The sequence below is a fragment of the Paenibacillus xylanexedens genome (assembly GCF_017874615.1).
GTDB classification, from domain to species: domain Bacteria; phylum Bacillota; class Bacilli; order Paenibacillales; family Paenibacillaceae; genus Paenibacillus; species Paenibacillus xylanexedens.
Genome location: NZ_JAGIKV010000006.1, coordinates 1 through 334,476, shown reverse-complemented (window position 1 = coordinate 334,476; position 334,476 = coordinate 1). Strand labels below are relative to the sequence as shown.

The 334,476-nt window shown below is 45.2% G+C and carries 310 protein-coding genes, 1 pseudogene, 3 riboswitches and 1 other annotated feature; of the genes and pseudogenes, 249 read left to right on the top strand and 62 right to left on the bottom strand.

From position 1 onward, the window contains the following. Positions 1-101: 101 nt before the first annotated feature. A complete protein-coding gene (locus tag J2Z28_RS10740; protein WP_211082472.1) occupies positions 102-1,124 on the bottom strand; it encodes a hypothetical protein in 1,023 nt (340 codons plus the stop codon). Between the two features lie 271 nt (positions 1,125-1,395). On the opposite strand from J2Z28_RS10740, the gene licT (J2Z28_RS10735) reads away from it, so the two are divergent. The 4 genes from licT (J2Z28_RS10735) to J2Z28_RS10720 all read left to right on the top strand — a co-directional run bounded on the left by licT (J2Z28_RS10735) (position 1,396) and on the right by J2Z28_RS10720 (position 6,551). Beyond that, positions 1,396-2,250: a BglG family transcription antiterminator LicT gene (gene licT, locus J2Z28_RS10735; protein WP_211082471.1), complete on the top strand. Its 855-nt coding sequence runs from the start codon at positions 1,396-1,398 to the stop codon at positions 2,248-2,250. A 132-nt stretch (positions 2,251-2,382) separates the two neighbouring features. Next, positions 2,383-4,302: a beta-glucoside-specific PTS transporter subunit IIABC gene (locus J2Z28_RS10730; RefSeq protein WP_211082470.1), complete on the top strand. Its 1,920-nt coding sequence runs from the start codon at positions 2,383-2,385 to the stop codon at positions 4,300-4,302. A gap of 49 nt (positions 4,303-4,351) precedes the next feature. Next, positions 4,352-5,815: a glycoside hydrolase family 1 protein gene (locus tag J2Z28_RS10725; RefSeq protein ID WP_211082469.1), complete on the top strand. Its 1,464-nt coding sequence runs from the start codon at positions 4,352-4,354 to the stop codon at positions 5,813-5,815. Between the two features lie 169 nt (positions 5,816-5,984). Next, positions 5,985-6,551 carry a 5' nucleotidase, NT5C type gene (locus tag J2Z28_RS10720; protein WP_036613472.1) on the top strand — a complete coding sequence of 189 codons (567 nt, stop codon included), beginning with the start codon at positions 5,985-5,987 and terminating at the stop codon, positions 6,549-6,551. A gap of 9 nt (positions 6,552-6,560) precedes the next feature. On the opposite strand, the gene J2Z28_RS10715 is transcribed toward J2Z28_RS10720, so the two are convergent. Beyond that, positions 6,561-7,445 carry an AraC family transcriptional regulator gene (locus J2Z28_RS10715; protein WP_211082468.1) on the bottom strand — a complete coding sequence of 295 codons (885 nt, stop codon included), beginning with the start codon at positions 7,443-7,445 and terminating at the stop codon, positions 6,561-6,563. 134 nt (positions 7,446-7,579) lie between these two features. Here J2Z28_RS10715 and J2Z28_RS10710 point away from each other — a divergent pair, with 134 nt between their 5' ends. The 11 genes and pseudogenes from J2Z28_RS10710 (at position 7,580) to J2Z28_RS10660 (ending at position 21,447) form a co-directional block, all read left to right on the top strand. After that, entirely contained in the window at positions 7,580-10,309 is a 2,730-nt protein-coding gene (locus tag J2Z28_RS10710; protein ID WP_211082467.1) for an alpha-L-rhamnosidase, read from the top strand. Between the two features lie 115 nt (positions 10,310-10,424). Further along, on the top strand, positions 10,425-10,898 hold the full coding sequence (locus J2Z28_RS10705) for a putative immunity protein (protein ID WP_211082466.1): 474 nt from the start codon (positions 10,425-10,427) through the stop codon (positions 10,896-10,898). Further along, complete coding sequence (locus J2Z28_RS10700; RefSeq protein ID WP_211082465.1) at positions 10,873-11,412, top strand: GNAT family N-acetyltransferase; 540 nt, start codon at positions 10,873-10,875, stop codon at positions 11,410-11,412. The genes J2Z28_RS10705 and J2Z28_RS10700 overlap by 26 nt, the downstream gene beginning before the upstream one ends. Before the next feature lie 140 nt (positions 11,413-11,552). Beyond that, entirely contained in the window at positions 11,553-12,641 is a 1,089-nt protein-coding gene (locus tag J2Z28_RS10695) for an acyltransferase (protein ID WP_211082464.1), read from the top strand. 166 nt (positions 12,642-12,807) lie between these two features. After that, positions 12,808-13,366, top strand: a pseudogene (locus J2Z28_RS10690) (DEAD/DEAH box helicase family protein). Positions 13,367-13,423: 57 nt separating this feature from the next. Beyond that, positions 13,424-13,729 carry a hypothetical protein gene (locus tag J2Z28_RS10685; RefSeq protein WP_211082463.1) on the top strand — a complete coding sequence of 102 codons (306 nt, stop codon included), beginning with the start codon at positions 13,424-13,426 and terminating at the stop codon, positions 13,727-13,729. 224 nt (positions 13,730-13,953) lie between these two features. Then, positions 13,954-14,793, top strand: a complete 840-nt coding sequence (gene licT / locus J2Z28_RS10680; protein WP_211082462.1) for a BglG family transcription antiterminator LicT — start codon at positions 13,954-13,956, stop codon at positions 14,791-14,793. Positions 14,794-14,960: 167 nt separating this feature from the next. Then, positions 14,961-16,898 (top strand): beta-glucoside-specific PTS transporter subunit IIABC, encoded by a 1,938-nt coding sequence (locus J2Z28_RS10675; RefSeq protein WP_211082461.1) that lies wholly within the window; start codon positions 14,961-14,963, stop codon positions 16,896-16,898. A 445-nt stretch (positions 16,899-17,343) separates the two neighbouring features. Continuing rightward, positions 17,344-19,257 (top strand): beta-glucoside-specific PTS transporter subunit IIABC, encoded by a 1,914-nt coding sequence (locus J2Z28_RS10670; RefSeq protein WP_100527334.1) that lies wholly within the window; start codon positions 17,344-17,346, stop codon positions 19,255-19,257. A gap of 34 nt (positions 19,258-19,291) precedes the next feature. Beyond that, positions 19,292-20,734 carry a 6-phospho-beta-glucosidase gene (locus tag J2Z28_RS10665; RefSeq protein ID WP_211082460.1) on the top strand — a complete coding sequence of 481 codons (1,443 nt, stop codon included), beginning with the start codon at positions 19,292-19,294 and terminating at the stop codon, positions 20,732-20,734. 314 nt (positions 20,735-21,048) lie between these two features. After that, positions 21,049-21,447 carry a RidA family protein gene (locus J2Z28_RS10660; RefSeq protein ID WP_211082459.1) on the top strand — a complete coding sequence of 133 codons (399 nt, stop codon included), beginning with the start codon at positions 21,049-21,051 and terminating at the stop codon, positions 21,445-21,447. Positions 21,448-21,570: 123 nt separating this feature from the next. Here the strand turns inward: J2Z28_RS10660 and J2Z28_RS10655 are convergent, their stop codons facing one another. Next, a complete protein-coding gene (locus tag J2Z28_RS10655) occupies positions 21,571-22,728 on the bottom strand; it encodes a S8 family peptidase (protein ID WP_211082458.1) in 1,158 nt (385 codons plus the stop codon). A gap of 211 nt (positions 22,729-22,939) precedes the next feature. Here J2Z28_RS10655 and J2Z28_RS10650 point away from each other — a divergent pair, with 211 nt between their 5' ends. The 7 genes from J2Z28_RS10650 (at position 22,940) to J2Z28_RS10620 (ending at position 50,212) form a co-directional block, all read left to right on the top strand. Continuing rightward, positions 22,940-23,470: a GNAT family N-acetyltransferase gene (locus J2Z28_RS10650; RefSeq protein ID WP_342357490.1), complete on the top strand. Its 531-nt coding sequence runs from the start codon at positions 22,940-22,942 to the stop codon at positions 23,468-23,470. Between the two features lie 116 nt (positions 23,471-23,586). Beyond that, positions 23,587-24,444, top strand: a complete 858-nt coding sequence (locus J2Z28_RS10645) for a Cof-type HAD-IIB family hydrolase (RefSeq protein ID WP_211082457.1) — start codon at positions 23,587-23,589, stop codon at positions 24,442-24,444. 177 nt (positions 24,445-24,621) lie between these two features. After that, positions 24,622-25,860 carry a YncE family protein gene (locus tag J2Z28_RS10640; protein WP_211082456.1) on the top strand — a complete coding sequence of 413 codons (1,239 nt, stop codon included), beginning with the start codon at positions 24,622-24,624 and terminating at the stop codon, positions 25,858-25,860. Positions 25,861-26,330: 470 nt separating this feature from the next. Further along, positions 26,331-27,536 carry an ACP S-malonyltransferase gene (gene fabD, locus J2Z28_RS10635; RefSeq protein WP_211082455.1) on the top strand — a complete coding sequence of 402 codons (1,206 nt, stop codon included), beginning with the start codon at positions 26,331-26,333 and terminating at the stop codon, positions 27,534-27,536. A gap of 274 nt (positions 27,537-27,810) precedes the next feature. After that, the gene (locus tag J2Z28_RS10630) at positions 27,811-39,699 is read left to right on the top strand and encodes a non-ribosomal peptide synthetase (protein WP_211082454.1); all 11,889 of its coding nucleotides are present in this window, start codon (positions 27,811-27,813) and stop codon (positions 39,697-39,699) included. Positions 39,700-39,733: 34 nt separating this feature from the next. Continuing rightward, positions 39,734-49,555, top strand: coding sequence for a non-ribosomal peptide synthetase (locus tag J2Z28_RS10625; protein WP_211082453.1), 9,822 nt, complete (start codon positions 39,734-39,736; stop codon positions 49,553-49,555). Positions 49,556-50,029: 474 nt separating this feature from the next. Next, the gene (locus J2Z28_RS10620; RefSeq protein WP_017687882.1) at positions 50,030-50,212 is read left to right on the top strand and encodes a YjfB family protein; all 183 of its coding nucleotides are present in this window, start codon (positions 50,030-50,032) and stop codon (positions 50,210-50,212) included. Between the two features lie 143 nt (positions 50,213-50,355). Here the strand turns inward: J2Z28_RS10620 and J2Z28_RS10615 are convergent, their stop codons facing one another. The 5 genes from J2Z28_RS10615 to J2Z28_RS10595 form a co-directional block, all read right to left on the bottom strand. Next, positions 50,356-51,093, bottom strand: coding sequence for an HAD family hydrolase (locus J2Z28_RS10615; RefSeq protein WP_211082452.1), 738 nt, complete (start codon positions 51,091-51,093; stop codon positions 50,356-50,358). A 71-nt stretch (positions 51,094-51,164) separates the two neighbouring features. Further along, positions 51,165-52,214, bottom strand: a complete 1,050-nt coding sequence (locus J2Z28_RS10610) for a zinc-dependent alcohol dehydrogenase (RefSeq protein WP_211082451.1) — start codon at positions 52,212-52,214, stop codon at positions 51,165-51,167. A 202-nt stretch (positions 52,215-52,416) separates the two neighbouring features. Then, positions 52,417-53,655, bottom strand: a complete 1,239-nt coding sequence (locus J2Z28_RS10605; RefSeq protein WP_211082450.1) for an aspartate aminotransferase family protein — start codon at positions 53,653-53,655, stop codon at positions 52,417-52,419. 90 nt (positions 53,656-53,745) lie between these two features. Further along, positions 53,746-54,954, bottom strand: a complete 1,209-nt coding sequence (locus J2Z28_RS10600) for an MFS transporter (protein WP_211082449.1) — start codon at positions 54,952-54,954, stop codon at positions 53,746-53,748. Between the two features lie 344 nt (positions 54,955-55,298). After that, positions 55,299-55,931, bottom strand: coding sequence for a hypothetical protein (locus tag J2Z28_RS10595; protein WP_211082448.1), 633 nt, complete (start codon positions 55,929-55,931; stop codon positions 55,299-55,301). A 204-nt stretch (positions 55,932-56,135) separates the two neighbouring features. Between J2Z28_RS10595 and J2Z28_RS10590 the strand changes: the two genes are divergently transcribed. Beyond that, positions 56,136-56,837, top strand: a complete 702-nt coding sequence (locus J2Z28_RS10590) for a pseudouridine synthase (RefSeq protein ID WP_211082447.1) — start codon at positions 56,136-56,138, stop codon at positions 56,835-56,837. 71 nt (positions 56,838-56,908) lie between these two features. Here J2Z28_RS10590 and J2Z28_RS10585 read toward each other — a convergent pair whose 3' ends face one another. The 3 genes from J2Z28_RS10585 to J2Z28_RS10575 form a co-directional block, all read right to left on the bottom strand. Further along, positions 56,909-57,847 (bottom strand): DMT family transporter, encoded by a 939-nt coding sequence (locus J2Z28_RS10585; RefSeq protein ID WP_211082446.1) that lies wholly within the window; start codon positions 57,845-57,847, stop codon positions 56,909-56,911. Then, positions 57,844-58,695: an AraC family ligand binding domain-containing protein gene (locus J2Z28_RS10580; protein ID WP_211082445.1), complete on the bottom strand. Its 852-nt coding sequence runs from the start codon at positions 58,693-58,695 to the stop codon at positions 57,844-57,846. Before J2Z28_RS10580 ends, J2Z28_RS10585 begins: the two co-directional genes overlap by 4 nt. 224 nt (positions 58,696-58,919) lie before the next feature. Next, positions 58,920-60,035 carry an NADH:flavin oxidoreductase gene (locus J2Z28_RS10575; protein ID WP_244988213.1) on the bottom strand — a complete coding sequence of 372 codons (1,116 nt, stop codon included), beginning with the start codon at positions 60,033-60,035 and terminating at the stop codon, positions 58,920-58,922. A 223-nt stretch (positions 60,036-60,258) separates the two neighbouring features. On the opposite strand from J2Z28_RS10575, the gene J2Z28_RS10570 reads away from it, so the two are divergent. The 7 genes from J2Z28_RS10570 to tyrS all read left to right on the top strand — a co-directional run bounded on the left by J2Z28_RS10570 (position 60,259) and on the right by tyrS (position 67,795). Continuing rightward, the gene (locus J2Z28_RS10570) at positions 60,259-60,840 is read left to right on the top strand and encodes a TetR/AcrR family transcriptional regulator (protein WP_211082443.1); all 582 of its coding nucleotides are present in this window, start codon (positions 60,259-60,261) and stop codon (positions 60,838-60,840) included. A gap of 54 nt (positions 60,841-60,894) precedes the next feature. After that, entirely contained in the window at positions 60,895-61,194 is a 300-nt protein-coding gene (locus J2Z28_RS10565; protein WP_211082442.1) for a Dabb family protein, read from the top strand. Positions 61,195-61,240: 46 nt separating this feature from the next. After that, a complete protein-coding gene (locus J2Z28_RS10560; RefSeq protein ID WP_211082441.1) occupies positions 61,241-62,035 on the top strand; it encodes an NRDE family protein in 795 nt (264 codons plus the stop codon). A 297-nt stretch (positions 62,036-62,332) separates the two neighbouring features. Beyond that, the gene (locus tag J2Z28_RS10555; protein WP_211082440.1) at positions 62,333-63,649 is read left to right on the top strand and encodes a nucleobase:cation symporter-2 family protein; all 1,317 of its coding nucleotides are present in this window, start codon (positions 62,333-62,335) and stop codon (positions 63,647-63,649) included. Between the two features lie 313 nt (positions 63,650-63,962). Beyond that, complete coding sequence (locus J2Z28_RS10550) at positions 63,963-65,432, top strand: protein adenylyltransferase SelO (RefSeq protein ID WP_211082439.1); 1,470 nt, start codon at positions 63,963-63,965, stop codon at positions 65,430-65,432. Positions 65,433-65,640: 208 nt separating this feature from the next. Beyond that, entirely contained in the window at positions 65,641-66,090 is a 450-nt protein-coding gene (locus tag J2Z28_RS10545) for a DMP19 family protein (RefSeq protein ID WP_211082438.1), read from the top strand. A 98-nt stretch (positions 66,091-66,188) separates the two neighbouring features. Beyond that, positions 66,189-66,416: a binding site (T-box leader), on the top strand. A gap of 116 nt (positions 66,417-66,532) precedes the next feature. Continuing rightward, the gene (gene tyrS / locus J2Z28_RS10540) at positions 66,533-67,795 is read left to right on the top strand and encodes a tyrosine--tRNA ligase (RefSeq protein WP_211082437.1); all 1,263 of its coding nucleotides are present in this window, start codon (positions 66,533-66,535) and stop codon (positions 67,793-67,795) included. Positions 67,796-67,951: 156 nt separating this feature from the next. On the opposite strand, the gene J2Z28_RS10535 is transcribed toward tyrS, so the two are convergent. From J2Z28_RS10535 to J2Z28_RS10520, 4 genes are all read right to left on the bottom strand, one after another. Then, on the bottom strand, positions 67,952-68,230 hold the full coding sequence (locus J2Z28_RS10535) for a YxcD family protein (protein WP_211082436.1): 279 nt from the start codon (positions 68,228-68,230) through the stop codon (positions 67,952-67,954). A gap of 5 nt (positions 68,231-68,235) precedes the next feature. Continuing rightward, complete coding sequence (locus tag J2Z28_RS10530) at positions 68,236-68,739, bottom strand: hypothetical protein (RefSeq protein ID WP_026081018.1); 504 nt, start codon at positions 68,737-68,739, stop codon at positions 68,236-68,238. 98 nt (positions 68,740-68,837) lie between these two features. Further along, positions 68,838-69,404 carry a PadR family transcriptional regulator gene (locus J2Z28_RS10525; protein ID WP_211082435.1) on the bottom strand — a complete coding sequence of 189 codons (567 nt, stop codon included), beginning with the start codon at positions 69,402-69,404 and terminating at the stop codon, positions 68,838-68,840. A gap of 173 nt (positions 69,405-69,577) precedes the next feature. Beyond that, entirely contained in the window at positions 69,578-70,153 is a 576-nt protein-coding gene (locus J2Z28_RS10520) for a beta-class carbonic anhydrase (protein WP_211082434.1), read from the bottom strand. 350 nt (positions 70,154-70,503) lie between these two features. On the opposite strand from J2Z28_RS10520, the gene J2Z28_RS10515 reads away from it, so the two are divergent. From J2Z28_RS10515 to glnA, 19 genes are all read left to right on the top strand, one after another. Continuing rightward, positions 70,504-72,018 carry a carboxypeptidase M32 gene (locus J2Z28_RS10515; protein ID WP_211082433.1) on the top strand — a complete coding sequence of 505 codons (1,515 nt, stop codon included), beginning with the start codon at positions 70,504-70,506 and terminating at the stop codon, positions 72,016-72,018. Positions 72,019-72,177: 159 nt separating this feature from the next. Continuing rightward, entirely contained in the window at positions 72,178-73,182 is a 1,005-nt protein-coding gene (locus J2Z28_RS10510) for an ABC transporter substrate-binding protein (RefSeq protein ID WP_211082432.1), read from the top strand. A 29-nt stretch (positions 73,183-73,211) separates the two neighbouring features. Next, on the top strand, positions 73,212-74,006 hold the full coding sequence (locus J2Z28_RS10505) for an ABC transporter ATP-binding protein (RefSeq protein ID WP_211082431.1): 795 nt from the start codon (positions 73,212-73,214) through the stop codon (positions 74,004-74,006). Positions 74,007-74,044: 38 nt separating this feature from the next. After that, entirely contained in the window at positions 74,045-74,836 is a 792-nt protein-coding gene (locus J2Z28_RS10500; RefSeq protein WP_370511416.1) for an ABC transporter permease, read from the top strand. A gap of 355 nt (positions 74,837-75,191) precedes the next feature. Next, positions 75,192-76,169 (top strand): aromatic acid exporter family protein, encoded by a 978-nt coding sequence (locus J2Z28_RS10495; protein ID WP_211082430.1) that lies wholly within the window; start codon positions 75,192-75,194, stop codon positions 76,167-76,169. Between the two features lie 75 nt (positions 76,170-76,244). Then, the gene (locus J2Z28_RS10490) at positions 76,245-76,805 is read left to right on the top strand and encodes an outer spore coat protein CotE (protein WP_017687912.1); all 561 of its coding nucleotides are present in this window, start codon (positions 76,245-76,247) and stop codon (positions 76,803-76,805) included. Between the two features lie 201 nt (positions 76,806-77,006). After that, on the top strand, positions 77,007-78,257 hold the full coding sequence (locus J2Z28_RS10485; RefSeq protein ID WP_244988212.1) for a putative amidoligase domain-containing protein: 1,251 nt from the start codon (positions 77,007-77,009) through the stop codon (positions 78,255-78,257). 207 nt (positions 78,258-78,464) lie between these two features. Continuing rightward, on the top strand, positions 78,465-81,266 hold the full coding sequence (gene mutS, locus J2Z28_RS10480; RefSeq protein WP_211082429.1) for a DNA mismatch repair protein MutS: 2,802 nt from the start codon (positions 78,465-78,467) through the stop codon (positions 81,264-81,266). A 21-nt stretch (positions 81,267-81,287) separates the two neighbouring features. Beyond that, positions 81,288-83,522: a DNA mismatch repair endonuclease MutL gene (mutL, locus tag J2Z28_RS10475; protein ID WP_211082428.1), complete on the top strand. Its 2,235-nt coding sequence runs from the start codon at positions 81,288-81,290 to the stop codon at positions 83,520-83,522. Between the two features lie 17 nt (positions 83,523-83,539). Beyond that, positions 83,540-84,325, top strand: a complete 786-nt coding sequence (locus J2Z28_RS10470; RefSeq protein WP_211082427.1) for a class I SAM-dependent methyltransferase — start codon at positions 83,540-83,542, stop codon at positions 84,323-84,325. After that, the gene (miaA, locus tag J2Z28_RS10465) at positions 84,306-85,262 is read left to right on the top strand and encodes a tRNA (adenosine(37)-N6)-dimethylallyltransferase MiaA (RefSeq protein WP_244988211.1); all 957 of its coding nucleotides are present in this window, start codon (positions 84,306-84,308) and stop codon (positions 85,260-85,262) included. Before J2Z28_RS10470 ends, miaA begins: the two co-directional genes overlap by 20 nt. Before the next feature lie 373 nt (positions 85,263-85,635). After that, the gene (gene hfq / locus J2Z28_RS10460) at positions 85,636-85,878 is read left to right on the top strand and encodes an RNA chaperone Hfq (RefSeq protein ID WP_017687918.1); all 243 of its coding nucleotides are present in this window, start codon (positions 85,636-85,638) and stop codon (positions 85,876-85,878) included. Positions 85,879-86,050: 172 nt separating this feature from the next. Then, the gene (locus tag J2Z28_RS10455) at positions 86,051-88,711 is read left to right on the top strand and encodes a PBP1A family penicillin-binding protein (protein WP_211082426.1); all 2,661 of its coding nucleotides are present in this window, start codon (positions 86,051-86,053) and stop codon (positions 88,709-88,711) included. A 300-nt stretch (positions 88,712-89,011) separates the two neighbouring features. Further along, positions 89,012-89,575: a ribonuclease FAU-1 family protein gene (locus J2Z28_RS10450; protein ID WP_211082425.1), complete on the top strand. Its 564-nt coding sequence runs from the start codon at positions 89,012-89,014 to the stop codon at positions 89,573-89,575. A gap of 110 nt (positions 89,576-89,685) precedes the next feature. Beyond that, positions 89,686-90,657, top strand: a complete 972-nt coding sequence (locus tag J2Z28_RS10445; protein WP_211082424.1) for an AAA family ATPase — start codon at positions 89,686-89,688, stop codon at positions 90,655-90,657. Positions 90,658-90,781: 124 nt separating this feature from the next. After that, positions 90,782-92,068: a GTPase HflX gene (gene hflX, locus J2Z28_RS10440; protein WP_076317601.1), complete on the top strand. Its 1,287-nt coding sequence runs from the start codon at positions 90,782-90,784 to the stop codon at positions 92,066-92,068. An 83-nt stretch (positions 92,069-92,151) separates the two neighbouring features. Beyond that, positions 92,152-93,405: a methionine gamma-lyase family protein gene (locus tag J2Z28_RS10435; RefSeq protein WP_211082423.1), complete on the top strand. Its 1,254-nt coding sequence runs from the start codon at positions 92,152-92,154 to the stop codon at positions 93,403-93,405. 82 nt (positions 93,406-93,487) lie between these two features. Further along, positions 93,488-93,901, top strand: coding sequence for a MerR family transcriptional regulator (locus J2Z28_RS10430; protein ID WP_017687924.1), 414 nt, complete (start codon positions 93,488-93,490; stop codon positions 93,899-93,901). A gap of 129 nt (positions 93,902-94,030) precedes the next feature. After that, positions 94,031-95,359, top strand: coding sequence for a type I glutamate--ammonia ligase (glnA, locus tag J2Z28_RS10425; protein ID WP_036613569.1), 1,329 nt, complete (start codon positions 94,031-94,033; stop codon positions 95,357-95,359). 271 nt (positions 95,360-95,630) lie between these two features. On the opposite strand, the gene J2Z28_RS31770 is transcribed toward glnA, so the two are convergent. Both J2Z28_RS31770 and J2Z28_RS10415 read right to left on the bottom strand, forming a co-directional pair. Further along, positions 95,631-95,762: a site-specific integrase gene (locus tag J2Z28_RS31770; RefSeq protein WP_415841518.1), complete on the bottom strand. Its 132-nt coding sequence runs from the start codon at positions 95,760-95,762 to the stop codon at positions 95,631-95,633. 1,090 nt (positions 95,763-96,852) lie between these two features. Then, positions 96,853-97,197 carry a hypothetical protein gene (locus J2Z28_RS10415; RefSeq protein WP_211082422.1) on the bottom strand — a complete coding sequence of 115 codons (345 nt, stop codon included), beginning with the start codon at positions 97,195-97,197 and terminating at the stop codon, positions 96,853-96,855. Between the two features lie 808 nt (positions 97,198-98,005). Here J2Z28_RS10415 and J2Z28_RS10410 point away from each other — a divergent pair. Continuing rightward, positions 98,006-99,307: an aldehyde dehydrogenase gene (locus J2Z28_RS10410; protein WP_211082421.1), complete on the top strand. Its 1,302-nt coding sequence runs from the start codon at positions 98,006-98,008 to the stop codon at positions 99,305-99,307. A 104-nt stretch (positions 99,308-99,411) separates the two neighbouring features. Here the strand turns inward: J2Z28_RS10410 and lexA are convergent, their stop codons facing one another. After that, on the bottom strand, positions 99,412-100,038 hold the full coding sequence (lexA, locus tag J2Z28_RS10405; protein ID WP_017688034.1) for a transcriptional repressor LexA: 627 nt from the start codon (positions 100,036-100,038) through the stop codon (positions 99,412-99,414). A 296-nt stretch (positions 100,039-100,334) separates the two neighbouring features. On the opposite strand from lexA, the gene J2Z28_RS10400 reads away from it, so the two are divergent. The 8 genes from J2Z28_RS10400 to J2Z28_RS10365 all read left to right on the top strand — a co-directional run bounded on the left by J2Z28_RS10400 (position 100,335) and on the right by J2Z28_RS10365 (position 107,507). Continuing rightward, complete coding sequence (locus J2Z28_RS10400) at positions 100,335-100,712, top strand: LysM peptidoglycan-binding domain-containing protein (RefSeq protein WP_036613583.1); 378 nt, start codon at positions 100,335-100,337, stop codon at positions 100,710-100,712. 95 nt (positions 100,713-100,807) lie between these two features. Beyond that, positions 100,808-101,017 carry a DUF896 domain-containing protein gene (locus J2Z28_RS10395; protein WP_017688036.1) on the top strand — a complete coding sequence of 70 codons (210 nt, stop codon included), beginning with the start codon at positions 100,808-100,810 and terminating at the stop codon, positions 101,015-101,017. A 125-nt stretch (positions 101,018-101,142) separates the two neighbouring features. Further along, entirely contained in the window at positions 101,143-101,652 is a 510-nt protein-coding gene (locus J2Z28_RS10390; protein ID WP_017688037.1) for a hypothetical protein, read from the top strand. Positions 101,653-101,680: 28 nt separating this feature from the next. Beyond that, a complete protein-coding gene (locus tag J2Z28_RS10385) occupies positions 101,681-102,472 on the top strand; it encodes an HAD family hydrolase (RefSeq protein ID WP_211082420.1) in 792 nt (263 codons plus the stop codon). A 670-nt stretch (positions 102,473-103,142) separates the two neighbouring features. Further along, positions 103,143-104,072, top strand: a complete 930-nt coding sequence (locus tag J2Z28_RS10380; protein WP_415841438.1) for an ABC transporter permease — start codon at positions 103,143-103,145, stop codon at positions 104,070-104,072. A gap of 12 nt (positions 104,073-104,084) precedes the next feature. Continuing rightward, a complete protein-coding gene (locus J2Z28_RS10375; RefSeq protein WP_036613592.1) occupies positions 104,085-104,957 on the top strand; it encodes a carbohydrate ABC transporter permease in 873 nt (290 codons plus the stop codon). Positions 104,958-105,095: 138 nt separating this feature from the next. Next, positions 105,096-106,730 (top strand): ABC transporter substrate-binding protein, encoded by a 1,635-nt coding sequence (locus tag J2Z28_RS10370; protein WP_211082418.1) that lies wholly within the window; start codon positions 105,096-105,098, stop codon positions 106,728-106,730. Positions 106,731-106,832: 102 nt separating this feature from the next. Then, positions 106,833-107,507: a GntR family transcriptional regulator gene (locus tag J2Z28_RS10365; protein WP_036673866.1), complete on the top strand. Its 675-nt coding sequence runs from the start codon at positions 106,833-106,835 to the stop codon at positions 107,505-107,507. Between the two features lie 96 nt (positions 107,508-107,603). Here J2Z28_RS10365 and J2Z28_RS10360 read toward each other — a convergent pair whose 3' ends face one another. After that, on the bottom strand, positions 107,604-108,149 hold the full coding sequence (locus J2Z28_RS10360) for a cupin domain-containing protein (RefSeq protein ID WP_036673865.1): 546 nt from the start codon (positions 108,147-108,149) through the stop codon (positions 107,604-107,606). A 179-nt stretch (positions 108,150-108,328) separates the two neighbouring features. Between J2Z28_RS10360 and metH the strand changes: the two genes are divergently transcribed. The 26 genes from metH to J2Z28_RS31650 all read left to right on the top strand — a co-directional run bounded on the left by metH (position 108,329) and on the right by J2Z28_RS31650 (position 135,650). Next, positions 108,329-111,769, top strand: a complete 3,441-nt coding sequence (metH, locus tag J2Z28_RS10355; RefSeq protein ID WP_211082417.1) for a methionine synthase — start codon at positions 108,329-108,331, stop codon at positions 111,767-111,769. A gap of 77 nt (positions 111,770-111,846) precedes the next feature. Further along, positions 111,847-112,785 (top strand): ribonuclease Z, encoded by a 939-nt coding sequence (gene rnz / locus J2Z28_RS10350; protein ID WP_017688042.1) that lies wholly within the window; start codon positions 111,847-111,849, stop codon positions 112,783-112,785. 357 nt (positions 112,786-113,142) lie between these two features. Further along, positions 113,143-113,952 carry a TIGR01457 family HAD-type hydrolase gene (locus J2Z28_RS10345; protein ID WP_211082416.1) on the top strand — a complete coding sequence of 270 codons (810 nt, stop codon included), beginning with the start codon at positions 113,143-113,145 and terminating at the stop codon, positions 113,950-113,952. 6 nt (positions 113,953-113,958) lie between these two features. Continuing rightward, positions 113,959-114,780: an Fpg/Nei family DNA glycosylase gene (locus J2Z28_RS10340; RefSeq protein WP_211082415.1), complete on the top strand. Its 822-nt coding sequence runs from the start codon at positions 113,959-113,961 to the stop codon at positions 114,778-114,780. After that, positions 114,770-115,618, top strand: a complete 849-nt coding sequence (locus J2Z28_RS10335; protein WP_211082485.1) for a deoxyribonuclease IV — start codon at positions 114,770-114,772, stop codon at positions 115,616-115,618. The genes J2Z28_RS10340 and J2Z28_RS10335 overlap by 11 nt, the downstream gene beginning before the upstream one ends. A 19-nt stretch (positions 115,619-115,637) precedes the next feature. Continuing rightward, on the top strand, positions 115,638-115,976 hold the full coding sequence (locus J2Z28_RS10330; RefSeq protein WP_211082414.1) for a cyclic-phosphate processing receiver domain-containing protein: 339 nt from the start codon (positions 115,638-115,640) through the stop codon (positions 115,974-115,976). After that, complete coding sequence (locus tag J2Z28_RS10325) at positions 115,976-116,293, top strand: thioredoxin family protein (RefSeq protein ID WP_211082413.1); 318 nt, start codon at positions 115,976-115,978, stop codon at positions 116,291-116,293. The genes J2Z28_RS10330 and J2Z28_RS10325 overlap by 1 nt, the downstream gene beginning before the upstream one ends. After that, positions 116,290-117,069: an ABC transporter ATP-binding protein gene (locus J2Z28_RS10320; protein ID WP_244988210.1), complete on the top strand. Its 780-nt coding sequence runs from the start codon at positions 116,290-116,292 to the stop codon at positions 117,067-117,069. The genes J2Z28_RS10325 and J2Z28_RS10320 overlap by 4 nt, the downstream gene beginning before the upstream one ends. A 6-nt stretch (positions 117,070-117,075) precedes the next feature. After that, the gene (locus J2Z28_RS10315) at positions 117,076-118,125 is read left to right on the top strand and encodes an SAM-dependent methyltransferase (protein WP_211082412.1); all 1,050 of its coding nucleotides are present in this window, start codon (positions 117,076-117,078) and stop codon (positions 118,123-118,125) included. A gap of 227 nt (positions 118,126-118,352) precedes the next feature. Continuing rightward, a complete protein-coding gene (locus J2Z28_RS10310) occupies positions 118,353-119,831 on the top strand; it encodes a serine/threonine protein kinase (RefSeq protein WP_211082411.1) in 1,479 nt (492 codons plus the stop codon). A gap of 26 nt (positions 119,832-119,857) precedes the next feature. Beyond that, the gene (locus J2Z28_RS10305; protein ID WP_211082410.1) at positions 119,858-120,877 is read left to right on the top strand and encodes an SAF domain-containing protein; all 1,020 of its coding nucleotides are present in this window, start codon (positions 119,858-119,860) and stop codon (positions 120,875-120,877) included. A 75-nt stretch (positions 120,878-120,952) separates the two neighbouring features. Then, on the top strand, positions 120,953-121,666 hold the full coding sequence (locus tag J2Z28_RS10300; RefSeq protein WP_211082409.1) for a hypothetical protein: 714 nt from the start codon (positions 120,953-120,955) through the stop codon (positions 121,664-121,666). After that, positions 121,663-122,493: a CpaE/TadZ family protein gene (locus tag J2Z28_RS10295; RefSeq protein WP_047843391.1), complete on the top strand. Its 831-nt coding sequence runs from the start codon at positions 121,663-121,665 to the stop codon at positions 122,491-122,493. The genes J2Z28_RS10300 and J2Z28_RS10295 overlap by 4 nt, the downstream gene beginning before the upstream one ends. A gap of 7 nt (positions 122,494-122,500) precedes the next feature. After that, a complete protein-coding gene (locus J2Z28_RS10290; RefSeq protein ID WP_211082408.1) occupies positions 122,501-124,327 on the top strand; it encodes an ATPase, T2SS/T4P/T4SS family in 1,827 nt (608 codons plus the stop codon). Continuing rightward, positions 124,317-126,383: a hypothetical protein gene (locus tag J2Z28_RS10285; RefSeq protein WP_211082407.1), complete on the top strand. Its 2,067-nt coding sequence runs from the start codon at positions 124,317-124,319 to the stop codon at positions 126,381-126,383. The genes J2Z28_RS10290 and J2Z28_RS10285 overlap by 11 nt, the downstream gene beginning before the upstream one ends. Positions 126,384-126,445: 62 nt before the next feature. Beyond that, complete coding sequence (locus tag J2Z28_RS10280; protein WP_017688056.1) at positions 126,446-126,931, top strand: hypothetical protein; 486 nt, start codon at positions 126,446-126,448, stop codon at positions 126,929-126,931. A gap of 16 nt (positions 126,932-126,947) precedes the next feature. Then, positions 126,948-127,346, top strand: a complete 399-nt coding sequence (locus J2Z28_RS10275) for a hypothetical protein (RefSeq protein ID WP_076250224.1) — start codon at positions 126,948-126,950, stop codon at positions 127,344-127,346. Then, the gene (locus tag J2Z28_RS10270; protein ID WP_211082406.1) at positions 127,343-127,894 is read left to right on the top strand and encodes a hypothetical protein; all 552 of its coding nucleotides are present in this window, start codon (positions 127,343-127,345) and stop codon (positions 127,892-127,894) included. The genes J2Z28_RS10275 and J2Z28_RS10270 overlap by 4 nt, the downstream gene beginning before the upstream one ends. Next, positions 127,881-128,864: a hypothetical protein gene (locus J2Z28_RS10265; RefSeq protein WP_211082405.1), complete on the top strand. Its 984-nt coding sequence runs from the start codon at positions 127,881-127,883 to the stop codon at positions 128,862-128,864. Before J2Z28_RS10270 ends, J2Z28_RS10265 begins: the two co-directional genes overlap by 14 nt. A gap of 138 nt (positions 128,865-129,002) precedes the next feature. Then, positions 129,003-130,553 carry an ABC-F family ATP-binding cassette domain-containing protein gene (locus J2Z28_RS10260; RefSeq protein WP_211082404.1) on the top strand — a complete coding sequence of 517 codons (1,551 nt, stop codon included), beginning with the start codon at positions 129,003-129,005 and terminating at the stop codon, positions 130,551-130,553. 74 nt (positions 130,554-130,627) lie between these two features. Beyond that, a riboswitch (TPP riboswitch) is annotated at positions 130,628-130,737 on the top strand. A 226-nt stretch (positions 130,738-130,963) separates the two neighbouring features. Beyond that, on the top strand, positions 130,964-131,626 hold the full coding sequence (locus J2Z28_RS10255) for a thiamine phosphate synthase (protein ID WP_211082403.1): 663 nt from the start codon (positions 130,964-130,966) through the stop codon (positions 131,624-131,626). Positions 131,627-131,643: 17 nt separating this feature from the next. Beyond that, the gene (gene thiO / locus J2Z28_RS10250) at positions 131,644-132,810 is read left to right on the top strand and encodes a glycine oxidase ThiO (protein ID WP_211082402.1); all 1,167 of its coding nucleotides are present in this window, start codon (positions 131,644-131,646) and stop codon (positions 132,808-132,810) included. Next, the gene (thiS, locus tag J2Z28_RS10245; protein WP_211082401.1) at positions 132,807-133,010 is read left to right on the top strand and encodes a sulfur carrier protein ThiS; all 204 of its coding nucleotides are present in this window, start codon (positions 132,807-132,809) and stop codon (positions 133,008-133,010) included. Before thiO ends, thiS begins: the two co-directional genes overlap by 4 nt. Before the next feature lie 2 nt (positions 133,011-133,012). Further along, the gene (locus J2Z28_RS10240; RefSeq protein ID WP_076250623.1) at positions 133,013-133,780 is read left to right on the top strand and encodes a thiazole synthase; all 768 of its coding nucleotides are present in this window, start codon (positions 133,013-133,015) and stop codon (positions 133,778-133,780) included. Continuing rightward, positions 133,777-134,826, top strand: coding sequence for a ThiF family adenylyltransferase (locus tag J2Z28_RS10235; protein ID WP_211082400.1), 1,050 nt, complete (start codon positions 133,777-133,779; stop codon positions 134,824-134,826). The genes J2Z28_RS10240 and J2Z28_RS10235 overlap by 4 nt, the downstream gene beginning before the upstream one ends. A gap of 119 nt (positions 134,827-134,945) precedes the next feature. Then, positions 134,946-135,650 carry a winged helix-turn-helix domain-containing protein gene (locus tag J2Z28_RS31650; protein WP_211082399.1) on the top strand — a complete coding sequence of 235 codons (705 nt, stop codon included), beginning with the start codon at positions 134,946-134,948 and terminating at the stop codon, positions 135,648-135,650. A 109-nt stretch (positions 135,651-135,759) separates the two neighbouring features. On the opposite strand, the gene J2Z28_RS10225 is transcribed toward J2Z28_RS31650, so the two are convergent. Beyond that, positions 135,760-136,260 (bottom strand): C40 family peptidase, encoded by a 501-nt coding sequence (locus tag J2Z28_RS10225; RefSeq protein WP_211082398.1) that lies wholly within the window; start codon positions 136,258-136,260, stop codon positions 135,760-135,762. Between the two features lie 296 nt (positions 136,261-136,556). Beyond that, positions 136,557-137,198, bottom strand: coding sequence for a thiamine diphosphokinase (locus J2Z28_RS10220; RefSeq protein ID WP_211082397.1), 642 nt, complete (start codon positions 137,196-137,198; stop codon positions 136,557-136,559). 182 nt (positions 137,199-137,380) lie between these two features. Here J2Z28_RS10220 and J2Z28_RS10215 point away from each other — a divergent pair, with 182 nt between their 5' ends. Together J2Z28_RS10215 and J2Z28_RS10210 are read left to right on the top strand one after the other, a co-directional pair. Beyond that, positions 137,381-138,082 (top strand): trimeric intracellular cation channel family protein, encoded by a 702-nt coding sequence (locus tag J2Z28_RS10215; RefSeq protein WP_211082396.1) that lies wholly within the window; start codon positions 137,381-137,383, stop codon positions 138,080-138,082. Position 138,083: 1 nt separating this feature from the next. Continuing rightward, a complete protein-coding gene (locus J2Z28_RS10210; protein WP_211082395.1) occupies positions 138,084-138,554 on the top strand; it encodes a low molecular weight protein-tyrosine-phosphatase in 471 nt (156 codons plus the stop codon). 165 nt (positions 138,555-138,719) lie between these two features. Here J2Z28_RS10210 and J2Z28_RS10205 read toward each other — a convergent pair whose 3' ends face one another. Next, positions 138,720-139,454 (bottom strand): alpha/beta hydrolase, encoded by a 735-nt coding sequence (locus J2Z28_RS10205; protein WP_211082394.1) that lies wholly within the window; start codon positions 139,452-139,454, stop codon positions 138,720-138,722. 256 nt (positions 139,455-139,710) lie between these two features. On the opposite strand from J2Z28_RS10205, the gene pdhA reads away from it, so the two are divergent. The 9 genes from pdhA (at position 139,711) to J2Z28_RS10160 (ending at position 151,874) form a co-directional block, all read left to right on the top strand. Continuing rightward, entirely contained in the window at positions 139,711-140,778 is a 1,068-nt protein-coding gene (pdhA, locus tag J2Z28_RS10200) for a pyruvate dehydrogenase (acetyl-transferring) E1 component subunit alpha (protein ID WP_017688072.1), read from the top strand. Between the two features lie 101 nt (positions 140,779-140,879). Further along, complete coding sequence (locus J2Z28_RS10195) at positions 140,880-141,857, top strand: alpha-ketoacid dehydrogenase subunit beta (RefSeq protein WP_036613653.1); 978 nt, start codon at positions 140,880-140,882, stop codon at positions 141,855-141,857. Positions 141,858-142,033: 176 nt separating this feature from the next. Then, a complete protein-coding gene (locus tag J2Z28_RS10190; RefSeq protein WP_211082393.1) occupies positions 142,034-143,353 on the top strand; it encodes a dihydrolipoamide acetyltransferase family protein in 1,320 nt (439 codons plus the stop codon). Positions 143,354-143,356: 3 nt separating this feature from the next. After that, on the top strand, positions 143,357-144,772 hold the full coding sequence (gene lpdA, locus J2Z28_RS10185; protein ID WP_211082392.1) for a dihydrolipoyl dehydrogenase: 1,416 nt from the start codon (positions 143,357-143,359) through the stop codon (positions 144,770-144,772). Positions 144,773-145,249: 477 nt separating this feature from the next. Beyond that, positions 145,250-146,044, top strand: a complete 795-nt coding sequence (gene thyA / locus J2Z28_RS10180) for a thymidylate synthase (protein ID WP_036613661.1) — start codon at positions 145,250-145,252, stop codon at positions 146,042-146,044. Positions 146,045-146,094: 50 nt separating this feature from the next. Then, complete coding sequence (locus J2Z28_RS10175) at positions 146,095-146,583, top strand: dihydrofolate reductase (RefSeq protein WP_076250241.1); 489 nt, start codon at positions 146,095-146,097, stop codon at positions 146,581-146,583. Positions 146,584-147,198: 615 nt separating this feature from the next. Beyond that, on the top strand, positions 147,199-148,686 hold the full coding sequence (locus J2Z28_RS10170; protein ID WP_211082391.1) for a glutamate synthase subunit beta: 1,488 nt from the start codon (positions 147,199-147,201) through the stop codon (positions 148,684-148,686). 231 nt (positions 148,687-148,917) lie between these two features. Then, positions 148,918-149,409 (top strand): ferric iron uptake transcriptional regulator, encoded by a 492-nt coding sequence (gene fur / locus J2Z28_RS10165; RefSeq protein ID WP_036613667.1) that lies wholly within the window; start codon positions 148,918-148,920, stop codon positions 149,407-149,409. A gap of 125 nt (positions 149,410-149,534) precedes the next feature. Next, entirely contained in the window at positions 149,535-151,874 is a 2,340-nt protein-coding gene (locus J2Z28_RS10160) for a type IA DNA topoisomerase (RefSeq protein ID WP_211082390.1), read from the top strand. A 35-nt stretch (positions 151,875-151,909) separates the two neighbouring features. On the opposite strand, the gene J2Z28_RS10155 is transcribed toward J2Z28_RS10160, so the two are convergent. Both J2Z28_RS10155 and J2Z28_RS10150 read right to left on the bottom strand, forming a co-directional pair. Then, entirely contained in the window at positions 151,910-152,674 is a 765-nt protein-coding gene (locus J2Z28_RS10155) for an HAD family hydrolase (protein WP_211082389.1), read from the bottom strand. A gap of 49 nt (positions 152,675-152,723) precedes the next feature. Continuing rightward, on the bottom strand, positions 152,724-153,644 hold the full coding sequence (locus J2Z28_RS10150) for an ArsR/SmtB family transcription factor (RefSeq protein WP_211082388.1): 921 nt from the start codon (positions 153,642-153,644) through the stop codon (positions 152,724-152,726). A gap of 392 nt (positions 153,645-154,036) precedes the next feature. Here J2Z28_RS10150 and J2Z28_RS10145 point away from each other — a divergent pair, with 392 nt between their 5' ends. The 5 genes from J2Z28_RS10145 to J2Z28_RS10125 all read left to right on the top strand — a co-directional run bounded on the left by J2Z28_RS10145 (position 154,037) and on the right by J2Z28_RS10125 (position 159,565). After that, on the top strand, positions 154,037-155,227 hold the full coding sequence (locus J2Z28_RS10145) for an MFS transporter (RefSeq protein ID WP_211082387.1): 1,191 nt from the start codon (positions 154,037-154,039) through the stop codon (positions 155,225-155,227). 83 nt (positions 155,228-155,310) lie between these two features. Then, a complete protein-coding gene (locus tag J2Z28_RS10140; RefSeq protein ID WP_211082386.1) occupies positions 155,311-156,036 on the top strand; it encodes a phosphonate ABC transporter ATP-binding protein in 726 nt (241 codons plus the stop codon). A 22-nt stretch (positions 156,037-156,058) separates the two neighbouring features. Continuing rightward, positions 156,059-157,378, top strand: coding sequence for a hypothetical protein (locus tag J2Z28_RS10135; RefSeq protein ID WP_211082385.1), 1,320 nt, complete (start codon positions 156,059-156,061; stop codon positions 157,376-157,378). Next, positions 157,371-158,069 (top strand): response regulator transcription factor, encoded by a 699-nt coding sequence (locus J2Z28_RS10130; protein ID WP_017688086.1) that lies wholly within the window; start codon positions 157,371-157,373, stop codon positions 158,067-158,069. The genes J2Z28_RS10135 and J2Z28_RS10130 overlap by 8 nt, the downstream gene beginning before the upstream one ends. Beyond that, positions 158,066-159,565: a sensor histidine kinase gene (locus J2Z28_RS10125; protein ID WP_211082384.1), complete on the top strand. Its 1,500-nt coding sequence runs from the start codon at positions 158,066-158,068 to the stop codon at positions 159,563-159,565. Before J2Z28_RS10130 ends, J2Z28_RS10125 begins: the two co-directional genes overlap by 4 nt. A 123-nt stretch (positions 159,566-159,688) precedes the next feature. On the opposite strand, the gene J2Z28_RS10120 is transcribed toward J2Z28_RS10125, so the two are convergent. Continuing rightward, entirely contained in the window at positions 159,689-160,915 is a 1,227-nt protein-coding gene (locus J2Z28_RS10120; RefSeq protein ID WP_211082383.1) for a glucose-1-phosphate adenylyltransferase, read from the bottom strand. Positions 160,916-161,108: 193 nt separating this feature from the next. On the opposite strand from J2Z28_RS10120, the gene glgB reads away from it, so the two are divergent. Both glgB and glgA read left to right on the top strand, forming a co-directional pair. Then, positions 161,109-163,115: a 1,4-alpha-glucan branching protein GlgB gene (glgB, locus tag J2Z28_RS10115; RefSeq protein ID WP_211082382.1), complete on the top strand. Its 2,007-nt coding sequence runs from the start codon at positions 161,109-161,111 to the stop codon at positions 163,113-163,115. After that, positions 163,112-164,554: a glycogen synthase GlgA gene (glgA, locus tag J2Z28_RS10110; protein WP_211082381.1), complete on the top strand. Its 1,443-nt coding sequence runs from the start codon at positions 163,112-163,114 to the stop codon at positions 164,552-164,554. The genes glgB and glgA overlap by 4 nt, the downstream gene beginning before the upstream one ends. 144 nt (positions 164,555-164,698) lie before the next feature. Here glgA and J2Z28_RS10105 read toward each other — a convergent pair whose 3' ends face one another. Continuing rightward, the gene (locus J2Z28_RS10105) at positions 164,699-166,465 is read right to left on the bottom strand and encodes an alpha-glycosidase (protein ID WP_211082380.1); all 1,767 of its coding nucleotides are present in this window, start codon (positions 166,463-166,465) and stop codon (positions 164,699-164,701) included. Positions 166,466-166,731: 266 nt separating this feature from the next. Further along, positions 166,732-167,907, bottom strand: a complete 1,176-nt coding sequence (locus tag J2Z28_RS10100) for a M20 family metallopeptidase (protein WP_211082379.1) — start codon at positions 167,905-167,907, stop codon at positions 166,732-166,734. A gap of 183 nt (positions 167,908-168,090) precedes the next feature. On the opposite strand from J2Z28_RS10100, the gene J2Z28_RS10095 reads away from it, so the two are divergent. The 3 genes from J2Z28_RS10095 (at position 168,091) to J2Z28_RS10085 (ending at position 171,354) form a co-directional block, all read left to right on the top strand. Beyond that, positions 168,091-169,554 (top strand): ABC transporter substrate-binding protein/permease, encoded by a 1,464-nt coding sequence (locus J2Z28_RS10095; protein WP_211082378.1) that lies wholly within the window; start codon positions 168,091-168,093, stop codon positions 169,552-169,554. Beyond that, positions 169,541-170,263 carry an amino acid ABC transporter ATP-binding protein gene (locus J2Z28_RS10090; RefSeq protein WP_211082377.1) on the top strand — a complete coding sequence of 241 codons (723 nt, stop codon included), beginning with the start codon at positions 169,541-169,543 and terminating at the stop codon, positions 170,261-170,263. Before J2Z28_RS10095 ends, J2Z28_RS10090 begins: the two co-directional genes overlap by 14 nt. A gap of 218 nt (positions 170,264-170,481) precedes the next feature. Beyond that, positions 170,482-170,677, top strand: a riboswitch (cyclic di-AMP (ydaO/yuaA leader). A gap of 2 nt (positions 170,678-170,679) precedes the next feature. Further along, positions 170,680-171,354 carry a 3D domain-containing protein gene (locus tag J2Z28_RS10085; protein WP_211082376.1) on the top strand — a complete coding sequence of 225 codons (675 nt, stop codon included), beginning with the start codon at positions 170,680-170,682 and terminating at the stop codon, positions 171,352-171,354. Positions 171,355-171,462: 108 nt separating this feature from the next. Here the strand turns inward: J2Z28_RS10085 and J2Z28_RS10080 are convergent, their stop codons facing one another. Next, complete coding sequence (locus J2Z28_RS10080) at positions 171,463-172,257, bottom strand: polysaccharide deacetylase family protein (protein WP_211082375.1); 795 nt, start codon at positions 172,255-172,257, stop codon at positions 171,463-171,465. A 154-nt stretch (positions 172,258-172,411) separates the two neighbouring features. Between J2Z28_RS10080 and lpdD the strand changes: the two genes are divergently transcribed. The 5 genes from lpdD (at position 172,412) to J2Z28_RS10055 (ending at position 175,322) form a co-directional block, all read left to right on the top strand. Next, positions 172,412-172,753 (top strand): prenylated flavin chaperone LpdD, encoded by a 342-nt coding sequence (lpdD, locus tag J2Z28_RS10075; protein ID WP_211082374.1) that lies wholly within the window; start codon positions 172,412-172,414, stop codon positions 172,751-172,753. Between the two features lie 111 nt (positions 172,754-172,864). Further along, positions 172,865-173,536, top strand: coding sequence for a PspA/IM30 family protein (locus tag J2Z28_RS10070; RefSeq protein ID WP_211082373.1), 672 nt, complete (start codon positions 172,865-172,867; stop codon positions 173,534-173,536). A 95-nt stretch (positions 173,537-173,631) separates the two neighbouring features. Further along, the gene (locus tag J2Z28_RS10065) at positions 173,632-174,033 is read left to right on the top strand and encodes a DUF350 domain-containing protein (protein WP_017688100.1); all 402 of its coding nucleotides are present in this window, start codon (positions 173,632-173,634) and stop codon (positions 174,031-174,033) included. A gap of 23 nt (positions 174,034-174,056) precedes the next feature. Beyond that, the gene (locus tag J2Z28_RS10060; RefSeq protein WP_211082372.1) at positions 174,057-174,563 is read left to right on the top strand and encodes a DUF4178 domain-containing protein; all 507 of its coding nucleotides are present in this window, start codon (positions 174,057-174,059) and stop codon (positions 174,561-174,563) included. 12 nt (positions 174,564-174,575) lie between these two features. Further along, positions 174,576-175,322, top strand: a complete 747-nt coding sequence (locus J2Z28_RS10055) for a DUF4247 domain-containing protein (protein ID WP_211082371.1) — start codon at positions 174,576-174,578, stop codon at positions 175,320-175,322. A 112-nt stretch (positions 175,323-175,434) separates the two neighbouring features. Here J2Z28_RS10055 and J2Z28_RS10050 read toward each other — a convergent pair whose 3' ends face one another. Further along, positions 175,435-175,725: an HNH endonuclease signature motif containing protein gene (locus J2Z28_RS10050; protein ID WP_017688103.1), complete on the bottom strand. Its 291-nt coding sequence runs from the start codon at positions 175,723-175,725 to the stop codon at positions 175,435-175,437. A 200-nt stretch (positions 175,726-175,925) separates the two neighbouring features. On the opposite strand from J2Z28_RS10050, the gene J2Z28_RS10045 reads away from it, so the two are divergent. After that, positions 175,926-177,215, top strand: coding sequence for a molybdopterin molybdotransferase MoeA (locus J2Z28_RS10045; protein ID WP_211082483.1), 1,290 nt, complete (start codon positions 175,926-175,928; stop codon positions 177,213-177,215). Positions 177,216-177,230: 15 nt separating this feature from the next. Beyond that, complete coding sequence (gene mobB / locus J2Z28_RS10040) at positions 177,231-177,776, top strand: molybdopterin-guanine dinucleotide biosynthesis protein B (protein ID WP_211082366.1); 546 nt, start codon at positions 177,231-177,233, stop codon at positions 177,774-177,776. A gap of 224 nt (positions 177,777-178,000) precedes the next feature. Here mobB and xerS read toward each other — a convergent pair whose 3' ends face one another. Beyond that, positions 178,001-179,107, bottom strand: a complete 1,107-nt coding sequence (xerS, locus tag J2Z28_RS10035) for a tyrosine recombinase XerS (protein ID WP_211082364.1) — start codon at positions 179,105-179,107, stop codon at positions 178,001-178,003. Between the two features lie 178 nt (positions 179,108-179,285). Here xerS and J2Z28_RS10030 point away from each other — a divergent pair, with 178 nt between their 5' ends. From J2Z28_RS10030 to J2Z28_RS10015, 4 genes are all read left to right on the top strand, one after another. Then, positions 179,286-179,774, top strand: a complete 489-nt coding sequence (locus J2Z28_RS10030) for a GNAT family N-acetyltransferase (protein ID WP_076250273.1) — start codon at positions 179,286-179,288, stop codon at positions 179,772-179,774. 258 nt (positions 179,775-180,032) lie between these two features. After that, positions 180,033-180,806, top strand: coding sequence for an SDR family NAD(P)-dependent oxidoreductase (locus J2Z28_RS10025; protein ID WP_211082362.1), 774 nt, complete (start codon positions 180,033-180,035; stop codon positions 180,804-180,806). A 134-nt stretch (positions 180,807-180,940) separates the two neighbouring features. After that, positions 180,941-181,834 (top strand): aldo/keto reductase, encoded by an 894-nt coding sequence (locus J2Z28_RS10020; RefSeq protein ID WP_211082360.1) that lies wholly within the window; start codon positions 180,941-180,943, stop codon positions 181,832-181,834. A gap of 638 nt (positions 181,835-182,472) precedes the next feature. Then, on the top strand, positions 182,473-183,819 hold the full coding sequence (locus J2Z28_RS10015) for an amino acid permease (RefSeq protein WP_211082359.1): 1,347 nt from the start codon (positions 182,473-182,475) through the stop codon (positions 183,817-183,819). Between the two features lie 56 nt (positions 183,820-183,875). Here J2Z28_RS10015 and J2Z28_RS10010 read toward each other — a convergent pair whose 3' ends face one another. The 6 genes from J2Z28_RS10010 to J2Z28_RS09985 all read right to left on the bottom strand — a co-directional run bounded on the left by J2Z28_RS10010 (position 183,876) and on the right by J2Z28_RS09985 (position 189,910). Then, positions 183,876-184,637 (bottom strand): YqcI/YcgG family protein, encoded by a 762-nt coding sequence (locus tag J2Z28_RS10010; RefSeq protein WP_211082357.1) that lies wholly within the window; start codon positions 184,635-184,637, stop codon positions 183,876-183,878. 82 nt (positions 184,638-184,719) lie between these two features. Then, positions 184,720-185,346, bottom strand: coding sequence for a LysE family translocator (locus J2Z28_RS10005; RefSeq protein WP_017688112.1), 627 nt, complete (start codon positions 185,344-185,346; stop codon positions 184,720-184,722). 137 nt (positions 185,347-185,483) lie between these two features. After that, complete coding sequence (locus tag J2Z28_RS10000) at positions 185,484-186,092, bottom strand: DUF1989 domain-containing protein (RefSeq protein ID WP_076250280.1); 609 nt, start codon at positions 186,090-186,092, stop codon at positions 185,484-185,486. Positions 186,093-186,227: 135 nt separating this feature from the next. Then, positions 186,228-187,724: an amidase gene (locus J2Z28_RS09995; RefSeq protein ID WP_211082355.1), complete on the bottom strand. Its 1,497-nt coding sequence runs from the start codon at positions 187,722-187,724 to the stop codon at positions 186,228-186,230. Between the two features lie 322 nt (positions 187,725-188,046). Then, positions 188,047-189,027, bottom strand: a complete 981-nt coding sequence (locus J2Z28_RS09990) for a DMT family transporter (protein ID WP_211082353.1) — start codon at positions 189,025-189,027, stop codon at positions 188,047-188,049. A gap of 144 nt (positions 189,028-189,171) precedes the next feature. Then, positions 189,172-189,325, bottom strand: a riboswitch (FMN riboswitch). Between the two features lie 84 nt (positions 189,326-189,409). Next, the gene (locus J2Z28_RS09985) at positions 189,410-189,910 is read right to left on the bottom strand and encodes a DinB family protein (RefSeq protein ID WP_017688116.1); all 501 of its coding nucleotides are present in this window, start codon (positions 189,908-189,910) and stop codon (positions 189,410-189,412) included. 142 nt (positions 189,911-190,052) lie between these two features. On the opposite strand from J2Z28_RS09985, the gene J2Z28_RS09980 reads away from it, so the two are divergent. The 5 genes from J2Z28_RS09980 to J2Z28_RS09960 all read left to right on the top strand — a co-directional run bounded on the left by J2Z28_RS09980 (position 190,053) and on the right by J2Z28_RS09960 (position 196,357). Then, positions 190,053-190,604, top strand: coding sequence for a CGNR zinc finger domain-containing protein (locus J2Z28_RS09980; RefSeq protein WP_211082351.1), 552 nt, complete (start codon positions 190,053-190,055; stop codon positions 190,602-190,604). A gap of 120 nt (positions 190,605-190,724) precedes the next feature. Continuing rightward, positions 190,725-192,095: an amidohydrolase family protein gene (locus J2Z28_RS09975; protein WP_425325411.1), complete on the top strand. Its 1,371-nt coding sequence runs from the start codon at positions 190,725-190,727 to the stop codon at positions 192,093-192,095. Positions 192,096-192,615: 520 nt separating this feature from the next. Then, positions 192,616-194,052 carry a branched-chain amino acid transporter BcaP gene (gene bcaP, locus J2Z28_RS09970; RefSeq protein WP_244988209.1) on the top strand — a complete coding sequence of 479 codons (1,437 nt, stop codon included), beginning with the start codon at positions 192,616-192,618 and terminating at the stop codon, positions 194,050-194,052. Between the two features lie 258 nt (positions 194,053-194,310). Then, positions 194,311-195,390 (top strand): hypothetical protein, encoded by a 1,080-nt coding sequence (locus J2Z28_RS09965; protein ID WP_211082346.1) that lies wholly within the window; start codon positions 194,311-194,313, stop codon positions 195,388-195,390. 46 nt (positions 195,391-195,436) lie between these two features. Then, a complete protein-coding gene (locus J2Z28_RS09960; RefSeq protein ID WP_091029457.1) occupies positions 195,437-196,357 on the top strand; it encodes a tyrosine-type recombinase/integrase in 921 nt (306 codons plus the stop codon). Positions 196,358-196,628: 271 nt separating this feature from the next. On the opposite strand, the gene J2Z28_RS09955 is transcribed toward J2Z28_RS09960, so the two are convergent. Next, the gene (locus tag J2Z28_RS09955; protein ID WP_211082344.1) at positions 196,629-197,558 is read right to left on the bottom strand and encodes an L-lactate dehydrogenase; all 930 of its coding nucleotides are present in this window, start codon (positions 197,556-197,558) and stop codon (positions 196,629-196,631) included. A gap of 305 nt (positions 197,559-197,863) precedes the next feature. Between J2Z28_RS09955 and J2Z28_RS09950 the strand changes: the two genes are divergently transcribed. The 17 genes from J2Z28_RS09950 (at position 197,864) to J2Z28_RS09870 (ending at position 214,040) form a co-directional block, all read left to right on the top strand. Further along, positions 197,864-199,141: a WD40/YVTN/BNR-like repeat-containing protein gene (locus J2Z28_RS09950; protein ID WP_211082342.1), complete on the top strand. Its 1,278-nt coding sequence runs from the start codon at positions 197,864-197,866 to the stop codon at positions 199,139-199,141. Between the two features lie 148 nt (positions 199,142-199,289). Beyond that, a complete protein-coding gene (locus J2Z28_RS09945) occupies positions 199,290-199,499 on the top strand; it encodes a hypothetical protein (RefSeq protein WP_211082340.1) in 210 nt (69 codons plus the stop codon). Positions 199,500-199,699: 200 nt separating this feature from the next. Next, complete coding sequence (locus tag J2Z28_RS09940) at positions 199,700-200,479, top strand: phosphotransferase family protein (RefSeq protein ID WP_211082337.1); 780 nt, start codon at positions 199,700-199,702, stop codon at positions 200,477-200,479. Positions 200,480-200,539: 60 nt separating this feature from the next. Then, entirely contained in the window at positions 200,540-200,965 is a 426-nt protein-coding gene (locus J2Z28_RS09935) for an NUDIX hydrolase (RefSeq protein ID WP_211082336.1), read from the top strand. A 110-nt stretch (positions 200,966-201,075) separates the two neighbouring features. Further along, positions 201,076-201,822, top strand: a complete 747-nt coding sequence (locus J2Z28_RS09930) for a class I SAM-dependent methyltransferase (RefSeq protein ID WP_211082335.1) — start codon at positions 201,076-201,078, stop codon at positions 201,820-201,822. Positions 201,823-201,965: 143 nt separating this feature from the next. Beyond that, positions 201,966-202,460 carry an AAA family ATPase gene (locus J2Z28_RS09925; protein WP_211082334.1) on the top strand — a complete coding sequence of 165 codons (495 nt, stop codon included), beginning with the start codon at positions 201,966-201,968 and terminating at the stop codon, positions 202,458-202,460. A 41-nt stretch (positions 202,461-202,501) separates the two neighbouring features. After that, entirely contained in the window at positions 202,502-203,095 is a 594-nt protein-coding gene (locus J2Z28_RS09920) for a C39 family peptidase (RefSeq protein ID WP_211082332.1), read from the top strand. 318 nt (positions 203,096-203,413) lie between these two features. Beyond that, a complete protein-coding gene (locus J2Z28_RS09915) occupies positions 203,414-204,526 on the top strand; it encodes a collagen-like protein (RefSeq protein WP_211082330.1) in 1,113 nt (370 codons plus the stop codon). Positions 204,527-204,786: 260 nt separating this feature from the next. Continuing rightward, positions 204,787-205,188: a hypothetical protein gene (locus J2Z28_RS09910; RefSeq protein WP_211082328.1), complete on the top strand. Its 402-nt coding sequence runs from the start codon at positions 204,787-204,789 to the stop codon at positions 205,186-205,188. Positions 205,189-205,397: 209 nt separating this feature from the next. Then, positions 205,398-205,790 (top strand): DUF2500 domain-containing protein, encoded by a 393-nt coding sequence (locus tag J2Z28_RS09905; RefSeq protein WP_017688132.1) that lies wholly within the window; start codon positions 205,398-205,400, stop codon positions 205,788-205,790. 147 nt (positions 205,791-205,937) lie between these two features. Next, complete coding sequence (locus J2Z28_RS09900; protein WP_211082326.1) at positions 205,938-206,687, top strand: glucose 1-dehydrogenase; 750 nt, start codon at positions 205,938-205,940, stop codon at positions 206,685-206,687. A gap of 204 nt (positions 206,688-206,891) precedes the next feature. Beyond that, a complete protein-coding gene (locus J2Z28_RS09895; RefSeq protein WP_211082324.1) occupies positions 206,892-208,577 on the top strand; it encodes a hypothetical protein in 1,686 nt (561 codons plus the stop codon). Between the two features lie 160 nt (positions 208,578-208,737). Beyond that, positions 208,738-209,160, top strand: a complete 423-nt coding sequence (locus J2Z28_RS09890) for a cell wall hydrolase (protein WP_211082322.1) — start codon at positions 208,738-208,740, stop codon at positions 209,158-209,160. 99 nt (positions 209,161-209,259) lie between these two features. Beyond that, positions 209,260-209,721 (top strand): spore coat protein GerQ, encoded by a 462-nt coding sequence (gerQ, locus tag J2Z28_RS09885; protein ID WP_415841440.1) that lies wholly within the window; start codon positions 209,260-209,262, stop codon positions 209,719-209,721. A 222-nt stretch (positions 209,722-209,943) separates the two neighbouring features. After that, entirely contained in the window at positions 209,944-211,527 is a 1,584-nt protein-coding gene (locus tag J2Z28_RS09880) for a sigma-70 family RNA polymerase sigma factor (protein WP_211082318.1), read from the top strand. 372 nt (positions 211,528-211,899) lie between these two features. Next, positions 211,900-213,216 carry a hemolysin family protein gene (locus tag J2Z28_RS09875; protein ID WP_211082316.1) on the top strand — a complete coding sequence of 439 codons (1,317 nt, stop codon included), beginning with the start codon at positions 211,900-211,902 and terminating at the stop codon, positions 213,214-213,216. A gap of 311 nt (positions 213,217-213,527) precedes the next feature. After that, positions 213,528-214,040 carry a hypothetical protein gene (locus J2Z28_RS09870; RefSeq protein ID WP_017688139.1) on the top strand — a complete coding sequence of 171 codons (513 nt, stop codon included), beginning with the start codon at positions 213,528-213,530 and terminating at the stop codon, positions 214,038-214,040. A 2-nt stretch (positions 214,041-214,042) separates the two neighbouring features. On the opposite strand, the gene J2Z28_RS09865 is transcribed toward J2Z28_RS09870, so the two are convergent. The 4 genes from J2Z28_RS09865 to J2Z28_RS09850 form a co-directional block, all read right to left on the bottom strand. Beyond that, entirely contained in the window at positions 214,043-214,996 is a 954-nt protein-coding gene (locus J2Z28_RS09865) for a hypothetical protein (RefSeq protein ID WP_211082315.1), read from the bottom strand. Beyond that, the gene (locus J2Z28_RS09860) at positions 214,974-215,564 is read right to left on the bottom strand and encodes an RNA polymerase sigma factor (protein WP_017688141.1); all 591 of its coding nucleotides are present in this window, start codon (positions 215,562-215,564) and stop codon (positions 214,974-214,976) included. The genes J2Z28_RS09865 and J2Z28_RS09860 overlap by 23 nt, the downstream gene beginning before the upstream one ends. Positions 215,565-215,765: 201 nt before the next feature. Then, entirely contained in the window at positions 215,766-216,998 is a 1,233-nt protein-coding gene (locus tag J2Z28_RS09855; RefSeq protein ID WP_211082313.1) for an aminopeptidase, read from the bottom strand. Between the two features lie 89 nt (positions 216,999-217,087). Then, a complete protein-coding gene (locus J2Z28_RS09850) occupies positions 217,088-218,320 on the bottom strand; it encodes an aminopeptidase (protein WP_036613753.1) in 1,233 nt (410 codons plus the stop codon). Between the two features lie 250 nt (positions 218,321-218,570). On the opposite strand from J2Z28_RS09850, the gene J2Z28_RS09845 reads away from it, so the two are divergent. From J2Z28_RS09845 to J2Z28_RS09755, 19 genes are all read left to right on the top strand, one after another. Further along, entirely contained in the window at positions 218,571-218,837 is a 267-nt protein-coding gene (locus J2Z28_RS09845) for a hypothetical protein (protein WP_211082311.1), read from the top strand. 180 nt (positions 218,838-219,017) lie between these two features. Further along, complete coding sequence (locus J2Z28_RS09840) at positions 219,018-219,827, top strand: MBL fold metallo-hydrolase (protein WP_211082309.1); 810 nt, start codon at positions 219,018-219,020, stop codon at positions 219,825-219,827. A gap of 179 nt (positions 219,828-220,006) precedes the next feature. Then, on the top strand, positions 220,007-221,017 hold the full coding sequence (locus tag J2Z28_RS09835) for an aldose 1-epimerase (protein ID WP_211082307.1): 1,011 nt from the start codon (positions 220,007-220,009) through the stop codon (positions 221,015-221,017). Positions 221,018-221,149: 132 nt separating this feature from the next. Further along, positions 221,150-222,538: a class II fumarate hydratase gene (gene fumC / locus J2Z28_RS09830; protein ID WP_074095411.1), complete on the top strand. Its 1,389-nt coding sequence runs from the start codon at positions 221,150-221,152 to the stop codon at positions 222,536-222,538. Positions 222,539-222,715: 177 nt separating this feature from the next. Then, positions 222,716-225,460 carry a CHASE3 domain-containing protein gene (locus J2Z28_RS09825; RefSeq protein WP_244988207.1) on the top strand — a complete coding sequence of 915 codons (2,745 nt, stop codon included), beginning with the start codon at positions 222,716-222,718 and terminating at the stop codon, positions 225,458-225,460. A gap of 220 nt (positions 225,461-225,680) precedes the next feature. Further along, complete coding sequence (locus J2Z28_RS09820; protein ID WP_211082305.1) at positions 225,681-227,303, top strand: PucR family transcriptional regulator; 1,623 nt, start codon at positions 225,681-225,683, stop codon at positions 227,301-227,303. A 239-nt stretch (positions 227,304-227,542) separates the two neighbouring features. Next, positions 227,543-229,048, top strand: coding sequence for a factor-independent urate hydroxylase (gene pucL / locus J2Z28_RS09815; RefSeq protein WP_211082303.1), 1,506 nt, complete (start codon positions 227,543-227,545; stop codon positions 229,046-229,048). Beyond that, a complete protein-coding gene (gene uraH / locus J2Z28_RS09810) occupies positions 229,048-229,425 on the top strand; it encodes a hydroxyisourate hydrolase (protein ID WP_211082301.1) in 378 nt (125 codons plus the stop codon). The genes pucL and uraH overlap by 1 nt, the downstream gene beginning before the upstream one ends. Positions 229,426-229,468: 43 nt before the next feature. After that, a complete protein-coding gene (allB, locus tag J2Z28_RS09805; RefSeq protein WP_211082299.1) occupies positions 229,469-230,872 on the top strand; it encodes an allantoinase AllB in 1,404 nt (467 codons plus the stop codon). Continuing rightward, complete coding sequence (locus J2Z28_RS09800; RefSeq protein WP_211082286.1) at positions 230,869-232,173, top strand: Zn-dependent hydrolase; 1,305 nt, start codon at positions 230,869-230,871, stop codon at positions 232,171-232,173. The genes allB and J2Z28_RS09800 overlap by 4 nt, the downstream gene beginning before the upstream one ends. A 6-nt stretch (positions 232,174-232,179) precedes the next feature. After that, the gene (locus J2Z28_RS09795) at positions 232,180-233,421 is read left to right on the top strand and encodes a pyridoxal-phosphate-dependent aminotransferase family protein (RefSeq protein ID WP_211082284.1); all 1,242 of its coding nucleotides are present in this window, start codon (positions 232,180-232,182) and stop codon (positions 233,419-233,421) included. Continuing rightward, positions 233,415-235,010 carry a gamma-glutamyltransferase gene (gene ggt / locus J2Z28_RS09790; protein WP_211082282.1) on the top strand — a complete coding sequence of 532 codons (1,596 nt, stop codon included), beginning with the start codon at positions 233,415-233,417 and terminating at the stop codon, positions 235,008-235,010. Before J2Z28_RS09795 ends, ggt begins: the two co-directional genes overlap by 7 nt. 95 nt (positions 235,011-235,105) lie before the next feature. After that, complete coding sequence (locus J2Z28_RS09785; RefSeq protein WP_211082280.1) at positions 235,106-236,428, top strand: 5'-deoxyadenosine deaminase; 1,323 nt, start codon at positions 235,106-235,108, stop codon at positions 236,426-236,428. A 42-nt stretch (positions 236,429-236,470) separates the two neighbouring features. Next, positions 236,471-237,751, top strand: a complete 1,281-nt coding sequence (locus J2Z28_RS09780) for an XdhC family protein (RefSeq protein WP_211082278.1) — start codon at positions 236,471-236,473, stop codon at positions 237,749-237,751. Then, positions 237,717-238,364 (top strand): nucleotidyltransferase family protein, encoded by a 648-nt coding sequence (locus tag J2Z28_RS09775; protein ID WP_211082276.1) that lies wholly within the window; start codon positions 237,717-237,719, stop codon positions 238,362-238,364. Before J2Z28_RS09780 ends, J2Z28_RS09775 begins: the two co-directional genes overlap by 35 nt. A 290-nt stretch (positions 238,365-238,654) precedes the next feature. Beyond that, complete coding sequence (locus J2Z28_RS09770) at positions 238,655-239,569, top strand: FAD binding domain-containing protein (protein ID WP_211082274.1); 915 nt, start codon at positions 238,655-238,657, stop codon at positions 239,567-239,569. Positions 239,570-239,602: 33 nt separating this feature from the next. Further along, the gene (locus tag J2Z28_RS09765) at positions 239,603-242,131 is read left to right on the top strand and encodes a molybdopterin cofactor-binding domain-containing protein (RefSeq protein ID WP_211082272.1); all 2,529 of its coding nucleotides are present in this window, start codon (positions 239,603-239,605) and stop codon (positions 242,129-242,131) included. Then, entirely contained in the window at positions 242,128-242,646 is a 519-nt protein-coding gene (locus J2Z28_RS09760) for a (2Fe-2S)-binding protein (protein WP_211082265.1), read from the top strand. The genes J2Z28_RS09765 and J2Z28_RS09760 overlap by 4 nt, the downstream gene beginning before the upstream one ends. Positions 242,647-243,009: 363 nt before the next feature. Further along, entirely contained in the window at positions 243,010-245,589 is a 2,580-nt protein-coding gene (locus J2Z28_RS09755) for a glycosyl hydrolase (RefSeq protein ID WP_211082263.1), read from the top strand. Between the two features lie 82 nt (positions 245,590-245,671). Here J2Z28_RS09755 and J2Z28_RS09750 read toward each other — a convergent pair whose 3' ends face one another. Next, entirely contained in the window at positions 245,672-246,085 is a 414-nt protein-coding gene (locus J2Z28_RS09750; RefSeq protein ID WP_211082261.1) for a DUF6198 family protein, read from the bottom strand. Positions 246,086-246,208: 123 nt separating this feature from the next. On the opposite strand from J2Z28_RS09750, the gene paiA reads away from it, so the two are divergent. The 6 genes from paiA to J2Z28_RS09720 all read left to right on the top strand — a co-directional run bounded on the left by paiA (position 246,209) and on the right by J2Z28_RS09720 (position 252,951). Next, positions 246,209-246,727 carry a spermidine/spermine N(1)-acetyltransferase gene (gene paiA, locus J2Z28_RS09745; protein WP_211082259.1) on the top strand — a complete coding sequence of 173 codons (519 nt, stop codon included), beginning with the start codon at positions 246,209-246,211 and terminating at the stop codon, positions 246,725-246,727. A 691-nt stretch (positions 246,728-247,418) separates the two neighbouring features. Then, positions 247,419-248,501, top strand: a complete 1,083-nt coding sequence (glpX, locus tag J2Z28_RS09740; RefSeq protein WP_211082258.1) for a class II fructose-bisphosphatase — start codon at positions 247,419-247,421, stop codon at positions 248,499-248,501. A 174-nt stretch (positions 248,502-248,675) separates the two neighbouring features. After that, positions 248,676-249,725 (top strand): LacI family DNA-binding transcriptional regulator, encoded by a 1,050-nt coding sequence (locus J2Z28_RS09735; RefSeq protein ID WP_211082256.1) that lies wholly within the window; start codon positions 248,676-248,678, stop codon positions 249,723-249,725. A gap of 54 nt (positions 249,726-249,779) precedes the next feature. Beyond that, positions 249,780-250,952: a Gfo/Idh/MocA family protein gene (locus J2Z28_RS09730; RefSeq protein ID WP_036613779.1), complete on the top strand. Its 1,173-nt coding sequence runs from the start codon at positions 249,780-249,782 to the stop codon at positions 250,950-250,952. Positions 250,953-251,022: 70 nt separating this feature from the next. Then, complete coding sequence (locus J2Z28_RS09725; RefSeq protein WP_211082254.1) at positions 251,023-251,748, top strand: ThuA domain-containing protein; 726 nt, start codon at positions 251,023-251,025, stop codon at positions 251,746-251,748. A gap of 96 nt (positions 251,749-251,844) precedes the next feature. Further along, a complete protein-coding gene (locus tag J2Z28_RS09720) occupies positions 251,845-252,951 on the top strand; it encodes a Gfo/Idh/MocA family protein (protein WP_047843312.1) in 1,107 nt (368 codons plus the stop codon). A gap of 168 nt (positions 252,952-253,119) precedes the next feature. On the opposite strand, the gene J2Z28_RS09715 is transcribed toward J2Z28_RS09720, so the two are convergent. After that, on the bottom strand, positions 253,120-253,938 hold the full coding sequence (locus J2Z28_RS09715) for an SPL family radical SAM protein (RefSeq protein ID WP_211082252.1): 819 nt from the start codon (positions 253,936-253,938) through the stop codon (positions 253,120-253,122). Further along, complete coding sequence (locus tag J2Z28_RS09710) at positions 253,935-254,519, bottom strand: bifunctional transcriptional activator/DNA repair enzyme AdaA (protein WP_342357489.1); 585 nt, start codon at positions 254,517-254,519, stop codon at positions 253,935-253,937. The genes J2Z28_RS09715 and J2Z28_RS09710 overlap by 4 nt, the downstream gene beginning before the upstream one ends. 421 nt (positions 254,520-254,940) lie before the next feature. Here J2Z28_RS09710 and J2Z28_RS09705 point away from each other — a divergent pair, with 421 nt between their 5' ends. The 3 genes from J2Z28_RS09705 to J2Z28_RS09695 are packed head-to-tail and all read left to right on the top strand — an operon-like array spanning position 254,941 to position 257,592. Next, positions 254,941-255,921: a Gfo/Idh/MocA family protein gene (locus tag J2Z28_RS09705; protein WP_017688171.1), complete on the top strand. Its 981-nt coding sequence runs from the start codon at positions 254,941-254,943 to the stop codon at positions 255,919-255,921. A 30-nt stretch (positions 255,922-255,951) separates the two neighbouring features. After that, positions 255,952-256,686 carry a class I SAM-dependent methyltransferase gene (locus tag J2Z28_RS09700; protein ID WP_211082243.1) on the top strand — a complete coding sequence of 245 codons (735 nt, stop codon included), beginning with the start codon at positions 255,952-255,954 and terminating at the stop codon, positions 256,684-256,686. Positions 256,687-256,698: 12 nt separating this feature from the next. Beyond that, positions 256,699-257,592: an NAD-dependent epimerase/dehydratase family protein gene (locus tag J2Z28_RS09695; protein WP_211082241.1), complete on the top strand. Its 894-nt coding sequence runs from the start codon at positions 256,699-256,701 to the stop codon at positions 257,590-257,592. A gap of 236 nt (positions 257,593-257,828) precedes the next feature. Here J2Z28_RS09695 and J2Z28_RS09690 read toward each other — a convergent pair whose 3' ends face one another. Beyond that, complete coding sequence (locus J2Z28_RS09690; protein ID WP_211082239.1) at positions 257,829-258,845, bottom strand: LacI family DNA-binding transcriptional regulator; 1,017 nt, start codon at positions 258,843-258,845, stop codon at positions 257,829-257,831. Between the two features lie 412 nt (positions 258,846-259,257). Between J2Z28_RS09690 and J2Z28_RS09685 the strand changes: the two genes are divergently transcribed. The 13 genes from J2Z28_RS09685 (at position 259,258) to J2Z28_RS09625 (ending at position 275,512) form a co-directional block, all read left to right on the top strand. Continuing rightward, entirely contained in the window at positions 259,258-261,048 is a 1,791-nt protein-coding gene (locus J2Z28_RS09685) for an L-fucose isomerase (RefSeq protein ID WP_211082237.1), read from the top strand. 125 nt (positions 261,049-261,173) lie between these two features. After that, positions 261,174-262,664 carry a rhamnulokinase gene (locus J2Z28_RS09680; protein WP_211082235.1) on the top strand — a complete coding sequence of 497 codons (1,491 nt, stop codon included), beginning with the start codon at positions 261,174-261,176 and terminating at the stop codon, positions 262,662-262,664. Between the two features lie 70 nt (positions 262,665-262,734). Beyond that, a complete protein-coding gene (locus tag J2Z28_RS09675; protein ID WP_211082228.1) occupies positions 262,735-263,397 on the top strand; it encodes a class II aldolase/adducin family protein in 663 nt (220 codons plus the stop codon). A gap of 250 nt (positions 263,398-263,647) precedes the next feature. Continuing rightward, positions 263,648-264,376: an FCD domain-containing protein gene (locus tag J2Z28_RS09670; protein WP_342357488.1), complete on the top strand. Its 729-nt coding sequence runs from the start codon at positions 263,648-263,650 to the stop codon at positions 264,374-264,376. Positions 264,377-264,417: 41 nt separating this feature from the next. Next, positions 264,418-266,466, top strand: a complete 2,049-nt coding sequence (locus tag J2Z28_RS09665) for a hydantoinase/oxoprolinase family protein (RefSeq protein ID WP_211082226.1) — start codon at positions 264,418-264,420, stop codon at positions 266,464-266,466. Further along, complete coding sequence (locus tag J2Z28_RS09660) at positions 266,463-268,436, top strand: hydantoinase B/oxoprolinase family protein (protein ID WP_211082218.1); 1,974 nt, start codon at positions 266,463-266,465, stop codon at positions 268,434-268,436. The genes J2Z28_RS09665 and J2Z28_RS09660 overlap by 4 nt, the downstream gene beginning before the upstream one ends. 68 nt (positions 268,437-268,504) lie before the next feature. Further along, positions 268,505-269,641 carry an ABC transporter substrate-binding protein gene (locus J2Z28_RS09655; RefSeq protein ID WP_211082217.1) on the top strand — a complete coding sequence of 379 codons (1,137 nt, stop codon included), beginning with the start codon at positions 268,505-268,507 and terminating at the stop codon, positions 269,639-269,641. Positions 269,642-269,713: 72 nt separating this feature from the next. Beyond that, positions 269,714-270,844: an ABC transporter ATP-binding protein gene (locus J2Z28_RS09650; protein WP_211082215.1), complete on the top strand. Its 1,131-nt coding sequence runs from the start codon at positions 269,714-269,716 to the stop codon at positions 270,842-270,844. Next, a complete protein-coding gene (locus J2Z28_RS09645) occupies positions 270,841-271,758 on the top strand; it encodes an ABC transporter permease (protein ID WP_076250386.1) in 918 nt (305 codons plus the stop codon). Before J2Z28_RS09650 ends, J2Z28_RS09645 begins: the two co-directional genes overlap by 4 nt. Next, the gene (locus J2Z28_RS09640) at positions 271,751-272,596 is read left to right on the top strand and encodes an ABC transporter permease (protein WP_211082213.1); all 846 of its coding nucleotides are present in this window, start codon (positions 271,751-271,753) and stop codon (positions 272,594-272,596) included. The genes J2Z28_RS09645 and J2Z28_RS09640 overlap by 8 nt, the downstream gene beginning before the upstream one ends. Further along, positions 272,589-273,806 carry a M24 family metallopeptidase gene (locus tag J2Z28_RS09635; protein WP_211082211.1) on the top strand — a complete coding sequence of 406 codons (1,218 nt, stop codon included), beginning with the start codon at positions 272,589-272,591 and terminating at the stop codon, positions 273,804-273,806. Before J2Z28_RS09640 ends, J2Z28_RS09635 begins: the two co-directional genes overlap by 8 nt. Positions 273,807-273,888: 82 nt before the next feature. After that, positions 273,889-275,076, top strand: a complete 1,188-nt coding sequence (locus J2Z28_RS09630; RefSeq protein WP_211082209.1) for an MFS transporter — start codon at positions 273,889-273,891, stop codon at positions 275,074-275,076. A gap of 85 nt (positions 275,077-275,161) precedes the next feature. Next, positions 275,162-275,512, top strand: coding sequence for a hypothetical protein (locus J2Z28_RS09625; RefSeq protein WP_036613800.1), 351 nt, complete (start codon positions 275,162-275,164; stop codon positions 275,510-275,512). Between the two features lie 139 nt (positions 275,513-275,651). Here the strand turns inward: J2Z28_RS09625 and J2Z28_RS09620 are convergent, their stop codons facing one another. Next, entirely contained in the window at positions 275,652-276,278 is a 627-nt protein-coding gene (locus tag J2Z28_RS09620) for an FMN-dependent NADH-azoreductase (RefSeq protein ID WP_211082207.1), read from the bottom strand. A gap of 236 nt (positions 276,279-276,514) precedes the next feature. Here J2Z28_RS09620 and J2Z28_RS09615 point away from each other — a divergent pair, with 236 nt between their 5' ends. The 6 genes from J2Z28_RS09615 to J2Z28_RS09590 all read left to right on the top strand — a co-directional run bounded on the left by J2Z28_RS09615 (position 276,515) and on the right by J2Z28_RS09590 (position 283,309). After that, positions 276,515-277,453, top strand: coding sequence for a DNA-binding transcriptional repressor DeoR (locus J2Z28_RS09615; RefSeq protein ID WP_211082478.1), 939 nt, complete (start codon positions 276,515-276,517; stop codon positions 277,451-277,453). Positions 277,454-277,666: 213 nt separating this feature from the next. Next, positions 277,667-278,317: a deoxyribose-phosphate aldolase gene (gene deoC, locus J2Z28_RS09610; RefSeq protein ID WP_036613998.1), complete on the top strand. Its 651-nt coding sequence runs from the start codon at positions 277,667-277,669 to the stop codon at positions 278,315-278,317. A 255-nt stretch (positions 278,318-278,572) separates the two neighbouring features. Next, positions 278,573-279,760: a NupC/NupG family nucleoside CNT transporter gene (locus J2Z28_RS09605; RefSeq protein ID WP_036613804.1), complete on the top strand. Its 1,188-nt coding sequence runs from the start codon at positions 278,573-278,575 to the stop codon at positions 279,758-279,760. A 29-nt stretch (positions 279,761-279,789) separates the two neighbouring features. Then, entirely contained in the window at positions 279,790-280,968 is a 1,179-nt protein-coding gene (gene deoB / locus J2Z28_RS09600) for a phosphopentomutase (RefSeq protein ID WP_017688192.1), read from the top strand. A gap of 97 nt (positions 280,969-281,065) precedes the next feature. Then, a complete protein-coding gene (deoD, locus tag J2Z28_RS09595) occupies positions 281,066-281,773 on the top strand; it encodes a purine-nucleoside phosphorylase (protein WP_017688193.1) in 708 nt (235 codons plus the stop codon). A 234-nt stretch (positions 281,774-282,007) separates the two neighbouring features. Next, on the top strand, positions 282,008-283,309 hold the full coding sequence (locus J2Z28_RS09590) for a pyrimidine-nucleoside phosphorylase (RefSeq protein ID WP_211082205.1): 1,302 nt from the start codon (positions 282,008-282,010) through the stop codon (positions 283,307-283,309). 121 nt (positions 283,310-283,430) lie between these two features. Here the strand turns inward: J2Z28_RS09590 and J2Z28_RS09585 are convergent, their stop codons facing one another. Together J2Z28_RS09585 and J2Z28_RS09580 are read right to left on the bottom strand one after the other, a co-directional pair. Next, positions 283,431-284,414, bottom strand: coding sequence for a TIGR03943 family putative permease subunit (locus J2Z28_RS09585; RefSeq protein WP_211082203.1), 984 nt, complete (start codon positions 284,412-284,414; stop codon positions 283,431-283,433). Positions 284,415-284,497: 83 nt separating this feature from the next. Then, positions 284,498-285,538: a permease gene (locus tag J2Z28_RS09580; RefSeq protein WP_211082201.1), complete on the bottom strand. Its 1,041-nt coding sequence runs from the start codon at positions 285,536-285,538 to the stop codon at positions 284,498-284,500. Between the two features lie 99 nt (positions 285,539-285,637). On the opposite strand from J2Z28_RS09580, the gene J2Z28_RS09575 reads away from it, so the two are divergent. Then, the gene (locus J2Z28_RS09575; protein WP_211082194.1) at positions 285,638-285,856 is read left to right on the top strand and encodes a GTP-binding protein; all 219 of its coding nucleotides are present in this window, start codon (positions 285,638-285,640) and stop codon (positions 285,854-285,856) included. 69 nt (positions 285,857-285,925) lie between these two features. Here J2Z28_RS09575 and J2Z28_RS09570 read toward each other — a convergent pair whose 3' ends face one another. Then, positions 285,926-286,783: a stalk domain-containing protein gene (locus J2Z28_RS09570; protein ID WP_074095366.1), complete on the bottom strand. Its 858-nt coding sequence runs from the start codon at positions 286,781-286,783 to the stop codon at positions 285,926-285,928. 169 nt (positions 286,784-286,952) lie between these two features. On the opposite strand from J2Z28_RS09570, the gene rpmG reads away from it, so the two are divergent. The 6 genes from rpmG to J2Z28_RS09540 all read left to right on the top strand — a co-directional run bounded on the left by rpmG (position 286,953) and on the right by J2Z28_RS09540 (position 291,154). Next, the gene (gene rpmG, locus J2Z28_RS09565; RefSeq protein ID WP_211082192.1) at positions 286,953-287,102 is read left to right on the top strand and encodes a 50S ribosomal protein L33; all 150 of its coding nucleotides are present in this window, start codon (positions 286,953-286,955) and stop codon (positions 287,100-287,102) included. A gap of 49 nt (positions 287,103-287,151) precedes the next feature. After that, a complete protein-coding gene (locus tag J2Z28_RS09560; RefSeq protein ID WP_211082190.1) occupies positions 287,152-287,859 on the top strand; it encodes a metal ABC transporter ATP-binding protein in 708 nt (235 codons plus the stop codon). Further along, positions 287,805-288,698 carry a metal ABC transporter permease gene (locus tag J2Z28_RS09555; RefSeq protein WP_211082182.1) on the top strand — a complete coding sequence of 298 codons (894 nt, stop codon included), beginning with the start codon at positions 287,805-287,807 and terminating at the stop codon, positions 288,696-288,698. Before J2Z28_RS09560 ends, J2Z28_RS09555 begins: the two co-directional genes overlap by 55 nt. Next, complete coding sequence (locus J2Z28_RS09550; protein WP_211082180.1) at positions 288,685-289,761, top strand: metal ABC transporter substrate-binding protein; 1,077 nt, start codon at positions 288,685-288,687, stop codon at positions 289,759-289,761. The genes J2Z28_RS09555 and J2Z28_RS09550 overlap by 14 nt, the downstream gene beginning before the upstream one ends. A gap of 165 nt (positions 289,762-289,926) precedes the next feature. Beyond that, on the top strand, positions 289,927-290,409 hold the full coding sequence (locus J2Z28_RS09545) for a hypothetical protein (RefSeq protein WP_211082178.1): 483 nt from the start codon (positions 289,927-289,929) through the stop codon (positions 290,407-290,409). 43 nt (positions 290,410-290,452) lie between these two features. Further along, positions 290,453-291,154, top strand: coding sequence for a M50 family metallopeptidase (locus J2Z28_RS09540; RefSeq protein WP_211082176.1), 702 nt, complete (start codon positions 290,453-290,455; stop codon positions 291,152-291,154). Between the two features lie 115 nt (positions 291,155-291,269). On the opposite strand, the gene J2Z28_RS09535 is transcribed toward J2Z28_RS09540, so the two are convergent. From J2Z28_RS09535 to J2Z28_RS09515, 5 genes are all read right to left on the bottom strand, one after another. Continuing rightward, complete coding sequence (locus J2Z28_RS09535; RefSeq protein ID WP_211082174.1) at positions 291,270-291,641, bottom strand: DUF4363 family protein; 372 nt, start codon at positions 291,639-291,641, stop codon at positions 291,270-291,272. A 26-nt stretch (positions 291,642-291,667) separates the two neighbouring features. Then, complete coding sequence (locus J2Z28_RS09530) at positions 291,668-292,396, bottom strand: DUF421 domain-containing protein (protein ID WP_244988206.1); 729 nt, start codon at positions 292,394-292,396, stop codon at positions 291,668-291,670. 170 nt (positions 292,397-292,566) lie between these two features. Beyond that, positions 292,567-293,430, bottom strand: coding sequence for an SDR family oxidoreductase (locus tag J2Z28_RS09525; RefSeq protein WP_211082171.1), 864 nt, complete (start codon positions 293,428-293,430; stop codon positions 292,567-292,569). Further along, positions 293,427-294,494, bottom strand: coding sequence for a mannonate dehydratase (gene uxuA / locus J2Z28_RS09520; protein ID WP_036673719.1), 1,068 nt, complete (start codon positions 294,492-294,494; stop codon positions 293,427-293,429). Before uxuA ends, J2Z28_RS09525 begins: the two co-directional genes overlap by 4 nt. A gap of 40 nt (positions 294,495-294,534) precedes the next feature. Then, on the bottom strand, positions 294,535-295,212 hold the full coding sequence (locus J2Z28_RS09515) for a GntR family transcriptional regulator (RefSeq protein ID WP_211082477.1): 678 nt from the start codon (positions 295,210-295,212) through the stop codon (positions 294,535-294,537). A 271-nt stretch (positions 295,213-295,483) separates the two neighbouring features. Here J2Z28_RS09515 and J2Z28_RS09510 point away from each other — a divergent pair, with 271 nt between their 5' ends. Beyond that, positions 295,484-295,786, top strand: coding sequence for an ArsR/SmtB family transcription factor (locus tag J2Z28_RS09510; RefSeq protein ID WP_017688208.1), 303 nt, complete (start codon positions 295,484-295,486; stop codon positions 295,784-295,786). Between the two features lie 90 nt (positions 295,787-295,876). Then, the gene (locus J2Z28_RS09505) at positions 295,877-297,280 is read left to right on the top strand and encodes an aldehyde dehydrogenase (protein WP_211082169.1); all 1,404 of its coding nucleotides are present in this window, start codon (positions 295,877-295,879) and stop codon (positions 297,278-297,280) included. 30 nt (positions 297,281-297,310) lie between these two features. Here the strand turns inward: J2Z28_RS09505 and J2Z28_RS09500 are convergent, their stop codons facing one another. Beyond that, a complete protein-coding gene (locus J2Z28_RS09500) occupies positions 297,311-298,222 on the bottom strand; it encodes an AraC family transcriptional regulator (protein ID WP_211082166.1) in 912 nt (303 codons plus the stop codon). 221 nt (positions 298,223-298,443) lie between these two features. Between J2Z28_RS09500 and J2Z28_RS09495 the strand changes: the two genes are divergently transcribed. From J2Z28_RS09495 to J2Z28_RS09455, 9 genes are all read left to right on the top strand, one after another. After that, complete coding sequence (locus tag J2Z28_RS09495; protein ID WP_211082164.1) at positions 298,444-300,633, top strand: glycoside hydrolase family 52 protein; 2,190 nt, start codon at positions 298,444-298,446, stop codon at positions 300,631-300,633. Then, positions 300,630-302,777 (top strand): alpha-glucuronidase family glycosyl hydrolase, encoded by a 2,148-nt coding sequence (locus J2Z28_RS09490; protein WP_211082163.1) that lies wholly within the window; start codon positions 300,630-300,632, stop codon positions 302,775-302,777. The genes J2Z28_RS09495 and J2Z28_RS09490 overlap by 4 nt, the downstream gene beginning before the upstream one ends. A gap of 106 nt (positions 302,778-302,883) precedes the next feature. Then, a complete protein-coding gene (locus tag J2Z28_RS09485; RefSeq protein ID WP_211082161.1) occupies positions 302,884-303,951 on the top strand; it encodes an NAD(P)-dependent alcohol dehydrogenase in 1,068 nt (355 codons plus the stop codon). 164 nt (positions 303,952-304,115) lie between these two features. Beyond that, positions 304,116-304,382 carry an HPr family phosphocarrier protein gene (locus tag J2Z28_RS09480; protein ID WP_026081056.1) on the top strand — a complete coding sequence of 89 codons (267 nt, stop codon included), beginning with the start codon at positions 304,116-304,118 and terminating at the stop codon, positions 304,380-304,382. A gap of 144 nt (positions 304,383-304,526) precedes the next feature. Continuing rightward, entirely contained in the window at positions 304,527-304,778 is a 252-nt protein-coding gene (locus J2Z28_RS09475; protein ID WP_036613829.1) for a type B 50S ribosomal protein L31, read from the top strand. Positions 304,779-305,178: 400 nt separating this feature from the next. Further along, the gene (locus J2Z28_RS09470) at positions 305,179-305,484 is read left to right on the top strand and encodes a Dabb family protein (protein WP_211082159.1); all 306 of its coding nucleotides are present in this window, start codon (positions 305,179-305,181) and stop codon (positions 305,482-305,484) included. A 150-nt stretch (positions 305,485-305,634) separates the two neighbouring features. Continuing rightward, complete coding sequence (locus J2Z28_RS09465; RefSeq protein ID WP_211082157.1) at positions 305,635-306,396, top strand: SDR family NAD(P)-dependent oxidoreductase; 762 nt, start codon at positions 305,635-305,637, stop codon at positions 306,394-306,396. Between the two features lie 255 nt (positions 306,397-306,651). Further along, the gene (gene poxB / locus J2Z28_RS09460) at positions 306,652-308,379 is read left to right on the top strand and encodes a ubiquinone-dependent pyruvate dehydrogenase (protein ID WP_211082155.1); all 1,728 of its coding nucleotides are present in this window, start codon (positions 306,652-306,654) and stop codon (positions 308,377-308,379) included. Positions 308,380-308,701: 322 nt separating this feature from the next. Then, positions 308,702-309,457, top strand: a complete 756-nt coding sequence (locus J2Z28_RS09455) for an SDR family NAD(P)-dependent oxidoreductase (protein ID WP_211082153.1) — start codon at positions 308,702-308,704, stop codon at positions 309,455-309,457. A 108-nt stretch (positions 309,458-309,565) separates the two neighbouring features. Here the strand turns inward: J2Z28_RS09455 and J2Z28_RS09450 are convergent, their stop codons facing one another. The 4 genes from J2Z28_RS09450 to J2Z28_RS09435 all read right to left on the bottom strand — a co-directional run bounded on the left by J2Z28_RS09450 (position 309,566) and on the right by J2Z28_RS09435 (position 313,014). Next, positions 309,566-310,750 (bottom strand): MFS transporter, encoded by a 1,185-nt coding sequence (locus J2Z28_RS09450; protein WP_211082151.1) that lies wholly within the window; start codon positions 310,748-310,750, stop codon positions 309,566-309,568. 228 nt (positions 310,751-310,978) lie between these two features. Beyond that, complete coding sequence (locus tag J2Z28_RS09445; RefSeq protein ID WP_036613842.1) at positions 310,979-311,263, bottom strand: ArsR/SmtB family transcription factor; 285 nt, start codon at positions 311,261-311,263, stop codon at positions 310,979-310,981. A 169-nt stretch (positions 311,264-311,432) separates the two neighbouring features. Next, entirely contained in the window at positions 311,433-311,774 is a 342-nt protein-coding gene (locus tag J2Z28_RS09440; protein ID WP_211082149.1) for a ribosomal protein L7/L12, read from the bottom strand. A 40-nt stretch (positions 311,775-311,814) separates the two neighbouring features. After that, positions 311,815-313,014, bottom strand: coding sequence for a cytochrome P450 family protein (locus J2Z28_RS09435; protein WP_211082147.1), 1,200 nt, complete (start codon positions 313,012-313,014; stop codon positions 311,815-311,817). Positions 313,015-313,203: 189 nt separating this feature from the next. Between J2Z28_RS09435 and J2Z28_RS09430 the strand changes: the two genes are divergently transcribed. Beyond that, positions 313,204-314,232, top strand: coding sequence for an aldo/keto reductase (locus J2Z28_RS09430; protein WP_211082146.1), 1,029 nt, complete (start codon positions 313,204-313,206; stop codon positions 314,230-314,232). Here the strand turns inward: J2Z28_RS09430 and J2Z28_RS09425 are convergent. Together J2Z28_RS09425 and J2Z28_RS09420 are read right to left on the bottom strand one after the other, a co-directional pair. Continuing rightward, positions 314,195-315,466: a site-specific integrase gene (locus tag J2Z28_RS09425; RefSeq protein ID WP_211082144.1), complete on the bottom strand. Its 1,272-nt coding sequence runs from the start codon at positions 315,464-315,466 to the stop codon at positions 314,195-314,197. The two genes, J2Z28_RS09430 and J2Z28_RS09425, sit on opposite strands and share 38 nt — an antisense overlap. 15 nt (positions 315,467-315,481) lie before the next feature. Continuing rightward, entirely contained in the window at positions 315,482-316,414 is a 933-nt protein-coding gene (locus tag J2Z28_RS09420) for a helix-turn-helix domain-containing protein (protein WP_211082142.1), read from the bottom strand. 182 nt (positions 316,415-316,596) lie between these two features. Here J2Z28_RS09420 and J2Z28_RS09415 point away from each other — a divergent pair, with 182 nt between their 5' ends. From J2Z28_RS09415 to J2Z28_RS09395, 5 genes are all read left to right on the top strand, one after another. Then, on the top strand, positions 316,597-316,881 hold the full coding sequence (locus J2Z28_RS09415) for a hypothetical protein (protein WP_211082140.1): 285 nt from the start codon (positions 316,597-316,599) through the stop codon (positions 316,879-316,881). 14 nt (positions 316,882-316,895) lie between these two features. Next, positions 316,896-317,117 carry a helix-turn-helix domain-containing protein gene (locus J2Z28_RS09410; RefSeq protein ID WP_211082138.1) on the top strand — a complete coding sequence of 74 codons (222 nt, stop codon included), beginning with the start codon at positions 316,896-316,898 and terminating at the stop codon, positions 317,115-317,117. Beyond that, the gene (locus J2Z28_RS09405) at positions 317,114-317,875 is read left to right on the top strand and encodes a BRO family protein (RefSeq protein ID WP_211082136.1); all 762 of its coding nucleotides are present in this window, start codon (positions 317,114-317,116) and stop codon (positions 317,873-317,875) included. Before J2Z28_RS09410 ends, J2Z28_RS09405 begins: the two co-directional genes overlap by 4 nt. Before the next feature lie 81 nt (positions 317,876-317,956). Continuing rightward, positions 317,957-318,118, top strand: a complete 162-nt coding sequence (locus J2Z28_RS09400; RefSeq protein ID WP_211082134.1) for a hypothetical protein — start codon at positions 317,957-317,959, stop codon at positions 318,116-318,118. Between the two features lie 13 nt (positions 318,119-318,131). After that, entirely contained in the window at positions 318,132-318,437 is a 306-nt protein-coding gene (locus tag J2Z28_RS09395) for a hypothetical protein (protein ID WP_211082132.1), read from the top strand. Here the strand turns inward: J2Z28_RS09395 and J2Z28_RS09390 are convergent. Then, a complete protein-coding gene (locus J2Z28_RS09390; protein WP_244988205.1) occupies positions 318,430-318,672 on the bottom strand; it encodes a hypothetical protein in 243 nt (80 codons plus the stop codon). The genes J2Z28_RS09395 and J2Z28_RS09390 overlap by 8 nt on opposite strands. A gap of 98 nt (positions 318,673-318,770) precedes the next feature. Here J2Z28_RS09390 and J2Z28_RS09385 point away from each other — a divergent pair, with 98 nt between their 5' ends. The 40 genes from J2Z28_RS09385 (at position 318,771) to J2Z28_RS09190 (ending at position 334,391) form a co-directional block, all read left to right on the top strand. Next, positions 318,771-318,926, top strand: a complete 156-nt coding sequence (locus J2Z28_RS09385; RefSeq protein ID WP_211082130.1) for a hypothetical protein — start codon at positions 318,771-318,773, stop codon at positions 318,924-318,926. Between the two features lie 87 nt (positions 318,927-319,013). After that, entirely contained in the window at positions 319,014-319,196 is a 183-nt protein-coding gene (locus tag J2Z28_RS09380; RefSeq protein WP_211082128.1) for a hypothetical protein, read from the top strand. A gap of 1 nt (position 319,197) precedes the next feature. Beyond that, complete coding sequence (locus J2Z28_RS09375; RefSeq protein WP_211082127.1) at positions 319,198-319,446, top strand: hypothetical protein; 249 nt, start codon at positions 319,198-319,200, stop codon at positions 319,444-319,446. Between the two features lie 184 nt (positions 319,447-319,630). Then, entirely contained in the window at positions 319,631-320,428 is a 798-nt protein-coding gene (locus J2Z28_RS09370) for a RecT family recombinase (RefSeq protein ID WP_211082125.1), read from the top strand. After that, positions 320,400-321,221, top strand: coding sequence for a PD-(D/E)XK nuclease-like domain-containing protein (locus J2Z28_RS09365; RefSeq protein ID WP_211082475.1), 822 nt, complete (start codon positions 320,400-320,402; stop codon positions 321,219-321,221). The genes J2Z28_RS09370 and J2Z28_RS09365 overlap by 29 nt, the downstream gene beginning before the upstream one ends. A gap of 14 nt (positions 321,222-321,235) precedes the next feature. Then, positions 321,236-321,640, top strand: coding sequence for a single-stranded DNA-binding protein (locus tag J2Z28_RS09360; protein WP_211082119.1), 405 nt, complete (start codon positions 321,236-321,238; stop codon positions 321,638-321,640). Positions 321,641-321,655: 15 nt separating this feature from the next. After that, positions 321,656-322,000, top strand: coding sequence for a hypothetical protein (locus J2Z28_RS09355; RefSeq protein WP_211082117.1), 345 nt, complete (start codon positions 321,656-321,658; stop codon positions 321,998-322,000). Positions 322,001-322,002: 2 nt separating this feature from the next. Beyond that, a complete protein-coding gene (locus J2Z28_RS09350; protein WP_211082115.1) occupies positions 322,003-322,836 on the top strand; it encodes a DUF4373 domain-containing protein in 834 nt (277 codons plus the stop codon). Continuing rightward, positions 322,775-323,620: an ATP-binding protein gene (locus J2Z28_RS09345; protein WP_211082113.1), complete on the top strand. Its 846-nt coding sequence runs from the start codon at positions 322,775-322,777 to the stop codon at positions 323,618-323,620. Before J2Z28_RS09350 ends, J2Z28_RS09345 begins: the two co-directional genes overlap by 62 nt. Before the next feature lie 14 nt (positions 323,621-323,634). Next, positions 323,635-323,820, top strand: a complete 186-nt coding sequence (locus J2Z28_RS09340; RefSeq protein ID WP_211082111.1) for a hypothetical protein — start codon at positions 323,635-323,637, stop codon at positions 323,818-323,820. 80 nt (positions 323,821-323,900) lie between these two features. Further along, positions 323,901-324,071, top strand: a complete 171-nt coding sequence (locus J2Z28_RS09335) for a hypothetical protein (RefSeq protein ID WP_211082109.1) — start codon at positions 323,901-323,903, stop codon at positions 324,069-324,071. After that, on the top strand, positions 324,025-324,291 hold the full coding sequence (locus tag J2Z28_RS09330; RefSeq protein WP_211082101.1) for a hypothetical protein: 267 nt from the start codon (positions 324,025-324,027) through the stop codon (positions 324,289-324,291). Before J2Z28_RS09335 ends, J2Z28_RS09330 begins: the two co-directional genes overlap by 47 nt. Continuing rightward, positions 324,288-324,818, top strand: coding sequence for a RuvC family protein (locus tag J2Z28_RS09325; RefSeq protein ID WP_211082099.1), 531 nt, complete (start codon positions 324,288-324,290; stop codon positions 324,816-324,818). Before J2Z28_RS09330 ends, J2Z28_RS09325 begins: the two co-directional genes overlap by 4 nt. Positions 324,819-325,097: 279 nt before the next feature. Beyond that, positions 325,098-325,553 (top strand): dUTP diphosphatase, encoded by a 456-nt coding sequence (gene dut, locus J2Z28_RS09320; RefSeq protein WP_211082474.1) that lies wholly within the window; start codon positions 325,098-325,100, stop codon positions 325,551-325,553. Next, positions 325,550-325,735, top strand: a complete 186-nt coding sequence (locus J2Z28_RS31765; protein ID WP_425325410.1) for a zinc-finger domain-containing protein — start codon at positions 325,550-325,552, stop codon at positions 325,733-325,735. The genes dut and J2Z28_RS31765 overlap by 4 nt, the downstream gene beginning before the upstream one ends. A 13-nt stretch (positions 325,736-325,748) precedes the next feature. Then, positions 325,749-325,925, top strand: coding sequence for a hypothetical protein (locus J2Z28_RS09310; RefSeq protein WP_211082095.1), 177 nt, complete (start codon positions 325,749-325,751; stop codon positions 325,923-325,925). Positions 325,926-325,945: 20 nt separating this feature from the next. Continuing rightward, positions 325,946-326,170 carry a hypothetical protein gene (locus J2Z28_RS09305; protein ID WP_211082094.1) on the top strand — a complete coding sequence of 75 codons (225 nt, stop codon included), beginning with the start codon at positions 325,946-325,948 and terminating at the stop codon, positions 326,168-326,170. Between the two features lie 34 nt (positions 326,171-326,204). Then, positions 326,205-326,348 carry a hypothetical protein gene (locus tag J2Z28_RS09300; protein ID WP_211082092.1) on the top strand — a complete coding sequence of 48 codons (144 nt, stop codon included), beginning with the start codon at positions 326,205-326,207 and terminating at the stop codon, positions 326,346-326,348. A gap of 38 nt (positions 326,349-326,386) precedes the next feature. Continuing rightward, entirely contained in the window at positions 326,387-327,127 is a 741-nt protein-coding gene (locus tag J2Z28_RS09295) for a DNA-methyltransferase (RefSeq protein ID WP_211082090.1), read from the top strand. A gap of 62 nt (positions 327,128-327,189) precedes the next feature. Then, positions 327,190-327,447 (top strand): hypothetical protein, encoded by a 258-nt coding sequence (locus tag J2Z28_RS09290; protein ID WP_211082088.1) that lies wholly within the window; start codon positions 327,190-327,192, stop codon positions 327,445-327,447. 37 nt (positions 327,448-327,484) lie between these two features. Next, positions 327,485-327,799 (top strand): hypothetical protein, encoded by a 315-nt coding sequence (locus J2Z28_RS09285; protein WP_211082085.1) that lies wholly within the window; start codon positions 327,485-327,487, stop codon positions 327,797-327,799. Next, on the top strand, positions 327,796-328,104 hold the full coding sequence (locus tag J2Z28_RS09280) for a hypothetical protein (protein ID WP_211082083.1): 309 nt from the start codon (positions 327,796-327,798) through the stop codon (positions 328,102-328,104). The genes J2Z28_RS09285 and J2Z28_RS09280 overlap by 4 nt, the downstream gene beginning before the upstream one ends. A gap of 93 nt (positions 328,105-328,197) precedes the next feature. Then, complete coding sequence (locus tag J2Z28_RS09275; RefSeq protein ID WP_211082081.1) at positions 328,198-328,473, top strand: hypothetical protein; 276 nt, start codon at positions 328,198-328,200, stop codon at positions 328,471-328,473. Further along, the gene (locus J2Z28_RS31130; RefSeq protein WP_244988203.1) at positions 328,470-328,904 is read left to right on the top strand and encodes a hypothetical protein; all 435 of its coding nucleotides are present in this window, start codon (positions 328,470-328,472) and stop codon (positions 328,902-328,904) included. Before J2Z28_RS09275 ends, J2Z28_RS31130 begins: the two co-directional genes overlap by 4 nt. Next, entirely contained in the window at positions 328,901-329,101 is a 201-nt protein-coding gene (locus J2Z28_RS09265; RefSeq protein WP_211082079.1) for a hypothetical protein, read from the top strand. The genes J2Z28_RS31130 and J2Z28_RS09265 overlap by 4 nt, the downstream gene beginning before the upstream one ends. A 34-nt stretch (positions 329,102-329,135) precedes the next feature. Then, positions 329,136-329,285: a hypothetical protein gene (locus J2Z28_RS09260; protein WP_179132120.1), complete on the top strand. Its 150-nt coding sequence runs from the start codon at positions 329,136-329,138 to the stop codon at positions 329,283-329,285. Positions 329,286-329,298: 13 nt separating this feature from the next. Further along, the gene (locus tag J2Z28_RS09255; protein ID WP_211082077.1) at positions 329,299-329,613 is read left to right on the top strand and encodes a BC1872 family protein; all 315 of its coding nucleotides are present in this window, start codon (positions 329,299-329,301) and stop codon (positions 329,611-329,613) included. Between the two features lie 20 nt (positions 329,614-329,633). After that, positions 329,634-330,068 (top strand): hypothetical protein, encoded by a 435-nt coding sequence (locus J2Z28_RS09250; protein ID WP_211082075.1) that lies wholly within the window; start codon positions 329,634-329,636, stop codon positions 330,066-330,068. Positions 330,069-330,155: 87 nt separating this feature from the next. Continuing rightward, positions 330,156-330,557 (top strand): YopX family protein, encoded by a 402-nt coding sequence (locus J2Z28_RS09245; protein WP_211082073.1) that lies wholly within the window; start codon positions 330,156-330,158, stop codon positions 330,555-330,557. Next, the gene (locus tag J2Z28_RS09240) at positions 330,550-330,750 is read left to right on the top strand and encodes a hypothetical protein (RefSeq protein WP_211082071.1); all 201 of its coding nucleotides are present in this window, start codon (positions 330,550-330,552) and stop codon (positions 330,748-330,750) included. The genes J2Z28_RS09245 and J2Z28_RS09240 overlap by 8 nt, the downstream gene beginning before the upstream one ends. Beyond that, on the top strand, positions 330,747-330,890 hold the full coding sequence (locus tag J2Z28_RS09235; RefSeq protein WP_211082069.1) for a hypothetical protein: 144 nt from the start codon (positions 330,747-330,749) through the stop codon (positions 330,888-330,890). Before J2Z28_RS09240 ends, J2Z28_RS09235 begins: the two co-directional genes overlap by 4 nt. An 81-nt stretch (positions 330,891-330,971) precedes the next feature. Then, positions 330,972-331,163 (top strand): DUF7167 family protein, encoded by a 192-nt coding sequence (locus tag J2Z28_RS09230; protein WP_211082067.1) that lies wholly within the window; start codon positions 330,972-330,974, stop codon positions 331,161-331,163. Positions 331,164-331,209: 46 nt separating this feature from the next. Then, the gene (locus J2Z28_RS09225) at positions 331,210-331,437 is read left to right on the top strand and encodes a hypothetical protein (protein WP_211082065.1); all 228 of its coding nucleotides are present in this window, start codon (positions 331,210-331,212) and stop codon (positions 331,435-331,437) included. Then, positions 331,434-331,745, top strand: coding sequence for a hypothetical protein (locus tag J2Z28_RS09220; RefSeq protein WP_211082064.1), 312 nt, complete (start codon positions 331,434-331,436; stop codon positions 331,743-331,745). Before J2Z28_RS09225 ends, J2Z28_RS09220 begins: the two co-directional genes overlap by 4 nt. Further along, complete coding sequence (locus tag J2Z28_RS09215) at positions 331,742-331,957, top strand: hypothetical protein (RefSeq protein WP_211082062.1); 216 nt, start codon at positions 331,742-331,744, stop codon at positions 331,955-331,957. The genes J2Z28_RS09220 and J2Z28_RS09215 overlap by 4 nt, the downstream gene beginning before the upstream one ends. Before the next feature lie 38 nt (positions 331,958-331,995). After that, positions 331,996-332,283, top strand: a complete 288-nt coding sequence (locus tag J2Z28_RS09210; RefSeq protein ID WP_211082060.1) for a hypothetical protein — start codon at positions 331,996-331,998, stop codon at positions 332,281-332,283. Beyond that, entirely contained in the window at positions 332,280-333,074 is a 795-nt protein-coding gene (locus J2Z28_RS09205; RefSeq protein ID WP_211082058.1) for a thymidylate synthase, read from the top strand. Before J2Z28_RS09210 ends, J2Z28_RS09205 begins: the two co-directional genes overlap by 4 nt. 11 nt (positions 333,075-333,085) lie before the next feature. Beyond that, positions 333,086-333,292, top strand: coding sequence for a hypothetical protein (locus J2Z28_RS09200; RefSeq protein WP_211082056.1), 207 nt, complete (start codon positions 333,086-333,088; stop codon positions 333,290-333,292). A 15-nt stretch (positions 333,293-333,307) separates the two neighbouring features. After that, on the top strand, positions 333,308-333,847 hold the full coding sequence (locus tag J2Z28_RS09195) for a sigma factor-like helix-turn-helix DNA-binding protein (RefSeq protein ID WP_211082054.1): 540 nt from the start codon (positions 333,308-333,310) through the stop codon (positions 333,845-333,847). Positions 333,848-334,169: 322 nt separating this feature from the next. Further along, a complete protein-coding gene (locus tag J2Z28_RS09190) occupies positions 334,170-334,391 on the top strand; it encodes a hypothetical protein (protein WP_211082052.1) in 222 nt (73 codons plus the stop codon). Positions 334,392-334,476 lie beyond the last annotated feature (85 nt).

Genomic DNA, 334,476 nt, shown 5'->3' with positions numbered 1-334,476 from the left:
TGCGTAGAGTATTTGGTCGTACTTCTATTTTACGCAGAGAGTCAAGCGTGTCTCTATTTACATTTCATGGAACTAGTTTTGGGCAAGTACAGTTATGTAAGTTAGTTTCTTACCCCATTTGAAGGAAAAGCTTCAAACGAATAAAAGGCGCCTTTTGTATTGATTTTACCGATAAGCGTTGTGGCTCCTTTTTTCGTGAAGGTGTACTCGTTCTCTTGGATACGAACGGAATAACCTTTTAGCTCAATACCAAATATAGATCTGACTGTAGGTACAGCGATAGATAGTGCTTTGTTTTTGCTGAGCTTGGGCTTGGCAAAAGACTTTTTGAAATCAGCATCATTTTTCCAGTTGATACCTAGTTCGTTGGTGACTTTCCATACCTTTCCGGTCTTGCTGCCGATATGTACGTAATTTAGATTGTCGTCATCCCTATACTGCCATAACATATCTTTTCCTTCTACGGTAAATAAGGTGTAATCAAAAGCTTTTACTGAGGGTATTCCAAGTGTTTTGAGTGAATTTCGTGCTATGTTTGTCATCCAGGCATAGGAATCATCAATTTTATATTGCAGAATTGCAGACATTTGATTATCTTTGTCCACATCGATGTAAAGTTGTTGACTTGGTCCAAAGATGACCCAGTAGTTTTGGAGTAAATGTCCATGGTCCTGATCATTAGCTTTGAAACGCCAAAAACCACTTTTAATGAAGATATCTTCATCCTCAAATGTTTTTAAGAAGGCATCAAGCTTCAGGCGCAGCGCATTATCCATGACTTTATTCAGATCAGCGTTATCATACATGATATGGGTGGACGCGACACGATTTGTATCAGGATCGTATGTTTGTGTGAAATAGGCGAACCCGGTTCCATCAATAGTTCCGTTAATGACCCACGGATCAAATGATGTGTCTATTGTGGTGAATTGAATGTTCTGTTTCCCCACGAGTTTAACTAGTTCATCACTCAAAAGTTGTTGTGTCTTCCGATCCAGCTGGTCAGCGGACATGTAATTCTCTATTAACGAGAGTTCATTGGATTTTGCGGCCAAGGTGGGCGGCGCTGATAACAATAGCGAGATGGCAGCAATGACGGCGGTAAACGAAGTGATTTTTTTCAAAGTGAATCCTCCTGATTAGTTTGGGTCATATTATTAAATATCAAAGGTTATATCTCATTTCAAAATAACATAAAAGGTAAATGTTTCATATGACCTAAAAAAGTGGAATAGAGCGGTAGTATTTTTGGTTGACACCGTTTTCAGGTTATGATAAATTAGATCCGAGGCTTGTTACCGGTAATGCGGGCAAAACCACTATGGAAATGATTTTATTATTTCTGTTTTGGTTTTGCCCTTTTTTATTCCTCAAAAAAAACCAGGTGGGTCCATAATGATTATTAAACAGATATTTAATAACAATATTGTCAGTACCGTGGATGACAAAAATCAGGAACTACTGATCCTCGGCCGGGGTATCGGATTTAAGTTCAAAGCAGGCGATGAGATTGATGAAGAGCGTATTGAGAAGGTATTTCGTCTTCAGGATGCATCGATTTATGAGAAATTCAAATCCATCGTAGCTGAAGTGCCGATTGAGATTCTGCAGGCAACAGATGATATTGTGACACTGGCACGAACGCAATTGAACAAAACTATCAGTGACGGGATCTATGTCTCGCTGTCTGATCACATTCACTTTGCTGTTCAACGCTTGGAAAAAGGAATGATTACTCGTAATCCACTTTCTTGGGAAGTTCAGCACTTCTATAAGGCGGAGTACGATGTGGCCAGAGAAGCACTGACCTTGCTGAAAGAAAGACTGGATATTGAGTTTCCCAAAGATGAAATCTGTAATATTGCCTTACATTTCATCAATGCGGAAGTCAATGATTCCATGAACGATGTCACCCATCTAATGCAGCTGTTGCAGGAGATCATGAATATCATCAAATATCACTTCAACGTCGAATTGGATGAAGATAGCGTCAATTATTTCCGCTTCATCACCCATTTGAAATATTTCTGTCAGCGTGTCATTACTCATTCTTCACATGATGATGCTGAGGAGTATTTATATGAAGTGGTTCGGAAAAACTATCCGGAGACATTCAAATGTATTGGCAAGATCGAGACTTTTATCCATAAAAACTATCAGTATGACATGACTCACTCTGAGCAGTTATATCTAACGCTCCATCTGGAACGTTTGATGAAAACCAAGCGGGACGCAAAGTCCACGCAATAGAATCAAATTACAACTGGATATCCTATGGGCTTGTTACTGTTCAATCAGGCAATACCCGAATGAGATGGCGCCATCAATATGCGCTAGATTCGTTCGGGTATTTTTTATTGGAAAAATGAGGAGGAAAACATCATGAAACATCAGGAAACGGCGCAGGAAATCATTAAAGCCGTTGGGGGAACAAACAATATTAACTCAGTTTATCACTGCGTCACACGTTTGCGCTTTGATCTGAAAGACAACGAGAAAGTCGATAACGGCTCACTCAAGAAACTGGATAAGGTCATGGGAACGAATATTTCCGGCGATCAATTCCAAGTCATTATCGGTAATGATGTGGCAAAAGTATTCGATGCCATGGTGAAGGAAAATCCGGCAATCCAGCAAAGTACAGAAAACAAAGAGCCAAAGTCGGATAAAAAACAAAATGTCGTGCTGAAAATTTTTGAAACAATCGCAGGTGTCTTTGCCCCGATGCTTCCAGCGATTACTGCGGCAGGTATGCTCAAGGGATTACTTGCACTATTCGTGTCCGTAGGTTGGATGTCTGCCGGAACGGATACGTATCGTATTCTTTCAGCCATCGGTGACGGCGTATTCCACTACCTGCCCTTACTGATTGCAGTCAGCGCTGCTCGTAAATTCGGCAGTAACCCATTTGTTGCGATTGCACTAGGTACAGCACTGATGTACCCGGATATGACAAAGTTACTCGATGGAAGTCAAACGGTTGGATTTTTGGGAATCCCGGTTACAGCGGTAAGTTATGCTTCATCGGTTATTCCGATTTTACTCGCTGTATGGTTGATGTCCTATGTTGAGAAATGGGTTGACCGCGTTATCCCTGCTGCACTCAAGTTGCTGCTCGTGCCGCTGATTACCTTGCTTGTTATGGTTCCGGTAACGCTGATTGCGATCGGTCCATTGGGTACATTTGTAGGTAGCGGATTGTCTGGCGGCATCAACTGGCTGCTGAATGAAGGCGGATTGATTGCAGGTATTGTTCTTGGCGGCGCGATGGCGCTCATTATTATGACAGGAATGCACTATGCACTTGTGCCGATCATCCTGAGTAATATCGCTACACTGGGCTTTGATAAATTCTTGCCATTGACCTTTATCTCCAATATGGGTCAGGCTGGTGCGACACTCGGCGTATTCTTCCGGGCAAAAGATAAAAAACTCAAAACGGTGGCATTGTCCACGAGCTTTACAGCGCTGATGGGTGTAACGGAGCCAGCTATGTACGGCGTAAACATGAAATACAAAAAACCATTTGCTGCAGCCATGATTGGTAGTGCAGTAGGTGGCGGATTCGCCCTTGCTTTTGGCGCAAAAGCTTATGTGCTTGCGGGTAACGGTGGTCTCCCAGGACTTCCTTCCCTGATCGGACAAACCTTCTGGTATTCCTTTGGGGGTATGATTTTGGCCTTTGTCGTGGGTACGATTATGTCTACGATATTTGGTATTAAGGAAGAAGAAGGAGACGCTGAGGCGTTGGCTCAATTCTCACCAGGCGCTTCTTCAGCACCAGCGAAAGTAGCTTCCAGCGATGCTACAAGCGTGAACTTGGACGACATGGGCGATCCAACACCAACGAGTGATGCAGTAGCTGTTGCACCGATGACAGGTAAATCCATCCCGCTCAAAGAAGTCAACGATCCAACATTTGGTGATGAATTGATGGGTAAAGGTGTGGCATTTGTTCCAACGGTGGGCGAATTGGTATCTCCAGTGACAGGTACCATCATGAATGTGTTCAAAACAAAACATGCGATCGTTGTCCGCAGTGATAACGGAATTGAATTGTTGATTCATGTTGGAATTAACACGGTGAAGCTGCGTGGACAGTATTTTGATGCACATGTTGCTACAGGAGCACGTGTACAGGCTGGAGACAAGTTACTCACATTTGAACTGGCCGAGATTGCAAAAGAATACGACATTACAACCGCTATGGTTGTTACCAATACGGCTGATTACAAGCAGGTTCTACCTGTGAAATTGGGCGAAATCACGATGGGTGAAGACGTCTTGAAAGCTGAGATCTAAACGGCCCGTCTTAGGACTAACAATATCAACAAAAGAAGGAGAGATTCGAATGATTAATCGACAAGGGTTCCCGGAAGGTTTTCTATGGGGCGGTGCTATTGCCGCTAACCAGGCTGAAGGTGGATTTGACGCTGGTGGCAAAGGATGGTCGACAGCCGACATGGTTCCTTATTTTGAGAAAAAGGACTATACCAACCTTAGAGAACTGATGCACGTTACCAGTGCAACGGTAGAGAAAGCAATGTCACATCATAGTGCAGAAGGTTATCCGAAACGCTACGGGATTGATTTTTACCACCGTTTCAAAGAGGATATTGCGCTGTTCGCTGAGCTAGGCTTCAAGACATTCCGTCTGTCCATCAACTGGCCGCGTATTTTCCCGAATGGTTATGATGCCGAGCCAAATGAAGAGGGACTGCGCTTCTATGACGAAGTGTTCGATGAACTCCGGAAATACGATATCGAACCACTTGTAACCCTCTCGCATTATGAGATGCCTATGGCGCTTGTACTGAAATATAACGGCTGGGCTGGTCGCGAAGTGATTGGACATTTTGTGAGATATGCGGAAACGGTGATGACCCGGTACAAGGACAAGGTTAAATACTGGTTGACGTTCAATGAGATTAACACAACCATTATTGAACCGTTCACAGGTGGCGGTATTATTGAAGACCGAGTTGAGAACACGATGCAGGCTTCTTATCAGGCACTTCATCATCAATTTGTAGCCAGCAGCCTGGTAACAGAAAAAGCACGTCAGATTAACCCGAACTTCCAGATCGGATGTATGCTTGCGCGTATGATTCACTACCCGGCGACGTCGAAGCCAGAGGATGTGCTGCAAGCACAGATCGATAATCAGCTGAACCTGCTGCATACAGATGTACAAGTTCGTGGTAGTTATCCAACGTTTATGGCTCGGTACTGGTCAGAGAACGGGATTACCATTGCCATGGAACCAGGAGATGAGCAGATCCTGCGTGAGCACACGGTTGATTTCATCTCATTCAGTTATTACACATCCTTGGTGTCCGCAGTGAACCCGGAGGAATATGGAGTAACCGGAGGTAACCTGTACAGTACGATCAAGAACCCAAATCTGGAGCGTACAGAGTGGGGCTGGCAGCTTGATCCGATCGGCCTGCGCGTTGCACTGAAAGAGCTGTATGACCGTTATCAACTGCCATTGTTTGTGGTAGAGAACGGCCTTGGCGCGAAAGATACGGTTGAAGCAGACGGTTCCATCAACGATGATTACCGGATTGATTATCTGAGAAAACATATTACACAAATGAAAGAAGCCGTTATGGACGGTGTGGACCTGATGGGATATACCAACTGGGGAGCGATTGATATCATCAGTGCATCCACTTCGGAAATGTCCAAGCGTTATGGTGTGATCTACGTGGATCAGGATGACAACGGACAAGGCACATTGAATCGTTATAAGAAAAAGAGCTTTGGCTGGTACCAAAAAGTCATTGCCTCGAATGGCGAGAACTTGGAATAGATTAATTTATATAGGCACCCCGGGCGTAGCTGGTATTACGGCGCCGGGGCGCCTTTTTAATATAATCAGGTAGTATTCTCATCAACGCTATTGGCATTTTCAAGGTAAAAAAGATGACTACATAACATTCTGGATGGTATACTGTGATCGTATTGGGGGAGGGATAACCATGAAGAAGCCTATTATTGCTGTAGATATGGATGACACGATATGTCATCTGGTCAAGCGGGCTATATATCACAATAACCTCAACTTCCCGACCCATCCGTTGCGCTACGAGGATATGATTCATTGGGATACATCCCATTTGCGTCATCCAGAGAGCACGCACGATGTATTTTATGGTCGGCCGGGTCTGTTCGAGGAATTGGAATTATACGACGAGTATGTTGTAGATGAGATGCGAAAGCTGAACGATGCTTATGATGTTATTGTTGTGACGGCAGCAGAACCAAGAACAGTTGTTGAGAAGTGGAACTGGCTTCAGCAGCATATGCCTTTTATAACCGCAGAACAGTTTATTACATGCAAAAGAAAAAACTTGCTCGGTTTCGATCTGCTCATTGATGATGGAGCACATAACCTGATCCCCGCGCATGAGGACGGCAAAAAGGTCATCTGTATCCCACATCCGTGGAATATACAGGAGCGTGAGCGATACAACTTTCCGTTGATGTCTTCATGGAAAGAGGCCAAGGCATACATAGATGAAGTGTTACAAGTTGTTGGTGTCTGAAAGTAAATCTTATTGTCCAGAGTGCTGTGCTCTGGATTTTTTGCGATAGGCGAGAGGTGTTTCGCCTGTTATTTTTTTGAATGCAGCATAGAATGAATCCATATCCCGATATCCAACCAGCTCTGCAATCAGGCTGACTTTGTGCTGTGAACTCTTAAGCAGTTCACAGCTTTTTTGTATACGCAGGTGTTGCAGGTGGCCGCTAAAGGTCTGTCCGGTATGTCGCAGAAACATTCGCCCAATTTGCTTCTCGCTCCAGCCCGATACACGTACCAGATCAGACATTCGAATACGGTTGCTCACGTGTTCCTTGATATAGTGAAGGATGTAATCAAAACCGGTGGAATGATGCTCTTCATCATGTTCCTTTTGATAAAGTTGTCTGTAGGTCATCAATACCAACTGGCTTACCAAGGTGTATAACATGGTAGACGAACCGATTCCCGGAACGGAGGATTCACGGTACAGCTTCACCATTAGTTCTTCAATGCGGTCGTTGTGATCCACAACGGATATATAAGGAACCTGATTTTGTTCCAGATCCATCAGATGTTGAATGATTTCTTTTTCCTGAATGATTGCTGTCAGCGTGTGGATCAATTCAGCATTAAATAAGCAATTATATATAATTAACGGATGCTCGGTTACGTTGGTGCTGACAGGACGAAAGACATGAGGAACGCCGACAGGAATGACAAACAGCATCCCCTTTGTCACCGGAATGACATCTTCACCGATATGATGAAAGCCCTTTCCTTCGGCAACGTAGCTATATTCAATAAAATCATGTGCGTGAAAAGGAAGCACAAAATCTTCAGAGCAACGATTGACAAAAAGTTGCAAATGATTATGCAGGAAGTATTCACTTTTCATGAGCTGTACAGATGAATTCACAAGCAACCTCCTCGCACAGATGGCTGAATCACCGGATGAAATAGTCTGGATTACCGGGTATTTACGACAACAGGATCGATATAATTATATCGTAACCCCGAATGGGAAGCCAAGATGGAAAGGACGATCTGCTAATGTTCAACGTTAGTCACCTTCGCTGTGAGTATAGAATTAATCCGATAGGTCTTGATGTCAAATCACCGAGATTAAGCTGGCAGTTACAGTCTGATCGTCGGAACTGCATGCAATCCGCATACCAGATCCAGCTGTCCATTTCAGAAGATTTTGATGAGATTGCATGGGATTCTGGCAAGATAAACACGGATCAATCCATACATGTGGAATTAAACCATTTTCAGCCTTCTCCGCGAACGCGATACTACTACCGAATTCTGGCCTGGGATGATGCAGGAAGTGATTCGGGCTGGTCCGAAACGGCTTATTTCGAGATGGGACTTATGGATAGTCATAACAAGTGGCAAGCAGAATGGATCACAGCTCAACCATCAGATGATGGAGATACTTCATGCCCGCGTATGCGCAAGCAGTTTAATGTGAAACAACCTGTTACGTCTGCCAGAATATATGTAACAGCACTTGGATTATACGAGTTGCATATGAACAACACAAGAGTAGGAGAAGATTATTTTACACCTGGCTGGACTTCTTATCGTAAGCGATTACAATATCAAACTTATGATGTTACCCACCTGCTTCAGGATGGACAGAATACTTTAGGGGCTAATCTGGGAGATGGCTGGTACCGAGGATATCTTGGCTGGAACAAAGAACGGGAGATATTTGGTTCAACGTCCGCATTGCTGCTGGAACTGCATATGAAATACGCAGATGGATCAGAGGAATGTATTCTATCCAATGGGGATTGGACCGCTGCTCCTAGTGCCATTCGTATGTCGGACATCTATATGGGGGAGACGTATGATGCACGAATGGAGTCCGATTGGTCGGATTCATCTCAGACGAATTGGTCACCCGTGAACGTACTGGAGCATCCCAAAGATATCATCGTTGCGCAGGAGAACGTGCCCGTCACCCAAGTAGAACAGCTACAGCCAATCGCTTTGTTAACAACCCCACAGGGAGATCGTGTAATAGACATGGGGCAGAATATGGTGGGATGGGTGAGATTCAGCATTCAAGGTGAGGCGGGTCAGACGGTTGAGTTGCACCATGCTGAGATCTTGGATCATCAAGGCAACTTTTACACCGATAATCTTCGCGCCGCCAAGCAGTGTATTCGCTACACGTGCAAGGGGGATGGCGTGGAATCATTTGAACCACATTTTACGTTCCAAGGGTTCCGTTATGTGAAGCTGGTTGGCTTTCCGGAACACGTTCGTCTGGATGAATTCACCGGAATCGTACTGCACTCGAATATGGAGCAAACAGGTCAGTTCTCATGCTCCAGTCCACTGGTGAACCAACTGCATCACAATATATTGTGGGGGCAAAAGGGGAATTTCCTTGATGTGCCGACAGACTGTCCACAGAGGGATGAACGGCTCGGATGGACCGGGGATGCACAGATGTTTATCCGCACGTCTTCCTACCTGATGAATACGGCACCCTTCTTCACCAAATGGCTGCGGGATCTGGAAGCGGATCAGGGAAAAGATGGAGGTATTCCATTCTTCGTTCCGGATCTGAGAAGTTCCACGTCAGAAGGGTGGGGAGACACCAGTCATTCCTCAGCGGCTTGGGGGGATGCAGCAGTTATCTGTCCTTGGACCATCTATGAGATGTATGGGGATGCCAGATTACTGGCCGAACAATATGAGAGTATGAAGCAGTGGATCGAGTATATTCATGTGCAGGGTGACAATCCGTATCTGTGGAACACGGGATTCCACTTTGGCGATTGGCTGGGACTGGACTCCAAGCCCGATAGTTATGTCGGCGCAACGGACACGGATTATGTGGCAACGGCATTCTATGCCTATTCGGTGTCGTTAACTCAAAAAGCGGCTGAGGTCCTTGGAAAGACAGATGATGCTGAATATTTCAAGGAGTTGCATACAAACATTGTTCATGCGTTTCGAAATGAATTCGTGACTCCAGCCGGCAAAATTGCTGTTCCTACGCAAACAGCACATGTTCTTGCGCTTCAATTTGACCTGCTGGACGCGACTGCCCGAACTCGTGCTGTTGATCAATTGGCGAAACTCGTGAAAGAGGCGGGCAATCATCTTACTACAGGTTTCGTAGGCACACCTTATCTGAATCCGGTATTGAGTGATGCAGGTCTTCACGACCTGGCTTATACATTACTTTTTCAGGAGGATTATCCGTCCTGGTTATATCAGGTGACTCAAGGCGCAACGACCGTCTGGGAACATTGGGATGGGATCAAAGAGGATGGCAGTCTCTGGAGTGCTGATATGAACTCATTTAACCACTATGCGTACGGAGCGATTGGAGAATGGTTGTATCGTTACGTTGCCGGCATTCGGTCCGATGAACATCAGCCAGGATTCCGAATGGTGCATATCGAGCCGCAACCCGGACCTGGACTGGATTGGGTGGAAGCGAGTCTGGAGACGATGTATGGTCAAGTTGCTTCAAGCTGGCACCGGCTGGCGGAGGGTGAAATGGAGATTCGGGTGCATATTCCCGCCAACACGAGAGGTACGGTACGTCTTCCTGGAGCAGCTGCACAGATCGTTCTGGAACAAGGGAAACCGTTGGATCAGTTGGATCAGATGAGTGGAGTTCAGGATATTCAAAACATTGAAGACGATGTTGAAGTCACACTTGGATCTGGGAGTTACCAATTTACGTACAAAGACACGAATGCGAAAAAGGATCGGGATGTTCAGGAGGCTACATTGACAGAGTCCGTATAATGATAGAATAAGCGTTAAGAGGGACACTTGAAGAGGATCTGCACACACGCAGGTCCTTTTTCGAACTTGTCTGAGAGTGAATTTGTAGTATTTGAACAATGAAAGGAGCATGACCATGGCAAAACCTGCATTCAAAGATGCACCTTTACATAGTGAAATAGAGGATTTGGCTAAGCAACAGGATCACCATACATTGGCCTGTTGGGCTGCGGAGTGTGCGGCACGTGTCTTGTATATATTTGAGAAGAAGTCGGAGGATCTCCGCGCCCGTGATGCCATTGACGCAGGAAGAGGTTGGATCTGTGGTGAGATTACCATGGTTGATGCTCGAAAGGCGGCTTTTGCAGCTCATGCTGCTGCACGGGAAACCGATCATGTCGCTGCCTCTGCTGCATCTCGTGCGGCGGGACACGCAGCTGCAACGGCCCATGTAAAAGGCCATGCGGTGCATGCCGCAACCTATGCAGTGAAAGCTATCTTTTATGACTCTTTGATGGAAGAACAAGAACGTCGTGTCCTGGAAGAGAGAATGTGGCAATATCAATATCTGTTGGGAGGTTGTAATGATCATGGGGAAAGAACACGTTAGATTAATTAAACCATCAAAAGCCTATAAGGATGCGTATTTGGCATTTTATGAAGACTGGGTCAGAAGTGGAGAATTAATGGTACCTTGGGTCATTTCCAAAGATCCTTATGCGTTCGATGAGATGTTGGCGTTTTTGCAGCGCAATGAACAAGGGATCGACATCCCGGAGGACTGGGTCAAAGACAGTACATATTGGCTGGTCACGGAGAGTCAACAAATCGTGGGTGCCGTGAATATAAGGCATGAGCTTAACGATAAATTGTTCAACAGTGGAGGGCATATTGGATATGGTATTCGTCCAGGAGAGCGGCACAATGGCTATGGTTCCGAAATTCTCAGGATTTCTTTGGAGAAAACGAGAGAGCTTGGGATTTCCAAAGTATTGGTCGTATGTGATGCGGTTAATGAGCCTTCCAGAAGGGTTATCCTTCGAAATGGTGGCATTCGGGATGAAGACTATGTGGAGTCCAATGGCAACGTTGTTGAACGATTCTGGATAGAGAATGTCGAATAATGCAGAATAATGATGTAATATAACGAAAATAATATGGATTATGATTGTATTACCCTCGTGTGCTGATTAAAATGAAGCATAGAATCTGGATTGCGGCCGGAAACTATCATCCCATATCAGGCACAAGTGAGGTTATCTTTATGAATCAACCGGTTAATCGGCCCCGGCGAATTGAGTATCTGGATCTCTATCGTGCTTTTGCCATCATGGCAGTGGTAGCTATTCATGCAACTTCAACAGCAGTTGCGCATTACCCCAAGCATACATTAGATCATGATGTGTATTATTTCTGGAACACGTTTTTGCAATTTGCGGTTCCAGCGTTTCTGTTCCTGTCATCTCTGGTCTTGTTCTACAACTACAGCTCCAAGGTGAATGAGAAGGGTTGGATGCTCGCTTTTTATAAGAAGCGTTTATTTAATGTATTTGTACCTTATTTGGTGTGGTCCCTTATCTACTTTGCCATTAAACAGTTGCTTGCGGGCAAAGAACCGTTGACCCATGGTGTTCAATTTGCCAAACAATTAGTGATGGGAACCGCTCATACGCACTTGTACTTTTTTCTGATTATTCTTCAATTCTATATCGTTTTTCCATGGCTTCTGTCCCTTACACGCCATCGTTTGTTTAATCGGTACTTGCCATTATTCTTTATTGCGGGCCAAGCGATCTTCTATGCACTTCATTTGCAGTTTCACTTCGAACGGACAGGAAGTTTGTTACCCAGTTATCTGATCGTGATTGGATTTGGCGCATGGGTTGGGTTGAACTTTGAGTGGGCATTGAACAAACTGTATACTCACCGTTATATGCTCATAGCTGCGTTGTTGGGTGGAGGTGCCATTTTTATATATGGTAATGCTTATATCAAAACCGCTTTTGCTGCATACCCGGTTATAACCTATACCGTGCTGTTCCTGTTCCGTAATCTGTTTACCTTGTCAGCCTGCCTGCTTCTACTGATCTTTAGTGAACGAATCGGCACAGGAAAACATACCGAGGTTCGTAAAGCTACGCGTATTCTGGACTCCTTGGGTACAGTTGCGTTCGGTGTATTTTTAATGCATCCACTCGTACTGCTCTTCTGGAGGCGTGAATTCACAGATGACCTGGTTCGGCACTTCAGCGTGGGCATCATTCTATCTTATGTTGTGGCCCTCCTGATCTCATGGATCTGCTCGATGGGATTGCGGCGGATGAAGTGGGGATGGGTACTGATCGGACGGTAAGTATAAATAAACATATTCAATTAAATATAAAGAGTTTTCAAGCCCTCACGCGTTGAGGGAATCACTTGAAACCTCTTTTTTATTTGCCCTAAAGAAGGTATTATAGAGTTTAATGTCCATAAAATTGAATTAATGGAATGAACACTACCTTGTCAGGAGTGATCAAATGAAATTGGTGATTATTTTTGGTCCGCAGGCTGTGGGCAAAATGACGGTTGGGCAAGAACTGGAGAAGATAACAAAGCTTAAATTGTTTCATAACCATATGACCATTGAATTGGTGTCTCCTTATTTCAGCTATGGTACACCACAAGGCAAACGACTGGTTAATCTGTTCCGTCAGGAGATTTTTGAAGAAGTGGCAAAGAGTGATCTGCCAGGTCTGATTTTTACTTTTGTATGGGCGTTTGATCTGGAGCAAGATGGAGAGTATATCCGTAAAATCAGCGAATTGTTCGAATCTAATGGAGGTCAGGTCTGTTATGTGGAACTGGAGGCTGATGCATCAGAAAGACTAGAGCGCAATAAAAGTCCGCATCGCCTGTTACATAAGCCAACCAAGCGTGACATCGCGTGGTCTGAGCGAGATTTGCTTGATACGATGAAGCATTATCGATTGAACTCGGAAACGGGAGAAATCAAGCATGAGCACTACATAAGGATTGATAACACACAAGAGTCCGGATGAAGTGGCACAGTTAATCCAGAAACGATTTAATTTGTAATCTGAGAAACGTCTAACTTAGCAAAGTAGATACTTTATATGAGAGGGGCACTACATCATGTACTTTGTTATATTTTTGCTCATAGGACTTGTTTTATGTTATCTGATCCCATTTGGTCCAATAGTGGCCGGGGGTATTATTTTTGCACTCGTTGTAGATCATTACCGTCAGACGATGCATATGCGTGAAGATATCCGAGACATCAAGAATCATCTGGGGCTAATGAACAAAGGTGAGGCGAAAGAGTACGAGATGGATAAGCAATTTAAAGATGTCGATCGTTTGAGTTCAGAAGAAATGAACATGATTAATCGAAAAATTGAAGCAGAGCTGGAGAAAGACAACAAAAACAATAAACCGTGAATCCCTGTAAAATAATTCTTGATTTGCTCAGTCCTGTGAGTATATTTACCTAGATCAGGAGTCATGCTAATTCGATATTAACTTTATGTTGCACTGTGTAGAAATTTGTAATATTATGAGGGAAGCGCGTACAACATATCGGGTTGTAACTGTTGAATCAGGCAAAGCCGTATACCTTGAGAAAAGGGATTGGTTTGTCTTTTTCTGTATATTGGAGTGATAAAGTGAAAATCGAGAAGGTGCTGAACAATAATGCTGTAGTTGCAATGAATGACGAACAGGAAGTTATTATCATTGGCCGGGGGATTGCTTATCAGAAGCGGGCGGGTGATATGGTTTCCGAGCAGCATATCGACAAGATATTTACTTTACAGAATGAAGATATTCAGGAAAACTTCAAGGCATTAATCTCAAGCATTCCTCTGGAATACATGAAAGTATCCGAGGAAATCATCGCTTACGCCAAATTAAAACTTGGCAAGAAATTAAATGAGAGCATTTACTTACATCTCACAGACCATATTCACTTTGCCATTGAGCGGTATCGCAAGAATCTGCCCATACGCAACGGTTTAATCTGGGAGACAAAGCAGTTATACAAAGAGGAATATGAAGTCGGAATGGAAGCGCTCAATATGATCTGTGATCAGTTTGGTGTGATCTTGCCTGAGGACGAAGCCGGTTTTATGGCACTTCACTTTGTTAATGCAGCTTTGAACGAGGAAATGCCCAACATCAAGAATATGACGCAGGTCATGCAGGAAATCTTGACAATCATCAAGTATCATTTCAAGATTGATTTTGATGAGAACTCACTGACATTTTATCGCTTTGTGACGCATTTGAAGTTTTTCGCCCAACGTTTGGTGAAGGGAAAACATTACAAGAGCAACAACGATGATGAACTGTTCCTGATGATTCAGAAAAAGTATCCAGCAGCGCACAAGTGCTCGGAGAAAATCAAGAAATTCATTGAAAGCAACTACACGTATCAACTAACTGACGAAGAATTGATGTACTTAACGATTCATATTGAGAGAGTTGTGAATGCAACTTCTGAATAATCCCATAGATCAGCTTGCAGGGTTGCAACCACTAGGGCAAAACCTGAACGCTTGAATGACAGAACATACCGTTAACCGGATGTTCCATACATTCAGATGTTCAGGTTTTTTTATTCTCTCCAATATGCTCCGAATCCGTGTCTAGCCAGAAAGGAAGAAAAGACTTCATGAAACACGAACAATTAGCCAAGGACATTCTGTCTGGTGTTGGTGGAAAACAGAACATTAACAGCGTGGTGCACTGCGCGACCAGACTTCGTTTCAAATTAAAAAATGACAATAATGCCAAAACAGACGAACTTAAAAATTTACCTGGAGTTATAACGGTAATGCAAAGCGGGGGGCAATACCAGGTAGTAGTGGGTAACGAAGTGTCTGATGTGTATAAAGCCTTGTTACAGGTGGGTAATATGAATGCGGATGAACCGGTCTCAAGTGATGATTCAGAATATTCCGGTAAAAAAGAGAGTCTCTTGGGTCAGTTTATCGACTTGATCTCAGGTGTATTTACACCCATTCTCGGATTGCTAGCTGCAACAGGGATGATCAAAGGTTTCCTGTCCATGTTTACTTCTCTCGAATGGCTGGACCCGGCTTCAGGAACATATCAATTGTTGAATGCTGCAGGAGACTGTCTGTTCTACTTCTTCCCGATCTTCCTGGGTTACACAGCTATGAAAAAATTCGGTGGATCTCCATTCCTCGGGATGGCCATCGGAGCATCACTAGTATATCCGACCTTATCCGGTCTTAGTGGTGGGGAACCGCTCTATACGCTGTTTGCAGGCACATTGTTTGAATCACCGATTCATATCACGTTCCTGGGTATTCCCGTTATCTTGATGAGTTATTCCTCATCCGTCATTCCGATTATTATTGCTGCTTATTTTGGAGCAAAGGTAGAAGCGTTCTTTAAAAAGATCATTCCTTCTGTTGTGAGAACGTTCCTCACGCCATTCTTTACAATTCTGATTGTTGTACCTGTAACATTCCTCTTGATTGGTCCAATCGCAACATGGGCAAGTCAGCTGATTGGTGCCGGGGTATCGGGCATCTACGACTTGAGTCCATTGGTAACAGGTATTGTTGTTGGTGGATTGTGGCAAGTATTGGTTATCTTCGGGTTACACTGGGGTATCGTACCAATCATGCTGCTTAATCTGTCCACACTGAAAGCAGATCCAATTCTGGCGATGATGTTTGCTGCTTCCTTTGCTCAGATTGGTGCTGTTCTTGGCGTTATGCTCAAAACGAAAAATACCAAACTCAAATCACTGGGTGTTCCTGCCTTTGTGTCCGGGATTTTTGGTGTAACTGAGCCTGCTATTTATGGTCTTACTTTGCCATTGAAAAAACCATTTATTATGAGTTGTATTGCTTCTGCAACCGCTGGTGGTATTATTGGCTTCGCTGGCTCCAAAATGTTTGTATTTGCTTCAGGCATCTTTGGTGTTCCAGCGCTGATTAGCCCCACAGAAGGGATCAACTATGAATTTTGGATGGCGATGATTGCCACTATCATTGCTTTTGTACTAGGCTTTGTTCTCGTTTATTTTGTAGGATTCAAAGATCCTGCTAATCCGGAGGCTGCCAAACAGGCTCCAGAGCCAGTAAAAGAAGAGAAGGCTGCACTTGAGCCTAATCCAAACAATCGCTACGAAATTGCCAGCCCGATGACGGGTGAGGTAGTTCCTTTGCAAGAAATTAATGATGCTACATTTGCTGGTGAACATATGGGTAAAGGGATTGCTATTCGCCCAACCAGTGGGAGAGTTGTATCCCCGATTAATGGTGTGGTACAGACGATTTATCGTACCAAACATGCAATTGGTCTTGTAGATGATCAAGGTGTAGAGATTTTGATCCATATTGGTCAGGATACAGTGCAGCTCAAAGGTCAACATTTCACTGCACATGTGAAAGATGGAGATCGTGTGAGTGTTGGCGATCTGATCGTTGAATTCGATCTGCAGGCCATTATTGAGGCGGGATATGAGACCGTAACACCGATTATTGTAACTAATACGGCTGATTATTTGGACGTGGTTGCTACAACAAGTCGTGAAGTGCAAGAAAAGGATAAATTGGTTACGGTTATTGGTTAATTCTGCTATAATGCGTATTTTATTAATCTGAACATTAGCTTTATAGGGACCACTTTGATGTTTTCGAAGTGGTCTCTTTTTTTCATTTTCAGCCACTAAAATGTATTTGTGAAATTAATAAAAATAAGTGTTGCAAACGTAGTTCAGATGTACTATGATGAGTTCAAGAAGTAAGCGCATACATCAATCGGATTGTAACTGTTCAATCAGGCAATGCCGACCATCCTCAGTTCAGAGGGTATGGAATGTAACTTACTTTCGTTATCCAAATAATTAAATACCAATGTGTACAGCCTTACAGGGTTGCAACCGTTAAGGGCAAAACCTGAATTGCTGAATAACACGACTGATTTCCGGACGATCCGGTATGTTGTGTATGTTCAGTGGTTCAGGTTTTATTTGTTTCAAAAGTCATGGGGAGTCTACTTAGAGAGGGAGAATTACAATGAGCAACTACGATCAATTAGCTAAGGACATTCTGTCACGTGTAGGTGGTCGCGAGAACGTAAACAGTGTATTCCATTGCGTAACAAGACTGCGGTTTAAACTAAAAAATGAAAGCGTAGCCAAAACGGAAGAACTTAAAAATCTGCCAGGTGTTATTACCGTCATGCAAAGTGGTGGACAATATCAAGTTGTTATCGGCAACGAAGTGCCGGATGTATATAAAGCAGTTGTTAAAGTAGGGAATTTCCCAAGTGAAGGACAAGTTGAAGAGGAAACGGATAACTCAGGCAAAAAAGTAGGGTTGTTCAGCCGATTTATCGACATGATCTCCGGTGTGTTCACACCACTACTTGGTTTGCTGGCTGCCACAGGTATGATCAAAGGTTTCACGGCCATGTTTTTATCCTTTGGATGGATTACAGACACTTCTGGAACGTACCAACTGTTGAATGCAACGGGTGACTGTCTGTTCTACTTCTTCCCGATCTTCCTTGGTTACACGGCAATCAAGAAATTTGGCGGTTCACCGTTCCTGGGTATGGCGATAGGTGCTTCATTAGTTTATCCTACGCTGTCCGGCCTGACTGCTGGAGATCCATTGTACACCCTGTTTGCGGGTACGTTAATTGAATCACCGATTCACATTACGTTCCTGGGTATTCCAGTTATTCTGATGAGCTATTCAACATCGGTTATTCCAATCATTATTGCTACATTCTTCGCTGTTAAAATTGAAAGATTCTTTAAAAATATTATTCCTAAAGTTGTTAGCACGTTCCTTGTTCCATTCTTTACTTTGCTCGTTATCGTTCCGGCAACATTCATTCTGATTGGTCCAGTATCCACTTGGGCAGGACAGTTGATTGGTGCAGGAGCAACTGGCATCTACGATTTAAGTCCAGTTGTTACAGGTTTGATTATCGGTGGTTTGTGGCAAGTGTTTGTACTGTTTGGGCTCCACTGGGGACTCGTGCCAGTCATGCTTCTTAACTTGAGTACTTCTGGAGCTGATCCGGTAATTGCCATGTCTTTCGCTGCCTCCTTTGCCCAAATCGGTGCTGTACTTGCGGTTATACTGAAAACCAAAAATACGAAATTGAAATCTTTAGGTATTCCGGCCTTCATCTCTGGGATCTTCGGTGTAACCGAGCCAGCAATTTACGGTCTGACACTTCCACTGAAAAAACCGTTTATCATGAGCTGTATTGCAGGTGGTATCGGTGGTGGTATCTTGGGATTGGCCGGTTCAAAATTATACATCTTTGGTGGACTGGGTGTGTTCGGTTTCCCAAGCTTCATTAATAAGGCAACAGGCGTTGATTCCGGATTCTATATGGCTCTGGTTGCATGTGGTATCGCGTTCATCCTTGGTTTTATTCTGACATACGTGGTTGGATTCAAAGACAAAGTGGAAGCTACACCAGCTCCAGCACCAGTACTTGATCCAAATCCGAACAGCAGATACGAAATTGTCAGCCCAATGGCTGGTGAAGTTGTTGCACTGAATGAAATTAATGACGTAACGTTTGCAGGTGAGCACATGGGTAAAGGGATTGCAATTCGTCCAACCAGTGGTAGAGTGGTATCTCCAATCACAGGTGTTGTTCAAACCGTATATCGTACCAAACACGCCATTGGTCTGGTAAGCGATGATGGTGTAGAGATGCTGATCCATATTGGACAGGATACGGTCAAGCTGAAAGGTCAACATTTTACAACCCATGTGAAGGATGGAGACCGTGTTAACGCAGGTGACCTTATTGTTGAGTTTGATCTGCAAGCCATTAAGGATGCAGGGTATGAGACGGTTACACCGATCATTGTTACTAATACTTCAAATTATCTGGACGTTGTAGGAACAAAAGATGCATCCGTTCATGAGAAAGATAAATTGATCACGGTATTAAGCTAATTGAAACTAAGGATGGTTAAGGAGGAACTCCTCAATGAATGAAAAGTTTACAGCCTTCCCGGAGAATTTTCTCTGGGGAGGAGCAACCGCAGCGAATCAATTGGAAGGTGCTTATCTGGAAGGTGGCAAAGGTTTAACAACGGTAGATCTGATTCCGATTGGTGCCAATCGATGGAATATTGCTCTGGGTAACCTGGATTCGTATGAGCCAAAAGCAGGGGAATTCTATCCTTCACATGAAGCTATTGACTTCTATCATCGATATAAGGAAGATATTGCGTTATTTGCAGAAATGGGATTTAAGTGCCTCAGGCTTTCCATAGCCTGGGCACGGATTTTCCCTAATGGTGATGAAGCGGAGCCAAACGAAGCAGGCTTGCAATTTTATGATGATGTCTTTGATGAGTTATTAAAATACAACATTGAACCTGTCGTGACGATCTGCCATTTCGATGTACCTGTACATCTGGTCGAGACTTACGGCGGGTGGAAGAATCGTAAGATGATTGGTTTCTTTGAGAAATATGCGACGACGCTATTTAATCGATACAAGAATAAAGTGAAATACTGGATGACGTTTAATGAGATCAACATGTTGCTGCATCTCCCGTACATTGGAGCGGGTATTGTTCTGCAGGATGGTGAAAACAAAGATCAGGTTCTTTATCAGGCAGCACATCATGAATTGGTAGCGAGTGCACTTGCTGTCAAGGCTTGTCATGAGATCATTCCTGGTGCACAGATTGGTTGTATGTTAGCCGCTGGAATGGTGTATCCATACAGTTCTAACCCGGATGACGTGTGGAAGGCTATGGAGAAAGATCGCGAATCATTCTTCTTCATCGACGTGCAGTCGAAGGGAGCATATCCGGGTTATACAAAAAGATTTTTCGGAGAAAATGACATTCGGATTGACATGCAACCGGAAGATGCAGATATCTTGATGCAGAACACGGTCGACTATATCGGTTTTAGCTACTATGCAAGCCGGTGCACCAGTACGGACCCTGAGATTTTGAAAGATTCGACAGAAGGCAATGTATTTGGTTCAGTGAAGAACCCGTATCTGCAAGCTTCCGAGTGGGGATGGACCATTGATCCCAAAGGACTCCGTATTACATGTAATCAGCTTCATGACCGCTATTGCAAACCGTTGTTTATCGTAGAAAATGGACTTGGCGCAACCGATGTGTTGTTAGACAATGACTCCGTTGAAGATGATTATCGCATCGAATATTTGAATAGTCATTTTGCCGAGATGGCTGAAGCGATTCAAGACGGTGTAGAGCTCATAGGTTACACAAGCTGGGGACCGATTGATCTGGTCAGTGCGGGTACCGGAGAGATGAAGAAACGTTATGGCTATATCTATGTAGACCGAAATAATGATGGTACGGGCACACTTCGCAGAGTGAAAAAGAAGAGTTTTCACTGGTACAAAGATGTCATTGCAAGTAATGGCGCACAATATTTCTGATACAAGGTGTCCAACGCTATAGAATAAACAAAGAGCAGTCTCGTTATTACGGGATTGCTCTTTGTTTATGAGGGGATGAATTTGACCCTTGATGTGGCTTTCAGATATAATAAAGAAATGAAGAGAATCTTGTCACTTAAGAAGGGAGGAGCATCCACTCATGAAGAAAAAATCACTTGCGTTTATATCTTCGGGATATGGATACTCCACTGCTGTCTTTTTCTAGAATCTATTTCAAGGGTGAAGTCTGCCCAAAATCGGAAGAAAACTAGGAAATAACGCAGAAAAATCTTAAGAATGATGAGGTAATCCAGATGAATATTGACAAAATTACTAGAACAAATCCAGAAAATATGCCAGCTCCTGTAGGTCAGTACACGCATATTACAAGAATCCCGAGGAATGCAGAGTTATTTGTGACTTCGGGTCAAATTGGAGCAGATCATAATGGACTCTTTCCAGAGAGTCTGAATGAGCAAGTCACTAATACATTTAATAATATTAAAACAGTGCTCGAATCTGAGCGCTTAGATGCTGAACATATTATCAAAGTGAACGTATGGGCAACCGAGAAAATCGATTGGGATTTCTTATATGCCGAGTGGGGACAATTATTTAGTACGGATTATCCTGCAATGACGATTGGATACATTACGGCGTTAGGTCTACCAGAGATAAAAATTGAAATAGAGCTTTGGGCAGCAAAAGTGTAACATCGAATACTTTTTAACCAAACGAAGGGGCATCTTACTTACAGATGCCTCTTCGTTTTATATTTGTGAAAAATGGAAAGGATATGCCCTGTGTGCAATCATGAGCGATAGTAGGTGGGTGTATTATGGCACCTGCAAGCTCTGATAAGCATTCAGTCGACCATATGTCCAGTAGATCCCGGAGCCTGATACCGGATCAGAAGCGAAACACAGCGCATCTCGAATCTGAGCATTTGTTTTCCCTTGTGCAGCGAGAAGTGCAGCTACTCCAGCCACATGAGGGGCAGCCATGGACGTGCCGCTAAGGTAGGCATAGGAACCACCCAGATATGTGGATAGAATGGTATCACCCGGTGCAGCCATATCCACCCAAGAACCATAGTTGGAGAAATTGGATTTGAGATCGGAAGGGTTGGTTGAAGCGACGGCAATCACATTGGGATACGATGCGGGTACAATTGGGAATGAAGTGTTATCGTTACCAGCTGCGGCAATAATCACAGCTCCACGCTCCCAAGCATACTGTACGGCAGCTTGAAGGAAAGCATTTCCCATTGGCCCTCCAAGGCTCAGGTTAACAACCTGTACACCGTTATTGGCAGCAAAGACAAGCCCGTTACCGACATTACCTATCGTTCCTTGCCCGTTGTTATCCAGTACCCGGAGCGGAACGATGGATGCGAGCGGTGCAGCGCCTGCGATGCCCACTCCATTGTTGGTAACGGAGGCAGCGATCCCGGCTACATGGGTGCCGTGGCCGTTCCCGTCCTCAGGGATGTTATCATAATCAACATAATCATAACCGGGAAGGAGCTTGGAGGCCAATTCTGGATGGTTCAGCTGCACACCGGTATCGATAATGGCGATTTTGACAGAGTTGTTACTCTGAGTAATATCCCATGCAGCGGGTGCATTGATTTTGGACAGGTTATACTGATAAGGAAAGAAAGGGTCATTAGGAGTGAAGGATGCCTCAACGAGGTAATTCGGCTCTGCATGTTCAATAAGCTCATGATCTTTGTAATGTTTTAGCATCCGGTGCATTTTTTTGCGGGATTCCATGCGGTACCATCCTAAATCTGCATAGGTCTCAGCAACTTTACATCTCCCTTTTTTGTGAAGGGTGTGCATCTCATCCTCGGTTGTACCTTCCTTGAATTTGACTAAGAGCTGCTTGGGAGCGTGAGGGTGAAACTTGCTCTCGGCACGTTGGTCCAGATAACGGTACACGAACCCGATTACTAGCAAAATGAAAGCAAAAACACCTAACCATAACCACATGAGCGTTTCTCCCTCCAATATGGATTGTGACACGCCTTATCGTATGCGAACTCTGTCAGACTGCGCGGGCACTCTTTCAATTTGGTTAGTAGTGTAGATAGGTTGATAGGAAGGGATAAGTTCGGTAAGATGAGATGAAGAGAGCCGATCTGGCATGAACAAGATTTAAGGAAGGGCCAAGAAGTAGCTCCTAATACAGAGGATAAGGAATGTGGATTTATTGACACAACTTCAGAGTATACCGACAGTCACACCAGTTCAGGCGCACCAGATTCATGATGCTATTGATTTTGCCATGCGTGTACGTAGAGAAGTGTTTCCGATGATGGATCATACGAAATTGCCTGTAGACTTCGAGCAGTTCAGAGAACATTATCTGCACTCCGATGGTTCGATCTTTCTTGTTGCAATGATGGAGGATGCGGGCATCGTCGGTTCTATTGGGATATTACCATATGATGGACGAATTGAAGCCGTGGAAGGACGATATGAAGCTCAGTCTGCAGCCGAAATAGTAAAATGTTATGTAGATCCCGCGTATCGTAGGTTTGGCATTGGTTCGATGCTAATGAACGAACTGGAGAACGTGGTAAAGGATATGCACTATACGACGCTGTATTTGCATACACATCGCTTCTTGCCAGGAGCCGTAGATTTCTGGAAACGTCAAGGGTTTACGTTTATTGCTGAGCAGAATGATGACTGGCAAACCGTACATATGGACAAGTCAGGATGTAAGTGACCATTGGAAACGGAACCGAAATTCTGACCACATTTTGGAAAAATTGATTGATGATACTATAACTCTTGTATACAACAACATAGACATATACGAGATACATGATGGGGGCTAGGCAGATGAACGAAACGAAGCGGAAAATTGTTTTTATTGATATTGATGGGACATTGGTAGATGATGACGGAAACATTCCGTTGTCAGCACAGAAGGCTTGTAAACAGGCTAGAGAGAACGGACATCTGCTCTATTTATGTACAGGCCGATCCAAAGCAGAAATTTATGATTCCATCTGGGATGTCGGATTCGATGGTCTGATTGGTGCAGGTGGGGGTTATGTGGAGTTGGGTAAGGACGTGTTATATCACAAAAGGGTGACAGCGGAAGATGTTCGACATATGGTCGATTTCTTCAATGAAAATGGCATTGACTTCTACCTTGAATCCAATTCGGCATTGTATGCGAGTAGCAATCTTCAACCTCACCTGGAACGCCGTATCTATGGTGATGTGGAGAATGACCCTGTAGCCAGAGAGAAGAAGGAGCTGAAACCGCACCCGTTTATTGCCGGATTAACGTATGGTGAGGCTGACCTGTACAAGGATGATGTGAACAAAGTATGTTTCTTGGAGAGCTCAGCCATCCCGTTTGAGCGGATCAAGCAAGAGTTTGAAGGGAAATTCGAAGTCATTCAGTGCACCGTGCCAATCTTTGGTGAAGGAAGTGGTGAACTGATGATCCCTGGCATTCACAAAGCCATTGCGATCGCCGATCTGCTGAAGCATCTGGGCATGTCCCAAGAAGATACATTTGCCATCGGTGATGGCATGAATGATGCAGAGATGTTGGAATTTTGTAACATCGGAATTGCCATGGGTAATGCAAAGCCAGGTCTGAAAGCCATTGCAGATGATATTACTGGAACAGTCGAGGAAGATGGATTGTATCATAGTTTTGTGAAGTATGGATTGATCACTTGATACAGAAGACAAGGTGAGAGATAAAAACGGGTAATACGTACACCCTTTGTCCCAAACCTTATTTTAGACCCTGCATATATTATTGCAGGGTCTTTTTTTGGTTTAAACAGATCAATTTATATTTTCACAAAAGGGTTGTAATCAAACCATAACATCTAAATGAAGGAGAGAATCGAAATGGCCATTCTGTCAACCGGACCTATCGAGAATAATGCTGTCAGTGATGTAAGGCCAACACAACAAGTTACAGTTAAAATTGATAACAGAAATTCTCTGGATGGATCCGTTGTTTTGATACAAGGGTATAATTTGACCACTACGAGGACTTTATATGTCAGCGAGCAGATTTCAATTGATCCGGATCAGGTAGTGACAAGAACTTATTTTGCCAATCTTGATGCGTTTGAGTTTGTCTTTACAGTTGAAGGTGCAGCTATAGAGCAGACGGAGATTTCCGTATGGGGCAAAAATGAAACCGGCCAGCTTGTTGCGGCACATCGAATAGTTTCTTCCGAACTTGAAATAGAGGGGGATAATACGTCAGTCAACCGCATATATGTAGCCAATTTTAATAGTAACGATGTTTCCGTCATTAATGGCGCTACGAATACGGTGATTGCTACCATTCCTGTGGGGACGAATCCTGCAGGGATTGATGTCAATCCATTAACGAGTCGTGTTTATGTCGCAAACAGAGGCAGCAATACCATTTCCGTCATTAATAGTTTAACCAACGCAGTGATTGCTTCTGTTCCGGTTGGGAGTGAGCCAAGTGACGTAGGGGTAGATATAGCGACCAATGCTATTTATACGGCAAATTTTAATTCATTGGACACAACTGAAGATGTAACCGTTATTGATGGCTTAACCAACACGGTGATTGATGCGATCACTATTCCTGGACTCAATTTTTTAACGGGTATAGGCGTCAATTCCTTAACCAATCGGATATATGCAGTTAATTTTAATTCTGATACAGTGTCTGTAATCGATGGAGTAACCAATACGGTGATTGCTACGATACCCGTTCAGGTCAATCCATTCCGTGTAGGTGTCAATCCAGCCACCAACCGTATTTATGTATCGAATTTTACCAGTAATACGGTTTCCGTTATTGATGGATTGACGAATACCGTAATTGATACCATTCCAGTCGGCGTTACGCCAGCTGCAGTAGCGGTTAATACCTCCACAAACGCCATTTACGTGCCTAATCGAGATACGGATAATGTTTCAGTAATTAGTGGATTAACGAATACGGTGATTGCTACTGTTCCGGTCGGGATTAATCCAAACGGAGCGGGCGCCAATCCGTTAACCAATCGAGTTTATATAAGCAATCAAGATGATAATACGGTTTCTGTGATCGATGGCGAAACGAATACGGTAATTGATGTCATTCCGGTAAATCCGTAGAAAGGTGAGGGGATTCGGATGAAAGAAGTTATAACGGCATCAGACTTAATGGAGCAGCTGATCACCATGAACAAAGAAAATTCTGTATGCCAAGTTAGGATTCCAGGTAAGGGGATGTATGTAATTGTATTACAGGACGATTATTCAACCGTGCCATCTTCAGATCAGATCAGAATGGAACAGGCATCTCCTCAATGGAGGTGTCTATTTGCATTATTACTCAGACTACAGACAAGATCCAGTGTAGAACTACACTAAATGCCCCGACACAGAGTCCAAAAAGGAGTCCAAAAATGATCACGAATTTCTTCCCATTCATAGAAATAGATGACCCTCCTTTTGACTTTATTATTGCATAACTCCTAATGAAGGCTTATTATAAATTTTGAAAACAAGGAATTTATTGGTTTATAAGTAGCTGAATTAGTGTAGTAGATGAAATGTAATGTTGAATACATGGAGGATGCTGGATGAGTAATGTAGCTCTGTTGTTTCCTGGACAAGGTTCCCAGATGGTTGGCATGGGTAGAGACTTTTGGAATAACTTCGATGTAGCCAAAAAGTTATTTGAAGAAGCCAGTGATGCCATTTCTTTCGATTTGAGAAAGTTATGTTTTGAAGGTAGCATGGCTGATTTGACAATGACGATGAATGCTCAGCCTGCACTTTTGACTGTTAGTGTCATAGCGTATCAGGTGTATATGCAAGAAATAGGGATGGAACCCGCTTATTTGGCTGGGCATAGTTTGGGAGAATATTCGGCTCTGGTATGCGCAGGTGTTCTCTCATTTCATGATGCCATTAAACTGGTAAGACAACGAGGTATCATTATGCACAATGCAGACCCGGATCAGAAAGGTACCATGGCCGCCATTTCAGGTATTCATTTAGATACACTTCAAAACATATGTGAACAAGTTTCCACGATCGAGCGCCCTGCTTGTGTGGCTTGTGTGAACGCTGACCAGCAGTTTGTCATTTCGGGACATCGGCACTCTATACAAGAAATTATTAAAAGGACAGAAGCCCTGAGAACGAAACATTCTTATATCAATGTAAGTGGTCCCTATCATTCTCCCATGATGCAAACCGCAGCAGAACAATTCAAAGTTGAATTGGATCAATATCAATATGCCCATGCAAAATACCCGATTATTTCAAATGTTACAGCAGCACCCTATGAGTCTGATCGATCTGTCACGGATTACTTAAACATGCAGATGACGATGCCTGTAAGATGGTTAGAGTCGATGAACTATTTGATTAAGCAGGGAGTCACTGAAGTTATAGAGTTGGGTTCTAAACATGTGTTAGTTAGTCTTATGAGTAAAATAACGAAACGTATTGTACCTTACTCGCTAAGTCAGCCTTCTGATTTACTAATGCTTACAAATACACAAGAAAGGAAAAATAAACGGTTAACGATTCGTAAAAAGTTGTTATCAGAACTAATAGTAACCGCACTCATCTCACGGAATTATAATCCAGATTCAATATCATATACCCAAACGGTTGCCCCCTTATTTCATCATTTACAACGGGTACAGGAACAAGTAAATAACAATGAATATGAACTTAGTGAAGAAGAGATAAATGATGCTCTACAGGTATGTCATTCCATTATTATAGCAAAAAAAATTCCATTGGATGGAACCGCGTTGATTGATGCAATCTAGTAATGCTGTATATTCTCTCGCAGGATCTGTAATACAGCGCCAGACCGCCTTGTTACAAGGCGGTCTTTTTTGTCGTTTGATACGTCTGAACTTGTTGAAACTCCAAACGTCAGGTAATAAATATGTCAATAACCCACAAATCAATCTCTATTTTTTACCAAAAAGTAACAATGAATTGATTGATTTTACATATATTTCTATGGTAAAATTTTGCTTGAAATATGTGTAAATAATTAGATAAGCATGTTAGAGATGATTCATTTGGAGGAGAGATATGTATACTAATCAGTTTCAAACATTAGTGGATATTATCCGCGACAGAGGTAAAATAACGGACCGAGGTATTCGTTTTATCGATGCGGACAAACGAGAAACTTTTATATCTTATCATCAATTATTTACTGAGGCACAAGGGTATCTAGGTTATCTACAAGCCATCGGAATTAAACCTAAACAAGAGATTATTTTTCAGATTCAAGAAAACAAACGGTTTTTAGTCGCATTCTGGGCTTGTATACTCGGTGGAATGATCCCTATCCCTGTAAGTATTGGTGAAGATGAAGAACAAAACTTGAAAGTATGCCGTATTTGGAATTTGCTAAATAACCCTTTCATGATTGCATCTGAGAAGGTGCTGGATAAAATGAAGAGATTTGTTTTGGAACATGACATGCTTGATTTCCATCATCAATTAGAAGTCAGAACGGATCTGATCCAAGACACCATATATCATTATGAATCTATTAATAATATAGTTGAACCTCAGTCTGATGACTTGGCATTTATTCAATTCTCTTCTGGATCAACGGGTGACCCCAAAGGCGTCATGCTCACCCATCGAAACCTGATTTATAATACTTGTGCTGCTATTAATGGCACACAAATTAGTTCAAACGATAGTTTTCTCTCCTGGATGCCCCTTACCCATGATATGGGTTTGATTGGATTTCATCTCGTACCCCTCGTGGCAGGAATTCATCAGTACTTGCTCCCAACGGAATTATTCATTCGTAAACCGATTCTATGGATGAAAAAAGTAAATGAACACAAAGCAACCATACTGTCTTCTCCTAACTTTGGTTATAAATACTTCCTGAATTTCTTTCGCGAAGACAAAGCGGAGGGATGGGATCTGTCATCTGTCAGAGTCATTTATAATGGGGCGGAACCTATATTACCCGAAGTGTGTGATGAATTCCTAAATGTATTGTCAGCATATCACTTAAAGAAAACAGCCATGTTTACCGTATATGGATTAGCAGAGGCCTCTGTTGCCGTCTCCTTTCCCAAGGTAGAAGAAGAATTTACTGCGGTGTACGTTCACCGGGATCATCTGAACTTAGGGGAGCGTGTCATCGAAGTCGAGAAACATGCTGAACATGTGGCATCATTTGTTGCCGTTGGCGAAGCAATTGATTATTGCCATGTTAGAATTTGCGATGAGGAAATGAACAGTGTTCCCGATTTGGTTATTGGAAAAATTCAAATCAAGGGGGATAACGTCACCCAAGGTTATTATAACAATTCACTAGCAACGGAGAAGTTATTAACGCACGACGGTTGGGTGAATACAGGAGATCTGGGTTTTATCATGAACGGAAAACTGGTTGTAACAGGGCGGGAAAAAGACATTATCTTTATCAATGGTAAAAATGTATATCCCCATGACATTGAACGTGTCGCCATACAATTAGATGATATTGAACTCGGAAGAGTTGCTGCTTGTGGTGTGTATGATTCGAATAGTCAAAGTGAAGAAATTATTGTGTTTGTCGTGTACAAAAAAAAGATCGAACACTTCTTGCCGCTTGTTAAAGAAATCAAAAGATATCTATATAAACATGGGGGATGGAGTGTCAAAGAGGTACTGCCCATCAAAAAATTACCCAAAACAACAAGTGGGAAAATCCAGCGGTATCAGTTAGCCAAGCAGTATGAAGCAGGCAAATTCTCAACAGAATCTGCATTCATCCATGACTGGATCAAGAATGACAATGACAAGGCAAAAGAAGAGGCTGCTGTTTCGGTTCGAGTCATAGAACGTGAATTAACTTCACTATTTTCTGAAGTGCTGGTTGGGAAAAAGGTTGAACTTGAGGATAGCTATTTTGATATGGGTGCAACTTCATTACAGCTGGCCCAAATCGCTGAACGTATAGAACAAAAATACGGAGAAGAGCTTGCTGTTACGGACCTCTTTACCTATCCCTCGATAACTGAATTGGCAGCATATCTGGCTAGAGGCTACAGCGAGACCATGCAAGTCAACAAAACTCAAGAGGATCATACGCCATCCAAAGATATTGCTATTATCGGTATGTCTTTGAATCTCCCTGGTGCATCAAATGCAAGCGATTTTTGGCGTGTTTTGGAAAATGGAACGCATAACATTCGGGACTACCCGGAAAGTCGGATAAAAGACGCAGCGGATTATATACAATCCATGCGAAGTGAAATGAGCGAAGTTCAATGGATCAAGGGTGGTTACTTGGATCAAATTGATCAATTCGACTATTCTTTCTTTGGCATAACTCCAAAAACTGCACAATTTATGGACCCGAATCAAAGGATGTTCTTGCAAACGGCATGGCATACGATTGAAGATGCTGGGTATGCAGGGGAAGGAATCAATGGAAGAAATGTGGGCGTGTACGTGGGGTATTCCAAAGTTGGGTATGATTACGAACGGCTCGTGACGGCGAGTTACCCCGCAGAACTCAAAAATTATATCATTGGAAATTTACCATCTGTACTGGCGAGCAGAATTGCATATTTCTTGAATTTAAAAGGCCCGGCCTTAACGATTGATACCGCTTGTTCCTCCTCACTTGTTGCTGTTCACATGGCATGTAAAGGATTGCTCGCTGGAGACTGTGAAATGGCAATCGCAGGCGGCATTCGAACGGCATTATTACCGATAAGTATTGGACTGGATATGGAATCTCCAGATGCATTGACGAGAACGTTTAGCGAAGATGCCAACGGCACGGGATTTGGCGAAGGTGTTGGGTCGGTCATGTTGAAGCCAATGCAGCAAGCGATTAAGGACGGGGATCATATCTATGGTGTGATTAAGGGAAGTGCGATTAATCAGGATGGCAAGACGGTAGGAATCACAGCACCTAACCCCGAGTCTCAGACCAATGTGATCGAACAGGCATGGAAAGAAGCCGGCATTTCTCCTGATACGCTTAACTTTATTGAAGCACATGGAACAGGGACAAAATTAGGTGATCCGGTTGAGTTCAATGCTTTGCGTAAAGCTTTTGAGAAATATACGGATCGGAAACAATTTTGTGCAATCGGATCTGCCAAAGCTAACATTGGACATGGCTTTGAAGCGGCGGGGATCGCTGGATTAATTAAATCTATTCTTATGTTTCAACATAGAAAGATTCCACCATTGGTTCACTTTGACAAGCCTAATCCCCTGCTTAAGTTTGAAGCTTCACCTTTTTATGTGAATCAGGAATTAATGGCTTTTGGTGAAGCGGAGGGTCCATTACGATGCGGAGTTAGTTCTTTTGGTTTCAGTGGCACGAATGCGCATGTGGTTCTCGAAGAATATGTTCCTTCCCCAACCGTAGATAAAAGAATGTCCCAAGAGCCTAATCTATTTGTTCTGTCTGCTGCCACGGAACGGGCGCTGGATGAATTGGTTAGAACGTATCATGAATATCTAACCGATCACACGGATGTTTCCATTCAACAAATCTGTTATACAGCCAGTACGGGAAGGGCTAATCTGGATTATCGGCTTGCCATCGTAGTCACGAGTACACAAGAATTACATGAAAAATTGAAACGAATTGCAAGCGAAGAGGGTAAAATGCCAAATGTTTATTTTGGTTATGCCAAAAAAGACAAAACGCTTGTTAGCGATCATCTCTATGTTCAGGGAAAGGCAGAATCTTTAAATGAACTCGGTCAGTTATTTACACTGGGGGCAGTGATTGATTGGGAAAGGTTTTATAATCATGAAGTCATTCGGAAAATTCCATTGCCTCTATATCCATTTGAGCAGAAGCGGTGTTGGATTGAAGTCAAACATACGATACCAGCGGAACATAAGTCAGAGAGGAATGAGTTTCAAATGGAGTTGAATACAAACGATATTGAATTAAAGATTAAAACAAGCATCAGTCGTGCATCTGGTTTGAAGTTGGAAGAGTTGGATCATCAAGCTCATTTTCTCCAGATGGGATTGGATTCCATCATTCTTGTGCAAATTCAGAAGGAGATATCAGAGCTGTTCCGTTTGGATATCCCGATGGAAATGTTTTTTGAAACCCTTACAAATATTAATTCCTTAGTTAAGTATGTGTCAGAGAATATAAAACAACATGATGTATCTGAGAACATAAAGAATGAAACCGATCAGGAGCGTACTGAACAACGAAATCTGGCATCTGTGAACAATATAAACACGGCAAAATCATCAGGGAATGTGTCGGAACAAATTGTGATGTCTGCCATTCAGCTCATGGAATCTCAATTAAAAAGTTTGAATGTGCTGTTAGGCGAGCAAATGAATGCTGTTCAATCGCCTCTTTTGGAAATGAAACATCATGAAACCAAACCAACCAAAGAGATCCAACCCAATTCGGATTCGAAGGAAGCCAAACCTTTTATACCGTATCAATCGTTGAAGATTCATGAAGAGAGCGGATTATCACCGCTTCAGAACCAGTATATTGAACAATTTGTAACAAAGTATACCGCAAGAACCAAAGGCTCCAAATTAAAAACAGGCCAAACACGTTTGGTTCATGCGAATAATCGCAATGTATCTGGATTTCGCTCGTATTGGAAGGAAATGGTGTATCCCATCATTTCAACGCGTGCAGAGGGAGCTAAGTTATGGGATCTGGATGGGAATGAGTATTTGGATCTGACGATGGGATTTGGTGTAAATCTATTTGGTCATAATCCAGCTTTTATTCAAAATGTAATAGCAGACAGCCTCCAGGAACAATTGCCTCCATTGGGCCCTATGTCAGATTTGGCAGGAGATGTTGCAACGAAAATTTCCGAGTTGACAGGTGTAGAGCGTGTCGCATTTTATAATTCAGGAACAGAAGCTGTTATGGTGGCACTTCGTTTAGCGAGGGCAGCAACAGGGCGTTCCAAAGTTGTATTATTTTCTGGATCATACCATGGTACACATGATGGGGTGTTGGGTGTAGCGAATCCTGGGGATGCTTTATCGTCTGCGCTGCCTATGGCTCCTGGTATTGTAAATAGCGCTATGGATGATTTGATTATTCTTAATTATAACCATCCGCAATCACTGGATATGATTCAGAACCTGGGTGATGAATTGGCTGCTGTGCTTGTAGAGCCGGTGCAAAGTCGAAGACCTGATATGCAGCCAACACAATTCTTACGGGAACTTAGAGAGATCACGAAACAGTTTGGCATTGCACTTATTTTCGATGAAGTCATCACTGGATTTAGAATTGGTCTGGGTGGAGCACAGGATTGGTTTGGGGTTCAAGCAGATCTAGTTACGTATGGGAAAGTGGTCGGTGGCGGGCTGCCTATTGGCATAGTCGCGGGTAAAGCTGAATTTATGAATCCGGTAGATGGTGGAACCTGGAACTTTGGTGATGATTCTTACCCTTCCGACGCAGATAAGAAAACGTTTGTCGGGGGAACCTTCTGTACACACCCTCTTACGATGAGAGTGATGTTAACGGTACTACAGTATCTTCAATCCGAAGCAGGAACTTTATATAAGGAATTAAATGAAAAAACAGATTATCTTGTTAAAGAATTAAATGCGTTTTTCAAAACAGCGAATGTACCGATGCAAATGGTGAACTATGGATCTTTATTTCGATTTATATCATTTGGAGATATGGAATTATTCTTCTACCATTTAATTTATAAAGGTTTATATATTTGGGAAGGCCGTAACTGTTTTATATCGACTGTGCATTCCATGGGTGACATGGATACGATAATCAGAATCGTGAAAGAGACGATCCATGAACTACGCGAGTGGGGGTTTATCCCTGGTGAATCGCCTGTTTCGGAATATTCGCTCTCTTTAGAGCAAAAACAATTATTGTTAACTTCATTACATGGGGAAGATGCGAATGCTGCATTAAATCAGAGTGTTATTTTAAAAATGACAGGTGGAATAAAGCCTTCCACACTGGATCAGGCCGTGAATCAGATCGCACAGCGTCATGAAGCTCTGAGAACAGTCATTCATGCCGATCGTGAAACACAACAAATCATATCCGAAATGGAACTTCAATGTACATGGTTGGATTTCTCGGCATATGCGGGTGAGGATCAAGAACGGGAAATTTCCAATTGGTTATCTGCCGATGCAAATGAAGCCTTCGATTTACAGTCTGGGGAACCTCTATTTAGAATCACCTTGCTTAAAAAGGCAACTGATCAATACCTTATGGTGCTGACATTTCATCATATTGTTGTAGATGGCTGGTCGATTGCTGTATTCATTCAAGAGTTGGAACATACCTATTCTGCTCTGGTCCGAGGAGTTTCGGTTCAATTACCTGAAGCCACTCCATTCCGAGCGTATTTAAGATGGCAACGACTTGAACATGAAAAAGGCTCATTTACCGAAGGAGTCCAGTTCTGGAAAGAACAATTTTCCTTATCCTATCCCAACATTACACTTCCAACGGCACCGTCCGATGATGTGCCCAAGGGATATGACGGTGAAAGATATTCCATCAAGTTGGATCATCAATTAACAGAGTCTTTGCGAACGTTAAGCATCAATAATAAGAGCAGTTTGTTTGTAACGATGTTTGCAGCGTTTCATTTATATTTGCATCAACTAACAGGGCAGTCTCGCCTTGTCATCGGCGTGCCTACAGCGGGTCACTCTCATATGCGAAAAAATGCACTGATTGGCAACTGTGTCAACATTGTACCTGTTCATCATGCCTTGTTAACGAAGCAATCCGTTGTAGACCATGTTCTTCAGCTCAAGGAAACGCTGGCTCTAGTCATGAAGCATCAGCATGTTCCATTGACCCTCGTATCCGAACAGCTTGCTCATATGACTGCACCGGATACCCGGATTTTATTCAATATGGACAGAACGATTCATCATCTCCAATTTGAAAATATCAAGACTGGATTCATGTCGTATCCGATCAAACATATTTCTTACGATTTATTTCTTAATATTACGGATGTTAGCCATGAATTGTACCTGGATTTTGATTACAATACCGATCTCATTGGACTTGAGATGATGAAATTGTGGTCCGAAGGATTTAAGGGTTTGCTGCAAAAAATGGTGAGTCATCCAAAGGCTGAAATTTCGTCTTTGACGTTGTTCTCATCTGAGCAACAGGACCAATTACAAGGAATATATAATCGGTTTGTTACGGAGCGTCTTCCTCACGTTAATCATGCAGCCATATTCGAGTCTCCAGTCAATAACGTGGAGAAAAAGCTGGCTTTGATCTGGGAGGACGTATTATCCCTCGATCAAGTGGGGAGACATGATCACTTTTTTGATCTCGGGGGTAACTCGCTCAAGGCGACAGTAATGCTATCCAAGGTACATGAGCAGTTTCAACATAAAATTTCAATCGTTCAATTCTTCCAAAACCAACGTCTGAAGCAGCTGGCCAGTCTGATTACAGGCGAGAACGAGGAAACATTCATTCCGATTAAGGCATTGGACGTCAAGGAATTCTATGAGACATCATCTGCACAACAGCGGATCTACTTTTTGGATCAATTTGAGCCGAATAGTGTGTTTCAGAACATGTGCGGCCATATTACGGTCACAGGAAATATCGATGAAGCTAAATTGATTTCGTCATTGGAACAAATCGTGCACCGTCACGAAGCTTTTCGCACCAGTTTCCATCTGATGGATGGAGAGCTTTACCAGCGTATTGCTCCAACGATTGATTTTGAAGTGAAACGATCTCAGGAAAGTTCTGCTTCATTCGAACAACATGTTAAGACGTTTGCCAAACCATTTGATTGCTCCAAAGCGCCATTAATACGTGCCGAATTCATTCGTGTAAACGATGATCATGCAGAGATTCTCATCGAGATGCATCATATTATATCGGACGGATATTCCGTTGGCATTCTTGCGAATGAACTGATCGATGTGTATGACGGAAGAAGCATGTCGGAAATTGAGATTGAATACAAAGACTTTACAGCTTGGCAGAAAGAATTTCTGGCGGGGGAGTCTTATAAGCAGCAAGAAAAATATTGGCTGGATCAATTCAAAGGAGAACTCCCGAACCTTAATCTGCCTACTGATTTTGTTCGGACACCTCATTTGACTTCGGCAGGTTCAAGATTGTCATTTGTGTTGGATCAGCATTTGAAGCAGTCGCTGGAAAAGCTTGCGAAACAAACGGGAACTACGATGTTTATGGTGTTATTGGCAGCGTATAATGTGCTGCTTCATCAATATACGGATCAAGAAGATATGATTGTAGGCACGCCAACATCAGGAAGAAACCATCCGGATGTCGAGAATATGATAGGTGTCTTTATCCAGACGGTAGCGATTCGATCACAGCCGGTGGGGAATAAGTCATTTCGATCCTATCTTGAGGAAATTAAAAAACAATCCCTCGATGCATTGGATAACCAGGACTATCTTTTTGACAACCTTGTAGAGAATTTAAACACGCATCGGGATACAAGCGGGACAGCACTTTTTAATACGATGTATATCTTCTTAAATACCGCGTTGAATCAACGGCAAGAACAGGATTGCAGCTTTAAAGTTAGAGAATTAAATGTCGGTGTATCGTTGTATGATCTGATGTTCATCGTTGAGGATGATAACGAGTGTCTGGAAATGCACTTTAATTACAAGACGGAGCTGTTTGAACGGGATACCATCGACAGAATGAAAACACATCTGTTCAACATCCTCAGAGACATTGTGATCGAACCTGATATTGCCTTGTCCGATATTCAAATGCTGTCTGAACATGAGCAGCACGTTCTTTTATATGATTTTAATGATACCAACATAGAATATTCCCGGGATCGGACCATTCAGGAGTTATTCGAAGCACAAGTGGAACGGACACCCGATCAATTGGCTGTTAGTTTTGGAGATGAGCAATGGACGTATCGTCAATTGAATGAACGGGCGAATCAGTTGGCATATACGCTTAGAGCTGAGGGAGTGCAACAGGATCAATTTGTAGGCATTCTGACAGATCGTTCGATTGATATGATCGTTGGCATCTTTGGCATTCTAAAAGCAGGCGGGTCGTATGTACCGATTGATCCGGATTCTCCTGAAGAGCGTATCCGGTACATCCTGCATGATTCGGGGGCAACATTGTTAGTCACGCAAAAGCATTTGAAGCAGTTGGTATCGTTTAATGGAAAAATGATTGATTTGGACGATGAAGAAATCTATGCAGCTAATCTGTCGAATCTGGAACCGGCAGGGAATTCCGAGCAGTTGGCTTATGTGATCTATACTTCAGGTACAACAGGCATGCCAAAAGGTGTAATGATCGAACATCGTCAGGTTCATCACTTGGTTAAAGCGTTGTACAGTCAAGTTATAGATGATCAGCTTAGCGGTTTGCATGTCGCTTTACTTGCGCCTTACTATTTCGACGCATCTGTGAAGCAGATTTTTGGCGCACTGCTGTCAGGACATGCCTTGTTTATTGTAGACAAGGACACGGTACTGGATGGACAAGATTTAATGAATTATTATCAGCACCACCAAATTGATTTGACGGACGGAACACCTGCGCACCTGAAATTGCTTTCGAAGGCAAAAAACGTTCAAGGCATATCGCTAAAATATATGCTCATTGGCGGTGAAGCTCTTTCTCAGCAAAGTGTAAATGAAATCACATCATTATTTGCTCTCAATCATATAACGCCGCCAGCCATAATTAATGTGTACGGTCCAACAGAATGTTGTGTGGATGTTGCGACATACCGTGTACTTCCAGAACACCTGGATACAGCGAATCAACGAGCTCACCTACCGATTGGTCGAACATTAGGAAATAATCGCCTGTATGTATTGAACAAACATGGCAAAGTTCAGCCTGTAGGCGTCGTAGGGGAATTATGTATCTCTGGTGATGGGGTTGGTAGAGGATACTTGAATTTACCTGAGCTGACAGCAGAAAAATTTGTACGTGATCCGTTTGTCCAGGGAGCGACAATGTACAAAACGGGAGATTTGGTGAGATGGCTTCCCGATGGCCATATCGAGTATCTGGGAAGAATGGATCACCAAATTAAAATTCGCGGATATCGGATCGAAGTAGGAGAAGTAGAAGCAGCACTGTTAGATCTAGAGTGTGTGAAAGAAGTTATCGTCGTTGCACATGAGGATGATCACGGGGACAAATCATTATGTGCATACTTTACAGCGGATTCCACGCTGACGGTGGGAGAGTTAAAACAAAGCCTCTCTAAGGTGTTGCCGAATTACATGGTTCCAGCCTACTTTATACAATTGGATCACATGCCTCTGACATCGAACGGGAAAATCGATCGCAAATCGCTTCCGAGTCCAGAAGAAAACATACAAACGGGAAGTGAATATATAGAACCCCAAACTGGGGTGGAAAAACAGTTGCTGCCTATTTGGCAGGATGTGCTTGCCGTGAAAAAAATCAGTGTAAAAGACAGTTTTTTTGATGTAGGAGGCAACTCTTTACGTGCGACCAAGCTGGCCGCCAAAATCAATCAAAAGCTGAATATCCACATATCGGTAAGAAACGTCTTTGAATGGCAGACCATTGAACAGATGGCTCAATCTATTGAACAAATGGAACAGGAAGTATCAGTTTCCATTCCTCAAGTGGAGGAAAAAGAATATTATCCTATTTCTTCGGCGCAAATGAGAATGTACATTATGAGCATCAAAGCTGGCAAGGAACTCATGTACAACATGTCAGGTATGTTTATATTGGAAGGATCGCTTGATCGGACCAGATTGGAAGAAGCATTCCAACAATTGATTCATCGTCATGAATCGCTTCGGACTGGATTCAAAGTCATACACGGAGAACCGAAACAGATCGTATACCCTAAAGTTAACTTTGGAATTGAATTGATCGAGTCAACGGAAGTAGAGATCGAAGATCGAATTGAACAGTTTGTTCGCACATTTGATCTCGGGCAAGCACCTCTTATGAGGGTGGGACTTATTGAACTTCAGCAGGAGCGTCATGTATTGCTGGTAGATCTCCACCATATCATTGCAGACGGACTATCCGTGCATCTTCTGATGACTGAACTTAGCCAGTTCTACAAGGGAGAGGAGCTATCTCCTCTTCGAATTCAGTATAAGGACTATGCTGAATGGCAGCAAATGCAACTTCATAGTGAGCGGATGAAAAAGCAGGAGAAGTATTGGCTTACTGTGTTTGCTGAAAGTATCCCGCTATTGGATCTGCCAACAGACTATGAAAGACCTGAAACCCTAAGCTATGCGGGAGATGTATTGGACATTGTTTTGGAGGAAGACATCCTTCCAGGCTTAAGGAACATGGAAGCTCTGACAGGAACAACGTTATATATGATTCTATTAGCGGCCTATACCATTCTGTTGTCTAAATACAGTGGACAAGAAGATATCATCGTGGGGACGCCGATTGCAGGCAGGACACATGCTGAGCTGGAGCCGGTCATGGGGATGTTTGTGAATACAATGGCTATTCGAAATTATCCTGCGGGGGATAAAACTTTTACGGAGTATCTGCTGGAAGTCAAAGAAAATATGTTGAACGCATATGAGAATCAGGATTATCCGTTTGAAGAATTGATTGAGAAAGTAAATATTACCAAAGATGCTCGGCGGAATCCGTTGTTTGACACCATGTTTGTATTGCAGAATACAGATGCTTCAGAGATTCAGATGGATGGAGTAACCTGTAAGCCTTATGCTCCAAATACGAGAGTATCCAAATTCGATCTAACGCTGTATGCTACCGAATTGCCAGACAAGTTAGAAGTGGCCTTTGAATACAGTACGATTTTATTTGAGAAAACAACGATTGAAGCGATGTCACAAAATCTGTTGGTCATATTAACAACCATTGTCAACGACCCTCATATTGAAATCAACAAGATTCAATTGGTTGAAGAATTAATAGATGGGGATACGCTGGCTGATCTAATTGAAGTAGATTTCTTCTAAGCTAAATTAAAAATACAAGTGATCGGGGTGCCGTATGTCTATTTTTAAGAAACAGGAATCGTATTGGGCAAGCCGATTTGAAGATGATGATCATCTTGTTCATTTGCCTTATTGCAAGACAACCTCCAAACACCCAGACGATACGCAGCACCAGAATGATATATATAAGTCTATGTCAGCCGATGTTTCACATAAAATCAAGTCCATGTCGCGAAATGCTCCTATGGCGATATATACGATCTTATTAACGGGAGTTCAGTGTCTGTTATATAAATACACGAATGAAACCAAGATGATTATTGGTATACCAACGATGGAAGAAAAGAACACTGATCTCTCGCTCTCGAATAAGGTTCTTGTCTTAAAAAATAATATCAATCATGCGATGTCATTCAAGTCCTTATTTAATCAAGTGAAGACCAGTTTAACTGAAGCCATTCAGCATCAACGAATCCCTTTCAGAAAAATGGTTGAACATCTAAATGTTCAATATGATTCGAACCATGTACCTCTAATTCATACCTTGGTTTCGTTGAATGAAATTCATCCTGCCCTTGATGAAAATAACGTAAAAGCGGCGACGATGTTCCACTTTGATCTCGAGAACGACTTCATTCAGTTAAGATTAGTTTATGATGATGATCGTTATGATCGCGATTATATGGTACAAATTGTAGAGCATCTTGACCAATTGTTTTCCGTAGTTCTAAACCAACCTGATCTGGAGTTAAGTCAAGTTGATATGTTATCAGAGTTTCATCGAAACAAGCTGTTATATGACTTTAACGATACAAGGGTTGAGTATCCACAGAACAAAACGATGCATCAATTATTTGAAGAACAGGTGGAACGAACACCGGACCATCCGGCAGTCGTATTTGAGAATAGACAGTTAACGTACAGAGAGTTAAATCAAAAATCCAACCAATTGGCCCGATTACTTCAAGCTAAGGGGGTGCAGGCGGGTCAGTTCGTTGGCATTATGGCAGAGCGCTCACTTGAGATGATCATAGGTTTATTCGGTATTCTAAAAGCTGGCGGGGCATATGTCCCAATCGATCCGGAATATCCGGCAGATCGTATTCACTATATCCTTGAGGATTCAAAAGTGGCTTGGTTGCTGCATCAAAGTCATATACAGGAACCTGAACATTATGCGGGGACATGTGTCATTCTGGATTCTGAAATAAATCACTATGATGATCATTTAAATTTGGACGATGGAGCGATCTCCAGTGATTTGGCATATATGATCTACACGTCTGGAACAACAGGTCATCCCAAAGGCGTAATGATTGAACATGCCAGCATTGTGAATTCCCTGCAATGGAAATCGGATTTTTATCATTTTACCGGAGATGATCGGGTATTAATGCTGAATCCTTTCGTTTTTGATTCATTTATTACTCATTTCTTTGGTCCGATGATATCTGGCTCGACAGTGTATTTGTTAAACCAGCAACAGTGTAAAGATGCTGTGGCCATCAATACGATGGTCAAAAAACAGCAAATTACGCACATCCAAAGTCCACCCAGTTTCTTGATGACCCTATTGGAACAAGTAAGCGCGGAAGATTGGGCATCCATGAAAAATGTGGTGGCTGCGGGAGAGAAGATTGTTCCTGCCTTAATACACAAATTGCAGCGCATCAATCCACGCATCGAAGTGTGTAATGAATACGGACCAACCGAAAATAGTGTTGTATCCACAGTTCTGTCGATCAAATCGGCAGGTCAAAATATCTCAATCGGGAAGCCTATTGCGAACAATAGAGTCTACATTTTAGGAGAACGGAATGAATTGCAGCCTATTGGAGTTCAGGGAGAATTATGTGTAGCCGGAGCAGGGCTATCCAGAGGTTACTTGAACCGTCCAGATCTGACGGCGGAGAAATTCGTGGATGATCCATTTGTTTCGGGAGCAAAAATGTACAAGACAGGTGACTTCGCAAGATGGCTGCCCGATGGGAACATAGAGTATATAGGAAGGGTAGATCATCAAGAGAAAATTCGTGGACACCGGATTGAACTTGGTGAAGTGGAGACGGCTCTTCTAAATAGTACCCAGATAAAAGAGGCCATCGTCATAGCCAGAGAAGATGAAACAGGAACCAAACAATTATGTGCTTACCTGGTAGGGGAGGACGTAATCACCATCGGGGAACTGCGGGAGGCGCTGTCCCAGCAAGTGCCAAACTACATGATTCCGTCCTATTTTGTACAGCTGGATCAGATGCCGCTCACGTCTAACGGGAAAGTCGATCGCAAAGTGCTGCCTGCTCCCCAAGAACATATGTTGAAGGGCATGGAGTACGAAGCACCCCGAACGATGGTGGAACAACAACTAGTATCGATCTGGGAAGAGGTACTTGGGGTAGAGAACATTGGGATTTTGGATAATTTCTTCGAGCTTGGAGGAGATTCGATTAAATCCATTCAAGTCTCTTCAAGATTATATCAAGCAGGTTACCAGGTGCAGATGGATCATCTGTTTAAAAATCCAACCATAGCAAGCTTGATTCCCTATGTTCAACCCATAAGTACCCTGTCAGAACAGGGAATCATCACTGGAAAAGTGATGCTGACTCCAATCCAGCATTGGTTTTTTGAGCAATACAAGGTAGATGCCCATCATTATAATCAGTCCGTGATGTTGTATCGGAAAGAAGGTTTTCATGAAGTCACACTTCGCCGTGTATTCGATAAATTGAGTGAGCATCATGATGCACTTCGTACAGTATATCGTCTTACAGAACAGGGTTATGAAGCGTGGAATGAAGGGTTGGCAAGGGAATCCTTATATACACTTGAAGTGATGGACTTCAAGTCATTAGCAGATCCGTCTCAAGAAATCGAGAAGAAGGCAAATGAAATGCAAAGCAAGTTTACGTTGGAACGTGGACCCTTGATGAAGCTGGGCGTATTTCAATGTGCAGATGGAGATCATCTATTAATCGTTATTCATCACCTCGTCATCGACGGGGTTTCATGGCGAATTTTGATTGAAGAACTATCAAGGGGATATGAACAATTAAGTGATGGAGAATCGATTCAACTACCGCAAAAAACGGCCTCCTTCCAATTATGGGCAGAACAGCTTCAGTTGTATGCGAACAGTGATGCGATAACGAAAGAAATTGCATATTGGAATGAAATTGAACAAGCAACCTATAAGCCGTTACCTACAGATTTCGAAGCGGATCATGCACTGGAAAAAGACAGTGAAGAGATCACCATGGAATGGTCAGTGGCAGAAACGGAACAATTATTAAAACAAGCGAATCGTGCTTATAAAACGGAAATTAACGATTTGCTGCTCAATGCACTAGGCATGTCTATTCACCAATGGACGGGTATGGATAAAGTGCTGGTCAATCTGGAGGGACATGGAAGAGAACAAATTTTACCGGATCTCGATATTACACGAACGATCGGATGGTTTACGAGCCAGTATCCGGTTGTACTTGATATGGAAGCAAGTTCAAATATGTCTCTTTTCATCAAAACAAACAAAGAAATGATTCGTCAAATCCCTAAAAAAGGGATTGGTTATGGTATTTTACGATATTTAAGTGCACATCAGCAAGAAACGCCCTTTACCTTGAATCCTGAAATTAGCTTTAACTATTTGGGTCAATTTGATCAGGATCTTCAGAATAGCGGGATGCAGATCTCTCCCTATCCAGGCGGAGCAACAGCAAGCGACAATCACAGAAGAAATGTTCTTATCGATATGAATGCCTTAATTGTGGAAGGCAAATTGACGTTGTCCCTTCGGTATAGTCGCACCCAATATCAAAAAGAAACGATGGAGCGAGTGGTAACATATTTTAGAGATCATCTGCAAGAAATCGTGATGCATTGTGTGACAAAAGAGAAGCCGGAATGTACACCAAGTGATCTAACATTAAAAGGAATTACGATTGAAGAATTAGAAGGATTTGTTCAAGAATCGGAACACATTGGTGAAATCGAAGATATATATGCTTTGTCACCGATGCAAAATGGGATGTTCTTTCATCATTTGCTTCATTCAAAGTCTGAAGCGTATTTCCTTCAAACCACGCTGGATCTTCATGGTCCGTTAGACGTAAAAGCTTTTACGGAGAGTCTGGATCAGTTGATGCAGCGTAATTCGATTCTCAGAACAAATTTTCATAGCAAATGGAAGAATGGACCCCTGCAAGTGGTATACCGTCATAAACGGAATGGGCTAATATACGAAGATTTGCGTGAGATGAATGAAAAAGATCGTGAAGCATACGTGGCAGAATATACAAGAGCAGATAAAATAAAAGGTTTCGACCTGTCTCAGGATGTGTTAATGCGTATCTCGATCTTGCAAACGGATGACCAAACCTATCGTTTCATTTGGAATTATCATCATATTTTAATGGATGGCTGGTGCCTGTCTCTTGTAATCCAGGAGTTGTTTGATGGATACTTTGCTATTCAGGAACAACGAAAACTGGAGGCAAAGAGTACGATTCCATACAAACACTATATTGAATGGCTGGACAACCAAGATCATGAAGAATCCCTGAAATACTGGCGTGACTATTTGCAAGGTTATGATGAGCAGACCACTTTGCCAAAAGAACATTCAATTACGAAGAGTGATGAATATCATTCAGAGCATATGATTTGTACACTTAGTCAGGAATTAACCGGACAGCTCGCACAAGTGGCCAGTCAGAATCAGGTGACGCTGAACACGTTCATGCAGACAGCCTGGGGAATGTTGCTACAGATATATAACGGCAGTGAGGATGTTGTATTCGGAAGCGTGGTGTCGGGCAGACCTGCGGCGATTGTTGGAGTTGAGCGAATCATTGGTTTATTCATCAATACCATTCCTGTACGTATTCAGACTCAAGGTAACGAGACATTTGCAGCGATTATGAAGCGGAATCAGGAACATGCTGTCGCTTCGCATCCACATGACACGTATCCGTTATACGAGATTCAAGCAGAAACATCGCAAAAGCAACATTTGATTGATCATATCCTGATATTCGAGAATTATCCTGTACAGGGCATTATGGAACAGTTTGGGGATCAGGAGGAGACAGCTCTTCGGATTACGAATGTAGAAGCAGATGAACAAACGAACTATGACTTTAACCTGATTATTAAACCAGGCCAATCGATGAAATGTATGTTCTATTACAATGCTAACGTCTATGATCGGGCAAGCGTAGAACGCATTCAAGGTCACTTGATTCAGATGTTGGAGCAAGTGGTCAACAATCCGAATATTCCGATCCATGACATTGACTTGACGACAACACAGGAGAAAACACAAATTTTGGAACAGTTTAATGATTCCATGGCTGATTATCCAAAGGACAAGACGATTCATGGACTGTTTGAGGAACAAGTGGCAAGAACTCCTGAACACGTTGCGGTTGTATATGATGATCAACATTTGACCTATCAAGGGCTGAACGAGAAAGCCAACCAATTGGCAAGAACGTTGAAGGCTAAAGGCATTCAAAATGATCAGTTAATCGGGATCATCGCTCATCGTTCGCTAGACATGGTTGTAGGAATCCTTGCGATTTTGAAAGCGGGTGGCGCATACGTGCCGATTGATCCTGAATATCCGGAGGATCGTATAAACTACATGCTTGAGGATTCAGGTGTACATGTATTATTAATGCAAAGTCATTTGCAAGAACGCATCTCTTTTGCAGGAGAGGTCGTTTGCCTGGATCTACCTGGGTCCTATCATGAAGATCATTCCAATTTGGGAATGACTGCTGCACCAACAGGCCTGGCATATGTAATTTATACCTCAGGAACGACAGGTAAACCAAAAGGGACATGTATTGAACATAAAAATGTGGTGCGATTGTTGTTCAATAGTAAAAATTTGTTTGATTTTAATGCATCTGATACATGGACATTATTCCATTCCTTTTGTTTTGATTTTTCGGTATGGGAAATGTACGGAGCATTGCTCTATGGCGGAAAACTGGTTATCGTACCTCAAATGACGGCAAAAAGTCCGGAACAATTTCTACAATTGTTAAAAAACGAGCAAGTGACGATATTGAATCAAACGCCAACGTATTTCTATCATCTTCTTCAGGAAGAACTGGCGGGTCATGCAGCAGATCTGAAATTAAGAAAAGTGATTTTTGGAGGAGAAGCCCTCAATCCCGTGTTATTGAAGGAATGGAAGCTGAAATATCCATTTATCCAGTTAATTAATATGTATGGAATAACCGAAACAACGGTTCATGTAACGTATAAGGAAATAACCGACATTGAAATACATGCTGGAAAGAGCAATATTGGAAAACCAATCCCAACGTTGCAGACCTATATTTTGGATAAACATCAACGCATTCAACCGATCGGTGTTCAGGGAGAATTAGTTGTAGCAGGTGAGGGCCTTGCCAGAGGTTATCTGAACCGGCCTGATTTAACCGCAGAGAAATTTGTTGATCATCCCTGGATTACAGAAGGGAAAATGTATCGCACAGGAGATGCCGCAAGATGGCTGCCGGATGGAAATATTGAATATCTGGGACGAATCGATCATCAAGTGAAAATTCGCGGTTACCGAATTGAGCTTGGCGAAGTGGAAACTGCGCTTTTGCAAATAGACTCCATTCAGGAAGCAGTCGTTATTGCCCGTGAGCATAAGGATGGTTCGAAGCAGTTGTGTGCGTATTGGAAAGGCGACAGCTCACTGACAGCGAAGAAAATCAGAATGGCATTATCTCATGAAATTCCGGATTATATGATCCCGTCTTATTTTGTTCAATTAGAGCATATACCGTTAACTTCCAATGGGAAGGTTGACCGTAAGGCATTGCCATCTCCACAAGAACATATGCAAAAAGGGACCGAGTATATGGCACCGCAGAACGCTGTAGAACAAGCGATCGTCGCTGCCTGGGAAGCTGTGCTTGGTGTTCAAAAGGTTAGCACATCAGATCATTTCTTTGAACTCGGGGGCGATTCGATTAAATGTATTCAAGTTTCCTCACGACTGCTTCAAGCAGGGTATAAAGTGGAAATGAAGCATTTCTTCACCTATCCGACAGTAGCGGAGTTGAGTGAACACGTTACATCTGTGAGCACTATTTCTGACCAAGGGGAAGTTACGGGGCAAGTGATGCTGACACCTGTTCAGCGCTGGTTCTTTGATCAAAATATGGTGGACACACATCATTACAATCAGGAAATGATCTTCTTTCGTGAAAAAGGGTTTGATGTTCGCTTTATTCACAGCATCATGGATAAGATCGTGAAACAGCATGATGCTCTCCGCATCCTTTATCGACAAGCGCCTGAAGGCGGATATGAAGCGTGGAATCGAGGGGCAGACGAAGAAGCATTATACAGCCTTGAAATCGTTGACCTCAAAACAGAAGCAGATCCTGCATCGTTCATTGAAAATAAAGCAAAAGAAATTCAGAGTGGTATGGATCTGTCTTACGGACCTTTGATCAAACTTGGGTTGTTCCAATGTGCTGAAGGGGATCACCTGCTTATTGCCATCCATCACTTGTTGGTAGACGGGGTTTCATGGCGTATTTTATATGAAGATATTCAGACAGGGCAAGACCAGTTCTTAAGAGGTGAAGAAATCCGGCTTCCTCAAAAAACGACCTCGTTTAAACAATGGGCAGAACAATTGTCTACGTTTGCAGACAGCCCGGCGATGAAGCAAGAGAATCCATACTGGAGTCGTGTGGAGCAGGCCCAGCTAAGCCCGCTACCTAAAGATATGGATTGTGTTGAGACGATTGGCAAAGATAGTGAAACGATCACTATTCATTGGACAGCAGCGGAAACCGAGCAATTATTAAAGCAAACACATCATGCGTACCATACGGAAATTAATGATATATTGCTAACCGCATTAGGAATGGCTGTTCATGATTGGACAGGCATGGGAGAAATCCTCGTAAATCTGGAAGGGCATGGTAGAGAAGACATCCTGCCAGAGCTGGACATTACGCGTACAGTGGGATGGTTTACGAGTATGTACCCCGTTATGATTACGATGGAGTCCGGGGCTGACTTATCAAGGAAGATTAAGACCGTCAAGGAAGGACTGCGCCAGATCCCAACCAAGGGCATTGGTTACGGGATTTCGAGGTATTTGTCACATGGAAATGAAGGATTCAAGTTAGAGAAAAATCCCGAAATTAGTTTCAACTATATGGGACAGGTGAATCAGGATTCGAGCCAAGATGGCATTAAATTCTCGCCTTATTCCAGCGGGCCATCCGTAAGTGAAAACAACAAGAGACCATTTGTGCTTAATATTAATGGCATTGTTACAGAGGGGCGGTTGTCGCTGTCTATTAACTATAGTTCAAAACAATATCGCCGGGAAACGATGGAGCAATTGGTTTGTCTCTATAAGGAAGGTCTTAATAGAGTCGTTGAACATTGTGTAACGAAGGAACAAACCGAGCTTACACCAAGTGATATTTCATGCAAGTCATTAACCATTGATCAATTGGATCAAATCGTGGAACAAACTGGGCACATCGGTCGAATCGAAAATGTCTACCCACTTACACCATTACAGAAGGAAATGTTGTACGAAAGTGAACGGAATCCAATTTCGGGCGCTTACTTTGTACAAATCATGTTTGACATGCGTGGAAATTTGGATGTTACCTCTTTTGCGCAAAGCTTGGATCAATTAATGCAAAGGCATGCGATATTAAGAACTAATTTTTACAGTGATTTCGTGGATATCCCTCTTCAAATCGTGTATCAAGAGAAGAAATTTGAATTTAACTATGAAGATGTAGCTGGCACAAGTGAGCTGCAACGTAAAACGTATGTTGACGAGTATATCGAGCAAGACAAGGCAAGAGGATTTGACTTACAACGAGATTCGCTAATACGTATGTCTGTTTTACGAACAAAGCATGAGGAATACCGCGTCATATGGAGTTTTCACCATATTTTGATGGATGGCTGGTGTATGTCTCTGGTAAGCAAAGAAATATTTGAGAATTACTTTGCGATTCGGGAGAATAGAAAGCCTCAAGTGACTCTATTAACACCTTATAGTCAATTCATTGAATGGTTGGAACAGCAAAATCATCAAGGTGCAATAACCTATTGGAGTCATTACTTGAAGGGTTATGAGGGGCAAACGAAACTGCCCGGAGAAAAAGTCAAACCGAAACATGAAAGACAGGATTCCAGAACGCTAAACTGTTATTTGGATGATGTACTAATCGAGCAAATGAAACAGATTGCAGAACAGCAGCATGTAACTCTCCATACGTTAGTGCAGACGGTCTGGGGTGTATTGTTGCAGCAATACAATGAAAGTAACGATGTTGTATTCGGAAGTGTTGTATCGGGCAGACCGCCTGTCATTCCTGGGATCGAAAGTATGATTGGGTTATTTATTAATGCAATTCCTGTTCGTATCCAGGCTCAGGCCGATGAGTCATTTATATCTCTAATGAAAAGGAATCAGGCTCAAGCTGTGGAGTCACATGCATATGATACGTATTCGTTATATGATATTCAAAATCTGACCAAGCAAAAACAATCTCTGATTAACCATGTTGTTGTATATCAGAACTTCCCGGTAGAGAACCGCATGGAGAGTCTGGGTCAGAAAGGTGAAACACCGCTTGAGATTATGAATGTTGGGGGTACAGAACATAATAGTTTTGATTTTACCTTGATTGTCAAACCCCATGAAAATATGAAGATCGTATTGATGTATAATGCCAATGTGTATGACCCATCTACCGTTGAACAGATTCAAAAACACTTTATTTCCATGATTCAACAGGTGGTAAGTAACCCGGAAGTTAAAATAAACGAACTTGCGTTGAGTACGTCGAACAGTTATTAATGGACAAGTAATGGGTCGCTCCAAAAGTGAGTTTCCTCCTCACTCAAAGCGCTAACGAATCTGACGCGTCTTAAGAGGTAGATTCGATGTGAACGGCAAACTTTAACGAACCTCAGTAACGTTATTTCATCATATCAGGGTGTCAGAACCTAAAAAAAGACCCAATCGACGAAATAACGTCTCTGTGATTCGTTACACTACAGACCTGTGCAAATCAAAGCGAATAGCGTGTGCCAGGTTCATTAGAATAAAATAATTTTAATAAGGGGTGTCCTAAGTCATGCTCATGACTTATGGGACGCCCCTTTTTATTGCTCTGTTAATGATGATAGCTGGAAAATTACTGTAGATGGAGAAATAAAGCCTCTTACGTGGTCGGATCAACATTTTGATCGACCTTTTAACAATTCCTCCCTTCTGACCGATATATAATAAGTACATCTATGTAATCAGAAAGTGAAAGGAGTGCAGAACATGGATATTGCAGCATTATCAATGGCGATGAGCCAAGCATCAGTAGTGCAGTCGGCAAGCTTGCAAGTAATGTCGATTACGAAAGACATGGCACAGCAGCAAGGCCAGCAGATGGCGGAAATGTTGAAGTCAGTGCCTGCTCCTCATCCCAATCTGGGTGGAAGTCTCGATCTTTCGGTTTAGTTGAAATTACAGCATGTGTCCTCATGTAACACCCATTGCAGCAAGCAAAACCCAAACAGCTCCAATTCGAATGAATTGAAGCCGTTTGGGTTGTTTTTTTTCTAAATACATTCCGAAATTATGATCTTTTTATTACGATCTTCTCAGCGAAACTTTGACAAACTTGGCAATCTGCCTTCAAAGGGCAGTGTATCCTTCAATGTCCATAACTCATCGTAACTGGAAATCTGAAGATCGGCTTTGGACAAGTCCTGATTGCCTGATCCCGGATTACGATATCCGATACAGCGCATGCCTGCACTTTTGGCGGCTTGGACACCATTGCGAGAGTCCTCGATCACCAGGCAATTCGAAGGAGATGCACCAATCATCTCAGCTGTGGTCAGGAAAATATCTGGTGCCGGCTTGCCGTTCGTAACTTCCTCACCTGTCATTCGAATCTCAAAGTATTGTCCAAGTCCGGTTTTGTCCATGATTAAATCAATCAGTGCACGTGGAGAGGAAGAAGCAACGGCTATGGGTATGTGCTGCTCATGCAGCCAACTTAACCAGCGTTCCACGGAAGGCATTGCCGTCAGATTCGGATGGGCGAGCATCGTTTGCATCACATTATGCTGATGATAAGCAAATATTTCTTCCAGCGTAGCTGTCAGTTGATGCTTTTCCAATACTTGCTGCCACATGGATTCCAGCGTAACTCCAACATAGGTATGATGTTCTTCATCAGTCATGACAGCGCCAAAATGGGCAAAAGAGCTGCGCTCAATCTCGAAATAAATCGGTTCGCTGTCAATCAGTACACCATCCATGTCAAAAATGACCGCTTGAATGATGTCATCATTGGGCGCTCCCAGTCCGTTAGATTCTTTGTTTGCAGCCATGTTGTATTCCTCCTCCAGGATTGTGTGTACATATATCTCTACTGTAGTCCATTCATGGTTAACGTTCCATTTTAGAAACTGGAACCGCTGGATTGCAGCACAACTTTAATGGCATGTGAAGAGGCTTGAAGTGTGCGTCCCTGAATATCGCAGCCAAGTGTGCGGAAAGCCTCTTCGTAATCCTCCAACGGGAAGGAGTGGGTGATGATTTTTTTTGCCGGAATAATCCCTTGTTCAATCATATAATGTGCGGTAGCAAATGTCCCCAGAGAATCGATGGAACCAATAATTTTCAGACTGCGGTCCACAACTTCCTTGGGATTGAAGGATGTGTTTCCATCTCTCAGACCAACCAGCATCAGATAACCTCCGCTAGCGAGCTGGGAAAGCACTTGTGTGCCCACAACGCCTGTTGTATCAATAATCATATCGACCTGATGGGTTGCGGGTGACAGTGATTCTATGGCATTTTCGAAGGATGAATGAACTTCCCAACGATCAGGTGCAATGGAACCGGCAATGGCTAAGCGTTCTTCGGAGATGTCAACCAGACAGCCGGTAACCCCTTTTGAAGCGAGCGCGTAGCTGTACAGAATGCCGATTGGGCCTGCACCGAGGATGATTGTTCTGAAATTCGGAAGTAGATGAATCTGATTAATCCCCGTCAGCATACAGCTGAGCGGTTCCGTCAAAGTTGCTTCTTCATAGCTCACATGGTCCTTCAATTTGTACAAAAAACGATCCTCGGTCACATAATAATCTGTAAATGTTCCGTCAGCACTCACACCTGTCTCGGTAACAGACTTATGTGTGCAATGATTTTGTCTGCCTGTTCTGCACATGTCACACTGTCCGCAATAGTAGGTAGGGTCGATCACAACACGGTCGCCCGCTTGTAATGTCGTTACCGCAGAGCCAACATCAATGACTTCCCCGGCAGACTCATGACCGAGAATGACAGAAGGAACCGCATGATATTTGCCGCTGACAATACCGAGATCGGTACCGCATACACCTGTCGCCCGAATACGAACCAACACCTGATTATCTCTTGTAATTTCCGGGACAGGCCTTTCCTCAAGCGCCACATCCCAAGCCGATTTATATACCAATGCAAGCATGATATAACCTCCTTATAGTAATAAAAATTGTATTTCAGATTACACGATAACGAAGAGAACAGAACAAACATGTAGAAGCGGAGCGTTCGCCTTTATCAACGGATTTTTCCCTTGGGAAAAGGGGAATCAAAAAATCCGGGGATAACAGCGATCGAAAGGTTGTTCTGTTTGCGTAGTGTTCGAGTGTAATATGAATTACTCACTAATGAACGCTGGCAAGCACCGAATCCAGCCGCTCTACAATCTCAACCAGTTCGTCTTCGGTTGTGGTAAGGGAAGGCCGGACCTTAACAACGTTGCCGAAGCCATATCTTGAACTTCTCAAGATCAGATGTTCATCTGTAAAAGCGCGGTCAACAATGGCATTGGTTTTGAGCGTATCCGGTTCATTACCGTCACCTACAATCTCGAGCCCCCACATTAACCCGACACCACGAGCTTCACCGATACTTGGGTATTTCATAGCCAATTCATGCAGCAATTCACCCAAAATTTCACCTTTGCGTTTCACCGCATCCAGAAACCCGGGTTCGGATACCACTTCCAAGGTGGATTTGGCAGCGGTTACGGAGATCAGATTACTACCTGAGGTGAAGGAGTGTTCGTGCTTTTCGAGCACATTCAGCCGGGATTGCATTAATACCGCAGCAACAGGTACGCCGATTCCGCCAAGACCTTTCGCAAGGGTAATCATATCAGGCTGGATATCAAACAGTTCGCTGGCGAACATGGTTCCGGTACGACCGATGCCTGTCTGCACTTCGTCGGCAATAAGAATAATATTGTATTCATCACACAGTTTACGCAGTCGTTTGAAATATCCGGCAGGAGGAATGATATTGCCGCCATTCCCGAGAATAGGTTCGATGATCATGCAGGCGACTGAGCCGGAACTTGCATATTCTATCGCATCAGATATAGCTTCAACACATTGATAGTCGCAGTCTCCATTTGAGGATTTGAATGGGCAGCGATAACAATATGGGGCAGGTACATGGACAGCGTTAGCCACAGCCGAATTGGGGAACCGTTTCCGCCGGAAGGCATTCCCCGAAATCCCGGTGGCAAATTGGGTCTGCCCATGATGGGATAGATACAGGCTGATGATGTCTGTCGATTCGGTATACTTCTGTGCAATTTTGGTTGCACATTCGTTGGCAGTTGAACCAGTGATATCCCGCATCCATCCGGCATTAATGTCGTTTGGAGCATATTCGATTAAGTGATCAAGTACTTCATTTACGTACGGTTCAGTGAAGGAGGAAGACATATGCGTCAGATTGCCGACTTGTTCCTGAATTTTGCTGACTACATGTGGGTGATTATAGCCCAGTGACAGATTGAATGTTCCCGACACGCCGTCCAGGTATTCAACACCTGAATCGTCAATCAACTTAATCCCTTTTCCGGCTATGAAGCGGTTGTTGGTTAAAGTTTGCATACGATTTCCTCCAATATAATGGTGTACTAGCTCGAACGAAGCTCAACAATCCCGGATGATGCGGGCATCACCTCCCTTAAGAAACGATGTTTACATTTCCTTGCTATGTTGTGCGAGAGCAGTACGTACTGCATTATTTTTTACAGTCCATAGATGAGAGACCATCAATGTGAGCAGCAGGATCAGACAGAATCCGGCCAAAATCCAGATCGTATTCACAACAGGCCCTGTACTCATACTCCATCCAGTCACATACTGCAAGATGGCACCTCCAATACCACCCGATGCGATCAGGATACTGGTTGTCCGCTCGGTCATACCGGGAATCAGAACATTTGCGTAGACCAGTGCGATACAGAACAGCCCCGACATGAACAGACCGGTTCCGAAAATGAGTACATACGTTGTCCACTGTCCAGTTACAAATACCATAGCGACCGTAAACAAAAGCGTGCCAACCGTACTCCAGATCAGGAAAGGCATATAGTTGACGGCTTCCGCTATTTTCCCGGAGAAAAGACGACCGATGATCATCGCAATCCACAGGATGGAGACACTCAGCGATGCGACAGATTCCTGAAGGTGCAGTCGTTCTACGAGAATGGAAGGCAGGAAGTTCATCAATCCCAATTCCAATCCCATGTAGATGAAAAAGAAGATGACGAAGATCGTCAGCAGACCCAGATGTTTTCTCGAATATTGGGCTTTACCTGCTGTATGTGCCACTGTATTCTCGCCAGCCTGTTCCAGATACAGTGCGGCTGGCCGCGGCATAGTGATCCACAGCAACATGAGAATCAGTGACAACACGGCCACCGTATAAAAAGTAAGATGCCACAGATCCATCCAGATGAATAAAGCAGCGATAGCCGGGATGAGAAGTGCTCCAAGAGCAAAGAAGACATCCAGCTTGGACATGGCGACCGCCTTTTGATTCTCAGTGAATTCGATCGTGAATGCACCTACAGAGGGTTCGATGATACCTGAACCGAAACCTACGATAATCGTGAGAAGAAGAACTACAGACCAGGATGGCAGAAAACCGAGTAATATATAGGCGGTTATAATACAGATCAGGGCAAGGGTCAGCATCGCTTTTCTTCCGATACGGGCTGTCAGGGCAGGAGCTGCGATTACACCGACAAGAAATCCAAGAAACTGCAGAAATAACAAAAATCCGCCATCACTGTAACCGCGCTCATAATGTGACAATAAAACAGGAAGAAGTGCACCGAGCACAACGCTGGTTATGCCGATTAACAGATAAAAACCGCAGCTTAGAGCGAATATTCTTTTCAAAAGTCCGCCTCCTAGTTGGATATAAATTTTATATTATGTAATTTATGTTTATTTCATATATAACTTATACCATAATTGTCCAAATGTACATGCTTTTTGTTGTAAAATAATGTTAAATTTTGATGAAGAGAAATATTTCTCGTACAAAATTTTTTCTAAAACGATTTCGTGTCGAAAGGATAAATATGATCCAATCCATATGACCTTTTAACAGGGTTTGGCATCTATATTGATCGAGAATAGTAAAACGTGCATATATAAAAAAAACGTTCCCTGTCTAGGTAGACGGGAAACGTTCTGATTAGACGTTTTATATAATGATACCTGACCTCAACGTATCGCTATTAAGCAGTCTGTACAAAGAATATTCCATCGAATGGTGCGTGCGCAGACGCGGGACCACTTCGCAAAAATAAATAACCGTTTGCATCGGGAAGACCCAATATATCCCGATAAGGCTCAGGAAAATCTCCGGAATATATTTGACACACCAGTTGATGTTCCTCTACCAAATGGTCAATTCCTTTCACACCGTTTGGTAAAGTGGGAGAGAAAAATGAAAATGCAGGGAAATCTTGATCGTCTAACTCCACTTCGATTAAACGTACGCCTCTTAACGGAATGGGTGGAACGGGACATACGGAAGTGAGTGGATGCGAAGATACTGAGACATAAGTGCATCCGGCGAGAATATTCTCGTTCCATTCCAGCTCATCTCCCATATAGGTTACCTGATCCAGAAAGTATTCGGAGGCGGAGTATGTCGAGAAGACCGAGATATATTTATCTTGTGGTAAGGAAGGGATATGGACCTGCTGTGAAAGTGTATTGCAATTGATGGAGAACAGATGTAATAAAGGCTGACCCTCAGGGTTAAGCGGCCAGTCGGAAACGTATGCAGTTTCTCCACCAATCCACATGCCAGAGTCTTGGTTTGGATCATTGGGGTCAACTGTAAATCGAGTAACTTTGTACATGAGAGACTCCTTTCAGATTGTATTTTGGCATTCATATATAGCGTTGTATGTGTTTTTATATAACAATTCATTGCTTCGTTTCAGTATAAATGAGATGATGTGGAATGAAAATCAGTACAAGGTACTAACTCATTGCACAAAGCGAATGAACATACCAGCACTCTAAGCACCAGTGGCAATACTATAGATGAGAAGCGGTGACACATGTTAATTAACAAATACATAAGTGAAACGGGATTCTGCTCCCGCAGGGAAACGAACCGTTTAATTGCGGCCGGACGCATAACGATCAATGGCAGGGTATGTGAAAAAGGGGCGGAAGTTGAACCTCACGATGTGGTACTCATTGATGGCAATCAGATTCCTCGTAATGACAGCGAACCTGTCTACATTGCTTTGAACAAACCCATCGGTATTGTCTGCACAGCAGCAGAACATGTGGAGGGGAACATCATTCAATATATGAATTATCCTTCTCGCATATTTGCGATAGGCAGGTTGGATAAGGCATCTGAAGGGCTGATTTTGCTTACGAATGACGGAGGCATTGTGAACAAGATGATGCGTTCGGAGCATAATCATGATAAAGAATATGTAGTGACTGTAGACAAACCCGTACCCGACGAATTTGTAAAGTCCATGTCTAAAGGCGTTGAAATTCTGGACGTCGTGACCAAGCCCTGCGAAGTGTATAGGCAAAGTGACAATGTATTTCGTATTATTCTGACACAAGGTCTCAACCTGCAGATCCGCAGAATGTGCAAAGCCTTGGGATACCGAGTCCTCAAGCTGGAGCGTGTACGAATTATGAATATTACGCTGGATCAACTCGAGCGGGGGCAATGGCGTCATCTGCAGCAAGAGGAACTGGAGATTCTGATGTCTCAATTGAATGAGATAAAATGAATGACTTCTGCTACATGTCAACGGTGCTCACACACGATGTCCAGTTATATCAGTGAAAAATGAAGCAAACACTAACCCCTATGCGGATTAGTGTTTTTGTTGTTAAGCTTATGTCCTTTTCGCTCTGAAATGTAAGAGCCAAATAGGGTTAAGAACGCACCGAGTACAATCACCCAGGTTATCTGCTCTTGAAGAATCAGTGCAGATGACACAACAGTAATGACGGGCACCAGATAGATATATACGCTCGTTTTGATAGCTCCGAGAAGATTCACGGCCCGGTTCCAGGTCACGAAACACAACGCGGAGGCACCCAGACCGAGGTAGAGAATATTGGAGAGATTGGTCATGTTCGTGAAGCGTCCGAGTTCCCAATGGAATTCAAACAGGAATAGAGCTGGTAGCATGAAGATCAGGCCATAGAAGAATACTTTGCGAGTCGCGCCAATGGTGTGATAACGAAGCTGGCCAATTTTCCGCATTAACACAGAGTAGATCGCCCATACCGCAGGTGCTATGAAAGCAAGCAGATCACCTATCGGATTCAGTTGCAGAATGAAACTGCCGTTCAGTGCGATGAGTATTATGCCGCTCAAGGCAATCCCGAATCCGATAATGAAGCGGCGAGTCAACTTCTCGCCATCTAAGAAGAAGTGTGCGAGCACGGCAGTGAAGAACGGGGCAATGGAGACAATAACACCCACGTTGGAAGCTGTTGTGTACACTAGAGCAATATTTTCAATAAGAAAATATAACGTCACCCCACATAGTCCTGCTCCAATAAATAACCATTCTTCTCTGAATGAGGCAATCCGCAGTGAACGTGGAGAGATCAATAACAGTACCAAATACCCGATCAGGAAACGGAAAAATAAAATTTCCACTGGAATAAAGTCAATCAACAGAACCTTCGTCGAGACAAAGTTAGTTCCCCAGATCAGTATAGTAAACAAAGCGAGTAAATGTCCGGTAGAGGCTCTAGTGTTTTGATGATCAAGATGACTTGTCATACGATGTTAGTGGTGATTCGTTTCAACTCCGAATCGTGATTGAAAATACGTCTATATTGCTTGGGTGTCAGGCCAATCAGTTTTTTGAAAAAATTCGTAAAATGGCTCTGGTCACTGAATCCTGTCTGTGCAGCTACTTCAATCGGCAGCAGACCTTGTTCCAGCAGACGTTTGGCTTGATTAATGCGAATCGTTTCCAGGTAGCGGTAAGGTGATATCCCTTTCTGGCGAGTGAATAAACGCAGCAGGTGGTACTTACTCATCTCTGTCAAATCGGCCAACTCGTTCAGCGAGATGCTCTCCATGTAATGAGCTTCTATGTAATCACATATACGTCTAATCTCTACGGTAACATCCTGAGTGGAAACAGGCGGTTCAGCATCCGAATAATCTCGCAGCAATTGATCCAGTAGTAAGAGTAACAATTCTTCTTTGCAGAAATCCGATTGCTCTTCCAGAATCATCTGATGCAGCTCGTGCAGGGAACCCACAAGTTCACTCTGGTAGAGAACGGGGGATGTAAACCGTGGCAAGTAAGCTTGTCCAGTAATCTCTCTCGCATACTCTCGCATAACCTCAGGCTGGACGTTGATACAACGATAATCAAGGGTTCTGCCATCGACTTGTTCGCAGGCATGAGGATCATGTGGATTAAAGACAATCATATCTCCGCTATTCAGAATATATTCTTCGTTGTTGCAGACGAGGTGTCGCTTGCCTTGTTCAATGAATCCAATGACATAATAGTCATGAAAATGATTGGGAAACTTCTGCATAATGCCTTCAAATTGATAAGCTTCTAGCAATAGATCGGTATCAAATACTACAGTCCGGACTTCCCGAGTCATGATGCACCTTCTTTCTGGTAAGTAAGGTCATTATAGGTTGCAAAGAAGGAATTTTCTTGAACGATATTGCTATTGCTCGAAGTGTTTGAACGGACAGATATCTCTAAAAACAAAATACCCGCAATCCCGGAGGGAAAGCGAGCCCTTTGCTAAGTATAGTTGATTCATGAGTTCAAGCCTATATATATGGGAGAGAAAGTCTCTGGAACAATTAGTAATTGTTCTTAGTCTAACATAGCGAGTGCTTCAGGTGTAAAAGCTTGAATCTCGGATACGCGTCCTTCACGTATTTTGGCACCCCATGCCGGATCACCAAGGAGTGCACGTCCCACAGCTACCAGATCAAATTCCTGTTGCTCATATCGCTTCATGAGTTCGCCCATACCTGGATGTGTTGCTTTATCTACTCCTGCTTCAGGCTCATCTGGCATACCCACAGAACCGACTGTAATAGTGGTTTGACCACTCAGTTCTCTTACCCAACCTGCAAATCCAAGCTCAGATCCTTCGAACTCGGGCTCCCAGAAGTGTCGTGTCGAGCAGTGAAAGATATCTACACCTGCGTCAACTAACAAACGAAGGAATTGTTCCAATTGTTCGGGGGTGTCGAACAGTCTGGCTTGATAATCATTCATCTTCCATTGGGAAATCCGCATCGCAATAGGGAAATCAGGACCTACCGCAGCACGAACTGCCATTACAAGTTCAACCGCGAATTGAGTTCGTTTCTGAAGGTCACCACCATAGCGGTCCGTTCTCCTATTCGTTGTTTTCCAGAAAAACTGATCGATCAGAAAACCATGTGCACCATGAAGCTCAATTCCGTCAAAACCAATGCTTTGCGCATTGGCTGCTGCATCTGCATAAGCTTGAATCACAGTTGCAATCTCCGCCTCCGTCATTGGCTCACCTACTTGAGTACCTTCCATATCGAGTCCTGATGGACTCAGTGACGCAGCTTCCGGGTGTGGGTTAGATCCTGAAGGACGAACGATTCCCATGTGTAAAATCTGCGGAAAAATCTTGCCGCCGGCTTCATGAACATGTTCGACCACTTCAGCCCAGCCTTGAAGAGCTGCTTCTCCATACATATGAGGGATTCTAGGCTCACTTGATGCAGACGGATGCTCAATCGTCGCACCTTCGGTAATAATGAGTCCAACACCATGCTCGGCACGCCGACGATAATATGCGGCTACATCGGGGCCCGGGACACCGTCCGGGGAAAAAGCACGAGCCATGGGGGACATGACGATGCGCGAGGACAGGGTTAACTTTTTAACAGTGTATGGTTGAAACAGAAGCTCTGTAGAAATAACGTTATGTTGTTGATTACTCAAACTAAGCACCTCCATTATTATGCACCTTCAAGCGGGTACGAGTGCAATCTTAACAAGGTCTATCGGCATGCTCAACCAACAATCGGAGCAATTTGTTGCTTAAGCGAAAGACACGGATTATTGTATGGTGTCTGTGCACTTACTTTTACTTGTTGAACAAATAACACTTATCTATAATGAAGGAGTCTAACCAAATATTTTGTGCACAAAGGAGGATTGGGACATGTCTGGTGTATTGTCTCCAAACTCGAACGATCCACGTGTGATCCGCACGCGTCAATTAATTCTTGATGCATTTTTGAACCAATTGAATCTTAAAAATTTCAACAGCATTACGATTCAAAACATTACGGAACAAGCCACAATTAACAGGGCTACATTTTACGCCCATTTTCAGGATAAATATGCACTGCTTGAAGCCTTGTTATCGGATGCTTTTATGGAATATGTAACGAAAAGGGTGGACCCGGATGCCCGGTTTTCAGCCGAAACCATACAGCAGCTTATATTTTCATTATGTGATTATCACGTCTCAAGTAATGGATGCATCAAAAAATATGAGACAGTTGCACCGATTATTGAAGAAAACATCAAGACACAGCTAGAGCAATTCCTTCTTGAATTAATGAGCAAAGTAGCGGGGGATGTAGATCCCAAAACGCTGAAAATTACGGCAACCATGCTAAGTTGGTCGATCTATGGAATGACATATCGATGGAATATGGAAGGCGGGCAGGAATCTCCGGCTGAATTAGCCAACAGAGTGGTCCCCTATATGATGGGCGGATTGGAATTGTTGAATTGACTTCATTTAACGAAATTGCCTTACTATTCGAATGGACATGGGAGGAATAACAAGATGTTTGAACATTTGGTTGTTTTTAAATTTAACGATAAAACCACACTAGCCAAACAGCAGGAATGGGTGGATCAATTGCTCGCGTTACAGGAACAAATCCCGGGGATTGTCGGGCTGACCGCAGGAATCAATGCAACGGAAGAAACGGACCGTATTCAAGGTTACACGATTGGCTTGCGAGTGACGTTTGAAGATCAGGAGGCATTACGCGCCTATGGTCCACATCCTGCTCATCAGGCATTTGTAGCTTCCCTCGATGGTTGGGTAGAAGATGTCATTGTAGTTGATTATACGATATAAAGGTGCGAAATCAGAGGTTTAATGAATATAGGAGTTGAAGATTCCCATGTGTTTAATTTTATTTGCTTACAACATGCATCCAAAGTATCCGCTTATATTGGGATCAAATAGGGATGAATTCTATCACAGACCTACGGCTCAAGCACACTATTGGGAAGATCATCCTCATATATTGGCTGGCCGGGATTTGTCGAAAATGGGAACCTGGATGGGCGTAACCATAGAGGGGCGTCTGGCTGCTGTCACGAATTATCGTGATCCGAATGAAGATGTACATGCCAAGGGCTCAAGAGGAGATCTGGTTGCTGATTTTTTAAAGGGAACGTCCACACCTGAGCAATATATAAAACACGCGGAGAGAAGTCGCAATGATTATCCTGGCTACAATTTGTTAGTAGGTGATCCTGACGACCTCTATTATTATTCTAATGTGGGTAATGTTGTGATGAAGTTGAAACCTGGAATATACGGGATTAGTAATCACTTGATTAATACAGATTGGCCCAAGGTGAAACGTGGGAAAGAAGGGCTGGAGAAAATCATCCAAGGGGAGGACGAAGCTATCCTGACAGAAGAAATATTAGGTTTGTTGCAAATGGCAGACCCTTCAGTGGATGAGCTTTTACCCCATACAGGTGTTCCATTGGAATGGGAACGTTTGCTTTCTCCCATCTTCGTTAAAAGTGAGAAATTCGACTATGGGACCAGAGCTTCATCCGTTGTCCTGATGAACAGAGAAGAAGTGTTTTTTACGGAGAGGGTTCACCAGAACGGAGAGGTCATGGAGCAACGTTTTAACATCAAGCTCTTAACTCGACAAGCTGAGAATAGGAAAAATTGATGTTCTGACATTATGCATTTACATGAATCACTGAAGTTAAATCCAAAGTTCATGTTTTCATTGCTTCTGAGTGTAAAGAGTACTTTCGTTATTCTGTGTTAACTAATATAACGCGACGTAAACCGTTTGAGAGTACCTTTTGTATAACACGCCCAATTTTAGTTGGGCTCTTTATCTCTTATCACAATTCTATGTTATGAATCATGGAACTTCCCTGAATAGTTTATATAATGTGAATCAACATAACATGATTTTGCAGCGGTTCGGTTGATTCTAATTTCAGGGGGGCAACGTGGGATGAAAGAAACCAAAAAGATGAGAGTTTTTTCACTGGGGATTCAGCACGTACTCGCGATGTATGCGGGAGCAATTCTGGTGCCTTTGCTTGTGGGCAGAGCACTAAATCTGACTGCAGAGCAGTTGGCATATCTGGTATCCATTGACCTGTTAACGTGTGGGATTGCAACATGGCTTCAGGCTCGGAAAGGGAAGTACTTGGGTATTGGGTTGCCAGCGGTGCTCGGAAGTTCTTTTGTAGCGGTGACACCGATGATTGCAATTGGATCGCAGTACGGAATTCCCGCCATTTATGGGTCGATCATCGCAGCGGGGTTATTTATCGTCATCTTTGCCGTATTTTTCAGCAAAATCGTCAAATTGTTTCCGCCAGTTGTGATCGGTACAGTGGTAACCATCATCGGTCTTGCGTTAATCCCAACCGGCATTAAAAACATGGCGGGTGGAGCAAACAGCGAGAATTTCGGAAGTTTGGATAATTTGGCGCTTTCATTTGGCGTATTACTTTTTATTCTAATCCTGAATCGATATGCTCGCGGGTTTGTTAAATCCCTGGCTGTTCTCCTTGGTATTATTGTGGGAACCCTCATCGCAGCCATCATGGGAAAAGTGAATTTTGCCTCTGTACAGGAAGCCTCTTGGTTCCATTTACCTCAACCCTTTTACTTTGGATGGCCTACCTTCGAAATCGGTCCAATCATTACAATGATTATTGTAGGTACGGTGGTTATCATCGAATCAACAGGTGTATTTATGGCTTTGAGCAAAATCTGTGATCAACCGATCAACGAAAAAGATCTGGCACGGGGATATCGCGCAGAAGGTCTTGCGTTTGTCCTGGGCGGCATCTTTAATGCCTTTCCATACAATACATTTGCACAGAATGTTGGTTTGGTTCAGCTCTCCAAAGTAAAAACGACCAATGTTGTTGTTGCAGCTGGAGGTATTCTGGTCTTTCTGGGACTCATTCCGAAGGTAGCGGCTTTTGCAACCATTATTCCAAGTGCTGTCCTCGGTGGAGCGACTGTTGTCCTGTTCGGAATGGTCGTCTCATCCGGGATAAAAATGCTGCAAAACGTCGACTTTGGCAAACAATCCAATCTATTGATCGTGGCTTGCTCCGTTTCACTTGGGCTCGGTGTTACTGCTGTACCCGATCTGTTTGCTCAGCTTCCTCAAAGTATTCGGATTATTGTTAGCGATGGTATTATAACGGGAAGCCTGTCAGCGATCCTGCTTAATGTTTTCTTTAACCTTGCTTTGAAAAAAGAGAGCGTGCCAGTACAGCCTGTACAGGCTCAAGAAGCACACACGTAATCCTTGTAATAACAGACGTGTCATCTATAGTAGTAAGTGGAATGGATCCAAGATGGTTTTCTGGGAAGTGGAATGCAAGAGAATGATTCCACTTGGCAAAGAAACCTCTTGGATTTTTTGGTGCTTACGATTCATGAGGAATGCAAAAGGCATGCAAATATGCTAAAGTTTCATCAAGAACATTTAATATGTTCGTTTAAGTCAACAACCTCTTCAATTGAATTTCCATGCGACTACATAAATGAGCATTGGTTCACAAGGCTACAATATAACCAAGGGATATCCCTGGTGCAGAAAAGGAGTTGTGATCACCATGCAACAAGAAACGTTGAACAAAGGGTGGAACTTGGAGAATAGTTATGCGCAGTTACCGCAACCCTTTTTTACAAGTCAGGGCGCAGTGCCTGTTGAATCACCAAAACTGATCATTTTCAATAGATTGATTGCATCCAGCCTGGGACTGGATGTGGAGTCTCTTGACAGTGATGAAGGAGCGCAAATTTTTGCAGGTAATTCGATCCCGGAAGGAGCCGAGCCTTTGGCTCAGGCCTATGCAGGACATCAATTTGGCAATTTTAACATGCTTGGAGATGGGCGTGCTTTGCTGCTGGGTGAACAGATTACGCCACAGGGCGAGCGAGTGGATATCCAGCTGAAAGGTTCAGGGAGAACACCGTACTCTCGTGGAGGAGATGGACGTGCTGCTGTAGGGCCTATGTTACGAGAGTATATTATTAGTGAAGCGATGTATGCACTGGGTATTCCAACGACTCGCAGTCTGGCAGTGGTGTCTACAGGAGAAAACATTATCCGCGAAACAGAGCGGCCTGGTGCCGTATTGACCCGGGTGGCTTCCAGTCATATCCGGGTAGCAACCTTTCAGTACGCAGCAAGATGGGGGTCTATTGAAGATCTTCGGGCGTTGGCTGATTACACGTTGAATCGACATTTCCCTAAGGTTGCCCAAGCCGAAAATCGCTATCTTTTGTTCCTTCAGGAAGTGATTAAGCGGCAGGCGGCACTCGTTGCCCAGTGGCAGCGTGTTGGTTTCATTCATGGCGTGATGAACACGGATAACATGGCGATCAGTGGTGAGACCATCGATTATGGTCCGTGCGCCTTTATGGATGTTTACAATCCTTCGACCGTATTCAGCTCCATTGACAGACAAGGTCGCTATGCGTATGGCAATCAACCGTATATTGCCGGGTGGAATTTGGCTCGTTTTGCCGAGACGCTTCTGCCGTTGTTGCATGAAGATGAAGAACAGGCCGTGCAACTCGCTCAGGATGCCATCGCACAATTTTCTGAATTGTACCATCATCATTGGCTCAAGGGAATGCGTGCCAAACTGGGCTTGTTGGATGAAGAGGCCGAAGATGAAGCGCTGATTAAGGATCTTCTTGAACTCATGGAGAAGCATAGTGCAGATTACACCAATACGTTCTTGGCATTGACCTTTGACAGGTTCGAAGGAACAACTTTGTTTGGCACGACAGAATTTGCTGAATGGAATGAGCGGTGGCAAGCAAGATTGGACAGACAGGAAGGGGAGAAGGAAGTCTCTAGGCAGTTGATGAGAACAAGCAATCCAGCGGTCATCCCCCGCAATCATCGGGTCGAGGAAGCTCTTGAGCGAGCGGAGAACCACGGAGATCTTAGCGTGATGCAGAAGCTTTTGGCAGTTCTTTCAGATCCGTTTGAGCACTCACCTGAGCAGGCTGAATATGCCGAACTACCAGCCCAATGCAATACTTCGTATCAGACTTTTTGTGGAACCTGATTGAACAGTATGGAATGAAGAGGCTGCCTTCGGCAGCTTTTTCATTTTTTCATTCTGTCATCGATGTTAGTACATCTTTCCCTGGGGAACAGATACAGAACTAGGAGGATTGTTGAAAAGACATGGCGTGGATAATAAACAAACGCATTTGAACTATACAAATGAAGTGATGAAGGAACTGAGCAAATAGAAAAGTGAGGTGTGTTACGTGAGTGAGCAAGATATTAATGATGTATGGTATGAATATGCTGTGTTATTTGTCGAAAAAAAGAATGAATCTGAACAGGGCTGGGCATCGTTGACTTCGAACGAGCAGGACATTGCAGCTTTATGGTTATTAGAGGCGGATGTCTTTAACGGCGGTTTTATACAGTTTTTCTGTAACTGGGGGGAAGAGGTATACCGTTACGCGTTGCGGGCATTACATATCATTGATGCGACTCAAGTCGTGGAGATTATAACGTCAGCATACGGCTGTATTGAGCATCTGAAAGAGGATGAAAGGCTTACTGAACTGTGGGATATTCCGAAATTCCTGACAAAGGAACAAGAGCAGCATTTAGATGCGCTGGATCAGCAGTTTTGGAACAATGAGGATCAGATCGCGGAGAAAGCCTATGGTTATTATTACGGAAAATTGAACATGATGATTATATAATCTGGTTTCAACTATGCATCCGTTGTTCTGTTCGAAGATTAATACTTGGTCTTGCAATGACTGAAACGTTCGGCTATACTTGCTATAAATTGAATACATGAATCACGTTGATAGAGCGCAGTAGCGGCTTTGTCCCTGTTACAGAAAGTCAGGGGTTGATGGAACCTGATACATACAAGGGCTGCGAATTACACTCTGGAGTACTTGGGTAATGCCAAGCGGATGGGCAAACGATATATTGCCAAAAGTGGTATGGATAACGTGTTAAGGTCACGTGTTGTCCATGCAATTTGGGTGGTACCACGGTTATGATAATCGTCCCTGTGTCTAATGAAGACAAGGAGGCGATTTTTTTGTGTCCAAAAAAGCCGTTCCAGCGTGTAATTTCGTAATTTAACGTAGATCATGACTGAATCTTGAGGATAGAAAAGGGGTTATACAAATGAATATTATTGATGAACTACAGTGGCGTGACGCCATTAACCAGCAGACAGATGCAGAGGGACTGCGTGAGTTGACTGAAACTAAATCAATCTCACTATACTGCGGCGTTGACCCTACGGGGGATAGCATGCATATCGGACATCTCATTCCATTCATGATGCTGAAACGTTTTCAACTGGCAGGACACCGTCCAGTTATTTTGATTGGTGGAGCTACAGGTACGATTGGTGATCCAAGTGGTCGGCAGGCAGAACGTTCTTTGCAAACGATGGAGCAAGTGCAGGAGAATGTGGATGCACTTACAGCGCAGATGAAGAAGTTGTTCGTAACAGACGGTGATAATCAGGTTCGCATGGTCAACAACTACGATTGGACGCACAAAATCAATGTGATTGAATTCTTGCGTGACTACGGCAAAAACTTTAACCTTAACACAATGTTGGCTAAGGATGTGGTTGCGAGCAGACTGGAAGGCGGAATCTCGTTCACCGAGTTTTCCTACCAGATCCTTCAATCACTCGACTACCTGCACCTGTTCCAAAACGAAGATGTACAGCTTCAAATCGGTGGTTCGGATCAATGGGGTAACATCACAAGTGGTCTCGATCTGATTCGTAAAAAAGAAGGATCTGAAGCGAAGGCGTACGGTCTGACCATTCCACTCATGCTCAAATCAGACGGAACCAAATTCGGTAAAACAGCTGGCGGCGCAATCTGGCTTGACCCGAACAAAACGACACCATTTGAGTTCTACCAGTTCTGGGCGAATACAGATGACCGTGATGTCATTAAATACTTGAAATACTTTACTTTCCTCAGCAAAGAACAAATCGAAGCTTTGGCTGAAAAGGTAGAGACAGAGCCGCACAGACGTGAAGCACAGAAAGCACTCGCGGAAGAAATGACAAAATTCGTTCACGGCGAAGAAATGCTCGAACAGGCTAAACGTATTACAGCGGCGCTGTTCAGTGGTGATATCCGTTCCCTGACAGCAAATGAAATCGAGCAGGGCTTCAAGGAAATGCCAACATTCGAAACGGACGGCGAAGCGAAAAATATCGTCGACTGGCTTGTAGATCTGGGGCTGGAGCCATCCAAACGCCAGGCGCGTGAGGATGTCACTAAAGGCGCTATCTCTATGAACGGTGAGAAAATCACAGAGCTTGAATTCACAGTCTCGGCAGAGCATGCCATTGGCGGTAAATTCATCATTATCCGTAAAGGTAAGAAGAACTACAGCCTGGTTAAACTTCAGTCGTAGTGTCCAAGAAATAGAATGTAATAAGGACACGTATAGAGACTGCAATAGACACACAAATAAAACCACAAATACAGAAACAAAAAGACCGTCTTCCATCTCTGTCAGGCGACAGAAGGGAGACGGTCTTTAGTATAACAGGTCATTGCTTGACCTAGTTTATTGATTGACAATTGCTGTGATTTCTTCATCCAGATCAAGTCGTACATCCTCACGGTACGCCCGGATGTTGTATTCATTGTGCAAGTAACGAAGAATCGCTTCAATCATATTGGACTCGACCAGATATTGACTACGGCCTTGAATCCAAACTTCAGCGGAATAACCTGTATCTTCTTCCCAGCTCAGTTCTACATTCACATCGGTTGGACGTACACCCTTACGTTCTGCCATATGAATACAGATTGCATTCACAATTTCATCCATGCTCAGAACCATAGAGATTAGTACCGTCCGTTTCTGTTACGGTCATCATCACGATCATTGCGGCGGTCATAACGACCATCCGCTGCAGGTTTGCGACGATTGGAGATGGCTCTGAAGAGTGCCATAGCCAGCATAACAATCAACATAATTGCTGCAACGTTCACGAGCAATCCAAGGATGTTACCCAGAGCGCCCATGCCACCGAACAATCCGCCGAACATCATACCAGCAAGACCACCAAGCATCATGCCTTTCATGAATCCGCCGCCACCGCCGAAGAATCCACCACCACGAGTTGCAGCTGCACCAGTACCGGATTTATTACCGGAATTGGATTGATTCACGTTACTGTTGGAGTCGGATTTCTTAGGTGTATTGCTATAACTTTTTGTGCCAGATTTGAATCCGCCACCACGTCTTGCATCCGCAGAATCCGGATTCGTTACTCCCACTGTTGCGAACAATAATGTAAAGGCCATAAATACCATCATTAGATGTTTAACTCCGAATTTTTTCTTCATTGTAAAGATCGTAACCCCCCGATTAATTTGTTTGAATCGCCCAAAAATGGGCCTTACTCATGTAATACGGTCAACTTGCAGGAACGTTTCAAATTTTATTAACTTTCTGAAACGCTTGGACTTGGGTCTTGAATTGCAGCTTGGCCATCAAGCAATTGGGTAACCCAATGACACCATTCCAGGCCTGTTTGCGCGTGCATTAACCCTTTTTGTACCAGGATGTAGCTTCCAAAATCTCGGTTGCCTACACGAAGATTATCCAGAGGTATACGTGACTTCAGTTCCTCGAAATAACGTATGCGTTCCATAAACCAGCTTTTACGCTCATTTAGAATACGTCTCATGCTTCCGTCTTCCGCTATGCCAACACACAAAATACGCAAATTAAATTCATCGCGTGTAACCGGTGCGGTAACAGGAGTAATCATCCATTCCAAGAGCTTTTCAATGCCTTTTTCCGTAACTGCGTACATTTTCTTGTCTGGTTTGTCAGACTGTTGTACCCAGCGGGAGGCCAATAACTCATCGTTTTCCATCTTGGACAGGAGTGGATAGATCTGGCTGTGTTTTGCCTGCCAATGTGGCTGGATTTTCAGCATCAGATCATAGCCCGATGACTCCTCGCGGGTAAGCAGCCCGAGCAATCCGTAGGAAAGTATGTTCATGCACATGTCTCCTTAATATTAGGGCTAGGTCAGAGAGAACAATCGTTTTACTTTCTTTGACCGCTTTCATAAAAAGTGTACACTGAAACTGTATGGTTTGACAACCTGACAGAACAACTGCCTTAATTTAGACAAAAAAAGTGCGAACCATAAGGTCCGCACTCCAAACCATTTTAGAGAGATGCCTGTTGTCCATACCCCTCAGCGACAAGATCAAGCTCACCTGTGGCAGAATCGATGACCATGCCGTGGACGGGTACATTGGGAGGAAGTAAAGGATGCTTCTTGATCACTTCCACAGTATGTTTTACCCCTTCTTCGACGCTGTCAAACCCACGCAACCATTTTTGCAAACGGATGCCCGAATTCTCCAGAGTAGTCATGACTTCTTCCGATACACCACGCTCTACCATATGTCCAATCATGGTTTCTGCGTGAAGTGAAGCCATACCACATTCTGTATGTCCCACTACCAGGACTTCATCTGCACCCAGCTCATAGATGGCGACAAGTACACTACGCATGACAGATCCAAAGGGCTGAGAAATAATTGCGCCAGCGTTTTTAATAATTTTTACATCGCCATTTTTCAGGTTCATGGCCTTGGGCAGCATTTCCACCAGACGTGTATCCATACAAGTGATGATGACCATCTTTCTGGTTGGATACTTGCCTGCCGTATACTTTTCGTATTCTTTGCTCTCGACAAATGTTTTGTTGTAAGCCAAAATCTCTTGAATGTTGTTCATGTCCATTGCCTCCTGTTATCCAATACGACGAGCACGGCCACTTGCATTCGATGCAGCTTGTCCTACGCGCCTTTGCGTTAATAGTATTTCACGGTCAGCAGATGGCATTAATCCAAACCTTTTAGAGGTTGTTCAAAAAGTCCACTTTTGATTACGAATCATGCCTGAGGGCATCATCAGCATCAAATTTGAACGCCATTTCTATCTTCTCGGTAATGAAAACCAGACTTTTTGAACACGTATCTTTAGGAGAATAATGCAATTTTCATCTGTTAAAAGTTGATTATACGCAATGCAAAAAGTATCATCAATAGGGTATAACATTTTTTTTGAAGAGGTGAACGATAACAATGGATAAACAAACACAGGAACATTTGGAATCCTTCCGTAATCTGACTCGTAAAATTAAGAGCTATCATGAAGCCATTGGTTTGCTTCACTGGGATCTGCGCACAGGTGCGCCGAAAAAAGGCGTTCCGACTCGTTCCGAGACGCTGGGTATGTTGTCCACCGAAGCATTCAAGCTGCAAACCTCGGCTGACATGAAGACTTACCTGGATGCATTAACGACTCCAGCGGTATTGGAACAGCTCGAAGATATAGATCGTCGTCAGGTTGAAGATTGCAAGAAAGAATATGATCGCAGTCAATCCGTACCACCTGAGAAAGTACAAGCATATACCGTGCTCACGGCCAAGTCAGAAACGGCATGGGAAGCTGCTAAGCATAACAGTGATTTTGCAGGTTTCTCCCCATATCTAACAGATATCGTTAAGCTCAAACAGGAGTTTATTGATTATTGGGGTGTGAAGGATACACGTTATGATACGTTGCTTGATATGTATGAACCGGATCTGACGGTTGAGAAAGTGGATGCTGTATTTGCCCGCCTCAAAGCACGTTTGGTGCCTCTACAAGAGAAGATTAATGCTTCAGAAAACAAGCCGAATACAGAGTTCCTGAATCAGTTGTTTGACACCGAACAGCAGGAAAAATTTAGTCTGTTCATCTTGGAACAAATGGGCTATGAATTTGAAGCTGGACGATTGGATGAGAGTGTTCATCCTTTTGCAACGGGTCTTAACCCGGGTGATGTGCGAATCACAACACATTATCTGCAAGATGATGTAGCAAGCGCAGTCTTCAGTTCACTACATGAGGGCGGACATGCCCTGTATGAGCAAAATATTGATGACAGTCTGGCGGGTACCCTTCTTGCCGAAGGAACGTCCATGGGGATTCATGAGTCCCAGTCCCGTCTTTGGGAAAACATGATTGGTCGCAGCCTGCCATTCTGGACACGTTATTACAAAGATTTGCAGCAGCATTTCCCGCAACTGAGCGAGGTTGAACTGGAAGATTTCTATCGTGCAATCAACCGGGTGGAGAGTTCACTCATTCGGATTGAAGCGGATGAACTGACCTATAACCTGCACATTATTATCCGGTATGAGATTGAGAAAATGTTATTCAATGATGGTCTGGAAGTGAAGGACCTGCCGGAGACCTGGAATGCAAAATACAAGGAATACCTCGGTATTATGCCAACGAATGATGGAGACGGCGTTCTTCAGGATGTTCACTGGTCCGGTGGTGACTTTGGTTACTTTGCTTCGTATTCTCTGGGTAATATGTATGCAGCTCAAATTCTACATACATTGCGCAAGGAAATGCCGGAGTTTGATACCCTTATTGCCGAAGGTAATCTGATTCCAATTAAGGAATGGCTCACAGACAAGATCTATCGGTATGGCAAAAGTCGTACACCTTCCGAATTGATTGTTGCGATAACGGGTGAAGAATTGAACCCGGATTATCTGGCCGATTATCTGGAAGCCAAATACGCCGAGATTTACAAGCTGTAGGTAACCCATAAATAACATATTGAATAACATTTTGAAGAGCTGAAGAGTCGGGCATCATTGCCCGGCTCTTTTTTGCATTTAAGTTCTTAACCTTTTGCTGGGCATCGGCATATCCATAATAGAGAGAAACTGCTGAAACCAGTGAAGGAGGGAAACAACATGAAATACACGCCATGGTTCGTCCGGGGCATCGTGATTCTGCTGATTATCATTGTGGCGCTCACCAGCTGTAATAAGGAAGAGAATGAAGCCAAGATTACGATTGGTGAAGTGACTCGTTCGGTATTTTACGCACCGGAGTATGTGGCTGTGGCTCAAGGTTTTTTTGAAGAGCAGGGACTTGAGGTGGAGATTCAAACGACTGCTGGTGGTGACAAAACGATGGCGGCATTACTCGCGGGTTCGGTGGATATCGCACTGGTAGGGGCGGAGACGTCCATATATGTCTATCAGCAAGGAGCGGAAGATCCGGTCATTAACTTTGCCCAGCTCACCCAGACGGATGGTACATTTCTGTTCGCTCGTAACACAGAAGGTAGCTTCGATTGGGAGCAACTGAGGGATTCCACATTTCTCGGTCAACGCAAAGGCGGCATGCCGCAAATGGCAGGGGAGTTCGCACTGAACAAACATGGCATTGATCCGCAAAGTGATCTGGAGCTGATTCAAAATGTAGACTTTGCTAACATTGCGTCTGCTTTCGCCTCAGGCACGGGAGATTATGTTCAACTGTTTGAACCCCAGGCATCCATCTTTGAACAAGAAGGTCGGGGTAAGGTTGTTGCATCGTTTGGCACAGAAGGTGGTCTTCTGCCTTACACCGTCTTCATGACGAAACAGAGTTATCTTAACGACAATAAGGATATCGTACAGAAGTTTACGAATGGTCTATACAAAGCGCAGGCATGGGTGGATTCCCATACGGCTGAAGAGATTGCTGAAGTCATTTCTCCTTTTTTCAAAGACATCGATCCAGCCATTTTGGTAAGTAGTGTGAACCGTTATAAGGAACAGGGCAGCTATGCAACGGATCCGATCATTGATGAGGAAGAGTGGAACAATCTGCTTGATGTCATGAGTGCCGCCGGAGAGTTGAAAGAACGTGTGAATTTGAATGCCATCGTGGATAATGCCTATGCGGAAGAAGCTACGAAATCAAAGTAATGGGGTATTCAGGAAAGGAAGTGAGCAGAATGCCTGAATCCGAAAGTGTGATCCGACTGGAGGGGATCTCTCAAGTATACGTCAGCGAGCGGGAAGCTTCCTTGGTGATTGAAGACTTGAGTCTGGAGATCCAAAAAGGAGAGTTCGTTAGTCTGGTTGGACCGAGTGGATGCGGTAAAACGACATTGTTGTCGATCATCGCCGGGCTGCTCACACCCACCCGAGGAGAGGTTAAGGTTAAAGGCAAGCCCGCTCCCGGCCCCTCAGCACAGATTGGTTATATGCTGCAACAGGACTATCTGTTTCCATGGCGGACCATTCTGGATAATGCATTGATTGGTCTTGAACTGACAGGCAGACTGGATGAACGGAGCCGTGAGCATGTACGGGAACTGCTGGTAAGTATGGGGTTAGCTGGAACGGAGAATCAGTACCCGTCAGAACTTTCAGGGGGTATGAGACAGCGAGTGGCTCTGGTGCGCACGTTGGCAACCGATCCGGGGATTTTATTGTTGGATGAACCATTCTCAGCACTTGATTATCAAACCAAGCTGCAATTGGAGGATCTGGTCTCGGACACGTTAAAACAGTTTGGCAAAACATCTGTTCTCGTCACTCATGATTTGTCTGAAGCCATTGCGGTCAGTGACCGCGTCATTGTACTGGATCGCAATCCGGGCCGCATCCGTCGTGAATTTATCATTCCCGATGGAATTCGTAAATCTCAGCCGTTTCATGCCAGGGAGCAAGAAGGATTCAATGCGTTGTTTCAGGCTTTGTGGAGTGAACTGGATCAGTCCGGGGGAGGTGAGGAAGACGCGTGAATCCAATGAATCCGAAGCAGGAAAAGCGTGACGAATGGATGGGGCAGCTGCATCGGAATCATATTCAGCAGGTGGCCAGATGGCGACATCAAGTGCTTGCCGTACAGTTATCTATGCTAGTATGTATGTTTTTGCTATGGGAAGTGGCAGGCAGACTCCGTTGGATTGATGTACTGTTATTCAGTTATCCGAGTAAGGTTTTTGCCCAGATTGGCAAGGACATCGCTAGTGGCGAGTTGTGGGCACATGTTGGGGTAACCGTAGGGGAAACGGCAGTTGGTTTTTTACTGGGAACACTGGTGGGAACCTTGCTTGCGGTTTTAATTTGGTGGTCTCCTTTTTTGTCAAAAGTGTTGGACCCCTATATGGTTGTGTTCAACAGTATGCCAAAGGTAGCACTTGGCCCGATCTTTATTGTGATGTTTGGCGCTGGTTTTACAGCGATTGTTATGACTACGTTGTCCATCACGGTCATTATAACGACACTGGTCGTGTATAACAGCTTCAATGAAGTGGATCCCAATTATATTAAAGTGATTCGTACGTTTGGTGGAGACCGTTCCGAGATTTTTACGAAAGTTGTATTACCTGCTTCTTTTCCGGCGATTGTATCGACCTTGAAAGTAAACGTGGGCATGGCCTGGGTGGGTGTAATTGTGGGTGAGTTTCTTGTCGCCAAACAAGGACTCGGTTATCTCATTATCTACGGATTCCAAGTATTCAACTTCACACTTGTATTATCTAGTCTGTTAATTATTGCTGCAGTTGCAACAGCCATGTACCAACTTGTTGTCTATGCAGAACGCAAAATGCTGGCTGGCCGCAGGTGATTCGGAAGTGTTTTACTCGTAATGTGACCGGGTATGATATGTATACAATTTCACAAGGGGTGTCACATTGCTCGATATCATAAAATCAAGTACCATATTTAGTATGATTATTCCGCGCAGATCCGGAATGAATGCGATGATTGGAGAAGAGGGCCTTGAGGTTCTGTCGCAACGATCTAACTGGCCAGCGTCCCTCATTCGGGGCGTGTTGCTGTGACCGGCATGCATGCGCATGTCGGTTGATGTCGTCTAGTTTACATTTGGATGAGACATACTAGTGGACAAGAAGTTCAAATGAATGAGGCGACGAGCTGGCTAAGAATTTTTTTGCAGCTTAGAGGAGATGGAATGTTAAATGGGTTTTAGGGTAATTAAAACTGCAATCGCCGCATTAATGGCTGTATTGATTGCAGACTGGTGTCGCTTGCCGGGACCAACATCAGCGGGATTGCTTGCCATTCTTGGCGTGGATGTAACGAGAAAACGAAGTATTCGCACCATATCGGCGCGGTTCTTTGCTTCCGTCGTTGGACTTTTATTTGCAAGTGTACTTTTTCACTTTCTAGGCTTCCATTATTGGGTGCTGGCGGTATACATATTGATCGCATTCCCGGCTATTGTCCGGGTAGGCTTCAAAGAAGGTATTGTTACAGGTTCTGTTGTGGTGTTTCGGGTGTTTGGCGGCGGGGAGATGGACGTGCATGTCATCCTCGTACAAATTGCTTTGCTGTTAATTGGTCTTGGTTCCGCAATGGCCGTTAACTTGGCCTATATGCCGGCAGCAGATCCACAGATGCTGCGCATTCGCAAACGAATCGATGAACTCTTCTCGAAGATTTTCAAGGAATTTGCGGCCACGCTGCGTAATCCCAATGAAGCATGGACGGGGAGAGAGCTGATTGAAGCAGATAAAGCGATTCTGGGCGGTATTGATGCTGCCAAACGTTCTCTGGAGAATCAGGTGATTCATCCGAATGAGGAATGGAGCGTCTACTTCTATATGCGCAAAACGCAGTTGGACTCCATCCAGCACATGATGCATCTCGTGTCCCAGATCTATCAGAAGATGCCACATGCGGAGATGGTATCGGAGCTGTTCGATCAGCTTAGTCAGGACGTACTCACTGAATCCTACACGGGACGAACTGAAAAACTTCTTGCAGATGTGCAAGAAGAATTCAAACGTATGGAGCTGCCGGATACAAGGGAAGAATTCGAGATTCGTTCTGCAATTCTCCAGCTGTGCCGCGAACTCGCGCTGTATCTGAAAGTCGCGAAGAAGGACAAAGCACCGTCCCCAATCTCGGACCGGTCCCAATCTACAAACGAATAATAGAAAATAGTTGTCACCCTAGACGAATGCCCTGCATACACTTGTAGTGAATGATTGTATGGAGGAGGTTTAAAGATGTCATTGAGTCATAAACATCAATGTAGAGAGATTATCACGAAGGCGATCTGCGGCAAAGGTCGTAAGTTCTCTACCGTAACACATACCGTGACTCCGCCAAATGGTCCGACAAGTATTTTGGGGGCTTGGATTATCAACCACCAATATGAAGCCGTATCAGCGGGTGACGGAATTGAAGTTATTGGTACTTACGATATCAACATTTGGTATTCCTACGACAAGAATTCGCAGACGGATGTAGCCAAAGAAACGGTCTCGTATGTAGAACATGTACCTTTGTCCTATCTGGACCCGAAACACCGGACTTCCACAGTGGAGGTATCTGCGGATGCAACGCAGGAACCTAGCTGTGTGGAAGCCACAGTATCAGCAGGTGGAAGCAGTGTAATTATCCGGGTAGAACGGGAATTCGCTGTGGAACTCGTTGCCGAGACTAAAGTTTGTGTGAAGGTCTGCACAGATGGTTGCGGTGATTACGAAGACAAGGACTATGACTTTGGCAGTGCCGATGGAGATTATGACGATCTCGATCCCGATCTGCTCGACGATGAGCTGTGAGTTTGACGCCTGTATTTGATAACCTAAGGTATCATATGCGCCAGAAGGCGCGGTGAAGAGGGCGTAAGCCCTCTTTCTTCTTAAATATTAAAAAATGGGTGGTAACGAGCCTCGCAATGTGCCTGGAATACCTTTCACGGGAAGGCTCCGCATTGCGGGGTTATTTTTATTTTAGTTGCATGATCCGGGAGGGGGGACGTAATGAATGTGATGGAACAAGCGGAGGAAGCGCTAAGCCGATATGAAAGGATGACTTCTGGAGAACGTGTAGAACGGTTGAAACAGGCAGGCATTGAAGTATTGTCACTGCACGATCGGCGCAAACGTGAACAAGGCTTGCGCGTACGCTATGACGTAGAGATAAGTTGTCTGCAGGCGATCCGGATCAAACGCAAGGATACTAGTGGCATGGGAGGGGCACAGGAAACTCTGTTGGAGCGTGAAGCGAGTTCCACCTTGTTCAAGCGCATAGAACGACTTGCGATCAAAACGCTGTATACGCTAGGACTGGATCATGGAGCTGTTCGAATGGAATCCTCAGGGAATGGCGGCTGTGCAGTGATTTCGATTGATCCGTGTCCCTGGAAAGGGGTGACCAACCTTGCTGCTACCTATAGGGAAAGCTGGAAGCAGCATCAGGAACTGCTAGATGAGGAAGTGAGTCACAGACCCATTCCAATACTAGGCATGGACCCCGAGTTCCTGCTGGTTCAGATGCCGGAATCTAAAATCGTACCCGCCTCCAAATTTCTTGAACGTACAGGAATGGCAGGCTGTGATTCCGTGACGATTGGTGGACGGCGCATATATCCGGTTGCCGAATTGCGGCCTGCTCCCAGCTCCGAACCACGAGAACTGCTGGCTCATCTGATGAGGGCATTCGCAGCCGCTTCCCGCAGCATCAGTGATCACTCGCTCATCTGGCAGGCAGGAGGGATGCCACAACGGGGGTTACCTTTGGGTGGTCATATTCATTTTAGCGGGGTGAATCTTACCGGGGAACTGCTTCGTGCACTGGACAATTATCTGGCATTGCCACTGGCATTTCTGCAAGACCCCCGTGGAGCGGGAAGACGACCCCGTTATGGAGCACTTGGTGATTTTCGTCTGAAATCCTATGGTGGGTTTGAGTATCGTACGTTACCCAGCTTTCTTGTGTCGCCCCTTGTTGCGAAAGGTGTTGTGGCCTTGGCAGGTCTGATCGCGAGCGGGTATACTCAATTACGGCAGCGTCCGTTGGCGAAAGCTGAGGTTCATGCCGCTTTTTATGAGGGAAAGCGCGAAGTGATTAAGGAACACATCCCAGCACTCGTAGATGATCTGAAGAGGTTGGATGGATATGCACGTTATGAACGATATGCGTCTCCGTTAATCCTTCAATTAAAACTGGGAAGAACTTGGGATGAGAGCCGCGATATTCGCAAACTCTGGAATATTCGGGCAGGTTCATGAAGTATGGACGTTTTTTTGATATAATAAGAAACAAGTCTTTTATGAGTAATAAGCTAGTACGGAAGATATGGAGCAGCAACCCTTGAAGGAAGTGGCGATTAGCCAACACATAAGGCGGAGGCGCAAACACAGTGCCTGACCGTCTTATTGTCCTTCCAGGACGCGTTTCTTCCTGACATTATAGGAACGGGATGGAGGATATTCATCATGGCTCAGTATACGCCAATGATTCAACAATATTTGCAAGTGAAGGCCGAAGCACAAGATGCTTTTCTATTTTTTAGATTGGGTGACTTCTATGAACTGTTCTTCGAGGATGCGATTAATGCTTCCCGTGAACTTGAGATCACGCTGACCGCACGTAACGGAGGCACGGATGACAAAATTCCGATGTGCGGTGTACCTTATCATTCGGCTGACAATTACATACAGCGTCTGATTGAAAAAGGCTATAAAGTTGCGATATGTGAACAGATGGAAGATGCGAGTGTAACGAAAGGCATGGTACGTCGTGAAATTGTACGTGTGGTTACACCCGGAACGGTGATGGAAGGCAAAACGTTGGGGGACAAATCCAACAACTACATGGTGTGTCTTACAGGTAATCAAAATACGCTGGCGCTCGCGGCCTGTGATCTGTCAACGGGTGAGTTGTATGTGACATCCGTACCCTATTCCAAGGAATGGCTCAAGGATGAAATCGGCATCTACGAACCATCGGAGCTGGTGGGGGATGTAGCGCTGCTTGAAACGGTAGAAGCCGAGGCATCTCCAATCGGACGCCCGGTGGTCTACACGTCGTGGACAAAAAATAAGGAAGATTTGGTCCGTCAGCAGTTTGGCGAGGCTGTGTGGGCAAGGCTAGAGCCTGAACGTCAAGCCTGTATTGCACGTCTTTTCTCCTATCTGAGTGAGACACAGAAACGTTCTCTGGGACAATTAACACAAATCTCAACGTATGAGCCGGATCATTATATGATCTTGGACCCGTTTACCCGCCGAAACCTGGAATTGGTGGAAACGGTGCGTGAACGCTCCAAAAAAGGTTCATTACTCTGGTTGCTTGATCGGACGGAGACGTCCATGGGTGCAAGAATGCTGCGTCGCTGGGTCGATAAGCCATTGTTGCAAAAAGGGAAGATTAATGAGCGTCTTGAAGCAGTGGATACGTTGTACAACCAGTTTATATTGCGTGAGGACCTGCGGGCAGAACTCAAAGACATCTATGATCTGGAGCGTTTGGTAGGCCGGATTGCGTTTGGTAATGCCAATGGTCGTGACCTGAATGCGCTCAAATCATCACTGGAGAAAATTCCAAGACTTCGTCAACATTGCGCAGGATCATCTTCCGCAACATTGCAGCATATTGCCGAAACGATGGATGATTGTAATGATCTGCTTGATGCCATCGGGCAAGCCATTGTGGACGAGCCACCGGTATCGGTAAGGGACGGAGGCCTGATTCGTGAAGGGTACCATGAACGTCTGGATGAATTGCGTGAGGCTTCAGTCAACGGGAAACAGTGGATTGCGGAGCTGGAAGCGCGAGAGCGTGAGGCGACAGGCATTCGATCGCTGAAGATTGGATATAACAAAGTGTTTGGTTATTACATCGAGATCACCAAGTCCAATCTGTCCGCGTTGCCAGAGGGACGTTATGAACGTAAACAGACACTTGCCAATGCAGAACGTTACATTACGCCGGAGTTGAAGGAAAAAGAGACGCTGATTCTCGAAGCTCAGGACAAAATGGTTGATATTGAGTATGGACTGTTTGCAGAACTGCGCGAGCGGCTGAACAAAGAGATCGCAAGACTGCAAAAGCTGGCTGAACAGGTAGCGGAAATTGATGTGTATCAATCTTTTGCGGTGATCAGTGCTGAGCGAAACTTTGTACGTCCTACGTTGACCGACGGTTATGATCTGGTTGTGGAAGAAGGACGCCATCCGGTCGTTGAGGCGGTCATGCGAGATGGTGCATTTATTGCCAATCACACCGCAATGACCAAGGAAGAGGCACGTATTCTGCTGATTACTGGACCAAATATGGCTGGTAAGAGTACCTATATGCGACAGGTCGCTTTAATCTCCATTTTGGCGCAAGTGGGTTGTTTTGTACCTGCGGGTCAGGCGGAAGTGCCGATCATGGATCGCATTTTCACACGGATCGGTGCCGCGGATGATCTCATTGGTGGACAAAGCACATTCATGGTGGAGATGGCCGACATTCAGGTTATGACGGACAAAGCCACACCACGTAGTCTGATTATTATAGATGAATTGGGACGGGGAACGTCGACCAGTGAAGGTATGGCGATTGCTCAGTCTGTTATTGAATATGTACATGATATTATCGGCTGTAAAGCCCTTGTATCAACTCATTTCCATGAGCTTGCTCATCTGGAGGAGAGTCTGGATAAGCTGGCCAACTACTCGATGGCGGTACAGGAGAGTGGTGACAAAGTTAATTTCCTGCGCAAATTGATTGTCGGGGCAGCCAGCAGCAGTTATGGTATCTATTGTGCACGCCTTGCAGGTCTGCCTGATAGCATTATTGAGCGGGCGAATGGACTATTGCATGGGTTCGAACATGCGGCCGCGCAAGTAGCTGTGGGCAGTGAATATATCGGAAACGAGAAGCAGGAAGAAGGCTTGAAATTAAAAGGTGGAGAATTTCAGCACACGGATTCAGCACCATTGATCCGGGAACGCGAGATTGTGGAGAGTGCAGAGTACACACCTTCTATTGAAGATTCGGTTGCGAAGCAACATGCCAGGAAATCAAACAGCAAAGGACAGTCCGCCGCAAACCATTCGGATGTGGTTCAACTGTCCATCTTTGGGGATGATGAGCCGAGTGTGGCAACGAAACCGGATGTAGTTGCGGTGGATAAACCAGCGCGAGAATTCATCCGTACGATGAAAGATATCGATGTCATGAATATGACGCCTCTTCAGGCGATGCAGATATTGAATGATCTCAAATTGAAGGCACAGCAATTATCCTGAGTATAAGGGAGGGGAAAACCTGTGGCGAAAATACATGTGCTTGATGAACACATTGCCAACCAGATCGCGGCGGGTGAAGTGGTCGAACGGCCTGCTTCAGTTGTCAAAGAGTTGCTCGAAAACTCGGTGGATGCAGGCGCCACCAAGATTGAAGTGACGGTGGAAGAGGGCGGACTCCTCAGTATTCGTGTCAAAGATAATGGTACAGGTATTGAGCCAGAGGACATGGAAACGGCCTTTTATCGTCATGCGACCAGCAAAATAGCCCATGGCCGAGATCTGTTTCAGATCACAAGTCTTGGATTCCGTGGCGAAGCCTTGGCGAGTATTGCCGCAGTGTCCAAGGTAGAGGTATTATCGGCAAGTGACAATGACGGGCGAGGACGCCGCATCCTGATTGAAGGCGGAAACCTTGTCTCTCATGAAGATGCAACCTCACCCCAAGGTACAGATTTTGCAGTGAGAGAACTATTTTACAATACACCTGCCAGACTCAAATATATGAAAACGATCCAGACGGAACTGGGACATATATCAGATGTCCTTTACCGGATGGCGATGTCTCATCCAAACATTTCGTTCAGACTACGCCATAATGAGAATGTGTTGCTTCAAACGTTGGGTAACGGCGATCTGCTGCAAGTGGTTGCAGCGGTCTATGGTACAAGTGCAGCGAAAGCGATGCTTCCCATCCAGGGAGAAAGTCTGGATTACCGAGTGAGCGGGTTGATCAGCCTGCCTGAATGGACACGAGCGAATCGTAATGGTATGTCAACGATTGTTAATGGGCGATTTGTTCGCAATTACGGTCTCAATCAGGCGATTCTCAAAGCCTACCATACCTTGCTGCCCATCAATCGCTTCCCACTTGTCGTGGTGCAGTTGGAGATGCACCCATCTCTTGTGGATGTGAACGTGCATCCGGCCAAGTTGGAGGTTCGCTTTAGCAAGGAACCAGAACTGTATGAATTCATAGAGACGACGTTGCGGGGGATACTCCGGCAGGAGGTACTGATTCCACAGGTCAAAAAACAGCAGATTCGACGTGGGGACGATAGTTCCTTTATTCAGGAACAATTCCTCTTTCCACGTGGTCCGCTGAAAGATGCATCTGATGCAGAAGGATATGGGCAACAAGGTCCACTGGGGAAACCTGCTGCTGCACCGCTGAAGTTGACTGCCGAAGATGATGATCTGGATTTGGATGCTCCGGCGGATGTGTCCACAGCACAACCGGTATCTGAACAGGGACAGACAGTGCCGTTGCCAGAAGCTCCACCTGAGATTACACACCCCCCTGTGCAGTTAGAAAGTTGGAACGGGGATATTTTGCAGAAGATTGCTAGTCATGACGGGGGGCAGACATCCGTTAACGTGCAAGAAGGCACTAAGGATGTAAGTACAAGTTTAAGTTCAAGTACAAGTTCTACCGAAACTGTTCCCAAATCTGACCTCTCTTCTCAAGATGGTGGGGATCGTGGAGCAACAGAGAAACCGCTGGCTGAAGGCAAACCAGCTACGTATCGCTCCGATTCCGTATATTCACCGGTTAGGGAAGCACGTTCATCGTATAATCCGTCTTCAGTTACGCGAAGTGAACGGACGTGGAAAACTTCAGGTCTTCCTGATGCCACTAAACTTGCTGCTGCCATCAAATCGGATGCATCCATGCCCGCATTTCCGGAGCTGAGTCTGATCGGACAGCATCATGGTACGTATTTGATCGCGCAAAATGACCAAGGTTTATATTTGATTGATCAGCATGCCGCTCATGAACGCGTAAATTATGAGTACTATTACGAGAAATTTGGTAACCCTGCCCAGGCCTCACAAGAGTTACTGCTGCCGATTACGCTGGAATTTACACCTTCGGAGACGGAAAAACTGAAAACAAGGCTGGCCTGGTTCGAACAGGCGGGTGTATATTTGGAGCATTTCGGTGGACAGACGTTCCGCGTGCGTTCCCATCCGTTCTGGTTCCCCAAAGGGGACGAGAAAGACATTATCGAAGAAATGTCCGAGTGGGTGTTGAGTGAACGCAGCATAGATGTCGCCAAGATGCGAGAAGCTGCATCGATCATGTGCTCCTGCAAGGCGTCCATCAAAGCGAACCAAAAGCTGACCGATCAGGAAGCGGAAGTGTTGATTCAGCGTCTGGGTTCATGTCGTCAGCCCTACACTTGTCCACATGGGCGGCCGATTGTGATTTCATTTTCAACATATGATCTGGAAAAATTGTTCAAACGTGTTATGTAGCTATTTAGGAGGAATCTATGTATATTACAACCGGTGAAAAGGAAGCGGCTTTACTTGTGGAGCGGGCCCGAAACCTTGCTGAAACAACAGGGGGTACTTACGTGCGCCGTAATAAAATGTCTCTGCCCATGATGATTGAACACTATGAGGCGGAGGAGGTTCTGGTTGTACTCCAGGGTAAAGTGCGTCTATTTCGGAAGGATTCACCGTTGCTGGAGTTCCACCCCAGCATGGGATTTGTTCGTGCCAAACGTATATTGCGAGGAGAACCTGATCCACTGCTGGAGGCGGGGGCGGTGAATGAAGGGGATACCATCATCGATTGTACAGCCGGACTGGGCACGGATGCACTGGTGTTCTCGGTTGCAGTGGGCAAAAGTGGACGGGTGATTGCATGTGAGAGCTCTCTTCCGCTATATACACTATTAGTGGAGGGGATGTCTCAATATGAGACGATCAAGCCAGCGGTAAATGAAGCTTTCCGGCGTATTGAGCTGCATCATGCGAATCATCTTGAGTTGCTGCGTTCCATGCCGGATCGAAGCTGTGATACCGTATATTTTGACCCCATGTTCCGTGAACCGATGATGGATTCAAGTGCTATACAGCCCTTGCGAGATTATGCAAATGCTCACGCGCTGGATGAACAGAGCATTATGGAAGCGAAACGGGTTGCCCGTAAACGGGTAGTCATGAAAGAAAAGCGCGGCAGCGCGGAGTTTGACAGGCTCGGATTTAAAATACTTGATCGGGCGAATGCAAAAACCCTGTACGGAGTGATTAATGTTGAAAGTGGAAGTTAAACCAAAACCTAAACTGCTTGTGTTGGTTGGACCAACAGCAGTAGGCAAAACAAGAATGAGCATCGAGCTTGCTCAAGCTTTCAATTGTGAGATTATCTCAGGAGATTCGATGCAGGTATATCGTGAAATGGATATCGGAACTGCCAAGATTACCTCTGAAGAAATGAAGGGTGTACCCCATCATCTCATTGATATCCATGAACCGGAGTATCCGTATTCTGTGGCCGAGTTTCAGGAGAGTTGCACACGATTGATTAGTGAAATCCATGAACGCGGTAAAATGCCTTTTATTGTTGGTGGCACCGGTCTATATGTGGAATCAGTATGTTACGGCTTCCAATTTTCGGATAGCGGTTCGGACGAAGCGTTCAGGGAGCAACAATTCAGCTATGCGGAGTTAAATGGAGCTCAGGCCCTTCATGATCGATTGAGGGAAGTTGATCCCGTTAGTGCGGATCGTCTGCATCCGAATGACCAACGGCGAATTGTACGTGCGCTTGAGATTCATCATCTCACAGGAGAGAAGTGGTCTGATCAGCTGGCAGTACAGAAGAAAGAGTCGCCTTATGACCTTCTTATTGTTGGTTTGACAATGGATCGGCAGAAGTTGTACGCCCGGGTAGAAGAGCGGATTGATCTGATGATCGAACAAGGTCTGGTAGATGAGGTGAAATCCTTGTTGGAACGCGGAGTGGCCAGAGGTCATATTTCCATGCAAGGGTTGGGATATAAGGAGATTGCAGCGTTCCTGCAAGGGGAAGTGAGTTGGGAAGCTGCGGTTGAGTGGTTGAAGAGGGATACACGTCGGTTTGCCAAACGGCAGCTTTCCTGGTTCCGCCATATGAAGGATATTGAATGGGTGGACATGACGGATACCCAGGATTTTGAAGGGAAATACAAGCAGATAAGTGAATTGATTACACGGAAATTTGATTGATTTGAGCGATTGTTAGTATTCTTCTGACAGGCGTCGATTAGATCAAGATATGTAAACCTCTACCTTTTAGTCATCAAAAGGATAGAGGTTTTTACTTATCACTAGAACAGATGGTAGAGATTAAGCATTCGCCAAACAACGAATAAATGTGCTTTGAAATGAAAAATTTGTCCCTCTTTTGCAAAACTGACAAGCGGTGTATAATGGATAAGTCTTCTATTTGTTCTCCTCGCCAAGAATGGGTGTAAAATAGTAGACAAGGGGTTTTTGTGGATTATATGAAACTGTTCATGATATAATAGCACGAAAGCTACTCAGCGATATTGAATATTACTTGAACACGAATTCAAATGAACCAATGGGGGTACGGCTAATGAACAAGTCCATCAACATCCAAGATACGTTCTTGAACCAACTGCGGAAAGAAAATATTCCTGCTACGGTCTATCTGACCAATGGCTTCCAAATCCGCGGGACGATCAAGGCATTTGACAATTTTACGATCGTCATTGACAGCGACGGACGCCAGCAAATGGTCTACAAGCATGCCATCTCCACGTTCACGCCGCAACGCAGCGTATCGCTGATGCAGCAAGATAACAGCGGCGAAGCTTAAAAAAATTACGAAACCTTTTCACCAACCATTTCGTCTACAAGTATAGGTATTGAAACAGAGCAACCTGAATATAAAGGGTTGTTCTTTTCATTCCGGGCAAAATATGTTTATTATATGCCTAAGCCTACAGACGATTAGAAATTATGCAACCGAAAGGGAGTCAGGAGGTAACATGCCAAACGATCCGTTGTCGAGGTCTAACAATCGCAACAACAATAATAAGTCACCCAAAAAAGCGAAGCCAAAGACCTCTAAAAAGAAAAAAATTACGGGTAAACGCGTTGGATGGACACTGTTTTTCACAATGGCAATTGCCATATTCTGTGCACTAGGCGGATATTTATTTATTATGGTGAGTGGTGAAAATCTGCTCAAAGCCAACAAGGACAAAACCACAATTAATGAAACTTCAAAAGTATATGATCGCAATGGCCAATTAATGGGGGAACTGTCCATTCAGAAGCTGGACCCTGTCAAAGAAGATGATATTCCTGAGCTGGTGAAGCAAGCCTTTGTTGCGACGGAGGATAAACGCTTCTACGATCACCAAGGTGTGGATATCTGGTCCATTGGGCGTGCGGCGGTTAAGGACGTCATGGCTCGTTCCATGGTGGAAGGTGGTAGTACACTAACCCAACAGCTTGCCAAGAACATGTTCTTGTCCCGTGACAAGACGTTTTTCCGTAAAGCAACGGAAGTATCGATTGCCATGGCATTAGAGCGCAAGTACACAAAAGACGAAATCCTGACGATGTATCTGAACCGGATTTTCTTCGGTCATCAGCGTTACGGAATTAAAGCAGCATCTGAATTTTACTTTGGAGTTACTGATCTCAAGAGGTTGAAGTTGTGGCAAATTGCTACATTGGCAGCTATGCCAAAAGGGCCTTCTGCCTATAATCCGGTGAGCAATCCAAACGACTCAAAAGCACGTCGAGGTGTGGTATTGCAGCTGATGTATGAACAAGGCTACATTACCAAGGCGGAGATGGACGAAGCAAAAGAGATTAACTATAACTACAAGCGACCAGAGAAAGACAGGAAGTACCAAGGTTTTATCGATTATGTGCTCCGTGAAGCTGAACGTGTAACAGGCAAAACGGAAGATGATCTGAATATCGGTGGATACAAAATCTATACAACTATGGATGCTCAGGCTCAAACAGCCATGGAAACTGCCTTCACAGAGGATAGTCTGTTCGAGGCAAGTAAAGACGATCAACAGGTTCAAGGCTCCATGGTTATCATGAACCACGAGAATGGCAGTCTCGTTGCCCTCCTGGGTGGACGGGATTATCAGACTAAAGGCTATAGCCGTGTAACGCAGAGTCGAAGACAACCAGGTTCAGCTTTTAAACCGATTGTGTCTTATGCACCGGCGCTTGAATCAGGAAATTACAGTGCCAACTCGTCGCTGAGTAATGCGAAGCAATGTTTTGGTAACTATTGTCCTGGTAACTTGCATGGATATTCTTCAACGATCAGTATGACGGAAGCCATTACGAAGTCGGAAAATATTCCTGCGGTTTGGCTGCTTGATAAAATAGGCGTTAACACAGGCATTAATTTTGCCAAGAGTGTAGGTATACAGCTGACAGATGAAGACAAAAACTTGGCGATTGCCCTCGGTGGTCTAAGTAAAGGTACAAATACACTAGAAATGGCGCAGGCCTATAGTGCATTTGCCAACCTCGGAGAATACCGACAAGCCTATGCGATTAAAGAAATCAAGGATAGCGCAGGCAAAACCACTTATAAACATGATAACTCGGACACAACGCGTGTCATGAGTGAGCAAAATGCGTATCAGCTCACACAGATGCTGCAGAACGTCGTTAATGACGGTACGGGACGTTCAGCACGTTTGGATCGTCCGGTAGCGGGTAAAACTGGAACAGTTCAAAGTGGTATCTCTGGCAACAGTGCCAACCGTGATGTATGGTTTGTTGGATACACCCCGGAATGGACTGCGGCAGTCTGGATGGGCTATGACAATCCGGATGCCAATCATATGCTTAAGAACAGCAGTAAGCTGTCGGCAGCTTTCTTTGCCAAAGTCATGGGAGATGCTTTAAAAGGCGTTCCAGTGAAGCAATTCAAAGCACCAGCTGGAGGGCAGGCACCTCCGCCAGTAGAAGAACCAGAAAAGCCGGCTCTGTCCGTTAGTGGGCTGAGTGGATCATACGATCCAAATGCACAGACCGTCTCCCTGAGTTGGACTGGAACGGGTGACGCGAGTACGCAATATCGAATTTATCGGAAAGAAACATCTGAAGCGCAGTTCACTCATCTCATTGATGCAATTGGAGCGACCAATGCACAAGATTTAAGTGCGTTGCCTGGTCTAACCTATGAGTACTATGTGACAGCTTACGACTTGGCATCAGGACTTGAGACGGATCCTTCCAACACCATCTCCTTGATGATTGAAGCGCAGGAAGTACCGCCGGAGGAACCTGATCCTGGTATAGACCCTGGAACAGAGATAGATCCTGAGCAGCCAGGTACGGAGAATCCGGACAATGGTACACCGGATAATGGCAACTCGAACGGTAATAACGGTAATGGAAATGAAAATGGCAACAACGGAAATGGTAATGGTAATAACGGAAACAATGGCAACGGTGGTAATAACGGCGGAAACGGTCAACCTGGGGAAGGCAATACGACCCCACCTGGTCAGGGCACAACAGATCCTGGCGGAAATGGTGAAGGTCCCGATGATGGGGCCGTAACAACGCCAGGCGAGGTTGTAACTCCGGACAGCGGAACAAGTGGGGATACTGGAGGGACAGATGCACCTGCAGATTCTCAAGCTGGAACCGGCGGCTAAGCCAATGAATCACTAAATAGCTACAATATAACTACATTGAAAAAACTGCTTCCCGGAAAACCGGTGAAGCAGTTTTTTGTGTTACACGGAATCAACTGTAATGGAAGCTGATTTGATGAATAGGTGGGACAAAGCTTGATTTTGAGTGTAAACCTTAAATATGGTAAGCTGTAACTATTCGTAATACGTTGTGCAAGGGCGGGCCCAGAGCGCTGGAATCCATCAGGCGGACGTTATTACATTGTTCACCAATAACATCAGAGCAGGTCACGGACCTGTAGTCGGCAAAGAGGGGTTCGTATGAAACGGAAATTCGGGGATCGCGCGAACTGGCGCCGGATTACGAACCGACAATTCACATGCCGGTTCGTTCAATCCAAAATTTTCACAGGTTATATTACGTTGTACACCATACAGGATTTGAAAGAACCTCTGTGGAAAACTTATGGAGGCAGTACCTTCTGTATCGCAGATAAAGGTTATTCCTGGCTGCAATACTATCCGAAGGGAGAGCACTTTGTTGTTACAGCGATGTTTGACAATCAGGAACGGATTGTAGAGTGGTACATTGATACATGTCGTAGTCAGGGGATAACCGATCAGGGTGTTCCTTGGTTTGATGACCTGTATCTGGATGTCGTTGTACTGAAAGATGGAGAAGTATTTTTGCTGGATGAAGATGAGCTTGAAGATGCACTGTCACGGAAGCATATTACAACGGGTGATTATGACTTGGCTAACAAGACGGCAAAGGAACTGCTGCATGCCATTGATGCACATGTATTCCCATACTTTCAGTTATCACTGAAGCATAGGCCGAGTTTGTTTGAGAACGGAGAGTTTCGAAAAAACATTCAGATTTGAGACATCTACTTATCCGTAGAATTCTTCATGATCCTTCTAATATTGGAGCACCTGATAGAATACATTAATAATCAGGAGAGTTCAGCCCGATAAAATAGAGGTGATGGCGAATGAACGGACGGGTCATGGCTGCAGGAGAGCAACCAGGAGGCAGACCATCCAGACAAATTAATATTGTGTTGCGTAACCAGGAACCTCAGATGTTGGTCAAAGATGAAGCAGCGGCAGTACAGGCAGCCAAGAGTATAACCAAACATGCGCACTTCCAGGAGATACAGGGTGAATTGGAGCAACTGGTTGGACTTGAAAATATCAAAGACTTGGTGTTTGAGATCTATGCTTTCCTACAGATTGCTCAGATGCGTACCGAAGTAGGCTTACTTAGTGGTGCGCACGTGTATCATATGATCTTCAAAGGCAATCCGGGGACCGGTAAGACCACCGTAGCGAGGATCGTTGCCAAACTCTTTCAGAAGATGGGTGTGTTAAGTAAAGGTCATCTTATTGAAGTAGAGCGTGCGGATCTGGTTGGAGAATATATCGGTCACACGGCGCAGAAAACAAGAGATCTGGTTAAGAAAGCACTCGGTGGGATATTATTCATTGACGAAGCTTACAGTTTGGCCCGCGGGGGAGAGAAAGATTTTGGAAAGGAAGCTATTGATACGCTTGTAAAATCAATGGAAGATAACAAAAATCAGTTTATTCTCATATTGGCTGGTTATTCAGATGAGATTGATTTTTTTCTTCAGACCAATCCCGGATTACCTTCCCGCTTTCCCATTCAAGTGGAGTTTCCAGACTATAGCATTGATCAGTTGATTCAAATCTCTGAGATTATGGCCAAAGAGCGTGATTATATTCTAATGCCACAGACCATACTCAAGCTAAAGCAGCATTTGCTTCAGGAAAAAAATGATTCGCTGCATGCGTTCAGTAACGCCAGATACGTTCGTAATGCCATTGAGCGTTCGATCAGGCATCAGGCGGTTCGTTTGTTGGAACAATACTCGGAAGGCAGTCCAGGAAAACTGGAGCTGATGACAATCCGTACAGAGGATTTGAACTTTGAGCGAAAGTAAGCGATAATATAGTTTTTACACCAGCCGGCCGGGCCAACCGGTTCGGCTTAAGGCATGCCATGGCATATTCGTGGCAATGTATATCAACGGATTAATTTAATAATTAGAGGGAGTGAACATATACATGACAAATGGTACACATGATACAGATATGGTCAAAAAAGATCGCGCCGTCTTGGTGAGTCTTGTTACGGATGATGTAAAACGTACAGGTATCAACCCTGAGTACTCTTTAGAGGAACTGGTGAAACTTGCCGAGACAGCTGGAGTGGAAGTGCTAAGTGTACTTTCTCAGAACAGGGAAAAACGTGATACCAAATGGTTCATTGGTAAAGGTAAGGTAGAAGAACTCCGTGCAATCGCGGAGGAGCTTGGAGCAACTACGGCTATTTTTGATCAGGAATTGTCAGGTGCACAGGTTCGTAATCTGGAAGAAACCCTCGATCTCAAAATTATTGACCGTACCCAATTGATTTTGGACATCTTTGCACAACGGGCCAACACTAGAGAAGGTATCATTCAAGTGGAATTAGCTCAACATAGCTATTTGCTGCCACGGTTGTCGGGGCATGGTAAGAACCTGTCCAGACTCGGGGGCGGAATCGGAACAAGAGGCCCAGGGGAAAGCAAACTGGAGACAGACCGCCGTCACATTCGTGGTCGTATCGATGATCTGAAGCGTCATCTGGAAGAATTGACTCGTCATCGCAAATTGCATCGTGAACGCCGTAAAAAAACAGGTATTGTCCAGGTAGCCCTTGTTGGTTATACCAATGCCGGTAAATCAACCTTGCTTAAGCAGTTGACGGCTGCAGATGTGTATATTCAAGATCAGCTATTCGCTACATTGGATCCTACATCACGTACGATGGAACTTCCGAGTGGAAAAGAAATCGTACTTACCGACACGGTTGGATTTATTCAAAATCTACCGCATGATCTGATTGCAGCATTCCGTGCAACACTGGAGGAAGTGAATGAAGCAGACCTGATCCTGCATGTTGTGGACGCCTCATCAGCTATGCGTGAAGATCAGATGCGGACGGTTAATACGATTCTGCAAGAACTTGGTTCAGGGGACAAGCCGCAGTTAGTCCTGTATAACAAAAAAGATGCGTGCACACCAGAGCAGCTTGAGATGCTTCCATTGGATAAAGACCATATTAAAGTAAGCGCATTAGACTCGGAGGATCTGCTTAAAATCCGTGAATTCATTCAGACAGAGCTGACAGGTGATACGAAGCGCTTCCGTATTCCGGCAGAACGTGGTGATCTTACATCGGTACTCTATAAAATTGGTGATGTTGTGGATACCAGCTTTGAAGAGAATGATGTCATTTATGAAGTTGAATTGCAAAAAGGTGAATATGAGAAATTTGGTTATATGCTTGAAGAATTCATTGAATTGTAATATTCATGACATATTGATGTGATAAGTTACACGGTAATGGTTATTCGACGTCAGATTCGTGCTATGAAGGAGAATGAAGTAAGATGGTAAGCTTTGATTTAGAAATATCTGAACTTCAACGTCAAGTGGAGCGTCGGATTGAAGGACAACTGCAACAGATTGATCGGATCACAGATCACAATCAATGGAAGGTGATTCATTGTTTCCAACAGCGGAAAGTAAGTGATTTTCACTTTGCAGGTTCAACAGGTTATGCCTATAACGATCGTGGGCGTGAAGTACTTGATGAAGTATATGCTGATGTTTTCGGCGCGGAAGCCGCGTTGGTGCGTCCTCATTTTGCTTCAGGTACTCATACGATTAGTACAGCTCTCTTTGGAGTTTTGCGTCCAGGTGACGAATTATTGTACATCACGGGTAAGCCTTACGACACATTGCATAAAGTTATTGGCGAACCCGGTGATGGTACAGGTTCATTACGCGATTTTGGCATCGGTTACCGTGAGACGGCCTTAACTGATGAAGGTGGAGTGGACTGGGCAGCAGTTGAAAAAAGCATTACATCGGCTACAAAAGTCATTGGGATTCAACGTTCACGTGGTTATGACTGGCGCTCATCCTTCTGTGTTGCTGAGATTGCTGACATGGTTACGCGTGTTAAAGAGCTTAAGGAAGATGTCATCGTATTCGTAGACAATTGTTACGGTGAATTCACGGAGGAACGTGAACCGACAGAAGTCGGAGTTGATCTGATGGCCGGATCACTGATCAAGAATCCTGGTGGAGGCATTGCGGAAACCGGTGGATACATATGTGGGAAGGAACAATACGTACAGTTGGCAGCTTATCGTCTGACAGCCCCTGGAATTGGGGGAGAGGTGGGAGCAATGCTGGGGACAACACGTGGCATCTACCAAGGACTTTACATGGCACCGACAATTGTAGGACAAGCTATCAAAGGAAGTACGTTTGCTGCTGCGATGTTTGCTGAATCCGGATTTGTAACCAAACCCGCCTGGAATGAAGCTCGCACAGATCTGATCCAGGCTGTTAAGTTTAGCTCTGCCGAGCATCTGATCGCCTTCGTGCAGGGGATTCAGCGTGCAGCAGCTGTGGATAGTCATGTGGTTCCTGAACCGTGGGATATGCCTGGTTATGAGCACCCTGTCATTATGGCGGCAGGTACGTTCATACAGGGTGGAAGTCTGGAATTATCAGCCGATGCGCCTATTCGGGAGCCGTATATCGGGTATATGCAAGGCGGATTAACGTACTCTCATGTCAAATATGGCGTTTTGATGGCGTTACAGACTATGAAAGATCGTAAATTATTGTGAGTTTATCTAACACGTCATTGACACTTGGTAATAACTAAATGTACAATAAGGTGAAGAATAGATGACTGGAAGGTTGATGAACATGGGTGATGAAATCCGCAGAAATATGGCCTTATTCCCAATTGGTATTGTAATGAAACTTACGGATCTGTCTGCACGTCAGATTCGTTACTATGAGCAGCACAGCTTGATCGTTCCTGCGAGAACGTCAGGTAATCAACGGTTATTCTCTTTTAATGACGTAGAGAGATTGCTAGAGATCAAGGCTTTGATTGAAAAAGGAGTTAACATCGCGGGCATCAAACAAGTGATGAATCCTGTTTCAAAAGAATCCGAGGAAGCTACAGTTATCACGCCAGATACTGAAGTTAAACGCAGAGAGCTGTCCGATACGCAGTTGCACCGCTTGCTGAAGCAGCAGCTTGTATCAGGTAAGAGACCAGGACAAGTATCTCTCATTCAGGGAGAGCTTTCCCGATTCTTTAATAAAAATTAAATTCGCATAACTTGGCGAGTGAGGGGAAAACATGCACTTTTGGTGTGAGACTCCTTGACCCGTGGAACTTTCTAATGTACAAATATAACAGGCAAGCCAAATACGCAGATAAGAAAGGGAGAGGTTATAGTGAGTTATACAAAAGAAGACATTCTCCGCATTTCGAAAGAAGAAAACGTACGTTTCATTCGATTGCAATTTACTGATTTGCTTGGAGCTATCAAAAACGTTGAGATTCCTGTGAGTCAGTTGACTAAGGCTCTGGATAACAAGATGATGTTCGATGGATCTTCCATTGAAGGTTATGTACGTATTGAAGAGTCCGACATGTACCTCTATCCAGATCTAGATTCTTGGCTTATTTTCCCATGGGTTGCAGAGAACCGTGTTGCACGTCTGATTTGCGACGTATATCTTCCGGATGGTAATCCGTTCCCAGGAGATCCACGTGGTATCTTGAAACGTAACCTGAAGGAAGCCCAAGATATGGGATTCACTTCCTTCAACGTTGGTCCTGAACCCGAGTTCTTCTTGTTCAAAACAGACGAAAAAGGAAACCCGACTAACGAACTGAATGACCAAGGTGGTTATTTCGACCTTGCGCCTACGGATCTTGGTGAAAACTGTCGTCGTGACATCGTTATCACACTTGAAGAAATGGGCTTTGAGATCGAAGCTTCCCACCATGAGGTAGCTCCAGGTCAGCATGAGATTGACTTCAAATATGCTGATGCTCTGAAAGCTGCTGACCAGATCCAAACGTTCAAACTCGTTGTTAAAACGATTGCACGTCAGCATGGTTTACATGCTACATTCATGCCGAAACCGCTGTTTGGTATGAACGGATCCGGTATGCACTGTAACCAATCCTTGTTCAAAGGCAATGAGAACGCATTCGTTGACGAGTCGGACGAGTTGGGTCTGAGCAAAACTGCACGTCACTTCATGGCTGGAACTCTGAAGCACGCACGTGCGTTTGCAGCAATTACTAACCCAACTGTGAACTCATACAAACGTCTTGTACCAGGTTATGAAGCACCTTGTTATGTAGCATGGTCTGCTAGTAACCGTAGCCCAATGATTCGTATTCCAGCTTCCCGTGGTCTGAGTACACGTGTTGAGGTTCGTAACCCGGATCCGGCTGCTAACCCTTACCTGGCTTTGTCTGTTCTGTTGAAAGCAGGTCTGGACGGAATCAAACGTGAGCTTTCCTTACCAACTCCAATTGACCGTAACATCTACATCATGTCAGAAGAAGAGCGTGTGGAAGAAGGCATTCCAAGCTTGCCAGCTGACCTGAAAGAAGCATTGAATGAATTGATCCGTAGCGAAGTCATCTGTGATGCTCTCGGCGACCACGCCTTGGCTCACTTCTATGAGCTGAAAGAAATTGAGTGGGATATGTATAGAACACAAGTCCACCAATGGGAACGCGATCAATATATTACTTTGTACTAATTGAATAAAACCTTGTAATTATGGGGTTTTAAGAAGAATTTAATGGGGGACGTTTAAGTGGGGATTACTTCTATCAAGGTGTGTCCCCCAAAACGTCCCTCATTTTGATTTTTTGAACCAAGAATGTTGGCGGAATACTGTTCATAATTATCAATGTTACGCTGTTAACTTTTTAGAGATGTGAGCATATATATCAGAGGTGATCTGCACACTTCCATGATCAAGCTGTTCTTGCACAAATTTTATGCTTGCAACCAATTCTGCGCGCCGATCAGAATGTTTTTGTATTTCCAAATAGTTCTTCATTTTCTGTTTGGAAATCAAGTCTATCATCAATAGTGATCCTCTTTTCTTTAAAGTTAATGTCATCCCATCTTAAAGATGCAACTTCATCTTTTCTCACACGAGTTTTTAGAAGAAGTTTGAAGAATATCCAGTAAACATATCCCTAACCCCTCGCAGCTTGAAGTCAATCAGCTATGTCTATAAACTCAATGAAATCAACTATTTCTTTCTCAGTCTCCTTTAATGATAGACCCCTTGCATGGATTCCACTCTAACTTTCCTTGAATTACTGCATGTTCTATTGCTGAATAGACGGTTGAGTTAATGATCTCAGTAGTTCTCTGCTTAAGCCTCTAATCACTGGATTAAAACAGCCACAGAAAAAGCAGATCAGACATCGATCGGCAGCTGGTACCGCGTAGTCGTCAGTATTGTACAAACTGATATAACAGCTAACCTAGCCGTTGAGACATGCCGAATTTGGGCACTGTATTGGCCCCGTATCTTGAATCCAATAGTGGAAGAATGTTGCGTGTCGCCATGGATCTGAAGATTGTTGAATTCCTCCATTGGTGAAGACCAGTCAGAAATTTACTCAGATTCTAAATTCGATTGGACTCCGAGTTGCTAAGGAAATGGGGATTCTCAAAATCGACCACAAATATTAGAAGAATTTGAGGAAGACAAATGTAACGTACTTTGGAATTCCAGGTTGCTCACCGAAGTTTGGACTTCCTATGGCATATGGAATGGCACGAGCTTTGTCATCATCAACATCTCATTACGGGAAATGAAGAGATTGCCCAGCCGATGACCAAGCATATCGAGGAGGCAGGCATGTACTAGATATGGAAGATGTGGAGAAGCGGGCTGCCGAGGATGTCGTTGCCCAGCGAGAGGAAGCTTTGGCCAAGCTTTTGCCGAGATGAAGCGCCGCAAGCGTATCCTAGTCAATTCGCTCCAATTCGATATGAGTATTTAAGCTTAGAGAATTATCCAGTTACGTTCCAGCGTTTGGATGGTATATGGTGCCATCTTCTGATGCTAAATTAAAAAAAACAGTAAGAAACCGCATCAAAAGCATGGCGGTTTCTGGATTACTGATGGCTAAATTGGTAGAAAAAATTTAACAGGCAGTTTCAAATGACTTTGCTTAATAAATTTATTTCTGAGCTAGTCAAATTTTGAGATTTTTGCTATTAAGCTCATTAACTTGCATTCACAGTTATGAGGTATTTTACGTAATCACCATTAGGATTAAAAGAATATACAACGGCTGTTCCAAGGGAAGTATTAGATGAAACCACTCCCCCATTGCTTATTGAAATAAGGTGTCCGCCGGACTGAATTTGAACATTTTGATTGGTAGCGAATAACTTTACATTTGAATTCCTAAGCATGTTGAAATTAACAGTTGCGATCAGGTCGCCTTGAGTTACAACAGAATAATCAGTTGGTATTTCTTTAGCAAAAGCCTGTGAAGATAGCGAAGGGATGGAAAAAATCGAGAGTGAAAGTGTTAATGAAATCAAGATATTTCTTACATTTTTCATAAACATACCTCCTAAGAATTAGTATGAGGTTAGTATATCACAGGAAAAGTTTGGAAAACAACTAGATTTTTACTTTTAAAACATTAATTATAAAATGTATTTCCCCGACAAGTTGAAAACTTAATATTTTCTCTTTCCCTCTACAAAGAAATTCTTGAGTATTTCCAATTTTCCTATTTTTAGAAAGATCGGCGATTATCTTTATTTTCCCCTTCCCTAAAGTCTAAAGTCCAAAAGATAGGTGATGTGTGTTTAAGCACTGCCCACTACACCCCATTGTTCAAAGAGAAGTTTTATGGAGTGGACTTGGATACTATTGGTTACTGTGCTAACGTTTAAAATGACTTTGGAGATTTTAAAGCTTTTTAATTAAGCCAACAATTAACCAAAGTTATCTACAAATAATTATGTGACTCTATATGGAACACTGATTTTTATAATCGATGTCCACAGATACAAAATAAATTAGATTTAAGTATTGATTTATGATTCTTTTTTTCTCTAAAGGGATGATTTGAAAAACACAAAAAAAGAGCAGTGAGGTCTAAAGCGAAATTTTTCCTCATTGTTCTTTTTTTGTTTTCGCGCTCTAGCGCTGAAGGGGGGGCGAAAGCAGATAAAATCAAATATAAAGTAAATTACTCACTCACATCCCCCGGATCATTCTTTATATTCATATAACATTCTGTAACTTCAAATACATACAAATGGATGTTTCATTTGTATGTTGAAAGTTTCATATAGAAGAGGTATACTTTAATTAAATTTTGAGCAATTTAATTTTAAATAATTAATTGGAGATGTTAATATGGATCAAGCAAAACAATTGGTGACAGAACAACGTACATTTTTTTATACAGGACAAACTAAAAATATTGATTATCGGATTAATGCGCTTCAACAGCTTAGAAAGGGAATTGAAAAGTATCAGCAACGGATTCAAGATGCACTTCGGGCAGATTTGAACAAATCTGAGGCGGAAGCTTACGGCTCCGAGATTCGCATTGTTCTGGGTGAACTGGATTTTGCATTAGAACATCTACAGGAATGGGCTGCGCCAAAACAAGTTCCAACCAATTCAGCTATGCCGGATGGGGTGAGCACCATTTACCCTGAACCATACGGAGTGGCTCTTATTATTGCACCTTGGAACTATCCTTTCCAACTGGCCTTTGGTCCACTTATTGGAGCAATTGCAGCCGGTAACTGTGCAGTTATCAAGCCTTCTGAATTAACACCAGCCGTATCTCGTCTGACGTATGATCTGATTCAGGAGATCTTCCCTCAGGAGTATATTGCGGTTATTGAAGGCGAAGTTGAGGCTAGCACAGCATTGTTGAAAGAGAAGTTTGATTATATTTTCTTCACAGGTAGCACAGGTGTTGGTCGCATTGTTATGAAGGCAGCTGCGGAGCATCTGACTCCTGTAACCCTGGAGCTAGGGGGCAAGAGTCCTGCTATTGTCCATAACGATGCAGATCTGAAGCTGGTGGCCCAGCGTATTGTTCGTGGAAAGTTCCTAAATGCAGGGCAAACTTGCGTTGCTCCGGATTACTTGCTTGTGCATGAACAAGTTCATGATGAACTGATCGATATGATTGGCGCAGAGATCAAAGATAAATTTGGGGATGATGTGTTACAGAACGCTGATTTCCCGCATATTGTTAATGCGCGTAACTTTGATCGGTTGTCGAAATTCCTCACAGATGGCAAAACGCTGATAGGTGGACGTTTTGTGCGTGAGCAGTTAATTATTGAGCCGACTGTACTTGGAGATGTGAACTGGGAGTCACCTGTCATGCAAGAAGAAATCTTTGGTCCGATTCTTCCTGTATTTACGTACAGTGACCTGAACCCGATGCTGGATGAGATTGTCCGCCGGCCAAAACCATTGGCGCTTTATCTCTTCACACAGGATGAACAACTGCAGGATCAGGTTCTGAATCAAGTATCCTTCGGTGGGGGATGTATTAATGACACACTTTCTCATATGACATCACATTATCTCCCGTTTGGTGGTGTAGGAGAGAGCGGTATGGGCTCATATCACGGACAACAGAGCTTTGATGTGTTCTCGCATCACAAGAGTGTTCTGAAACGCAGTGAATAATTAGCCGCTAAAATAACATAAACATGAAAAAAGAGGTTGTCCTGTTGATCAGGACAACCTCTTTCGTATTTCATTACATCTAGTTTTGTTACTCAAGTTAAATATTAATGAATATCTCGGAAAAGGCCAATGACTTTACCCAGAATACTAACGTGTTTCAAACGTAAAGGTTCGAAGGTCGCATTCTCCGGTTGAAGGCGAATATGATCTTTCTCTTTATAGAACGTTTTCACTGTAGCTTCATCGTCTTCAGTCATTGCAACGACGATATCACCGTTATCAGCAGTTTGCTGTTGACGGACAATAACGTAATCTCCATTAACGATTCCAGCTTCCACCATACTATCTCCGACTACCGAAAGCATAAACACTTTCTGTTCGCCTACATAATGTGTAGGAAGAGGGAAGTAGTCTTCAATGTTCTCGGTTGCAGTGATTGGAACCCCGGCTGTAACCTTACCAACGACAGGAATACGTGCAACGCTATGAGCAAATTGATGAGAATGCTCAGATTCTTCCTGGCTCAAAAGCTCAATGGCTCTTGGCTTGGTAGGGTCGCGTCGGATCAAACCTTTTTTCTCCAAACGATCCAAATGTCCATGTACTGTTGAGCTGGAAGCTAGTCCAACAGCTTCACCAATTTCCCGTACGGAAGGAGGATACCCCTTCAACCGGACTTCATTTCGTATAAACTCCAGAATAGCCTGCTGCCTGCTGGATATCTTCGACATACCGTATCAACCCCATTTTAGTAACGTTTGGGAAAATTATAACATAGAACCTCCGTTCGTACAAACATAAGTTCTAAATAATTTAGCATTAAATCAGTGTTTTTTAACTTATAGAACAGAAATTGTCCAAAAGTCAGAGCATAATACTGCAAATGTTTTGTAAAAGGACTTGAAATAAGATATTTCTCCTTCAAAAAAGAAGCGAACAATTGTTCTGAAAATCTATTGAACAAAACAAGCGTTCGTGTTATATTGATTCCAACAGATAGGAACAAACGTTTGGAGGCGGGTATTTAATGAGATATTCTACTTATCAAAGCATTTATGAACCAATGAATTCGGAACTGGTGAAGTCTAACATAGGGAACTACAAGAAGGTTTTAGCGCGTTTCAAGATTTCTTCATGGATGTTAAAGGTAGTCATTACCTCTATGATTATATTTATTGGATGCAGCACCGTTTTAACTGTATTTGCCGGCAATGAGAATGATGTTCTGCCTGGAGGAAAGATAGCTGTTTCACAAGGGGAAACATTATGGAGTATTTCTTTGGAACATAAACCGACGAATATGGATACACGTATATATATAGAAGCAATTAAGAAAGTGAATCAACTTCATACAACTTCCATCCAAGTGGGACAAGTACTAGCTCTACCGCAATTTGCAGAATAAAATGCACATCAATGAGTGTTAGCGCGTGTCAGCTTGACAAGCAGCCTTTATAATGGCAAAGTTAATATGACTTTGTATTTTTGGAGGGGACAAGCTTGGATATAGATAGTCTGGTAGCACGCATTAACGAATTGGCTCGTAAGCAAAAGTCCACTGGATTGTCGGAGGAAGAGCTTGCTGAACGTGCCGAGCTAAGAGAGATTTATTTGAGTAATATTCGCAGCAATTTCAGACAACAACTGGATACCATTGAGATTGTTGATGATGAGAATGACAAAGGCCACCAAGGCAAACTCAAACACTAACGAAACCTAATGATATCATTATGATATTTAGGTTTCTTCCTGTTATTTTGAGTGTGCAATTTATAGGGGGAAATGTTGGTTTGCAATTATGTAAGCCGATACAAAGACACATAAGGGGGATTCTCATGTCGCGTTCGTTCGAGAGAACGGTTAAGAAAAATTCCAAGCAGTTAAATCAGCAACGCAAAAAAAGTGGTCAACCAATCACAGGTACACCAGGTGAAGAAGTCTTTAAGGGACGCAGTCTTTTGTTCCCTATATTTTTGATCGGTCTCGCCTTTTTGTATCTGTTTATGAGCACGTTCCTTGTGCAAGCTCCAATGACAACTTGGGACTGGGTGACCATGCTGCTTTACGTATTTTTGGCAGTCATCTTCATGCTTCGACGTCCATACATCAAGATTAGCAGTAATCGGATTATAACGACGAAGGGTAATCGTGAACGTTCAATTGGGGTTGACGATATCGTCAAATTCAGAATTGAACCAGGTACAGTTGTTATCGAACATAACAGTCGCGGGAAAAGATGGGTGTTCACCAAGTTATTGAACCGTTACGATACAGATGCGATTGCAGAACGTTTGCTGAAGTTTGCAAAAGCACACCAGATCACCGTGGAAACCGTCGAAAAGTAATTATTGCATAAAGGGGTAGATGATCGGAATGGCGTTAAAAGCGATTTTGTTCGACCTAGATGATACTTTATTGTGGGATGAGCGTAGTGTTCGAGAAGCTTTTCATGAGACTTGTCTAATCGCAGCGCAAGAGACTGGGGTCAAACCAGAAGAACTTGAAGAAGCTGTTCGTAATGAGGCACGTGGGCTGTATGAATCATATGAAACCTTTCCTTTTACCAAAATGATTGGAATCAATCCGTTTGAAGGCCTTTGGGCTAACTTTACTGGTGGGGATCAACCCGAATTCCGTCAGTTGGAACAACTTGCTCCAGTATACCGTAAAGAATCCTGGCGTCGTGGCTTGTTGAAGTTGGGTATAGATCGGGAAGATCTTGCTGAACATCTGGCCGCACAGTTTGGAGTAGAACGGAGATCCAGACCACATGTATACGAAGAAACGATGGATACCTTGCGTCAGTTACAAGGAAAGTACAAACTGTTGCTGTTAACAAACGGTTGTCCTGCTTTGCAACAAGAAAAGTTGGATGGTGTACCTGAATTGACTCCGTTCTTTGATGAGATTATTATCTCGGGTAACTTCGGAAAAGGAAAACCAGATCCGTCGATATTTGAACATGCTTTGAGTAAACTGGGTGTTAAACCCGAAGAGAGCATGATGGTTGGAGACAAGTTAACGACTGATATTCGTGGTGCTTTATCATCTGGCATCCAATCCGTATGGATTAACCGTGAGCATAAGACTAACAATGAAACGTATGCGCCAGACCATGAAATAACGCATTTATCGGAATTAGATCAGCTTATTGCTAAGTTCTGAGCAGATCAGCTATAACATCTTTCCTCAGCACCCTGAGACATTGGAAGCTTCAATGAACGATGATGTCGTTCTTGAAGTTACCAATGTTTTTTTATTTGAGCATGTTGACTAAATTACCTTGTTAAATAAATCAATTTCATAATACCTTTAGCTACTTCAAACAAGGCTAGATATAGATCGAAACGGTTTAATTTGTCTATATTTAGTCAAAAAACTCCATTTTTTTTGCTAAAAGTTATTGAAATTAGGGGGAAGCTGGATTAGAATATAACTAACATACTAGTTTGACTAGTATTTAGAATGTCCTAAAGCAATTTCTTTTTGACTTACATCATTAAATGGAAGCAGAGAGTCATTGCTTATTCTTTTCGATTTATTGTAAGCGCTTAATATTTTAAAAAGCTTCTTTCGATTTGGAGATCACACCAACTATCAAGTGCTAATTAATGATGTGAAGCACCTTGGATTGTGTGATTCTACATAATACATCAAATTGATATCGCTTACATTTAAGCAATTATCTATTTGGTAGTGGGGGTGAAGTTAAAGGAGTTGTTGTCTTCTACAAGAGGAGAAACGATGGGAACTGTACATGAATTACTCTTACTTATCAAGTCCTGGATCGGAGTGAAAACACATGGAGTCGGAAACCGCTAAAACAACGTTAACCATGACATCTTTACGTAAAGAGAGCAGATTACGAACGGCAGGAACCTTGTTCCGCAAAGACTGGCAGTTGTATTCACTATTAATCCTTCCCATCATTTATCTCCTTATTTTTAAATATGGGCCGATGATTGGTAATGTGATTGCGTTCAGACGTTTTGTTCCCGGGGGAAGTATATTTGGAGAAACGTGGGTTGGATTAAGGTACTTCAAAATGTTCATTGAGGACCCTACCTTCTGGAGAGTATTCGGTAATACGCTGATGTTAGGCGGACTTGCGTTACTCTTTACATTCCCGGTTCCAATTATTTTTGCCTTGATGCTTAACGAAGTGAAGAGTAAACGATTCAAAAAGTTTGTACAGACCGCGTCTTATCTGCCTCATTTTCTGTCTATCGTTATCGTTGCGGGTATGATCCTGCAGCTGACAGCAGTGAATGGTTCCATTAATGGACTGGTGGCTTTCTTCACCGGAGACAATATTCCTTTTATGCAGCGGGCTGAGTGGTTCAGAACAATCTATATCACTTCCGAGGTATGGCAGGGTATGGGTTGGGGAGCGATTCTGTATCTGGCTGCACTGACAACCATTGATGATTCTTTGTATGAAGCTGCGCGTATCGATGGTGCCAATCGGTGGAAGCAAACGATTCATGTAACGTTACCAGGGATCTTGCCAACGATTGTGACGTTATTGATTTTGAACATGGGTAATTTCCTGGCTGTTGGATTTGAAAAAATCTTACTCTTGTACAATCCGCTTATCTACGAGACATCTGATGTGATCTCCACTTACCTGTATCGGGTCGGACTGGAATCGAGTAACTTCAGTTATGCTACCGCAATTGGCTTGTTCGAATCGCTGATCGGTCTGATTCTGGTGTTCTCCGTAAATGCCATCTCACGCAGACTGACACAAAGAAGCTTATGGTAAAGGAGGAGCACCATGCAGGAATCCAGATCTTACAAGGTATTTAAAGTATTCAATGTCATCTTTCTGCTGTTCGTGGTATTTATAACACTCTATCCATTCTTAAATGTCGTGGCACAATCCTTCAGTAGTGAGTCCTATATTAATTCGGGGAAGGTTAGTTTGTTCCCAAGAGGATTCAATGTGGAGACATACAAGACCATCTCACGTGACAGCATGTTCTGGACGAATTATAAAAATACGATTATCTACACTGTAGTAGGTACGTTAATCTCCATGTTTATGACGACTATTTTCGCATATGCCCTGTCCAAAAAGAGGTTGATGGGTCGCAAGTTTCTGACGATGTTCGCCGTATTCACGATGTTCTTCAGTGGTGGATTGATTCCAAACTATGTGTTGATTAATTCCCTTGGGTTCAACAACACTATGTGGGCACTTGTTGTTCCTGGCGCAATTAGCATATACAACATGCTGATCATGAAGTCATTTTTTGAAAATATGCCTGAAGAACTGGAGGAAGCTGCCTCCATTGACGGTTTGAACACATACGGGATCTTGTTACGCATTATATTGCCGCTTAGTAAAGCAGTTATGGCAACCATGGTGCTGTTCTACGCAGTAGGTCATTGGAATTCCTGGTTCCCAGCCTTTCTGTATTTGGACAAAAAAGAACTGTTCCCTGTCACCATTTATTTGCGCAATATGATTGCAGGAGCGACAAGTGGGGCGTCTGCCGGCGCAACCTCAGCTGATAACCTGACACAGATTGCTGCTAATATTAAGTCAGTAACGATGGTATTAACCATCTTGCCGATACTCACCATCTATCCATTTGTCCAAAGATACTTTGTAACCGGTATCATGTTAGGGTCTGTTAAACAGTAATACGTAGCAGCTATATAAATTGAACTAAAGATGATTTACACGGAACACTCCGATGATAAAGGCGAGCGCTTCGCTTTTTATTAATTAAAAAGTTTTAAGTCAAGGTCAACCTAAACCAAATTCAGGGGGATAACCTAAATGAATCAAAAGCCACGTAAGTTTGTTGGTAAAATGGTGTTGGCAACAATGATGACCGTTGTTCTGGCAGCATGTAGCAGCGGTAATGGAGCTGGAGGTGACGTCACAGAAGTTCAAACCAAGGCAGCGATGGAGACGTACAATGTAGGGGATACATTCAAGGCGACTGAGCCGTTTAATCTATCGATACTGTATAGTGATCATCCTATTTATCCTTTTAAAAAAGACTGGTTACTTTTCGATAAAATTACCGAACTGACGGGTGTTACGCTTGAGCCAACGATTGTTCCCATGAGTGACTACTCTCAGAAGAGATCCCTTCTAATCAGTTCAGGCGATGCACCGCTGATTATTCCCAAAACCTATCCTGGTGAAGAATCTGCATTTGTATCTTCCGGTGCGGTCTTGCCCATTAGTGATTACATTGATTTGATGCCGAACTTCAAGGATAAAGTGGAAAAATGGGGTTTGGAAGATGAACTGGAAGGACTTCGGCAAGAAGATGGAAAGTACTATGTGCTCCCGGGTCTGCATGAAGAAGTATGGCCGGATTATACATTACTGGTAAGAACGGATGTTTTTGAAGAAAATAACATCGCCATCCCGACGACATGGGACGAATTGTATGATGCAGCCAAAAAGCTGAAAGAAATCTACCCGGATTCCATTCCATTTTCGGATGGATTTAAATTCAATAGTACATTGAACATCGCTGCTACCGGCTTTGGTACCAAGGCTGGATGGGGTTTTGGTAACGGATTGACGTATAAGGAAGATCAGGATGGATTTGTGTACACGGCTACTACGCCGGAGTATAAGGAAATGCTAACGTACTTTAACAAGTTGGTATCCGAAGGATTGCTGGACAAAGAAAGTTTCACACAGGATGATGATCAGGCTGTACAGAAATTTGTATCCGGCAAATCATTCATGATTAATGGTAATTCCCAAACGGTGGTGCTGCACCGAAATGATATGAACAAAACGCTGGGAGAAGGTAAATACTCTGTTGCGAAGATTACAGTTCCTGGTGGGCCAAAAGGGCAATTAATGTCTGGCTCCAGACTTGAAAACGGTGTCATGATATCCGGGAAAATTAAAAAAAGCGAAAACTTCAAAGCTATTATGCAATTTGTGGATTGGTTATACTACAGTGATGAGGGTCAAGAGTTTGCCAAATGGGGCGTTGAAGGCGAAACATTTACCAAAGAGGGCGGAAAACGTAAATTGGTAGAAGATGTGAACTACAATGGCTTGAATCCTAAAGGCACGAAGGATCTGCGTATTGACTTTGGTTTCTCTGGTGGAGTATTTGCCTACGGTGGTACGACAGATCTGCTGCAATCGATGTTTAGTGAAGAAGAGTTGAAATTCCAACAAGACATGAAGGATACCAAGGAAGTGATCCCGGCAGAACCACCAATTCCTTACTCTTCAGAGGACCGTGAACGGGTGACACTTCTGAGTACACCATTGAAAGATTATTCGGATCAGAATACACTTAAATTTATCTTGGGTGAACGGGACTTGTCTGAATTCGATACATTTGCCAAAGAGCTGGAGAGTCAAGGATTATCTAATTATCTGAAGCTGGCAAATGATACGTACAAAGCCTATAAAGAAAACAAGCAATAATATAGTTGATGTTGGCCAGATTACCGTTTCACACCGATATATAAGTGGAACGGTAATTTGTGCTAAGATGAATGAATACGGCTGATAGAAAGAGGTCTAGGCATGTCACTTAATCAAAAAATTAGAGGCTCGACCCGGGCATATTCATATAACCTGTTAAAAGAACGAATTCTTCATCTGGAACTTAAGCCGGGTACCAAGATCTCAGAGAAAGAGATTGCAGATGAACTGCAGGTGAGCAGAACACCCGTGCGAGAAGCATTCATGAAGCTTGCTGAAGAAGAACTGCTGGACATTATTCCCCAGAGTGGAACGATCGTCTCTCATATTAATCTGGAGCATGTGGAAGAAGGCAGGTTTATGCGGGAGAAGATGGAGAAGGAAATCGTGACTTTGGCTTGTGTTTCTTTTCCTGAAGAGTACAGATTTCGACTTGAAACCAACATTGCAATGCAGGAAGTCTGTATAGGAAAAAACAATTTCTATCGACTTTTTGAACTGGATGAAGAGTTTCATCAGATTTTGTTCCAAGGCACGGGTAAGCTGAGAACATGGAAAATGTTGCAACAACTGAATATTCCGTTTAATCGGTTGCGTTTATTACGTCTAGCGGAGGACTCCAACCTGGAGGTCATTATCTCCCAGCACAAAGAGATTTATCGTCTTATCACAGAGCGTCAGACCGAGCAAGCAGTTCAGGTGATGGAAGCTCATCTTAGACTCGTTGTTATTGAACAGGAATCGATAAAGGCGAAATACCCGCATTATTTTATATAATGCACCGATGTTGTATACTAGTCCCATATGCAATATGCGAAAACCCCTGTTCAATTGAACAGGGGTTTTGGTTAAGCAAGTTGTAACACGAGAGTGTTAGGCTTGTTTGATAAATGTAGGATCAGGGTATGGATCTGCAATCCAGCCATCTTTTTCGATGAACAGACGTACAGCAATTATTTGTTTGTTCTCCATTAAAGTGAAGAAGTGCGGTGTATTCTCAGGAACAGAGATGACGTCTCCAGGAGACAGTTCTACATTAAAGTAGCCCACATCATCTGTAGCTTTGATAACAAAGATTCCTTTACCAGCGACAATTGCACGGATCTCATCTTCAGCGTGGGTGTGGATCTCTTCGAACTTGGCCAGCTTTTCTTCGATATCTGGTGTTTGTTCGGACAGCGTGATGACATCCCAGATCTGGTATCCGCGACGTGCAGCCAAATCTCTGATTTCATAATCGTAAGTTTCCAAAACTTCGGTTTTCTGTTCATCCGTTAATCCAAAGTTATCTTGCAGATCAGTGTTCAGTTTGGATGCGTCCCACTTCTCATATAATACATCGTATTTGTTCAAGAAATTTCGAACATTTTCGTCACCAGTGATGCGTTCGTTCGTATTTCGGATAACAATTTCAGCCATGTTCTTTCCCTCTTTTCCACTTGGTTTAATTGAATTATATCGGATTGCTATGTTTTTGTCGATTCTCAAATTCCGTTCAAATTCGTGCAAACCCGCCATCTTTCGAGACCAAACCCGATCTTTCACATTAAGTTAGTTTCTGTTAAACTAAGATCTAACGTTTTGCGGGGGTGAAGATATTGGATAAGATTAGTCTACACGATGCATTAAAACAACGAATATTAATCCTCGACGGTGCAATGGGGACCATGATTCAACAAGTTGATCTGACTGGCGAAGATTTTGGCGGCGAAGATCTGGATGGATGTAATGAAATGTTAGTGCTTACTCGTCCAGAGCTGATCCAGCGCATTCATGAAGAATATCTGGAGGCTGGCGCCGATTTAATTGAAACCAATACATTTGGTGCCACATCCGTTGTGCTTGCTGAGTACGATATTCAGGATCGGGCACGCGAGATCAACCTGGAAGCAGCCAGAATTGCGAAAGCTGCGGTTGATCGTTTCTCTACACCTGAATCTCCACGTTATGTGGTAGGTGCGATGGGACCAACAACCAAAACACTGTCTGTAACTGGGGGCGTAACGTTCCAGGAACTTATCGACAGTTATTTGGAGCAAGCGCTTGCTTTAATAGAGGGAGGCGTTGATGCGCTACTACTCGAAACCTCACAGGATACCCTCAATGTAAAAGCAGGCAGCATTGGAATTCAGCAGGCCTTCGAACAGAGTGGCGTTACACTGCCCCTGATGATATCAGGAACGATAGAACCGATGGGAACGACCCTTGCAGGTCAGAATATCGAATCCTTTTATATATCCTTAGAACACCTTAACCCAATTTCGGTAGGACTAAACTGTGCTACGGGTCCAGAGTTCATGCGTGATCACATTCGCTCACTTTCCGCTATGGCATCGGTTGCCGTTAGTTGTTACCCGAACGCGGGTCTTCCGGATGAGAATGGTAATTACCATGAGTCACCAGACTCGCTTGCTCAGAAGATTGGTGCTTTTGCCGAACAGGGCTGGTTGAATATCGCTGGTGGATGTTGCGGGACAACCCCTGCACATATTCGGGCGATGCGCGACACACTTGCCCAGTACCCCCCAAGAGAAATGAACGGAACACATCCACCGGCATTGTCTGGTATAGAGCCAATTTATATTGAACAGGACAATCGTCCATACATGGTTGGTGAGCGTACGAATGTGCTGGGATCACGGAAATTCAAACGACTCATTGTAGAAGGCAAATATGAAGAAGCTTCGGAAATTGCACGTGCTCAAGTGAAAAATGGAGCGCACATTGTTGACGTGTGTGTACAAGATCCGGACCGCGAAGAGTCTGAAGACATGGTGAAGTTCCTTGAATTGGTTGTGAAAAAAGTAAAAGTACCACTCATGATTGATACGACAGATGCTTCCGTAATTGATCTGGCCCTCCAGTACTGTCAAGGTAAAGCGATAATTAACTCCATTAACCTTGAGGATGGCGAAGAGAAATTTGAGCTGATTACGCCGTTGCTTCATAAATATGGTGGTGCGGTAGTTGTCGGAACGATTGACGAACGGGGTCAGGCGATTAGTCGGGAGGACAAGCTGGACGTAGCCAAGCGCTCTTACGATCTGCTGGTGAACAAATATGGACTCAAACCAGAAGACCTCATTTTCGATACGTTGGTGTTCCCGGTAGGTACGGGAGATGAACAGTACATTGGTTCAGCCAAAGAAACCATTGAAGGTATAAGAGTTATTAAGGAAGCGATGCCTGAATGTCATACGATACTCGGGATCAGTAATATTTCATTCGGACTGCCAGAAGCAGGCCGTGAAGTGCTCAACTCTGTATTTTTGTATGAATGTACCAAAGCAGGTCTCGATTATGCCATCGTAAACACAGAGAAACTGGAGCGCTATGCATCCATTCCGGAAGAAGAACGCAGGCTCTCCGAAGAACTCTTATATAATACGAATGATGCAACACTGGCGGCGTTCGTAGCGGCGTTCCGTAACAAGAAGGTTGAGAAGAAGGAAAAAATCTCGAATCTTTCATTAGAAGAGCGTCTCGCTTCATATGTAGTAGAAGGAAGTAAAGAAGGATTGCTACCAGATCTCGAACAGGCACTTGCCAAATACACAGCACTTCAAGTGATTAACGGTCCACTGATGCGGGGGATGGAGGAAGTAGGTCGTCTCTTTAACAACAATGAGTTAATTGTAGCTGAGGTGTTGCAGAGTGCGGAGGTTATGAAGGCTTCTGTAGCATATCTGGAGCAATTCATGGAGAAGAATGAGACTTCGGTTAAAGGTAAGATCATTCTCGCCACGGTTAAGGGCGATGTGCATGACATCGGGAAGAACCTGGTTGAGATCATCTTGTCCAATAACGGTTACCGGATCATTAATTTGGGTATAAAAGTACCACCAGAACGTATCATTGAGGCATACCGAGAAGAAAAAGTCGATGCGATCGGTCTCTCGGGTCTATTGGTAAAATCAGCGCAGCAGATGATTCTTACCGCTCAGGATTTGCGAACAGCAGGTATTGATGTGCCTATTATGGTTGGCGGAGCGGCGCTAACACGTAAATTCACCAAAAATCGTATCCGTCCTGAATATAACGGAATGGTTGTATATGCGAAAGATGCGATGGATGGTCTGGATCTGGCAAACAAATTGATGAATCCCGTTTCACGTGAAGTGATGCAACTGGAGATGGAAGCAGAAAAAGAAGCTGATGCTTCAGGTGCTGTAGCTGTTCAGACTCTTCCAGAACTTACCCGGGTAGAACGTTCGGATATTACTGTAGATCATCCGGTTCTTGTCCCGCCTGATCTGGAGCGTCATACGATGCGTAACTACCCATTATCACATATCCTGCCATATGTGAACATGCAGATGTTGCTTGGACATCATCTGGGGTTGCGCGGTTCAGTAGAACAACTGCTTGCTACAGGTGACAAGAAAGCTACCGACCTGAAAGCAGTCGTGGATGATATCATGCAAGAGGCTGTTCGTGACGGGATTATTCAGGCGCATGCCATATATCGTTTCTTCCCGGCTCAGTCCAGTGGTAACAGCGTCATTATCTATGATCCAAAGGACACCAGTAATATTTTGCATACATTTACGTTCCCACGTCAAAAAGTCGAGCCGTTCCTGTGCCTGTCCGACTTCCTGAAACCTGTTGAATCCGGTCAGATGGATTACGTTGGTTTCATGGTTGTTACGGCCGGACACGGTGTGCGTGAACTATCCACGGCGTGGAAAGATCAGGGGGATTACCTTCGCTCGCATGCTCTGCAATCCGTAGCGCTTGAAGTAGCAGAGGGATTAGCTGAGCGTGTGCATCATATGATGAGAGATATATGGGGATTCCCGGATTCTGCCCAGATGACCATGAAGCAACGTCATGGTGCACGCTATCAAGGCATCAGGGTATCATTTGGATATCCAGCTTGTCCGGATCTGGAAGACCAAGGGCCGCTATTCAAGTTGCTGCAGCCTGAGGATATCGGTGTGGAATTGACGGAAGGTTTCATGATGGAACCTGAAGCTTCCGTATCAGCGATGGTATTCAGCCACCCGCAAGCTAAGTATTTTAATGTAGAGAAGGCATAAATTCAGTAGAGTGTCAGGCAAAGCCCTCCGCATTGTCGGAGGTTTTTTGCTGGCAACAGAAAGAGGTGCGATCCAGAATGGAACTATATTTCCTGGGAACTAATGCTGGTGTACCTACGCTTCAACGGAATGTAACTTCCATTGGGCTACGCATGTTGGATGAGCGCAGAGCTTTGTGGTTGTTTGACTGCGGGGAAGGAACGCAGCACCAGATTTTAAGTTCTCCGCTTAAACTGAGCAAATTGGAGAAAATATTCATTACACATCTGCATGGTGATCATGTATTTGGACTTCCAGGACTACTTTCGAGCAGAGCCTATCAAGGTGGCACCACACCATTAACCGTGTATGGTCCGCCAGGTACGGAACGAATGATCAGTACAACAATGGAGCTGAGCCAATCCCGGGTGAACTATGATCTGAATATCGTGGAACATACGGGCGGCGTCCTGTTCGAGGATGACAGTTTTATCGTGGAAGCTGCTTTGCTTGAACATCGGATTGACAGTTATGGATACCGGATCACGGAAAAAGATCGTCCAGGAAGCCTGGACCCAGCCAAACTGGCGGAATATGGTCTGAAACCAGGCCCATTGTTCGGTCGACTGAAACGTGGAGAAACCATTACGCTGGATAACGGTGATTCGCTTCGTCCAGAAGATGTATTGGGAGCGCCAAAACGAGGCATGGTGATCACCATATTGGGTGATACACGTCCATGTGACAATGTACAGCCTCTCTCCATCAATGCAGATGTACTTGTGCATGAAGCTACATTCATGCATGATTTGGCCGATACAGCGCATGAGTACTATCATAGTACTTCTAAACAAGCGGCAGAAGCGGCTAGAGCAGCCAATGTAGGGCAACTAATCATGACTCACTTCAGTTCACGCTATAAGGATGAGGATCAACTTCAGCCACTTTTGGAAGAGGCACAGTCCGTATTCCCGAATACCAGACTTGCAAACGAACACCAGCTTATTCCTGTCGTGCATCGCAAGCAAGAATCTTAACCATGAATGCGAACCAGTGCACGGCTAAACACGTCATATAAAAATCCGGGTAATTGCACGGGACTGAGGGAGAGGAACTCCCGCGGTCCCTTTTGCAATCTGGTCAGAAAGCGTGTAGGATGGGCAATATGAAGAGGGAAATGATTCAAATTATTTTCCGGGAAAGCGCAGGAAATGACAAGCTTGTACAGAAGACGCGCGAGCTAAACCGTCGGTGTTCGATCCGGTTCGACTTGTTGCGTGCTCATGTCAGCAAGCCATTATTTTTTGCCTGAATACATAGGTTCGCGGTCAAGTTCGAGGTAAATTGATTAAGGACATGAAACGTTAATGGAATGAAGAAAGGAAGTGCTGTGTGTGATTAAGGCCTATCTGATTGACTTGGATGGTACGCTCTATCATGGCAGACATCGTATCGAAGGAGCTGATCAGCTTATTCGAACACTGCAAGAGCTAGGAAAGCCGTATTTATTCGTAACAAATAATTCTTCCCGTACACCACAAGGTGTGGCAGATCATCTGAACGGGATGGGCATACCTGCCGACGCGTCTCAAGTATGTACTTCTGCTGTGGCGGCTGCTGAATATGTTGCTGAAGAGTCCCCGGGTGCAAAAGTGGCATGTATTGGAGAAGCAGGACTGCTGCAAGCCATAGAAGAAGCAGCACTACAGCTGACGGAAGATGCACCAGATTACGTCATACAGGGGATTGATCGTGAATTTTCCTATCATAAACTGACTAAGGCGCTAAGGTGGATTAATGCGGGATCAAAATTCATCATGACCAACCCGGATCTGCAGCTTCCTTCCGATGATGGACTGACACCTGGGGCGGGGACTATTGGAGCTGCAATTGAAGCTGCGACCGGAGTTCATCCTACAGTTATAGGCAAGCCATCGAGTGTTATAATGAAGTCAGCCATTAGCCGGCTAAACCTGGCGTCTCATGAAGTGGCAGTGATCGGAGATAATATGCGAACCGATATTGCTGCTGGAGTGGCAGCAGGGTGTGAGACGCTGTTGGTACTTACCGGTGTGACAACACGGGATAATATGGATGGACACATTCAAGCAGCGAAGGCTCGACCTGATCATGTGTTTGAAGATTTGCATAAATTGATGGAGTGGCTGTCGCAAGAGGCAGACCAAGCTTCCAAAAAGGGGTAATGTACGATGCCGGAACTACCGGAAATGGAAAATTACCGGACCTTGCTGTCCGAGAAAATACTTGATCTACTGATTACAGGTGTTGTAATTAATCGCGATAAAACGATAAATACGGAGCCTGATCTGTTTATCAATGAACTTACAGGTAATCGCATCATATTTGTTGAGCGGCGAGCGAAGCATCTGATTTTCCACTTAGCTAATGGCAAACGCCTGGTGCTGCACCTCATGTTGGGCGGTATGATTTTCTGGGGCACGGAAGAAGAACGTCCTGATCGTTCCACGCAAGTGGAAATCCAGTTTGGCGATCACATTTTATTCTTCATTGGACTGCGCTTGGGTTATTTACATCTGCTTACTTCGAAAGAAACTGAAGAGGCGATGTCTGATCTTGGACCTGAACCTTTGGATCGACGGATGAATGTGGAACGTTTTGCTTCTCTGTTGAAAGGTCGTCGGGGTACACTCAAGACAACGTTGGTAAACCAGCATATTATTGCGGGGATCGGAAACTGTTATTCGGATGAGATTGCTTTTGCTGCCGGTCTGAGACCAAGCTCCAAAACGCAGAACATCGCGAATTCACCAGAGCTGACGGAGCGCTTGTTCCATTCGATGCAGTCCGTGTTGCGTGAAGCAGCTTCTGAGGGCGGTTATATGGAAATGCCACTGATGCAAGGGGATACGAAGACAGGAAGTTTTGACGAGCAATGTCGCGTATACGATCGGGAAGGCGAGACTTGTCCGCGTTGCGGGGGAACGATTGAACGAGTGGAAATTACGGGCAAGAAGGCGTTCTTCTGTCCGAAATGCCAGCATGAGGCCTAAAACCGGTATCGGGGCACATGTCAGCACTAGAGGTGGATTTCTTCAGGCAGCCAAGAGAGCACATGCGATGGGGGCAACGGCGTTTCAGTATTTTCCGAAGAACCCGCGTAGTCTTAGTCTGAAAAGTCTGGATCTCAGGGATACTGAGCAGTGCAGGGATTGGTGTGAACAGCAGGGACTTGCTTCGATTGCACATTCACCCTATCCCACGAATCCGGCGTTGGGCATGACCCGTGGAGAGGCGGGGTTTCATGCTACAATAGCTTCTATTCGCAATGATCTTGAAATTTCGAATGCTTGCGGTTCTGTTGGGACGGTGGTCCATTTTGGACATATCAAAACGAGCGATCCGCTTGAGGGCTATCAGAACCTCATTCATTGTCTGGATACCGCCTTGGAAAATTGGAACGGACATTCGAAAGTGCTGATTGAGAATCAGGCAGGTGATCATGGCCCGATGGGCACGACAATGGAAGAAATGATACAGATTCGCAAATTAAGCCGATATCCGGAGCAAATTGCTTTTTGTTTTGACACATGCCATGCTTTTGCTTCAGGTTTGTGGTCGTCAGGCAACGAAGCGGCGATGCTCGATAAGGGCAGGATGCTCGGATATTGGGATAATGTTGCTGCTGTACATTTTAATGATTCCAAATATGCGTCTGGTTTGTGTAAGGATAGACATGCGAGGATCGGACAAGGATATATCGGAAATGAATCAATGAAAGAATTGTTAAAGGCGCCTGAGTTCCAAAATGCGGTTGTAGTGCTCGAGACAGAAACGGGCGAAGATGGAACGCACCGTGATGATATAGCGCTCATGCGTTCCTGGTTATAATGGGGAGAGGAGCGATTGTATGCATGTTTTTTTGGATGACTATCGGGCATGTCCGAAAGGATTTGTTCTGGCAACGAATGCTGAAGAGTGCCTGATGCTGCTAAGAGAAGGTGACGTGGACATTTTGTCTCTGGATTATGAGCTTGGTCCAGATTCGCCCAATGGCGGTGAGGTCGCGGCATCTATTGTACGAGAAGGTTTATTTCCGCGCGAGATCTATTTGCATACGTCCAGTATGTTTGGGAAACGCCAGATGTACGAGATGTTATATAGCAATAAACCGGATTCGGTAATCATTCATAATGGACCAATGACGGGCGAGGTCATGCTGCGTGTTGCCGCGGGAGAGAAAAGTTAATGAAGCCAATTACATCCAAAATGTTAATGCGCGCCGTATGGGAAGGCATGCCAAAGGCTGTATTTATATATACCCCTTTATGTGGGACATGTGCGGCAGCCCGGCGTATGCTGGAGGTCGTTGAGTACATGCTGCCAGAAGGTATTTTATCCGAAATGAACATTCATGACATTCCTGAACTTGTACAACAATATCAAATTTCAAGCGTACCAGCAGTCATGCTGTTTGACGGTCAGCAAGATGTTCCAAAAATGGTTTATCGGATGAGCTCTGTAGAGCATTTGCTCTCGGAGATCCGGAAGGCGGTGCTGAAATGAGTATAATTTCGATGGAACATGTCTCACTTAGACGAGAAGAGAATCAAATCTTGGATGACGTACATTTGCGCATCGAACAAGGCGAACATTGGGTTATTCTGGGTCGGAATGGCTCTGGCAAAACGACGTTGCTGGAAATGATGAACGGATATATGTTTCCAAGTCAGGGACGGATTGAAGTACTGGGTAATCTGTATGGACAATGTGACGTCAGGGAAGTACGTAAGGAAATCGGTTATATTAGCCAAACGTTGATTGAGAAACTCACACCCAGAGATCCGGTGTGGGAGGTCGTCGCTACAGGAGCTTATGCTTTTTTGCGTTTTTATCAGACAATTCCGGATGAAGTAAAAGCAAAGGCAATGAGTTTGTTAGATGACATGGGCTTTGCCAACTTGGCCAACAACCCGCTTGGAACGTTATCCCAAGGGGAGCGCAAAAAAGTCATGCTTGCTCGTTCATTGATGGCTGAGCCAAAATTGCTGATTATGGACGAGCCTTGTGCCGGACTAGATTTATATGAACGTGAGAAAATGCTGGCTGAGATTGATCGTCTGCGCCAGCGTAACATTACAGTTGTGTATGTAACACATCATGTTGAAGAGATCGTACCTTTATTTACACATGTGGCCTTGATCCGCGATGGACGTATTGCTGCCGCAGGCCCTAAACATGAAGTTTTGACACAAGATACAATTAAGCATACGTACGATGTCCCGGTCGATATCCAGTGGGATGACGGTCGTCCGTGGATACGCGTACGTTCTGGAGGGTAACACAATTTGAGTACACAATCGTCTTGGGAAGAAGGCAACTTCTCCCGTTTTATTTGCACAGCCAATCATGGCTTTGCCCCTTATGCACAGGAAGAATTACGCCGTACGTTTGGTGCGGTGAAGAGCACGGTACTCGTACCAGGAGAAATATTACTTGCGGGTCTGCCTGTAGCGGAGGAAGAAGTTGCAGATAAGCTGTGGGCAGAGTATCCAACGTTTTTACGTCATATTCAACCTGTTCAGTTTCAGGAGAATACAGAAGATTCGGAGCAGTCTATTGAAAAATTGATTGCATTTGTGTTGAATCATAAGGAATTGAACGGTGCCTCTGTCGTGCTACAGGTACGGAAGACAGAAGGGGCCTTTTGGCAAGAAAATGCAGCCTCATTGAAGCAACTGCTAACTGAAAAGCTGGATGAGCTAGGCTGTGAATGGGTTGTACGTGATGCTGAATATGTCATTTCTGTATTTGCTGCCAATGATATGTTGTATGCTGGCATATCCAGACCTGAACAGAACCTGTCAGACTGGAGCGGGGGAGCCGTACGTTTTCAAAAAGAAGACGGACAGATCTCGCGGGCCAAATTCAAATTGCTTGAAGCCGAGCAAACGTTTGGCATTGACTTTACTTCATTTCATAAAGCACTTGATATCGGTGCAGCACCAGGTGGATGGACCTCCTTCCTGCTTGAACGCGGGCTTGAAGTAACGGCGGTAGATCCGGCGAAGATGGATGCAACGCTGCTGGCATCACCAAAACTGACTTTTTTGAAGAAAAATGCAGGGGATGTACGCTTCCGCGAAGGAGAATTTGATCTGCTCGTATGTGATATGAGTTGGAGTCCGAAGCTGATGAGCCGACTTGTATCGGATCTTCTATATAGCCTTCAGCCTGGGGGAACAGCAATTGTTACCGTGAAGTTATTGCATAAAAAACCGCTCGCACTCATTAAGGATGTTATCGATACGTTTGAGCGTTCGCGTATGCAGATTCAACGTTCCAAGCAGTTGTTCCATAACAGGGAAGAGATTACACTCTATATGGTCAAATATTAAGAGATCTAGCCTTGATTAAAGCTGCTAAAGGTATTATGAAATTGATTAGATTAAGCTCATTAAATTTTGTGCTTTACAATCTATTCCTGCCTGTACTATAATGATACCAATATTAACCATAACAAACCTGAGGGAAAGCATCCCGAAGCGAACAAAACCGGATATCCGGTCTGTTCTTCTTCGGTGAAGCTTTCCCTTTTTTGTTGTGTATTGAAGGAGGAATTGATATGAGACATCCGGCCAGGCTGGAACGCGGAAGCCTGCTGGGAGGTAGATATCGTATCGTATCCATTCTGGGAACAGGCGGAATGAGCCATGTATACGAGGCGGAGGATCTGAAGTTGCCGGGCAAGATATGGGCAATTAAAGAAAGCGTAACGATTATGCCATATGAAGGCAGTATGGAGACGGAGGCCGCTCTTCTGACATCACTTCGCCATCCAAGATTGCCGCAAATTGTTGATTTTTTTGTCCCGGATGAAGATGGGTACACGTACCTGGTGATGGAATACATCGACGGGTTAACGCTCAGTGAGTATTTCAAGCAGTGTCGTGGGAAGATCCCGATGGAGCAGTTGACGGAGCTGATGCTTCAATTGCTCGATGTGTTGAGTTATCTGCATAATCTAAATCCACCTGTCATCTATAGGGATCTGAAACCATCAAATATCATGATCACCCCGGAACATGAAGTAAGATTAATCGATTTTGGCATCGCCAGAAGTTATAAACCGCAAAGTGCCGAAGATACCGTCAAGTTGGGAACAGCTGGCTTCGCCGCTCCAGAACAATATGGCTCGGGTCAGACCGACGCCCGTTCAGATCTATATGGACTCGGAGCATTGCTGCTGTATCTTATGACAAGTGGGGCCTATACGGAATGGATTCAGGGTGTGGAAAGCTCTATCCGGAGTGATGTTCCACGGACGTACATCCCTGTGGCAAGAAAACTGTTGAGATATAATGCCGAGGAGCGATTCCAATCTGCCGATGAGGTGCGGAAGGAACTGCTCCGAATACCTGGTGGAATAACGCCTGGTGGAGATGCAACCCTGACCTTGAATGGCGGAACAAGAGTTATTGCCTTGACTGGTGCTTCATCTGGTGTAGGGGTTACCCACACTGCTATAGCTATCAGTCATTATCTCGAAAGGCAAAACTTCAAAGTAGCTGTGATTGAAATGTTACCTCGCTCTCAATCCTTTGCAAGAATTCAACAAATCGCTCAAGCGGGTAAACCGGTGCCAACAGGCAGACAGTTTGCAGTGGATGGTGTGCATTATTGGAAACAATCCGGGCGAGCGGATATTTTGTCTTTGCTTGGGGGGAGTTATCAATTCATCGTGATGGATCTTGGTAGTGGTCAGGACCAGAACCGGCTGGAAGAATTCCTTCGTGCAGATCTGCCAATTGTTATAGGCTCTGGTGCTGAATGGAGACAGGCGGAGATTGGCGCTTTTGTTCGATCACATCATCGGTATCCACGAGAGAAATGGATATATTGTCTGCCCCTGGCAGCAAGTGAAGCAGTTCAGCGCATTCGTAAAGCTCTGGATACATCGAGTGTATATGGTCTGCCGTTACATATCGACCCTTTTGACAAGGACGCACAGATGGATAAAGTGTTTTCACATATTTTAATGCATATGATGGCACAACAACCCAAGAAACGTTCGTTTTTTTCACGAAGGAAAGTACATGATTAGAAGAGATTACGAAAGGAGAGCCTCTTTTGTCTAAATTAAGAAAACAAAGCCGTCAACTGATCTATGCCGGACTTATCGGAGCAGGAGCTGTAGGGTTGGTGTTCGGAGGATATGTTATTTACAATGTCAAAACGATGGGGGATGTCAGGTCAGCCGTAGAAGCCCGTTATTTATCGGCATATGAGGAAAAGGAAGCTGAATTAAAGCAACAATGGGATTCGGGAGCACAAGGATGGGTTACGATTCGGGATATTGAAGCAGGTGAACCGATATTACCGGAGGATCTGAAGCTCATTGCTGTTCCGGATGCACAAGCGCCACGAAATCTCTGGTCCAGTACCAAGCAGATGGAAGGCCAAGTGGCCAAAATAGAGTTGAAAAAAGGAACAGCCATAACCACTGAGATGGTATATGAGGATACACCGGCTCCGCCTGATTTAAGAAATCGAGAGCTGCAAGTTGTATTACTGCCGTCCTCACTCGTTAAGGGAGATATTATTGATGTTCGTATCCAATTCCCCACCGGACAGGACTATGTTCTTTTATCGAAGAAGAAAGTGGAACGACTCAATGCAGCTACCTTATGGATTACGATGACAGAGGAAGAGATTCTGTCACTCTCAAGTGCAATTGTAGATGCCTATTTACATAAAGCTTCAATCTATGCCTTAACCTATGTAGAACCACAGTTTCAGACACCTGCAATCGCAACGTATCCTGCCAATTCAGAAGTGTTAAAACTGCTGGAGAGTGATCCGAATATTGTTCGACGAGCCGAACAGGAGTTATCCAGACAGGTGAGAAGTTCGCTTGAAAGTTCACTGGCCGCCTCCGTGACAGCACCGTCAAAAGGGGTTGAACAGGATGTGGCACAATCCTCAGTTACCTATAACAGTCGTCCATCAGCGAATAATCCGGCAACGTCGGATGGAGTGATGTGGAATGATGGTTCAGGAAACGGAGCAGGAGCTAATTCTGGAAGCGTGAATGATCCTGCTGAAGCTTTACAAACAGAACAACAGAGCTTGCTAACGGGTGGAGAATAGAGCGAAATCCGAGGCTTATTTTAGAATAATTCAGATAACAGAGAGTTTGAGAAAAAGAAAGGAGTTGTAACATCTATGCATACATGGATCTTTGCGGGTTTATGTGAGAAGAATGATCTGATGTTGTATCTTTGCAAGATATTGGCTTCGACAGGCAACAAGGTCTTGCTCGTAGATGGAACCTTACAACAGAAGTATGGGTACGGTGTAGGAGACAGTCAGCAGTCTTTGCGAATTACGGAATTTGAAGGATTTGATATCGCTTGTCATTTTGTCACTTCAGCAGCTGTAGAGAATCATCTTGAAGTAAATGGAGAGCAATTGGACAGTTATGACTATGTGTTATATGACATGGAGACCTCACATTTTGCATCACGTAATCTCTGGCTAAACGCTGATGTAAGAGTCTGGGTGAGTGATTATGAGCGTTACAATCTGGAACGTGGCAAGGGTTGGTTGAATCGTTTGCTTGAAGAACAGTCATTGCCTAATGAGCTGTCATTTCAGCGGCTCTTAATTAACGGGGTTGACTGCAAGCTTGAAGCTCGTTATCTGTGGGCGTATCTGGAGGGCAGTCCGTTTGTGTGGACAGGAGAATCCTTAGTGCTTCCGTGGGATGAATTAACAGCTGCAGTTAAGCTTGAGAATGAGCATCATCGCCGAGTTCATCTTGGACCTCTGTCACGAAATTACAAAAAATCGTTGTGTCGCGTGGTCGAGCAGTTAACAGGTTGGGAAAGTGTTCGTAGTCGCCGTGCGATGAAAGAAGCAGAGAGGATGAGAGCATGAGCACCATTACCTTTTGGAGCCCTTTTGCAGGAACAGGTTGCACTTCAAGCACATTAATTAGTGCTTATGCGATGGCACTTCACTACAGGACAAGAGTGTTACTTGTTAATGCAGGCCTTGCAGGAACTGGCACAGAAGCTGCTCTACCATCCAAAGATACGGATTCAGCGGATTTTATGTTCTCCTTTGAAGAGGGTGGCTGGGATGCGATTGAACGGCTGCATTCGAGTGGCAGTCTGAATAAGCACAATCTTAGGGATTATACCAAGCCACTTCTGAAGGAAAGACTTGATTTCCTAACCGGAAGAATTGATGAGATGGAACGTTCCCCGCAGGAACATGGTGAGACAGTGAAAAAGCTGCTAAATGTAGCTAACGAGTATTATGATCTGGTTCTTCTGGATGCGGATCATGCTGGTGTCGATTCACAGCTCAAGCTGCAACAGGCGGACTATGTTGTAATTAATCTCGATCAAAATATGCGAAATCTGGAGTTGTTCTTTGAAGAGATCCTGCCAGAACGAATGAACAATAAGAATATACATGTTGTCATTAACAAATACGATTTGCATTCCCGTGCAACGCTTTCCAATATTAAGCGACAGTTCAGATATAAAGGCACGATATCTGCGATACCGTACACAACCGGATACCTGGATGCAATGAATCGGCGAGATGTCGCTAGATACTTGCAGTTGGAAAGTTTGACTGAGGATAAGGACATTCGTAAAGGGAGTTTTGCTGCAAGCATGAGCGAACTCGCTCGCCTGATTATGGACGGTGCAGGTATGCGCACAGTTCTGAAGAGGCTGGAAAGGGGAGCCTGAACCTCCGATGCTCTGGAATACCATATGGATAAGTTTGATTTTGATTCTGTGCCTGACTTATATCTGGTTCAAGTATAGAACGTTTCTTCGTGAAAAGAATGCTCGTGTTCCTGAACAGGAATCATTCACGATTGACATGTTGATTGAGAAGGTGAAGAACTCACTTCATGAGCTTAGTCATAGTCAGCTCGCGGATGCGGGTCTGCATGAAGAAGAATATCGTCGAAGAATTAATCAGCGTGCCGAGATGAGAAAAGCACTGAAGGGCTGTGTCTCAGGCAGTATCAGCGACAAAACGTATGTCAAAAATCTGATAGGGGATCTCCTGACCCGAAGCATAGGGCTGAACAAATCAAATGTAGATGAAGTTATTTTGTTTGCAGAACCAGATTTGCTGACGATCCAGGACCGATTCGAAATTGTGTTTTATCTGTACCGACAGCAATTCGGTGTGGATGCACTCTCCCGAATGATTGATACCTACGATCTTGGCAGACTGAGAATGGAGGAAGGTACGGACGATGGAGGAAGTTATTATATCTCTGAGGAGGATATTCAGTATGTTTTCGAGTGCGAGTATCGAGAGCTTGGATTCAGAGAAAAGACGGATATCATCGTGCAACGTATCTACCAACATTATAAAGGATTCTCGGTTGTTGATGAGATAAGGGACCAGCGTATTGACGGCGTTAGTGGTGGTGTTAGCGGTATGCTTGATGCTGTTCATAATATGGGACTTCGAAAACCGGCATCGTGGAATGATTTGCTGGATCAAGGACTGGAGGATGATGCACATGAAGAACCGCTTAGCGGCATGGAAAGTGTCTGGATTTTCTATAAAGGTAAGTCCATTCATCTACCCTTTCTGTCCTTCGGCAGTATTCGTGAACTGAAAAGGGTATGCCAGAATATATACAAATACAATTATCCCGGACAGTTGTCGGAAGCAAGTGGATACAAGGTGAACGAGATGAAAGACGGCTCCCGTGTCGTTGTTGTTAGACCTCCTTTTGCAGAATCATGGGCGTTCTTCGTCCGAAAGTTCGATATTCCGAATGCTTCACTTGAACAGTTGGTTACGGGTAACAACGCAGATCTGCCAATCACATTGCTTCAATACCTGATGAAAGGAAGCCGGATTACAGCTGTAACCGGGGCCCAAGGTTCTGGTAAAACGACGTTGCTTATGGCTATGGTCAAACACATCTATGCATCGTACACCCTTCGGGTGCAGGAGATGGCGTTTGAACTTCAATTAAGACGGATCTATAGCCGACGTAATATTTTGAGTTTCCGAGAGACCGAACACATTTCAGGTCAACAAGGGCTTGATTTGCAGAAAAAAACGGATGGTACCGTCAATATTCTCGGTGAGGTTGCGAGTGATGAGGTGGCCGCATGGATGATTCAAATGTCTCAGGTTGCCAGTCTGTTCACCCTGTTTACCCACCATGCCAAAACGTTTCGTGATCTGGTCTTCTCCCTCCGTAATTCCTTGCTCAAGACAGGTATGTTCCAGCATGAGCATATTGCTGAGGAGCAGGTTGTGAGTGTAATCAACTTCGATGTTCATATGAAGAAAGATGCTGAGGGACGAAGATATATCGAACGAATTACGGAGTGTCTTCCTCGTGCGAATCAAGGTGATAGCGTGGAAGAGAGGGCAGGATTTACATTTCATAATGTTGTGGAGTACAGAGATGGAGCGTATGTTGCAACAGCTCCAATCTCCTCTGGAAGCATGGTGGATATGCGAGAACAGATGACATTAAAGGATGCCGAGAAGTTTGAACAGTTTATGAAGCAACACTGGGGTGATCAGCATGACAATTAAATGGATTCTGCTTCTCGTATTAAGTATTTGTGCAGGAGGGCTGCTGATCACACTTCTGGTTTTAAGTATGTTACGTCACAGAGGAGGTGGTTTAACAAGTCAATCCGGCGTTATTCTTGCTCCTAGCGGAAAGGGATTCAAGGGACTGGGATCAATCTTGTTGCAATCCTACCGCCTTGGAATGAAGGTCCCACTGTTATCAGCCTATATTCTACAGGTGCAGAAACGTATTTCATTCCGCCATGTTGGGGATGAACCTTCACTTCGCAGGCTGACGATGACAGTGGTTCTGATTATTCTTGGAGGTTATGGAGGCATTAGTGTCATTCTGTTTTTTCTGCAGCCAGGTATCGCTTTTGTAATACTGTCCGTGCTCTGTGCTGTGGTGCTAAACAGTCTGGTATTGGATATGTGTCTCAGTCGTATGGAGAAAAGGTTGCTGGTTCAGATGTTGGATCTCTTTGCAGATGTAAGGCATAGGTATCATCAGCATGGCATGGTTGAGGAAGCGCTCTATGAAGCCGCTGAAGCAGGTACAGGAGAAGCAGCAGAACAGGTAAGACTGATCTACGAAGCTCTAACTTCTCCAGATCCGAATGAAGCACTTGAGCGTTATTATGAAGTGGCTCCCAACCGTTTTCTCAAAGGATTCGCCGGCGTTTCCTATATGGTCATGGAGTTTGGGGATAAGGACAGAGCACAAGGCTCTATTTATCTTAAAGGACTGGGTAACCTGACTCAGGAGATTCATCTGGAGATTTTGCGGCGTGATAAATTGGATTACCTGCTCAAAGGACTTAATATCATCGCGCTAGCTCCGGTATTGTTCACCGCTCCAATCGAACGCTGGGCCAGAGTCAGTTTCCCAACGATGGATGAATTTTATCGCAGCAAAATCGGTTTTGTTACCAAAATATCGATCTATGTCATCATTATCCTTGCTTATTTGCTTCTGCAAAGGCTCCAGCAATACGATGAGACACGTTACCGGTCAGGGCATAAGCATTCATGGTTGGATCAGTTTCTGTACAGGCAGACCTTCATACGGAAATTGGCGATGTTGTTTGCAGCAAAACCTGGCAGTGCACAGTACAGTCAAACGATACGGCTCATGAGGGAGAGCAGCTCAGAGTTGAAATACGAATGGCTTGCCATTCGTCGAGTGATGTTATTCGCAGGTTGTTTGGTCCTTACGATGGGTTGCATCTTGCTGTTGCACCAGGTTGAACGTAACCACATCTTGCATGATCCAATCCGCGATGATCGAATGTTTGGTGCAATGGCTGAAGCGGATCTCAGGAAAGCTGAGGAAAAAACAGCGTTGGATCAATCCGTGTTGGAAAGTGTAGAAATGAACCGAGGAGCTACATACGAAGAAGTCTCCAAGGCGTTACAGCAGTTATCTCCAGTTCAGTTAGACCATGATACCCAGAATGAGACCATCACGCGCATTATGCAGAAACTTGAGGTGTATAACAAGCAATATGTACGCTGGTGGGAAATGATTATAGCCATTCTCATGGGTGCAGCGGGGTACTTCATGCCCGTATGGCTCATGTTATTTCAGCGGAAAATGCGAAGGTTGGATATGCGACATGAAATCTATCAATTCCAGACGGTGATTTCCATTTTGCGTGAGATGGACCGGATGTCAGTCGAGGAGATATTGGAGTGGCTTAATCGATTTGCCGTCATTTTCAAGCGCCCGCTGCAAAAATGTTTGTTGCATTTTGAACATGGACCAGAGCTTGCACTTGAACAATTAAAGGAAGAGGCGGGCTTGCCCGAGTTCCAGCGACTGGTTGATAAATTACAGCTTGCCCTTGGCAAAATCTCAATACGTGAAGCCTTCGATGATCTCGAGAGCATGATGGCATTTTATTTTGAACAACGCAAGCAGGAGTACAGCAAAATGATAGATGTCAAAGCATCATGGGGGAGAACCATTGGATTTACACCTATGTATGCCCTTATCTTTTTGTATCTGGTTATTCCATTGGTCGGTATGAGTTTCTTGCAGATGAACATTTATTATGATCAAATTCAGAAACTGTAGCACAATTCATCTGTGTGACAGTCTGAAATAGTTTAATAACTTATAACTTGGGAGGATTTATCATGAACAATGCATCAAGCGCTTTAAAGGTGGCAGCAGGGATATTCTTAACAATAGCTTTAATCACAATTGTAGTTCTGTTGTTTATTTCGGCTCAGGAGGCAACCAAGACGGCCCAGAACAATTTTGCTGATATCCAGACCGAGTTGTCTCAGGCCGCATTTACGGTGTATGACGGAACAACCATCAGTGGATCTCAGGTAACCAACGCACTACGTAAATATGCGGACAAGGAACAGTTTGGTATTAAAGTGATTACGGGTAAAAATGTAGCTGGTCAATGGTACGGTAATCAGTTGAATATTTCTCAGGATCTCAATAATGCGGATTATGGCTCTGTTATTGGACCTGAAGATAAGGTAGGTATTATTAATCAGACCATGAGTGAAAAAGACAATCAATATGTCAATCCAAGTGGTAAATTCAAAGCGATTATCGTGAAAGACCGTTCTAACGTGGTAAGAGGGCTGATCTTCCAGCAATCCTGACAGGAGTTGGTTTAACATGTCCAGGAATACACAGCATCTCATGTTGTTTTGTACGGCGGTTGTCCTTTTTGTGACAGCCTGCCTGTACGGGCAACAGAATGTTAAGATTTTATCAGCGGCCTTGAACGACAGAGTACAGACAACAGCAGGCATGGAAGGTCGGCTGACAACAACACTGCGTACCACTAATCCGTATCAGTATAATGGTGCGGAAGTGTTGCATACCGTGAGACAGATGACAGGCACAGGCATCCCTGTGGAGGTAGATGGGACTTCGTATGTGATCGATCCACTTGTCAGCAAAACAGCGACGATTCCTGTCCAGCTCGATGCCACCTACAGACCAGAGTTTATTCGAAATGAAACTGGAGAACTGCTCAAGATTGTTTTTTGGAAGGAGGCCAGTGTTAATTGATTAATGCCGCATCCAAGATGCTTGCCGTATTGCTCGCAGTCCTTTTGCTCTATGTGTACCCAGCTGCTGAAACAGCCGATCGGCAGGATGATATAGCACGTATGACGGCTGTTCAGAATGTAACACGTTTTGTTGATGCTGTCCGAACGAAAGGATATATTTCACCTCGAATGTTGGCTGAGTTTGAGGAGCAACTGGCCCAGACGGGCAATGTGTATGAGGTGTCGATGGAACATTTACATAAGAAATATGTACCTCACTATACAGACCCGATGGACAATAACAGTTTTAACGGGACCTATGAGGTAGTGCAGGATGGATATTATGCAGCTCAGATTCGAGAAAGACTATTCCCATCCTCAGGTGTGATACCGGTTGATGATCCTGGCCGAAGATATACGTTGACGACAGGGGATTTTTTCACGGTGACTCTCCAAAATACAAATCGTACACCTTCCATGCTCATTCGTGAATGGTTGAGTGGTACGGCTCAAGCTTCAGCAGTATTTGTAACATACGGAGGTATGGTCCTCAATGAAGATTACTGAGCTATCCATTGTATTTGTGCTGATCTTCTTCCCGCTCTTCTGGACCATCTCACTCCATACCCAAGATGCCGAAGAGGCTCAATATCTTGGTCATCAATACAGATCTGCACTTCAAACTGCAGTCATGGATGCAGGTGCAGTGATGCATCAGAATGAGAAACAAAATGATGAAGCAGGTTATGATTCAACCAAGTTTGTTAAAGCCGATAAGGAGCTTGCCTTGTTGACATTTACGCAGACGATGGCTTTGAATATGGGGATTCAGGATGATCCCGCAGCTATTCGAAACATGTTTAATTACATTCCTGCCGTGGTTATTCTGGATTATGATGGCTATTATATGTTGTCCACAGAAACAGAGATGACAGGTAACCGTGAAGATTCTTTCAGGCAAGTGTGGAGCCCCAAGAAACCTTATACATATTTAGATTCTAATGGTAACAGTATTAACTTTACACTGGACGACTACGTATATGCCTATGACGCAAACGCAGGGAAATGGATTGAAGGATTTCAAAAAGAACTGGCTTCAAGCACACAGATTCCTTTACTTCAGAATACCAGCGTATTTGAACAAGTTAGACAAAGCCGGATTGTGACTGCTGTACAGGATGATCTGGCTGATGTGATTAACCGCCATAATGAGTTTGCCAGAAAGAACGGTATTTCTTATACGTTTACGATGCCCCTGATTGCGCAGGAAGATTGGTACAACTCCATTAACGATACAGGGATTATGGCCTTTATCCAAGGTATAGGTGTGGGTGACCAAAAGATCAACAATTATGCGATCGGTGGAGGCAGACTTGTGAAGAAAACGGCCATCGTAGGTGGGGTAGATCCTTTAACGGGTATCAAGTACTACTATCCCTCCACATGTGGTAATGGTTACCGTGCTGAAGAGGTGTTTACAGACGCAAAACAAGCAGCTGCACAAGGCTATTTCGAATATAAATGCTCTAATCGTTAGGGTAGCCTGTATGACAAAATCATGTAAGAGGTTCATGAACTGTTTACATTACTTTCAGAAAAGACGGAACCTGTGCTAGAATAGGGTTTCGGAACAATAACAAAAGTAATGTCTAATAGATAGGAGCAACCTCATCTTATGAGTTTATTGTCAGTAGAGAACGTAAGTCACAATTTTGGAGATCGCACGTTATTTAAAAATGTATCGTTTCGTTTACTTGCCGGAGAGCGCGTAGGACTTGTTGGTGCCAATGGTGTGGGCAAATCCACACTAATGAACATCCTTACCGGTAAATTGCTTAAAGATAGTGGAAAAGTGGAATGGACACCTAAGGTTCGTTATGGATATCTGGATCAGCACACGAAGCTTACCCCAGGCAAAACTATTCGTGACGTTCTTAAGGATGCCTTCCTTCCGTTGCTTGAATTAGAAAAAGAAATGATGAATATTACGGACCAGATGGCAGATGCAGATCCAGATAAGCTGGAACAGTTGCTGGAAGAGATGGGCGATATTCAGGAACAACTGGAGCAGGGCGACTTCTATCTGATTGACGTAAAAGTGGAAGAGATGGCCAATGGTCTTGGTTTGTCCGCAATTGGTCTTGATCGGGATGTCGCAGCTCTAAGTGGTGGACAACGTACCAAGGTGCTTCTTGCCAAGCTTCTGCTCGAGAAACCTACAGCTCTTTTACTGGATGAGCCGACCAACTATCTGGATGTAGAGCACATTGAATGGTTGTCACGTTACCTGAAGGACTACCCGCACGCATTTCTTCTAATCTCTCATGACACGGAATTTATGAATGAAGTCGTAAATGTCATTTATCATTTGGAGTTTGCCAAATTAACGCGATATGCAGCGAACTATAACAAGTTCCTGGAGATGGCCGATATGAATAAAGCTCAGCATATTGATGCGTACGAGAAGCAGCAAGAGTACATCAAGAAGCAGGAAGATTTCATTCAGCGTAACAAGGCACGTGCTTCAACTTCAGGTCGAGCGAAGAGCCGGGAGAAGCAGCTGGATAAGATTGATCGAATTGATCGTCCAGATGAAGCGGCCAAACCAACGTTCAAATTCAAGGATGCCCGTGCGAGCAGTAAAACGGTCTTTGAGGGTATTGATTTTGAAATTGGATATACGTATCCTTTGCTACCTAAAATGACAATGACGATTGAACGTGGTGAGAAAATTGCCATCGTAGGCTGTAATGGTGTGGGCAAATCGACACTGCTGAAGACGATCTTGGGAAGAATATCTCCACTCAGTGGAAAAACCTTTTTGGGAGATTATCTCGAAACGGCATATTTTGAGCAGGAAGTTCGTGCTGGGAATATCACGCCGATTGAGGATGTCTGGAATGAGTTTTCACATTTGACCCAGAATGAAGTCAGGGGTCATCTCGCTCGCTGTGGGTTGAAAAATGAGCACATTACCCGTCCGCTTAACATGCTGAGTGGTGGAGAGCAAGCCAAGGTTCGTTTATGCAAACTCTTGATGCGTGAAAGCAACTGGATTCTATTCGATGAGCCGACGAACCATCTGGATGTAACGGCCAAAGCTGAGTTGCAGCGTGCGTTGCAAGAATTCAAGGGAACAGTGATACTTGTATCTCATGAACCTGATTTCTACGAGGGTTGGGTCACCAAAACATGGAATGTCGAAGAATGGTCTGAGAAAAACTAGACGATTCAAGCAACGTTCAGCAGAAATGAACGGTGACAAAAAAATCCGTCTATGGTAATATGGCTACAACTTCATATGAACACTAGGGGGGCCGCACGATGCGGCTGAGATGGAAGAATGCGATTCCGGACCCTTTGCACCTGATCTGGATCATACCAGCGTAGGGAAGTGGCGCGCGCGTTTCAGTGAATGACGTGAGCAAACGGCAATTCGAAAGGATTTCAACCGTCTGCTTAACGAATTGAAACATGCAGTTGTGTGTATAACGTTATGGATATAAGTTCCATAGCTGTATTGCACGAAATGAACTGTATGTATCAGTCAGTCATCTGGTCCTATAATTAATACGCAGCCACTCCCCTACGGGAGTGGCTTTTTTGTGTTTTCATAGCATTCACACATGGAAGGGGATGAACAGTACGGTAATTTCTCATGAACGTGTACACGAATCATTTGAATTGCATGTTGTATCTACGGGTGCAGGGGATCAAGCATCTTTTGTAAAAGCTGCAAAGGACGTTTGGCCATGGGTGGACTATATTCACATACGAGAAAAACAACTCACATGGCAAGACAAGATAGGTTGGGCTGAAAGTCTGCGTCGCATTGGCGTTCCATCTTGTCGCATCGTTATCAATGGTTCAGAGCTGCCTTCACAGAATGACATCTATGGCGGTGTACATTGGGGGAAAGATGCGATACGTAACTATAACCCTGCTGTTATAAGCAATGTGCAGCGACTTCGTCTGGGTGTATCTGTTCATTCAATCGATGAGGCAAAAATCGCTGAAGAACGGGGAGCCGATTACCTTTTCTTCGGGCATGTCTACTCAACCAACAGTAAGCCTGATCTTGAACCAAGAGGATTATATGCTCTGGCTGAAGTGTGCTCTGGTGTCTCCATTCCTGTCATGGCGATTGGGGGCATCGAACCGGGAAACATTCACGCTATTCGCTCTGCAGGCGCACAGGGAGTCGCTGTGATTTCGAATGTATGGGCGAGCGATTCCCCGGATCGGGCGGCTGCATTATTAAGGCAGGCTATCGTTGATACAGAAAGTCTGAGCCGCTGAATCAAGGAGATGAGAGGATGAAAAAGATCATTACTGATAGACCGGATAAGATTCATGCAGAAACGATTATTGTAGGTGGAGGCGTTGTTGGATGTGCCATTGCGTATGAGCTTGCTTCCCGTGGACAGGATGTACTGCTGGTAGATCGTTCGGCGATTGCAGGAGGGACTTCTTGCGCAGCTGCTGGAATGCTGGCGGCAGACAGTGAGGATTTTGCTCATCCTTTGATGGCTAAGCTTGCCAGGCAGAGCAGGCAGTTACTTCATGAGCAACAGGTACTAATGGCTACCCTCAGTGATGTAGAGGTTGGTCTGCAACGCCATGGATTCCTAACCCCTTTTCGTTCATACAGTGAATTAAGCAGCTATAAGAATAATCGGAAGTCTGCGTTGTCTGCTGATGAGGTGTGGTGGGATCGTTCCGTTGTGCAACAGGAGGCACCATGGCTTAACAGAGATACGTATGGAGCCTACTACAGACCTTACGAGAGTGAGATTCTTCCAGTCCATCTAACGAAGGCATATGCTGAATCCGCTCAAGTATTGGGAGCACGTGTTATGGAGGACATACAGGATATACGTGTGCAAGCAAACGAACACGGCGTGCAGGGGATCACCACATCGATCGGCGAGATGAGATGCAAACATGTCATTATAGCGGCTGGATTACAGAGTGAAGAGTTGATGAGACATGTGAATCTGAGCTTGCCTGTGTGGTCGGTAAAAGGTGAAATAGCCGCCGTTCAGTTCGCAGATGAACATGCAGGGTACAGACCTGACAGAACGGTGTATGCAGAGGATATCTATATTGTTCCCAAAGCCAATGGCGAAGTTTGGCTCGGGGCAACCAGTCTGCCAGGCAGAACGGATCTGAACGTTTCTGTACAGGGTGTTCAGAAGCTATTAACAGCGGCTACCCACTGGGTGCCTGGGATGAAAGAAGCACAATTTTTACGAGCGTGGGCAGGCGTAAGACCGGCAACTCCCGATGGACTGCCTTATATAGGTGCTTGCAAGAGTATACCCGGGTTGTTCGCCGCCTTTGGACATTACCGCAACGGTATCTTGCTTAGTGCGATAACAGGCAGGCTTATCGCTGAGTTGCTCGCTGGCAAAAGCTCAGAAGAACTCGGAATTGAGGCGCTGAGCCCTGAGCGATTGAACAGAAAAGGAGTGGTGCAGTGAATATCATCGTTAATGGTCAACGGATGGAGATTGAAGACAGATTGAATCGTGTGGATAAATTACTCCAATCTTTTGATTTGCAAGTCATGACTGTAGTTGTAGAGCTGAACAAGCATATTTTAACCCGTGAGTATCATGAGTCAACGGCGTTAAGAGAAGGCGACCGAATTGAGATTGTACATTTTGTAGGAGGCGGTTGATGATGTTGAACATTGGTAAATATACGTTTGAGTCCAGATTGTTGCTCGGAACAGGCAAGTTTTCGGATCTGGAAGTGCAAAGTCAGGCTGTGGAAGCATCTGAAACGGAAGTTTTAACCTTTGCTGTTCGTCGTCTGAATCTGGAGGAACGTAATCAGAAGCATTTCCTGGATACGTTGGATCTGGACAAATACACACTTCTTCCGAATACGGCAGGGGCTTCCACTGCGGAAGAGGCGGTGCGGATTGCCGAGCTTGCGCGGGCTTCAGGACTTTGTGATATGATAAAAGTCGAAGTCATCGGAGATGGGATGACGTTACTCCCAGATCCGATTGAAACGTACAAGGCTTGCGAAATTTTGCTTGAAAAGGGCTTCACGGTATTGCCTTATATTTCAGATGATGTCATTCTGGCCAAAAGGCTACAATTACTTGGCGTACATGCTGTAATGCCTGGCGCTTCTCCCATCGGAGCTGGCAGAGGTATCATCAATCCCTATAACCTTGAGATCATCATTGAGCAGGCCGTTGTACCTGTAATTGTGGATGCAGGATTGCGCTCCCCAAAAGATGCTGCTTATGCGATGGAACTTGGTGCCGATGGCGTATTGTTAAATACAGCCGTATCCGGATCAGGAGATCCAGTGAGCATGGCTAAAGCGATGCGATTGGGGGTAGAAGCGGGTAGATTGGCATATGAGGCAGGCATGATTCCCGTAAAGCGTTATGCAGCAGCCAGTAGTCCGGTGGAAGGAATGGTTCATACATGACAGATCAATTAACATCTTCCGAGCAGGCCGATCGTTATTCCAGACAGGAACGCTACGCGCCGCTGGGCAAGGAAGGCCAGGCCAGATTAAAGGGCAGCAGAGTTTTAATCGTTGGCGCTGGCGCACTGGGAACAGGAATCGCAGAAACGTTAGTTCGTTCAGGGGTCGGGCACATAACGATTGTGGATCGTGATTATGTGGAGTGGAGTAACCTGCAGCGACAGCAATTATATGTAGAGCAGGACGCGATAGAGCGGATGCCGAAGGCGATGGCAGCGGAAAAACGTTTATCTGCCATTAATTCCACGGTTCATGTGGAAGGGAAGGTATTGGATGTCAGAGTAGATGAATTGGAAGAACTCGTTCAGCGTACAGACTTGATCATGGATGCAACGGATAACTTTGATACCCGACTACTCATGAATGATATGGCACAGAAGCACCGCATTCCCTGGATTTATGGTGGATGCGTAGGTAGTTACGGCATCACCTATACGTTTATGCCCGGAGATACGCCATGTTTAAATTGTTTGCTGGGTGAAGTCCCTTTGGGTGGAGATACCTGTGATACGTCTGGCATCATACCTCAAGCGGTACAGATGGTAACGGCGAATCAGACAGCAGAAGCGATGAAGTTACTTAGCGGCAATGCAAATGCATTGAGACGTAAGTTATTGTCATTTGACGTGTGGAGGAACGAATACATATCCATCAATGTGGATGGTGCGAAAAAGAAAGACTGTCCTTCTTGCGGTACTTCGGCAACGTATCCATATCTTTCTGCGTCCAATCTGGAGAAAACTGATGTGTTGTGTGGCAGGGACACCGTTCAGATCCGACCTGCACGGCGCATGAATCTGGATCTTCAACATACAGCGGATCGCCTGAACAGGCTTCAAGAAGGAAAAGTGGAATCCAATCCGTTTCTGGTTTCTTTTACAACAGGAGTCCATAGAATGGTCATTTTCCAAGATGGACGTGTCCTCGTACACGGAACAAAAGACACAGCTGAAGCACGTACGCTCGTCCATCGCTACTTTGGTTAAAGCAAGAAAGAAGCAAAGTCTGTTCCCTTGAGGGAATGGACTTTTTCATTTTACGGCATGCTATCTGTACCAACCATTGCTGCGAGCAGTGGGGATAGAGACAGGCCGGGTGAAAAAGAGTGAAAACAGCCATTTTGCTGATTGGAGCAGGAGAGCAGGTCAGCCTTATTCAGGACGTATTATGTGCCGAAGGATATGAGGTTCAACGAAAAGAGTGGTCTGAGCTAAACCAATCCGACGAGAATTGGTTATCACACTTCAACCTGATCATTCTGGTAGACCGAGAAGAGGGAGAGGCACATTGGAGCCAAGATCAGAAAATAGAGCTGAAACAACGGATGGATGAAGGTCAGGTTATACCTCTACTGGTTATTACTTCAAATGCATCTCCTCAGTTCATCGTGGAATGGCTGGATTACGGAGCTAATGACGTGATGGAGGAACCTATCCACATGACCGTAATGCTTGCCAGAATAAGAAACTTATTGCGTGTTTTTGCGAATGCAACACCAGAGGGGGAGGAAGTAATTGTAGTTCATGATCTTAAAGTGAATTTGCGTTCAAGGCGGGTAAATCGTGCGGGTGAATACCTGACATTAACGCCAAAAGAGTACGAATTGCTGGAATTTTTGGCCCTGCATGTGAATGAAGCATGTACCAGAAGTGATATTTTGCGGGAGGTATGGAGATATGAGTATGCGATGGATACCAACGTTGTGGATGTGTACATCAAACATCTGCGGGTTAAGGTGGATAAGGGAAGAAGTGTGAAACTGATTCATACTGTGCGTGGGATCGGTTACATGCTTCATGATAAAAATTAGATTTTCACCGCATTCCATGAATCACCAGTTTAAAGTGTGGCAAAAAGAGGGTAAAAATAAAAGACCGGATAGTAACCTCCGGTCCTTACTGATTAGCTATGATGTGATTCTAAAGCACACGACGAGCTTTAACATACGTTTTCTTCCAAGTACCAGAGTCCAGATCAGAGAGGGTTACGCCTGGAGATCCGTACGTATGCAGAATCTTACCATTTCCCGCATAAACGCCTACGTGAGTGACATTGGAACCGGTAGAACGGCTACCGCTGGAGAAGAACACCAGGTCACCAACACGCAGATTTGCTTTGGATACAGCTGTACCTTCTTTGGATTGGCTCACGGAAGTGCGCGGCAAGTCTACACCATACTTTTTGAAAATATATTTCATAAAAGAAGAGCAGTCAAAAACTTTGGTTGTTGATGTTGAAGCACCAAATTCATATGGAGTTCCAGTAAATTGTTTACCATAGTTAACAATCTGTTGACCTGTAGACACAGATGCGGTTGCTGCCTGTGCAACAGGGGCGTTAGTCATTAATACAGCTCCAAAACCTAGTGTAGCGCACAACCCGACGGTTACGGCCTTTTGGACAAAGATGTTTGTTTTCATATTAGTTAGTACCTCCAAAATTCGTTTTCGTTAAGTTGCTAGAGCGAGTATAACAGCTTTGTAACAGCCTAGAAATTGGATAGGGGAGTGTAATCCCTTGCGCCACAATGGTTTGGGTATGTTTATTAAAATATGATTAAAAATGTCAAAAAATTAATCATTGACGGATGAAGAATAATGATGAAACAACAAAGACCCTTGAATATCAAGGGTCTTTGTTATGTGTGAACCTATTTTCTTAACGAAATCACTGGTTACAAAAACGTAATAAATAACTATGAAGCACGCGAATAGATTCAATCTTTGCTCTGAATAATCAGTAATAAGCCGCTATCGATAGTGACTGTACCGGAGGAGCCTAAGAGCTGGTTACTTACACCCAAGGATTGTCCCATGCGTATGGTGGCTTGATCTAGCGGATACATAAAACCATCTAGAGTTATTCCTGTAACTTCATGAGTCAAGGGGAGCAGAGAAACATATTTATAGTCACGGTGCTCAACCACAGCTTTGGATGTGGTCAGTGTCATGTAATTGTGCTTGTCCTGAATGGCACAGGAGATATGATGCTGCATCGCGCGAACCATGATATGTACATTGGCGAGTGTGTGATCCATACGTGTACCTGTAGCACCTAACATTAAGATGTGAGATGGTTCGTAATCTAGCGCTGTCTCAAAAGCCATTTCTGTATCAGTAAGATCCTTATGAACAGGGTCACATGCAATGAAACGAATGCTATTGTTGCTTACAATGATACGTTCTTCTTCAGTAATGGAGTCGAAGTCTCCAACTGCAATGTGAGGCTGAATGCCGTGTTCAATTAAAAATAATGCACCGCGATCGGCCGCGATGATCATATCATCTTCTCGTATTTCCTGAAGTAATTCTATAGATAAGTTTCCGCCTGTAAAAATAACAATCCGTTTCGTCGTCATTTTATTTCATCCTTCCTAATTCAGAGAAAAATAGTTCATAGTCCAAATATAATGTTGGAACCTGTACAAATATATTCACCAAACCAGTATAATCCACAAAATGTGGTTGCACAATTTCAGTGCTCGCGGATACAATGGGTAGAGCGACATGGAGATGACTTGAAAAGTGAGGTTTGAACAGGTTGGACTTACACATTTTTGAAGTATTCAGCATTATAGGCACTATCGCATTTGCAATGTCCGGTGCTTTCGTGGCAATGGAAGAGGAGTATGACATTCTGGGTGTACTAGTGCTTGGACTTGTCACGGCATTCGGAGGCGGGATTATCCGGAATGTACTTATAGGGATACCTGTAACGACACTATGGAGTCAGGGATCACTTATTATGTTAGCCTTGGTATCTGTAGCGATTGCGTTTATATTACCTCTCAAGTGGATTAGTCACTGGAAGCGGACAGAGGCGTTGTTTGATGCAATCGGACTCGCAGCATTTGCAATTCAAGGGGCGCTGTACGCGGCGAACATGGGACATCCCATTAGCGCAGTTATCGTTGCAGCAGTAATGACCGGTATTGGTGGAGGCGTTATTCGTGATGTGCTTGCTGGACGTAAACCGCTTGTATTGCGTGACGAAATCTATGCTGTATGGGCAATGACAGCCGGTTTTGTTATAGGTATGGGTTGGTTAACAACGAATGCTGGATTATTATTTTGTTTCGCGGCCGTTGTGTTCTTCCGGATGTGTTCTGTACATTATAAATGGAAACTGCCTCGTCGTTCGCTCGTGCCATCTGAGACCGGAAAGGTCAGTCCTCAGCCGGAGAGCATTGTGACACAGCCAACATCGTCGGTACTTCAAGGTACGTTAAGCAAAGGGGATTAATATGATTAATGTTTTGTTTGTATGTCTGGGCAATATATGTAGATCACCAATGGCTGAAGCCGTTTTGCGTCACAAAGTCCTGGAGAAGGGGCTTGAACACCAGATTCGTGTGGACTCAGCGGGTACAGGGGACTGGCATGTTGGTAAACCTCCGCATGAAGGGACTCGAAAATTGCTGGATTCGTACCAGATTTCTTATGCCAACATGGCAGCAAGACAATTCGCCAGCGAAGACTTTACTCAATTTGATTACATTGTGTGTATGGACAATTCCAATGCAGATAATGTGCGCAACGTTCCAGGCGGAGCTGAGGCGGAAATCATCAAGTTCATGGACATGCTTCCGGATGAGAAGCTTAGAGAAGTACCAGACCCGTATCACACAGGTAATTTTGAAGAGGTGTACGAGTTGGTAAATGCAGGTTGCGATGTTTTGTTGAGAAAGATTGAAGCGGAACATTCCTTAGCCTAAAAAGGAAACGAAATTCATGCTTATTTTGTAATTCGACAAAGAAGCAGGATCAGAGCACTTAAAGCAAGCAGGATATCCTGCTTCTTTTTCAGGTTACAATTGTAAGCGGGATCATTAAAATGAAAAAAAATAGCGGCATTTCAGCCGCCTGTTAAAGTGGTCCTTTTATCTTTCCTGGAGAAAATAAAGTAATGCTTCGGGCAATTCCTTCTGCCAAAAACCCCATTGGTGTTTTCCGTCTTTCTCCTGGTAGGAGACGAGGGCACCACGTTTTTCCAGCAATTCTCGAGTATCCCGGTTTAATTGAACAAAATTATACGTACCCGTGTCTGCCTCGAAATCAGTCTCCTGCAAACCAACGATCATCCAGATCGAGAGCCAAGAGAGATCTTCAGTTGCGGCATAGATTTCCTGTGAAGCAGAGTAGAAGGCGCCAGACAGGCTGATCACACGTGTGAACAGATCCGGATATAACAGAGCAAGATGAAGCGAAACACTGCCACCAAGCGAGTCTCCGGCAAGAATGCGTTCCTGCGGAGAAGGACGTACAGGATATTTCTCTTCTATATAGGGAATAATCTCTTCAGCGAAGCAAGCGGTATATGCCTTGAAACGATCTCCGAATGGAGCATATTCCTGCGTTCTCACAGACACATCGACCTGAACCCCTACAATAATGAAGGGTTCGGCTCCTTCGTCCAGAATAATTTGGTTAGCTGTTGTGGCAATTCGTCCGAAATTAAAAAACTCTTCGCCATCCTGACAATAAACGACAGGGTAGCTAAGCAATTCGTTATAGCCAGGAGGAAGGTAAATACGGAGCGTTCGCTTCTCTCCGAGATAGCGACTTTCAATCTCTTCCTTCACAATCGTGCGTTTCAAATAGCGGGAATCCGTCATAAAACGTCACCTTTCTCGGTTAATTTTTTGCATTCGACCGTGCAATACGGTAAGATTACCCTTGTGCGGGGTTAGGTCAAACACGCAATCATGTATTATGCTGTTATACCAATATTAAGCCCCTGTTATACATACAATCCGGCAGGAAACATAAAAAAATTACGGATTTCTTTGACGTATGGAGTGAAACAGGTGTATAATAATATTATAACAGCGGAACTTGATATTCAAATTTTTTGTTGAGGTGAAGAAAAAAATGAGCAAGGTTCCTTATGAAGTGTATACAGAGGATGTAGAAGCTCTGTCCGTGCTGTCTCCTGACGGCGAAATTGTTAACAAAGACATGATGCCTACACTTTCCGATGATCAATTAAAAGAAATTATGTACCGCATGGTATTTACCCGTACTTGGGATGACCGTGCAGTAAACCTGGGCCGTCAAGGTCGTCTTGGTTTCTATGCTCCAGTATCTGGTCAAGAAGCGACAATGGTTGGTAGTGAATTTGCAATTGAAAAAGAAGACTTTGTATGTCCTGGCTATCGTGACATTCCGCAACTCGTATGGCACGGACTTCCTCTTTATCAAGCATTCTTGTACTCCCGTGGACACCAACATGGTGGACAAATTCCAGATGGCGTTAATGTCTTGATGCCACAAATCATCATTGGTGCACAAATTCTGCATGCAATGGGTATCGCTATGGGTTACAAATTGAAGAAACAAAAACAAGTTGTTATCACGTATACAGGTGATGGCGGTTCTTCTGAAGGTGACTTCTATGAAGGTCTGAACTACGCTGGTGTATACAAACTGCCTGTTATCTTCTTTGTACAAAACAATGGTTATGCCATCACTACTCCTTTTGCTAAACAAACTGCAGCTCTTTCCATCGCTCACAAAGCGGTAGCGGCAGGTATCAAAGGTGTTAAAGTTGACGGTATGGACATCTTCGCTGTTATCAAAGCTGTTCAGGAAGCTGCTGAGCGTGGACGTAACGGAGAAGGCGCAACATTGATCGAAGCAGTAACTTACCGTTTCCGTCCTCACTCCCTTTCGGATGATGCTTCCAAGTATCGTACAAAAGAAGAAGAGGCAGAATGGTCTGCTAAAGATCCTATCGCACGTTTCGCTAAATATCTGGAGAAAAAAGGTCTTTGGACTGAAGAAGATACAGCACGTGTGAAAGAAGAAGCAAAAGCTAAAGTAAATGAAGAGATCAAAAAAGCGGAAAAAACCGAGAAAATGACGATTTCAGGCTTGATCGACAGCATGTTCGAACAAACGCCTAAGCACTTGGAAGAGCAAAAAGCTGATTTCCAATAAGTTTTTTCCGATAAAGCATAAACATCCGCGACTTTAATGTCCCGGTATACATGTACGAATTCAAATGTGAACTGTCAATGTTTAAGGAGGAAATGAAGCAAATGGCACAAATGAACATGAAAGAAGCAATCCGTGATGCGCTTCGCGTGGAGTTGAAACGTGATCCTAACGTTCTGCTTTTCGGTGAAGACGTAGGTAATGTAGGCGGCGTTTTCCGTGTAACGGAAGGTCTGCAAAAAGAGTTTGGCGAAGAGCGTGTATTTGATACACCACTGGCTGAGTCCGCTATTGGTGGTCTGGCTGTAGGTCTGGGTGTACAAGGCTTCCGTCCGGTTGCTGAGATCCAATTCGTTGGTTTTATCTTCGAAGCCCTTGACCAAATGGTAGTGCAAGCTGCTCGTATGCGTTTCCGCTCCGGTGGAAAATACAATTCTCCAATCGTATTCCGTACACCATTCGGTGGCGGCGTAAAAGCGGCAGAATTGCATACAGATTCCCTGGAAGGTCTGCTCACGCAAACACCAGGTATCAAAGTCGTAATTCCTTCTAACCCTTACGATGCAAAAGGTCTGATGATCGCTTCTATTCGCGATAACGATCCTGTATTCTTCATGGAGCACTTGAACTTGTACCATGCTTTCCGTGCAGAAGTGCCTGAAGAAGATTACGTTGTTGAATTGGGCAAAGCGAACGTTGTTCGTGAAGGTTCCGATGTAACGATTATTACTTACGGTATGATGGTTCACACTTCTGTGAAAGCAGCAGATGAACTCGAAAAACAAGGAATCAAAGTTGAAGTTATCGACCTTCGTACGGTTAGCCCGATCGACATCGATACTATCGTTGCTTCCGTTAAGAAAACAAACCGTGCAATTGTTGTACAGGAAGCTCAAAAGAGCGCAGGTGTTGCAGCTGAAGTCATTGCCCAAATCAATGAAAAAGCAATCCTGCACTTGGAAGCGCCGGTTCTGCGTGTAGCTGGTCCGGACACTGTATATCCATTTGCACAAATCGAAGATACATGGCTGCCTAACCCGGCGCGTATCATTGCTGCGGTTAACAAAGTCGTAAATTTCTAATTTAATCATCTGACATGCCGCAAGGCGCAGTATGGTGATTCACACCGCAGCGCAAGCTGCACTGTAAACAGCCATTAGCCCCTTGAGTAACAGTTATTTGCATTAGCAGTAACAGTTGTTTCTTGGAGTTAAGGGTTGTTTTCAGGATTGAGCACATAATCAAGGAGGTTTTTCAGTTGGCTAAATTTGAATATAAATTCCCTGAATTGGGCGAAGGCCTGCACGAAGGCGAAATCATCAAGATGCACATCAAAGTCGGTGACAAAGTAACTGACGACGACATCATCATGGAAGTACAGAACGACAAAGCGGTTGTAGAAGTACCTTGTCCGGTTAACGGAACAGTTACAGAAGTATTCGCTAAAGACGGTCAAGTCTGCCACGTTGGTGAAGTTGTAGCGATCATCGATGCAGAAGGCGAACTTCCTGAGCAAGACGACGCTCCTGCTGGCGATCAAGGCGAGCAAGAGAAAGATGCAGCTCAAGGCGGAGCTGACACAAGCGGTTCTTCTGCAGCAGCTTCCAGCTCGGATGCAGCTAAAGAAGGCGGCAACAACAGCGTTCCGGCAGTACCTGCCAAAGACGTTCTGGCAACACCAAGCGTGCGTAAATTTGCTCGCGAACAAGGTGTAGACATCGCTCAGGTTAGCGGCACTGGCAACAACGGTAAAGTAACCAAAGAAGATGTTGAATCCTTCAAAAACGGTGGCGGTTCTTCCGCAGCGGCATCTTCCGAAGCTCCGGCTCAAGAAGAGAAAAAATCCGCAGCACCAGCAGCTACAGCTGATCAACACGTTGAAGAAGAGCGCGTACCATTCAAAGGTATCCGTAAAGCGATCTCTAATGCGATGGTTAAATCGGCTTACACAGCACCTCACGTTACAATCATGGACGAAGTGGACGTAACTGAATTGGTTGCTTTCCGTACTCGCATGAAACCAATTGCAGAGAAAAAAGGAACAAAAGTTACTTATCTGCCATTCATCGTTAAAGCACTGGTTGCGGCTTCCCGCCAATTCCCGGCTCTGAACGCTATGATTGATGAAGAAGCTAACGAAATTGTTTACAAAAAATACTACAACATCGGTATCGCTACAGATACAGACAACGGCTTGATCGTTCCTGTTATCAAAGATGCTGATCGTAAATCCATCTGGATGATTGCTGATTCTATCCGTGATCTGGCTGCTCGTGGTCGTGAGGGCAAATTGAGCGCGAATGAAATGAGAGGAAGCACAATCTCCATCAGTAACATCGGTTCTGCTGGCGGTATGTTCTTCACTCCAATCATCAACTTCCCTGAAGTTGCTATTCTCGGAACAGGACGCATCAGCGAAAAAGCAGTGATCAAAAACGGCGAAGTAGTTGCAGCACCTGTAATGGCTCTTTCCCTGAGCTTTGACCACCGTATCATCGATGGCGCAACAGCACAAAACTTTATGAATTACATTAAACAGCTGCTCGCTAACCCTGAGCTGCTTGTTATGGAGGTGTAAGATATGGTAGTAGGCGACGCTTCTCTCAATATCGACACATTAGTAATTGGTGCGGGTCCTGGCGGCTATGTAGCTGCCATCCGCGCTGCTCAACTGGGCCAAAGCGTATTGATCGTAGACAAATCCGAACTGGGCGGTGTTTGTTTGAACCGTGGATGTATTCCATCCAAAGCCCTGATCTCGGCTGCACACCAATATGAGTCTGCACTTCACGGTGAAGCTTTTGGTATCTCTGCTGAGAACGTAAAAGTGGACTTCAGCAAAACTCAAGAGTTCAAAAACGGCGTTGTTAAGAAAATGACTGGCGGCGTAGCTGGTTTGCTCAAAGGCAACAAAGTTGAAGTTTTCAACGGTGAGTGCATGTTCATCAACGAAAACGAAGCTCGTGTATTCAATGACCACGAGTCTCCACGTTACAAATTTAAAAATGCAATTATTGCAACAGGTTCCCGTCCAATCGAACTGAAACCTTTCCCGTTTGGCGGACGCATTCTGTCTTCGACAGAAGCTCTGAACTTGCCTGAAGTACCAAAAAGCATGATCGTTATCGGTGGCGGATATATCGGTGCTGAGCTTGGTCAAATGTACTCCAAATTCGGTGCAAAAGTAACAATCATCGAAGGTTTGGATACAGTACTGCCAGGTTTCGATAAAGACATGACTAGCCTCGTGGCTAAAAACATGAAGAAAACAGGCATCGAAATCGTAACGGGTGCAAAAGCAGAAAGTGCTGAGCAAACGGAGAAAGATGTAACTGTTAAATATTCTGTGAATGGTGAGTCCAAAGAAGTAACTGCAGACTATCTGCTCGTTACCGTTGGACGTCGTCCAAATACAGATGGTGAGCTTGGTCTGGACCTGATTGGCGTAGACGTTGACGAGCGTGGTTTCGTTAAAGTTGACCACCAAGGCCGTACTAGCATCCCGCAAATCTTTGCAATTGGTGATATCGTATCTGGTCTGGCTCTGGCACACAAAGCTTCTTATGAAGGTAAAGTGGCTGCTGAAGCAATCGCAGGACAACCATCTGTAGTTGACTACAAATGTATGCCAGCTGTTGTGTTCACAGATCCAGAGTGTTCCAGCGTAGGTTACACTGAAAAAGAAGCTAAAGAAAAAGGTTACAAAGTAAAAGCAGGCAAGTTCCCTTATGCGGGTAACGGCCGTGCTGTATCTTTGAACCACGCTGAAGGCTTCGTGAAAATCGTAGCTGACGAAGAAAGCGGCCTTGTATTGGGTTGCCAAATCGTAGGTCTGGAAGCTTCCAACTTGATTGCTGAGCTTGGTTTGGCAATTGAGATGGGCGCAACTTTGGAAGATCTGGCTCTCACAATTCACGCTCACCCAACTTTGGGCGAAATCGTGATGGAAGCTGCGGAATTGGTTATGGGTCACCCGATCCACATCATCTCCCGTTAAGATCATCTAAGCTTCGGATCCGTCCGGCATTATACGTATATCAGAAGAGACGAATGACGTTAACGCGTTATTCGTCTCTTTTTTCTGAGCAAGAGCCGAGAAATTTAAGATACTCGTGTATGTGATATGATGAAAATTTACACGCTCACAAGTTTTAGTGAATTGATTTTATCCAACAACTCAATTGTGGTACACTGTAGTAATGATCAGTCATGATGTGGCTCCAAGCCAATCACGGTCTATATATTTAGTTAAACTAACCTTTTACACGAGAACGTAGAGGACAGAAAAAACCTGTAGAAGCGGAACTAAAAGCTTTCTGAAGGAAAGCTGCATCGGAAGCATACGCTTCGCCTTTATCCCCGGATTTTACCTTTGGAAAAGGAAATCAAAAAAATCTGGGGATAACAGCGATCGGAAGGTTGTTCTGTCATCGGAGTGGTAAGTGTAAATATTCTTTAGTGAGGGGAATATAATTTGAAAAACTATCTCGATTTATTGCAGGATATACTGAACAACGGCGTGCATAAAGGAGACCGTACAGGAACAGGAACACAATCTGTATTTGGAAGACAACTCCGTTATGATCTCTCCGAAGGATTTCCGCTGGTAACAACCAAACGAATTCATCTCAAATCGGTTATTCATGAACTGTTGTGGTTTTTGAGTGGCGATACCAATATATCTTATTTGAAAGAAAACGGTGTGAAGATCTGGGACGACTGGGCGGACGAAAATGGGGATCTTGGTCCGGTATACGGCTCGCAGTGGCGCACATGGGAAGCACCGAACGGAGAAAAAATTGATCAGATCGCTGCAGTCATTGATTCGATCAAAAATAATCCGGATTCGCGTCGTCACCTTGTCAGCGCATGGAATGTGGCTGAGATCAACAATATGAAGCTTCCACCTTGTCATTTTGCGTTTCAGTTTTACGTTGCAGAGGGTAAATTATCATGTATGCTTACGATGCGTTCCGTGGATACGTTCCTCGGATTGCCGTTTAACATCGCGAGTTATGCGCTCTTGACGCATATGATCGCCCAGCAATGTGATCTTGAGGTGGGTGATTTCATCTGGTCTGGAGGGGATGTTCACATCTACTCTAACCATGTGGATCAGGTTAAAACTCAGCTAGAGCGTGAACCTTATGCTTTACCTAAGCTGGTAATCAAGCGTAAACCGGATTCTATTTTTGATTATAAGTTTGAAGATTTTGAGTTTGAGAACTATCAGCATCATCCGGGCATTAAAGCTCCAATTGCAGTCTAATTATGTGTTCAATCTCGACAAGAGACTTGGATTGAAGGAGGGTATTACCCTTGAGTATTGAATTGGTATGGGCAATGGGGGAGAACGGTGTGATCGGATTGAATAATTCGATTCCATGGCGTTTACCCAAGGATATGGCCTTTTTCAAACAACGTACGCTGAACAAAACCATTATCATGGGACGTAATACGTGGGAATCTTTTGGCGGTAAGCCGCTTCCTCAGCGTCGTAATATCGTAGTGACAAGAGATCTGAACTACAAGGTGGAACAGGCTGAAGTCGTACATACGATTGAGGAGGGTCTGAGTGTAACCAAAGGTGAGGAACTGTGCGTAATTGGGGGTTCCCAAGTGTATCGTGAGTTCCTGCCACTTGCAGATCGTCTTGTGGTGACCAAAATTCATGAGAATTTTGAGGGAGATACGTTTTTCCCTGAAGTGGATTGGTCCGAATGGGAACTGATTGAACAGATTGAAGGCGAACAGGATGAAAAAAATGTTCATGCGTATACATTCGAATTTTACGAACGTAAACGGTAAATATGGCATAAGAAATTCCTGACTTCGATCGTATCTGTATGATGAGAGGCGCTGATTGCGAAATATTCGTGAACAGCGTCTTTTCTTTATAAAAAAATGAGTCACTTGTTTAAACTGGAATACATATAACATTAATATAACATAAGTAATTGGTATTTATGTATATTATACATACGCCCAAGCATTAAACAGTAAAAAAGTGTATAAGTTTTGGGGTTTTAACGTTGTGAAGCCCTAAAACAGGTCTGATATTCGGAATTGAGAACGATTTATAGCAAAATATGTTGGATTTGATGACAAATTATCTAACATTCACTTAACGTTTCGACCTTTTATTTCTTTAACACACACCAGATTTTGCAGTTCAAAACCACATTTAACACCAAAATAAGGGTATTGACCATGGGTAGACCTGAAAGATATGATGTATAAAATACAAATAATTATGCGGATAATCCATTTAATATTCAGCACAGTAAATGCTACTATAATTGAAATATCTTCGAGAAGATTTTGTGATACAATAGACAAAAACTCAAGTAATGAGTAATCCATTTCATATAGAACCATGCACATGAAGGGATTAAGACAAGAACGGATGGGGGAAAACGTAAGATGTCTACACCTACTGGATTTATGGAATACAAACGTCAACTGCCAACAGATCGTGAGCCAGCGGAGCGGATTAAGGATTGGGAAGAGTTTCATAAACACATGGCTGAAGAAGAGCTCAGAACACAAGGTGCACGATGCATGGATTGTGGTACCCCGTATTGCCATACAGGTATAGATATGATTGGCGGCACGTCAGGTTGCCCCGTGCATAACCTGATTCCAGAATGGAATAATCTTGTATATCGCGGACTGTGGAGAGAAGCGCTTGAGCGCCTTCACAAAACGAATAATTTCCCAGAGTTTACAGGTCGCGTCTGTCCAGCTCCTTGCGAAGGATCATGTACAGTTGGTTTAATTGGTCAGCCTGTAACCATCAAAACGATTGAAGAAGCAATTATTGAAAAAGGTTTCGAAGAAGGATGGGTGGTTCCCCAACCTCCTGAAAAACGTACGGGTAGACGTGTAGCTGTGGTAGGTTCAGGTCCAGCGGGATTAGCTACTGCGGCTCAGTTGAATAAAGCAGGACACTCGGTAACCGTATATGAGCGTTCGGACCGTGTCGGCGGATTGCTGATGTACGGTATCCCAACGATGAAATTGGATAAAAACGTAGTTCAACGTCGTGTTGATCTGCTCGAAGCAGAAGGTATCCAATTCATTACGAACACCGAGATTGGTAAAGATATTGCAGCACAACAACTGGTGGATGAATATGACGCTGTTGTATTGTGCGGTGGTGCAACGAAGCCGCGTGAATTCAATATTGAAGGCAGCGACTTGAAAGGCGTTCATTACGCAATGGATTTCCTGAATGGCAGCATTAAGAGTTATCTGGACTCCAATCTGGAAGATGGTCAATATCTGTCCGCTAAAGATAAAGATATTATCGTCATTGGTGGCGGTGATACAGGATCTGACTGTGTGGCTACATCGCTGCGCCATGGTTGTCGTACGATCACTCAATTCGGTACGCATACACAAGCGCCTATGGAACGTGATCGCATTAACAACCCTTGGCCGCAATTCCCGAACGTATACACACTTGATTATGCGCAAGAGGAAGCCAAAGCGTTGTTTGGTCAAGATCCGCGTGAGTTCTCTATCATGACAACGAAATTTGTCGGAGACGATGAGGGGAACCTCAAAGAATTGCATACCGTACAGATCGAGCGTATTGTGGATGAGACTGGTCGTAAGATTTATCAGCCGATTCCAGGTACAGAGCGTGTATTCCCGGCTCAGATGGCCATGATTGCCATTGGTTTTGATGGACCGGAACAAACGTTGGTAGAGCAACTGGGACTTGCAACAGATCGTCGCACCAACGTTAAGGCACGTTACGGCAAATACAACACCAATGTGGATAAAGTATTTGCAGCAGGTGACATGCGTCGTGGTCAAAGTCTGGTTGTATGGGCGATTAATGAAGGCCGTGAGGCTGCTCGTGAAGTGGACAAATACTTGATGGGTGCTTCGGTTCTGGTGTAAAAGTATAGAACAAGATATCAATGACAACCTTCGCGATCAGCGAGGGTTGTTTGCTGTTATTTTAACCAATGTGACTACATATTTCATGGAAGTGTGAGCAATATCATTGCTTTTTAAGCGATAAAGATTTATTATTATATTATAATGATTATAAATAAGGGTTCACTGAAACCAACAATCCGTACGATAAAAGTAAAATTCAATGAATATAAACCGGAGGTGCGACCTGCTATGGCAAGTAACCGGGACAAGTCCATTTCAGAACAGATCTTTCACATTAAAAATCAATTGGTTGAAAAAGGATATAAGTTAACACAACAACGGGAAGTTACTGTACGTGTATTGCTTGAACATGAAAAGGATCATTTTAGCGCAGAGGAAGTATTTCTCTTGGTTAAGGAGCAGTTCCCTGAGATTGGGTTGGCTACCGTATACCGCACTCTCGAACTGCTGAGTGACCTTCAGGTCGTTGAAAAGATTAACTTTGGTGATGGCGCTGCGCGATTTGATCTGCGAAGTACAGACGGTTCCCATCACCACCATCATTTGATCTGTACAGAATGTGGTAAAGTGGAAGAGATTATGGAAGATGGTCTGCTTCGTTTGGAACAACAAATCGAGCGTCAGTATGGCTTTGCTGTTACGGATCATCGTCTGGATTTCCAGGGTGTATGCAAAGAGTGCAGACAAAAGCATGTATTAAAGGAACAAGCAGCAGGATAATTCATTTCGGGAAGGTGCTCCCGAATCCAAAATCTGATATAATGAGTTTCAGAAGCAAGGGGCTTCCGTCGGCGGAATGCCCCTTTTTGCCGTCATGCGGACGGTGAAGGAGGAGAGATGGACGGATGAAGACACTGGTTATAGCGGAAAAACCCGACATGGGTCGAACCATTGCCGCCGTCATAGAACCAAAAGCCAAGAACAATCGCACGTATCTGGAGGGTGAGCATTACATCATCACTTGGGCGATAGGGCATTTGCTTGGACTGGCTGAACCGGATGCCTATGATACAAAGTACAAACGCTGGAATATAGCGGACCTGCCGATCATACCCGATCAGTTCAAGATTGTACCCAATCCGAGGACTAAAGATCAGCTTAAAATGATTGGAGAACTGGCAAAAAGGGCTTCAGCGATCGTTAATGCTTGCGATGCAGGGAGAGAAGGTCAGTACATCTTCGCCCTCATACAACAGCAATTGAAGCTGCGTCAGCCTGTAAAGCGTTTATGGATATCAGATTTGACAGCAGAGAGCATTAGACGTGGTTTTGATGGTCTGAAGGATGCCTCTGAATTTGAAAATCTGACCCATGCTGCTCGCGCCAGAAGTGAAGCCGATTGGCTGATCGGCATGAATGCCTCACGGGCGTTTACAACCCGCCATAATGCATTGTTGTCTGTAGGCCGTGTGCAGACGCCGGTACTCGCGTTAATCTACGATCGTGAAATAGAGATTGAAGCGTTCCAGTCACAGACCTTTTATGAAGTAGCCGCCTGGTTTCGGCAGGAAGGTGTCGAGTACCGGGGACTGCGTCAGGGAGATAAGTTGACCGATGCGGAGGCAGCAGAGGCCATTGCAGCCAGTGTGAAGGGCAAGACAGGGCAGATTACCAAATACGAAGCGAAGCAGACGAAGGAGTATCCGTATCGTTTGTATGACCTGACCCTTTTACAGCGTGAAGCCAATGCCAAGTTCGGATATGGAGCCAAAAAAACACTGGATATTGCACAGGCCTTGTATGAAAAACACAAGGTAATTTCGTATCCGCGGACAAACTCCAACTATGTTACAGAACAGAATATTGAAGGTATGCACAAAACGCTAAACCTGCTTAAAAATGGTACCTATAGTGAGCTTGCGCAAGGGGCCAAGCCAGAGCTTGTTCATAAAAATAATAAAGGGGTATGTAATCCGAGCAGGGTTGAGGATCACCATGCGATCCTACCTACTTTGAAGCGACCAGGTACCTTATCCAAAGATGAGCAGAACATCTATGATTTGATTGTAAGACGTTTCTTGTCTCACTTTTATCCTCCGGCGGAGTATAAGCAACATACCGTGCTCACCGAAGTGGAGAAACATCAGTTTAAGACATCTGTCAAAGAGCTGCTGTCACTCGGATGGAAAGTGGTTCTCGGTTCTGGAGATCAGGAACAGGGCGGTGCAGGCAAGAAGAAGACCAAGAAAAACGGCAATGAGGATGAGGAAGCTGAAGAGTGGACGGACAAGGCTTTTGCTGTACAACCTGAATTGCCTGTTCAATGTACGAAGAGTGAGTTCAAGGAGAAGGCGACCCAGCCTCCCAAAAGTTATACCGAGGGAACATTGCTCAAAGCGATGGAAAGTGCAGGCAAGCAGATCGAGAATGAAGAGCTGCGAGATGCGATGAAAGATAGTGGTCTGGGTACTCCGGCTACACGTGCGGCTACAATTGAGCGCCTCAAAAACGTAGGTTACATTACGCTGCAAGGGAAGAAAATGCAGTTAACGCTCAAAGGCAGAACAGCTATTGAGTTGATTCGCCGTGCGGGTGTAGATCTGTTAACTTCACCTGAGATGACCGGGCAATGGGAAAGAAGGTTATATCAGATTTCCAAAGGTGAGGCGGGTCAGGACAAGTTCATGGAGAACGTCAAGAAATTCACCTTGTCCATCATTGAGAAAGTGCGTGTACAAGCTCCGGCACCAGCAGATGCTTTTGGGGAAGATTCGCGTGGAGGTAGGGGAAAAGGCAAGGGAGCCAGAACCCAGGCAGGCAATACAAGGACATCTGCCAAGACGGCTAGTGGCGGTTCAACTGTAAAAACGTCCCGTCAGACTTCGGCATCTTCATCGAGAGCCGGCAGTGGGAAAAGCACCGCTACCAAGGCGCCGTCCTCAAGTGCGAGCCCATCCGGAGTGAGAGAGTTACTGGCACCTTGTCCTTCTCCCGGCTGTACGGGTCAGATTATAGAGGGCAAGAAGGGTTATGGATGCTCACGTTTCAAGGAAGGCTGTTCATTTGTGGTCTGGAAAGAGTATGCGGGCAAAAAAATCACCAGTACGATGTTAAAATCGCTGATTGAGAAGGGCAGTACACAAGTACTGTCGTTTAAACGAAAAGACGGGAGTACGGTGAAAGCACGTATTATTCTGCAGGACGTAGTAACAGGAAAATTATCTGGCGAGAAACAGGATGCTTGATGTTAGTTAACAGTTAACATACAGCAAAAGGACCCTTAACCAAGGGTCCTTTTCTGTTGCTGCTGTTGTATATTTTCGTGTATGACTTTGGGTACCTCTTCCAGTGCAGTGATGGTGTACATCGATGTTTCCGGATTAGGCTGAAGTTCTACGATGTTGTATTGCCATTCATTCGGTTGTTTGATATATATGCTGTGAATTCCGGCTTTTACGGCCGGCATAATATCTGTGCGTAGTGAGTTGCCAATCATCCAAGTTGCACGACGATCAAACGGACCATTAGACAGAATGCCTTCCAGTGCCTCGACGTTTTTGTGTTGTCGGATATAGATCCGATCATCAAAATAAGCCGAGAGTTTCATCTGATCAATCTTGCGCTGCTGAATCACGGTCTCGCCGCCGGTATATAAGTAGAGGGAATGTCCAGCACCTTTGAGGTTCTCAAGCGTTTCAACCATATGAGGGTAGGGTTCAACCTCCTGATCGTACACACTCATACCCAACTTGCTCAGAAAGGACTCTTCTCTGGGAGAAGTTAATCTGGCGAACTTGCCGGAGAAGTAACGATAGGTATCAATCAGGGATTGCGGGAAATGATGACTCGCAAAGCCAAGCTTGTTCACTCCGGTTACATCGATCTCCAGCTGTTTTTCCCGAATCTCTTGTGTTGTCAGAGAATGTCCATCAAACCACTCTTGCATATTCTCGAAGAATTCTCCCAAAATCAGGTTGAAGTATTTGTTGCAATATACGAGTGTATCATCAAGGTCAAACAAAATATGTTGTTTCATTAATTTCATGATCTAATTCACTCCTTGTAGCCAGAAACTCCACAATGGTTCAACTAAATTATATGCGAATGTAGGATTCCAGGAACATATTCAATTCAGATACGCCATCCGGCCGAATACTGTATTTCTCTTTACGGTTACTTCCGAGCAGATGGGTCCTTAGCAGACCTGCGATGCGTAGCGCCATTACCTGGTCTTTGACCGTGTCTTCGTCTTTACCCAATTCTTCACACATCTCAGCGAGGGACTTGGGTTCATCCGATACGTAACGAAGCAGGCGAAGTCTTTCGGGATCAGCCAGAGCATGGGTGAAACGTAAAAGGCATGTTGGCGGCTGGTCTTCGTTCTCTTCAGGTGCATCTACGGGATACTGCATGATCATCATACCCTCATAGAAGCAGTACATATTAATAGGGCGATTGTGCACCGTTGGAAACAGGATGACTTCGTTCAGCCCAGGCATCGGTTCAACAAGAACGCCCGCTGTAGCATATTCAATAAGCAGTTCAGATCCCATTTTATCAAGCAAAATGCGTTTTTCTTCGGCATCTTCTTCGAGCCATACACGCTGATCTTCGCTCATATTCTGACAGTAGTGTTCATCCCATAGTCGCAATAATGGGACATAACTGTTCCGAATGCGCGTAGATTCTTCTATTGTAAGAGCCGGCAGAAGAGGAGACACACGTGCATACAGGTCTTCTGCTGTCATTCCGGCAAGCATGTCCAGAAAATCACGATTCTCCGATGTATCATTTTGATATGCTGCCCATGCAAACAAAACATCAAAATCATCAAAAGGCCAAGTGGCGGCAGGTGCGAGCGCAGCTCGTACATTGGAACTTAGTGTTCCTTCCACTTCCAGGATCCATTCAGGACCAATATCCAGATGCTGAATCCATTTTTTCGTGACATAAACCAGAAAGCTGTTGAGCATTTCATATATCGGTGAAACATCAATTTTCACATGATAAGCCATAATGTTGCAGAATCCTCCCGTCACATCTAAATGTACGCAGCGACTTAAGTACGATTAGTGCGTGTTCAAAAAGTCTGGTTTTCAGTACCAAGAAAGATGGAATGAAGATAGAAATGGAGTAGCCGAGCGTAGGAAAACTACGTGAGCAACGGACATTTCGGCTGAATTTCATCTTCGAAGCTGATGATGCCACTAGGCATGATTCGTAATCAAAAGTGAACTTTTTGAACAACCTCTATTATGGCTTGTTTTGCAGGGCGTTGTCCACTATAATGTTCAAGTCCGAGGCAAAGCCCTGATTCAAGAATAGCAGTTTAAAACCATATGTATAACATACAAAAGTCGTCAGCGATGGCGATTTTTCTTTGTGTGCTCGCAGGAGGAATGAATTCGTGTCATCGATTACTCGTCCCAAACTATCACACTCGACAGCCAACTATCTCATTTTGATTACGGTTATTGTGGTGGCGGGAATAAGTCAGGGGCTTTTGCTACCTGTGCTTTCGATTTTTTTGGAGCAAAAAGGGGTTTCACCAGGTTTAAACGGATTAAACGCCGCCGCGTTGTACATTGGCTCTTTTGCCATGACTCTCGTAGCGGAACGGTTATTGGGAGCATTAGGGTTCAAAAAGTTGATTGTAGGTGGCCTGATATTAGTCATGGTCCCTTTAATACTATTTCCGTATTTACCAGATATTAAAATATGGTTCATATTGCGTCTGATCGTTGGAATAGGAGACAGTGCACTTCATTATGCGGCCCAGCTCTGGGTACTGCTTGTTACCGCTCCTGAAAAGCGTGGACGCTACATATCACTATATGGCATGTCCTACGGGCTGGGATTCAGTATTGGACCGTTGGGAATTAAGCTGCTTGGCTTCGGTGATGCTGTCCCTTTCTGGGTCTTGTTCATCTGTATAGCAGCAGTGCTTATACTGGTATTAATGAAGCTTCCGGATACGAAACCGGAAAAAGCAGAGCATGGCCAACTGCCCGAACGTCGCTTCCGTCGTAGTCTGGCATGGGCCTGGTATGCACTTTTACCGGCACTCTTATACGGATATATGGAAGCAGGTATGAATAGTAACTTCCCCGTTTATGGGCTGCGTATTGGATTCGATACCAGTCAGATTTCGTCGTTGCTTCCTTTTATCGGGATTGGAGGTTTGTTCCTTCAATTACCTCTCGGAATGTTGAGTGACCGATATGGGCGGAAGAAGATATTGATGTTTGCGGGTATCAGTGGGGGAATCATCTTTATGCTGGTTCCAGTCGCAGGTACGCATTTCTGGTGGACGCTTGTATTATTAACAATCGCAGGCGGCCTGGTCGGCTCCTTTTTCTCATTGGGCCTAGCCTATGCCGCAGACATTTTACCTAAGGTGTTACTGCCTGCAGCCAACGTTGTGGCATCCTTTCATTTCACGATTGGAAGTATTATTGGACCGAATCTGGGTGGCCAGATGATCAACTGGATTTCACCCGGAAGCATGTTCACCTTACTCGGAATCCTGTACCTTCTTTTCGGCGTGGCAGGTATATTATTTCGTCGTAAACCTGAGTTCGAATCTGTGTTAAAATAGAAGCTGGTGTTCGCATGGAAATTGATGTCCATTTCCGAGTACACTAGTGGTAGGGAAAAACATGGACAAGAGGAGACATCGCGATGATCAGAGTAGAGAACTTGAGTAAATCCGTTGGCGTGGACCGCGTTCCCGTTCTACGGGATATTCGATTTGATATGCAACAGGGTGAGATGATAGCTGTAGTTGGCTCAAGCGGTAGCGGTAAAAGCATGTTGCTTAAATGTTTGGCCATGATGGAAAAATGGGATTCCGGCCGGTTTACGGTGGATGGCGCCGAGATTTTGAAAGAAGGCTGGTCCGGAAAACGGAAAATCAAACGGGAATGGGCATACTTGGAACAAAATCCAGAATTATTTCCTAGACGTACGGCTCTTAAAAATGTATTAATCGGACGATCAGGTCAGACTCCTGTATGGAGAATGGTAACCGGTATGGTACGTTCCGATGATTATATGGGTGCTATGGATTATCTCGAAGGAATGGGATTACTTGATAAAGCACATCAAATAGCAGAGAAGCTCAGTGGTGGCGAGAAGCAACGTGTTGCTATTGCAAGAGCACTTGCTCATGGTGCCAAAGTCGTTTTGGCCGATGAACCAGTGATTGGTCTTGACCCTCATACAGCAGATTCGGTGCTGGAAACATTACGCAAATTATGTGAAGAAGAACGTGCAACAGTCATTGCAGTGCTGCCTATTGAACTTGCTGAGAAACATGCCACACGGATCTGGGGATTGGCAGAAGGCAAGATTGCTTTTGATATTCGTGGACGAAGACTGACACAGCAAGAAAAAAACCAGATTTAAACTATTGAAAAGAGTGATGAGATTGTTTAATTCACGGTGGGGACGCTTTGTAGCAGCAGGAACAATGGCGATTATGCTTGGTTCTGTTCTAAGCGGATGCACAGTCATAAGTGATCCCAAGCTTCTAATGAAGCAACCTATGATGTCCTTGGACAAGGAGAAATTATATACGATTGTACAGAAGGAACAACCATCGGAGAGCAAGTTAATCCGGCCCAAAGATCTGAATAATACAAGCATGATTCGTGTTGCTGATCTGAATGGTGATGGCACTCGTGAGGCTATTGTTTTCTATGAAACCCCTAATGAGAATGTGCGGATTCATGGAATGCTCTTAGAGGAACAGGGTGGTACATGGGTGAAAAAACTTACATTTGACGTTCCAGGGAATAGCTTGCAATCATTTAAATTATTGGATATTACAAATGACGGAAATCCAGACATTGTTCTGGGGGTAAGTGTTGAAGCCCAGAAAGCCTTAATGGCCTACTCCTACAAAGGAGGTGCCCTTGAACAGGTAATGGGTGGTGTGCCCTACAATCAATTTATTATTGACGATATTCAAGGAAACGCGCTGGATTTAAATGGGGACAACGAAAGTGATTTTGTGGTAGTGACATTAAATACGAGTGGTTTTGCCACAATTGCCCTATATCAATTTAATGAGGGTAGTTTTAAAGAAGTAGATCGCATGCAGACTGACTATACTGTGAAAGAAATATATAGCGCACTCGGCGGACAGATTGCTGAGAACAAAATGGGTATTGTTTTGGATGCTGAGTTAGATGATCGAAGTACTTTTTCCCAGATCATATATGTAAAAGACGATAAATTGATAAATGCTTTCAAATCACCCGATCAAACTTATAGAGATGACAAAATTTTAAGTAGTGATGTCAATAATGATGATATTATTGAGTTTGGATTAAAAGAAACACCAAAGGGTTGGGAGCATTATGTTTTTGATGAGCGAATGTGGTTCTATACTTTTTACCAGTGGGATGGAAAAGATGGGAAGAAATTTGTCTCTTTTCAGTATCGAGACGATGCAAATTCATTCCATTTAAATCTCAAATCGGATTGGTATGGGAAAATAACTATTGATACTAAATCAGAAAAAAACAAGTATATTCGCTTTAAAATGATTGACACTGATGAAACTGTTGGTGAAATTAAATACTTCACACTTTCGCAGTGGGAACAGGAGAAGGGAAAGAGTTGGAAAGAAATTACACGGAACAATGAACATATTATTGCTTCACGTGGTTCTCAACTTGATGCGAACCCTGGACTCTTAGAAAATTTATCGCAGACAAATAGAAAGGAAGAACTTAATGAGTAAAGTACTTATTCTTGAGGATGAGGAATCCATCCGCAGTTTTATTGTGATCAATTTGAAGAGAAACGGATTCGAAGTACTTGAAGCTGGAGACGGGCATGAAGCGCTTCGCATACTACAAACAGTACCTGACATTGATCTGGCTCTACTGGATGTTATGGTACCTGGTATAGATGGTTTCGAGGTGTGTCGCAGGATCCGTGAGACCAATGAACGTCTGGGTATCATTTTCTTAACCGCCAAAGTTCAGGAACAAGATAAAGTATACGCACTCTCTGTTGGTGCAGATGATCATGTAAGCAAGCCTTTCAGCCCAACAGAGTTGATTGCGCGTATTCAGTCCTTATTACGCCGTGTGAACGTGCACCGGGAAACTGCGGCGAAGGTTACGTTCCAGTCTGGACCATTTTCACTGGACTTGATCTCGAAGCAATTCAAGAAACAGAATGAAGCCATTGAATTGACTCCAACGGAGTTTTCCTTAATTCAGTTTTTCCTGGAAAAAGAAAATACACCGCTCAGCCGCGATGTGTTGTTAGATCATGTATGGGGCAAAGAGTACATGGGTGATCCCAAAATTGTGGATGTCAACATTCGTCGTCTGCGTCAGAAAATTGAGAACAATCCTTCCGAGCCCGAATACCTCCAGACTGTATGGGGTCACGGCTACAAATGGAAGGGCCGGGAGCAATGATTAAAAAAGGCATTACGCGACAGATCGTATTACATTACTTCATCGTAGTTTTTCTTGCTCTGTTGCTAGTTGAATTCATATTTATGCTTGCAGTGCAAAGATACTATTATGAGAGTATCTATAATACTATAAACCAGCGGATTACGATGACAAATGATTTTAAAGAACCTTTGTCTCTAGTGAACGGTGCAGAAGATGGTAATAATCTATCGTATCTGCTTGTGAATCTTCAACTTGATAATACTGAATTACAAATTCTCGATTTGAACGGAAGAGTATTGGCCAGTTCTACGGCATTTGAGTCAGAACATGCTGTTCTTCAGACCAGTGACATCTCTCAGGCGATGAACGGGAATGTGGGTCGTTGGGTGGGGAGACAGCCAATTACAGGAGAACAAGTGATGGCAGTATCCCATAAACTTGACCTTGGAGGCGAGAATACTTACGTTGTCAGGTACTTGACATCTCTTGACCTAGTTAATTCAAAATTACTAGTGATGGGATTGCTTGCAGCGGCTGTAGGTGTTGCTGTGCTTTCTCTTGTGTTGATCATCAGTATTGGTATGGCAAATTCGATTGTACGTCCAATTAACAACATCACCGCAGTATCTGCCCAGATGGCCAGAGGACGGCTGGATGTCAGGGTTAAGGGGAATTATAAGCACGAACTGGGCGAATTGGCATCAACACTTAACTTCATGGCACATGAGATTGTGCGGAGTAATCAGATCAAGGATGATTTTATCTCTTCGATCTCACATGAATTAAGAACACCTTTGACCAGTATCAAAGGCTGGAGCGAGACACTGGATTCAGGCGGTTATGATCCGGAAGAAACCCGTATCGGTATGGGTATTATCTCCAAGGAAACCGAACGACTGATTGGACTTGTTGAAGAGATGCTGGATTTCTCTAAATTGCAGCAGAATCAGATGAAGCTGGTCAAAGGAACCGTCAACATTCGTGAAATTGTACAGGAAACGATGTTGAATGTCTGGGCCAAAGCGGAACAAAAACAGGTCCATCTCAAGTTGGAAACGGACGAGACTCGTGCTTATAATGTCCATGGAGACGGCAACAGACTGAAACAAGTTTTCTTAAACGTTGTGGATAATGCGATCAAATTTTCACATGAGAATTCCTGGATCTTCTTGTCGGTCAAAGAGGAGAATGGTCAGATTATTGCAGCTGTTCAGGACACCGGTATCGGAATTAGTGAAGAACACCTAATCAAAGTACGGGACCGTTTCTTCCAGGTGAATCATCAAAATGGGGGAACGGGACTGGGTCTTGCGATTACGCAGGAACTGGTAGAACTGCATGAGGGAACCATCACGATGCAGAGTGAACTCGGATCGGGGACAACCGTTACGGTTACGTTACCGGCTGTGGCTGAGGAGATGGGTCCAGAAGAGTCTGTGACACAATCTGGTGATACTGCAGTCCCTGAAGAACGAGCAGCAAGCGATACAAAATCAGATATAGAAAAGTCTTAAGGTTTTAAAAGATAAGAGATTTTTCTACCTGATGATAGAGCATGTACGCTTTATAACATCCATATCAACACAGAAAAAGGCGAGCCATCTGAGGCTCGCCTTTTACATATTATGTTTACTTCATTATGAAGAAAGTTCACCAGCGCGCAGGCGCCCACTTTTCTCATATACTTCTTTCAACATACGAACAGGTTGCGTACGGACTGCCGGTTTGGCAGATACGATCTCGTTAGGTCCAACGACCACAATTTCATCCGCCGTACCTTTAACGATTGCACCGTCCTTGATTATTGCACCTTCACCGATGATGGCGCGTTCGATGTGAACCCCACGGCCTATGCGTGCGTTAGGCATAACGACACTGTCTTTAACCTCAGAGCCTTTACCCACTTCAGCACCGCAGAAGATAACGGAACGTTCTGAACGACCTTCAATTGCACAAGAGTCGTGAATCATGGAAGTAACATGTTCGATCTTTGTATGTCTTGCTTTGTAAGCACTTGGTTTGGAGCGCCAGTCGCGAGTAAACATCGGCCAGTTTTCTTTTTGCAGATTCCAGTCTTCCTCGTTGTGTAACAGATCCATATGTGCATCCCAAAGGCTCTTAACCGTACCTACGTCTTTCCAATAACCATTAAAGTTATAGACAAAGAGGGGATTATTTTCGTTCAACATTTGAGGAATAACATCTTTACCGAAGTCATGGCTGGATTCAGGGTTAGCGGCATCTTGCAAGAGATGGCGTTTCAGATAATCCCATTTGAACATGTAAATGCCCATTGAAGCCAGATTACTTTTTGGTTCAGCCGGTTTCTCGGCAAACTCGGTTACACGCAAATCAGCATCGGCAGCCATGATCCCAAAGCGATGTGCTTCATCCCAAGGAACTTCCATAACTGAAATCGTTGCTGCGGCATTATTGGCTTGATGAGCCTCCAACATATCACGATAATTCATATGATAAATATGGTCACCCGACAAAATTAGAACATTTTCGGGGTTTTGTTGATCAATATAGTCGATATTTTTATAAATAGCATCCGCCGTTCCCAAGTATTCGTCATTTCCTGTATGATAAGATGGAAGCAAGGAGATTCCTGCCTCACTTGAGTTGCCATGTCCCCATGGTTCTCCTCCACCGATATGATCGTGTAAAGATTCCGCTTGGTACTGCGTCAATACTCCTACAGTATCGATTCCTGAGTTTACGCAGTTACTGAGAGGAAAATCGATGATCCGGTAGTGCCCGCCAAACGGTACAGCGGGTTTTGCGATACTCGAGGTTAAAGGGGCTAATCGCTTCCCTTCTCCTCCCGCCAACAGCATAGCGATGCAATCTTTATTAAACATAATCGTTTCCCTCCCAAAATATTGTGCATTGTAGTACATCATTAACGCAAAGTAGAGCAGATGAAACGATTGTTACTGTAAAAATTCTGAAAAAAGACAACATTTTCTAAACCACCGCATTTTTCTTTTCAACTTGGCTAGACTGGGGTAATGGTTACTGTTATATCTATTTTCTTGAGAAGAAGGTGATCTCTTGGCCATTCAACCGTTAGCACACCCGGACATATTGCCGGAGCATATTTATTTATTTCATGAAGGTAACCTTCATCACAGTTATCGAATGTTGGGCGCGCAGCCTGAGACTTGCGATGGCCTTCGGGGGTATCGCTTTACCGTGTGGGCACCAAATGCCGTAGAAGTAGGACTGGCTCTGGACCGCAATGAATGGAAAGGCGAAAAGGAACCTTTATATAAGATACCCGAATCAGGATTTTGGAGTCGTTTTTTTCCGGAAATTAGCGAAGGAACTTTATACAAGTTCCGTATATTAACGGAAGATGGAACAGAATTGCTCAAAGCGGACCCATATGCGTTTCAAGCAGAGGTTCGACCTCAGACAGCCTCTGTCACCAGTTCAATCGAAGGGTACAAATGGAATGATGGAGCCTGGAGACGCAAACAACGTGCCATGTATAACAAACCTCTACATATTTACGAAATGCACATGGGAACCTGGAAGCGCAAAGAAGACGGAAGCCTCTATAGTTATCGCGAGATGGCTGATTTGCTTGTTCCTTACTTATTAGAAATGAAATATACACATGTTGAAATGATGCCCCTCAGTGAGCATCCGTATGACCTTTCGTGGGGCTACCAAAACACAGGGTTTTATGCGCCAACCAGTCGTTATGGGCATCCAAAAGATCTGATGTATCTAGTGGATACACTACATCAGGCTGGGATTGGCGTATTGCTGGATTGGGTACCTGCACATTTTGCCAAAGACGCTCATGGGTTGCGTATGTTTGATGGTACGCCTTTGTATGAGTATGCAGATCCGATGTTAGCAGAGAAGCCGGGCTGGGGCACACTTAGCTTTGACTACTCGAAACCTGAGATTCGTTCATTTCTGATCTCCAATGCATTATATTGGATGGAGATGTATCATTTTGACGGACTCCGTGTTGATGCGGTTACGAGTATGCTTCGGCTTGATTTTGAGAAGCAGCCAGGACAGTATCGTACCAATGATGAAGGTGGTCTTGAGAACAAGGAAGCTGTAGCCTTTTTGCAGCAGCTTAATGAGACGGTGTTCAAGTATTTCCCTTATGCGTTGATGATGGCTGAAGAATCCAGTGCATGGCCAATGGTGACTTTACCTGTAGATGAAGGTGGTCTGGGTTTCAACTACAAATGGAACATGGGCTGGATGAACGATACGCTTGATTACATGGAATCTGATTTTCATGAGCGTCCTTCCAAACATCATTTGCTGACTTTCCCGGTCGTATACTCCTTTGCTGAAAATTATGTGCTACCTCTGTCACATGACGAGGTTGTTCATGGCAAAAAGTCGCTCCTCGACAAGATGCCAGGAACTTATGAGCAGAAATTTGCCGGCATGCGTGCTTTTCTGGGCTATTTTATGACTTTCCCAGGGAAAAAGCTGCTGTTTATGGGTGGAGACTTTGGCCAGTTCATCGAATGGAAAGATGAGGATCAACTGGATTGGTTCTTGCTGGATTATGACAGTCACCGCAATTTGCATAATTTTGAGCGTGAGCTGTCTAACCTGTACTTGAGTGAAAAAGCTTTGTGGGAGCTTGATCATTCCCTAGACGGTTATGAATGGATCACTCCGGATGATCAGGACCAGAGTGTCATTTCATACGTACGCAAAGGAAAAAAACCTGCGGATACACTCCTTGTGCTCATTAACTTTCAGCCGGTCAAGCGGGAGCGTTACCGGATTGGTGTCATGCGTCCCGGTATGTATACCGAAGTACTGAACAGTGACCATTCCGTTTACGGCGGTTCAGGCATTACTAATGATATGCAACTGCCTACCGAAAAGATTCCTTTTCATGGGCATCCGCATAGTCTCGAATTGGTATTGCCTCCGCTTAGTATCGTGATTCTAAAAAAGAACACACGTCGGAAAACGGATGAATCACCTGCGAGTATCACTTCCGTCAGTTCAAAAACGAAGAATAACAATGAAAGCAACACGCTGAAACCGAAGAGGAGGACAAAGGCATGAATATTCTATTTGCTGCTGCTGAAGTACATCCATTTATCAAAACAGGAGGCCTTGCTGACGTAATCGGTGCTCTCCCGTTTGCTTTGAAGAAGAGCGGTGCAGATGTGCGGGTGATTATGCCTAAGTACAAGGGGATTCCCGATGAGTATAAAGACGCGTTACAGCCCGTAATTACAACGGATGTGCCTCTTGGCTGGCGCAGACCCTATTGTGGAATAGAAATGCTGGTTCATGATGGAATTCCAGTCTATTTTGTGGATAATGAGTATTATTTTGGGCGTGATGGAGTGTACGGTTATATGGATGATGGCGAGCGTTTCGCCTTCTTCAACCGTGCAGTGCTCGAAGTGTTGCCACAGATTGATTTCAAGCCTGACGTGCTGCACAGTCATGACTGGCATGCTGGAATGATTCCTTTGGTGCTTGAAACCCATTACAGACATGATTCATTCTACAGTGATATTCGTACGGTATTCACCATACATAACTTGTTGTACCAAGGGGTATTCCCGCATGAGTTATTCAGTGATATCCTTGAGCTGGACGATCGATATTTCACCGTGGATGGAGCCGAATATTACGGTAACGTCAATTTCTTGAAAGCAGGAATTGTGTATGCTGACCATGTGACAACCGTAAGCCCAACATACGCACAGGAAGTGCAAACGTCATATTATGGATATGGACTGGACGGACTGCTCAGTTCACTTGGAGATCGTTTCAGCGGGATTGTGAACGGGATTGATACCAAGAGTTACAATCCGGCAACGGACACCAAAATTCCAGTGAAATACAGAACAAGTCTGTCCAAGAAAACGGAGAACAAAATCGAGCTGCAAAAGGAACTTGGACTTCCTGTTCGTCCTGATGTACCACTCATGGTGATGGTGACAAGGCTCGTGGACTCTAAGGGGCTTGATCTGGTCTGCCGCATCCTGGATGAATTGCTGTACTATGATGACATTCAATTCGCTGTACTTGGAACAGGGGAGCAGTCCTATGAACACTGGTTCCGTGAAGCTGCGAATCGTTATCCGCTCAAAATGTCTGCCCAGATCACGTTTAACGATGGGTTATCCCGCCGTTTCTATGCAGGCAGTGACATCTTCCTGATGCCATCGAGGTTCGAACCATGTGGTATTAGTCAGCTACTGGCTCTGCGGTACGGGAGTGTGCCTCTCGTAAGGGAAACAGGCGGTCTGAACGACACTGTGCAGGCATACAATGAGTTTACTGGAGAAGGGAATGGTTTCTCATTCACAAGCTTTAACGCTCATGACATGATGAGTACCATTCGACGTGCTGAGGAGATCTACAAACAGCCAGAACACTGGAAGAAAATTGTGAAAAATGCAATGGGCGGAGAATACAGCTGGAACGTCTCAGCTGAAGAATATATGGACATTTATCGTCGGATCACACTTGACCCTGTAAACTGATGCAATCCTGAAAAAGTCGCAGCATATGATGCTGTGGCTTTTTCTCATCCGAAAAAACACTTCCAAAGTTCAGAATGAATGTCATTCATCTGATACGGTTGAAGTGTTTTTCTTTTTTTAATATGACTGTACAGAATTTAAACCTCAGTTGTGTAGGATAGTTGCCGGATCAAGCTGTCTGTACAAAATGCGGTACCCATAGGGGTCCAGCTTAATATTCATCATTCCATCGGTTGGAAACACTGGCTCTTCAGTTAATGCATCTTTCCAGTCTTTTGTTTCCATGGGATGAGAAAGCGTTCGATCTTGAGGTGTATTGTTCATCCATACGGTAAAGTGAAGGCTGTCATCCACACGCTCGTACACGATACAGGGATCATTGTGATCAGCCTTGAGGAAACGGAAGCGTCCTTTGCGCAGGGCTTCATTGCTTTTGCGTAAATCAATCATCAGACGATAGAAATCATACAATTCTCTGTCTTGTTTGGCCGGGTCCCATTCCATACATTTTCGACAATCCGGGTCAGCATCACCACTAATCCCAACTTCGTCGCCGTAGAAGATACAAGGTGTACCGATATAGGTGAAAAGAAATACAACCGACAATTTTAATCGGCGTTTGTCTTCTCCTAACCGGGTAAGCAGTCGTGGGGTATCGTGGCTGCACAGCATATTAAAGATCACTTCGTTGGTTTGTTGCGGATAGCGCATAATAAGTGAACCCATCTCGTTGGCAAAGTTATAACCGTCCATTGAACCACAGAAGAACTGAAGCACTTTGTCGGCAAATGGATAATTCATGACCGAATCGAATTGGTCTCCCATAAGCCAGGTTAAGGAATCGCTCCATACTTCACCAACAATGTAGGCTTCAGGATTCGCTGCCTTAACGACCTTGCGAAAATCACGCCAAAAATGGTTGTCCACTTCATTCGCTACATCCAGACGCCACCCATCTAGCTTAATTTCCTTAATCCAGTACTCTGCTACATCGAGTAAATATGACTTAACCTCAGGGTTGGCTGTATTGAACTTGGGCATGTTGCCATAGAACCCAAATGTATCGTAGGTTGGTATACCATCCTTGATCTGAACCGGATATTCATTGATGTGGAACCAATCGGCATACTTAGAGTTTTTTCCATTCTGGAGAACGTCTTGAAAAGGAGGGAAGTCTTCGCTGCAATGGTTAAACACCGCGTCAAGCATGACACGTATACCCAGGCGATGACATTCTTCTGTCAATTGTTTAAGCAGGGCATTATCACCGAAATAGGGGTCGACTTTTTTATAATCAATCGTGTCGTATTTGTGGTAGGAGTTGGCCTGGAATAACGGGGTAAAGTAAATGGCGTTCACGCCAAGTTCAGTTAGGTCATACAGATGATCCAGCACACCTTGCAGATCTCCACCAAAATAATTGTCCAACTCAGGTTTGCCACCCCAGTCATGCGTTTCTTTTGGATTCAGCTTGGGATCTCCATTAGCAAACCGTTCCGTCATGATCTGATAAAAGACGGCTTCTTTGGCCCACTCGGGCACCTTAAACACATCAATTTCATGTATATACGAGAACTCATAATATCCTCCTGTTGGATAGGGGGTCTCATAATGAATTCCATTATCCGCAAGAAACACATCTTCTGAACCAGCAGTTATCCGAAATATATAGGTGAGACGTTTGAATTGTGGCTTGACGGCAGCCTCCCAATAATCAAACATGTTATCCGAAGCAGCCTTCTCCAATTGAATTTCCTTGTACGTTCCATTCCAATCGTACTTATCTCCGGTCAGTGCAGTCACGTATTGAACATCATTACGTTTGGTTCGTACGCGCAGATGTATGGTAGACGAATTATAGGCATAAGCCCACTTGTCACGAGGAACATGATACATGGCTTCGAGCAGCATGACAGCACCTCCTGAATATAGGATAAGTTATGAAAACCGGTCTTTAGAACACGCACTTATAGTTATAATTAACCAAGTTAGCCAGCAAACGAATCACATTTACTGTAATAAAATGTATTATTTTCATCGTTTTCAAAGGTTTATTTCACAGCATCTCCAGCTTCTTGCTGAATATACTTACAGCTAATTTAGAAAAAGGGTGCCTTGAACAGCTTGGAATTCAAGCCTGTTCAGGGCACCCCTATATAACATGTTGAAAATAAATTTTAGCGAATAGCTTGCTCGAACTCCGTGCGGATGGATTGAAGCAACTCTGGCTGGCTCAGTACGTCATAGGCTGTTGTAGCAAGTGCCTTTGCTCCCAGAATCATGCCATCCAGCGCGCGCTCTTGAAGTGCAAGATCACGGAAAGCTATGGAGTGCAGTGTATGCACCTCATCCACAACACGAATGTAGGGATGGATTGCAGGACATTTCAGGGAAACGTTACCGATGTCCATAGAGCCGTGATCATTACCACTCACAATCTCTTCTTGCGTGATACCAAGTTCCATCAGATTTTGACTAAACGCAGCTGAGAATGCTTCATTGGTAACCATCTCATCATAGGACGTTTCATAGTTGGATGTCACCAGCTTGCAACCTGTCTGGAGAGCAGAACCTTCAGCGATCTGAATCACACGTTCTGTGAGGATATTCAGTTCTTTGCGAGTTGCTGCCCGTACATAAAATTGCGCAGAAGCATAGTCAGGAATGATATTTGCTGCCTGACCTCCGTTGTTGATCACACCATGAATCCGAACGGTGCTTTTCACTTGTTGCCGGAATGCATTGATTCCGTTGAACGTTTGAATGACGGCATCAAGAGCATTAATACCTTCGTGCGGACTTGCAGCAGCATGTGAAGATCGGCCATGGAATTCAAATTGCACAGCATCAATAGCCAGCGAGCTACCTGACTTTTCGTAGGCATAGTATGGATGCGCCATGAGAGCGACATCACAGTCATCGAACAAACCTGCTTCAGCCATCGGAACTTTGGCACCACGTGTCTCTTCAGCGGGTGTGCCAAACACTTTAATCGTTCCACCTACTTCATCCAGAATGGATTTCAACCCAACAGCAGCTCCAAGACTCATCATGCAGATCAGATGGTGACCACAAGCATGACCGATCTCCGGCAAGGCGTCATATTCACACAATAATGCAATGGTAGGGCCGGATTTGGCGGCTGAATAGGTTCCGATAAAGGCTGTCTCCAGTCCAAGGATTGGAGCCTCTACAGTGAAACCGTGGTAGACCAGTTCTTCTTTCAAACGGGCAGAAGCGAGATACTCTTCATTTCCCAGTTCGGGGTTGGCACCGATATATGATGAAATGGCTTTAAAACGGGAAGCATATTGATCAATAACCGTCAGAATTTGTGATTTGTTAGCTGTCATTAGTAAACTCCTTACGCAAAAATGAAAATAATTCATTGATTATATCATGTTTGCTTTATTTTTTCAGAAACAAGTCAAGATTTGTAACGTCAAAATGCATTGCATAATCATGCATTGTACTTTATAATGACTCAGTCATCAACATGAGAAGCATACAACGTATTGTAAGGGGAGAGAACAAGGTTGAAATTAATAAGTCGTTACACCATGATGCTGTTGACCTTTGTTGTTCTGCTGACGACTGCCGTTCCTGTGGCACTTGCAAGTGGGACTACAGACAATTCAAGCAGTAAAAAGCTGGTGCTCGGTACAAGTGCCGATTTTGCACCATATGAATTCCATAAAGTGATCGATGGCAAAGATGAAATCGTTGGTTTTGATATTGCCATTGCTAAAGAAATTGCTGCAGACCTTGGAGCAGAGCTTGTTATCGAAGACATGGGCTTTGACGGACTTCTGCCTGCATTACAAAGCGGTCGTGTCGATCTGGTTGTCTCCGGCATGACGCCGACCGATGAACGGAAGAAAAGTATTGATTTTTCCGACACCTATTATAAATCAAAACAAGTGATTATGGTTCGCAATGTGGATAAAGACAAATATCCAACTATGGCAGAACTTGAAAATGCGAAGATTGGCGTTCAGAAAGGCTCCATTCAGGAAACGATCGGACAGAGTATTCCAGGAGCGAAGCTTACTGCGCTGGATAAAATCTCGGATATCGTGCTTCAACTGCAAACAAAACGCATTGACGCGGCAATCGTTGAAGATACCGTTGCTGCAGGTTATCTGGACGATATCAATGGACTTGCTGCTGCTGTTCCGGACGAAGAGCAAGCAGAAGCGGCAATCGGGATTCGTAAAGGTAATACCGAGCTGCTAGCTGCAGTAAATGGAACACTGGATCGACTGAAAAGTGAAGATAAAATCAACCAAATGGTGACAGATGCCAGTCTCCTGATGGCTGATAAAATGGACAAATCACAAAATATTTTTAAAGTGTTCTGGCAGTTCAAAAGTTTCTATGCAACCGGTATAGGATATACTCTTTTGTTGTCCGCACTGGGTGTTATTTTCGGGGTAATTATCGGATTAATCATCTGTTTGTTCCGTCTGCATGACGTTGCCATCCTGCGCTGGATCGGTACAGCTTACGTTGAAGTGATCCGGGGTACACCGATGTTGGTACAGTTGATGATTATTTACTATGGTTTCTCCTTGTCCTTTGGCATTAACTTCACTGCCCTTCAGGCAGGTATCATCACGCTTTCCATTAATAGTGGTGCATATCTGGCAGAAATTTTCCGTGCGGGTATTCAAGGTGTGGATCGTGGTCAGTTGGAGGCAGCTCGTTCCCTAGGTATGGGAAGAGGCGATGCGATGCGTTATATCATATTGCCACAGGCCTTCAAAGCTGTATTACCTGCGATCGGTAATGAATTCATAACCATCATCAAGGAATCCTCTATTATCTCCGTTATCGGTATGGTGGACATTATGTATCAGGCAAGTGTGGTCAAAAACATTACGTATCAAGGCTTGAGTCCATTTTTGATTGCAGCAGCGATCTACTTTGTATTGACGTTTATTTTGTCCAAGCTGCTGGGACGACTGGAAAGGAAGTTGAGTGCAAGTGATAGACGTTAGACAATTATACAAATCTTATGGTAATAACGATGTGCTTAAGGGCATTAACGTGACGATTGGCAAAGGTGAGGTTGTCGTAGTCATCGGTCCTTCCGGTTCAGGTAAAAGTACTTTCTTGCGTTGTCTGAATCTGCTGGAACAGCCTACCTCAGGAGAGATTGATTTTGAAGGCGTGTCAATCACGGACCCCAAGCACAACATCAACGCAACTCGTGAAAAAATGGGCATGGTGTTCCAGCACTTCAACCTGTTCCCACACAAAACGGTAGAGCAAAACATCACGATTGCTCCGATTAAAGTGAAGAAACAATCCACTCAGGAAGCGGAGAAAATTGCCGCTGATCTGCTTAACACCGTGGGCTTGTACGATAAAAAAGATACATTCCCGAATCAGCTGTCAGGTGGACAGAAGCAGCGGATCGCCATTGCTAGAGCATTGGCCATGCAGCCGCATGTGATGCTGTTTGACGAGCCTACGTCGGCACTGGACCCCGAGATGGTCGGGGAAGTGCTGGATGTCATGAAACGTCTTGCAGAAGGCGGGATGACGATGGTCATCGTGACGCATGAGATGGGTTTTGCACGTGAAGTGGGAGACCGGATCCTGTTCATGGATGGCGGGGTTATTGTGGAAGAGGGAACACCTGATGAGGTGTTTGGAGCTCCAAAAAATTCACGTACACGTGATTTTCTTGCCAAAGTACTCTAAATGAAGTGATTAGATAGCGTTACTGACTTTGAGTCGGTAACGCTATTTTTTTATGCGTATTAATCATTTATAGATTTGAAAAGTAACTATTATGTTACCAAATATAAAGAAGTCGGTTCCCCCAACTTTTCTGAATTATCCAGTATTCTTACAGTTGATGACATGCAAAAAACCATTTGGTAAGAATTACTACAAGTTCAGGTTACAAAATTGTGATATATTGAACTCTGCCGAAACTTCCGGACAGGGAGTGTGGGGGATGTAACGATGCAGATTGTGCAGGGGGAAGATCTACGGCACACTGCTTGGGGTGAATTAGGGGTACATAACGTTTCAAATGTAATGAAGAACCTATAGGGTGGCTCCTCATCCGAATCCGACAACTAACTTCGCAGGCATAATGAGGGAGGAAGACCATGATTAACAAGAAACGTATAGCCAAAACAGCAGTAGCATTATTGACAACAGCAATGCTCATTCAAGCCGTTCCGGCTCACGCCGATTCAGTTCATGTGGCCAAAGAAGGGGATACCTTCTACACCTTATCAAAACAATATGGAGTAGCAATCAACACGTTGGTTAAAGCAAACAACGGCATTTCACCTTACAACATTTATGGTGGTTTGAAAATTACGATTCCCGGTAAGGCAAACAATGTAGCAGCTGCTGCGGCTACGGAGAGCAAGACCCAAGCGAAGACTGTTACTACAGCAAGCTTGGACGTTAACGCAGATAACAAAGTGGTTCAAGCCTGGGGTAAAACATTCGATTACAGCAAAGCCGTGAACGTGAAAGCAACGGCATACTCTGCAGATCCGTCCGAAAATGGAGGATGGGGTGCTGTGGATTACTTCGGTAATGATCTTGAATTGGGTACAATTGCAGTTGATCCAAGTGTGATTCCACTCGGAACCAAAGTACTGGTGACAGGTCACAGCCATCCAGGATTGCCAAAACAGGCTTTTGTAGCTACAGCACGTGATATGGGTAGTGCAATCAAGGGTCACCGGATTGATATCTTTATCCCGGGTAGTAAGCAGTCCGTAAGCACATTTGGATTTCAGGATATCGAGCTGTACATTCTGAAGTAGAGCGTAAATCACATCTAATGAATTCAAACAGGGTGTCTGCCAGTCGCTAACTCGCGATTGAACAGGCACCCTTTTAATATTCATTATTCATTTCCTATCACGGTCATACTAATCTATGGCTTTTGGCAATCCCAGCATTTCGTCCAAGGTGACCAGTTCATATCCCCGGTTACGCAGTTCCTCAATAATTTCGGGCAAAGCCTCAATCGTGCCGTTCAGGTTTGACCCTACACCGCCTCCAGCATGTTGCAGAACGATGGAGCCAGGTTTCACGGCAGATAAGATGTTATCCTTCACCTGTTCCTTTGAAAGGCCTTTCCAGTCCAGGGAGTCTACGTTCCAGTTCACAATGCTATAGTGTTGTTTGGCAGCCCATCTCAGCTGTTCTTCATTAATGTCTCCATAAGGCGGCCGAATCATCTTGGGCGTATATCCCGCCAAACGTCGAATAATATCCCCGGTATGTAAAATTTGTTTGCGAAAGGCAGTCATCGACAGCTTACTGAATTCCGGATGATTGTAGCTGTGATTACCAACCATATGCCCTTCCTTAACGATGCGTTTTACCAGATCGGGATGTTTCTCAGCACGACTACCTACGATGAAAAATGTAGCTCTGACATCGTATTTCTTCAATATATCCAGCACCTGTGGAGTAAACCTTGGATCAGGTACATCATCGAAAGTCAGTGCAACCTTCTTTGTTGAAGGACCATTGGTTTTGAACGTGTCCGCATATTTTTGACGTAACTGTCCTAATGTCAGTTGTTCTTCTTCCGCAGAATCCGAACCTGATACTGATTCACTTGGTCGGCTTGAAGCATCCTGCGATGAAACAACTGGAGCATGATATCCTCCGAGAAAAATAACGATAACCATCAGCATAATGAGGCGTACGCGCATTATAACGGCCTCCTTTCCACAAAATGACGTTCTTCTTGGTATGCCCGGGGTCTCCATAAAATATGCGTAGTGTGAGAAGTTTCATTGCCGATTCAGCTCATGACAGCCATAATTCCTCCGTATATAACATATAGAAAAGGATAGGTGGATGGGTATGAGTACATATGATTTGAAATCCATACGTTTACAGGTGATTGAAGCAGGAGAGGATAAGGTTTTTCTCGTTACGGGAGGAAAGGCGCATATTGGCGCCGTAGCCACGTTCTACGTGGATCAAGAGCGCGTAAGCGGGACGACGGTACATATTCCTGGGCATAAAGAACAAGAGCTGTGTGAGCGGCTTGCCCGAAAGGCTGCCCTGCAGCTGAAAGTAACCGTTACGGTGATCATGGGTATTCATTTTGATTCCATCACGCGGATGCAGATCGACGAAATCGTGCAGACTGCAGAGAGATTGATGGAGGATCATCTGAACAAAGATAAACGATCTTCCTGACATAAGAGCCATCGAATGTTTTGATTTTATTTGCTAAAATTGAAACGAGTTGTAGATTATTACGTATGTATGTTTATATACGATGTAATATCCACTAGGAGGAATAACATAATGTCCATTTTCAAACGATTGCGTGATTTAACAATGTCTAACATCAACTCTATTATTGACAAGGCGGAAGATCCAATCAAGATGACGGACCAATATATCCGTGACATGCAAGAGGATCTGGAAGATGCAGAGAAAGCAGTAGCTGCACAGATCGCTATTGAGAAGAAATTCAAGCAGTTATTCGAAGAGCAGGAAGCTCTGGTGAAGAAACGTGAAGAGCAGGCGCATACGGCGGCACGTGCTCAGAATCTGGATCTGGCGCGACGCGCTCTGGAAGAGAAAAAGGCTGCTGAAGAGAAGATGGCTGAGTACAAAACCAGCTATGATCAAAACAAGGCTTCTGCAGATAACCTGCGTGGCAAGCTTGACGAGATGCGTAAGCAACTGACTCAAATGAAGAACAAACGTGAAACACTGGTAGCGCGCTATAATGCAGCAAAAGCCCAAACGGAAATCAACAAAGCGTTGAATGGGTTTGGCTCCGATACTGCAAGTGCTGGTATGAAGCGTATGGAAGAGAAAATGATGCAGATGGAAGCACAGGCAGAAGCAAGCAACGAAATGTCTTCCAAAGGCAAGTCTTTGGATGAAGAGTTCGAGAAGTTGGGTAAAGATCAGGCTGTTGAAGACGAACTCGCAGCATTGATGAAACAATACGATAATAAGAACTAATACCTTGGTTGTCAGCAGGGTTAACCAGCGGAGGAGAAGAGCGTTTCTCCTTCGCTTTTAAATGCGGTTCATGTTGATATGTGGGGGCTGTGTAAATGGATTTGAACATTTTAGCGATGCTGGTCTGGACAGTATCTGGTTCGGTTTTGCTGTTTGTCTTGATGTATGTTGATTCACTGTTCACGAAATATAAAGATTTTGCTGAAGTTAAGGCTGGCAATATGGCCGTTACCACACGTATGGTGATGAAATTATTTGCACAGGGGTATGTACTTGCTACGTCCATTTCTACGGCTGGTCATCTTGGAGAAGCATTGCTGGTCTCCGTTGTATCCTTTATCATTTTGTTGATTCTGGAGAGTGTTGTACACTTTATGATTCGCAGATGGGCCAATCTGGATCTGGATACGGGAATTCAGCAAGGGAAGACAGGATACGGTTTGTTCTCTGGCGCTTTACATATCGTGGGCGCACTGATTATTGCAGCTTGTTTATAAGATAAGGAACAGGAGTAATTCTCATGAGTGTATGGAAACGAATTAAAGGAATACTAACGAAACCTGAACCACCGCAGGCAGAGAAAACGATGCTTCAGCTTGCACCTGGTGATATCTGTGAGGTTTCTCTGGTCACTTATGAAGTCGTTGGTCGGGTACAAAATCGTGCTCGAAATGCAGTTGTCCTCACGCTGCAGGATGGTAGCGCATTTCGATATTTGCATATCGAAGAACGGGAACTCACCCGTTATACCTTATATACACCAATCGATGGCAGACTAGATGCACCTGATGAGGTGCCCACACTGCTGGACCTGGATGGACGCGCATATCATCTGGAGGAAGAGTATGGAGGCATGGTATCAACGGCAGGTAGAACTCCATATGGCCAGGCTGGAGAACAATTGGTATGGCAGTATCAGTCGGATGATAATATGCTTCTTCGCGTGGAGTGGCAAGACAGAAGATTTACACTGTATGAGGGTGAGTCCATTATTCCTGCGGATATCAAAGTGATTCGTTCGAGCTAGGAGAGGTTCCCAATGAAAAAACGCTTGGCACATGGATTAAAATTAATGCTGGTCCTCAGCCTTGTGATGTCTCTGTTGTCCGCGTGCGGAGCACCTTCTGTTCAGGACACATATCCGCTTGAATCGGTTAGTGGCAGTGGTAACTCAACGTCCTATGTGTACCGGGCCTCGGACCGTACCGTTCCGGAAGTGGCTCAGGAATTGTCTGACCAAAGGCAACCGGATCAGATCTCGGCAGAGAACACAGAGCGTATGTTCCTCGTGTATCAGGACGAGTATTATCACTTGCAACAAGACCCGAACAAACCGGAGGATACTTTGGTTGAGGTGGACTCCAAGGAATATGTTCGACAGAACTACGATTCATCTTTTTTACAAGGTTACCTCACCGCTACATTAATTGGTAATCTGTTCGATTCTTTTGGCGGGCGAGGTTATGGCAACTATCGAGGATATACCAATAAAGATACGTATAAACCGAGTGCAGGATCTTATCGTGCACCAACAAGTAATGACAAGAAGCTTGCTCCACCTATTACTGTTGATCGGAAAGGTACGATTACAAGGCGCGGAAGCGATAAAGATTCAAGCGTGGGATCTGGCGGAGGATTATTCAACCGCAACAAGGATCAGAGCAAGGGAAGCATTGATCGGAACAAGAGCAGTGGTGGGTTGGGCGGGTTGTTTGATCCACCTAAGAAATCCTACAAAAAACCAAAAACCAGAGTGGGCGGCGGCCGAATTAAGAGGCGAAGATAATAAGCATCTGATCATAAGGATGGCTGCCAATCGCATAGTTCATTTAAGAACAGTGAAAAGGGAAGGCGGATTTACCTCGCCAGCACATGACCTTGGAACTGTTCTTTTTGGTTTACGATTTGCGAACATGATTGGATTTGCGTACACGGGGAATCGTTGTAGCAGGCTGTTTGCGAATCCAGCGGATAAATGGAATCATTCGTTCATCCTGTCTCAAAGATTGCAGGTCCGTGAGTCCAAGCGTTACAATGTCGCGATTGGTGTACAGAGAATGAATCTGTTTGTGACAGGGGATGCACAGGTTGGCCGTGGGCAGAAATGTTCCGCCCATTTCTTTGGGTGTCAGATGATGAACGGTCGTGTTCACAGGTTCTCTTCCGCATAATTCACATCGATTACTCATGATCATCGCCTCCCTTTGTCACTTATATTATGGGCAGACATGATGCCTTTCATGTTGAATATAGGTCAAGGGATGTTACACCTGTAAGAAATAAGATTTTGTCACAGGATTCAATAAGTGATGTACTTGTTATCTCACAGTATTCGGGCTACACTTTCTTAAAGGATGATAGTCTTTAGGAGGTAAGAATACTTTTGAAAATGAACCCATATTCACCTGATATGACAACTGCCAAGTTCAACCGTACAGCTGTAAAGGTACCGGATGCCCAAGCCAAAGTAGCAGCACGAGTTACTTTAGGCTCTATAGAAAAAGTTAACCTTGAATCTGCTCATGGACGTACACTTGCAGAGAAGATTCATGCACCTCATCCGTATCCGTTCTTCCGTAGATCAGGAATGGATGGATTCGCTATTCTAAGTACAGATACCATAGATGCATCGAGTGATCATCAAGTTTGGTTTCGAGTAATTGATGAAATTCCTTGCGGCTACACCTCGGATCACACCATTGTTTCAGGTACGACGGCTCGCATCATGACCGGTGCACAGGTTCCGGAAGGTGCGGATGCGGTAGTCATGATGGAGATGACTGAGAGCAAGGTAGAGGACGGAGAACAGTGGATTGCATTGAAACGGCACATATTTTCGGGTGCTAACATCACCCCAATCGGACTGGAAGTCCAAGAGGGACAGCAACTGCTCGAAGCAGGAACGATCATCAGGGCAGGAGAGCAGTCCGTGTTAGCTACTTTTGGCATAGCAGAGGTTCCCGTATTTCAACGTCCGAAGGTGGCGATATTCGCAACCGGTACGGAATTGCTTGATGTAGATGAGCCATTACAACCAGGTCGGATTCGGAATAGCAACAGTTACATGCTGCGCTCTCTGGTTGTAGAGGCAGGTGGAGAGCCTGTGATGTACGGTTCTATTGCAGACGATGTGAATACGGCAAGGGCCAAACTGGAAGAAGCCATTCAAGATAATGATATCGTAGTGACCACAGGCGGTGTATCCGTTGGGGATTATGATATTATGGGCGAACTTGTGCTGGAAGAACATGTGGAGATGTTGTTTAACAAAGTGACGATGCGACCAGGCAGTGTGACCACTGTTGCTGTATACAAAGATAAATTGCTTTTTGCGCTTTCGGGTAACCCGGGGGCTTGTTTTGTAGGTTTTGGTCTTTTTGTTCGTCCAACCATACGTTCCATGCAGGCGGATGCTCATCCTTATATGGAAGAATGGACTGCGATCTTGGAAGAAGAGTACACCAAAGTAAACAATTTTACACGGTTCGTCCGTGGACGCACGGAGATCCGCAACGGCATGGTGTACGCAATACCGGCTGCCGCCCGTGTAGATGAATCCAGCGTGATGATCACCATTAAGGACAGTGATTGCCTGATTGTTGTTCCACCTGAGAAAAAAGGCATTCCTGCGGGTGAGCAGGTACGTATTCTCAAACTGCCCTCAGGTCATGTGAGGTAGTGGTGGATGACTACAATGAGTGATACAAAGCCACATATCATACAGATTGTTGGATACAAAAACACAGGCAAGACAACCCTGACAGCCGCGCTGATCGGGCACTTTTCTTCTATGGGACTTAAAGTAGCAGCAATTAAGCATGATGGACATGACCATTTTGAGATGGATCAAGAAGGAACGGATTCTTATCGATTTGGAGAGTCTGGGGCTTCGGCGGTGGTTATCATGTCAGAGAAACGTACTGCGATTATGGAGCGACAGGCAACCAAGCTGGAGGATATGCTGAGCTATCTATCGGATTATGATTGGATTGTTGTTGAAGGATTCAAGGATGCTTCTTATCCCAAATTCGTGATGGTTCGAGAAGAGAAAGATCTGACCTTGGTTGATCAGCTTAAAGGGGTAGTGGGTATGATCTCGTGGTTACCTTCAGAGCAGTTTATTGAGCAGAGCACCGTAAGCAGAGAGATAACATGGTACTCGGTTCATGAAACGGAGGATATAGCCAAAGCGTTGTTAGCGATGGTTGAGAGCGAGTGTAGGCAGAATGGTGAAGTCTAATCGTAGAAACGTTAAAAAAGTAGGATATTATGATCGCTGGATATGATTGAATGTACAGAGAGCGTGATTGATTCTTTTTTAATACAACGTAATATTTATTATGTAAACTATAATTATTTCTACTTATGCTTTTCTTCTTGAATGATGCAAAAAAACAAAAAAGCAGCAGACCTTTCTCGGATCGAAATCCTTGATGTGGCTTGCTGCTTTTTTTGTTAGAGAGGTTACATAACATCGTCTGTACGACGTTCGATGGCTTCGGACATCGTTTTGTCGGTAAGGTGAGCATAGATCTCCGTCGTTTCCGTAGAAGCGTGTCCAAGCTGCTCTTTTGTTTTGTAAATATCATTTTGCAAATAATAGTCGGTTGCAAATGAATGGCGTAATTTGTGCACGGTTAGATAAGGTTTGCCAAAGCGCTTTGCGTATTTCATAATCATGGCCTGGATCGCTCTTTTGGTCATTCGACTGCCTTCGGAATCTCCGTTACGCAAAGCAATGAACAGACCTTTCTCCCGCTTGGGCGTGCGGTAACGTGATTGCCGCAGGTTCATATAAGTTGCGAGTTCGTCCTTGGCCTGTTCCCTGAAATAAACGGGTGTTTTGTACGTCTCATCATTGTTACCTTTGCGATAGACATACAGGAGTTTGTTGTTCAGATCAAGGTCATCGACGTTCAGGTTCACAACTTCCGACACCCGTAAGCCGGAATTCAGAATCAGGCTGGCAATACAGGCGTCCCGTTCTTTGTTGATTTCATGGGAGTATAGGGCCTGCTTGTTCTTCTCCATATCGACAGCGTAACCTTCAAGAATATAGCCGATGAATTCCAGCAATTCCTCTTCCTCCAGGATTTTACCTTTGAGTTTGGCAGCGGTGTCCTTGGGTTTATGGGTACGCTTGATCTCGATTTTGGCCATAATGTTCCGCTTCAGCAAAGGATAAAAGTCTTCGTCTTCCGCAATTTGGCTCAGGTAATGAAAAAGGGAGCGAAGGGAAGAGAGTTTGCGAGAGACGGTAATTCTGGAATTGGTTCCTTCCCGTTTGGTTGTAAGAAATAACCGATAGGCGGTAACCGAATCCATGCGAAGGACTTCCAGTTCAGTCAAGGTAACTTCTTTATTAGAGCTTGCCTCGGAGAGCCCTTCTGCTCGCAACCATCCGAAGAAAGCTTCGTAATCTCTCAGATATTCGAGCAGGGTAGAGGGGGACAGGTCAGGCAGCTTGTAGTCCATGAATTGCTGAACGAACCAAGGCATGGAAGGTAGTTTGTCATCCAGCTTGCGTCGATCAATCTCTTTTTGCACGTTGGTCAAGTTCGACACCTCCATGTGAAAAACATATAAAATTAATATTCTATGAATTAGTATTCTATGCTCTAGTGTACCATAATTTACATGCTCACAGCTTGTTCACCAAAGCAGGCAGTAAGTAGGGTATGCTTCCTTGCCCTTCGGCGCGTAAACCTTTAAAGTAATTAGTATACGTAGAGCAGAGGAGGTGAACCGGATGAATATGAAAATAGAACTGGTTCCCCGGGAACGCAGTCAGGTGATTCGGCATTTAATGCAATTTTATTTATATGATTTTACCAAATACCTGAATATTGATGTGGACAGTAACGGCATTTTTCCGGAATATCCCGGTCTGGAGGCATTCTGGGCAGAAGAGGACCGCAAGTTTCCTTTTTTGATTACAAGTGATGGGGCACCTGCAGGGTTTGCTCTGGTGGAGAAATTGGAGCCTGGTAGTAAGGATAATGACTACTATTTGACTGAGTTTTTTGTGATGCAAAAATATCGGCGCAGTGGGGTGGGCACTCGGGCAGCCTATGAGCTGTTTAAACGTTTTCCAGGAAGATGGAAAGTGACCCAGGTTCGTAACAATGTTATTGCGCAGGCGTTCTGGCGAAAAATTATAGGGGATTATACCGGAGGCCGCTTTCGAGAAAAGTTCCATCCGGAGCTAGGCAATCCAAGCCAGTATTTTGTAACCTGATTCCTATCGGGGCTTCACTTACATATAAAGCATTTGCATGATTGCGATATAAGTTGAACTAATCATTTACACGATAACGGAGAGGACAGAAAAAACCTGAAAAAGCGAAGCGTTCGCCTTTATCCCCGGATTTTCCCCTTCAGAAAAGGGAATCAAAAAATCTGGGGATAACAGCGATTGGAAGGTTATTCTGTCATCGTATTGTCAGTGTAAATAATCTTTAGTTCAACTTATAAATCTGATGAAGGAGTGAGTGACATGAACGTACCCACATTCCATCTCGATGGACAGACAGCACTGGTGACAGGTGCAGGGAGAGGGATCGGAAAAGCAATTGCGATTGGACTTGCCCAGTCAGGCAGTGACGTTGTACTTGTATCCCGAACGATGAGAGAAATTGAGGAGACAGCCGCCTACATCTATGAACAAACAGGGCGTAAAGCGCTCGCTCTAACTGCGGATGTGACATCAAGAGAACAACTGGAAGAGACGTTTCGAGAGGCGATCTCGGAGATGGGAAGTCTGGATATTTTGGTGAATAACGCAGGTATGAACATCCGCACACCAGCACTCGAAGTAACGGACGAGCAGTGGGAGACCATCATGCAGACGAATCTGAAGTCGGCATTCGTCGCCTCACAGTTGGCGGGTCAGCATATGAAAGAACGTGGGACTGGGAAGATCATCAATATCTCTTCGGTAGGCGGGCACACGGCTTTGCGGACAGGGGTTGTATATGGCGCGACCAAAGCTGCGTTAATTCATATGACCAAAGTGCTCGCACTGGAATGGGGCAAGTATGGAATCCGTGTCAATTCAGTAGGGCCATGGTATTTCCGAACACCTCTGACGGAAAAGCTGCTGGATGATCCCCAGTATTTGCAGGAAATTGTAAGCCGTACACCGCTTCAGCGAGTGGGAGAACTGGAAGAAGTGGTAGGGCCGGTTGTATTTCTGGCATCAGATGCAGCGGGATACATAACGGGTCAGACGTTATTGGTTGACGGTGGAATGTCCATTTATGGTTTCTAAGTAAATGAAGTTGGTTGTAGTTTAGAAAAGTGGGTGGCATAACCAACTCATGGGTAATAACATAAGGGAAGTCGAAGTTAATCTGTATTTCTATTTATCTGTGCCCAATTCACTGAACTTGGAGGAAGATAACCATGGAAACGCGCAAGTACGGTAATACTGGCATGAACGTAAGTACACTTGGATTTGGCGGAGCGGAAATTGGCAAAAATGTATCCAAAACGGATGTAGCGACATTGCTGAATAGTGCCCTCGATGCTGGATTAAACGTGATTGACACGGCTGAATGTTACGGTGACAGCGAGGAATTAATCGGTGAGGTGCTGTCACATCGGCGTGATGACTACTATTTGTTCACCAAATGTGGACATGCTTCAGGGATCGAAGGTCCGGATTGGGATGCCAAAGTACTGGAGCAAACGATTGACCGCAGTCTGAAAAGGCTCAAAACGGAATATGTGGATGTTATCCATTTGCATAGCTGCTCCGAAGAAGTACTCCGACAAGGAGCAGTAATCGAAGTACTACAGCGTGCCAAGGAAGCAGGAAAGACCAGATTTATCGGATACAGTGGGGATACAACAGATGCGCTATATGCGATTCAGACCGGAGTATTTGACAGCCTGGAGACTTCATTAAATATCGCAGATCAGGAAGCAATTGATCTTACGTTGCCTGAGGCAAGAAAAAGAAACATGGGTGTCATCGCGAAAAGACCAATTGCCAATGCGGCCTGGACGTATGATACACTTTCGGAAGAGGCTTATGCATTTATATACTGGAAGCGCTTAAGTGAACTGAACTATGGTTTTCTGGGTGAAGATGCCCAGGCAGCGGTGGAAACAGCACTGCGTTTTACGCTAAGTACCGAAGGTATAGATACGGCTATTGTAGGAACAGCCAAGCCCAATCGCTGGCAGCAAAATGCCGACCTTGTGGCTAAAGGCGCACTTCCACAGGAATTGTATGATGAAATTAGAGCACGATGGAAAGAAATCGCCGGAGCAGATTGGACTGGTCGGACTTAAATCGGAAATATTAGCGAAGCCGCCATATGGCGGCTTTTTTTCGACAAACATAAAATATTTTCAACATATGAAAAATTCAGAATAGAATTCGGAACAGAGGCTGTGAAAAATACTAGAGAATAATATTAGAGACTAATGCCTATACGTCAGCCCAGTCCGAAACGGGTGAAAAAGGATGAAAGAGGAAAAATCCCAGGAAGTAGCCCTTCTTATAAACAACTAAATTTATAAAAAAACGATAAAGCTATTGAGATAATACAAAAAATAGGCAGTCTGCGTTCGAGATAATAGAAATAACGACTTAATTTATAAAATTTCAACATATGAAAAATTCACAATAGAAAGATCATTTTCTCACCTTAGTTACTATCTCTCATACAGCCACATTGACGCACCACCAAGTTTAAAAGGAAAACCATTCTAAGCGATTGAAGTCAACCACTTTTTTTGCGAATTTAAATCAAATTGAAAATATATCTTTATGAATGATGCCTAAAAGCATGCAGCTTAAATTCATCATGAGAATGATTTTAACATATTAATTATTATGTAAACCAATAACAATTCTTTTGGCAATACAGACATAAAACCTCCATGACCTGTAAATCGTAAGGGGATAAGGCAGAAGGAGGAGCTTCATGAAAAGTCAGCAACACCGTAAAAACGACGACGAAAAATTAAGTTGGGTCAGCCTATCCTTGTTTGGCGCGGGTTGCACACTGGGAACGGGATTTTTTCTAGGAACCAGTCTGGCGATTCATTGGGCCGGAATATCTGTACTTATATTGTTGGTGCTGGCGGCGGCAGGTACTTACTTTGTATTTGGTGCGCTGGCACAGATGACGGCAGATGATCCAAAGGAAGGCGCTTTTCGAACGTATGCGGGCGAAGCATTCGGACCTTGGGCTGGTTTTGGTAGTGGATGGATGTACTGGTTTTCTGAAATGCTCATCATGGGTAGCTCATTAACGGCACTTGGGCTGTTTTCTCAATTCTGGTTTCCCAAGTTTCCGCTTTGGGCATTTGTTGCGATCTATGCCGCTATAGGTCTGTTTATTGCTGCACTGGGAGCGAAGGGATTAACCAAAACGGAGAATATTCTTGCTGTAATCAAACTTGCTGCAGCGGTTGCATTTATAGCTATAGCAGGAGCGGCTTGTCTGGGTTGGTTACCTGTAAAAGTAACACCAGAGCAACTGAAGAATGAATGGTTCCCGCATGGAGGTAAAGGCGTATGGACCGGTTTCATCTATGCATTTTTTGCTTTTGCCGGGATCGAGGTTATGGGTTTGATGGCAGCTAACCTGAAAGAACCAAAAGATGCAGTGAAATCAGGTCGAGTAATGTTATTATCGGTGAGTACACTCTATGTGATTGCAATTGCTTTGATCCTGTTGCTTGTGCCTTCCGCTCAGTTAACTCCAGATGAAAGTCCGCTTGTCAAGGCCATGTCAACCATTGGATTCACCGTTGTGGTCCACATTCTCAACGGAGTTCTGATTATTGCCGGATTCTCAACGATGGTGGCTTCGATATATGCAATTACGTCCATGTTGGTGAAACTCGCAGAAGATGGAGATGCACCAAAGCTGTTCACGAAGACCTGGGGAAAAAAGGACATACCACTTCAGGCGTTGTGTTGCACAGCGGCTGGATTAGTCCTGTCTACGTTGATGGCATTATGGATGCCCAAGCGTTTGTTTGAATATGTGACGACAGCAGGTAGTCTGGTATTAATGTATACATGGCTGCTCATATGCATCACGTACATTAAAAAAATGAAGCCTGTGAAGTGGAATCGCATCAAAGTGTGGATTGCCATAGTATTAATTGTGGCTGCTGTGGCAGGGACAGCGATGGAAAAAGCCAGCAGAACGGGTCTGCTGGCAAGTGTGGGACTTGTGGTGTTCCTTGGGATCATCACGTATGTTGTTCATAAGGTACGTGGCTCGAAACCACCACAGTCAGCTCCATCCAAACCCTAAGCAACTCTCAGCAACTCTTGTGGAGGTCGTATAACGGATTAATGAGTGCTTTAAGATTATCTCGTCAACTTGCCTAAGGCTTGCTTCATCCGCATGAATGGACATTTGGAAGGTGTCTGCTCATCATCAGGCAGGAAATACTGTTTCCATTCCAGATTATCCTGCTGACCATACCACATCAGCGAAGGGTGAGCAGGAACAGCATCATAGGCAGCGAGACGTTTGCGAATTAAGGTTTTCATTTTACGGCCAAGAGGGGTGTTGTCATTAATGGATTCGAATACCCACCGTGGTTGAAAAGCAAACATGAGATAAGGAAAATGCCGGCTGGCTCGGAGTTCATGTGCAGGAGTTGCACAGAAACAAAAGTAAGGCTCTCCCCCAAAGCAAAACTCCCATGATGAATCATGAGGATCGGTTGAAATATGTTCCGGCCACGGCTCGGTATCGTGTGAACTTACCCGATTAAGCATTTGCCAGAATAACGTCTGATATTGCTCTACCGTTGTATGATCTTTCAGATCACTTGGCGTCTCACAGATCACAACAATGGAAGCGTAATGACCAGTGTCTCTGGAGACAGGACCGTATTGTCTAAGCAGATCGGCCATATCTTCGGCAGCATTTTCAGATCGGGGGTCACACGTAAAGCCGTACCTCAAATGTCCTGACAGAAATCCCATTCGTCCAGGTACACATGGATACGTATTATCTTCGTCGGCGATCATTTTACCAAATTGCGAATAAGCGTCCTGCTGCCAAGATGGAAGACGCTCAAACAAGGTGTTTATTTCGTCGGCACTATACAGCTCCGCCATTGATTCCCAACTCCATTCCACATGATACCGTTACAGTATTAATGTGGGGGAAGTTGGGTGACTGTCCAGTCTGATTTTGTTGTCAGAAAAAAATGGAACGTACAGCTTCATACCCAAAATACAAACCAAATCCGATCAGGCAGATTCCCGATATGATGGAGATCCAGCGTAATACATTTTCACTGCTATGTTTGTGGAATCGACTGGCCATTCCAGCCATAATGACATCCCACACCAGGATACCAATGAATATGCCTGAACTGTAGAGCAGTAAATGAGCCGTGTCCGTATGCTTCACAGTTGTCGCCAGAATAGAGCCATAGATCCCCAGCCAAAATAAAATATTCAGTGGATTGGACAGGGCCATCAAAAATCCGGATATAAACGATTTTCGAACAGTCGCTTCCGCAGTAGATGTACCTTGAATGCCTTGCTTTAGCTTCGAGAGCGTTTCCACTCCCGTGTAAATCAGAATAAAACTGCCAAATGACCAGAGAAAAGAGCGCATGAACGGCGTGTCCAGAAAATGGGCAACTCCAAAATAAATCAGCAGCATATACACCAAGTCTGCAAACATAGCTCCGAGTCCTAGAATCCAGGCATGCATGAATCCATGTCGGGCTCCACGGTCGAGTTGAGCGGCGTTAATCGGACCGATTGGAGCGGACAATGATATTCCCAGAATAATATAACTGAACAGTACAGACATAAACACGTTCACTCCTTAACGGGTTCGATGAATTGTACCAGTAGTCACACAAAATGGGTACAAGTCATCGTATTCCCGCAAGGAGTGAATTAGAACAACTACTTTTAATCATATCGCCTTATGGCCTTGTTATTCTGTTATAGTTCCACATCCAATTGAATTGGGGTGCAGTTGTATCCGTTGCATGAGCTTTCTTCACAAGGACAGGCGGAGAGCCCAATCGTGAGATCCATTAATGCCTCCATCTCGATATAATCACCTGCACGAGAGTCGGGAGCTACAACATCAATCTTGCCTTCACTGTCTACAACGGACTTCATAAACAAGTTAAACGGATAGTGTTGATCGGGTGGTAGAATCCCGAAGGGTTCCAGTGCCGTGTTCAGATTGTGATAACAACTCGCGTGATCCTTTTTGTCGTATAACACCTCATACATCTCGGGACGACAAGCGGAGTTGAAGAAATCATGTACCCCAACGGTGTCACGAACAATCTTGAGTAAGGGTTGGTATTGATTGGAATACACAAACTGTCCTGGTTTAATTCGGTAAGTACGCAATACGTCCATCGTCACGCCGGGGTCCAAGCGATGGTTAGCATCTGTAGCATCGTATGCCACAAAATCAATGACTTGCTGTCCCTCCAGATCCGTTATGCGTAGTAAAGAACCCTTGCTTACTTTCAAGGCATATCCCGTTTTGGCAGGGATACGATAAGACTGTTTATGGCGCTGATTCGTATTCATCCGTCACATTCCTCCGCTACTTTTTGTTTTCAGTATGCGGAGCAGATGAAGCTTTCATGCACTGTTATGGTGACGTACTCTACTCAGGCAAGAACATACAATGGTGAATTTTAAAAAGTACCAAATTATACGCCTTTATGCTGGGAATAGTGGATTGCCTCTCATCCCGATCCAGAGGTCTGATTGTTCAAGCTGTCCAGCCAGATGTAATAACCAATCTTCACGTCCCTTGGTTGCCATCACTTGAACGCCCATTGGTAAACCTTCAGGTGTCATATGCAGAGGTACACTTATCGCAGGCTGGCCTGTCAGATTTGCAAGCTGGGTGAACGGTGTATACGTAAGACTTGGCTCAAACATTTCATAGATGAGTTGCTGCTGCTGGGTCTTGTCCAATTCACTAATTCGCATCAGATTACGGATCTGTTCGTCATGAGGTGTTAATTCACCAATCTTAGGCGCTGGAAAAGCATTAACAGGTGTGACGTAGAAATCATAACGCTCAAACAAGGTGGACATCTGAGCTGCAGCTACATCCCATTCAGCTAAACTATGTACAAATTCCGCAGCGGACACCTTTTTGCCTGCTTCAGCCAGAACCCAAGATTCAATCTCCATATCATCGGAGGTCAGAGCCCGGCCCATGGATCGTTCCATGGAAGAGATCATCGCAGCCATCTCACCACTGTTCATCATGTAATAGTTCTCCATCAACCGAACTCCATTGACGGGACTCAGTTTTTCTTCAACATGATGACCTTGATCTTCCAACCAGCGAACGAGCTTGTATACAGACTCTTTGGCTTCTGCGCTGACAGGTGTTCCCACGGGTGAATCCGTTGTGTATGCAATTTTCAGTTTGCGTTGATGTGGATAGCTCATATCAGCCAAGTAACTGCCTGGAAAGAGTGGAGCATGGAACGCAGCTTCGGGCTGAATGACTTGTAACGTATCAAGCAATGCAGCACTGTCCCGAACCGAGCGAGAGAGGGCAAAATCAATCGATGCGCCTTGCCATTGACGACCAACTCCCGGTCCTACAGGTGTGCGTCCGCGGGTTGGCTTTAATCCAAACAATCCGCTAAAAGAAGCCGGAATACGAATCGAACCTCCTCCGTCACTGGCTCCGGCAAGAGGAACAATACCCGAAGCTACAGCGGCAGCGGCACCACCACTTGAACCACCTGGGGAGTGGTTGATATTCCATGGATTGCGAGTTGGACCATGAAGACGGGGTTCGGTAATATTTTTTAAACCAAATTCAGGCGTATTGGTATGTCCTATGAAGATAAAGCCTGCATCACGCAGTCGAGTAACAAAATTGGAATTGCGTAATGCACGATGCTCGCTGAACAAACGGGAGCCTGAAGTCAGAAATTCACCTTCCAAGGATTGCGAAATATCTTTCAAGAGCAGGGGCACACCGGCAAAAGGTTGTTCTCCAGGGCGAACCAAACCGGCTTCCTCTCGTGCGCGAGATTCATATGTACGAATAACCGCATTAAGTTGCGGATTCACTTCTTCAAGGCGTGCAAACGCCGCTTCAAGCATTTTAACCGGGGATACTTCCCGGGATCGGATCAGTTCAGCCAAACCTACGGCGTCGTAGGAGGTATATGAGAATGAAGACATTATGATCGTTCCTCTCTGAATATAATTCATCTGTTTATTCCATATGTCATCGTACCACCGGATTAGATAAAAGACAAAACATAGAAGAATCGTAGTGCGATGATATGCATACTCGTTATGAGGTTGGAGGGAAAAGAGGGGGGATTTGCATTTGCGATATAGAAATAAAGCACAGGGTTAATAGCTCATATTGCTAATTGAGAAAATGAACGAGTAATATCGAGTCATGGAAATAAAAAACCACTGCTCATCTAATTTGATGTGCAATGGTTTTATTTTATATTTGACTATTTGTTTATATGTGAACCTCAGATATATCCACTTACTCTGTACGCAGCTTCGGTGCCGCATCGGCGGCAGTTGATGATCGTTCCTGCTGTCTGGAAATGGCGAAGAGGGCCACCCAGATCAGGATAAAACCAAGCAGTTGCTCCCATGTAATCAGTGTACGGAAAGCAATCCAGTTCACCAACACACCCGCCATCGGGAAGCTAAGCTCCGCGAGAGTTGCAACAGATGCTTTGGTTGACGACAGACCTTTGTAATACAACAGAAGACTGAGCAAACCAGGTAACAATGCCTGACCGAGAATGTTGAGGATGACAGCAGTCTGTTCACCCGTTCCGGACGGAAACGTCCATGCCGCACCTTCGTTCCACGTCATAAAGATCAGCAGCGGGAGAGCAACGACAAAGCGAAGGGAGGTGACCGTTTCATAACGCGCCTGCCCCAGCATTAATCGGCCCATAACGGTTGAACCTCCCCATAAGGCAGCAGCCCCAAGGGATAACAAGCTTCCAGCATGAATCCAGTTGTCCCAGTTACCTAATGGCAATGTGAAGCCAAATGTAAGCAGGTACGTTCCTGCTAATGCAATGAAGAACAATCCACCGAAGCGACGAGGCAACGTTTCTTTTAATAACAGTTTAGCCAGCACGATAGCGAAGAGTGGTTGCATTTTTTGCAATAAAAGCACCGTATTCGGATCGTTATGTGTTAGTGCCATGGTGAACAATACCGTTGCAAGTGCGGATCCTCCCCATGAGATAAAAATCACGGCAATCCAGTGGCGAGCACGCAGGTTTTTCAGGTCAGACCGGAATTTCCACAGCACGGGAATGGCAATAAGACTGACGATGATGTGTTCCACAAGTACAATCTGTATGGATGTCATCGTATTTAGCAAAATAATGCGGAAGAGTGGGTCGACACCCCATAAGGCGGCGCCGAGAACTACAAGCCAGAATCCGGTATTACTTCGTTCCTTGCGGTAAACAGGTGATGCTGCTGATGTCTTTTCCATATTCAGGACTCCTTCGTCAGAACACGGAATCTTCAGTTGGCAAAATCGACAAAAGCCCCCGTTTTGGTATATACCAAATAAACGGGGGCTCATCCAAGGACATGCGTCAGGAAAGAGGCCTTCCCGTGAACGGCATGTCAATGTGTTGATCTTCTCTCATCCGGACTGTACCGTCGGCCTTGGATTCACACCAAGTCAGTCGCTGAATGTCCTTCGTTAAGAACAATTAGCGAGTCGCGGGCTGGTTCCGAAGAACATCACCGCCGGTTGGGAATTGCACCCTACCCCGAAGATCCTATTCAATTATATAGTGTGTTGAACAAGCTGTAACATTAATAAGTTCATCTTATTCCTGTAAGCGCTAGCAGTTCAAGCATTTTTTTCAGAAAACGATTTTCCAGCTTCCTTGCTGTCTGCGAAGGAGCACGATCTGACCTGCGTGATAGGCATCATGGAGTACCCAGCGAGCTAGTTCGTGTGCCCATTTCTCTTCGGAGTCCATATATGCGGCTTCAAGATCTGACTCTTGTAGTGCAGCCAATTGATCTCGCAACTGTTGGGCTAATCGAGTTGTACCCTGTAACAGTGTATTCCATCCGGCTGCGTCCGTTGCATCTCCAGGATTCCCAAACGTGTATTCATTGGAGTCTACAGCAGGAAGGGTAGGCTCCTTACCTTGCATGCGACATAATAAGCGATGGTTGTAATAATACATATGGTTAACCAACTGCCAGATGCTTAATCCCCCTGAGGGTGGAATCCAGGCTGCTTGTTCTGCTGTAAGACCCTCCAAAGATTTCGACAAAGGTACAATCCAATTACATTGATCCCAGGTGTCATCCTTTTGAATAAGTAACACATCTAGTGCTGTTGTTTTCGTCATTGCCTTTTCCTCCTTGCGTATAATTGTGATTTGTGATGTAACTAGCTAAAATTGATTAATGAGGTTACACTTAATATAACACATCAAAGATGAGTTGTAACCTTCTTTATTTAATTAGATAGTTACATGAACGGGGGTATATATGGACAAGTTATGGACCGATTTTGTAAACAGCGATTATCACGACTGGCGTGGGGGAGATCGATCGGAGGACAGGCTTGGGAAGGCGAGCTGGCAGCAAGATTTTCTGGAGCGATGGCACCTTAACGCTTCTGTCCCTGCATCTCCAAAAGATGAGTTGTCGATGAGAAACTTCAGGAATGAATTGTTGGCTCTTGGAGCCCGCGTGTCTTCAGGAGCATCATTAACGGATGTAGAAAAACAATGGTTGAACGACGTTATGGAAGCAGGGCATGTGAGAAGAACATTGAATACAATTGATCAGGAACTGAAACTCCAACTGGTAGCTGTGGAAGCTCATTGGCATCAGGTTATGGCTGAGGTAGCTGCTGATTTTGCTTTGACTTTGGTGGAGGGAGAAGGGGGCAGGATTCGGATCTGTGATAATTTGGATTGTCGCTGGATGTTCTATGATGATACCCGAAGCAGAACACAGAAGTACTGTGATGATAAGATGTGTGGCAATCTGATGAAGGTTAGAAGATTTCGGGCAAAACGCAAATTCCAAAATTGATAAATACTAACAATAACTATATAATGTATATATACTAGCGAAAAAATAGTCAGAAGCAGTACAGATTCGTAAGCAGGATGTGATCGTCTTTCAAACCAAAATAGATGGGAGATGTTTCTTGTGCGGACAAGTTATCTGTTGAAAAATGGCTGTGTGTTGTCGATGGATGCTAAAATTGGACAGTATAAGAGGGCGGACGTTCTGATTCAGGATTCACTGATTATGGCGATCCAGCCCGACCTGGATATTCCGGATGCGGAGGTCATTGATGCTTCATCGATGATTATTATGCCTGGGCTGGTGGACACGCATCGGCATATGTGGGAATCACTTGTCAAAACAGCGGGAACCAACTGGTCGTTACCAGTTTATTTGCAAAATCTCTATTATGGTGCGATGGGAAGCAAGCTCCGCCCACAAGATAGTTATATTGCCAACCTGCTCGGTTCCTTGGAAGCGCTTAACGCAGGAGTGACGACAGTAATGGATTGGAGCATGCCGTATTCCCCTGACCATACGGATGAACTGATTCGTGGACTTCAGGATGCTGGCATTCGGGCGGTATTTGCTCACGGAGTACCTGGTGAGACGGACTACTGGAATCGGGATAGTCAACTCACGTATTCGAATAATGATGTGAGAAGAGTCAAAGAACGTTATTTTTCATCACGGGATCAATTACTTACTTATGGGCTGGCCATTCGTGGTCCGGAGTTCAGTCATTGGGATACAACCGTGAAAGAGATCGAACTAGCACAGGAGCTGGATGCCATCTGTTCCATGCATGCCGGATTTGGCAGTTGGGGATCTGTGGATCGGTCTATTAGTCACTTGTACGAAGCGGGACTGTTAAGTCCACGGGTGAATATTGTTCATGGTAACACCATGGGCATGGATGAATACAAAATGCTGGCAGATAGCGGCGCTTCCTTGTCGGTCACACCTGAGGTTGAAATGATGATGGGTCATGGATATCCGGCCACCGGCTATTTTCTTGAACACGGGGGAACCCCTACACTTGGTGTAGATGTGGTGACGTCCACAGGCGGAGATATGTTCTCGCAGATGAAGTTTGCACTTCAAGCTGAACGATCCAGAGCCAATGAACAACTTTTGCAGCAGGGTGAGATGCCTGGTGAGTTGAACTTGCAGTCCAGCCAAGTGCTGAGATTTGCAACTTCAGCTGGTGCCCAAGCATTGGGATTAGAACAGAAGGTCGGTACGTTGACCCCAGGGAAAGAAGCGGATCTGATCATGATTCGTACCACCGATCTGAATATGTTCCCCGTTCATGATCCAATCGGCGCTGTTGTGCAATTTGCCAATCCATCCAATGTGGATACGGTCTTTGTGGCAGGTAGACTCGTGAAGCGAGAGGGTAAGCTGTTGAATATTGATTTAGATGCGATTCGTCATGCGGCGATGCAGAGCAAAGATTATTTATTATCCCAATACCGGATGTCAGATGCAGAGAGAATTGCGTTCTCATAATTTACTTTTTCATAAAAACTTGAAATGAAGTCAGTTCGTATTTTTATATACACCTCTACCTATAGTTAGAAATAAAGGGCCGCATAATGATATGCGGCTCTTTTACATGCCTTCATATCGTGGAATTAGACAGGATAAGGTAGGAAGGGACAGCGGAAAAAGACGAAAAGAGCTCTCTTTTTCTTAACTTCAGATAACAAGGAACTAAAGATGTTTTTCGCGGAAAATTAGGCTCATAAAAACTGCGCATAATATAAATTATACGCAGTTTTGTTTTAAATCGATTTTCATATTCAACCACGTGCAACAGATCATGATAAATTTCGCGGAAAAAGAACAAAATAAGTGATCTACAAAAATAAATTTAACCAAGCAACGCGATAACGTGTAGAATTCGATAGGTTTTTATAGGTGATCGATAAGATAGAACAAACGACTTTTTCATAGAACAGATGGGAAGCTATCCAATCGCTGCTACATCCATAGCACATTCAAGATTCATGACGAGAGGAACATGACTATGCGTGAGAACAAACAACGATCTTCATTATTTCGTAAAAAACCAATTGCCTCCGGGGGCGATAACAGCAGTGCATTGAAACGAGCGCTTGGTCCGTTGGACTTAACCACACTTGGCGTAGGAGCTATTATTGGTACCGGGATTTTTGTGCTGACTGGTGTAGCAGCCGCAACGTATGCAGGACCGGGACTTGTATTATCATTTTTGCTGGCAGGTATCATATGTGCATTCGCAGCATTGTGTTACTCGGAATTTGCATCAAGCATACCGGCATCGGGTAGTGCGTACACGTATAGTTATACGGCTTTTGGCGAAGTCATTGCCTGGATTCTGGGATGGGATTTGATATTAGAGTATGGATTCGCGAGTGCGGCGGTAGCCAGTGGATGGTCTGGATACTTTCAAACGTTATTATCTGGATTTGGATTGGAGTTACCCCATGCGCTGACGAGTGCGTTCAGCCCGGAAAAGGGAACCTATTTTGACATCACGGCGGCGGTCATTACCTTAATCATTACTTTCCTGCTTACCCGAGGGGTGAAGGAGGCGGCTCGTGCGAATGGCATCATGGTAGCGATTAAAATTATCGTCGTGCTGATCTTCATTGGTGTAGGAGTTTTCTATGTAGAGCCAACCAACTGGCAGCCATTTTTGCCTTTTGGTATCTCAGGTGTAACAGCTGGAGCAGCTACGGTATTTTTTGCCTACATCGGATTTGATGCGGTCTCCACAGCGGCAGAAGAAGTTAAGCAGCCACAACGGGATTTGCCGATTGGAATTATTGCGTCACTGGCAATCTGTACCGTTCTCTACATTGTTGTATCATTGATCCTCACAGGGATTGTGCCTTATAACATGTTGAATGTAAGTGATCCAGTTGCGTTTGCATTTGAATTTGTTGAATTGAAGGGATTGTCCTGGATTGTATCTCTTGGAGCGATTGCCGGCATTACGACCGTATTGCTGGTCATGATGTATGGTCAGACACGTTTGCTCTATTCCATGTCTCGTGACGGACTGCTGTCTCCGGTCTTCTCCAAAGTTAGTGGCAAGAGTCAGACACCAGCCGTAGGAACATGGGTTGCGGGCATTATCGTGGCTCTGTTCTCCGGGTTTATCTCGTTGGGACACTTGGCGGAGCTTACGAACATCGGAACGTTATTTGCTTTTGCAGTTGTAAGTCTGGGCATTATTGTGTTGCGTAAAAACAACCCTGATCTCAAACGAGGCTTCCGCGTTCCACTTGTGCCACTGATTCCGATTTTGAGTGCCCTGGGTTGTGCATACTTGATGACACGCCTTGCGGCTCTGACATGGATTACGTTTTTTGCTTGGTTGATCATCGGATTGATTATCTACTTTGCGTATGGACGCCATTATAGTCATCTGAATCCGGCACGCCGGATCTCCAGTGCTTTCAGATTGAAGGATAAGTAGACAAGCTAAGAACAACTTCAACCGTGAACATCTTCAATTTTCCTCATTTCGTGTCGCCTTGGCGAAGCGGGATGGGGAATTTTCTTATAAAAAGATAAAGGGTGATAACAGCAGAAGAAGGTTGGAATTTTCTTCATATATGGGTAAGTAATAAGGGGCATGAAGAACTTAATCACGGGGTCGGGGTTGCGGCTAATCCAAATATGAAATATATTTGGGGATGTGATATGCCATCAGACATAAGAGAGGGGATGTATCATGAACACACCATTACATACGAATTCAGATCATCAAAATGCAGCTTTTGGATTTGCACTAGCTGACTCATCCGTACTTGCAGAGGCGCAATTAATTGTTTCACAATTAGAGGATTCACAAACCTTACAGTTGGATATTGATCCGCAGCGCCTTCTGAAGGATGGACGTAAAGTATCTGTCATTTCACAACAGTTGGACTCACCGGTCAATCGTCAGGATGCTAATATCATCTATGGTCAAGAGCTAGCATACGTGCAGTATGCTGTTAACCTGAAACCGGATAGCTCGATCTCCATTGCTTCTATTGAAGGCGTTGAACAGTCTGTTAATCTTGGTTGGGCAGCATTTACAGAGGGGGAATACGAACTTCGAATCTCCCTGCATATGAAAACACCTCGTATTGCTGAAGACGCGCTCGAACCTGAACAACTTGCAATGGTTAAGTATGCGCAGGTGATTACCGTATATATATCGCTTTTCCCGGCAGAAGCAGCGTCGTTGAGTTCACCATCTCAAGCTGTGTGGAGCAGAAACCATCATGTGTTTGACTCCTATGGCAGAGGGGGATTCATTCTCGCTGACCTGCCTCGACTCGCTGAACGTGTAGAGGAACTGATCGGACCGGGTAACCATAATCTTATTGAACAATTTGCGGAAGGGGATCTGTCGAATACTTTGCTGGAAGAGGGGCTGATGGCGATTGCCTGGGGCGTGACTCCGTGGTGTTATTCACTCTATTCTGCACCAGATGAGCAGTCTGCTCGAATGCTTGCCTTGGACAAGCTGGGCGATGAACCTGAACGGCAAGGGATTTACCGTATTGATCCGTCCATTCAACAATTAAGTATCGTACCTGCGAATGAGCTAGCTTACTGGCCTGCCTGTGTGCAGAACGATTGGCCTGTTATTGATGTGGCGGGCGAAGGCGAGACGTTGCATATGGATCTTTATACTCAGATCTGTGAATCCGTGAATGGGCTGCACGAGAATCCATTGCCATCGTTTGTACTTACCCGTAGTCAGGGCAAGCCCGAAGCGATCATCCCGCTGATTGACGTTGTCATTGTGGATGAAGCATAGGAGCACTGTTCAACTTATAAAGACCGAATTGAGGTGACGTAGACAGATGATGACCGAGGAGATTCAGGAGCAATATGCGGACGAGCTTGAAGCTTTTCACATATGGATGAAGGATGCTGGATATACAGGCCATACGGTAAAATCATACACCGGTGACGTGGTGGAATTCCTGGTCTCCATTCAAGGGAAGTCACTGGAGCAGGTCAAAAAGCTGCATGTGTTGTCTTTTCTGTCCCGCGCGCGGGAGCGTGGGGTTAGTGATGCCACGAGAAATCGCAAACATGCGGCGGTGAACTGTTTTTACAAGTCCCTCATTGAACTCGAATTGTTAACGAATAATCCGGCGTTTGGGATCAAAAAATCCAAAACCGAGAAAAACCGTGCGCCCGTTTTCCTTGATGAAAGTGGGCTGACACGTTTCCTGGAGTCGGTAGAAGGCAAGTATCGCACACGTAATCTGGCTGTTTTTCTACTGATGGGATATATGGGATTACGGGTTGGAGAAGTACATGCGTTGGATTGCAAAGACTATAATGCGGAGCGGCGTACATTGGATGTATTTGGTAAAGGCCGTAAATGGCGCTCGCTTCCTGTACCGGAGACTGTGGCAAAAGTATTATCTCAAGCGATGGCTGAGCGTCTCGATCCTTGGCGGCCAAAAGAGGAGGCGTTATTTGTCTCCCAGAAAGGGAAGAGACTATCGATTCGCAGCATCCAGCTCATATCTACAGAAACCTTTGAACGTTTCCAGCAGGAATCACCAGCGAATCAACGTCAAAACTACTCCAGTCATAAGCTGCGTCACTCTTTCGCGACCATGATGTTACGGCGTGGAGCCGACTTGCGTACGGTTCAGGAACTGCTTGGTCACGCGTCGATTCAAACAACAACCGTGTACACTCACGTAACCAGCCGGGAGAAAGAAGAGGCTATGGCTCTGCTGGACGTTAAACTTCCGTCATATTAGAAGTGAAAAGCCAATATTTAATCCAAAAAGGAGTCTGTCCAAGTGACAGGCTTTTTTGGTATTGATTTGAAGGTAGAATTTATGACATAATTAATATTATGTAAACTAATATCTGGTATCTAAATAGTTATATAAATAGAAGTCAAACCAAAGAACCATTCGCTTCTTCTCTCTGGAAGAAACAAATGGTCCTTTTGGCTGGCACTGATATCTTAATTCACAACGTTTAACATCCTAAATCGTTCACGACATGAATGACTGCGTGGCTAGATTATTCCAATCCAGCAATCTGTTCTTTTAATTTGTTAGCAGAAGCCTGGAAAGCTACTTTCTCGGTTTCATTCAGCGGAAGAGGCAGAATTTCGCGCACACCGTTGCGATCGACAACACATGGAACGCCCAGATAGACATCCGATACGCCATTGTAATCTTCGAGGAACGTGGATACGTTCAGAACGGAGCCTTCGTTGCCCAGAATTGCAGCTACAATGCGGTCCAGAGCAAGAGCGATTGCATAGGAAGTCGCGCCTTTGGCATTAATAATCTCATACGCTGCATTTTTGGTGCGGTCGAAGATATCCTGTTGTGTTTCTTCATCCAGTTCCAGATCTGTTCCTGCAACGTTAGCCAGGCTCCATACCGGTACTTCGGAATCACCATGCTCACCAATAATGTGGGCGTGAATACTACGTGGGTCGATTCCTTTGTTCTTACCAATCAGGTAACGGAAACGTGCGCTATCGAGCAATGTGCCTGAACCGATGACACGGGAAGCAGGCCATCCGCTTTGTTTCCACGAAGTATAGGACAGAATATCTACAGGATTGGTTGCAATCAGCAAAATACCATGAGAGTTCACTTCAGTAATACGCTCAATAATATCTTTGAAAATGCTTGCATTTTTCTTCAGCAGATCAATCCGGGTCTCGCCTGGTTTCTGGGAAGCGCCGGCTGTAATAATAATGATATCTGCATCTTTGCAGTCGGAGTAATCGCCAGCCCATACTTTCACGCCACCCGTAAACGGAAGACCGTGGTTCATATCCAGCATTTCGCCGGTTGCTTTATCATGATTCACATCCACAAATACCAACTCGGACGAACGCTGCCTCAACATTAGCGTGTATCCCGTTGTTGTTCCCACCGCACCCATGCCTACAATCACGACACGACTTGGTTTCAATGCTACACTGTTTGTCATGTTCATATCCACTCCCTTGGGGTTATACTCCCATCCATATTAAGGGATTGAAGAATATAAAGCGAGTGTTGTCTATAAAATAGTTCACATTTCATGTCTTTTTACCAATTATTCCGTCGAAAAACAGTTTAGGATGAAATTAATGGTAACTGGAAAAAGGGAGTGGCCAGCCCATACGTAGCCAATGAGCCTTTTACATAAGGTTTGTGGTAGAATAGGAGCAGTGGATTCTGATGAATCGTAAATAAAAACGCCATAGGACAGGCATGCGCGCCTGTATATTGGGTGAGAGAGGTGGAACCCACTTGCGTTCGCAATGGATTAAAATGGCGCAGACAGCATTGCTGTCTCTAGGTATAGCAGCTGTATTGGCTGCATGCACCGACTCAGATCAACCTCCGGAAGCAGAACCTCCGCAGCAGCAGGAGGATGCCGGGAATACAGGGCAGACATTAACCGTCGTTCCCCCTGTCAACAGTACAGAATCTGCGGATAACGCCAAGTACCAAATACAGACCCGTTTGACCGATTTTCAGTTGCTCAATGACAACGGAGGATTGGCGTGGGGTGTGACGCGGAATGCGCTGCGCCTGTACTACACTCAGGATCAGGGAAAGACCTGGACCAATATTTCACCTTCGGAAAATGTACAGTTTCCGGCTAACCCTAAATATGGACAAAGCATTTATTTTGTAGATCGTGCACATGGTTGGATTGTTCGTGAAGGTATGGGTGGAACAGATACCATGGTGCTTCGCACCAACAATGGAGGCGTAACTTGGAGTCTGTCTTCTCTGTCCAAGACGGATAAAGTGACTGCGATCTCATTTGTATCTCCTGAAAAAGGCTGGATTCTCACCACGGTGGATACCGCTATTGGTAAACAGGACAAGAAACTTTACTTCACCGAGGACGGTGGAATTACCTGGAATCGGATGTCATCCAGTGATGAAGATGGCAAACAGGAAGCAGAAGAGATTTCCAAACGTGGATACACCACGGGGATGACTTTCTCGGATCCAAAACATGGTTTCTTAACAGCGCTGGAGTTCGGCACACCGAAGTTGTATGTAACATCAGACGGCGGAGAGAACTGGAATACTGGACCATCCTTCTTTGATCGAAACAAATTCAACGGGTGTGGTAATTTCAGTGTTAGTTCACCACAATTTTTTGGACGTGAAGCGCAATCAGCCTGGATGTCAGTGTCCTGTTCTCAAGGGGAGAGCACGACATTTAATGGTTTTTTCACCACCGATGGTGGAAAGAGTTGGAAGCTGTCCAATTTCACTTTGAATAAACAAACGGGTGCGAATCGTAACCTTTCACCGGTATTTCTGAACGCATCAGAAGGTTGGGCGATGCAAAAGGGCATAACCTACCACACCAAGGATGCGGGCAAAACGTGGAGCGCTCTTCCTGCAAGCAGTGTACTGGAGAAAATTTTGGAAGACTATCCGGAGATTGTGAAGATACAGATGGTTACCTCCAAGCTTGGCTGGATACTGGTTGAAAATACAGATGCGAAAAGATCGTTGTTATTGCAAACGGTAGATGGCGGTGTACATTGGAAAGTACTATAAACGTAGAGTTTTATCGTTGTGAATAGATAGGAGAAAGGAGAGGAGCTTAAGGGTTCCTTTTCTTTTTTCGCTTAGTTTGTGAAATAAATCACAAATAAATCCACTAGAAGGTGATATATTTAACTCAACAAGAGAAGGAGTGATGAAGATGAGAACCAACGGTCAAACTCAATTCACGCAGGCGGATGAATTAACCAGATATATGCTTCAATTATGCTACACATGTGACGATGCGAATCGTTGTACAACAGAGGAAGCAGTGAAGGCTTGCATGACAGAACACGCACAGGCAGACCAGCCCGAACCAGCCGAAGGCGGAGAAGTAACTCGCGGGTTTATGGATCTAATGTACGCGTAGGCTGATCATTCACAGAGAACGCTCCTGCGGGAGGGTTCTTTTTGATTTGGAGTGAATTGTATGCGCTTTTAAATTCACTTCGCAAATATTGCAGCATGGGTTATTATAGAAACAATTAAGGTAAATGACTCAAAATGTGGAATTGTTTATTGACTTTATCTGAAAGAGAAAGGGCATGAAATTGTAGAAAGGACAAAACTATGAATATTCAAGATCTCCCAATTGAAATAAAAGAACATATAGGGGAAGTCCAGAAAATCACTTTTCCTAAGCAAGGCCATACTTCTACTGTGGCTATTCTGGATACGCTCGATAAAAAGTACATCATTAAGAAGACAGAAAACGATCTTTATAATGAATGGTTATCCGATGAATATAAGGTGCTCCAATACCTTTACCATACGGGACTCCCTGTTCCAAAGGTATATTCATTTCATACTGAGGACACATCGAGATGGCTTCTGATGGATTATATTGATGGAATAAGTTTAAGAGAATTTCTCTCTAAGATGCCTGACCTCCAAAGTAAAGAAAAAGCGATTTTTAACTTTGGGCTTTCTTTAAAGAAAATACATGAATGCTCTTGTCCTGTTGAATTATTGAACAATGACAATCCTTGGTTAGATACAATGCTTAATAAAGCAGAATATAATCTAACTCACTTTGCTGTAGACGGCTCAGCAGAACTACTTCAACAGTTGAAAGAAGGAAGACCAAAACCAATAGAGAACACTTTCATCCATGGAGATTTTACTATTGATAATGTGCTAGTTAATGATTGCAATATTGTTGGAGTTATTGACTGGGCAGGAGCAGCTTATGGCGACCCAAGATATGATGTAGCATTAGCTATTAGACCGAAACATAATGCGTTTGACAATGAAAGAGATAGAGAAATATTTTATAAAGGGTATGGAAAGTCAAAAATAACGGATGAAGAATACAATTATTTTGAAGACGGGATATATAACTTCTTTTAGTCTGGCTATAGATCATGTTCTTCAAACGTATATCCAATCTCTCTAGAAGGAGTCGAATAAATGAGCCCTCCAAAACATATCTTATCTGCCGCTGCAATCGTGATCAATGAACAAAATGAATTATTACTTATTAGAGGACCACGAAGAGGATGGGAAATGCCAGGTGGTCAAGTAGAAGAAGGAGAATCCCTAAGTCAAGCTGCGATCAGAGAAACGAAAGAGGAGTCCGGAATCGACATTGAAATCATCAAATTCTGTGGAATATTTCAAAATATCGAAAATTCAATATGTAACACATTATTTCTAGCCAAACCAATAGGAGGAGTATTAATCACATCATCGGAGAGCTTAGAGTCTGGTTTCTTTCCAATTGAAGAAGCTATTTTAAAAGTCGAATGGAAAAACTTCAGAGAAAGAATAGAGTATTGCTTAAAACCTGAGATGCAACCTTTTTGCATTGAGTTCAGTGATAAGAATAATATTTAAAACTTACTACAAGAACGGCTTTAAAAGCTTACTTAATGGCAATGAGATTACATATTTCAACGAAGGTAACAAGTGATGTTCTGAATGTAGTGTAAAAAGGAGACTATCAGATGAACAAATACAGTGTTTATGAAACAAACAGCTTTTATTGGGATACAAAAGGGAATGACTTTTTGAGAGCAATCGTGCTTCCACATTATGGAGCATTTATCTCAGAAGAAAAACACCAACTTTTTGGTGATGTCTCAGGATTAAAGATGTTAGAGGTGGGCTGTGGAAATGGTCAATCCTTGCAGTATCATGGAGACCGCAAAGCTGGTGAGCTATGGGGTATGGATATATCCCAGAAACAGATAGAAAAGACACAACAACACTTGAGGACATACGGCATTTCTGCAACATTGATATGTTCACCCATGGAAGAGGAATGTGGTATTCCTACTAATTATTTTGACGCAGTGTATTCGATTTATGCCATAGGTTGGACAACCGATCTTCAAGGTACTTTCAGCCGAATCGCTTCTTATTTAAAGAAAGATGGCATTTTTATTTTCAGCTGGTCTCATCCAATTCATAGATGTGTCGTTGAAGAAAATGATAGATTTGTCTTCAATAAGCCATATTCTGATGAATCGTGGTATGCGGTATCTCCTGACTTTTGTCAGGGTGAATTAACCTTGGCTGATCGTCAACTATCAACCTATATCAATGCGTTAGCGAAAGCGGGATTTGTCATTGAACAAATGATAGAAGAATCCGATGAGGATATCATGCAATTACATAATAATAGCGATAGTCTCCTTAAAAGAGCGAAGATGTTACCTGTATCCTTTGTGATTAAAGCAAGAAAACGGTGATTAAATGAAATGAATCGGAGAGTGGGCTATGTTTAAATATCAAATGGATACTGCTACCTATATATCGCTATCATTTATGGCTTGAAAGCAGATCAATGGAGAACGTAATAGATCAAATTTTATTTTAACTAAAGGAGCTAGTTATGAGAAAATTACCGCTGTTTGTAGTGACAGGCGCAAGCGGAACAGGAAAAACAACGATCTCTTCGCATGTTCGGAAGCAGCTACCCGAATTTGACGTCTTTGATATGGATATCATCGATAACATGGATTGGCAGATTGCCAAAGAGAATTGGTTGAGGATTGCGTATAACATATCGCTAAGTGGACGAGGGACTGTTTTATGCGGAACGATGGTGCCGGAAAACATTGCATCGTCCGATTACATAGATCGATTTGATCGAATTCTATATATGAATTTGCACTGTGACGATGTTACTCGCGAGACGCGTTTAAGAGCCCGTGGGTGGAACGAGAACCTGGTTGAAGAACACAAAAACTTTGCCAATTGGTTACTCCAGAATTCGGAAACTGCGTTTGACCCGCCAATGCAAACAATTGATACGACAGAGCTTACAGCAGTGGGAGTAGCTGAACAAATTAAAGAATGGGTTTTAAAGAACTGGTGCGAGGAATGAACACCTAAAAGACATCTTGATGAAGCGAAGGAGGTCACGTATTGTTTCTCAATGTATTACTTTGGTTGATTATTCTCTGGGTGATCTCCCTTTATTTCAGTTTTCCTAAGAAAGATCGCATGTACACAGTCAGTGTGCCAAGCACATATTACATTCAATCTTCAAATCGGTTGGATATTCAGAAAAACTACGAATGCGCTGCATTTTCGAGTGCGTTCGTCTTGAGACATTTCGGTGTAGAGTCTAAAGGAACAAAGCTCTATGAAACTTATCCTCGCAAATTACTGGATGGTACGGTATATCCCAAAGCGGTCGTTGTTTTTTTCAGAAAGCTAGGATATCAGGCAATGTACTTACGAGGAAATGTGAACACGTTGAAGAAGCAGATCAGCCAAGGGGTGCCTGTTATTATATTTATTAGAGTACATCCCAAACAACGTTATTTGCATTTTGTTCCCGTCGTTGGCTATGATGAAACACATTTTTACTTGGCAGAATCGTTAGATCACAAGATTAATTGTGATGAAGAATATTACAATCGAAAACTCAGTATAAGTGAACTGAACACGTTATGGAGGTCATGGTTGCCCTTTTGTCAAAACTCATATATCGTCGTACACCCGATGCAGATTTAAGACGGCCCTCTTTCAAGGGGCATGATATATTGGCTTTGAACGAACTAATAGGCTTTATTCGGAACGTCTGCGTGGTTAAATCCTGCAACTCATGCCCAAATGGCATGAGTTTTTTTGTGAACAAGTCTCCTCATGTAAATCAACTCGCTTGAATCGATGGTTATGAACAAAATAGATCAAACGTATAGGCAGTTGCTACTGATTTCATTGTTTTACCTGATAATTAGCGGAGTTTTTTAGTTAAAATGGTTGTTCGTCCACGCATCTACTCATCTACATACGTACGTTAAACTATGTCTATAGGGAGGTGTCCACACTGTGAGTCATTCAGAAGTGAAGAAACGTATGAAGAGAAAAAAGGCAACAGTATGTCCATGTAAAGTTAAAAGAAAAGACCGCCGATTGAAAGTGGTTAAAAAGTTCGTTCAAGTAAAATGTCCGCCTCCAGAAGTAAATATATCTACCCCTACTGTTGTTGGTCCAACAGGACCACAAGGTACACAAGGCGTACAGGGTATCCAAGGTAAACAAGGGGTTGAAGGACCACCAGGAGCTCAAGGACCAGCGGGGGGGCCACCTGGACCACAAGGGCCCCAGGGACAGCCTGGTCCTGCTGGAGCGGTAGGTTCTCAAGGTCCGGTCGGACCTGCTGGACCTATGGGAGCCCAGGGGATTCCGGGAGAAGCAGGGGCTGTAGGGCCACAAGGTCCGCAAGGTAATCCCGGACCTGCCGGAGCAATTGGACCTCAAGGTTTTCCAGGAGCTGTTGGGCCGACGGGTGCGACAGGAGCAGCAGGAGCGGTAGGTCCCGCTGGAGCAGTAGGCCCGGCAGGCCCAGCCGGTGCAACAGGAGCGGTAGGCGCTGCTGGAGCAGTAGGCCCGGCAGGCCCAGCTGGTGCAACAGGAGCGGTAGGTACTGCTGGAGCAGTAGGCCCGACAGGTGCGACAGGAGTAGCAGGTCCCGCTGGAGCAACGGGAGCTACAGGTGCAACAGGGGCAGCCGGAAGCGTACTTGGATTCGCTGACTTTTTCGCACTGATGCCACCTGATAATGCTGCAACGGTTGCTCCCGGTACAGATGTAAGCTTTCCTCAGGATGGGCCGACAAGTGGAACAACTATCGCACGCACAGGGCCTAGTTCCTTCAATCTGGCAGCCATTGGTACGTATCAGATTTTGTTCCAGGTGAGCATCAATGAAGCGGGTCAATTAATCTTAACCCTCAATGGGGCAGATCTGGCTTTCACAGTAGTTGGGCGAGCAACGGGAACGTCTCAGATTGTTGGTATGGCTTTGGTGCAGACAACCGTGATTAATTCTATTCTGACCGTGCGGAACCCGGCTGGTAATGCTACAGCATTAACAATCACGCCACTTGCGGGCGGAACTAGACCTGTATCCGCACATCTTGTGATCACACAATTAGCATGAGTCCGTTAACAGGCTAGCAAACTCTCCTTAACTTTATTAAATATGCATCCACAACGGTAACATGGGTTTGCTTGAACTGAGATAGCAGTGCTTTACCTGAGGCTGTTATCTCAGTTGGAGCGGATAATGGTACAGGAGTAACTACATATCGGATACCCTTTTTGTTTTGTGAGGAATGGTGAAAACGTCACTATAAATTTTTTTCAGAACAGGATCTGGCTGTGACGAAGACCGACAGTGAGGATAAGATTACGTAAGGAATGAGTCAGGAAGAGGCGGAGAAAATTCTCGGTGAGGGAACATCAACCAGTGTGGGTCAATCCTATCAATACAATAACGGGATTACGATTGGCTACAGGGATAGCAAAGTCGTTAGTATCATCTTGAATAAGGACTCGAAAGGTTACTTTAAGACGGCTCGCGGGGCAGAGGCGGGGATGACACATCAAGAGATTCTCGATCTGTATGGCAAGGAACATGTTTTGGTTGAATCTGAACGTAATATTGATTATGCCTATCATATTCAGAAGGAAACATTCCTGGATGAGAAGTCGCTGCAAGCGGAAAAAGATGATTTGGCTATCTATCGTGCATCGTTTATGCTGACAAAAGAGGGACAGGTTATATTGTTGGATCAACGATTTGCAACAACCTTTAAGTAAAACAGGGCTGCTAGGCAGCAGGGTATTAGATAATGAGATAGTACTTATTTTCGTATAAAGCAACCCTTCGGTATTCTGCCGGAGGGTTTTTCCCTTCACACCGTTCGATTTCAATCCGGATAACAAGTTCTTTGTTTACGTGCATATACATTTACAGGAGACGGGTCAAGACTCCGGCTGTCCTAAGTTGTATGAACGGAGGGAGAGACATGGGCATTGAATCATCCTGGATGTTTGATTTGTTTGGAACCGTCTTTCCGGTTGTATTTGTTCTGATTATAGGTATAGTCCTTCTGTCGATGGGAAAGGAGGTATGGAGGTGGGGACGCAACAACTCGGAGCCGCTATTGACCGTGCCTTCACGAATCACCAGCAGACGGATGAAGATGAGTCAGTCGCAATCTGAACCGGGCAGTACAGCACGAACGTTATACTACGTCACCTTTGAAGTAGAAAGTGGAGATCGGCTCGAATTCAAAGTCAATGGCGAAGAGTATGGTTTGTGCGCTGAGGGGGATGAAGGACGGCTCTCGTTCAAAGGAACACGTTATGTAGGCTTCGAGCGATATAATCGCGTATATTCTGAACGCCTACGGGGTTAAACTGAGCAGCTTGCGCCAGAATGGCGTGAGCTTTTTTTGATTATTTGCTGGACAAGCGTTTCTTAATGGGCCTAACGTGTTTTTATATAAGAAGAGGCTTAATGAGATTATGATCAAAGGATCATTACCATAGAGGAGGCAATCAATATGTCATTTACAGATCAGGTCGTTGTTGTAACCGGGGCCGCTCAGGGAATAGGACGAAGTGTGGCTGAGGCTTATGCAGTCGCCGGGGCCAAAGTTGTACTTGCTGACTACAAGGAAGCAGAAGGGGCGGCAGCTGCAGCTTCCATTCGTAATGAAGGCGGAGAAGCCATCTTTGTCCAATGTGATGTTCGGAGCGAGCAGGATATTACGAATCTTTTTCGTACAACCGTGGAAGAATTCAAGCAAATTGATGTTCTGGTGAATAATGCAGGACTCGCCAAATGGAAATCACCCTATGAGCTGACGCTGGAAGAATGGGACGATGTGCTCAATACCAATGTGAGAAGTTGCTTTTTGGCGAGTCGGGAAGCAGCCAAACATATGAAAAGCAATGAACATGGAGGTGCCATTATCAACATGGCTTCTACTCGTGCGCTGATGTCTGAGCCGGATACAGAAGCTTATGCCGCATCCAAAGGAGCGATTGTAGCTCTGACGCATGCGCTGGCGGTCTCACTGGGTAAGGACCAAATTCGGGTCAATTGTATCAGTCCGGGATGGATTGAGACAGGTGACGTGGAGAAATTGAAAAAGGAGGATCATGAACAGCATCCCTCCAGTCGTGTGGGTGTTCCTTCGGATATCTCCCGTGCTTGTTTATATTTGTCTGATCCAAGCAATACCTTTGTCACAGGGACCAACCTCGTTATTGATGGAGGCATGACCCGAAAAATGATATATGAGGACTAGAACCGGGATTGAACCCGGCGAGCCCTAAGCTGTCCCAACTTAAGAGTGATAAGCCCAAGTTAAGCACTTGGGCTTATTTGTTTTTAATAACTCGGTTGCTATAATAAATGTGATTTTACAACAGTAGAGGAATGGAGGGAGTATATGTTCGGGAAACAATCCCGGAAGGTATTTTGGCTGTTACTGCTGATCGGAGGGATGATAATGATAGGGAATGAGTCACCTGCTGAAGCTGACGGCACAGATATACGGGCGGCCTGGGTATGGCAGGCACAGTCTGTTAGCAACGGAGATGAGCTGTTGGCCAATGCAGCTAAACATAAGATAAACAGGCTGTACGTGAATGTAGACATGACGCTGTCCAAGGAGGTATACCAGACGTTTATAGCCAAAGCAAGCCGTGCGGGTATTGCGGTTGAAGCGCTGGGAGGCGATCCGTCCTGGGCACTCAGTGGCCGTGAAGGCCCCATGCTCAGGTTAGCATCCTGGGTGAGTGACTACAATCTGGCTGCGGAGCCTAATGAGCGATTTGATGCCATACATCTGGATATCAAGCCCTATGTACTCCCGGCATGGAAAGAAGATGCCAAGCCACTTGTTCAATCCTGGGTGGCCAATATGAATCTGTTATTTGAGCAAGTGAGACAGGATGGCGCAGTTGCAGTGAATATTGACCTGCCATTTTGGCTGGATTCCTATACCGTCACAGGAAATAGAGTTTCTGAAGATGCAGATAACGAACCATTGTCACGTTGGTTCATTGAACGAGTGGAGCATGTCACTTTACTCGCTTACCGTGATAACGCACAAGGGAACAATGGTATCATACGTTTGATTGAACAGGAAATGAACTGGGCAGATGCCAGCAATGTGAGCGTCACGGTTGGGTTGAACACCAAGCCAATGCCTGGCGAGGAGTTCACGACATTTGCCGGGAAAGGTGCAGCACAACTGGAAAGCGTTATTGAAGAAGTTGCCTCAGCATTCAGCGGACATAGTTCCTACGCAGGTTCTGCAGTACATGACATCGTATACTGGGGACAACTGGAGCCGTCAGAACTGCCATCACCGGAGATTCCATCCAATCAGCCAGAGATTCGGGGAACGTATATCTGGGAGGCCTCTCAGGTGACGCATGACGGCGGAGAGCACATACTAGCGTTTGCTAGAGAGCAGAATATTAACTGGTTGTATGTGCGGTTAGATCTGGATCAACCCTATTCCAGTTATCGCAGTTTTGTGAAACGGGCAAAAGCGCAGGGCATTGAGATCCATGCGATGGGTGGACACCCCATCTGGGGCAAAAAGGAGAATCGTCCACGCATTCAGCGATTGATTGATTATGTGAAAAACTATAATGCTGAATCCGAGCCGGATGAACGATTTGAAGGCATCCATCTGGATATTGAGCCTTACACATTGCCGGAGTGGGAGAATAGTCGGGACACCCTGTTGACCGAATGGGCTGCCAATATTACATTTTTCCAGGAAGAAACAAAGAAGGACAGTGATCTCGAAACAAGCGCAGACCTTGCTGTATGGCTGGATAGCTTCGCGTTGTCAGGAAAGGATACATCTGTGGCTGAATTTATGATCCGTACACTCGATCATGTGTCGCTGATGGCCTTCCGTAACAACGCCGAAGGTTCCAATGGGATTGCTGCTGTTGTGAGTCAGGAGATGGAGATCGCGGATCGTTTGGGAAAAAGGTTAATGATTTCGGTCGAAATGAAGCAGAACCATGAAGGTCCTCATATTTCCTTTTATGAGAAAGGGGCAGCGGAGATGGAACTTCAGCTTGCCAAGCTTCCGGATCTGCTGGCCGAACATCAGGCTTACCAAGGCAACATTGTTCATGCCTATGATTATTGGATTGAAGCCAAGCCCTGAACAGGCGAGTATTATAAGAAACGAGTTGCTTCGGGACTTCACCTTGGGTGAGGTTCCGGGCTTTTTTTTATGGAAAAAAGATGGAATCGTGTCACCGAATGGGCTCCTGCACAATACGATGTACGGAGATGAACAGCTGAAACAAGGGAGGAAACAGACTATGGCTGTTATTAAAGCCAACTCAGAGGACGTCAAGCTATTGGCTAGGCTGATGAGGGCGGAGGCTGAAGGTGACGGCGAACAGGGCATGCTGCTTGTGGGCAATGTAGGTGTAAACCGGGTACTGGTGGATTGTCTGGACTTTCGGGATATTCGCGACATCAATCGTATGGTATTCCAAAACCCGGGGGGCTTCGAGTCAACTCAGAAGGGTTACTTCTACCAGCGGGCTAGAGAATCCGAGATTCGTCTGGCACAGCGTGTAATTAATGGAGAACGCATCTGGCCAGCGAGTAATTCATTGTGGTTTTTCCGACCTGTGGGCGACTGTCCACCAACGTGGTATGACCAGCAAAATACAGGACGTTTCAAAGCACATTGTTTCTTCAGTCCGACAGGCGATGACTGTCCGGAAGTATATTAAATTTGGGGAGGAATCACCATGATTAATCAGCCTTATCAACCAACGACTCAAACACTGGGTCAGCAAGCGAATTCCGTGTTGGGCCAGCAAGCGAATTCTGTGTTGGGTCAACAAGCCAATTCTCAGGTTCAAGGTACGTCTTACAAAATCGGTAACGGAATGCCTGCCATGTCACCAACACCAGGGATGGTATCACCAAGCTCCACAAGTGTACCCCCACTCGTATCCAGTGGAAGCCCGATGACACCATCGGGTGCAGTGATCACGACAACGGCTCCACAGTTTGAGCAGTCATACATTGAGAATATTTTACGTTTGAATCTCGGGAAATTCGGTACGTTCTACATGACATATGAGGGCAACAAAGAATGGAACGCTCGTATATTCCAAGGTATTATTGAAGCAGCGGGCCGTGATCATATTATCATCAGTGACCCGAAGACAGGAAGAAGGATCATGCTGTTGATGGTCAACTTCGACTATGCTACATTTGATGAGCCGTTGTTGTATCAATATCCTGGAGTGGTAGGCAATTACCCGCAAGCTCCAAGCAGATTTTAATTGGCGCTTCACGATTTCAATTGATATTTGACATGTCTAACACATAGTGAATTGCAGGCTGTCCCGAATGTGGAGGTTATCCGCAAACGGGGCAGCTTTTTACATAAGCATATATACTAAGGTTACTATAGGTTTAGAGTCATACGTAACCTTTTGGCGATAACATGGCACTTATACATGAATAGAACAAGCAGCATGCTTATATGAAGGGAGTCCATAGCATTGAATTCATGGATTGAAGGAGCGATGAAGGGGGAAACCGAAGCTTACGCACAACTGATGTCTCAATATCGCGGGATGGCACTTGCTGTTGCCTACAATCGTTTAGGAGATACATTTTGGGCTGAAGATGTCGTACAGGAGGCGTTTACTGAAGCCTTTGGCAATCTGTCCAAGCTGGAAGCTCCTGAGGCTTTTCCCGGGTGGTTCAAGGTGATCGTGGAGAGGCAGTGTTATCGCTGGCTAAGACGCAAGCAGCATACCATGATTCCAGTTCAGGAGCTGGAGCATGTATTCCATGAAGAGGATCAGGCGCATGATCCGGAAAAACAAGCGGTGCAAAATGAAATGCATCGTACGCTGCGTGATTCCATTGCAATACTGCCATCATCGATGCGGATTGCTGTTGAACTGTTTTATTTGGAAGGATACTCGCTCAAGGAAATATCGGATTTCCTCGGGGTCAAAGTACCTGCATTAAAGAAAAGACTGTTCGATGCCCGATCCAAACTCAAGCGCTCTATGCCAGTAAGGGATCTGGTCTCTGTATTCAGTGACTTGTATGAAGGGGGAAAAGGATTGTTACACATTATGAATGGGGATCACGCTGCCAATCGTTTAAGAGAAAGTGGAATTCAGGGAGACATCCTGGTATGGAGAGAGTTGTACACGTTCGGCCCGGTAGCCAAAGAGATGGGAGATACGAAGGAGCGGCAGAATCGGGCATCCGTGTTAGAGCAGCAGTTGGGCATTCCACAGGCGGAATACTTGAAGATTGAGGAACTTGAACGCAAGTTGAATTCGTTTCAACAATACAAGGAAATTGTCTTATGGTTCGAATACGATCTCTATGATCAGACGATGTTATCGTATCTGTTACATTATTTCAAAGGACAAGCACTCCAGAATACGAAACTGAATCTGCTCTGTATTGACTCGTATCCAGAGATTGAGCATTTTAGAGGACTGGGACAGCTTACCTCCACACAGATTGAACGTCTGTCCGGCAGTTGGCATGTGATTGAGAAAAACGAGTTACAAGCCGGTGCACAGTTCTGGGAAGCCTATACGTCGACTGATATCCGGGATCATCTGGATTACTTGCAGGCAGACACTTCTGCGCTACCCTTTGCGAAAGCTGCCTTTAAGGCACATTTGTCCCGTCTGCCATCTGTATCGAACGGTCTGGGACTAATTGAGCAGACAACACTGGAGACCATTAGAGCGGGTATAGTTCGTCCGTATCCTTTGTTTCGCAAGGTGGGGGACAAGCTGCATATTCTCGGGATGGGTGATCTTGAATACTGGGCACATCTGAGGCGGATGACAGAAGGACCTCATGCCCTTCTTCAGATGACCGGTGCAACAACTTTCCCTAATTTCAAGCAGCATGATGAAAAATTCCGTGACGGAGTCCTGTCTCTAACGGAACTCGGAATTCAGGTGTTGAATGGTGAAGTCGATTGGGCACTGCTGAAGCAGGATGAACTCTGGATCGGTGGATTGCATAACGAAAGCGGGAAACAAGCCAGATGGCGTTGGAATACCGCTTCTGAGACCGTAGTGGAGATTGAGTCGACATCGTAATTAGCGGATAGAATTCAAGAAAATAACAGCATTGCAAAAAGAGAGTATCCAGCCATGCGGAAGCATGAGCGAGGATGCTCTCTTTAGTTTGGTTAGTTCATTGTTTGTGAAATGTTAAAAAAACAGCGTAATCGAGACTTTTGTTAAAGAAAAAAGGCGTTTGTGCCATTTCGTTGTCATAGGACACGGATTGACTGTGTAGTGTAGAATTATATAATAAAAGAAGCATATCTTTGTTATTCGACAGAACAAAGTGGAGGTGGAAGCATTGGGAAGTTGAAATTGCATATGAGCGGCAGAATGGCAAATATCCTACATTTTCGAAGGAGGTGGACCTATTTGTCGAAGAATGACGGCGAATAGGATGAAAATTTGAGTGACCCCTTACCGAGTATTTTAAATTTAGTAATAATTGGTTTACTTGTATTAATGAATGGTTTCTTTGTGTCGGCGGAATTCGCGATGGTGAAGGTTCGTGGAAGTCGGATTGAGGCTTTGGTGGAAACAGGCAACAAAAATGCCATCTATGCTTCCAATATCGTACGTAATCTGGATGCATATCTGTCAGCTTGCCAACTAGGTATAACTTTGGCTTCACTGGGACTCGGGTGGCTGGGAGAACCGGCAATTGCACATCTGTTAGAGCCCGTGTTTACCGCATTTGGACTGGGACCAGTCTACGTTCATGGAATCTCTATTGCCATTGCATTTGTGATTATTACGATCTTGCACATTGTACTGGGAGAACTTGCCCCCAAAACGATGGCGATTCGAAAGTCTGAGACGATCACGTTGTGGTCTGCGGCTTTGCTAACGTTCTTCTACAAGTTAATGTATCCATTCATATGGGCACTGAACGGTATGGCTAACGGCTTGTTGAGACTGTTCCGAATAGCACCAGCTTCGGAGATTGACTCGGCACATAGCGAAGATGAAATACGTATTCTGATGAAAGAAAGCAATAAGAGCGGTTTAATTGATAACACTGAATTAGCACTTGTTGATAATATATTTGATTTTACGGATACAACCGCCCGTGAAATTATGATTCCGCGGACGGAGATGATCTGTCTGAATGCCAATGAGTCCATGCTGGAAAATCTGGAGATTGCCAGCGAGAGTATGCGAACAAGGTATCCGGTATATAACGGAGACAAGGATCATATTATCGGCTTTATTCACATTAAGGATCTGATGCGATCCCAACTTACGGATACCATCTCCGTGATCCGGCCCATCCTGGCTGTGCCAGATACCACCTTAATCAGTGATCTGCTCAAGCGTATGCAGCGTAGCAAGACACAGATTGCGATTCTGATTGATGAATACGGCGGAACCTCCGGGCTTGTCACACTTGAAGATATCATGGAAGAGATCGTAGGCGAGATTCAGGATGAATTCGACCATGAGCGTCCTGTCATTGAACAAGTGGATGAGATGGAATACTCTATTGATGGAATGATGCTGATTGAAGAAGTCAGCGAACGATTCGGACTGGAGATGGATCGTGCCGATTACGATACCATCGGGGGCTGGCTATACTCCAGAGTAGATGCCATTCCACCTGAGGTCGGTCAATCGGTTGAGTATGGGGGTTATGTATTTGTCATTCAAGAGACAGAGCATAAGCGGATCTCCCGAGTAAATGTGATTAAGCTGGAACTGTTGGTTGAAGAAGAAGGCGCGTAGCCGGATCGAAATTGTAACAAATGAAGCTGTATGGTGACGTAATGGTCATCGTACAGCTTCTTTGCATGCTCATGATTCTTTGGGTGCATGAATGACAACATCGGCGTAACGGTTCTCTGTAACGAAGCTATTCTTGATATACATACGGAATGGAATAATTTAGGTTTCAACCATGCTGGAGATGCATGCAAAGACAAAAGACGCTGCCGACAGAAACATCGGAGCGTCTAATTTTTTTTGAAACCTGTCACCCGATCCGTCCGTTTATACCCTTACACAAAATCAAGTATGGAAGCGGAGGATGGATCAATATGCGGAAAATGAATAATAAGAGTGCAGCATCTATACTAAAAACAACCCTTGTTGCCTTGTTAATGGTGCCAACAATCCTGGCTATACCTACGTCCGAACCAGCCGTTGCAAGCCCGATGATCAATGTGTCCTCTGGTGCTCTTACAGCTCCGCCTCCGCCAGAACCATCCATCCATTCGCTTGCTAACACTCGAGAACTTGGACATATCTATCAAGCGGTCGGTGCAGTCATTCCTGGGGGTGGACTATCGGCTATCGTCAATACCAAGACCATGACATATACAGCAATGAAGACACTTTCCGTAGATTATCGACTTGAGCGCTGGACAGGAACAGCATGGGTAACTTTTAAAACGAATTCCAACAATGCAACGAATACAAACTTACTGAATGCCGCATCGGATTGGACCGTCATGCCAGGATATTATTATCGCGTTACCAGTATTCATACAGCGTATGATGGAAGTACCACGGAAACAAGCAAACATGTCTCTGGCACCGTGTTATTCTGATCTTATCGACGGGTGCTGCCGGGAAACTTCTGCTCTTGAAAATCGTTGGCAATAGCAGTCATTTCTTCTTCCGAAAGGGTGCCAAACAGACTCATATTGTTGGAACCCATCATCCACTGAAAGGAGTTATAGGGTGGGCCGATATACATCAGTGCTTCCGTGCCGTCCGCCAGCTTTACGGTGCTCATATCACGAAGCATGGCCCCTTCAATTTTCTCCCCAGGCATGACATGGACATAATCAAACTGGATGATCTCATCCTCTATGCTCTTGCCTTCACTGGTATATTGAACTCTCATTTGTGTGGACTCATAATAATCGTCTGGATTCACAGGGTTTTCAGTATCGAGCACGAGTTCGAATTTGACCTTATTGAATCGCTCGGGAATGGCCTTGGATAACAGAAAGTCACCCATGAACCCTTCGCGTGCGATCTCTTCCGTAACAAGTACTGGACGAAACAGATGGCTCGATAACTCATACGAAGGTGTATTAAGAGCTTCTTCTTCTTGTACTTTAAGAATGTCGTCTAAGCTGGTTTCCGGTGGTGGAGGCGTTTTGGCTGTTGACGGATCAGCCCCCAGTTGGGTCGTGCGATCCTCAATGATAATGGATTTCATGCCATTACCCCAATCTTTGATGGATTGCACAAAAGGGGATACCGCTTGCGTACCGGACGGCAGGCTGAAAATAACGGCTCCGATGGTCACGGACGCAGCTACGACGATTGTAAGTCGCAAAGTACGTATTCTTTTTTTACGTAAACCGATTCTGTTAATTTCCCTGTTTACCTTCTGCCAGGATTGCTGCATGGCTTCGGTATGGGAGGCGGAAGGGGCAGAGACGGCCTGATGGAAAGCTTCATCAAAAGCCAGGTCAAACGCAGCGTCGAAATATTCGTCTTCCAGCTCTGAATCGAATCGCTCCGCGTTTTTATCGGACTTGCCTTTGCTCAATGCTTCCACCCCATTCCTTATGTAATTTCTTCTTGATACTGCCACGGGCTCTGAACAAGCGTTGCTTCACAATGTCTTCGGAGGTATCCAGCAGTTCGGCCATCTCTCGGTAAGAGAGACCTTTTTTCCACCGTAACTCCACCAGTACACGATATTCCGGTTTGAGCTGTCTGAGATAATATTCAATGGACTCTTCCATCATCTGCGTTTCTACCATGCTTTCCACGGAAGCTGCCGTCTGATTCATCGTCTCCATATCTATAAAAACACTATCCGTATCCAATTGGTTACGGTTATTTTTATTTTTTCTCAGATAATTAATAGCTGTGTTCCGTGTGACAACCTTGAGCCAGGCTTTCAGTTTGACCTCGTCTTCAAAGATGGGTTTGTTTTTAATGATTTTGATAAAAGCTTCCTGAATAATATCTTCTGCTGCAGCACGCTCCTTGATGATATAAACGATAAGACCATGTACCATATTATAATATTCATAATACACTTCTTCTTGAAGTGCAGAGCCTAAATTATGGAAATCTGAGGCTAGTAATAACTGGAGCCGATTGGCCATGATGTTCTCCTTTCTGGTGAACAATCCACAAACATTGGTATCATTACATTTTACAACATAATATGGAAACGGTACAATGGGAGGTTGGTCCGGGAAAAACCAGATGAGGGAAGTGTGTATAACATGCGGGAAAGTTTGCTGAAAATTAATAAAAGGCTGTTCAGTGAAAATACATTACAGGAGATTACTCTCCGTAATCAGTTAGAATACCCAGTCTCCCTTAAGGAAGATGGCTTCACGTTCGCCGTTTGCCGTGATACCATAGATGTCCGTCTCGGGAGAGCCCATCATGAAGTCCACATGGGTGATGCTGGTGTTCATGCCACGAGCTGCAAGCTCTTCAGGAGACATCGTTTTGCCACCTTCGATATTGAATGCATAGGAACTGCCAATCGCAAGATGGCAAGACGCATTCTCATCATACAATGTAGTGTAATACAGGATGCCACTCTCAGAGATCGGTGAATGGAAGGGAACCAAAGCGACTTCGCCGAGGTAATGAGATCCTTCATCCATGGAAATGAGTCTTTCCAGCGTATCCTGACCTTCTTCAGCATGAAAATCAATGATACGTCCGTTCTCAAATGTGAGTGAAAAACGATCAATAATACTGCCGCCATAGCTCAGTGGTTTGGTGCTGGACACTTTGCCATTAACGCCATGTTTGGCTGGAGCGGTGAATACTTCCTCTGTCGGGATATTCGCGACAAAAGGGGTGCCTTGCTCATTCACGCTACCTGCCTGCGCCCAGATATGACCTTCTGGAAGCTCGACAGTAAGATCCGTCCTTGGGGAGAGGAAATGTAATGCTTGATACTTCTTGTTGTTCAGGGCAACGGCTTTGGTCTCCAGTCGTTCAATATGCTGTTCCCAAGCCGCTACAGGGTCCTCCAGATCGGCTCTCACTGCAGCAAAAATGGCTTCCCACAGCTGGCTAACCTGCTCGGCTGCCGGGAGATCCGGGAATACTTTGGCTGCCCAATCGGAGGAAGGACAAGCCACACCCGTCCAGCTCATTTTATCCGCCTGTTGATACTGACGGTACTTGGCCATCGCCTGACCATATGTACGCTGATGGGTGGAAATCCGCTCCGGGTCAATACCTTTCATCAGGTCTGGGCTGGATGACAATACGGTCAGAAAGGCTGCATTATTGGCCGCCAGTTCTTCAAGCTCCGCTGCATGCCATTTCGGCGGCTCTTGGAAGGATTCCTCAGGGGCCATCTCAAACCGCAATCGATTGACGGTTTCATCTCCGTATTTTACAATCACCTGCTTGGCTCCAGCTTCATATCCCTTACGTACCAGCAAACGTACGAATTCAGCGGTATCAATCATCGCAGAGATGACAAATACTTGCCCTGGTTGCACGTTAGCACCTACTCTTACAGCAAGTTCAGCGTAACGATCCAGTTTTTGTTCAAAACTTAACATATGAGTTCCCTCCATTTGTTGAATTTTTGACCTGTTGACGCAGGAAAAGAGAGGAGTAATCTCCTCTCTCCTAAATCACATAAACGGGATTAAAATGCCCAGTTTCCTTGCAGGAAGATCGGCTCTTCCGCACCTTCGGAGGTCACGCCATGAATGTTCATTTCTCCGGATCCAATCATGAAGTCTACATGAGTGAGACTGGAGTTCATGCCACGTTCAATCAGTTCCTCTTTGGACATCGTTTTACCACCTTCCAGACAGAAGGCATAGGCATTACCAATCGCCAAATGGTTGGAGGCATTTTCATCAAACAAAGTATTGTAGAACAAAATATTGGTATCGGAAATTGGGGACTGATGTGGAACGAGGGCTACTTCACCCAGATAGTGTGCGCCATCATCTATCTCGATCAGGTTTTTGAGTGCATCGAGACCTTGATCGGCGGTATAGTCAACAATTCGGCCGTTCTCGAATGTTAGTGAGAAACCGTCAATCAGGTTGCCCCCGTAGCTCAGTGGTTTCGTGCTGCGCACAGTACCGTTAACACCCGTTTTCAGCGGAGCCGTGAATACTTCTTCGGTAGGCATATTGGCAATAAAGACATGTCCTTGCTCATTCACACTTCCACCGGATACCCAGATATGGCCTTCTGGAAGTTCGATGGTCAAGTCTGTGCCTGGAGCTGTATAGTGAAGCTTCTTGTATTTCTTGTTGTTCAGCAGATCAGCGCGGGAATCGAGATTTTGCAAATGGGTTTTCCATTCGGCAACAGCATCCTGTTCACCGATCCGTACTGTTTTGAAAATAACATCCCACAGGCGGTCCACTTGTTGTGCTTCCGGCAGGTCCGGGAACACTTTAGCTGCCCATTCCGGAGAAGGAACGGCTACGATAGACCAGCTGAATTTGTCAGCCATTTGATAAGAACGATATTTTTCTAGCGCTTTGCCGCGCACTTTTTGGCTAGTAATAATGCGTTCCTGCGCTACACCGTTCAGCAGATCCGGATTTTCAGCGATGACGTGCAGAATAGCGGCACCTTCTTCAACCAATTCAGTCATTTCAGCTGCAAACCATTTCGGTTCAATGGAGAAGGCTTCATCAGGTGCAAGATCGTAATGAAGACGTGTAACGGTTTCATCGCTCCAGTTTACTTTGACCAATTTGGCACCTTTACCGTAAGCTGCTTTGACGATTAGTCGTACAAAATGCGCTGCCGAGATTGGAGCGTTAACCACGAGTGTCTGTCCAGGATGGACATTGACACCGACTTGTACAGCCAGTTCAGCATATTGCTGAAGATTCGTTTCAAAAGTATTCATGCTATTTTTTCCTCCAATGTGATAATAATATCGTAGCTTGTTGGCTATTATGGTACTGAAAACCGACCTTTTGAACACGTATTAAAATCCTCATTACAACGATGTAAGGACTCAGAATGGTTCCTTCATTGAATAAGGTATACGTTGCTACGTTATATATTGTACAATTAACCAATAATAATTACCAAACTAGGTTTACCAGAAATGTTGGAGACCGACTGTAGATGAAAGATTAAAGGAGAGAATGATTGTGAATATTGAAATTATAAGTACTGAGATGCGCCGTGAAGGTGAAAAAGGATACGTGGGAAATACCGTTTACCGCACAGAAGGCGAAAAGTCAGTATATGAGATTACCTTCATGAGCAAGAACGGAAAAGACTGGGACTACAGCTTACATTTCACGGAGCAATCTGGAGATGAAGATGAGTTGCTTCGTATGGACGAGCTGCTTGAGAATGATGACGATCTGTACAATCAATTGCTCGATGCTGCTTTGGAGGCATTTCCGGCTTAACTGGCTGAGATGTTCTTGTTCTATTGTGTCGTGTCGATGACTATACTAGACGGTGTATGCCCGAAACAGGGTGTATACCGTCTATTTTATTGGAAATGTTGAATAGATGATCCAGAAAAGGGAAGTCTACGAGATGAATGGAACCAGAGAGACAATCCGCCAAATGGGAGGGAACCGTGAATGACATCTGACAATCTGATTACAGAAGGGTTGACGGGACTTGAAGAAGTCGCGCCCGATATTCTCAGTCTACGTACATTATTTGTTAATGTCGTGTTCATCGGAGAGACAGGAAGCAGGAACTGGGTCCTCGTGGATACCGGAATGGCGAGGTTCACGGATTATATTGTTCAGGTTGCAACAGAACGATTTCAAGGTCCGCCGTCTGCGATCATATTGACGCATGGTCACTTCGACCATGTAGGAACCGTTATTGAGCTGGAACAATTCTGGGGTGTGCCAGTGTATGCTCATCCGCTTGAAATTCCGTATTTAACGGGATTAAAAGATTACCCGCCAGCGGACCCTTCTGTAGGTGGAGGTCTGATGTCCAGGTTGTCATTCGCTTATCCTAATGAGGCAATCAATCTGGATGATCGGATATTCAGTTTACCCAAAGATCATTCCGTTCCAGGTCTATCAGGATGGGAGTGGGTGCACACGCCAGGTCATACGCCTGGACATGTGTCGCTGTTTCGAGAAGCAGACCGTTTGTTAATTGCGGGAGATGCAATCATCACAGTGAAGCAGGAGTCGCTGTGGAGTGTGTTGCTTCAGGACAAACAGTTGCATGGCCCGCCTTCCTATTTTACAACCGATTGGCAGGCAGCACATCAATCTGTCCAGCATATAAGGCATCTGGAACCGAAACTTGCGATTACCGGGCATGGGCATGCCTTGAGCGGAGATATGCTGAGTGAATCCTTGAAGCGGCTTGATCTGGACTTTGAAGAGAGCACTGTGCCGGATCACGGCAAATATGTGGATTAATTGAACCATCATATGAAAGACAGCAGAGACAGCCGTAACGTATTGCAGCTGTCTTTTTCCTGTCTTTTTTGTCTTTCTATTATGAATTTGTTCTCTATCATAGATTGGTATTTTGGGCTCGGGCATGATATAGTCGAGCCGTATAATATAACCTTAGTATGCAGGAGGTACATATAACGATGACACAGCAAAATGCAGCATTTGAAGAACAATTTGGAGGGATTCCGGCCGTTTGGCTTCGTTTTAATCAGTTTGAAGCGGCGGTTATTCCAAGCGTGGGTGCCAACCTCGTTGCTTTCCGTGATACAGAAAAGGGTTTCCGTTACTTGAGAGAGCCGAATCAGGATCAGATGGATGAATTTATGGCTGCACCTGCGGTCTATGGAATTCCGATTCTTTCGCCACCGAACCGTTATGAGGATGGACGTTTCCCCTGGAATGGTAAAGTCTATCAGTTGCCTGTGAACGAACCGGCTACGGGTAACCATTTGCATGGATTTTTGCATGATACCGAGTGGAAGGTCGAGGGATACGGTTCTGATCAGCTGGAGAGTTATGTGTTGCTTAGTCAGGACGTGAAAGAAGGGCATACATTCTATAAGTACTTGCCGTTTACGTTCACGGTGACGCTTCGTTACTCTTTGAGCAGCCAAGGACTTCAGCAGCAATTGATCGTCCGCAACAACGGGACTGAAAATATGCCGAATTTGTTTGCATTCCACACGGCGATCGCTGTACCTTTTGCACCGGACAGTCAAGCCTCGGATTACACGGCCAAAGTTACGATTGGACAACGTCGTGAATTGAACGAGCGTTCTCTGCCAACAGGACAATTTCAACCGCTTACACCTGAGGAAGAACAATTGAAGAAAGATGGGGTAAGTCCGTTCTTTGCTGCCATGGATAATCATTACACTGCGGAGCCTCAGAATGGACGTAACTATATGGAACTTACGGATCACCGTACTGGAGACAAACTGGTATACGATGTGGGTACCTCCTACAAGCACTGGATGATCTGGAACAATAACATGGGTGGCGAATTCTTCTGTCCTGAACCACAGATGAACCTGGTTAACGCTCCTAATGTTGAAGGCATCCCTGCAGAAGAAATCGGATTGATCGGTCTGGAACCAGGTGAACTATTCGAACAGAGCAGCCGATTGTATCCCATTGCGTCACAAAAATAATTCACGCTCATTTTGAGCTACGCTTACAATTTTGTCGAAAAGGTGAAAACCTGCTCGTAAATCATGTATAATATGACGAGATACACAAGCTTTGTAGAGACCCAAACCATCTTTTTGGAGGAGGACAAGCAAGTGGAATACCGCATTGAGAGAGATACGTTAGGCGAAATGAAAGTACCAGCCGACAGGCTGTGGGGAGCTCAGACGCAGCGCAGCAAGGAGAACTTTCCGATTGGTAGTGAACATATGCCGATGGAAGTTATCCGTGCCCTTGCCATTTTGAAAAAAAGTGCTGCGGCCAGTAACCATAAATTAGGTAAATTATCTGCGGCTAAGTCCGATGCTATTGCTTATGCAGCAGACGAGATTATTGCAGGCCGGATTGATGACCATTTCCCACTGGTAGTATGGCAGACGGGAAGCGGAACACAATCCAATATGAACGTGAACGAAGTGATTGCGAATCTTGGGAACCAACTGCTGGAGCAAAAGGGCAAGGAAGAGCGTCTGCATCCAAATGATGACGTGAACATGTCCCAGAGCTCCAACGATACATTCCCAACGGCTCTGCATGTCGCAGGTGTTCTGGCTGTTGAGGATCAACTTTTGCCAGCAATCGCGGTATTGAAAGCCACTTTTGCAGACAAGTCGGAGGCATTCAAGGATATTATCAAGATTGGACGTACTCACCTCCAGGATGCAACACCAATTACGCTTGGTCAGGAGATCAGTGGTTGGGAAGCCATGCTGGGCAAGAGTGAGCGCATGATTCGTGAAAGTGTGCAGTACCTGAAGGAGCTTGCAATCGGCGGTACAGCTGTCGGAACGGGCATTAATGCACATCCGGACTTTGGGGACTTCACTGCCAAGGAGATTGGCAAGCATACGGGGAAAGATTTTGTATCTGCACCAAACAAATTCCATGCACTTACAAGTCATGATGAAGTTGTATATGCGCACGGTGCGGTTAAAGCGCTTGCAGCTGATTTGATGAAAATTGCCAATGATGTTCGCTGGTTGGCCAGTGGTCCTCGTAGTGGATTGGGCGAGATCCGTATTCCTGAGAATGAGCCAGGCAGTTCCATTATGCCGGGTAAAGTCAACCCAACTCAGAGCGAGGCCATTACTATGGTGGTTACGCAGGTCATGGGTAATGATGCAGCGATTGGTTTCGCGGCAAGTCAGGGTAATTTTGAACTGAATGTATTCAAACCGGTTATCATCTATAACTTCTTGCAATCCGTGCAACTCCTGGCGGACTCCATTATTGCGTTTAATGACAAGTGTGCCGTAGGCATTGAGCCTAACCTGGATCAGATTGAACATAATCTGAACAACTCGCTTATGCTGGTTACAGCGCTTAATCCGCATATTGGTTATGAGAATGCAGCCAAAATTGCGAAGCTTGCACATAAAGAAGGTTTGTCCTTGAAACAGGCGACGTTACAAACCGGCCTGCTTACCGAAGAGCAATTTGATCAATATGTCGATCCAGCCAAAATGATCGCTCCAAAGGCCTAAAATCAGCCAAAATGAGCAATATAGATCAATGAAGAGGACGACCTGCAGAAGCAGGTCGTTTTTCTCATGCTTACCGATGAACTTAAAGCTTGTCAGACTATACGTATACATATAAACTACATATGCACCGTTTTAATTTAATTGAATGGGATACGTATATATTTGGAGGTTTCCGCGTTGTCAAAAACGAGAAGATTTACGATACGCTCCAAAATTTTATTGGGCTATCTTGTGGTTGTGCTTTTGTTTGGTGCTGTTCTGCTAGTGCTTACGGCCCAAATTAATGTGTTACAGAAGGAAAATGATTTTATCTCCCATCATGATCTGGAAGTACATAATCTGACCAACGCGATTGAAAAAAATGTCTTGAACATGGAGACAGGACAGCGTGGGTTCATGATTACAGGCAATGAAAGTTACTTGGAGCCTTATTCCCAAGGCCTATCCCAATGGAGTTCCAACTATAATCAGTTGAATGCTCTCATTAGCGATAATCCTTCACAGCAGCAGAGTCTGCAAAGCATCAAAGCTCATATTACACGCTGGATTGAGATTGCTGGGGAGCCGTCGGTGGACTTGAAAAAGCAAGAGGATCAAGCGAAAGTAGTTGCATTCTTTCAATCTGATCCGGGTAAAACTGAAATTGATCTACTGCGCTCTCAACTTACAACCTTTCGCAACACAGAGATCGCTCTGACCGAGGCGAGGGTTACTGAACTTGCCAGACGCAGCTCCACACTGCTGACGATTATGTACACGCTGTGGGGTATTATTGCAGCATTATCCATTGCAGCCGCGATTGTGATATCAGGAAATATCGTCAAAACGTTGCGAGATGTTATGCAGACTATCAGTGATATCTCCAAAGGTGGAAACCTGAAGCAGCGAATTCAGGTGCGGACACATGATGAAGTGGGAGACCTGGGCCACGAAACCAACAAATTACTGGATGAAGTACAGGAACAGAATCGGGTCAAGGACCAGATTACAGGGATTGCCACACTCTTACAGAACCCGACCAATCTGGAGGGATTGTCCCGCTTGTTCCTGAACGAGCTAGCCGTGTTGTTTGAAGTTCCATATAGCGTCTTATATTACTGGAAAGACAATCGACTGCTGCGCGTGGCTGCATATGCTGGGGATGGAGAGAAAGAACGTTCGCTCGGTAAAGTGTCGCTTGCCCCGGGTGAGGGGCTTGTAGGTCAAAGTGCTGTGGAGAAGCGAGTTTTACGCATGAATGATCTGCCCCAGAACTATATCCGAATCTCTTCGGGTCTCGGGTATACATCTGCCACATCACTTACTGTCGTACCGGTCCTCTTCGAAGGTAGAACGATTGCGGTAATCGAGCTTGCTTCAATGAAGCCGTTGCAAGAGAATGATATGAAGCTGATGCAAGAACTGACGGATATTTTTGGTGTTTCACTACACTCGACCGTCACTCGAATGGAGTTACAGCAATTATATGATGAGTCACAAGTTCTGAATGAAGAATTACAGACACAATCAGAGAAACTTCAGGCTCAGACCGAAGAAATGCTGTCTCAGACGGAGGAACTGCAGATGCAGACCGAAGAGCTTCATATGCTGAACGATCGTCTGGAAGTACAGAAGAGTGCTGCAGAGACATCAGCCAATGAACTTTCGGTTGTGGCGGATCAGTTACGAACGAGCTCGGGGTACAAATCCGAATTCTTGGCGAACATGTCCCACGAACTGCGGACACCGCTCAACAGCATGTTGATTTTATCTGAGATATTGTCTGAAAATAAAAATCAACACTTGAATAGTGAAGAGCAGAACTATGCTTCAGTCATTCACAAATCAGGAAAAGACCTGCTGAATCTGATCAATGATATTCTGGATCTATCCAAGGTGGAAGCCGGACAGATGGAAGTGGATTTCGATGATGTCTATCTGGGCAGTGTTCCTGAAGTCATGAACCAGTATTTCCTGAAAACAGCCGAACAGAAAAAAATGGATTTCCGGATTCAGCTCCAAAGTCCTTTACCGGAAACGATCGTGACGGATGAGATGAGATTGCATCAGATTCTCCGAAACCTGCTCTCGAACGCATTCAAGTTCACCAGTGAGGGTGAAGTTGCCTTAACCATCTCCAAAATGAGTCTGGCTCATCCTGAATTGAAAGATCAAGAGACCGACGTGATTGCTTTCTCCGTCAGTGATACAGGGATCGGAATTGCGGATAACAAACTCGTTCAGATCTTCGATGCTTTCAAACAGGCGGATGGAGCTACAGCACGTAAATACGGGGGGACCGGACTTGGCCTGTCCATCTCTCAATCGCTTGCGAATTTGCTGGGTGGTTCAATCTCGGCTACAAGTCGTGAGGGGCAGGGCAGCGTGTTCACGCTATTCCTGCCACTGCGAAGAGATGAACCTGAGACTATGAATGCATCGCGGTTGTTCCTGAATGAGGTGGCTACCACTACACCTGAGATCAATAAGCTTCCTTCAATGACTTCCAGACAATCGGATGTTTTATTGACACCTCTGGAAGAAGCGTTGCTCAGCGGACGCCAAGTACTTGTCGTTGATGATGATATACGTAATGTATATGCCCTGGCTAACGCCCTTGAGAAATACGGTATGAATGTCATCTCAGCCCAGAACGGGTACGAGTGTCTGGAATTGTTGGAGCGTGGAGGAGTCAAACCTGATATCATCATGATGGATATTATGATGCCAGAACTGGATGGTTATGAGACGACTCGCCAGATCCGTGAACGACTTGGCATGACCCAGCTTCCGATTATTGCACTGACAGCCAAAGCCATGAAAGAGGATCGGGAGAAATGTATTGCAGCAGGTGCTTCGGACTATCTCAGCAAACCACTGAATATCAAAGATGTATTATCCCGTATGAAATTATGGATGAATCACGAAACCATGGAAATCTGATCTAAAAACCTATGCCGATTACAGGAAAGTGCGCTGTAATTAGGTCATAGGTTTTATTTTTTGTCGTGTAAGCTTTATTCCGGAATTTGATGTTATAATACTTAACAATAAACAAAATTAAATGGATGAATATAGATTTAATTAGAAGTATAATCCAGAATTAAGTGTGTTGAAACAAGAATAACACGATATTGTGTTATATATATGGGAGGTAGTGTCCATGCAACTTACGGTTAAAGAGGCTTTACAGGTATACCCTTTGTCAGAGGCCAAACTGGTTGCGGGTGGAGAAGGGACTTCACGGATGATGAAATCCGTTAACGTCATGGACGCTCCTGATATCGCGGATTGGATCAAATCCGGAGAAATGCTGTTCACCACCGCTTTTATTATGAAAGACAATGAAACAGATGCACTGCGTTTGATGCGGCGCTTGAATGAACGCGGCTGTGCAGGACTCGGCATCAAGCTGGGACGCTTCTGGCAGTCCATTCCCCAAGGCATTGTCGAGGAAGCCGATCGACTTCGTTTGCCGCTGCTTGAGCTTCCCTTTCAATTCACCTTCTCCGACCAGATGAATGCCTTATTCAAGGCTGAACATGAACGTAGTAACCGATTACTCAATGAGGTCGTGCAGAAGCAAAAGAAATTAATGCAGTTTGCACTGCAACAGCAGCCACACCGGAATGTGTTTGCCGAACTTGCCACGGTGCTGAACTATCCGATTGCCGTCATTGGTTCTCGTGGGCATGTGCTCTATGGCAGTGAAGGCATTGCAGGGGATGCGGTAACTCAAGGCTGGCCTTGGAAATCCGTCATGCATCGAGTGAAATGGAATCAAGGAAGCTGTCACCGCGTACCAATTAAGCAAAATGATGAAGAATACGGCTCGTTGCTTGTGTTTACCAATTCAGCCTTATCCCTTCGGGCAGAAGAAGAGCTGTTCCAGCAGGCTGCCGATGTACTGGCATTTTATATGGATATGACTTATCGCGAGCATATTAATCCGACTGTGCAAGATGAGATGCGTACGCTGCTTTCACAGTATCTGGATAACAAAATGACCATCCAGGAATTGACCACTTTGAGTGAAAACAAAGGTGTACATCTATTCCAGGGAACATATCAGTGCGTATTGATTACGCTTGAACCGACTCTGTTTTCCGAAGGAAAGCTACTTAAACAGATTCATCGCGAATTACAATACAATCCGCTAATGCAATTCACGGCCTCACAGCATTTTCAGATTGAGGATGGCATTCTGTCCATCTATACCTGTCCAACAGGGCGAGATTATGGAGAGGAGCTGTCAGGTTTTCTGTTGAACCGGTTCGGTGATGTTCTGGCTGCACAAGAAGCAAAAGGGGCACCGGCTCCGCGTTTCTGGATCAGCAAAATGAAACATGAACCCAAATCGCTCCGTGAAGCATACCAGGAGTGTCTGGATACACGACAACTGGCTCGTCGGTTCGGCATGAAAGACCGTGCGTTGCAATTTGAAATGCTCGAATTTGCCTATGTGTTCCAACACGTACCGGATAACATTATGGAGAACTACTGTAATAAAGTACTCGAACCACTGCTTGCCAGGGACGGTGATCCCAATCAGGTATTGATGAATACATTGGAGTCCTTTATCGAGAATGATGGACTGATCAATGAAGCTGCCAAGCAACTGTTTGTGCATCGCAACACGGTCACTTATCGTATGGAGAAAGTCGGTAGCTTGCTGCAAATGGACTTTAAGAAAACGAATGATCTGCTTAAATTAAAGCTGGTATTTACCTTCCGCAAGTTCGTGCGGGACAAAGCAGCTGCAAGACCGCACAATGTCCAACTCTAGACCGAACATTGTGTAACATGACAATGCTACCCGGTCAGACCCCCATGAACCGCATTCCCTTGATGGAGTGCGGTTTTTTCATGTTTAAGGGCAACAAAAGCTGATCTTCCCGTGCACAGCAAACAAATCACAACTCTGATGTTATGTTATATTACAAAATTGCGTAAATATTGTTGTCGCGATATTGAACGACACTTAGAATGAAGAACAATAATCCACAACAGACCGGAGGTTCTAACATGAGCGACTTAATTAAACTTGTTAACAACTGGTCTATCACACAGTTTGTGCATGCGTTTGGCGGCTTATTTGAGGAATCACCATGGGTGGCTGAGCGTGCCGGGCTTTTACGACCTTTTGATTCATTTGAACAGATGATGAAAATGATGAAAAACGTGGTTCAGGCATCGGATGACAAGATGAAGTTGCAGTTGCTTCGAAATCACCCGGATCTTGGAGCACGAATCAGCATGAGCAGCAACTCCGTTCAGGAGCAGGCCGGTGCAGGGCTTGATTCACTCTCACAGGAGCAATATAACGAACTTCAACAATTAAACAAAGCATATACAAGCCAATTTGGCTTTCCTTTCATATTGGCCGTAAAAGGCCATACCGCAAGCTCCATCCTCGAATCCATGAGGCAACGTCATCGCCGAGGCAGGGAAGAAGAATTCGAGACTGCATTGAAGGAAGTATTCAAGATTGCGGGCATTCGCTTGGAGCAGTGGCTTGCACAGATCGGTCATGAACATGAGTTCGTGAGCAAGCCAGCCGCATTGCAGCAGCGGACCATGTATTACGGCAAAGGGGATGTGTGGATGTACCGTTCCTACGCCAAGCCATTGACGGGTATACAGTCCATTCCGGAATCTCCTTTTATGGGACGCAGCAATATTCTGTTTGGATTGAACATTAAGGTCGCTGTGCAGGGCGATGAATTCTTGCCTTCTTTTGCAGAAGGGGATAATTCGCTGGTGGTCGCAACCGATTCGATGAAAAATTTTATTCTCAAACATGCAGCGGATTACACAGGGGCGACGGTGGAAGGATTTCTTGCGCTGGTAAGTCGGCGTTTCCTGGAGACGTATCCGCAGATGAGCAAGGTTCAGATGACAGCGGACCAGATTCCTTTTGAAGATATACCCATTGAATTGGAAGGAAGTTATCGACCGAGTGCGCTCGTATTTCGTTATTCGCAGAATGATCGTGCGACAGCTGCGGTGGAAGCGGAACGAACAGGAGACTCGATTGAACTAAGCAACCATTTCAGTGGTGTAGCCGATCTGAGACTGATCAAGGTCAAAGGCAGTGAATTTGCCGGATTTATGCAGGATGAATATACCACTCTTCCAGAGACATGGGATCGACCGTTATTTATTTTCCTGAACATCAATTGGCGTTATGAAGATTCGAGGGATGGCATCGACGATCAGCGTGGACGGTATGTAGCGGCGGAACAGGTCAGAGATTTGGCTGCTGCGGTATTTCATGAGTGTCGATCCGCTTCCATTCAACATCTGATCTACCAGATTGGACGAAGGTTGTTAAGCCGATTCGAGCAACTGAGTGAGGTTTCATTTGAATCCAACAATCGGACATGGGAGACAGTGCTGGAGGAAGTGAAAGAGGGAGAAGGCAAAGTATTTACCGAGCCGAGACCACCATATGGATTCCAGGGTTTCTCGATGACAAGGGATGATCTGGGAACAGACGGCCGTGACTCCGTGAAAGAAGGTGACGTCTGATGTCGATATCTGGTGGACGAATTACAACACATGTGCTGGATACATCCAAAGGCGTGCCTGCTGCGGGTGTTCGGATCGAGCTGTATACCCTGAAGAGGGATGGAGAGCAGGAAAACAAGACAAAAGTTGCGGAGTCGGTGACGAATGCGGATGGGCGTTTGGATATGCCGCTGCTGGATGGCGGCAAGCTGGAGCAAGCGATATATGAGCTTCAATTCCATGTCGAGAGTTATTACGCACAGCGTTCGTTGGAGAAGCTGGGACAGGCGCTATGGACGATTGTTCCGATTCGTTTTGCTGTATCTGATGCCTTAAGCCATTACCATATTCCATTATTGATTGCTCCAGGAGGTTACAGTACATACCGGGGAAGCTGAATATGCACACATCCGGTTCTGATTCAGGGGGAGGGTCATCCACATGACAACATTTGATACCATCATCCGGGGGGCCCGGGTGGTGCTGAAAGATCGGGTAGAGCAACTGGATATTGGCATTACTGGTGAAAAAATAACAGACATATCCACACGGCTGGCCGCTGGCGAAGCGACTAGGATTATAGAAGCTGAAGGCCTTACGGCGATGCCGGGTGTCGTGGACATTCATGTACACTTCAATGAACCCGGACTCGCCAGTTGGGAGGGATTCCGATCGGGTTCGGCAGCCCTTGCCGCAGGGGGAATCACGACCTATGTCGATATGCCACTTAACGGCGTACCGCCAACCACAAGACCGGAAGCATGGGAAATGAAAATGAAAGCAGCGGCAGACCAATCCTATGTCGATTATGCCTTCTGGGGAGGCTTGGTTCCCGGCAATCGTGAGGAACTTGCTCCACTGTCACGGCTGGGTGCAGCCGGATTCAAGGCATTTATGTCCGAGCCGGGTGGAGAAGGGGAAGACATCTTTGCCAGAGCCGATGACCATACGCTGCTGGACGGGATGAATGAAATTGCAACTTTAAACCGTGTGCTTGCACTTCATGCAGAGGACGAAGGCATCGTTGCCGAACTCGGTGCGAAAAGTATCGCTGAGGGAAAGACTGAACCGATGGATTATATCCGGTCCCGTCCTGTTGAAGCCGAAGTCGTTGCGGTTGCCCGGGCGTTGAAATATGGTGAACAGACCGGATGTGCGCTGCATTTTGTGCATATTAGTACCCGGGAAGCACTGGACTTGATTGCAGCGGCAAAACGGCGTGGGCAGAATGTCACTTCGGAGACATGCCCTCATTATCTGACGCTGACCGATCAGGATGTGGTCCGATTGGGTGCTGTAGCGAAATGCGCTCCACCGCTTCGCAGCTCATCTGAACAGGAGCAGTTATGGGATGCACTGACGTCAGGATTAATTGATGTTATTGCCTCAGACCATTCGCCATGTCCTCCATCCATGAAACAATCTGATAACTTCTTTGAAATCTGGGGCGGCATATCCGGGGCACAAAGCACACTGCTAATTATGCTGGAGGATGGACATCTTCAGCGTGATATCGAACTTCCGTTGCTCGGAAGAGTGCTCTCCCTGCAACCTGCCAGAAGGCTTGGTCTGGAGAACAAAGGAGAGATTGCAATTGGCAAAGATGCAGATCTGGTTCTGATTGACTGGGAGAAGAGCACAACCCTGAATACGGAGGATCTGCTCTATACGCATAAACAGAGCCCTTATGTGGGACGTACATTTAACTGTCAGATTGCAGACGTATTTTGCCGTGGGCAGCGCGTCTACAACTCGGAATCAGGGTTATCTCCCAAACCAATCGGGCAACACATTGCGGCTTACTCTTTTAGTCCCATCGAAGCGGGAACGGAGGAAACGCCATGACGGAGTCTGGAGTATACCGGTCATCCGGTACAAACGCACCTCTTCCTTTGCCAAATGTAGAACAGGTGGAGCTGCAAGCCATGCTTGACTGGCTATCGACATATGGTGCAGACGCACAGGGCGGCGTCACACGACTGTTGTATGACGCGGCTTGGTGTGAAGCACAAGTTGCCCTTGCTGCCAAAATGCAGGAGAAAGGGCTGTCTCCCGAGTTCGACCAGTCCGGTAATCTGTATGGCACACTCAAGGGCGAGGGTGAGGAATCAGCGACTGGTGCTGAAGAATTACCGGTAGTGACCGGATCACATATTGATTCTGTCGTGTATGGTGGCAAATATGATGGTGCTTACGGTGTGGTGGCGGGTGTCCTTGCTTTGGAGTATTTGCAGAAGCATTTTGGAGCACCGAAGCGCACACTTCAAGTGGTATCGTTATGCGAAGAAGAGGGAAGTCGCTTTCCTTTTGCGTATTGGGGTTCACGCAGTATAACAGGAATAACGTCTCTGGAAGATGTAGAGCATTTGAAGGATCAAGACAGTGTTACTTTTGCACAAGCGATAAGCCATGCGGGCTTTGGACCGGATAGTGCATATAGACCGGCCGCGAAAAATTATGGTGCCTTTATTGAACTTCATATTGAGCAAGGTCAGGTTCTGGAACGTCTTGGACATTCGATTGGAGTTGTATCCGACATTGTAGGTCAGAAGCGGTTCAGTATCACCGTGAGCGGTGAAGCGAATCACGCGGGGACGACGCCGATGTCCTGGCGCAAGGATGCACTTGCCGGAGCAGCCGAGATGATTGCTGCGGTAAGAGGTATCGCATTGGATGCAGGCGAACCGCTCGTAGCCACGGTTGGGCGAATCACAGCCGATCCGGGTGTTGGGAACGTGGTTGCAGCCAGGGCGGTGTTTTCACTGGATATCCGCCATATCCGGCAGGAGAGTATTGATCGCTGCTGGCAGGATACGCTTCACGCTTTTAGTCGAATCGCAGCCGAGCAGCAGCTCGGACTGGACTGGGAAGAACATCTGTCGGTGACGCCCATTCCTATGAATGCAGAGATGATCTCAGACATACAAGATACTTGTCAGCAGGAGCAGTTGTCCTATTGGCTAATGCCAAGCGGCGCGGGACATGATTCGCAGATTTTTCAGCCGGCTTGTCCGACAGCCATGATCTTTGTGCCGAGTCAGGACGGTATCAGTCATAATCCGCTTGAATATACAGCTGAAGCAGACCTGATGCACGGTTTTCGGGTTCTGGTCCGGCTACTCTATAAATACGGTTACGGGAGTTGAATGCAGATGTCCAACTATAAAGAGTTATCTCCGTCCTTGCGGACCATTATGACCCCGGGACCGGTTGAAGTTGATCCACGTGTACTCAGAGCATTATCCTTTCCGATCCTGGGTCAGTTTGACCCGGAGTTCACATCTTTGATGAATGAGACGATGGCGATGCTGCGTGAGCTATATATGACAGATAACGAGTGGTGTTATCCAGTCGATGGTACATCCCGTTCAGGCATTGAAGCTGTGTTAGTTAGTCTGATCCAGCCCGGTGACAAAGTTCTTGTCCCCATCTACGGACGATTCGGACATCTGCTGGTTGAAATCTCGGAACGCTGTGGTGCAGAGGTTGTCTTTTTTGAAACGGAATGGGGAACGGTATTTGATCCGGAAGAGGTGATCAAGGCGATCCATGCCCATAAACCGAGTCTGGTCGCGATGGTTCACGGTGAGACTTCCACCGGTCAGATGCAGCCTCTTGCTGAGATTGGCAAAGCCTGTCGCGACCTTGATATCTTACTCGCCGTGGATGCTGTAGCAACCATTGGTGGGACTCCGGTGGAGACGGATGCGTGGCATCTGGATGCGGTTATGGGTGGAACGCAGAAATGCCTGTCCGTTCCTTCAGGGATGGCACCTCTCACGTACAACAGTCGTGTGGAAAAGAAACTGATGAGCCGCAAAACAGTTGAACGCGGACTGCGAGATGCAACCAGTGCGAGGGCAGAAGGCCGCACGATTGCCAGTAATTATTTTGACCTGAGCCAATTGCAGGATTACTGGAGTTCAGCACGGTTGAACCACCATACGGAGGCCACCTCCATGCTCTACGGTCTTCACGAAGGCTTACGCATTCTGCTGCAAGAAGGATTGGAGGCCAGGTTCCAGAGACATCTGGTAAATGAACGTGCGTTGGTCGCTGGAATTCAGGGAATGGGACTACAGTTGTATGGGGATATGTCCAGTAAACTTCCGGTGGTCACTTGTATCACGATTCCGGAGGGGATTGATGGTGAGTCGGTGCGCAGCATGTTGCTGAACGATTTCAGCATTGAGATTGCCAGTTCATTTGGACCGTTGAAAGGACAAATCTGGCGGATCGGTACAATGGGATTCAGCTGCCAACGCAAGAACGTACTTCATGTGCTGGGAGCGCTGGAAGCTGTTCTTCTCCGTCATCGTCACGTATTACCAGCCGGTGAAGCAGTGCAGGCCGCATTGGATGTGTATGCAGGGAAGGAGGGCGCCTTATGTTAAATCAGATGCCAATCTCCAGGGAGGTCATGGTCACTTCTCCTCATTATCTGGCAAGTGCAGTGGGAAGCTCCATCCTCCAGCAAGGCGGGAATGCTTATGACGCCGCTGTTGCGGTCAGTGCAGCACTGGGTGTGGTATATCCGCATATGACCGGACTTGGCGGAGACGCCTTCTTCCTGATTCATGATGGAGCCAGTGGTGAGATTACCGCCTATAACGGAAGTGGGCGCTCAGCCGCAGGCATTCATGCGGATACGTTCAAAGCGATGGGCATGAATGCCATCCCTCAGCGCGGAGTGCTTAGTGCCATTACGGTTCCGGGAATGGTGGATGCCTGGTGGGAAGTATGGTCTCGGTACGGAAAGTTAACGTGGGAGCAGTTGCTTGAACCTGCCGCGCAGTATGCGGAAAAAGGATGCCCTGTATCCCGGAATCTCCGCCTGTGGATGGAAAGGGATGAAGATTTTATTATGGGGCATACACCGCTGCGAGCGGTATTTGCGCCTTTGGGTACACTTTTGCAGGAAGGTGAGCTACTGATCCAGCCTGATCTTGCTACCTCCATTCGTCTGATTCAGACGGGTGGAAGAGACTCTTTTTATACAGGAGAGCTTGCGGATCGTCTGACTTCGGCTATTCGTGAGGATGGGGGCATGCTTGCACCAGCGGACTTTGCAGGGCATCGGGGCGAGTGGGTGAAACCGGTCAGTACGGATTATCGTGGCTATGAAGTTCATCAGATGCCGCCCAACTCGCAGGGTTTCTCGATGCTGATGATGTTAAATATGCTGGAGCATACGGATCTGTCCTCTGTAGCACGTACCTCACCTGAATTCTATCATCTGATGGCGGAAGTGGTGAAAAAGGCGTTTCGGGATCGTGACCGTTATCTGACTGACCCGGATTTCAGGGATATTCCGCTGGATCATCTGTTATCCAAGGGTTATGGAGACCAACTGTGGAATGAGATTCAGTCTGCTCCACCTGTGGCACAGCCGTTTCTGTCCAAAACGATAGGTCAGGACACGGCGTATGCAGCGATTGTTGATAGCGAAGGCAATGCCGTTTCATTCATCCAAAGCCTGTATTTTGACTTCGGTGCAGCCTATGTCCCAGGGGATACAGGGGTCATTATGCAGAACCGGGGATCGTTTTTCTCCTTAGATCCGAGAGATGCCAACGTACTGGAACCGAACAAACGCTCATTCCATACCCTCATGCCGGGCCTTGTTACACGAGATGGCAAACCTTATATGCTCGTGGGTACACAGGGGGGAGAAGGGCAGCCGCAGACACAATTATCTGTGCTTACCGGAGTGCTTGATTATGGGCTGAACATTCAGGAAGCAATCAGCCTGCCGCGTTGGGTGTATGGGCGTACCTGGGGCGAAGAAGGCGATACGATGCGTGTGGAGAACCGATATCACGATGACGTATGTGCAACGCTTGCCCAATGGGGACATAACGTTGAAGCGAGAGCGCCGTGGGACGGCATTATGGGACAGTCGCAAGGCATTGTCATTCGTGAGGACGGCATGATTAGTGGCGCAGCAGACCCTAGAGGCGATGGTATGGCTATTGGGTGGTAACAGACAGCGATCGGAAGGTTAGTCTGTCATTAGAGTGAAAGTGTAAATAAGTATGAGTTGTACTATATAGACAGACACAGATAGGGGAGATTGGCATGGGAACGATCCTGCTGAAAGGTGCACAGCTTGTGACGATGAATGCAGAAGAGGAAGTGTTCATCGGAGATCTGTTGATCGAGGATAACAAAATCAAGGAGATTGCAGCTCACATCGACGTTCAGACTGACCAGGTCATTGATGCTCGTGGCAAAGTGCTTTTGCCAGGCTTCATCCAGACGCATATTCATCTGTGTCAGACCTTGTTCCGTGGACGTGCGGATGATCTGGAACTGATGGATTGGCTCCGTCAACGTATCTGGCCGCTGGAAGCAGCACATGATGAGGAGTCCGTCTATTATTCTGCAATGCTTGGATTGGGCGAATTGATCTCCAGCGGAACCACGACCATTCTGGATATGGAGACGGTACATCACACGGACTCGGCGTTTCAGGCGATGGCACAGAGCGGCATCCGGGTCATTTCCGGCAAGGTTATGATGGATCATGGGGACGAGGTTCCGGAACCCCTGCGTGAGGATACAGCAACTTCGCTGCAACAGAGTGTGGATCTGCTGGAGAAATGGAACGGGTTTGGCGGAGGTCGCATTCAATATGCTTTCTGCCCACGCTTCGTTGTATCGTGTACCGAAGAATTGCTGGTAGAGGTGCGCGACTTGTCTAATAAATATCATGTCAAAGTCCACACCCATGCCTCCGAGAATCGCGGAGAGATTGAACTGGTAGAACACGAACGCGGAATGCGTAACATTGTATACCTCGATCATATCGGTCTCGCGACCCCAAGACTGGTGCTTGCTCATTGTGTATGGCTGAGTGAGGAAGAGAAAGAAATCATCCGCAAGCGCGGTGTCAAAGTCACTCACTGTCCTGGATCAAATATGAAACTTTCCTCCGGGGTAGCGGATATTCCGGATCTGCTGAATCGACAGATCGCGGTTGGGATTGGGGCAGATGGTGCCGCGTGCAACAACAATCTGGATATGTTTCAGGAGATGCGCCTCACAGCGCTGATGCAGAAAATTCCTCATGGTCCAACAGTGATGGATGCCCGGACCGTATTGCGCATGGCTACCATGGGCGGAGCAGAGGTGCTTGGCTTGTCGAAGGAAATCGGAAGTCTCGAAGTGGGCAAAAAGGCAGATATGCTGCTGCTGGATCTGGATGATTTCCACACGTACCCTTCCTATGAGACGGATGTCTATTCCCGCGTAGTGTATTCTGCAACACGAAGTTGTGTGGACACCGTTATTATCGACGGCAGCATTGTACTCAAGAATCGTAAGATTCAGACGATTGATCGTGGCATTGTGCTGCGTGAGTCGGATAAGAGTATTGCAAGATTGATGAAACGTATCTGATCGAAGGAAGTTTATGCAATTCCAGAAAGGATGGAGACCGCTATGGAAATGCATGATCTGTGTGCAATTGCAGCCCGTGAAACGCGCTGCGTGCTCGCAACAGCGATTAAGGTAGAGGGTCATGCTTACCGTAAGCAGGGAGTCGCTATGCTGTTGACTGAGGATGGCAAAATGGTTGGCAGTATCAGTCCGGGATGTCTGGAGAGTGATCTTCAGGCCCGGGTGAGCCGTGTGCTGGATACAAACCAGATGGAATTTGCGGAGTACGACATGCGTCCCGAGGATGATCTGTCCTGGGGTGAGACGATTGGCTGCGGCGGACTCGTTGTTGTGTTGCTTGAACCTGTGTGTGGTGAACTCCGACATACGTTGCAGAAGATGCATGAGTGTTTGCAATCCGGGGCTACAACAGCGTTAACGCGAACGTTCCTAGATGATTATACGAGGGTAGAATATGACTGGAAACGGATTGAACCAACGGGTACCCGGCACCAGCCAGTATTGCTTCCTTCGCTCCTCCCCCCTCATGATGTTGTGGCGAACAATAATATAGCTTCATTGCGGGTTGATGTACAACACAGCAGTGGGGATATCAAGCATGAACATACGGGATCGACACAACATTCTCCCGATATACCTCGCCTTACGCTTGTGCCTGAAGTGGTACCTGCTACGTCAAACAGATCTCACTCTTCCCATCTATCCGCTAATTCACAACATATCTCTGATGCTGATGCTGAAATAGCGACAAACAACACGGGTTCAACGAATCCCTGGGACCTCCCGCAGCAACTTACTTCGCTGTACACACCTAAACCACGCCTGATTATCATCGGAGCCGGGAATGATGTTATTCCTGTTGCCAGACTCGCCCAATCCGCAGGATTCCGTGTTGTGGTGGCCGATTGGCGAGAGTCCTTATGCACCTTGGAACGGTTCCCTGGAACCGAACTTGTACTGGGTTTCCCATGTGAGATCATGCCTCTGTTAAACGTAAACAAAGGGGATTATTTAATTTTGATGAGTCACAATTTCCCCCGCGAACGTGAACTGTTGGAGATGGTAGTGGACTGTGAGTACGCGTATCTTGGCATCATGGGTTCCAAAACACGAACAGCCCGTCTGCTGGATGGCTTACCACCGTTGAAATATGTGCATTCTCCCGTTGGTTTGAGCATCGGAGCAGACGGTCCCGAACAGATCGCCATCAGCATTGCAGCGGAATTGATCGCATGTAAACAAAAGGTCTCTTCCTTGAGTTCCGAGGTGCAGAAGGGGAGCGTTGCACATGCGAATGACGGGCATAGTTCTGGCAGCAGGTAAGAGTCGTCGCCTTGGTCGAGATAAACTCTCGGTTGTCATGCCAGACGGGAGATCCCTGGCTGGCTGGTCACTGGAAGCTGCGCTGAATTCGGAGCTGGATCAAGTGATCTGTGTGGTCAAACCGGAAGATTCGTTGGCATGGCTGCCTGTAAAATGGTTTGATTCTGCCGCGTATGCCTATCATCCCACAGCAAGACTTCGAATTGTGGTCTGTGCTGACTATGCCTGCGGTATGGCCAATTCTCTTCATTCTGGCGTATTGTCGGCCATGGAGTACAAACCGGAAGGCATTCTCATGTTACTGGGCGATCAGCCTTTATTACAAGCACAGGATATAAATCGGGTGACCACAGCACTGGCTACCCACAAGCTGAGTGACTATGTCGCAGCTACCGACGGTGAGGGAGGCAAGCCGCCCGTTGCTTTTCGCTCCCATATGTTCGGACCTCTCTTGTCTTTGCATGGAGATGAGGGGGCGCGCAAGATTATGCGCAGCGCTAACTATTCAGGTGTACATGTACCACTGTCTGAGACTAGTTTCTGGGATGCGGATACAGAACCGGAATTGGAACGTATTCTGAAACATGTATACGAGTCGGATCAGACAGACTAAATAACAGGAGAAGATTATTAACTATGTATAATTTAATTACATGATCAGGTCAGCCAGGCAGTCTGGTTGGCCTGTTTGTCTTCTTTTCACGTATGGTGAAAGAGAGCCTATGTTAGCTTTCGATAGATCATAATGCATCAAGCACAAATAGAACGCAGGTTTTATACATTTATCCAAAACGATGTGAAGGTAATTGACGTTGCTGCTGAACTCTCATATGATTTGAAGAATTATTTGGATTAGACGGTTGAATTTCCTGCCCATGGAAGAGAGAGAAAGGGGATGCAGCGATGGTAACACCGACATACGGTTCTGGAGCATTGCCATCGGTATGGCAACCTGAGAATCTGCAAGAGCTGCAAACGTTAAGAAGTAGACTCAAGGGGATATGTCGTTTTACGGCAGGCGGAACATTGCTGCGAACCCAGTGGGAAGGTGGCTTGATTCCAGCGCCTGAACACATGATTAGTCTGGCTCGTATTCCTGAAATGAGCGGTATATCTAATCGTGGAGATGAGCTGGTCATTGGAGCCATGACCCGATTAAAGGAATGTGCTTCACAAGCATTGCTGCATCAACTGCCGATCCTGCAGGAAGCGGTGAATGCAATTGCTGCTCCTTCCATTCGCAATGTGGCAACCATTGGCGGGAATGTTGTATCCGGAGTCGGGGATACACTGACTGCTTTGCTTGTATATGATGCGGAGCTGCACTGGTTGACGGACAGCGGAATTGAGATCCGCAGTGTGTCTTCCTGGCTTCAGGGTGGACGGGATGGCAGCCGTAATCCAGGGGATGTATTAATCTCGATTCATATTCCGATGAGATCGTCCTCTATGCTTGATGTGGAAGGTGAGTACAGACCTGTTGCACGAGAAGTTTCCTTTTACCGCAAGCTGGGTAGAAGGGAGACGTTCAGCGCATCGCTGGTTACGGTTGCGTTATATGGTGAGATTGATTTGGATAACCGCTGGACCAAGATTGCGATTGCGGCTGGTGGAGGCTCAGGCATGGCGATGCGACTTCTGGATTCGGAACGACAGCTTCTTGGTAGCGAAGCTACTGTTATGCAAGCGGCGACTCTTGCAGCTGCTGTGACTGACGAATTTACGACGTATGGCGATGCATTTGCAACAGAACATTATCGCAAACAGACCGCGGGCAACATACTTGGCGCCGGGCTATGGGAAGAACTTCACGAATAGAAGACTTCGATCACACAAAGGGGGAGAGGCATCATGCTGCTGAATCGGAAACAGAGCGGGAAACGCTGGCACCTGCGGCCAGATGGGGCACCCAAAGTTACAGGCCAGCTTCAATATCTGACGGATATGACGCTACCTGACATGATTCATGGCAGAGTATTGCGAAGCGAATATCCTCATGCTCGTATACTGTCTATAGATACTTCGGAAGCTGAGGCGTTGGAAGGTGTCTATGCGGTTCTGACCTCCAAAGATGTGCCTGGACTGAATCGTTTTGGTATTGCGACCCCGGATCAACCTGTATTCTGCGAGGATATTGTACGTTATGTTGGTGACGCCATTGCAGCGGTTGCTGCGGATTCCCCGGAACGTGCGGCGCTTGCGCTGGATGCGATTCGCGTAGAGTATGAGGAACTTACACCTCTGAATAGTACAGACGCTGCATTGGCTCCAGGTGCACCAGAGTTGCATGAGCATGGTCCAGGTAATGTGCTGCATCGGACGGAGATCAAACGTGGAGATGCCGAGCAAGCCTTTGCCACGTGTGATCATATCGTGACAGAGACGTATTATACGCCTCGCCAGATGCATGCGTACATGGAGACAGAAGGTGGCCTGTTTGTCCCAGATGAAGAGGGAAGGCTGAATGTATACGCGGCAACGCAACATGGTTATAAAGACCGGATGCAGCTTGCGCGAATCATTGGTTGTCCTGAAGAAAATATCCGGGTGGTGTCTTCACCGATTGGGGGTTCATTTGGCGGAAAAGATGAACTAAACGTACAGCCTTATGGTGCACTACTGGCCTTGAGATGCGGACGTCCTGTGAAAATGCATAATTCTCGTAAAGAATCCGTGCGTGCAGGGCTGAAACGGCACCCAATGAAGATTGAAATGCAGACTGGCATGAGTCGAGAAGGCATCATACAGGCGCATCGTGTCCGCATTACAGCAGATACAGGAGCGTACGCCACACTTGGCGCACCCGTGCTGAACTTCTGTACCGAGCATTGCCTTGGACCCTACGCCATTCCAAATGTGGATGTGGAAGGTGTGTCTGTGTATACGAATAACGGGCTGTCAGGTGAGTTTCGCGGATTTGGCGGGAACCAGGCGATTTTTGCCATGGAAGGCCAGATGGATCGGCTTGCAGCAATCATGAACATGGACCCTTGGGAGTTCCGAAGACGTAATATGAGGGAAAAGAATGATCCTGGACCGCTGAATCAACGGATTCTGGTTACGGATGGACTTTCACAAGTATGGGAGGCATTGGATCGTTCTGAATTGTGGCAAAAACATCAGCATCCCCCGGCAGATCCTTCTATGCCGCCGTGGATCAAACGCGGAGTCGGAGCAGCCATCGCCATGCACGGTGCAGGGCTGGGTTACGGCATTCCGGACCCTGCGGGAGGCCGCCTGTCCCTGAACAACGAAGGCAAGATTGAGGTGGCGTTCAGCTACGAGGAATTTGGTCAGGGGCTCATTGCAACGTTGGAAATTATGTTGTGTGATCTGTTCCAATGCAGTACATCGGATCTCAGTATTATCATCGGCGATACGGATCGTGTGCCCCACAGCGGATCAAGTACAGCTTCACGTTCAACAACGATGGCATGGATGGCTCTTCAACGCTTGCAGACTCCATTTCGTTCCCGTGTTCTCGCTGTCGCGTCTGAAATGTCAGGCGTTCCGGCAGATGAACTGTTAACAGGACCTGGTGGTGTATGGCGCAAAGGCCAGCTTCCTGCCGAAACTTCAGAAGTAGAAACAGATGTGCAAGGGACAGGAAAGAGCGAGAAGAAAGTAGCATTGGCGCTGGAAGGCGTAAATCAAACGTCTGAAGAAGCAGGAAAACTAGAGAAGGCTGAAAGAACTAAAGTGGCTGATATCGTTGCTGGAGGGACTGAAAGTGATCAAACTGCTGAAAGTAGTTATTTAGGTGCATCTCAATACCTGGCGAAAGAGGGAGTTTCATCAGGCTTATTGATCTCGTATGCTGAACTCGCGACGCAGGGCGAAGCCGATGAATGGATTTTCGATACAAAGTTCGATTATCCAACTACGCCGGACAATGTGGTAGGCGGGCATTATTTGTATACGTATGCGGCGGTTGCGGCAGAGGTGGAAGTAAATACTTTGACCGGAGAAACCAAGCTTCTTGATACGCGCCATGTTGTTGCGGCAGGTCCAGTTATCAACCCGATGGGTTATATCGGACAGATTGAAGGCGGCAGTGTCATGGCGCTTGGATTCACGTTAACGGAGGATGCGGTCATGCAGGACAGCCGTTATGTAACCACGAACCTCGACACGTATCTGATCCCAACCATTCAGGATATTCATACCAATCTGGAGGTTGAGGCTATTGAAGACTTGCCCGAAGGGGATTCATTTGGCCCTAGGGGGATCGGTGAAATTGGTTCCGTAGCACTTGCGCCAGCCATAACAGCTGCAATTCATCAGGCAACAGGCGTATGGGTTAACCGTCTTCCTGTACCGAGGGAACAACTGGTCCGACCTTTAAATGTACCTTTGCAGGAAGGAGTGAGTCCATCATGAGTAAACCACTTGAGAATCACTGGACAGCCGTTGTGAATGGCGAACAGAAACATCTGGAGATCGCGCAAACGACCCGACTTGTCGATGTGCTTCGGACTCATTTGCAACTAACGGGTACCAAAGTATCCTGCGAAATTGGTCGCTGCGGCGCATGTATGGTTCTAATGGATGGAGAGCCCGTGAACTCCTGTCTTGTCATGGCTTATCAATGTGAAGGCAGTGACATTATGACGATTGAAGGTCTGCACGGCGAGGAGAAAGGCACTCTGCATCCGATTCAACAGGCTTTTGTGGAGGAAGGTGGCTTTCAGTGCGGCTACTGTACTCCAGGCATGGTGATCTCAACCAAGGCATTACTGGATGCATATCCTGAGCCTTCTCAAGAACAGATTGAAACGGGATTATGCGGAAATCTGTGTCGTTGTACCGGCTACGGTGGCATCATTCGGGCGGTACGCAAGGCAGGGGAACGCTGTGTGGTGAAAGAAACGTCTGCCGAGGAAACCGTAAGTTGAGCCGGGACCTAGGCCGAAGACATAAGCAAGGGCAATTGAAGAAATATACGTGAAAAAGCATCCAAATAGGAATGCTTTTTTTTGTTGTTTATCAGTTTTTCTTTCAAGTACACATCTAATGTGAGATGAAGTTTCATACGCTAAATTGATTAGATTATGAACCGTTTTCGTCAATTATCAAGTCGGATGAGAGAAAGGAAATATAATGTTCAAAGTACTGGTACAAAAGAATTTCAAACATTCTCATTCACCATATATTTACAAATATTGGTGTGCGTGCTATGTTTAAAATGAAAGCGCCATCATGAATGGGTTCATTGACATTTCATTATCATATTTCACTTGGGAAGGAAGATGGAATTGATGAAAAATTTGCTCAAAAAGGCAACCGCAATGATGCTAGCATTGGTCCTACTGCTTGGATTAATGACAGCGCCCGTTCATGCAGACACACCATTGTTCACCATCGAAAGCGAAGATGCGCAGCTCACCCCGGATCTTCAAGTGGTTACTTCAATCTATGGGCAGCCCAAGCCCGGATTCTCAGGTGCCGGATTTGTCTGGATGCAGAACTCTGGCACACTAACCTTCACAGTTACTGTCCCGGAAACCGGCATGTACGCAATCTCCACACGATATATGCAGGAGCTTAGTGCAGATGGCAGGTCACAAAATTTAATCGTAAATGGTGTTACGAAAGGGGCGTATATGCTGCCTTACACGACAACATGGTCAGACTTCGATTTTGGCTTTCACAAGCTGAATCAGGGTGCCAATACGATTGAGCTGAAGGCTGGCTGGGGCTTCGCGTATTTTGACACCTTCACAGTGGATCATGCGGATCTGGACCCCTTGAATGTACAACCAGTTCTGAGTGATCCTGAAGCTACACCGGAAACTCAAATTTTGATGAATTATTTAACGGAGGTATACGGAAACAATATTATTTCTGGTCAGCAAGAAATCTATGGAGGAGGGAATGACGGAGATTCGGAGCTTGAATTCGAATGGATTCATGATCTGACCGGAAAGTATCCGGCAATCCGTGGCTTTGATCTGATGAATTATAACCCGTTGTATGGTTGGGAGGACGGTACAACTGATCGCATGATTGATTGGGTGAATAACCGTGAAGGTATTGCAACAGCTTCCTGGCATATCAATGTACCTCGTAATTTCAATACGTATGAGCTTGGGGACTTTGTGGATTGGAAAGAGGCTACCTACAAGCCGACAGAAACGAATTTTAATACAGCCAATGCGGTAATTCCCGGTACCAAAGAGTATCAATACGTGATGATGACCATTGAGGATCTGGCAGAACAATTACTGATTTTGCAAGATAACGATGTGCCAGTGCTTTTCCGTCCGTATCATGAAGCAGAAGGCAACGGCGGGCTGAACGGGGAAGGTGCATGGTTCTGGTGGGCTTCGGCAGGTGCAGAAGTGTACAAAGAGCTATGGGATCTGCTATATACCGAACTGACCGAGACGTATGGCTTGCACAATCTGATCTGGACCTACAACAGCTACGTATACAGCACTTCTCCTGCCTGGTATCCGGGCGATGATCAGGTAGATCTTGTCGGATATGATAAATACAATACGATCTACAACCGTTATGACGGCTTGTCCGGCGTACCGAATGAGGATGCAATCACCTCGATTTTCTATAAGCTTGTTGAGTTGACGAACGGTACGAAAATGGTAGCCATGACGGAGAACGATACTATTCCAAGTGTGAAAAATCTGACCGAGGAGAAATCAGGATGGCTGTACTTCTGCCCTTGGTATGGCGAGCATCTGATGAGCTCTGCTTTTAATTACCCGGCAACATTGAAAACGCTTTATCAAAGTGATTATGTCATTACGCTGGATGAGCTGCCAAATCTAAAGGTTAACAATCCCAACCCCAGTGCATCCATCACACCTGGAAACGTTGAATTTGACAAATACACATCCAATCAAAGCGATAAAACCGTAACCGTGAATGCAAACGGCAATACGCTAACTGCTCTCCGGGCGGGCAACAATGCGTTGACCGCAACAACAGACTATACCTTGAACGGAAGCACATTGCTGCTGAAAAAAGCTTATCTGGCAACCCTGCCAGTTGGTGAGCATTCGATTGTTCTGGATTTTAATCAAGGCCAGGACCCTGTGTTAAAAGTCAAAATTGTGGATTCAACACCGGGTACAAATGCTGTAATTTCTCCTGTGAATGCAACATTTGATAAAGCGACGAATCCCGCGCAGGATATTAACGTCTCTCTCACCCTAAATGGCCGTCAGCTTACAAGCATCACAAAGGGGGATGCTACGCTTGTATCCGGTCAGAATTATACAGCATCCAGCTCTGCTGTTGTTCTGAACAAATCCTATCTTTCCACGCTTCCGCTGGGCCAGAACGTATTGACCTTTCACTTCAATGGAGGAAATAACGCTGTGCTAACAGTGAACGTCGTAGACAGCACGGTTATTGTGCCAGCAGGGGATTTGACGATTCAAGCTTTTAACGGCAATACAAGTGCATTGACCAACGGCGTCTCACCCAAGTTCAAGTTGGTCAACTCAGGCAATTCGGCTATTCCGTTGAGTGATGTAAAACTCCGGTATTACTATACAATTGACGGGGAGGAGGCTCAGAGTTTCTGGTCCGACTGGGCCAGTATGGGCAGTGCGAATGTAACGAGCAATTTCGTTAAACTGGCGACTCCAGTTGCCGGAGCAGATCATTATCTGGAAGTGGGCTTTACAAGTGCGGCGGGATCGCTGAATGCGGGCCAGAGCGCAGAGATTCAAACACGCTTTTCCAAAAACAATTGGACGAATTACACACAGACTAATGATTACTCGTTTAAGGCAACCGATAGTCAGTTCGCAAACCATGATAAGGTTACCGGGTATGTGAACGGACAGCTGGTATGGGGAATTGAGCCGTAAAGGTAGATAGCACGTTTAATGGGCTGGATCAGGGTTTGAACCTCTGATTCAGCCTTTTTATGGTGTAGAAGGTGTACACCGATTAGACGGAATGTTCTTTTTCACTTGTAGTATGTGACGATGTATCCATGTCTGTTAATATGTGATCTATTATCCTTTTCGTATGGCCCATGATGAACTGAAGAAGCACACCTGCACAACATACGGTTATCAACGTTCCAAGCCCGATCGGTCCACTGAGCAGAAACGCCAGAATTAAAAATACAAGGTAAATGAATGTTCTCGATACAAATAAGGGTGTTTGAGTGATTTCATGCAAGATTAATGTTAAGCGGTCAATCGGAATGGGTGCAAAATTGGTCTGTAAAAGCCCCACATGATGGGACAGCCCTACCAGAAGTGCATCAAACGGTGAGGTGCCCAGTTCAGATTGGATGGTAAGGGAGATGCCAAGTGTTAAGATGAGAATACCTGCGACAAAAAGTACATATTTCAAATTCATTCAACCTCTTTTTCAATATTATGTTGCAAATACAACAAAATTGAGCTAAATTCAATGTAACCCTTTTTTAGTGCATTTGCAACAAACGATTAACTTGATAAAGGAACGTGAATATAGATGACGATTCGTATAGAGATATGTACCATTGAACATGTATGTGAACTGCAGGAGATTAGTTATGAGACGTTTAATGAAACGTTTAAAGCGCAAAACTCACCCGAAAACATGAAAGCTTATCTGGAAAAGGCGTTTAATCGGGAGCAATTGGAAACGGAACTGTCCATTGCGGATTCACAATTTCTTTTTATTTATGTCAACAATAAAGTTGCAGGGTACATGAAGGTGAATATCAATGATGCTCAGTCTGAGGATATGGGTGTGGAATCTCTTGAGATCGAGCGGGTATACATCAAAAAAGAGTTCCAAAAACATGGCCTGGGTAAAGTGCTACTCCATAAAGCCATAGAGATGGCAAAAGAACATCACAAAACGAATATTTGGCTAGGCGTGTGGGAGAAAAATGAAAATGCCATTGCATTTTATGAAAAGATGGGGTTTGTACAGACAGGAGCTCATGCTTTTTACATGGGAGATGAGGAACAGATTGATTTTATAATGACCAAAAAGATATTGTAACTGGATCATCGAGTGAAAAGCTTGGGAGAAAAATGCTATTGAGCAGAACTCTTTCGGGCTTTTTCATGTTTTGCCAGAACCGTTGAATCATAAAATGAAGAAATTGGCGAAGGTTAATACATAACAAATATTATGTAAACTTATTATTTTCGATGACCTTCATAAGCTGCATCTATGGCTTTAGCAAAAGTTAAAGGCCTGATTAATACATAATTAACAGGAATATTTTGCTCAATAATCGTGAAGGTAATAGCCTGATCTCAAGGATCATCAATACAATTTATTAGTTTATTTCTACGTTTGGACAGTCAGCCGAAAATCGTTTTCGTTCGTAGTTTGTTAGATAGCGTTAAGTTCTTAATAATCAGTAAATAAGTTGTATATACCTCATGTTAAAAGAACTTTTTGCGCATGAAACGGATGTGTTAATCCACCATGTTGAATTATTTAGTTTTAGAGCGGAAAATGAAAATTAAAATTAATATTTCAGGTGAGAAATCAGGAGGATTGGACTCTTAAAACCAGTCGAAAAAAGGAGCGAAATCGATCAATATATTAATTGGATAAATAAGGGATGAATCGTTAAAAAGGCGCTACTACGCCGATTATAGATCAATTTCATATGGATTTGCGATGGATTTAGTACCGCTTTCACGTTATGCTTTTGGAAATTGGAAAGGAAGTGGGAAAAATGGAACGCGAACTGGCGTTGGAAATTGTCAGAGTAACAGAATTGGCTGCGTTAGCTTCAGCACCCTGGATGGGACGAGGCGACAAGAACAGTGCAGATGAAGCGGCTACTTTGGCCATGCGCGCCATGTTCGATTCCGTGTCCATTCGCGGCACGGTGGTAATCGGTGAAGGAGAAATGGATGAAGCACCCATGTTGTACATCGGCGAGGAAGTAGGCAACGCTGAGGGGCCTGAGGTTGACGTGGCTGTAGACCCGCTCGAAGGTACAGAAATCGTGGCCAAAGGACTAAACAACGCTCTATCGGTTATTGCAGTGGCGGGAAAAGGTAACCTGCTCCACGCACCGGACATGTATATGGAGAAACTGGCGGTAGGGCCTGCGCTTGTAGGCAAGGTCAGCATTGAAGACCCGGTTGAAGTCACACTGGAGAAAGCCGCTGCCGCATTGAACAAAAACATCTCGGACCTCACTGTGATGATTCTGGATCGTGTGCGACACGAGAGTACCATCAAGACGCTACGCAAGGTTGGCGTACGGATCAAGTTTCTCAGTGACGGTGATGTTGCGGGTGCGATGGCACCGGCCTTCCCGGAGGCGGGCATTGATCTGTATGTCGGATCTGGAGGAGCGCCAGAAGGTGTGCTGGCTGCCGCAGCGCTATCTTGCCTTGGGGGTGAGATCCAAGGTCGTCTGATGCCTGCCAACGCAGACGAATTCCAGCGCTGCTTGCAGATGGGGATCGATAATCCTTACAAAGTGTTAACGATGCAGGATATGATCGGCACAGAGGATGTCATTTTTGCCGCAACAGGTGTGACGCCAGGTGAGATTCTGGGAGGGGTACGATATCTTGCGGATGATCGGGCCGAGACCGATTCGATTGTTATGCGTGCCAAAACCAAAACAATTCGGTTTATTCGTTCCCAACACTTTCTGCCGAACAAAGAAGTGCTGCACAAAGTAAGACAGCTCCAATTCACGCCAGAACCCTCGTATCGCATTCCGAGTCATGCGAAAACAATGGAGCAGGCTGAGTTTAGTCAATCCTCCGTTGATCTTGGCGTTACAACGACGTTGTAATTGATCCTTATTAGTAGTTAAAAGGATGGGGAATGGGTTCAATCCATTCCTCATCTTTTTTGTGTTAAAAGCATTGACAACGGTTACATGGCATGAGAAAATGTACGCGCGTACATAAATATCGATTTTTAATTATTACATCATTAATAGGTGAGCTAGAAGGAGGTGAAATTCATGGCATCTCGTAAAGAAGTGGCTGATCTTGCGGGTGTTTCCGAGGCGACGGTCTCCCGGGTGCTTAATGGGGTAGGCCCTATTAAAGAAGAGACACGCCGCAAGGTTCTTGAAGCTTCCGAACAGTTAGGCTATGTGCCCAGCGCGCTTGCTCGCAGTTTTGCCAGAAGTAAAAGCGGAAACCTTGGCGTGGTATTACCTTATGTTCCGAAGGCGCATCTGTTCTCGGCGTATTTCTTCTCGGAAATGCTGAGTGGGATTGGAAGCAAAGCCAGAGACAATAGCATGGACCTGTTGGTTATGTTCCGAACACCCGGTGAAGTGATGAATTATACGGATTTGTTCCGGCGTCAGAAAGTGGACGCTTGCATTATCCTTGGTGCCAGAGATGATCATGAAGAACTGGCGGCCATGCAGCAACTTCATCAGGAAGGACACCCATTCTGTGTCATGAATCAGCATTTTGAGGGCCAATCGTTTACGGAAGTGGATGCGGATCATGTGGAAGGAAGCAGACTTGCCATACGTCATCTTACGGATCAGGGGTATCGCAAAATCGCTTTTCTCAATGGTCCAGACAGCTATTCCAACAGCCAGGAGCGAATGGAAGGCGTTCGTCTTGGCCTGCAAGAAGCAGGTATGGAGCTGGAGCCGAGTCTATTGCTTAAAGGGAATTATAGTAGAAGAAGTGGCATTGAGGCGGCAGCGATTGTAGCAGATCGCCTACATGAGATTGATGCTGTATTTGCGGCCAATGACCGGATGGCCATTGGTGTCATGCATGGTTTACGTGAGCGGGGAATAGAGCCTGCGGATTTTCCGGCATTTGTGGGTTATGACGACTCCGATGCCGCCGAGATGGCGGTTCCGCCGCTGAGCAGCGTCAGGGTTCCATTTTTCGAAATGGGTGAACTTGCAGTATCGAAGCTTATGCATGGGTCTGTGGGTGATACACATAAAGCGAATAACTCTGATGTAGCGGTAACCGAATCTGCGAGAGCGTTGTTGCCTACCGAACTGATCATCCGTGCTTCTTCTATCCGTCAATAGTTTATTGGTACACAAATTGAAAGACTTTTTATTATTCCAAAGGAGGAAATGACCATGTCAAATCGTCTTCGTGTCGGAATGGTTGGATACAAATTTATGGGGAAGGCCCACAGTAATGCCTATCGCAGTCTGCCGATGTTTTTCCCGTCTGCTCCGCTGCAGCCTGAGATGTCTGTGATCTGTGGACGTAACGAGCAGGGAGTGCAGGAGGCAGCGAATCAGTTCGGCTGGTCCGAAAGTGTAACGGATTGGCGCGAACTGGTGAAGCGGGATGATATCGATCTGATTGATATTAACGCGCCAAGTGATGCCCATAAGGAAATTGCGTTGGAAGCAGCTCGTCAGGGCAAACATCTGTTTTGTGAGAAACCACTGGCCCTGTCGCTTGCGGATTCGCGTGAGATGCTTCAGGCAGCAGAGGATGCTGGAGTCGCTCATATGGTCGGGTTCAACTATCGTTTCTCACCAGCGGTGCAATTAGCGAAGGATCTGGTGGAGAGCGGACGACTGGGTAAAATCTATCATTTCCGTGCATTTTTCCTGCAGGACTGGATCATGGACCCTTCGTTCCCGCTCGTATGGCGTTTGCAAAAAGAAGTGGCTGGCTCCGGTTCCCATGGGGATCTGGGTGCGCATTTAATCGACTTGGCTCGTTTCCTTGTTGGTGAATTCCAGGAAGTCATCGGTATGAGCGAAACCTTCATCAAAGAGCGTCCGCTTGCAGCCGAGATGACCGGGCTGAGTGCAAAGGGCAGTTCGAATGCGGATGCACCGAAAGGAGAAGTGACCGTCGACGACGCTACGTTGTTCCTGGCACGATTCGCAGGAGGGGCGCTGGGCAGCTTCGAGGCTACACGCTTTGCAGCAGGGCATCGGAGTACGAACTCGTTTGAGATTAACGGCAGTCTCGGCAGTGTACGATTTGATTTTGAGCGGATGAACGAACTGGAAGTATATTTCACAAAGGATGAAGAGGACGTACAGGGATTCCGCCGTGTACTGGCGACCGATCCGGCACATAAATATGCCGAAGCCTGGTGGCCTGCCGGACATACAATTGGATTCGAGCACACGTTCACACATGAAATGTTGGAGCTGGTGACAGCGATCTCTGAAGGACGACAACCATCACCAAGTTTCCACGATGGGGTCGCTTGTCAGGCTGTACTGGAAGCGGTAGAACGTTCGGTAACAGAACGGCGCTGGGTGACGCTTGAAGAGATGTGAGCAAGCAAAACAGTGACGTCAGAAATAGGGTTGAACACAACTAAACTAGGCGAAAGCGAGTGAATAAACGATGAGTAAAGCACTGATTGTATGGGGCGGCTGGGATGGACATGAACCGGAGCAGGTAGCAGCGATATTTGAGCGTATCTTGAAGGAAGAGCAGTTTGAGGTTGAAGTCTCAAATACGTTGGAGTCTTATGCGGATGCCGAGAAGCTGCTAGGTCTGGATCTGATCGTGCCGTTGTGGACAATGGGACAGATTGAGCAAGAACTCGTCAATAACGTATCAGCGGCTGTCCAGAGCGGTGTGGGCTTGGCTGGTCTTCATGGCGGGATGTGTGATGCCTTCCGAAATAATGTAGACTGGCAGTTTATGACGGGTGGACAATGGGTTGCTCATCCAGGCAACGATGGGGTGGAGTATATGGTGAACATGAAGCGTGGCTCTAGCCCGTTATTGGATCATATTGAAGATTTTCAGGTGAAAAGTGAACAGTACTACCTGCACGTAGACCCGGCAGTGGAAGTGCTGGCAACAACTCGTTTCCCAGTGGTGACTGGTCCGCATGCAGCGAATGGACCCGTAGATATGCCTGTTGTCTGGACGAAACGCTGGGGCGCAGGACGGGTATTCTACAACTCACTGGGACATCATGCAGACATTGTAGACATGAAACCCGTGACTGAAATGATGCGCAGTGGATTCAAATGGACAGCAGCAGGCAAAGAACTTGCCAAGAGTCGAGTAAGTGCATCAACCGAAGTGTACACAGGTATGGCGGACAACCAGAACTAATGAGATTGTAGTTTGATTGCAAACGTAACTTCAGTGTTAACCATTCATCCTCAATGGATAAACCATTTCTGATCCACGGCGAAGGGAGCCCCAGGTATGAAAACAATGAAAGTAGGCATTATTGGCTGCGGTAAAATCAGCGGTATTTATATGGAAAACTGTCACCGGTTCGAGGTGCTGGAACTTGTTGCTGTTGCGGATCTCGACCGTAAACGTGCCGAGGAGCAGGCAGCAGCCTATAACGTGCCTAACGTATACAGCGTCGACGAAATCTTGGCTGATCCCGAGATTGAGCTGATCATCAACCTGACGATTCCTTCCGTTCATGCGGATGTATGCTTGCGGGCGCTTGAATCTGGCAAACATGTGTATGTAGAAAAACCGCTCGCGGTTACCCGTGAAGAAGGGCAGGCCGTGCTCGAAACAGCGAAGCGTAAAGGATTGCTCGTGGGCTGTGCACCAGAAACGTTCTTCGGTTCAGGCATCCAGACTTCACTTCAATTGGTGGAGGAAGGGGTAATCGGCAAGCCGGTGGCGGCGACGGCATTTATGATGAGCCGTGGTCATGAGCACTGGCACCCAGATCCGGAGTTTTATTACGCGTCAGGCGGTGGGCCAATGTTTGACATGGGTCCGTACTATCTCACCGCATTGGTTCAACTAATGGGACCGATCAAGTCAATTGCAGGTATGACAGGTAAAGCCATGGAAGAACGGACGATTACGAGTGAGAAAAAGAGGGGTCAGACGGTTCCCGTCGAAATTCCTACTCATGTTACCGGTCTGTTACAGTTTGAACAGGGGGCCATTGGCACACTAATTACAAGTTTTGACGTATTTGGCGGAAGTGCATTGCCACCGATTGAGATATATGGCACGCACGGTACATTGCAGGTACCTGATCCCAATACCTTCGGCGGTCCAGTTCGTTACCGCTTGCTGGGTGAACATGAATGGACGGAAGTTCCGCTTCTCCCAGGATATCAGGAAAATACACGCGGCATCGGTGTGGCAGATATGGCCTATGCAGCACATAGTGGACGTGCACACCGTGCGAGTGGGGAACTGGCATACCACGTACTTGAGGCCATGTGGGCATTCCACGATTCATCAGATGAACAGACGTTCTACCAGATGAAAAGCTCGTGTCAGCGCCCGGCTGCATTGCCAGTGGATCTGCCATTGTATACATTGGATAAATAAGATAGCCATTATGCCTTATGTCATAACGAATAGCCCCTTTTCCTTCAAACAAGGAAAGGGGCTATTTTTTATTAAATCAAAAAAATCTGGGGATAACAGCGATCGGAAGGTTGTTCGGTCATTGGAGTGTCCAGTGTAAATATTCTTTAGTTCAACTTATATAGCCATTTATGGCTCAAATCCCGCCTGACTGATCCAAATCTCATCTTCGGCGAAATAGTCTTTCATCCGCTGAACTACAGTCTGATACGCATCTGGATGATACCAATGCTCCATCCCCACTTGCTGATAGAGCGACTCCATGCCGAGTCGCCGGGTTCGCTTGCCCTCGCTGCCATCGCCCATGAAATAATCGTCAATGCATACACGCTGAACCAGAGGTCTCAAGATGGCTACAAACTGTTCACTGCTGGGTAATACGGGAGCAATCGCAACCTGCGTGGGTATTCCGGCATCCCGCAACTGTTCCAGTGCACGTAATCGGCCTGCAATCGGGGGAGCGGAAGGACTGAAATGCTTGCGCATATCGTCTAGATCCGTCTCCACCGTCATGCTGACCCGAACCCGGTCACCTAACTGCTGTAGCAGATCTATATCCCGTGTAACGAGTGGACTGCGGGTTTGGACTAATACAAAATCGGGCGGATGCTGTACCATCGTTTCAAGCAATGAACGCGTGATACACTCCTTGTATTCGGCGGGTTGATACGGGTCGGTACTGGATGACATGAACAGAGTGACTTTTCCTTTGGTCAGGGCACGTTGCAACTCTTTGGCGAATACTCGGGAGGCCTCTTGTTTCACATCGACCCAGCTTCCCCAATCCTCTTTGCGAAATAAGGAGACAGGCATCTGTCTGACATAACAATAGGAACAACCGAAGGCGCAGCCTGTGTAAGGATTCAGCGTATGTGTATAGCCATTAAGGAACCCTGTCCCCTTGTTGAGTAACGTTTTGGGTACTTTGTAAGTAAGATTTGTCTTCATAAGTTCTCATGCCTTTCGCGGTAGTATGCAGGTGTGAGACCTGTGTGTTTGCGAAATACAGTAATGAAATAAGCTGAGTTAGGTATACCGACATGGCGGCCAATATCGGTGACGGTAAGTCCGGTATGTTCAAGCAACTTCCGGGCTTCGGTAATTCGTTTATCCTGAATATATTGAACCGGTGTGCGGCCTGTAATCCGCTTGAACACACGATGCAGATGATAAGGACTGCCATGACTTACGGTGGCAAGGACATCCAAGGTTAGAGGTTCGGCGTAATGCTGTTCGATGTAATCCGTGATCCCGTATATCCACTCCTGATCAGGTACACGCTCGCCTGTTGGTTTACAACGTTTGCAGGGTCTGAACTTTCGTGCCAAGGCTTCTTCAACATGTTGAAATATCAGCACATTTTCAGCTTTGGGTGCTCTGGACTTACAGGAAGGTCGGCAAAAGATCCCCGTTGTTTGCACACCGTAAAAGAACGTTCCATCATAAGAATTATCGTTGTGGATGATGGCATGCCAGTATTTTTCATCTATAGATTCGGGCAGTATGGTATCTTGATCTGGACTTTCCACGGTGATCACCTCATCTCTAATTATACCCTTGATTCGAAGGGATTGACGAAGTTTCAACTTAAAAAGCAAGATATCAATATCTGGGATAAAGTACCTTCCTTCAATCTGAACGAAATATGAGCTACAATATACAGGATGGTATACAGGTTATATAGGTTCAACTAAACTTTCTACACGAGAACGGAGAGGACAGAAATAACGTGAAGAAGCGAAGCGTTCGCCTAAAAGCTTTCTGAAAGAAAGCTGCTTCGGAAGCATACGCTATCCCCGGATTTTCCCTTTGAAGAAGGGAATTGAAAAAAATCTGGGGATAACAGCGATCGGAAGGTTATTCTGTCATCGGAGTGGTAAGTGTAAATATTCTTTAGTTGAACTCATATAGAACTCAAATGAAATTTACAGATGAAAGAGGTAGGTAGGCATGGTTCGTTTTGGCGTAGTGGGTACCAACTGGATTACAGAAAGGCTTCTTGAAGCCGCAGCACAGGTTGAAGGATTCAAATTAACCGCCGTGTATTCAAGAACTGAAGATAAGGCTACTGCATTCGCAGATAAATATGATGTTGAACACCGCTTCACCGATCTGGAAGAGTTGGCGGCAAGTGATGTGATTGATGCAGTCTACATCGCAACACCGAATACGGTTCATGCGGAGCAGGCTGAGCTTTTTCTGAGAAACGGTAAACATGTATTGTGCGAGAAACCTCTGGCTGCAAATAGCGCCGAAGTTCGGAGCATAATCGATACAGCACGAGAACACGAGGTTCTGCTCATGGAAGCGATGAAATCGACCCTTGTTCCCCAGTTCAAAATGGTGCAGAAGAGCCTGCATAAAATCGGTCCTGTCCGCAAATATGTAGCAGGATACTCTCAGTATTCTTCGCGTTACGACAAGTACAAAGAGGGGATTGTCCTGAACGCGTTCAAGCCTGAACTCGCTAATGGGGCGTTAATGGATCTCGGTGTGTATTGTCTCTATCCGCTGATTACATTGTTCGGTGCACCTAACCGGGTTCAATCCCAAGCGATGATGCTGGAATCTGGCGTGGATGGACAAGGCAGTGTGCTGCTGGATTATGATGGGATGGATGCGGTCGTTACATACTCCAAAATCTCCAACTCTCATGTACCAAGCGAAATTATGGGGGAACTGGGCAGCATCATCATTGACAAGATTGGCTCACCGGAACATGCAGAGATACGTTACAATGACGGTACGGTGGAGCAGCTCACAGTCGAACAAAACCATCCGGCGATGTATTATGAAGTGGAGGAGTTCGTGAATCTGGTTCAGGAAGGCAAAAAGGAGTCTGACATGAACACGTATGAACGCTCCTATGTGACGATGCAGGTTATGGATCAGATTCGGAAACAGATTGGGCTTGTGTTCCCTAACGATTGATTCAAAAACAGGAAAGGTAGCTGAGACGAGATGAGCAGAGATGAGCTGAGCAACCGGTCCAATGATTCTGGAGGTTTGGAACTGAAACAGATTGTTTTCATAGGAAGAACCTTCGAAGAATATATGAAGATGTTCAACTTAACGGTGGACGAGATTAATGGCAGGTCCATTCTGGATTGTCCAGGCGGTGCCTGTTCGTTTAGTAGCCAAGCGCGCAAATTGGGTGCCAACCCCATGGCCGTGGATATGGCCTACGAATACAAGATCGACGAGCTTGAATTAAAGGGATTCCAGGATATTGAGCATACGATGAAACAGATGGAACCGGTGCAAAGCATATATGTGTGGGATCAATTTGGATCAATCCAGGGGTTAAAGGAAGAGCGAACTCGTGCCATCACAGATTGCGTAGCAGATATGAAAATGTTTCCTGACCGTTATGTGGCGTCTGTGCTCCCGGATCTACCCTTTGCCGATGAACAATTCGATCTTACGTTATCCGCCCATTTCCTGTTTACGTATGCGGATCGATTGGATGTTGATTTTCATATTGCAACCATAATGGAGCTGCTGCGTGTGAGCAAACGAGAGGTTCGCATTTTTCCAACAGTTGATCTGTCTGGCGAACGTTACAAGCACATGGATGAATTAAAATTAATACTTGAAGAGCTTGGGTACACGGTATCCGAAGAACCAACAGCATATGAGTTTCAACGGAACGCTCACACCATGCTTCAAATTGTTAAACATAATCGAACAAGATAGGAGGTTTTTTGGATGAATAAAGTACTTATACTTGGGGGTACACGTTTTTTCGGTAAACGTCTGGTGGATCACTTGCTGTGGGAAGGGAAGTCTCAGATCACAGTCGCAACTCGTGGTAAAACGGATGTCGACTTCGGTCCCGAAGTGAATCGAATTAAGATGGATCGTGAAGACCCGGAATCACTGGCAGAGGTTGCGCAGACAGACATGTGGGATGTTGTGTACGATAATATTTGTTATTCACCGGATGCGGCGAAAGCGGCATGTGACGCTTTTGCAGGACGCACCAAAAGATACGTTCTGACATCCACACTATCAGTGTACGGTGATCCAAGACCTGGATTTAAGGAAACGGATTTTGACCCGTATACATATCCATTACAGTATGGGAGTGCGGAAGATTTTTCGTATGGAGAAGGCAAACGGCTTGCCGAGGCTGTATTTTTCCAGGAAGCGGATTTCCCGGTTGTGGCGATGCGCATTCCAATTGTACTCGGAATTGATGATTATACGAGAAGACTTCATTTTCATATTGAACATGTGCAAAAAGGAAAACCGATCGGCATGCCAAATCCGGATGCGGAGATTGGATTTATCAATTCCACCGAAGCGGCAAGATTTCTCGCTTGGCTTGGACATTCGTCCATTACCGGTCCGGTGAATGCAGCTTCCAAAGGTGCGATTACGTTGTCAGCCATGATACATCTGATCGAGACCGTCACGGGCATGCAGTCCCAGATCCTCACGGAAACGGTGAAAGAGGACATGTCACCCTTCGGAATTGAGCAATCATGGACGATGGAGACAACCAAGGCTGAACAAGCGGGATATACGTTCGAACCTCTGATGGAATGGTTCCCGGGACTCGTTCGTGAGGTCGCTTTAGCATTACAGTCTGAGCGGTAGAAATATCGGCTTGGATGGAACTGAATGAAACGACGAGCCTGAATGAACCAGACGAACCAAACGGCTCGAACGACGGATTGTTTCAGCGAATGAACTTCAAACAGGGTGCAGCCAGAGCGTAATCTCCGGTGCACCCTGTTCATGTTTTACATTTTTTAAATCTGAATTGAACCTAATCTAGATAAGTGGGGCTAATCATTTACACGATAATATTTAGTCAACTCTAGTGCTTAACTCTATTTTTGCTCACGTGGAGCAGTAGCTGAAGCCCGTATGCGCAGTTCTGATGGTAGAATGACGGTTTGGGCTTCGGAAGGGGCCTTGCCTTCAATCCGGTCAATCAGCATCTGTACACCCTGAAACCCAAAGTCATATGCTGGCTGTGCTGCTACAGTCAGGAAAGGATCGAAGGCTGAAGCCAGATCCAGATCGTCGAAGCACACAACAGAGATGTCTTCTGGTACACGCAGTCCTCGTTTGCGCAAAAGCCGAATGACCCCAATCGCCAGCATGTTGTTGGCGGCAAAAATGGCTGTTGGTTGATCCGGTTGAGAGAGTAGTTGATCCAGTCCTTCTTCATCGCTGAAATCCCGGTACCCGGTTCGAAGCACAAGCTCGGGATCGATATCAGCTCCGGCCTCTCGTAAACCCGCTATATAACCTTCCTCCCGCAGTCTGGCGGTAGAAACCTCCGAAGAACCATTGACCAGTGCAATGCGCCGGTGCCCCAATTGCACCAGGTATCGAATTAGCTCAATCGCGCCTTCCAGGCTATCTCCAGCAATGATATCTGACGTAATGCCAGGTACGGTGCGATCCAGAAAAACAAACGGAATGTGACGTTCCTGCAGCTGTTTCAGATGTTGGAGAGAACGATCTCCCGCTGGGGCAAAGAGTACACCATCCACACGAGTAGACAGAATCGCATCTACATAATCCTTTTCCTTTTTGTAATCCTCGTCACTATTGCCGAATAAAAGACGGTACCCACGAAGATGGGCTGCATCTTCAGCACCACGCGCCAGTGTTGTATAAAAAGGGTTGGTAATATCCGTAATAAGCAGGGAGAGCATCTGGGTTCGTTGAAGCACAAGGCTGCGTGCATTGGAGTTCGGGATGTAACCCAGTTCGTCGATCACCTGTTGCACACGTTCACGTGTCGCGGAACTTATACGGCCTGTATGATTAATGACCTTGGAGACCGTCATGGCGGAGACGCTGGCTTTTTTGGCAATATCGTAAATGGTAATCATTAGGAATCCAACCTTTCCGCAACATAGTCTTACCATTCTATAGGATAATGCCAATTGACAGCAAGATAGGCCCATGCTATGTTAGGGTTACCGATAACCCTAAAGGGTACTGTACGTATTTACTACATAAACCATTTCGTTAAATTTGCTCATGCACGTTCCATTTTCTTGAATAGAGGAACTACATACATAGCTAATTAATGAAATGGTTTATTGGTATTTTTTCAAATATGTAAACGCATTCAACCCAAGCGAGGCTCTTGGCAATCTGTGTATGTAGCTCTTGTATGCCATTCGGGTATCGGTTCTATTTCCGTCATTATCTTATTCCAGTCACTGCACATGGATCAGACAGAAGGTTTCTCAATTCAACCCAAATTCTATGAAACGAATTGAAGGAGGACATTCCAGTATGACACATCAGGATTATCGTTATAAGCAGGCTTTCCCCAAGATTGGTATTCGTCCCACGATTGATGGAAGACGCAAAGGTGTTCGGGAATCACTGGAAGAGCAGACGATGCGGATGGCGACATCTGTTGCGGAACTGCTTGCAGCCGAACTACGTTATCCTGACGGCTCCGCGGTGGAGTGTGTTGTGGCCGAGACCTGTATTGGCGGAGTGGCCGAAGCGGCCGCAGCATCAGAATTGTTCAGCCGTTCGAACGTTGGCGTAACGATCACCGTGACACCATGCTGGTGTTATGGTACGGAAACGATGGATATGTCACCATCCATTCCTACTGCTATCTGGGGGTTTAACGGGACTGAACGTCCGGGTGCAGTCTATCTGGCAGCGGTACTTTCTGCTCATGCACAGAAGGGGATTCCTGCCTTTGGAATCTATGGAGAGGATGTGCAGGACGGCGGGGATACAACAATTCCCGATGACGTACGTGAGAAATTGCTCCGGTTCAGCCGTGCGGGTCTTGCAGCCGCAACCTTGAAAGGGCAAGCGTATCTGTCCATTGGATCGGTATCCATGGGGATTGCAGGTTCGATTGTGAACGATTCATTTTTCCAGGAATATCTGGGCATGCGCAACGAATATGTGGATATGAGCGAACTCACTCGTCGTATCGAAGAAGAAATCTACGATCCTGAGGAGTATAAGCTCGCACTGGCCTGGGTGAAGGAGAATTGTAGCGAAGGTCCGGATAACAACGTTGCCCATCTGCAAACGGATCGCAAACGCAAAGAGTACGAATGGGAAACCGTTGTGAAAATGACCCAAATCGTGCGTGACTTGATGGCGGGCAATCCAAGATTGGCTGAGCTTGGTTTCACAGAGGAATCGATGGGTCACCACGCAATTGTATCCGGCTTCCAGGGACAACGGCAGTGGACAGATCATTCACCTAACGGAGATTTTCTGGAGTCGATATTAAACTCTTCCTTTGACTGGAATGGCAAACGTGCACCTTATCTGGTTGCAACGGAGAATGACAGCCTGAACGGGGTATCGATGTTATTCGGTTCGCTGCTGACGCATACAGCACAGATCTTTGCTGATGTGCGTACGTATTGGAGCCCGGATTCAGTACAACGTGTGACGGGGCACCAGTTGGAAGGAAACGCGAAGGACGGCATCCTGCATCTGATCAACTCTGGTTCGGCAGCCTTGGATGGCACTGGGCAACAGTCCAGAGAGGGTAAGCCTGTACTCAAGCCATTCTGGGAAATTACAGATGAGGAAGTACAGGACTGCCTAAAAGCAACATCATGGAGACCGGCATCCGTAGAGTATTTCCGTGGGGGCGGCTATTCAGCGGATTTCCTGACCAAAGGTGGCATGCCTGTAACGATGACACGTCTGAATCTGGTCAAAGGACTGGGTCCAGTGTTGCAAATTGCTCAGGGTTACACGGTTGATCTGCCTGAAGATGTGCATGATACGCTGGATCAGCGGACAGATCCAACCTGGCCATCCACCTGGTTTGCACCTGTTCTAACCGGATCAGGAGCGTTTACTTCCGTATACGAAGTCATGAATCAATGGGGCGCCAACCATGGCTCCATCTCGTATGGACACATCGGTGCTGATCTGATTACGCTGGCTTCCATGCTTCGCATTCCGGTAAATATGCATAATGTACCTGAAACGGAAATTTTCCGTCCGCGTGCATGGGGATTATTCGGCACAAGTGAGCCGGAGAGTGCAGATTACCGTGCTTGCAGTGTATTTGGTCCGTTGTATCGTTAAAATAAAGTTCCATTCCTGTCAAACGCCATGTTCCTTATGAAATGAAGGTAACATGGCGTTCTCTTGAAAGCTGTCTTCAGAACTCGAATACGGCTTATCGCGTAGAGTTAAGGAGGCTTGAAAGAATGGGCGACAAAGCAACACATGTGCTTGCTGCCGATTACGGTGCCGGTAGTGGCCGCGTAGTCCGGGGTTCTTTTGATGGAAGCAGACTCTCGTTACAAGAAGTGCATCGATTCAACAACGAACCCGTGCAGCTGGGGGATGGATTGTATTGGGATTTCTTGCGACTTTTTCATGAATTAAAACAAGGCCTTGTGAAAGGGACGCAAGGCATCTCTCCATCGGTCCGTTCTATAGCAGTGGATACGTGGGGAGTGGACTATGGACTGGTGGATGGGGCGGGAAGATTATACTCGAATCCGCGGCACTATCGGGAAGCACGCAATGCACAGTGGATGGAAGAAGTACTGCACATGGTGAAAGAAGAAGAACTGTATGCCATGTCCGGCGTTTTGCCGCAGCAGATTAATACAGTATTCCAGCTACTAGGCAGTGTACGAGAGCAGGCCGAAGGTTTGCGTCCGGATGTGCGCATGTTATTTATGCCGGATTTATTTCACTATTATCTATCTGGTCAGCTGGCTTGTGAGTATACGATTGCAAGTACCAGTGGGCTGTTGCATGCAGGCGAGGCGCGTTGGAATGAACACCTGATCGGGCGTCTCGGTATGCCGGAAACATTATTTCCAAAACTCGTTCAACCGGGTACCGTGCTGGGCAATTTAACGAATGAGTTGTGCGCCGAGTTACGGACTGGACCGATGCAGGTAGTCTCTGTGGGCTCACATGATACTGCATCTGCCTTGGCAGCGATTCCCGCGATGGATTCGGACTTCGCTTTTATCAGCTGTGGAACTTGGTCTCTTATGGGTGTGGAGCGTGATACACCTGTATTGGATAACAGAAGTCGTGCATTGGGATTCACCAATGAAGGGACCGTGAATGGCAAAGTACGTACCCTGAAAAATCGTTCAGGCTTGTGGCTGCTACAGGAATGCAAACGGCAATGGGAGCGGGAGAATCAACCTTTTACACATGAAGAACTGATTCAACTGGCTACCTTGGTAGCGCCGCATCAAAGTTATGTATCGCCGGGAGATGGAGTGTATTTGGCGCCAGGAAATATGGCTGAACGAATACGGCAACAATGCAGTCTCAGCGGACAGACTGTGCCTGAAACGACTGGAGCGATTGTGCGCTGCATTCTGGAAAGTCTTGCACTGGAATTCAGACAGACGCTGGATGAACTGCAGTTGATTACAGGTACAAGACCTCGTGTCATTCATATGGTTGGTGGTGGTGTACACAATCGACTATTATGCCAGTTTACAGCCAATGCAGCTGGTGTCCCGGTGGTGGCAGGCCCGGCCGAGGCGACTTCAGCCGGGAATTGCATGCTGCAATTCCTTGCGCATGGAGAAGTGAGTAGCTTGGCCGAGGTACGGGAGGTCATGGCTGCTTCCTTTTTCCCCGAGACCTATGAGCCTGAGGATACAGAGCTGTGGCAGGAAGCTTATGAATACTACCAAAGTCTGAATCAAATCAAAAGGTAATGAACAGATTCAATGCAATGAGTATTGACGCAAAATGCTAAAAAGAAAAGTATGAGGAGTGGTGAGCAACATGTCTGATCAGCAAGTAAGGGAAGAGTTGACGAAGTATGCACGGAGAGCAGTTGCCCAAGGGTTGGTGGTAGGACCCGGTGGGAATCTGAGCGCTCGCTCTGGGGGAACGATGTTATTGTCTCCGAGCGGTTATGCACTTGAAGACCTGGAACCGGACGAGTGGATCGCTATTGATATCGAGACAGGGGCGACTAGCGCCGGATCGACTCGTCCGTCTTCCGAAGTATTGATGCATCTGTATAGCTATCGTGTGAATCCTGATATCCAAGCCATTGTGCATACGCATCCGGCATATACGATCGCACTCAGTCTCGTTTTCGATGAATTGCCACACTTGTTCCCTGATCAGTCGGCATTGGTGGGCGATATCGGATTCGTTCCATATGTTCTGCCAACGACGAAACAACTTGCCGATGCAGTCACAGCAAAGGTAAAAGAACATACGGCACTCATTCTCGTCAATCACGGATTGGTCACAACGGGTAAAAACCTCCGCGAAGCCTATTATCGCACCCAGGTGGTGGAAGAAAGCGCGAAGGTATATATGATCGCAAAGGCAGCCGGGGAACCCAAAGTGCTTACTGCCGAAGAATATAAGGAAATCCAATCCCTTGAAAGTGAAGCCTACCGTGTACAGTTGCTGCAACAACTCAAGTCCTGAAAAGATTGCTACGTTAAGGGCAGATTGCATCCTCCAGATAAACGCTGGAATAAAAGATGTGAAATGCTCTTTTTAATTTTAATTTTGAATTTAAAAGGCGCAGAGTATAGCTGAGGGAATAATTCGCACTATTTTGATGAGAATTGTTGAAATTGTGATGTCTGCAAGGTATACTAACGTTAATCATCAATGAGTAACAACTACGAAGAAGATTAAAAAAACAATTAAGTATCTAAGAGGGGTGAAATCAGTGGGTCCTGAGTTAAACGAAATGGAGTTGGAATACGAACTGCTGAAGCAGCTTCGAGACGCTAACGCTCCCATCGGGGCCAGTACGTTGGTTCATACTTTGGGCAAAACGTATGGTCTGAGTCAGGCAACCATCGGAAGAAGGCTTATGGAGATGGATGTTGAAGGTTTTACAGTTCTGGAAGGTCGCAAGGGAAGGACGTTGACCGATCAGGGTCTGGATCGAATGAAGACGTTGGAAAGAGATTTGCAGCAACAAAGCGTGAACTCACAGTTAATTCAGATGCTGAACCATTCCGGGGAAAAGGCTCTGCTAGATGTTCTTGTTGCCAGAAGGGCACTTGAGCGGGAGATCGCTTCCCTGGCAGCACAACGCGCCTCAAAAGAATACATAGTTCTGTTGCAAGCATCGATTGCAAACCAGCATGAATTGCTTTCCAAGAATATTATACCATACGAGGAGGACCGGGAGTTTCACAGATTGCTGGCTTATGCCGCGCAAAACCAAATTCTTCTGCATGCGGTTGAACTGGTGTGGGAGACAAGCCGCGATTTTCTGGAGACCGCGTATATTCGTAAGAGAGTAGGAAGTGAATTAGTTGTGGATCATCAGCACATTCTGGATGCTATTGTAGCGGGCTCTCCGGAGCAGGCTGAAGCGGCAATGGTGAATCATATCAACCAAATGATCGATGATGTCAAACGTTATTTCGCCATGCAAAACCAATAACATACCTTGGAATAAGACCCGGATATAAAGGAGTTGAGCTTGTGGACACAATCTACCGTTTAGGCATAGATATCGGAGGTACTTTCACGGATGCGCTGGTGATGGACCATCAGGGCAAGGTGATTGCGGCGCTGAAGACGCCATCGATTGCAGCAGCTCCCGAACAAGCGATTTTTAACGCACTGGATCAGCTCAAGGCGAGTGGCGTGAATATTCAAGAGATTGATCTTTTTGTGCATGGAACAACGCTTGGCGTCAACACGTTGATTGAGCGAAATGGCGGAGTTACAGGTCTGCTGGTCACTAAAGGATTCCGTGACATTCTTGAAATCCGCCGGTTGCGACTTGAGGATACAACCAATCTGTATGGTGACAAGACCGATGCGCTGGTACCGAGACATCGCGTTAAGGAAGTCGATGAACGGGTCATTGCGAGTGGAGGCATACTCCAGCCACTGAATGAGGAACAACTGTTGAAAGCTGTGGATGAGCTGGTGGAGGATGGCGTTACCGCTTTGGCGATCAGCTTTTTACATGCTTATGTGAATCCTGCTCATGAGCAGCTTGCGGAAGATCTGATCAGGGAGCGTTATCCGCAACTGTTCATCTGCCGAAGCAGCGCCATCTGGCCACAACAGCGTGAGTTCGAACGAACACTCGCAACGGCCATGAACGCTTATGTAGGTGAACGGATGGGGTCTTACTTCCTGCGTCTCCAAGAAGGGATTCAGGCATACGGCCTCAAAGCCAACTTGCTGTCGACCATGTCCAACGGTGGAATTATGACGGCTGCCAGAGCGGCTAATGAGCCGGTACGTACGCTTCTGTCCGGGCCTGCTTCCGGTGTAATCGCTGCGACCCATATTGCTGAACGAGCGGGCATTCATCAGGTCATCACATTTGACATGGGTGGGACAAGCGTTGACGTTGCCCTCATTGACAAAGAACCGAGTTATTCTTCTGAGAACAAGGTTGGAGATTTTCCTGTCATCATTCCTGCTGTTGATGTAACGGCTATAGGAGCTGGTGGTGGTTCAATTGCCTGGCTTGATTCCGTAGGCGTACTCAAGGTGGGGCCACGTAGCGCGGGAGCCAACCCCGGTCCGGCATGTTATCAGCGCGGAGGAGAAGAGCCGACAACCACAGATGCCTATCTACAGCTCGGTATCCTGCATGCTGACCGTTTCCTTGGCGGACAAATGCGTCTGTATCCCGAACTTGCAGAGCGTACTCTGAGCAATCTGGGAGAGAAGCTTGGACTGAATGCCGAACAGACTGCACAAGCCATTCTTGATGTGGCAACTGCCAATATGTACGCCCAGTTTTCTCCCCTCATGGCTCGCAAGGGCGTTGATCCCCGCGATTTTACGTTGCTCGCATATGGTGGAGCAGGCCCGATGCATGCTTTTCAGATGGCACGCGAGGTAGGTATCGACAAAGTGCTGATCCCGCCATCTCCGGGAACACTGTGTGCCATGGGCTGCACGGTTGCCAATCTCCGCAATGATTTCGTTCATACGTTACACAAAAGCACCCAGACTCTGGAGTCTGGTGAATTAAGCTCTCTTTTTGCTGAATTGGAAAACCAGGGACGTAGCTGGGTCGATGAGGAAGCCCGTGGTGGTGTCAAGCTGGACAATATTTATTGCCTATACAATGCGGATATGCGATATGAGGGACAGGCCTTTGATCTTGAGGTCACGCTGACATTGGAAGAAATTGAAGATCCCAAGAAGGCAGGGATTAAATTCCATACATCTTACCAAAACGTGTTTGGCATTAGTCAGCCAGAGGCAGAGGTTATGTTTGTAAGTCTCAGAGCGACCATTGTTGGTGTTTTGCCTACCCATAACAAGGTAGATTCGGCAAATTTGCCATTCGATGAGAGTGCAGCGGAAGAAAGGCTCATCACCTTTGACCATGTACAGCAGACAGCCAAGGTACTGAAAAGGAGACAGATTCCATCTGTGGATGCTCCCATCCCCGGGCCCATTATTGTGGAGGAATATGATACAACGATCTTTATCCCACCTGGATATAAGGTATACCGGGATGGCCACGGGAACGTGATTGGGGAGGTGGAAGCATGATCGGCGACAAGGTCTTTCTTGAGATTTTCAACAACCGGATTCAAGCTGCCGTGGAAGAAATGGCAAATGTCGTTCTGCGTACAGGATTCACCGCTTTTGTCAAAGAAACGGGCGATTTTGGAACCTACCTCTTATCTCCATCCGGGGAAACGTTTGGGTCACCGCTGGAGACGGGTTACAATCTGTCTCTGGGCATCCCTGCTGCTGCGACCATTAACAGCATAGAAGACTGGAAAGAAGGGGATCTCGTCATATGTAATGATCCTTATTCCACTAAAGGCATGGTCACACACCTTCCAGACATTCATCTCATCAAGCCTTATTTTCACGAAGGGCGAATCATTGCTTACGGCATGTGCTTTGTCCATTCATCCGATGTGGGCGGCAAGGTACCGGGGAGCGTATCTCCCAGCGCCTACGATATTCATATGGAAGGCATTCGAATTGCACCAGTCAAGCTGTATGAAGCTGGTGTTCTGAACGAGCAGATCCTGCGCATGTTTCTGGACAACAGCCGAATTCCCGAGCAAAATCTCGGCGATCTCAAAGCGCTTATGGCTGCATTGAATCGGGGAGAGCAGCGGCTTGAGGAACTCATTGCACGTTATGGCATGGAAAAAATTCAACATGGCATAGAACATTTGCTGGAATATGCCGAGCTGAAGGCACGTGCTATCGTGCAGGATATCCCGGACGGTTCCTATGACTTCTGGGACTACCTGGAGAAAGGCCCAGGAGGATATCCTATCCGGTTGCGCTGCAAAATGACGATTGCAGGCACTGACATTCATCTGGACTTTAGCGGCACCGATCCTCAGGTGAGGGCTTCCTTCAACATTCCTACACACAACCAACAGGGACATTACATGCTGGTGCCCGCACTTATTCGTTATTTCCGTACGCTTGATCCGACGATTCCGTGGAATTCGGGCATGATTCGTATGGTGCGAAATTACGCACCGCCTGCTTCCGTACTCAACCCGGAGCCGATGGCAGCTGTTGGGGCACGCGCCGGGACCTTTATTCGGCTGATGGACGTTATCACGGGTGCTTTGGGGAAAGCTCAGGGCAGTATGGTTCCCGCGGCAGGAGCTGGACAGGCCTGCATCGTCATGATGGCGATGACAGATGCATCCGATGGTAAGAAGAAGGTTGGTGTAATTCAGCCGATCTGCGGAGGTTCGGGAGCTAGGCCGATGAAAGACGGGATTGATGGCATGGATTTTGCGGTCGGTCATCTTCGGAATATACCTGCGGAAACGGTGGAATCCGAGATGCCTGTGTTGATCGAGCATTATGGTCTTCGTGCTGACTCGGCAGGTGCAGGTACCTTCCGCGGCGGAAGCGGAATTGACCTGTGCGTCAGAATTCTAACACCCGATACCGTGATGACGGCCAGAAATATGGAGCGTATGGAGTTCCAGCCTTGGGGCAGACTCGGTGGCGGCGTAGGTTCACATGGAGAAGCGATTCTTAATGCTGGACGTGCAAGTGAGGATCATCTGGGAAGAATTGATGAGTTGCTACTACAACCTGGAGAAACAGTTACGTTTCTTTCACAAGGCGGAGGCGGATATGGAGATCCCTATGAGCGTGATTCTCGTCTGGTTCTGGAAGATGTAAGAAGTGGGCTGGTATCCCCGGAGAAAGCCCTTGAGTTATACGGTGTTGTGATTGACGACCTGAAGCTGAACGAGAGCGATACCGAACAAATGCGAGTCAAGCGACCACGGCAGCAGGAGGAATTCGCCTATGGCAAGGCGCGGGAGCAATTTGAAGACATATGGAGCGATGAGATGCAGGTAACGCTGAATCAGGCCTTGCTGAATGCTCCGCTTGCACTGAGAGACTACCTGAAGCGTCAGACCATGGGCGTTGTAGAGGAGAAATATAAGGATTCCCTATCTGTAGATCCACGGGAGATATCGGGCATTATGGAAGGTTTACGCCAGCAAATAGGGTTGCATTGATCAAGTGTATAGAGACTATCTAGTTCTGTCTTTTCGGTAAAACCAACTACATGGATGGGGGAATTTGCATGTTTAAATCCAACAAAAAACGCTTTCTCAGCCTCGCCTCTCTGACACTGGCCGGTACGTTGGTGCTTTCCGCCTGCGGTGGAGCAGGCAGCTCGAGTAATACTGCCGGAGAGAGCGACTCTTCAGGAGCAAGCGGAGACAAAGTTAAGCTGACGATGTTTATCTGGGCTGGCTCCAATCAGGATGTCGTTCCGAAAGAAGTGGTCGCCGAGTATGTGAAAGAACATCCGAACGTTGAAGTCACCTTTGAGGAATCCTCCAATTCGGTAATGTACCCAAAGATGGTCGCAGGCAAGCAGGCTGATGCCAACAATCCGGTTGTTAACTTCGGTTACTTCAATGCAGATGCGACGGCAAAAGGCTTGAATGATGACATGTGGGAGCCACTTGATACCAGTATCGTTACCAATATCAAAGATATTCCGGAGTCCTTCCACAAGCCAGACAATAAAGGTGTGGTCTGGGGCGTTTCAAGCTTCGCCCTGGTGTATAACAAAGACCTGGTGAAAACGCCGCCTACCAGCTGGAACGATCTATGGGACAACGAGGAGTTCAAAGGAAAAACTGCGCTCTGGGACTACATGTTCTATTCCTATATCTCCCCACTTATTGCTGCCAAAGGACAAGAAATTGGCGCATCTTATGAAAATCCCGAGCCAGCCTTCCAGTTCTGGGCAGATCGCAGTGACCAGATTGGCACATTGGTTTCATCCAATGATCAGCTGAAGGCACTGCTGGAGTCAGGTGATGCTCTCATTGCCCCATTCAGTGCACAGGTTGCACAGACATGGATTGATGGCGGTTCTCCACTGGCCGTAGCATATCCGAGCGAAGGTGCTATTTCCTTCCCGTACACACTTCAGGTAGTGAAGGGCTCAACACCTGAGCAGACACGTGTTGCAAACGAAATTATCAACGAGTTGTTGAGCGCAGAGGCGCTGTCACAATATGCAGAAGCAACGGGTACGCCGGTAACCAGTACGACAGCTGCAGTTCCAGACAAGTACAAGGATGATCCTTCCTTCTCCGTGGAAACGCAAAGTAACGGCATTAATCCAGACTGGGATTTGCTTGCACAGAACAGCTCTTCTTGGAAGGAACTATGGGACCGACTCGTGAAAACAAAACTTCAATAAAAGGGGTGTTGCCAGGTACACAACAATTCCGGGTTCTGTTATGAACCTGGAATGGATGGGAGGGAATCAGAGATGAGCAGCGGACAAGAGACCATATCCATTGAAACAAGGGAAGTCACGAAGACTTATGGTGAGCGAGCCGCCGTTGATCAAGTAACACTCCAAGTGAAAAAGGGGGAATTCGTTTCCTTGCTTGGTCCGAGTGGCTGTGGCAAAACAACACTGCTTCGCATGCTTGGCGGACTTGAGCAGCCGGATCAGGGCACCATTATGCTGGGAGCTCGGGATGTTACTGGCATCCCGGCTTATGGACGCAATAGCAATATGATTTTTCAGCAGCTTGCGCTGTTCCCTCATATGGATGTATTCAACAACATTGCCTATGGGCTAAAGGTGAAGAAGTTACCAAAAGCCGATATCCAACGGCAGGTAGGTGAAATGCTTGATCTAGTCCAGCTCGGAGACTATGGCAGGCGTGCTGTATCCGAGCTGTCCGGGGGGCAGGCCCAACGCGTCGCCATTGCTCGCGCACTGATCAACAGACCCGAAGTGCTGCTGCTTGATGAACCTCTCTCGGCATTGGACATGCAGCTGCGTCTTAATATGCAGCGTGAACTGAAACGCATCCAGCGTGAATTCGGCGGAACGTTTATCTTTGTAACGCATGATCAGAGTGAAGCCATGAATATGTCTGACCGAATTGGCGTTATGCGCGATGGAAGGCTGCTGCAATACGCAACCCCTGATGAAATCTATGAAAGACCGACCGATAGTTTCGTGGCCAAGTTTATTGGAGATACCAATCTCTTTGAGACGGAAGTGCTGGGACATGATGTGAATGGAATTCGGGTGGAATGCTTCGGCAACCCATTACTGGTGAAAGTCAGTGATGGCAATGCTGTACCGAAAGCGGGAGCACGACATTCCTTATCGATCCGCAATGAGTATATTCGACTTGGAGAAGATGCAACTCATTGCCTGAACAAGCTGGATGGACACGTGATTGAAGCGGTGTATGGCGGAGCAAATATTCGATACAACGTGCAAATTTCTGAGGGTTTTCTAGTTCAGGCCAGTGTGCTGCATCAGCGGGGAGCCTCACGTTATAGTCCAGGTGAGCCGATACAGATTGGCTTTGATCCGGAGGACGCGCTCTTGTTATCCGAACCCATGCATGACCGTGTACAGAGGGCAGGAATATGAACCGGATCGCGGAACGGATCGTGAATCTGTATTCCTTTGGAAACCGCACATGGGTAACCCGGTTGCTGCTTCTGTTGCCTGCGCTTGCACTGATGGGCATCGTTTATCTTGGTGGGTTGCTGATCTTTGGCAGATATAGCTTTGATATGTATGAGAATGGAAAGCTTATTCGGGGCTGGGATTGGGGGGCCTATCGTGCGTTTCTGTCTGATCCTTATTATTGGAAGCTGATTGGCACAACGTTTCGGATTGCCTTCAAGGTTACGCTATGGAGTCTTCTGCTTGCCTACCCACTGGCGTATTGCATTGCGGGTCTAAAGAAACCTGGCATGAAGCAATTGTTGTTGCTGCTCACGTTTCTTCCGCTACTGGTCAGTGCGGTTGTGCGTTCTTACGGATGGCAGCTTTTGTTGTCCAAACAGGGCTTCATGAACTGGCTGTTCATCCGTCTGGGGCTAACCGAGGAAGGGTTCAGCATGATATACAACGAGACAGGTGTTGTCGTGGCCCTTGTCCATATTTTCCTGCCATTTATGGTCTTTCCGATCCTGAATGTACTGTCCCAAAGTGACGCTTCCTTAAAGGCAGCTGCTCAGGATCTGGGGGCGGGCAGCTGGAGAACATTCCTGACCATTACCCTGCCTTTATCGGCAAGAGGTATTGCAAGCGGGGTACAGATTGTGTTCACCCTATGCCTCACCGCGTTCACCACACCTCAACTGATCGGCGGGGGAAGAGTCATGACACTTCCGGTATTTATATACCAGCGAACCTTGGACACCAACTGGCCGATGGCTGCGGTTGCCAGCCTGTTTTTACTTGTGTCTTCCATTGTTGTTTCGTTGCTTGTGAATAAAGGAGCAGAAACGTTGATGTTCCGTCGTTCCCGTAAGGGTGGTCAGGCATATGGTTAAGTCGAACAGGGGCACCAAGCTGTTACTCTACATCTTTGTGGGTGCCGTAGCGATTTATTTGCTGCTGCCACTGCTGATGATTATGTTGACATCTGTAGGCTCAGGTTCAGCCAGCAAATTTCCCCCGGAAGGTCTCACCTTGAAATGGTATGCCAATCTGAGTGAGCAGACCCAGTTTCTCGATGCATTCAAGAACAGCCTTATTGCTTCTACAGGGGCGGTTCTGCTGGCTTTGATTACAGGTACGCTTGCTGCGCTAGCAATCGTGCAATACCCTTTCCCGGGCTCGGGTATCTTAAGGGCATTTTTTGTATCTCCGATGGTTATGCCAAAAATTACGCTAGGTATCGCATACCTGATTTTATTCTCGAAAATGCATATTGCAGGTGGATTGTTTGCACTTATTTTGGGTGAAGCGGTCATTGTACTTCCATTTGTGCTCACTATTGTGGGCAGTGCGTTAGCCAATCTGCACCCGGCTCATCGGGAAGCTGCCGCGGACCTTGGTGCAGGGCCGATGCGTATTTTTTTCACGATTACACTTCCACAGCTCCGACTATCCATGCTTCTGTCAGGGTCAATCGCTTTTGTCTTCACTTTAGATCAGGTCGAGGCTGCACTGTTGCTGCTCCGTCAGGACAGCTACACGTTGCCAATACAGCTATTCCTGTATATGGAGAAATGGCAGGACCCAACGATAGCCGTGGTATCTGTTGTTTTGATCGCGTTTGCGCTGGCTCTGTTTATCACGATTAAACTAGTTTTGCGCTCTGTACCAGGACTTGAAAGTTTGTTTGGTCGCAGGAAAACAAAAGGAGGTCTGGATCAAAATGAATAATTCACAGCATCTATCCCATAGCTCAGGTCTGAACCGGGAGCGGGCGGAAGAAGTGATGAAAACTCAGGGGCTAAGCGCCCTGATTGCAACTACTCCAGAGAACATTCACTATGTCATCGGGTCCCAGCTGCGTGCAAGCAACTGGACCATGCAGATTTATGCGGTTTTACCTGCCGACAGATCTGCAAAGCCTTGTATCGTCATTCCGACGAATCGGTTAGGCGTTGTAGCCCAGTTCGGTATTACGGGGGTAGATATATTTGCCTACAGTGATTTCTTCGTGGAAGGTTCAATTGAAGGCAAACCTTCCACTGACGACATTGATCTCTTTTATTCTCTCCTGCAAACGACGGTTATTCATCCAGGTCCTGTTGAAGCACTCAAGGCTGCATTAAAACAGCTTGAGATCGAATATCAGCCGATTGGAATCGATGAGATGCGGATCGCTCCCGATATTCTGACGAGAATCAAGGAGGAGGCTCCTGACAGACCGGTAATTCCTGCATATAAGCTGTTCCGAGAAATCCGTCTGGTCAAGACACCTTTTGAAATCGAGCAACTGCGTCAGGCTGCCCAATTAAATGAACGGATTGAACAGGAACTAATTGACCTGATTGCTGCAGGTGTTCATGAGAAGCAACTTGCCGATCATTATCGTCTGGCTGTGATGAGAGCAGGTGGAACTCCGGCAATGACAGCGGTAGGGGCAGGGCCACGTAGTGCGTTGCCACTCATCGAAAATTATTTTCATACGATTGAGACCGGAGATCAGATCCGTTTCGATCTTTGCCTACAGCTGGAAGGTTACTGGGGAGATACGGGCCGTACGGTTGTTGCAGGGGAGCCTACCGCCTGGATGAAAAAGCATTTTGATGCAGTCAAAAGTGGATGGGAGACGGCACTTGAAACGGTGCGCCCTGGCGTCAAGGCGTCGGAAGTATTCCATGCGGCAGTATCTCGCGTACAACGTGAAGGGATTCCGCATTACCGACGTCAGCATGTCGGACATGCCATCGGGTTGGAACTGTACGACGATATAACCCTTTCCCCGGGTGACCAGCGGATACTGGAGCCCGGTATGGTGTTATGTGTTGAGGTGCCATATTACGAGCTAGGTGCTGGTGGCTTCCAAATCGAGGATACAATTGTTGTAACGCCAGATGGTTATGAGTTTCTGACCCATATGGAGCGGAAATTGTTCACTAAATAACGATAGATGGAAGGCTTCACTGACCAGCGATCAGACCACAGTCGATCCAAGAAGCTTTCTTACTGGGAAAGTTGGAACATCCATGATTCAGCAGGGAACTAAGACGTTTCGTAACATTAGCCTTGCACTGTTCGCCGGAGGTTTTGTCACTTTTGCTTTGCTCTACAGCCTCCAGCCCCTGATGCCTGAGATTAGCAATGCATTCTCCATTACGCCGGCACACGCCAGTCTTACGTTATCCGTTACAACGATCGCCATGGCACTGACGATGCTGTTCATCGGGTCCTTGTCTGATTCTGTGGGCCGACGCTTTATAATGACAGCTGCACTGGTGATATCTTCTGTTATTGCTTTGCTCAGCGCATTCAGCCCGGGATATACGGAGCTTCTTCTGCTTCGTATTCTCCAGGGTGTGGCACTCGCGGGGTTGCCAGCGATAGCCATGACATATTTGTCAGAAGAAATTGAACCTAGAAGTCTTGGTTATGCTATGGGCCTATATATCAGTGGCAATTCGATAGGAGGCATGGCCGGCCGTTTCATCAGCGGTGTGGTGACAGATTGGTTCAGTTGGCGCGCTGCTGTGGGTTTCATTGGTATTCTTGGACTGTGTGCAGCCGTTATTTTTTGGCTTGTTATCCCGCCATCCCGTCATTTTGTCAAAGCTGCACCTGGATTCAAAAATCCAATACCTCTTTTGTGGTCACAATGTCGCAATCCAAGGCTGTTATGCCTGTATGGACTCGGTTTTCTCCTGATGGGGGGATTCGTGACCCTGTTCAACTATATCGGTTTTGAATTAACGGGTGAACCCTATCATCTGAGCCAGTCTATCGTTGGAAGTCTTTTTGTGGTATATCTGATGGGCACGGTAAGCAGCACCTGGATGGGCAGGCTGGCAGATCGGTATGGCAGGTCACATGTGCTTGGAATCGCGCTGGGAATTATTCTGGCTGGTGCAGTCTGTACCGTTCATCCAGCGCTTTGGGTCAAAATTATCGGACTCGCCCTGTTTGCCTTTGGTTTCTTTGGCGGTCATTCCATCGCAAGCAGCTGGGTTGGACTTGTGGCTATTCAGCACAAATCCCAGGCTAATGCGTTGTATTTATTTTTCTACTATCTTGGTTCAAGCGTAAGTGGAACAGGAGGTGGACTGCTTTACAGTCATTTTGGATGGATAGGCATTGTGGGGATGATCGGTGTGTATGTTTTGATCGGTTTTGTCTTGTGTAATTTGCTTGTTCACAGGTTGAAGGGACAGGCTACATAAATCAACTTTTTCCGACAGCTATTGCATATCCTAAAATACCGAGTATAATACTTGGTAAATAGACGAAAAGGGGATGCAATAAACGATGAAAACACATGCTGAATTGAACTCACTTCTTGTTGACGATTATCTGGATCTCCTGAACATTGCGAAACAGCTAGGTGATGACGAATGGAAAGATGCTATTCTGCAAGCATTGAAGGAAGAAGTCGATGCGAATCATCATCTGGATTCCAAAGAGGTAAGACAGGATTTATGGATTCAATTCGAAGGCATTAATGAACAAATGCATGATCTGTTAATGCAATTGAAGCATGCCGACAGTCCTGAGGAGAAAGAGCAGATTATTGAAATGATCTGGGGATTGAAAGTAGACCGTCATGCGATCACACGTAAACTTGAAACCATGAGCCGTGCCAGCGCTGGACATCAATAAGCTCTAGGTTGATTATACATTGAAAACCCGCGTGTTCCCTGGGATTATCTCCTGGGTCGCACGCGGGTTTTGTTTATGTTTTAATTGTTTACTACACTTTAAGTGAGTGTTCAAAAGCGGACTTTTTGAACTACTTCTATTAAAACTGTTTTGCGAAAGTAGTTGCCTGCTCGATAGCTTGTTGCTTGATTTCATCCGCACGATCTTTATATTGATTGTGCCCCTCAACAAAAATGCCATCAAGCTTCGGCACACCGAGGAATGACATGATAATGCTCAGGTAACGGTGACCGGATTCCATCTGAGCCGCTGGTCCTTCGGAATAAATGCCGCCGCGGGCTTGAATATGCAACGCTTTTTTGTCAGACAGCAGTCCAACAGGACCTTGTTCGGTATAACGAAATGTTTTGCCAGCTACGCAGATCGAGTCCACGTAAGCCTTCAGAATAGGAGGAAACGAGAAGTTCCACATCGGTGTTACAAAAACATATTTATCTGCTGAGGCAAATTGATCCGACAGTTCATTCAAACGGTTTACTTTGGTCTGCTCTTCGGAAGTCAGATCACTGCCCGATTGCAGTTTGCCCCAACCACTGAAGACATCCGCATCGATATGCGGAATATCCGAACGATACAGATCGAGGTGAACGACCTCATCAGAAGGGTGACTTTCACGATAAGCATCAATAAATGCTTTGCCCGTAGCCATGCTGAAGGAGGTTTCATGATCATGAGGATGGGCAGTAATATACAATAAGGTAGACATGTAGTTCTTCCTCTCTGTGCGATTAATGGGGTGAAGCGATCTTGGCAATGATGAAGCGACCGCAGTAGTATGCATCGTTTCCCCCGTTTTATACGTCAGAAAGGGATATGTATGGATTGATCATGATACTGAATTGGATGTTATATGGTGACCAGATACTCAATCCATGTATAATATACAGGACGAGTATTTATTTTCCAAAGACAATAGGATGAGTGAGATGAGCGCACATGGGAATGGATCTGGAGAAGCAACGATTAAGCATTGAAGCAGCGAAATTGTATTATCAGTCCGATTATAGCCAGCAGGATATTGCCGCAAGGTTAGGCGTGTCGCGTCCAACCGTATCAAGGTTACTTCAGTACGCGAAAGATCGCGGATACGTCCGGATTGAAATTATGGACCCGCTGGAGGATATCGACATCATTGCCGGAGAACTTAAGTCGAAATATGATCTGGATACGGCACTTGTGTGTTTTGCCCCATTGAAAAGTGATGAGGAAATACAGAAGCATATTAGCAAACGAGCAGCAGACTATCTTCAGGAGACGGTTCAGGATGCAGATATTATCGGGGTGACTTGGGGAACAACCATGCATGCCGTAGCACGCCAGCTTCGTCCCAAGCAGGTCAAAGGTGTCGAAGTCGTTCAATTGAAGGGGGGCGTAAGCCACTCCCATGTCAATACGTATGCCGCTGAGATTGTTCATTTGTTCGCTGAGGCATTCCATACGGTACCAAGGTATCTGCCACTGCCCGTTATTTTCGACAACATTGAAGTGAAAAACATGGTAGAAGCGGATCGGCATATCGGCAGAATCGTGGAACTTGGCAGACAGGCTAACATCGCGTTATTTACCGTAGGTACTGTGAAGGAAGATGCGTTACTGTTCAGGCTCGGTTACTTCAATGAAGAAGAACAACAATTGCTGATGAACTCCGGTGCAGGTGACATTTGTTCACGCTTTTTCGACGCGGAAGGTCAGTTGATCAGTGAAGAGATTAACAACAGAACCGTTGGAATTGATCTAGCCGAATTGAGAAATAAGGAAAAATCAATTCTTGTTGCCGGGGGACAACGCAAAATTGAAGCCATTCACGCCGCGCTCAAAGGTCATTACGCGAATATTCTGGTTACGGACCAGTACACAGCACAGGCATTACTGCGATTCTGATTTCAAATGGATATGGATGACAACATCTGCCACGCAAAAAGGGCGGATGTTTTTCTTTTTTAGGCAGAAAATATAACGAAGATGAACTGTAAGTGTAACTGTGAACAAAAGTTCAAGTTGATTTTTACATATGTTCATGTTAGTGTAAGTGTATAGAAAATAACTAGTTCAGATAAGGGAGAGATTCAATTGACTACACCACAATTAGCGAAAATGATCGACCATACGTTGCTTCGTGCGGACGCAACGCAAAGTGAAATGGCCAAGTTAACCGAAGAAGCGAAGCAATACCAGTTTGCTTCCGTATGTGTTAATCCAGGCTGGGTTGCTTATGCTGCTGAGCAGTTGCAGGGTACTGGCGTAGATATCTGCACCGTTATTGGTTTCCCTCTGGGAGCATCTACATCGGAGACAAAAGCTTTCGAAACGAAAGATGCGATTGCTAAAGGTGCAACTGAAGTCGATACGGTCATCAACATTAGTGCTTTGAAAGATGGCAAAGATGATTACGTTGAACAAGATATTCGTGTTGTCGTTGAAGCGGCTGCGGGTAAAGCTTTGGTGAAAGTTATTATTGAAGCTTGTCTGTTGACGGATGAAGAGAAAGTACGTGCTTGTCAGGCAGCTGTGCGAGCTGGAGCTGATTTTGTTAAAACTTCTACAGGTTTCTCCACAGGTGGAGCAACGCCAGAAGATATCGCTTTGATGCGTCGTACTGTAGGTCCTGATGTTGGCGTTAAAGCTTCCGGTGGCGTACGTAGCCTGGAAGATATGCAAAAAATGATCGAAGCGGGTGCGACTCGTATTGGTGCAAGCTCTGGCGTGAAGATCATGCAGGGTGGTCAGTCTACATCTTCTTATTAATTCGTTGGAATCTGACTCGTTAGATAACATCTAGGCTTCGCCTACGGGAGTGGACTTGTTCTTCATGTTAAACATTAATATGGAGAACAAGATTCAAGCCTGAAAAGCCTTTTTATTTTTTAGCATGAAAATTGATATAAAACGAATTTGTTGTAAGCGCTTTACTTATTTTCTGAAAGGTTTATTTCATTACACGCATGAAAAACCTTTGAGCTGATTCACATCCGGCTTAACTACCTTCAAAGGAGAGTTCAAATGAAATTTCTAATTGCCATTATCGGCTTACTCGTTGTTTTTGGACTGGCTTATATCGCAAGCAACGGCAAAAAGCAGATACGTTACCGGCCGCTGGCTATCATGATTGTTTTGCAAGTTATACTAGCTTATGCTCTGTTGAATACAGGAGTGGGTACTTTTTTAATTGGCGGTTTCGCGACCGTATTTAAAAGTTTACTCGACTATGCGAATGAAGGTATCGCATTTGTATTTGGGGGTTTAACTACCGTAGGTGCAGAGAGCGGGGGGGCACCGTTCTTCCTCAGCGTATTGATGCCGATTGTTGTCATCTCGGCACTCATTGGGATATTGCAGTATATCCGAATCTTGCCTTTTGTTATAAAATATATTGGTCTGGTATTAAGCAAAATCAACGGAATGGGCAGACTGGAATCATATAACGCGGTTGCTTCGGCTGTATTGGGGCAATCTGAAGTGTTCATTTCTGTGAAAAAACAAATTGGGTTGTTGCCAAAACATCGGCTGTACACCTTGTGTGCTTCGGCGATGTCCACGGTATCGATGTCGATTGTTGGTGCTTATATGACCATGATCGAGCCGAAATATGTGGTTACAGCTCTTGTACTGAACCTGTTTGGCGGTTTTATCATTGCTTCGATTGTGAATCCTTATGAGGTTACAGAGGAAGAAGATATATTGGAAGTACAGGAAGAGGAGAAACAGTCCTTCTTCGAAATGCTTGGCGAATACATCCTGGATGGATTCAAAGTTGCTATCATCGTAGCTGCGATGTTAATCGGTTTTGTTGCCTTGATCGCACTTGTTAACGGAATTTTCAGCGCGGTGCTTGGCATTTCGTTCCAAGAGCTACTTGGTTATGTGTTTGCACCATTTGCCTTCATCATGGGTGTTCCATGGAAAGAAGCGATTCAGGCAGGAAGTATTATGGCAACCAAAATGGTATCCAACGAATTCGTAGCTATGCTTAATTTGAAGGAGACTGCAATGTCTGCCAGAACAACGGGTATCGTATCTGTCTTCCTCGTGTCGTTCGCCAACTTCTCCTCCATCGGTATCATTGCTGGTGCGGTGAAGGGACTCCATGAGAAGCAAGGTAATGTGGTCGCCCGCTTCGGTCTGAAACTGCTTTACGGTGCTTCGCTTGTCAGCGTGCTGTCAGCGATCATTACTGGACTGTTCTTGTAAACCGGATTATTGGAAGGAGTGCTTAGGTTATGTCAACATTCAAAAGAGTACATCTGATCGTTATGGATTCTGTAGGGATCGGCGAAGCGCCGGATGCAGCAGAATTTGATGATTTTGATGTAGATACCTTCGGTCACATTGCACGTGAACGCGGAGGTCTGAAAATGCCTCATATGGCCAGTCTCGGACTGTCCAACATCAAAGAAATTGAGGGTGTCCCTGTAGCGGATGCACCTAAAGCGTATTACACCAAGATGCAGGAAGCATCCAGAGGCAAAGACACAATGACAGGTCACTGGGAGCTGATGGGTCTTTACATTGATACACCTTTCCGTGTGTTCGAGAATGGTTTTCCCGATGAGTTGATTCAGCGCATTGAAGAGAAAACGGGCCGCAAAGTAATTGGTAACAAACCGGCCAGCGGCACTGAAATTCTGGATGAGCTGGGTGCAGAGCATGTTGAAACTGGCGCGCTCATCGTATATACATCCGCCGATTCGGTTCTGCAAATTGCAGCACATGAGGACGTTGTTCCACTGAAAGAGCTGTATGAGATCTGTGAGTTCTGCCGTGAGATTACACTTGAAGATCCGTATATGCTCGGCCGCATTATTGCACGTCCATTTGTAGGTGAAGCGGGTAACTGGAAACGTACTGCAAATCGTCATGACTATGCACTCAAACCTTTTGGTCGTACTGTTATGAATGAACTGCAAGATGGTGGATTTGATGTGATTGCTTTGGGTAAAATCGCAGATATCTATGATGGCGAAGGTGTAACCAAGGCTGTTCGTACCGTCTCTAACATGGATGGCATGGACAAGTTGTCCGAAACGATGGATGAAGAGTTCACTGGACTCAGCTTCCTGAACCTGGTTGATTTTGATGCCCTGTACGGTCACCGTCGTGATCCGCAAGGTTATGCTCAGGCACTTGAAGACTATGATGCGCGGCTGCCAGAGATTTTTGCCAAAATGACCAATGATGATCTGCTGCTGATCACAGCTGACCATGGTAACGATCCAACATACCGCGGTACAGACCATACACGTGAATATGTACCACTACTTGCCTACTCTCCGCGCTTCAGCGAGGGCAAAAAGCTTGATCTGCGCAGCACATTTGCTGACCTTGGCGCAACCGTAGCCGAGAACTTTGGAGTGAAAATGCCGGAATACGGCACCAGCTTCCTGAAGGATTTGAAATAAGTTTTTCAAAACTGGATAGGGGAGGTCGGAGTAGCTTGGGCTGCTCCGGTCCTGCCAGTATAATAGACTAATTTGTATAACTGGAGGAGATTCATTCATGAGTACACATATTGGAGCAAAACCCGGGGATATCGCAGAAACGATCCTATTGCCAGGAGACCCTTTACGCGCGAAATATATTGCAGATACGTACCTCGAAGATGTTGTATGTTACAACGAAGTTCGTGGAATGCTCGGTTACACAGGTACATATCAAGGACACCGGATTTCGGTGCAAGGTTCAGGGATGGGTATTCCGTCCTTCGCAATCTATGCTAACGAATTGATCAGCGAATATGGCGTAAAAAACCTGATCCGTGTGGGTACTTGTGGCGGTATGCAGGAGCATGTACGTGTACGTGACGTCATCCTTGCACAAGCAGCTTGTACGGATTCCAGCATGAACAAGCACGTATTCGGTGGATATGACTTCTCACCAATCGCTACGTTCTCCCTGCTGAAAGAAGCATATGACCGTGCAACAGCTAAAGGTATGAAGATTCACGTTGGTAACGTATTCAGCTCCGATTCTTTCTACCGCGATGACCGTTCCGTAACCGAGAAGTTGATGAAACACGGCGTACTCGGCGTAGAGATGGAAACAACAGCATTGTACACCATCGCTGCCAAGTTTGGTGTTAACGCACTGACGATCCTGACGGTAAGTGACCACTTGCTGACAGGCGAAGAAACATCTGCCGAAGAGCGTCAAAAAACGTTCAACGACATGATGGTAGTTGCCCTGGACACAGCAATCACACTGTAATTGTTATTAAATAATAATTTTGATTTTAATCGAAACTTTTGTTTTAAGCACGGAGTGAAGGACCCGGAATCGATTCTGAAGAAGCAAAGCGTTCGCCTTTGTCTCCGAGTTTTCCCCATTGCAAAATGGATCAAAAAAACTTGGAGACAACAGCGATCAAAGGAACGATCCGGGACCGAAACGGTTGCTGCACAAAGTGTTCTATACAAATCATTTACCCGAGGAGAGATCATCATGAGAATGGTAGACATTATTGCTAAGAAACGCGACGGAAAAGAACTGACAACGGCTGAGATTGATTTTGTTGTTCAAGGCTACACACAAGGAGAGATCCCGGATTATCAAGTCAGCGCTTGGGCGATGGCCGTATTCTTCAAAGATATGACAGACAAAGAACGCGCCGACCTGACCATGTCAATGGTGAACTCTGGTGATACGATTGATCTATCCGCAATCGAAGGCATCAAAGTAGACAAGCACTCCACAGGAGGTGTGGGCGATACGACGACACTGGTACTCGCTCCGCTCGTTGCTGCGTTGGATGTTCCTGTTGCCAAAATGTCCGGACGTGGACTTGGTCATACGGGTGGCACAACAGACAAGCTGGAATCCGTTGCTGGTTTCCACGTAGAGCTTGAAAAAGAAGAGTTCATTCGTCTCGTAAACGAACACAAGGTTGCAGTTATCGGACAAAGTGGTAACCTGACGCCAGCAGACAAAAAGCTCTATGCACTGCGTGACGTAACAGCTACCGTTAACTCCATTCCACTGATCGCCAGCTCCATCATGAGCAAGAAAATTGCAGCAGGTGCAGATGCAATCGTATTGGATGTTAAAACGGGTGCTGGTGCATTCATGAAAACAACGGAAGATGCTAAAGAATTGGCACATGCCATGGTAAGCATCGGTAACAATGTTGGACGTAAAACGATGGCTGTTATCTCCGATATGTCCCAACCACTGGGTCTGGCAATTGGTAACGCTCTTGAAGTGAAAGAAGCCATCCTTACGCTGCAAGGTAAAGGTCCAAAAGATCTGGAAGAATTGTGTCTGGCTCTTGGACGTCAGATGGTATTCCTTGCTGGCAAGGCAGATTCCTTGGAGCACGCTGAGGAGAAATTGAAAGAAGTGATCCAGAACGGTAAAGCACTGGAGAAATTCAAAGATTTCCTGGCAAACCAAGGCGGAGACGCTTCGGTTGTGGATCATCCAGATCGTTTGCCACAAGCACAATACCTGGTTGAAGTGCCAGCAGACAAAGACGGCTATGTTGCCGGAATCGTTGCTGACGAAATCGGAACTGCAGCAATGCTGCTCGGCGCAGGCCGTGCAACAAAAGAGTCTGAGATCGATCTCGCGGTTGGTCTGATGCTGAACAAAAAAGTGGGTGACCCAGTCAAAGCGGGTGAGTCCCTCGTAACGATCCATGCCAATCGTGAAGACGTAGCAGACGTCATCGCGAAGATCAAAGAAAACATTACAATTGCGGATCATGCCGATGCGCCTGTATTGGTTCATGATATCGTAACGGAATAATACAATCAGAGCAGACGAGATGTAATCTCATGTCTGACTGAGCATGAAAGCCCCAAAGCGATGTAATCCATAGCTTTGGGGCTTTTTTGTCGTTGAAGAGCATGCTGTTAGTCACTAGCGATTATTGGTTCTTTATTTGCTCATACGCCATTACCGAATCTGCACTCGTATAAATGTAAGGCGTGGCTGGCTGGGATACAGCTGTCACCTTTGTTGCCCGAATCTCAATCGTATCCTTACCGTTCACCTGTGCAGAGCCGATGCTGCCATCAATTTGCACCCAACTATCTGTAGGGAAGCTATCCGCTTCTGGGATGTGAATCATCACACCAAAGGGAGCCGCATCAGCGGGGCAACACATGACGAGAAATCGTCCCAGTGCAAAATGTGATTCATGATCCATGCTTTTGTCACGATAGACGAATCCGGTTAACGAGATATCTTTGCCTGCAAATTGTCGCTGGAACATGTCGATCGTACCGAGTGTTTCAGAGAAAATCTCAGGATAGACTCGGATGACCTGTTCTGCATACAACTTCTCCGCCAGTTCAGCGAATTCGCGACTATACTTGTCTGGGGGAATGAATTGTACTTTGGTGGCCGATGCAGACTGAACAGCCGTTGGTTTTTGCGTGAGATCTTGTACATTTAATTGCGTTGCCGGATCAGGTAAAGGCTCTTTGCGACGAATCTCGGGAGGGGCATAAGTGAGAGACATTCCTTTCTGACTGGCCATGGAACTGCCGAGAGCCCGATCAGGTAACAGAAACCCCAGCAACAAGGGTATGGCAATCAGACCATATACCATTAAGCTACGAAGGAACCCCGAGGGTGGTGGATGTTCACAGTCGCAATGAACCTCGTTTCTGCCGAACAGTCCGTGCCACGCCATGATAACGGCAATAAACAATAAGGGAACAGGACAGCATAACAGCAGTTTTTGCATGGTAGGAGCCAAATAATAATGAAGCGAGTCACTTGAATTCAAGTGAATAATGTATACCGCAAGCCCGCCGATCCATACCGCACGGATCAGGTTATGCCATTGGATGACGTGTGATCTTGGAACTGGGGGTTTGGTCATCGTATAGCCAGTGTGGTTCATAATCATCACCTCATCTCTATTCATAGTCAGTATGAAAGTTCATGTGATTAACTATTCAGGCCACGAAGTATGTTGCTCAACCTTTATACCAGCAGGTTAATCAACCACGAGCCGGCGAAGACGAGTGTGATAATCGCTAGACTTAAACCTATAACAAACCGAGTACGGAAGGTTGAGAGCAACATGAGCGTGCTTTTGAAATCCAGCATTGGACCAAGTACAAGGAAGGATACCAGCGGCCCAAGTGCAAACGTATGTGAGAACGCAGAAGCCACAAAAGCATCGGACGTAGAGCAGAGAGACAGTACATAAGCAAATCCCATCATGAACACGTAAGAGGCAACAGGACCATTACCAAGTGAGATCAGATCGCTACGGCTAATGAATGTCTGGATGCAGGCTGTAATCAAGGCACCGATCACCAGATATTTGCTCATATCGACAAATTCATCTCCGGCGTGGATGAAGAAGCTACGCCAGTTTTTTACATGGTTATGATCATGAGCGTTTGCGTGTGCATGAGCATGAGGTTGCGCCATTTTAAACCCAGGATGTGTCTTAACCTCTGTCACTGCGACTTTTGGCATCCGAAGGGGATTTCGACGAACAAACACATACACGAGCATGCCTATGGAAGCTGCTACAGCAAAGGCCAGTCCCATACGGGCAATGGTAATCTCAGGATGGGAGGGAAAGGCAAGCAAAGTTGCGGTAAATACGATGGGATTGACTACGGGACCACTCAGGATGAACGTCACTGCGATATAGGCTGGCATGCCTTTGTGCATCAACCTTCTCACTACCGGGATCATGCCACATTCACAGATGGGAAAAATAATACCGAGTAGCCCTGCAACCAGCACACCACCGATCGGATTTTTGGGCGTGAGTCTGCGGACCATTTCTTCGGATACGAACCACTGCATGAGCGAGGACAACAGCACACCCATGAGCAGAAAAGGTGCGGCTTCAAGGAAAATACCTATGAATACGGTTTTCATATTTTGCAAAGCTTCACTGTTCCATGCTTCCTTCAGGTCTGGAGCCATTGTGATCAACACAGGAACAAGAAATGCACAAGGAATCAGCAAGGACAGGAGCTTCAGATTGGCTGCCATTTTCATGAAACAGACCTCCACAACTAGGACTTTGCTAAAATATATGCTTGTACGTGCGGCAACATACCGAAGCAGCTTGCGCCAGCAGGAATATGGGTAGGTGCGATGAGTGAGGAGGAAAGGGAACTTCATTTTGGCGACACGCTGCCAAGCATACCGGACTGGGATGATGAGTGGGATGACCGGGTAACCAAATTAGTGTTCATCGGCATTGACATGGACCGGGCGGAGATTGAACGTACATTGGATGAGACCCTTCTTACGGAGGAGGAGATGTTGATGAACTGGCGTGAACTGAAAGATCCTTTTCCAGCGTGGAGTTGAAGTGAAAAGAAAAGATCTTCAAGTGCAATAGTGCCCCTGAAGATCAATGATTATATTGCATTAAGGACTTTAGCTAAAGTACAAATCGCCAAGATAAAAATCACCGTTGCCACTTTTTTGCGGACTAAACACAAAGGTAAGGTACACTCCATAGGAACCCGTCCATCCTTGTGGATAATAAATGGCTTTGTAACTGTGTCTTGTTTTGGTTTTATCATTCATTGCAATCACTTTAACATCAGCTGATTTCACATTAATCAACTGATCTGCATATTTAGTCAGCGTTTTTTTATCATTTGCTGCAATGATACCTTTGACTGTAGTCTTAAATTTATCTTTCTGGGATTGCTTACCCAGATCAAAAATATCGATCTCGGGATTTTCAATAACTTTAGCATCTATGTATTTATCAAATTCACTAGTGCTACCTGTTTTAAGTGCTTTACCATACATTTTGATCAATGTTAAAGATTCTTTCTGCAATTTGACTATCATCTGAGCGTCAGTTCCAGTCATCTTGATTGAGCCAGAAGTGCTTGAGTTACTTGAACTACTTGGTTTACTTGAATCTTCAGAACCTTTGGTACCTGTACTGCTGTTATTACTACTCGAACTGCTGGACTTACCGCTACCTGAATTAGTGATACTTACAACTTTGTTGCTAACATTCAAAGATACGTTGGCTCCGAGTGCTTCTGCTGTGGTACTTACAGGCAAGTATACATCACCGTCATATACCAGTGCATTCAGTTTGTCTCCAGCTTCATTCTTGGGTGTCCAAGACAAACCGTTTACTTTAAAGCTAATGTTGCTGTCGAGTGCTGCTTCAATATCTTGAATTCCGTTTGAAGCTGCTACACCCAGGGCACCGAAAGCCAAACTGCATGCTACCAATGACCCAATAAAAGTTGATTTTTTGATCTTCATCTAGTTCCTCCGTAGGTAAAGTATAATGATACCAAAGAAGTATATCATATGAAATTATATTGTGCATACAAAATTTTACTGTAACAGATATGGAGTTGACAAAAGAAAAGCTATAGACTAATATCATTAAATAGTAATAATTACGATTAAATATGAGGAGGCAACCACCATGAGAGTCATTGTAACTTTAGCCTGCACCGAGTGCGGGGACCGCAACTATACAACAACCAAGGACAAACGTAACCATCCAGAGAGACTTGAGATGAAGAAGTACTCCCCACGTTTGAAGAAAATGACGATCCACCGGGAAACCAGATAAAATTTTTTGTTGTTTTTAAATCGTAATATTTACGAAAAGAGGGGAAGGTATGATACTATCCTCCATGCGTGATGTTGTATTTGGTTATGGCAAAGAGCCGGTCATTGATCAACTGTCGCTGGATATCCATGTGGGAGAGTTCATAGGCATCACAGGTCCCAATGGTTCTGCCAAAACGACCCTGTTAAAGCTGCTACTAGGGCTATTGAAGCCCTGGAGCGGCACGATACATATGAATCCGCAGTTGAAACGTGGGAACAAGTCCAATATCGGTTATGTGCCCCAGCAGGTGGCATCGTTTAATAGTGGATTTCCCAGTACGGTGAATGAACTGGTCCGGTCCGGATGTTACACCAGGCTGGGATTATTCCCCAGATTCACAGCAGAGCAGGATGCCATCGTTGAACGCAGTCTGCGGGAAGTTGGTATGTGGGATTATCGGAATACACGCGTCGGTGAGCTGTCTGGTGGACAGAAGCAACGGATCTGTATTGCAAGAGGTATGGCTGGGCAACCGCAGGTTCTAGTACTGGATGAGCCAACAACGGGAATGGACCGCCATAGCCGTGAAGGATTTTACAATCTGATGCGCCACTATGTTGATGTTCATGGGTTAACGATTATTATGGTTACTCATGGACTGGAAGAGATGGGAGATCGATTGGACCGAACGATTACTCTGGAGCGGCAAGAAAGTGAGGAATGGCAGTGTTTGAGTACGAATTCATGCAACGTGCCTTCTGGGCAGGTGGACTGATTGGAGTCATCGCTCCAATTCTTGGGGTCTATCTGATGCTCAGGCGGCAGGTCCTTATGGCGGACACGTTATCCCATGTCTCACTGGCAGGGGTTGCGCTCGGTTCGGTCATGAATCTTAACCCCGTGATCTGCGGATTCGCCATTGCAATTATCGGTGCATTACTGGTTGAACAACTACGGCGAAGTTACCGAACCTACAGTGAGGTACCTGTGGCGATCATCATGACTTCGGGACTGGCTCTTGCTGTGGTGTTGATGAGTCTCAAAACCAATCTGTCCAAAACATTCAGCTCATACTTATTCGGATCTATTGTCGCGGTTAGCGATATACAATTGTGGATGATGGCAGGAGTATGTGTCATAGGTTTACTTTTTTTCATCCTGCTCCGGAGACCGTTGTATAACTTTACGTTTGATGAAGAGACAGCTTCCATTGGAGGCGTTCAGGTGAGAGGTTTATCGTTTGCATTTGCCATTCTGACAGGAATGACTGTAGCTTCAGCCATGCCGATCGTCGGTGTGTTGCTGGTGTCTGCTCTCATTGTATTACCTGCTGCCTTGGCACTGAGAGTGTCTCACAGTTTTACAGCAGCGATTATTGTCGCGGTAATTACAGGATTAATCGGTATTTTTAGTGGACTCACAACATCTTACCATCTAAATACACCACCGGGAGGAACAATTGCACTCATCCTGTTGGTCATCCTATTGACTGGAATATCAGCGCAAAAGCTGATTGCACGATATAACCGCAAGCGTCACCGTAAAGAAACGAAATCACAGCACGTCATTCTGGTCAACCATTCTAGGAGGAATACATCACATGAAATTCAGTAAAAAAGCTACGCTCGGATTGTTGTTCAGTCTCACACTTATCGTCGCAGGCTGCGGACAAAAATCCGCTTCTGATGCAAATACAGCTTCGACAGGCACTTCCGTTCCAGTCGAGACGGAAACCGAAAAATTAAACGTGCAGGTCAGCTTCTACCCGATGTATGAGTTCACCAAAAATGTGGCAGGTGATCTGGCCGATGTGCATACACTCGTTCCAGCAGGAATGGAGCCCCATGATTGGGAGCCTACACCACAAGATATTGCCAGCATTGAAAAAGCGGATGTGCTTGTATACAACGGTGCGGGGATGGAATCATGGATTGATCAGGTCACCGGAAGTCTAAGCAACGCTTCGCTCATTCAGGTGGAAGCAAGCAAGGACATCAACCTGCTTGAAGGTGGAGAGCATGATCACCATCATGAAGATTCAGAGGCAACAGAACATGACCACGATCATGAACATGCGAATGAAGCGACTACAGAAGAACACGACCATGATCATGGCGCCGAGGCAGAAGCAGGTCATGATCACGATCACGGTGGACTCGATCCCCACGTATGGCTGTCACCTGCATTGGCTGTAAAAGAAGTGCGCAATATTGAAGCAGGTTTGGCGCAGGCTGCCCCGGAACATGCTGAACAGTTCAAGCAAAATGCAGATGCCTATGTTGCTCAATTGGAGTCACTGGATCAGGACTTCAAGGCGGCTGTGACGGATAGCAAACGCAAGGATTTCATCACACAACACGCTGCATTTGGCTACCTTGCCAAGGAATATGGATTGCAACAGGTGCCCATCGCAGGATTGTCTCCTGAGCAAGAACCTTCGGCAGCGCAGATGGCATCTGTTATTGATTTTGCGAAAGAGCATCAGGTGAAGATCATTTTCTTCGAAACACTGGTTTCATCCAAAGTGTCTGAGACGATCGCGAGTGAAGTGGGAGCCAAAACGGCTGTATTGAATCCAATTGAGGGACTCACCGAGGAAGAAATTGCGGCGGGAATGGACTACATTGGCGTGATGAGACAGAATCTGGAGGCACTGAAACTGGCGCTGAACGAATAATAAAAGATCAGTTTGATGCCTTTCACCGAAAAAGGTACAATAATACAACATGCTGAGGAATGGATCGCCATTCTTTTGCCTTTTTGCAAAGCAGAGAGCACAGGGATGTGCTCTCTCTTTGTTGAACAAGGTGACCGGATCGAGGAGAACAGGAGGACACATTGCATGAGTTTAAATGAGGAACATGAAGTGCTGTTAAGTGAACAGCCTGCCCATCTGTGGAGACGGCGGAAGCTGGAGCTGATGCACTGGACGGAACGTGATAAACATACGGTATCCGCGAAAAAAACAGAGATTTGGAACGGTGTTGAAGTTGATGCCGAACTCGTGAAGGCATTGTCCATACTTCAGAGTGCGGGCGTGAGGACGGAATTTTCATGTGCAGGGGTGAGTCCGCTTGATGAACCTGTCGATCATTCCCTTTATGCTTATGTTACCCTTGTACAAAGTGAAGTTGCAGATCAATTCGTGCACTACGCGCTCCGTCGGATGCGGAATCGACTGCTCGTTACGCTAGAGGCCGAAAAAGGCCGCTATGATCTATCTTCTTTTTTCATTGGACACAATCGGAGCTTCTGCTGGTGGATGGAGCACTGTGCCTTACAGTTCGGAAGTCGAAACAAATCGAGTGAAAAAAGCGTAGTATAAAGGAAAGGCTTGTTTACTTGAAGGTAAAGGAGGTATACAACGATTGAATAAGTGGGTCAAAACGATACTTTTTCTACTAGGCTCCGTCTTTCTTACACGACTCATCCCATTTTCGTCCTTGTTCCGTAATCTGGATACGATGATTCACGAATTCGGTCATGCACTAATGACACTGGTATTATCCGGTAAAGTGCTGCGCATTGAATTGTACGCTGATCATAGTGGTGTAACTTACTCATCCATGCTGACGCCAGGCAGATCGATCCTGGTTTCTCTGGCAGGATATATCAGTGCATCACTGTTCGCCTTGCTGTTGTTCTACTTATACCGCAAAGGCTTGCACATGTGGGGACTCGGTATTATGACGGCTGTCGCTCTGGTGTCGCTCCTGTTATATGTAAGAGGGGAGTTCGGCATGTTATGGCTTACCGGGTTCATCGTTCTGAATGTGGTCATTATGATTTTTGGTGCCAAGATCGTGAAGTTCTATTATCTGTTGCTGGCGTTTCTTACGCTGGAAGAGTCGGTTGTTAGTGCGGTATACGTTGGATTTATGTCCTGGACTCAGCCTTCACGGGCAGGGGATGCAGCGAATCTCGCTCAGCAGACATTCCTTCCGGCGCTGTTCTGGGGCACGTTGTTCGCTTTGTTTGCACTGTGGTGTGCCAAGGGAGCACTCGGTCTCTTTTTCCGCAAAGAAGGCACTTCGCGACCGTCACGGTCTCGGGGATTACGAAGAGCGTAACGGATATAAAGTTATATCAAAGCAAAGAAGGCACTTCCTTTCTTCATAAAAGGATAGTGCCTTTTGTTTTTGGACTTACATCTGATATTAAAGTCTGATATTAAAGATATTGAACCTAATCTCCAAGATTATCCCATAGGACATAAAAGTAATAAACCTCTTCCATAATCGCCTTATCATCCTCTGCCGCAACGCCGCCCTTGATCCGAGCAAGGGTGCCCAGAATATCATATATCGTTTCACGCTCCACACTGAACTGGATTCGGTTAACGATTTTATCCCAGGCCTTCATTGCGTAATTAACTTGAGACGTGGCTTCAGTCCATTTTTTATTCTCAACCTGTTTCTCTAATATTTGTATAGATTCAAGCAAGCGATCATCAGTGCCAAAGGGCTTTTTGAGAAAAGCTCCGCTAGCCATAATTGCAACGAACACAAGAATGAGGAAGATCGGAAGCACATATAGCAACCAGAAACGCGTTTTCATTCAACCGCCTCCTTGATGTAAAGAATTTAGAAAGGCCCCTCATAATCGCCCATATCGATTTTTTCGGTGATTTTATCTTCGAACAGATCAACATACAATTTGTCATTGGGCAATATGGCGGCAAAAGCAATATCCTGTATCGTGATCTTTTGCTTTTTCAGCTGCTCACTGAGCCAGTTGATATCTTTGTGTCTTTCCTCCAAATTTTGCTTAATCAGCAGGCCATCAATGATAATCTCGGTCATCAGCTTGCTCTTGGGCGGATGCATATGCATGTCTTTGGCGGTTACCGGCTGATTCTCAGGTTTTAAAACAACCGAGAGGCTGCCGTCCGGTTCCAGAATGGCATAGTCTAGCGTTGTAATATCAAATACATCCTTTTGCCGCAGCATCATGGTCAATTCGTCAAATTTGACTCGCATTTTACTCAAGTTCTGTTCGAGAATTTTACCGTTCTGGATGATCAATGTGGGATCAGAGTCCATTAATTTGGAGATGGTGCGATTTTTCAGCGTAATATACTGAAAGATGATCGTAATGATTGTGAAGATGGTCAAGGCCACAAAATGAATCCACGCCTTGGACGAGAGATCGGTTGCAAAAGTCCCCGCAATGGAACCGATTGTGATACCGTTAATGTAATCAAAATACGTCAAGTTACCCATCTGTTGTTTGCCCAGCACCCTTGTATAGATGATCAGGGTCAGAAAGGCAATAATAGACCGTACGGCAACAACCCATGTTTCTTCCATCATATATGTATCACCATCCTTTACTTCACTTCGCATAGTACTATAACAAGCTTTTCCTACGCCGGATGATCTTATGCTTGAACGCAAAAAACCGAAACCTGGGTATGTATCCCAAGCTTCGGTCTCTATAAATTCTCTATATTAGTTGAACTGATTCATTTACACGTTAATCCTTATACACCGGAATACGCCATAAATCCGCCATCTACCGGAATGACTGTGCCAGTGACAAAGCCGGATTGTCTTTCATCCGCAAGCCACATCAATGTGCCAAGCAGGTCTTCCGGTTTGCCAAAGCGGCGCATGGGTGTATGAGCAATAATTTTACTGGAACGCTCCGTAGGTGAGCCGTCTGGTTGCAGTAATAGATTACGGTTTTGCTCGGTCAAGAAAAACCCGGGTGCAATAGCATTGACACGAATTCCTGATTCGGCCAGATGAACGGCAAGCCACTGCGTGAAGTTGTTAATCGCTGCCTTCGCAGCGCTGTACGCAGGAACTTTCGTCATGGGCGATGGGGCGCTCATGGAAGAAATGTTTATGACAGTAGCGGGAACATCGCGCTCTATCATATGTCTTGCAAAGACCTGAGTGGGGATGAGGGAACCGACAAAATTCAGATCCATGACCTGACGAAATCCCTCTACACTCACATCGAAAAACGTCGTGACGTTCTGCTGTTCCAGATCTTCCAATCTGAAAATTTCATTTGTGGTGTTGGCACTGGCGTTATTGCCACCGGCGCCATTGATCAGAATATCACATGGTCCGAGCTGTTCCAGCACCGCATCTGCCGCTGCTTGCACACTATCGGCCTGGGTTACGTCACAGGCAATAGCAATCGCTCTGCCACCAGCAGCTTCTATCGCAGATACAACTTCCTGTCCCTTGGACACTGTGCGGTTCAGGATGGCTACACTTGCACCGTGCCGAGCGAGTTCTTCCGCCATGGAGCGGCATAATACTCCAGCACCTCCGGTAATTACAGCCGTTCTGCCTTCGAGACGAGATGAGCGTTCATATTGACGTTCACTCATGCTTTTGCCCTCCTTTGCAGGGAATCCCAGACGCCCCAGAGATACATGATCCCCAAAGCCCGGTCATAGAGTCCATAACCAGGTCGGCACTGTTCTCCCCAGAGGTGACGACCATGGTCGGGTCTTGCATAACCTTCATAACCGATATCGTGATAAGCCTCAACAACCCCAGCAATATCGACGCTTCCATCTTGACTGCGGTGTGACGTTTCAATAAAGTCGCCATTATCGTAGATTTTTACATTCCGAATGTGGGCAAATGGAATCCGATCCTTGAACTCGTGTATCATCCCGATAATGTCATTATCAGCATTCGCTCCCAAAGAGCCACTGCATAGTGTCACGCTGTTGTAAGGGCTATCATAAAGATTCAAATATTTCCGAACATTCTCCTGACTTGTAATAATCTTTGGTAATCCAAAGATTGGCCATGGCGGGTCATCTGGATGGATGGCCATTCGAATCCCCAGCCGTTCGGCTGTAGGCATAATCTCTTGCAGGAAATAACGTGCGTGCTCCCACATATGATCCTCGGTTACATCCTTGTAGGCTTCGAACAGACCTGTTAAATACTGCAATCGTTCCGGTTCCCAACCTGGCATGGTGAGTGCGGAGTTTTCCGTAATGCGTCGAACGAGTTCTAGAGGTTCTATATCTGCAAGCTTACTGTGCTCATAAAAGAGGGCAGTTGAGCCATCCTCCATTTCCTTGTGCATATCCGTGCGAAGCCAGTCGAAGATCGGCATAAAGTTGTAACAGATGACCTTCACACCAACTTGAGCCAGTTTCTCCATTGTTTTAATATAGTTCGCAATGTATTTATCCCTTGATGGCAGGCCTAACTTGATATCCTCATGGATGTTCACACTCTCAACGACATCCAGATGTAACCCGGCCTTGTCCGCTGCTGTTTTGACAGCGAGTATTTTGTCCATCGGCCATTCCTCGCCAGCAGGAACATCGTGCAGTGCCCACACAATACCTTCAACACCCGGAATCTGCCGGATATGATCCAGCGTTACCGTATCATTGCCTTCGCCGAACCAGCGAAAAACCATTCTCATCACGTTCACCTCATCATGAATAGTAGGAAGAAAAATTCAGTCATTGAAAATAGGACGGATATGTATCCTGCAGGACAGCCAAATCGGTGACAGTTAAATGCAAATGTTCCTGCATCAGTCGCTCTGCTGTGTCGGCATCATGCTGCTGAATGGCCTTGACCATAGACCGGTGCTGTTCAATCAGATGATCCCACTGGTGGTCCGAGGACAGGCGTAACATGCGACTTCGATTCAAATGTACATTCATCTGCTGGATAACAGTCCAGGTGTTGCTTTTGTTGCAGCCTGCAAAAAGAGTGCTATGGAATTCCTCATCCAATTGGAACATTCGTTCATCATCCGGTTTGACCCTGCATTCCTGTTGCCACGCAAGGTTCTGTTCAAGTGCCATCATTTGTTCGTTCGGAAAGTTCTCGCAGGCGAGCCTGATTACGGCTCGTTCGAGCTGTTCACGCATGAACCGTGCTTCCTCAACGAGATCGACCTGAATCAGAGAGACGTATGTGCCGCGCTGTGGATACACTTCCAGCAGACCTTCCTGTGCAAGCCGTACAAAACTTTCTCGAACAGGTGTCCGGCTTACCTGGAACTCCAGCGAAATTTCCTTCTCAGAAATAGCTGTTCCCGGAGGCATTTTCAAACTCAAAATGAGTTGTTTCAGCGTGAAGTAAACGACATCTCGCGTTGAGTAAGATTGCTTATTATTCATGGAAGACATATTGCTCGCAACAGGCAACAAACCGGCTTTGGATGATAACTTTGGGGTATATTCCACAACTTCAACTCCTTCAATGACATACTACCATACTTGTATGGTAGTATGGAAGCGCTTTATCGGTATTGTTTTAAATTTAGTTGATGGTTAACTTGCAGTTCAAGTGATTAAAGAGTACAATTCAGTCATTAGGTTCGAATGTTTAAACGAACAGACATAAAACAAGAAAATATACGTAGAAATAATGAAGAAGAAATAGTATAGAGGTGAAACTATGGGACAAAAAGCAATTAGCGTTTTTCAAACCTGTATTCCGTTATTTCAGGTGTTAAGTGACAACCATCGTCAATCCATTTTGCTGACACTCACCGAGAAGGGCAGAATGACGGTGAATGAAATTACCGAACAATCCAGCCTATCCCGGCCAGCCATATCGCATCATCTCAAGCTGTTGTTAGAGAAAGGGCTTATATCTGTGGAACAGAAGGGCACACAGCGCTATTATTCGGCTTCATTGAATGCATCGGTGGAACTGTTGAAGGAACTGGTAGCTGCTTTGGAAGAAGAGTGTCTGTAGAGTAATAGTGATAGAACATGCTTTTGCATGTGCCTTATAGGTTCGTAAGTTTAAACGCTTGATCAATAATAAATAGAGGAGTATGTATATATGACAACGACTATACAGGAAGTAACCAGTCAGGAAGTTGAACAGATTTTAGAGCAGCAACGACAGTTCTTTCGTTCCGGGGCCACAAGATCGGCAGAAGCTCGAATTGCCCGTCTGACCCAACTGAAGCAGGCCATTCAAAAGTACGAATCCAGATTGACAGAAGCTCTCTATCAGGATTTGGGCAAAAGTGAGTTCGAATCCTACACAACCGAGATCGGATTTATGATGGATAGCATCACACACACCATTCGTAAAGTGAATAAATGGGTGAAACCCGTTAAAGTGAAAACACAAATGGCACTCCTTGGTTCGAAAAGTTATATCATACCCGAACCCTACGGGGCAGTTCTGATCATCGGACCGTTTAATTATCCTTTTCAACTCTTAATCGAACCATTGGTAGGTGCTATTGCAGCAGGTAACACAGCCGTGCTCAAAGCGTCAGAGAATACACCTGCGGTGTCCGCTATTGTACGTGAGATGATTGCGAGCGTGTTCGAACCGGCATACGTACAGGTACTTGACGGTGCTAAAGACACAACGACAGCGCTGATTAACGCGCCATTCGACTATATCTTTTTTACAGGCAGTGTACCGGTAGGCAAGATTGTGATGGAGGCAGCTGCCAAAAATCTCGTCCCCGTTACGTTAGAACTTGGAGGCAAGAGCCCTGTCATCGTTGATGAACAGGCAGATATCAAGGTAGCAGCTGAGCGCATTATATGGGGCAAACTGCTCAATACAGGACAGACCTGTATCGCACCCGATTATTTACTTGTGCATGAGCGCGTGAAGGAACCGTTAATTACGGAGATGAAAGCAGCGATTGTGTCCTTCTTTGGTTCGGATATCCAGCACAACAAGGACTATGGGCGAATCGTGAACAAGGGACATTTTAAACGGCTGACAACTCTGATTGAACGGGATCAGGCCAAAGTGATATATGGGGGAAATTCGGATGAGGAAGATCGCTTTATTGAACCTACACTGATTGATGCGGAGTCCTGGGATGCAGCGACGATGGAAGATGAGATTTTTGGACCGATTCTGCCGATCATTAGTTATCGTAACCTGGATGAAGCCATTGTAGAAATCGTAAAGCGGCCGAAACCACTCGCCTTGTATCTGTTTACTTCCGACACCCGGGTTCAGGACAAAGTGCTACGCGAAGTTTCTTTTGGAGGCGGCTGCATTAACGATACCATCACGCATGTAGCGAATCCGCGTCTGCCATTCGGTGGTGTTGGTCATTCTGGCGTTGGCTCGTATCATGGGCAGTACAGCTTCGAAACCTTCTCTCATCTCAAAAGTGTACTGAAAAAAAGCACCAAGTTGAATCTGCCGATTCTGTATCCACCGTATGATAACAAGCTGAAGCTGATTAAGCGTTTGTTGAAATAAATCAGAAAGACAAACAGCCTGCTACTAGACCTATTCCAGAGCAGGCTGTTCCTGTCGGTAACGGGAGGGTGACATGCCGGACCAGCGCTTGAATTGACGACTGAAATGGGCAATATCCTTATAACCAAGCATGACGGCAATATTTTGAACGGACAGCTTCGGATTGCCCAGAAGAAGCTTCGCTTCATGCAAAACCAACTGGGATAATACAGCACGAGGAGACTGACCGAACACCTCCTTGAACACGCGATTACAGTGAGAAGAACTGATGCCCAGCTCTGCTGCAATATCATCAATGCCATAGTGACCGTTGGACTCGTGTCCCTGCTTGAATTGCTGACTCATCAGGCCTTGCAACCGATTACGAATCTGGTGGGCGAGTTCGATCTTCTCGTGTCCGTCGGTAAACCATTGCGCTGCCTCTTGCGAGACCGCTTCCCACAGATGGCCAAATAGTTCAAATACCGTAGATTGAAGCTGCATTCGCTGTACCATCGTATTGGCTGTCTCATCATCCGCAGATGACATCAATTTGCGCAAAACCGGCTCAATCTGCTGTGTAACCGGACTATCCGCACTGAATCGCACTTGTTTGATACGTGCCAGCAACGATAGGAACAACTGATCATCAATGTCAAAATGCATGCAAAAATACGTGAATCCCTTACCGTTATGGCTCTGGCTGGAATGAATGCTTCCCGGAGGTATCAGGAGCAGTTCGCCAGCCTTTTGAATGTATAGGGTACCATTCACCATCATGCGTTGCTCGCCTTCTGTGACATAATTCAATTCATATTGAGGGTGCTCATGCGTCGGATAATCCCAGTCCGTACCGACACTTCGTAAATGAATGGCGAACAGATTAACCGTTGTTTGTACATCTGGATAAAAAACTTCATGGACACTTTCTCCCAAAGTAGGAGGCAAATACGTTGAAGACATGGAAGATCCCCCTTCATATGAGGTTGTTCAAAAAATATTCCATTTGATTACGCACGTTTATCAAATGGAATATTTTTTTTGTAACCGCTTTAATCCATTATAGTCTATCAGCTTGATTTGGGTAAATATCCGATTGATTTGATCATGGTCGGAGGTGGAACCACGTGTTAGGATGGGGCTAATGAAAACGTATGCAACCATTCTGAGAGGGGTTATGATTCATGAATACGTCCAAATCCATCTTTTATAATGCACATCACGCACCGATTGGTGCTTTTGCGAGTTTTACACTGGGTTACAAAGGAGCCAAAGGCGGGCTGGGTCTTGAACTCGGCAAGCCGGCAGACCAGAATGTATATATTGGATTACAATCTCGCGATGGCGACAATTATCAGGCGCTTCCTTTTTATGAAGCTTCCGAGGATGAGAGCAGCCGCTATGATGTAGAGAAGTTGGAGAATGGGGACACTGCGTCGACAACAGCGACCAAAGTTCCACAACCTCTTATTACGGCTTTTCGCGATGAAGATATTACCCGTGAATTTACCTCAGGTACGGATACGTGGACTGCTGGAGATCTGACGTTCCGTATCTACTCGCCTGTACGTCCAGTACCTGATCCAACGAATGGGGATCGTGAAGAATTAATGGATGCACTCGTACCTGCCGTATTGGTTGAGATGACGATTGACAATACGGCAGGTCAACAACCCCGCAAAGCCTACTTTGGCTATCAGGGCAATGATCCGTACTCTGCGATGCGTCTGATTGGGGGACCGGAAGGTGGCTCCATCACAGGTGTGGGACAAGGTCGACTTACAGCAATTATGTCAGCAGATGACGGACTGTGGCCCGCACGCGGATTTACACTGGAGAAACTGTTGCAGGAGAAACATCGGGAGAATCTGGCATTTGGACTGGGCTCAACCGCTGCACTACTGATGGAGGTTCCGGCTGGAGAGAAACGTACGTATCAATTCGCAGTATGTTTCTATCGCGGGGGCATTGTGACGACCGGAATGGACACAACGTATTGGTATACGCGGTACTTCTCCGATATTCAGGCAGCAGGAAAGTATGCACTACAACGCTTCAGTGAGTTGACCGCATCTTGTGGAGAGGTTGAACAACGCCTTGGATCGGCTGCTTTGACCGAAGATCAATCATTCATGCTTGCTCATTCCATTCACAGCTATTATGCCAGTACTCAACTGCTGGATGCCGATGGTGAGCCACTCTGGGTGGTGAACGAAGGGGAGTATCGGATGATGAACACACTTGATCTGACGGCTGATCAGTTGTACTTCGAGCTTGCCTTGAATCCATGGACGGTGCGTAATGAGCTGGAGTGGTTTGTGAAACGATACAGTTATACGGATCAGGTTCGTTTCCCGGGGGAAGAGAAGTTATATCCGGGAGGAATTACCTTTACCCATGATATTGGTGTTGCCAATGTGTTCTCACGCCCTGGACACTCGGCATATGAGCTGGTTGGCATTGACGACTGTTTCTCACAGATGAGCCACGAGGAACTGGTGAACTGGCTCTGCTGCGCGACAGTATACATTGAACAGACACAGGATCAAGCTTTTGTGAAAAACATGTTACCTGTTATCCAGGATTGCTTCGAAAGCATGCTTAATCGTGACCATCCCGACGCAGAGCAGCGTAACGGTCTGATGGGTCTGGATAGCAGCCGTACCCAAGGTGGAGCGGAGATTACAACCTACGACAGCCTGGATGTGTCACTTGGACAGTCTCGCAATAATATCTATCTGGCGGGTAAATGTTGGGCGGTCTATGTTGCATTGGAGAAGCTGTTCGCAACTGAGAAGTTGGCCGATCTGTCCCATCAAGCAGGGCTTCAAGCGGATCGCTGCGCTGCCAGTATTGCTGCACAGTTGACTGATAGCGGCTACATTCCAGCTGTTATTGCAGAAAATAATGATTCTCGAATCATTCCGGCGATTGAAGGTTTGGTGTTCCCGTACTTTACAGGCTGTGAAGCAGCACTGGATGTCAATGGCCGTTTTGGACCTTATCTGAAAGCACTCCAAACTCATCTGAAGACAGTTCTTGTACCGGGAACATGTCTGTTCGAAGATGGAGGCTGGAAACTGTCCTCAACAAGCAATAACTCGTGGTTGAGCAAAATCTATCTGTCCCAGTTTATCGCTAGAGAGCTGCTGGGTGTGGAATGGAATGAGACAGGCAAGGCAGCAGACGCGGCTCATGTCAACTGGCTGCTGCATCCGGAGGAATCCTACTGGTGCTGGAGTGACCAGATCCTGTCTGGTGTAGCGGTTGGCAGCAAGTACTACCCGCGTGGTGTAACCTCGATCCTATGGCTACTCGAAGGAAAAGGGAATCGCATTGCGCAGATCTATGCCAGCAAGGAGGCGGTACAATGAGCCAATCCGTCGTTCAAGCTGCTTTGTCGGGTCCACAGTACGATGCGTGGCTGGGGTATCACTCTGAATTGCCAAGAGCGAATGAGTTTACCAAAAAGACGGCTCCTGCATGGAGCAAACTGATACTGGCGGAAGAGAACCATGGAGTGATCACAACAGCTCTGACCGAACTTTCACGGGGACTGGAGAGGTTATATGGCGTGAAACCGTCGGTCAGTCATCTGTCTGATGCTCAGGAAAATGAACGGGACAATCTCGCTTCCGCTCCCGCAATACGAATCGGCACTTGGACAGGGAGCGATTCCGTGGCTGGGTTGTTCAGCGAGACAGAGCGTTCAACTGTTCAAGGGGAAGGGTACATCATTCGTGAGAACGAGACCGAGGGTGTACTGGTCATTGGGTCAGAGACTCCCCAAGGTGTGTTGTATGGTGCATTCCATCTGCTTCGAGAGCTGACAATGGATCAAGGGAGTGCACATAAGGCGGATGACGCTGTGAATAAGTGGAGCTTCATTACAGAACAGCCAACCAATGCGCTACGGATGATTAATCAGTGGGATAACGTGGACGGCAGCATTGAGCGTGGTTACGCAGGAGAATCCATTTTCTATGATAACGGGGAATTCACGCTGGACTTGGGACGCATCCGGGATTACGCACGTTTACTCGCTTCCACGGGAATCAATGCCATATCGATCAACAACGTCAATGTACACCGCCGTGAGAGCCTGTTTCTGACGGAACGTTATCTTAGTGATGTGGCGAAGGTTGCCGCTGAATTCAGAGCGTATGGTATTCGATTGTTCCTGTGCGCCAACTACGCGAGTCCAATGGAGATTGGTGGATTGCGTACAGCTGATCCGCTGGATGCGCAAGTACGGGAATGGTGGAACATTCAAACGGCCAAGGTGTACGCAGCGATTCCCGATTTTGGCGGTTACCTGATCAAGGCAGACTCCGAGAATCGTCCGGGACCGTTCACGTATAACCGTGATCATGCCGATGGTGCGAACATGCTGGCTGAAGCCCTTCGGCCATTCGGTGGATTGGTCATCTGGCGTTGCTTTGTCTATAACTGCAAGCAGGACTGGCGGGATCGTTCCACTGACCGTGCACGTGCAGCCTATGACCACTTTACGCCGCTGGACGGGCGTTTTGCCGAAAATGTCATTTTGCAAATCAAAAATGGGCCGATGGACTTTCAGGTGAGAGAGGCAGTATCCCCGCTGTTCGGTGCCATGGAAAATACAAATCAGGTGATTGAATTTCAGATTACACAGGAGTATACCGGTCAACAACGTCATCTCTGTTATCTGGTTCCCCAGTGGAAAGAAGTATTGGACTTTGACACATACGCCAAAGGCGAAGGTTCAGAGATCAAGCGAATTGCGGACGGTTCTCTGTATAAACGACCATACAGTGGCTTCGCCGCAGTATCCAATATTGGTGCAGATGCCTGTTGGACAGGACATCCACTCGCGCAGGCGAATCTATATGGATATGGAAGACTTGCGTGGAACCCGGAGCTGTCCGCGGAAGAGATTGCCGATGAGTGGGTGAGACTTACTTTTGGACATGAAGACGAAGTTGTGCGGCGGGTTACGGGCATGCTTTTGACTTCACTAGATATCTATGAGAATTACACTGCGCCTCTCGGTGTGGGTTGGATGGTTAATCCGGAACATCACTACGGGCCGAATGTAGATGGATACGAGTATTCCAAATGGGGAACGTATCACTTTGCCGATTGTCATGGCATTGGTGTAGATCGAACCGTGAACAGCGGTACAGGATACACTTCACAGTATCACCCTGAGAATGCTGATCGTTATGAGTCCGTAGACACCTGTCCGGATGAGCTGATCTTATTTTTCCATCACGTGCCGTACACCCATGTTCTGCATTCGGGTAAAACGGTCATTCAGCATATTTATGATACACACTTTGAAGGTGTTGCGCAGGCGGAGGCTTTAGCCGAGACATGGAGACAGCTGGAGGGCAAAATCGACCCGGTTATTTTCAGCAAAGTTGCTTCATTACAGTACAACCAGGCCGAACATGCGAAGGAATGGCGCGACATGATCAATACGTACTTCTATCGCAAGAGCGGCATAGCGGATGAACAGGATCGGACAATTTATTGAGTGGAATTGCGGATGCAGATGAACTTGGTAATTAGGAAGAAAGAAGATACCTTGTTTTCTTTGATGTACAATAGACAGCATGGACATACATGAGGAGGAGAAACGTATGGGACAACATCAATTGCCCGAGACCATGAAGGCCGCTGTCATGACAGAGCCAGGACACATTATTATTGAGGAACAACCCGTCCCGCAACCGGCAGCGGATGAGGTGTTAATCCAGGTTATGGCTGTCGGGGTGTGTGGCTCAGATGTGCATTATTTTGAACATGGACGCATTGGCAGATTTGTGGTGGAGAAACCGATCATTCTGGGTCATGAGTGTGCGGGGATCATTGCTGCTGTTGGCTCGAACGTATCACGTCTGAAAACAGGGGATCGGGTTGCTATTGAGCCTGGGGTGACTTGCGGACGCTGCACGGCATGCAAGGAAGGTCGCTATAACCTGTGTCCGGATGTACAATTTCTAGCGACCCCTCCGGTGGATGGGGCATTTGTACAATACATGGTGATGCGTGAAGATATGGTATTCCCGATCCCGGATCATCTGTCTTATGAGGAAGCAGCTTTGAACGAGCCATTCTCTGTTGGTATTCACGCTGCACGCCGCAGCAAACTGGCTCCGGGTACAACCCTGGCGATTATGGGCATGGGTCCCGTTGGACTCATGGCTGTGGCTGCTGCCAAATCTTTCGGTGTAGAGAAGATCATTGTAACGGATCTGGAGGAAGTTAGGCTGGAAGCAGCTCTCCGCATGGGTGCCACGCATACCATTAATGTGCGGAATGAAGATGCGCTGGCTGTGATTCGCGAGTTAACAAATGGTGTGGGTGTTGATACCGCATGGGAAACAGCAGGGAATCCAAAGGCGCTACAATCTGCTCTGTATTCACTTCGACGTGGAGGCAAACTTGCGATTGTGGGCCTGCCTGCACAGGATGAGATCGCACTCAATGTTCCATTTATTGCGGACAATGAAGTTGATATCTATGGCATATTCCGTTATGCCAATACGTATCCGGCAGGAATTGAATTTCTGAGTTCCGGCCAGCATGATGTGATGTCCCTGATTACAGATCGTTATTCACTCGAAGAGACACAGCAAGCGATGGAGCGTGCATTACACAATAAAAGCGGCAGTCTGAAGGTCATGGTATATCCGAACGGTATGTAAGAACAGCCTGGAAGAGTCCTGCGGTATAGGACTCTTTTTTTGTTTTTTTGCAAAAAAGTATGGGTCAAGCTCCCATAACATGGTATAATTCATGAAGATTTTAATATATAAATGGATACACACCATATTGGTGAATAAGTACTTAGCGAAAGGAACTGAAGGTTGTGAGAGTACATGAATTTATGATACACGCTGATTTTCATCGGGATGATCTGATGTCGGTATCTTCTCAAGCGTCGCGTTTTTCCTCGGATATTATTTTGTCGTATATGGAGTCTGAGCATGAGCATCGTGTAGATGTCAAAAGCCTGCTTGGAATGGCGTTACTACCCATTCGATATGGTAGTGTTGTCAGATTACAGACAAGAGGCAGGGATGAACTGGAGGCTTTGGAGTACATGTTAAATGTACTGGAGAAAGGGACGGCGTGACACCTGATTAGGTGCAAAATCACAGATATCATATTTTTTTTAGCTATTCCTCAAAACCTGCTGGTACTTTGTCCGAAAAAAGAGTATAATAAAATGTAGTTTGATTCTAAAGAAGTACCCATATTAAAGGAGTGTAAATAGATTATGCCAAAAGTTGACATCCATCCAAAGACACAACTCGTAATTTTTTACGATGCAAGTGCTGATTTCAAATTCCTGAGTTCTTCCACGAAGTTCTCTAACGAAACTATGGAATGGGAAGACGGTAACTCTTACCCAGTAATCCGTGTGGACACTAGTTCCGCATCCCACCCATTCTTCACTGGTAAACAAAGAAACGTGGATATCGGTGGCCGTGTTGATAAATTTAACCGTAAATACAACATCACCAAATAAGTTTGTCCATACATTACAAAAAAACCTCGGGATTTGTCCTGAGGTTTTTTTGTGTACATATTCAGGGTAAAGGCTAGTGAATTTTACTTGAAATTAATATTTGTAACTATATAAATTGAGATAAACATTTACACAAAACGGAGAGGACAGAAAGAACCTGAAGAAGCGGAGCGTTCGCCTTTATCCCCGGATTTAACCTTTTTAGAAAGAATCAAAAATCTGGGGATAACAGCGATCGGAAGGTTGTTCTGTCATCGAAGTGACCAGTGTAAATATTCTTTAGTTCAATTTATATAGAAATATCAATTCATAAAAATTAATTCAACCAATTATTGCGCTTACAACACATTCGGATGTACACTAGGAAACGAGTACGAACATATTGGAGGAGGAAATAGAGATGAGCAGCATCACACATATGGTAACGTTTACACTTTACGCGGGTAAAGATACACCGGAGGCCGAAGCCTTTTTGAAGGAAAGTTCGGATGCACTGGCTGTCATTTCTGGCGTAGAGCAATTTCAGGTTCTGAAACAGGTAAGTGAGAAGAATGAGTTTGACTACAGTTTCTCGATGGTCTTTGCAGATCAGGCTGCGTATGATGCATACAACAATCACCCGGTTCACCGTCAATATGTAGAAGAGCGTTGGGAAAAGGAAGTCAGTCGCTTCCAGGAAATTGATCTCATTCAACATCATAATTAATAGTCTCCACATATAGGAAAAAAGTTGAACTATCATATACAGCATTGAACAATGCTGTATATCTCTCTGAATAACGCGGTAATTAATGAACAAAAGTAACTTATTCCGAAATCGTTTTCGAAAAATGAATACAAGGAGGTTTTCGCTGTTATGCAATTGGATCTCTCAGGAAAAACGGCTCTGGTTACAGGCGCAACCGGACAGCTGGGGAGAGTCATCGCCCGCACGTTGGCAGCCTGTGGCGCCAATCTGGCTCTACATTACATAAATAATGATACCAAGGCTCGGGAGCTTCAAGGTGAGATTGAAGCACTCGGTCGTCAGGCTGTTATTGTACAGGGAGATATTACAAAGCAGGATACAGCATTTCGGATGCGTGATGAGATTCAGTCTGTCCTCGGCGGAGTGGATATCGTTGTTGCCAATGCGGTCATTCAATATGAATGGACAACGGTGTTGGAACAGTCTCCTGAAGATTACTTGAGCCAGTTCGAATCCTGTGTCATGCAGAGTGTATATCTTGCCAAAGCTTTCATTCCACATATGCAAAATATCAGAGCCGGTCGGTTCATTGGCATCAATACGGAATGTGCAATGCAAAATTTTGCTCATCAATCGGCCTACACCGCTGGTAAGCGTGGAATGGATGGTGTATATCGCGTGCTTGCCAAGGAGGTTGGTGAGTATCAGATTACCGTAAACCAGGTTGCACCTGGATGGACAATTAGTGAACGTGATCGTTCCAGTGAGCCTGGACATGATGAGGCATATACGCGTACTGTGCCGCTGAAGCGCAGGGGTGAAGATCAGGAAATTGCCAATGCGGTAGCTTTTCTTGCGTCGGACCTGTCCTCATTTATCACGGGTGCCTATATCCCGGTAAGTGGTGGCAATGTGATGCCTGCTATCTAGTGTCTGATTTGGATTAGGGAATTCACATAAAAATGAATAAACTGAGTGTAACCGTAATCCGTTTGTCATTCGACAAGCGGATTTTTTGGCATTTTTCTATAGCTGGAATAAAGGTTTAAGGGGCATTTTTTTGTTTCATATATCCGGAAATACATATGAGTTGGTTCGGTTTTCGAAAGATTGGGGTATAAGAATAGGTATATTAACCGAGTGGAAACATAATCAAAATGAGCAATTAAAGGAGACCCATCACTTATGAAAAAAACAGTCGCGGACGTTCTGGTTGAATCCTTATTGAACGCTGGCATCAAACGCGTATATGGCATTGTTGGAGACTCCTTGAATGCGGTACTCGACTCCATCCGTCGTTCGGGCAAGATCGAGTGGATTCATGTACGACATGAAGAAGTAGCTGCATTTGCTGCTGGGGCGGACGCTGAGGTCAGTGGAAGTATCGCTGTCTGCGCAGGTAGCAGTGGTCCTGGTAATATGCATCTGATTAATGGTCTGTACGACTGTCACCGCAATCGTGTTCCTGTACTCGCTATCGCAGCACATATCCCAAGTGACGAGATTGGCAGTGAATATTTTCAGGCGACACATCCGGAGTATCTGTTCCAGGAATGTAGCGACTATTGTGAAGTCATTACAACAGCAAAACAGATGCCGCGTTCTCTGACGATGGCCATTCAGACAGCAGTTGCACGTTCAGGTGTGTCCGTCGTTGTATTGCCGGGGGATGTAGCAGGACTTGAAGCAGCGGATCTGCCTGTGCCTGAGCATGTGTATCACGCGACCAATCCCGTGGTACATCCTTCTGAGCCTGAACTCATGAAACTGGCGGAGTATCTGAATCAAGGCAAAAAAATTACGTTATTGTGCGGTGCAGGCTGCGCGGGCGCTCGGGAACCCCTTATGCAGCTCTGTGATCGCTTGAAGTCCCCCATGGTTATTGCGCTACGAGGCAAGGAATATTTGGAGTATGACAACCCTTATTCCGTGGGTCTTACGGGTCTAATTGGGTATTCATCCGGTTATCATGCGATGATGGACTGTGATGTACTATTGATGCTGGGAACGGATTTCCCATATCGTCAATTCTATCCCGAAGATGCGAAAGTCCTTCAGGTCGACATTCAATCTTCCCATCTGGGTCGGCGCACGAAGCTGGATTATGGCGTATGTGGGGATGTGAAAGCGACCATTGAAACTTTGCTTCCTTATCTAACAGAAGAACACAGTGACAAACATCTTCGTAAAAGTGTGGATCGTTATGTGAAAGTACGCAAAGATCTGGACGAGCTGGCCGTTGGAAAACCGGGTAAAAAACCCATCCATCCGCAGTACCTGACCAAGGTCATTAGTGATGCCGCAGCTGAAAATGCCATCTTCACCTGTGATGTCGGTACTCCGACAGTATGGGCGGCCCGTTATATCGAGATGTCTCGTAATCGCAGGCTGCTCGGTTCATTCAGTCATGGTACGATGGCAAACGCTTTGCCACAGGCCATTGGCGCTCAGGTCGCCGATCCGGGCAGACAAGTCATCTCGTTGTCGGGTGATGGTGGTATTACGATGCTGATGGGTGATCTGTTGACACTGAAACAGCATAATCTGCCGATCAAAGTTGTGGTGTTTAATAATGGAGCACTCGGTTTTGTTGAGCTGGAGATGAAGGCTGCAGGGTTCCTTGAATCGGGAACAGAGCTTGTAAATCCCAACTTTGCGATGGTTGCTCAGGCCATGGGCATGGAAGGTATTCGGGTTGAGGATCCGGGTGAACTCGAAGGAGCTGTACAGCGTGCGCTTCAGCATGATGGTCCTGTGCTGATTGATGTGGTGGTGAATCGACAGGAATTGTCCTTACCACCGAAGATTGATATCAAACAGGCGGAAGGATTCACGTTATGGATGATGAAAGCCGTGTTGAACGGACGCGGGGACGAAATTATTGAATTGGCAAAAACGAATTTGCTGCGTTAAAGTGTTTTGATAAGCGGATATGCACCGTTTGAAGTTGTAGAGATACTGACTTAAAAAGTATTAATATGTAAAAGAGGAGCATGCAACAAGACGTAATAGTTGTGTGCTCCTTCAATTAAAATGCTGAAAATGTGACAGGTGATATAGTATGAATACATATTATATGATTTGTTTTTATGTCGAAAGTCTATTAGAATAGGTAAAGTCAGTAAGGTTTTATGCCATTTTTGACCTACATATTGCATCATTGCATGTAAGTACGTTTCATATCATATTCATCGATCCAATCACAAGATGACACACACACATGGAGGAGATCAACATGAGTCACGCAGGAAAAGTAGCCATTATTACTGGAGCAGGAAGTGGATTGGGCCAAGCAGCAGCATTGAAGCTGGCTGAGAAGGGTGCATCCATTGTCGTTGTGGATCTTGTCGAACAGACAGGTCTTGAAACGGTTAAGCAGATTGAGAAGCTGGGAAGTAAAGCTATTTTTGTACAAGCAGATGTAAGTAAAGCACCTGAAGTTGAGAATTATGTGAAAAAAACAGTCGAAGAGTTCGGACGAATCGACATGTTCTTTAATAATGCAGGTATTGCAGGTCCTGGTATCAAGCTGATCGAACATACAATTGAGCAGTTTGACCAGATTATTGATATTAACCTGAGAAGTGTATTCTACGGGTTGAAGTATGTAATTACTGAAATGCTCAAAACAGGTGGAGGTTCCATTCTGAATACGGCCTCTACTGCCGGTATTGTTGGTGTACCCGCAGTTGCACCATACGCAGCAACCAAACATGGCGTAGTGGGCTTGACCCGCACAGCTGCGATTGAATATGGCAAGGACAACATTCGTGTAAATGCGATTGCCCCAGGTACAATTGAGACACCGATGGTCATTCAGTTCGGTAAAGACAATCCTGAAGTGTTCAAGGCAACTGTTGACAGCATTCCATCTGGACGTCTGGGCAGACCGGAAGAGATCGCGAACTTGGTTTCCTTCCTGCTTGGAGATGAAGCGCCGTATATCAATGGTGCAGTATATCCGATCGATGGTGCCGTTACGGCCCAATAAGAGTTCTGCTTATCGGTAATAGAATAGTCGTTAAAATGGTTAAAGAGAGGCCACTGTATGCATACAGTGCCTCTCTTTTCGGTTTGTTTTTTGTACAACGAACTCATATCAGGCAACGTTATGCGATGTATTGGTTTGGGTACTTTTCGCAGATGCTGAACGATACGAGCCTATAACGATGCTGATGGCAACAGCGACTCCGACAGCTCCAATCCAGGTAATGGATGACAATGAAACGCTGCTAACCGCGATTCCGCCAATACCTGCGCCGGCAGCCATGGCTAATTGCATGACCGAACTATTCAGACTTAGCATAATGCCAGAGGATTCCGGAGCCATGGTGACCAGGTTATATTGCTGAGTTGGACCTGAGGACCACGCGGCAAAAGACCACAAAATCAGAACAAGGAAGACAGCGAGATGAGAGCTTGCCGTTATATTCAACAGGACCAGACTCACGATATGCAATGTCATGCCTGTGATCAGCGTTCGTTTGACACCCAATCGGTCAGCACTGAACCCTCCAACTTTTGAACCGATCAGACTTGCTATGCCAAATGCGAGTAAAGCTGAACTGAGTAGTGCTTCGCTCATTCCTGAAACGGATACAAGGTAAGGTGAAATGTACGTGTAGGCAATGGAATAACCACCTAACCAAAAAAATGTCACCAGCAGTGCCAAAACAATTCGTGGCTGTTTGAGCAAAGACAGTTGTTTCTTCAGCGGAACAGGCGCTTCTGCTTTGGAAGGCGGAATGGCGGCCGCGATTACCAGCATGGCGAGAATGCCAAGAACAGCGATACCGGCAAAAACAAGCTTCCAATCCCAAGATGCAGCCACAAGCCTTCCGAGTGGAACGCCAACGATCAAAGAAGCCGTAAATCCAGTGATTACTGTGGCGATTGCACTAGCTTGTTTGCCCTCCGCCGCTATTTGGGAAGCAACCGTTAATGCCGTGACAACAACAACACCCGCGCCTAAAGCCATCAACACTCGTGCTGCGACGAACAGTCCATAGCCCGGCAACAGATAGGCAAGAACATTAGCCACAACGAATAGACCGAGGAAGTATAACAACAGCTTGCGACGGTCCCAGCGCGAAGTCAGTGCAATAATGACAGGTGTACCTAGCGCATATACGAGTGAAAAAATCGTAATGAGCTGTCCGGCAGCGATTAAAGAGATATTCATGGTATCTGCAATGCGATCCAAAATGCCGGCAATGACATATTCGGACGTTCCTACAAGGAAACTGACCAAGGCAAGAACATAGATTTTGAGCGTAGAAGACATGGAAACATAACCTCTTTCTGATTATTATTATATTTTTAGAAATATAGAAATAAAGACGATAGAACAAGACATGAATGCTCTGAATGCAACCCATCTGCGCGAATGGTAATGCTACAACCTAGATAATGAATATTGGTATAAGCGTAAACTTAGGTGACCTAGTTTTACTAATAAATATTGTACATTGTTTCAATATTTCTAATTATATAGAAATATAAATCAAATTTTTTATTTATTTAGCAGATAGGGAACAAACTTTTGTGCGGTCTCCGTGTTTAGGCTGTAGTAGATATACGTACCCTTCTTCTGCGATGTGAGCAGGCCGCAATCGGATAGCTGTTTCAGATGATGAGACAGAGTTGATAGCGCAACCGTAACAAGGCGGCTCTCCAGATCAGCAGGGCACAGGTTGCTTTCGCCCGATAAAATCTGAATGATTTTGTAGCGTGTTTGCTCGCCCAGTGCTTTATGAATTTTGACGACTTGTTCAATCTCATTTGAGTTTGATTGCATAATGATCGGTCCTTTCGTCTTTATTTCTTATTTCTAGTAATATAGAAATAACAGTAGCATATGTCGTTTGAAAAGTAAACTCTCGGTGAAGATTCCAGACTTTCTACTGCGTCTGTGTTAACAGCCGAAAGTCTGTAGTAACTTCCCCGAGAGTTATGTGAGTTGTATATTACCGATCGAGAGAATCAACATAGTCTTTGGCTTCCTTCAACGAAAGACCTCTGGCTTCACGCAGTCGTTTGATCGCCATAATTTTTTTCCCTTGTTGTATCAGTGTGAGCAGTTCCTGATCCAGATCCGTTTGGGCTGGTTGGCTTGTGTGGGAAGGGGATGCTTCTTTCGGCGACAAGGTGTAATTGAAGTCGGATCGGACGCTGTCGGTTGAACCGTTCTCCAGACGCTCGACATCTCTTTTCAATTCATTTAATTGGCGTTGCAGGCTGGTGACTCTGACCAGTAACACAAAGATCAGAAGCAGCAAAACGATCGATACCAAGGTGTTCATTTCCATGATGTCATGTGCCTCACTTTCATTTATTCATATTTAGCCATTATTTTAGTTGAACCGGGATTTCCTTGACACCACGAACATTCATACCAGGTCTCCATTCCAGTTCATTCACATCTGCCTGAAGTTGTATATTAGGAAAACGATTCAGAAGTGTGCTGACTGCAATCTCACCTTCCAGACGAGCAAGCGGTGCTCCTAGGCAGAGATGAATGCCTTTGCCAAAAGCCAAATGCGGACTCTTCTCACGTGTGATATCGAAAATATCAGCATCCTTAAACTGCTGTTCGTCCCGGTTGGCGGAATCAAGCGCAACAATGACAAGATCACCTTGAGCGATAGGTTGTCCACGGAATTCAATATCTTCCAAAGCCCAGCGGGATGTGCTGAACTCCACCGGTCCGTTATAGCGAAGCATCTCTTCAATGGCATTGTGAATAAGCTCGGGCTGGTTGATGAGCAGTTCGCGTTGCTCCGGATGCTCCAGCAGGGCGAGAATCCCATTTCCAATCAGATTCACGGTTGTTTCATGACCGGCAATAATTAATAAGGAGACAACGCCAAGCAGTTCTTGTTCAGTTAACTGCTGCCCGGATTCTTCCGCAATGACGAGCTGGCTGATCAGATCAGTGCCGGGATCTTGGCGAACTTTCGCAAACCAGGCCGTCAGGTAATCCGTAAACTCCTTGGCATGCTGCTCAAACAGCTCGGCGCTCTCGGCTATGGAAGCATCAATTATCGTATTGGACCAGATGCGGAATTTGTCACGATCCTCAAGAGGGACTCCCAGAATTTCACTAATGACAATGATGGGCAGAGGGAAGGCAAAGTCATCGATCAGATTCATTTTTTCCTGTGACGGGAGGTTGTCCAGCAGTTCATCAGCAATGTCCTGAATGTGGCTCCGCATGTCTGCGACCAGTTTGGGTGTGAATGCTTTCTGCACAAGTCCCCGAAGACGTTTATGATCTGGCGGATCGGAGAACAACATATTATTGGAGAAGATGCTTTGATTGTCAGCGCCGTAACGTCGGACCATATCTTTGCTGAAGCGAGGATCTTTCAGGATCTGGACTGCATCCTCGTATCGCGTAATAATCCAGCCGAATTCCCCGTGAGGAAACATGACTCTAAAAAAGGACTCATCTTTTCTTAACTTTTCATACACCGGGTAAGGGTTATTCGTGAATTCTTTGGTAAAAAACGCTGGCCTTGAGGATTCGTTCGGTTCATTTGGGTTCAAATGCAAAATCTCCTCTCATATTCCTGCATAATACCTGCACCCTCTATATATTCAATACACAAGCTTTTGAAACCTTGTTTTTTCTTCATATGGATGATAGAGCAGGAAAATAGAGGAAGATGGAAGAAGACATGGTAGAGAGAATCGGTTATTATGCTTGGTAAAAATGAAAATGAGGTGAACGCTGACATGTCTTACTCACAACTTCCTTTGCATCACCACCAGATTCCGGCAAGTCGAATGGTTCTTGGCTGTATGCGGTTTGGTGGTGAATGGGATGGTCTTCCCATTACTTCAGATCTTGTTGTGGAAGGTCATCGAGCGGTAGAAGCAGCTATCGAAATAGGCATTAATCACTTTGATCTGGCGGATATTTACACACGTGGTAAGGCAGAGCATGTTTTGGGGCGAGTTTTATCAGAAACTTCCGGCTTGCGTGAACAGATCATTATACAGTCGAAGTGTGGAATACGTCTTGTAGGTGATGATGAAGGACCGCAGCGTTATGACACCTCAGGTGCACATATCCTGGCGAGTGTGGACGGTATCCTGGAACGGCTCGGCATCGATTATCTGAATATTTTGCTGTTACATCGTCCTGATCCGCTCGCCCATCCGCAAGAGATTGGAGACGCACTGGCTGAGCTGCATCATTCCGGTAAAGTGCGCCATTTTGGAGTGTCCAACATGGGTTCTGAACAGATTCGTCTTCTTCAGCTTCATAGTAAAGTACCTCTGATTGTGAACCAGTTGGAGATGAGTCTGGATAAAATCGGATTCGTAGAAGCCGGTGTGACGGTAAATCGTCCCCAAGCCAGAGACAATGTGTTTCCCTATGGCACGATGGAATATTGTCAGGCAGAGCATATTCAACTGCAGGCTTGGGGTCCACTTGCTCAAGGGCGTTTTACTGGCAGGGTAGTTGAGGGACAGCGCGCTGAAATTGAGCATACGGCTCAATTGGTTGATCGAATGGCCAAGGAGCGTGGAGTTACACCGGAGTCTATTGTACTGGCTTGGTTAATGAAGCATCCAGCAGGGATTCAACCTGTCATTGGTTCGATTCGACCAGAACGTATTCTGGCCTGTCGTGATGCAACTAATATTGAACTTACCCGTTATGAGTGGTACGAGCTGTATTCCGCCCGTTCGCATACAAACCCTTATGTATCAAAGGATGTTACTGCTCATCATCCTCTGATGCTAACATTTTGTTAACATTTTTCAAATCTGATTCAGTGGTAGAATTCATTAGGTCCCCAAACTTCTGAACAGCTTCTTTTCGTTTTGGTTTCGTAATGTGGAGGTATATCCTTTTGGTGATGTCGTCATTCGCATGTCCTAGTCTCTGCATAATTTGTTCCAGGCCAACTCCTGCTTCAGCAAGTAGGGATGCATGAGTGTGTCTCAATGAATGGGGCGAAAGATTTTCATTTAATCCAGCTAGTCTCAATATTCTTGTCATTCGTTTTCTAACCTTTGCGGGTATCAATGGGTATCCGGCATAAGCTCCAGGCATTGCAAAAAGGAACCCTTCATCGTGGTAAGAATTCGGTCTTTTCTTTTTCTCAATTTGAGCAAGAGTAAGTAGATCTTTAAGAATGTTCATTATATCCGGATCAGTATCTATTTCTCGGAACGATGAAGCTGTTTTGGGCGTAACCAAAGTGTACATTTTGTAATTATTAGTAGCATTGTAAACTGTTTTTGAAATTCTTATTTTATTCTCGGTAAAATCAAGATCTGTTTCTTTGAGTGCGCAAAGCTCTCCTACTCTAAGACCGGTATATGCGAGAGTCATGAAGGTTTCGTAGTCATTCTCCAATCCATATTCTCTAACAGTATCTAGAAATAGCAGAAGTTCATCTTTCTCGAAATACGCTGGGAGATAGGTGTGGGCTTCAAGATCACTTACAGTTTTTGTTTCTCTTGGCACGTAGACATCAAGAGTGGGATTTTTCTTTACTGAACCTATTCTCACACCGTACTTGAAAATCATACTCGCTGTTGCGTGTATCCCTGAAATAGTGTTGTATGCGAGCCCTTTTTTAATAATATTTCCTTCGTCATCGGTTTGCCCCAATTCGAGTTTATACAAGGCATTCTGATAGTCTTCTGAGGTGATATCCATGGTACACATTTTCCTGAAAAATGGCATCAATATTTTTTTCTCTTTAGTTCTAACTAAGATTGTTCCTTGTTTTTTAGGTTTTCCTAATCTACTGTACGCTTCAAGCCATTGATCAGCGAGTTCTTCAAACGTCATCTTTACCGATGCGATGTATTCCCCTTTATTTGATTCAGATAGAAAGTCGGCTGCGTGCGCCTGTGCTAGTTTCTTTGTTTTAAACCCACCTTTGCTTTTTTGCTTCCTTTTTCCGGTTTCAGGATCAATTCCGACATCAACAATGTAACTCCACGTGCTGCCTCGTTTATAAAAACTACCCTTCATATCATAAACTCCTTTTTAAAATTCTGGTTTATAATGACCGGCATAAACACCGCAAATCGTCACTTCATTAGGCATCACCTCCACAGACTGATAAGAATTGTTCTCAGGGATCAGAGTGATTTTTGGAGATCCTTCAGACCATCTCATTCTTTTAAGACTTCCTTCTTCTCCGTTAAAAAGAGCTGCCACGATTTGACCATTGAATTCAGCCCAACTTCCTTTCCGGAGGAAAACAATATCTCCATCATCAATACCCGCGCCAATCATAGAATTTCCTTTTACCCTAAGTGCATAATCTGGTTGCTGAGATTTTACAAAAGGATAATTTATGTATTCCTCAATAGAGTCGATCGGTATCATTCCATTGCCGGCACAGATATTTCCCACAAGTGGTATGGGTTTCATGTTCTTAATCATAGAAAAATACTGGGCAAGTTTTGGAGAAAATTTATTAACCAAGACGTTTAATGTATCAACTATTTCACGTTTTTGATCAACATCAAAATCATTTCGAAGAAAAGCAGATTTTATTTCATCTGAATCAGCGTTTTCATATAGTTCAACTAATTCTTTACTAACAAATAATTCGACTATTTCACTTTGGATATTATTATCAACTTGTTTATATAGAAAGGCAGTATTGATTAAATCAAATATTTTGTTATCTAACTCTTCGTTTTCATTCATGAGATCTTTCATAAACATTTCGTGTTCAGTACTAAGTCCATCTAAGTAACCGGCCACTTTCATCAATTCACCATATGTAATGTTATTTAAGTGTTTAGATATTTTCATCAATGTTTCCGGAGATGGATCTTGAGTATTTTTCTCTATTCTGCTAAGTGTCGCAGGGGAGACACCGGACACAATAGATAAGTCTTTCATGGTTTTAAATCCATTTTGAATACGTGCCTCTTTTATAACATCACCTATTTTAATTTCGCTCATCGACTCTCAAAAATCTCCCTTCATCTAATGCTTGAATTCATGATATCACAATTATTGCGCGTACGCAATTATTTTTGATTTTTGTATTGCGTGGTCGAAATTCATGTAATATAATCAAATTGCGAGGACGAAATCACCTGAAAAATTAATTGCAATCACGCAACTAGAGGGGAGGTGATCGTATGAAAAAGTTCGTCGTTCGCTTGAGAGTTAAAGAACTCATGAAAGCACAGATCGACAAGGACATTGCTTCTGACAAGGAATTAGCCGATTTGTTGAATGTGAATGTGACACAGATTTGGAGAATCAAATTGCCTGTGGAAGACCCTCGAAACAATGTGCCTGGTAATCAATTTATTGCTGGTGTTATGGAGATTTTCGGTGGCAGGTTCGATGAGTATTTTTACATTGAAGAAGTCGATGATCCTCGTAAGACCAAACAAAAGCCTGAGAAAGTTACTGTATAAGTGAGGTGAATCAAATGTCGAATAGAAGAGTGTTCACGTGGGATCAGTTGCCAGAAATTTTAACCGCTCAAGACATCGCAGACATTATGGTTTTATCCAGAAAAAGAGTGTATGAGTTAATGCAGATTCATCCTGATCATGGCGGTATACCGAACTTTATAATCGGTGCATCAAGAAGGGTGGATAAATCGGATCTATTGCAATGGAAAGAAGGATTGAAGGAGGCTACAAGATGAGTGAACTGATTACAGTGGCTGGCGTGAGAGGATACATCGATGAACATGGTGTTGCTCAACTTAATCTTGAAGATGTGGCAAGAGGTTTGGGTTTCACTCAGGTTAAAGGGTCTATGGAGTACGTACGCTGGGAAACGATTGAAGGGTATTTGAAAGGTTTTAGGTTTTCCCAACAAGTTGGGAAAGAGGGTTTTGTCCCTGAAAATATTTTTTATCGTTTAGCAATGAAAGCAAAGAATGCAGTAGCGGAAGAATTTCAATCAATAGTCGCAGATGAAATTCTTCCATCGATTCGTAAAACAGGTAGCTATGGGTCATCAATCGATGTGTCCAAGTTAAGCCCAGAACTACAGATGTTCAAAGCAACATTCGATGCCGTAGCAAAGATTCAAATCGAAGCAGCTGAAGCTAATCAGAAGATCATTGAGGTTCAAACCAAAGTAACTACCATCCAAGAAACAATCCTTCAACGGGATGACAACTGGCGCCAGAAGATCACAGGCATGCTTAACGGAGCTGCACAGCGATTTGGTGGTCATCAGGAGATCCGGAAGGAAAGTTATTCCCGACTTGAAGAACGCGCTCATTGCAAACTGAATACACGCTTGGCTAACCTCAAGGATCGCCTTGAAGAGAGTGGAGCAACTAAAACAAAGATTGAAAAGGCTAACCGCTTGGATGTGATTGAAGCTGATCCGAAGTTGAAAGAGATTTACTCAACCATTGTTAAGGAATTATCCATTGGTGCTCTGCTGTAAGTTGTGTAACTTCGTTCATATGATTATCAATACGTTGTTACCGGATTTATAGTTTCAAAAAAATATACTAGGAGGTTCACAATGCCAACACCTACTGAATCATTAATCGGCGCTTTCCAAAACTGCAAGAATCGCAACTGTTCGAAAGAGCAACTTGAAAGCTTCTTGGATCGTGCCAAAACGCAATTTGCTGGTAACGAAGCTATGCAAGCTAATATCAAATTTCTTGAAAGTCAAATTTGAGAGGGTGGATGGAATGAAACAGGTTAAAACAATTTATGTTCCAGAAGGAGACCGTTGCAAAATCGAGTCATCCAAAGAGTTGCATGACTACCCAGGTCCATTATCAATAGTGATGGTAAGTGGTGATGAGTCAGCTCAAGAAGAATTAACGATGGAACAACGATTTGAAATGGTAGCGAATGCGATACAAGGTCTTAAGCGATATCAGTGGGGAAGAATCACACAACAAATCGACATGATGTATAGCTCCATGGCCGCCGATGTGAAGATCGACGACCCGGATACTTTGGTTGAAAGATTGACTCGTGAATTTAAGTAGTGACGATCTGAATGAAAATCGGATTTATACGATAATCAATTCCTTTGTAGTAGATATGGACGTAATCAAGCTTATAGAACGTATCTGCTTCATCTTTCTTGATCGGGCTGTAAATCTTAGCACCTTCTTCCCACCAAACGGATGGAGAGGCTTGAGCTTCACCGATTTTACACTCTGGATCATCACAAAGATTTACCCAATTGCCTACTAAGCAGGCATGTACTTGTGTAGCCAATATATTTTCACCTCCTTTCGTTTTGATTGGATAGTCTGGACAACTACCAATATTCAACAGAAAGGGACAAAAAACCTCTTTATAAGGAGCGACTAACAATGACTAAAAAACACTATCTGCTTAACGTAACCGGGTTCTTCAGCCAAATGGTGGAACGCATGAAAGCGGATTGTCGTCCCAACATCGCTAACCACGCCAAGAAGCAATACGAGAAATACAACCGGCAACTAGAAGCACTAAAAGAGTTAGGCTGATGATGATCCCGTGGTGGTTCTGGATTTGTTGGTGGGTGGCAATGAACATTGCAATAACAATGGCACTCTGGGGAAGTGGTGATAAAGATGGACAGATTTGAGCAAGGGGCACCAGATCCGCAGGCAGCTGAAGTGGTTGACGATTGCTTGGGGTGTGGCGGTGAGATATACCGCGGTCAAGAGGTAGTAAAGTACGGCGATGGATTATGTTGCAACTTCCGGTGTTTGGGTACAGCCATGAACGCTGAGAAAACTACGGCAGGTGAATGACATGCAAATGCAGGTACGCATCAAGGCAAGTGATGATTTCAATGATCGTCTCGCTCTATCGAAAGTCGGAGGTCGTTACTCTGATAGTCCTTATCCAGTATTCATCTTCATAAATCAAGCACAGCGACAGGAATACGATCGTATCAGAAGACAACAGAAGGAGGCGAAAGGCGATGTCACTCCAAAGGGCAATCCGGAAGCTAAAGCAGCTTCAAGAAAATACAGAACCTCGCGGGAATTCCGCATCTAACATTATGCGAGAGACAGGTAACTTTCTTCAACACGATCTACAGGAAGTCATTGATATCTTGCATGACGCCCAAAACGAACTGGAAAGCAAAACGACTCCAAAGGTTGCACCCTCTGAAGTCGTGTAATACACATTTGAAATTGAATTTACGGTCATATTATCAAATTTCTAGGAGGTTGTAAAGATGTCGGATAAGTTATTGGTGATTCACAACAATCTCGAAAAGCTTTTGGACTCTAAACGGGAGGCTATGCCTTCCAGTTTCAACAAGACCCGGTTTCTGCAAAACTGCATGACTGTACTACAAGACACAAATGGTATCGCTGAATGTAATCCTGTTAGCGTAGCCAGAACCATGCTCAAGGGTGCGTTTCTGGGATTAGATTTCTTTAACAAAGAATGTTATGCAATCCCATATAAAGGGCAGATCGAATTTCAGACGGACTATAAAGGTGAAGTGAAGCTTGCAAAAAAATACAGCACCAAAGCAGTAAGCGAAATATACGCGAAAGTTGTTCGTGTTGGAGATGATTTTTCGGAAGAAATCGTGGATGGGAAGCAAACAGTCCATTTTAAACCACTTTCATTTAACAATGCTGAAATTATTGGAGCATTTGCAGTTGTAATTTTCCAAGATGGCAGCATGCAATATGACACCATGAGCACCGAAGAGATAGAAAAAATTAAAGTGAATTTCTCTCGTAAGTCCAATAAGACAGGTGAATATTCCAAAGCATGGGTTGTGACTCCTGGAGAAATGTACCGCAAGACGGTATTGCGCCGCTTGTGCAAGAACATTGATCTTGATTTTGACACAATCGAGCAGCGCCAAGCGTTTGAAGATGCTGGAGATATTGACTTTAACCAAGAAATTAAGCCTCAACAACAAAGCCCGCTTAATCCGGAACCAGTAATCATTGAAGCTGAGTACACAGAGGTAACGGAAAGTGAAGGTGATCCTGTTGAAACTGAACAAGGATAACTACTTTAGTCAGGAAGCGAACCTTCAATATATATCAGTAAGCCAGTTCAAAGGCTTCTTGTCCTCATATGGAGGGTGTGAAGCTGGTGCTATGGCAAAGATCAACGGCGAATGGGAACAGGCTCATATAGATGCATTTGATGAAGGTCATTATGTCCATGCCTGGAACGAGGGGACTCTTGATGAATTCAAGGAAAACAATCCTCAGCTGTACGCAAGTACTGGTAAAACAGCAGGGCAGTTGAAGGTCCAATTCAAACACTGTGACAAGATGATTGAAGTTTTGGCTAGCGATCCGCTTGTAATGAAGGCCTTAGCTGGAGAAAAGGAAGTCATCATGTCAGCTGAGTTGTTCGGTATCGAATGGAAAGTGATGTTGGACAGTTACCAACCACAAACGGGTATCTTCGCAGATCTGAAGACCATGAAAGAAATGGACGGCAAGTTTTGGAACAACGAGATTGGAGTCTATGAGAATTTCATCGATCACTATGGATACAACCTGCAGATGGCAGTGTACGCGGAGATTGAAAGAATTGTACATGGCAGGGATGAATGGTTGCTGCCACACATGGTCATTGTGACCAAGCAGAAGCCGCCAGACCACGATATTATCTATTTTGACTATGACGCAATAGAACAAGGCCTGCACATTGTAGGCAAGCATATAGAGCGAGTTAAGGCGGTTAAATCAGGTGCTGCTGAACCGGTACGCTGTGAAAAGTGTGATTACTGCCGGTCCACAAAAAAAATAAAAACAATCAAACATTTTTCTGAACTTAAATTCTACTGAAAGAAGGAATTCAATTGTTGAACCGTGTGGTGTTAGTGGGTCGCTTAACTAGAGACCCTGAACTTAGATATGGCCAAAGTGGAACAGCCGTTACCAAATTTACTATAGCCTGTGATCGTCGTAGCGGAGATGAAGCAGACTTTATTCAGATTGTTACTTTCAAAAAGACTGCAGAAGCATGCGCGGAAAATTTGAAAAAAGGTAGGTTAGTTGCTGTAGAGGGAAGATGGCAAACGGGCCGTTATGAGAGTGAAGGCAAAACGGTATACACCAATGATTGCATTGCCGACAATGTACGGTTCCTGGATTCATCCAATCAAGGTAACAGTGGTAACCGGAGTAATTCAAGTAATAGTAATGATCCATTTGTTGATGACGGAAAACCAATTGATATAAAAGATGAAGATCTGCCCTTTTGATGAGGAGGCGACTCTGTGGAATTTGAATTAAGAGCAGTCCCTAAGCCTAAACACAAGCGATTTAAGCGAACTGCAAAGCAACGTGGGCAGATAACTAGCGATGTGTATGATAAAGCCTTAGAACGGTCAGGAGGCTATTGTGAGCGTTGCGGGAAGGGTGGATATCTCGAATGCGCTCACTTGATTAGACGGTGGAAAGTTGAAGTTGAAACAACAGTAAACGATGTCGCTATGTTGTGTGGTCCCAGTGTAAATACCGGGACCTGCCACAACTTGATTGATTACACAGCCAACGGAAAAGCTTGGGCTGAAAAATATAGAGAACAACTTTACAAGAGAGCTAAAGAGAGTGAGGGGTGACAATGGCGCGTCCTCGCAAAGATGGAATGGATTATTTTCCTCATGACACGGACGCCGTAAATGACACCAAGATAGAAGCATTAAGGATGCTATACGGAAATGACGGTTATGCATTCTACTTCATTTTGCTTGAACTCATTTATCGGCAGCCTAATTTCGAACTAGACGTTTCTGACGCAGAAACCATCCAGATACTCGCCAAGAAAGTGGAAGTATCACCGGAGAAATTCGGAAATATGTTGAACACAGCGATTAAAAGAGAGTGTTTTGATAGTGCTTCATATGTCGAAAGAGGTGTTTTAACCTCTGGAGGAGTTAAAAAACGCTCTAAAGTGGTGGTAGAGAAGAGAGAGAAGATGCGCAAAAAGTCCAATGATGGCGCGGAAAAAGAGTTATTGCCGGATTCCTGTATAGTTTCTGACGCAGAAACTGGGGAAGAAAGTACACAAAGTAAAAGTAAAAGTAAAGTAAAAGATAAAAGTAATAGTAGTAAAAACAATAGTGCTGAACCGGTGGTTCAACACGAGGGTTATCATGTTGACTTTGAATCATTCTGGACAGTCTATCCAAAATTCAGACGCAAGGATAAAGCCAAAACGTTTGGCATCTGGAAGAAGAAAATTAAAGAGTCTGAACGAGATTTATTAATACAATGCACTGAACGTTACGCAGCAGACAAAAAGACGATCGGAGCAACCGGGCAATTTGCTAAAATGCCATCCACTTATTTAAACGCTGGAACTTATAAAGATTATCTATCTGGTGGTGATGAAAATGAAACCATTCAATCTTCTACAGGCTCTACCGGAAAATATTCAGAATTCACTATTGAGTAATCCGCCATGGGAACATTGGGGCTGCTGCATTGTTTGCCAAAAGCTACTCACTTATAACGAGTATGAAGTATTCGGGAAGATGCGGAAGCTTCGGATACATTGCGATTGTGAACTTGAGCATGACAAGAAGATGAAAGTGATTGAGGAACGCCGCACTAAGACAATTGAAATTCAGAAGGTGTTCAACCGGATGAATCTTGTACCAGACTCACTCAAGGATGCAGGATTCAAAAACTTCAAGGAACGGACCGGTACAGAAAAGAGTTTCGAGTTAGCCAAAGAGTTTTATCGCAATTTCGAGAATGTGGAAATGGGATATCTTTTCTACGGTGGAACTGGGGCAGGAAAGAGCCACCTCTGTAGAGCCATTCAGCGCTCGTTAGACGCCGATGGATATCCAACCCTATTCTTGGATTGGGTGAAGCTCTCTGACCTCGCTAGGGCCTCTATAAGCGATAAGAACATCAACATACACGCCATCGTCAGGGCGGCGATAGAAGTGGACCTATTAGTGCTTGATGATATCGGCGCTGGACACTTAACGGATTACGAATACAAAACGGTTGCTTTCCCAATCATCAACGGTCGGCAGGGCAAGAAAACACTATATACTTCCAACCTCGACCCAGAACGGTTAGAACAGTGGTTCTCAGCTGATAAGGACGGCAAGCCACTGGACGAGGACGGACGGTGCATTGATAGAATCATTGGATCTTGTAAGTTTGTGCGGAATAAAGCTACTAGCATGCGGCGTGAACGGGCTAGAGCACAAATGATTGAATAGAGAGGACGAGAGATATGAAAGATCAAGCAGTGTTGTTTTATTCGATGAACGGAATCTTATATCCAGTAGCTCTGACAGAGCAACAATCCCAAATGCTGCAGATGTTAGTTAAGGTTTTTGAACCTCTCCAAGTAGTTAAATCACATCCTCAGGGAGAATCAATTAATTTGCTCGAGGGAAACGGCAATGAAACAAATTGACGACTATGACCTGATGGATCAGGACCCCGAAGAATTCCTACGCCGCGGACGTGAAGCATTTGGAATAGAGGAGGCTTCCCATGAACCCACTGGAACGGATGACGGTCGACGAACTGATTGATACAACACAACAGTCTGAATTGGACTATGACATACGGATTGAGGCATCAAAAGAATATCTGAAGCGAATGGGAGTGATCGGAGATGCCGAAGATAGTGGACTTCAACGCCCGGATGGACGAAATATTTGAACCGTGGGAATGGCATTTATTCGAGAAGTTGAAAGCAGCAGATGAAATTTCAGCTCGGATAACGACAGAGGCGACAATGGCCCGTGTCCCACATGAGTTAAGGCAGGATTACATGGCAAAGAAAATGCTGGATATGATCGATCAAATTGCAGAAAACCGGGAAAAGAAATTCAAGGGAGTAAAGAACGCCAAACCACTACAGATGGAGGAAACGAAATGAATTTAGTATACGGAATTGATCCTAGCACCAAGACGGGTTTGGTCGGACTGGACGAACAAGGTAGGGTGCATGAGGCTCAAGAGATTCACTTGACGACCGGAATATACTCTACACCATCGGAAATATGGGCTTACAGCCAGAAGATTATTGATTTGGTTCCAAAACGTAGCTTGGTAGCCATAGAGGGATTCTCCTTTGGATCAAAGGGCCAAGGAGTGAGCACACAGTATGGAGTGGGGTTCGCTTTAAGATTTGTATTGAACAACTCCGGTTTAACTGTCTTGGAAGCTACGCCTTCACAGGTTAAGAAGTTCGCTACAGGTAAAGGAAATACCAAAAAAGATGCAATGGTTCTTCCGATTTATCGACACTGGGGTTTCGAACATGATTCAGACAACGTGCGAGACGCATTTGTACTAGCTCAGATTGCGCTTTCTAAGCTAACTGGAACAACTAAAGCCAGATACCAACAAGAGGTCTTAGAAGCGATTCTAGAAGGCCCTAAAACGAAGAAGAAAAAAGCATAGGTAATACAGTTGATTTTGATAGTGAATCATTCAAATAATTCATATAACAACGAATAGGAGTGATTATCAATGGGTTACCACACGCACTTTTGGGACGATTACAAAGAATTGGCAACATCACATGGAATAAAGAAAAGAACTTGGGAATCTAGTGTTCATGACGCTGGAGAAGACCCCGTAGAAGCGGCTATGAGAAAACCCTTGACCCCAAAAGAAAACTTCCAGCGGAGTGTAGAGTCGGGAAAAATCAAACTTGCACCACCTGTATTGAAAAAACTGATGAATGTGAAAATCAAGAAGCTTCACCCAGACGCAACAATCCCTGTATACGCCAAACCAGGAGATTCAGGATTTGACCTGATAGCACTGGAAGACGTGGTTATTGCTGCAGGAGATACAAAGAAGGTGCCAACGGGCTTGGCATTCGAGATACCTGATGGCTTTGAAATGCAGATCCGTCCGAGATCCGGACTGACACTTAATTCAAAGCTGCGAGTGCAACTGGGAACGATTGACGCTGGTTATCGCGGTGAGGTTGGGATCATTGTGGACCACATCTTTAACGGTGGAGACTTGGAATCTATTTTCGGGACTAACACAGACATCTTGATCGAAAAAGGCATGAAGATAGCACAGGGTGTGATTGCACCAGTGGTCAGAGTGTCATTCGAAGAAGCTGAGGAATTAAGCGATAGTGAACGCGGTGACGGTGGGTTCGGTCACACAGGCGTATGAGCCGATTGGACGTGCTGACTCAAATCAATCTCTTAATGAATCAGAAATGTAAAGGGTGCAAGACACACTATGAATTATCTAAACTACACGGCAGCAACTTTTCAAAAATAGATAACCATTGCAACAAACAATGTGATGTAGGCAAACAAATCCAAGAACTCGGCAAGCAGCTGACAAAATGAACGGAGGGAAAGCATGCAGAAGCCAAACGAGGTGCGATATGATCCCTACTTTTCGGAGATACCCTGGGACATTATCAAAGACGACAGAGGGAAAGTGATCGGTGAAGTGTACTTGGTCTATCCAAAGGACGTTCCAGAGTGGAAAAAGCCAAGGAAAAAGGTCCGGAGTTATCACCAATACAACGCATAACCCACAGGGAGGGATAGAACATGTTAGGCACAGCAGGCCAAATTCAAACTCACCAAATTGAAGTGTTTCACGGAGCATTCACTTCATCAGGGCCAATAAGCAATCACATTAACGAATGGTTGTCAGGTCAGCCAGTAGAAACGCAGATCATTGATATAAAGTACGGGACGTACACTCTACCAGACGCAAACGATGAAATGGCTTTAGGAGAAACAGCCTTAATCATATACAAAACTACAGGTTAACCCACCAATAAACCATCTAAGGGAGGATACACCCATGAGTTTCTGTGTGAAAGTTGAAGTTTTTATAACAGTTGAGAAGGTCGAGGATGTTGAGGTCATCGCTAAAGATTTACATGAAATTTTGTGCGATAACGGCATTACAAATTCTATCAATATAACTGATGAAATTAGCGAATAGCCCACCGGGGATAACAGAGGAAGGGAGACAAGACAAACATGATCAACCAGATCATCAACGCGGACTGCTTCGATGTCTTCCCGGATATACCGGACGGGAGCATAGACATGATCTTCTGTGATCTGCCTTATGGGACCACACAAAGCCCATGGGACTCTGTACTCCCGTTTGATAGACTGTGGCCGGAATATGAGCGGATGATCAAAGACAACGGAGCAATCGTCCTGTTTGCCAAAGCGCCGTTTGATAAGGCGTTGGCGGCAAGCAACATGAAACTATTCAAATATGAATGGATCTGGGAGAAGAACAAAGCAACAGGTCATTTAAATAGATCACTGATGCCCTTGCAGGCTCATGAGAACATCCTGGTATTTTACAAACGTCCTCCCGTTTACTATCCGCAGATGTCACAGGGCCACAAGCCGATGAACGCGGCAACGAACAATCACAAGTCATCGGTTTACGGCGATGGGACACCATGGTCAAACGAAGCTGGATCAACCGAGCGGTACCCACGCAGCGTGCTGTATTACTCGGTGGTTAACAATGACGACCCGGAGCGCGCACACCCGAACCAGAAGCCCGTGGAGCTGTGCGAATACCTGATTAAGACGTACACGGCTCCCGGTGAAACGGTGCTTGATAACTGCGGTGGAAGCTGTACGACAGCAGTTGCTGCAGCAAGAACAGGAAGGAATTACATCGTGATCGAGAAGGACCCGGAATCTGCTGCAGGCGGACAACGCCGGATTGAAAATATGCAACTGACACTATTTTGAGAGGAAGGGAATACCCTCCCTTCCCACCACACACTAAACCAAATTTAAAGGAGCGAATGAACATGCAAAAAGCAAAACTGATCATCACTGAAACATTGGAGTACAACCGGGAGATTATCGTCAATTTACCTGATGGCATGACGAGTGCAGATCTGGAAGAAGCATTGGAAGACGGGGATAGAGAATGGGGTGGCGCAGACGAGTTTATGCATGAGTTAAGAAAACGCGGCATCACTTGCGACGATGGATGGGATACCGACTTGGACAGCCCTGACAGCATCGAATCAGAATGCATGGATTACGAAATCATTGAGGACTAATTCTGTGGGTTTAGGCCCACCAAAGGAGAGATAACACATGCCGATCATTAAACACGAAGGTCAAACGCAAATTGAGTTCGGAACAGGTGACATCAACGTTTCGCCGGGATTGATACAACTGGATTATCCGTGCGGTGTAGTTGTGTTCCAACCAAAAGAACCGGGAGCGATTGGAGAACGGAAGAAGAATGAAAGAGTCGTTGCACTGCCGGCAGAAACACCAGTACGAATGACTTTTGACAAGGTGGAGTCGATTGACGTAGTTATCCGAGCTCTTCAGGAAGCAAAACGGATGATGCAAGAAGAGACGTGGGAAAGCTTATTGGTTCCCGGTAACGGGGCGGAACAATGAGCCGACAATTCAAGGAATTCAAAGAGCAGATCAAACACATGACAAAAGAAGATTTAGCACGACAACTGTACCTCGCAAACGGCATTCCTTCGGATGGCATACCATGGCGTAAATACGATCCGACAGACCGAAGCATTCCGAGTCACATCCCGCACTTGGTCTATGACAAACATAGAGGCGTGACTATAGCCGAACATGCCAAAAGAATTATTAAAGGCCGTCATTATGAATGGAGCGATTCTGGAGGATATTTGATCAAAGATGTGACGCAATGGGCACCCATCAACACCCCAGAACAATCTTGAGGTCCATAGGGCCTCTAACCAAGGAGGGATATACATGGAATACACAATTGAACGCACGGACAAAGACAACTTAATGCTTGCTAAGTGGTCGTTTTGACAGGCGACAAGCTCATACTTAGCGCATATCGTTTATACACCAGAGAAACGCGCAGTCATGGATGGAAAGTTGCTAATGAATATCAAGGCAACAGACCAAACGACACGGGTCGCGGCAAGCTCAGGAAGGAAGAGGTACCTTTCCCGTATCAGGTGATGGATGAACTGAAAGAGCGGATCACACGCCATGTGGATACGCTAGTGGGCAATACATGGTCTGATCATCAGGAACTGAAGAACGAATCGAAGATGAGGGAGGAAGAGCAGTCATGAAAACTATCTTGGATGTTAAACGCAGGCTGGCAGCGGCACGTTGTCCGTATCCGGTGTCACTGATGGATGATCTGGAAGAGGCGTACGCAGAGATTGAAAGGCTCAAAGCTGAGAAAGTCGAGTTGTGGGATTGTCCGGAATGCGGATTCACTTATGATGCATGTCACGAAGATATTGACCCGGCGACAGGTGAGGGGAACGGGAATCACACATGCCCAGTGTGCGAAAACGCTGATCTTGAACGGGAAAATGACCGGCTTCGTAAGGAGCTTGAAGAGGCACGTTACGCACTGAATGCAATCTCAATGGGCGAATGGGCATGTACGTTTGATGAGCAGGGATTGGAAGTGTGGACAACACGGCGGATTAACCCTGGACGGATTGCACGTGAAGCACTGGCGGTGGGTCAGGAAGGAGAGGGGAACCAATGATAGTAGGATTCTCATCTTCGAGCGAAAGCAAGAAATGCATGATCTGTGGCAAACAGACGGGCAACTACAAACGGTATGAGCAATCCAACATGGTTATTACGATCCCGGCACACGCAGGCGATTGTTACGACCAAGTGGATGTAAAACGCATAGCTGCCCGGGCGTTGACGGATATAAAGCAAAACATCAAGGGTTGAGGTTTGGGCCTCTCCCTACTAAGGAGGATAACACATGAAAATCGGAATCTTTTTACACGGACAATTGATGATCGAATATCCAAATGACGGCGATCAGGCTGTATACACAGAAGCGTTGGAAGATTTGAAAATGGCTATTGAAGAGACTGGTCAATTCCACGAACTTAAATTATTTGAAGAGTAGGGAGGATATATAGATGACACAAACAGCGTTGACCAGGGAGCAAGTGCAGTTTGAACCAGTCGGAAAGCAACTGGATGCATGGGTAGCCAAGCACGTCATGTTCCCTGGACACACCAATCCAATTGAACATATCAAAACATGGTGCAAAAACTATTCATCAGATATGACAGATGCGTGGGACATAATTGCTTCATGCGGACACTATGCCGCAGTTGAAACAAACCATAGTGGAGGTTATATCTGCACTGTATTAGGGTATTCAGCACATGCTTTAACGGCACCAGAAGCTATATGCAAAGCGGCACTGTTTGATGCACTGGACTTATAACATTCATAGGAGGGATAGACGTGTATGACTGGAGAGAGTTCGACCCAAAAAAACCACCACAAGGCGGGAAAACGTACCTTGTATATGTGCCGGGTAACGAGACAGGGGAGTACATTACAACCGAGTTCTACAATTACGACGGCGAAACTTGCTTCTGGTGTGTATTGACTGGATCGGAGGTTGTGGGGGTAACTCATTACTCAGAAGTAGGCATCGACGTATCATCTACAAAAAAGAATGGTGATCTGCTAGAAGATAACATTCGGCTGAAAAAAGAGATTGATAACTTACGTACTCCAAGACCAATCGAGGATTGGCATGAAGATTATGGAGACGTACTGTGGTGGGAGTTTTCTATTTCAGAACCTCCATACTGCGGCACACCGTTAGATTCTGATTGGCCGGATTGCCATACACACTGGACGCCGATTGCAGTACCGGAGATTGATGGTTAACGGCCGTCAGGCCCTCGGAACGACCGAAATACTAAGCGAAGCGAGGCCGGATCAGGTCTGGTCTCCCCAAATAGGAGGATATACAAGATGCGTGAGATTAAATTTGCAGCATTTCTAACAGAACACTGCCAGATGGGTAAGACATTCACTATCGAAGATTTAATTGAAATGGGTTCTAAGCCCTTCAATGGAAACGTGAAGTGGTTGCAATACGCAGGCTTCCATGATGAATCAGGCGACCAAGTCGAGGTATTTGAAAGTGATATCGTCGAATTGGAATATGAAGGCGAAACGCACATTTGTGAAGTGAAGTATGAGGGCAGTGGATTCATGTTTGTCGCTGATTCCTTGGCAGACGGGTACCTTTGGGCATCTGAAGTGATTGAATTTGATGGATCATACTGCTGGGCAGAAGGCGTTAGGGTTGTCGGAAATGTACACTCTCGTCAAGGGTTGGCTCCCAAGGAAGGAGCGGATAAGCATGAGTAAAGTCGTGACACACAATTTCTACGTAGGAGAGAAGCGCGTAATGTTTTCGGAATGGTACGAACCGTTGTCCAAGGAAGCTTTGCTGGAACGTGCTGCAATGGCTGCTGAACGAGGTTACGGAACACCTGATACGGTAGTTGACTCCACTGGACGCATGGTGAAATTGGGTGGGGAAGGAGCGGATACAGAATGATAGATTGGCGTAAATACGATCCAACAGACCGAAGTATCGAAAGCCATGTACCACATTGGGTCTATAGCAAACAGAGAGGCGTGAATATTGCTGAACGTGCCAAAAGCTTCATGCCAGGTCGACATTATGAATGGAGCTGAGCAGGCGGATATACCGTCAACGAAGTAACTCATTGGGCGCCTATAAACACACCTATTAACCTACCTGGGGAGGAAACATAAATGGCACAGTATGAGTTCTGGGCACGGTTAGATAAAAAGAATGATGTGATTGATATACCAGATGAAGAATTCGAAGGCAAGACTGAAAAAGAAGTTGAGGACATGTTACTAGATAAGCACATCGCATGGGCTCGCAAACAGATATATGGTGGCTGGTACAATCTTGTCCTACCTGGGGAGGAAGAAGCATGAGAGAGATAGCGATACACCCACACTTACTAGAGGGTAGGGATGAAGCATGATTGACTGGCGTGAATTTGATAAAAACGATCGAAGTATAAACAGCCATATTGACCACCTTGTCACGGATGGACAAACAATTGATGTTGGTTTTTTCGCTCATAGCCCAACCGGATATAGATGGTTTAAGCGTACTGTATCCGTGCCTTGGGGCGAAGCAATGATGATGAATGTAACACACTTTGCACCTTTTACTTTCCCAAATGTTAAGGAGGATGAAGCATGAAACTGATAGATGCAGATAAGCTGCTGTATGACTTGGCGAACGAGGACATTTCGCCTGATGTGCATGCCTTTGTCTTGGATAAGATTGAGCGTGGTCAATACGATCCAACAATTAAGCCTGGTGATACGGTAACCGTGATTGAGGAAATACACCACCCATTCCTTCAAAAAGTGAAGATCGAGAGCATTCAGTGGTATGAATTTGGTTGGTATGCAAATGTGGTGTTCGATGAAGAACTGTTCGCTATTCCGTTGAAACGATGCCAGAAGGTTTGGGAGTCTATACCCAAGGAGGATACAAAGAGATGAGATACACATTTGAATATGAAGTTTTGTCCGTTCAATCAACTTCAGAGTTCAGCCAAGAAGCGCCGACACAAGAAGAGGCTGCTGCACTGATCGTTGCTCGTATAGCCGATCTGGAGTTCACGGATGAGTCGGATATCAAGTTAGGCAAAGTCATTAACATCAGCAAAAAGGTCGGAGACAACTACATCGCTTGTGAAGGTTGCGCTTCCTAGATGTTAAAACGAACAATACATTCAGTAGGAGGGAAAAAATGAATACGATAAGCATTGGAGAGAAAGTTTTCTGGAAATCCCAAGCGGGAGGAAGCGCTAAAGAAAAACAGGGGATTGTAATAGGAATCTGCATTAAAGGGGCAAAAGCTTTCAAGATTGTGCCGAATTTTAATAAAATACCAAAATCAAGAGTTAAATTTCAGAACATTAATGATGTGTATGACAGATTAATCGTATCTGTACCACGTGGAGGGAAAAGTATTCTTGATGATTATTACGCCCCTTCGTTAAATATCGTTAAAAAGATAGAAGGCGATCCGGTTTGAAAAACTATCTAGAACTACTACATGACATATTAACCAACGGAACACCAAAGGGAGACAGGACCGGCACAGGAACGTTATCCGTGTTCGGACGGCAGCTGAGATGGGATTTATCGGAAGGATTTCCTCTTATAACAACGAAGAAGATACACCTTAAATCAGTAATTAATGAACTTCTCTGGTTCCTGAGCGGCGAAACAAATATCAAGTACCTGCAAGATAACAACGTGAAAATCTGGGATGACTGGGCAGACGAGAACGGTAATCTTGGTCCGGTGTACGGTTCTCAGTGGCGTACCTGGGAAGCTCCTAACGGAGAAAAGGTTGATCAGATCCAAGCGGTAATTGATTCAATCAAAAACAATCCGGACTCAAGGCGGCATCTGGTGAGCGCTTGGAACGTTGGAGTGATACACCAAATGAAACTTCCACCATGTCACTTTGCATACCAGTTCTACGTGTCAGAAGGAAAACTATCCTGCATGCTAACAATGCGTTCAGTGGATTCGTTCCTTGGCCTTGGTTTCAATATTTCCAGCTACGCATTACTGACACATATGATTGCTCAACAATGTGATTTAGAAGTAGGAGAATTCATCTGGTCCGGTGGAGACGTACACATTTATAACGACCATATTGACCAAGTAAAAGAGCAGCTGACACGCGAACCATATTCACTTCCCCAGTTACACATCAAACGTAAGCCTGAGAGCATCGACGATTACGTATACGAGGACTTTGAGTTTATCGGGTACAAACATCACCCGGCTATCAAAGCGCCTGTATCGGTGTAAGGAGTGGTCATATGAGCGGAGAAAAAGTTACAGCCCAAACATATTGGGTGTGGACGTATATAGCAGCAGCTAAAAACCCGTCAAGATCAGTGTCAGGCGTGCCAGTATGGCCGCATTATCAAAAGGATGCACCCAAGGAATGGTTGGATCAGGGACTCATTATAGATGCATCAGAGTATGTGGAAGAAGGACAAACAACTATATTCGATTTTATGTAAAAGGGGAGAAAAAGGATGATTATGGCTCAGCTTAGTCCAGAAGTAAGCATAGACGGCTTTGGAGAAGCTACAGTCTCCAGTTACAAAGAATCGCGCAGAATAGCGAATAGAGCGTATGACCGGGCTAAAGCTCATGAGAATGAATCAGATAAAAAGTTAATTGCTCAGATGGTGTCTGATTGTGATTACGCTATCGAGTGGTTGAGTACAGGCAGACGACCAGGAAACAAACGAGGCGTTGAACGATTAGCGGCATATCAACGTGAGAAGTTGGTAGATCCTCTTAAGATGCAAGCATACGTTCAACAGGGGCATGCCGGCAGTAGTGCAAACCTATCAGACTGGCAATTGTTTCAGATCGAGGATGCATTGTCGCGGTTGTCGCCAAGAGAAAGAGAATGCTATGTAATGAAGCATGGGGACTGTCATTCGTTCGCTGATATTGCAATGGCGCTTAACATTAGCAAGAGCGCAGTACAGAGCTACGTTAAAACTGCACAGCATAAAATTTCAGATGATTTACAGAGTAGCCTATTTTTAGGTGGTTACGAGTAATAAATAAATTTTTCAAATAATTCACCAGAAATAAAACGCCGAAATTCCCCATACGAATGCCACCTATAGGTAGAGAGAATAAATAATTCTCTCACTATAGGTTTTTCTTATATACGGTATCCATAACTTTTTCTATAGCCGCTGTAAAAGGCGGCCCTCCGATAGTGAACGGTGCCTTTGCACATCACATATATAAGCCTGTCCTACTGACTATGGTCACGTTAAACGTGGTTTAGGTAGGATGGGTATAACAATCCTATTGCCTCCTTAACCTATAAGTTAGTATGATTGTGGCGTATACCACATCATAGGAGGGTTCAAGATGAACGAAAAAGAAGTTCAAGAACAATTGGAGAGTATGTTGAGGTTTCCTGGTTTCGTAAGGTTGTCTGAAGAGAATGTTGCTAACGTGAAAAAAGTTATCGGAATAGACGAATTGAATAGAGTTGCTTTCTTTCCAGATTCGGTAAAGGGCCGAGTTGGTGTGAAAGTGGCTGACGAACACTGGGATAACTTCATAAAAGAGTATAATAGTTGGTCATAGCCCCGTCAAGTAGACAATAAAAAAAGAGAAATTCCATTAAGCGGCGACTTTTTCCCGGAATTCAATTGGGGAGAGGTCGCCGAGT

Bases quoted from the DNA above. Each gene is read 5' to 3' on its own strand.
- licT (WP_211082471.1), top strand. From the start codon at position 1,396: ATGATTATTAAACAGATATTTAATAACAATATTGTCAGTACCGTGGAT.
- J2Z28_RS10730 (WP_211082470.1), top strand. From the start codon at position 2,383: ATGAAACATCAGGAAACGGCGCAGGAAATCATTAAAGCCGTTGGGGGA.
- J2Z28_RS10725 (WP_211082469.1), top strand. From the start codon at position 4,352: ATGATTAATCGACAAGGGTTCCCGGAAGGTTTTCTATGGGGCGGTGCT.
- J2Z28_RS10720 (WP_036613472.1), top strand. From the start codon at position 5,985: ATGAAGAAGCCTATTATTGCTGTAGATATGGATGACACGATATGTCAT.
- J2Z28_RS10710 (WP_211082467.1), top strand. From the start codon at position 7,580: ATGTTCAACGTTAGTCACCTTCGCTGTGAGTATAGAATTAATCCGATA.
- J2Z28_RS10705 (WP_211082466.1), top strand. From the start codon at position 10,425: ATGGCAAAACCTGCATTCAAAGATGCACCTTTACATAGTGAAATAGAG.
- J2Z28_RS10700 (WP_211082465.1), top strand. From the start codon at position 10,873: ATGATCATGGGGAAAGAACACGTTAGATTAATTAAACCATCAAAAGCC.
- J2Z28_RS10695 (WP_211082464.1), top strand. From the start codon at position 11,553: ATGAATCAACCGGTTAATCGGCCCCGGCGAATTGAGTATCTGGATCTC.
- J2Z28_RS10685 (WP_211082463.1), top strand. From the start codon at position 13,424: ATGTACTTTGTTATATTTTTGCTCATAGGACTTGTTTTATGTTATCTG.
- J2Z28_RS10675 (WP_211082461.1), top strand. From the start codon at position 14,961: ATGAAACACGAACAATTAGCCAAGGACATTCTGTCTGGTGTTGGTGGA.
- J2Z28_RS10670 (WP_100527334.1), top strand. From the start codon at position 17,344: ATGAGCAACTACGATCAATTAGCTAAGGACATTCTGTCACGTGTAGGT.
- J2Z28_RS10665 (WP_211082460.1), top strand. From the start codon at position 19,292: ATGAATGAAAAGTTTACAGCCTTCCCGGAGAATTTTCTCTGGGGAGGA.
- J2Z28_RS10660 (WP_211082459.1), top strand. From the start codon at position 21,049: ATGAATATTGACAAAATTACTAGAACAAATCCAGAAAATATGCCAGCT.
- J2Z28_RS10655 (WP_211082458.1), bottom strand. From the start codon at position 22,728: ATGTGGTTATGGTTAGGTGTTTTTGCTTTCATTTTGCTAGTAATCGGG.
- J2Z28_RS10645 (WP_211082457.1), top strand. From the start codon at position 23,587: ATGAACGAAACGAAGCGGAAAATTGTTTTTATTGATATTGATGGGACA.
- J2Z28_RS10640 (WP_211082456.1), top strand. From the start codon at position 24,622: ATGGCCATTCTGTCAACCGGACCTATCGAGAATAATGCTGTCAGTGAT.
- fabD (WP_211082455.1), top strand. From the start codon at position 26,331: ATGAGTAATGTAGCTCTGTTGTTTCCTGGACAAGGTTCCCAGATGGTT.
- J2Z28_RS10630 (WP_211082454.1), top strand. From the start codon at position 27,811: ATGTATACTAATCAGTTTCAAACATTAGTGGATATTATCCGCGACAGA.
- J2Z28_RS10625 (WP_211082453.1), top strand. From the start codon at position 39,734: ATGTCTATTTTTAAGAAACAGGAATCGTATTGGGCAAGCCGATTTGAA.
- J2Z28_RS10620 (WP_017687882.1), top strand. From the start codon at position 50,030: ATGGATATTGCAGCATTATCAATGGCGATGAGCCAAGCATCAGTAGTG.
- J2Z28_RS10615 (WP_211082452.1), bottom strand. From the start codon at position 51,093: ATGGCTGCAAACAAAGAATCTAACGGACTGGGAGCGCCCAATGATGAC.
- J2Z28_RS10610 (WP_211082451.1), bottom strand. From the start codon at position 52,214: ATGCTTGCATTGGTATATAAATCGGCTTGGGATGTGGCGCTTGAGGAA.
- J2Z28_RS10605 (WP_211082450.1), bottom strand. From the start codon at position 53,655: ATGCAAACTTTAACCAACAACCGCTTCATAGCCGGAAAAGGGATTAAG.
- J2Z28_RS10595 (WP_211082448.1), bottom strand. From the start codon at position 55,931: ATGTACAAAGTTACTCGATTTACAGTTGACCCCAATGATCCAAACCAA.
- J2Z28_RS10590 (WP_211082447.1), top strand. From the start codon at position 56,136: ATGTTAATTAACAAATACATAAGTGAAACGGGATTCTGCTCCCGCAGG.
- J2Z28_RS10585 (WP_211082446.1), bottom strand. From the start codon at position 57,847: ATGACAAGTCATCTTGATCATCAAAACACTAGAGCCTCTACCGGACAT.
- J2Z28_RS10580 (WP_211082445.1), bottom strand. From the start codon at position 58,695: ATGACTCGGGAAGTCCGGACTGTAGTATTTGATACCGATCTATTGCTA.
- J2Z28_RS10570 (WP_211082443.1), top strand. From the start codon at position 60,259: ATGTCTGGTGTATTGTCTCCAAACTCGAACGATCCACGTGTGATCCGC.
- J2Z28_RS10565 (WP_211082442.1), top strand. From the start codon at position 60,895: ATGTTTGAACATTTGGTTGTTTTTAAATTTAACGATAAAACCACACTA.
- J2Z28_RS10560 (WP_211082441.1), top strand. From the start codon at position 61,241: ATGTGTTTAATTTTATTTGCTTACAACATGCATCCAAAGTATCCGCTT.
- J2Z28_RS10555 (WP_211082440.1), top strand. From the start codon at position 62,333: ATGAAAGAAACCAAAAAGATGAGAGTTTTTTCACTGGGGATTCAGCAC.
- J2Z28_RS10550 (WP_211082439.1), top strand. From the start codon at position 63,963: ATGCAACAAGAAACGTTGAACAAAGGGTGGAACTTGGAGAATAGTTAT.
- tyrS (WP_211082437.1), top strand. From the start codon at position 66,533: ATGAATATTATTGATGAACTACAGTGGCGTGACGCCATTAACCAGCAG.
- J2Z28_RS10535 (WP_211082436.1), bottom strand. From the start codon at position 68,230: ATGGTTCTGAGCATGGATGAAATTGTGAATGCAATCTGTATTCATATG.
- J2Z28_RS10530 (WP_026081018.1), bottom strand. From the start codon at position 68,739: ATGAAGAAAAAATTCGGAGTTAAACATCTAATGATGGTATTTATGGCC.
- J2Z28_RS10525 (WP_211082435.1), bottom strand. From the start codon at position 69,404: ATGAACATACTTTCCTACGGATTGCTCGGGCTGCTTACCCGCGAGGAG.
- J2Z28_RS10520 (WP_211082434.1), bottom strand. From the start codon at position 70,153: ATGAACAACATTCAAGAGATTTTGGCTTACAACAAAACATTTGTCGAG.
- J2Z28_RS10515 (WP_211082433.1), top strand. From the start codon at position 70,504: ATGGATAAACAAACACAGGAACATTTGGAATCCTTCCGTAATCTGACT.
- J2Z28_RS10510 (WP_211082432.1), top strand. From the start codon at position 72,178: ATGAAATACACGCCATGGTTCGTCCGGGGCATCGTGATTCTGCTGATT.
- J2Z28_RS10505 (WP_211082431.1), top strand. From the start codon at position 73,212: ATGCCTGAATCCGAAAGTGTGATCCGACTGGAGGGGATCTCTCAAGTA.
- J2Z28_RS10500 (WP_370511416.1), top strand. From the start codon at position 74,045: ATGGGGCAGCTGCATCGGAATCATATTCAGCAGGTGGCCAGATGGCGA.
- J2Z28_RS10495 (WP_211082430.1), top strand. From the start codon at position 75,192: ATGGGTTTTAGGGTAATTAAAACTGCAATCGCCGCATTAATGGCTGTA.
- J2Z28_RS10490 (WP_017687912.1), top strand. From the start codon at position 76,245: ATGTCATTGAGTCATAAACATCAATGTAGAGAGATTATCACGAAGGCG.
- J2Z28_RS10485 (WP_244988212.1), top strand. From the start codon at position 77,007: ATGAATGTGATGGAACAAGCGGAGGAAGCGCTAAGCCGATATGAAAGG.
- mutS (WP_211082429.1), top strand. From the start codon at position 78,465: ATGGCTCAGTATACGCCAATGATTCAACAATATTTGCAAGTGAAGGCC.
- J2Z28_RS10470 (WP_211082427.1), top strand. From the start codon at position 83,540: ATGTATATTACAACCGGTGAAAAGGAAGCGGCTTTACTTGTGGAGCGG.
- miaA (WP_244988211.1), top strand. From the start codon at position 84,306: ATGTTGAAAGTGGAAGTTAAACCAAAACCTAAACTGCTTGTGTTGGTT.
- hfq (WP_017687918.1), top strand. From the start codon at position 85,636: ATGAACAAGTCCATCAACATCCAAGATACGTTCTTGAACCAACTGCGG.
- J2Z28_RS10455 (WP_211082426.1), top strand. From the start codon at position 86,051: ATGCCAAACGATCCGTTGTCGAGGTCTAACAATCGCAACAACAATAAT.
- J2Z28_RS10450 (WP_211082425.1), top strand. From the start codon at position 89,012: ATGAAACGGAAATTCGGGGATCGCGCGAACTGGCGCCGGATTACGAAC.
- J2Z28_RS10445 (WP_211082424.1), top strand. From the start codon at position 89,686: ATGAACGGACGGGTCATGGCTGCAGGAGAGCAACCAGGAGGCAGACCA.
- hflX (WP_076317601.1), top strand. From the start codon at position 90,782: ATGACAAATGGTACACATGATACAGATATGGTCAAAAAAGATCGCGCC.
- J2Z28_RS10435 (WP_211082423.1), top strand. From the start codon at position 92,152: ATGGTAAGCTTTGATTTAGAAATATCTGAACTTCAACGTCAAGTGGAG.
- J2Z28_RS10430 (WP_017687924.1), top strand. From the start codon at position 93,488: ATGGGTGATGAAATCCGCAGAAATATGGCCTTATTCCCAATTGGTATT.
- J2Z28_RS10415 (WP_211082422.1), bottom strand. From the start codon at position 97,197: ATGAAAAATGTAAGAAATATCTTGATTTCATTAACACTTTCACTCTCG.
- J2Z28_RS10410 (WP_211082421.1), top strand. From the start codon at position 98,006: ATGGATCAAGCAAAACAATTGGTGACAGAACAACGTACATTTTTTTAT.
- lexA (WP_017688034.1), bottom strand. From the start codon at position 100,038: ATGTCGAAGATATCCAGCAGGCAGCAGGCTATTCTGGAGTTTATACGA.
- J2Z28_RS10400 (WP_036613583.1), top strand. From the start codon at position 100,335: ATGAGATATTCTACTTATCAAAGCATTTATGAACCAATGAATTCGGAA.
- J2Z28_RS10390 (WP_017688037.1), top strand. From the start codon at position 101,143: ATGTCGCGTTCGTTCGAGAGAACGGTTAAGAAAAATTCCAAGCAGTTA.
- J2Z28_RS10385 (WP_211082420.1), top strand. From the start codon at position 101,681: ATGGCGTTAAAAGCGATTTTGTTCGACCTAGATGATACTTTATTGTGG.
- J2Z28_RS10380 (WP_415841438.1), top strand. From the start codon at position 103,143: ATGACATCTTTACGTAAAGAGAGCAGATTACGAACGGCAGGAACCTTG.
- J2Z28_RS10375 (WP_036613592.1), top strand. From the start codon at position 104,085: ATGCAGGAATCCAGATCTTACAAGGTATTTAAAGTATTCAATGTCATC.
- J2Z28_RS10370 (WP_211082418.1), top strand. From the start codon at position 105,096: ATGAATCAAAAGCCACGTAAGTTTGTTGGTAAAATGGTGTTGGCAACA.
- J2Z28_RS10365 (WP_036673866.1), top strand. From the start codon at position 106,833: ATGTCACTTAATCAAAAAATTAGAGGCTCGACCCGGGCATATTCATAT.
- J2Z28_RS10360 (WP_036673865.1), bottom strand. From the start codon at position 108,149: ATGGCTGAAATTGTTATCCGAAATACGAACGAACGCATCACTGGTGAC.
- rnz (WP_017688042.1), top strand. From the start codon at position 111,847: ATGGAACTATATTTCCTGGGAACTAATGCTGGTGTACCTACGCTTCAA.
- J2Z28_RS10340 (WP_211082415.1), top strand. From the start codon at position 113,959: ATGCCGGAACTACCGGAAATGGAAAATTACCGGACCTTGCTGTCCGAG.
- J2Z28_RS10335 (WP_211082485.1), top strand. From the start codon at position 114,770: ATGAGGCCTAAAACCGGTATCGGGGCACATGTCAGCACTAGAGGTGGA.
- J2Z28_RS10330 (WP_211082414.1), top strand. From the start codon at position 115,638: ATGCATGTTTTTTTGGATGACTATCGGGCATGTCCGAAAGGATTTGTT.
- J2Z28_RS10325 (WP_211082413.1), top strand. From the start codon at position 115,976: ATGAAGCCAATTACATCCAAAATGTTAATGCGCGCCGTATGGGAAGGC.
- J2Z28_RS10320 (WP_244988210.1), top strand. From the start codon at position 116,290: ATGAGTATAATTTCGATGGAACATGTCTCACTTAGACGAGAAGAGAAT.
- J2Z28_RS10310 (WP_211082411.1), top strand. From the start codon at position 118,353: ATGAGACATCCGGCCAGGCTGGAACGCGGAAGCCTGCTGGGAGGTAGA.
- J2Z28_RS10300 (WP_211082409.1), top strand. From the start codon at position 120,953: ATGCATACATGGATCTTTGCGGGTTTATGTGAGAAGAATGATCTGATG.
- J2Z28_RS10295 (WP_047843391.1), top strand. From the start codon at position 121,663: ATGAGCACCATTACCTTTTGGAGCCCTTTTGCAGGAACAGGTTGCACT.
- J2Z28_RS10290 (WP_211082408.1), top strand. From the start codon at position 122,501: ATGCTCTGGAATACCATATGGATAAGTTTGATTTTGATTCTGTGCCTG.
- J2Z28_RS10285 (WP_211082407.1), top strand. From the start codon at position 124,317: ATGACAATTAAATGGATTCTGCTTCTCGTATTAAGTATTTGTGCAGGA.
- J2Z28_RS10280 (WP_017688056.1), top strand. From the start codon at position 126,446: ATGAACAATGCATCAAGCGCTTTAAAGGTGGCAGCAGGGATATTCTTA.
- J2Z28_RS10275 (WP_076250224.1), top strand. From the start codon at position 126,948: ATGTCCAGGAATACACAGCATCTCATGTTGTTTTGTACGGCGGTTGTC.
- J2Z28_RS10265 (WP_211082405.1), top strand. From the start codon at position 127,881: ATGAAGATTACTGAGCTATCCATTGTATTTGTGCTGATCTTCTTCCCG.
- J2Z28_RS10260 (WP_211082404.1), top strand. From the start codon at position 129,003: ATGAGTTTATTGTCAGTAGAGAACGTAAGTCACAATTTTGGAGATCGC.
- J2Z28_RS10255 (WP_211082403.1), top strand. From the start codon at position 130,964: ATGAACAGTACGGTAATTTCTCATGAACGTGTACACGAATCATTTGAA.
- thiO (WP_211082402.1), top strand. From the start codon at position 131,644: ATGAAAAAGATCATTACTGATAGACCGGATAAGATTCATGCAGAAACG.
- J2Z28_RS10240 (WP_076250623.1), top strand. From the start codon at position 133,013: ATGTTGAACATTGGTAAATATACGTTTGAGTCCAGATTGTTGCTCGGA.
- J2Z28_RS10235 (WP_211082400.1), top strand. From the start codon at position 133,777: ATGACAGATCAATTAACATCTTCCGAGCAGGCCGATCGTTATTCCAGA.
- J2Z28_RS10225 (WP_211082398.1), bottom strand. From the start codon at position 136,260: ATGAAAACAAACATCTTTGTCCAAAAGGCCGTAACCGTCGGGTTGTGC.
- J2Z28_RS10220 (WP_211082397.1), bottom strand. From the start codon at position 137,198: ATGACGACGAAACGGATTGTTATTTTTACAGGCGGAAACTTATCTATA.
- J2Z28_RS10210 (WP_211082395.1), top strand. From the start codon at position 138,084: ATGATTAATGTTTTGTTTGTATGTCTGGGCAATATATGTAGATCACCA.
- J2Z28_RS10205 (WP_211082394.1), bottom strand. From the start codon at position 139,454: ATGACGGATTCCCGCTATTTGAAACGCACGATTGTGAAGGAAGAGATT.
- pdhA (WP_017688072.1), top strand. From the start codon at position 139,711: ATGAGCAAGGTTCCTTATGAAGTGTATACAGAGGATGTAGAAGCTCTG.
- J2Z28_RS10195 (WP_036613653.1), top strand. From the start codon at position 140,880: ATGGCACAAATGAACATGAAAGAAGCAATCCGTGATGCGCTTCGCGTG.
- lpdA (WP_211082392.1), top strand. From the start codon at position 143,357: ATGGTAGTAGGCGACGCTTCTCTCAATATCGACACATTAGTAATTGGT.
- J2Z28_RS10170 (WP_211082391.1), top strand. From the start codon at position 147,199: ATGTCTACACCTACTGGATTTATGGAATACAAACGTCAACTGCCAACA.
- fur (WP_036613667.1), top strand. From the start codon at position 148,918: ATGGCAAGTAACCGGGACAAGTCCATTTCAGAACAGATCTTTCACATT.
- J2Z28_RS10160 (WP_211082390.1), top strand. From the start codon at position 149,535: ATGAAGACACTGGTTATAGCGGAAAAACCCGACATGGGTCGAACCATT.
- J2Z28_RS10155 (WP_211082389.1), bottom strand. From the start codon at position 152,674: ATGAAATTAATGAAACAACATATTTTGTTTGACCTTGATGATACACTC.
- J2Z28_RS10150 (WP_211082388.1), bottom strand. From the start codon at position 153,644: ATGGCTTATCATGTGAAAATTGATGTTTCACCGATATATGAAATGCTC.
- J2Z28_RS10140 (WP_211082386.1), top strand. From the start codon at position 155,311: ATGATCAGAGTAGAGAACTTGAGTAAATCCGTTGGCGTGGACCGCGTT.
- J2Z28_RS10130 (WP_017688086.1), top strand. From the start codon at position 157,371: ATGAGTAAAGTACTTATTCTTGAGGATGAGGAATCCATCCGCAGTTTT.
- J2Z28_RS10125 (WP_211082384.1), top strand. From the start codon at position 158,066: ATGATTAAAAAAGGCATTACGCGACAGATCGTATTACATTACTTCATC.
- J2Z28_RS10120 (WP_211082383.1), bottom strand. From the start codon at position 160,915: ATGTTTAATAAAGATTGCATCGCTATGCTGTTGGCGGGAGGAGAAGGG.
- glgA (WP_211082381.1), top strand. From the start codon at position 163,112: ATGAATATTCTATTTGCTGCTGCTGAAGTACATCCATTTATCAAAACA.
- J2Z28_RS10105 (WP_211082380.1), bottom strand. From the start codon at position 166,465: ATGCTGCTCGAAGCCATGTATCATGTTCCTCGTGACAAGTGGGCTTAT.
- J2Z28_RS10100 (WP_211082379.1), bottom strand. From the start codon at position 167,907: ATGACAGCTAACAAATCACAAATTCTGACGGTTATTGATCAATATGCT.
- J2Z28_RS10085 (WP_211082376.1), top strand. From the start codon at position 170,680: ATGATTAACAAGAAACGTATAGCCAAAACAGCAGTAGCATTATTGACA.
- J2Z28_RS10080 (WP_211082375.1), bottom strand. From the start codon at position 172,257: ATGCGCGTACGCCTCATTATGCTGATGGTTATCGTTATTTTTCTCGGA.
- lpdD (WP_211082374.1), top strand. From the start codon at position 172,412: ATGAGTACATATGATTTGAAATCCATACGTTTACAGGTGATTGAAGCA.
- J2Z28_RS10070 (WP_211082373.1), top strand. From the start codon at position 172,865: ATGTCCATTTTCAAACGATTGCGTGATTTAACAATGTCTAACATCAAC.
- J2Z28_RS10065 (WP_017688100.1), top strand. From the start codon at position 173,632: ATGGATTTGAACATTTTAGCGATGCTGGTCTGGACAGTATCTGGTTCG.
- J2Z28_RS10060 (WP_211082372.1), top strand. From the start codon at position 174,057: ATGAGTGTATGGAAACGAATTAAAGGAATACTAACGAAACCTGAACCA.
- J2Z28_RS10055 (WP_211082371.1), top strand. From the start codon at position 174,576: ATGAAAAAACGCTTGGCACATGGATTAAAATTAATGCTGGTCCTCAGC.
- J2Z28_RS10050 (WP_017688103.1), bottom strand. From the start codon at position 175,725: ATGAGTAATCGATGTGAATTATGCGGAAGAGAACCTGTGAACACGACC.
- J2Z28_RS10045 (WP_211082483.1), top strand. From the start codon at position 175,926: ATGAACCCATATTCACCTGATATGACAACTGCCAAGTTCAACCGTACA.
- mobB (WP_211082366.1), top strand. From the start codon at position 177,231: ATGAGTGATACAAAGCCACATATCATACAGATTGTTGGATACAAAAAC.
- xerS (WP_211082364.1), bottom strand. From the start codon at position 179,107: ATGGAGGTGTCGAACTTGACCAACGTGCAAAAAGAGATTGATCGACGC.
- J2Z28_RS10030 (WP_076250273.1), top strand. From the start codon at position 179,286: ATGAATATGAAAATAGAACTGGTTCCCCGGGAACGCAGTCAGGTGATT.
- J2Z28_RS10025 (WP_211082362.1), top strand. From the start codon at position 180,033: ATGAACGTACCCACATTCCATCTCGATGGACAGACAGCACTGGTGACA.
- J2Z28_RS10020 (WP_211082360.1), top strand. From the start codon at position 180,941: ATGGAAACGCGCAAGTACGGTAATACTGGCATGAACGTAAGTACACTT.
- J2Z28_RS10015 (WP_211082359.1), top strand. From the start codon at position 182,473: ATGAAAAGTCAGCAACACCGTAAAAACGACGACGAAAAATTAAGTTGG.
- J2Z28_RS10010 (WP_211082357.1), bottom strand. From the start codon at position 184,637: ATGGCGGAGCTGTATAGTGCCGACGAAATAAACACCTTGTTTGAGCGT.
- J2Z28_RS10005 (WP_017688112.1), bottom strand. From the start codon at position 185,346: ATGTCTGTACTGTTCAGTTATATTATTCTGGGAATATCATTGTCCGCT.
- J2Z28_RS10000 (WP_076250280.1), bottom strand. From the start codon at position 186,092: ATGAATACGAATCAGCGCCATAAACAGTCTTATCGTATCCCTGCCAAA.
- J2Z28_RS09995 (WP_211082355.1), bottom strand. From the start codon at position 187,724: ATGTCTTCATTCTCATATACCTCCTACGACGCCGTAGGTTTGGCTGAA.
- J2Z28_RS09990 (WP_211082353.1), bottom strand. From the start codon at position 189,027: ATGGAAAAGACATCAGCAGCATCACCTGTTTACCGCAAGGAACGAAGT.
- J2Z28_RS09985 (WP_017688116.1), bottom strand. From the start codon at position 189,910: ATGACGAAAACAACAGCACTAGATGTGTTACTTATTCAAAAGGATGAC.
- J2Z28_RS09980 (WP_211082351.1), top strand. From the start codon at position 190,053: ATGGACAAGTTATGGACCGATTTTGTAAACAGCGATTATCACGACTGG.
- bcaP (WP_244988209.1), top strand. From the start codon at position 192,616: ATGCGTGAGAACAAACAACGATCTTCATTATTTCGTAAAAAACCAATT.
- J2Z28_RS09965 (WP_211082346.1), top strand. From the start codon at position 194,311: ATGAACACACCATTACATACGAATTCAGATCATCAAAATGCAGCTTTT.
- J2Z28_RS09960 (WP_091029457.1), top strand. From the start codon at position 195,437: ATGATGACCGAGGAGATTCAGGAGCAATATGCGGACGAGCTTGAAGCT.
- J2Z28_RS09955 (WP_211082344.1), bottom strand. From the start codon at position 197,558: ATGACAAACAGTGTAGCATTGAAACCAAGTCGTGTCGTGATTGTAGGC.
- J2Z28_RS09945 (WP_211082340.1), top strand. From the start codon at position 199,290: ATGAGAACCAACGGTCAAACTCAATTCACGCAGGCGGATGAATTAACC.
- J2Z28_RS09940 (WP_211082337.1), top strand. From the start codon at position 199,700: ATGAATATTCAAGATCTCCCAATTGAAATAAAAGAACATATAGGGGAA.
- J2Z28_RS09935 (WP_211082336.1), top strand. From the start codon at position 200,540: ATGAGCCCTCCAAAACATATCTTATCTGCCGCTGCAATCGTGATCAAT.
- J2Z28_RS09930 (WP_211082335.1), top strand. From the start codon at position 201,076: ATGAACAAATACAGTGTTTATGAAACAAACAGCTTTTATTGGGATACA.
- J2Z28_RS09925 (WP_211082334.1), top strand. From the start codon at position 201,966: ATGAGAAAATTACCGCTGTTTGTAGTGACAGGCGCAAGCGGAACAGGA.
- J2Z28_RS09910 (WP_211082328.1), top strand. From the start codon at position 204,787: ATGAGTCAGGAAGAGGCGGAGAAAATTCTCGGTGAGGGAACATCAACC.
- J2Z28_RS09905 (WP_017688132.1), top strand. From the start codon at position 205,398: ATGGGCATTGAATCATCCTGGATGTTTGATTTGTTTGGAACCGTCTTT.
- J2Z28_RS09900 (WP_211082326.1), top strand. From the start codon at position 205,938: ATGTCATTTACAGATCAGGTCGTTGTTGTAACCGGGGCCGCTCAGGGA.
- J2Z28_RS09895 (WP_211082324.1), top strand. From the start codon at position 206,892: ATGATAGGGAATGAGTCACCTGCTGAAGCTGACGGCACAGATATACGG.
- J2Z28_RS09890 (WP_211082322.1), top strand. From the start codon at position 208,738: ATGGCTGTTATTAAAGCCAACTCAGAGGACGTCAAGCTATTGGCTAGG.
- J2Z28_RS09870 (WP_017688139.1), top strand. From the start codon at position 213,528: ATGCGGAAAATGAATAATAAGAGTGCAGCATCTATACTAAAAACAACC.
- J2Z28_RS09860 (WP_017688141.1), bottom strand. From the start codon at position 215,564: ATGGCCAATCGGCTCCAGTTATTACTAGCCTCAGATTTCCATAATTTA.
- J2Z28_RS09855 (WP_211082313.1), bottom strand. From the start codon at position 216,998: ATGTTAAGTTTTGAACAAAAACTGGATCGTTACGCTGAACTTGCTGTA.
- J2Z28_RS09850 (WP_036613753.1), bottom strand. From the start codon at position 218,320: ATGAATACTTTTGAAACGAATCTTCAGCAATATGCTGAACTGGCTGTA.
- J2Z28_RS09840 (WP_211082309.1), top strand. From the start codon at position 219,018: ATGACATCTGACAATCTGATTACAGAAGGGTTGACGGGACTTGAAGAA.
- J2Z28_RS09835 (WP_211082307.1), top strand. From the start codon at position 220,007: ATGACACAGCAAAATGCAGCATTTGAAGAACAATTTGGAGGGATTCCG.
- J2Z28_RS09820 (WP_211082305.1), top strand. From the start codon at position 225,681: ATGCAACTTACGGTTAAAGAGGCTTTACAGGTATACCCTTTGTCAGAG.
- pucL (WP_211082303.1), top strand. From the start codon at position 227,543: ATGAGCGACTTAATTAAACTTGTTAACAACTGGTCTATCACACAGTTT.
- uraH (WP_211082301.1), top strand. From the start codon at position 229,048: ATGTCGATATCTGGTGGACGAATTACAACACATGTGCTGGATACATCC.
- allB (WP_211082299.1), top strand. From the start codon at position 229,469: ATGACAACATTTGATACCATCATCCGGGGGGCCCGGGTGGTGCTGAAA.
- J2Z28_RS09800 (WP_211082286.1), top strand. From the start codon at position 230,869: ATGACGGAGTCTGGAGTATACCGGTCATCCGGTACAAACGCACCTCTT.
- J2Z28_RS09795 (WP_211082284.1), top strand. From the start codon at position 232,180: ATGTCCAACTATAAAGAGTTATCTCCGTCCTTGCGGACCATTATGACC.
- ggt (WP_211082282.1), top strand. From the start codon at position 233,415: ATGTTAAATCAGATGCCAATCTCCAGGGAGGTCATGGTCACTTCTCCT.
- J2Z28_RS09785 (WP_211082280.1), top strand. From the start codon at position 235,106: ATGGGAACGATCCTGCTGAAAGGTGCACAGCTTGTGACGATGAATGCA.
- J2Z28_RS09780 (WP_211082278.1), top strand. From the start codon at position 236,471: ATGGAAATGCATGATCTGTGTGCAATTGCAGCCCGTGAAACGCGCTGC.
- J2Z28_RS09775 (WP_211082276.1), top strand. From the start codon at position 237,717: ATGCGAATGACGGGCATAGTTCTGGCAGCAGGTAAGAGTCGTCGCCTT.
- J2Z28_RS09770 (WP_211082274.1), top strand. From the start codon at position 238,655: ATGGTAACACCGACATACGGTTCTGGAGCATTGCCATCGGTATGGCAA.
- J2Z28_RS09765 (WP_211082272.1), top strand. From the start codon at position 239,603: ATGCTGCTGAATCGGAAACAGAGCGGGAAACGCTGGCACCTGCGGCCA.
- J2Z28_RS09760 (WP_211082265.1), top strand. From the start codon at position 242,128: ATGAGTAAACCACTTGAGAATCACTGGACAGCCGTTGTGAATGGCGAA.
- J2Z28_RS09755 (WP_211082263.1), top strand. From the start codon at position 243,010: ATGAAAAATTTGCTCAAAAAGGCAACCGCAATGATGCTAGCATTGGTC.
- paiA (WP_211082259.1), top strand. From the start codon at position 246,209: ATGACGATTCGTATAGAGATATGTACCATTGAACATGTATGTGAACTG.
- glpX (WP_211082258.1), top strand. From the start codon at position 247,419: ATGGAACGCGAACTGGCGTTGGAAATTGTCAGAGTAACAGAATTGGCT.
- J2Z28_RS09735 (WP_211082256.1), top strand. From the start codon at position 248,676: ATGGCATCTCGTAAAGAAGTGGCTGATCTTGCGGGTGTTTCCGAGGCG.
- J2Z28_RS09730 (WP_036613779.1), top strand. From the start codon at position 249,780: ATGTCAAATCGTCTTCGTGTCGGAATGGTTGGATACAAATTTATGGGG.
- J2Z28_RS09725 (WP_211082254.1), top strand. From the start codon at position 251,023: ATGAGTAAAGCACTGATTGTATGGGGCGGCTGGGATGGACATGAACCG.
- J2Z28_RS09720 (WP_047843312.1), top strand. From the start codon at position 251,845: ATGAAAACAATGAAAGTAGGCATTATTGGCTGCGGTAAAATCAGCGGT.
- J2Z28_RS09715 (WP_211082252.1), bottom strand. From the start codon at position 253,938: ATGAAGACAAATCTTACTTACAAAGTACCCAAAACGTTACTCAACAAG.
- J2Z28_RS09705 (WP_017688171.1), top strand. From the start codon at position 254,941: ATGGTTCGTTTTGGCGTAGTGGGTACCAACTGGATTACAGAAAGGCTT.
- J2Z28_RS09700 (WP_211082243.1), top strand. From the start codon at position 255,952: ATGAGCAGAGATGAGCTGAGCAACCGGTCCAATGATTCTGGAGGTTTG.
- J2Z28_RS09695 (WP_211082241.1), top strand. From the start codon at position 256,699: ATGAATAAAGTACTTATACTTGGGGGTACACGTTTTTTCGGTAAACGT.
- J2Z28_RS09690 (WP_211082239.1), bottom strand. From the start codon at position 258,845: ATGATTACCATTTACGATATTGCCAAAAAAGCCAGCGTCTCCGCCATG.
- J2Z28_RS09685 (WP_211082237.1), top strand. From the start codon at position 259,258: ATGACACATCAGGATTATCGTTATAAGCAGGCTTTCCCCAAGATTGGT.
- J2Z28_RS09680 (WP_211082235.1), top strand. From the start codon at position 261,174: ATGGGCGACAAAGCAACACATGTGCTTGCTGCCGATTACGGTGCCGGT.
- J2Z28_RS09675 (WP_211082228.1), top strand. From the start codon at position 262,735: ATGTCTGATCAGCAAGTAAGGGAAGAGTTGACGAAGTATGCACGGAGA.
- J2Z28_RS09660 (WP_211082218.1), top strand. From the start codon at position 266,463: ATGATCGGCGACAAGGTCTTTCTTGAGATTTTCAACAACCGGATTCAA.
- J2Z28_RS09655 (WP_211082217.1), top strand. From the start codon at position 268,505: ATGTTTAAATCCAACAAAAAACGCTTTCTCAGCCTCGCCTCTCTGACA.
- J2Z28_RS09650 (WP_211082215.1), top strand. From the start codon at position 269,714: ATGAGCAGCGGACAAGAGACCATATCCATTGAAACAAGGGAAGTCACG.
- J2Z28_RS09645 (WP_076250386.1), top strand. From the start codon at position 270,841: ATGAACCGGATCGCGGAACGGATCGTGAATCTGTATTCCTTTGGAAAC.
- J2Z28_RS09640 (WP_211082213.1), top strand. From the start codon at position 271,751: ATGGTTAAGTCGAACAGGGGCACCAAGCTGTTACTCTACATCTTTGTG.
- J2Z28_RS09635 (WP_211082211.1), top strand. From the start codon at position 272,589: ATGAATAATTCACAGCATCTATCCCATAGCTCAGGTCTGAACCGGGAG.
- J2Z28_RS09630 (WP_211082209.1), top strand. From the start codon at position 273,889: ATGATTCAGCAGGGAACTAAGACGTTTCGTAACATTAGCCTTGCACTG.
- J2Z28_RS09625 (WP_036613800.1), top strand. From the start codon at position 275,162: ATGAAAACACATGCTGAATTGAACTCACTTCTTGTTGACGATTATCTG.
- J2Z28_RS09620 (WP_211082207.1), bottom strand. From the start codon at position 276,278: ATGTCTACCTTATTGTATATTACTGCCCATCCTCATGATCATGAAACC.
- J2Z28_RS09615 (WP_211082478.1), top strand. From the start codon at position 276,515: ATGGATCTGGAGAAGCAACGATTAAGCATTGAAGCAGCGAAATTGTAT.
- deoC (WP_036613998.1), top strand. From the start codon at position 277,667: ATGATCGACCATACGTTGCTTCGTGCGGACGCAACGCAAAGTGAAATG.
- J2Z28_RS09605 (WP_036613804.1), top strand. From the start codon at position 278,573: ATGAAATTTCTAATTGCCATTATCGGCTTACTCGTTGTTTTTGGACTG.
- deoB (WP_017688192.1), top strand. From the start codon at position 279,790: ATGTCAACATTCAAAAGAGTACATCTGATCGTTATGGATTCTGTAGGG.
- deoD (WP_017688193.1), top strand. From the start codon at position 281,066: ATGAGTACACATATTGGAGCAAAACCCGGGGATATCGCAGAAACGATC.
- J2Z28_RS09590 (WP_211082205.1), top strand. From the start codon at position 282,008: ATGAGAATGGTAGACATTATTGCTAAGAAACGCGACGGAAAAGAACTG.
- J2Z28_RS09585 (WP_211082203.1), bottom strand. From the start codon at position 284,414: ATGAACCACACTGGCTATACGATGACCAAACCCCCAGTTCCAAGATCA.
- J2Z28_RS09580 (WP_211082201.1), bottom strand. From the start codon at position 285,538: ATGAAAATGGCAGCCAATCTGAAGCTCCTGTCCTTGCTGATTCCTTGT.
- J2Z28_RS09575 (WP_211082194.1), top strand. From the start codon at position 285,638: ATGAGTGAGGAGGAAAGGGAACTTCATTTTGGCGACACGCTGCCAAGC.
- J2Z28_RS09570 (WP_074095366.1), bottom strand. From the start codon at position 286,783: ATGAAGATCAAAAAATCAACTTTTATTGGGTCATTGGTAGCATGCAGT.
- rpmG (WP_211082192.1), top strand. From the start codon at position 286,953: ATGAGAGTCATTGTAACTTTAGCCTGCACCGAGTGCGGGGACCGCAAC.
- J2Z28_RS09560 (WP_211082190.1), top strand. From the start codon at position 287,152: ATGATACTATCCTCCATGCGTGATGTTGTATTTGGTTATGGCAAAGAG.
- J2Z28_RS09555 (WP_211082182.1), top strand. From the start codon at position 287,805: ATGGCAGTGTTTGAGTACGAATTCATGCAACGTGCCTTCTGGGCAGGT.
- J2Z28_RS09550 (WP_211082180.1), top strand. From the start codon at position 288,685: ATGAAATTCAGTAAAAAAGCTACGCTCGGATTGTTGTTCAGTCTCACA.
- J2Z28_RS09545 (WP_211082178.1), top strand. From the start codon at position 289,927: ATGAGTTTAAATGAGGAACATGAAGTGCTGTTAAGTGAACAGCCTGCC.
- J2Z28_RS09535 (WP_211082174.1), bottom strand. From the start codon at position 291,641: ATGAAAACGCGTTTCTGGTTGCTATATGTGCTTCCGATCTTCCTCATT.
- J2Z28_RS09530 (WP_244988206.1), bottom strand. From the start codon at position 292,396: ATGATGGAAGAAACATGGGTTGTTGCCGTACGGTCTATTATTGCCTTT.
- J2Z28_RS09525 (WP_211082171.1), bottom strand. From the start codon at position 293,430: ATGAGTGAACGTCAATATGAACGCTCATCTCGTCTCGAAGGCAGAACG.
- uxuA (WP_036673719.1), bottom strand. From the start codon at position 294,494: ATGAGAATGGTTTTTCGCTGGTTCGGCGAAGGCAATGATACGGTAACG.
- J2Z28_RS09515 (WP_211082477.1), bottom strand. From the start codon at position 295,212: ATGTCTTCCATGAATAATAAGCAATCTTACTCAACGCGAGATGTCGTT.
- J2Z28_RS09510 (WP_017688208.1), top strand. From the start codon at position 295,484: ATGGGACAAAAAGCAATTAGCGTTTTTCAAACCTGTATTCCGTTATTT.
- J2Z28_RS09505 (WP_211082169.1), top strand. From the start codon at position 295,877: ATGACAACGACTATACAGGAAGTAACCAGTCAGGAAGTTGAACAGATT.
- J2Z28_RS09500 (WP_211082166.1), bottom strand. From the start codon at position 298,222: ATGTCTTCAACGTATTTGCCTCCTACTTTGGGAGAAAGTGTCCATGAA.
- J2Z28_RS09495 (WP_211082164.1), top strand. From the start codon at position 298,444: ATGAATACGTCCAAATCCATCTTTTATAATGCACATCACGCACCGATT.
- J2Z28_RS09490 (WP_211082163.1), top strand. From the start codon at position 300,630: ATGAGCCAATCCGTCGTTCAAGCTGCTTTGTCGGGTCCACAGTACGAT.
- J2Z28_RS09485 (WP_211082161.1), top strand. From the start codon at position 302,884: ATGGGACAACATCAATTGCCCGAGACCATGAAGGCCGCTGTCATGACA.
- J2Z28_RS09475 (WP_036613829.1), top strand. From the start codon at position 304,527: ATGCCAAAAGTTGACATCCATCCAAAGACACAACTCGTAATTTTTTAC.
- J2Z28_RS09470 (WP_211082159.1), top strand. From the start codon at position 305,179: ATGAGCAGCATCACACATATGGTAACGTTTACACTTTACGCGGGTAAA.
- J2Z28_RS09465 (WP_211082157.1), top strand. From the start codon at position 305,635: ATGCAATTGGATCTCTCAGGAAAAACGGCTCTGGTTACAGGCGCAACC.
- poxB (WP_211082155.1), top strand. From the start codon at position 306,652: ATGAAAAAAACAGTCGCGGACGTTCTGGTTGAATCCTTATTGAACGCT.
- J2Z28_RS09455 (WP_211082153.1), top strand. From the start codon at position 308,702: ATGAGTCACGCAGGAAAAGTAGCCATTATTACTGGAGCAGGAAGTGGA.
- J2Z28_RS09450 (WP_211082151.1), bottom strand. From the start codon at position 310,750: ATGTCTTCTACGCTCAAAATCTATGTTCTTGCCTTGGTCAGTTTCCTT.
- J2Z28_RS09445 (WP_036613842.1), bottom strand. From the start codon at position 311,263: ATGCAATCAAACTCAAATGAGATTGAACAAGTCGTCAAAATTCATAAA.
- J2Z28_RS09440 (WP_211082149.1), bottom strand. From the start codon at position 311,774: ATGGAAATGAACACCTTGGTATCGATCGTTTTGCTGCTTCTGATCTTT.
- J2Z28_RS09430 (WP_211082146.1), top strand. From the start codon at position 313,204: ATGTCTTACTCACAACTTCCTTTGCATCACCACCAGATTCCGGCAAGT.
- J2Z28_RS09425 (WP_211082144.1), bottom strand. From the start codon at position 315,466: ATGAAGGGTAGTTTTTATAAACGAGGCAGCACGTGGAGTTACATTGTT.
- J2Z28_RS09420 (WP_211082142.1), bottom strand. From the start codon at position 316,414: ATGAGCGAAATTAAAATAGGTGATGTTATAAAAGAGGCACGTATTCAA.
- J2Z28_RS09415 (WP_211082140.1), top strand. From the start codon at position 316,597: ATGAAAAAGTTCGTCGTTCGCTTGAGAGTTAAAGAACTCATGAAAGCA.
- J2Z28_RS09410 (WP_211082138.1), top strand. From the start codon at position 316,896: ATGTCGAATAGAAGAGTGTTCACGTGGGATCAGTTGCCAGAAATTTTA.
- J2Z28_RS09405 (WP_211082136.1), top strand. From the start codon at position 317,114: ATGAGTGAACTGATTACAGTGGCTGGCGTGAGAGGATACATCGATGAA.
- J2Z28_RS09400 (WP_211082134.1), top strand. From the start codon at position 317,957: ATGCCAACACCTACTGAATCATTAATCGGCGCTTTCCAAAACTGCAAG.
- J2Z28_RS09395 (WP_211082132.1), top strand. From the start codon at position 318,132: ATGAAACAGGTTAAAACAATTTATGTTCCAGAAGGAGACCGTTGCAAA.
- J2Z28_RS09385 (WP_211082130.1), top strand. From the start codon at position 318,771: ATGACTAAAAAACACTATCTGCTTAACGTAACCGGGTTCTTCAGCCAA.
- J2Z28_RS09380 (WP_211082128.1), top strand. From the start codon at position 319,014: ATGGACAGATTTGAGCAAGGGGCACCAGATCCGCAGGCAGCTGAAGTG.
- J2Z28_RS09375 (WP_211082127.1), top strand. From the start codon at position 319,198: ATGCAAATGCAGGTACGCATCAAGGCAAGTGATGATTTCAATGATCGT.
- J2Z28_RS09370 (WP_211082125.1), top strand. From the start codon at position 319,631: ATGTCGGATAAGTTATTGGTGATTCACAACAATCTCGAAAAGCTTTTG.
- J2Z28_RS09350 (WP_211082115.1), top strand. From the start codon at position 322,003: ATGGCGCGTCCTCGCAAAGATGGAATGGATTATTTTCCTCATGACACG.
- J2Z28_RS09345 (WP_211082113.1), top strand. From the start codon at position 322,775: ATGAAACCATTCAATCTTCTACAGGCTCTACCGGAAAATATTCAGAAT.
- J2Z28_RS09340 (WP_211082111.1), top strand. From the start codon at position 323,635: ATGAAAGATCAAGCAGTGTTGTTTTATTCGATGAACGGAATCTTATAT.
- J2Z28_RS09335 (WP_211082109.1), top strand. From the start codon at position 323,901: ATGAACCCACTGGAACGGATGACGGTCGACGAACTGATTGATACAACA.
- J2Z28_RS09330 (WP_211082101.1), top strand. From the start codon at position 324,025: ATGCCGAAGATAGTGGACTTCAACGCCCGGATGGACGAAATATTTGAA.
- J2Z28_RS09325 (WP_211082099.1), top strand. From the start codon at position 324,288: ATGAATTTAGTATACGGAATTGATCCTAGCACCAAGACGGGTTTGGTC.
- dut (WP_211082474.1), top strand. From the start codon at position 325,098: ATGAATGTGAAAATCAAGAAGCTTCACCCAGACGCAACAATCCCTGTA.
- J2Z28_RS31765 (WP_425325410.1), top strand. From the start codon at position 325,550: ATGAGCCGATTGGACGTGCTGACTCAAATCAATCTCTTAATGAATCAG.
- J2Z28_RS09310 (WP_211082095.1), top strand. From the start codon at position 325,749: ATGCAGAAGCCAAACGAGGTGCGATATGATCCCTACTTTTCGGAGATA.
- J2Z28_RS09305 (WP_211082094.1), top strand. From the start codon at position 325,946: ATGTTAGGCACAGCAGGCCAAATTCAAACTCACCAAATTGAAGTGTTT.
- J2Z28_RS09300 (WP_211082092.1), top strand. From the start codon at position 326,205: ATGAGTTTCTGTGTGAAAGTTGAAGTTTTTATAACAGTTGAGAAGGTC.
- J2Z28_RS09295 (WP_211082090.1), top strand. From the start codon at position 326,387: ATGATCAACCAGATCATCAACGCGGACTGCTTCGATGTCTTCCCGGAT.
- J2Z28_RS09290 (WP_211082088.1), top strand. From the start codon at position 327,190: ATGCAAAAAGCAAAACTGATCATCACTGAAACATTGGAGTACAACCGG.
- J2Z28_RS09285 (WP_211082085.1), top strand. From the start codon at position 327,485: ATGCCGATCATTAAACACGAAGGTCAAACGCAAATTGAGTTCGGAACA.
- J2Z28_RS09280 (WP_211082083.1), top strand. From the start codon at position 327,796: ATGAGCCGACAATTCAAGGAATTCAAAGAGCAGATCAAACACATGACA.
- J2Z28_RS31130 (WP_244988203.1), top strand. From the start codon at position 328,470: ATGAAAACTATCTTGGATGTTAAACGCAGGCTGGCAGCGGCACGTTGT.
- J2Z28_RS09265 (WP_211082079.1), top strand. From the start codon at position 328,901: ATGATAGTAGGATTCTCATCTTCGAGCGAAAGCAAGAAATGCATGATC.
- J2Z28_RS09260 (WP_179132120.1), top strand. From the start codon at position 329,136: ATGAAAATCGGAATCTTTTTACACGGACAATTGATGATCGAATATCCA.
- J2Z28_RS09255 (WP_211082077.1), top strand. From the start codon at position 329,299: ATGACACAAACAGCGTTGACCAGGGAGCAAGTGCAGTTTGAACCAGTC.
- J2Z28_RS09245 (WP_211082073.1), top strand. From the start codon at position 330,156: ATGCGTGAGATTAAATTTGCAGCATTTCTAACAGAACACTGCCAGATG.
- J2Z28_RS09240 (WP_211082071.1), top strand. From the start codon at position 330,550: ATGAGTAAAGTCGTGACACACAATTTCTACGTAGGAGAGAAGCGCGTA.
- J2Z28_RS09235 (WP_211082069.1), top strand. From the start codon at position 330,747: ATGATAGATTGGCGTAAATACGATCCAACAGACCGAAGTATCGAAAGC.
- J2Z28_RS09230 (WP_211082067.1), top strand. From the start codon at position 330,972: ATGGCACAGTATGAGTTCTGGGCACGGTTAGATAAAAAGAATGATGTG.
- J2Z28_RS09225 (WP_211082065.1), top strand. From the start codon at position 331,210: ATGATTGACTGGCGTGAATTTGATAAAAACGATCGAAGTATAAACAGC.
- J2Z28_RS09220 (WP_211082064.1), top strand. From the start codon at position 331,434: ATGAAACTGATAGATGCAGATAAGCTGCTGTATGACTTGGCGAACGAG.
- J2Z28_RS09215 (WP_211082062.1), top strand. From the start codon at position 331,742: ATGAGATACACATTTGAATATGAAGTTTTGTCCGTTCAATCAACTTCA.
- J2Z28_RS09210 (WP_211082060.1), top strand. From the start codon at position 331,996: ATGAATACGATAAGCATTGGAGAGAAAGTTTTCTGGAAATCCCAAGCG.
- J2Z28_RS09200 (WP_211082056.1), top strand. From the start codon at position 333,086: ATGAGCGGAGAAAAAGTTACAGCCCAAACATATTGGGTGTGGACGTAT.
- J2Z28_RS09195 (WP_211082054.1), top strand. From the start codon at position 333,308: ATGATTATGGCTCAGCTTAGTCCAGAAGTAAGCATAGACGGCTTTGGA.
- J2Z28_RS09190 (WP_211082052.1), top strand. From the start codon at position 334,170: ATGAACGAAAAAGAAGTTCAAGAACAATTGGAGAGTATGTTGAGGTTT.